The organism is Paenibacillus sp. FSL R7-0163 (assembly GCF_037969975.1).
Classification (GTDB): Bacteria; Bacillota; Bacilli; order Paenibacillales; family Paenibacillaceae; genus Paenibacillus_AQ; species Paenibacillus_AQ odorifer.
Window position 1 is genome coordinate 115,343 of the sequence record NZ_CP150224.1, and the last position, 461,373, is coordinate 576,715.

The window sequence follows — 461,373 nt, forward strand, 5'->3', positions numbered from 1 at the left end:
CATCATTGAGGCTTGTCTGTTAACGGAAGAAGAAAAAGTTCGTGCCTGCAAGCTATCTGTTGAGGCCGGAGCAGATTACGTAAAAACATCCACTGGATTCTCTACAGGCGGGGCAACGAAAGAAGATATCGCGCTTATGCGTGCTACAGTTGGACCTAATATCGGTGTAAAAGCTTCCGGTGGTGTACGTAGTGCAGAAGATGCACATGTAATGGTACAAGCAGGTGCAAGCCGTATTGGAACTAGCGGTGGTGTAGCGATTGCTAAAGGCGAAACAAGCCAAAGCAATTACTAAGCCGAAGGGCTGAATCGGAAGCGGCGAGTGAGGAGGACAAGCTCATTCGCCGCTGTCCTGATTCAAGCTATTAACCGATCAGCTTGATTAGCGATTGTGTTTTATACATAAGTTTGAGGTTTTTATAATTTATATTGAAAGCGTTATCCAGTAGGTAGAGGACACTAGCAGAAGCATTTGACCAAAGTACAATAATTCACACCGGAATAATGAGATTTTTTTCTTTTCAAATGACGTGGTTTGTGAGAGAATGGGTACAATTCAAAATTGTTAATCATTTCTATACTTAATTATAGGGGAGGAAATACCTATGTCAGAAGATCGCAAGCTGTCGTTTGAAACTTTGGCTGTCCATGCAGGCCAGGAAATTGATCCAACTACTTTCTCACGTGCTGTACCGCTTTATCAGACCACTTCCTACGGGTTCCGTGATGCTGATCATGCAGCGGATCTGTTCGCGCTTAAAGAATTCGGTAATATTTATACTCGGCTGATGAACCCAACTACGGATGTATTTGAACAGCGTGTGGCAGCACTTGAGGGCGGGGCAGGTGCGCTTGCTACAGCTTCCGGGGCAGCGGCTATTTCCTTTTCCATTCTAAATATTGCGGGCGCTGGGGATGAAATTGTATCTGCAGCAAGTCTATATGGCGGAACTTATAATCTATTCTCGACAACACTGCCTAAGCTTGGTATTAAGGTACATTTCGTAGATTCGGATAATCCTGAGAACTTCCGTGCTGCGATTACAGATAAGACCAAAGCCTTGTATGCAGAAACAATCGGCAACCCACAGGGAAATGTTCTGGATATTGCGGCAGTTGCAGCGATCGCCCATGAACATGGGATTCCTCTCATCGTAGACAATACGTTCCCAAGTCCATATTTATTGCGTCCGATTGAGCATGGCGCGGACATTGTTGTCCATTCGGCAACCAAATTCATCGGTGGACATGGTACATCCATTGGCGGGATTATTGTTGACGGCGGTAAATTTGATTGGAAGGCAAGCGGTAAATTCCCAGGTCTTACGGAGCCAGATCCAAGCTATCATGGAGTGGTTTATACGGAAGCGGTGGGCCCGATTGCTTATATTATTAAAGCCCGCGTTCAATTGCTTCGCGATTTAGGGGCGGCGATTTCTCCGTTCAACTCTTGGATGCTGCTGCAAGGTCTGGAGACTCTTCATTTGCGGATGGAACGTCATAGCCAGAATGCGCTGAAGGTAGCGCAATATTTGGAGGCACATTCAGATGTGGAATGGGTAAGTTATTCGGGACTTCCTACGCATCCATCTCATGAATTGGCGCAAAAGTATTTGCCTAAAGGCCAAGGTGCGATCCTTACTTTTGGTATTAAAGGTGGAAGTGCTGCGGGACGTAAGCTGATTGAGAATGTGAAGCTGTTCTCTCATTTAGCGAATGTTGGGGATTCCAAGTCATTGATCATCCACCCAGCGAGCACAACTCATGCACAGCTGTCGGATGAAGAGCAAATCACAGCCGGAGTAACGCCGGAATTGCTGCGTTTGTCGATTGGGACGGAGTCCATTGATGATATTATCTATGATCTGGAGCAAGCAATTGCTGCCAGTCAACAATAGAAGTTTATATTTCGAAAAGCATTACTGCTCTGCGGTAATGCTTTTTTTGTTGCCTAAAAAAGTTGGAATATTCATCAGATTTGGCAACGCTTGCATATTTCAGGTGTGGCTCCCGTATTTATAAGTGAGGTAGGTAAATGAAATGTCGGTCGCTTATGTTATATAGCTTGGCATACCGGCAGCAATCCAAAGATAAAGGGTGGGTGCGAGGATGAAGGGTGAACGTCAGCAGGATGGTTTGCGGAGTAGTGAAGAGCGCCCGTTCAAGTTCATGTATAAGGCTGGTGATCGGACTGTGGGAATGGAAATGAGCCAAGCTGGATCCGTAGCCTCCGCTGCCGCAGAATTTATCGCTGGAGTAGAGCAGAGGGATGTCATTGAGCCTTTGAAGCGGTCTTATTTTAAGCGGCCGGGGGAACCATCGACATTCCTAGTGCTGCGTGAAGGAAGAGAAGAACGTCTTGCTGGACGGGAAGGAACAAGGACTGTTCAAGCGGGCCCGTGTTTGATAAGGAGTGAGGAATGGCTGCTGGAACCAGAGCTGTTCTGTCTTTATGAGAACTGGTTATCTAGCGAGGATGAACTGCAAACAGCGCGTATTCTGCAGCGAATCTCTTATCGTCTGCGTGCAGCTGTTGCCGAGCTGCTCGAATCGCCGGATGGCGAATGGGCAGCGGTCACCCTGCTGCATCCAGAGTCACTTGCGGTGGCGCAGCCCGCCAAGCTTGCCGCGCTTCAGGACGCGCAGCTCGAAGCGCTGTTCGCTGCGGTGACGGAGAGCCAGCGGCAAGGCGGCGATTGCCGCCTTGACCTGCTGGTCGCCTACACCGCAAGCGCAGCCGAATTCGCCGCAAAGCGCGAATTCATCGAAGACGTGGCCGATCAGACACTCGGCCACGCTTATGCGGCGGCATGCCGCATCGGGGCGCTGATCGCGCCCGATGTGGAGCCTGTCGCCGCTGCGGAAATCGCGCGTATCGCCGATTTCCTAGTGCTGGACGGCGCGGCGGGCGAACACGCGCCGGAAGAGACCGCCGCGGAGGAATTCGCCCTGGCGGCGGGGAAGATCTTTGCCGCCGTGACGAGCGTGAAGCCGGCGGCGGTGGTGCTCGCCGCGGGGACACCGGCGGCGTCGGCTTTGGCCGATCTGTATCAGATCGGGCTCAGCGGGATCTTTTGCAGCGCCGGTCAGCGGACCGAAGCGCTGCTGAGAGCGGCCTGCCTGATCTGGATCGCCAGGCAGCGAGAAACGCTGGATACTGCCGCCGGGGGAAGGCAGTAAGCTTTTTCTGATGAACGATACGGTGCAGTTCATATAAGAATCGAAAAAAGACTTCAGAGCAGCGATTATCCGGTTATCGGAGAATCGTTGCTTTGTTTTTTTGGTCGTTAGCGGCCTGCTTCAACAGCGTACATATATCCCTTTACTCAATCACTATACTCAACCTCCGTGCTCAATACTGTACTCAACCTCCGTACTTAAACTAATCTGCACTCATGCTTTGCATTTAAACGCCGTACTCATACCGGGTACTCATACCATGTGCCCAAACACCGCACTCAACCTCCGCACTTAAACTAATCGTGCACCTCTGCACTTAGACTAATCAACACTCAAACTAGGCACTAACCTCCGCACTCCTCCGCCCCCCGATGCTTAAGGACCCAGATGACGCTATTTGCCTGATTTTAGCTTTTTAAGCATGGTTTCGGACACCAGAGACACTATTCGTTAGGAAGAGGTACATATTTGGTGCTTTTCAGGTCAATAGCTGCAATGGAGTCCGTTAGAATACCAAATGTGTTTAAAATCAGCGATTAGGGTCAGCTGAGTCCGATAGTAGCAACATACGCGAGCAACTTGCATCATACGTTCATCACTCGTGTCGTATTCATACTTTGCGCTCAACCTCCGTACTCAACCCCCGCACTCAAACTAATCTGCACCGATCCTTTCTACTATCACCAGTAGCTACAGACAACATTAGTTTTAGGACATCCACATACGTTCCCAGCTTCTCCTTACATTTTACATAAACAGGATAATGACAGTGAAGGCTCGAATTTTATTAGCATCTTGCTGAATAGGGGTGCTGTAGATGTCTACAAATTTTAGAGTTGGCCTGCAAAAGGTCGTAGATCATTCTTACGATATTGAGATTGGGGAAGGTCTTTTTGGCGCTCTGATCGAGGATTTGAAACATGGAATTGTCGAGAATGTAAGCAAATTCGCGATTATTACAGATTCAAAAGTTGAAGCCCTGTATGGACAAGCCTTGCTGGAACAACTGCATCAGAATGATTTTCAAGCGGAGTTATTTTCTTTCCCTGCTGGAGAGAAGTCTAAAACCCGAGAAACGAAGGCACAGCTGGAGGACCGGCTATTAAGCCGTTCTTACGGACGAGATTGCTGTATCCTTGCCATAGGAGGTGGAGCGGTAACGGATTTGGCAGGTTTTTTGGCTGGAACATTTGGTCGGGGAGTGCCAAGTTTGAACTATGCAACTACCCTTTTAGCAGCAGCGGATGCTTCTATTGGTGGTAAAACGGGCGTGAATACACCGGTTGCAACCAATCTAATTGGTGTTTTTCATCAGCCTAAAAAGGTCTACATTGACCTAGCCACTTGGAGAACGCTTCCGGTACGTGAGCTTCGTAGTGGGTTGGCTGAAACAATCAAACATGCCTGCATCGCGGATGCTGATTTTTTTGAGTTTCTTGAACAGAATATGGAGCGAGTGGTCTCCTCAGAAGGCGAACTTGTATTAGATCGAGAGGTTTGCGAACGGATTGCTTTTCATAATTGTGAGATCAAGTATAGCGTGGTGGAAAAGGATGAACTGGAGAGCAACCTGCGCCAAATTCTAAATCTGGGGCATACTGCTGGCCGGGCGTTAGAGGCATTAAGTGGTTATGAATTATTACATGGTGAGGCTATTGCGATTGGACTCGCCGTTCAGGTGCAGCTGGCAGAGCAGTTGGGGTATGTAACGGCTGACCAAACTCAGCGTGTGATTGCTTTGTTGAAGAAGGCGGGACTTCCGACTGAAATACCAGCAACCATTACAAATAGAATGCTGATTGATAAGATGTATACGGATAAAAAGGTTCGCAAAGGGCGTATACGGTTTGTGTTCCAAGCTGGAATTGGAGCGATGAAGTCTTTTGAAGGTGGAGCTTATTCGACGCCAGTCGAAGAGCAATTCCTATCCGAGCTTTTAAATAAAATACGCAGCTAAGAGAGGAAAACGTTAGTTTAAATTTATGACAAATAGCCTAGAAGGTAGGGTTTACTTTTTCGTTCAAGGTGGTATTATTAAAATATAAGTTGCACTAAGGAAATATAGTTGTACTGTTGCAACAATGATTATCATTCTCACTACTCATAGTTATCATTCATGCTGTCCCGGCTAAGCCGGGGCAGCATGTGTCATTTTAGGGGTCTTAAGAATGGCTCTCATTATCATTTAGACAAAACAAAACGTATGCTCCCGAAGCAAGTTTTGTTGCGAAGAGAAGTCAATGAAGTAATCCTACACAAAACTTTCAGGATGGTGATTATTATGCAAGCAACATCAAAACATTTACCCCAGCAAACCTCAATCTCCGGCAGCATGAAGAAACCAGGCGCTCCAAAACGCCGGTTCGATCTGAGAGCCATGCTCAGCAACTCCGAGATGCAGGCTGCGCTTGGCAGCGGAGTACTTATGCTTTTTGCTTGGGCTATGGGCAGCTGGTCAGAAGTTTTCTCTATAGTACTTTATGTTATTTCGTATACCATTGGTGGCTGGAACAAAGCCAAAGAAGGCATTGAGACGCTCGTCAAAGAACGTGATCTCGATGTGAACCTGCTGATGATTGCGGCCGCACTAGGCGCAGCTACCATTGGGTACTGGAATGAAGGTGCTATGCTCATCTTTATTTTTGCGCTTAGTGGAGCTTTAGAGAGCTATACGATGGAACGGAGTAAGAAGGATATTTCCTCACTTATGGCCTTGAAACCTGCCACAGCCATGCGGATTGAAAAAGGAAGCATGAACGAGGTAGCTATTGATCAGTTAGTAATTGGAGATCTGTTGCTTGTACGTCCAGGGGATCTTATTCCTGCAGATGGCAAGGTGTACAGAGGAGAATCGGCAGTAGATCAGGCTTCCATTACAGGAGAGTCAGTGCCTGTTGAAAAATGTGCCGGCAGCGAAGTATTCGCAGGTACGGTCAATGGAGAAGGTCCGCTTTATATTGAAGTAACGAAATCAGCAGAGAACACACTTTTTTCCAAGATCATTAAGATGGTAGAAGAAGCAGAGTCGGATGTTCCAAACTCACAGCGATTCATTAAAAGACTGGAAGCCATCTATGCACGGGTAGTCGTTGCCTCGACTGTGGCTCTTATTTTCCTTCCACCCTTTTTGCTGGACTGGAGCTGGAGCGCAACCTTTTATAAAGCGATGGTTTTTCTTGTAGTAGCCTCGCCTTGTGCGTTGGTCTCATCGATTATGCCTGCGATGCTGTCGGCCATTTCCAAAAGTGCACGAAAAGGGATTTTATTTAAAGGCGGGGTCCACCTCGAAAATATGGCCCGGACCTCTGTTGTAGCTTTTGATAAGACAGGGACCCTTACAGAGGGAACTCCGCAGGTGACAGACTTTATTGCAGCTGAAGGCTACAACCGGGAAGAATTACTGGCGATTAGCGCATCCATTGAGCATATGTCCCGCCATCCATTGGCGGAAGCCATTGTGCGTAAAGCTGAGGAAGAATATCTGGAGCTGCGAGGTGTGCAGGAAAGTAAAACCATCACTGGCTGGGGAATTGAAGGTCAAGTTGACGGGCATCTCTGGAAAATTGGAAAGTCCAATTTACTGGATGAGCTGACTTCGTCTGCGATGGATTCTGAGCTAGCATTCTGGAGAACTAAACGGCAGCAGTTGGCGGAAGAGGGGAAGACTGTCTCCATTATTTTGGACGGTGAGCATATTGCAGGTATGATTGCATTGCAGGATACAGTTCGCCCACAAGCAGAAGCTGCAGTGCGGAAGCTGCAGGAGCTGGGGATTAAAGTGGCTATGCTTACGGGTGACCGGGAAGCTACAGCAAAAGTTATTGCGGCTTCAACCGGAGTAGATTTAGTATTTGCCGACCTTTTACCAGAGGATAAAGTAAAGCATATTAAGGCGCTTCGTGAAAAGCACGGTAATGTTGTGATGGTGGGTGACGGTGTGAATGATGCGCCTGCTCTGGCTACAGCGACTGTTGGCATGGGTATGGGCATGAAAGGCAGTGGTGCAGCGCTTGAGATAGCCGATGTAGTGCTTATGAATGATAATATTGAAGAGATCGCCTCGACCATTTCATTGGCACGGCGTTCACAGCGTATTGTGAAGCAAAATATGATTTTTGCTGTAACAGTAATCGCGGTTCTGATGATCAGTAACTTTGTGCAGGGCATCGCCCTTCCTTTTGGCGTGATCGGTCATGAAGGCAGTACGATATTAGTTATTCTTAATGGGCTGCGATTGTTGCGGTAAGAGGTCAGTGATGTTATTGCGCATTATTTATTACCAAAAATTAAATTGTTCACAAATGATTTTGCCCTGAGGGAGTCTGGCATATTGACATATTTGCTTTCAGTTAGCATAATTAAAACTACATTATAATTATTTTAAATAAGAAGCGACGTCACTGCCGTCTAACTCAAGGAGGATATAGATATGTATAAATCAATAATTGTTGGAACCGGACCGGCGGGGTTGACTGCCGCTATCTACTTGGCTCGTGCCAATTTGAACCCACTAGTAATCGAAGGACCCCAACCTGGCGGACAATTGACCACCACTACAGAAGTGGAGAATTTCCCGGGATTTCCTGATGGGATTATGGGTCCAGACTTAATGGATAATATGCGTAAACAAGCTGAACGTTTTGGTGCGGAATTCCGTACGGGTTGGGTGAACAGTGTAGAACTTGGAGAACGTCCTTTTAAGCTTAATGTTGAAGGATTGGGTGTTCTTACGACGGATACCTTGATCATTTCCACTGGCGCTACGGCAAAATACCTCGGTATCCCAGGCGAACAGGATAATGTGGGACGCGGTGTGAGCACCTGTGCTACCTGTGATGGATTCTTCTTCCGTAATAAAGAGATCGTGGTTGTTGGCGGTGGTGATTCTGCGCTTGAGGAAGCGGGTTTCTTGACTCGTTTTGCCTCCAAAGTAACTTTGGTACACCGTCGTGAAGAACTACGTGCTTCCAAGATCATGCAGGATCGCGTTCGCGATAATGTTAAGGTAGCTTGGAGCCTGAATCGTACTCCTCTGGAAGTAACTTCTGGAGATAAAGGCGTGAGTGGACTAAAAGTGCTGAACAATGAGACAGGACAAGAAGAAATCATTGAAGCAAGCGGAGTGTTTGTGGCGATTGGCCACCATCCTAACACTGCATTCTTGGGTGGACAAATCACAACTAATGCTGAAGGTTATATCATGACTAATCCCGGTACTTCTGAAACTAATATCCCAGGCGTATTCGCTTGTGGTGATGTGCAGGATACCCGTTATAGACAAGCGATTACGGCAGCAGGCAGTGGATGTATGGCAGCTATGGATGCTGAGAAATACATTGAAAGTCTGGAACATAGCGCGGTCATTCTGTAATTTGGTTTAGCAAACTCCCAGTGCTACAATAAATAACATAACTGTAATCTTCCATAGGAGGTCTAATGATGGAAAATGTAATTGTATATACTTCAACAAATTGTCCACATTGCCGTCAGGTGAAGAGCTTTTTGAGCGAAAAAGGCGTAGCCTATGAAGAACGTAACATCGAGCAGAATGATGATTACGCACAGCAGGTTTGGGATATGGGAATGAGAGCTGTTCCTGTAACTGTAATTGGTGAGTACAAAATCGTGGGGATGAACAAAACTCAGTTCGACAAAGCATTGGCGACTGTTAATTAAATAAGATTTCTGCGAAGAAATTCAAAAGGTCGCTTCCATTTTGGAGGTGATCTTTTTGTGGTCTAAGTATACAAAAATAGCCTGACGCTAATATGCGCAGGCTATTTTTTATGATGTAAATCGCAAAGTTCAATTTAAGCTTGAGTGAAAGAGGTAATGATCTGAAATAGGACGTATACAGCAACACCGCTGCCGATCAGAATGAATCCTGATTTCTTTTTGGCTTGAAAAAAACGGAGCACACCGAGACTGATCAAAGGGGCAATAATGAGCAGAAAAAGCAACACAGTGATGAACATCTGTGCCGAGATATCAGACGTATCAACATAGGTCATGGACTCGCTCTCCATTTCAAAAAAGGGGTTGTAGTGATAAATGTCACACTAACTTATCCTTTATTATATAGGATTTAAGTTGCTTTTACTGCACTTTTGATCCACCTAAATGCGGCAATTTTACGTCAATTCTATCCGCTTATGAATTTCACTCGTGAAACTGTCCCGCAAAATCGTTGTCCATTAGACTACATTAAACGGTGACCCGAATATCGCCTAGAAAATGCATAACCGCAGAGAACCCCGCGCCTATCATCGTGCCCCGGCTGCCCAGCTTGGAGAAGGTAATCTCGAGCTGCTGCTTATGATAAGGAAGCGTACGCTCCGCGACAACCCCGCGAAGAGGCTCCCCTAACCAGGCTTCTGCTTCGGATAAAGCTCCACCGATGACAATCAGCTCTGGATTAAAGCTATTGATTAGATTCGTTACTCCGATGCCGAGATATTCACCCATAGATGAGAAGTGGCGCAAGGCGTCTTCTTGTCCAGCGGCTGCATAACGGACCAGTTCTTGTGTAGTATGAGCAGGGAGGGAGAACTCGGAATGGTCATAGGTTTTCTCCGAGGCATATAGCTCCCAACAGCCACGACTCCCACAACTGCACGGCTTGCCTTTTGCTTCAATCGTCATATGTCCGGTCTCGCCTGCATATCCTCGTGCACCTTTGTACAGCTCGCCGCCAATAATAATACCGGATCCGATCCCTGAACCCGCACTGATGTAGAGCAGATGTCTAACATCTTTTGCCGCCCCAAAGTTCAGTTCACCTTGTGCACCTGCGTTAGCTTCGTTATCAATAGTAACTGGAACCGCGAATTCCCCCTCCAAAATACCCCGCAGGTCGACCATTTCCCAGCCAAGGTTGGGAGCAAAAAGAACAATCCCGTTCTCATCCACCATCCCGGGGACACCTACTCCGATGCCGACGATACCGTATGGGGATTCAGGTGCTTTATCAATCAAGTCTGAAATTGTTTTTTTCATCCGTTCCAATACATAAGGCAGAGCATGATTGTCCAGGGAGAAATCGCTTTCGAAAAGAATGCCACCACTTAAATCACATAAGACGGCTGTCAGCTGCTTCACTCGCAGCTCTATGCCGATTACGCTGCCAGCCATGCTGTTAAAATGCAGCATTAGCGGTTTACGGCCGCCACTGGATTGACCTGGTCCAACTTCAGTCACTAATTCTTGAGCGCATAGCTCTGCCACCAGATTGGATACGGTAGCTTTATTCAGTCCGGTCATCTCTGAAACCTTGGCGCGCGAGAGCGGAGAGTTCCTTCGAATAGTATGTAGTACGATCGATTTATTGATTTTTTTGACCAGCGCCTGATCTCCGGTAACCTTCACGAATCACACATCCTTTTTAGCATAGTTCCCTTTTGTTGTATGCCACTTAGTCTAGAGTGATGTGCTGGAAATTGCAATACATCGGCAGAAAAGAGGAAATCTATGTTTGTTGGATTTTTTGAATATTAAACGGATAGGCAAGGGAGACTTAAAGAGGCGGAAATTTTATAAAAAAACTTTGTTTAACCAATATACAAAGTCAAAAAGATGTGTTAAGATGATGCTGTAAACGCTTGCTAGCGTAGCACAATATGAGGAGGATTACACAATGGCTTATTTTGAGACAGTGAACAAAATCTCTTACGAGGGAAGCCGTTCCACCAACCCTTATGCATTTAAATTCTACAATCCTAAAGAAGTCGTAGCCGGCAAAACTATGGAGGAACATCTGAAATTTGCAATGGCTTATTGGCATACATTAACTGCTGGCGGTTCTGATCCGTTTGGCGCTGAAACTGCAATTCGCAGCTGGGACAAATTGAATGGTCTTGATAAAGCTAAAGCTCGCGCTGAAGCAGCATTCGAATTTATGGACAAGATGGATTTGCCTTACTTCTGCTTCCATGATGTAGATATCGCACCAGAAGGCGCATCTTTGCGTGAGTTCTACAGCAACATCGACACTATCGTTGATATCCTTGAACAAGGCATGAAGACTTCCGGCAAGAAATTGCTGTGGAATACAGCTAATATGTTCACTAACCCACGTTATATGCACGGTGCAGGTTCTACACCTAACGCTGATGTTTTCGCACATGCAGCAGCACAAGTGAAGAAAGGTCTGGAAGTTGGTAAACGTCTGGGCGCAAGCAACTATGTATTCTGGGGCGGCCGTGAAGGTTACGAAGAATTGCTGAATACAGATATGGGTCTTGAACAAGATAACATTGCACGTCTGTTCAGCATGGCTGTAGATTACGCTAAGGAAATTGGTTTTGATGGTCAATTCCTGATCGAACCTAAACCAAAAGAGCCTACTAAACATCAATATGATTTCGATGCAGCAACAACAATTTCGTTCTTGCAAAAATACAAGCTCGACAAGCACTTCAAGCTGAACCTTGAAGCTAACCACGCTACGCTTGCAGGTCATACTTTTGAACATGAACTTCGTGTAGCTCGTATTAATGGCATGCTTGGATCACTTGACGCTAACCAAGGGGATACACTGCTTGGTTGGGATACTGATGAATTCCCAGTTAACATCTACGATGCAACACTTACTCTTTATGAAGTATTGAAGAATGACGGTCTTGGCAAAGGCGGAATTAACTTCGATGCTAAAGTACGTCGTCCTTCCTTCGAGCCAGAAGATCTGTTCTTGGCACACATTGCTGGTATGGATACTTACGCAAAAGGCTTAAAAGTTGCTGCTAAATTGATCGAAGATCGCGTATTCGAAGACTTCGTTGACAAACGCTACAGCAGCTTCACTGAAGGCGTTGGTGCAGACATCGTTTCAGGTAAAGCAACATTGGCTTCTTTGGCTGAATATGCTTTGAACAATGAGAACCCACGTCCTAACCAATCCGGACGTCAAGAATACCTGAGAGCTACCCTTAACCAATACATCTTGGCTGAGTAGTTTTTACAGGGAGCTTGAAGCTTAAGCTTTGAGTCCAGTTTGAACAAATGCAACGGGGGTTGCTGAAGAGAGCATTCTTCGGCAGCCCCCTTTTTGTAGCCAAAACTAAGCGGATGCTTACGAAGTAAGTTTTATTCGAGGTAACTCAACGTAGTAAACGCTCATAAAACTAAGCAGATGCTTACGAAGCGAGTTTTATTGCGAAGAGAATCAAGAAGCTAAGCTCCATAAAACTTTTAGGAGGTCAAAAATGAAATACGTTATAGGTGTTGATTTGGGGACTAGTGCAGTGAAGACTGTTCTAGTGGACCCGCAGGGGAAGGTGGCTTTTGAGCATTCTGAGTCCTACCCGCTAAGCAGACCCCAACCGAACTGGAGTGAGCAAAATCCTGAGGATTGGGTAAAGGGCACGCTGGTCAGCCTGCGCCGTCTGATTGAAGTATCAGGCATTGACCCGTCTCAAGTAGACGGTCTAAGTTTCTCCGGACAAATGCACGGATTGGTACTGGTAGATAAGGAAGGGCAAGTGCTGCGTCCAGCTATTCTTTGGAATGATACCCGTACTACTGCACAATGCCGTAAGATTGAGAAGACGCTTGGAGCGAAGTTGATCGATATCGCCAGAAACAAAGCATTGGAAGGTTTTACACTGCCAAAGATTCTGTGGGTTCAAGAGAATGAACCAGAAGTATTTTCACAGGCGCATCAGTTCCTGCTGCCAAAAGACTATGTACGCTATCGGTTGACGGGTGATTATGCAATGGATTACTCCGATGCTGCCGGAACGTTGCTATTGGATGTAGGCTCTAAAGAATGGAGCGCAGAAATCGCAGAGGCTTTTGAACTTCCACTTTCTCTTTGTCCTAGATTGGTAGAATCCTTTGAACAGACTGGAACCTTATTGCCGGATATTGCTGAAGCGTCAGGTCTTTTATCTTCAACAAAGGTATTTGCTGGTGGTGCGGATAATGCTTGTGGCGCGCTCGGAGCGGGTGTATTGGGAGAAGGCCGGACCATGTGCAGTATTGGTACATCTGGTGTAGTTCTTTCTTATGAGAGCAATAAAGATTTGAATCTCGAAGGCAAAGTCCATTTCTTTAACCATGGTGAAAAAGATGCCTACTATATTATGGGGGTTACACTAGCTGCTGGTCATAGCCTTACGTGGTTTAAAGAAACCTTTGCGGCGGACAAAAGCTTTGATGAGCTGTTAAGCGGAGTTTCCTCTATTCCAGCTGGCAGCGGCGGCCTGTTATTCACTCCTTATATTGTAGGAGAACGTACACCACATCCAGATGCAAATATTCGCGGAAGCTTTATTGGTATGGATTCAGGGCATACGTTGACGCATTTTACACGAGCAGTATTAGAAGGCATTACCTTCTCACTGCGTGAATCCATTGAGATTGTACGTGAGTCAGGCAAAGAGATTACAGAGATCATTGCAATTGGTGGCGGGGCTAAAAATGAGGCTTGGCTGCAAATGCAGGCTGATATTTTCAATGCATCCATCGTGAAGCTGGAAAGTGAGCAGGGTCCGGCAATGGGAGCAGCTATGCTGGCGGCTTATGGAAGCGGATGGTTCACATCCCTTGCGGAATGTGCAGAAGCGTTTATCCGTCCTGCTGATGTTTATAAACCAGATCCGAAACAAACGGCAATCTATGATGGTCTATTCAACCTCTATCAGGAAGTTTACGGCCAGACCCGCGAATTGAATAACAAGCTGGCTGCATATCGCCAATAAAGCGCCATTTATCTATCTGTCTGATATAAAAAAGGTCTTTCGCATCTGGCGGAAGGCCTTTTTAAAGACCATCTTCTTTATAGAGGTGATGAACGGCAATATTCAAAAATGTTGCCGTTTTCATTTTTCTTCTGTAAAGTATGGAATATCTCCAAGGTAGTGGCAGCCTGTAAATGAGATAGCGAAGGTTTCGGGGGGCGAAAGGCCATGTTTCAATGGTTTGTTAAGGTGCTGAATGACATCAAAATCCGCAATAAGCTGCTGCTTGCTTTTTTACTGACTACACTTTTGCCGGTATTACTGGTAGGTGGTTATCTTACGATTGAGATGAGGACCATGGCGTTTGAGAACGCACTGGAGCAAGCTTCAATTAACGTAGATCGGGTAAAAAAAAGAACAGAAGAAGTCATCGGTGTATCGCAAGATATAGCGTATCGATTGTCCAATGATGCCCGGCTGAAAAAACTCGCCATACGCCAGTATGTAAGCACTTATGATGTGGTTGAGGCTTATCGTGATTACACTGATATGCGTGAATACCTAAGATTATATAAAGACATATCCAACATACGTTTATACACTGATAATGCTACGCTGCTTAACAACTGGGAGCTGATCAATCCTTCGTCTGCCATTAAGGAGAGCCAGTGGTATCAGAGAGCACAGCGGTACGATAGCCTCGTCGGTTGGGAATATATAGAGGATGAGCGTGATCAGCGGAATTATTTAAGCCTTGTCCGCAAAATCGAGCTGGAGGGCTCCAGTAAAATTGGCGTGCTCGTTATTAATGTAAACAGTCACCAGCTAACTTCAATTCTGAGCCAGGAATCATTTGATACCATGATCGTGGATGATCAGGATAACATCATTGCTGCGAACCGGAGCGATCGAACAGGAAAGAAACTGGAAGATGTTTCTTTTGATACAAAGCTTTTGGGGCAAGGAAGCGGGAGCTATGAGGCAGAAGTAGATGGTGAAGCCTCCAAAATAGTGATAGAAGAACTTAAACCACAAGCCAGCCGTAACGCCCTGCGAATTATTTCTGTTTTTTCTATTGATAGTATAGTCAAAGAACCTAATCGGGTGATTAAGCTTTCGATTACCGTGATTGCCGTAAGCGTTTTATTGGCCTTTTTAATCATATATAGTTTCTCTTCGTTATTTTCACGTAGATTATTGCAGTTAAGCAGACATATTAACCGCGTTAGTACGGGTGATTTTGACACTTCATTAAAAATTGATGGCAAAGATGAGATTGCTCTGCTAGCTCGTCAGTTCAATTCTATGGTGCGGAGTATTAACGATTTGATGTTCGAGGTACAGGAATCTAATGACCAGAACAGTCTGCTGGAACAGAAACAGAATGATATCCGTTTTAAAATGCTGGCAAGCCAGATCAATCCTCATTTCTTGTTCAATGCGCTGGAATCTATTCGTATGGAGGCCCATATGAAAGGGCAAGTGGAGATTGCACGGGTAGTGCGTCTTCTTGGCAAAATGATGCGCAGTAATCTGGAGGTAGGCCGAAGTAAAATTTTGCTTAGCCAGGAGCTTGAAGTGGTTCGTTGTTATTTGGATATTCAGCAATTCCGTTATGAGGATCGTTTGAAATATCAATTTATTGTAGACCCTGCCGTCGAATCACTCTACATCCCGCCGCTGATTGTGCAGCCGCTTGTGGAAAATGCGGTGATTCATGGACTGGACAACACGATGGATGGAGCAATGGTTACGGTGAATATCAAGCGTGAGCAGAATCATGCGGTCTTTACCATTACCGATAATGGAGCCGGGATCACTCCGGACAAGCTGGAGCAGATCCGTTATACCCTTGAGGTTCGTGATGAGCAGGAAGAGGCACGGATCGGGCTGCGCAATGTACACGACCGTTTGAAGTTATCCTACGGTGTTGAATATGGACTGAATATCGAAAGCCGGATGAATGAAGGAACATCTATTACGTTTCGTATTCCAATGGAGGACATAAATCTATGATCAAAGTATTGATTGTTGATGATGAGCCAAAGCTGCGGGAAGGCCTTCGGGCTCTAATCCCTTGGGAAGAGCTGGGGTATACGGTGGTGGCTACGGCCGCCAACGGCTTGCAAGCTCAGGAGAAATATCATATTTTTTATCCGGAACTGATTGTGGTGGATATCCGCATGCCTGGTATGGACGGGCTGGAGTTAATCGGTGAGCTGCGCGAAGAAGGCTCGACCAGCCATGTGCTAATTTTAAGTGGTCATGCGGATTTTGAGTATGCCAAACGAGCCATTTCTTACCGCATTGACGGCTATTTACTGAAGCCGGTGGATGAGGAAGAGCTAATCAACTATTTGGAGGAACTCAGAGTCACGATCGCTCAGGAAGATCGCTTTAGCCGCTGGAATGAAGAGGAGCCTGCCCGTAATCGCGAAAGCCTGCTGCGTGCATTGCTGCAGCCTTCAACTGCGGAGGAGGGGGAGCATGATCCTGCTAAGCATGCGGCAGCACTGGGTCTTAAACCAGACCGTGTCGAAGTGATCCTACTCGAACTACTCGCGCCTGCGGGCGGCAGTGAGGAAGGAGAGCGGGCCGTTAAGGCCGCGGTAGAACAGTATTTTGGCAGCAGTGAAGAGCGGATGTTTTTCACGATGCCGCCATATATTGGATTCCTGCTGCAAGAGCCGCTACCAGGAGAGCAGGAACAGGAGCGGCTGATGGAAGAGCTTTCTTCCTTAATTTGCCGCGAGGGGTACGACTTCAGTGCAGCAACTGGAGGCCCAGTAGCTGGACCAGAAGAGGCGGCACAGTCTTTTCAAGTGGCGCGTGAACTGCTGCGCCGGGCATTCTTTTACCGCAAAGGGATTCTGATCAGCGCCGATCTCTCCGGTATGTTGTTTCCTGGAGTGGCTGAGGCGTACGCCGAAGAAGGGCAGGATGCGGAGAGCCGCCTAATGCTGGCTGTTGAAACCGGAAGCCGCGCTGCCATTGAACCGCTAGTGGATACGATCTGTGCGGAGCTACTGGCTGCGGGCAGTGAGGAGCAGCAGATCAAAGATACATTTGTGCGGATTCTCAGCACGGTGTTGGCCCGTCTCGAACCGGTCTATCCAGAGATTCGTAGCAATGCCGCTAAGCATTCCCCGCCGATCGGTGAGCTCTACCATAGTCACTATCTGGTAGACCTGCAAGAGCAGGCCGTCAATTTCATGGCGGAGATCGCCGATCAAATGTCCAGTGGCAGCAAAGGGAATGAGATCAAAAAAATTACGGAGCTAATCAACCGCCGTTACAATGAGAATCTTAAGCTTGAGACCTTATCCGAGTTATTTAATTACAACAGCGCATATCTAGGTAAAATGTTCAAGAACACTACCGGTGAATACTTCAATACGTATGTTGACAAAGTGCGGATTGAGAAGGCGAAGCAATTCCTAGCACAAGGCATGAAAGTATATGAGGTGGCCGAGAAAGTAGGGTACATGAACCCCGATTACTTCAACGCCAAGTTCCGTAAATATGTAGGGCTCTCCCCGAGTTCTTTTCGCAAAAACATCTAAAATAGAAGCCCAAAAAGCCACAGTTGCAGTTCAGGTATAACCTGAGCTTTAGCTGTGGCTTTTTTTTCTTAAATTAAAGCTACTTCACTAATAATAAATCTAATCGTTGCTGCAATTCTTGATTTGCAGGGTCTTTTAGAAGGGCTAGAAGTAACTCTTGAATTTGATCCATCTCTTTAAAAGGTTCATTTTGCACATATTTGTCATGTATTCTGGTTTCCAAGGTATATCCATAATCGAACCCTAATGTTGAATACGTCGAAAGGGCAGCAATTTTACTCGCTTGCTCTACAGCAAGAATGCTTGGTGTTGAGGATCGTTCTAATTCCAGTCTTAGACCGTCGAGTTCTGATGTCAGATTAAGGTCCAACCTATCCATTAATCTGTTATGACTTACGTTGTTATTGAATTGAAATAAATTTAGTGTCAATAATACTGCGGCGATAATCAATAATAATATCTTGATGTTTTTGTTTTTCATTGCTCTCCTATTACCCTCCTTCAGGATAAGAAATTGCAGGTACAACAGATAATGTCGACTCGGTATGTGCATATAAGGAATATGTATCTGAAATAGTTAAAGTACTGACGGATCAGGTAATATTTTCTAGCTAAGATGATATTAAAGTAATTAATTTTAATTGAACCATACGGAGGTTTTCGTTGAGGAGCAGGGCAGGGGTTACGGGTATACTTGTTACGCCTCATCTGAGAGCACATTACAGTCTTCATTCGCGGGTATGACGGACTCCAGAGTCGTTATTTGGGCTATTTCGAGTCCAATTTCGATTTATCGGACTCCATGTACGTTATTAGCTGCAAATGTTCTCCAAAAGGTGGTTTTTTAAGTGAATAAGGTCTTTATAGTCCGCCTAACCCAATAAGAAGTGCAATTTGCTTAAATAGGGTCATTTCAGTCCGCGCCTTCGCTTCCGGCCACGTTCACTTATAGAACGTTGGCTCGGGGCGTTTTTTAATTATGGGGTGAAGTATTAATTGTGTGAAATAGACAGGGGATTAAGTATCGTATTGATTTATGAAATTAAATAATTTCACTTGATTTTATTTTCAGTAAATTCATGATTATTTTCAGTGTTTTCAACGATGTATCCGCTTTATTTTGGCTCTAAATCTCTAATTTTCACCTGATTTTAGGTCGAATTTATAGGGTACTGCAATCGCTTACAGAGATTTAGAATATAGACATAGAGAGGAGGGGCTTTATGAAAGCGGACACAGTAACTTCTCAAATCCCGCCGGATACCCGAACACGCAACAAAAAGCCTGCTTCAGGAGGACGGTTTTGGAGAAGCTTTAAGAATCAAAAGTACTTATGGATGATGTCGATACCTTTTGTGATCTGGGCATTCGTCTTCAGTTATCTCCCATTATGGGGCTGGACGATGGCTTTTCAAAAGTACAAGCCCGCACGTGGCTTTTTTGAACAAGAATGGGTAGGTTTTGAACACTTTAAGACACTGTTCAGTGACTCGCAATTCCTTCTGGCGCTGCGTAATACGCTGGCGATGAGTGGAATGGGCTTAGTCGCAGGATTTATCTTTCCAATAACGTTTGCAATATTGCTCAATGAAGTGCGTCTTGGCTTCTTTAAAAGATTTGCTCAAACAGTCTCGTATTTGCCCCACTTTGTATCATGGGTGGTTGCAGCGGGGATTGTAACTAAAATGTTATCTGGTGAAAATGGTCTTGTAAACGATATCTTGTTAGGAATAGGATTCATAGACGCACCTATCCAGTTTATGGCCCAGGGCCATCTCTTCTGGGGAATCGTTACCTTATCGGATGTCTGGAAAGAGACCGGATGGAACGCCATCATCTACCTTGCAGCTATCGCAGGTATTGGGCCTGAATTGTACGAAGCGGCCCGGGTAGACGGTGCCAGCAGGCTTCGTCAGGTATGGCATATTACACTTCCGGGTATTCGCCCAACAATTACTGTACTACTCATTATGTCGGTGGGTAATTTGCTCAATATCGGCTTTGAGAAGCAATTCTTGCTTGGAAACAACCTCGTTACCGACTATTCTCAAGTGCTAGACTTGTATTCACTGAAATACGGACTGGGCATGGCGAGATATTCCTACGGTACTGCGATCAATATATTCAACTCAGTGATCAGTGTAATTCTACTGTTTACGATTAATGGAATCTTCAAACGTACAACAAAAGAGAGCCTTCTGTAGCACAGAAGGCCCTTCTACCCAATCGTGGCAGTAAATTGCCCTTTTCATGAAAGGAGAGCATTACAGTGGGAAATTCAGCTATCACCGGAAAGTCATGGTCAGACCGGATCTTTGATTTCTTTGTATATTTTGTAGTACTGTTCGTGGTTGTAATCACGATTTATCCGTTTTTGAACGTGCTTGCAATCTCACTGAATGATTCAGTGGACAGTGTGCGCGGTGGAGTGACCATCTATCCCCGGGATTTTACCTGGGACAATTACCTAAAGATCTTCACTTTCTCCGGATTAATCACCGGGTTTAAAATATCCGCTTTGCGGACAATTATCGGTACTTTGTTCGGACTGATCAGTGCCTCGATGCTGGCGTTTACGATCAGCCGCCCTGACTTTGCAGGTCGCAAGTTTGTTTCCACATTCTTGGCAATGACCATGTATATCTCAGGAGGAATGATTCCAATATATATGCTGATCAAGGATCTGCATATGATGAACAGCTTTGCAGTCTATGTATTGCCTGGACTGGTTAGTGCCTTTAACGTCTTCGTTATCCGCTCCTTCATCGACGGCCTGCCGTATGCGTTGCAGGAATCGGCGAAGCTGGATGGAGCCAATGACTTTACTATCTACTTCCGGGTTATTCTGCCATTGATGAAGCCAGCGCTAGCAACGATCGCGCTGTTCCTAGCAGTAGGTCAATGGAATGCTTGGTTTGATACTTATCTGTACAATGGTTCAAGCCCTAACTTGACCACATTGCAATATGAATTGATGAAGGTTCTACAGACCACAACCAGTGGTAACGGAGGCGACTACCGCTCCAACATTGCTTCGCTGGCTTCCAATCAGGTCTCGCCGGAGTCGCTCAAAATGGCGATTACGATTGTCGTAACCGTACCGATCCTGTTGGTTTATCCGTTCATTCAGAAGTATTTTGTTAAAGGTATGACACTTGGTGCTGTGAAGAGCTAATCACAGTTCAACGGGGGAGCTTAGTCTCCCCTATGCTTAAAACCTATTGTGTATCCGTTTTCTTTTGGCAAGCTGGGTAAAGTATTAACAGGTCTTCACCTGTGATACGATAGATAAACAATTTTAAGGAGGGTTTATTTAATGGGAAGTAATAGAAAGATAAAAGCCAAAGCTACGGCATTAACGCTCACTTCTATTATGCTGCTCGGTGTGCTTGCAGGCTGCGGCGGTAACAATGGCAACAACGGTAATGCTGCAGCTGGAAATACAGGCGGCAACGCAACTAATGCTGGAAATGCGACCAATGCGGCTGAGGATATTTCCCCGCTCACGATGACCTTCTTCAGTGCAGACCCTAACCCGAACTGGACAGGTATGCAAGATGAAGTTGGTAAAGTGATTACGGAAAAAACGGGAGTAACCCTAAATGCTGAATATGCAGTTGGTGATCCTCAACAAAAAGTAGCCTTGATCGCAGCGAGCGGTGAATATCCGGATTTGATCAGTGCTAAGACTGATGTCAGCAAGCTGGTGGATGCAGGCGCAATGCTTGATCTAACAGACCTGATTGAAAAATATGCTCCGAATATCAAAAAAGTATTGGGCGAAGAAGGCATGAAACGTTCACGTTACAGTGACGATGATCATGCGATTTATGCCATCCCTACCTATGCAGGTGTGGACAACAAATATTTTGATGCTGGTGGCGGATTTGAACTACAGCACCGTGCTGTTAAAGAAGCTGGATATCCTGCAATCAAAACTGTTCAAGATTATGAGAACGTAATCAAGGCTTACCTGGAAAAACATCCTACCGATGAAAATGGTAACAAAAACATCGGCCTGACTCTGAATGCAGACGATTGGTACATGTACATTACAGTAACTAACCCAGCATTTATTACTACTGGTTCTCCTGACGATGGTGAATATGCGATTGATATCGACACCCAAGAAGTAACTTATCACTTCCGTCGTCCGGCTGAAAAAGAATATTTCCGCTGGCTCAACCACATGAACGATATCGGATTGCTTGATCCAGAAAGTTTCGTTCAAAAGTATGATCAGTACAAAGCTAAAATCGCTACCGGCCGCGTTATTGGTTTGATTGACCAAGACTGGGGTTATGGCGATGGAGAAAGAGCATTGAAAGCTGAAGGCAAGCTGGATCAAGGCTATGGACACTATCCTGTAACCTTGTCTGAGGAGTACAAAGAAACCTCCTTCTGGCCTACAGGCTTCATGGGTGGTAACGGAATTGGGATCAGCGTAGATGCTAAAGATCCAGTTCGTGCAATTAAATTCCTGGACTACCTAGCTTCCGACGAAGGTCAAGTATTGGTTAACTGGGGTATTGAAGGCAAACACTACAATGTTGTTGATGGCAAACGTGTCATTCCTGAAGATGTGAACGACCGTAAATATAATGACACTACCAACTTCCAAAAAGAAACTGGCTTGGGTAATGTCGGATCAAACTATGCATTGCTGAGCGCTCACTATGGCGACGGTGTATTGGATCCATCTGGTAACTACTACACAACTCGTTTCCCTGAGCAAGTAACCGTAGGTTACAATGCGGTTGAAAAAGAAACACTTGCTGCTTACAAAGCAACCACTTGGAAAGACCTCTTCCCTAGTGAAGATGAGTTCAAAGTTAAACCTTGGGGCGCGGCATGGAACATCACGATTCCTGGGGATAGCGAAATCGTCGTTCTTGACAACAAGCTGAAGGATATCAGTTGGAAACGGATCCCTGAAGCAATCTTGTCTAAACCAGCTGATTTCGATAAAGTTTGGGATGCTTACATGGCTGAGCTAGATAAAGCTGGTGTAACGAAAGCTGAAGATTTGCGTGAAGAGCTGGTTAAACAACGCGTGAAACTTTGGAATGATTAATTATTAAATTTCGTCTAATACAATAAAAGCATGAAGATGGCGGGAAGTCCGAACGAAAGTCCGGGCCTCCCGCTGATTGCTTTTCACCGGTCATAACAGGACAGGAGGAATATACATGGGAGAGAGCAAGAACTCCGGACAGCATGAGTTATGGTACAAGCAGCCGGCGGCTGTATGGGAAGAGGCGCTGCCCGTAGGTAACGGCAGGCTGGGCGGCATGGTCTTTGGTGGAATCGAAGAAGAACGGATTCAATTAAATGAAGACACCTTATGGTCGGGTTTGCCGCGGGATAAAGCCAATTATGAGGCACTGCGGTATTTAGCCCCAGCCAAACAGCTAGTAGCAGAGGGAAAATACAAGGAAGCAGAAGCACTGGTGGACGCCAAAATGTTAGGCAGCCGGACGGAATCCTATCAACCACTTGGAGATTTGCGATTGAAGTTTAATTTTGCAGGTGCTGTAGAGGATTACGGGAGGGAGCTTGATCTGGATCGGGCGTTGGCTACGGTATCCTATACTGCCGGTGGTGTAAGGATCGTACGTGAAGTATTGGCCAGCAGACCGGATGAGCTTATAGCTCTTCATATCCGTGCGGAGGGGGGAGAGGGCCAAGCTACTCTGCCAGATTTCTGGGCGGATCTGGCATCACCGCATCCTTCCCACTCGGAGATTACTCCGGATGGCATGCTGATTATGACTGGCCGTGCCCCGTCGCATGTGGCTGATAACTACGTAGGGGATCACCCGCGTGCCGTATTATATGAAGAGGGCCTTAGCATAAGTTTTGCTGCGGTTATGGAGATCCAGACGGAAGGTGGGGCTTGTGCAGCGGAGAACGGCTCGCTGTTGATTTCTGGCGCGCACTCCATTACCCTTCGTCTGGCTGCGGCAACCGATTATGCCGGGTATGACCGGATGCCGGGAAGCGGTGGCAAGCTGCCAGCGGAATTGTGCCTAGAGCAGTTAGCTTCAGCCTCAAAAGGATACGCAGAGCTTAAGCAGCGCCACCTAGAGGATCATCAATCCCTGTTCCGCCGTGTGCAGCTGACGCTTGCATCTGCTGCCTCCCGGGGAGAGCTTCCGACTGATGAGCGACTGGCACAATACCGCGAAGGACAGACGGATCCTGAACTGGAAGCGCTACTGTTCCAGTATGGCCGCTATCTTATGATTGCTGGCTCACGGCCGGGGACACAAGCTCTGAATCTGCAGGGCATTTGGAATCCCAATATTCAGCCACCATGGAACAGCAATTATACGACAAATATAAACACCGAAATGAATTATTGGCCGGCCGAGTTATGCGGATTGGGCGAATGCCATGAACCTTTAATAGATTTTATTACGGAGCTTAGCGTGGCTGGCAGCCGTACAGCGAATATTCATTATGCCGCACGCGGCTGGACAGTACACCATAATACCGATTTGTGGCGGATGACTTCTCCATCGGACGGTAAGGCGATGTGGGCTTTTTGGCCGATGGGCGGGGTATGGCTCTCTCGCCATCTATGGGAGCGTTACGCTTTCCGTCCAGATGAGGACTATTTGCGCACAGCTTATCCCATATTAAAGGGAGCCGCATTGTTTTGTCTGGATTGGCTAGTAGAGCTGCCTGATGGAAGATGGACGACAGGTCTGTCTACCTCGCCAGAGAATGTATTTCTGACTGCTGACGGCACACCATGCAGTGTCTCGGCTGGCTCAGCTATGGATTTATCGCTTATCGCTGAGTTGTTCAAGCACTGCATTCAGGCTGCTGATATTTTAAATACCGATGTAGAGCTGCGTCAGGAGCTTATGCAGAAACAGAAACAGCTTGCCCACCAAGGGATCGCACCGGACGGAACTGTCCGCGAATGGAATGAGGATTTTGCTGAACAAGAGCCTGGGCATCGTCATGTTTCTCATTTGTATGACCTGTACCCTGGGAACGTAATTAGCCCTTCCTCCACACCAGAGCTAGCGGAGGCGGCAGCCTTAACACTGAAGAAACGTATAGAACATGGAGGTGGCCATACAGGCTGGAGCGCAGCATGGTTGCTTAATCTTTATGCGCGTCTGAAGGATGGCGAGAGTGCGGTTAGCTGTCTACGTCGCATTTTGCAAGATTCCAGTTTGCCGAACCTGTTCGGAAATCATCCTCCGTTTCAGATTGATGGAAACTTCGGCACTACAGCCGGAATAGCAGAAATGCTTTTGCAGAGTCATCAGGAGGGTCTGGAACTATTACCTGCTCTTCCAGAGGAATGGTCTGAAGGCAGCGTGAAAGGGTTGGTGGCACGTGGTGGCTTTGTCATGACTATAGAATGGAGCGGGGGCTGTTTAACAAGGGCAGAGGTTACCTCGACTCATGGCCGATCCTGCAGAATTGTTCAACACCAGCCTTTGCTCATTCAAAAACCGGATGGTACACAGATTGAAGGAGCGGGGCTGGAATTTGAAACAGTAATAGGAGAGACCTATATCATTACACCCCTAAAGAAATAATTCATATTGATCTGGTTTAGAGGCTGTTCTCAGAGTAGAATTATTCTACAGAGAACAGTCTTTTTTTGCCCAAGTCTTCATTATCTATTAAATGGAGGGTTTTGAATAAGTCTGTAGGAGCCGGAGGATCAGAATAATTATGTGGAAAAAACGCTTCACGTTGGCAAAAGTCATTCTTGGAGGAGTGATTATTTGCGCAGCCATTCCCCCGACATTGTATTGGACCTGGGGGCATGCTTATGCGGCCACGACTTCACCGACCGTTCGTTCTGTGAGTGAAATTGCCCAGAAGCTAACCGGTGCGATGAATAATCGTAGAGAGACTATCACTTTTACTTATGAGGGGAAAACCTCGAATTTAAAAACACAGATACAAACGGGTCTAGATCAAGCGATGAATAGCGATCCCTATTTGTATTACATCATAGATAGCTACGGATACACTTATCGAGGGAGCAAAAGTTCTGTAAAGGTTACGGTAGAAGTGAAATACTTGGAAACGCTGGAGCAGACCGCTTTTGTGAACAAAGAAGTAAAGGCAACGCTCAAGAAGATCATTACACCGGGCATGAATAATCATCAGAAGGTTAAGGCTATCCACGACTGGGTGGTGCTGCGTCTGAAGTATGATACCTCTTATCGTAAATATACGGCTTATGAAGGCCTGAAGAGTGGCAGTGCCGTTTGCCAAGGGTATTCGCTGTTGACCTATAAGCTGCTCAAGGAAGCGGGATTCAGTAATAAAATCGTCGAGGGCACTGCAAAACAGCCGGGAGGACGCAGCCAGTCTCATGCTTGGAATCTAGTGCTGCTCGAAGGGAGATGGTATCATCTCGACACAACTTGGGATGACCCGACACCTGATAAAGCCGGCGTGGTAAGCACCGCGTATTACTTGAAGACGGATGCACAAATGCGTCAGGACCATAGCTGGACGAAGTCTTATCCGGCAGCTTCGGTGGCCTATTATAAGACCTTGTCAGCACTTGTAGAGCGTGGAGGACAGAACGCCGGGGTGTATAAGCAGCTTCAGAAGGACCTTAATTATGAGCTGTATGCCGAGGAACGGATTGTACGTTCAGCAGCAGATTTAATTCAGCTGGCGAATAAGGCTGTCGCTTCAGGAGAGGGATCTTTATTATTCCGTTATCACGGTAGTGGAACCCAGCTGAAGAATGATCTACAGGAGTTATATAAACTTGGACTAGAGGAAGTGTCTTATTCTAGCACTTCTTTTGATAATACGGGTGATCTAAAAGTGTATGTGACTTGGGAATAGGCAAAGGGCTAAGTAAAATCAGGAGTTGAATATACTAGATTGATTTATATAAAAAGGGATATCCCGCAGCCTTTCAGGCTTCTGGATATCCCTTTTTTGCGGAGTCTATTTATTCTGGGTGAGTACTAAGATCGCATTTTTCCAAAGGAATAATATTACTCTTGCGGAAGAAGCGATAGCCGGCCCAAATCAAGACGAATAATGGCAGGCTGATATAGGAAACGGCAATACCGTACCAGTCGATGTTTCCACCTGAGAAGGCACCCATATTCTGGCCAAGGATGGCTACCGTACAAAGTACTAAGGCAAATATAGGCCCAAACGGGAACCATCTAGCCCGGTAAGGCAGCTCATCAAGGGAATGACCTTGAGCTATAAAGGCGCGTCTGAAACGATAATGGCAGACAGCGATGCCGAGCCAGTTAATAAATCCACACATACCGGAAGCATTAAGCAACCAGTTGTATACAGCACCATCACCAAAGAATGATGCTAAAAAGGCTAACATACCAACGGCTGTGGTCACGAGCAAAGCACCAACAGGAACACCGCGGCGATTAAGCTTGCCTAGAGCACGTGGAGCCATTCCATCCTTAGCCATAGCGTACAGGACGCGGGTGGAGGCGTACATTCCCGAGTTCCCGGCTGACAATACGGAGCTGAGAATGACAGCATTCATGACGGATGCGGCAATAGCAAGTCCTGCTTTATTAAATACGATCGTAAACGGACTGACTCCGATATCATCAATACCACCGCGCAGCAGATCTGGATTCGTGTAAGGAATCAGCATTCCGATTACTAGTATAGCGAGGATATAAAAGATTAATATACGCCAGAAGACTTGGCGAATAGCAATAGGTACGTTACGGCGAGGGTTCTCACTCTCACCTGCTGCAACACCGATTAGCTCGGTGCCTTGGAAGGAGAATCCCGCAGCCATAAAGACACCGACGAAAGCGAAGAAGCCACCGTGGAACGAGCTGCCCCCGATCTGGAAATTGCTGAAGCCTACGGCTTTTCCGCCCATGATTCCGAAAATCATCAAAACTCCGACAATAAGGAAGGCGATAACAGTAATAATTTTGATAATGGCAAACCAATATTCTGATTCTCCGTATCCACGAGCAGATAGGAAATTAAGACCGAACATCAGCAGCAGGAACACGAGACTCCAGAGAAAGGAGGGACTGTCCGGGAACCAATATTTAATAATGACGGTGGCGGCAGACAATTCTGCTGCAATCGTAACCGCCCAGTTATACCAGAAGTTCCAGCCGATGGCGAACCCAAAAGCGGGGCTGACGAAACGCGTGCCGTAAGTGCTGAATGAGCCCGAATCCGGCAAATAGGTAGCGAGCTCTCCCAGACTGGTCATGAGGAAATAAACCATAACACCAACAGCCGTATAGGCTAGAAGTGCTCCACCGGGTCCGGCTGAAGCGATAGCGCCACCACTGGCCAGGAAGAGTCCAGTACCAATAGATCCTCCAAGCGCAATCATGGTCAAATGCCTTGCTTTAAATGATTTTTTTAGCTCAGGCGGGTTACCTACGTTGCCTTGTGCTAGATTTTGCTGCTTGCCCTGCATGATTTGACACTCCTTATGATCTAATCTTTCAATTCATGAACGGGGAGTGCTGAGCTGCTTCCTCCCGCAGAGCGGGAGAGTGTATTTGGTGGTCTCCATAAGGTTATGGACAAACACTAAATATACAAATTCTGTAAACGCAAAGAAACCGCAGACTATATCTGCGGTTTCCATCTATACAGCTCCGCATCATACTCCCTGTGAAGATAGCGCAACACATTATGACCTGCTGCTTATGCAGGTTATACAATGTGACAGTTCCGTGCCTTTCGGCAACGGCCCCAGCCTGCACCGCTGTAAGAGCGACAGTGCAGACTTCGGCAGATATTCCTTTCGACGCGATTCATAGACGGCTCTAACGTCTCCACGCGCGTACTCTTTATATCCGCGACCTCTACCTCATCTTAGTATGACGAGGCTATCTTTACTTCATTCATTTATAAACAACAGGAATTAGTATAAAGCAAGTTCGCAAGTCAAGCAATGACAAAATCCGGTAGGGAATGTTAGCTGCGACGACGCTCTGACATTTGCTGCCAAACGGTACCCGCCGCTGCTTCACCGGAAGCGATACGTTCCAAAGCCATTTTGGCCTGAAGTCCAACCTCGAATTCCGGATCTTCCGCCGCAACTGACAGCGCTTCTTGGGCATCGGATGTGCCCACCTCATAGAGGAAACGAGCTGCGCGCCAGCGGACAAGCTTGCTCTTATCTGTCAGTGCTGCCGTCATCACTGGCGTGGCGGCAGGATCGCCGATGTCGGACAGCGTATCGCCTGCCGTACGTCTCACGGCTGGCGCGCTGTCTGCCATCGCCTCATAGAGCAGCTCCATCGCTTCAGGCGTGCGAAGGTCGCCTAGATACACGACCGCAAGCCTGCGAATATGCAGCTTGGGATCGTGCAGCGCCGCCTTAAGCTCCGGCAGGAGCTCCGCCGTCGGCGTAAGATCCTCCAGCGCGGCGTAACGCACGCGCCAATCCTCATGCTTCAGGTCTCGCAGCAGCTCATCCTGACTGCGGGTTCGTCTCTGCTCGACGAACTCGCCTTCGGCGCCGTGCGCAATGGCTTGCTGCACGAGAGAGTCGAGGCGTTCCTGCGGATACGCCGCTTCCACCTCTTGCTCCACCTCGCGTGCAATCTCCGCGGGCTCGCCATAACGCACGCCGTAATCAGTGAGCTTACGCTCTTTAATCATCACGGCGCTAGCCACATCCATAACCGCCTTCGTGAAGCGGTTTGCTAAGGAGATGCGCTCTTCATTCGCGCCGGTCTTAACGCGGATTTGCAGCGGAATTCCGCGGAACATCTGGACGAAGACTTGGGCTTCGCCGAAATGAGCGCCAGCGTTCTCATCGGCAAGATTCCAATCGTCAATTAAGCCTTCGCTGTTGCCGAAGCGGTTCTGGACTTCTCTTAGAATTGCTGCCCAATCCGCATTGCCCTTGCGTTCGAGCGCTGCAAAGTCAGCAGCATGATAGATGCTAATAACGCCCGGTATCGTTAACATTTCGCGTGCCCAGGCAGGTGCGGAACGTTCACTTTCTGGTGTATAGGTTCTGCGGATTCCAGGTTCCAGACTTTCGTCCAAATGAAGCTTCATCGTATTTGGACTTGGAGTCGGTTCAATAAAAGTAATCTTCATACGTAGCTCCCCCTTGAACGGTATATGCACCGCCATACTTTATACACATATTATCTCATTTCTGGCGTGAAACACAAAAGGGTGCTTAGATATTTTGCGGAAAAAGGGCGCACCCTTACTAAGTAACTTGTATATTTTGCAAAATACTCTGCCGTTCAATATAGTTGTATTATATTCGCTAAAGTAAAGCGTGCTCGGCAAACTTCTAAAGATGAGGTGCTCTATGGTTAAATTTCGCTACAATAACCTCGACAATGTGAGTACCGATAAAACACTTAAAGAGTTTCGGAAGTGGCGGGAGGAACGTCGACGGAAGAAAAAAGATTATTCATATGTAGTGCCAAGTACGCCACCGAGGTTAGCTTATCTGGCTGAGAATCGGCTGGAGACTACCATTACGTGGATTGGGCATTCAACGTTTTTCCTTCAATATGAAGGGATGAATATCATTACTGATCCAATCTGGGCGAGAAGACTGGGCTTTGAGAAAAGATTGGGGCAACCCGGGATTCCGCTCAGCAAAGTGCCTCCCATTGACCTGATTCTGATCTCGCACTCTCATTATGACCACTTGCATATGGCTTCTATCCGTAAATTATATAGAGCAGGGACAACCCTTGTTGTTCCTATAGGCTTGAAACGAAAGATGCTCCGCAAAGGATTTCGCAACTGCATAGAAATGGAATGGTGGCAGGAAAATACGCTGGGTAAAATTAAGCTTACCTTCGTGCCGACTCAGCACTGGACGCGGAGAACGCCTTGGGACACGAACACTTCGCATTGGGGAGGATATATTCTGCAGCCGATCGAATCGGATAGCGACAAGCTGCCCCCAAACCTCTATTTCGCAGGAGATAGCGGTTATTTTCCGGGTTTTAAGGAGATTGGGAGCCGCTATAAGCTTCATGTTGCACTCATGCCGATTGGAGCTTATGAACCCGAGTGGTTCATGACCTCGCAGCATGTAACCCCTGAAGAGGCTATACAAGCATTTGTAGATGTTGGAGCGGAGACCATGATTCCGATGCATTACGGCACCTATAGACTTGCTGATGATACGGCCCGGGAAGCGCTGGATCGGATGGAAAGTGCCCGGCTTAAACAAGGTATTTCTGAAGAAAGAATCCGTACGCTCAGTTATGGTGAAACGCTTGTTATACAACCCGAGAATCGCATAACTGGACAATAATTGAAAAAATTCCTCCTTACTGGCGACCTCTGTACAGCAGCTGGAATAACTTTAGTATTGGAGAGAACAGCTGAAAAGGCTATTTTACGGGCTTTTTGCTCTCTATTTATGCTATAATGAGCCGAAACCCTAAGTGAAAAGGATGGTAATGCGTAATGATTAGCACAAGCGGCGTAACACTCCGCTACGGAAAACGCGCTCTCTTTGAAGATGTAAACATAAAATTCACCCCTGGTAACTGCTACGGTTTGATTGGCGCCAATGGTGCCGGTAAATCAACCTTTCTGAAAATTCTGTCTGGTGAGATCGAAGCAAATACCGGTGAGGTACATGTTACACCAGGCGAACGTCTCGCAGTACTCAAACAGAACCATTTTGAGTATGATGAATTCCCAGTACTTGAGACCGTAATTATGGGTCACACACGCCTTTATGAAATTATGAAAGAAAAGGACACACTTTATGCGAAGTCCGATTTCACAGAAGCGGATGGCCTGCGTGCAGGGGAGCTTGAAGGTGAGTTCGCTGAGCTTAACGGCTGGGATGCTGAGCCAGATGCAGCTGCCATGCTGATTGGTCTCGGAATTATGCGTGAACTGCATGACAAAAAAATGGCCGAACTGAGCGGCAATGAAAAGGTACGGGTACTCTTGGCGCAAGCCTTGTTTGGCCGTCCAAATAACCTGCTGCTAGATGAGCCTACCAACCACTTGGATCTCGAATCTATTGGCTGGTTAGAGAACTTCCTCATGGACTATGAAGGTACTGTTATCGTCGTATCCCATGACCGTCACTTCCTGAATAAAGTATGTACGCATATTGCGGATATTGATTTTGGCAAAATCCAAATGTACGTCGGCAACTACGACTTCTGGTATGAGTCCAGTCAGCTTGCACAAGCTTTGCAGCGTGATTCGAACAAGAAGAAGGAAGATAAAATCAAGGAATTGCAGGCATTTATCCAGCGTTTCTCGGCCAATGCTTCCAAGTCTAAACAAGCGACATCACGTAAGAAACAACTTGAGAAAATTACACTGGACGATATTCGTCCGTCCAACCGTAAATATCCGTTCCTCAACTTCAAACCTGAACGTGAAGCGGGTAAACAATTGCTGACAGTCAGCGGTTTGTCCAAAGCGGTTGAAGGTGAAAAGCTTCTTGATGAAATCAGCTTTGTAGTAAACAAAGGGGATAAGATTGCTTTTGTGGGCCCTTACTCCCAGCCTAAATCACTGCTGTTTGATGTGATCATGGGTGAGCAAGAAGCGGATGCGGGGGAATATACATGGGGAGTAACTACAACTCAAGCGTATTTCCCGAAAGACAACTCCAGCTATTTCGATGGTGTAGAAATGAATCTTGTAGAATGGCTACGCCAGTATTCTAAAGATCAGGACGAAACTTTCCTGCGTGGATTCTTGGGCCGTATGTTGTTCGCCGGAGAAGAAGCACTGAAGAAAGCAAGCGTGCTGTCCGGGGGCGAGAAGGTTCGCTGTATGCTGGCCAAAATGATGCTCAACGGCGCAAACGTGCTTGTGTTCGATGAACCAACCAACCACTTGGATCTGGAATCCATCACGGCACTGAATAACGGGCTGATCGATTTCGATGGCACGATTCTATTCACTTCCCATGACCATCAGTTCATCCAAACCATTGCTAACCGCATCATCGAGATTACACCTACAGGTGTAATTGACCGCTCCATGAGCTACGATGAATATTTGGAGAATCCAGAAATTAAGGAAATGCGCCAGCGCATGTATCCTGTAGAAGTATAATATTTAATTTCCGCTATGCGGAAGGAACCCATGAAGCAGCTACTCTAATCCTTTTAGGATCAGGGTAGCTGTCTTTATAATTTCAATTTTGAAAAGTTATTAACAAGTGGAATTCTACGGGGAGTATACGCGGGCTTCTAAGACGGGAGTCTTTAGCCCTTGAGTTTTCCAAAGCGCATGTTTTCAGCTGGCTAATCGTACAATAAAGAGAATCAGTTATGAATTTGAAGAGTTCTAATCCATCCTATCAGGCAGGATGAACGTATAAACGGCTGCGTTTCCCCGAGGGATTCGCAGCCGTTTATGTTTAAATATAAGTAAATACTAAGATCCGCCAGTACGACGGCGTTGGTTGTTAGGCTTTTTGTTATTTTGGCTTTTTAGCGGTTTGGCGGAACCAGCCTGAAATGTGGATCCAGGTTTGGAGGAAGATTGTTGTTTCTTCTGCTCCAGTTTTTTACGGATAGCTTCCGCTAAGTTGATTTTTCCTTTATCGTTGCTTTCGCTCATTATGATAACCTCCTTCGAAGCAAGTCCTTACACTTTATTCTAATTGTTTTTAAATGCTGCCACAAGGGCAAGAATAATTGAAAGAATTCTTTTCCGTATTTTAAATAATCGGGGAAAAAGAGGGGGAGCCAAGATGACTGATATTTACGAAGATATACGTAAAGGGGAACGAGGAGCTTGGGTTAGCATAGCGGCTTACCTCATCCTATCATCATTCAAGCTGGTTTGCGGTTATTTATTTGCATCTAGCGCACTCGTAGCGGACGGGGTCAACAATTTAACAGATATCGTGGCATCTATAGCTGTGCTGGTGGGTTTACGGATTTCGCGGAAGCCACCTGACTCTGACCACGCTTATGGACATTTCCGCGCAGAGACCGTAGCGGCGTTATTGGCTTCTTTTATCATGGCGGTAGTGGGCATTCAAGTGATTGTAGAGGCGGTGCGGTCCTTTTTCGATCGTACAAAAGAAACGCCACAGCTCTGGTCGGCAGGGGTGGCTATTGTATGTGCAGTAGCTATGATGGGGGTATACATATATAACAAAAGACTGGCCCAACAAATTAACAGTGGGGCACTTATGGCAGCGGCTAAGGATAATTTTTCTGATGCTATGGTCAGTGTTGGAGCCGCAGTTGGGATTGTGGGCGCACAGTTTGGTTTGCCATGGATTGATTCCGCAGCAGCTGTTCTTGTCGGACTCATTATCTCCAAGACCGCTTGGGATATTTTTCGTGATTCGACCTATCGGCTTACGGATGGCTTTGATGAAGATAAATTGATGGATCTACGCAGTACGATTGCTCGAACGCCGGGAGTAGAAGAGATTAAAGATGTGAAGGCACGGGTTCATGGTAATCATGTGCATGTGGATGTTGTAGTGGAGGTGGATGCGAATATTTCTGTGACAGAAGGTCATGAAATAAGTGATTCCATCGAAGAAAGAATGAGCAAAATGCATAATATTATGAATGTGCAGGTGCACGTGGAACCTAAAAAATAAATTAAAAATGCTATATTAAGGAAAAAACACACATATTCAAGGAGAAATCAAGACTTTAGACCTGTATGTTACCATAAAGTGGCATGATTATATGTGAAATTTGGAGCATGTTCCAAATCCCGGGCAAGCCTATAATGAGGGCATAAAGGAATAATGTAGTACAATCCTTTATTGAAATCTCATCATGGAATTTGGGGGAACGTATGATCAAATCACATAAGCAAATTACAGCATCTTTGTTAGTATCTGCTGCAATTGTTGCAGGTTTAGGAGTATCTGCTCCTGGACAAGCAGCGGCAGCCTCAAGTTCATCTAATTCAGTTACAGCAGCTTCAGCCGTTCAAACAGGTGTAATCGAGGCTAGTGTTCGCCTTCGCAGCACTCCTTCTACTGACGGAGAAATAGTGAAGTACTTGCAAAAGGGAGATCAAGTGCAGATCCTTTCGCAGCCTAACAGCTATTGGTATCAAGTAAAAACGGCTGATGGTTCAGTGGGTTATACAAGTGCAGGAGATAAGTATATCAGCGTATCCTCTGCTTCAGTAACGACACCATCGGCACAAACTGGCACCATTAAGTATGGTGTGAATCTTCGGGTTTCACCTTCAACAAGCGGAAAAGTAATGAAGCTTTTGAATAAGGGAGAAAAAGTAGAAGTTCTGGCACAGCCTAACAGTTACTGGTATCAAGTTAAAGCGGCGGATGGTAGCATCGGATATATAAGTTCAAGTGATCAATATAGTACACTTTCAGGAAACGGTGGGGGATCTGGAACGGTAACGCCTACACCAACGCCTACGCCTACGCCTACACCTACACCTACACCTAATCCGCCTATAACAACACCGGGGGCTTCAGCCCAAATCGAACGGGTAATTGCTGCAGGCATGGGATATCTAGGAACGCCTTATGAGTATGGCTCCAGCAGAAATGATACAAGAACCTTTGACTGCTCGGACTTCATCCGGCAAATTTTTATGGATGCTGCGAATCTCAAACTGCCGGCGGATTCCCGTCAACAAGGAGATTGGGTGAAGTCGAATAGTACGATGGTTACGTCTATTTCCAATTTGAAGCGCGGCGACTTAATGTTCTTTATGGATTATAAGGGAAATTCTGCTTCTGCTTATGAGGGAATCGACAAATCTACAGCTAGAATATCGCATGTTGCAATGTATCTAGGAGATGGACAAGTTCTACAAACTTATTCCGTAGCTTCAGGCGGGGTAAGAGTAGATAAACTAAGCGCTTCTTGGATGAATCGTTTTCTCTACGGAGGTTCGGTCATTCGCTAAATATATGAAAAATGCAGGAAGCGACAGCATCGCATGTTTGTGACGGGTGAACGATGGCGGGCGTACGCGCAAGAGGGCTATCCTTTTAGTAGAATTCTCTACTGAGGGGGTAGCTCTTCCTGTTTTATCTGTTCAGAATATGTACTCTCCACATAAAAAAAGGGCAGTACCATCGGCCATTTTTTTGGCTCTTGGGACACCCTTTTTTCGCATATTGATAATTAAGGTAAGATCACGTTGGCTGTTACAGGAACCTTAACCCATGCTTTTCCTAACCAAGTGTAAATTTCTCTCCATTCATTACCCCAAGTGTCCGAAATAACTTCACCTGTTGTATCAAGAGTCTGAACGCCAAGCCAGCCTGCTGGAATTATACCTCCGACGGAAAAGTAGAAAGGTGTTTTCTCGGTCAGCACTATTTGTGGTGTTGCTGGAATCATATCCGCTGGAGTGATAATTGTTTCAAAAGAATTGCTGTAAGTGCTTCCAGTTACGGTTGCAGGATCCGTAGTAGTGTTAGTTACTTCAGCTGCTGAAGCTGTAGCAGCAATGGAAGCCATAAGACCTAAGGCTACTGTAAGGCTGACGATTTTTTTCATGTTTGGTTCCTCCTAGTGGGGGTTGGATGTATTTTTTTCCAAAAGCGCTGTTTGCTAATATGCTAGTAAACGTAAATGATGCGTGATGAACCACCCATTCAACATTTCTTATTTTCTCAAGTGACATCCGTGCAGGAATGACCTATACTTTCTGCATGATGAATAAGATATATGGATAGATATGGGAGGGATACGACAGTCACACCATTAAAATGAGGGGCTACTACATAGATCTACCTCTGCGTCCCGTGAAGAGAGAAATTACAAACAGAACCAGGAAGACGAAGAACAGGATCTTAGCAAGACCAGCGGCGGCGGCTACAAGGTTGAAGAAACCAAAGATTCCGGCGATTACTGCGACTACAAGTAGTATTGCGGACCATTTTAACATTACATATCACCTATCCTTTTTTGATTAATGTAGTCATTGTATAAACGGGGACTTTGATTTTGAAACAAAAGGGAAGAGGGACTCTTGACAAGACTCGACAAGATGTTTCGGCTTATGGGACCAGGGGTAACTATGCAGTATACAAGGCTGATTAGCCGATATTTATGAGATATGGAAGGGGTTATGAATATGATCATTGAACTTAGTGTAGCTCTCGTCGCAATTGCATTCGCAGTACTTGTTTTCTTTTTAATTAAAACCTTAAAGTCGGCAAAGGATTCACTCGACAAAGTCAGCCAAACCTTGGTGGAAGTACAGAAGACGATGGATGAGCTTACTTATGAAGTGAAAACGACGGTCAGACACGCAAATGAAATCACTGCCGATGTACAGCATAAGATTCAAAAGATTGACCCAGTCATCGATTCTGTCAAGAATCTGGGTGATGTCATGAATGAGCTGACCTTAACGGTCAAACAAGTGTCAGTCACAGTGATTGAGAAATATCGTAAATCGCGTGAGCTGAAGGAGAAGAGTAAGGAAGTCTCTATAAAAGAAGCTCCGTTAACTCCTGCTGAAGAACGTACTGTTAACTCCTATGATGCCATTTATGCTGAGAAGTCACCGGGAAAAATAGCTACAGTGCTAAAAGGTGTAGACGTAGCTGCAACTCTTTGGAAGAAATTTCGTCATTAAGCATAAGATAGTAAGGCTTCTGTAATCGGTGGCTGCAGATAAGAAAGGTGGGACACAACATGAACATGATGATCCTTTTATTTGGTCTTCTTTTCCCATACTTTGATGCGTCTCCACAGTTGGTGCCTATCTCTACTTTTATTGAACAACCTAAGTCGGTTCTCGCATTTGAACATGCTTCAGCATCCAGCCCATATATAAATCGCTTTGATTCTCTGCAAGGTGTCGCTTTATACACCACAAAGGAAGAACTGCTTCTGACCAAAGGCAATCCGCTTGCGGTGACAAATGATCCATTGCTAGAGACAGTGGAGTACCACTACGCAGATGTGACAGTGGGTGTGGGCGAGGGTGTTGTACTTTATGTACATGTTGCACCTCCGCAAGCACAGCAGTTCGGTTTACATGTAGATGGCGTAGAAATCGATCCTTTAACAGATAATCTGCAAGATACTTTGGGAAAACCGTATTTTATAGCCGAAGATGGGGATGTATACCTGAGAGGGAATAATGCACTCAAAATATATCGAAATTTGGCGGGTGAATTTGAAGGAATTGATTTATTTGATAGTATTTCTTCCTAATGTGTTTCATATTTGAGCAAATTGGTTAATAAACATAGGCTGTCTTTAGAATAGAGTAACCTCCAGCCCCACTAGGTATAGTGGGGCTGGAGGTTACTTTGCTGAATACGTAAATTGATCCTATGACTATATTTACATATTATGAAAATAGAAATAACACTGTAAAATAGCGTATGATATAGTTAATAGGTTTGCAGAATTTTACGGTCGTAATACTACTCGTGTGAGGTGAAGATGATGAGAATCTTAATCGTGGATGACAATCCGACTAATGTTATCATTATCCGTGAAATCCTGAAAAAAGAAGATTACCGAAATTTCGTAACCGCATCCTCTGCCAAAGAGATGCTGGAACGGCTTGGAATCGGTTCGGGGAGTGAAGATGGACGTCCCCGGATGTCAGATATTGATCTGATTTTACTGGATATGATGATGCCAGAAATGGATGGGATCGAAGCATGTCGTGTTGTGCAGCAATACGAACATCTTAAGGATATTCCAATAATAATGGTTACAGCTGTAGGCGATTCTAAGAAATTGGCCGAAGCGCTGGATGCAGGTGCAGTAGATTATGTTACGAAACCTATTAATAAAGTGGAGCTAATGGCCCGGATTCGGCTTGCTCTGCGGTTGAAACGTGAGAAAGATTGGCATAAGGAACGGGATCAGCGGATTCAGGAGGAATTGAGACTGGCTGCACTCGTGCAGAATGCTGTACTCAGCCTACCCCTGCAGGAAGAGAATTTCGAGGTGCATGCTATCTATCAGCCTTCCTCTGAATTGGCGGGTGATTTATATGCCTGGTATCCCCTTGGGGATGGCCGATATGGCGTAATCCTCCTGGACATTATGGGACACGGTATATCGTCCTCTCTTTTTTGCATGTTCCTTGCGTCAGTATTAAAGGACACGGTAACTACTTATGTAGAGCCGGAAAAGGTAATTCAGGAACTCAATCGAAGGTTTAACCAACTTTATATTGAGAAAAAGCTGATTCAATACTATTTTACGACGATTTATCTTGTGATTGACACTCGTATAAAGCGTATTGACTATGTTAACGCTGGGCATCCACCTGCGCTGTTTTTTGAGGGCACAGCTAAGACTCCGGTCTTGCTGGAAAGTAATTGTCACCCTGTAGGCCTGTTTGAACGGATTGATATTCAGCCTCAGAGCTTGACCTACGAAGATGAAGGGCATTTGGTTCTCTATACAGATGGTCTGCTGGAGCTGGTTGAGGGTGAACAGGAAGAGCAGCTGAAGTTCATGATTAAGCATTTAAATGTTGAGCATGAATGGAAGGAAGAAACTATACGGGCTGCTTTTTTCAATGCTGATGTTCCTAAAGAGCGTGACGATGACAAATGTATAGTGTGGATCTCACTGAAGAAGGGAACAGAATGAGGATGAAAATAAAGGCTAAACTCTTAATTGGTTTTAGTGCGATGCTGGCGATTATGCTGGCACTTACTATGATTGGATACGATCGTTTGGATTATATGAATGGTCAGCTTGAGGGTTACCAGGATAGATATATGAAGGGGCGTTCTTCTTCAGGTATGCGTGGAGAAGTGAATGATATGGCGCGAATATTAACGACGACCATGTTAAGCGCTGATACATCAACGGTAGAATCACAAAAAAAAGAGATTGATAAAAAAATAGCTAAGGCGAATGAGCACTACGACAAAATAAAAGAATCAATGACTAGCGCTGAAGAGATGCAGATCGTTACTCAAATTGATGATTCTTATACGATCTATCTAAATTATCAGGAAAAAATATTGAAGCTGCTATCAGCTGGTTATTTCCAGAATGCCAGCACGTATTCTAACACAGAGGGACAAGCGATTCAGAATGCGGTATTAAACGCTCTGAACAGTCTCTCTGATTATAATGCCTTTATTATGAATGAAGAGAGCGCAAAAGCTAAAGATGCCTATCAAAGCTCTACTCAGATGGTCATCTTGATGATGATTGTGGGTCTACTACTTGGACTTGGAGTTGTTCTATGGATCATTCCAAGCATTACGCGGGGGCTTAACGTCGTTTCGATGATGATTACCAGCTTCGGCAACGGCAGAATTCGGGCTATAAGGCGCATCAAGGTTACTTCTAAAGATGAGATTGGTGAGGTTGCCCTTGTCTTTAAGAAAATGGCTTTAGATCTTGAAGAGAAACAGCAAATGGAACAGGCCTATGCACAGGCGCAGAATGATCAATCCTGGCTGAATGCAAATGTTGCTCAGGTGACAGAACTTCTCCGGGGGGTTAGCTCATTGGATCAGGTCTCACAGACCTTTATCAACGAGTTCACCCCTGTGCTGGGAGCCCAGTTTGGGGCAGTATATTTAAAGGATGCTAACCGTCCCGATTTTCTGCGAAGCAGTGGTTATTATGCAGTAGATAGCGATAAGAAACCAAAGGAAGGTTTTGTGATTGGAGAAGGACTCGTAGGACAAAGTGCGCTTGATATGCACCCAATCAGATTGGAGCGGGCTCCTGAAGATTATATCTCCGTGAAATCCGGCTTTGTGGATTCACAGCCAGGATATATTTCCATTCATCCGCTTATTTTTGAAGACGAGCTGCTCGGTGTAGTAGAATTCGCTTCATTCCAGCCATTTAGCAGTCTGAAAAATGATTTGCTGCAACAACTTGCGAATAATTTAAGCATTATTTTCAATAATATTAGTCGTCGTCTGATTGTAGAGAAATTACTGCGTGAGTCACAAGCACTTACGGAAGAACTGCAATGTCAGTCAGAAGAGCTGCAGACTCAGCAAGAAGAACTGCGTCGTTCCAATGAGAACTTGGAAGAGCAGACGGACGCACTTAAGCGTTCAGAAGAACTGCTGCAACGTCAGCAGGAGGAACTGGAACATTACAATACGGAACTCGTCGCCAAGACTCGTGCACTAGAGGAGCAAGTGCAGGAGGTTGAGGAGAAAAAAGATGAAATTGAGCATGCTAAGGTTCAGCTAGAGAAACAGGCTATGCAATTATCCGTGACTAGTAAGTATAAATCAGAATTTATGGCGAACATGTCCCATGAATTGCGGACGCCGCTCAACAGTCTGCTGATCTTGTCCCAGCTGCTTACCGAGAACAAGGATGGTAATTTAACGGAGAAGCAGGTTGAATTTGCCCATACGATTTATATGTCAGGTGCTGACCTGCTTAAGATGATTGATGAAATTTTAGACCTGTCCAAGGTTGATGCAGGAAAAATGGAACTGAATCATGAAGAAATTAAACTGACTGAGCTGAAAAGCTTTGTGAAGCAGAATTTTGCTCCACAGGCGCTCAAAAAAGGACTCTCCTTACGGATAGCCTTTAACGAGCCGCTGCCAGATAGCGTAATTGCCGATAGTCATCGGTTGAAGCAGGTCTTAAGAAATCTGCTTTCCAATGCCTTTAAATTTACAACCGAAGGTTTTATCGAGTTTTCAGTTAGCCCGGCAGATACTAATCTCTTGCCACTAAATCTGCCGAGTGATAATGAATATATTGCTATTGCTGTGAAGGACAGTGGCATTGGTATTCCGGCTGACAAAACAGATATTGTATTCGAAGCCTTCCAGCAAGTAGACGGAACAACCAGCCGTAAATATGGAGGCACGGGCCTGGGATTGTCGATCAGCCGTGAATTGGTTCGTATAATGGGTGGAGCTATTGTGCTCGAATCCCGTGAGGGGCAAGGCAGTACCTTCACTTTGTATTTGCCGGTGAAGGCAAATTACAGTAAACAACCTGCAGAAATAGAAGCTGCTGTGTCCAAAGAGGATTCAACATATGATGAATATATTGGAGACATGCTTCCAACCTTAGTGCCAGCAGCCGTTAACGTACCCCTTCCACAACTGACAATTGAGGATGACCGTGACAATTTGACGGCGAATGACAAAGTCCTGCTTATTATTGAAGATGATGAAAGCTTTGCGAAAATTTTGCTAGACATGGCTCGTGGTCGCAGATTTAAAGGCTTAGTAGCGCTTCAAGGCGATATTGGACTGCAGATGGCAAAAACTTATTTGCCAGATGCGATTATTCTCGATATACAGCTGCCTGTAATGGACGGCTGGACCATTCTTAGAGAGCTGAAAAGTGCATCTCAGACCCGTCACATTCCTGTTCATGTTATCTCAGTGAACGATGAAGTGAAGCAAGGATTGATGATGGGAGCTATGGCATATCTAAGAAAACCATCTTCAAGAGAAGCATTGGAGCGGGCTTTCTCACAAATTGAGAACTATACGTCCAGCACTGTGAAGTACCTTCTGATTGTAGAAGATGATGAGATTCAACGTCGTTCCATTATGGAATTGATTGGTCATGATGATGTAGCTATTACCGCGGTATCAACCGGCAATGAGGCACTGATGGAGCTGCGCAAGCAGAGATATGATTGTATGGTTCTGGATCTTATGCTTGGGGATATGAACGGCTTTGAACTGCTGGATCAGATTCGTGATGATGAGGAATTAAACGATCTTCCTATTATTATTTATACAGGTAAGGATTTAGATAGCAAAGAAGAGACACAGCTCCGCAAGTATGCTGAATCCATAATTATCAAGGATGTTCGTTCTCCGGAACGACTACTGGATGAGACAACGTTGTTCTTGCACCGGGTAGAAGCTAATCTTCCGGAAGATAAACGTAAAATTTTGCAGAAGCTGCATAACAAGGAAGAGTTATTCGAAGGGAAGAAAATACTGCTCGTCGATGATGATATTCGTAATGTTTTTGCACTCTCTAGTGTACTGGAAGAATACCACATGGAAGTGAAGTTTGCGGAGAACGGACGTGAAGCGCTGGAAATGCTGGTAGAGCAAGAAGATTTTGATCTCGTGCTTATGGATATGATGATGCCGGAAATGGACGGATATGAAGCTATGCGCCGAATCCGTGAAATGCCGCAATATCAGAAACTGCCTATTATTGCGCTTACCGCCAAAGCAATGAAAGAGGATCGCGCCAAATGTATTGAAGCGGGAGCTTCTGATTATATGAAGAAACCGATCGCAACAGGTCAACTTCTTTCGTTAATGCGTGTCTGGTTGTATTCGTAAACTCAAATTTGGGGTAATACCTTTTTAAGAACTAACATGACTAGAATCACGGTGTGTTAATAAGGGAGTCGGGATAACAATGAAAGCGATAGAACACGGATATGAGGAGCAGCCCGTTATGGTAGGAAGTGACGAGTTGGAGCAAATTGAGATCGAGCTGCTCCTTGATGGAGTACACCGTTTATATGGGTATGATTTCCGGAATTATGCGTTGCCTTCTTTGAAGCGGCGTATCTGGCATCATGTGCATGCGGAGAATGTACACAGCATATCCGCGCTGCAAGAAAAGGTGCTGCATGATCGCGCCTGTTTTGAACGATTTGTCTATAGTCTCTCCATTCCGGTTACCGAAATGTTTAGGGACCCGGGGTTATTTTTAACGTTTCGCCAGAAGGTAGTTCCGTTGTTGAGGACTTATCCCTATATTCGTATCTGGCATGCTGGATGCTCCACTGGTGAAGAAGTATACTCTATGGCCATCCTGCTTCATGAAGAAGGGCTTTACGATAAGGCTCGGATTTATGCCACAGATATGAATGAGCGTTCTTTACAGCAGGCTAAAGAAGGCGTCTATGATATTAGTAGAATGAAGCAATACACTAAGAATTATTTGGAGGCGGGAGGTACCCGGGCATTCTCTGAATACTATACAGCGAAGTATAACTCGGTTATTTTACAGCCATATTTACGCAAAAACATTATATTCGCTGAGCATAACTTAGCTACAGATACTTCTTTTAATGAGTTTAATGTTATTTTCTGCCGCAATGTGATGATCTATTTCAATGATGAGCTGCGTGATCATGTACACGGCTTGTTTCATGAAAGTTTAAGTCGTTTTGGAATACTTGTTCTAGGCTCTAAAGAATCCATTCACTTTACGAAGTACAGCGATTGTTATGAGTCTTTGGACAGAGTAGAGAAAATATACCGTAACATAAAATAACGCATGAAGGAGGGTGGTCCTATGGGGTTTCAAGAACCAATTCATATACTACTAGTAGATGACCGTCCTGAAAATCTGCTGGCGCTGGAGGCGGTACTTGAAAGCCAGCATTATGAGCTAGTCAAAGCCACCTCCGGCGAAGAAGCGCTGCGGTGTTTGTTAAGGTATGATTTTGCTGTCATCGTACTGGACGTGCAGATGCCAGGTATGGATGGGATCGAGACCGCAAAGTTGATTAAAGCCAGAGAAAAAACAAAGGAAATTCCGATTATCTTTATCTCTGCGAATAGTAAGGAAGCGGAGCATTTATTCGCGGGCTATTCTGCAGGGGCTATTGATTATATGGTTAAACCCTTCATTCCACAAATTCTGAAGTCTAAGATACAAGGTTTTGTCGAGATGTATATTACGAGCAAAAAACATCAGACTCAGACCATGCTGCTGCAGCAAAAGACGAAAGAGCTGGAAATCATAAATAGTGAGCTCGTAAAGGCTAAGGAAGAGGCGGAGATCGCCTCCAAAGCGAAGTCGGAATTTCTGGCTATGATGAGTCATGAGATTCGTACACCAATGAATGGCGTAGTGGGTATGATTGATTTATTAATGGAGACTGACCTTGCTCCTGAGCAGAAGGAGTATTCCGAGATCATTCGGAAAAGTGCAGACACGTTGATTACGGTTATAAACGATATTCTTGATTTCACCAAAATGGAATCCGGTAAAATGGAAATCGAAGAGCAGCTGTTCGAACTTCGCACATGTATTCAAGAGGTGTTCAGCCTCTTTTCGGTGGAAGCGGGAAAAAAGAACCTGGAGCTCGCTTATTTTATCGATCAGAAGTTGCCTAGACTTTTATATGGAGATATGGCTCGTCTACGCCAAGTATTAATTAATCTGATTGCTAACGCAGTTAAATTTACAAATCAGGGCGGTGTCTATTTAGTCGCTTCCATCAAAGAAACATCTGGGCACAAGGTAGAAGTCGAGTTTACGGTCATGGATACAGGGATTGGTATTTCTCCAGAGAAATGCGACCGATTATTCCAACCGTTCTCACAGCTGGATTCTTCAATGACACGGAAATACGGGGGGACAGGGCTTGGTTTAGCCATATGTAAATCCCTTGTAGGCATGATGGGCGGAGAAATACGGGTAGAATCCATGGAGCAAAAAGGAGCTACCTTTATTTTTACGATTCAAGCATCCGTACCTGGAGAAGATTTGACAGGAGGTTATCAAGAAGAGGAATCGCCTCATCTTCTTCTTAATCAGGAGAGCAGAAGCCGAATTCTTGTTGTAGATGACCATCCTATCAATCAGCGTCTGATGGTTAGCATGCTAGATAAGCTCGGCTATGAAGCTGATATGGCTGAGGACGGGAAACAGGCTGTGCAAATGGCGCTTAAGCAGCCCTATGATTTTATCTTTATGGATCTCCAAATGCCAGTAATGGATGGCCTGGAGGCAACCGCCCAAATCCGTCGGGAAGGCGGTCCGGCGGCTGAGAAGACTATTATTATTGCAATGACTGCGAATGTCATGGATGGCATTCAGAATCGCTGTAAAGCCTCAGGAATGGATGACTATATCAGCAAGCCACTTAAGATGAGCAGTATTAAGCAGATTATCTCTCGGTATTCTAGCAGCGATAATCGGATGGTTGAACCAGATACATCTATTTTTCAGGCGTAACCCAAGATTTACTAGTTTATATTTTAATGTTATTTGTTTCAAAGGTAGGACTATGAGGTTATTAATATAGAAAATATTTATCAGGAGAGATCGTCTATGAACACGCATAAAAGTAATAAGTTTCACGCTAAGACAGAGACAAAAGAAAATGTATGTACGGTTTTCCTGAATGGTGAACTTGATCTATCCGTTGCTTCCGATTTCCGTTTGGTAATGGAGCCGCTTGTAGGTGATACGAAGCATGATTTAGTAATAAATCTTAAAGAATTAAAATACATCGATAGCACGGGTATTGGTATTCTACTTTCGATCCTGAAATCAAGACAAGGTATGGACGTTAAGTTTATGGTTGAGGATGTTCCTCCCCAAATTCAGAAGCTGTTTGACATGACTGGTATTACCAAGTTTTTTGCCTCCCAAGAGAATTCCCACTAGGAAAGGATAGAACAAAGAATGAGTGATGATGTGCAAAAAGTAATTCTTCAGCTGCCGGCTAGCGCAGAGTATGTGGATATTGTTAGGTTAAATTTATATGGTATTGCTTCAAAAATGGGCTTCACCTACGAAGATATTGAAGATATGAAGGTAGCTGTATCAGAGGCGTGTAACAATTCAGTATTGTACGCCTATGGACAACAAGACGGAATGGTTGATGTAATCTTTGAGGTGGGTGAAAGTGCCTTATCCATTACAGTCAAAGACGAGGGGGAGAGCTTTGACGGTTTGGAAGACTCGTCCAGTGAGCGTATGACACTGCATGATAAAGAGTTGAGTGACGTTCAGGTCGGCGGTTTAGGGTTCTACTTAATGCAAGCGTTGATGGATGACGTGAGCGTCGTAAGTGAGGCCGGAAGAGGGACGGTAGTAACTTTGAAGAAGCACCTTAACTTTAGCGAGGAAAAGGTATGAGTGATAAGGTGACTCCCCCCGAGTCCATGAATGAAGCAGTCACCCAAATTTGGGAATATCAGCAGACTAAGGATAATGAACGCGCAACAGTGCTGATACAGAAATATGAGCCTATGGTAAAAATGGCTGCTGGAAAAATTTCTCGCAACCGCCCCGACTTGTATGAGGATTTATATCAGGTCGGGCAAATGGCGCTCATCCGGTTATTACAGCAATATGATATTAGCCTTGGAATCCCTTTTGAGCCCTATGCGATGAAAAGCATGATTGGACATATGAAGAATTTCCTACGTGATAAATCTTGGTACATACAGGTCCCTAGACGGATTAAAGAAAAGGGGGTACTTGTTCAACACGCGATTGACGAACTAACAGTGAAGCTGGAACGTTCGCCTGCGGTGGATGAGATTGCTCATTATCTTGATTTGTCTGTTGAAGAAACTGTAGAAGTACTGGCGGGCAGAGAATGTTATCATTACGTCTCCCTAGACTCGCCCCTTTCTCAAGAGGAGACAGGAGCTACGCTAGGCGAGCTGATCAGCTCTGACGCAAATGATTACGAGACCGTAGAGAAACGTATGGATTTGCAACAAGCACTAGGTCAATTGAAGGAACAGGAGCAGCAGGTGCTGCTGTTAGCGTTCCAAGATGGACAATCCCAGCGGGCGATCGCCCAGAAGCTGGGGGTATCACAGATGAGCGTTTCACGCATACAGAAGCGGGCCACTGAGAAGTTAAAGCAGATTATGGCCAACTCTTCCTATTGAGTTCCTGTATGGGTAGTATACATTTTCGACGATAAGGACATGCCTCTCTCCGCTGACTGGAGACCCGCATGTCCTTTATTTGTATACTATTGTAGACTTATTCCCCCGCTTGTCCGTCCAACCTAGAGGATTAGACGGACAAGCGGGGGAAGCGGTCGATAGTTGGGGAATAGATCGATAGTCTTGCGGTTAGCTATTAGCATCAATGTATTTTTTAATTTCGCCAAGATACTCTCCGATTACTGGAACATTAAGAAAAAGACTAAGAATGTAGCCTAATAAACCAAGGACTACAAATGTTCCGAGAGATAGTCCAAGTCCCCGAGATATACCGGCCATCAGGTTTGTGATGATTCTTTTTTTCGGATCTGAATAGTTGTCGAGAATGTCCTTGAATTCTGATTTTTCCAGTGAGTGAGCGATCTTATCAAGACGACTGTTTAAGCGTTTCACTTCATGTCGCAACTCGAAAGGATGTTCATCAATTTCATAAGGTTTTGTTTGGTTATTTGAATCTGCCATGCGCCATCCCTGCTTTCTATAGCCCTAACGGGCATTAATTGAATGTCTAGTTGTATCTGCTGATGTGAATAAAGGTATAACTAAACAACAGCCAGCTGCGGTCAGCTGGCTGTTGTTTGTTAAAGTGATAGCTGTATGATGCCGCAGATTAGTAATTGGATTTATAGGAGGATTTTACATCCTCTTTCGCATCCTTAGCCTGATTGGCAACCTCTTTAGAGGATGCTTTGGCTTCATCAGCTACGTCTTTAGAGGCGTCTTTAACATCCGAGCTTACATTGCTTGAGGCTTCACTTACAGTGTCACCAATTTTACTTCCAGCCTCTTGAAGAGTGGCGGCAATCTGTTGTTTGCTGTCACTGACAGTGGTATAGATATCAGAGGCTTTATCTGATACCGTACTAGCCAAATCGGTTGCTTTTTCGCCAACTGTTGTCGCAATAGCTTTGGTTTTGTCAGTTACGGCACCAGCAACTTCTTTGGTCTTGTCTGTAGCTAGAGAAAGTTTATCTGACAGATCACTGCGCATTTCACGGCCAGGCTTTGGTGCAAATAGCAGGGCTGCTGCGGCACCAATTAAGCTACCAATAAAGATACCTTTTAATAAGCTGCTTCCGTTCTCTACTTCATGTTCTACGTTACTCATCACCAATCACTCCTTATAATTTATCTTACTTCGTATATAAACTTTGGCGTATGGGCTGAAACAGTTGAAGAGCAAGGGGGAGATTACGGGAGGTTAAGGGAGGATACGGTAACCTAGATGGCTTTAGGTCATATAAACCGCGTTTTTGAGACTTTATCAACATTTGTTTATGCGCAAAAAGAAGGGCGAAGACAGGCTGTGATATGCAGCATATGTCTCCATCCTTCTACGATTGAATTTAGAATGTTACGGATTAATCATTAACGGCTTGGAGTACCGCATAGCCGAATTCAGGCAGATTCAGATACAGCTGGGATGTGGAGGATTCAGTCCGCTTCTGCGTCTTTAGGTTTACCCATATCATGTCTGCCCCGGTTACAGGAATGATGACATCGGCCATAACATCTTCATTATTCAATACGATTATGAATCGGCTTTGTTTGTCCCACCGCTCATATACAAGCAGCTTTGGATAACCCGGAATCTCCAGCGCTTTAAATCCACTGCTCCGGAATGCGGGATGAGATTTACGAAGGCTGATCGTCCAGCGATAGTATTCGAGCAATTCTTGATTCTGTTTCTGGGAGTCCCACTCCATGCATTTTCGGTTGTCCGGGTCGTATCCGCCATCCATGCCGATTTCATCGCCATAATAAATACAGGGTGCTCCCTGAAAGGTCATCTGGAACAAAACGGCCAGCTTTAACTTCCTGATGTCACCGCCACAAAGTGTCAGGAAACGAACTGTATCATGGCTGTCTAGCAGATTAAAGGCGGCTTCCGTAATTTGTTGCGGATAATTCGCTAGCATAGTAGCAACCAACTGAGAGAATTGTGCAGCATTGATCTGTCCGTGGGCGAAAAAATTAATTTGAATATTCGTTAGCGGGTAATTCATAACGGCGTCAAACTGATCGCCAAGCAGCCACGGCAAGGAATCATGCATGATTTCTCCTACGAGATAGGCCTCTGGATTAACGCTTTTGATCGTACTGCGGAATTGCCGCCAGAACGAATGTGAGACTTCATTTGCGACATCAAGCCGCCAGCCGTCTATACCGATTTCCTCGATCCAATAGCGGCCTGCATTCAGTAGATATTCTATGACTTCAGGATTCTCAGTGTTGAATTTAGGCATGATAGGCTCGAATGCAAATGTGTCATAGGTGGGAATTCCGTCGATGACCTGTGGCGGCCACTCGCGTACATGGAACCAATCGGCATAACGCGAAGATTGCCCGTTCGCGAGCAGATCAACAAACGGCGGGAAGGTATGGCCGCAATGATTAAAGACACCGTCCAGGATGACACGGATGCCTTTGGAATGACAGGAGTCCACAAACTCTTTCAGCAATGTGTTGGTGCCAAAATGAGGATCGACCAAGTAATAATCTTCTGTATCGTATTTATGATTGGTGGTTGCCGCAAATAGAGGATTAAAATATATAGCATTGATGCCCAATTCACAGAGATAATCCAAATGATCTAGTACACCCTGCAAGTCTCCTCCGAAGAAATTCCGAGGACTCGGTGTGCCGCCCCATTCGAGTACATCTGTCGGATCGTTGGTGGGATCACCATTCGCGAAACGCTCCGGGAATATTTGATAAAATACTGCATCTTTCACCCAAGATGGAGGGGAGTGCACATCTTCACGATTCAAAAATGGAAAGTCGAACAGACCCTCATATACAACAGCAGGTGGCTCTGGATAAAATCCTTTTTCCAAAAAATAAAGGACTTCGTCTTTGTTATAAAGCGCAAAGTAATACGCGAGTCTGCGGTAAACAGGACGGACGGAGGCTTGCCAGTAATCGAACAAGCCGTCAGAAGCGAGGCGCTGCATTGGAATGACCTCATGCGTTTTGTCCCAGCCAAATTTATCTCCACAGAAAAGGTCGATCTGTGATACGTTGTCCCGCTTAGTTCTTAGGCGAATATGAAGTGTAGACTCATCGTAGGCATATGACCAATTTTGTCCCATACGGTGATAAACGGCTTCCGGTTGAATCATACTCATTTTCCATCCCTTCGGGCATGTAAACGCAAAAAAGGGCCAACCTCATGATTTTCAGAGGTTGAACCCTTGGCGGTTTCATTGCCTTTAAATTTGTCTGCATCTTACCATAACCCTCAAGAGCAAAGCAAGAGGTTATTTCACAATAATTTACAATATGGAATATTTAGTATGTGGTAGGAATAAAGAGAAAATAAGAGAAAAGATAAGATAAACTTTGTTAAACCGTCTTGTTTGGACTTATACCCTGATTGCAATCAAAATTATGGATATTATAGAATGAGGGCGAACGAACTTGATTTTTCATAACACGCATTCAAATTAAAGGCACTGTTACCTGCAAAGGTACAACCTCGGCACTTTGTGCAAATGAGGTTGTACCTTTTTTTATATGCTTTTTTTCAATGCGGGTTAGGTTTAATCACTCATGATCGAAGGGGAGATGAGCAAATGAAGAAGAGTAAACGTTCCAAAATGCAAGCGGTAACATTTAGTTTAGTCCTATGCCTGCTGTTAACTTTGACGGTCACCGCATGCGGTTCTGGCAATGGGAACTCCGCATCAAAGCCGAATTCGAGTCCGAATTCCGCAGTGAACGAGCCGGGGGGAACCACAAATGAGACAAATACCGAAGAGAAAACCACTGATGAGGAAATGAAGCCAGAAGCAGGGGCCAAACTTATGGTCTGGGAAGCCAAGGAGCAGCTTGAATACATGAAGCAGGTAGCTGCTGATTTCGAAAAAGAATATGGTGTTCCCGTCACGGTTGAGGAAATGGCGGGTGGCGATCAAGGCGCAAGACTGGCGACGGATGGTCCGTCTAAACTTGCTGCAGATGTGTTGACTCTGCCCCATGACCAGATCGGGCAAGCCGTAAAAGCAGGGCTGCTTTTGCCAAACGATGTTTTTGAGGAAGAAACCAAATCAACGATGGTGGCAACAGCCGTTCAGGCATCGTCTTATGATGGCATTCTTTACGGTTATCCTAAATCGGTGGAAACCTATGCGCTGTTCTACAACAAGGACCTGATTCCTGACGCTCCTAAAACGTGGGATGATGTGATTGCTTTTGCAGATACGTACAACAATCCGAAGGAAAACAAATTCGCAATCATGTGGGAATTCGTCGGATATTACAGCTATCCGTTTATTGGCAGCTTCGGCGGATATATTTACGGAGACAACAATACGAATTTCAAGGATATTGGATTGAACAATGAGGGCACTATCAAAGGATTTACGTTTCTGCAGAGCCTCAAAAAAATTCTGCCTTTGAATGCAGGAGATATCACTTATGACGTGAAAACCCAATTATTCCAAGAAGGTAAGCTGGCGATGAATATCGATGGGCCATGGTCCATAGCGGCGTTTAAGGAAAATGTTAACCTGGGTGTGGCTCCTCTTCCAAAGGGACCTGACGGTCAAGACAGTCTTTCTTTCTCCGGTGTCAAATCGTATTATGTTAACTCATATACGGAATATCCGGTCGCAGGCCGTTTGTTCGCACATTTTGCAAGCAACAAGGAGAACCAGCTTAAGAACTTTGAGATGACGGGAGCGATTCCTGCGAGTATAGAGGCTGGAGAAGCGCCGGAAATCAAAGATGACCCTATTATTGGCGGATTCTTCGAGCAATTCCAAAATTCCGTTCCAATGCCTTCCGTTTCAGAAATCAAATCCGTCTGGGAACCCCTAAAAGCAGCGTTTGTGTCCCTGTGGAACGACTCGAATCTTGATGTTAAACAGACGCTGGATAAGACTGTAACCACGATTCAGGCCGATCTGGAGTCGAAGTAAAGGGCAGGTGATTTAACCATGAGGAAAAAAACAGGCGCAGCGTTACTCTCGGCTATTATTCCGGGACTGGGCCAGTTCTACAACCGGCAGTGGCTGAAAGGATTGGTATTCCTGCTGGTGGGGTCTGCTGGAATCTTCTATATTGCTAATGATCTGATGGGACATTTGCATGGCTTAATTACGCTTGGGGAATTTCCAAGCCGTATGGTCAAGGTAGGCAAATTAACCCGGATGGTGGAAGGCGACCACTCCATTTTTATGATGATCAATGGGCTAATGGCATTGCTGGCGCTGCTCTTTTATACAGCTTTTCATTTACTGAACATCAGAGATGCATTCCTAGTTGGAGCTGCACGGGACCGGAAAGAGCCCATTCATTCATTCGCTGAATCGCTCAGAGCTATGGGGCGGAGGAATTTTGCCTATCTTGTCCTCGCGATTCCCTTTGTGGCTGTGGTTTTTCTGACGATATTACCACTTGTTTTTTCGGTGCTACTGGCGTTTACGAACTATGCCGACCCGATTTTACCGCCAGCACATCTGGTAGACTGGGTGGGTTTCGGTAATTTTAATAAAATGCTTAGTCTGGATGTCTGGAGTTCCACCTTCGGTGGAGTGCTGACTTGGACCTTGATCTGGGCGGTTATTGCTACTGCGACGACTTACATTGGAGGTGTGCTCATTGCAGTACTTATTCACCAGCCCCGTGTCCGTTGCAAAAAGCTTTGGCGCACACTTCTGATCGTTCCGTTCGCTATTCCCAATATGATTTCTCTGCTCGTCATGCGCAATATGTTCAATAATCAATTCGGACCGATCAATAGTTATTTAAGAGCCTTGGGACTGGAGGGTGTGGCCTGGCTAACCAATCCTTTCTGGGCTAAGGTCACTGTAATTCTGGCTAATATGTGGATCGGCATTCCGGTGACCATGATTCTGGCCTTCGGGGTGCTGACAACAATTCCGAAGGATATGTATGAAGCGGCAGAAGTAGACGGTGCTGGGTCATTTTATAAATTCCGCATGATTACGCTGCCCATGGTATTGTTCGCAACCGCACCTATCCTGATTATGCAGTTTGCCGGCAACATTAACAGCTTTAATGTCATTTATCTAATGACTAACGGAGAACCGGTTAATCCCAACTACCAGTACGCGGGCCACACTGACTTGCTGGTGACTTGGCTTTATAAACTGGCGCTGAACCAGTCGCAGTATAGCTTTGCTTCTGTCATCGGGATTGTCATCTTCCTGATGGTCGCGACATTCTCCATCTGGAGCTACCGGCGGACGCGATCCTTTAAAGAGGAGGATATGATTGCATGAAGCTAAGACTGACGGAAGCGTTAAAAACGTTTGGAAGCCATTTATTGCTGATTGTGCTCAGTTTTATTAGTCTTTTCCCAGCCTTCTGGATTATTATGTCTTCGTTCAAAACAGGAAACAGTTTGTTCAGTGACTCATTGATTCCTAAGAATTTTACCTTTGTTCATTACAAGGAACTGTTTGAGCAAACTAAATATTTGTTATGGTTCATGAATACGCTAAAGATTGCGGCGTTGTCTACGCTGCTCGGCACCTTTTTGCTGCTGCTGACTTCGTACGCCATTTCTCGTTATCGATTTACGGGCAGAAAAACTACACTAACCGCGCTCCTAGTTCTGCAGATGTTTCCGGGATTTATGGCTATGATTGCAGTTTACGTGCTGCTGAACACACTTGGGCTACTGAATTCTCATTGGGCACTTGTGCTCGTATACAGTAGCGGCGCTATTATCACGAATGTTTTTGTGGCTAAAGGTTTTTTTGATACGATTCCTAAAAGCTTGGAAGATGCTGCGCGAATGGATGGGGCGAGCCATATGAAAGTATTCCTTTCTATCATGATCCCGTTATCTAAGCCGATGCTCACCTATGCCAGCCTTATGATTTTCAACGGCTGCTTTGTGGATTTTATATTCGCCGACCTTGTATTGCGCACGGAGGATACAAGAACGCTCGCCGTTGGGCTTTACCGGATGGTGAACCAGAGCAACTCAACCGAGTTTACGTTGTTCGCTGCCGGAGCGGTATTGGTCGCTCTCCCAGTCACGCTGCTGTTCATTTTCCTACAGCGTTTCTTGGTGGATGGCCTTACCGCAGGTGCAAGCAAAGGATAAGGCGAACTGCGCTACCCTTGTGAAGCTACGCTGAATTCGATAAAAACCGCTTTCTACTCAGAGATCAAGGTTCTGAGAAGGAAGCGGTTTTTTATATTTTATCCGGTTTCTATAATCTTCTTGGTGTGGACAGGATTGAAGAATAATGAAAATAGGAGTAGAATTCCTCATGGAACCAACACTTAAGGGAGTTTGTGGAGTACTCAAAAATCCCCGGAGCACGGGGTTATTTTCTAGCATTTATTAAATGTGAATACTAATAAGTCCTTGTGAGTTATAGAGCATCTAGAGAAAAGAGGAGAGATATTTTGGAAACCGTATTAGTACGAGAGTATCGGGCGGATTTGCTGGAATGTGTCCATAGTGGGCATATTGCCATCGTAGGAGAGAACGGAAATTTAAAGGGGTATGCAGGTGATCCGGAATTTGTATCGTTCACCCGTTCAGCTGCTAAACCCCTTCAGGCTATTCCAGGCGTACGTGGGGGGATCGTGGAGCATTACGGCTTTACTCCCGCAGAGGTTGCCCTGATGACCGCCTCTCATCGGGGAGAGAGCTACCATGTTGCTGCGCTAGAGAGCATATCCTCCAAGATTGGCATCGATGAGCAACAAATGATCTGTGCAACGAGTTACCCGCTGGATTATTCCAGCAGGGAGAACGCCATTCGTGGTGCGGGCAAAAGAAAGTTCTATCATAACTGTGCGGGCAAGCACATGGGTATCTTATCTTACAGTAAGCTCAAAGGTTTGCCGCTTGAAGAATACTCACAGCCGGAGCAAACGGTGCAGCGTGAGATTATTGACACCATTGCTTATATGGCTGGTGTGGCCCCAGACAGTATCGGTTTAGGTACGGACGGATGCGGGCTGCCGGTGTTTGCTCTGCCTCTGACCGCCTTGGCGACAGCCTATTTGAAATTAGCCAATCCGGATTTGATTGCAGATGGAGCTACTCGCAAAGCGGTTACTACTATTACAACGGCAATGAATGCTTATCCGGAGATGGTTTCTGGATCTGGTCGCCTTGATTCTATTCTTTTGGAAGATGATAATATTATTGCTAAAGGTGGATTTAAGGGTGTGTATTGCTTCGGTTTACGCCGTGAGCGACTGGGGATTGCCTTCAAGATTCTGGATGGTTCGGAAGAAGAGTGGGGACTTATTGTACAGGGAATTTTAAACCAAATTGGTTATAGTCAGAAAAATACCTTGGAAAAGCTGCGCAATGCATTTTCAGGCGTGATTTACAATGACGGGGGTACACGAGTAGGCCATGCGGATACCGAGTTCAAGCTTAATTTCATAAAGTAGGATCATATAAAAAGAGCCCTTCGACTACAATCCATCTTCTGGATACGCAGCGAAGGGCTTTTTTCTACGAGAAGCGGTGGTCATCTTTAAAGGACGGCAACATCGTTTCTTCTTGTATAGGGAGAACTATTATTTATGACGTAGACGGCCGAGTTCGGAGACGAGTGCTTCCACCTGAGAAATACTCAGTCTGTCGCTGCCCATGGCTACCTCATATACATCATAGATATCTTCATAATGATCTACTGAAAAAGCGGAGGCTTGCATCGCCGCAGCACTGGCCATTTTTAATTTGTTTTTGATAGCCTCGATCATATACTCAACATTTTCCTGACTAGGCTTTGTTAAATCCATTAGGTTAAAACATCCTCTCTGTATACTGATTCATGTATTTTACCATGTTTGGCAGCTTGACCACCATTTTTTTGTCGGGTTCACTGAAATCATGTTAAATTAAAGGCATGAGATCAAAAAATATCATCGAAGGGAGCAAATGTATTGGCAATCAGAGAACAGGGAAGCGGAAAACGCATTAAAATGGACGATGCTGGACTGGTGTCCTTTTTCATGGAAATAGCTGCTCTGCATTCCGCCGAGGAAGTCACGTTTCTTTGTATCGGAACAGATCGATCTACAGGAGATGCACTCGGTCCGTTGACGGGCAGCAAACTTGTGGAACATGGCTTCCGACATGTAATCGGTACGTTGCCGTCTCCTTGCGATGCAGATAATTTGGTGGCCAGAGTGGCTGAGATTCCCTCCGGGCATATTGTAGTTGCGGTAGATGCTTGTCTGGGCCCTCCGATCGCGCTTGGATATTACTTCGTTTCGAGTGAGCCACTGCTGCCTGCACAATCGGTGGGGGCAAATCTTCCAGCCGTAGGTCACTATAGTTTGGCGGCCGTTGTAGATATGAATGGCCCGAAACCTTATCGGACGCTGCAGACTACTCCACTGCATAGAGTGATGGTTATGGCAGAACATATCGCTATAGCGGCAGCAAAAGGATTCGGACTCCAGTAGTACCCATTGGGCACTTAAAAATAAGCCGTCCGTTTCAAGGTGAGCTGTTTTGCTTAATAATAGATATTAGACACATTATCTTAGTATTCTAGAAAGAGGGAAGCAGCCATGGAAAGAGTTCGTTGTGACGGAAGCAATATATGCTACAGTGATCAGGGGAAAGGCGAAGTTATTGTATTGCTGCATGGCTTTTGTGGAAGCGCTGAATATTGGGAACAAGTCATTCCTGTCTTAAGCAGCGGCTACCGAGTGATTGCTCCCGATTTACGTGGTCACGGAGCTTCGGAAGCTCCACTAGGACCTTATAGTATTGAACAAATGGCAGATGATGTTCTGGGTCTGTTAGATTCGCTGGAGATTGCTGAATGCATCATGCTTGGTCATTCGCTTGGCGGATATATTACGCTATCGTTTGCTCAGCGTTATGCTTCTCGATTGAAAGGCTTTGGATTAATTCATTCTACTGCTTATCCAGATAGTGAAGAAGCTAAGGAAAAACGACTGAAGAGTGTCAGCGCGATTCAAAATGAAGGGATTACTCCTTTCGTAGACAGCTTCGTACCAGGCTTGTTTGCTGAAGCAACCGCTTCTGCATCCCCACAGCTGCTGGAGCGCGCTAAAGAAATCGGCTACAAAACGCCTCCACAAGGAGCAGCAGGAGCTGCACTGGCGATGCGTGAGCGTCCAGATCGACGGGATGTAATTACGGCCACTACGTTGCCGGTATTGCTTGTTGCTGGCGAGCAGGATGGATTGATTCCTGCTGAACGAACCTTTACTGCGGATAAGCCAAATGTAACGCAAGCAACGATATCGGGTGCAGGCCACATGAGTCTTTTTGAAGCTCCTGAACGGTTAGCCGAGATCATTAAGGATTTTGTCCAGGCTTCCGTTTTAGATAATAGCCGCGTATAAAAAATCTTCTACAAAGAGGCAGCACGGCGCCATTCTGGCGTGTGCTGCCTCTTTCTTTTAGGGCTATCTAATTATCTGGTATTCTCCTTAACTGGCATAGAATTCGGCAATGGTTTAAGATAAATCAATAGAATAATTTAAGTGGTATGAGTCCTGTAGTTTTTGCTACCACAGTACGGAAAAGGAGGATGTGCATGTTTCGAAGAGACTATATTGTCCGGATGATCGAAGATATGACGGCGATGGTTGCCAAGGTACTTACTCTAAAGCAGGAACGGAAGACGACAGAAGCTTTATGGGAAATCGATGAGCTGTTGAACCGGCATTTTCCGCTGAATTCACGTCTTTTAAATTCACTATCTGTAGAAGATATCATAGATATGTTTCGTTTTGGCGGTGTGGTTGAGTCCGATAAGCTTCAAGGTCTGGCCAAACTGCTGAAGGAAGAAGGCAGTATTTATGCCGCAAATGGCGATAAGGATGCAGCATTATTTAGAAGTATGAGAGCCTTACATTTATATTTGTACGCGGATCTTCACGGTGCAGACCGGGAGCTGCTGCATATGACTCAGGAAATTGATGAACTCTTGCAGGATGTGCAGGCCTATCGGCTCCCGGCTAAAACGGAGCGGCTACTGATGGAGTATATGGAGTCGGTAGGGCGATATAGTAAAGCGGAGGACAGCCTCTACCGGCTGTGGGAGCAGGGAGAAAATGTTGTAATAGAAGGGGATAAGCTATACAATCGACTGCTGCTCAAGTCATCTGCAGAATTGGAACAAGGTACTCTTCCTCTGGAGGAAGTAGAGCAGGGGTTAAAAGAGTGGGGCAGGATAACAGCGATACGAAAGGAATCAGGAACCTGATGAATACGATGAATATCCCTTTATATATTATCGATGCTTTTGCAGAACAGGCTTATTCAGGCAACCCTGCGGCGGTATGTTTACTGGAGCATCCCGTCGATGAAGGTTATATGCAGAAGACAGCAGCGGAAATGAACTTGTCAGAGACAGCTTTTCTCTGGCCAGAGGAAGATGGATATCGCCTGCGCTGGTTTACACCTAAAGTTGAGGTCAAGCTATGTGGTCATGGGACTCTAGCAAGTGCACATGTATTATGGGAGAGGGGACTGCTAGCTCCTGATATGGAAGCAAGGTTCTATACACGCAGTGGGTTGCTCAGAGCTTCTCGTTCAGGAGATTTGATCTCACTGTACTTCCCGCCTTATCAGCTTCAACCCTCTCCTGTAATTTCAGGTCTCGCAGCAGCGCTTGGTATTGCAGAAGCGAATGTGGTGGAAACTATGCGATATGCTGACAATGTGCTTGTACGACTGGATCAGGAAGCACGGGTTCGCGAACTCAGCCCTGACTTCGGAGCTTTATCCGGGCTTGAAGGGAGAGGCTTCGCGGTTACCGCAGAAAGCTCTATCGAAGGTATTGATTGTGTATCACGTTTTTTTGCGCCGAAGGTAGGAGTGAATGAGGATCCGGTAACAGGCTCAGCGCATACTGCACTGGCACCTTTTTGGGCGGATAGACTCAATCGTACGCAGTTGACCGCTTATCAAGCTTCGAAACGTGGAGGTTTGCTTCAGTTAGAGGTAAGTAAAGACCAGATTAAGATGTCTGGGCGAGCATTAACTATAGTTAGTGGAGAGCTGCATGTTAAGCCCTGCTAGAACAAGGAACGACCCTTGTTAACACGTGATATAATGAACGATGATGGTTAGGAGACATAGATTCTCCATTTTTAATCCCGAAAGTGAGATGTGCGTTGTGGAATCTTTAACAGCTCTAATTGAACAACTAATTAACGACCGTACTTTGATTACGGCTACCCTAAGTCAAGTGCGTTATAAAGGCGAAAATTGTACCAAGGTGCAGGTTAAACCTGTTGAACTAAAGGGTAAGCTGCATTATCAGTTTGCGTCCTATATTGGTACAAAGGTAGAACATCGCAACGTACCCGCAGAATTGGCGGCGGAAGAGATATCTCTTTTATTTAGAGAAACATATCGGCAAGGCTTGTTGTGTACAGTAGAAGCCGATTATCAGGTGCTTATTAGCAAAAAATTCAAAGTATCAATCCTAACTAAGTCTCCAAGTAAAAAAGAAGAGCCGGATCTAGCTCACAACCGCCGCAAACGTTATGTGCTGGAGGATGGAGAGCCTGTGCCATTTCTGGTGGAGCTTGGCATCATGAACAAAGAAGGCAAAGTGCTAGCCAAAAGATATGATAAATTTCGGCAGATCAATCGTTTTCTGGAGATGGTAGAGGACGTGCTTGCCGATCTGCCAACCGGCCGACCCTTGACGATTGTGGATTTTGGTTGTGGAAAATCATATTTGACCTTTGCACTGTATCACTATCTGACCGTTCGCAAGAAGCGGGAGCTTAATATCATTGGATTAGATTTAAAAGCAGATGTGATTGAGCATTGTAACGAACTTGCTGCCAAAATCGGTTATGATCACTTGAAGTTCTTCGTGGGTGACATTGCTGAGTACAATGAGCTGGAGCAAGTAGACATGGTGATCACACTTCATGCTTGCGACACAGCTACCGATGCTGCCCTTGAAAAAGCAGTACGTTGGGGAGCGTCTGTAATTTTATCTGTGCCTTGCTGCCAGCATGAATTATTCGCACAAATCGAAAATGAAGTAATGAGCCCTATGCTTTCGCATGGCATACTGAAAGAGCGTTTTTCTGCCTTGGCTACAGATGCCATTCGCGCCAAATTGCTCGACATGATGGGCTATAGCAGCCAGCTGCTGGAATTCATCGATCTGGAGAATACGCCGAAGAACATTTTGATTCGTGCCGTTAAGAGTTCAGCCGGGGACAACTCCGTCAAATGGCGCGAATACACCGCATTCCGCGATTTTCTGGGAGCAAAACCCTACCTCGAACGCGTATGCGCTGATCTGCTTCCCACTGGGAGTTCGGTAGAAGGGTAGAGGATATTAAGGTAGAGAGCGTAAAACGGTAGGACTGTAGCATGGTAGAACGGTAGTACTGTAGAATGGGCACTTATAGGTGCAGGCTATTCGATCAGTTGTACTTTTTACAACTATATAGCTTTTTTAATGGGAAATTGGATAGTACAGCTAGTGCGATCAAATGGTTAGGACGGTACGGCTAGTGTGATCTAATGGTTAGGACGGTGCAGCTAGTGCGATCTAATGGCGAGTTGGTTTAGTTGTACTTTGTGCAACTAAATATGCTCAGAAGCTGCGTTTTAGTGATTTAGTTGCACTTTGTACACTTAAAAACGAACAATACTCCGCATATGGTGGGATTCTCGAAAAACAGTTGCACAAAGTACAATTAAAGTGGAAGTAAGCGGTGAAAGCACGGGATTAGTTGTACTTTTTACAACTGTATAGCTTTTTTTGGATGGGAATTCAGATAGTACAGCTAGTGCGATCTAATGGTTAGGATGGTGCAGTGAGTGCGATTCAATGATGAGGACGGTACGGCTAGTGCGATCTAATGGTGAGTTGGTTTAGTTGTACTTTGTGCAACTAAATATGCTCTGAAGCTGCGTTTTAGTGATTTAGTTGCACTTTGTACACTTAAAAACGAACAATACTCCCCATACCGCGGGATTCTTGAAAAATAGTTGCACTAAGTGCAATTAAAGTGGAAGTAAGCAGCGAAAGCACGGGATTAGTTGTACTTTTTACAACTATATAGCTTTTTTGAATGGGAATTCGGATAGTACAGCTAGTGAGATCAAATGGTTAGGATGGTGCAGTGAGTGCGATCCAATGATGAGGACGGTACGGCTAGTGCGATCTAATGGTGAGGACGGTACGGCTAGTGCGATCTAATGGTGAGTTGGTTTAGTTGTACTTTGTGCAACTAAATATGCTCTGAAGCTGCGTTTTAGTGATTTAGTTGCACTTTGTACACTTAAAAACGAACAATACTCCCCATACGGCGGGATTCTTGAAAAATAGTTGCACTAAGTGCAATTAAAGTGGAAGTAAGCAGCGAAAGCACGGGATTAGTTGTACTTTTTACAACTATATAGCTTTTTTGAATGAGAATTCGGATAGTACAGCTAGTGCGATCTAATGGTTAGGACGGTACCGCTCCTTTGTGGAGAGGTATCGTCTTTTTGCGTTCTAGTCTTGTATAAGGGAAATGTGGAAAGGATAGAGATAAATTAACGAGTACAGGGGTATCTAAATGTGGCGTTTTAAAAAAGACCGGAATCTGGAATCATCAATTGCATATATTTGTGGAGGCTTAGTGATAGCGGCTGGTGTGGGTGCTTGTTTGTTGCGGGGGTTGTTTTTTACTGAGGAGATGTATCCCTTTCTAACCTTATGGTTTGTGCTGTGTTGTGCGTGCTCGCTTTATTATCTTGTTGGGGTTGGTGCATGGAGAAAAAGTGGGGGAGGAGTAGGTGCAGGTGCAGTAAGAGGTTTTACGGGAGTCAATGGGGTTAGTGAAGTTAGTGAAGTTGGTCAAGTTAGTGGAGAAAATAGAGCGTTAAGAATATTATTAAGCGTCCCTTTAATTATTCTATCGCTTTATGTGATTCATTGGTTGTGCGGGCCACTTTCTTCCCAGGGAACTATGAATGAAATGCTGCGGTGGGGCTTGTATGCTAGCTTTGCAATATTGGTTTGTTTTTGTGCGGTGAACCTGGTGGAACGCCGGATTTTAAATGTAACTTGGTCTATGCTGGGTATGACTTTATGCCTGAGCGCTTTATTGGCTGTGTGTGGAGTGGTAAAGTTGCCTTTCGCTGTGGCCTACAGCAATTCATCGGAAGTGAGCGCCACAGGGGTTAGATTAGCAGGATTGATGGAATATCCGAATGCTTTTGGTGCTGTGATGGCTGTTTTTCTGCTGGAACGGCTATTTGCTGTTGCTGTTTATTATGGGGATCCAAAAAAGAGCGCGAATATGTTGGGGGCAAGAAGTGTTGGGCTGGGGATGGAGTGCGCAGATGCGGAACGGAGGAGCAGAGGGGAAGAAGGCGTAGAAGCGGAGCAGGGAAAAGCGGGAAGCACGACCGCCGCGCTGCTGCGCTTGCTGCCGCTGTTCCCGTACACCGCCGCGCTGCTCCTCACCGAGTCGCGCGGCGCATGGCTGACGGCGGCTTGCGCCTGCGCCGCCGTCTTGCTCTGGAAGCGGCAGCTAATCGCGCCGCTTCTTGCTGCTGGCGCCGCGCCCGTGGCCGCCGCGGCGCTACTCTACCGCCAACTGGCCCGTGCCGGGTTGGCGGTAGAGCCAGTGCCCGGCCTGCTGTTGCTGGCCGGGCTTTGGGCCGGCGCGCTGCTAGCCGGCCTATGGCTGTGCCGCCGCCAGCGCGGCGCGGCGGGCACTGCCCGAGCCGCCATGCTGGCATTGGCGGCGGCAGGTTGGACGGCGGCGGGGATCGCCGTCCTCCTGCACGTGCGCGAGCGGATCACCGGACCGTCATCGACGGTATCCGCGCGCGGGCTGTTCTACCGCGACGCCTGGCGGCTAGCGGCAGAGGCACCTTGGCTGGGACGTGGGGGTGAGACTTGGCGGCATTCATACCTTGCCGCCCAATCTCGCCCTTATGTAGGCAGCCAGGTGCATAATGGATACCTCGACATCCTGTTGAACTTAGGATTCGTTGGTCTTGCAGCCATACTCCTTATGCTGTTGGCAGTAGGCTGGCTGCTGGCTACTAAATCGCCGCGGTTGCTGCCGCCGTTTCTGGTCATCGTCTTGCACAGCGTCGTCGATTTTGATTGGAGCTATGGATTATTTTGGCTGCTGCTATTCTGGCTGCCAGCGATTGCTCTGGCTGAGCATAAGCAGAAACATCAATCTGCGTCTACCCACCCTCAGTCTGAGACCAAGCTGCCAACTCACTCCACATCCACGAACCCGCTCACCAATGTCACTACACCAGCGAATCCACTAATCGCTCACTCCACATCCACGAACCCGCTCATCAATGTCACTACACCTGCGAATCCACTAATCGTTCAATCCACATCCACGAACCCGCTCACCAATGTCACTACACCAGCGAATCCGCTAATCGCTCACTCCACATCCACGAACCCGCTCACCAATGTCACTACACCAGCGAATCCACTAATCGTTCACTCCACATCTACGAACCGGCTCACCAATGTCTCTACACCAGCGAATCCGCTAATCGCTCACTCCACATCCACGAACCCGCTCACCAATGTCACTACACCTGCGAATCCACTAATCGCTCACTCCACATCCGCGAACCCGCTCACCAATGTCACTACACCTGCGAATCCACTAATCGCTCACTCCACATCCACGAACCCGCTCACCAATGTCACTACACCTGTGAATCCGCTAATAGTTTACCCTACATCCAAGAATCCGCCCCAAATCCGTCTTCGCCGACTAATCGGAACTGCGGCATGTTGTTTTTCGCTTATGCTGGGGGTGCTATCTTTTCACGCCGCTCAAGGAGAGAAGTTCTATCGACAAGCGATTATGTCGGTGGATCCTTCGGTGAAGGTAGAGCTGCTACAGCAATCGCTGGGTTGGAATCCCCGGTCACCTCGAACGGCTATAGCATTATCTAGGCTGCTCTCGGGTGAACAGAGCGTGAGTCTGCTTCGGCAGAGTCTGTTGTATTCTCCCGAGAATGCCAGCTTAAGCTGGGAGCTGGCTGAAGTATGGATGAGCAGCGACCATCCGGGGGCAGCGTTATATTGGATAGGCCAGAGCCTTAAGCTGGATAAGTACAACAATGCCAAGTGGGTGAAGGCGATTGAAGGGATGCTTCTTATGGGGCAAAAAAAGCTTGCAGAAGGAAAGCGAAAGGAAGGCCTAATCTGTGTCGCCTCTGGGAATGAACTTCTTTTGAAATATAGAAGGTTGGCAGAAGAGGAGGCTAATAAAGGAGGGCAACATAATGACCGCGAGTTCCGAATGACAGAACAAGCCGACGACTTGAGTCGACGGCTTAGTATGTTTGCTTTACGATTTTAGCGGACGTGAAATCATCCAGGAGTAGAGAATGGGCACGATAATTGCAAGTACGAGTGCCGTAATAATAAGAAGCTGAGACAAGGCTCCGCTCAAAAAGGCTCCTGCAAAAATAAGTAGGCCACCGATCATCCACATTATCCCGGATAGGCGATGTGTTTTTCGCCATACCTCGGGGTTGGCGAGCGTCCAGGCTGTACGAACCCCAAACAAGTAATTATCTTTTACCTGTGGCATGTAGTTGCCGAGAGCAATAAACATTATTCCGACAGCTCCTATGGCGATCTTCCCAACGTTTATATCTTTACCTAGACCGTAAGCAATCGACAGCACCAGCATTAGATTAAAAAGCACCCCAATAGCAAGTCTGCTCATGGCATAGGCGTTTTCGAATTTTTTGTAATTTTCCCGCTTAGGATCGATGCTGCGTGTGAACTGCATGATTAGCGGGAGCACAATCCCTAAGATTCCGAACACAAAAATAGCAATATTTTTGTCCCAGTATCTGTTGACCTTACCCGTAATTCCAAACTGTGCTGGTAACTCCTGCGGCAGCTTGCTGTAATTGATCAGAGCGTAGGCTAATGTAGCTAAACCTAATATTACGATGAGGGTATCCTGCCATCTCCATTTGAAATCTTTCATCATTAATCCGCCTCCTTTTTGGAATCGATATCCTGACGTTGCTGCTTTCCGTCCAGCGATTTACTCTCCGTCTCCGTTTGCTTACCTGTACCAGTGAGCTCCAATAACCAACCGAGAACCTCTTCGAGGACTGTGGTGTTTAGCGAGTACATAATAAATTGTCCTTTTCGCTCATCCTGTACCAGATCGGCATGCTTCAGCGCATTCAGATGGTGAGAAATGCTTGGCTTAGACATGTTGAAAAAATCTGCGATTTCACCTGCGGTTCGATCTTTCTCCCTTAGTAACCGAATGATTTGGCGACGGGTAGGATCAGCTAGTGCTTTAAAGGATTCATTCATATTCCACCCTGCCTTTCGATATTTAAATAATTATCTAAATATATAATAGCTCTTCACTTTCATAGCTGTCAATGCAGTATTCACTTAGCGATAGCGTGTGTAAAAGTGTCACCGAATCTTTAAAATTAACTGCCGTCCAAAGCCGACTCCTGTTAATACTAACGATGGGCATGCATTCCTTGATGCACCGAACATACGATGCAGAGGAGCAGATATATGATACTAACCAATAAAGTCGCAATTGTTACAGGTGCAGGATCGGGGATTGGAGAAGCGATTGCTCTTCTTTTTGCCCAACAGGGGGCTAAAGTGATTGCTGTGGACATCCATCTGGCGAATGTAGAAGCGGTAGCCAAAAAGGCGGAAAAGGGTGAGGGACACGGAGTGGTCTATCCCGTAAAGGCCGATGTCTCGAAGGAAGAGGACACACAGCGAATGATTGATGCCGCAACCACACAGTTCGGAGGCCTTCATATCCTTGTTAACAATGCCGGTATTATGGATAAAATGACGCCAGCGCACGAGATCACTGATGACATGTGGGAGCAGGTGCTTGCGGTCAACGTAACCGGTCCGATGAGAGCCATTCGTAAGGTTTTGCCGATTTTTATGGCACAGGAAAGCGGATGTATCATCAATGTAGCCTCTATTGGCGGCTTAGCGGGCTCGCGTGCGGGAGTGGCTTATACTTCCTCTAAGCATGCTGTAATCGGGATGACCAAAAATATAGGATTTCAATACGCTAAGCTTGGAATTCGCTGTAATGCCATAGCGCCGGGCGGAGTAAAGACAAATATTGATCTGTCTAATCCAAGCCCTTTTGGGAGTCAAAAAGCGGGCGAAGGAATGGCTTCGATGCCACGGACAGGGGAAAGCAGTGAGATTGCTTCGGTAGCCTTATTTTTGGCTTCAGATGCTGCAAGCTTTTTGAATGGGTCGGTGATAACGGCTGATGCCGGTTGGATGGCTTATTAATTGAGCGCAGATAAAAAGGTGTTCATTTTCCCTTTATTGGTGGAATTTGTTCACCTTTTTTGTTTATGCCTGTTACTCAAACTCTTTTTAAGTGTGGATTGGAAGATGGAAGCTGCTTGCCACGTAAGTAGAAGTGATAAGGTTGCTTGTGCTAGAATAGGCTAAGAGAAACTGGAAAATATAGCAGAGCGGCAAAGCTTTTAAAAATATAAGAAAGTATAAGATTAGTATCTATGCTTTTATGTTCTTATATTTCACTCGCTTAAACGCTTAGCGTCTTAAAAAGATGCCAAAGGCGATTAGCTTGATACATGTAGCCATATTCTGCGGAAAAGGGAGGAGGAGCACGTTTGCATTTTATTTCTGATCTGATCTCGACATTATTTGAATGGATTCAGAGTCTTGGTTATTTTGGGATTATGATCGGACTGATGATTGAAGTTATTCCGAGTGAAATTGTATTGGCTTTCGGTGGTTTCTTGGTATGGAGTGGAGATATTAATTTTTTCGGCGCAGTATTGTTTGGTACGATAGGCGGAGTGATTGCCCAGATCTTTGTATATTGGATTGGCCGTTATGGGGGCAGGCCTGTACTGGAGAAATACGGGAAATATATTCTTATCCAAAAGAAGCATATTGATCATTCGGAAGAGTGGTTCAATAAATATGGGACAGGCGTAATCTTTACGGCACGCTTTATTCCCGTTGTTCGCCATGCCATTTCCGTTCCAGCGGGGATTTCTCGTATGCCTTTAGGTAAGTTCACTTTATTGACTACACTTGCTGTTATTCCATGGAGTGCTTTGTTTGTATATCTCGGTATGACATTGGGGAATAAGTGGGAAGATATTGACGAAGTAGCAGCTAAGTACACCAACGAAATTATTCTTGTAGCGTTAGCACTAATCATCATTTATTTTGTGTATAAGTGGTTTAAATCCAAGAAGAGAGGGACTGCAAAATGAAACCGAATGTAGCTCATAAATTTGGAAAAGGTCTTACACCGCGCCAATTTGTAGAAAGCATGACGAAGAACCAGCAGGCTTTTGAATCCTGGTATGAGAAGTTTTCTTGGGAAGATGAGAGCGACAAGGAATATTTCGAAAGTCTGAACCATCGTGACGATTTGCGGGTACTTATCCTTGCCGCTGATTGGTGTGGAGATGTAGTACGTAATGTCCCTGCGGTTTTCCGTATTTTGGAGACTGCCGGAATGAAGACAGAGGTATTCATTTTGGAAGAGAATCAGGAGCTTATGGATGAATTCTTGACCATGGGCGGAAGATCTGTTCCGATTGTGATCTTTGCGGATACCGGCGGATACGTGCTTGGACATTGGGGTCCTCGTCCAGAGCATGTGCAGAGCCTAATGAGAGAGTTCAAACGTGAGAATCCTGATCGTGAGGCTGCTGATTACGACAGCAAAATCGCAGAAGTACGTAAGGCTATGGGGCAAGCTTATGGGGAAGGAACGGAATCACAGGCAGTTATCGCAAAAGAGCTGCGTAGTCTGATTTCTGGATTCTAGACCGATGCTAAATATACGTTCGTTTAATTTAGGTCCGCTTCAGACCAATGCCTACTTGCTGACAGGTGCGGATCCAACGAAGGGAATCATTATTGATCCCGGCATGAATCCTGCGGCATTAGTGCGGAGTATCGAAGGGATGGAGATCGAGGCTATTTTGCTAACGCATGCGCACTTTGACCATATGGGCGGCGTAGACGAAATTCGTAAAGCTAAGAAATGTCCTGTTTATTTACATCCACTAGAAAGTGAATGGCTCAGCAGCCCTAAGCTGAATGGTTCATTGATGTGGCCTGATATTTCACCTCCTCTGACTACAGATCCTGCAGAGTATGATCTGGCAGAAGGACAAGTTCTGCAATTCATCGGACATACCTTCCGGGTGTACCACACACCTGGGCACTCTCCGGGCAGTGTCAGCTTCCTATGCGGGAATGATTTATTCTCTGGAGATGTACTGTTTAAGATGGGAGTTGGGCGCACCGATTTGCCTGGTGGCAGAGAACGTGATTTGTTCGATTCTATTCGTGGCAAGCTGTACAAAATGGATGATGAAGTGAAGGTTTATCCAGGTCACGGCTCACGAACAACTATCGGTTTTGAAAAAGTTCGTAACCCTTATATTCCTCAATAAACAGTCATTCTAGTAGAACTGACAAGAATCGGGGAATTTTTGATAGACAAAGGGATACAAAAGGACTACACTATTGTTAATTAAATGTAACATTAACCTCGCGAAGCACGCAGACTGCGGAATTAATCCCGGTTTGCGTTCTTTTTTTTGTCTACATATAGGTTTAAAAGTATGGGGGGAAATAGATTGGAGAAGAATATGTCTTACCCGTTGGATTACGGATGGTATGACTCCAAGGAGAAATGGACTAGTTTTTGCAGCAGTAAATGCCGATGTTTTTCAGAATGTTCTGGAAGGGGAGGTTTTTGTACTTCCATAGAACGCAGGGACATACAATCTGAGAATAAGGATGGGAGAATACCAGTGGTTTCAGGAGGCGAGCCCAGAAGAACGCCTCTTTTTTGGCATTTTCCAGCAGAAGCAGGATTGCTTCAGCCATGGCGGCGTAAGCTCTGGGAGCTCAAAAAATAAAATTAAAACGGAATGAACGAATCACTATACATAATCGTATTACAAATAAGAACTAATCCTGAATGGAGGGGCAGATGAGCGATCAGGCGCTGGAGAAAATCAGGCAGGCACAGCAGGGAGATACTTCAGCACTGTCTTCACTGCTGCGAGAACATTATACTTTTTTGTTCAAATATTTACTAAAAGTGACTATGGACCCGTTACTGGCAGAGGATCTTGTACAGGACACGATGGTCAGATGTATGGAAAAAATCAATACCTATAACGGTTCTTCTTCGTTCTCCTCTTGGTTAATCACCATAGCTACCAGAATATTCATCGATCGAAAGCGGCGCTGGAAACGTGAGGCAGATTGGAAGAAACGGGAACAACAGGCCCAGGGCACCCGTTCGATTCGTTGGCGGTTTGAAAGCAGGGGGGAAGAATGGAGTGAAGTACTCGATTCCATCTCCAAGCTACCCTCTGCTCAGAGGGTAGCTGTGCTGCTGAAGCATTATTATGGCTATAGCTATGAAGAAATCGGTGTGATCATGCAAATTCCTTCAGGCACGGTCAAATCGCGTGTATCCCTTGGTCTTAACCAATTGCGAAAGGAGCTGAATGAGGATGGAGAAGGATAAGGAGCCAGAACTGTATTTGCACAAGCTTACTGAAGAGCTTGAGCGTTTGGATGCGCAATATGATGACATCACCCCACCTTCGTTACAGGAACTGGAGTGGTTAATGGCTGATGCAGTTGTGCACAGAAAGAGAAGGGAACGTAAAGAACTACTGTTATTCTGGGGGGTCTCATTGATCCTGATCTGCGCATTTCTATCCATTCTCACTTCTGCACCCATGATCTATTGGATTATCCAGGCGATCATTCCTGTTGTAGGACTGGGTGGCTTAGGGATCGCCAGGATCAGAAGAAATAGAGAAGGTGTACAAGAATGAATGAGCTACAGGATGTGCCTCTTTGGTTGTGGTTTGGCATAGCAGTAGCATTAATGCTGCAAGGGACCTTACTGTTCCGGGATGCAAGACGGCGCGGAAAAAAAGCTTGGTTCTGGGGATTGTGGGCGATTACTACAGTTCCGTCCCCAGCATTAGTCTATTTACTCGTTGTCATACTTCCTGACCGACGTAGAAGGAAGAAGCAGTTGTAAAGCTTTAGTAAGAAGCTCGTTCCTTTCATCCTATTACAAGGAGTGGTACTTCATGGAAGAGGTAAAATGGGGTTTAATCATGCCGTTAATTATTCTTCAGGCTTTGCTTGCAATTATTGGACTGATATCACTGGCCAAAGCGGATAACGTTCGTGGCCCAAAATGGATGTGGATTATTATCATTATTTGCGGAAATATATTAGGTAGCGTAGCTTATTTCACAATAGGAAGGAAAGATGTCTGATGTCACTCCTTCAAGTTATGAATTTGCGCAAAAGCTATGGGGCGCATATTTCCGTAAATGATATAAGCTTTGAAATTGAGAAAGGACGGTGCGTCGCTTTATTGGGGCCTAACGGTGCTGGGAAAACGACCACACTTCGTATGCTGGCAGGGCTGCTTGAACCCACCTCTGGCATGATTTCATTTGAGGGGAGCCGTCCTGGAGCCGAATATCGCAGAGGATTAGGATATGTGCCACAGTCTCCAGCTTTTTATGGGTGGATGACTGGACATGAGTATGTTGTTTTCGCTGCAAAGCTTAGTGGAATGGGAACTAAAGACGCAACCAGCAGGGCATTGGAATCGCTCGAGCGTGTAGGGCTTAAAGGTGATGCTCGTCGCCGGATTGGTGGATACTCCGGCGGGATGAAACAGCGGCTGGGTCTGGCTCAGGCGCTTGTGCATCGGCCTCGTCTGTTATTGCTTGATGAGCCTGTATCTGCACTTGATCCGATTGGCCGCAGAGAAGTAATGGGACTGGTGCGGGAAATACGTGAGGAGACAACTGTAGTTTTCTCTACACATGTGCTGCATGATGCAGAAGAAATTTGCGATGATATTATTTTAATGAATCAAGGCTTGATTGCTGAGAAGGGATCTTTATCACAGCTTCGTTCACAATACAGCCTTCCTGTTATTCGTTTACGTACGGAGAAGCAAGAAAAAGCTATTCAGTGGCTGGAGTCTCTTGCTGCCAAAGCGTTTGTACTGGAGACTCAGTTGTTCGGAGATCATGCCATTTTTAATGTCAACGATGTAGACATGGCCCGTTGGACGATTCTGCAAGAAGCGGCGCAGCTCGAAATTCCATTACTGCAATTTGAAGCGGGTTCTTCCACGTTAGAGGATTTATTTATGAAGGTGGTGGGAGTATGAGAAGCGCCTGGGTCCTTTATCGCAAAGAAATGCTCGAAATGGCTCGCAGTTATAAGTTAATCTGGATACCTGTCGTTTTTATCCTATTAGGCATTATGCAGCCGTTAACTACTTATTATTTGCCGGAAATATTAAAAGCTTCAGGTGATGTTCCTCCAGGTCTCCTAGAGGGGTATGAAATACCGAGTGCCGCAGCTGTGATGGCGCAATCTTTGGGACAGTACGGAACGATCGGAATGTTAGTATTGGCGCTTGGCGCGATGAATGTTTTAGCTGGTGAGCGCTATAGCGGAACTATGGAATTAATTCTGGTAAGGCCGGTTTCTCCAGCCGCAATAGTGTTCGCTAAATGGGCAGCACAGCTGACCCTGTTGATCGTTGCTCTAGGATTAGGTGCAGCGGGGGCTGCTTACTACACGGAGCAGTTGATTGGTTCACTATCTTGGGGAGATGTCATCGCAGCTGCTGGAGTATATGGATTGTGGCTGTTATGTGCTGTCTCAGCTACGTTGTTGTTTAGTGGGTTTTTAAAATCCCCAGTTGCCGCTTTTTTAGCATTGGTGCTAATGGCAGCATTATCATTAGGCCAAAGCTTATTGCCTTCATGGTTTGAATGGGCACCTGCGGGGCTTGCCGGGTTGTCGGCTGAAATCCTTATGGCTGGAGAAGGATTCAGGGTTGGACCCTATCTTTCAGCAGCTATTTTGATCTTGATTTGTTTAGTGGGTGCTGCACTTTTGACAAGGAAGAATAACTTAACCGCTTGAAACTTAAGTTATGTTTTTATTAAATATAGTATATTTTCATAGAATTTGTAGGATCGGCCAGCCTTCAACTAGACAGTTCTATCTTTTTTTAGTAGACTGTTGAAACAAGCAAAATCTTGAAAGATTTTGGGGTTAGGAGGTAGGGCGATGCTGCGTTTAGGAGAGAAGATTGTCATTGTTGCGGACGCTTTCGAGCAGAGTCTTCCTATCGGGGAATACGGCTACCTAATTGCTTACGACCGCAATCCCGATAATGCGTTTGACTATGTTATTCGTGTACCAGAGGCGAATAGGAACTTTTATGTTCCGGCTGAGGACATTGAGGCGGAAGAACATTTATTAGTAGCTGAGGCTGAAAGAGCAACGCATGAAGCGTTGATTGATTACGCTTTGTCCACGTACAATGAGAAGCTGTTCCATCATTTGATGAACGGTGAAGATATGGATATAGAAGAGACGGAATCAACGTCAAGCGAAAGCATGTCCCAAGCGGATTTCATCAAACAAGTGAATCTTCGAGCTTGGATTTAAGGAAGGCCGGCGCAAGCCGGCTTTTTTGTTTTGTCATAAAAAGTATTTCCCCCACATTAATCCTCTGAATTTACACATCATTTTCAAAATCTTTTCTTTTATTCCTTCTTTATAGTTTTCGAAAGTTTGTTTTTTATTTTTTGGGTATACAACCAATCTCCTGTTTTATGTATCTAAATTATTGAGAGCCGAATACGAGAATGCAGATCTGCGGTATAGGCGTTTTAACTTAAATAAAGGAGAACCTCAAGTGAAGATGATAACCGCTGTTCAAAAAGCGAGAAATGGCGATAAAGAAGCGTTTATCCAGCTATGCCGGCAGATTGAACCTGAAATGTACGGCATGGCCCGATCTATTTTGGGCAGGGACGAGGAATGTGCAGATGCCATGCAGGAAGCCACCCTAAAGGCTTACCGGTCTATCCATGGATTGCGGCAACCAGAATTTTTCAAGACATGGATGCTTCGCATCCTTATAAACGAATGTCATAAGCTCCAACGCAAGCGGACAAATATTGTGGAGTTTGGAGATCCCCTTACTGCTTTGGAATGCCATTCCTCCGGTGCAGAATATGAGAAAATTGAGCTGCGGGAAGCAGTGGAACGATTGGATACTTCGCTCCAGACCGTGATATCGCTGCATTATTTTCAGGACATGCCCGTTAAGCAAATTGCCGATCTTCTGAATATTTCCGAAACGGCAGTCAAATCGCGCCTCTACAGAGCAAGAAAAAACTTATTGAATGGATTCTAATGATATTTAGAAAGGATGGAACAGATGAAGAAGAGAACAGCGCAAGAGCTTGAATTGCTTTTGAAAGATATGGACATCCTCCCGGCAAATGAGCTTCCCTCTATGATTCGCCAACGTCAAGAGGATACGTATACAATGCTGGATCATGTGAAGATAAAGAGATCCACGCACAAATTTCGTAATGTTAAGAGGACAGCGCTTGGCTTCGGGGCAGCTCTTGTTTTGGGGGTTATCGTGCTTGGAAGCGGCTTTACTTCTCCCGCATTGGCTAGGTCGCTGGAACGTATTCCGTTAGTCAATAGTATTTTTGAGCTCGCAGATGATATGGGACTTCAAGCGGCGAGTCGCCAAGGCTTAACGACTGCAGTTGATACCAGTGATCTTGTTCAAGATGTTATTATCCGTGCTAATGAAGTTATATATGACGGCACACGGCTTTCTGTAGCATTGAAACTTGAAGGTGAAGATGAAGAGGGAATATTCAGTGGAGACATTCAGGATTTGCAGGTATTTATTGATGGACAGCCTTTAAACGCTGCTGGGGAGGAAGAAGAGGATTCTTTTAAACACAATATTGGCCTTATCCTTTCTCCGGGAGTAGATGAACAATCGTTGATTTTGCAATTTTCAGAGAAATCCTATGATGAGGGAGGCATTACTTTACCAGAGCAGTTCCAAATGACAGTAAAAGGTCGTCTGTCCGGAATCGATGATGATTTTCAAATTGAAATTCCTGTAAAAAAGGATACGAGTCATAATATTGTTCAGCAACCCGGAATCAGTCAAACTTACAATGATGTAACGACCACAGTGGAGAAGATTACACAGACTCCGGCAACTACACAAATACGGATGAGTGCTGTAGCCCTCGAGGGTATTCCTTATACTTATCTGACAGATACCAATAACCTGGCATTAAATTATGAAGTCTATGATGATAAAGGTAACCTGTTGCAATATGTAAACGGCAGCAATGGTTGGTCGGATTCGAAAAAGATAGATGACACAATCCATTATAGTCTTAAAGAGGATGTTAATATTGTACCGCTGCCCAAGGATGTAAAAGCACTGACAATCAAAACCTTTTTCTACAAATATACTGGAGAGGGTAGTGGAAAACGAAATTTGCTAGACAATAATGGATACCCGGCAGTCGAATATATTCCGCAGCTGGAAATGACAATCCCTATATATTGATGAACGATACGCTCCTTTAAAATGTGTAGGAATCCCCTTCACTTTGATAAAGGAGCGTTTGTTTTACAGCCCATCATTGAATTGTCCAAGCTTCTACAATATAATTAAAAACGTTATCCGGGCGCTTTAGCCCTTTAAACAGGAGGGATTTTTCTTATGAGCATTACCGTTAAAGATGTGCAGCATGTGGCCAAGCTGGCTCGTCTGCAGCTGAGCCCGGAAGAAGAGGCAACCTTTACAGAACAAATGAATGCTATTTTACAATATGCCGAGAAATTAAATGAGCTAGATACGGAGAATGTAAAGCCGACCACGCATGTGCTGCAAGTCAGCAATGTAATGCGGGAGGATGTTGTGAAGGATAGCCTTACGCAAGAGGAAGCACTTCTTAACGCTCCAGATGATGAAGACGGACATTTCAAGGTTCCAGCTGTTTTGGAATAACTACATAATTAGAAAGGGGGAAGAATCTTGAGCCTGTTTCAAAATCGATTGCCTGAAGTACACCGCATGTTAACTGCTAAAGAGGTATCGGTCAGTGAACTGACTGAAGAATCGCTGGCGATTATCGCTGAGCGGGATAAGAACGTAAATGCATTTTTGACCTTGAACGAGGAGGGCGCACGTGCGACAGCACGCGCTTTGGACGATAAACTGGCATCCGGAGCAGCACGTGGATTGCTATTTGGTCTTCCTGCCGGAATCAAGGATAATATTGTAACTAAAGGCCTGCGCACAACTTGTGCCAGCCAATTTTTGAGCGATTTCCAGCCGATTTATAACGCTACTGTAGCTTCTAAATTGCAGCAGGCAGATGCCGTAACAATCGGTAAATTAAATATGGATGAATTCGCAATGGGCGGATCTAATGAGAATTCAAGCTTTGGTCCTGTACGCAATCCTTGGGATTTAGAACGTGTGCCGGGCGGTTCCAGTGGCGGATCTGCTGCAGCAGTAGCTGCGGGCGAAGTGTTCTTCTCACTAGGTTCGGATACTGGGGGTTCCATCCGCCAGCCAGCTTCCTATTGTGGTGTTGTAGGTCTCAAACCTACTTACGGTCTTGTATCACGTTACGGGCTGGTAGCCTTTGCTTCCTCACTCGATCAGATAGGACCATTAACACGTAATGTAGAGGATTCTGCCTATGTGCTTCAAGCGATTGCTGGTTATGATGCCCAAGACTCTACTTCTGCTAAAGTAGAAATTCCTGATTATTTGAGTTCACTGACTGGTGATGTTTCCGGACTTCGCATTGCTGTACCTAAGGAATATTTGGGAGCAGGTGTCGATGCTTCTGTGCGTGAGACAGTCTTGTCTGCACTTAAAGTGCTGGAAGGAATGGGTGCTGTCTGGGAGGAAGTATCATTACCGCATACGGAATACGCAGTAGCAGCTTATTATTTGCTGTCCTCTTCGGAAGCTTCATCTAACCTTGCGCGTTTTGACGGTGTGCGTTATGGCGCACGTGTAGATGAAGGCGGAGGATTGCTTGATCTATATCTTAATTCCCGCAGCTGCGGCTTTGGCCCTGAGGTCAAACGCCGTATTATGTTGGGTACTTATGCACTCAGCTCCGGGTATTACGATGCTTACTATTTAAAAGCACAAAAGGTACGCACTTTGATTAAACAGGACTTTGATGACATCTTTAAAAAATATGATGTGGTCATCGGGCCAACAGCGCCAACGACAGCATTCAAATTGGGCTCACAGACTGAAGATCCGCTGACCATGTATCTGAACGATATTCTCACGATTCCTGTAAGCTTGGCGGGTATTCCTGCTGTGAGCGTTCCGTGTGGTTTTGCGGAAGGCATGCCTGTAGGTCTGCAAATTATCGGTAAGGAATTTGACGAGAGCACGATTCTGCGTGTCGCTCATGCCTTTGAACAAAATACAGATCATCACAAGCAGCGTCCACAGCTGTAGTAAAGGAGGGAATGGGATTACTTATGTCTAAATACGAAACGGTCATCGGCTTGGAAGTTCACGTAGAGCTTCATACCAACTCCAAAATCTTTTGCGGATGCTCCACTGAATTTGGAGCCCCACCTAACACTCATACCTGTCCTGTCTGCTTGGGTCACCCCGGCGTATTGCCAGTGCTCAACAAACAAGCGGTAGAATACGCTATGAAAGCAGCGATGGCGCTAAATTGCACCATTGGTGATGTTAGCAAATTCGACCGCAAGAACTATTTTTACCCGGATTCACCAAAAGCTTATCAGATTTCACAATTTGATCAGCCTATCGGGCTGAACGGTTGGATCGACATTGAAGTTAATGGAGAGACCAAACGGATCGGCATTACTCGTCTTCATTTGGAAGAGGATGCAGGTAAGCTTACGCACGTAGATGGCGGTTTTGCCTCGCTTGTCGATTTTAACCGGGTGGGAACACCGCTTATCGAAATCGTATCCGAGCCTGATCTGCGCTCTCCTGAGGAAGCTCGTGCTTATCTGGAGAAAATCCGTGCGATTATGCAGTATTGTGACGTATCCGATGTTAAGATGGAAGAAGGATCGATGCGCTGTGACGCGAACATCAGTCTACGCCCAGAAGGACAAGAGGAATTCGGCATTAGAGCAGAGCTTAAGAACATGAACTCCTTCCGCGGTGTATTGCGTGGACTGGAGTATGAGCAATATCGTCAGGCTGAGATCCTGGATGATGGTGGAGTTGTTGTGCAAGAGACTCGCCGCTGGGATGAAGCACAAGGGAAAACATTATCGATGCGCGGGAAAGAAGAAGCGCATGATTATCGTTACTTCCCGGACCCGGACTTGATCGTTCTGCATATTGATGATGCTTGGAAAGAATCCATTCGTTCAACGATTCCAGAACTTCCGGATGCACGGAAAGCTCGTTATAGCGAGGAACTGGGCCTGACAGCTTATGATGCAGGCGTTATTACATCCTCTAAACTGTTAGCGGACTTTTTCGAAGGATGTCTTGCCTATACGCAGGATGCCAAGGCTGTAGCTAACTGGATTATGGGTGACTTGCTTGCCTATTTGAATGGTAATAATCTGGAGTTGTCGCAGGTACAAATTACACCACAAGGGCTAGGCGAGATGATCGGACTGATTGCAGCCGGAACCATCAGCAGCAAAATCGCTAAAACAGTATTTAAAGAAATGCTAGAGAGCGGTAAACTGCCAGCTGTTATCGTTGAGGAAAAAGGTCTGGTGCAGATCAGCGATGAAGGTGCTATTAAAGGGATTGTGGAAGCAGTCGTAGCCGCCAATCCGCAATCTGTGGAAGATTATAAAGCAGGTAAACAGAAAGCAATCGGCTTCCTGGTCGGACAAGTTATGAAAGAAAGTAAAGGTAAGGCGAATCCGGGTCTTGCTAATAAACTTCTCATCGAGGTATTGAGCAGCTAAACGCTTGTCGTCCATAAAAGGACGCCGAAGGCGTTTATACTTGGGGTAATATACTTATGTAATAAGCTAAGGGCTTGTCGGCAACGGCAGGCCCTTAGCGGCATATAAGGGGACTGGTTAGGATGAATACAATTAACAAGCTAAATCTGCAGGATGAAAGCACCGTTAATGAATTATGGAGTCTTCAGCATAAGGCCTATAGACTGGAAGCTGAACTAATCGGCTTTCGTGAAATTCCACCTTTGATGGAGACGAGAGAAATGCTCAGCAGCTCTAAAGAGGATTTTTATGGCTGCTTCGATAAAGATGAGGAACTAATGGGTGCTGTTGCTGTAGAGGAAGAATCTCCTGGCAAATTGACGATTACACGAATGATGGTGGGGCCGGACTTTTTTCGCAGAGGTATTGCTAGCCATCTTTTGGAATATGTATTTGAGCATTTTGCAGGGATGGAGCAATTCATTGTGTCGACAGGCAAAAAGAATACACCCGCCGTTTCGTTGTACAGTAAACATGGCTTTATGCCCACCGGTGTGGAGGAAGTCGCTCCAGGAGTTGAATTGATTGAATTTCATCGGAGTGGTTCTCTTTGAAAAAAGATATTCATAGACAACTATTTACGAAAGGAGGAGTCCAAAATGAAACATGACTCTGCAATGCTCCCAGAGCAGGAAGAACTGCAAGATTCTGTTGATATAGAGACTAAGGAGAGTGAGATACAGAAGAGGATTATTCCTCCGCGTCCGAAGCGGCGCCACCGCAAACGTAAATTTATCGCTGGACTGCTGGCAGCTCTCATCCCTGGGACGGGGCATTTGTATTTTGGGCTTCTCCGAAAAGGGATCACCTTCATCTTTCTAATTCTTTTGGATATCTCAGCTTTATTGTATTTCTCATCCATCGGGATGCAGATTAATGTTCCACTACTTATTTTACTTGCGCTCATTATTCCGGCGATCTATTTTTATAACGTGTATGACGTATTGCAATCAGCGGATAGGCTTCTTCGCTTCCCAGAGGATCATGAGCTTGATATCCCTGTGACCAAAGCAAACGTGGCTCCTGAGCGTCGTAGTATCGTCAGCGAGCCTGGGATATCCTTTGGGCTCTTACTGCTATTAGGGGGCGCCCTGCTTATTCTGTTCCGGCAAAAACCAACATGGCTCCAGTTCTTTATTGAACATTATGCTGAAATGGCTGTATCTGTCATTATAGTATGCGGTGGCTTATTTATAGGAGCTAGAGAAATTGCCAGAGCAGTTGTGCAGCGTAAAGACAATGAACCTCGCAAGCGGCGCGTAGGAAGATATACGGCTTCTGTATTGCTGATAGCTATTTCTGTTCCTTTGTTTTTGGATTGGAGAGAGGGAACTGACTATATGCTCCTGCTCTTGAAGTGGTGGCCAGTCATCCCGGTGTTATGGGGGATTGAGTTCCTGCTGATGTTTATCTTCTCTAACCGTTCAGCCAAGGGAACCAGAATCAGATTGGATTTACGTGGGCTTTTATCCGCTATATTGCTAGCTGCGAGTGTATTTATTGTTGCAGAGCAAGAACATTATTTATATCTATGGAAAAATGTCAGTCTTAATCTGACGGCAGCAGCAGTGGATTATGGTGAGGCTAAAGGCAGCAAATATCAGAAAGCCCCGCTAATTGTTCCGGTGGAATTAAATACAGCCAAAATATCTATTGATAGTATTAATGGTGATATTTTATTACACCGTGCTCCGGTGGATGATATTCAAATTACGACGACAGTTTGGGTAGATCAGTTGGATGGGCCGATGGCTGAAGCTATATCAGAACAGTCCTTTGTGGACGTTGTTGAAGGGCCCAACATAAAAATAACCTCAAATAGCAAGGCTTATGGAGAATCCGGCAAACGCCAGCCACGCATGGATTTAGACATTTACTTGCCGGAGGATCGCCGCTTTAACCTCGATGTTCGCACCATGAATGGCGGGATCACATTGCAGAATGTAGAAGCCATTGAAGACATTTCTCTGGAAACGGGGAATGGAGAGCTGATCCTTCATCGTATCTTTGGTAATGTTAAGGGAAAAACACTGAATGGAGCTGTCCGTGCCAGATCTGTTCAAGGCAGCGTTGATTTAACGACGAGCGGTGGCAATATGAATGCTTGGGATGTTACCGGTGCTTTGAAATTATCGACGGCTGTCGGCAATATTAGTGCGATCGGAAATAGCAATGATATCGATATTACTACCAAAAACGGTAATTTAGAGGTTGATGGAGCCAGATCCAAGCTACATGCGGAATCTCTAAATGGTACCATTGATGTTCGCTCTTCAGATGTCGCTGGAGACTGGGATATTTATAGCGCAGTTGGTGATATTCAATTGTATTTGCCAGTGTTAAGCAACTATACAGTGAATGGTTCCAGTGGATATGGTGATATTACTTCAGATTTGCCTGAACTTACAATTGATAAGAAAAAAGTATCAGGTGAAGTGGGGACCGGTGAGTTCAAGCTTCATGTTGAAGGAAATAGCAATCTAAATGTTAGGAAATATTGAAAAAAGTAATTTTTCTTATATAATAATAAATATAATGTATAGACTTCGTTGACAACATTGAAAAACCAGTCTTACAATCTTAAGAAGTACTTCTTTTATTTTTAAATTCAAAAGGCGGTGACAGTAATGGGGAGTGGAGTACAACATGCACTGGAACAATTAAAGACAACAGGTGTCCGTATAACGCCCCAGCGTCATGCGATTCTTACGTATTTGATGGAAGCAATGAATCATCCTACAGCTGACGATATATACCGGGCGCTAGAGCCGAAATTTCCGAGCATGAGCGTTGCAACTGTATATAATAATCTCAAGATGTTTATGGAAGCCGGCATGGTTCGCGAGTTGACCTACGGGGATAGTTCCAGTCGTTTTGATGCCAATGTATCTGATCATTATCATGTCATCTGTCAGCTATGCGGTAAGATTGAAGATTTTAGTTATCCATCGCTTCATGATGTAGAGATACATGCGGAGCAGGAAACGGGCTTCAAAATTACGGGTTTGCGTATGGAATTGCATGGAGTTTGCAAATGTTGCAGAGAGAAGCAACAATAAGACAGAATACTACAGTACTCAAGGGCGTATAGCCAAGCTACACAATAAACGTGTGAAATCCGAAAGCGGAGGACTCACGTTTTTATTTTTTTTAAAATAACAAAATATAGTGAAAATGACTAACTTATACTGGTTATCCGGAACCAAGTGGATGTTATAATCGTATTGTTAGACTTAACTTAAAATCATCTAGTATTTGGAGGATCTATTTTGGACAGAAGATATAGACAAAAACGCGTTAAAAAGCGCGGAGGTCTTTTCCGACGCTTTTTTGGACTTTTGCTCATTGCGGCAGCAGCTTATTGGGTTGTGTTTTTTGTATTGCCAAATCGCCAGCACATCGATCCAGACTGGAAAGGCCTAGAACATCCTATCTTCGTAAAAGGAGAGCTAACAGGATATTCCGCCTCAGGGACCGGTGATAGCATGCTTTTGCCTTTACCATTACTGCAGGAACATGTGGACTCCTCTATTCGTTATGAAGAAAAGACTAAATCGGTCATCCTATCAACGGAAAGTGAACTTCTATATATGCAAGAGGATAAAACCGATGCTAGTCTGAACAATCGTCCGCTGCAGCTGCGGCTGGCACCTGAAGTTAAGGAGAAGATAACCTATCTTCCTGCAGATGTATTAGAGGACCTTTATGGATTTGAAATTGAAGAGGATACGACCACCGGGGCTGTGCTGTTAATGACAGCAGGGGAGACTGTACCTCTGGGGAAAGTGAAAGATGGAGCGGGAGATAAGACAGTCGCTCTTCGCAACGAAGCGTCGATTCACGCACCCATCGTGGCGGATATGTCCCCAGGAGCCGGTGTGAGTATTTGGAATAAGGAAAATGAGGACTGGCTGTATGTGCAGTTAAGCAGCGGTTACGCGGGTTATGCCAAGGCTAGTGATATTATCTCGGACGGTCAAAAGACAGTGGAACCCAAAAGCACCACTCCCTCACGGGCAGAACGAAGCTGGAAAGGGAAGTCAGTGAATTTGTATTGGGAAGCAGTTTATCAACGTAAACCTGATCCAAGTACATTCGGTGAGCTACCGGGCGTTAACGTGGCTAGCCCGACTTGGTTCAGTATCATAGATGGTGATGGGAATGTGCGCAGTCAGGCTGATAGTACGTATGTGCAGTGGGCCCATGAGCGCGGGTTGGAAGTATGGGGGCTGCTCAGCAATAGCTTTGATCCGGACATAACCACTGAGGCATTGTCGAGCTATGAGAAGCGGATGAACGCGATCGTACAGATCCTCGAGTATTCAGATTTATACAAGCTGGATGGAATTAATATTGACTTTGAGAATGTATATACGAAAGACGGGGAGAATGTTACACAATTTATGCGAGAGCTAAAACCTATGGCTCAAGCCAAAAACTTAATCGTCTCCATAGACGTAACCCCTAAATCCAACAGTGAGATGTGGTCAGCTTTCCTTGATCGTAGGGCTCTTAATTCAGTAGTTGATTATCTTATTGTTATGGCTTATGACGAGCATTGGGCGGCTAGTCCTGTAGCGGGCTCTGTTGCGTCTCTGCCGTGGGTAGAAAGCTCGTTAAGCCGGATCATAGAGGAAGACGATGTGCCGCCTGAGAAGCTGATTCTAGGGATTCCACTGTATACTAGAATTTGGACTGAGGCCCAGGTGGATGGCAAGACCAAAGTAAGCTCTAAATCGGTTAGTATGAATGCCGTTGAAAAAATTATTAAAGAGAAGAAGCTAACCCCAACCTTTGATAAGGCAGCTGGGCAGAATTACGTTGAGTATAAGGAAGATGGCGCTCTTAAAAAAATATGGATCGAAGACAAAGTTTCTTTAAAAGCTAGAGTTGAGCTTGCTAAGTCTTTAGGGCTTGGTGGCATCGGTTCATGGAATCGCAGCTTTAGTAATCCGTCTGCGTGGGAGGCATTACAAGGGATTCATAAGTAATTATTATTTCATTCATAATAAACAAAGGGGCTCCCAATACGGGGGCCCCTTTGTTGTATTAAGCAAATGTTTGATTGCATTATAAATCGCTAGTAATAAGCTTCTGTAAGATATGTTTTATTGATTAAGCTGCTGACTCTTAAGTTGTTCCGCAGTAATATTGGCCTCAGCTGGATCCATAGTAAGGATGGTATGGCAGAACATACAGCGGTCTGTTTTGCCCAGCATTTTGGTCAGCTTGTGACATTCAGGGCATTCCAGTTGGACTGCGCTAGTTGACAGCATCCCAGCCCAGAAATAGATTGCAAGACTTGCCATCATTGAGATTAAACCGATTACAAGACCGATTCCAGCGAATACTTTTCCAGTTGAGCCCCAAAACACGATGCCCGCTGTACCCAAAACCATAAGTCCCATTCCGAGCATTGTGAGCAGTAATCCCCATGTGCGAAAAGCGTTGATCTTAGCCGTTTTAAACTTCATGAGTGTTTGCTCCTAACTAAATATAGTTGGGTTGTCCAGAAGGAACTGTCTTTCATATGTAGAATAATAATTATAACTGAATTATAACTGACTGGACGCAAAATCGCCAAATTTAATGGAGGGAAGCATGGAACTGTCCAATGTAACTTTGTTGAGTGGAGAAACGTTTGATGAGAATGTTTTAGGAGCGGTCGTTTTGCGGCAGAATGGGGATATTCCGTTTCAAAGCGCACTTCTTCAAGATTTTGATATGATAGTGTTAGTATTGCATGAAGAACAGGATAGAGAGCATATTGTTCGCCATACCATTGCCGGTGACCAACGGACCCAGTCAGTCCATATCGGCCTATTTGCTTTGGAGCAGGCTGTTATGGCAGGGGATAATAACGAACTTCTTATCAGTTTGATGAGGGGGGAAGTGATCTGGGACCCCAAGGGAATACTCGAGGAAATGCGCAGCGAGATATTGCAATTTGAAGGACCGATCAAGGAACGGGTCGCATTTATGGAGTTTGCCCGCTTTTTGCATATGTATGTGAAATCCAAGCGCTATATAGAGGCTGGCTTTATTATGGATGCTTACAACTGTGTATTGATAGCCTTATATCATTGGGCAAGAATAGAAGTGAGTGAAGTGGGTGCTTTCCCCGAGCCAGCTATTTGGGAACAGGTTAAAAGCATGAATACCTCTGTTCATAAACTTTATGAGGAGTTAACGGTCAGTACTGAGACCTTAGAGCAACGTGTGGAGCTTGTGCTTCTTGCATGTGAATTTGGGATTATGTCCAAAATGACGGACTGTTGTCTATTGCTCTTTAATATTTTGAATAGCCGTAAGGAAGCATGGAGCATTAAAGAATTACTGCAGCATTCAGGTCTGAGTCAATTAGAGTCTGAACTACCCCTTGTTTTACGAAAGCTGGTTTCTCGTTCGCTAATCCGAGAGATTACATCTTGGGCTGATGTTCACGAGGGAGAAGGGCATGCGATCCGCTATACATTATAGAGATGAATTAGATACAGTAGAAGATGTTTAATTATAGAGAGATGAGCAAGGATAGGGAGAGGCTGAGCACTCTCTTTTTTATTTGTTTACTAATATGAAACGCTCATATTTATTCAGGAAAATTAATGGTTGACTCTTTCCTTGTTCATGTGTTAAATTATAACTCGTCCCTCTGACACAGAGATGTGCTTTCGAAAACATTCGAAAGACAACCGAAAAAAGAAATTAAAAAAAAAGGTTGACTAAAACGAGGGTGCTGTGATATATTATAAAGGTCGCTGCTGAACAACACATCGACGAAATAAACGGCTTGATCTTTGAAAACTGAACAACGAGTGAGTAGGAAATCACGTAAGTGAAATCCAAAATTAGAGAATTAATTTTCTCGTCAGATGTTTCAAAATGAGCATATCGCTCTTTTCAATACTAATTGGAGAGTTTGATCCTGGCTCAGGACGAACGCTGGCGGCGTGCCTAATACATGCAAGTCGAGCGGAGTTATTTTGAAAGCTTGCTTTCAAAATAACTTAGCGGCGGACGGGTGAGTAACACGTAGGCAACCTGCCCTTCAGACTGGGATAACTACCGGAAACGGTAGCTAATACCGGATAATTTCTTTTTTCTCCTGAGAGAAGAATGAAAGACGGAGCAATCTGTCACTGAGGGATGGGCCTGCGGCGCATTAGCTAGTTGGTGGGGTAACGGCCCACCAAGGCGACGATGCGTAGCCGACCTGAGAGGGTGAACGGCCACACTGGGACTGAGACACGGCCCAGACTCCTACGGGAGGCAGCAGTAGGGAATCTTCCGCAATGGGCGAAAGCCTGACGGAGCAACGCCGCGTGAGTGATGAAGGTTTTCGGATCGTAAAGCTCTGTTGCCAGGGAAGAACGTCCGGTAGAGTAACTGCTATCGGAGTGACGGTACCTGAGAAGAAAGCCCCGGCTAACTACGTGCCAGCAGCCGCGGTAATACGTAGGGGGCAAGCGTTGTCCGGAATTATTGGGCGTAAAGCGCGCGCAGGCGGCTATTTAAGTCTGGTGTTTAAACCTTGGGCTCAACCTGAGGTCGCACTGGAAACTGGGTGGCTTGAGTACAGAAGAGGAAAGTGGAATTCCACGTGTAGCGGTGAAATGCGTAGATATGTGGAGGAACACCAGTGGCGAAGGCGACTTTCTGGGCTGTAACTGACGCTGAGGCGCGAAAGCGTGGGGAGCAAACAGGATTAGATACCCTGGTAGTCCACGCCGTAAACGATGAGTGCTAGGTGTTAGGGGTTTCGATACCCTTGGTGCCGAAGTTAACACAGTAAGCACTCCGCCTGGGGAGTACGGTCGCAAGACTGAAACTCAAAGGAATTGACGGGGACCCGCACAAGCAGTGGAGTATGTGGTTTAATTCGAAGCAACGCGAAGAACCTTACCAGGTCTTGACATCCCTCTGAATCTGCTAGAGATAGCAGCGGCCTTCGGGACAGAGGAGACAGGTGGTGCATGGTTGTCGTCAGCTCGTGTCGTGAGATGTTGGGTTAAGTCCCGCAACGAGCGCAACCCTTAACTTTAGTTGCCAGCAGGTAATGCTGGGCACTCTAGAGTGACTGCCGGTGACAAACCGGAGGAAGGTGGGGATGACGTCAAATCATCATGCCCCTTATGACCTGGGCTACACACGTACTACAATGGCCGGTACAACGGGAAGCGAAGCCGCGAGGTGGAGCCAATCCCATCAAAGCCGGTCTCAGTTCGGATTGCAGGCTGCAACTCGCCTGCATGAAGTCGGAATTGCTAGTAATCGCGGATCAGCATGCCGCGGTGAATACGTTCCCGGGTCTTGTACACACCGCCCGTCACACCACGAGAGTTTACAACACCCGAAGTCGGTGGGGTAACCCGCAAGGGAGCCAGCCGCCGAAGGTGGGGTAGATGATTGGGGTGAAGTCGTAACAAGGTAGCCGTATCGGAAGGTGCGGCTGGATCACCTCCTTTCTATGGAGAATCGTCTTCTGCAATGAAGACATTCAAATCGGAAGCTTAGCTTCCACAATCTCAGGTTTAGGCCTGTTACTCACTCGTTGCTCAGTTTTGAGAGTTTAAGCTCTCAAGTAAGACTTGATCCTTGAAAACTGGATACCGAAACGAATTTGCGTTTTAGAACATCTTTTAGCAACTTGTGTAAACAAGTAAATGTTATTAGTGAGATTTTTCTTCGGAAGAATCAAGGTTAAGCTAATAAGAGCACACGGAGGATGCCTAGGCGCCAGGAGCCGACGAAGGACGTGGCGAACAACGAAACTGCCTCGGGGAGCTGTAAGCAAGCTTTGATCCGGGGGTGTCCGAATGGGGAAACCCAGCTGTGGTAATTCGCAGTTACTCATTTCTGAATACATAGGAAATGTAGAGGCAGACCAGGGGAACTGAAACATCTAAGTACCCTGAGGAAGAGAAAACAATAGTGATTCCGTCAGTAGCGGCGAGCGAACGCGGAACAGCCTAAACCTAAGAGCTTGCTCTTAGGGGTTGTGGGACGTCTCACATGGAGTTACAAAGGAATATGGTAGGTGAAGAGGTCTGGAAAGGCCCGCGATAGAGGTAAAAGCCCTGTAACCTAAACTGTATTCTCTCCGAGACGGATCCCGAGTAGTGCGGGGCACGTGAAACCCCGTATGAATCCAGCAGGACCATCTGCTAAGGCTAAATACTACCTGGCGACCGATAGTGAAACAGTACCGTGAGGGAAAGGTGAAAAGCACCCCGGAAGGGGAGTGAAATAGAACCTGAAACCGTGTGCTTACAAAAAGTCAGAGCCCTATTAATGGGTGATGGCGTGCCTTTTGTAGAATGAACCGGCGAGTTACGTTTAACATGCAAGGTTAAGCCGAGAAGGTGGAGCCGCAGCGAAAGCGAGTCTGAATAGGGCGACTTAGTATGTGGACGTAGACCCGAAACCGTGTGATCTACCCCTGTCCAGGGTGAAGGTGCGGTAACACGCACTGGAGGCCCGAACCCACGTACGTTGAAAAGTGCGGGGATGAGGTGGGGGTAGCGGAGAAATTCCAATCGAACTCGGAGATAGCTGGTTCTCCCCGAAATAGCTTTAGGGCTAGCCTCGGTATAAGAGTAGTGGAGGTAGAGCACTGATTGGGTGCGGGGTCCGCAAGGATTACCAAGCTCAGTCAAACTCCGAATGCCATATACTTATTGCCGGGAGTCAGACAGTGAGTGCTAAGATCCATTGTCAAAAGGGAAACAGCCCAGACCATCAGCTAAGGTCCCCAAGTGTGTGTTAAGTGGGAAAGGATGTGGAGTTGCACAGACAACCAGGATGTTGGCTTAGAAGCAGCCACCATTGAAAGAGTGCGTAATAGCTCACTGGTCGAGTGACTCTGCGCCGAAAATGTAACGGGGCTAAACACACCACCGAAGCTATGGCTAGATACTATGTATCTGGGGTAGGGGAGCGTTGTGTAGGGGTTGAAGGTGTACTGAAAAGAGCGCTGGACACTACACAAGTGAGAATGCCGGTATGAGTAACGAAAAGATCAGTGAGAATCTGATCCGCCGAAAGCCCAAGGTTTCCTGAGGAAGGCTCGTCCGCTCAGGGTAAGTCGGGACCTAAGGCGAGGCCGAAAGGCGTAGTCGAAGGACAACAGTTTGAAATTACTGTACCACCGTAATCCGCTATGAGCGATGGGGTGACGCAGGAGGGTAGTGACGCGGACTGATGGATGTCCGTCTAAGCAGTGAGGCTGATGTGTAGGCAAATCCGCACATCGATAAGGCTGGGCTGTGATGGGGAGCGAAAATTATAGTAGCGAAGGTCATGATCTCACACTGCCAAGAAAAGCCTCTAGCCAGGAGAAGGTGCCCGTACCGCAAACCGACACAGGTAGGCGAGAAGAGAATTCTAAGGCGCGCGGAAGAACTCTCGTTAAGGAACTCGGCAAAATGACCCCGTAACTTCGGGAGAAGGGGTGCCCCGGTAGTGTGAATAGCACGAGGGGGCCGCAGTGAAAAGGCCCAAGCGACTGTTTAGCAAAAACACAGGTCTGTGCGAAGCCGCAAGGCGAAGTATACGGGCTGACGCCTGCCCGGTGCTGGAAGGTTAAGGGGAGTGGTTAGGGGTAACCCGAAGCTATGAACCGAAGCCCCAGTAAACGGCGGCCGTAACTATAACGGTCCTAAGGTAGCGAAATTCCTTGTCAGGTAAATTCTGACCCGCACGAATGGCGTAACGACTTGGGCGCTGTCTCAACGAGAGATCCGGTGAAATTTTAATACCTGTGAAGATGCAGGTTACCCGCGACAAGACGGAAAGACCCCATGGAGCTTTACTGCAGCTTGATATTGAATTTGGGTACGATCTGTACAGGATAGGTGGGAGCCGTAGAAATCGGAGCGCAAGCTTCGGTGGAGGCGCCGTTGGGATACCACCCTGATCGTATCTAGGTTCTAACCTAGTACCCTTATCGGGTACGGGGACCGTGTCAGGCGGGCAGTTTGACTGGGGCGGTCGCCTCCTAAAGAGTAACGGAGGCGTTCCAAGGTTCCCTCAGAATGGTTGGAAATCATTCGCAGAGTGCAAAGGCATAAGGGAGCTTGACTGCGAGACCTACAAGTCGAGCAGGGACGAAAGTCGGACTTAGTGATCCGGTGGTACCGCATGGAAGGGCCATCGCTCAACGGATAAAAGCTACCCTGGGGATAACAGGCTTATCTCCCCCAAGAGTCCACATCGACGGGGAGGTTTGGCACCTCGATGTCGGCTCATCGCATCCTGGGGCTGAAGTAGGTCCCAAGGGTTGGGCTGTTCGCCCATTAAAGCGGTACGCGAGCTGGGTTCAGAACGTCGTGAGACAGTTCGGTCCCTATCTGTCGTGGGCGCAGGAAATTTGAGAGGAGCTGTCCTTAGTACGAGAGGACCGGGATGGACGTACCGCTGGTGCACCAGTTGTTCCGCCAGGAGCATGGCTGGGTAGCTACGTACGGACGGGATAAGCGCTGAAAGCATCTAAGCGTGAAGCCCCCCTCAAGATGAGATTTCCCAATTAGTAAGACCCCTTGAAGACGACGAGGTAGATAGGTTGGAGGTGGAAGTGCAGCAATGCATGGAGCTGACCAATACTAATCGGTCGAGGGCTTATCCTATACTTAGAATGCAAATTCGTTTCGGATTCAGTTTTCAGGCATCAAGCCTGGTATGAATATTCCCTGATAGCTCAGTTGGTAGAGCACTCGACTGTTAATCGAGTTGTCACAGGTTCGAGTCCTGTTCGGGGAGCCATATGGAGAGGTGTCCGAGTTTGGCCGAAGGAGCACGATTGGAAATCGTGTAGGCGCCACAAGCGTCTCGAGGGTTCGAATCCCTCTCTCTCCGCCACAAATTTTTAATTAGTATGGCCCGTTGGTCAAGGGGTTAAGACACCTCCCTTTCACGGAGGTAACATGGGTTCGAATCCCATACGGGTCACCAAATTTTCACTTGATTTATCCTAGTGGACTTTGGTACAATAACAATTGTTGTTTATGGAGGCTTAGCTCAGCTGGGAGAGCATCTGCCTTACAAGCAGAGGGTCGGGGGTTCGATCCCCTCAGCCTCCACCATAACATATTTTTACTGACGCGGGGTGGAGCAGCCCGGTAGCTCGTCGGGCTCATAACCCGAAGGCCGCAGGTTCAAATCCTGCCCCCGCAACCAATTAACTTAAGCAATTATATCTTTTGGAACCGTGGTGTAGTTGGCCTAACATGCCTGCCTGTCACGCAGGAGATCGCGGGTTCGAATCCCGTCGGTTCCGCCACTTTCATCATGGCTCGGTAGCTCAGTCGGTAGAGCAGAGGACTGAAAATCCTCGTGTCGGCGGTTCGATTCCGTCCCGAGCCACCATTTATTATCACAAAAGAATGAGTGCCATGCCGGTGTAGCTCAATTGGTAGAGCAACTGACTTGTAATCAGTAGGTTGGGGGTTCAAGTCCTCTCGCCGGCACCATCCTTGGAGGATTAGCGAAGTGGCCAAACGCATCAGACTGTAAATCTGCTCACGTAAGTGTTCGGTGGTTCGAATCCATCATCCTCCACCAGTTTTTAGGGGCATAGTTTAAAGGTAGAACAACGGTCTCCAAAACCGTTGGTGTGGGTTCAATTCCTGCTGCCCCTGCCAAGTTCTTTCTAAAGTTTAATATGGCGGCCGTGGCGAAGGGGTTAACGCACCGGATTGTGGTTCCGGCATTCGTGGGTTCGAGACCCATCGGCCGCCCCATTTACTTTAAAATGAATAATGGCAACAATATCAACTTAATATGGCGACTGTGGCGAAGGGGTTAACGCACCGGATTGTGGTTCCGGCATTCGTGGGTTCGAGACCCATCAGTCGCCCCATTTTACTTTAAAATGTTATTGGGGATTAGCCAAGCGGTAAGGCAACGGACTTTGACTCCGTCACTCATAGGTTCGAATCCTATATCCCCAGCCATTTTATGCGGACGTGGCTCAGCGGTAGAGCATCGCCTTGCCAAGGCGAGGGTCGCGGGTTCGATTCCCGTCGTCCGCTCCAAAATTTACATGGCGCCATAGCCAAGTGGTAAGGCAAAGCTCTGCAAAAGCTTTATCCCCAGTTCAAATCTGGGTGGCGCCTCCATTTAGTTCATATGTGCCGGCGTGGCGGAATGGCAGACGCGCTCGACTCAAAATCGAGTGGGAAACCGTGGAGGTTCGAGTCCTCTCGCCGGTATCTTAAAAGGGTTAGTAAGATTGCTTTTATAAGCAATCTTACTAACCTTTTTTCTTTATGTTCTTAGTTTTACAGGATTAAGCCGTTGAATAGAGGAGTTTCTCTATTTCAACGGCTTTTTTTAATCTGATTAGTGATTAACCTGATTGATTATTAATGCGGAATGCTCGCGGGGTATGACCTATTTCTCGTTTAAACATATTGCAGAATTGGGCATCGTTCACAAAACCTGCAGCAGCAGATACTTCAGAGATTTGCATCTGAGTATGACGTAATAGAGATTTTGCATACTCCAGGCGTTTTAACAGCAAATACCGCAGGGGTGAGGACCCGAAACGTTCTTTAAATAGATGGCGAAAACGATCGTAGCTATATCCGGACATTTCTGATAGTGTTTCGACGGACAATTTATGGCGATAATGCTCATTCATATAATTAAGGACATATTGTACTCGATCTTCTGATGGGGATTGATATCCAGAGGCACTAAGAAGCCTCATAAGATGGACGGTAATCTCGCTCATTTGTAGGTTTAGAAGCTCAGAGAATCCGTCTTGCTTACGTGTAAACTCTGCTTTCATTCGCAGCAGGATTTGAAGAACGGTCTGATCTTTATCATCTTCATATACGCCGAGCAGATTACTCATATTAGGGTGTTCCGAGTGGAAGCCTACAAATAATACATTTGCATCCTCACGGTGGTGCTCGTCATGTTTATGATTGGGTGGCACAAGCGCGAAAGAAGAGGAGCGAAAATGGTAACTTCGTGGGCCAACATTGGTTGTCCCTACCCCCTGTAAATAATAGACCAGTTCGTAGCATTCATGCTGGTGTGGAGGGATATAAGTATTTAGCTCATGTGTGGCACTTACAATATATAGAACACGATCCATGATGATCCTCCAATACTTATGTTTTAGCCGAATCGTACAAAACTATGACCGAAATCATATAATTATTTTTAATAATATTTGTTATGATCGTATCAATAAATCCGAAAGTTCGCAACCTGACTGGCCATCTCGTTCGGAAATAAAGCGGATTATTAATAATAATGGTATTTTTATTGCTATTTTTGAGCCTAAACGTTAAATTTATTACTTTTAATGATACTTTATTTGGAAAAAAGAGAATTTCCATTTGAACCGTGAATTATACAATGGGTGAAGATGGGGATTCTGCCGGATTACTAACCAACTAAAATTAGGGGTGGAATAGAGTAATGAATAAAAAAGTTCTTTCTTTGTTGTTATTAATGGTGATGGTTCTGGTCACAGCATGTGGGAATAACACGTCCAATAACGGTTCTTCTGCGAATACTGGATCAAACGCTGCTGAGGGTGGAGAAAAAGGTTCAGGGGATAAACTCAAGGTTGTATTGCTGATTCCGGGGACACTTGGGGATAAATCATTTTTTGATTCCGCTAATAACGGCTTGCAAAAGGTTAAGAATGAACTAGGTGCAGTAACAAAGGTTGTTGAAATGGGCGTTGATAAAACGAAATGGGAGCCTACATTTAACGATATCGCTTCCGAGGATTGGGATGTAATTATTTCTGGCGGTTCTGAAATTACAGAGATGTTTAATGCAACGGCAGAATTGTATCCAGACAAAAAATTCATTAATTATGATACCGACATCGATGAAGCACCAGATAACATGTACAACATGTCTTATGCGACAAATGAAGTATCTTTCTTGGCAGGTGCCGTAGCAGCATTAGCTACACAATCGGATATGCCGAATGCTACCCCTGAGAATGTGATTGGGTTTGTGGGCGGTATGGATATTCCGGGGATTAATGCTTTCTTGGTCGGCTACATTCAAGGTGCTCAGTATGTTGATCCTGATGTAAAAGTGGCTGTGTCGTACGCTGGTGATTTTGTTAACCCGGCAAAAGGTAAGGAACTTTCTCTAATTCAATATAACTCCGGCGTGGATGTTATTTTTAACGTGGCTGGGGGTACAGGTCTTGGGATCTTTGACGCAGCTAAAGAAAAGAAAAAATATGCAATCGGTGTAGACTCCGATCAGGCAATGTTGATTAACGATACGGATAGTGAAAAAGCAAATCTAATCGTTACTTCATCTATTAAAAAGATTGATACGGCTATTCTAGGTGCAGTGAAGAGATTGCAAGAGGGAACGCTAGAAATGGGCAAACGTGATGTGTTGAGCTTTGTAGATGATGGTGTAGGTATTGCTGAGAATGATATTTATAAAAATGTATTCCCGGCTGATCTTCAGGCCAAGGTTGAAGAAGTGAAGCAAAAGCTGATCAATAAAGAAATTAAAGTGGATAATGCGATGGGGATGGAAACCGCAGAGGTAGAAGCTATTCGTAACGCAGTTAAGCCTTAAGCTTTAAATCTTAAGATCAGCTCTATAGTGATAAACCTACAGTTGGAGATTCTTCTAGTCAGGGGAATTCCAGCTGTATATTTTTGCAGACCTCCAAGTTGAAAGGCGTTGAGACCTATGTACAAAGCTCTGCTGGAAATGCGGGGAATTACCAAGGTATATCCCAATGGCGTCGTTGCAAATAAAGACGTGCATTTTTCTTTACGTGAGGGAGAAATACATGCGATTGCAGGTGAGAACGGTGCTGGTAAATCGACTTTAATGAAGATTATGTTCGGCATGGAAGAGCCAAGTGAAGGCGAGATCTATATCAAGGGTGAAAAAGTAAAGCTGCAATCCGCTCAGGACGCCATTGATAGAGGCATCGGCATGGTCCATCAGCATTTCATGTTGGTACCTTCTTTTACGGTGGCAGAGAATATGGTGCTGGGTATGGAGCCGCGCAGAGGAGTTGGCATTAATTATGCCGAGGCTGTGCGCATGACGGAAGAGACCGCAAGGAAATACAATCTGGCCGTGGATCCTAAAGCAAAAGTAGAGGATCTTACAGTTGGGATGAAGCAAAAGGTTGAGATTCTTAAGGCGCTGCTGCGTGGTGCGAAAATTCTGGTGCTTGATGAGCCGACTGCGGTGTTGACTCCACAGGAAACAGAGGAATTGTTCCGCGAGCTTAAGCAATTAAGGGAACAGGGTCATACGATAGTTTTTATTTCGCACAAATTAAAGGAAGTCAAAGCGATTTGCGACAGAATTACGATTATGCGCAGCGGCCGTAGTGAAGGTGTTTTTCAAACACAGGATGTGACAGAACAGGAAATCTCGCGACTAATGGTCGGCAGAGACGTCGTGCTGAAATATGACAAAGAGATTCTGGCTGTTAGTGAGCCAGTACTAACGGTGCAGGGACTCAGTGTGAATGATGCAGATGGCAAAGCATTATTGTCGGATATCAATTTTGCGGTACGTGGTGGGCAGATCGTTGGGATTGCTGGTGTAGAAGGCAACGGGCAGACACAGCTCATTGAAGCTCTTACAGGTAGCTTGAGAGGTGTCTCAAGTCAGGGCTCTGTACTAGTGAAGGGAAAGGATATCCGTGAATCGGATATTTTGGATATTCGTAAGCTAGGCGTTTCCTATATACCGGAGGATCGGATGCGGCAAGGGATCGCTAGTGAGGCAAGTATAGCTGATAATCTGCTATCTACTCAGTATCGTACAAAAGCAATGAATAAAGGTCTTTTTTTGAATGGCTCACGAATTGCCAAGCTAGCAGTATCCCTTGTAGAGGAATTTAAAGTCCGCTGTTCAGGACCTTCTCAGCCCATAGGAATGTTGTCAGGTGGTAACATGCAGAAGGTAGTCGTAGCTAGAGAGTGTTCGACTGAACCGCAGCTGCTTATTGCAGAACAGCCGACACGGGGTGTGGATATAGGCGCAGCCCAGTTCATACATCAAAAGTTGTTGGAATTACGATCAGACGATTGCGCGATTTTGTTAGTGTCGGCAGATTTGAATGAGATCTTGGAGATCAGCGATAGTCTGTTAGTAATGTACGAGGGTAAGATTGTTGCCTTTTTCGAGGAGCCATCTAAGGTTAGTGAGGAAGAATTAGGTCTTTATATGCTGGGGATTCATCGACAGGACGAGGAGCACATCGGGAGGGCCGTAAATCATGTTTAAAGTTAAATATTTTGAGTACATTCGGACATCGGCGGTAATCGTTATTGCACTCGCTATTGCTTTTCTGATCATCTCTTTGGTCAGTAATCAGCCTGTGAAGACGATTGGTATATTCCTATTAGAGCCGTTATCCAGTAAAGGTCATATTGGTAATGTGATTGAGATGGCGATTCCGCTCATGTTCACTGGGTTGGCAGTATCCTTGTTGTTTCGAGCAAATATGTTCAACCTGGGAGCTGAAGGGATTTTCTATTTCTCCGGTGTTGTAACTTCCGTATTGGCTATTCATTTAACGTTGGACGGCTGGCTGCATCCGATGGTAGCTATTGCTGCAGGTTCAATTGTAGGAGCGTTGCTCTCGGCAATACCTGGTATTCTGAAGGCAAAATGGAATGCTAATGAGTTGGTTACATCCTTAATGTTCAATAATATTTTGTTCGGAGTAGGGCTATACCTACTGAACTATCATCTACGTGATGCTAAAGCTTTTGCCAATGTATCCTACAAATTCGAGAAAACGGCACTGCTGAGTAAAATGGTCTCGGGCACCCGTATTCATATCGGTCTTATTATCGTTATCGTGCTTATTATTGCAGCTCATCTATTCCTATACAAAACGAAATGGGGATATGAGCTGCGCATGACAGGCATCAACCGGGACTTTGCCCGTTATTCCGGTATGAAGACAGCCAAGGTTATTATTCTCGTTCACTTGATTGCAGGTTTTATCGCAGGTATGGGGGGTTCCGTAGAAGTGCTGGGGATGTATAACCGTTTCCAATGGACGTCACTGCCTGGTTATGGTTTGGATGGTGCCCTTGTAGCGATGTTAGCCAAAAATAATCCGCTGTCCGTAATCGGCTCTGCATTGTTCCTAGCGTACATTCGAATTGGGGCTGACATGATGGCGCGTCTGTCTGACGTACCTTCAGAGATGATCTCAATTATACAGGCAATTATCATTCTTCTGATTTCGGCTGAGCAATTTCTGAAGTTCTGGAAAAATCGGATGCTCTTGAAGGAGGCGAAGGAAGCGTGAATAGTTTGTTTGATGTAATTTTTACAACTGACTTTGCGTTCTCTGTCCTTCGCGTGACGACTCCGATTCTGTTCGCCGCGCTCGGCGCACTCATCTCCAACCGTGCAGGGATCATTAACATTGGGATGGAGGGCATCATGCTTGTTGCCGCTTTAGCGGGTGTCATCATAAGCAGCTATACGCATAGCGCGTGGGTAGGTCTGCTTGGGGCGGTGCTGTCTGGAACATTGATCGCTGGAATATTAGCTTTTTTCACCCTGAAATTCAAAACACATATCATTCTCGGGGGTGTGGCCATTAATATGTTCGCTTCGGGAGGAACTGTGTTTATCCTCTATCTGCTTAGTGGCGACAAGGGTTCTTCCACTTCTCTGGCGAGTAAAGTTTTGCCTAGTGTCCAGATTCCTTTGTTGAAGGATATCCCGGTGCTTGGACCTATTTTATCGGGGCATCACATTCTGACGTATGTTTCTATATTGGCTGTGTTTGTTGTCTGCTATCTATTAAATCGTACACCGCTTGGACTGCGCATTCGTTCAGTGGGCGAAAATCCACATGCGGCTCAATCCGTGGGTGTAAGTGTTGTGAAAATACAGTATATGGCTTTGCTGCTTAGCGGATTTTTTGCCGGTTTAGGCGGTGCTTATATGTCGATGGGTTATTTGTCACTGTTTACCCGCGATATGATCGCTGGCCGGGGCTGGATTGCCATTGCCGCTGAGTCGATGGGAAGAAGTACGACCGTAGGCACGGCGTTGACCTCTTTATTATTTGGTACTGCAGATGCATTGTCGAATGCTCTACAGGTGTTGAAGATTCCTGCGGAGCTAATCGCTACTCTTCCTTATGTAGCCACAGTAATTGGACTTGTGATCTACGCAGTATCTGAGACACGAAAAAAGAATAAAAAACTTAAAAGCCCGCTAGTTAAATAGCGATTGAAATGATTGATACACAGACAAGGAGTGAGTAACTATGCCAACACCTATTATTATTGACTGCGATCCAGGGCATGATGACGCAATAGCGATACTGCTTGCCATAGCAAATTCGGAGAAGTTAGATCTGCGCGGGATTACAACGGTTGGTGGAAACCAAATTTTAGATAAAATCACGGAAAACGCCCTGAAGGTGATCAGCTTCGTGAATGCTGACATTCCTGTAGCTAAGGGGGCTGCTGGCCCACTGTTCGGCAAGCTTGTTACAGGTGAGGAAGCGCATGGTGAATCGGGCATGGATGGGCCGCTTTTGCCCCCAAGTAAATTCCGCCCTGTAGAACAGGGTGCTGTGGAGTTTATGCTGGATATCATTCGTTCTTCAGAGGAGAAGATTACGCTTGTGCCGATGGCTCCTTTAACAAATATTGCACTGCTAATCACGGCTTATCCAGAGATTAAAGACAGAATTGAAAAAATCTCACTGATGGGCGGAGGTATCTCTTATGGGAATGTCACCTCTACTGCGGAGTTTAATATCTATGTAGATCCTGAAGCAGCCCGTATTGTGTTTGAGTCGGGGATTCCGATCACAATGAGTGGTCTGGATGTGACCGATAAGGCTGCTATTTTTGAAGATGAGATTCTAGCATTGAAAGAGCGGGGACCAGTGTCTACAATGGTCGGAGAATTGCTGGATTTCTATTCGATTTACGGTAAAAAAATGGGCTATGTCGGTAGTGCGCTGCATGATCCATGTGCTGTTGCCTGGCTGCTGCATCCGGAACTATTTGAATCTGAGCATCTATATGTAACGGTGGAGACAGAAGGCAAGCTGACGCGGGGAATGACAGTTGCAGACAGACGGAAGAAGACGGACCGTCCAGCGAATGTGCAAGTATTGGTGGGAGTTGACCGGGAAGCATTTATGAGGCTGATCTTTGATTCACTGGAAAAGCTTGATCAAGAGCTGCTGCTAGCGGCTGAAGGGAAGTAGCTTATGGCAGGATGGGAGAGACTTCAAGAGACCGTGCAGTTTGAAATCGCTCAGCGTGGAGAAGAAGGTTGCGAGATTGATGGGTTCGCGGATAAGCTAGCGGCTGCTGGTGCCGATGAGCTCAAGCTGATGCAGGTATACAATGAGCTAATGGAGCTTACGATCAGTGAGGATTTTCCGTATCAAGAGCCATCCTCTCTGGAGGAGATTCGTCATCTACGTCCAGAAGGCCCACGTAAGCTTGAGGCGGACTGGAGTGAGGCGGAATGGAGAGAGAAGTTCTATGGAGCCTGGCTCGGTAGAAGTGTCGGCTGCGCACTTGGGAAACCGCTGGAGTATTGGGACTATCTCTATGGGAAAGATGGCCGTCCGGGCTGGGAGAATATTGAGCTATGGTTTCAGGGTGCGGACGCCTGGCCTATTACTTGCTACACACCTGGGCATTCACGGGCAGAGGCTGAATATGGTCTTGGCTTAAGCGAATGGACACATGCCAGTACCCGCGAGACGATCAAGTATATGGAAAGCGATGACGATATTCGTTACACTGTCCTGGGTCTTATGCTGCTGGAACAGAAAGGTCTGAACTGGGATTCTTGGGATATCGGAAAGCTGTGGCATACACATTTAACATATAGTCAGGTGTGCACGGCGGAGACACAGTCATATATGAATTTTGCGCAGGAGACCTCTCATCTGCATGGCGAGAAGCCTGCGGATTGGCTGGTGCGGCAGGAAAGAGTGCGGATGCACTTAAACCCTTACCGCGAGTGGATTGGTGCCGCTATACGCGCAGATGGACTGGCTTATGGTGCAGCAGGTTATCCTGAGCTTGCGGCAGAATTAGGCTGGCGTGATGCTACATTTTCACATGTGAAAAATGGCATCTACGGTGAGATGTTTAATGCGGCGATGATATCGGCAGCTTTTGCAGAGAAGGATAATGAACGGATCCTAGAGATTGGCCTTAGCGAGATTCCGCGTACCAGTCGTCTGGCCAGTGATGTTTTGCGGGGGATAGATATTGCGCAGAAGGCCAAAAGTGAGCGGGAGTTGGTTCGTAACATTTGGGATACTTTTAGCCACTATGATGCGGTCCATACAAATAATAATGCTGCTCTTGTAGCTGCGTCGCTTGTTTATGGCGGGAATGATTTTGAAAAAACAGTCGTCACTTCCGTATACGGTGGAATGGATACAGACTGTAACGGGGCAACTGTGGGCTCAATTATGGGAGCGAAGCTTGGAGCAAGTAAGTTGCCGGCTTCATGGATTGAACCGCTTCACGATACGTTATATGCGGATCTGCCCGGATTTCATCCGATTGCGATTTCGGAATGTGCGGAACGCAGCTACCAAGTGTTCTTGAAGATTCGCAGAGAGCTTGGCGAGAAGGCATAAAAGATTTAGCGAGTATGGGACTCGATAGATCAGGGATTCAGGGATTACTATATGAATTATGGGATGTCTTAAGCTATTGGCTTAGACATCCTTTTTTGCGTAACAGCAGGTCTTTAAATCACACTCCAACGAACCAAATGTAGCTTTAACTGCATTTCATACACTTAAAAAAACCAAATATGGCTATATTAACAGTGGAGCGTTTAGTGGTGGGGCAATAGGAGAATCATGATTTCAAGAGGGAAGGATTACCTTTGCTAACCCTTTTTATTTTGTTAATAAATGTGTAAAAAGAGCCCGGTATAAAGGGTTTTTAGGTTTTTATCAAACTTCCTGGTATATCATTTAAATAAAAATGATGACACAGCAGAAGAAATGTCTTATTATTTAAGGAGATTTTTAATAAAACAGATTTTAGAAAATTGTAATACAATGTCTCACTTCATGGAGGTTCATTATATAAGGGAAAGGAAGGGGGAGCTTCTAATACTGTCGCTGAGTCGGGTAAGTAAAGGGTTCAAGCTGAAGGAAGGCATCTATCAGGCTGTGGATGAGGTATCGCTGGAGGTAAAGCAGGGATCCATTCACGGGATCATTGGTGAGAGTGGTGCGGGGAAATCTACGCTGCTGCGACTGATGAATCTTCTGGAACAGCCGGATCAGGGAACGGTTACTGTAGATGGCCACAACCTGACCGAAATGCCTAGTAAAGCACTGCGTAAAGCAAGGCAAAAGATTGGAATGATCTTTCAACAATTTAATCTTGTTTATAACGTCACAGTAGAGCGGAATGTTTCGATCCCGCTGGAGCTGGCAGATGTCCCAAAGCATGAACGAATGAAACGTGTGAAGGAGTGTCTGGATTTTGTTGGACTGGCAGATAAGGCAAAACAATATCCTGCACAGCTCAGCGGAGGACAACGTCAGCGTGTTGCGATTGCCCGCGCGCTAGCGAACAGTCCGGGAATATTGCTATGTGACGAGCCAACGTCCTCTCTGGACCCAGGAACCACTACAGATATCTTGAACGTGCTGAAGCATGTGAATTCAAGTCTTGGAGTAACGGTTGTCATTGTTACGCATGAGATGGATGTTGTCAAAAGCATATGTACTCATGTATCGGTGATGGAAAAAGGGCGCATTGTAGATTCATTCTCTCGTGAAGACGGTGAATTCCGTCCAGCAGCAGCCAGCACCGGGACATACCGCGATCAGATTCTTGGTAAAGCGGGGGAAGGTCATGTTTGACAGTGTACTTCAATATCAGGCACAGATGTGGGATTCGATCGGTGAAACCTTTGTGATGGTTGGTATTTCTGTTGGGGCGGCAGTACTGCTGGGGCTTCCGCTGGGCACCTTGTTGTTTTTTTTCCGAAAAGGGCAGCTTTATGAGAATACAACGTTGTCTCTGGTGCTCAACAGTATCGTTAATATTATCCGCTCGTTTCCGTTCCTGCTGCTGGTCGTTGCGCTAATTCCAGTCACTCGTTTCCTGGTCGGGACCGCCATTGGGACGATTGCAGCAGCGGTTCCATTATCTATAATCGCTATTGCCTATTATGCTCGGTTAGTGGAGCAGTCGTTGCTGGAGGTTCCTAAAGGGGTCATTGAAGCAGCATTATCGATGGGAGCCTCGAAGCTGGGCTTGATCTTTAAATTTTTGTACGTGGAAGCTCGTTCGGGTCTAGTCCTTGGACTTACTACTTCTACAATTAGTTTTATCTCCTTCTCGACCGTGATGGGAGTTGTTGGTGGGGGAGGGGTTGGTGATTTCGCTATCCGTTATGGTTATCAGCGTTTTGAGACGGAAGTGATGATCTATGCCATTCTAGTGATGATTGTATTGGTCCAATTGGTTCAGTTCACTGGGGGGACTATCGCAAGGCTGTTGGATAAGCGTTAATACAAAATAGTTCAATATATAAACTGGGGGTTAGTAGTACTAATGAAAAAATCAATGATACTTGTGCTTACATTAATGGTATTGGTCGTAGCGGGTTGTGGCTCTAATAAAGCAGCCGAGAATAATGCTGCAAAAGGTAGTAATGATGAGTTAACCAAATTAAAGATCGCTACACTGATCCCACCTATGACAGAAATTCTGGATATTGTGAAGCCGCTCCTTAAGGAAGATGGCATTGATCTGGAGATCGTTGTTCTCTCTGACAATGTGCAGCCTAATGAGGCTTTAGCTAATAAAGAGGTAGACGCTAACTTTTTCCAACACGTTCCTTATATGAAGCAATATAATGAAAGCAAAGGCTCTAATCTGGTAGAGGTACAGCCTGTCTATGACGCTATTTATGGCGGATACTCCAAACGTTACAAGACTATAGCTGATCTTCCTGAAGGGGCTACGCTTGTAATGGCTAATGATCCATCTAACATCGGTCGTTCATTGCAAATGTTCGCTGCAGCTGATCTTATTAAGCTAAAAGAAGGCGTAGGCATTCAAGCCACACAAGCAGACATTACTGAGAATCCAAAAAAATTCAAGTTTGAAGAAGTCGATCTCCTAATGCTGGCCCGTATGCTTGATGATGGCGATTTAGTAGCCATGACTCCGGCTTATGCGAGCCCACTAGGATTGACACCGAAGAAAGATGCGCTGATTACGGAAGGCGAAGATTCCGAATTCACAATTACTTTGGTGGCACGTGAAGACAACAAGGATTCTGACGCCATTCAAAAGCTGGCTAAACGGATCAGCGGTCCTGAAGTGAAGAAGTTCCTTGAGGATAATTACGCGGATATTGCGTTGCCTGCGTTTAAATAAGCTGAATATGGATCTATAAAAAAAGGGCAGCCCGGCGATATTTACCGGGCTGCCCTTTTTGTAATAGGACTATTTAGGTGTGTCTTACATTACTCGGCTTCTCTCAGCCGTTCCACTATGGATGCTTGGGATAACGTTTTATAGGCTCTCAGTGTCACTGTGTAAGCGAGAATTAACAAAATAGGAACGGTGAGGATAAACGGCAGCCAACTCATCTGAAATACCATAAAGGCCATATTTTCCGTGATGCTTTTGGAAAGGTTATAGGTCAGCAATACACCTAATGTTGAGGTTATGAGGACGGTTAGCAAAACGGTGTATAATCCTTCAAGGATCAGCATACGTTTTAGCTGCTTTTTGGTCATGCCAATACTCTCCAGCATGGCAAATTCATTGCGGCGTGAGACTACCCCGGTGAGTACAGTGTTGATATAATTCAGCACCCCGATTAGAGCAATGACCAGGCTAAGCCCATACCCCACGGTTTGAAAAATGCGAATGAATCCACCGAGCTCATCTTTATAATCCTCCCTGGATTTCAAGGATAATTCATTTGTCGAATCTGTTAGAGCCTTGGCTGCTTGTTCTACTAAATCCATTTTAGCTGGATCGACATGTAGTGTGGCTGAAACAATATTGGCTGGATCTGTACCTTGCGGCATTTCCTTCTGCAGCTCCGAAGCAGGGAGGAAGACGTTGTACCCTAACAAAGAGAAAGATTTTGTTGTGGCAGCATATACTGCATCATTTTTTACTACTGCCATCACTTCATAAGATTTACCCGACTTCTCGAAAGTGACTGTATCTCCAGGATGATAATAGGCGCGGTAGCTATCTTCTTCTATAAACATGGCCTCAGCTATGACCGCATATTTTCCTGAAGCAAACTTCTGCCTGTTAAACTCCCCTTCAATAATATCCTTGTCCACAAGATCAAACCAGCCCGGATCTAATCCATATAAATTATTGTAGATCACCCCCCTCTTATCTAAAGTGGAGAGAAGATAGGGATGTGGATCAGCAGCTGCCATTGGCTCCAAAATAGCCCGGACAGCATCATCGACAGGAGATGGAACATATCTGTGGTAAACCTTATCAACACTTTCTACACCGTCAATTTTACTTAGATTGTTGGCGAAATCCTCTGAAAGCTTGTATGGATCACCGTCTCGAGGCCCTGTAATACTGACTAACACTTCATTCTGAACCAAAAAATCACCGGAGATAAAGGAAGCCAGATATTTGTTCACATCCAGTGAGGAAATTACTGTGAAAATGGTACTGAACAAGATGATACTCAAGGAGAGTGAAGAGAGCATCAGGATCAGCTTCTTTTTGCTTCTGAACAGGTTGGAGAACGCCATGTTGTGAAGTTTTGCGCCATGTTTTGATTTTTTGGCGTTCCGTTTTCCGCCGCTGCTGACTCCGGCAAATTTTACAGCCTCTACCGGCGAGGTTCGCGAAGCCATCCGGCCCGGTTTGCTTGCGGCGATCCATACGGTCATAAACGAGAATGCTGCTGCACCAATAAATATCCACGGGCTAGCAGAATAGACATTATCAGTAGAACCGTTTAAAAATGAGGAGGTCATAGGGAGAATCAGCAGACCTAGCAGATATCCCAACCCCAATCCAAAAGGCAATGCGACTAGATAAAGTGAGCGGGCCTGAATGGAGATGATCTTTTTTAGTTGTCGGGGTGTGGTACCGATGGTCTTTAGCAGGCCATAAAATTTGACATCCCGCACGACGGAAATAAAAAAGATATTGTAGATTAGTAAATAGCCGCTCAGCATGGTGATAAGAATGACAACTGCATAAGGAATGATATTCATTAGATTATCGGAGAGAGACACACTTGTATAAGCCGGATTGACACCATAAGGTACATCCAGGCCGGTGTCCGTCAAAATCTTTTGTACCTTCTGTTCAATATTATAAGAATTGTTAAACATCACCCCTAGACCTGCGGTGTTTACATAAGAACCCGTTGCCTCAGAGATATTCGGGTCAATATGGGAAATGTTCTTCTGTGTAAATGCTTCGGATACAAAAGCTAATCCTGACATCGCCAAATTTTGATCGGTTTCGTAATACCCGGAGAGCTTAAAGTCTTGGCTTATGACTTTTTCACCAATGTCTATATCCAGCTTCACAGTCTGGCCTAACTCATGTTTTGCTCCAAGCAAGTCAAGCGCCCAAGTATTTAGGACGATTTCATTCTCTTGGGAGGGTAGTCCGCCAGCTATAAAGTTGATAAATCCGTGTTTGGCATAATTCTCGTCAATTCGAAGGACCTCTACCCGGTTATTCTTGAACAGACTGGTGCTTATATCGCCAACCTTAAGAAAAACGCCATACTCTTTGATGGAGGGGTGTTTTTTTAGCTTCTCCAACTCGGCAGGATTCAGATATTTGAAGCTTCCATGATAATCGCTGCCAGTAGTCTGCATTTGTGCGCGTTGCATCGATTTGTTAATACTGAGCGCCAAGGTAAACACGGTGGTGATCAAAAGTGTAGTCAGTACGATGGCACAGATGATAGTGAAATTGCGAGCACGGTTGGCTTTGAGGCTTTTTTTGGCTAAAGTAGCAATAGTCTTATGGTTATTCGTGCTGATCATGGCTGGCTCACTCCGGAGCTACGGGGTTGTCCAGTGAAAATGATGCCATCTTCAATACGGATGATACGGTCAGCAGTTTGAGCGATTTGTTCATTGTGTGTGATCATCACAATGGTTTGGTTGAATTTTTCGCTCATCTGTTTAAGTAAAATCAGCACTTCTTGGCTTGTTTTGCTGTCCAGATTACCTGTAGGTTCATCTGCTAAGATGATTGAAGGTTTGGTCGCCAATGCTCTGGCTATTGCCACCCGTTGCTGCTGTCCGCCAGACAGATTAGAAGGTAGAGTATTCATCTTTTCCTGCAAGCCTAAAGTGCGGATGATCAGATCAAGATAAGTTTCGTCAACTTTGCCACCGTCCAGTTCAATGGGCAGCACAATATTCTCCCGCACATTTAGTATGGGTACCAAATTATAGTTCTGAAAAACAAACCCCACCGATCTGCGCCGAAAAATGGTCAGCTTCTCATCACTCATCGCAAAAATATCATTCCCGTCCACGTAAACCTTGCCCTCTGTTGCCCGATCTAATCCGCCAAGCATATGAAGAAGGGTGCTTTTGCCGCTGCCGCTAGTGCCGACAATGGCGACAAACTCCCCTTTATCCACTGACAGTGATATACCGTCCAAAGCCTTAACGCTTGAGCCAACCTTTCCATAGTGTTTTTTTAAATTTTCAGTCTGTAGAATCGGCATAACTCTTCCCCTCCAATGAGATCTGTTTGTCCATAATTTAAGGGTAGCAAATCAATCTGACAGGAGAGTGTCTGAATTCTGACCATAATGACACATTCTATTTCAGCGCTGGGGCAGGTAAACAGAGAAAGTTGTACCTTTTCCAGTTTCAGAAATGACGTTGATATGGCCACCTTGCGCCGTGATAATCTCTCTGGACAAAAACAACCCGATGCCGACCCCCTCGAATTCACGCGCTTGCTTTCCTCGGTAAAACCGCTTAAAGATGTGAGGGATTTCTTCGCTGGGGATTCCAAGTCCAGTATCGGTAAGGTGGATACAGGTGAACATCTCGTTGCTTTCAGCAAGAACGGAGATTTGTCCGCTATGCGGCGTGTACTTCACAGCATTCTCGAGCAGGTTGAATAGCGCTTCACTTGTCCATTTGACATCGTGGCAGGCTAAGATGTGTGTCCCGCAGTCAATATTGATCGTAATTTGTTTGTTTTCCGCTTGTGCATAAATCTGGGATAAAGCCTGCGTCAGAGTTTGTATGAGCGGTTTCGCCTCAATCTGCTGTAGGGAGATCATTCCTGTTTCCAAACGTGATAATTTGATTAGAGACTGGATCAGCCAATCCAACTTATCTGACTGCGCTTTAATATGCTGTATGTAGTGCCGGACATTCTCATTTAGTCCGGGCATCTCTTCCAGCAACTGACTGAATACCATGATATTAGAGAGGGGGGTCTTGGTTTGATGGGAGATATCCGAGATCAGCTCTTTTATTTTGTTTTTCTCTGTTTGAATATTTCGTTCATTCGCCTTAGCCATCCCTATATACCGCTTTAGTTTATGTTCCATCGAAGATAGAGCGGTTTCTTCATAGTTAGTGAGTGGCGGCTGGTCATGTATAGCCCGCTCAATCGCTGTATCTAAGGTCTGTATATAGATTGTGATCTGACGGTTCCATAACCAGACCCATACGGCTCCTGTCGCTAATATACAGATGATGAATAGAGAAGTCAGTTGGAGCACAGTGGGGTCGAACCCGTACAGAAACATTATACGGCCGATAAAACAGGCCACTAGTATAAGGATGATCAGTAAAAAGAGCCTATGAATGTGCTTGAAATTAGCAGGAGGGCTATTGGTTTTCATGGTTTTTGCCCTTCAGTCCACATGTATCCAAGTCCGTAAATGGTCTTGATATATTTAGGCGCTGCCGGGTCATCCTCAAGTTTAGCACGCAGCCGTTTGATGGCTACTGTCAATGCGTTTTCATCCACAAATTCGGCATCCTTGCTCCAGATCTTGTCTATCAGCTGTTCTCGGGTCAAAATATTGCCCGTATTCGTCACCAGCAGCCGCAGCAGTTTTTGCTCAGTTTTGCTCAGCTGGAGTGATTGTTTATTTTTGCTGTACTCCAGTTTCTCAAAATCGAGTTCTAACGGACCCAATATTATTTTTCCAGTCCCTAGCGATTCCGTTCTTCTGAGGACTGCCATTACTCTGGCGCGAAGCACCATTAGGCTGAATGGTTTGGTGATATAGTCATCGCCCCCCAATGCAAAACCGGTGATAATGTCGGACTCCATATCATTGGCGGTGAGGAAAATAATGGGTACGCGTGAGGTCTTGCGAAGTTGCTCGCAATAATCCAGCCCACTGCCGTCTGGCAGATTGATGTCCAGAATGATGAGATCAATAGGGTTAACTGCGAAGATATGCTCCGCCGCGGCAATATCGTAGGCTTGATGGATCACAACATTGTTTTGAGAAAGAGTGAGAGCGATCCCTTTATTTAAACTACGGTCGTCCTCAACGATCAGTATGTTCATAGTAATTCTCCTTTGTTTCTTATTTGATCATTATACATTCTCGGGATTTATTCGAAAGCGAGATTTTTATTTAGTAGACAGTTGAAAGTGGACTTCATATCTAAGAATACTATTATTGAAAGATTACGGAGCGAGGTTTTTTGATAAAGAGCCACATAGTTAACCCTAAAGGAAAGCTCAAAAGGGCATCACCTATATAGGGTGGTGTCCTTTCAATTTTCGATGGGGGCGCATCCCCTTTTTATATGTGAAAAGGTTGGTTATGACCTACAACTAGCCCAACAGTGGTCTGTAGTCGTACAGCTACCTCGACTAAGGTCCAGTACGAAAAACCGTCGTTGGTCTGTTTTGAAAGTCTGCGATTTACCCTAGAATAAGGCTATAAGGTTAAGGACAACGAAAGGCGGTGAGAAAAAATGCAAAGAAGACAAGGAAACGGATTAGCGGTTGTACTGATTGTGATTGGTGCGGTTATGCTGCTCGGCATTGCGCTTCCTCTGATCCACGGAATGTTCAGATTACTTTTCCCGGTATTGCTGGTTGTTCTCGGGTACTACGGGATTAAGAGCGGACGCAAGATTATCGGTTGGGTACTGATGTTCATTGGTGTGATGTCCCTGATCGCGAAGCTTTCCTGGATCATTGGACCACTTCTAGGAGTGGCGTTGATCGTCTGGGGCGTATCAGCATTAAAGGGCAGAAGTAATAATGGTACTTATTAAGAAGCAATGTACTTAAACAAGAAGCAGGGAGGGAGCAGGAGATCATGAGTGTTTTTCGTCGCATGAGGGATATTACTGTAGCTAATTTAAATGAACGTCTGGAGCAAAGCCAAGATCCCGTGAAACTAATTGATCAATTTCTACATTCAACCCGTGAGGAAATCAGTGAAGCTGAAAGGCTGTACCAGCAATATGCTTCCCACACGAAGCAATTGCAGCAGCAAGTGAACCAAGCAACTGCCATGAGAAACAAACGTGAAGAACAGGCGTTGTTGGCACTGAAAGCAGGCGAGGATCATCTCGCGAAGCTGGCTTTACAAGAAAAGATCATTCACGAGGAAAAACTGGAGCAATACAGCGGGCTGTTAGAACAGAGCAAGCAATCCTTGTTTGAACTTGAAGCACAGCTGAATGAGCTGAAAATAGAGTATCAAACGGTGTACAGCAAACGTCAGTATTATTCGGCACGAATGGAGTCGCTGCGATTGCAGCAACGCATGAATCAAAGAGCCAGTGCTTATGGCAATGGTGGTGATGTTCCCAAAATGTTCGGTCGTCTGGAAGATCAGATGTCGGATTGGGAATTAGAAGCAAAGAGCTTGCGTGATTTGCGGCGCATGGGACAGGAATATGCGGTGCAAGCGGGTGAGACCGTAGCGACCGTACTCGAAAGAGAAATGGCTCGCCTAAAGGAGAAACTGAACAATGGTGGAAAGGAGTAACGCTATGAGTCGATTGTATCGTTCAACTAGAGATAAAGTGATGACGGGTCTTGCAGGTGGATTATCTGAAACGCTCGGTATTGATTCCACGTTATTCCGGATTCTATTACTGGTCAGCATTCCGTTCACAGGTGGTGCGGTGATTCCGGTATACTTCATTGCAGCAATGGTCATTCCTAAGGAACCGACGCATTATAATCCTTTTGGACCAGGGCCTGGGGCACCGGGTGGCCCATACGGCGGACCCTACTCAGGCAGACCGGAACATGGACACGGACCACAAGCTACTGGCGGATATGGACCTTATGGACGCCAGCCAAATTACAATCCTAATTTTGAGAAAAACAACGCTTATTCCGCACCGGACTCCGGTTTGGATGCGATGATGAAGGATATTGAGAAGAAGGCTTTGCAAAAAGAAGTAGAAGAACTCAAACAAAAACTGTCTAAATATGAGAAAGGGGAATTGTAAATCATGGGAGTATTTCAAAGAATTAAAGATATGACAAAAGCGTCGGTAAATGACTTGTTGGATAAGGTAGAGGACCCAATCGTAATGCTTAACCAATATCTGCGCGATATGGAGGCTGAGATTCACGAAGCGGAAGTAACAGTTGCTAAACAAATGGCTAACGAACGCCGTATGAAGCAACGTGTGGAAGAAGCAGCAAAAATGTCTGCACAACGTGGATCACAAGCTGAACTGGCACTGAAAAATGGCCAAGAAGAAGTAACTCGCAAGCTGTTGGAAGAAAAAATCTACTTTGACCAAAAGCAAGTGGAATACAGTGATCTTCACGCACAAGCTGAAGTACACGCTAAGGAATTGGTGCAACAACTGCATGACATGAAGGATGAGTTCTACAAGCTGCGCAACAAACGTAATGAGCTTGTATCCCGTGCTCAAATGGCTAAAGCCAAAAAACAAATGTCGCAAATCAGCAGTGTACATTCCATTGAAAGTGGCAGTGCATCACTCGGATTCCACCGGATGGAAGAGAAAATTATGCAGCTTGAGGCTGAAGCAGATGTAATGCGTGCACCTTACAGCCCATCCGCTGCTTATAGCAAACCCGTTGATGTTGAGAAGCAACTGAAAGTGGATGAGCAATTGGCGCTACTGAAAAACAAGCTGAATGATACACCTGCGGCTCCTTCTCTAAACAAAAAAGAACAATAAATCCTGTTCCTAAAACTTGGACGGATATGATATGCTGGACAAGAAGAAGCCATACGGTATGGATCTCCATACCGATATGGCTATTATAGCGGCTAGCTATAATATTTAACGGTGATAATATTCCTCATAGTGACGGATATCTATCCGATATTATAAAATGAGTTTTGCTTCGCAAAACTTTTAGGAGGTGCGAAATGGATAAACGAAACCGTTTGATTGCCATCGGACTGATTGCTGTTGGCTGCATGATGATTTTTGGTAGATGGCTCGGCTTTTTCTCCATTGTCGCGCTTCTGTTTCTGCTGCTGGGCGTCTACCGTACGACATCAGGCAAAGTAAAGCAGGGCTATAAACTGCTCGGGATAGGTGCTGTATTGCTTTTGCTGGACCATTTGGTGCTCGTGCTGGGGATTTGCTTAATCTCACTTGGGATGTTTTTCACCAAATCCAAAAGAGTGCAGCGCAAGGAAGGGTTTATGCAGAAGCAGAACTTTTCATCCAGATTTGACTGGGACCGCTCACCTTGGGTGATGCACAGCCTTAGCTCTTGGCATGTACTGGGTGAGGCCGATGTGGATCTTTCATTAGCTATGGCGGATCATAAGGAAACGGTCATGCTGTTTCAAGGGATTTTTGGCGATATGGACATTAACCTGTCCGATGATTACGGCGTGGAAATTGAAGCTTTTGTGCTCTTTGGGTCCATTGAATTCGGCAACCAGCGGGATACAGGAATGTTAAACCGTCTGAATTGGAAATCAGCCAATTATGACAGCAGTGAATACAAAGTGAAATTTAGTGTTTCTTATTTAATGGGAGATCTAGATGTACGTTTATCCTGATAAGCTTGATAGAGAAGGGAGAGTCCCCGTATGGAAAAAAAGAACAAAAACATGATATCACGCAGCATGGGTGAGGGGGCTCTGTTCTCTTTTGTCATGCTGCTTGTGATAATGTATGTCATGTATACATATGGCTATTTGAAGCCTTTTGAAAGCTGGAAATTTGGCGTGCGGACAGCCGTTACCCTAATTCTTTTGCCTATGGGTTTTGGGATTGGTTATGGCTTTTATCAGAGCTTCCGTGTGAAGCGACAGTTGGAACGTCTTAGGCAGACCCTCGTATTATGGGAAAAGGGAAATTTGACGCTGTCCATGCCGGATCTAGGTGATGATGAGCTGGGAAGGCTCGGAGAACAGCTTGGCCGGATTAGCGGCAAATGGGAGAATCAAGTGACGACGCTGCAGCGGTTGTCCACGAATAACGCGAAGCTTGCGGAGCAGGCGCGGGTATCTGCTATTATGGAGGAACGGCAGCGGCTTGCGCGTGAACTGCACGACGCTGTTTCCCAGCAGCTATTTGCAATCTCCATGACTGCCACGGCGGTAGGCCGGACCTTGGAGAAAGATTTCGATAAAGCCCAGCGGCAAATTGCGCTTATAGAAGAAATGTCTGCCGTAGCCCAATCGGAGATGAGGGCATTGCTGCTGCATTTGAGACCTGTTTATTTGGAAGGAAAGGGCCTCGAACAAGGTCTACAGGAATTGATCAAGGAGCTTAAGATCAAGGTTCCAATCGAAATTGTATTTGAAATGGACCCTGATGTGCAGCTGTTAAAAGGGGTAGAGAATCACTTGTTCCGTATCGTCCAAGAGGCGATTTCTAATACACTTCGTCATGCGAAGGCAGAAAAAATGGAAATCCGGCTGCATAGACGGGGAGATACAGTTCGCTTGACGTTGCGTGATGATGGGATCGGCTTTGAGATGGACGACACCAAACAAGCTTCCTATGGTTTGTCGAACATGCAGGAGCGGATTAATGAAATCGGAGGCTCCATTCAGTTCATTACCGCTCCGGGTAAAGGGATGCGTATTGAGATTACCGTTCCGTTAGTCAATGAATAATAGGAGGAAAGAGTAACCATGGAGATGGAGGAAGCAATTAAAGTACTACTCGTAGATGATCATGAAATGGTACGGATCGGACTAGCAGCTGTTTTAGGTACCGAGGATGGAATTGAGGTCGTAGGTGAAGCTGGAAGTGGAGAAGAAGGTATTCGGCTGGCTCAGGAGTACAATCCCGATGTGGTCTTAATGGATCTCGTAATGGATGGTATGGATGGCATAGAAACGACTAAACAGCTGATGAAGCAGTACCCAGAGATCAAAGTTATTGTTCTTACAAGCTATTTGGACGATGAAAAGATGTATCCTGTTATTGAAGCAGGCGCCTTTAGTTACCTGCTGAAGACTTCGCGGGCTAGTGAAGTGGCGGATGCGATCCGCGCTGCTGCAAGAGGACAGTCTGTGCTTGAGTCACAGGTGGCCTCTAAAATGATGAACCGTTTTCGAAACAATGCAAAAGGAGAATCACCTGCTTATAAAGAGCTTACGGAGCGCGAGATGGAAGTATTACGTCTGTTGGCGCAAGGTAAATCCAATCAGGATATTGCCGATCAACTAATTATTGGAATCAAAACTGTGAAATTTCATGTGACGAATATTCTCGCGAAGCTGGGCGTAGAAGACCGGACCCAAGCAGCAATTTATGCATATAAAAATGGACTAGCTGAATAACAACAAAGGACTGAAGCCTCTGCTTCAGTCTTTTTTTATAATATAAGAAAGTAGTTTTGGGGCCTCCACAAAGTATCTGAGTACGCATTGAAACAAATCCCTCTCTTTGTGGGAATATTTCAGGTATAGAATCTCCTAATTCGAACATACTGTCTAGTAGATTGCTAGAGAGGTTCGAAGGGAGAATGACATATGCGGAAGATGAAGCTGAACAACGGAACAAAAAAAGGGACTTTTTTAATAATGATAATCGTGTGCTGCGCTGCGGCTCTGCTAGTTAATCTGCAAAGTGTTAAAGCGAATTCAACCGTTCCTGATGAGGGCGTTAACCAAGCTTCAATAGGAGCCGAACTGAATCATGCTCTTGTGAGTTTAATAGATCTCGGAAAAGAAACAACCGTTTCTGATTCACCGCTGCGTCTAGTGTTAAAGTGGCAGGGAGAAAGCAGCGATTACGCGGACCTGTCTGCCGAAGTTGCTAAGCTAAGTACAAACCTCGGATTGACTGTACCGGCAGGTACTGAGGAAGATGGACATATGACTTATCGTACAGAAGCTGTAAAACCATATGAATCGCGGCTCTCCTTATTTTGGAGTGAGCTTAGTGCAGGAAACAGTTATGTGATTGTAACGTTAGATACGGCTGATCTGCAAAATGAAGCTGGCTTTCAAGCGGCTGCTCGTGAAGTAAGTATGATTCTTGAACAGAATAAAATTAAGGCCGAATGGAATGTATCCCTTCAAGGAAGCGCGCAAGAACAGGGAGCACCTGAAAAAGTTCTAGCACAGACGGAGTCATTGATGCATGACCGGTTTGAAGCTGTGACCGGAGGAGAAAGCTACAAGGATATCTCAACGGTTAGCCGTACGTACTCGATTCCTAATTTGAATCGCTCTGTGATGAGTGGAAATCAGTCAGTTTCTGCCCAAATCGCAGTGCATCATGAAGATCAGAAGGGGACAAACCGCGTAACTATAGGCTTTCCTTTAATAACCATCGAATATTGACATTTTTCTCTTATATAAGCGCAGGTTTAGTTAATAATAAGAAATATTAATTGAAATTTGCGAAATCCCGAGAGTATTTGTCAGGAATGTGATAGCATCCTTTTTAGGAATATGCTAAAATGACATAACGTCGTTATTCACCTTATGTTAGTATCGACGCTGAGCATGTCAATAAACTATATTACATACAGAAAGATGAGGAGCCATGGCTGAAAATCAAACCCTTGATGCACTGCACACACCCGGTGCTGTCTTTTTTATCTTTGGGGCAACCGGAGACTTAGCCCGGCGTAAGCTTTTCCCGGCGATTTACAGCTTGTACCGTGAAGGTAAGCTGGCACAAGATTTTGCGGTAATTGGCGTGGCGCGGCGCCCGCGTACTCAGGAAGAATTTAGAAGTGATGTGAAGGAATCCATCCTTGAATTCTGCCGTTACAAAGCGGGAGAAGAGAGCGAATGGAATGAATTTGTACAGCATTTCGAATACAAATCTCTGGACATAAACAATATTGATGGTTTCCGCGAGCTAAGAGCACAAACTGAAGTTCTTGAAGAGAAATTCAGTATTCCGGGCAATCGGATGTTCTATCTTGCGCTGGCGCCTGAATTATTCGGCAGTGTCTCCTTCAACCTTAAAGCTGGCGGGATGCTGGATAGTACGGGTTGGAATCGCCTCGTAATTGAGAAGCCTTTTGGCTATAATCTGGAGTCGGCTGAACAGCTGAACGAACAGATTCGTCAGGTCTTCAAAGAAGAGGAAATTTACCGGATTGACCACTATCTTGGTAAAGAAATGGTACAGAATATCGAAGTGATTCGTTTTGCTAATGCTTTTTTCGAACCGCTCTGGAATAATAAACATATTGCCAATATTCAAATTACACTTGGCGAAACCGTAGGTGTAGAAGAACGCGGTGGTTACTATGACCATGCGGGAGCCTTACGGGACATGGGCCAGAATCATATACTGCAACTACTGACTATGATTGCTATGGAACCACCAAGCCGTCTGCTCGCAGAAGATATTCGTGATGAGAAAGTGAAGGTACTTCGTTCCCTTCGTCCTTATGCGACATCTGATGAGGTTCGTGAGAATGTCGTAAGAGCACAATATATTCAAGGCTTACACCAAGGCAAAACCCTTCCTGCTTACCGTCAGGAAGATAAGGTTGATCCTGAGTCGAATACAGAGACGTATTTTGCTGCCCGTGTATTTGTAGATAACTTCCGCTGGGCTGGAGTTCCTTTCTACATCCGTACAGGTAAACGTCTCCCGGTGAAGACGACGGAAGTGGTAGTTGAGTTCAAAGGTATGCCAACCAACGTTTATTTGGGACAAAAGCATAAACTTGAGCCTAACCTCCTTGTAATCCGTGTGAACCCAATGGAAGGCATTTACGTAAAGATTAATGCCAAGAAACCGGGTTCCGAGTCTGAGATTCAACCGCTGGCTATGGACTTCTGTCAGAGCTGCCTGGTTGGAATCAATTCTCCGGAAGCATATGAGCGCTTGCTACATGATGCGGCACGCGGAGATTCAACTTATTTCACTCGTTGGGATGAGGTATCCTCGGCATGGTCGTTCGTGGATCGTATTGCAAAAGCATGGAGCGAAGAGTCTAGCGACTTATCTTCTTATCCTGCTGGCTCTTGGGGTCCAGTGGAAGCAGATGAACTGCTTGCTAAAGAAGGTTTCCATTGGTGGCCTGTAAACGGCCAAGATGAAGATAATGTGGTTTGGCTGAAGAATAACTAAACCTTGAGTTAATGCTATCTCCCTGCAGAGGATGCAGGGAGATTTTTTGTAATGCTAAGATCTAAAAGATTGGACTTCAGACGGTGTTTGGGGGATCTGGGCACTTTTCTAATAACTGCACTTTGTACAATTAAAATCGCTTATCTCGTTATGATTAGTCTTTTAGATGTATTTTCTGCAACTATAATCACCGGATAAGGCGGAAAAGCGTGCACAACTTAATTTTAATTGCATCAAATGCAACTAAAGGCTAATGAAAATGCTAATACTTCAAGTAACTGTAGGAAATACATCTATTTTTTTGAGCAATGATATGTGGGGATCATAATCCAGACCATTCGGGAGATATTTTGCGGCACGCGCTTTTTAGTAGATAATGTCTGCCGGATTTTGATATACTTTAGAGGATGCTTTCACTTGAAGCGGACTGGAGCTAGACCTAAGAGCTATTCATTCAGAAATGAAGGGGTATGAACAATGAGCAGAGCACCGATTTGATGAACCCCAGTGTAATTGAAGCAGAAGCAGGAATTTTATATATGAAGGGATATGTGTAATGAACAAAGCAATAGATCAGAAGCTGCAAAAGGAAGTGGATAGACGCAGAACCTTTGCGATCATTTCCCACCCGGATGCGGGTAAAACAACTTTAACGGAGAAACTGCTGTTATTCGGTGGCGCGATCCGTCTGGCGGGAACGGTTAAGGCCCGTAAAGCGAATAAACATGCGACGAGTGACTGGATGGAAATTGAGAAGCAGCGGGGGATTTCTGTAACGTCTTCCGTAATGCAGTTTGATTATTTGAATCATCGCGTGAACATTTTGGATACACCGGGTCACCAAGACTTCAGTGAGGACACCTATCGTACCCTAACTGCAGCGGATAGTGCGGTCATGCTTATTGACGTGGCAAAAGGTGTGGAAGCCCAAACTACCAAACTGTTTCAGGTATGTGCTAAACGGGGCATTCCGATTTTCACCTTTATTAACAAGCTGGACCGTGAAGGACGTAGCCCGTTTGATCTGATGGAAGAGCTGGAGCAGGTTCTTGGTATTCGTTCTGTGCCAATGAACTGGCCGATCGGTAGTGGACGTGAGCTATGCGGCGTATATGACCGGATGAAAAATCAGGTAGAGCTGTTCCAAGGTGACGATCACTCCGTAATCAAGGTTCAAAAGGTTGACGGATACCGTGATCCAATCATTCGTGAAATGGCTGGAGAGTATCTGCATGATCAACTGTGTCAGGATCTGGAGCTGCTGGATGTAGCAGGCGATGCTTTTGACTATGAAAAAGTATTAAGTGGTGAACTCACACCTGTGTTCTTTGGCAGTGCGATCAACAATTTTGGTGTACAGACTTTCCTCGATAATTTCTTGGATCTGGCACCGAAGCCTGAACCACGCCGCAGTACTATAGGGGTAGTAGAACCAACGAATGAGAAATTCACTGGTTATGTGTTCAAAATTCAAGCGAACATGAACCCGGCTCACCGTGACCGGATTGCTTTCCTGCGTATTGTGTCCGGGAAATTCGAACGGGGTATGAGCGTGAAGCATGTACGTGCCGGTAAAGATATCAAGCTGGCGCAACCACAGCAATTTTTGGCGCAGGACCGCGATATCGTAGAGGAAGCTTATCCGGGAGATATCATCGGTCTGTTTGATCCAGGTATTTTTAGAATTGGTGATACCTTGAGCCAAGCAGGAGATATGGAATTCGATGAGCTGCCAACGTTCTCACCAGAGATTTTTGCTAAAGTGAGTATTAAAAATGCATTGAAATCGAAGCAGTTCCAGAAGGGTGTCGATCAGCTGACTGAAGAGGGCATGATTCAGGTGTTCCGCACGGTCAACTTTGACGATATTTTGCTCGGTGTAGTTGGACAACTGCAGTTTGAAGTGTTTGAGTACCGCATGAAGGGTGAATATGGTGTGGATGTTCAGTTGCAGAGAATGCCATACCAGTTTGCACGTTGGATCGTAGATGATACTAAGCCGGATGCGAGCAAATTCAGAATCAACTCAACGTTGGTGACGGATAAGAAGGGCAATTTTGTCGTGTTGTTCGAGAACGAATATGCTATGCGGACAGCGATGGATAAGAACCCGACAGCTAAATTCCTGGAAATGGCTCCAAAAGCATTACTATAATTAGGACGCTATAACTTTCTGAATGTAATAATAAAACCTCCGCCTCCATAGGTGAAGTTACACCATGGTGAGCGGAGGTTTTTGACTAGTTGCGGTCAGTTTACGATGTGATATCCCCAGGGGTAATAGTCTCCAGGTGATCATGTAGCATGGTAACCAACCTATCTTGCTTAGCGGGATCTAAATCCTTCCAGATCATTTCGAACACGGCGCCAAGTCCCGGGAGTGCTGCCTCCGGACCATCCACAGAGCCTTCAATCATATGACGTAAATCCTCTTCAGATTGACCGTGCACTTTATGAATAATCGCCTGGCGCAAGTCAATGGTAACGGGCATAATGTACCTCCTTTTTTGAAAATATAGTGATATTGACCTCGTTATAATGTGCCCTGCAAAGGTGCTGGAAATTCAAGTTTTTGTCCAAATATAAGATAGTATAAGTTTGACACATATATATCATCCTTATATTTCTACGAGAAACGGTTGTCATCCGTAAGGACGGCAATGACGTTTCTTCTTGGCTTATGCTATACTGTTTGAGATATAGAATGCTACGGGAGGTACATAGACATGGCCAAAAAACAATATGCCGTCATCGGTATGGGGCGTTTCGGATCTAGTGTTGCTAAGGCGCTCAGCGGCATGGGGTTTGATGTACTTGCGATTGATGCTGACGAGCAGCGAACACAGGAAATTTCAAGTATTGTAACTCATGCCGTATCTGCAGATTCCACGGATGAGGAGGCGCTGCGTGCCCTTGGTATTCGCAATTTTGATGTGGTGGTTGTAGCCATTGGCGAGGACATTCAAGCTAGCATCCTGACAACACTTATCCTAAAAGACCTGGGTGTGCCTGCAATTCTGGCAAAAGCCAAAGGTGAACTGCACGGCAAAGTATTAAGCAAAATTGGTGCGGACAAGGTGATTTATCCTGAACGGGATATGGGAATGCGGGTTGCGCATCATCTTGCTTCGCCTAATATATTGGATTATATTGAGCTGTCGCCGGACTACAGTATTCTGGATATGAAGGTATCCGGACCGATGCTCGGAAAAAATCTACAGGAGCTCGACATCCGCGCAAGATTTGGCTGCAACGTAATGGCCATCCGCCAAGGTGAAGAAATGAACATCTCTCCCCGTGCAGAGGATCGCCTGATCGATGGCGATATCCTTGTTATTGTTGGGCATAAGGATAATTTGACGAAGCTGGAGATGGCGTATCAGTAGGAACAAAGAATAAATGGCAAGGCAGAAGAAAGGAAGACTTTATGGAAATCATGTCTCCGCAAAATACGCGGGTTAAAGAGTGGGCCGGGTTACAGGAGAAAAAGCATCGTGACAAGGCTCGTAAATATATCGTAGAGGGCGTTCATCTGGTTCAGGAAGCACTGCTGGCTGAAGCAGATGTGGAATGCCTTGCTTATGACCTCGACAAAGGAATGCCTGCTGAACTTAAGGGGCTGCTTCAGGCCGTTCAGGGAATGGAAGTGATTGGCGTTTCGGCGGCGATCATCTCAAAATGCAGCAGCACCAATACGCCGCAGCCGGTGTTCGCCATCGTGCGGAAGGAACAGCAGGCTGTAGAAGCTATCCTAGCGAAGAAGGATAGCCTTGTGGTTGTGCTGGACGGCGTGCAGGATCCGGGCAATGTCGGCACCATCATCCGCAGTGCGGATGCAGCGGGAGCAGACGGAGTGATCCTCGGACAAGGCTGTGCTGACCTCTATAATCCGAAGACCATCCGTTCCACGATGGGCTCGATGTTCCATCTTCCGGTGGTGGAGGGAGAGTTAAGTGAGATTTTGCCACAGGCCCGGGAAAATGGGGCGCTGCTGGTGAGCACTTCGCTGCAGGGCGAAGAATCGTGCTATGAGCACGATTTCCAGGGCAGCCAGTGGCTGCTGATTGGCAGCGAAGGAAAAGGCATCTCGCCGGAAACGGCGCGACTCGTGGACAAGAGTATCATCATCCCGATGGCAGGCCGCGCGGAATCGCTGAACGCCGCAATGGCGGCGACGATTTTGCTGTTTGAGGGAATGAGACAGCGGGGATAAATTGTCACCGTTTGTAACGTAGTTTGTGAGTAACGGCTATACTTGAGACTAATTGGATCGATAACTGAGACTTTTTTGGTGATATGTTTGAGACTAATAAAAAAAACAGTAGTAGCAAAACCTTGCTGCTACTGTTTTTTTTATTTTGTTGTGGGTATAACACTGGAATTAGTGGGTAATAGATATAGTAGAAATATAAATTGGATATTACGCTTATAATTGATACTTTCTGAAATGAGGTGTGCTTGTGGAATGGGAAAATCATGTATGGAACAATGAAGACATGTTGTACAGTCCTAAACGCAAAGTGAATAATCGGAGAAGTCACTTTCACCCCCATATCATAGGGAGTTTTTTTAGCGTAAAGAACGGAAGAACAGTTGAATATGAATCTTTATCTGAACGGCTTTTTTACTACTACCTCGAATTAGATACCAAAGTAATACGTTATTATGTTCAGCCAATAGAAGTGCCTGTTTACGATGGGAAAGAAGAATGGGTTCATGTCCCGGATGTCCTAGTTTTCAAGCAGAGGTTAAATCCGTTGCTTTATCAAGTGAAACTCGAACCGGAGGCAACACTAGATGAGCATGTAGAACTGTGCAATAGGTATTGCAGAGCATACGTATTGGAAAAGGGTTGGGAATACCAAGTTATATATCCAAAACAACTACCTCAAGCTGTATCATACAACCTCAAGCTGCTTAAAGGCTTTTTGAAGGAAAGAAAATACTACCCGAGTTGGTATGAATCAGTAACTTATAGACTGCGTTGTATTGAATCGTGCTCCATAGAATATCTTGCCTCCACATTCACTGATATTAGTGATCCTCTTTTAATTAAACCTTTGATATATCACCTCATTGCCAAAGGAACATTTATGGCTGATGTAAACGAGAGAATTACTTCCCAAAGCAAAATCACATTTAATTCTCAAACTAATACTCCTTTTACCAGTATACCTGGAGGAGCATTGTATGGCGTTTAACCAACTAAGACTATATTCGGAATGCTGCCTATATGGAAAAATATACAAGGTCGTAAGGGTAGATCCACCAAATCTTTGGTTAAGAAGGCCAGATGGGGAAGATCTTCAAATAGCTTATACTGATCTTGTGAATCATCCTACCTTCGTACCTGAATCCACTATGAAATTTGAGAGGAAAGAAGAAAAAATAACATACGGAAATATAATTGCGAAGCTGGATGACAACAAAAGAAGTGAAGTAAGTAAGCGGTTTGAATTAATACAACCACTTCTTATTCTAGAGAAGATTAAAGCCGGAAATGTTCAAGCGATAGCGCAATTTCGCGACAAATGTAAGGATATTTTACTTGAGAATGAAGAAATTATTGTACTGAAACAGGAAGAATTAATTAATAGAATCTTAGAAAAACGTGGCGGATCAAGAGCAAGCATTATGCGCTACTTATCGGATTATCGACGTGCAGAATCAGAAAGAGAATCACGAGGTTTAGCAGGACTCATTTCGAATAAAGGAAAGGGTTATACCGGTAGAAAAGATAACAAAATGGTAACGATCTGTCATCCTGAACATCCGGAGATCATTCTCGATACTATCTTTGTTCGACTAACAGTAAAGCAAATCGAGATTCTGAAAGAAACCATTGAAAAAGATTATTTAAATAAGTATCGAGTTTCAAAAGCGACCATTCACAGACTTGTAGAACGACGATGTGCAAGAGTGAATGAGCCTGATATAAAATATAGTACTATTTCTGACATTATAGACCGTATTGAAAAACGGGCTGTTGAGCGACTTCGAAATATGAAGAGAGCCAGAGCAGTATATGACGAAGTAGCTCGTGGTTACGCAGACAGAGAGGCCACATGTCGTTTGGATATGATACAGATTGATCATACTCGACTAGATATGCAGGTCATTGATGACGCAACTGGTCTTGTAATTGACCGACCATGGATAACATTGGGAATCGATGTATATTCACGTGGCCCATGGTGTCTTTATTTATCTCATGAAGATCCGTCAATTAATGTGGTCAGAAAAGCCATTCAACATGGGGTTTTTGCTAAAAACACAAAACATGAATATGGAACAGAGTTGGAATGGGAGTTTTTTGGTATTCCGAATATCATTTATGTTGATAACGGAATGGATTTTAAAAGTAACGAGATCAAACGATTAGTGAATGAAACTCTTCAATCTGAGATTATGCATAGGCCGGTTAAAATACCTCATTACGGGGCAGTTATTGAAAGATTGTTTGGCACGCTTAACAGTGAACTGATACACAACATCATGGGTACAACGAAAAGCAATATTGTAGATAGAGGGGACCTAAATCCTGAAAAGGATGCATTTTTAACTTTAAGTCAACTTCGTAAAATTCTTGTCCATTATTTTGTTGATATTTATCCTTTGCGTCCACATAAAGGCCTAGGTAATAACATGTCACCAATGGCGAAATTTAGAGAAAGTGTTAGTGAAGTGGGCTATCCTGAGTGGATTGATAAAAGTGACGAAGAAAAATATAAAATTGATTTTTTATTAACGGACCAAAAACCATATACGCGGGATGGGGTACGCTGGGATAACAAAATCTATAAATCTGATAAGTGTAATGACCTTGTTGGAACTAGAAAAACAAAGTATACAGTGAAATACGACATTGATGACATTTCGAAAATATACTTACTGCATCCGAAAACTAAAGAGTTCATAGAGCTTTATTGTGAAACCCCTCCTTACGAAACTGTAGTTGGGGTAAATCAATATACTTACAAAAAATTACTGCAGTTTTTACGAAATGAAGGGGAAGGCAAATTAAAGCTTCTACCAGGTAAAGCTCATATGCATAGGGCTTGGGAGAGGTTGGCTCAATTTATTAGTGAAGGGATGAGAGAAAAAAAAAGGTAAGACAAACTGTCGCAAGAATGGAGGGGGTAAAGGTAGTTGTCTCTACCGCATATCAAGCTCATCAAACAGTTCAAACCCAACAAGCTAAGAAGGCTCAGAATATCGAAGAAGAGTTATATTTGATTGCGAAAAAGGCGGAACAATCTAGTGGAGGTGGATACCAAAATGAGCAGTGAAGAAGTAAAAGTTTTAGCTCGTCGTATAAATAAACTATTTATTGAACATGACGAAGTAAAGCGTATTTGGAATCGGCTTGATTCAATGAGAGTGTATATTGAACGTGATGAGTTTGATGACGAGGATGATGAAGAAAAGGATCCGAGGCACCTGTTTATTACGGGATTATCAGGCGTTGGAAAACCACAGATTGGAAAAAGGTATGCCAAAAGTGTTTCTCGATACACCAAAAAAGTTGATGATGAGGAGATCGACATCATTCCTGTTCTTTATGTAAAACTTCCATATCCATTTACACAGCTTGATTTCTATAAAAAGATTCTTAAAGCACTCGGAACTGAAAACTTCCGCCGAGATGCTCGGATTAATATGATAAAAGATCGAGTACTATTATTGTTGAAAAAACAAAAAGTTCAAATGATCATTTTTGACGAGATGAACTTCATTATGCGTACGAAGAATTTTGATAACCAAACAGCAATGGAGATGCTTAAAGATTTAACAAATGAGCACCAGGTGAGTATCGTTTGTTTAGGAACCCCTCAAATTGAAAAACTTCACATCATGGAGGACGAATATGTCCGACGATTTGGAAGAGACCATATTAATCGTTTTGATAATTGTAACGAGAAATTCTGTGAGTTACTAAAAAAATTGAAGAGGCCATTCAACCGCCGGTTCCCATAGGATTATATGATGAAGCGACAGGTCTTCCTCGTTTATTGCATTTCTATTGCCAAGGTCGCATTGGATATTTACATTTGATTATTAAGGAAGCATTCAGATTGCTTAATGTATTTGATCAGAAGTATGTTGATTATTCGAATATTCGATTAACAGTAGATATATTGAAACAAGCTAAGTTTAATCTGTTTCGTGAAAGCGACCATTTAATCAGACCGGAAAATGCGGAATAAAAAGGCCATATTACAAGGAGATGATACAATTGAGTCGTCTTACAATTCGTCCCGAAATCAAAGATGGGGAATCCTTAAGTAGTTACCTAATGCGAGCTTGCCGAGCAAATATGGTGCTATATTTGGATTTGTTAAGACATGTACAGCCTATAAGATCTATGGACGTTTTCTATAGACGATCCATTCGAATTGATATTATGCCTCAGCAAAAACACGACATGAAAAGATTAGCTATGTTGATTGGGCAAACAGAGAAAAGTTTATTTGAAATGACTTATGATTCATTAAGATTAAAATTTAATCATTATGGTCTTTACTTTGATGAAAGTTTTCTGACCTTGATGCCAGTATTATTAGAATCGAATAAGCGGAAATTTTGTACCCATTGTCTTGAGGAAAACCTTGGTTTTCAAATGTTGTGGCAAGTAAGAGATATCGATGTTTGCTTTAAACATAATGTTAAGTTGAGAACCAGCTGCCCGATTTGTAATCACGATCAATCATATATACATAATAACTTGGGCGCATATCGTTGTTATCATTGTGAAAATTATTTGTTTAGTGAAAATCAGCAATTTCATGAAGCCAATGAAGAATATATGCATCAAAGGTATGATGAATGGAAATATATATTGGATTCAAAAAAACGATTATTTCCTGGATTAGTAGATGGATTAGACTTGCAGAAAACGATATGCATCACTCTAATTTATATTCTACAACTACAACTAGAGGAATCGCCCACCCAATATCGCTATAATCTTGTTTCAAGACTTCTACGACACGACTTTTTACATTCTATTCTTCGTTTTATTAATGATCAAACATCCCCCCAGAAAGTAACCTTCCCTCAATTAATGAAAATTTTAAATAAAGCGAAAATAAGAATGATAGATTTTGTGGAAATGAAAGTGCCAGCCAGTTATGTCAACTCAATAAAATCATTAAAAGTCCAAGAAAGCGTGATTCGTAAATGTCTATCACCTTGGTGCATTACGTTTGAGAAATCGGACGCATTAAAAGAGATTCCATATACTCACTTTTCAAGTTTCAAAAACCAAAAATTTTCGAACACTAGTATTTGTGTCAATTGTGGAATTAGATATGGATTAAATATGAATACCAAACAATGGTTAGAAATAGATACTAATATAGATTTGATAAATAACGTGGTTCTCATGTTGTGGTTTGATAAGAGTGAGAAAGAAATACGAATATCATTAGATATTACATATAGAAAACTATATCAGGCTCTCGGATATGCTTTGAGGTATAATTTATTACCTGATAATAAGAGAGAAATATATATGAAGTATTCGCAATCAGATTTAGACATAATCGAATGTTTCAAAGAGTTGTATTCAGAAGCTACGACAATAACTTATAAGGCACAAAAATGGTATGGATGGCATGGAATAGAGTTTTTTTATCATTTTTATAATCCTGTAGTCCAACAATACCGTTGGATTGAGTATACTCAAAAGAATAAATTTATTAATAAGCAAAAAGTATTAAAAGTCCAACCCCATATAGAAAAGACATTAAATGATATTCTTTATTTAGAAGAAGAACTTACTACAAAAGAAATTGCGGCTTCCCTTGATATAGAATTTATTAATTTTCAAAAATATGGTTTTTCTAAAAAAGTCCAAGAAATAAAAAGACAAATGCAAAAGCAAGCTACTGAGTCAGAACTTTTTGATAAGGTACAGGAATATGTTAAAACGATGGATCAAGTAAGATTATCAGTGTTTATAATTACATCGGGAAAAGCTCAAATGATATTAAGAAATCCATGCCTGCTTTGGCGAATTATATTACCGAGCAGTCTGCTTTGAGTAAAGAGAAGATGAGAATTTATAAAATGAAAGGTTTTATGACTATAGCAGATGAAATGATACTAGCGGAATATGAAAGTGAAAATAAGATACCTTCAGTACGTCAAATTGGAATTAAGTTAAAGATTTATGACAAGTTCTATACTAAATATCGTCCTGTGTTACAACATGTAAAAGAAACAATTAGAACATTAGAGACAGGAAGATAAGTCATTTAATACAGAGAATTTTTTAACGTTAGGGTTTGTGCGTCTAGGACACTCATTTCAAGGGAATAATAGTTAAAAACTCTTGGAGTGGGTTCAATGGATGATAGAGTTAGATTTACAGTAAGACCAATGTTACAAAAAGAGGAGTCACTATTTGGCTTCTTGTTACGTTGTGCATGTGCTAATGGAATAGCTCTTTGCGATGTTATTAACTGGTTAAAAGTTGGCAAGTATAGACTTCATTCGGGTGATTATCATAAATTAGATATTATTCCTGGAAGTATGATTGATTTAAGAAGACTAAGTTTTGTTAGTAGCACTTTAATAGAAAAACTGAAATCATCTACTTGTTTTAATATAATTCTAAAATTCAAGGGTAACAGTAAGGATTATAATAGTATGTTTCTAAAGGGGTATCTTCGAAATGAATTTCATTATTGCCCGGATTGTCTTAAAGAAAAACGTATTATTCGGCTTTTATGGAAATTAGAACCCATCGTGATTTGCGAAAAGCATCATAGAATTCTATTAGAGCATTGTCACTATTGTAAAAGTAAGATTAAATATAAAGATATAAAAGAAGTAGGAATTTGCCCACATTGTTTAAAAGAATTAAGTGAGCAGCGTAGTGAGGTTATAGAAGTTATTACAAACCAACTTATATTGGAACATCGATGGTATAGAACAGCCTTTGATTTGCTTTTGAATGATTCTTCAGGGATTCTTTTTGATTCTAGCGAACTAGCATTAAAGCTCTTGTATGTACTTAATGGTTGTAAAAGCGACTTTAATAGGAAAGCGATTAGCGGTAATTTAAAAGAAACAACCTTGGTGCATTTTTTACAGTGTGCTAGAGGAACAACTAAAAAGAATACAATCCATATAAGGACCATTCTCAGCATTTTAAAGGCCCGAGATATAAATGTAGAAAATTTTTTAACAATGGAGACTCCAGATGAATTTAAGTCAGCTCTTTTAAACCATGATGTTAAAGAGAAACATAGTTTAACGTGTAAAGCTCCTTGGTGTAAATACTATGAATTAAAAGGAAGGTTGTTTGCCACCGCATCAAAAAATATTCAACATCATGGTCAAACTCTAAAACAATATTTTCTTTGTCCTGATTGCGGTTGTGAATATGGCTTGAATTCAAGCAAAGAATTAATAGAGAGAACTTATTTTATAAGGGCTTTTGAGATTCTTTCAAATAGAAATATGGATAATTTAACTTGGCCAGAAAAAGAAAAAATATTTGGATTAAAGCGAAATAGGATTCTGAGAATTATTGCTTATTTTTCCTCAAGAGGTATAGTGAAGGGGAATTATAGATACTCCGAAAAAGATGTAGATGATACATTGCTGTTAAAAGTAATTGAAAGCATACAAGCAGGTATAAATATTTATGATATTCAACGCTTGAACTACTGGTACAATGATTAGCACTATTTACTTCATAGATACCACCCTAAAGTAATCAAAATTCTAGTTTCAAAAAAAACATCTTTATATCCAAAATTTATGTATGATAAGGCGTTATATGTAAATATTAGGGATATTTGCGACCGATTAATTATAAAGGATCAAGAAATAAAGGTTGAGGTTGTTGCTAAGTTAGTCGGGTATAGTGCAACAACCATTCGAAACAAAGGTTGCACAAGTATCATAAATACATATAGACAGCAACAGCAGTTGAAATATGGGCAGAATCTAATCACTAGGCTTCAAGAGAGTGCTAACAATTATTTTACTAGACATGAAGGAGAAATTATACAATCAAAAGATTTGTTTGATCAATTTGAAGTGTGTCGTAACACAATTAGAAGAGTTGACCCTGATTTTTGTAAAGAGGTTGATCAAAAAAGAGTTAACTGGAATAAACAAGCGAGATTACACATGTGATGTATGAGCAGTACGTCTCATCTAATTATCATCAAGCCTAACGTCCATAAATCTGAGAATTCTTGCTGAAATGATGTATAAGGCGTATCCCGGACAAACTAAGATAAATCCCAACCCCAAACGTAGTCCGGAATATTATGGGGACTTGTCCCAAAAATAGTGTATTTTCTGATCTTCATGATCTGCCCCTGATCTCTGGGGTCCGGTGATGTAAAGTTGGTTGCGTTGCTTGGATTAGACATCGGCCTGGAACAAGTGGGGCTAGATCTGTTGTTGAGATGCATTTTGTGTTTCTGTACCATGGAGGAAGAAAGCTGCTGTCTTTGGAGGTCCAGCGTTCCGTACCCCTGGCACCGTTTCTTACTTTAGGATTGCTAGTGGTCGTTTTATGACTTTGAATTATCGATTTACAGATTGTTACAATCATGCTAATGTGAAACTACACTGATTGGAAGCACCGGCGTGTAGTCCGAAAGAATCGGCAAAATCGCCCTGTTGGCTTAGGCTTACAGGGCGATTTTTTGATTAATAAAGTCAGAAAGGATTGAAATTATGGATGATTTATCTATGTATTTTTATGATGTTAAGTATAAAGAGATTATTCGAGAAAAGACCGAAACTGAGTTTGAAAAATTTTTTTCTAAGGTAATGCAGACAAAATACAAAGATGATTTTATGCCATGTCGTCCATGGGGACAAGAGGGTGACAAGAAAAACGATGGCTATTTAATTAGCGAACGTCACTTATTTGCTGTCAATGGTCCTCATAGTCTTAACCAACCTAGGATGATAAAGAAGATAAATAGTGATTTTTCTGGTGCAATAGATTATTGGGAAGAGTTTTTTGATAAATGGTCTTTTGTACATAATCAAGATTCTTTACCTCCAAAGATTAATAAAGAGTTGTTGAAGCTAGGTACTAAATATACTGCCATTAAATTTACGTTTTGGGGTCCAAGTACATTAAGAGATATTATTTTTTCACTAGAAGAAGCTTATATTAGAGATATTTTAGGTCCAGTACCTTCAAAAATTAACTATGCTACATTAAAATTTGAAGACATACAACCTGTAATAAAATCGATCTCTAAAAGATCTAATCCAAGGAAAGAGGATTTGGAACCTGTACCAGAAAATAAACTTTTAATTAATGGCCTAAGTGATCCAATAATTGGACTAATAAAGGCAGGATTAATACGTGCTCCTTTAGTACGACAATATCTAGACCTTCAAACAGAATTGAATTTAGGAGATCAAATTGCGGATACTCTACGTAGGCATTATGAGGATCTAAGAGATAATACAAAATTAGATCCTGACGAGATATATAGTGAATTGGCTAAATTTATAACAGATCCAAATAAGAAAGATAATCAGGTATATATGGCAGCTGTTCATACTGTTCTTGCTTATTTTTTTGAGCAATGTACAATTTTTGAAAGCGTGAGTGCATAAATGTACAATGAATGTTACATAGAGCTAGAACAAGTTATAATGAAAAAAAGCAGATATAAGAGTGACATTCAGTTGGTTAATAAGGAGGGGGTTGGGATCGTGTTGACACCCACTAAAAATTTGCATGAAGATAAATCAATTATAAAAATTGGGGCTAGAATACTTTCCATATTAAATTCTCCTCGTACGATTAGTACAGCATGGAAATCATATATTCAAATTCAGGAATCTGACACAAATGGAAAGATCAGAATTCAGTTTGATACTTTCATTTTAGCAATAGACTTTTTATACATTATTGGTGCAATTGAATATGAGGATGATTTAATGTGGAGGGCAAGAAATGATTAGGAAGATATATAGCACATTAAGCACGTTTAATACAATAGAGCTTCATGAAGGACTAAATATTTTATTAGCTGATATAACTCAAAGGTCAACTGTAAAAGACACTCGAAACGGGCTGGGGAAAACTACGTTTATTGAGATTATTCATTTTTTATATGGTAGTAGTTGTACAAAGAATAGTATCTTTAAAATGGATCAATTTAAAGATGAATTTTTCATTATGGATATAGACTTAAAAGATAAGCTATATATAGTGAAACGACGTGGATCTGAATCGAATTTTTTGTATATACAGTGTGAGAAGGGAAGCTTTTTTGAAAAGAAATTCGGCGATGTGAATATTAAACTGAAAATTACTGAATGGAATGAATTTTTAGGCGAATATTTATTTAATTTAAATCATAGAGATGCAATATTGGAAGCTCATTTAAAATTCCGATCATTATTTCCATACTTTTCTAGGTTAACTAGAGACGGTGGATTTTTAGAAGCGACAAAATATTTCAAATCACAGAATGTGCATCTCACTCAAATTGCACTGTCATATTTACTTGGATTAGACACAAGCTTAGCAATCAGTTATAAGCAACTTGAGGAAAAGAAAAAAGAAATGATTGATCTAAAAAAAGCTATTAAAACAGATTCTTATAATAAGATTATGAATGATGGGATAAATTTAGATACTGAAATTACAATTCTGACTGTTAGAATATCAAAGTGCAAGAAGGATCTTGAAAATTTCCAGATCCACCCTCAGTACAAAGAAATCGAAATTGATGCTAATAGTTATGCTAAAAAAATAGCAGAGCTAAGTAATCAAAATTTTGTTGACAGACAGATTATAACTGAATTAATTAATGCGTCAGAAAGTGAAAAAAATATTACAGATTTAAATATAACAGAATTATACGATGAAGTTAAAATTCAAATGCCTGATATTCTAATAAAGAAATTTGATGAAGCTAAAATATTTCATAAGCAATTAGTTTCAAATAGGAAAAAATATTTGCATGAAGAATTAGAGCATTATGAAGAAGCTGTAAAAAGTAGAGATAAATTAATCCATGAGCTTTCTTTGGAGCAATCTAAAAAGATGATGATTTTAAATACACACGGAGCTCTTGAACAATATTCGCTATTACAATCAGAAATGAATGAACTTGTAAATAAACTAGATATGTACCAAAAACAACAAAATTTCATGAATAATATGCGTGAGGAAGCAGCAAAGCTGAAAATAGAAGAACAAAGGCTAATTATTGAGATTAATCAATCTTTAGAAGAGCATTTTAACACTAAACGCCATGCGATTTTATTAGTCGAAGAGGTTTCTAGTTCTTTATATAACTCTATAGCTCAATTACATATAGGACAAACAACAAATGGTCGATACGATATTGAGATGGTATCCAGAAATCAAAATAGTACCGGGATTAATAGTATGTTAATTTATTGTTTTGATATGATGTTAATTCAAATGTCAAAGTATTTAGGAAGAAAAATGGATATTTTAATACATGATAGTACTCTTTTTGATCCGGTGGATGAAAGACAAATAGCTGAAGCGTTGAGGTTTGGTAAAGATAAATCTATTGAGGATGGTTTCCAATATATAGTTACTTTGAATTCTGACGCTTTACCTGAGAGCGTGAGAGAGGAAGTGTCAGACTCCATAGTTCCTGTGCTATTAACAGATACAGATGAATCAGGATGTTTATTTGGAGTTTATTATTAAATCCATAATAGCTCTTCATATTCCCGATGACACAACATATATCCTGCCATCAAACCAGCCTGATACACACAATAATTTATTCATCATTTCTTCTCACTATAAGATATAAAAGTACAGACCGCTGTTTTTTAGCGACCTGTTGTTTTTAGATATTTAGTGAACACCAAATGGGACTGAAAGGTTTTATATGCTTTGAGAGGTGGGACACACCTATCTTGTTGCAGTGTTCCAACCTTGTCCGTCAATATCTTTGCTGTATTTCTAATGAGTGTTTTGATGTCTTCTGTTGTAAGGAAAGCTTGAGTAAGGCGATTGTTCCAGCGACAATAGGTGTTGCTGCCGAAGTACCCGAATCACTTTGATGAGATCCTGTAAAACATGCTATTGAACAAAAGTTGAGTTTATGGGGATCTAAAGTAGGATGGCCTTGACTGCTGTATCCTACAATCTGTTCTTCAATGCTTACTGCTCCAATTTATGAACATAGGATTTCCGTTTGTAATCCGGAAGCTTTTTCCTGGACCATGGTCGAGCCTACAACGAATGTCAGTGCGTTGGTCACCACCACCATTAGCAGCTGCGAATAATACAATATTCCTGTATAGCTTCAACACTCTTTCGAGTAAAAGGGTGATTGGGGGCATAGCATAGTCTTCAGATCAGTTTTCTTCAAAACCCGCCCAACTATTTGTTAATGCCATAAGAGTAGACAACTATGATATTTTTGACTAATATAATAATAACCGAATATAACAATTGGAGAAGCACTTCAATGTAGGCATGGAATATGCCACATTGAAGTGCTTTTTTTATTCGGAATCTATATGTTTGAAGGAGCGATTTTTAATGGATGAGAAGATGGAGGAGTTTATTCGACATACTGTCATACTGATGGTCTACGTAGGTCTTACAGTGTCAGTTCACAAGTATTTTGAAATGTACGGGTACACATTTTTTACTGTAATGATGTTTCTGAGTTTCACATATGCAAAAGGTAAAATCATTCCATTTTCAAGTGTATGGCGGCAGGTGAAGCTAACAATAAATAAAATCAAGTAATCTGCGTTTTGTAAAATAACCTCATTGATGAAAGAACGTTAGAAGAATAGCACGAAGTTAAGGTTGATATTCACTATCTCTGTATTTTGAAAAGTATCTTTAAACAGACTATCTTTCTATGGTCCATGAGATTAACTTTAGTAATAATAAAATTATACTGGCGCGTATTCCAGAGTTTAGGGATGCGCGCTATTTTATATAGTTTTTTATTTTGTATGACTGTTAAAATATGTAGAAAGGAGTGGGGGATATGGAAGTCGCCTATCTTATAAATGATTCAATCTATTTGGAAGAAGAAAGACGCTCGTTCGAAGAGCAACAAGTTGTATATAACCAAATTGTCAAAACACTGGAATCAAAATATCGAATACATTCTGATAAGAAGACATTTACATGTATCTGTTGTGAACAGCCAGTCAGTATGGTTTTACGACAGGATAAATTTCATTTCTAGCATCTGGGAGAAGGATGTCCCAGTTCAGAAAATTATGGACGATATACTAAGCAAATTAAAGAAGAAGAGGATGAGCATCCTCACCGCTTAGGCAAAACAATACTCAGGACTTATTTAGAAGGACAACTTAAAATTCATCATGTAGAGCTCCAAGAAGGTTACAGTTATCGTAAGTCATTAAAGATTATCCCCGACTTATTAATTTATTTTCCTAACGGGGATATCTGGGTTGTTGATTATATAACAGGGAAGAAACAAGTTGAGGCTTACAATTCATTTATTAAGAAGAGAAAAGAAGTATATGAAAATGAGGGATTTAAATATTTCTTTTTTATAGATGAGTATTTTGCATAATTCAATTTTCAATTCAGAGTCATGGTCAGGACGAAGCGAAATCTCTGTTTTGTGAGAGTTGAGCTATAAATGGGCAGACAGGCAGAATTTTTATAAAATTGGAATTTTTTAAGCGGCGTTTTGGACTCGTTGCATCGCTACAGCAAGAGCAGAAGCAAGTAACACAATGGCATTCAAATATTGGTGAGTTTTCACTTTTTGAATCCCCCAAATATGGAGCTGGTCTGCGGTCAAATAGGTTTTGATTCGAGAATTGCAACGTTCCACACTGGTTCGTTTATTGTAAAGTTCCTTCCAACCTCGACTTTATCGATGCGGTAGGGCAAGCGCCGAAGATCCGTTTGACTGTTAATTTTGACTACCATTCCATAATTGGAGGACGAACAAGCAGCAATACCTAAAGGGCAATTCACTTGATCTATAGCATGCGGACAACGGAATTTGAAATAGTTCTTCTCTTGTCCCCAATACGTTATGGAAAAGCTCATTGAGCAACAGGAGTGCCTTTGCGAGTAATCCCTGTTGGTGGCTTCTTTTCATTTCGAGCATTCAGCGGAATAATGGCTTGTGCCTTGACGTTCCGGGCTGCCTCGTAATTTTTCATTTGGTCATAGCCCGCACCCAGCATGAAGAATTTTGTGTTTTGGATTTCTTAGCGACAAGCATCATGAGCACAGGCCCTTCGTCTCCATCGTTCACATGAGCAGGTGTCACCTTAAGCGCTATCGGAAGTTCACTCTTTGCATCGACGGCAAGATGCAGCTTATAGCCAAACCACTTGACTTTGTTGCCAAAGGTATCAAACTTTGCGCCCCAGTTGGCATTGCCGGTGAGTTCGCTTTTCGCTTGGGTTCTTTTTTTTCGTAGGCATGTATGGCTGCGCTATCGATGGCGATATGAGTTCCGTCGATGATTCCAATTGCTTGGCACTGAGCCACAAGATCCTCAAACAACTGCTGGGCAAGGCCTTGTGATTCAGCTTGGCAAAGACTCGGTTTAACATGGAAATCGAAGGGGCGGAGATATCCAGTCGAATCCCACATTGGTAACGAAAACGAAGGTCAAACTCCTGTCTGCACTGCAAGCCTGTAAACGTATCAATGTTCTCCAGAGGAGCCGCGAGTAAAGCACGAGGAATGCCTTGGCGACAGTGTCCATTCGCTCCTCGGGGTGAGGGATTTCTCAATCGTCTCGCATATAGTCGTAAGTTAGACCGCTGAAGAAGATAGGCGGTCGTTCTTTGGATTCAATTTTTTAAAGTTCCTCAAAGGAAAATAGACTTTCTTGGAGAATATTCAAAGGGGGCTTCCTCCTCTTGAGTTTTTTGGTTTCGTCACCAAAAAAACTTCTCCAAGTTGGGGTGAAGTCCTTTTTTATATCAAAAATTTCTTTGTGTAGCAAGGGCTTAGATTAATGCAAAATGGTCAGATAAAAGTGGCTATTGTCTGAGCACCCAAGCATTAAGGCCGTCTCGCTCTATCCTGCTGAGAATCAAATGGTATTGCAGGGAGAGCAAGATCAATTGTGGGAAGTATGGATTGCAAATTTAATCTCCAAAACGGATGGAGATTTTGTTTTTGAATTACTTATTTCTTCTTAATCAAACCCCTAAAGAAAAGTTTGCGATTGAAGTAAGAAGCCTTCTTTTTATTGATCCCTCAGAAGGTGCCCTCGTCCAACGTCTTGTTAAACCTGATTTAACTAACGTTTAGGCCCAGTATTTTCAAAGCTTCCAATACGATTAATCCCTGAGGCGAAAATTCGGTATCTTTCCTAACAAGGATACAAACTTCATGAGGCTTAATATTCTCTGTTTCAGGGATAATGAGTACTTTGGTAGCAATATAGTCGGCTGCAAGTTGCATTGAAGTGGCATGAACCAAGGTAACTTTATCGCCTTCATTATGTAACTTGACAATCAGCTCGTTCCTATTTGCGGTATTCTGCATTATGCGATTAGCGACCTTAATAATGTTATCGGTTGAACGGTAGTTTCTGACCTATGATAAAGATGGAAGAACGGAACAGGAGCGCGCCTTGATCCGATCCTCAAAATTCAAATTTTTTGAAATACTTGATCCATTAAAAGAGTAAATTGTTTGCATGAGAAACTATATACCAAGTATTACGAGGTAAACGAAACACCGGTCAGGGGCGTTTCGCTCACCCCAAAACAAGAAGCTATTGACGCCGCTGAAAAGAACTACGGTTATTTTGCCATGATATCCAATGGCGTAAAGGATCCGCTCGAAGCCCTTGAAATTTATCGTTCCAAAGATGTCATTGAGAAAGTCTTTGGTAATTTAAAAGAACGCTTGAATATGCGCGCACCCTTTGTATCCTCAGAAGAGAATCTGGGAGGTATTGTCCAATTTGTTGCACTCATCTACCTTTCGTACATAAAAAAATCAATGTCTGACCAAACTTATCAAAACTTATTCAAAAACTATACCATACAGGAAGTTTTAGACGAGTTAGATATCATCGAATGTTTTGAACAACCAAGGCGCCAGCGCCGGCTTGGCGAGGTTACCAAAAAAAAAGGATAACTATATGAACCTGGGGTGAATGTTCCTAACCAGGTATAATTTTCCGGTAATCTAGGCTTAAATGTTTTTACAACACCTTGGTTGGCTTTATGCCTGTCAAGGTGTTTTCTTTAGTGTGGCTGCCAGATGCGTATGGGATATGAAAAAGAGAATATCAGCATTTTATTATTGAATTTTAGGAAGGTAAAAGTTCAAGGAGCTTACCCTGCGGTTAAAGAGGGGCTCAAATAAAAACGAAACTTAACCGATTCGCCTAATAAAGGGAACGAGAGGGAGTCCGTCCTAAATTGTCGATTAACTTGACTGAAAACAAGGTTTTCGACAGCGTAAAAATGATAATGTTGTAATTAATTGAAAAAAGTAAAGAACAAAGGAGGAAATTTCATGGTAATGATGATTAAAGCGGTTCAACTCCTTATGGATAAAATGTTTTAACACAAGTTTCTAAGATTATTATGCAATATCATCTCCATGAATGGCTTGGATTTTAATGTGAAAAAATGAAGCGCACTGGTAGTTATTCGCTCACGAGGCCTTCATAGAAAAGCTAGATAATCGGTCCTCTAAAAAATTATTGATGTTATACAATCTATTGAAATTTTTACAAAATAATTTTAAATATTATAACGTAGTCCAATAGGTGAAGGATAAGTAATCTAAAGTAGAAAGGCAAATAAATGAATAATAAAATTATACAAACTGTATTCTTATCTTTTTCTTCGTTTGCGAAAGTTTATAAATTTTCAAAAGGAAAGGTAGTTATAAGTGCACTTATAAGTATAATTTTAGCTTCTCAATCAAATCTAAATGCTATTCTAATGGGGAAAATAGTAAATAGTATTTCTCACATGAATTTTTACACAGTTATTTTATTTATATCTATTCTGCTATTAATACAATTTGGCAGCTCATTATTGAATATATTTAAATCTCATTTAAATAATATACTTTCACATCGATTCACCATTAATACGCAAAAAGAACTAATTGAGTCTGTTGCTTCTATGGATATCCTTAGAAAGGAAGATCCGCGATTTAAAGGTAACTTGCAGCTTTGGACTTATGGAATAGGAAAATTTTATGATACTTATCAAACTTTAATTATATTGGTTCAAAACGTACTTTCAATGGGAATAAATTTATCGTATTTATTTTTTTCTTACTGGATATTGGCTTTGATTGTGTTACTTGTCAGTTTCATTAAAGGAATAATACAATATCGTATTATTAGATTTCGTGTAGAAATAAGAAGTGGAATTGAACGAAATTCAAGAGAGTACGAATATTTATATCATTTGCTGTTAGGTAGTGAAAATCAAAAAGAGCTTTCTCTATTCAAGTCAGTAAATTATTTTAAAGATCAGTGGTTTCTAAAAAAAAACAATGCCTTAGATAAACAACTGGTACTTGAAAAAATGGAGAATAAGTTGAATGCCACTGAGTATGCATTATCAAGTATAAGTACTGCTATTGCTAGTTTTATTATTGTATATCTTATTTCGCATGGAGCGCTTTCGACTGGTGACTATATTTCTTTGACAATGTCTGTCGGAGCAGCAGACGTAAGTCTCCAATTAACGATTCAACGTTTAGCTGCGCTGATTGAAAATACTAAGTATATAGAAAATATTGAATCAATGAGTATAGTACCTAAACAAAAATGTATGGAAGAATTACGAACCTTTCGACTTGACCATGAACTACGACTCGAAAATATAACTTTCTGTTATCCTAATCGTGAAAAACCTGCTCTTCAAGGGATTAGCGGAACTGTTTATAAAGGCGAAAAAGTTGTTATTTTAGGAGATAATGCAGCAGGTAAATCTACTCTTGTAAAACTGATACTAGGATTATATCGTCTTCAAAAAGGTGATATTTATTATGATAATGTAGGTATTAATAAGATGGATACGAATAAATTATGGGATAGAACTGGGGCTGTATTTCAAGATTTTATTCGTTACATGGGTTCGATACGAGAAAACGTTACTATTGGTAGAAGAGAAGAAGTGAACGATGATGTTCAAATTCTTGATATTTTAAATTTATTAGGGTTTAAAGAAAGTGACTTCCCAAATGGGCTTGATACACAGCTTGGCTATCTTTCTGATAATGCAATTAATCTATCAGGTGGGCAGTGGCAGCGACTTGCTCTGGCACGGATATTATTGCGGGATGATGATGTGCTTGTATTAGATGAGCCGACTGCATCGCTTGATCCTTTAAGTGAAATAGACATTTATAATAAAATTATGGAATTTAAATGGGATAAAACTATGTTCATTATTTCACACCGTATAGGAATGGCACGTAAAGCTGATCAAATATGGGTGATGAAAGAAGGGGAAATAGTTGAAAGAGGAACACATTATCAGTTGATGGAAAAAAAAGGTACTTATAGTCAAATGTGGAGTCAGCAGAGTGATTGGTATCTAAAATCTAATAGAGGAGACATTGACAATGTCGGAAATGGCGAAGAGGTATATGAATCAGGAACTAAAGGCAGGGCTATTACTTCCTAATATTCAACTTGCAAACTGGAACGGGGAGTCGTTTAAATTATATAATCTTTCAGGAAAAAAAATACTGATTTTCACTTCTTTGCATTGCCTAGCTTGTATCGATTTAATGCCGCATATAAATCGAATTCAAGAAATATACTCTGCAACTATTGTGTTTTTTTCAACTGGAGATGAGATTGATCACAAAGAAATTGCCGATTATTTTAATTGGGAGTTCCCAGTCATTGCAATGAAAGAAAATGAAATGGAAATGACCTTCTCAGCAAAAAAATTTCCATATATGATCTTTGCTGATGACACGAATAAGGTAATTGGTGGAGGAGTTATTCATAATCTTAATGATTTTAAACAATATTTATTGAATAATTGCTTTGATATAGAGAGGAAATGATATAAAAAGGTTGCTTTTATGAATGGGTGAGATTCAAAATAACAAGTTGAAGACCTAGTCGTTAGCTATCAAACGATTTCGAAGTGCATTTTTTCTATATCTATTAAATCAGTTAGTTTAAAAATAATTTTAGTAGTGAAGATGTCCTCAATAATTCATCTGGAAAGGTTCGAAGTGTAATTTATTTTGTAAAGCTTAGTGCTTTGAAAGGAGGTGATTTGTATGGAGTTTAATAGTCATGTACCTATTAAATTTATTCAGTAACAGATGAATTGTTTTGTATCTTAGATTCCACTTTTTTATCAAGAGCAAATAAGTAAATATGGTTTCTGGGATTTTTACCGAATAAGCATGTAATTTCGTATATTCTGATAATATCTTTTTATTCCCTGGTTGTTTATTAATGACAACAGGAGAAAACCTCAAAGTGGGTGTTTGCAAATGTATGAACATAGGAAGTTTTTGAAAAAGAGCAAAGGATTCTCTTATGAACTCGGCAAGTTTTTTCCATCTACTATAAAACGAAATCAACTAGATGAACAACTGAATTTTGAATGGATACATAAAACAATTAATGGAACTGTAATTTACATTATGAGTGATTCGTGTACAGCATGCAATTTTGAAATTGTTCAAGAGTTTAGTCATAATTATAAAGAATTTAACCATTATATGCTTTTGCAATCAAATGAAGAAGGACTTAAGAAAATAGTTGAAAAATACAAGTTGCATTTTCCTATAGAGCTGTGTGAAATTGGTGCTGTAGATGAGAGCTTAAATTATGGGGCTCTAGCACCTTGGGTTTTTATGGTTGATAAATTTGGGGGAATTGTTTCGGCAGGTGTATATCCAAATTATGACGGATTAGAAATACAAATAAAACCTTTAGTATCAAATAGGATAGATAGGGAGAATTAAGATGTAAGTGTAAGGAATAATAAAATAATATGAAACTCTCTAAAATATTATTTTGAAATATTTACTAACGAATGATCAAGCTGAAATTGACAGTTCTTCCATGAGGACTTCGTGAGCGCACTTCTATACAAGAGATTAGCGAGGGCGTTTGGTAATTTAACATATTGTTTGGCAAGTTCTTTTTCAGTAACTGAAGTGAAGTCATGTCCTTTTGTGGAAACATTCGGAACTGACACATTTACATTGCTTCGGGTAGATACAAAGATATCGAGTTTCTGATGACCGAATATCGAGTGCTTGCGAACTTCTTTCGGCAATTAGTATTTTGTTAACTTTGATTTTACATGAAATCAGTATGAGTCTATTGCTTTACTTTGTTTTCAAGATTATACCACTTTACTTTAAGGGCATATAGTAATAGTTAAGTTGGTAGATAGTTCGATTCCGAACTTCTATATAAATAAAACTAATGTTGGGAGTGTGTGAAATGGCTTGTTCGTGCAGTTGGACGTCAGTTACACAGAATAATGGTGTAGGGTATGCATGTAGGTATGGTAGTAAAGTTTGTAAATCTGAGTATTATAAAGTTCGATATGAATGGGCACATTGTTTCTACCTCGGGTCATATGATTATCAAACGATTACTTGTAATGAAGTAGGGACTGGAGAGTGTTGCAGTGATGGATTTGGTCCACTTCCGCCAACTCCGTGATGAGATTTTTTTAGGATTAGAATAGGTTTCTTTTATATTTATGTATTTGTAAGGTGTAATTACAATAGCCGATCCTTTCAAACAAAATTGAAGGATTAGGCTATTGTTTTTTTAAGAGAAATTATTTTCACCATATAGCATCAAGAAGTACCCAATCCTGTAATGAATTATTTCGAGGGAACAAAAAAAGAAGGTGAAAAGGGGGTGCAGAACTGGCAGGATCGCTTCTTCCCAGAGTATCCGCAGGTATTTAAGGATTGGAAAGGTAAAGCCTCATTCATTACGCTAGGCGAGTTTCCGGCTCTAGGTGAAATCGTGGAGCTAGGAACAGAAGGCATTGTGGAACGCTGGAAGAAAGACGTGAAACGCGCTGTAGGGACAAAAAGAACTAAACAACTGGTCGAAACCGTAGAAGTTTCATGTGGCTTACCAAAGGGCTTACCGCAGCAAAGATAGAGATTAAAGCGCTTTCGGGGCAGTGCGACATGTTCGCCAGACAACTCGAAGAGGTTATGGCCGAGATGGAACGTCTACTTGTGCAAATAACAAGAACGAAGGCAATGCTCACCGTACCGAGCGTGGCTGTGGTCACCTTGGCAGGGTTTCTAGCGAAAGTCGGAGATCTGAGCGGTTACGAGCATGGACAGCAGATTATCAGGCTGGCCGAACTGAATCTAAAAGAGTACAGTTTTGGAAAGATAAAGGGCAAGTCGAGCATCACCGCCCGAAACAGCAAGGCTTCGGGCCCTGCTGTTTCGGGCGGTGATGCTATGGTAGCAAAGAACGCGAAGTTCAAGGTAATGCAACAGTACTTCACGAAGTGAAGCCAAAATCCACTGAAGAAAAGGCAATCCCTTGTGGCCTTGTGCGGGAAACTCATACTTGACCTGCATATGCTCGGGACTCTGCACATTCCATACGATGCAAACGACGTTTTAGGGCCGGTACGTCAGTCCCAGATTCAGATGGCAGCTTAAGTAAAACGGAAATCACGTTTCTCACCGGAAGAAAAGAACCAGGACAAAGGAAGCACGGAGCAGTCGCAGGAATCATTTCCATAAGAGAAACGACCCTGTAAAGGAGTAAGATACGGCGTCCACATCTTGAGAGGTCGAACGAAGGAATGAAAGGGCAAAGACCCCGCGTGACATGGGAGGGTAAGCCATTAAGAGTCAGGTGTGAATATCCAAGGTGCGATCATAACAACCAGTTTGTGGGTTGGGGATGAATCCCCAAGCTCTATTCCTGCTACCGACTTCGCCAGAAAATAATGTCATCCTTACGTGACTTCTCCAACTCTCAAAAAGTCCACGGTTGAAAACCTAAGAACGAGTGAGTAAACAAGAGGAAATATTAATTTATAGTGGGAGAGAAATTGAGACCACAGGACAATTACCAGCCATAGAGGAACTGCGTGACCTACACGCTTATTAGCTATTGCAGGGCATCGGGCCAGTTATTACAAGTGGCGAGCCACGGGGTCACGGCAGGGCGATATACACGCTCGAGATCATGAAATTAAAGTTCACATGGTAGCCATTCACATTGTAAATCCCTACTTAGGATACCCCCGAATGCAGACAACTCTATGTGAAGCAGGCTATCTCGTCAATATCAAAAAAATTAGGCGGATCATGAAAGGATTATCGATCCAATCGGTGATCCGAAAGAAACGAACTCGCTCCAACTCTACCCCATCCGTGGTGTATCCTAACCGATTGAAGCGTAAGTTTCATGCTACCTTTCCTCAACAGAAGCTCATCACCGATACTACATATATCTCGGATGGCACCCATTTTTATTACCTGTCCGAGATTCAAGATCTATTTAACAATGAGTTTGTCGCTTGGTAAATTTCCAACCGTAACGATGTGAAACTGGTCCAAGATACGGTAGGTAGAACAGTGGACACGAAAAGGAGACTTCTCGGAAGCCGTACTCCATTCGACCAAGGGCTCCAATAAAAGTCTCAGGCGTACAACACACGATTAGAGGCATACGGCGTCAAATGTAGCAGCTCTTGCAAAGCAGTCTACCTAGATAAAGCATGCATTGATTCCTTCTTTTCGCATCTCAAAACAGAGAAGAATTCCACCAAATGATGTCCTATATAAAGTCACCAATCACATTTGCATTGAACTTTACGATGTTATGGTTGGGAATGACAGCGCTGGCTTACTGCTCTTGAATCAGATTCAAAAAGTTATTTAAGTCATAACCACGTTCGGCTAAATCGGTTTTTCCGGATAGATCCATGTTTTGCAGCATTTCATAGCCTTTGACGCAATCATGTCGATTTCCAGACATAAGTTCAACACGCAATGAGTGGGCAAAGCGTCGACAATCGCATGAATTTTAGTGATTAGTCCACCTCTGGAGCGGCCAATAGCCTAAAATTGCTGCCCCCTTTTGCCTCCATCGTCAGTGCTGGTGAGCACAGACGACGGTGGTATCAATCATAATATTTTCAAATTGATGGAGTGCGATACAAGTTAAAACACCTCATACGCCGGCCATCTGCCAGCAACGAAACCAGGTATCCACCGTTTTTCAAGATGGATAGTAGTCCGGCAAACCCGCCAAGGCCTACCGAAACGATCTACCCCAAAAAATAGAATTCAACATCGGTTTATTGTTTTTTTCAATTTATCCACCCTGTCTTATTTATTCGGGTGGAAGCAAATCTTTGATTCGTTCCCATTGTTCGTTACGTTTTTCGTATCGTCTTTTCATAGATGTATTTTACCCTGATTTAGGACTAATTTATATTTTGAAGACACGCTCTAAATAATGTAATAAGAAAATATTTATGACAAAGGTAAAATGCGAGAATTCAAAATTATACAGTTGATTTCTTTGAAACTATTTATTTTATTTCCTGCTAAATTCGGAAAATTTGATGTGTCAATTAGATGGGGGGGGGTGAAATTTTGTAAGTATTTAACATATTTTTTGTGGTATGCTAAGCAGAAAATGGGTATTGGTATTTTGTAAAGTTTCTCTATTAGTAATATTTCTGATTCATCGCAATCAATCAAAATACACATATTACTATCGAATTCTAAGTCTTGATGGTTCTCAAATTCTCCAAGTATATTAATACATCTTATGCAGTGTATTGATAGATAAATTATGTATTTAAATTCTTCAAATACATTAGTGGGTTGATCATTAGTGAACAAGCTCTCAATAGATGTTTTTTTGAATAAACGGTCATTGTTCATTTTTTTTCCTCCTCATTGTTAAATAACAAGTAACCAACTACCTATTAGCTTATAGATTGAACTTTGATTCTCCCAATTAAGAATTGAGCTTGACTATTTGGACCTCCGGTCGGCCCTTCAGATTTCTTGAATAATATTGCTGTTTGGGTTTGAAATCCGCAAACAAAGGCGGAAGAAAACTACCACTCTTATAGTTCCAAAATTGCCCTCCGCCTATCTTCTTATAATTTTAATTTTCAAGTTCAATCTATTTAGTCATTGTCATTACTTTTAAATTGTGAACTTTCTATTCTTTAATACCATTTATGCGAGTTTATTTAAAATCTATTAGAATTATTACTTACATATGCGTTTAGATTGTCTGCTTTTAATAAGTAGCCCTGTCCACAGACTTTGATTAAAAATCGTGGTTCATTACAATTATCTTCTATTTTTTTGCGTAGCCTATGTACTAATACATATAGTTCAGTATCTTGATTTTTTGAATATTCTTCTGATGTCCACACATATTTTATTATTTTTTTCTTATCCAGAGTCTCACCTATAGAGTTTGTGAGTAAAATTAGAAGTCTTAATTCTAATCTTGATAAAGCCATTTTCAACCCATCTTTAAGTAATGACGAGTCATCAAAATCGATTAGTACATTTTCATTAATTCGAAAAAGATTTTTCAACAAAAAACGTCACCTCTTTTCATTAATGTAATCCATTTATTCTAAATTTTAGGATGTAGAAAAAATTATCATAATTCTTTTAATGTGTCAAATGCATATTACACACCTATTTTAGGTAAATTTTTACAATCATAATAATAAAATCATTGATTAATTTAAATAATAGACTGTATTCTTCAGCTGAAGAAGACTCCGACTGATCAAAGCAGTAATTAAATTGTCTAAGCTAGTTAGCAAACTAGCATCGTATCTGTATATTAAATGATTAATTACTTTGTTCTAGTTGCCTGAGCAATTTTCTCCAACAACAATAAACATTTTGTCGAATACCTTGTATTAAAATAAGGTTTTCGACAAGTGAAAAATGATATTCTGACAATATAAGCAGTGGTGTGAAAAAAAAGGAATTTAAGGAGGGATTATCATGGGGGTTTATCTTGATTACAGTGCTTCAACTCCTATGCATAAAAAAGTTTTAAATACATTAATAGAAGTTTCAGGAGATATTTACGCAAATCCCTCATCATTACATCGGATGGGATTTGATGCTAATGATTTAGTGGAAAATTCTAGAGGTATTATTGCAGGTTACTTAGGAGTAAATAGCGATAATATTATTTTTACATCAGGTGCAACAGAATCAAATAATTTAGCAATAACAGGTATAGTTAATAATATTGAAAAAAGTAAAAATACTCTTCATATTATTGTGCCTACTACAGAACATTCATCTGTTTTGAATGTCTACAAAAAAATGGAGTTGCAAGGAGTTAAAGTTTCTTATTTACCAGTTGATGAATACGGAATTATTGATATGGAAATGTTAAAAACAGAAATAACTAAAGATACTGTATTGCTGAGTGTGATGCATGTTAATAATGAGACAGGGGTAATACAGCCGGTTTCTGAAATTGCAAAGTTAATTAGTGAATATCCTAGTGTATGTTTTCATGTTGATGGAGCCCAGGCAGTTGGCAAAACCAAAATTTCATTTGAAGGTATAGACTTGTATACAATATCTGCACATAAAATAGGTGGACCAAAGGGTATTGGTTTACTAATTAAAAAGTCAGATATTGATTTGGCACCTTTAATGTTTGGGGGAGATCAAGAGTTTGGGAACAGACCTGGAACCCTAAACGTTCCTTTAATAGCTGCGTTCACCGAGGCAATTAAGGAGACTATAGATAATTTTGAAGCTGAAAATAAAAAAGTTACAGCATTTAATCAGTATCTTTACTCTCGAATCAGTAAGATGCAAGGGCTTTTTATCAATAGTCCTCCTATCCCGCTTTCAGTCCCTCACATTATCAATTTTTCATTTCCTGAATTAACATCTCCTGTAATACTAAATTTTTTTGATAAACATGGGATAACTATATCTTCTCAATCAGCATGTTCGTCGACTTCTAGTAAAAGTCGAGTATTATCCTCAATGGGTAAAAATGATAGAGTTGCCTCAAGTAGTGTAAGAGTTAGTTTTGGTACCAATACGCAAGAAAGCGACATATTACAGTTCATCGAATGTTTAGAACTATTAATTGGGAATTTAAGTGTAATACATTTTGAAAATAGGATTTTATGATCGGGAGAATTTAATGAAAAATAAACTATTAGAAAAAATAATGAGTAAAAGCAACCCTTTGGGTGTAGGGGATATACTTCCAGATGCTTTTATTGACGATCTGAATTCTCTATATGAGGTAATGGAAGACTCGGAAATAATTTTTATTTTATCTAGTTCGTGTGAAACTTGTATAGAAGTTTTGGATTATCTAAAAATTAATGGATACTTTGATGTGCTTATTCTAATAGAAGGTGAGTTAGAATTCATAGCTGAATTAAGGAGTTGTTTCAAAAAAGTTTATCGAGCAGATTATTCAAAGTTAAAAGAGAGTTTACCTATTCCAGTGACACCTTATATTTATAAAGTTAATCAAGAAAAGGAAATTTTAATGAGTGAGATATGTTATGACATATCAACATTAACAGAGATATTAAAATAGCATATAGATGGTCAAGATATCCAATGATCTTACAATTTTAGACACGAAAGGCTATTTAACTAAAGGCGAGAGCGTTGATTGTTACTGTAAGAATTAAATTTAAAAAAGACATAGGATATTGTTGTGTATATTTTTCATGTTTAAATATCAAATGCTAATTGATGTACTGGTAGAATTGAAATTAGACATATTAAGTTAATCATTGGAGGAATTATACAAAATTTGATACAGTTTCTCTAGAAAAAAGACAAATTTCATAACATTAATTAATTTGAAATAATTTCGTTAATCTCTATGATGTTTTCTCAAAGTGAATTTTACGTAATATACTCTGGAAGTGCCCTGTATTATTTCAAATAACTTACATTGGTAATTATTTTTAACATAATCTAAGATCATCTACTGGAGTTGTTTTGCTTGAAGACAGTTTTATATATTGTGAAAAATACATATCCAACTATTCTAAAAAACTTCCCTATACTTTTTTTGATGAAGTTAATTTTCTACCTAGTAGATGGAGTTACTCCATTAATTCAATTATCAATTACTACCAAAATGATTAACTCTGTTTCAGAAGTTTTGACAAACAAAAACATTATAAAACCACTACTAACAATTTTGGCCTTACAAGTTTTATTTTCTCTTATTATTACTATTATTTCATCTTTATCTAATTTAGTAAGAACTAAAATTGATAACAAAGTCTCGTTTTTAGTTGATAGTGCATTCATCGAAAAAGTGCAGAAATTATCATTCAGTAATTTTGAAGACCCTGAGTTTTTTAATGACTTTGAAAGAATTAGTAATGGCGCGGGAAAGAAAGCGTTTGAGGTTATTGATCTAATACTTTTAATAATAAAGAATAGTATTACTTTAACATTGCTAATATTTGTACTGATGAAAATTCATTTTATTCTTATATTTACTTTAGTACTTATATTTATACCAGTACTTATACAAAATTTAAAAATTGGCAAGAGAGAATATAACTTGTCAATGAGTCTAATACCAACAGAAAGAAAAATGGAATACTTTTATTCAATTCTTAAGGATAAACCAGTAATTAAAGAAATTAAGATATTTAATCAAAGTAGGTATTTGATTGATAAATGGGAGAAGTTATTTTGGGTGTTTTCAAATCAGAAATATAATTTGCAGATAAAAACAGAATTTATTAATTTATTATTATATGGAATGAATATTGTTATCAATCTTCTAATACTGTCGATTACAGTTTTTAGTAGTATTTTGGGTCGTTTAACAATTGGAGGATTTGTAGCAGTTTCTCAAGCGGTAACATCCTCAAGTAATCAAGTAAGAGAACTTGCTACTTCCATTTCAAAAATTTCTCAAACTGCAAGATATGCGATGGACTATTATTCTTTTCTAAATCTCAAAGAAGAGACAAGAGCTAGTGATGTTCAATTGAATGAACCTATATCATGTATTGAAGTGAAAAATTTGAATTTCAAGTATCCGAATAATGAAAACTATACGTTGCAAAATATCTGCTTTAATATTTATGGGGGTAAAAAAATCGCTATTGTAGGGGAGAATGGTGCTGGGAAAAGTACTTTGGCTAAATGTCTTGCAGGTCTTTACGAAATACCTGAAGGTGACATTAACTATAATAATATTAGCATAAACGAAATAGACAAATACTCACTTCGGAGCAATATTACCACATTATTTCAAGATTTCATTAAATATAATATGACTTTAAGGGAAAACTTAAGTTTTGGAAATATATCAAAAATAGATGATGACTTATTTTTAGAGAAAACATTAAATAGATTAAGGTTAAACAAATCTGATAAACAGATGGATCTTCATTTAGATGCTATGTTAGGAGCATATTTTGAAAAAGGAAGAGATTTATCAGGTGGGCAGTGGCAAAAAGTAGCACTTGGAAGATGTCTAATTAGTGAAGCCAATTTATTAATATTAGATGAGCCCACGTCCGCGATTGATCCAATAATGGAGATGGAAATAATAAAAGATATCCTTTCTATTACAGATAGTAAAACTGCTATAATTGTTACTCATAGATTAGCATGTTGTCGCTTCGTTGATGAAATAATTGTATTAGAGAATGGTAAGTTGATTGAACAAGGAGATCATGATTCACTTTTAAGAAAGAATGGTAAATATGCAGAAATGTTTAACTCACAGTTGTCGATGTATAAAGATAACAACGATGAGGAGTTTCGTAGCTTGCCTCTGAGTGTTGGATCTATATAGATTGAATCAGTGATTTTCGAGTATCCGGCAGGCTCTCACCCAATCACTGTCGAACTTAGAAAGATCCTTGATGAGGCGGTGAATGGGATGGAAAAACACGAAGCCCTGTCAGCCATTGAAGAACGACTGAAGTCAACAAAGGATCGTCGAACATACGAGCGACTTCAGACTATTCGTTTAGCGATTAATGGGAATGTCTATAAGCTAAATCGCTACGATTACGTGTCATTCTGAGAAAACAATTCGCAACTACATTCATGCTTATGAAAAGGCAGGAATTCTCGGCCTCATCATGCGGTTATCGCCGGGGCGATCCCCGCGATTGACAAAAGATCAACGCGACGAGTTAAAGCGCGTTATCGTCAGCCAAGTACTGGCAGACGTCTTCACTGCCAGATTCAATTGGACATTACAACTCATTGCAGACTACATCGAGCGGACGTACGGCTGCCAATACTCGTTGCGCGGCGTCCTAAGCTCATGGGACATATGAATATGAGCTATACGAAGCTCACATATACCCTTGCTGCTGCAGACCCTGACAAACAGAAACAGTTTGTCGAAGAAATGTTCCCAGCTTTAAAAATGGTTGGAAATAGCGAAACTGATCATTTTTTGTTTGAAGATGAAAGCATGATCTGTGATTATCAGGCCCTGCAACGAACATGGTTTGAAAAAGGTAAGCAACGTGTTATTTGGACAACAGGCAATCATCGCGGCGTGAAGTCAGATAAGGTAGTGGGAATTCTTTAGTTCAACCTATATAGTTAGTCCCTTTTACTGTTTAGTTATTCACTGAATTATCTACAGTCAACTATGTTGTAAAAGGAAGATGATAGTTTTACTCCTGTATTACTTTAAGTACGGAGCCGCTAAAATCGGCTCTGTATTTTTATTTGGGAAAGTATAATTATCTTGAGACTTATCGCTGAACTACAAACAGTTCTGTCCGATATTCTATTCAAAAGTGTGGTAGAGAGAGAGAAGTGGGATAACCGTTAAACACCGCAAAAAATCCTCACTTCAAAGCCTTTGGAGAAAAGCACTTCTTGCATATTCCACTTACTGTTTTGAACTCTTCGTAGCAGTTAGACCCGCTAATTTAGGAGTATGCCCTAGTCACATTGGTGTTCTAGTAGATTTACGTTTTTTTCACAGTCTTCGGTGAAATGGACTTCGGTCTGCGAGTTGCATAACCCACTTAGAGAATAACGACAGTGCTTTAAGTTTAAAGATTCCGATATTTGGGAATATGGCTTATGCTTGTCCTCATCCAAATTATCCATATCCTAAATCCTACTACCTTCTGCCAAAGATGACGCACTTGTCATGAAACATACATCCTATGGATTCGACGTATTTCTCTCGTAGGTGAACTCTGTTCAAAAAACCACTACACCCTTACGAACTTCATGATGAAATGAATCTCGTAGACGCATTGGAAAGAATCTGTGAACGGCTGTATGAATAATATTTGACATTTGACACGCCTTCGCGATTTAGCCATCTTCGCGCGAAATCTAAGTGGAATTGGCTCAGCAGCATGGATGGCTGCAGCTTTCCTGGATGGAGTTCTACCCGAAAAAAGTTAAACCCAGTAGAATGTTGTGTTAAGAATTTTGCGACAGAATTCTTGCAGTATAGAATCTCAAAGCAGAAGTGCCGTGAAACTGAACGGTCTGATAGAGCCCATTAAACAACATAACTTTTCGATCAGATTGGACTGCTTATTGATGGGCAGCATTGTATCCGACTATCCATGTAATATCTCTAGTCAGATGTTCGTATCAGTACCGGTACGGAACATCTGACTAGAGATATTGCAAAGCCAGTCATGGATTTGGACCGGAAGCTAAAGGGGGGATTAAAGAGAATTACGAGGGATTTGTTTACTAGAGAAGAGAATCCAGCCCTACAATTCGGTAGATGCCGCGATTGTCAAAGATATTTAGCAACGGTACGATCTATTGAATTTACCTGTGAAGTGCTCAAATACACGTGTCAACAGTTCCACGATTTGCTCCGGTCTCAAAACAGAATAATCGATGATGAGCACCCGTGCTTCTGCGTTGAGCGATTTAAAACGCGTATGATGTGAAGATTTAAGGCAAGTATAGCATCGCCAAGCAAAAGGAACTGGATTTAAAAGATAATACCTTTGCAAGGAGAAATTGCCCCGTTGTCACTTTCCAGGAGTCGAACCAGTCCTTTCCTTAGAAGAACAAAGGAAAAGAATTTGGGGAATTGCTAGACTTGAAAGAACGTGTGATTTAGAAATGACCTTTCTCGCTACGTTTTTCCGTTATGCAGATTGGCAATGGATCTAGAAAAGCAGTACTGTTTAGACAGTGGACGCTAATAACATAGAGTCAGGCCCCTTTTTTTATTGGTAAGGTTGCTCGACACTTCCATGATACCAGATAAACGAGATGTTATTTGTAATATCAGTAAATAATTGAGTTCCACTTATGAGCTCAATTATTTAGGCTCAATTTCTAGGTGCGAAAGCTGAATCATTAAAAATTATATAAGAAGCCTATAGATGAACAAGATAAAATAGTATCTACCATTAACTTTTACATCATAATCCTTCTCTACTATATCCACCTATAGTGGCATAGAAAAGATAACAAGTTAAGTTCTCTCATACTATTATGGTGTTGGATTAGGAAAAGACCATAGTTAGCTTTCCTCTATATCAACTATCTTTTACTCCTACCGAATTGCAGCTTCATGAGAGGTTTTAGAAGTTGCTGAACTCCAAGTGGGTAGCTTTCCAATTCTTTAAGATTTAGTACTCTAAGTATAATAAGTAGGAGTAGATAAACGAGAATTATACCGCCTGCGACTATTAAGCAAGTAAGTAGATACGCGACCCTAGTTGTCATGATGTCAGTGAGCATGAGCCCCAATATATTAAGCGCAAGACCAATACATCCAGCTACGAGTACAGATATCAAATAGGAACCCCAGCTAGCACCCAGTATTTGAAATGGTACAACCGACTTCAATAGCCGTAAATTGAGTATCGTAATAATGATGAAGCAGAGTCCTGTGGCAATGATTATACCGTATATCCCCAAAAACTGACTAAGAATAACGCTAGCGATGAGCTTAACCAAAATGCCAATCATCACATAAAACATTGAAGTTCGGGATTTACCCATCCCAAGTAAAATCGAATTTGATGTTGTCATTGTAATTTGAAATATTGTTCCTAGAGTCAGCAGTGCAATCATCTCACTACCTGACGGAGTCTTAAAAAGTAAGCCATTGACTGGATATGCCGCGACCACAAGTGTTAGTACAATCGGTGTACCTGTTAGAATAGCGATACGAAGCGCCAGTATAATCTGATTCTTTAAATAGAGTTCGTCATGTCGGGCATAAGCAGCTGAAATGACTGGAATCAGCGATGTGCTAAGAGCGATGGCAAGTACCGGTGGAATACCGGCGATACTTTGAGCTTTTTGGCCTAAAATATCTATAAGGTGTATTGCTTCTCCCTCGCCGATTTGACCCGCCAAAAGAGGTACAATAAGAGACGAATCAATCAGATAAACCGCCTGTATAGTCATAGAAGCCAATACAATTGGGATAGATAATCTAAATATATCTTTATATATTCTCCATAGTGAGAGTTTTAATTCTGTTTCATTGTGACCCCGTACCTGTGCTGTATCCTCATTACTATACTTAATAGCAAAATAAATCATTACGCAAAAGGCAGCAACGCTGCCTAGCACGCTTCCAAATGAGGCGCCAGCAGCCATAATTGCATTACTATAGCCTTGACGTAAAAGAATGAATGCAAGTAAAATTGCAGTCATAACACGGGCGAACTGCTCAACAATCTGTGATATGCCACCAGAGGTCATATTACCGCGCCCTTGAAAATATCCCCGCATCATTGCAATTGATGGAAATAATAGGAGTGCAGGTGCAATGGCTCTTATTGCTAAAACACTATCCGGCACTCCAGTAGACCGCGCATATACTGGAGCTACTATGTATAAAGCTGTACTCATTACGACACCAACAACCGCTGCGAAGTATAGTGCAGCTCTATATACCTGTTTCGCTTCATTAGGCCGACCTAGTGCATAGAGCTCGGAGACTTTTTTGCTAAGTGTGCTGGGAATACCAGCTGTCGCCAGAGTTAGTAGCAACAAGTAGACATTATTGGCCTGAACGAACGAGGCGTTACCTATTTTATCAAACATATGTTCCAATGGTACTCGCTGAAATATGCCGAGTATACGCGCTATTAGGGCGGCCGCAGCCAAAATCAAAGTACCTTTTATAAAGGATTCTTTCTTGTCAGACAAATCATTTCGCCTTCCTTACAATTAATATTGTGCATTATGAAAAAAATACAATAAACCCCTTTTTAAGTAATTAAGCGTTGTATGCTATTATACATGATCTAAACATCTGCTTTAGTTGTATAAGTTTTCATATGAATGCCTCATAAACCTGTGATCAAAACGAATTTTTATATTCCGTTCATATAAACAACTATACTCCTCCTAGAAATAAATAGTAATTGTGTAAACCCAATAAGTAAATAGTTAATTTAAGATAATTGAAAAAGTCTTAAAATCATAAATTTCCTTATATATGCTTTTGGGAGTAACACGATAGTATTATCTTTAAAATTATTTATGTCTATCAACACAGTAGAGAGATTACATCAATCATTTTAGTAGTAACATATTCTTATAATGAATAAACTACTGACTTTTTGTAAAGGTTGAAAAAGGGCTATTGTTTACTAACTAAAGAGTGAACAAGGTTGACTTAAATCTTTTAAGGACAATTACCAAATAAATAAAGCCTCTCAAATTTCCAAGTAGGGTAATATGATTTAAATAAATCTTAGGTCCGTTGGAAACAAGTAACGAAGAAATCCAAAAACTCAAATAAAGCAAACATGAAGTGACAAAATTATTTGGTGCGATTAACTATGTGGTCGGTTAGGTTCATCACCGAGAGGAAGGCGGATGTCTAACCAATTGAAGAAAATGGCCATGATTTTGACGACAGCAGTAACATCATGCTCAGAGTTACAGCCTTTTAAAAAAGGAAACCCACGCTTGACGTGGGTTTCTCTTCCGCTTTATAGTCCAAACCCGAATATGGTTAAAGAGTATGGGTGTGGCTCAAAGCAGACATGTTGAACAACATCTTCTTAAAAATTAATAAGATTAGACTTCATGTGAATCAATTTATGTAGCGAATAAATAACTACCGCTGGAAACGATAGATCGCCTATTTGTTAAATTATAAACTTAATTGTGCTTTTGAATAACCTTAAAGGTTCTACTAAACATAAACATAAAATGAAATTAATAAAAAATCCATAAAATATTATTTTATGGATTTTTTTAAAAAGAAAATATAACGCATAGTTCTCTTAAGATTAAGTTGCTAAGTACAACAAGTTCCAGTGTCTGAAGTACTGCATGTCTCAAAAATCCAACCGTTAATAAGTTGGGATACAAATGACTGACAAGCAGTTTCATATCTGGTCATTTTGCGTCCCAAAATACATGGACCTCTAAGTTCACAGTAAGTAGTAGTACGTGAATTAAACATAAGACCAGTTATCGCACAATCAGCTGAAGTCATACACATTCTCATTCACCTCCCTTCATTAATTAACATCATCATATCATTAGAGTTATAAACTACCCCTTTATTAACTACTTTCCCAGTGTTGTTCGAAATAATTACAAATGGATGTATTTTCACCTTGTAAACATCATCCATTTCTTTAGAAGATAATGTTATAACTGGGAACTTCCATTCAAAGTAGTCTCTGATTTCCTTATTGATCTCCTCATCTCCGGTTGAAAAAATATAAAGATGATAGTCATTATAGTTCTGACTTATTAAAGAGATAAATGGAAGTAATTCTATACAGCGAGCACAATCCACTGAGATAAAGAATATTAATGATTGATATATATGTATTTCCTTAAGCTCAGGACTTTGAATCAAATTAGGTATCTCAGATCCGACTTGCAAACCTGTATTTTTGGTGGAGATAAAGTTCATTTAATCACATCACTTTATTTAGTAGTGGCCTTGCAAACATCTCTACATCTTTAATATGGTTATAAATATTACCGCTAAAAATTTGGCCGATTTTATTTACCACTAACATGAACGGAACAATTGAACCACAATCAATCTGATCATCAATTATGCGAATATCACAGTTGTACAATTTGACATTGTGATCTTCCTGGAAAAAGTCCTCAGCAGTTTGACCGTCATCGAGATGAAAGAAAATCGCATAATTCATTAAGGGGTTTAGCCTTATAAATTCATTAATTATTTTCGGATCACAGGCAGTACAAGTTGGAGAAAGTAAAAAGATAATCGTACCAATATCTGTATGCGTAATCCAAGTTAAATCAACCTCTAATTGTTCTTTATCTAACAACACTATTTTATTTGGAATATATGTGCCTACGAATCGCTTTTTAACTGTACTTTTCAGGAAATCCGGAATCGGCTTAATATTATCCATTCGCCACTTTGCCCCCATAGGTCTTAAATGGTAAATAATATTGAGAAACAACATCATTTTCAACAATTAAATCGAATCGAAACATTCCTTCTTCTTCGACTACTGGTATTGGAATACTTACTCCAATATCCGCACCAGAAACCTTTTCAGAAATATTAAATTGATTTCTAAGTACAATAGGTTCTGTTTGTCTTAGTAAAATATCATTAATATCATCATAAACTTCTATCCAACAGTCGATACTCTGAACTTTTGGAAGTTCAAATAGTTTCACGAATAAACTGGCATTAAAAATAGCAGGAGTTGCTTTTATATTGATGATTTTCTGAATACTAATTAAATTTAATAGGTTTTGATCCAATAACTGAATTTGTTCACAAACTACAATTATACCTTTCAAATTCACACCTCTTCATTTTTGTTATAACGACTTTAATGTTCGAAATTCGAATAATTCTTTTTGTTTGATCCTTCATAACATATTTCAATTTTCCAAGTAATTATTTTTTATTATTAATGTTAATATGACCAGAATAAATAATGATTCCTTTAATGTTGAATAATTCAATAGGATTCATTAATAATATTCTCCCATGATTAAATACCTAGATTTGCTGAAGAACTTACTTTTCAATAGTTTATTTTAAATCGATTTTTGAGGGATACTCCAATACCGAATTAATTGTTCTAATCAATTAAGGTGGCTCCCCATCACACTCCCCCTTAAATACCTTATTACAATCTATTACTTATATTGATAATATAAAGCTTTTTTTCTGTCGAAAACCTTTTTTTTGAGCAAGGTATTCGACAAAATATTTATTGAGTTATTAATTATTCCAAATCCATGCTGTGGTTTTACTGATGAACTCTAGTACTTCATAAGTCTTTAAAAAGAGAACATGCAATTTTGTGTTACTGGCTGTTGATTCACTTCAAGTCACTTTATTTAATTACGTTGATGTAGTTCGCCTTTTATAAGCTTCAATTTTTCATTTTTATTGTGAGGAGTTACTTCTAAAACACTTTTTCTATGTAGCTTATAATTAACTATTGGTTTGTTATTGTAAGTGAGTTTCTCACTGAACGGTGGCTCAAAATACTCCGAAGTATTCAAAATAATAATCTTATAGATGTATAACGGAACGGAAAATAGTGCTTAACACAATATGGTTTTATAAACATAAGTCAATTTTGAATAATATGCTTATCAGGTAAAGTTACTCCTCTGGCACGTGTGGAGGCGGTTGAGCTGGCCGGAGTTACCGTCCAGAACTGTACGCTGAATAACGTTGGAGATATTGAACGCAGGAATCTCAAGCACGCCCTGGGTACGCGGGTGTTTATCCGCCGCTCGAATGATGTGATTCCGGAAATTCTCGGCAAGGTGACCGAGGAGAGTGATGGCGGGGAGATTATTTTCCCTGAGGATTGTCCAGACTGTGGTTCTCCATTAGAAACGCGAGGTGCGCATCTCTTCTGCAACAATAAACTGGATTGCAAGCCGCAGATTATAGGGCGGATTACTCACTTTGCTTCCCGTGATGCTATGGATATCGAAACCTTTAGCGACAAGACGGCAGGGCAGCTGCATGAGGAACTGAATGTACGGGAACCGGCAGATATTTATATGAGCTGAGCTTTGAGCAGCTTGTGAAGCTGGAGCGTTTCGGGGAGAAAAGGCGGATAATCTGCTCAAGGTCCTGGAAGAGAGCAAAGGAAGAGACCTTGCTTCCTTCTTGTTTGCCCTTGGTATTCCGAACACTGGCAAAGCGACAACCAAAATGCTGGCAGATCACTACTTCAGTCTGGAAGCCGCGATGAACGCAAACGCCGAGAAATTAGCCGGTCTGCCGGACATCGGGGGCATTGTAGTTGAGAGCATCGTAAGCTTCTTAGCCGATCCTGTTGTGGTAACCAGCATTAACAGTGTGCTTGCATTGGGTGTGCAGGCAAAGGCACCCGAGGCCCCACGCCAGGTGAATACCAACTCCTTCTTCAGCGGCAAAACGGTAGCTAACCGGTTCACTGCAGAAGTTACGCTATTCATGACAGCCTCCGATGTACTGAAACGTAATTAAGATTTTGCTGTACCAAATCGTCTTGGTACATCGACAGGATTGCATAATCATTGAAGCATTTTATATATAGCGGATTGTGCAGGCGACCGCTATTCCCTAGCGTATACCAAATGGATGTACACGAGCCTTCGGTTAAGTCAAGGTATTAACGATGACTCAAATAGTTCTTCCGCTGATTCTACTGTACCCAAGACAAACGGTTGATACGAGTAGAATAAAACTGGTTGCTCTGGATTAAGTACATTTCAGGCAAGGTAGTGCTAAAAGATCACGATAATGACAAAGGTGGTTTGAATTGTATCAGTTATTTTCGTTAGAAAAACAACTTATCTCAATTGTACTTGTTAGATATCTCATGCATATATTGAAAAAAGCAACCTTTTGGCTGCTTTTCAGTCTCAATTATAACCGTTACTCACATAGTTTTCTCACACTAAATCCAGTCCTGCAACAGTATTGGCTGCATATTGGGCTGGTCATTTCCATTCTCAATACTTATACATTCTTTAGAAATTACTGTTTTCCGAGTATTCATCTGTCATTCTTTTTTACGACAAATATATACGAATGTTGGAGGGAAAGTGTAAGGCATAAATTCAATTTTCTCAATAAGTAGTTGTTTAGCCCATTTTTTTTTCATGTGCAGCGAGTGCTGATATGCAACTAAAATTCCGCCTGGTTTAAGTGACTTAACAATCTGATGTAGGATTTTGTCACGCATTTCAATTGAAAAATTAAAAAATGGTAATCCGCAAATTATGCAATCTAACTCACGGATGCCTTCCTGATTCAATTTCTTGAGTAAGTAGCTGGCGTTGGAATGGAAAATGCATTCCGGATAAATTGATTTTAAGTGTTCTCTCATTTTTTTATTCCGCTCAAACAAAAGCACTTTTGTAGAATTCGTTAATTGTGATGTCATGAGATGTGTAATAGCACCTGTACCAGCTCCAAGCTCTGCAACGGCATTTACATTATGCCATTGTACAGACTGGATTATTTTATTGGCTAATAATTGCGAACTGGGTAGAATATTTCCTACCCGATTTGGATCTTTGAGGAAGCCTTGTAAGAAAAGTAAGTATTCAGACATAATCAATTAGCAATCCTCTCCGAAAGGCAATCTCAGTTGGAATGTGAAGACGTCATGAGTGTGTTTAAGCGTTAAAGTACCCTTGTGCAACTCAGCAATATTCCTAGCTATCGAAAGACCAAGTCCTGCCCCGGTTTGAATTCCCTGGCTTTTTCTTGAGTGGTCAACCTTATAAAATCGGTCAAATAGACGGTTTTCTTGATCCTGTGAGAGGGGAGTTCCTTTATTTTCAATCTCAATGGTACAGTGTTCAGAATCGGTTGTAATTCGTATGCTAATGCTTCCCGGGCTGATGGAATATTTTAAGGCGTTCATAAGTAGATTATCTATGGCTCTGGCTATTTTCTCACTGTCGATTAAGGTGATGATTGGACTCTTATCTATATCTTTTATAAGATGCACATTGTTTTCTTGAGCGATTGGTTCGAATTCGAACAATAATTGATTCAAAAGCTGTGACAAATCGATTCTCTCCAGATTTAAACGGGAATCCACCGAATTAAGTCGGGTATATTCAAACAAATCATCAAGGAGTTTCTTCAAATGAAGCGCCTTGTTATAGGTGTTTTGAATAAAACGTGTGTATTCTTTTTTATCTTGGTACGATTCTGTACGTAAAAGCTCAATATACCCGATAATACTTGTAAGAGGGGTACGTAAGTCGTGTGAAATCCCCGTGATCATCTCCATCTTGGATTTTTCTATTTCGCGTTCCTTGATGATCTGTTGCTCTAAGCGCTCTGCCATCCGGTTGATGTTCAAAGCCACCAGTCCTAGTTCATCTTGGCGCACAACATTTACCCGATAACTCAAATTACCTTCGGATATAATCTGAAGTCCTTGTTCCAGCGCAATTAAATCTTTGACGATTCGCCGGGTCAATGTAAAAAATGTAATAACGAAAATAATGAAAAACATCGGAGTAAGAAGGTAGGCAAGAAAATTGAACACCCAATCCAATTTTGTTGCATTTCCAAAATGAAATAACAAGATGCTAAGTGAGGTATTTATCGCAATGGTAATTATGAAACTCAACACCATCCTGATTAAGATATTGGATTGAATGCGTTTATTTATTTGTAGATTTCGTATGATTTTAATCAACTTTGTAACCAACTCCCCAGACTGTCTTAATATACAGAGGTTCTCTTGGATTTTCCTCTAATTTTTCTCTTAAGTTACGAATATGAACCATTACGGTATTGTCAGAATATCCGTAAGGCTCTTTCCATACACTCTCGTAAATTTGCTCCGAACTATAAACTTGCCCAGGCCGGCTTGCAAGCAGGGTTAAAATCGCAAACTCTAGTGGAGTTAATGAAACTTCAATTCCATTTAACTTTACGGAATGTTTATTTTTATCTATGATCAGGTTTTTAATTATAAGCAGAGAGTTGAATTCTTCCTTTCCAATTAAGGACTGACGCCGTAACTGAGCTTTTACACGGGCCAGTAGTTCCAGTGGATTAAACGGTTTGATCATGTAATCATCTGCCCCGGTAGTTAGACCTGTGATTTTATCAATGTCCTCTTGCTTGGCTGAGAGCATAATAATTGGGATATTTGATATTTCCCTAATTTTGAGACAGGCTGTGATACCGTCCATTTGAGGCATCATCACATCCAGGATAACCAGTTGAATGGATGTTGTTTGTATTGTACTCAACGCCTCTTGACCATCTGCAGCTTCAAGCACTTGGTAACCTTCATTTCTTAAATAAACATGAATCACATCTCGAATTTCAGAATCATCATCTGCAACAAGAATTGTATTCAATGGACGCTGCCCCTCTTCTATATTTATTTTATTATGTTTCCCTTTTACGACAGACGTAGACGAAAGCGGGAGGGAAATTAAATGGCACATATTTTATTGTATCAATATTAAAATATTCGGAGAGTTGCTTCTTCATTTGAAGTGAATACTGAAAGGCGATAAATAATCCCTCAGGTTTAAGGGATTGGTAGATCTGTTCAACCAATGTATTTCTTAATTGGGGATCAAAATTGAAAAAGGGCAGCCCACTAAAAATACAATCCAACTGATGAATATGTGAACTTTTAATTGTTTCTACTAAACTAGCAGCATTTTGATAACAGGAAAAGTCCGGATAGCTTGTCTTCAGGTTATGCCTCATGGTTTTATCCATCTCAAATAGTAACACTTTCGTTGTACTAGTTACCTTAGTATTGATTACACGGGTGATTGCACCTGTACCTGATCCAAGTTCAGCGACTGCTTTAACTTCATGCCAAGGGGCTTGGTTAACCATGCTGTGTGCCAGAAACCGGGAACTCGGGGTAACACTGCCTACCTGTTTTGGATCATGAATAAAACTTTTTAAAAATAAGAGTTTTTCATTGAAGCTCATTCGGAATTCCTCCATAATTTTAGAATTGATTTAGATGTTTATTAATTTTGATAGGATGTGATCTCCAAAGTACGTTCCTACAAAAAAGAACAGTAAGGTCCAACTTAAAGCACTGGGATATGAAATAAGGGCAAATCGTTTATAGCTTGTACCGCTGAGCCCGATCAACATGGGAATGATGTAACGTACAACTGGAATAAACATGCCGATATACGTAGCTGTACGCCCACGTTTTTTTAGAATCTGCTCTGCTTTTTTAAAATGTCTATTAGCTTCAAATTTGCACTTCAGCTTTTGCCCAAAGAATTTACCTGCAAAGTAGGCAACCGTAAAGGCCGTTAATAGCCCTGATAAAATGCAGAAATAAGTCATCCAGGAATTGATAATCCCCATGTGGCTTAGGGTAGCTCCAGTGAGGATTGTAATTTCATTAGGGATTGGAATTCCAAAAGGGCCTAACGTGAAAGCAAGATAAAAAATCAGATATCCATACTGATTGATTAGCTCTAAGACGGTATTACTGGCCAATATGCCACCTCCTTCGCTTACTTCAATACAGAAATCTTAACTAAAAAAACTGAGGAATTAGGTGGGGGAATTCTAAAGAAATCCTGAAGAGACTTAAAATTCGATAGGATTGGCCAAGTATCAGTCCCACAGTCACAATAAAAAAGTCCTGAGGATCAAGAAACTCTTGATCCATCAGGACTTTTTACATAATGACCTACCCTTTCATCATCAAACGAAGCGAAACGATGATGAGAAAAACGGCTAATAGCTTTAAAAGCAGCTTGGCAGGAAGGCGTTTTGCCAGGCGTGCGCCAATTTGACCGCCGATAATTGCGCCAGGTGCTAGGGCTAACACCATAAACCATTCAACATTCAATAAAAAGGCATGTGTTGTGGTGCTTACGATAGCTGACAGGAAAATTTGAAGCATAGAAGTTGCAACAGCGATATGGGGGGCAAAGCCGAGAAGTAAGGTCATTGTCGGAACCATAAGACTCCCGCCGCCAATCCCAAATAGGCTTGCTACAAAGCCAACAAGAAAACTGATGATTATGCCGGTAGGCATATGATAAGCATATTCGAAATGAGCACCGCTATTATCGGAAAAGCTTCGCTTCACCGTTGGTTTGAAAGGCCAATGGATGGGTTTGTTCGGCTTGAACAAGAGCAATAAAGCGACAAGGATTAAAAAAATCCCGAAGCTTACGAAAAACATTCTCCCGCCCATTTGCTTGGTAAAGAGTGCACCTATTACTGAACCCGGAATCGAAACGGCGGCAAAGGTGAGCGCTGCTTGATAATCGATTCTCTTCTGCTTTGCGTACACATAAGTACTTGAAATGGAGTTGAAAAGCAGCATTGCCATTGATGTTCCAGCCAGATGTGAAGGCTCCATATCAGGAAAAAGGAAAGCCAACGCAGGCACAACGATGAACCCGCCGCCAAGTCCGACCAATGAACCGGAAATGCCAGCTGCTAGCCCGATGACTAAGAGCAGTAAGTAAGTTAGCACAACAGCATGTTCCTTCCTCTACGTGAATTCTACAATCATTTATCTTACCAGAAAAAACGTCCCGCAAATAAATTGTTTTTTAGCCAATTGCGCTGTTCTGCTGCTAAACGGGGATCATTGTCCATTTGGGACAGGATATCTTTTTTTACAAGTTTGCAGACGGATTGAACAATAGTTTGATCCTGGCTAGCATCTAACCAGAGAATTTCCGCAGACCGGGGATTAGGGGTGTATCGTTGCCAAGCAGGTTGTCCCTCAGCATTAGGATTACCGGTATATAGGAAATGCCGTAAATAGTCCCTCATTAGGGAAGAGAGCATGTTACGCCCAGGCTCGTTATGCTCGGAAATTACATCCGCAGGAAATCTTTCCTGGACACCGGAAAAGTCACCTGTATAGAAGGGGATGTCTGCACCATGCGGGGCACCCATAAGAAAACGGATGTAAGGATCGATCACTCCGTCTCTTAACCCCCAGGCGAAGCGGTAAGCATAGATGGGCATCTCCGGAATCGCACTTAATAATATCTCTGTAGTCTGCTCTACATTAAATTCTGCATACAGATCGCTCCCATATTGGACTGCAGCTTCATAGAGCTTCTTTTCTTCCACATTTCCGGCTAACTCTTCCTTTTGCACTAGGGAGAAGAAATGAGTATCCCATAAAGTGAACTCGGAGAATTCGCTGGCAGTGCTGCCAAGGATGATCGGCAGGGAAGGGTGATCGCGGTTATTTAGATTGTCGAAGCCACCAATAGGAATGACCGTGCCATCTTCGATCAAATGGGGAAAAGCAGCCATCTGAAGCCCCGTCTCACGAATGATTTTGACAAAGTGAAAGGCATTCTGACGATATAGGAAGGCGGAAATCTTATCCGCAGATTGTGTGGAAATCCATACTCTTGCCTCATCTTGAGTGCTGACCATTCCTGTTTTTATTAATAACTCTATTAAAATGTCATCTGCTTTTTCTTCGCTTTGCTCCGTAACAGCCGTTGTTAAACCTCCGCTCATAATAAAAAGCTTATGAAAGAGCCCTCTGCCCAGCGGTGAAAGGTAAGCAGCTAATGCATTTCTTGCACCTGCAGACTGGCCCCCTAATGTTATGTTCCCTGGATTTCCCCCAAAGCAAACAATGTTATTGTGCAGCCACTTTAGCGCATGAAGAACATCGAGGAGACCGTAATTTCCTGAGTCATCCAAGGGGTCCCCGGTTCGGAGTGAGGGATGCCGGAAAAATCCCATTGCTCCTAAACGGTAATTCACTGTAACCACTATACTATTTGTCTTACACGCCAATTCTCCACCTTGAAAATCCCGTCCCGAACCCCCAATATTTCCGCCACCGTGGAGGAAGACGAATACGGGTAAGCCTGCCTCGGCATGATCCGGTCGCCAAATATTCAAAAAGAGGCAATCTTCACTGCCGCCAGGTTCCCCTTGAATGAATTGGACACTGCTATTATTAAAATGGCATGCAGGCAATACACCTGTCCAAGGTTCTATCTCACGCGGTGCTTTCCATCTGAGCTTATCTATGGGAGGTTCCGCATAAGGAATCCCTAACCATGCGATCGCCCCAAGTTCTGGCAGACGTATGCCCTTAAGCTGACCGCTGGAGATTGTAATAATTTCTTCCATTGGTTCTCGTGTGCTCATTTATAGTTCCCCTTTCTCCTGCAGATTCTTATGTATTTTTAATTCTCTTTATTATAGTGTTCTGCTATGATGATGAAAAATATATTATTATATATAAAATACATAACTCTAAGGTTATAGAAGAGGGTGGTTTCGTTGGATTTACTTTCGCTTCGGTACTTTCAAACGGTTGCAAAGCTTGAGAATATGACCCTGGCAGCCGAAATACTCCAAATCTCACAGCCTGCTATTAGTAAAATGATCAAAAATCTTGAGGGCGAATTAAACGTCAAATTGTTTGATCGCACAGGAAAATACATTCGATTAAATGAATATGGAAAGCGGTTTCTTGTGAAAGTTGATTTAGCCCTACAAACGTTAGAGGAGGGGAAAACAGAGCTATTGGACTTGTCTGAGCGACCGACAGGAACTGTAGTGATTTTTATCCAAGCGGGTTCCTATTTGCTTCCGGATATGATCACATTATTTCGCCAGAAGTACCCGGAAGCTCAATTCAAGCTATTGCAGCAGGATCAGGAGATCTCACGTTATCCGGCTTTTGATTTGTGTATTTCTTCTACTCCGCTCAAGATTCCAGGAACAGTGTCCACACCGGTATTAACGGAAGAAATCCTGCTGGCGGTTCCTAATGAGCACAGGCTCGCAACCCGTAAAAGTGTACGTCTGAATGAACTCGCGGAAGACGGTTTTATTAGTTTGAAAATAGGCAAGCAGCTGCGCGAAACGACGGATTCTCTCTGTCACGCCGCCGGATTTGCTCCGCGTATCATTTATGAATGCGATGAGCCTTCGATGGTACGCAGTCTAGTCCGTTCGGGACTAGGGGTTTCTTTTATCCCCGCTGTAACTTGGGGGGGTTCTCAAGGATCCTCTGTTGTGCTTCTTCCCATTGAAGAACCCATAAGTACCCGCACCATTGAAATCTCATGGTATACCAACCGGTACATGACTAATGTCGCTAAAAAGTTCAAGGCCTTTGTTGAGGATTATTACAAGCAGTTAGAAGAAGACAATTTAAAAAAAGAGCCAATAAACCCTAAGGCTTAATTGACTCATTGTCAGCAACGCTAATCATTTAATCCCTTACCCTCAAGGATTTGCGGGATGAATTTTTCAATTCGGGATACGCGGGTTTTGGATTGTTTCGCTTGAGAAAAATGATAAATATATGCGTTTTGCCGTCCAGGCGTTAAGGCTTCAAAAGCAGTTTTCAAGCCAGGAAGTTCAGCGAATTTGGTCTGAAGCTCTTCAGGAATGAGGTAATCCTCTTTCTTTTTTAATTCGACTTCCAAACCCGCTTTTTCAACTTCTATGGCATTTTGAATGTAGGCTTTCAGAACAGCTTCCATTTCAACGATTTGTTGCACATTCGTAAACCGAATTTGGCGCGCTGCCTGCACATTTTCTGTTTGTTGAATTAGAATCCCATTGGGATCCTGTAACAAGGCACCTTTGTGAAAGAGAAGCGCACAATATTCTTTAAATCCATGAATTAATACTATGTTTTTATCATCAAATGTGTAACATGGATGCATCCACTTATAATCTTCGGTCAGCCCGCAATCAAGCACGATCGTTCTCAACTGCTCATATTCTTCCCGCCATTGTTTCGCTTTACTTAAGAATTTATCAACCCTAGGATTCAATACATTATTTGTCATAAAAAACACCTATCTTCATCAAAATTTTCAATACAATTTTACTGTTTTTTTATGGAATGTACAGTCGGAATCTTCTGAGAATGGGCAACCTATGTTGTCTCCCGTTCGATCAGTTGGAACGATAGGGGCTGCAGCTCCATATCCAGTCCAAGCAGGGTTGGAGCCAGCAGAAGAAAGGCGTTCTCCGCCTGTCCCGCAATCGGATTCCGAACAGTGGTAATTCCGAGCGTCTGCGACAGCTCCGAATTATCAAAACCAACGATGGCTAGATCACGGGGCACATCCAGCTGCTGTCTACGTGCTTCGCTCAGAACGCCCACCGCCACCAAATCATTGGAGCACAGAATAGCATCCGGCTGATCGGGTTGTCCAATTAGGGTTCGCACCAATTGCTCTCCGTCACGGATTCCATAAATCGTGGAGTAATACCATTTCTCAACGATGGGAAGATTATATTTGGTCATGATTTGCTCATAAGCTAGTCGTCTACTCTGGGTATTTATGCTGCTTGGGCGGCCAAAAGCATTAGCGATACGCGTATAACCCCGCTCTATCAAATGCTCTAGAGCGAGTGCATATCCGTCATATTGGTTCATGGCAACTGACGGTATTTCAGGATGGTCCATGCGTTGCCAGGACACAATCGGGCCGTATTTGCAGTAGGAAGTTATGACATTTTTATCGTTAACAGCGGTCAGAATAAGCAGGGCGTCGACTCTTTTCTGTTTGAGATCCTCGAAAGCCTGAAGTTCCTTTTGCTTATCTCCGCCGGTGGTATAAATAATCGTCTGATACCCGTAACGGCCGGAGATTTCGACGAAGCTGTTCATGAAGCACAAAATAAGCTCGTTTAGGTCTAAGGTAATCATGCCGATTTGCTGGGTTTGGCCTTTGGATAAAGATATGGCATTCCGATTGGGAACATAGTCCGTCTCTTTCATAATGGCGAGAATTTTCTCCCTAGTTTCCTTGCTGACATGGGGAGAATCGTTCAGGACTCGGGATACCGTAGCTTTGGAAAAGCCCGACAGCTTAGCAATTTCGTCAAGTGTGGACATCGGCTTATCTCCTTTGCAAGATTAATCCTTGACATGTAACGCGTTCCAAGGTTTAGGATTCGGATTAGAGCAGTAAACCTATACTATCACAATAGCAAAGGCGGGAAGAAATATGAACTTACAATTTCCAGAAGGATTCCTATGGGGTGGGGCTGTAGCCGCTAACCAGCTTGAAGGGGCATATCAGGATGATGGCAAAGGCTGGTCTACTCAAGATGTCATGCCGCATGGCATTAAGTCTGCGCCTACAGAAGTTCCTACCGACGATAACATGAAGTTGATTGGTATCGATTTCTATCACCGGTATAAAGAAGATATTAAGCTGTTTGCGGAAATGGGCTTTAAAGTATTCCGGACGTCTATTGCCTGGTCCCGGATTTTTCCGAAAGGGGACGAGCCGGAGCCGAATGAACAAGGCTTGCAGTTCTACGATGATCTATTTGATGAGTGTCATAAATACGGCATTGAGCCGCTAGTTACTATCTCCCATTATGAGACCCCGCTGCATTTGGCACGAGAGTATGATGGATGGGTTAACCGTAAGATGGTGGATTTTTACGAGCGATATGTGAGAACGATCTTTAATCGTTACAAGAATAAGGTTAAATACTGGCTGACCTTCAACGAGATCAATTCTATCCTAGAGTTCCCATTTATGAGTGGCGGAATCAATACTCCATTGGAGAAATTGAGTAAGCAGGATCTGTATCAGGCCATTCACCATGAGTTCATTGCAAGTGCTTTGGCGGTGAAGATCGGTCATGAGATCAATCCTGATTTCAAAATAGGCTGTATGGTGCTGAGCATGCCAATTTATCCGCTCACTCCGCATCCGGACGATTTGATCAAGGCGATGCAAAGCGATCACAAAAATATGTTTTTCGCGGATGTTCATAGCAGAGGTTACTATCCAGGATATATGAAACGGTTCTTTAAGGAAAATGGAATCCACATTCATTTTGAGCCAGGGGACGAAGAAATTCTGAAGCATACCGTGGATTTCATATCTTTCAGTTACTATATGAGCACATGTGAAACGGCCGATCCGGAGAAACAGATCAGAGGAGAAGGAAATCTGCTGGGCGGGGTAGCGAATCCATATCTGGAAGCGAGCGAATGGGGTTGGCAGATCGATCCGCAGGGCTTGCGTTATGTGATGAATATGTTCTATGACCGATACCAAAAACCGCTATTTATCGTGGAAAATGGCCTTGGCGCCGTCGATCAGCTGGTTGTAGACGGGAACGGTGAGAAGATAGTAAACGACGATTACCGGATCAATTATTTGCGAGATCATTTGGTTCAAGTAGCAGAAGCTATTGCCGATGGCGTGGAAGTTATGGGGTATACGAGCTGGGGCTGCATCGACTTGGTTAGCGCAACAAGCGCCGAGCTGAAGAAACGTTATGGCTTCATTTATGTAGATCGTCATGATGATGGTTCAGGTACACTGGAGAGATACCGTAAGAAGTCCTTCCACTGGTACAAAGAAGTAATCGAATCGAACGGACAAAGCCTGTTCTAATAAAAAGAGTCCTGATAATCAAGATATTCTTGATCTATCAGGGCTCTTTTTTTGTTATCCAATATTATACAGACCCTGGTTTATTGTTGACATCATTAATTGAACATGTTAATTTGTAAATAATAAATTAATCGGATATCAGGATTGCTACTGCATAGCAGGCAAAACCTAAGTTTCATTTATGTTTACGGGGATAATCTCTCTCGTACATAGATGTGATTTAGGTTTTTTTGTGTTCCCTGATATCCGTGATTAATTGATCTGTTACAAAGGGGTGTATAAAAATGAGTTATGAACAGCTAAGTAAAGACATTATCCAATCTGTCGGTGGGGAGAAGAATATTAACAATGTGATTCATTGTGCCACGCGACTAAGATTCACACTTAACGATGAGCAAAAAGCTGATAAAGAAAATTTGGAGAAAATGAAAGGGATTATTGGGGTAGTTAGCAAAGGGGGACAGTTTCAAGTTATAGTGGGTACCCATGTTGCTGATGTGTATAAAGAAATTGCCAAATCCATAACCCCTAACAGTGACTCTGGCGAGAACAAGGTAAAGAAACCCATAGGGACTCTGATTTTTGATGTTATTTCCAGAAGCTTCTCGCCTCTGATTGGTGCTTTAGCAGGTGCGGGTATGTTGAAAGCGCTATTAACTGTACTGGCTTCGTTACATGTTCTAAGTGCGGATAGCGAAACTTATAAAGTATTAGCGGGCGCTAGTAATGCCGTGTTTTATTTTCTACCCATTTTCTTAGGGATTACGTTATCGATTAGGCTGGGCGTGAATGCTTATGTGGGTGGTAGTATCGGCGCGGCCTTACTTGAGCCTAATATTACGGGATTAGCAAGTGTTGAATCTCCACATTTTTTAGGTATTCCTTTAGTAATTTCGGACTATTCATCAAGCGTGTTTCCGATTTTTATCGCCATCTGTATATACGCTTTATTGGATAAGCAGCTAAGAAAGTTTATACACAAGGATTTGCAGATGTTCTTAGTCCCTATGATATGTTTGATTGTGATTGTACCGTTAACTATTTTAGCGTTCGGACCGTTTGGCGTGAATGTAGGGAATTTAATTGGAGACGCTATTTTGTTCCTCAGTACGAAAAGCGGTATTGTTACAGGGGCAATTGTGGGAATAGCTTGGACATATTTGACTGTCCTCGGATTGCACTGGGGACTTGTGCCAATTATTCTTGAGAACATTGCTAAGGGTGGAGATCCGATATATGCAATGGCCGGCATGGCCATCTTCGCTCAGCTGGGTGTAGCGTTGGGGATCTTCCTGAAAACAAAAGACAAACAGTTGAAAACATTGGCCGGCAGTACATTTATACCAGGCGCGCTTTCAGGTGTGACAGAACCTATTATTTACGGATTGCTGACTCGTTACAAACGGACTTTCATTTATGTAACTATTGCGGGCGGTGTAGGTGGAGCACTTAGTGGTCTTTTCAAAGTGAAGATGGAAGTATTCGCATTTGTGAGCGTATTAAGTCTTCCCGCATTCTCTCCGCTGGCCGTTCAAGCGATTATAGCAGGTGTGACCATTGTATTGGCTATGGTAATTACCATGGTATTTGGTTATGAAGATAAAAAGAAAGTGAATATTGTAGAAGAAAAAACGAATACTGAAAAAAGCGAGGTTATCCTTTCTCACGCCGTGAAAAGTTCAACCGTTGTAAGCCCTCTGGCTGGTAATGTAATCCCTTTAACCTCAGTAGATGATGCTGCCTTTGCTTCTGAAGCAATGGGCAAGGGGATTGCAATTGAACCCACAGAAGGCAAGCTTTATTCACCGGTAAGTGGAGTTGTATCCACTATTTTCAGAACAGGTCATTGTATTGCGGTAGTATCGGATGAGGGTGTTGAGGTCCTGATTCATATCGGTATAGAAACCGTGAAGCTAAAAGGTAAATACTTTGATGTGAAGGTGCAAGAAGGAGCAACAGTTACACAGGGTGACCTATTGATTGAATTTGATTTTGAACAAATAAAAAATGAAGGTTATCAATGCACAACGCCGATAATTATTACCAATACGGCTAATTATAGTGATGTGATTGGTACCAATAAAACAGCTATTACACCGGGTGAAGATCTGCTGACTGTTGTAGTGTGATCTATTGAAGAGTCATAAGGTATGAATGGAATCGATCTCTTAGTACTGCTACTTAGAGATCGATTTTTTATTATAGAATACTATAAAAAAAGAGCTAGCTTTGTAAAATGAAAAGGTAAGGAGCTGTAATATGCGGATCGAAAAAGTGTTAAACAACAATGTTGTTACTGTCATAGATGACCAAAATTTTGAACTAGTAGTCATGGGAAGAGGACTGGCCTTTAAGAAAAAACGTGGTGACTTTTTAGAAGAAGATAAAATTGAAAAGATATTCACTTTAAGCAATCAAAAACTTTCAGATAAGCTAAAAACGCTGCTTTCCGAGATTCCAATCGAGCACATGGAGCTCTCAGAAGAGATTATTAACTTCGCCAAACTGCAGCTCGGTAAAATGCTGGATGACAGTATTTATGTTAGTCTGACAGATCATATCAGTTTTGCGCTGGAGAGATTCTCAAAAGGGATGAAGATTAAAAACGCCATGCTTTGGGAAATCAAAAGATTCTATAAAGAAGAATATGAGGTTGGGAAAGCTGCGCTTCAAATCATACATTCCAAGCTCGGAGTCAGACTTCCCGAAGATGAGGCTGGACATATTGCTCTCCATCTGGTGAATGCTGAACTAAATGAAGAGATGCCTAACATGGTGAATATCACCAAGATCATGAACGACATCCTAAATATCGTGAAGCGCCATTTCAGGCTAGAGTACGACGAGGAGTCCCTTGCTTATTACCGTTTTATCACTCATTTGAAATTTTTTGCACAACGTCTCATCAACGGTACTCCACCTCCTGATAATGAGAATGGCCTATTTATTTTGGTAAAGCAGCAGTATAAGGAAGCTTTCGCAAGCGTTGAGAAAATTAAAATCTATATTGATAAAACATATAATCGGGAGTTAACAAATGATGAAATGCTGTATCTGACCATACACATTGAAAGAATTACAAACCAGATCATGGAGTAGGGACGGTTAAGCCTTAAATTTTAACTTTGACTTTCGGGAGAATCGCGTATAAGATTACTAATATGTTTTCTGTGATAATCATTATCAATAGATTGATAACTGTTATCATAGAATAAACTTCGAACGTTGAATCCAGGGGGATAAAGCAAATGCACAAAAGGTTAATTAGTTTATTTATGGTTATTGCTATTATATTGGTCGTATCAGGCTGTGGTACTAACCAAAAGAACAATTCAACATCGAACGCGGGAGCAACTGATAAACCAGCTGCTGAAAACGCGGGCAGTGAATCTACAAGCGGTCCTATTGTATTAAAAGATTCTAAAGGCGAGATTACGCTGGACAAACCTGCACAAAAAGTTGTGGTATTGGAATGGACCTTTACAGAGGATGTTATTGCACTGGGAGTGCAGCCAGTAGGTAACGCAGATAACGAAAACTATAAGCTGTATGTAACTTCTGAAGCACCGCTTGATGCAAACGTGACTGATGTTGGTTCCCGTGACGAGCCAGATCTGGAGACAATTGCTTCATTAAAGCCTGATCTGATTATTGCCAATACGGGTGGGCATGAAGGAATTTATGATCAACTTAAAAGTATCGCTCCAACATTGATTTTCGGCTTGTATCCGAATGAAGGAGAAGGTAATCAGTACACGCTGATGGAAGATACTTTCAAAACGATTGCAGCGGCAGTAGGTAAAACAGCAGAAGCCGATAAGGTTCTTGCTGATTTGGATGCACATTATGCAGATGCAAAAGCAAAGCTGGCTGATGCAGGCAAAGAAGGCTTGAACTATGTACTGACACAAGCATACAGCTACCAGAATGCAGCAACGATGCGTCTTTTTACAGATAATTCACTTGCGGTACAAACTTTGGATCGGATCGGTCTGAAAAACGACTGGAAACCCGAAAATTTCGAAGTTTACGGATTCAGTACCTCTACAGTTGAAGCATTGCCTGCGGTTCAGGATACAAATCTGATCTATATCGTCCAAGAGGATGATAATATTTTCACGAAAGAACTGAAGGATAATTCCGTTTGGAATGGCCTTAACTTTGTGAAAGAGAATCGCACCTTCGGATTGAGCAGTACTACTTGGGTGTTCGGCGGTCCGATCTCCTCCAAAGTTATCGTGGATGAAGTTGTAAATACATTAACGAAATGAGTGCGGTTATGAACGAAAAGAGTAGCAAAGAAGCCTCTATCGGCATGAACTGGCGGATCATTGGAATATTTGGGGGCGGCTTTGCCGTCCTCTTCATTCTGTTCGTTTTAAGTTTAGGCTTTGGGGAAGCCAAGATCCCTGCAGCTACTGTAATAGATGGTTTGCTGAATCGCCAAGATATAATGGAACATAATCTGCTCTGGGATATCCGCATGCCACGTACAGTTATTGGTCTGCTGGCCGGGGCTGCTCTGGCTGTGGCTGGGGCATTATTGCAAACTATAACGAAGAACCCGCTTGCTTCCTCAGATACACTTGGGATTAATGCCGGGGCATACTTTATGGTCGTGCTTGGTATGGTAGCTTTTCCTGCTTTGCAGCATGAGTTTCCATTTTTGCTCGCAGTTGCAGGGGGACTGCTTGCTGCTTTAGCCGCTTATTTATTGAGTGGAGGCAAGGCAGCCACACCTGTTCGGCTGGCTTTGTCAGGTATGATCGTCTCCATGGTGCTCGGAGCGTTTACATCGGCCATACATATTTTTAAAAGAACAGAAACACAAAATCTGTTTTTATGGGGTTCAGGTTCCCTAATCCAGTTGGATTGGGACGGTGTTATATATGCCTGGCCTTTTGTCGTAGTGCTGCTATTGGCAGCGATATTTGCCGGCAGACAATTTGATGCGCTGGAGCTCGATGAGTCAACGGCCCGTTCACTTGGACAGCGAGTAGGGTTAATTCGGGCGACGGGGCTTGGCCTATCGGTATTAATGGCTGCGGTTGTAGTCAGCGTGGTCGGACCGATTGGCTTCGTCGGCTTAGTGGCTCCCCATCTTGTCCGGCTTAGTGGAATTCGCAAGCATCGCCTGCTCATTCCTGCAAGCGCGTTGTGGGGAGCCTTGCTCATCACGGCAGCGGATACGCTAGCGCGTGTAGTGCGAAGCAGTGTGGGTGAAATGCCTGTTGGTGCAGTTATGGCGATTATTGGAGCCCCGTGGCTCATTTGGCTGGTACTCACCAAGATGAAAAATATATCGGGCTCAGGCGCTGGCCAATCATCGATGAGTATCGGTGGGGCGGGACTGCGTCTGCGCTTTGTGCCGACGGCTATAGTTATGACTGTGCTGCTGATTGCTATTATCCTGGTAAGCTTATCATTTGGGGGAACAAAAATACCGATCAGCGAATTGCTGAGCAGTCTGTTCCATAGGGGGGATCAATCCTATTCCGTCCTGCTGAATTTACGGCTTCCCCGTACACTCGTAGCGGCTGCAGGAGGGATCGCACTTGCAATCAGTGGTGTATTGATTCAGAGTGCTGTTCGAAATCCACTGGCAGATGCCTCTATTATTGGTGTGACCTCAGGGGCTGGCTTTGGTGCTTTGGCCGTAATGACCGTTTGGCCAGCATTGACGGTATTTGCAGTTCCGCTTGCCGCAATCGTGGGTGGGGCACTGGCTGCAGCTTTTGTCTTTTTTATGGCCTGGCGTAGGTCCTTGAATCCATCGGTTCTGATCTTGCTTGGAATTGCAGTTTCTGCTATTGCCTCTGCCGGAATCCAGGTCATGATCGTCAAAGGAAGTTTATGGAGCAGTAGCTCCTTAATTTGGTTAACGGGTTCGACTTATGGACGAAGCTGGAATCAATTTTACATCCTATTTGCATTCCTGCTTGTACTTGTTCCGATTGCATACTATTTGGGCCGGAAATGCGATTTGTTGGCATTTGGTGACGAGAGTTCAACAGGATTGGGCTTGCCGGTTCGAGGAACGCGGCTTTGGGCTATGATTATCGGCGTTTTGCTTGCAGCGGGAGCCGTTGCAAGTGTGGGAACAATTGGCTTTCTCGGACTCATGGCGCCGCATGCGGTGCGTATGATGATTGGTCATCATACGAGACGCTCGATTGTTTTGTCAGGGTTACTTGGCGGCTTGATGCTCGTTATTGCCGATACGCTCGGAAGAACCATAATGGCGCCGAAAGAAATCCCTTCAGGTCTTATTATTATGCTGATTGGGGCTCCGTATTTCTTGTTTCTAATGTACCGGTCACAGGTTAGAAAAGTGTAGATTTTGTTATAAGAAAAAATCAGGGGGTGCCCCATCAGCCGTAAAATGGCTGCTGGGCACCCCCTGATTAATTAGAGCTTGCTCTATCAAGAACTCCTCAAACATCGTTTCATCTGTTTAAAATTCCCCTCCCTTACGCTACAGCTATCGGACACAGATGACCTTAAACGCAGCTTTATTTCGCATTTGAAGTGCCAACGGACCGCATAGTCGCTATTGGTATGAAAAGTACCCAATTTGCCCCTCTTCCTAAGGAGTAACGTCTCTGGAGTCCGAAACCAAGCTCCAAAGGCTAAAAATCCGCATATAACGTCATCTGAGTCCGTAGACCTCAACGAATGATGACAATTTATTGGTGCAGGCCACCAACGCCCATAAACAAAAAGCAGCGATTCTCCCATACCGGGGAAAGCTGCTTTTTTAATTGGATATTATCGATTTGTGAACAATTATTTAACTATTATTCTTAATTTTGTATATTTCCGTTTGCTAGTTTATACTTTAATCTTATGCTGTAGAATTTTGGAAATAAGGAGTGGGATTATGTGAGGCTCTTCGACAGAAAAGGTGTACAAGACGACAGCAAAACTATTAACAACTCTGGCGAATTAAGAATCAACATTTTTTTCTTTAGCACTTTTATTATTTTTTGTGTGATTATCCTACGCCTTGCGGTCTTGCAATTTGTCGAAGGACCTACGTTATCTGAAGCTGAGGCTAATCGGGATACGAAAATAGTGGCATTATCGGCATTGAGAGGGAATATCCTCGCTGCTGATGGTGAGAAATTGGCATACTCAACGCCCGTTCAATCTTTGTACCTTACTTTGGATAAGGAATATACCGCAACAAAAACAGATAAAACTACGAAAAAAGTTACCTTAACTGCTGAGGCAAATAATAAATCAAAGGCGCTCGCCAGCAAGTTAGCAGAAGCCTTCGAAACTTATGGTGATTCTAATGAGAAAAAACTAACCACAGAAGAGATCCTTGAGTCTATGGATTTATATTCAAAAAAACTCTCTGGTTATGTAGCGCGAAGAATTAAATCAGGTTTAACTAAGAAAGAAATCGCTTATTTTTTAGAACACAAAAACGAATATCCAAACCTTGAAGTGATAGAGGAAAGCAGCAGGCATTATGATACCGATACGGTGGCTGTACAAGCTGTTGGCTACGTGAAATTTTTCAAATCCTCTACTAGTTTAGATCTTTATAAGGATGTACTTCAGGCGATGAAAAATAATCAGCACCCTGGACTTAACTATAAAGAGGATGAGCTAGTAGGCTTTGATGGCTTGGAGCTGCAATACCAGAAGGAGCTTCGGGGACAGAATGGATATAAGGAAGTTTCCGTAGATCCGCAGAATATGGCGGAAAAAATTGTCAGTATTGAACCCCCGGTCAAAGGAAGCACTATCTGGACTACCCTTAATAAAAAAATTCAGCTGAAGACCGAAGAAGCCATTAAAGATCAGATTCAGTGGTTGCATTCACACACCGTTCAGGGAGAAACACATCCTGATGCTTTAACAGGTTACGCTGTAGCCATGGAAGTGGATACAGGTAATGTTATTGCTATGGCAAGTATGCCTGACTATGATACCAACAGCTGGGCTACGGGTTCGATCTCTCCAGAGGTGTATAAAAAAATTGAAAAGCATTACCAAAATGGAACAATAACTCCATACTCATCGGGAAGATCAGGGCATAATTTTGAATCCACCGTGCTGCTTGGTTCGACCATAAAACCATTGAGTGTATTAATTGGCTTAAAAGAGGGCTTTATAAGTACTTCTTCTACTTATCAAGATAAGGGGATCACCTCATTTGGTAGGGAAGGACATGAGACTAATGTAAGGAACTCATCCAATCATGTATACGGCTCTTTGTATCCTTATACAGCCATTGAAAAATCTTCAAACGTATATATGGTTGATATGATCGGGAAAAAATTGTACGACAAATACAAGTCTAAGGGCATTGGGGTATGGGACACATATATGAAAGAATTCGGTCTAGGTGTTCCAACAGGGATAGGTTTACCAAGGGAATACTTGGGTGATTTGAATTATAAAGCTGAAGCTAAAGCGGGTTCAGTTCAGTCGGCACTTGTTTATGCTTCTTTTGGGCAGCAGGGACGTTATACCGTTCTTCAGTTGGCGCAATATGCGGCTACACTAGCCAATGAAGGGCAACGAATCAAACCACAGCTAGTAAGCAAGATCACGGACTCCAAAGGTAAAGTTATCAAAGAATTCAAACGGGAAGTGCTTGATGAAGTGACTACTTTCGATAAATCCTATTGGCGGGAGATAAAGAAAGGGATGAACAGTGACGTTAAAAGTGCTTTCGGTGATTTCCCCTATGATTTTGCACGTAAAACAGGAACTTCACAACAGACGGATAGTAAAAACATAAACCGTGATAATGGAGTGTTTATAGCTTTTGCACCACGCGAAAATCCAAAGCTTGCTGTAGCTGTAGTTATTCCTGAAGGCGGATTTGGATCTAGTAGTGCAGCACCTGTAGCGAGAAAAATTTTTGATGCTTATGATTGGGAGTACGGATTGGATGGAATTCCGAAGAAAAATGTGGATAAAAGTATCAGCGAATAACTCAAAGGAGAGAGCGCACACTGCGCTCTCTTTTTCTTTTTACAGAGCGGTTTGTGGCGGATCGAAGGAACGGGTTCAAGATTAAAATATTGTAACCATAATGCGTGAAACTTTTATCCTAGTAGGAGCGTCAAAAGGTTAGGAAAAAAATGTATTCGTCATTCCAGGAGGGTGAATCTGTGAAGAAGTTATGGATTTCTATTTTAGTGGGCTTATTAGTTTTGCCGATGATGTTTCAATCTTCAGTGAAAGCTGCTACTGCGCCCATCAGTATTTTTATTGACGGGGTTCGATTGTCCACAGATCAAGCACCGGTGATGGTAAATGGACGGACGATGGTACCCCTACGCGCAATCTTTGAAGCCTTTAATGCCACCATCAAGTGGAATCAGAAAACACAAACTGTAACTGCAACTAAAGATAATACAACGATTATGTTAAAGATTGGCTCAAAGACAGCCACGATTAACAATAAAGCTGTAACTCTAGATGTGCCGGGACAGAATTTGAAAGGAAGAACGATGGTTCCTACACGGTTTGTAAGTGAGTCATTGGGTCATGATGTGGGTTGGAATCCGAGCACCAAAGTGGTGACCATAACGACTTCCGGCGGTAAAACTGGAACTGTAAATCCGGCATCGAATGTGCAGTTAAAGGATGTAAGTGATAACGGTGACGGCCGTGATCTCCAGGTCAGCTTCACCCAATCTTCTAATGAAGCTCTTGTGGATCATTACCGGGTAATGATTGTAAAGGCTTGGAGCACTTTTAATATCTCATCTGCACAAAAGGTTACATCCGCCAATTATTCTACTGTTTTAGCTACAGGCACTAATCCTACGATTAGAATGACCGCAAATTCAAGGGATGTGGATGGTGACCTCATTAAAGGTAATCAAACCTATGTAGCTTATGTTTTCGCAGTGGGCAAAGGCAATAATACCAGCGCTCTCTCGTATAGTTCTTCGACTATATCGCTTAATACTAATACTGTAGTCGTTGCCCCAAGTAATGTACAAGTAAGTGATGTGAGCGATTATAGTGATGGCCGCGATTTAGCCGTAAGCTTTAATAAGGTATCGGATGAATCCAAGGTGAGTTCTTACCGGATATTTGTAGTCAAAGCTACTAATTATTCTTCTTTTAATTTGGCGGCAGCAAATGCTGTTAGCAGTTCAAATTACACACAGGTCAATAAAACAGGCTCCAATATCACCCAGATCTTATCGTCTGGAGCGAGGGATGTGGATGGAGCCCTCATTAAGACGGGAGTTGGTTACCGTGTGTTTGTTATGGGTGTAGATAGTGGCAGTAATACAGCCAATAATTTATTGTCTGCTGCTTCATCTGCGATTACGCTGTCCTCGGTCAATGTCTCTAATTTAAGTGTAAGCGACGTTAGTGACTTTGGAGATGGCCGGGATTTAAAAGTATCCTTTAACCACGCTACAGATGAAACGTATATTAGCCAGTACCGAATTCTAGTTGTGCCTACAGCTTATTCCAACAACTTTAGTTTATCTGAGGCGAATAATGTCTCCAGCTCTTACTACACAACGGTGAGCACAACAGGATCTAGCACCAGTCAAGTGTTAGCCTCGTCAGCAAGAGACGTGCGTGGTAATTTGATTAAGAATGGAACACCTTACAGAGTGTATGTGTTAACGATTGGAAGCGGGAAGAATTTGGGCACCAACATTCTCTCATCGGAGTCAACATTAATTACGTTGGCTGTTGACTACAATGTGAGTGCTGTCTACAATTTGGATGTAAGCGACGTAAATGACTATGATGATGGCCGTGATTTAAGAGTATCCTTTGACCACGCTACGAATGAAACGTATATTAGCCAGTATCGCATCCTGGTTGTACCTACTTCCTATTACAGCAGCTTCAGTTTATCTGACGCCAATAATGTGTACAGTTCTAACTACACAGCAGTGAGCACAACAGGATCCAGCACCAATCAAGTGTTAACCTCGTCATCAAGGGACGTGCGCGGTAACCTGATAAAGAGTGGAATCAATTACAGAGTATATGTATTAACCGTCGGAAGCGGGAATTACTCAGGCAGCAATGTTCTTTCTTCTGGTTCACCTTTAATTACGTTGAATGTAGATTACAAATTGGCTCCTATTTCGAGCTTGGATGTAAGGGACGTTAATGATTACGAAGACGGCAGGGATTTAAAAGTATCCTTTAACCATGCCACGGATGAAACGTACATTAGCCAGTATCGAATCCTGATTGTACCTACTTCCTATTACAGCAGCTTTAGTTTAACCCAGGCAAATGCGGTTTCTAGCTCCAATTACACAGCGGTAGGCACTTCAGGAAATAACACCAGTCAAGTCTTGGATTCTTCAGCCAGAGACGTAAACGGAAATTTAATAAAGAGTGGAATCAGTTACAGAGTGTATGTGTTAACGATTGGCAGCGGCAAGTACTCAGGCACTAATGTGTTGTCCTCAGAGTCGAATGCCATAACTTTATCCACTAAGCTGCCGGTAACCTCTGTCACCAATGTAACGTACAGTGTGGATGAGGGTAAAATACTAGTAAGTTTCAACCGTTCCTCTAACGAGTCTAACATTTCGGAATATCGAATTCTGGTGGTTCCGTCCAAACAAGGTTTTGGTTCAGCGGAAGCAATTGAGGTGAAATCCTCGTATTATACGTCGATAACGCCTAACGGAACGAATCCTACAATTGTAGCCTCGAGAAGAGACGTTAATGGTGCATTAATTGTTAAGGGTGTTAAATATAAAGTATATGTTCTTGCGGTAGCCAATAACAATGGCGTGCAGAGTGGTGGTCTTTCGGATTCAACGGAAGAGATTGAAATATAAGGATAGGGAATAAAGGCATTATAATATAAGGCAAAAAACCTTCATTGAGCACTGGGCTTGATGAAGCGTTTTTTGCCTTGTTTTTTTGTTTTCTATTTTCAATAAAAATAGGGTTGCGATTATACACATTTAAAACATTTGGTTTAACCTATTGGAAGCGCTATAATTGAAAATAATTACATGCTTAAGGAGTCTATCATGAAAAAAGGCAGGATATTCTACAAGATTTTTGTTCCTATTCTAGTGCTGGGGATTGGCCTGGTTATTAGCTTCGGTGGCTATATTTATCTGACGACGATTAATTCGGTAAATGAGAGAGTAGCGGATGATAAACAGAGTTTAATTACCCAAATTAAAAACACTCTGGAACAGAAAATTCAGACCATCGAATACGCTTTTAATACTTACAGTACCACCAGTTCCTTCAGAGAGGTTGTGCAGAATCCGATCACGGAGCAGGATTTTGAGGAGTATCGCGAGATTAATTCCCAGCTTAACTACATTGCCAGTATGGGGATGGATTTTGTTAATTATTCTCTAATCAGTTTGGAGCAGAAATGGCAGATTTCTAATGGGAAGCTTTCACATTTAACGGAAGAAGAGAGCAGGACACTTTATGAGAGCTATATCAATAACCGTAGCCGGGGTTTATTTTGGGTTAAGACGGATAAAGGCATCCGCTTTGTAAATACCCTGCCGGTATTCTCACAGACCAAACAGGCGATTGCCTTATCTGATATATCACTTCAGACCTTGCAGAGCACCCTTCAGACCGAAGGAAACACACCGGTGTTTATTCTTAACCGGGAGGGTGAGCTTCTATATGAGTCGGAAACCGGGAAGTCCCTGCTGACTAGTAATCAGCTTAGCCATATTACTAATGTTGCCGGAGGCGGGGGGCAATTGGGGACGATTGCCATGGAGCGGGCTGATCACCAATCGATAAAAGCTATTTATGCTAAATCTTCTTATAATAATTGGATTTACGTAACTCTTTTGGATAAATCGGAAATTTCAGATGCACTAAAGACAACCCGATTCGGGATTGTGATGATGGTACTGCTTATTACATTGTTGATTGCGGTAGTCGCTTACGTTATCTCTTTGTATTTCACCAAGCCATTCCGGCAGATTCAGCGCCGATTATTACCTGCCAATGCAGAGCTAGAGCCCAAGAATGAGGTAGACTGGATTATTAATTCGATTGATACCATCTTATCGGAGAAAGAAAGCCTAGAGGGTCTTATTGAGTCTGAGATGCCTAAGTTGGAAACTCAGTTTATTCTAAATCTATTTCGTAGCCGGATATCTCAAGAAGAGCTGAATCAAGGTTTGCCTCGTTTCGGTTATGAGCTGTCACAGAATTCGGTGTATGCAACGCTGCTGATACAGCTGGATAACTATGGGGAACGGCAGGCTAGCGACAAGGACCTTCTGCTTGTGGCGGTCAACAAACTGGTGGAAGAGCTGATTCCGCAGGAGAAGCGGATGATTCCTATCCTATTAAATGACCGTACACAAGCGACCATCCTGATTTTTGAGGGAGCGAATGAACAGGAGAACCGGAGAATAGCACTGGACTATGCGAAGACAATTATTCGAACAGCTAGAGAAATCCTGAAACTATCCGTTAGTGTTGGAATAAGCAATTTTTACGATAATTTATTATTTAGTAAGGAAGCTTGTGAGATGAGTAAGCAGGCGCTGCACCATCGTTTAAATCTGGGCAAAGAGTCCATCATTTTCTATGAGGATATATCGAAGGTAATCTCGGGTCCAGTTCTACTGCATTATCCGTCTGAGTTTGAGTCCCAGTTATTTGACGCGATTCGGATTGGAGATGAAGAACAAGTCTCCTGTTCTCTGTATCCATTACTCGGGGAAATGATGAAGCACAGTAAGAATCCTTTGAATTTCGAAGTCACATTAATACGTTTCGTCAACAATCTGATTCAGCTGGAGCAGCTGCTGGGTGTAGAGGTTCTGCTGACAGAGGACAATTCTACGTTGTACCACCGATTGTTAGACATCCGTAATCCGGAAGAGATCGAACGCATTTTGGTCAAAGAAGTTATTCATCCGATGGTGACCAGTGTTAAGGAGAAGACAGACCGTCAGTTCCGCCTTTTATCTGATAAAATTGCGGTGATTGTCCGCTCAGAATTTGATCAGGACTTAACGTTAGAATTAATCGGTGATCGCCTTCATTACAGTCCGAACTATTTAAGCAGTATTTTCAAAAAAGAGTACGGGATGACGTTTAGCGAATATCTAATGAACTATCGCCTGGAAATGGCTAAGAAGTGGCTTGTAGAAACGGATATGACCATTAAAGAAATTGCTGAAAGGCTGCAGTACCATAATCCGCAGAACTTTATTCGATCCTTCCGTAAAAAAGAACATGTAACACCAGGTGCATACCGAACCCAGAAACAGGAGAAGTAAGGCGCTGAACACAAACAGCCAGCCCCGGGAGACCGGGGCTGGCTGTTTTGTATAGCTGCAATGTTTTAGCCTTTTACAGAACCCAGCAGGGCTCCTTTGGTGAAGTGTTTTTGTACGAAAGGATAGGCGAGCAGCATTGGAACGGTTGCGACTACGATAACCGCCATCTTGATGGTTTGAGCAGGTGGGATAATATCAACAGAAGCATTATCTCCCTGCATCCCGCTGGCGACGATAACAATTTGGCGCAGCAGGACTTGTATAGGCCACTTTGTGGAGTCCGTCATATATAAAACTGCACTCATATAAGTATTCCAGTAAGCTACCCCGTAGAACAAGGAGAGGGTCGCGATAGATGGCATCGCCAGCGGAAGCATGATTTTGAAAAATACACCAAAATCATTAGAGCCGTCAATCTTGGCTGATTCCTCTAGCCCTTCCGGCAGCGCCTGGAAGAAGTTGCGCATAATGATCAGGTTAAAAGCATTGATCGCAACAGGCATGATCATGGACCAGTAGGAATCGATTAACCCGAAATATTTAACTACTAGGAAAGTAGGGATCATCCCTCCGCTGAAGAGCATGGAGAACACGATTACGAAATTGATAAAATCTCTTCCGTACAGATATTTTCTAGATAATCCATAAGCCATTAAAGAGGTAAGAACCATACTAACAACTGTACCCACTAAGGTTACACCGATGGATACGCCAAGCCCTTTAAAGATAGTAGGCGTTGACAGTATATAACGGTAAGCATCCAAAGAGAATGTCGTCGGGAACAGGATGAAGCTTTTTTCTACTACCTCCTGTGTTGAAGCAAAGGAACTGGCAAACACATTGACAAAGGGTAAAAGACAGGCTAGGGCAATGAGTGTAAGCAGTGTGGTATTTACAATAGTAAACAGCCGGCTACCCATAGTTTCTTTTTTAAAAGATGATTGCGACATGCAGATATCCTCCTTGTAATCGTTTCATTGAAACTTTAACAGGGGTCTGTTATTCCGTATATAATCATTAGCTTGGGCTTTGTTTTGGGAGGAAAAAGCGTGATAAGGCATAGATGATCTTTATGTATTGTAGTAATCACTATAAGATGCACGGGTCTGGAAAACCTTATAGCTGTAGGGTTCTTGGAGTATCAGTATCTGATGATTATATACGTAATGGACGAATGATCGTAATCTGGGAATCGTAAAGAAACGCGATCAAGGAGGCCGATCAGGTGAAAGAGGCAAACGTCACCATGCTGAACACGAAAGTTAATCCAGTAAGAAAAAAGCGAACGGGGCCTAGCTGGCTGAGTTTAAAAAGAAACAAGTTATTGTATTTAATGATACTCCCGGGATTTTTGTATTTTGTTATTTTTAAGTACCTGCCTATGGGCGGTCTTATCATTGCATTTCAGGACTATCAGCCGTTTCTGGGTATAGCAGATAGCCCGTGGGTTGGGTTTAAGCATTTCGTCCGATTGTTTACAGAACCTACCTTCTTTATGCTATTGAGTAATACACTTATCTTGTTTGCATTAAACATTTTTATTTTCTTCCCGCTACCTATTATAGTGGCGCTGATGCTTAACGAAGTTCAGCACAAGTTATTTAAGAGCACCATTCAAACGATTATTTATATCCCCCATTTCATGTCATGGGTTATCATCGTCTCCATTTCCTATGTATTTATGAATGTGGATGGAGGGGTGCTGAATGAGATGTTGGCGGCCTTTGGGATGCAGAAGATCAGCTTTTTGACTTCTCCCGAGTGGTTGCGTACCGTGTATATCGGACAGATCATTTGGAAAGAAATTGGTTGGTCAACCATTATTTATTTGGCAGCCATTACCGTAGTGGATACGCAGTTATATGAAGCAGCTGAGATGGATGGAGCGGCAAGATTGCGCAAAACATGGCATATCACCCTGCCGGCGATTCGTCCAATCATTATTACCTTGCTTATTCTGAAGATTGGCCACACGCTGGATCTGGGCTTTGAGCATATGTACTTGCTGATCAATTCCTTGAACCGCGAAGTTGGAGAAATTTTCGATACCTATATCTATACAGCTGGTTTAAAGAACGGACAATTGAGTTTCAGTACCACAGTAGGTCTGTTCAAGGGTGTGGTTGGCTTGATTCTCGTAATGCTGTCGAACAAGTTAGCTAAAAAAATCGGCGAAGATGGTGTTTACTAGGCTTCACAGTATGCTGAATTCTTACCTCTGCCTTAAGGGCAGAGGTGGAAGATACAACAACAAATACATTAGTAAAAGGGGTAATGTTGATGAATCGCAATTACAAAAAAATTGCAGCCTTAATGTTGTGTAGCGGGTTAGTACTCACTGCATGCGGAGGAGGCAATAACGCGAAGGAGTCAAATTCTTCAAATGGGGGAACGAATTCAACGGCTAAAACAACTGCTGCACCTGCAGATGTGCTAGATGCTAAAGCAAAGATTAGCTGGCTGAACATTTTACAAACGTCTACAACACCAACGGGTCCTATTCTGGAAAAAATTGAAGAATTAACGAATACAGAGATTGAATTCTCATGGATTCCGGATCCTTCCAAAGAAGAACGTATTAATACTTCGTTAGCATCTAATTCCCTAGCGGACATCGTTACCCTGACTATTCTTGATAACTCTTCTGTACGTAATGCACTGAAGGCCGGTATGTTCTGGGAAGTAAGTCCTTATCTTGATGAGTTCCCGAATTTGGCTAAAATTTCACAGGATACACGTACATCGGCATCGATTGCAGGTAAGCTGTACGGGGTTCCTTTCCAGAAGTCCTTGGCTAGAAACGGCGTTGTTATCCGTAAAGATTGGCTGGATAAGCTTGGACTGCAGGTTCCAAAAACAACAGATGAGTTGATGGAAGTTGCGAAAGCGTTTACCGAAAAAGACCCTGATGGTAATGGCAAGAAGGATACCACAGGCTTCATGGACCGCAGCGATCTTGTATATGGAGCATTTAAGACGTTGGGCTCATACTTTGGAACACCGAACTATTGGAGCGTTGACGATGCGGGTAAAATGACACCTGAGTTCGATACAGAGGCTTATGTTAAAACCATGGATTATATGAAGACTCTTTATGATGGTGGGTATATCAATCAGGATTTTGCTGTGACGGCTAAAACAGATCAGCAGCAGAATTTTGCGCAAGGAAAGGCTGGAATTTATGTGGGTGCCTTGTTTGACAGCAAGAACCTGCTAAATCTGTCTAAGGGCATACAGGATGGCATGGATTTGGTTATGGTTAACGATATCACTTCCACTGGCAATGAAGCAGATCGTGCCATCTGGGCTGGTAATAACGGAATTGGGGGACTGCTGTCTTTCCCGAAATCCGAAGTTAAGGATGAAAATGAGTTAAGACGGATCCTGAAATTTGTTAATGATCTTATGAATGAAGATGTCTATGGCTTGATGACCTACGGTATTAAGGATGTTCACTACACAATTGATGGAGAACAAGCGGTTACGATTAAGGATACGGATCTCTGGAAGCAAGAAGTTCAGCCATTTTCGGCATCTCGTCCATTAGAGAATGGGTTCATTATCCATGATGCTGATCCACTCAAAGTTGAAGCTGATAAGCTGATCGTTGAGAATGCTAAATATGCTGTACTGAATCCTGCTTACTCTCTGGAATCTGAGACCTATTCTACTCAAGGATCTGAATTGCAGAAGATTATGACAGATGCCACTTATAAATATATTCTTGGCAAAATTGATTTGGATGGATTTAAAGCTGAGGTTGAAAAGTGGAAGAAATCCGGCGGCAGCAAAATCATTACTGAATATGAAGCTGCTTATAAAGCTGTAAATCCTTAAGACGTACTACAGACTATATTCTAAGAAAATAGTAGATGGGTCCTAAATGGGGAGGCTGCGTTTAGGACCATATCTATTCAAACAGGAGGAAAAAATGAAAGACAACAATGCACTTAGGAGTATGGGCTGGGGTGTTCGAATGGCAGATTCGATTATGGAGCGAACGCCAAGATTATATGAGGATAACGGATATCATGGAAAATGGTCTTATGATTATGGAGTCATCTTGAAGGGTTTTGAGCTGCTGTGGAGACAGACCGGGCAGGTTAAATATTATCAATTCATCAAAGATAATATGGATTATTTTATTGAGGAAGACGGCTCTGTGAAGGGGTATCGCCTGAGCGAACATAATATTGATCACTTAAATAACGGGAAGATCCTGTTTGTGCTCCATAAAGAAACTGGGTTAGCGAAATATAAAATGGCTGCAGATTTATTAAGAAAGCAGATAACAACGCATCCTCGAACCTCGGAAGGTGCGTTTTGGCATAAGAATGTATATCCTTATCAGATTTGGCTGGATGGCTTGTATATGGGCTCTCCTTTCTATCTGGAGTATTTACTTGAGTATGAAGGCGGCAAGGGTCTGGACGATGTGACCCGGCAATTTATTCTGTGCGAGCGTCATACCAAGGATGCTGAGACGGGTCTCCTGTTTCACGCATGGGATGAAAAGCGGGTACAGCCGTGGTGCGATCCTGAAACGGGGTTGTCTCCGAACTTTTGGGGGCGTTCGCTGGGCTGGTATGTGATGGCGCTAGTGGATGTACTCGGCATGCTCCCTAAGGAACACGCGGATTACGAGATCTTGGCACGTATTCTGACAGATACGCTGACAGCGCTTCGTCAGGTTCAGGATGCTGATGCTGGAGTATGGTATCAGGTTGTAAACATGGGCGGCCGTAAAGGCAATTATTTGGAGGCTTCCGCTTCTAGCATGATCACCTATGCAATGGCTAAGGGCATTCGGATCGGTGTACTCGATGATAGTTGGTTCGAGACTCTTGACCGTGCTTATCAAGGTCTTATTGCTGAATTTGTGCTGGAAACCAAAAATGGCTGGGTTAACCTGAATAAAAACTGCCAGGTCGCTGGACTCGGTGGTGAGGACCGGAGAGATGGTACTTACGCCTATTATATCAGTGAACCGATCGTTACCAATGATCAGAAGGGGCTTGGCGCATTCCTCCTGGCTTGCGGAGAATATGAATATTTGCAGCGTCCTGACGCGACGATAGGGAGCGAGTGAAGCGCATGTCTATCTACAATATAAATGACTACGGAGCACATCCTAATAGTCCAGAGCCTTCAACGGAAGCTATAGCCCGTGCCATTCATGCGGCAAGCGAGGCAGGGGGAGGAACAGTATATGTTCCTTCCGGGCACTATCAGACGGGTGCTATCTTCATGAAAAGCAATATTGAGCTGAAGCTCAGTCCTGGAGCTGAGCTTAGCTTCAGCTCTAATCCTAACGATTATCCGGTGGTGGATTCCCGTTGGGAGGGTGTGAAACAGAACGTCCATGCTTCATGTATTTTTGGAATAAATCTAGAGAATGTATCGGTTACAGGTGCAGGCAAGCTGGATGGAAGGGGCGCACCTTGGTGGGATAAACATCGGAATTCTCCTGATTCACTGCTGTATCCTCGCCCGAAGCTTATCAGCTTCGACAACTGCCGTAGAGTCACGCTTAGAGATCTGACACTCGTGAACTCCCCAAGCTGGACTGTGAATCCTATCTGTTGCCATGACGTTACGATTGATAATCTGTCGATCTATAATCCGGCGGATTCGCCTAATACAGACGGCATTGACCCAGAGTCCTGTGTGAATGTCCGCATCAGCAACTGCAATATCGATGTGGGTGATGACTGCATCGCCATTAAAGCAGGGACGGAGGATACGAAGGAGCGGGTTGCCTGTGAGAATATCACGATAACTAACTGCACGATGATTCATGGTCACGGCGGTGTGGTGCTGGGAAGCGAAATGAGCGGAGATATCCGTAATATCGTGATCAGCAATTGCGTGTTCAAGCAGACAGACCGCGGAATTCGGCTGAAGTCCAGACGCGGGCGCGGAGGTGTTGTCGAAGATATTCGTGTCAGTAATATCGTGATGGAGGACGTGATCTGTCCGTTTATTCTTAATCTTTATTATTTCTGCGGACCACGTGGTAAGGACAAATACGTATGGGACAAGAATCCTTATCCGGTGACGGAGGAGACCCCCTGCTTCCGACGGATTCATTTTGCTAATATTACTGCTCGGAATGTTCATGCTGCTGCAGGTTTTCTTTACGGCCTTGCGGAGCAATACATTTCAGAAATTACCTTTTCCGATATTGATATTTCCATGGCAGAGAATGCAATCCCTGGTCGTCCAGCCATGATGTCAGGAATCCAGGATATGAACAACCGTGGGTTCTATCTTGGCAACGTAAGAGATATCCGCTTCCGCCAAGTGACGATCGAGAATCATGAGGGACCGGCTTTTTATATTGAAAATGGAGAAACGGTAGATATCACCGGTTGCCAATCGAGAAACACCCGTAAAGTGGAAGAGTTAGTGCAGCAGGTGACCGTTGTCCCGTCACAGGAAGATCTAAGTGAGCAGGCAGATTGATAATTGAACAGGATAGACTGCAGGTTTGCTTAGGGTGAAGGGTGCGGATGTATGGAAATAGGAAGGAGTATGAAGATGATTACAGATAATATTCAGACTGGAATTATTCACAATCCCATATTAAAAGGCTTCAATCCTGACCCTTGTATTGTAAGAGCGGGGGAGATGTATTATATTGCTGTTTCTTCTTTTGAATGGCTGCCCGGTGTAAGGGTGTATCAATCAGCGGACTTAGCAGACTGGGAGCATTGCACAGATATTCTGACTCATCAGGTGGATCTGCGGGGAAATCCGAAAAATTGCAGTATCTGGGCTCCACAGCTTAGCTATTATGACGGTTTGTTTTATCTGATTTATACCGATGTTAAGAGCACTAAAAGGCCTTTTAAAGATTGTCATAACTATCTGATCACTGCGGAGGATATTGAGGGACCTTGGTCTGACCCGGTATACCTGAATAGCAGCGGGTTTGATCCATCTCTGTACCATGATGAGGATGGGCGCAAATGGCTGCTGAATGAGCTGTGGGATTACCGGATTACGGAAGGCAACAAGTCCTGCGGAATTGTAATTCAGGAGTACGATCCAGAGCAATGCCAATTAATAGGTGAACCTGTGAAAATCTTTGATTGCACGCCGCTGAAGAAGACGGAAGCGCCGCATATTTACAAGCGGGGAGGTTATTACTACTTAATTACGGCAGAAGGTGGCACTGGATCGGGGCATGCCGTAACCGTAGCGCGCTCCAAGGCGCTGCTGGGTCCGTATGAGGTGGATCCGCTCAATCCGATGTTGACCTCACGGGATAATCCCGAGCTGCCGCTTCAATGTGCCGGCCATGGAAGTCTGGTAGAGACACCAGAAGGTGAATGGTATATGGCCCATTTGTGTACCCGCCCCCTGGAAGGCGAATACGCCATACTGGGGAGAGAGACTGCCGTTCAGCAGGTGCACTGGAATGAGGAGGGCTGGTTAAGACTAACCTCAGGCGGAAATGCGCCACAGCTCAAGGTACCAGCACCTAAAGGAACGAAGGTCCTGAAACAAGTGCGGACGCTTGAATTCGAGGATGATTTTAACGGCCCGGAATTGAAAAAGAACTGGAATACACTGCGGATTCCTAGGAATGAAAGCTGGTGTTCCCTTGCTGAAAGACCGGGCTGGTTAAGAATCAGGGCCGGGGAATCCGTGCAGAGTCTGTTTGAGCATCATATTCTGGCTATTCGCCAGACGGATATAAGCTTCCGCGCCGAAACAGCGCTTGAATATGAACCGAATACTTATCTGCAGATGGCAGGACTACTGTTATACCTGAATGAAGATAACTATCTTTATGCGTATATCAGCCATGAAGAAGGACGTGGCAAGGTGCTGCGGTTAATGCGCTGTCAGCGGGATGAATTCACTGCGGAGCCTGTAATGATTGAACTAAATGCAGGGGAGACACTGCGGATCGCGGTTGAGGTGCAGGAAGTGACTGGGCAATTTGTTTATCTTAAGGGTGACGATACGGAGTGGAAGCCACTTGGCGATCCGCAGAATATCAGCTTTTTATCGGGAGGCTTCACTGGGAACTTTGTTGGCATTGCGGCGCATGATATGCAGCAGTTCGGTGGCAGCAGTGCTGATTTCGCATATTTCCGTTATCAGGGCAAGGAATAATACACACGGCTTTACTAAGGAAGGGGTTGCTCTGAGGACAGGGCCCCCTTCTTATTCCAATAGATATTAGGAGGTCTTGTATGAAGAAAAAATGGTTATCTGGGGCGCTGGTCGCGAGTCTTCTTGCAACATGTATGCCATTTGGTGGTGTCGAGGCCGCTTCTTTGGAAGCGCTTCCTGCCTTTCCGGGTGCGGAAGGCGGCGGCAAATATGTAACCGGCGGAAGAGCTCAACCTGTGTATGAAGTGACGACGTTGGCTGATTATGGTATCAAGGAAACTCCGATCCCCGGCTCCTTCCGCGATGCGGTAAGTCAAAGTAATCGGACCATTGTTTTTCGAGTGGGGGGAACCATCCATCTGAAGGAATCCCTCAAGATTACCGGCTCAAATCTGACGATTGCCGGGCAAACGGCTCCAGGTGACGGAATTACAATTGCCGACTACACAACCTCTGTTGAAGCTGACAATATTATTATGCGCTATATGCGTTTCCGGTTAGGCGACCGGGTAGCTAGTGAAGATGATGCTTTTGGATCAAGGTACCATAAGGATCTCATTATCGATCATAGCTCATTCAGCTGGTCGGTGGATGAAGTGGTCAGTCTGTATGACAACGAGAATACTACCGTACAATGGTCGATATCCGCTGAAAGTATGCTGATGACGACTCACCAGAAGGGACGTCACGGCTACGGAGGAATCTGGGGTGGCAAAAATGCCAGTTTCCTTCACAATCTGATTGCTCATAGCACCAGCCGCAACCCCCGTTTGCCGACGGTGACCAAATTGGTGGACCTGACGGAAATGTCTAATAACGTTATCTATAACTGGGGATTCGCTTCGACCTATGGTGGGGGAGCAGAAGATTATCGATATAATATCACTAACAATTATTATAAAAATGGTCCAAACACCTACACCAGTGTAAAAAATCAATTGTTTGGGGAAGTGTCTCCAGAAACCCGGTTGTTTATAGATGGGAACATCATGGATGGTAATCCGAAGGTTACCGAAGACAACTGGAAGGGTGTGCAAAAGTATTCGAATATCTCTAAGCTTGCGGAGCCGGCAAAGATGCCTAACCCCTATACGGCAGTGTCGGCGGAGGAAGCCTACGCAAATGTAATGGCTGATGCTGGTGCCACTTTGCCAAGACGTGATGCTTACGATGCGCGTGTCATTAATGATGTGAAGAATCGCACTGGACAGCATATTAATTCACCTATTGAAATAGGCGGTTACCCAGACTATACAGAGACAGCTTCCAATGTAATCGACATGGATCATGACGGTATGGATGATAGCTGGGAGATTGCTAATGGACTAGATCCTACCGATCCTGAGGATGGCAAGAAGTCGACGTTATCTTCGGAGGGATATACAAATTTAGAAGTGTATCTGAATGATCTCATTGTGTTAGGGAAATCAGGGAATGAGCATACGGACAATCCTGTAACCGCTATCAATTATCCTGTGAATAACCAAATCATAGAGTCAGGCAGCGAGGTGAATGTTACAGCTTCTGCCAGTGATAGCGATGGTATTGCTAAGGTGGAATTTATCGTTAATGGTGTGAAGCAAGACGAAGCTACCACAGCACCTTATAGTTTCAATTGGAACAATGTGCAGGATGGTACCTATTATCTTGTTGTTCAGGCTATAGACAATAAAGGGCTTAAGACACAATCCGATAACGTAGCTATACATGTCAACACCTCTGGATCCGTTCTTCCGTGGACTTCAGTGGATGTTGGTGGTCCAGGGATAGCGGGAGTGACTACACTTCATCCAGATAGCGGGAAAATTACGCTCAAATCGGCTGGACTTATCGGAGCTACATCGGAGAGCGAAACTGCTGTTGATAACTTTCAGTTTGCTTATCAAACCCTGACAGGCAATGGTGAAATTATTGCTAGAATCGACTCCGTAACGGGAACTGATGATTATGCCAAAGCAGGTGTCATGATTCGTGATGATCTCAATGACAATTCTAAAATGACGATGCTGGCAATCCCTTATGTCAAATATGGCAAGAAGGGAGTTATGATTACCCGCTCCACCACAGGAGCCAAGGTGGTAAAAACAGAACCGGACAGTTTCATCAATACACCTTATTGGGTGAAGCTGGTTCGTCTTGGTAACGAAGTGACAGGTCTGGTATCGCCGGATAAAGTAACATGGAGCAAGGTAGGCACGGTGAAGCTTGACCTGAATGATACGGTTTATTTTGGTCTTGCAGCCGATGCTGCTAAGGTAGATAACGAGGTTAATCGTTATAATGCGTCTGTCTTCAGTGAGGTGGAGCTGAAACCGCTTAGTGATCAGTTTCCTGCCGCACCCCGTGGACTTACAGCCACAGCCGGTGAAGAGAAAGTGAAGTTGAATTGGGAGGACGTTGCTTCTGCCAAGTCGTATAGTGTTAAACGTAGCGAGGTTTCCGGCGGTCCCTACAAAACGATTAATACTGAAATTAAAGATAGCTTGTATACTGATTCCGGACTCAGCTCCGGAAAAACTTATTATTACGTGGTCAGCGCGGTGAATGAGCTTGGTGAAAGCTTTGATTCCGATGAGGCCAGCGCTACAGCTGAAGGTGAAGCAGGTAATGTCTATTATGTGGATGAAGACTTCGAGCAGGTTGCCGTAGGTGTGACACCAGAGTATTATGATGTAACTCCAAATCCACAGACTGAAATTCAAAAGGTTATTGTATCTCCCACACCGTCTGACAGTAAAGGGAATACGTCAGATCAAGTGTTGAATGTGTTCGATGGTGCGAACGGCAGCGTGCAGTTTATCCGTAAATTTGCGCCAATTACAGGTGCACTGGTTATTGACACTGACTTTATGTTTGCGACAGAATCGGGAACCTCGGTGTTCCTGCAGGCCCAGAGTACAGATGGAAGCAAAACGGCATTCTCCATTGAGAGCAGAAAGCCAACGCTTCCTGAAGCTACAGGTAAATATACGCTAACCATGAGCAGGGGGAGCAGCCAGTATCATCAACTGATGAGCTCTTATTCCCTAAAACAATGGTACAACCTGAAGCTAAAGGTGGATGTGAACAACGATAAAGTGGATGTATATATCGATGATCAGCCTGCTGGCTCTTTTCCGTTCACAACCACGAATTTCGCCAGCTACGGCATTGGGCGTATCTTGTCCAAGACACCGGGCGGCGGCTCAGGAAATTATTACTTAGACAATTTAAAGATCTATGTTGAGCCCATTGAAACACCGCTTGGACTGACTGGGCTTCCAGGAAACCAAGCAGCCCAGCTATCATGGCCTGCTCTTGAAGGCGCAACTTCCTACAATGTTAAGAGAAGTCTTAAGAGCGGGGGGCCTTATGAGACTATTGCCAATGCTATTACAGAGACATCATATATTGATAATGAAGTTACCAACGAAACTACCTATTATTATGTTATCTCGGCGACGGCGCCCACTGGTGAATCGGGAAATTCCAATGAAATTAGTATTACCCCATCCGCTTTGGCGGTGAAATTGCCTGCGCCAGAATCGTTTGCGGCTGTAAGTCGGAATGCACAACTGGATCTCAGTTGGAAAGCTGTGGAGAATGCAGCCAGCTACAGCATCAAGAAGTGGAATGAGACTTCAGGTAGCTATGAACTCGTGGCAAAAGAAATCACCGGCACAACTTACCGCGTCGGAGGTTTGGCCAACGGGCAAACCTACCGTTACGTCGTAGCTGCAACAAATGTGGCCGGGGAGGGAAAAGAATCAGCGCCTGTTGAAGCTACTCCGGAATCTCCTTTGGGAACACCTGTCGTTTCCACGGAAGCTGGTGACAGTGTAATGAAACTAAGCTGGCCAGCGATTGAGGAGGCGAGCCAGTACATTGTCAAACGTGCCTCATCGGCGAATGGTCCTTATGAAGTGCTCGGGTCTGATTTATCAGACACAAGCTTTACTGATGCTGGGCTCGTAAACGGAACACCGTATTATTACAAAGTCAAAGCAATAAGCGGTACCCGTAGTAGTCTAGATTCAGCTGCTACCCCAGCGGTTCCATACAAGAATTCCGGCCAGCCGCAGGCTCCACAAGGAGTTAGCGTTGAGCCTGGCAACACTGATATCCATCTGACTTGGAATGTAGCTGATGGAGCTAGCAGCTATCAAATTCTACGCTCGGAGAGCGGTGGCAGCTATGCGGTCGTGGCCGACGGCATCGAAGCAACAGATTATACCGATAAAGGCTTGAGCAACGGGACTGCCTATCAATATGCGGTAATCGCCATCGGTGATAAGGGTGCCAGTCTTCCATCCGAGATGGTCAAGGGAATTCCAGCTCCTGTCATTATTGTTGCTCAGAATGGGACAGGAGATTATAAAACGATTAATGACGCTATTCAAGCAGCACCTGATAATAGTGCCCTAACCACGATTATTAAAGTGAAGAACGGCACGTATAAGGAGAAGGTGCTTGTACCTTCTAGTAAGATGAATATTAGTATCATCGGTGAGAGCCGGGAAGGTACCGTACTTATTAACGGTGACTCCGCGAAAACCATTGGCTCAGATGGTAAAGAAATGGGCACCAGCGGCAGCTATACATTAAAGGTTGCGGCAACTGATTTCACACTGGAGAACATGACGGTTGAGAACAGTGCTGGGCGGGATGCCGGTCAGGCAGTCGCTTTATATGCTGAAGGAGACCGGGGAGTGTACAGAAATGTTAAACTTCTTGGATATCAGGATACCCTGTTCGCAGACAAGGGAAGAGCTTATTTCGTCGATAGCCATATTGAAGGTACAGTGGACTTTATCTTTGGTAATTCCGCTGCTGTATTCGAGAATAATGTGATTCAAAGTGCGGGTGCTGGCTATGTTACTGCGCCTTCCACGGCAACGGGTAAGCCTGGTTATGTGTTCATCAATAATCGACTAACTGCCAGTGAGGGCGTTGCTGCTGGAACCGTTGATTTGGGCCGGCCATGGAGAGAATATGGCAGCTCTACCTTCATTAACACGGAGATGGGAGCTCATATTCGTGCTACTGGCTGGCATGAATGGTATGAAGGTCGTTCCAAAACTGCACGGTTCTCTGAGTTTTTAAGTTACGGAGAGGGTGCTAATGCAGCTTCACGTTACAGCTGGTCCAAACAATTAACAGCAGAAGAGGCAGCTGCCTATACGATTGAAGCTGTGCTTGGTGGAAGTGATGGCTGGAATCCACAGCAATCCAAGATCTTAGTGGGTCAAGAGCAGATACCTGCGGTACATGTCTCTTCAATTACTGTAACGGGTAAAGATGGAATTAGCAGCATTGAGTCGAAGGGCGGTGCCTTGCAGCTGCAAGCCTCTGTGCTTCCAGAGAATGCGACGAATCCTAAAGTTATCTGGACGGTAACTGAAGCAGATGGGATAACCTCTACGGATAAAGCGGTTATTAATGAGAAGGGCTTGCTGACAGCTAGAAAGAACGGTAGCGTACAAGTAACTGCGCGAGCTCTAGATGGAAGTGGAGTATCCGGAAGCCTAGAGATTAATATCAGCGGACAAGATGAGATTGCCCGTAATCTGCCCGCTGCAACGCTGAACGGACCGGTCACAGTGGTGGCAGGACAGGATTTCACTTACCGTGTAGGGCTTACAAATGTTACTACCTCCGTCTACAAGGAAGTGTATGCTGTAGACTTTACCATGGCATATGACGTATCTGGTGTGGAATTCATATCCGCTCAGACCTTGCCAGACGGATTCAGCATCACTCATATTAATGAGGACAGTCCAGGTCTAATAACAGTTAGTGTAGCTGGAACGGAGGCAGGAAATATCCTGACCGATGATGCGGAATTCTTAGAAATCATCTTCAAAGCGAAGAAGACAAACCGTGAAATCGCCGTGCCGCTTGGATTTATTTCTTTCCGAGGATCCAACACAGATGTTGATTTTGACATCCTGCATGAGGCACAATCGGTTGTTCATGTCATTCCTATATCCGTCATGGAGATAAAAGTCTCCTCCAAAGATAATGTGAGCGAAATCAAGTCAGGGCAAACCCTGCAAATGGCAGCTGTAATCCTGCCGGACCATGCATCCGATCCAGCAGTGACCTGGTCAGTAGTGAATGAGGATGGATCAGCTACTGAGCGAGCAACTATTACGGATACCGGCTTGCTCACTGCAATTGCAGCAGGCAAAGTAACGGTGAGAGCGACAGCTAAAGATGACTCCGGTGTTGTAGGTACGATGTCCATTGAGATTAAGGCAGAATCGCAGGTTTCAGAATCGGGCGGTACTTCATCTTCAACGACAGTCAAACCAGTGAAACAACCGGAACCAACTGTGAACGCAGATGGAGTTACTCTTTCCGTGACAGCGGATGTGAATGGTAAAGCTATTGCAGAGGTATCCTCGACGATTCTGCAACAAGCAATTGGCTCAATGCAGAATGGAGTATTGAGAATCACAGTGAAGCCATCCTCTGCCAGCTCGGTGGTTGAACTGACCTTGCCAGCTCGTGAGTTGGCTGGAGCGGGAGCAAAAGCAATTCAACTTTTGGAAATAGACATGGGATTGTCTACGTTCCGAATAAATGCTGACCTGCTTCTTGCGATGGCAGGATCTGACGCCGCAAGCGTTAAGCTTGTAGTTGGCAAAGTTGACGCGAATACACTGTCGCTTCAGACGGATGTCGGGGATATTTATGAGTTTAAGTTCTTTGTTGATGGCAAACAGTTTGACAGCTTTGGGCGTGGACTGAAGGTTGAACGGGATTACAAACCAAAGACAACTTCAGGTGTAGAACAAATAGTAGCCTACCAAATCCGTGAAGACGGGACTGTAGAGGTGGTTAGAAACTCCCAGTTTAATCCTACAACTGGCAAGATCATCTTCAGACCAGACAATTCCAGCAGATTCGCAGTAGGATATGCGGAAAATTCCTTTAAGGATATCGCTGGACTAGGCTGGGCACAAAATAGCATTCAAGCCCTTGCCGCCAGAGACATTCTGAATGGCACCGGAGATCATAACTTCGGGCCACAGCTGAATGTAACTCGGGCACAGTTCCTAAAGATGCTGATGCTTGCATTAGAGCTAGAGGAAGGTAATGCGGCAAGTACATTTAAGGATGTTTCGCTGGAGGCTTGGTACTACAGCTCCGTTGCTGCTGCTCAGCAGCTAGGAATTATTCAGGGCAGATCCGATGGAACCTTCGGTGCTAATGAAACGATTAGCCGTGAGGAAATGGCGTTGATGGCTTATCGTGCAGCACAACTCGCTAAACTTACGGTCGTGGGAGTGGACCAGCCAGTGAGTTTCAATGATGCCGCTGACGTTTCATCCTACGCTCGTGAGGCTGTACAATTCATGAGCGGAGCAAAGATTATTCAAGGTGTAGGCAAAGATAACTTTGCACCTAAAGCCAATACAACTCGTGCTCAGGCAGCTGTTATTGTCTATCGATTGTTCCAGCTAAATCCTTAAATTTCAAGTTGACACCCTGTGTGATTTATCATATTATGATTGGAGTTGTTACAAGTAAATAAACCAAACTCTATCCAGTGGATGGAGTGGCGGAATTTTGTCAAAGATGTATTCTTTGGTTTCAATCGCCCCTTGTCATTTCGATGACAAGGGGCTTTATTATGTTAATGAGCTTGCTCAAGAGAAAGGGAAGAGGTTTACGATGAATATGAAGTTATTCAAATATGCTTTACTAGTTTTTTTAGGTGCTTGTAGTTATGGCTCACTCTCTACGATCGTCAAGCTTGGAATGAACGATGGCTTTAGAATGAAACAATTGGTAGGATCACAATACTTTTTTGGATGGTGTATGCTGCTCTTGCTGGTCTTATTATTTTCCCGAAAGAAATTAGGGCTAAAAACAGGCGGGAAATTATTAGCCGCTGGGATCACCATCAGTTTAACTGGCATATTTTATGGCTTCGCCGTTGAACAATTGCCTGCTTCGATTGCGATTGTACTGTTATTCCAATTTACTTGGATCGGTGTAATTCTGGAGGCGGTTGTAGATCGAAAACTTCCTAGTCGGGAAAAAGTGATTTCGATGGTTATCCTTCTAATTGGTACGGTATTAGCGGGGGGCATCCTTGAGCCGAGTGTAGGTGGAATCACGACCACTGGTGTGGTTTTTGGCTTAATGTCAGCCGTGTCGTTTGCCTTCTATATTTTTGTGAGTGGAAGAGTAGCTACGCAGGTACCTGCCGTTAATAAAAGCTTGTATATGACCACTAGTGCAATGGTTATTATTATGACTGTTTTTTCTCCTTCGTTTTTATATGACGGTGCGATTAGCGATGGGCTTTGGAAATACGGCCTACCTCTAGGTTTGTTGGGCATCGTAATTCCAGTTCTGTTCTTTTCGATCGGGGTTCCGAAGCTGGGTTCAGGTCTAGGCGCGATTTTAGGGGCAGCGGAGTTACCGGCAGCTGTAGTAGCCTCCGTGTTAGTTCTGCAAGAAGAGGTATCATTACTTCGCTGGATCGGGATTATCGTAGTTCTGATCGGGATCGCAGCTCCACAAATCCTACCGATGGGGACAGGGAATAAGTCATCCAAACCATCACCAAAACAATCACTCCGTAAGGTAGAACTTTAATCGGCAAACTGGCATCGATGGTATGATCTGATCCTGAGAGGATTAGATTATCTATCGGTGTTTTTTTTGTGGAAAAAAAGATTGGTGTTAATTTTTCTGGTATCGATAATGGATGTCTAATATATAGTGGTTCTATTCTTAACTAAATGGAGATGACCACTTATGAACAGTAAAAACTATGACTATTTTAAAACGCTGCATGATCAAAAAAATCCACTGATCCTGTACAACTGCTGGGATGTAGCCTCAGCTAAAGCAATAGAGCAAGCTGGATCAAAGGCGGTAGCAACTAGCAGCTATTCCATGGCGGAAGCGTGGGGATATTCGGACGGTGAACAGCTTACATTTGAGCTTATGCTTTGGATGATATCAAGGATTGCAGAACGAGTAGCGGTTCCATTGACCGTAGACATCGAAGGTGGATATGCTGTAGATGAGGATACTTTAGCGCATAACATGGAGCAGTTATTTCAATTAGACATCTGTGGTATCAATTTTGAAGATCAGATTGTAAATCATCCTAACAATGAACTATGGGAGACCAGCGAACAAAGCCGTAGGATCAAAACCATACAACAAGTAGCCTCCAAACTGCAAAAGCGTGTGTTTATTAACGCTAGAACGGATATTTTTTTCAAGGATAAGGAACATTCGATGGATCTAGTGAATCAAGCTATAGAACGTACCTATGCTTATGCTGACGCTGGAGCGGATGGGATTTTTATACCGGGGCTCGCTGATCCAAGCTTGATTGAACAATTTGTCAAAAAATCGCCACTGCCTGTGAATATCATGGTTATGGACGGTATGCTTTCAAATCATGAATTGCAAAAAATTGGCGTGAAACGGATTAGCTATGGCCCGCGTAGTTTCTTTCAGGCACAACATAATCTTCAGGAAAATGCCCGGCAAACGCTTGACGCCTCAGGACTTTATTTAGAAATGAGCTAACCATACTATGATAACTAATGAGCAGGATATCAATAAATATTATAAGATGCTGGTCGAGAAAAACTCGAATTATGAGGGCGTATTTTTTGTAGGAGTGAAGACAACGGGGATCATGTGTAGGCCAACTTGTCCCGCTAAAAAGCCATTAAAAGAAAATTGTGAGTTTTTTGCTACAGCCAAGGAAGCCTTATTAGCATCATATAGACCATGTAAAAGGTGTCAGCCGTTATCCAATCCAACAAAAATGTCTCCTGAAGTAAAGCTGCTTGTAGAAGCTATTGAGAGCAATCCGGAACGAAAATGGACAGATAAAGATTTTGATGAGCTGTCTATTAGTGCAAACACGGCACGCCGCCAATTTAAGAAACAATTCGGGATGACCTTTATCGAATATGCACGTTCTAGACGTTTAGGACTGGCATTCAAACATATTAGGAATGGGGATTCAATCATTAACGCACAACTGGAAAGCGGGTACGATTCGAGCAATGGGTTTAGGGATGCCTTTTCACGAACGATGGGGACTGTCCCGAATCATTCCAAGCAGATTAAAGTGCTGTACTGTACTTGGATAGAAACGATATTGGGTTCCATGCTGGCCATCTCCAATGAAGAGAGTCTTTTACTGCTGGAATTTGTGGATCGCAAGGGTCTTGAAAATGAAATCAAAAGATTACGCACTCGCTTAAATGCAACTATATTACCTGAAAAGGTAGCCGTCCTTCACCAAATTGAGGAGGAATTGAAGCTGTATTTCACAGGTGAACTTACGGAATTTACAACGCCGGTTCGTTATCTGGGCTCAGACTTTCAGCAAAAGGTGTGGAATGAACTCCGGAAAATACCTCTGGGACAGACAGCTTCTTATAAGGAGCTTGCAGAGAAAATCAATAATCCCTCTGCTTGCCGCGCTGTAGCAAGGGCGAATGGTACCAATCAACTCTCAATCTTGGTTCCATGTCATCGAGTGATAAACAGCAATGGTGAATTGGGTGGTTATGGAGGCGGGCTTGCCAGAAAAGAATGGTTAATCAAACATGAGTCTAACCGCTCCTTAAATCAGAATAATTTCATTTAAACTACTTCTCTCTATTACGTAGAATGTGATGGATCCCCTTACTTCAAGGCAGGAGATTCATCACTTTCTGTACTTAAATACTGAACTAACATGTCCACAAATCGGTTAGCAATTTGAATATCCTGAAGTTCGTTTTTGAAATCGTCTTTGGAAATCAGGCTCATTTTCTGTAATAAACCCATCATAGACGTGAAGATGAAATGAGCAGTGGATAAGGGTTCTGTATCAAATTTTAACGATCCATCTTTAACTCCGGCCTCCAGAGCATCCATTAAGAAATGTCGTTCTTTTCCCCGCATCACAAAATCTTTGTACTTTTCTTTGAGTTCTTTACTGTAATCATAGGCTTCAAAATGCAAATCGAATAGAAGAATGAATTTGATGTAACCTGGGTGTTGCCGGGCATAATCAATCCAAGCATTAAGCATCGAAGCAAGCATTTGCTTACCATTCATTTCAATTGAAGAAGGTGCGCTTCTAACAAATTGCGTCATGCTCTCCAGAATTTCCATCTGGACCTCAAAAATCAGTTCGTTCATGGACTGGAAATGCTTATAAAAGGTAACCCGGCTTACACCAGCCACGTCGCAGACATCCTTAATATTAACTTTGAGAAAGCTTTGCTTCATAAAAAGATCCTTCGCCGCAGCAATTAATTCTTCCCGGTTTTTGTTTTTTAAATTCTGGTGCCAGTTCTCAGTCATGGGCGACACTCCTTTCTTGCTCTTTTTTTGGTTTTTGTAAGGTGATGAAAAAGGCAGATGCCAGGATAATTGCCCCAAAAATATAGGGAATATTAATATGTTTGTCAAACATCAATCCCGCTAAAATGGGTCCAAGTATGTTTCCTATACTGGTGTACGTTGTATTTAATCCGGCAGCATATCCTTGCCGATCGCCAGCTGAATTGGCAATCAATGTACTTACTGTGGGGCGCAAAAAAGCATTAAAAGCAAAAAATAAACCTGATACAACTAATAAATAACCTAAATTGATCTTGAATATCATCAACAATAAGGTTATAGCGGTCATCACCAATGATATACGTATAAGCTTTATCTCGCCAAGTCTCTTAATCAGATGATCAAGCAGCCAGATCTGCACAATAATGCCTATAATAGCACCAACCGTAATAATGATTGAGATTTTCGTTGCATCAAAACCGTATTTTTGTTCCACAAAAAGGGCGTACACCGTTTCATAATTCATCAGACCAAATGTCATGATCAGAATGAGCAGAAGATAGCGGAAATAGGACGTCCGGAATGAATTTACGATTTGATTACGAATGGATTCCCGAGGGTCCTGTTTGTTAACGGATTTCCGTTTTTCCTTTGGTAGTGTCTCTGGCATATAAAAACAAAGTATCGTAGCGATAAGCCCAAGTCCACCCGCAAAAAAATAAGGCACCCGTATGCCAAACCCAGCGATAATCCCGCCTAACCCTGGACCAAGTACCATACCCAAATTCATGGAAGCCCCCAAGTACCCCATACCTTTTGCACGGGTTTCATGGGTGGTGATATCAGCGACATAGGCCATATTGGAAGGGACCATGATTCCGATACCTATACCCCCAATAAATCTAGCGATGTAAAGTAGGGGCAATGTCGTAGATACAGCAAATATCAGATCTGTAAGGACGGTTAAAAACATTCCGGAAATGATCATTGATTTTCGGCCCCATTTATCCGAAAGCTGTCCCCCTATAGGTGAAAAAATAAACTGTGCTGCTCCAAAAGCCGCAATAAGATATCCGGCGGCAGCCCCTGACGCATTAAACAGTTTCAGATATTCAGGTAGAATGGGAATGACCATACCTTGCCCCAATAAAGCGATAAATAGATTCAACATTAGAATGAAAAGTGGAAATCTAGCAGACTTAGATAAGCTGCTCATATCTTAGCCCTCCCATAATATTTACACTGTGTAATCCTTTACTCAATGTAAATCATAATAATGGATTGTTGGGCCCTTGTAAAGGTGTGTCTGAAATTTAGGATACGCTGTTTTTAGTATGTTTTTTCAAGTAAAAAAAGTACTGTTTTAAACAAAAGAAGGAAAATTTATGAATTCACATCATTATCCAAGTATGATAGCATGATCTATATATTTTGGTGTAAAGCGCGGGCTTATCTTAATAAGATTGGAGCGAACATCATGCTTAAGGTTCTGATCGTGGACGATGAACCCTGGGTTCTAGAGGGGCTAAGGACGATGATCGACTGGGAAAAATATGGTTATGAAGTTTGCGGTGAAGCTCAAAACGGCACGGATGCGATGAGGCTTATCCAGGAGAATAAACCGGAACTGGTTCTCACGGATATTAATATGCCTGTAATTAACGGTCTTGAGCTTATTACAAAGTTGAATGAGGTGATGGAGAAACCTCCTAAATTTGTGATTTTGTCTGGATATGATGATTTCAAGTATGCACGTACGGCATTGCGCCAGCGGGTAAATGAATATTTATTAAAACCCATTGATGATGAAGAAATAGAGGCTTTATTAAGCAGGATCACTCCAATAATCCAAAATGAAATCGCTTCCAATGAGGAGTTTGATAAAAAGCAATTTTTTATCGTAAATAATATCATCAATCGCCTGATCCAAGGGGAGTATAACGAAAATTTAGAGCTTCTAACCCGAAACACCTTGAAGCTTCAAGCGGATGCAGAGGTAATGTGTATTCTTATTGAACCGGCCTCCTCTATGAATCCATACCAGCCGCAGATAAGCGATTATTTTTCCAAGGAAAATTTCTGCTTCTTTCAAGACGGATCGGGAAGAGCGGGGATCATTCTTCAGTCTGCTTCTATCGGGAATGAGAGCCTGGAGTCTATCGTCAACCAGATGTATTCGGATCTCACTGAGCAATCACCGGAACCGGTTTTTCTAGCACTTAGCAGCAGAATGGTCGGGGTGAGCTCTATTCGAGAGATTTATAGGCAGGCACTTGAGGTATGGAAACGAAAAACGCACCAGCAGAAAAGAGGGGTCTTTTATTATAGTGAGCTTAGAAACCTGAAAAAGGAAGAACCTCATGAGGATCATTTCAGACAGCTGTTGCATAAGGTCCAAACGAATGATACGGAACAGATCCAGCCTTGTGTAAAAGAAGCGTTCACTGCTTTCGTCGAGAATCTGCTGACCCTTGAAGTTGTAAAAGCAAAAGTGGCCCATTTAGAGCTTACGATCTGTAGAATTATAGCTCAAATGAATGGAGACCCGGATACGATTATGATTAAGCTTCAGCAAGAATACGGAAATCTAGGTGAGCTTAGTGATTATTTTATATTAAGCCGTTATGTACAAAGTCTGTGTGAACGGGCTGCCGTCTATCTGTCTGAATTAGAGCAGCAGAATGAACGAAATACGATTTACAAGGTTATTCAGTATGTGGATCGTGAATTTCGGAATAAATTAAAGCTTCAGGATTTGGCACAACAATTTCATATTAATTCTACCTATTTGGGACAACTGTTCAGAAAGCAAACGGGTCAGGGCTTTAGTGAATACCTAAATGCCAAACGGATTGAAGAGGCGAAAAGTCTGCTGAAACGAACACAGCTAAAGATATCGGATATAGCGGTGCAGGTGGGATTCTCTAACACTGATTATTTTATAGATAAGTTTAAGCTGCTTGTAGGGGTAGTACCATCCGTGTATAAAAATGAGAATAAGAACCAACAGCTCTAGGGGAAGCAAGGTGTTTCATATGGAGAGAAAAAAATTCAGATTTAGAAAAGTAGTGAATGATATTCCCTTGAATTATAAATTTTCCCTTATTTATATCATAGGTGTTCTTCTCCCTATCATTATTATTAACCTTGTTTTTTTGGATCGGATTTCCGATCTGATCAAATCGAGAGAGCAGCAGAACCTGGAAATATCTTTAGAAAGAGCCCGAAAGGACATTCATGATTTCATTGAAGGTGGGGTAGCTGTCAGCTATACGCTTTCTGCCGATAAGAACCTGTATGAATTGCTTGAGCGGACGTATGGGAACTCTATTGAATTTTATGACACTTTTGATGAACAGCTGAGAGACCGCATGAACAGCTATATGCCGGTGAATAATCAGATTGAACGGATTACTGTATTTACGAACAATGATTCCATTGTTTCCGGCAGCAACTATCAGGTCATCAATGAAAAGGTAATGAATAGTGAATGGTATAAGCAGTCGAAGGCTGCGGATAAACATCTGTTTCTTGCCGCTTATCATATGAGTGATACCTCTAGTGTGATTTCTACAGCGCCTTATTTGAGTGTTATTGAGCGAATGGACGCTTACAGCTCATACAATAAGTTTGAAAAGCTGCTTAGAATTGATTTGGATCTCAGTAAAATATATGACGTGATTATCAGAGAAAAAGATTACTTGAGTCTTTATTTAGTTAACGAGCAGGACGAGATTATTATGTCTGCACAAAGCGGCTATCAAAGAGGCACCGCGGAACCTTATCCCGTGTTCAAGCTGCAGGATGATGAGCGCAAGGAGGACGTTCATATTGTACCCGTCGGCGGAGCTAGTTATATAAAGGGCTGGCGGATAATAGGAATTACACAAGGTGAGCGTATTACCCAAGCGATAATGGAGATTCGGATTTATGCAGGGATTCTGGCGTCCATTGTCACGCTAATCACCACCGCTTTTTTATATGTGATGTTAAGATCCTATAATTATCGGGTGAAACGGTTATCCAGACATATGCAGAAAGTATCCAATGAGAAATTTGAGCTGATTCGAATCGATGAAGGCCAGGATGAGATCGGGGGACTGATCCGTAATTTTAACAGGATGACCACTACCATTAATTCCTTGATCAATGATGTATATAAACTGGAGATTCAAAAAAATAATCTGGAGATGGAAAGAGTAAGAGCTGAACTGAATTTTCTGCAAAGCCAGATGAATCCGCATTTTCTGTTTAATACGTTAAATGCCATTTTGGTGGTCTGTACTAAAAATAATTATTCGGATGTTACAGATATTATTAAGAGTTTATCCAAATTACTTAGACGGCTGCTGAGCTGGAAAGAAGATCTCGTCACTCTGGAAGAAGAAATGACTTTCATCGAGATGTATTTAAAAATTGAAAAATTCCGGTTCCGGGATAAATTTGATTATCAATTTGAGATCGATGAGCAGTCGCTTCAATATAAGATTCCCAAGCTAAGCATGCAGCCGCTCGTTGAGAATTCCTGCAAACATGGTCTACAGGCCATAGAGGGACTTGGTGTGATAAAAGTGAAGACGTTAGTGGAGGAGGGACGCTTAAAAGTTACCGTCTCTGATAACGGTAAAGGGATAGAGCCAGAGAAGCTGCAAGAATTATTAGGTAATGTTCAAAATGAAGCGTCTTCGGGAACGAATATCGGAATCCGCAACGTGTACCGCCGATTAGAATTGTATTATGAAGATCAGGTCCGTTTTGATATCAGCAGCGTTCCGGATGAAGGGACCATTGTCACTTTTGATATTCCATTAAAACTCCTGGAACGGAAGAATAGCTAGAAAGTGAGGGACCCCCTATGAAATACAAAGTATTGTTGATCGATGATGAGCCTAGTGCGCTTGAAGCGATGCAGCTATGGATTGATTGGCAGGAGCTTGGCTTTGAGGTATGTGGAACCTCCAGCAATGGCAAAGAGGGGCTGGAGTTAATGAAACAGCTCGAACCAGATCTTGTAATTACGGATGTTAATATGCCGCTAATGAATGGGCTGGAGATGGTCGCAGCTTGGCAACGAGCTGAGATTAAGGAGATTAAGTTTGCCATACTAAGTGGTTATAGTGAGTTTGAATATGCCAAGACAGCTATACACTATGGAATTAATCATTATCTGATGAAGCCAGTGTTTCCAGAAGAAGCGGCAGAAGAATTACTGGAGATTTATCAGGAGCTGGAGCAGGAAGCTCAGAAGCGCAGTTTAAATCAAATAGCCTCCGCGGAGGAGGCTGTTTCTCTCCTGAAAGGAATACTGCATGAGAAAGCTGAGCAGTCGAATCAGGAGGTACTTAACCGATTATCGGAAGGGAAAAGCCATTGGAATATTTGTCTGATACAGACAGAGCCGGTTTTATATACAGAGATCAGAGAGCAAGCCTCAGCCCTCCTAACCGATAAAGATTCGATGTTTCTGATGGATCTGGAGAGTCATTGTTTTGGAATCGTATACGGATACCATTCATTGTCCACTGAGGGAGCTGTGATCGATCAGATCGCAACTCCCTTGCTGAATGAACACCCTAAACAAGCTTTGTATATTGCAGCTGGCGCTGGCGTAGGCTCCTTGCTTCAGATCGGGAACAGTTACCGAACGGCGAAAGAAGCATTAATGTATTATTTTTATTATCCTGAAAATGCAGAGGTCCTGAGTTATCAAGAGATTAAGGATAGTCCCTTCAGTTATCATTATGATCAAATTCAACTGATGGATGACTTGATAAGACCGATTAACACCCTGGACTCCGCAGGCTTTAGCCAAGCTGTGAACTCGGCAGCCCGCAGTTTCCGGGAACAGCGCATCGCTCCAGAGGTTGTGAAGAAAATTGTTATTCATATGATGTATAAGATTATTGAGTTTACCTCGGAAGCCAGTGAAGTTCATGAGTCCTCCTTATCTAATCAAATTAGAATCCCCGCGATGTTAGACTCAATGATCACCTTGACGGACTTAATGCGTAATTTGCTATTCTGCGGCGAGGCCAGTATTGATATCCTTCTTAAGGAACAAAACCTAAGATCACAGGGGATTGTTCAGGAGATTAACAATTATATTGAAGAGCATTTTCGCGAATGTCTTACCATTAAGAGACTATCAGAGGTATTTTTCCTGCACCCGGTATATCTGGGTCAATTATTGATCAAGAAGAACGGTATTAATTTCAATGAACAGCTGCATAACCTCCGAATAAAAGAGGCAGTACATTTACTTCAACAAAATAAGTTAAAAAATAGTGAAATCGCTGAGAAAGTGGGTTATGGCAATTATAGTCAGTTCCTCAAGCAATTTGAAAAAAAGCTGCATATGAGTCCTAACGAATTTAAAAACACTAATACCTAAACTTTTTGGGGGTACATCTTTAATTCTGGCGTATTTTCAGAAGATTATCACCTCTATAATTTAACTTGTAAGGGCTTACAACATTGTTACACCAACAAATATATGGAGGTGCTTTATGGGGGGCAAGTTAATATCCAAATGGAAACTTAGTCTGATTGCTGTGTTATCCCTAAGCTTTACCTTAGCAGGGTGCGGAGGAAATAACAGCAACAATACGACGGCTAAGGGGGAAGACAAACCAGCAGAAACAGCCACTTCAACTGCAGCAGGAACAGATTCTGATAAGATTGAACCTTTCGAAATTAGTATCTTTCTTGGAGAAGCAGGCCAGCAACCAACACCAGATAATAAAATTTATAAAATGATTAAAGAAAAAACAGGCGCCTCATTCAATTTCGAATTCTTGGCAGGAGATCTTAAACAGAAGCTTGGCGTTATGATTGCCGGTTCGGATTATCCAGATCTAATGAGTTCTAATACCCAACTGACGGCAGCAGGTGCATTTATTCCTCTCGAGGACTTGATTGAAGAACACGCTCCAAATTTGAAAGCGCATTACGCAGCTTACTGGAACATGATGAAGGATCCAAATGATGGACATATTTATACACTTCCAAACTATGGTGCGTATAACGGTGATGTGAATTCAACCTATTACTCTGGCCCAGCTTTCTGGATTCAGAAAGCTGTACTTAAAGATGCTGGCTATCCAGTGGTTAAAACTTTGGATGAGTATTTCGATCTTATCGTTAAGTATAAAGAGAAGAATCCAACCATTGATGGACAACCAACAGTTGGGTTTGAGATTCATAACAAAGACTGGAGAAACTGGGGATTGTTTAATGCTCCTCAGCATCTGATCGGGCATCCTAATGATGGCGGAGTAGTGGTTAATGATAACGTGGCAGAAGTCTTTGCGGATAAAGACTATGCTAAGCAGTACTACAAGAAGCTTAATGATATGAATGCATTGGGTATTATTGATAAAGAAGCATTTACAATGGATTATGACCAATATTTAGCTAAATTGTCCAGCGGAGCCGTTCTGGGAATGTTTGATCAGCACTGGAACTTTGGTAAAGCAGAAGATTCACTCAAGACACAAGAGAAAGATATGAGAACTTATGTAGGTCTGCCTCTTGTGTATGATACCAACACCAAAGATTATTATCTGGATCGCCCTGCGCTTAACTTGAATAATGGATTCGGGATCACTGTCAATGCTAAGGATCCAGTGAGAATCCTTAAACTGATGGACACATTGATTCAAGAAGATTGGCAAAGAACTCTCACTTGGGGTATTGAAGGCGAAGATTATATTGTGGAAAACGGCCGCTTTATGAGAACCCAAGAACAACGGGATAACGCAGTTGATGCTACATGGAAGCTGAGTAACAAAGCAGAAGCTTGGTATGCTACCGCTCCGAAAATGCAAGGGTACTTTGCAGACGGTAACTCAACGGATGCGGCAGCCCAACCAGAAGAATATAAGGCAGGATTGGAAGCGTTTGACAAGGAAGTCCTCGACGCATATGGATTCAACAGTTATGTAGATTTCTTCAGTAAGCCTGGACCGAATCCAGTAGCTTACCCTGCTTGGTCCATAGATCTTGTTGAAAACTCTCCAGCAAAAATTGCCGATACGAAGATGGGAGAAGTTAAAACCAAGTTCTTGCCAAAAGCAATCTTGGCTGGTCCTTCCGATTTCGATAAAGTTTGGGCTGAATTTGTTAAAGAACTTAATAAAGCGGATGTTAAAGCCTACGAAGACAGAATCAATGAACAGCTTAAATGGAGATTTGATACTTGGAGTGTTAAATAGTTAGAGCTTGCTTAAAAATCAGAAAGTGGTGGCTTATTAGCCAACCACTTTCTGAAATATATGGATGATGTGGGGAGAAAATATATGGATGAGATTTTAACGGGAAAAAAAGTTAACCGGCATCCTAAAAGAAAAAAGAAGCAACCGATTACTATGACCTTGATTAAGAATCAGAAACAGCTAATTTGGATGTCGGTTCCATTGCTGCTTTATATTATATTATTTGCTTATGTACCCGTCTGGGGATGGACCATGGCTTTTCAGGATTATAAACCAGCTAAGGCTTTTGGCGAACAAACGTGGGTTGGCTTGAAACACTTCAAGTTTCTATTTACGGACGATACCTTTTTAAGGGTACTGCGAAACACACTGGCTATGGGATTAATTAATTTCTTTCTAGGATTTATAACCGCGATAACATTGGCCTTACTTCTTAATGAAATCAAAAACGTATTTTGGAAAAGAACCGTGCAGACCATATCCTACTTGCCTCACTTCCTCTCTTGGATTATTGTAACAGGGATTGTAGGTGTCTCCCTCTCGGTTAACGACGGGATTATCAACATCGTACTCATGAAATTACATCTTATTGATTCACCGATTCTTTGGTTGAGTGAAGGGAAGTATTTCTGGGGTATTGTGGGTGCTTCAACCGTCTGGAAAGAGGTTGGATGGAGTACTATCATCTACTTGGCTGCTATTGCTTCTATAGATCCAGCTTTATATGAGGCTGCTGAGATTGATGGGGCTAACCGGTACAAAAAAATGTTCAATGTAACATTGCCGGGAATTAGACCAACCATTGTAATCCTGATGATAATGTCCATAGGACATGTACTGGATGTCGGATTTGAGGTTCCGTACTTATTAGGGAACGGGCTTACTGTAGACTGGTCGGATACGATTGATATATTTGTATTGAAATACGGGATTGGGCAAGGGAATTATTCCTTAGCCACTGCGGGTGGTATATTTAAAACAGTCGTAAGTGTAACGTTGCTGCTATTAGCTAACTGGACTTCGAAGCGGCTAGGGGAAGAGAGGCTGTTATAATCATGGAAAAAACTCAATTGATTCCTCAAAAATCTCCAAAAAGCAATGCTGGAAAACGGATGAGAAATTTGGGGTTCGAACCCGTAGTGTTCGGCACCTTCAATACTATATTTATGGTTTGTCTAGTTATTGTTACCTTGTATCCATTCCTGAATACTATAGCAGTCTCCTTTAATGCGGGGAATGATACCATCCGTGGCGGCATTTATCTATGGCCTAGAGAGTGGACCATACAAAACTACAAGGCAGTTTTTGCCTCTGGTACAATTATTCCTGCTTTTTGGATTTCGGTAGCACGAACAGTGATATCTACGATCCTGAATCTATTTTTGACCACAATGCTTGCTTATACTTTAAGCCGGAAAGAATATGTTTTCCGCAAACAGATTACCTTTATTTTCGTCCTAACCATGTATTTTAATGCGGGTCTGATTCCGAACTATTTCCTAATTAAGGATCTTCATTTGATTAATACGTTTTGGGTATATGTAATACCGACTATGATAAGTGCATTTAATATGATCGTCATCCGTACTTACATTGGCGGCTTGCATGAAAGTCTTATGGAATCCGCGAGAATCGACGGTGCAGGTGAATTCAAGATTTTCATGAAAGTAGTCTTCCCTTTGTGTAAACCTGTTCTTGCTACCATCGCCCTTTTTGTCGCGGTAGGTGCATGGAACGCATGGTTTGATGCTTTTATCTACACTTCTTCCCGCCAACACTTGAGTACATTGCAATATGAATTAATGAAACTAATATCATCTAGTATGAATGCGAACAGTAACGCAAGTGTAGCTAACGGGGCAGGGGTAACTGCAGAGTCAGCGGGGTCAATGGTTACTCCAAAGTCCATTCGTGCAGCCGTTACTATTGTTGCTTCGGTTCCAATTTTGCTAGTCTATCCATTCATGCAAAAGTATTTTGTAGTTGGAATGAACGTAGGAAGCGTGAAGGAATAAGGAGCTTGCAATCACTATTAAGTAATAGGAAGGTTGTCTGTTAAATTATGACCCCATCTTCAATCACATACACGAATCCGATACTTCCAGGCTTCTATCCTGATCCAAGTATCATCCGGGCAGGGGATGACTACTATTTAGTTTGCAGCTCCTTTGAGTATTTCCCTGGCGTACCTATTTTTCATAGTCAGGATTTGATTCACTGGACCCAAATAGGTCATGTGCTCAATCGTGTAAGTCAGCTGGATACACGTAAAAGCAAGAGCTCTGGAGGGATATTTGCCCCAACGATCCGGTATCATGAAGGAACGTTTTACATGATAACGACCGAAATACACGGGAAAGGGAATTTCTATGTTACGGCTACGGATCCTGCGGGTCCGTGGTCAGATCCGATTAGTATTCCTTATGGAGGAATTGACCCTTCTCTAATGTTTGATGAGGATGGAAAGGTTTATGTAACCACCCAGCAGGGGGCAGATTATGACTCCCATGCCATCCAATATGAGATAGATATTGCTACGGGAGCAGCGTTAACAGAACCTGTTGTCATCTGGACTGGGGATGGTGGACCTTGGACGGAAGGCCCCCATTTGTACAAAATAAATGGAATGTACTATATCATGACGGCTTCAGGAGGAACGGCAAAGGAACATCGGGAGATCATTGGCCGCAGCTCCTCTCCTTATGGACCATTTGAACGATTGCCGCATCCGATATTGACGCACAGCGGTACTGATAATCCCATTCAGTATTTAGGGCATGCCGATTTGATTGAGGATCGTAACGGGGATTGGTGGGCCGTATTCCTTGGAGTAAGACTAGTAGATGCAAAATTTACTGTGCTTGGAAGAGAGACTTTCCTTGCTCCCGTAAGCTGGACTGAAGACGGATGGCCGATGATCGATAATAATGAAGACACTGTCGGACTGGAAATGAAGGTTTCACGTGTACCTGGTCAATCACCAAAACCTGAGACTAGTGGAAGATATGATTTTGATGAACATGTATTGCCGCTGGGATTAGCCTTTCTGCGGAATCCGGCTGAGGGAAGCTGGTCCTTAAACGAACGGCAGGGATGGTTATCTCTTCGAGGACAACCGAAAGGTCTCAGTGAAGTAGGCCAAGTGGCTTTTGTAGGCAGAAGACAGCAGCATACTTCAGCAGAATGGAGCACACTGCTTGAAATGCCTTCATCTATTGCTGATGTGGAGGCTGGACTTTGCGCCAGATTAGATGAGAACGCTCATTATGAAATTGGACTTGTTCAAAAAAACGGCCAAAGAGTGATTACAGCTCATGTGACCATGGATGGAATAACCCATACAGCGGCAGAGATTCCAACTACTGCCGAGCGAATTTATTTGAAAGCTAAGGCTGAGCTTAACGAATACAGCTTCCTGTATTCTTTGGATGGGCAGGAGTGGAATAAGCTATCAACAGCGGCAGCTTATCCATTATCCCCCCAAGCCGTAAAAGGAAATGGATTTACGGGTGTTCTTATCGGCTTATATGCGACAGGTCATGGCAAGGTAGCTGAGGTGCCTGCCTACTTCGATTGGTTCGATTATCAGTCTTAATTATTCGAATACTGATATAAATGCGTTTGTCAGGAGGGAACTTGTTGAGACAAGCTAGTGATTACACAGAACCTGCACTAAAAACAATATTTGCTGAGGATTACAAAATTGGCGCAGCCGTTAACCCGTTGACGATTCAATCACAGGAGCACTTGCTCGCCTATCATTTCAATAGCATTACCGCTGAGAATGAGATGAAGTTTGAAAGTCTGCATCCGCTTGAAGATATTTATAACTTTAAGCTAGCAGATGAGTTGGTTGCGTTCGCCCGAAAATATCATATGGTTATGCGCGGGCATACTTTAGTCTGGCACAACCAGACTACGGACTGGTTGTTTGAGGATAAGAAGGGTGGGCCTGTAAGCAAAGAGGCATTGCTTGCACGGCTCAAATCACATATTCAGACCGTGGTTGGGCGTTACAAGGAAGATATCTATGCTTGGGATGTTGTAAATGAAGTTATTGCAGATGAAGGAGAAGAACTTCTTCGCCGGTCAAAGTGGCTGGACATTGTCGGACCGGAGTTTATCGGCAAAGCGTTTGAATATGCTCATGAAGCCGATCCTAAGGCTTTATTATTCTACAACGACTATAACGAGTCTAATCCCCTTAAGCGCGATAAAATCTATAAAATGGTGAAGTCGCTGCTGGAACAAGGAGTGCCGATCCATGGCGTCGGATTGCAAGCACACTGGAATTTATACGATCCGAGCTTAGACGATATACGTGCTGCTATTGAGAAGTATGCATCTTTAGGGCTTCAGCTCCAATTGACAGAGCTGGATGTATCCATGTTCCGTTTCGATGACAAACGCATGGATTTAAAGGTTGCACCTGCCGAACTGCTCGAGCTGCAGGCAGAGCGGTATGAAGCGATGTTTGCTCTGTTGAAAGAATACCGCGACGTGATTAGCTCTGTCACTTTCTGGGGAGCAGCGGATGACTATACATGGCTGGACGAATTCCCTGTTCGGGGACGGAAAAATTGGCCATTTCTATTCGATGAGCAGCATAATCCTAAGCCGGCTTATCATCAATTGCTTAACGCTGTCACCAAATCATAGAGCGGGTAATCTGCTCAAGCTTGCGAATCATGAACCCGTCCTTTTTAATCCAGGGCGGGTTATTTATACGGGAGGAATATACATGACAAATACCGCTTATGAGGCTTGGCTCAACTATGGCAAGCTGAAATCTGGATCTCTATACAATCAATATATAAATTGGTGTGGTGAGCTGGTTGTAACGGAGGACAACGAGACGATTCAGGCAGCAGCCGCGGAATTCATACAGGGGATGACCTCTATGCTGGGCAAAGCGCCACTGCTCACAGCTCAACCAGAAGGACCGTGTATCGTTATAGGAACCTTCCAAGGGGGGAATCCGTTAATTGGTAGAGTATTCGCAGGAGAGCGAACCGATTCACTAGGTCCTGAAGGTTTCCTTATACGTACAAACGCTGCTGAGAAATGTATCGCTATCGGTGCTTCAACGCCTGTTGGAATATTGTATGGCGTATTCCATCTTTTACGGCTGATAGGAACAGAAAGCGAAATAGACGCTCTGAATTTGTCTATGAGTCCGGTGAACGGCCTGCGAATGATTAATCACTGGGATAATTTTGATGGCAGTATTGAACGTGGCTATGCTGGACGGTCCTTTTTTTACGAGTCCAATCAATTTCTTAACGATACAAAGCGGCTGCGTGATTATGCCAGATTGATGTCCTCTGTGGGGATCAACGCGATTTCGATTAACAATGTGAATGTTCATGAGCTTGAATCTCTATTTATAACGGAGCAATATTTGCCTGATATCGCGTTAATTGCAGGAATATTCCGCGTATACGGGATTAAGCTATTCCTCAGTGCTAACTTCGCCAGCCCGATACAGATCGGAGCATTGGACACAGCTGATCCTCTGGACCCAGCGGTGCGGAAATGGTGGAAAGATAAGGCTAGTGAGGTTTATCGAGCGATACCTGATTTTGGCGGGTTTGTGGTCAAAGCGGATTCAGAAAATCGACCAGGACCATTCACTTACGGGCGTGACCATGCAGATGGCGCCAACATGCTGGGAGAAGCACTGGAGCCGTTTGGCGGAATCGTGATTTGGCGTTGTTTCGTATATAACTGCAAGCAGGATTGGCGTGACCGTAAGACAGATCGGGCCAGAGCGGCATATGATCATTTCAAACCATTGGATGGCCGATTTAATGATAATGTAGTGCTGCAAATCAAGAATGGACCGATGGATTTTCAAGTCAGAGAACCGGTATCTCCGCTGTTTGGCGCACTGGAACATACCAATCATCTGATGGAGTTTCAGATTGCTCAAGAATATACGGGGCAGCAGCGGCATCTCTGTTATCTTGTTCCACAGTGGAAAGAAGTCCTTGATTTCAATACTTATGCCAAAGGGCAAACTACGCTTGTGAAACATGTTGTGGACGGATCGGTGTGGGGAAATAAGTATAATGGTGTGGCTGCTGTAACTAATGTTGGAGATGACATGAACTGGACGGGGCATGGGTTAGCTCAAGCTAATCTGTATGGATATGGAAGATTAATTTGGAATCCGGAGCTGACGGCAAAAGAAATAGCTGAGGAATGGATTCGGCTTACCTTTGGCACTGATGAAGGTCTAGTGGCTGCTATTCGCGGGATGTTGATGGACTCATGGAGGATTTACGAATCTTACACAGCTCCATTAGGTGTGGGTTGGATGGTTAATCCGGATCATCATTATGGGCCGAATGTGGATGGGTATGAATACGCCAAGTGGGGAACGTACCATTATGCGGATCATAAGGGCATTGGTGTGGATCGTTCAGTCAAATCGGGAACGGGTTATAGCGGACAGTATATGGGTCTTAATGCATCAAATTATGAGAATCTAGCGTCTTGTCCGGAAGAGCTGTTGCTGTTCTTTCATCATGTTCCATACACGTATGTTCTGCAATCGGGGCAAACTATTATTCAGCATATCTACGATACTCATTTTGAGGGGGCTGAGCAGGCTGCACAGCTTCTAGCGACATGGGAATCACTTGAAGGCAGCGTGGATAGTGGATTGTATATGCAAGTGAAGCAACGTCTTGAAGAGCAAGCAGAGCATGCGCAGGAATGGAGAGATCGGATCAATACGTATTTTTACCGCAAGAGCGGAATTGAGGATCTTAAAGGCAGAAAGATTTATTAGATTTCGAATCGAGGGATGATGATAGTGAGCCTCACGATTAGAGCGATTTTGGAAGATTTAATGGGAACTGTGGAACAGGTAGAAGGGACTGTGGATATTCTGAACCCAGGGGAACCGGAAACTGAAGTCACAGGGATTATTACGGCCTTCTCTGCCACACAAAATGTTGTGGAGCAAGCAATAGCGTTAGGAGCCAATTTGCTGATCACGCATGAAGGTGTATTTTATAGCCATCATGCGGCGAGCGAGTGGTTAGAAGGTGATCCGGTTTATCATGCGAAAAAAAGTCTGATCGAACATTCCCAAATTGCTATTTTTCGTTATCATGATTATTGGCATCGGCAAAAGCCGGATGGAATTATGGTGGGTTTACTGCGAGAACTAGATTGGTCCGCATACGTGGAAGAGCAGCAAGCAGCTGCTACGATTCTCACTATTCCTGCTATGACTGTACTGGAAGCTGCTCAATATATTAAAAGTAAGCTAGGGATCTCTTATGTACGCGCTGCCGGTGACCTGTCTCTTTCCTGCAAACGCGTAGGGATATTAGTAGGTTACAGAGGAGGCGGGACGATGGCTATTCCGCTTTTTAATGATCACAATCTTGATTTAATTATTGCTGGTGAGGGACCAGAGTGGGAGACTCCGGAATATGTGCGGGATGCAGGGCACCAAGGCAGATCTAAAGCGCTCATCATGTTAGGTCATGCGGAGAGTGAAGCGCCGGGAATGAAATATTTAGCTGAAATCTTAGCAGACAAATATCCCATGCTTCCTACCCGGTTCATTGCTGAACAACCCATCTATCAGATGGTTTAATCTGGGGAAATTAAGAGTACGGAATAAATAAACATATTATGGAGAAAATGAAGGGAAACAGGTCACTGAGAAAGGAGTGTTTCAATGGAAATTCCTTTGGAGGCTGATGAAGTATTAAGTCGGATCAAAAAGCTGCAAAGCGACGGAAGCTCGATCAGTAAAAAACAAGTAAAGCAAAGCGACCCAGAGCTTATGAGAAGTGCGCTGTTCTTTTTTCCAAGCTGGGAGCATGCATTGAAAAACGCCGATCTTTTGTAGCCATAGTATTGTAAAAGGGAGCTAAGTGGACAGGGAATATCTCTGATTCTGCTTAGCTTTTTTCATATCTCCAGTGAAAAGGATGGCCTTTATATAGAAAGTACTGGTGTTTTAACCTCCGTTTGGCTTGGTTCAGAGCCATTTTCTTAAATAAAACGAGTAAACAAGAGCAAAAGAAAGAGAAAATGAAGAGTATGCTCAATATGAAATGAAAAGCATTGCTTTCAACATTATTTTGACCAGAGCCCTCCTTTACAAGCAAACCTTACAAGAGTATGATTCATCTCAGAACTGACAATTATCTTAAATTTACAATTACATAAGCAATCCGCTTAATTTCCGTTTCTGGAAAGCGGGGGAACCAACAACTGGCAGCCGATGTGAGAGTCGGCACTGGTTATGGGGTGAATCCTGTTCCGGGTGCATAACATGCATCCCTGCAGGTAGGGCAACTCTCACTGCCCGAATCCGACAGCTAACCTCGTAAGCGTATGGAGAGAGGATGAATGGCGTGTTTAGTGATGAATAGCCACAGAGAATCCCTCTGTGGTTTTTTGCTGCGTTTTTAAGCAGATATAGTCGTAGAATTTATTATGAAAGAGGTGTTACCTTTGCCTATCGCTAAACTGAACGGAACTTCGCTCTATTATGAAATCAATGGAACTGGCACTCCGGTTGTGTTTATCCATGGACATGGATTAACACACAGTATGTTCAAACCACAGCTGGAGTATTTTTCCGATAAATATAAAGTGATTTTGTGCGATTTACGGGGGAATGGTAAGTCTGGTAAACTGCTGGAGGCCCCACATGAGATTATTGAGACGCAATGTCTGGATCTGATTATGCTGTTGAATGACCTAGGTATTCGTGAAGCAGTTTTTGTAGGAATCGCCTATGGTGGCTTAGTCGTTCAGCATATTGCCAAACAATATCCTGAGCGTGTAAAAGCAATTGTGGTCGCAGACAGCTTCTGTAGGACTCACGGATCAACAATTGTAGGGAAAATACAAACTATGGCAGCATATTGCAGTTTGCTAATGTATTATCTCCCAAGCGAGCTGGTGTTGCCTTCGATTCGGATGATGTACCGAGAGCGCTGGAGTCTGGCCTACAATGAGATTAGAAGAGGGTTGCTGGACAAACGTCCCCGGGAGCTATATCGGCAAAGACTGGCTACAAGCCATGTTGATTACACCAGATGCTTAAAGGCTTTTAAACGTCCTGCTTTATGTATTGTAGGGGACTTTAATGAATTTGGAGTGAATTGTATGAAGGAAATGGTGTCCCAGCTGCCACATGCGCAGTTGGCGATTATTCCGAACGCATTAGATCCAAGTAATCTGTGCCAGCCGGAGCAATTCAATGCGATTCTTCAACGTTTCTTGGAGAAGCAGCAGGGCAGTCAGCAGATTAGCTGATCTATAGGGAGACCTTTACAAGCGAAGCGTTTAAGTGGAAAAGGGCGTCCCATAGCCAGGGAGCATGAGCTGGCTATGGGACGTCTTTCTGGGTAGAACTTTAGGGAAATTCTCCCTAAAGTGAAGGTGATTATGGCTTCTAGCACGTGAATTAGGGAAATTCTACCTAAAGTGATAGAGAGCATGGCTCCTAGAACGTGGATTAGGGAAAACTTCCCTAAAATGAAGGGGATTATGGCTCCTAGAACGTGGATTAGGGAAAACCTCCCTAATAATAGGATGTTTTAGCCATAAATGGGTATTTGCATGAATTTTTAGGGATAAATTCCCTAAAAACCTTATTTTAAAGCGATTATCGATGAATATTAGGGAGGATTTCCCTAATATAATGGATATCTAACTAAAGGCTGGCTCATCAGTAGTGAAATCTACGAATGAGCCAGCCTTTGGTATTTTACTAACCGGTGGATGTTGAACATTTACAAGCATATTGTACCTAGAACGCCACTTAATGTCCCTACCCTACCACAGCATCAAATATAGTTCACCCGATGTGGGAAAGAACAGTAGTCTCTAAGTAGTGAAGGTAAGAGTATAGAAGGGGCGTAGTAAGCGTCTCACCCGACATGGGAAAGAACAGTAGACCCTAAGTAGTGAAGGTAAGTGTATGGAAGGGGCGTAGTAAGCAGCGCATCAGACGTGGGAGAGTACGTTAGACCCTAAGTAGTGAAGGTAATTGTATAGAGGAGGGCGTAGTAAGCAGCTCATCCGACGTGGGAGAGAATGGTAGACCTAAGCAGCGCATCCGACGTGGGAGAGTACGGTAGACCTAAGTGAAGGTAAGTGTATAGAGGGAGGCATAGTAAGCAGCTCATCCGACGTGGGAAAGAAACAGTAGATTCTAAGTAGTGATGGTAAGTGTATAGAAGGAGGTGTAGTAAGCAGCGTATCTGCAGCTCCTGATCGAGACCAAAGGAAAGGAAGGTTTCGGTAATAGGGATTCAGCCTCCGGACATGAGTAGGAGAGAAGAAGAGCGGGGAGTGACATTGCAGACTATCGGACTCAAGCGCTCTTATTTGCAACAGTTTCCTATTTTTGAGTTGCTATTGGACCCCATAGGCGTTATTTGTACAAAATAGACGCTATTGAGCACCATTTCTGCCCAATACCGCCTCTCAGGTCCGATGATCTCTCTAAACAGGGATAAATTAACGAATAGCGGCAGTTGAGTCCGAAAGATCAAGTAAGTGTACCGTATATTACCAAAAAAGCATCTATCACTCCTTAGAAGGAATGGCAGATGCCTTTTTTTGAATTTGTTTTAATGATTATACAATCGTAAAGCCAGCACTTGCATAACCAGTGACTGTATTTACAAGGGTGAGGCCTGTAGCAGTGGCTGAGAATACCATAAGCAGACGTGTCTGTGGTGTTACAGCAAAATTGATATCATTTGTAATTCCATTGACAAAAGTTCCTAGATTAATAGTACCTGTGATAGGTGGGAGCGCTACTAATGCCCCTGGAATAGCAGTAAATGTGTTATTTGGTGTGGCCGATTGGTACAACTGTGCTGTTACATTTATTGTAGTACCAAGCAGCGATAAAGCTATGGTATTACTGAAATAAGCAGCAAGGGATGTTATCACTCCTGCACGAGGAGTCGAGAATGCAAAGTTGATAAGCGGTCCAAGGAGAGTACCTGTTAAATCAACATTACCGCCAACAAGAGAAATGCCTGTGGCTGAACTTCCGAAGCCTACAAGGCTTGTTGTTCCCACCAAACCACCTAAAACCGTGGTCATAATAATAGGTCCTCCGGATGCCAGCGGAATAATTGCACCGTTACCGGTTGCACCAGTGACTCCGGTAATGCCAGTAGCTCCAACCGCGCCGGGATCACCCGTTGCACCCGTAGCTCCGGCAACGCCGACCGCACCGGGATCACCAGTCGCACCCGTTGCACCCGTAGCTCCGGCAACGCCGACCGCGCCGGGATCACCAGTCGCACCCGTTGCACCCGTAGCTCCGGCAACGCCGACCGCGCCGGGGTCGCCCGTCGCGCCCGTTGCACCAGCAGGGCCTGCCAAGCCTGCAGCGCCAGTCGAGCCAGTCGCTCCAGTTGCTCCTACGCCTGGACCTGCTGGTCCTTGCGCACCTGTTGGCCCTTGAATCCCCTGCACACCCTGTGGTCCTTGAGGTCCCATCGCGCCACCAGCGATTAACAAGTAATCTGGTGAACTCCCGGGTATTCCAGTAGGTCCAGAAACGGTAGCAATATAGGTGCTGCCATTGAAGGTTACTACTTGACCTGCTGGATAAGTAGGACTTTGTGCAGGATTAAAGATTACAATCCCTTGCAGCCCTACCCCTTGCGGCCCCTGAGGTCCTTGAAGTCCCGGTGTTCCTTGAGGGCCTTGAGGTCCTTGGGGGCCTGTGGAGCCCCCAGCAATTAATAAATAATCTGGTGAACTTCCAGGTGTTCCCGTTGGTCCCGCAACAGTAGCTATATAGGTACTACCATTGAAGGTTACTACTTGACCGGCAGGATAAGTAGGGCTTAATGCAGGATTAAAAGCAACAATTCCTTGCAGCCCTGCCCCTGTAGTTCCCGTTGCTCCCGGAACCCCCTGAGATCCTTGCGGCCCCTGAGGTCCCTGTGGTCCCTGTGGCCCTTGAGGTCCAGTCACACCTTTAATAGGTAATCCAATTGCTTGTGTAATAGAAGCCTGAATATGTCTGATCTGAATAATCAGCTGATCTTTGCAATTAGGGTCAATCTTCGTGGCGAGAATAAAAGATAATAACTCAGCTAATAGCAGTTGAAGATTAGTGCCAACGCTTACGACTGAGAAGGGACTGACTTCGGTCGATACAATGGTTATCTCTACTACAGAAAGTAGCTCAGTTCTAAAAGGGCTGCATAACTTAGAAGTATGCAAGAATTCCAATAGCTCTCTTAACACTCTTTGGAGATTGACAATATGAAGTGTTGTGGGATTCGTAAGTACGGGGGGTACCACTGCAGAGAGATCAGTGACTATTTTTAATAGTGCGTTACACTCCCTCTTTCTAATAGGACTGCTGATCCTTCCATGCTTGTTTAGGATAGCATCGCCTTTAAATGGTCTGTAATCAGGCATATTTCTATATCTCCTCCTTGAACTTCTCCTGTTCATTCCTTTAAAAAATGGGAACCTGCCCAATCAGCATATTCTGAGAAGCGGAAGTTGTTACAATAATTGCCCTGAAAGCCGTTATTCCTGAAAGTCGTTATTAATGAAGCAATACAAAAAAAGGAAGGCCACCGCTAATTACGGTAGTCTACCTTTTTAATAGATACGTTAAGTAGTCTCTCCTTTAATAAGAGTTACGTCTACAGTAGTGTTGTTGATTAGCTCTCCGTCAGCACTTTCGATCATTTGCAGGAGAGTATTGGTCAGCATGACCCCGATCCGATCACTAGGTTGCATTATGGTAGTCAATTTAGGACTCTGAAGCATGCGGGTAAAGCTGTGGTAATCATAACCGATGATTTTCAGTTGCTCGGGCACTCGAATGCCTTGCTGTTCAGCATAAATGTATAAAGCATAAGCCACAATATCATTACTGCAAAATACTCCATCATATTCTCGAAGTTGGGCTGGAGAGATATTTTCGGTGACAAAGGACCAAAAATAATCAAAGGTAAGCTTATTATGCGCACCTTCGATAATATCGTAGGTTACACCATGTTTCATACTAGTGATGACAAAAGCATCCCGACGACGATTCGCTAGAATATCCAGATCTAGCGGGCCGGAGATATGTAGCAACCGTTTACAGCCCAGCTGTATCAAATGTTCGGTAGCTAGCTCACCACCGCGGTAATTATCCGATCCCACACAAGGAATGTTGGAGGAAATAAAACGGTCAAAAGAGACAATAGGGAAAGGGACCTTTTTATAGCTTTCAATATTCATGGTGTGGCTGCACATGATAATGCCATCTACTTGATTCTGGCGAAGCATGCTAATATAGTTGGCTTCTTTCTCAGGATCGTCAAGAGAATTGCATATTAGCAATTTATAGTTTTTTTCATTAGCACTCATTTCAACATACTTGATGAGATCGGAAAAGAAAGGGTGGTTCGAATCTGGAACAATAATCCCAATAAAAAAGGATTGATTCTTCTGTAAGGCTCTGGCGATTTGATTAGGATGATAATCTAAGGCGTCCATCGCTTGTTCAACTTTTTTACGCGTCTCTTTGCTGATATATCCCCGGTTGTTCATTACTCTGGACACGGTAGCTACAGCAACGCCCGCTTCCTTGGCAACATCTTTAATACTTGCCATACCCTCATCCCCGTTTCATAAAATGCTCTAATCTATATTCTACAACGTTTCTTGGATTGTTGACACTAATCAAGACTAACAATTGTAAAAGCATAGATTGTTTTTGATAGTTATAATAGGTATGTTATACGTTACCACAAAATATTCAGGTATAATATTAAATATCAATAATTTTGTCTATATTATATGAATATAATTATATGAAAACGTTTGACATATTATTTGCGCATCTATAAAATTGGTTTTGAATAAACGTTCATCTAGGGAGGAACAGGATTCTTAGGAGAACGCTTTCATTAAATTACATTAGTTTGATGATTTCTCTGACTTATGAAGCAAGAGTGTATAAATTGAAATAGAAGGAGAACTCCAATATGCAGATTAAAAATGAAGCTATGCTTATCACTTACGCAGATAGCATGGGAAACAATTTAAAAGAACTAAACGAAGTACTGGATACACACTTGCAAGGAGTCGTGGGTGGGGTTCATTTATTGCCGTTTTACCCCTCTTCGGGCGACCGGGGATTTGCCCCGATGGATTACACCAAGGTTGACTCAGCTTTTGGCGACTGGGCGGAAATTGAACAGATGAGCCAGAAGTTCTACATGATGTATGATTTCATGATCAATCACATTTCACAGCAGTCTCCATACTTTCAAGATTTCCTTGAGAAGAAGGATGAATCGGAATATAAGGATTTATTCATTCGTTACAAGGATTTCTGGCCTAACGGTGAACCAACTGAGGTTGATGTGGATTTAATTTATAAACGTAAACCGCGGGCGCCATACGTAGAGGTTACTTTTAAAGATGGGACGAAGGAAAAGGTTTGGTGTACGTTTGATGAGCAGCAGATTGATCTGGACGTGACTACGGAAACTACGAAGAAATTCGTGAAAGACAATCTGACCTTTCTTGCTGATAAAGGAGCATCGATTATCCGGCTGGACGCTTTTGCCTATGCCAACAAAAAGATCGGTACCAACTGCTTTTTCGTAGAACCGGATATTTGGGAAATGTTGAATTTGTCTAAAGAAGTAGTAGAACCTTATGGCGTAACTGTTCTTCCGGAAATCCATGAGCATTACAGCATTCAATTGAAGATTGCAGACAAGGATTATTATGTCTATGATTTTGCCCTGCCAATGTTGGTATTACATGCTCTGTATAGTGGAAAAGTAAATCGGCTTGCGCATTGGCTGGAAATCTGTCCGAGAAAACAATTCACTACCCTGGATACGCATGACGGCATCGGCGTAGTGGATGTTAAGGACCTGATGACCGACGAAGAAGCTGAAATGACCAGAGAAAGCCTATATAGCCAAGGAGCGAATGTTAAGAAAAAATATAGCTCCGCCGCTTATAATAATCTGGATATTTATCAAATTAACTGCACTTATTATTCTGCACTTGGCAATGATGATCAGGCATATCTTTTGGCCAGAGCTATTCAGTGCTTCGCCCCTGGTATTCCACAGATTTATTATGTAGGTCTATTCGCTGGCGAGAATGATATTGAGCTGCTCGAAAGCACAAAAGAAGGACGCAATATTAACCGCCATTATTATTCTAAAGATGAAATTGCTGCTGAGGTACAACGTCCTGTTGTTCAAAAGCTGTTCGCATTGTTAAAATTCAGAAATAGCTGTCCAGCTTTTGATGGTGAGATCAAGATTGAACAAGGTAGTGAGAATGAGCTGAACATCACTTGGAAAAATGAGAACAGTGTGGCGAAGCTTGAAGCGAATCTGTTGACCAAAGAATACACCATTCTTGCAGGTGAGAATGAAGCAAATATTGCGAAGGTATTTTAATATTTCATATGATATCGATGGGTGTTCCAAAGGCTGGGTTAATGGCTGCTGGAACACCCTTCTTTTTGGGGGATAGGTGATTCATGTTATGAACTGTTTTTGGTCCGTCTGAATTCTATTGGTGTAAGGCTGAAGTTGCGTTTGAACATCCGGTGGAGATAAGAACTGCTGGTGAAGCCAGTTACTTCAGCAATATCCGATACCGACAAATCACTCTCTACAAGCAGGCGGCAAACTTCCTTCATCCGTACCTCCATGATGACATCCACAATAGTGGTTAGGGTCTGCTGCTTATAAAGTCTGCTGACATAAATCGGAGACATATTAAGTTCATCCGCGATTTGGTTCAGACTTAGGCAAGGGTCCATGTAAGATTGCTGAATGGTTTGGTTGATTTGCCGGATTAGATCGCTTTGCTTGGAGCTGCGCTTATCCGCTTGGAATTCCTGAATATGATCGAAAAGCTGGTAAAAAGCCGCTTCAAATTCTTCTATCGTTTCATAATGTTCAAGCGAAGGCATCACCATCATCCCTTCGGTGGAGGTAGGACTAAGCTTCTTGATGTTATCGACGATTCGTTTAATCGTTAGCGTCACCCTTGAAACAGTAAGTTCCAGCACATGATAGGGATATTGCTCCATTTCACGTACCATTTCGGAGAAGTGACTGCGGGCTTCGTCTGTTCTGCCACTTGTGAGCGCATCGACCAGCTTTTTCTCGCTGTCAGCCGGATAGGAGTAAAGATTGTTCTGAAGCTCGCTAATGCGCTCAGCATTGATCAAGCTGCCATGACCATAAAACAGTCTATGTTTGGAAGCTTCTCTGGCCTGACTGTACAGCCGGTTTAGTACATCAGGATTATCACTGATGGGGCTGTACACTAACGACAGTCCGATTTTTAGATAATCACAGCAGGCCACGCGGATCTGCCGCAGCAGCACTTCAATCAGCTCGGTATCCAGATGTTCAGTGGAGGTCATGCTGCTAAGCAACATGACCACGCTATCGTCATTCATATCTACAGTTTCCACCTGATAAGTCTGTCCACAGATCTCTGAGGCAATATTCATGATGGCAAACTTGTACGGAAGCAGATAAGAGCCTCGTTCCTTTCGCAGAGCTTCGTACTCATCAATGCGTAGTAATACTAGCCGGTAGCCCTCGTTTAAATTAAAAGAAATACCCAGCTGTTGAACATCATTTTGCCGGCTGTTATGAGGAGATTTAATGCCAAGCACCAGATTGCGTAATGAATTCTGCCTGATCGTGAACATGGTGTTGCGTTTATCTGCCTCAAGGGTGTTCATTCGGCTTACGATCGAATCAATCGGCAGATAAAGCCGTTTGGACAGTACTCTAGAAATAACAAGACCGAACAATAGAATAATTATAGAAATCAGAAGTGTAGTATTGCGGATATGATTGGTCTGTTCAGTAATCACCTCATAAGGAGTAATGCGCACATATTGCCAGCCAAGCGAATCGGGCGAAGTATAGGACACCAGTGATTTATTCCCTCTAAAAGGGGCAGTAAAATAGCCGGCAGAGCGTGCTTTTACTTGATGCTCCAGCCAACTGTTTTCATCCCCGGAGAGCTTCTCCAGTGTCAGCTTATTCCCCGACAGAAAACGGCCTTGGTCATCTAAAATGTAGGTACTGCCACTACCGGGTGTATTGCCGTTAGCCAGTTCTTTATTGATCCAAGCCGCGGATATGTTAACAATAACCGCAGAGTTAATAGAGCGGTCCCAATTGATGGCATCATAGCAGAGGTAAGTATAGACTGAGATGGTTTTCTTCTCAGGTTCATTTATGGAATAGGTTCGCGGAATCGGCGTGAATGTTTTGTAATCCTGATAATGATTCAGCATCTGAATAATTTCAGTGTCCACCAGTTCGCGGGTGGTGAATACGCCATTCTGGCCCTGTGCTGCCGAAATATAAACCGTGTCATTATTCGGATTATATACATAGATGGATTCAATATAGGGCATGGAATTTAAGTAGTTTCCGAGATCGGACATCGCTGCGGTTACCTCATAAATAGAAGGCTTGTTGTAGAACAACAGATGAGAAATCGTGCTGGTTCGATACAGTTGAAATGAAAGCGTTTGCGCGACTTCAGCCATGTTGACTACTTTTTTGCCGGTCTGGGTCAGGTCCCTTAGATCGGAGCGGAAGGTTTGCGTCTTCTCGACACCGATGTAGTACGTATAGTAAACAAAAGTAGAGATAAGAAGGGTTAACGATATGCACAGGGTTATGGTAGTGAGCAGCTTGCCATACAGTAGTCTTTTTCTCCGTAGATCATTATTCTTCATACCGTCCCCCCTGATCATCATATGACTTACTCGGACAAGACTCTGGATGAATTCATATTATGAAGTTCCTTTATTATAAGTCCCCAAGAGTGAACGGAACAGTGGAGCAACCTTATAATCCTGCATTTTTCCAATCTGAAGGGAGTGAACAAATTAAATATTCATGTACAAAACAGCCTTTTCTACAAGGATTATACGGGGTTAGCGAAGCTTGAGAAGCTCTGTGGGTCTCCGAAGACTTTTACATAAACATCCTGATTGTTCAGTTCCTGTTTCGCCAGTTTGTGCAGTAAGGCTTGTAAGCTTCACTTCTGTGTTCAGAAGAATCCCCCTATAGTGGAATTATGCAGTTTCTATATTAAGGGGAGTGAGAGATCTTGAGCCAAACCTCATCCAAAGGAATTTCAAACGTCGAACTTGGCATCCAGGCTGATGGTAGAGCACGCTTACGAACGACAAGAAAGAAGAAAGGATTGTTGTATGAGCTGGTGCACAATCGGGTAATGTTTCTGATGCTGCTGCCCACCTTGGTCTTTTTTCTGGTGAATTCCTATTTTCCAATGGTAGGCATTTATTATGCGTTCACTCAATTCGACTTCAACAGCAGTATGTTCAATTCCAATTTTGTCGGGTTGCAGAATTTCGAGTTCCTCTGGAGATCCGGTACGCTGGTGAAGCTCACGATGAACACGATAGGATACAATATTGCTTTTATTGTACTAGGGAATGTGCTGGCAATTGTCTGTGCGATCCTGCTGAGTGAGCTCAATGGAAAATGGTTTAAAAAGATTAGCCAATCGGTAATGTTTCTGCCTTACTTTGTATCCTTTGTAATTCTCAGTGTAATTGTCTACAACTTGTTTAATTATGACAGCGGTTTCTTGAATACAATACTTACCCAATTTGGCCTTGATCCGGTCGACGTTTACAGTAAACCTTGGGCATGGATCTTTCTGATCATTATCTTTTATCTATGGAAAAATCTTGGCTACAGTATGGTGATTTATCTGGCGGCGATTACGGGGATTAGTGACGAATATTATGAAGCGGCCAAAATTGATGGCGCTAATATTTTCCAGCGGATTTGGTATATAACGGTGCCGATGCTCAAATCAACCTTTGTGGTGCTGCTGCTCTTTGCGCTCGGCAGTATTATGAAGGGCCAGTTCGATCTTTTCTATCAATTAATAGGCAATAACGGGCTGCTCTACAATACGACGGATATCCTTGATACCTATGTATACCGTTCGCTTAAAGTAACCTTTGATGTGGGCATGGCAACGGCTGCCGGGGTTTATCAATCCTTGTTCGGCTTCGTCCTCATTATGACGGTCAACTATATTATCCGCAAAATAAACGATGACTACGCCCTGTTCTAGGAGGATAAGGAATGAAAATTCAAAAGGATAAATATACGCGAATGCTTCATTGGATTGCCTATGTGGTCATTATTGGCCTGTCGATCGCTTGCCTGCTGCCCTTTTTGCTAATTATCTCTGCGTCTTTGACCAGCAATGAGTCCATTATCCGCGATGGCTATCATCTGATTCCGGCACAGTTCTCACTGGAGGGCTACAAGACGGTATTCATCTTCCCGGATGAGGTGCTGCGGGCATATGCGGTCACAGTCAGCACAACTGCGATTGGAACGGTAATGGGACTTTTTTTCATGACTATGGCGGGTTATGTGTTGGCGCGTAAAGATTTCAAATATCGAAATAGCTTTTCCTTCTATATATACTTTACGACTTTGTTTGGGGGAGGACTTGTCCCGTGGTACATCATGATTACGAAATACCTCGGTCTGCTGGATTCCTATGCGGTACTGGTGCTTCCAGGTCTGATGACGCCATTTTTGATCATTTTAATGAAAAACTTCATCAAATCTGCAGTTCCTGAGGAATTATTCGATTCTGGCAAAATAGACGGGGCTGGTGATTTCCGGATTTACTGGCAGATTGTACTCAAGCTTTCCATGCCGGGCATCGCTACAGTCGGTTTGTTTCTGGCTTTGTATTACTGGAATGACTGGTTCACCTCTTCACTGTTCATCAATGATACGCATAAATATCAGCTGCAGTTCTATCTGTACAATGTTATTAATTCAGCACAGTTTATCGCACAGATGGGGGCGGGAACCGGGGTGTCACTGGCTACGGAGGTCCCTGCTGAGTCTACCAAAATGGCGATGGCAATTGTCGTGACGGGACCTATTCTTTTTCTGTACCCGTTCGTTCAGCGTTATTTTGTCAAAGGCCTAACCATCGGCGCTGTGAAAGGTTAGAACCGCAACCTGCCCACTACCGGGTTAAGGTACAGTCGGCTAACATAGAAGCATAGTGAAAAGGGAGGATTCAGATGAATAAACAACGGGGCAAACGCATGTCTATTCTGCTTACGTCAGTATTGGGCTTGACGCTGCTGGCAGGCTGCGGGGGGAATTCTAATTCTGCAAACGGAGACAATGCGGCGGTAAAAGAGAGCAATAGCGGAGGAAACACAGCACAAAGTACGAACGCAGTTACTGAGGAGAAGACCGGACTGGACACTTCCAAAAAGGTAGAGCTGCAATTCTATATGCTAGGCGATGCGCCGAAGGACCTCTCAAGCATTGAAGCAGAAATTAACAAAATGGCCGAAGAGGATCTGAATGCAACCGTTAAATTCAACTATACAACCTGGACAGATTGGGATCAGAAATATAAGCTGCTGCTGTCGTCGGGCCAATCGATCGATTTGATCTTCACTGCGGACTGGACACAATATCAGGCTTATGCGAAAAAGGGAGCTTTTTTGGCTATAGATGATCTGCTGCCAAAAGCTGCCCCAGAACTCCAGCAATTCGTACCACAGGAAATGTGGGATGCCGTGAAGATTGATGGCAAGATTTACACCGTTCCTGCGACTTATAAGGAGTATGTAACGAATGGCTTCGTATGGCGTGAGGATCTGCGCAAGAAATACAATCTGCCTCAGCCGACAGATCTGGCTAGCTATGAAGCATACATGGAAGGAATCAAGAAAAATGAACCGCAGATGTCGCCGGCTTCTTTTAACAGTGATGTAAGAGGTAACATTCATGATGTATATTCAACACTTACCGCACAGGTCGGCAGTCCGCTGCCTTACGGTATTGGTATTAAGTACGATGATCCTTCAAAAGCTTATCTCTATTGGGGCTCGGAGGAACATAAAGAAGAGCTGCTGACGATGAGACGCTGGCAGGAAAACGGATTGATTTCCAAAAACGTCCTGAACTTGAAGGATACCATCCAGGCGCCGATTATCGCGGGCAAGGCAGCAAGCATCTTCGGAGATAATCCGACTCGCTTCAACGATACGTTGATGAAGGTGAAAGCAGCACATCCGGATTGGGATCTAGGTTACTATCCTTATGGCAATACCATTGGTTATGCAACACCAGTTCATCCTATTCATAATGGTTTCGCCATTCCGAAGAGCAGCAAGAACCCTGAACGTGCGCTGGCCTTCTATGAAAAGATGGTCATGGATAAACGTTACAACCAACTCACACAATACGGTGTGGAAGGAAAGAACTATAAAATTGATGCGAACGGCTACTATGAACTTATTGGAGATGCTTCAACAAACGGTTTTACACGCGAGGGAATGAATGGCTGGGCTTGGCGGAATCCGGAGTTCATGTTGTTTGATAAATCCTATGACGGCGTGAAGGAAATCTTCGCTGAGCTCGACAAAATTCAGAAACCGGATATTTTCACAGGTTTTGCTGAGGATTATACCTCCTATCAGGCGGAAAAAGCAGCACTAGAGCAGGTGGAAAAGCAATACCTGTATCCATTGCAAGCTGGATTAGTAGAGGATGTTGATGCGGGTTTAACCACCTTTATGGAAAAGGCTAAGCAAGCAGGCCTTGAGAAAATCCAGACCGAATATATCAAGCAATGGGACGCTTATGTGCAGGAGAAGGGTTTGAAATAATAAAAGTAGCAAGGGATGTTCCCTAAGCCAAATGGGGGGAGCATCCCTTTTTTTGTGTTCTTTAACGTACTCAGATTTACGAGAAACGTTGACGGAATTCCCGTGGAGTGGTTCCTTCTATTCGAATAAAGCTGGAGCTGAAGTAAGGGGCCTGATTGAAGCCGACTTCCTCGGCTATACGGGCAATCGTGTAGCTGGTCTGCATCAGCAAAAGTTTACTTTGCTGAATCCGATAATGCAGCAGATATTCCATCGGCGCACAGCCGTATTCCTTCTTCATGCAACGAGCGATATATACAGGGTGAAAGCTTAGACTTTCCCCGAGCTGCTGCGCAGTGATATGCTCACGAAAATGGCTGCGTAAATAGGAGGCCGCCTGCTCTGCACATATTTTGGAGGGCGAGGGGCGCTCATGGCTGAGGGAGGCGAATAACTGCTGTATAACCTCCTGAAACAACAGCTGCTGCTGAAATGGAGTATCGCTTAAATGGGAATTAGGCACAAGCTGATTCAGCTGCGAGAGCAGCTCTTCCATCTTGGACGGCTGCAGCAGAGTTGTATATTGAGGCAAGCGTAAGCTAAACGGCCGGATATCAAATTCGTCAGATTGCAGGGAGTTCTCTATTTTGACGTTGTCTTTCTCAAGCGCAGCAGTCGTATCCTCGGTCATATTCCAGTCGCCCACCGTTTGAAAATGCAGCCAATAATAAGAGGTGGATTCCTTGCAGCTATCCGTACTGAAATGATGGCTGTCTGGACGAAGTAAGAGCGCCTGACCTGCTTTTACTTGAAAAGGGAGACCGCCTTCACTCATATATAAACAGCCTTGTTTAACTACAAGCAAATCGAACACCCGGGTATTATGGCGGCTCATATGATAATGGCCGGGGGAGAAAGTATGGAATCCGCTTACAATGTAGTACAGCAACGGAGGAACGGTGAAGTTCAAGATGTTCATGTCAGAAGCTCCTTTTAGTGAGGTTGGAATAATGTAATAATTGGTTTGAAATCTGTACCATCATCCAAAGTATATCATCTATAATTTAGTCTGACCTAATGAATAAAGATGTTATTTTTTAGGCTAAGTCTGTAGGCATGGTTTACGAGGAGGGTTTGTATAGTGAAAAAAGAAAGACAGGGTTTTGGACTCTGGGTATTGGCTTGGCCTATATTTATAGAGGTATTTCTACAGACTCTGCTGGGTACGGTAGATACATTAATGGTCAGCCGTATCTCTGATGATGCAGTCGCCGTAGTCGGCATTTCCAATCAATTGTTCGGTGCATTGACCACGCTTTTTACAACATTTGCGGGTGGAGCGGGGATTCTGATCGCGCAGAGAATGGGCTCCAAACGTTTTGGTGAAGCGCGCACGATTGCTATTATGGGAGTATCGGTTAGCCTCGTGTTGGGGATTGTCGTGAGTATTGTGTTGTTTTTCTATGCGGGCCCTATTGGTGGGGTTCTAAATATAGCACCTGAGCTATTGTCACTTTCCAATGTCTATATCTCCTACGTCGGCGGTGGACTTTTTATGGTCGGGATGATCGCTTCCCTCGGTACCGCTATCCGTAACACAGGGAATACCAAAGGACCGATGTACACAGGGATTATAATCAATGTCATCCATATTATTCTGAACTATATTTTTATATTTGGTGTATTCGGTCTGCCACAGCTAGGCCTTGCGGGCATCGCGATCTCCAGTATTGTCAGTAGACTGGTCGGAGTGATTATTCTCTACTCCCTATTCCGGCGTTCTTTCGAGATCAAGGTTAGACTTAGAGATTTCCCCATATTCAATGGCAAGCTGTTCAAGCAGATCCTGAAGATTGCCTGGCCTCTTGGGATCAATTCTTCCTGTTGGGTATTCTCCCAGCTTATTGTGTATTCCTTTCTGGCTGCACTTGGAGCCGAAGCGTTAGCAGCACGCACGTATCTTAATACCTTGGAGTCCTTTTGCTTCACACTTGGTTATGCTTTTGCGCTGGCGGGGCAGATACAGATTGCTCATTTATTTGGAGCAGGCAAATTGAAAGAAGCTTATCGCAGTGCGTATCGTACACTCTTTATTGGTTTGAGCATTGTGTCAGCTAACATGCTGTTACTATTCCTGTTCGGAAAACAGCTGCTCGGTTATTTCACATCTGATCCGAAGATTATTGCGATCGGGGTTTCTTTGTTAGCTCTAAATCTATTGCTCCAGCCCTCCAAAATGCTGAATATGGCCCTCGGCAACGCGCTGAACGCTATCGGGGATACGCGTTATACGATGTATACTTCCATCGTGTCTATGTCCCTCATTGGCGTGGGCTGCTCCTATTGGTTAGGAATCAGCGTCGGCTGGGGACTTATGGGTATCTATTGTTGTATGATAGCCGACGAATTGGTGAGAGGCTTGCTTGTTCTGGCGCGCTGGAGGGGGCGAAAGGTTCTCCGCCAAGCGGATATCGGCTTGAGTGAAGAGAATGCTTCACTACATGGAGCCGGGAAAAGAAGCACCTCGTTAACCACATAAGCGGGACTCTATAAGCCTAGCTTGATGGGCAATGGAGTGGTTTTAGAGTCGGACGTTGTTTGTTGAGTAGTGTTTGTTGCGGCAGTAGGGCGGCTGCAGGAGAGCGGTAGTTGGGCGGTTGCGGGCGGCAGTAGGGTGGTTGCGGGTGGCAGTAGGGTGGTTAGGGGCGGTAGTAGGGTGCTCGCGGGCGGGTCGGTGTGCTTTCGGACTCAGCTGCAGCTATTTGCCGGTTTAGGGCCTTTTTTGGATAGTTTCGGACTGGAGAGGCGCTATTCCTCGTAAAATGGCTCATAATGGGGTCGTTTTGCACCCATAGTGACTCTGGAGTCCGATAGCTCATGAAAAGAGGCGTTTGTGCGGAAATAACGGCTCTGAGGTCCGAAAGCAACTTTGAAAGTCTAAGTAACATTAAGCAACTTGAGAAGCGCCGAGCACTCTAGGTAATGATGAGCACTTCAAGTAACAATGATCATCCCGATTAAACATAGAGCAACTCTGCGGCTTGAAAATTGATTAGTTTAGGGGCAGTAGGGCGGTTACGGGAGCTCTGGCGTGTGCCTTCGGACTCAGTTGCAGCTATTTGCCGGTTTAGGGCCTTTTTTGGATAGTTTCGGACTGGAGGGGCGCTATTCCTCGTAAATTGGCTCATAATGGGGTGATTTTGAGGCAATAGTGACTCTGGAGTCCGATAGCTCATGAAAAGAGGCGTTTGTGCGGAAATAACGGCTCTGAGGTCCGAAAGCAACTTTGAAAGTCTAAGTAACACCGTGCACCCAAGCAACATTAAGCAGTTCAAGTAACATTAAGCATCTTGAGTAACGTCGAGCACTCTAGGTAATGATGAGCACTTCAAGTAACAATGATCATCCCGATTAAACAAGAGCAACTCTGCGGCTCGAAAATTGATTAGTTTAGGGGCAGTAGGGCGGTTACGGGAGCTCTGGCGTTGTGCTTTCGGACTCAGCTGCAGCTATTTGCCGGTTTAGGTCCTTTTTTGGATAGTTTCGGACTGGAGAGGCGCTAATCCTCGTAAGTTGGCTCATAATGGGGTGATTTTGCGGCAATAGTGACTCTGGAGTCCGATAGCTCATGAAAAGAGGTGTTTGTGGGGAAATAACGGCTCTGGAGTCCGAAAGCGACTTTGAAAGTCCAAGTAACACCGTGCACCCAAGCGACAGCGATCACTCCAAGTAACAATGAGCACTTCAAGTAACATTAAGCATCCCGAGTAACGTCGAGCACTTCAAGTAACATTAAGCATCCCGAGTAACGTCGAGCACTTCAAGTAACATTAAGCATCCCGAGTAACGTCGAGCACTTCAAGTAACATTGAGCATCCCGAGTAACGTCGAGCACTCCAAGTAACAATGAGCATCTTGAGTAACAATAGGCACTCCAAGTAACATTGAGCATCGTATGAACAACTAGCGTTCGAAGTAACATTACGTGTGCTGTTTTTATGAAAGAGGTTACCTCATGAGTAGAAATGATTACTTCTGTGAGGGCCTCTTTTTTATGCGCGTATAAAGTTTAAGTTTGACGGTTCTCAAATTTGATTATTCATTCATATAGAGTTTGATTCTATGATATAAATGAGTTAGCCTTTATAGAATGGGTAGCCGTTATATAAATACATGTTACTGAAGGGTTTGAGGGAAATGTTGTTGTCAAAATGGAGAGGGTTTTCGTTACTAGGGCTGCTCTTAATGCTTGTACTATTATCAGGCTGTTCTAAAGGCACTGCTCATGTCACAGTGAATAAGAACGGAAGCGTAGATATTGCAGTGAACATGAAAGTGAATTCGCGTGCAGAAGCGTTGATTAGCGGAAAAATGGAAGATGCTCTGGTAAACAAACTTAAGGATCAGGGGATTGAGCTAGAGAAAAGCCAAGATGGAAAATCTACAGTCTATGAATTCGTGAAATCTTATGCCTCTTTTGAGGATATGAAAGCACTTTCTGGTGACTTGGATATTGTGGACCTGAAATTAGATACCAAAGATAATTGGTTTTATACCAAATATGACGTTGAGGCGAAGCCCAAATTAAATAGCTACATAGACACCATAATGGATAATATGGGATCGCTCAGTTTATCGAAGCCGATTATTCGGGCTTTTTTGCAAAACATGGCTTTCGACTTTAAATTAACGTTACCTGTGGATCTATATGGAGACAATAATGCAAATGTGGAGGACGGCAGAACCCTTACTTGGAATGTTACACTAGCGGATACAGAGCCAATTCAAATGCAGGTTTATGTGCCTAATGTATGGAATATCGTGATTGTGCTTATCATTTTAGTGGTGGTTATTGCAACTGCGATTATATTGTTCGTCAGAAAAAGAAAGCAGCGTAATAGGAAACGTTTCTAAGTGGGTTCGTAAGGTTTCGGAAGTGCCGGGAAGCTAGGATGCTTTACCGGCCTTCTTTACTTTTTAGCAGGCACAGAGTTATAATTAGTACCAAGTACTAATATCAGATACTAATTGAAGAGGTGATTGGAATGACAGGTGCAAAAATTACCGCTATCGGAACCTATGTCCCAGCCAAAAGACTGACTAATGCCGATCTGGAGCAGATCGTAGATACAAATAATGAATGGATTGTGCAACGGACCGGAATCCGTGAGCGCCGAATTAGTCGGCAGGATGAGTATACAAGTGATTTATGTGCAGCAGCTGTGCAGGATCTTATGACTCGTTATGGAAAAAGCGTTCAGGATGTCGATATGGTCCTGGTAGCTACGAGTACACCTGACTTTTCCTTTCCCTCAGTAGCTTCTTTGATTCAAAATCGTTTTAACATTCCGCAGACTGCTGGTGCTATGGATTTGAGTGCAGCATGCGCAGGTTTTGTCTATGCACTGCATACTGCTCACAGTTATGTGGCTTCAGGAATGCATCGCAAGGTACTGGTTATTGGTGCGGATACGATCTCCAAGATTACGGATTATACTGACCGCAGTACATGTATTCTTTTTGGGGATGGCGCTGGAGCAGTGCTTGTGGAAAGTGATGAGCAGACGACGGGATTTTTAGGCTTCCAGCTGGCAAGTGATGGCGGTGGGGCACATCATGTTTACCGTACGGGGCTTGCCCATACTGTAAACAATATTGAGCTGGTAGATACACAAATGCTGGTACAGAACGGACGAGAAGTGTTTCGCTGGGCGGTCAGAACGGTTCCTTTAGGTGTGCAACAGCTGCTAGAAAAAGCGGAGGTAGGTCTGGAGGAAGTAGACTGGTTTATTCCACACAGCGCTAATATGCGGATGATTGAGCCAATTTGCGAGCGATTAAATTATCCGCTGGAGCAGGTGCTGCACAGTCTTGTGAATTTCGGCAATACATCTGCTGCCACGATTCCTTTAGCACTCGATTTGGGCATCCGCGAGGGCAAGGTACAAAATGGACAAAAGATCCTGATGTATGGTTTTGGTGCCGGATTAACCCAGGCAGGACAATTGATTGAGTTGAATTTGGATCATCAGGTAGGGATACCTACTCCATATTAAGAGGTGGAGTTCGGCCAGCTAGAGACCAATGAAGATAGATAACGAAACATTTTCGATAATCAATAAAAAGACAACGCCGTTTGCGGAAACCCGCTTACATAAGTTGTCTTTTTTTGTTGATTAACTAAGTATTTAATTGACTGCCACAGGATTCACGCACAATAAGCACAGGCTCCACTACAAATGATCCACCGCCAGACTGATTGTTAATCAAGTCATAGAGCATATGGGCAGCGAGGATGCCAAGCCGTTCTTTGTTCTGGCGGATGGTCGACAGTTTTGGACTGGTATATTTACAGGCTTCAATGTCGTCACATCCGATAATGGCAATATCTTCAGGTACGCTGAGACCGTGTTCTTTCAAAGCCCGGATGGCTCCCAGAGCCAGCAAATCAGAAGCCGCAAAAATGGCTTTTGGTAAATTTCCGGCTTGAATTAATTGCTGCATAGCCGTATAACCGCTGGGCTCAAAGAAATCGTCGCCATGAACAAACCACTGACGGTTCAAAGTGAGGCCGAAGCTTTCAATAGCTTTGACATATCCGGATTCCCGCAGGTTAGAAATATCTGAATCCGCTGCACTTCCGATAAATCCAAGTTCTCTATAGCCAAGCAGATAAAAATGCTCCACGACCTTGGAAGAAACCTGAAAGTTATCTGACATCACAAAGCCGGATTTTTTGCCCTTTAGCTCAAGGTCGACCCCGATACAAGGAATACTGCTCATATCCAGATCGCGGATGGTAGGCTCCATCTTTTGCCCGGAAATAATGACACATCCATCCACATTAAAATGAACAGATCGAGCGAAATAATCGCCGCTGCTGATGAATTTCTCGTTGGAAAAGAAAATGAGATCGTAGCCCAGAACGCCCATCTGCTTTTTAAAAGAATTTAGCACTTCTACGAAAAAGGGATGTGTAAATTCGACATTAAGCTCGCCAGCAAAAATAACCCCGATCAGATTCGACTTCTTAGTTGCGAGTGTCTTGGCGGAGTTGGAAGGTGAGTATCCGGTTTGTTCGATGATTTCCAAAACTCTTTGCTTGGTCTTTTCGGAAACATCACTGTAATTGTTCATAATTTTCGAAACAGTCGAGACAGAAACGCCGGCCATTTCGGCAATCATTTTGATATTCATAGTTAATAATGCCACCCTCCGCTAAATCGTTGAAATTTGAGAAAAAGACTGTTCTAGAGCGGTTATTTGCGAGTTATTATGAATAGGGTGAATGAAAATTCAATTATTTTCAGTCTATTATTATTGCCGAAACAAGTCAAATATATATTTCACTATGCAGATTTACTCCAAAATAATCTATGTAAAAAAATTCAAAATTACATCTTTACAAAAATAGAAAACTAAGCAACAATAGCATTGTCGAAACCGATTTCGATTTTTCGCTTGAATTACGAATATTACGAAATTCGAGGAGTGATGTTTAGGATGAAAAGGAATTTCACAGCAGCACTTGCTGCTATGCTCCTTGTCACCGGGCTGCTATCACCGGTTGGGAGCATGAATGCTTCAGCGGCAGAGGCGTTAAAGGAAAACTCACCTGATTCAGCGGCAACGAAAGTGGAAAATGAACCAATCAATGGATTGAAAGCGTTTACCGATGTATCTCCAAATCATTGGGCCGCAGGCCCATTACAGCGTTGGAGCACAAATGGGATCATAAGCGGATATGACGACGGGTCGTTTCGTCCGGGTAAGGAAGTCACGAAGGCAGAATTCGCAGCTATTATGAATCGTATATTTAATTATCAGGAGCAATCGGATAAGGTTCCCGCTGATGTCCAGGCTACAGACTGGTATAAAAATGATATAGCCAAAGGGATTGCAGCTGGATATTTAAGCAGTGATCAGAAGAACAATATTTATCCTTCAAAAGCACTTTCGCGCGCGGAGGCAGCGTTAGCATTGGAGAAAGTGTTTCGTTTCAATGCAGACAAAAGCAGTACAGCAGCATTCACCGATCTGAACGGAGTCAGCGATGAAACCGCAAAAGCAATAGCCGTTCTATCGAGTGCAGGTTATGTAAAAGGTTATCCTGGAGGTTTGTTTAAGCCTGATGGTGGGATCACCCGTGCAGAGTTAGCTCAGTTGGCTGATCGAATGGTTTCGGGACTCCTCCTGAAATCAGGAGAGACTTCACTAGGAACAGTAAAGGGCAATGTAGTCATTAATCGGGCTGATGTGATTCTTAAAGACACGGTCATCCAAGGTAATCTTTATCTAACCGAGGGGATAGCTGAAGGGAATGCAAAGCTTGAAGGTGTAAAGGTAACAGGGACTACTTTTGTACGGGGAGGCGGCGAGCAAAGTATCGGCTTACACCATACTTCTCTTGGACTGCTTCAAGTAGCCAAGCCTAATGGTAAGGTTCGGATTTATGCCAGCGGGTCGACAGCTGTGGGTACTGTGCAGCTGCTATCTGGGGCAATCTTGGAAGAAAGCAGCGATCTTACCGGGGCAGGGTTTGGGGATGTTGAGATGGATGTCGTTCCTCACAATATTTCGCTTCGCGGAACATTTGGAGCGGTTCGTTCGGCAGACTCAGCAGTCAGCGGTTCTTTGTTAAGAATCCTTGGAACTGTCGGCAGCCTTACTCTGGGAAGTCCGACCCATTTAACATTGGAGAACAATTCACAAGTGGCGGCACTAATCCTATCTGCGAGCGCTGGAGCTACAGCAATTCAAGGCAGCGGAAGCGTAACCACAATAGATAACAAAGCCGATGGAGTGACGATTGGCGGTGTAGCATTGAAAAAAGGAAACACTGGCAAAACAACATTGCCAATAGCAAGCTCAGCGCCAAGCAGTTCGGGGAATGTAGGTCCAATAACGACGCCAAGCGCCACACCTGAAGCAACGGCGGCACCTACGGCCACTGCTACACCAACCGAAACACCAACAGCAACGCCAACACCAACCGAAACACCGACACCAACAGCGACGCCAACACCAACCGAAACACCGACACCAACACCAACACCAACAGCCACACCAACACCAACACCAACACCAACACCAACACCAACACCAACACCAACCGAAACACCGACACCAACAGCGACACCAACACCAACCGAAACACCGACACCAACACCAACACCAACAGCCACACCAACACCAACACCGACCACTGATCCGTGGACACTGGTGTGGGGGGATGAGTTTGATGATGGAGACATTGATGCTACAAAGTGGACCTATGACCTTGGAGATGGTTCGCAATACAACAATCCAGGTTGGGGAAACAATGAGAAGCAGTGGTATACCAACGATGAGAAGAATGTAAAGGAACAGGACGGTAACCTGATCATTACGGCCCACAAAGAAGAAAAAGCTGGCAAACAATATACTTCTACACGGATTAAGACTAAAGGGTTGTTTAGTAAAAAATATGGAAAATTTGAAATTCGGGCCAAAGCACCTACTGGAAAAGGGTACTGGCCGGCGATCTGGATGCTGCCGGAGAACGATGTGTACGGGACTTGGGCTGCTTCCGGTGAGCTTGATATTATGGAAGGCTGGGGCAGTCGTCCAAACACGGTAGCGGGGACGATTCATTACGGCGGTATGGCGCCGAACAATGTATACTCCGGCAAAGAGTATGTATTTCCGGATAACGCTACGATTGAGCAGTTCCATATGTACTCTATTGAGTGGGAGCCGGGCGAAATTCGCTGGTATGTGGATGGTGAATTATATTCGACCAAAAATGACTGGTATAGCATCAGCAATGGGCAGCCTGCCAATAATGTGTATCCAGCGCCGTTTAATCAGAAGTTCCACTTGCTGATGAATCTGGCCGTAGGTGGTAACTTTGATGGTGATCCGACTAGCGAAACCGTATTTCCAAAATCGATGGAGATCGATTACGTTAGAGTCTATGAGCTGACAGGTCGTGAGTACCGCGAGCCTATTCCAGTTACACTGGAGAAGGAAGCCTATCCAGAAGGCTCCAAGCTTGCACTGGCAGACGGCAACATGGTCTATAACAACAATTATTCGGAGCAGGTGCCGGGGGATGACGGTATGGGAATCCCGAATACCGCACATTGGGTACTTTATAAAGAAGCAGGGGCTGAAGCTACGGTTTCTACCGTTCCTATTGGGGAGCGCAATTATGTGAAGGTAGATATCAGCAGTGGTGGCGGCAATTTTTATTCGATTCAACCCCAAGCTATCGTATCTATAGCTAAAGGCAGGTTCTATAAACTCAGCTTCGATGCCAAAACCGATATGTCCCGCAGTATGAGCGTCCGGTTAACAGGTGGAGAATCTCGTGGATTTGCAGCGTATTCTCCATCGCTTAAGGTAGATCTAACTTCAGCGATGACCCATTACGAGACGATGTTTCAAATGAAGGAAAACTCAGATATTGCTGCACGCGTCGAGTTCAACGTGGGTACCAATACTTCACCGGTATGGTTTGGTAATGTCAGATTAGAAGAGATTGAGAATATTCAATTCCCGCATGATAGTGTGAAGGAACCGCTGGCCAACGGTAATCATCTGTACAATGGTACTTTCGATATTGGGGAACCCAATCGGATGAGTTATTGGCATACGGAAGCAACTGGTGGTGCCATGATAGAATCAAGCGTTAATGACAATGGCCAGTTAAAGCTGCAGATTGGCGGCAGTGAAAATGGTGAGGTTCGGTTACTTCAGAAGGGAATTCAGCTCATTCAAGGGCAGGACTATGAGGTTACGTTCAATGCTTCAGTCTCCTCTGCACGCACAGGAACGGTTCAACTACTAGGGAAAGACGGCAGTGTACAGGCAGAACAACCGGTTAACTTAAGCGAAGGTGAGCAAAAAATTAAAGCTACCTTTATCAATCTTGCAGGTGCAACCGATCATGAAGGACAATTCGTATTACTGTTAAACGGTGCTGCGGATACAGTCATTCTGGATAATTTCCAGATGCTGCGTACTAGCTTCTATTTTGATCCATCGCTAATATACTACCCACTCTTGAATGGTGAATTTAACTTTGGGTTTAGCGCCTGGGACCGCCTGTTGACAGAGCAGGGTGGTCAGAGCAGCGCTACGGTTGCAGATGGAGCAGCGAAATTTAGCATTACGAATACCGGCAGTCAGGCGTATTCTGTAATGTTGTTTCAGAACAACTTGAAAGCTGCTGCTGGAATGGATTATGTGGTTGAATTTGACGCCAGTTCAACCGTAATCCGCAAAATCGGGGTGAACGTAGAAAATGGTACGTATCAGGCCTCGTTCAGCAATATCGTGGAGGTAACGCCGGAGACGAATCATTACAGATTCGAATTCCGGCAAGGAAGCAAGGATACATTGTCTCTAAAATTCCTGCTTGGGAAGGTTGAGGGGATTAGTATTCCTCAAAACCATGATATTATCATTGACAATGTGAAATTTGAGATCAAAAATGCACCGGCCAAACCGCAGGAGCTGCTAAGCGACAGCAGCAATAACAGAGTTTCGCAGCCGATTGAGCTTACTTTTATCGACAATGCAAATTGGCGGAATCAAATCATGGCGGTAAAGGTTAACGGTACAATACTTAATGCAGAGCAGTACACTATTGAACCGGGAAAAATCACAATTGAAGCAGCAGTATTTCCGGCCGAAGGAAGTTATGCCATTACTGTTGAGGCTGAACATTATGTTACTGCAACTGTCACGCAGACTATTCTAGCTAATGATAACAATCTAGCCATCAATGGTTCGTTTGGCAGCGATAAGACGGGCTGGACTACCTGGTCCGGAGAAGGTGGCGTCTCCGCGTTTAATGTGAAGGATGGCGTAGCTGAAATCCTGATTACGTCGGCCGGATGGGAAGCGTGGCATACACAATTTTTCCAAGAGGGTATTCCACTGGAGGGCGGAAAAACGTATGAGGTGAGCTTCAAGGCGAAATCAACGGTTCCGCGGCAAATTGTGTTAGAATACTCCAATACTTCAGCTGCTTCCGCACAAGCTAAGTTTGATATTCATGCGGATTGGGCTACTTATTCAGCACAATTTACGGTGTCGAACAGCAATCCGCTGAAGCTTAATTATCTGATTGGCAAAACGCTGGGCGCTGATCCTGCGGCTAACAGTACGCCGCATACGATTTCTTTTGACGATATTGTGGTCAGGGAGGTACAAGGGGGTCCACCAGTAATACCGCCAAGCGGTACGCTGGATAATGGAACCTTCGATGTAGATGCAACGGGCTGGAGCCAGTACTTTGACGGAATCGGATCTGCCTCTGTTCAAGAGGGGGAATTTGCTATCAACTTAACAGGTACCGGGCAAGCCCCTTTTAGCGCACAGGTGGATTACGAAAATCTGAAGCTTGTTCAGGGAAAAACGTACACCTTGAAGTTTAAAGCTCGTTCTACAGTAAACCGCAATATTCAGGTAGCTGTGGAGCATAAAGGCGGGGATTACACCAAATATATGGAAGCTGAGCTTGTAGCCTTGACCCAAAATATGGACGAATACAGCTACACATTTACGATGAATGGGGCAACAGACGCAGGTGTTCATCTGGTGTTTTTGCTAGGGCTTATAGATGGGAACGGTACGGAGACGAATAGTGAAATTAGCACGGGCAGTACAATTTATTTGGATGATGTAAGCTTGATCGAAGGGTAAACGAAAAAAACGGCAGTGTTTTCCTTTTTACAGGAGCACTGTCGTTTTTTTGTGTGTGTTTTTTGTGGGTTAGATTTAAGTTTCTTTAGGGATAAATTCAAAAATTTTGCCACTCTCAAAAGATTCTATTAGTTTCAGCAACCAGCGGTAGTAGTTAATGGATTCAGTTATTTTTTCTTCATCTGTATTTAAGAGCTGCATAAGTTTACTATCGTCACTATACTCTTTTTTCATATCGTTAATTTCTGCAAGTGATTTCGCTAGTGAGATCATATTACCTTCGACGGCTTTTCTCCATTTAATAGAGAAGTAATCACTGAAGTTCTGATGCCAGTCAGGCACAGTGGTGAACAAGTCTTTGCGCGTCCCTCTCCCCCATACTTTGTCGATCATTTTCAGATCTAGAAGGGTACGGACTCCCGTACTCATGGACGTTTTACTCATTCCCATTGTTTTGCTGAGCTCATCCAGTGTCACTGGACCTTGATTGAAGTACATATAACCGTATAAATGTCCAATAGACAAGGTAATGCCATACAGATCCATGTTTTTGCCGATAGAATCGATCACACGTTCACGGGCTTTACTAATCTTCTCTATTTGTTCGGGCGTAAGCCCTTCTAAATCGTTCATGATGTCCCTCCTGAGGAATAGGTCGATAGACTGCAACCTTATACAATGTATTGTAATCAAATCCCCCTCCATAAGTAAAGAATTCATGAAGAAAGGAATTTGGCGTAAAACAGAGTATTCCATACATAAAGTTCGTAAAGTTAAAACTGTACACTAAATTTTATCCGTATATGGTGTTTGCATGAATTTTCAATAGTCCGGTAAACTACTATAAGTGAACTAAACCCGGATAACATTTCGGGAGAAGGAGGACGGCATGGCTATTATAGAGGTGAAACAACTAACCAAAGTATTCGGTCATGATGCGGGACGCGCGATTCCTTTATTAGAGCAAGGGATGTCGAAGGAAAAAATTGCTCAGGAATTGAAGTTGACAGTCGGAGTCAACAAAGCCGAATTCAGCATTGAAGAAGGAGAAATATTCGTCATTATGGGTTTGTCCGGCAGCGGTAAGTCGACGCTGGTTCGTTTGTTGAACCGCTTGATTGAGCCTACAGGGGGGCAAGTTCTTTTTAAAGGGAAAGATGTTGTGAAAATGAATCCGGAGCAGCTGCGCCAATTCAGACGGAAGAACATCGGTATGGTGTTTCAGAAGTTCGCATTATTTCCACATCGAAGCGTACTGGAGAATGCAGCATACGGACTTGAAGTTCAGGGCGTAGATAAAAAGAAAAGAACTGAACTGGCAACGGAAGCTTTGCATCTGGTAGGTCTGAAAGGTTGGGAGAATCATCGTCCTGATCAACTCAGTGGAGGGATGCAGCAGCGTGTTGGACTGGCACGGGGCCTTGCCAACGACCCGGATATCCTGCTTATGGATGAGGCATTTAGTGCACTGGATCCGCTTATTCGTAAAGACATGCAGCAAGAGCTGCTGGAATTACAGGCCAGAGTGAAGAAAACCATCGTGTTCATCACTCATGATCTAGACGAAGCTTTGCGGATTGGAGATCGGATCGCACTGATGAAGGACGGAGTCATTGTGCAAATTGGTACACCGGAAGAAATCCTCATCCAACCTGCCAATAAATATGTAGAGCGATTCGTGGAGGATGTGGACTTGTCCAAGGTGTTGACTGCAGCTCATGTAATGCGTCAGCCGGAAACAGTCAGACCTGAACGCGGGCCTCGGGTAGCGCTTCAATTAATGCGTGACAGTGGTATATTCAGTCTATATGTAGTGGACAAGGAAAATAAGCTTCTGGGTGTTATTACAGCTGAGGATGCCCTTAAGGCACTGAATGATAATAAATCTATTCTGGAAGTAACGCGGAGAGAAATCCCACGTGTACAACCGGAAACGCTACTCAATGATTTCTTTGAATTAATATCTGAGACACATTTGCCTGTAGCCGTCGTAGATGAAGCGGATAAATTGAAGGGTATTGTGATCAAAGGAGCCGTTCTTTCCGCACTCGCCGGCAACGCGGTACCGGAAGGAGGATTATAATGGACATTCCTAAACTGCCTTTGGGAAAGGCACTCGAGTGGTTGGAAAATTGGCTGACGACTTATTGTGGGCCCCTGTTTGACTTCATCCATTCGATTATCGGTGGTATGGTGGCTGGCATTGAAAATGCACTTACCTTCCTGCCAGCACTAGTACTTATCGTGATTATTGCAGCTTTGTCTTATTGGATCGGTAAATGGCGCATGGCACTATTTGCGGTCATTGGGCTGCTTCTGATTGATAATCTTGGATTATGGGGACCTTCTATGCAGTCCTTGGCCCTTGTTCTAACCGCCTCGATATTGGCTGTAGTAATTGGTGTGCCGATTGGTATTTTATGTGCGCAGAGAAATACCGTTAGAAATATAGTTACGCCTATTTTGGACTTTATGCAGACGATGCCGGCTTTTGTATATTTATTGCCAGCGGTATCCTTTTTCTCACTGGGCGTAGTTCCAGGGGTTATAGCTTCGATTATTTTTGCAATTCCGCCAACGATTCGCTTGACCAATCTCGGAATTCGTCAGGTTTCGGAGGAACTGGTGGAGGCAGCAGATGCTTTCGGATCGACACCTACTCAGAAATTAGTTAAATTGCAGCTTCCAATCGCTTTACCAACAATTATGGCAGGTGTGAACCAGACAATTATGTTGTCACTGTCAATGGTTGTTATCTCATCGATGATTGGTGCACAGGGCGTGGGTGCCTATGTATACCGTGCGGTATCACAGGCTAAGACAGGAGACGGATTCGAAGCAGGGATTGCGATCGTTATTATTGCCATTCTGCTGGACCGTTTGACACAGAACGCACTAAAACCAAAACAAAGATAGGAGTTTTAAATAAATGAAGAAGAAAAATATAGGGGTATTCCTGTTAGTTATTATGATGATTGCTGTTATTGCTGGATGTTCTTCATCAAGTCAAGAGAAGGTAAAATTAGCATATGTAGCATGGGATTCGGAAATTGCGAGTACTTATGTAGTAAAGGAAGTACTTGAAACTAAGCTTGGAGCTACCGTTGAAATGCTGCAGGTAGATGCTGGCCCAATGTGGGCTGGGGTTGCAGACGGTAGTGCGGATGGAATGGTTGCAGCTTGGCTGCCAAGCACCCATGCGGCTTATCTAGAAAAGTATGGTGCAAAAATTGAAGATTTGGGTGCGAATCTAAACGGAACTAAGGTTGGCTTGGCTGTTCCAGCCTATATGGATATTAATTCTATTGAAGACTTGAAGAACAGTGATATGGCAGCAAAGCTGAACAATCGCATTATCGGCATTGAGCCAGGTGCTGGCATTATGACAACCACAGAAAAGGCTATTGCGGAATATGATCTTAGCGATTACACACTTCTTGAAAGCTCATCCGCAGCGATGGCTCAGGAACTGCAAAAGGCTTATGACAACAACGAGCCAATCGTTGTTACAGGTTGGACACCACACTGGATGTTCGCCAATATGGATCTGAAGTATCTGGAAGATCCAAAAGGGGTTTATGGTGCGGATGAACAGATCCACACGATGGTCCGCCAAGGTCTGAAAGATGACATGCCGAATGTCTACAAATTCCTGGATCAATTCGAATGGACAGCGGAAGATATGGCTAAAGTAATGATTGAGGTTCAGGGTGGTAAGTCACCAGAAGAAGCCGCTAAAACTTGGGTTGAGAGCAATCCGGATAAAGTGAATGCTTGGGTTGCAGGTATAGAATTGTAAGTAAATTAAAAACTGTGTTATGATGTGAAGAATAAATGGAAACAAAAATGTAACTTGTACGCTAACTACTGTTCTTTACACATTACACTTCATAAGCAAGCTCATTCAATAAAACACCCCGTAAGGGGTGTTTTTCTTGGGAATATAAGCAAAGTATTACAAGCTCTTAATGTACTGTGCTTATATTTCAATAAGAATGGATACCTAGTTTACACACTTAGACTTATGCTTTGTCAAAGTAAATCAGGAGGCAGCTGCTGCAAGGAGTCAAGAGAGGAGACTGCTTCATGACAGAGACCATAAATACCTGGATTGATTGGCTGCTGCAAACGCTGGGCCTTAGCGGGCCATCTATTTTATTCGTGACCATCCCGCTCGCACTTTTGCAGAGTATATTAGGATTTTTTCCATTCGTAATTTTGATCGTGCTGCATGTCTCTGTTTTTAACGTAATTGGAGGCATGCTGATCAGTTGGCTGGCCTGCAATCTAGGCGGAATACTGATGTATTTTCTTATTCGGAGATATCTGTATAACTGGTTTGACCGAAAATGGAGAACCAAACTGAAGCGCTATGATAAATGGCAACGTTACTTGGATCGATACGGGATTTGGACGCTGGTACTATTGCGTACGATTCCGATTATTCCGAACAATGTAATCAATTTCATGTCTGCTGTTTCACCGATTAAAGCCTCATCCTTTATATGGGGAACCGTGCTTGGTAATTTATCTTATATATGGTTATTCGGTACGATTGGATCAACTTTAATTGTTCCGCGTGAAGAATGGAATGGTTATCTTACCTGGTATGCGGTGTTTATTGCTATTCTCATTGGCATTTTTATTCGGCGTCATTGGGACCATTTGCAGGAGGATAAGCGGAGCAGAATGCACTAATATCATATTCCCAGTTCATGATCTAAAGGATGAAGAACGTTTCTTCAGGCGTAGTTTGCCGGAGGGAACGTTCTTCTTTTTTGTCCTCTTAGCGAATACCTTAAATTAAGTGGAGGTGGCTTGACCTCTGCGTAAGGCGGGAGGGACTATTGCAATGGGCAGATTGAAAAAATGGGGGAACCGAAGGCTGAGAATACCTGATCTAGGCCATTTTCGGCTGCCAAAAATAAATGGGGACACGAATCGGAGATTCTCAGCAAGAAGCTCCGCATTCAAGTCAAAACCCAGCCGGGCAGCGGTTAGGCCGCAGCGTACGCGCTTTGAAGCCAAACGTAGCAAAGGCCGCTTTAGGTTATCCAGCCGGCCAGAGAGTAAGGTAACGGTTGCAGGCGGAAAAACACATAAGCCAAGAAGCCGACGCAAATTTTGGCTGATAGCATCTTTAGTAATACTTGTGCTGGTGCTGCAGTCACTTCGCTATGTGGAGCTGCATATGAAGCCGCCCATCCTGCATTTAGCACAAATACGTGTGAAGCAAATCGCTACGGAATCGATTAATAAGGCGATTACCTCTCAGGTTGCGAATGGAGGGAATGCGGAAGAGCTAATTGATTGGAAGACGGATAAGAACGGGAAAATATCAGGGTTCATGCTCAACTACGCGGAGCATATGCGTATTACTTCGCAAGCGGCACAGGTCATTCAGTCTACGCTGCAGGAATTGCATAATCGAACAGAATATATTCCGCTGGGGCAGGCGTTGGGCAGTCCCCTTATCGCTTCTTATGGACCCGATATTCCGATCAAGATTGAACCACAAGGTGCGGTTAAGGTTGAACTCAGTACTCGCCAGCAAAACGCTGGGATCAATATGATTCTGGTCGAGGTATATATTCATATTGTGACAGAGGTTGCAGTCGTCATTCCTTTTGATATGGAGCCGCAGGTAGTGGATACAGAAATTCCTGTGTCTTATCTGATGGTTGTTGGAGATGTACCTATGTATTACTACGATAATCAAGGTCAACCTGTGGGGGCGAACGGCAGCAGTGCTCCGGGAATTGCTATTCCTGCTCCAGCTGTAGGTGGGGATAAGAGTGGAGCAGTGGATCAGGGTAAGGATACCTCCAGCAACAGTCAGAAAGATAACAACCCGTCTCCAGCGGCAACTGATCCCGCGAGTACGGGTGCAGACCATACGGAAGAAGATAAAGGAGCGGGCGGAGGAAATTAAGGGGATATCGCGCTTCAGCGCTCATAGACTATAGGTAGAACAGATTTAATAAATGGAGCGTGAATCCTAATGTCGCAAGAATCTCTGAATGTGGAACGCTTGGCGGGAAGGTATGGGTTCTTGGAACGCACGGGACTACTTCCACTGCCGAGTATAGATGGGATCACCCTTGTAGTTGAGCTAAGCCGCCCGGATTGTGCCGCGGCTTGCTTACCCTTGCTGCTGCTCCATTCTGGAGAGTCTGTGCGCATTATTGCTGTGGCAATGACTCCTGATTTTTCTATGGATACATTAGCCGGACAGTTCTCACAGGAGCAGTCGATTCTCTTTGTTCCTTATGAGAAAGAGGAGTACATGCCTAACCAGGCTCTGGCACAGATCGAAACCAGTTTCGCGGTTTTACTTGAAGATTCGACCATGGTATCGTCTGGCTGGCTAAATGAGCTATTGTGGGTTCCTTTTGATGACGCTTCTGTTAAGGTGGTTGCCCCTCGCTCTTCAACCGAAAGAGGGGAAGGGAAGAAACGTCTTCACTTCGGCACCTATGATGAGTTTGCTGCGCATGTGAGCTATAGTCTTAGCCGGCACCAAGGAGAATGGCGAGAGATGGATGTACTAACGGGTTCTTGCCTCCTGTTCTCTAAAGAGCTGCTTCAGCGTATTGGAGGGTTGGACACCTCGCTTCATGCGCGGCCTCTTATGATTGCCGATTGGTGTCTTCGAGCGCGGCAGTCTGGAGCTAAGCTGGCGCTAAGTGATGCTGTGTATGTTCATGCTATACATTCACTTGATAGAGGCCAGAGTAGGCTGAACGGACCAACACTTGCGGATGGCTGGCGGGCGTACAGTACAAAATGGGCGCTGGAAGATGTCTTAGAAGACGAAGAACATCTTGTACCGCAGAATGGATTCTTACAATCAACACAACCTGTTATTCCACTCGGTAAGGCAACCTTGGCAACGCCATTAGTGACGGCGATTGTTTATTGTGAAGAGGATGGGAATGGGGACCATCTTCCGCAGGACTGGGCAGCTACACAGGAGCAGCAGAGCTACAAGAATATTCGCTGGATCTGGATCAAGGACAGCTGGATGAACACAGCTTCCGGCTTGCCAGTAAATGAACAGGATGTAGTGATTACAGTTCGTGGTCAAGAGGCTTGGCTGCGGGCTTTGAAGAATGCATCTGCATTATTTGAGAGTGAGATAACTGTGTATTTATCAGACTCTATCAGGTATGAGAAATATTACGTTGAACGGGTAGTGAAGGCGATCACCCAAGGTTCCGCGGATCTGATCGTTAGTTTATCTACGGATATGGACGAAGAGGTGGGGCATTTGCTTAAGGGAGACCCTTCGGGAATTGTTTTTCCGCTAGAGCGAGTTGCTCATAAAGGCGGGAATGTGCCTGGAGTGATTACCTGTAAGGCGTCCACTTCGCACCAATTGCAGCTTCACCCTGAAGCTTCACTAACTATAGGTTATGTGGGGGATTTGTCCGAACCGCAGGGGAAGAAGGCAGATAGCAGCAGGGGCAGGGAGGCGCACTCATGAAATATTTAATTCTGAGCAGAGGCTCCTGGGAGGAATACGAATATAAAAGACTGTTGGATCTTCTTCCCGAGCGGGAAGAGGTTTGTTTTGCCGGAAGAATGACTCTTGAGCAGCAGATTAACAGCCAGATCAAGCCGGTAATGATCGCGGATATTCATACTCTCAAGGCGAGGGAGTACACATTTCTGGTCTCCTCTCCTTATTGGCTGCCCGAGGTTCTTTCTTTGCAAGCAGGATATATAGTGGCTTTGTTAGAGCGCTGTCCGGAAGAAGAAAATAAGGTCTTATGGGATAAATACAGCGGCTTGCTTGGAGCAAAGGCTGATCTAGTAGGAACCCGGTCAGAACGGATCTATCTGGAGCAGAGCTTGTGCAGGGAGAGTGTTATTTATCTCGACGGGGATCAGCAGGAATCCTATGGAGTTGTATTTCAGCGCGAGCGGATTTATTTTCTGACAGATTATGAGATGTTGTGGAGTAAGGCGATTGAGAACTTATGGCAGGAGGAGCCCCTCCTTGCTACGGACTGGTTTAGGATTCAACTACAGCTTAGGGCTGATTATTATACCTCAATGTGCGCCAAGCTGCCCAGCCAGCCTGTTGTACATTATTTGGCAGCATCTTATTTGTATTTGCTTGGGGACTCCACAGCGAATCGATATCTGGCGCAATCCTTTGAGTTAATGGTGTTGTATGAATATTTGGATTGCCTTATTTCACACTTCCGGTTTTTTTCTGCAATAGAAGCCAAGACAGGGAATCTGGAAACGGCAGTCCGCCAATTTGCGATTACAGCATTTACCGCAGAGGAGAAGCAAGCAGTAGAAAGGATGGAGAGCTGGCTCCATTCCGGTCAGGATGAATTGGTTCGCGCGGAGTTGTTCCACCGGAATGAGGATGAGGCATCGGCGGTAAGAATTTTAAGCCCGCTAACTTCTTCCGAGGCAAAAGCGTTGCTGGTGCAAAATTATGTGCGGACTTTTCAATGGGAAAAGGCAATAGAGCTGCAACATGAGCAAGAAGAAAATGTGGATGAAGCCATGGAAGGCACCATACACTTGCTGTATGGCAGGCGGCACGAGGCCATCCGCAGCTTTTTAAATGCAGGAGGGCAAGACAATCAGGCATGGCCACTTTTGTCAGAGATGGCAGATCTCGAAGAGGCTGTAAGACGATTGAGAAGGAGAGTGGAGGATGAGTAGTCATAGAGGGCCACTCCGCAAAATGTCAGGCAACCGTCTGACCGCTATAATGCAGGTTAGGAACGAAGCCGGAAGGTATTTGGAGCAGGTGCTGGAGGAATTAAGTGAGTTCGTGGATGATATTGTGATCGTGGATGATGGTAGTACAGATAATACGGCTCAGTTATGTCTCTCTTTTGCCAAAGTTAAGAAGCTCGTAACCCTGCAAAGCTCTTTGTTTAACCGTGAATGGGAGCTGCGGCAAACATTGTGGGAGCTGGCGGTATCTACGAATCCGGATTGGCTGCTGTCTGTGGACGCCGATGAGTTCTATGAAGAGTCTGCTAAACGGGAGATGAGGCGACTCATCGATCAGGATGTGTATGACTGGGTATCCTTCCGATTATTTGATTTTTGGGGCGGCACCACACATTACCGTGAAGATGAGCATTGGAATATCCACACGAAACATACCCGTACACTAGTCCGCTATTTGCCGAACTTTCATTATTTTTTTCCGAAAATGGATCATCATGTGCCAAGGCTTCCGCTCTCTTATTCGGTATTGCCGGGTTTTCTTACCGAGCTGCGTGTGAAACATTATGGTTGGGCGATATCCCCTGAGGAGCTTCGGCGAAAATACTCGCGTTACCTGGAGCTTGATCCAGAGGGGCGCTGGGGTAGTCTGGAGCAGTACGAATCTATCCTTGATGAGCAGCCCCATCTGGTAGAATGGCAAGAGGAGCATTGAAATCCGCATCTGCCCTGCCAACCGGCTAAGTCCGGCTGGCAGATCTCAGAAGCAGCGCAGAAGAGAGATGAGCTGACGGTATCCCTTGCGGATAAACTTCTGCTGCGAGCTGCAGCTTGTAATAAGCGAGGCTCACGGCTGCGGTAGCCCCCCCGACTCTACGCAAAGCGGCTTCATCTTCTATATGAAGGATGGGCACCTCTCCGCAGGAGTAGGCTATCGCAGCGTATAATTGCCACTCGGTACAGTCCGCAGGCGTTTGATATTGAGGAGGCTTGCTGACATAAATAGAGCACCATTGTTTTTTTATGGAGGTGGGGGCTTCGAGTAAACCGTAAAGTAAAGGCTGCGGCAGACTGGACCATTGAAAGGAAGAACCTTGCGAATGCCGATAAAGTGCTAATAAACTATTCCAAGCACCAGTCTGAAGCAGCAATTGTGCTGCATAGTTGAGATCCGAAAGATCAGCTTTAAGCCTATAATTCCCCGCTAAAAGATGATGGATCGATAAAATCCCCGGTCTGTAAGGCAATAGACAGACAAGCCAGCGCATGGCAGACTCAGTATCTCCAATACGGCAAGAGAAAGCCCACAGGTAGCCAAGTACAAAGGATCGGTTGGAAAGATGGGAAGGATCATGAAGCAGCTGTTCAAGCGGTGCGAGTGTCTGAAGATGTTCCGGTTGATTGTTTATTTCCAGAATCGCCTGCAATGCAACCTGAACAGATAAGGGTAACTGGCTGGCTGTAGAAAGCTCAGCTTGCCATTCCGGATCGCGGGCATTGAGCGCTGCGGGCAGAAGATAACTCAAAGTATCAGGGGATAAAGAGTGCAGATGGTTGTGGGTCAATGCTCGTAGTTGTGCCTTCCCTCCAGATAGAAGGCTTAGTGGGACGAGTTCTTTCCACGCTTCGGTATAATCAGGCTTATGTTGTATGGCAGCCTCGTAATGTCTCCACGCATCCGGGTATTGGTATAACTTCTCACACACTCTCCCGGCTAGTAGTTCTGTTCGATACGTTCCACTGCCCGAGGAAGAAGGGTATTTATGTGCTGTATTCCCGCTCTGAAGTGCTTGCTCCAAGTAGTGCTTGGCTGAGCTGAGCTTCCCTTGTTCCAGTAACAGGAGGGCATAGCTTTCTAATAAATCCGTGAAATCGGGAAAAAGACCGCTCCCCGTACGAAAAACTTCCTCAGCTTCCTGCTTTCGGCCACATAGTTGTAAGGCGTAAGCCGTCTTAAGGTAAATATCTGAGACATAACCGGAAGGGGCTGGAGTGGAGGTGAGCAGCGGAAGGAGGATCTCTGCCGCTTCTTTATATTGTCCCTGCTGATAATACTCTGCCCCTAACGCATAACGAAGAAAAAGATGGTTTGGTTGAAGCCGCAGACCGTTGTTGATAAGTGCTAAATTGCGGTTATATTTATTTTTACGCATCAATTCATCTTCTAAATATCCGTAGTGCAAAATACGCAAATCTGCATAAGCGATCTCCCCCGCTGGAAGCTCCCAAATGCTGCTGGCAATCTCCTCATGAATACTTCCGCGAAAAATAATTCTTTTGTCATTTCTGAATAATCGACAGACATGATCTGTAACAAAATCCGCTTCAGGTATATCACCGACATAGTGGATAATGGGCAGCCAATACCCATGAATATACTCGGCACCAAGCAAGGGCTGGAGCAGATTCTCACTCCAATGATCTACAGCCTCATCGGCATCCAGCACCAGAACCCAAGCAGAAGTTGCATACTCTAGGCTTATATTCCGAGCTTTGGTAAAATCATTTTCCCAAGGAATGTCGATAATCTTTGCACCGAACCTCTGAGCGATTTCTTTACTGTTATCCTCTGAACCTGTATCCGCAATGATAATCTCAGATACTAGCCCGCACACAGAGGATAAGCATTTCTCCAGATGGTTTGCCTCGTTCTTAATGATCATGCAAAGTGTAATATCCGGTGTGGTCATAGGAATACGTCCTTCCTAATCTGAAACTCTGGGCAGTGGAAGTGCGAGCCGCACTCTTTTAGCCGCTGGAGAATAGGGGGTTGAAGAAGAGAGGGAGGCAAGCAGACGATCCGCCAACAAAAGCTCCGAACGCCCTGGGTGATAGGCTGGGTTGAATAACGAGTCATTAGATGAGGGCTGCCCTGTGGTCTTCATCAGCTGTTTTGCTGCCTTATCACATCCCTCAATCTGCAATAAATCTAAGAGAAGTCCGCTTTTAGCAGCTGTGTATTCGGGTAGATGAGCGTGAAGCCAGCCCGAAATTTCATTTTCGCGCTCAGCACATTTTAAGGCTCGGATCAGACGGGGTATGATGGGCGTTGGCTCGGGATGAAGCTGAGCAGCTTTGGTATAACAGGCACAGGCCTCGGTCTGATCGCCTATTTCTTCGCATAACTGTCCCAGCAAATAAAATGTCAAATAAGATCCGAATCCGGACTCGGTATGGTAACCGGATGGAGCTTCTCCAATGACTAAGGCTTGCAGCAATGCTGTTTTGGCCTCAGCTAGGGCTCCCATTTGAAACAGCAGCACACCTTTGATATGAGCCAAGTCAGGATAATCTGGATGTAAGGTTATCCCTAAGTCGCAAGCTTCCAGCGCCGCGTTGAAATCTTTTAATTCTGCCAGGCAGCGGATTTGATATTTGTGCAGCAGATGAACGTAACTTGTGTCCGGCGGAGCTTCGTTAAGTGATCTTTTGATATGCTCTAGAGCCGGTTGATATTCACTAAGCCGCATATATTCAACAGCCATATTGAAATGGTGAAAGGGGTCATTGGGATTTAACTTTAGCTGTTCCTTGAGTAGCCCGACATTTCGTTTGATCTTATCTTTTTTTGCTACTACGCCGTCTGCATAACCGTAATGATGGATGACTACGGTGCTTAAATGCATAGCTGCTTTGGGTGTAGCTTTTACGATCGTTTCTGCAATCTGTTCGTGGATGATGCCGCTGAAACGGTACTGCGGGCGGTTACGGAATAGCCGGATAATCGGATTAACAGTAATGGTCTGTGAAGCTTCGGTTAAACCTTTATGATTATGAATGCGCAGAAAAAAAGCTTCATACTCCAAATGCTCCGCACACAGCAACAGCTCCCCCTTACTTTTCGCATCCAGTTCCTCATCTCCATCCAGAATGAGAATCCATTGTCCGCGGGCTTGCTGAAGACCTGCGTTGCGGGCAGCGGCAAAATCGCCATTCCAAGGATGGTGAACAACTTTAGCTCCAAAGCTTAGAGCAATTTGTAGCGTGGAGTCGGTAGAGCCAGTGTCGACTACTATGATCTCATCGGCGACACCACGTACACTTTTTAAACATTGGCTTAGGTTATCTCCTTCGTTCTTAACGATCATGCATAGCGAAATCAGAGGTTTTTGGCTTGGCATGCTCATTTGGCTGCCCTCCCCTCGCTCTGTCGGAAGCTCCACTGTGTGTGCCACGGTGTACGATTTAGTAAAAAGATGGATTTATGGATGGCACCAATATTCGTTTGCAGTGGACCATGGACGTTAGCCGCATCCAAGCTGTTCAGTGCCTCCTCCATGCTAAGCTTCGCTTGCTGAAGGTAACAGAGTGCTAAACCTACTCGGGCAGCCTCATGCTCAGGCATCTGCTCCAGCGCTTGTTGAAACCATTCACTGGCTTCCGTGTAATGCCCCTTGTCAAAGACCATCTCACCTATATAAAAAAGAACCTTCGCATCAGCCGCTTGATCGCTAACTAACCTGATAAAATGCTCGCCTGCCTCATTCCTATTCCCTTCTTTATATAATGCTGCGGCTAATTCAGACCGAAAGGTAGGGAACAAATTTACCAAAGCTTCGCTTAACGCGGGCTGGTGTAGTTTTACTGATTGTTCGATCAAATCTGAAATGAATGAGGAATGTAATGTTAATGGATCTACCTCTGCTTCAACGGGATCTACCTTTTGTTGCTGGTGGCACTTCTGAATGTATTGCAGTCCGAAACGAAGTTCGTCTGGTACATAGGTTAGCAGGTCATTGTGGAATTCTCCAAAAAGCGACCAAGAGCAAATAGCCCAGAGGGTAGCCCACTTTTTCAGATATTCTAAATCATGGTTATCTTGCGTAGCTAAGGAGGCCATTTGTCTTATCGTTGTATAGGCGTCTTCCAGCTTGCCGGTAATGATGAGCGAAGAGATCATCCAATTTGCCGTCTCTAATTCCAAGGGAAAAGTGTCTCGGGATAAGTTAGTGATGGCCTCATTAGCATTTATCGCAAATAAACTGTCAATAATCGCAGCTCGTTGGGCAGCATTAGTTGGGGGGACGAGTTGTATCAGCAAGGTGGCAATCTCCTCATCGGTTACAGCTAAGCGTTGAAAAGCAGAAGCTATTCCCTGCAAGGCAGGCCTATATAAAGAGTGGTGTTGAAGCGCACGGTGGTAGAATCTCGCAGCGTCCTCCTGAAGCTCAAGCCGCTCTGAGATTAATCCTAGTCGATAAAGTGGGCGGAAGGTGTTCATCCCTTGCTCAGATACATATTTTTGATTAACCTGATCTCCAGAAATGGATGCTGCACGCTGATAAGCTTGAAAAGCACGTTCTAACAAACCTTGACTCTCCAAAGATTGGCCTAATAAAAAATGCAGGTCAGGGTAATCCTCATAACGCTCCAATTCAGGCAACAGCAAGGGATCTATGATATTGGTTTTTCCTTGAGTCAGATAAATTTTACAGAGATCTCTAATCATCGTAGGACGGTAGGAAGCTTCAAGTGGCACATGGTGAAGGGTCTGGCGAAGTAATGTCTCTGCTTCCAGAAGACGACCGTCCTGACAGCAGGTGACTGCTAAATTATACGAGTGAAAAGGATCTTCCGGTTGTTCGGCTAAAGCGAGTCGCAGCAGCTGTTCATTGCGTTTGATTTTATTTTTTCGTGCCATGATTTCCGGCATATATCCGAAGTGTTCAATCTCAATATCACTATGCTCAATCGCCGAGCTGTTATGTGATTTAAGGATTGCAGCGTCAATTCCTTCATGAATTCTTCCGCTATATCGATAACCCTGTCCATTTCGGAATAAACGAACCGCACTGTGCTTTACCTTATCTTCAGGCCGAACGCCAAGCCAATTATCAATGTTTACTGTAAAAGCCTGAGCTTGCGTGTTTTGCAGGAGGCTGCGGAGTTCCGGAAGTGGAGTTTGCAGGCGTTCATCGGCATCAAGGACTAGAATCCAATCGGTATCCGCCTGATCGAGGCCTTCGTTACGCGCTGCAGCAAAGTTTTCTGTCCATTCCCGTTGGAATACTCTAGCCCCGTGCGCTTGGGAAATAGCTATGGATTCGTCAGTAGAGCCTGTATCTATGACTACAATCTCGTCAACACCTGCTACGCTTGTGAGACAGTGGGGCAGAAGATCAGCTTCATTGTTAACGATGAGGTGGACGCCAAGCGTAATATTGTTCACGTTGTTTCCTCCTTGTTACATATGTAGAAGTAGAAATCAGCTTTTGCTATCAAAAGAAAAAGCACATGGATATCCATGCACTCTTTCGTTACAACATATGATGGGCATCTACATTACGTTCCCTGTGCGTTGAAACTTACATTGATTGTTGAGGCGGCTCCTGCATTCGTTGATTGATAGGATAAGCGTGTATATTTCAAGAATCTGGCCGGAACTATGACATCGATAGAACCTGCTGCTAAAGGATTATCTCCTGTGGTATCGACGAAATAGTTCGTTCCGTCAGCACTGATTTCTACTCGTGTGTTGACTGGGTTAGCTCCAGTGTTATTGATGAAAAAGGAATAGGTCCCCAATACGCTCGTAGTCACTGCTGGCAGAGGAGTATAGGCATTAGCAGTTGCAATACCCGTCGTGGTCTGTTCGATAAAGCTGCGTTGTGAAATAGAGGTCACACTACTGAGTGTACCGGCTGTAATGGTGGCTCCGAGCACGCTGGTAATGGTCCCGTTTAAGAGGTTGGTGACCGTACCTGCAGAAGACAAAGTACCAGCTGTGATGGTGGCTCCAAGTACGTTAGTAATCGTGCCTTCGAGAATGTTAGTAATGGTACCTGCTGAGGACAGAGTACCCGCAGTGATCGTAGCTCCGAGCACGCTGGTAATGGTCCCGTTTAAGAGGTTGGTGACCGTACCTGCGGAAGACAAAGTACCAGCCGTAATGGTGGCTCCGAGCACGCTGGTAATGGTCCCGTTAAGGATATTGGTAACTGTTCCTGCTGAAGACAAAGTACCAGCGGTAATGGTTGCGCCTAGTACACTAGTAATAGTACCGGCAGTGATCGTAGCTCCGAGCACGCTGGTAATCGTGCCATCGAGAATGTTAGTAATGGTACCTGCGGAAGACAAGGTACCCGCAGTGATTGTAGCTCCTAGCACACTAGTAATGGTCCCATTAAGGATATTGGTAACTGTTCCTGCTGAGGACAAAGTACCAGCGGTAATGGTTGCGCCTAGTACACTAGTAATAGTACCGGCAGTGATCGTAGCTCCGAGCACGCTGGTAATCGTGCCATCGAGAATGTTAGTAATGGTTCCTGCGGAGGACAAAGTACCAGCTGTGATGGTAGCTCCGAGTACGCTAGTAATAGTCCCGTTAAGAATGTTGGTAACCGTACCTGCGGAAGATAAGGTACCCGCTGTGATGGTAGCCCCGAGTACGCTAGTGATAGTCCCGTTAAGAATGTTAGTAACTGTTCCTGCTGAGGACAAAGTACCCGCAGTGATGGTAGCTCCGAGTACGCTAGTGATAGTCCCGTTAAGAATGTTAGTAACTGTTCCTGCTGAGGACAAAGTACCCGCAGTGATGGTAGCTCCGAGTATATTGGAAATCGTACCATCTAGGATAATTGTCGTTAGATTTCCGCCTGGATCTGTAGTAAGCGGATGATCAATCAGCGAGGCATCCCGGCCAAAAATAAGCGTTCGTAGATTATCGGGATTAGCTTGAAAAGAGCTGTAGTTAGGCAAAATTCCTCGTCCCTCTCTTATAAAATTGTTAACTCATACCTATAGACTGGGCTTGGACGTATACATCAATTTTGCCTAAACCCGTTGACTGTTGCGTGGAGGCGGATATCCGAGTCCACTTTAAAAATCTGCTTGGCACTAGCACCTTCATTTCTTTTGCGGCCACGATCTCTTCTGAATCTATAAAAGAATCAAAACTGTTCGGACTAATCTCCAAGCGGACGCTAACAGGGTGGTCTCCTTGGTTCATAACTGCGTAAGAGATCATCGTTTTAGTTCCGCTTTTTTGCCAAGGCAGAGGCGAAATGGAGCTGGACACGGGGAATCCGATAAATTGATGCTCGGAAAATAAAGGACTGATCGTGACCTTACGGCGCTTTCTTCGACCATTTGGAGGTGGAAAAGGTTGCGGATTTCTAGAGCGATTCCCCTGTTTTCATTCACCTCCTACGGGTTTTCTGGAACCCTATCCATAAAAGGACCCTAACCGTCGTTTGAGCCCTGAGCATCAATAAACCGCAGTCCAATAAGCCGCGAACCGTTAGGGACAATCCTTAGCCATTCGAATGGTGATAATAATATATGGTGAAAAATAAGAGGTGATTGGGCTGCAAAAGCAAAAATACGCACCTTCCCAAACAACCTGCTACTTAGAGCGGCATAAAATAAGATAAGCTCAAGTACGGGGAGGATAGCGCATGCCAAACGATTCAGTATTTAATCAGAGTAGCCAGCCACTCTTTACAGAACAAGTCAACACGTATGTTGCACCTGGTATAGATTCAGCTCCGGAGGGAGGAGCGGCTAAGGAGGGGCTATTGTTTGGAATCCCTTTTACTTCTACGGTAACGACTGCTGCACCGTTAGTTGTTCAGATTAGTAATCCGGCAGGCAGCGGACGTACATTGTATGTATCCCGTGTTGCAGCTAGCTCGGCAACAGCTGCGGTTACGTTATCTCTACTTCGGAACGCTACGGTCACCGGAACCACCGTTACACCGATAAATTTTAATTTTGGAAGTGCGTTAACCAGTGTGATGACGGCCAGAACCTCGACTGCTGCCCCTACGGGAGGTCCGGCCACTCTAGTATCTTTATTACTGGCAGCGGGTCCCGTCATTGTTGACTTTACTGGACAAATCGTTGTTCCTCCCGGAAATTCCATAACCACGTCCATCACGATTGCATCGGGAACTTCAGCAGCGACAACATCTATCAGCTGGTGGGAATATTAGAACTGGGAGGGGATAATCATGCCTAATCAATATGTGTTTAACGACAATGATCAACCTCTTTATGTGGATATGGTCAATACCTTCCAATCTCCGGATATCAGCGCGCCACCTGAAATAAGTGCTTCGAAGGCTGCGGTCTTGTATTCTACCAACACATCCGTGTCTAGTTTGGTCGTACTTAGTCTTATTTCTGCAATTACTTCTATTCGGATTAGTAATGCTGCTGGCAGCGGAAAAACCGTATATATATCTCGTATAAGCGGCAGTATCGGCGGATCTTCTCTGCTATCGGCTATGTCTGGAAGCTTTACAATTGTCAAAGGGGGGACGTTAACCTCTCCTGCAACCTTGACACCAACAAATAATAATCTCGGAAGCGCGGCTACAAGTGCGATGACCGTTCAATCTTCAACAGCGGCAATTAACGGGGGAACAACGCTTTACAATTATCAATTAGCGCCGGGAGCCTTCTCACAGAACTTTACGGGCAGCATCATCGTTCCGCCGGGGACTGCTATTTGTGCTAACGTAACTTCATCTAGCTCGGCCGTAGGTTTAACGATTACTTCTGCACTCGGTCTTCTTTGGTGGGAACAATAGAATATATATTTTATTTTGAACCTATAACGGTGGTGAACCTTGACATCATTTGGTTAAGGTTTTACATAGAAGGTTGGAATGAATAGAAAATAAAGGGGATTGGCATTATACAATAAAGATGGAATTCAGTTTGGAATGTGAAAAGAGGGACAATTATGGAAAGTTGTTTATTTATTCATGGCTTTACCGGAGGTGAGCATGAAATCTCTCCCTTGTCCCAGTTTATGGAGCAGCATAATTATCGTTCCAGAACATTTACCCTAAAGGGGCACGGGAGCAGCAGGAATGATTTACTGCATTCGGATCGACATGATTGGCAGCAAAGTGCTGAGGATGAATTAACAGAGCTGTTAAAGACAAATGACGGAGTTCATCTGATCGGTTTTTCAACCGGTGCTCTTATTGCTTCACATCTCTCAGTGCGCTATAAACCTTGGATTAAATCTCTCACTTTGTTGTCTACCCCTGTGTTTCCGCTGAATCCTGTAGAAATTATTAAGACCCTTGCGAGCTTTTCCATGCTAAAAACTTATATTAGTAAATTCAGTTCAACGCCTCCAAAAGCAACTCGAGAGTTCCAGCGACTGGTTCGTGAAAGCTTTTCTGTTTATCCGCATATTGAGACTCCAACCCTGATCGTGCAAGGGAAACGGGATCATCTAGTGAAGACTAGAAGCGCCGATTACCTACGTCATCATATGATCAAGGCGACCCAAAAACAGGTGCTGATGGTCGACAACAGTGGTCATATGGTGTGCCATTGTGAAGAGAAGGACCGAATTATGAATGAAGTCTTGCAGTTTATTCAGAGTACAGGACGTTGAACTCAAACACTAAATATTCAACCCCAAGAGCTTCCGAAATAGGAGCTCTTTTTTTGTGTGCGCCCAGCATGGGCGCTATCTATAGGGTTGAAGTCCCGAATGGCGAAGGCAGTAGTAGCCATTAGCTTAAGGCAAGGGTGTCCACCGCGAGGTGGAATCTGAAGGAAGCCAGCGGCAAATCTCCGGTCTGAGGAATACGAACTTCATACAAGGCTAACGTAGGCTGGATGAGGTTGCACAACAAACCAAAGTCCATACTGCCAAAGGCGTACGAGAGTAAATGAAGCAGATAGATGGAGAGGAAGATAGCGTTCTTACCTGGGGAGATCTGTGTGATAGGCGAGTATACTTCGTAACCCTACTTGTGAGAGTAGGCTGAGTGCACAGAAGTCAGCAGACGCCATAGTACGCAAGCTGTTGCAACAGCTGCGGAAGGGCTGAACATGGAATAGGATTTATACATCCAGGCGTTCAAGATGAGCGATGAATGCAGAAAAAAAAAAATCCGAAAGGACCTGACTGAAGAAGGAAACGGTGAATCCCGTGGGGGTCTTCAGCAGGGCGGAGTTCATCTTTGGCACAAATGGAAGGTATAAATCACGTAAAGAGAGGTTAAAAAAAAAATGTTGGAGCAACTGCTATCACGGGAAAATCTTCTGCAAGCCTTAAAGCGTGTTGAAGCGAATAAAGGAAGTCATGGCGTAGATGGGATGTCCGTAAAATCCTTACGAGAACACATCGTACAAAACTGGCAGACCTTGCGGCATGCCATAGAAGAAGGAACCTATGAACCGAGCCCCGTGCGCCGAGTCGAAATCCCGAAACCCGGTGGCGGAGGTGTTAGGTTACTAGGAATACCTACCGTGACAGATCGAATGATTCAACAAGCAATCGCGCAGGTGTTAACTCCATTGTTTGATCCAGAGTTTTCCGACCATAGCTATGGATTCCGTCCGAAAAGACGAGGGCATGATGCGGTGAGGAAAGCTCGAACCTTTATGAAAGAAGGATATCGATTCGTAGTCGACCTAGACTTGGAGAAATTCTTTGATCGCGTCAACCATGACCGACTGATGATGAAGATTTCGGAGAAAGTGGAGGACAAGAAAGTTCTCCTGCTTATCCGCAAATATCTTCAGTCAGGTGTGATGGAGAACGGGTTAGTAACCCCGACAACGGAAGGTGCCCCGCAAGGCGGTCCACTGAGTCCGTTATTATCTAACATTGTCCTAGATGAGCTCGACAAAGAACTCGAGAAACGTGGGCACCGCTTCGTTCGTTATGCGGATGATTGCAATATTTACGTGAAAACGCTAAGAGCAGGAGAGAGAGTCAAGACAACGGTCACCCGATTCATCGAGACGAGGCTAAAGCTGAAGGTGAACCAAGTAAAGAGCGCGGTAGACCGTCCCTGGAAACGAAAGTTTCTAGGATTTAGTTTTAGTGTGGACAAAGAACCAAAGGTGAGAATTGCGAAGCAGTCCTTACAGAGAGTCAAGGTTCGAATACAGGAGATATCCTCTCGAAAGAGATCGATGAAGATGGAAGAGCGAATCAAGGAACTAAACCACTACCTCATGGGATGGTGCGGTTATTTCTCGCTGGCGGATACCCCAAGTACCTTTCGAGATATGGATAAATGGATACGAAGAAGGCTACGAATGTGCCTCTGGAAGCAGTGGAAGACCCCTAGAACCAAAGTCAAAAGACTTATATCCTTAGGGGTACCTAAGGATAAAGCCTATGAGTGGGGAAATACCCGAAAAGGGTATTGGCGAATTGCAGGGAGTCCAATTCTACAACATGCATTGAATAACCAATATTGGGAAGCCAATGGATTAAAGAGTGTATTGGACAGATACAACTCCTTACGGAATATTTCATGAACCGCCGTATATCGAACGGTACGTACGGTGGTGTGAGAGGTCGGGGGCTAGCCGCCCCCTCCTACTCGATTGTGCATTTCAATTTTAAGGCTTGACAACGCGTCTGGTGTCATGGTAATTTTTAGTAGGGAAACCGGTTTCCCTAAAATTCGTTTGTTTCTATGCCAAAAACATCGCTGGAAAGGTCGTTTTTAATCCAAGAAGTAGGTTTTAGTGTGTTATGAATACGCTTTAATAAGAGAGGGAGATGCGCGCGATGAAACGTAAGTTATGGTACGTGCCCGTTCTGATTACATCTATTCTTCTTTCTACTGTGATTAATTTATTCATCTTAGCGCCACAACAGGCAGATGCGGCCAGCATCGGTACGATTAACGAGAATGATACCATTTATCAGATTATGGTTGACCGGTTTAATGACGGGGACTCTTCCAACAATGCTACGGGAGCGGCAATTCGCTATGGCGAGAACTCTGAAGAAGATTTCCGTTATATGAAAGGCGGAGATTGGCAAGGGGTGATCGACAAGCTGTCTTATATTAAAAATATGGGGTACACCGCGATCTGGATTTCCCCAGTGGCGGAGCCGCAAATGACGAATCGGGAGAACAATGGCAGCGGTAAAAATACAGCGTATCACGGGTACAATGTTAAGGACCCTAACGCAGCCAATCCCTACTTTGGTACAAAGGAGAAGCTGAAGGAGTTAGTGGATTCCGCACATGCGGTTGGCATCAAGGTAGTGATCGACGTTGTGCCGAACCATATCGGTGATTATATGCTGGGTACCCAAGCCTACTATGATATCCCTAGTCTGCAGCCAGCAGCTCCTTTCAATAACCCGGCTTGGTATCACCATAATGGAGATATCAACTGGTCTTTGGCAGACGGAAGATACGATCAATGGGCACAGGATTACTTAGAAAATCATGATCTAGGCGGACTGGATGACATTGACTTCGATGTCCCTGCTGCTAAAAAAGCCGTATTTGATTCGATTAAAGGCTGGTTTGACTATACAGGAGCAGATGGTGCGCGTGTAGACGCAGCCAAGCTGATGAAGCCGACTGATATTGGTGAACTGCAAAATTATCTGGGGGTTAATACCTTTGGCGAGAATTTTGACGGCAATGCTGAATTTGTCTCACGCTGGGTCGGCAACAACAAGGAGTGGGGCATGCTTGATTTCCCAATGTTCTTCTCCGTTCTAAATAGCTTCGCATATGGGCAGTCTTTTGACTCCAATATTAAAAGCACCTTGGCACAGGATTCCTACTACAACGGAAATGCCAATCACATGGTTACCTTTATCGACAATCATGACCGCAATCGTTTTCTCACAGAAGCCGGAGGAAGCGTAGATAAGCTGCAGAACGCTTTGACTTTTATTTTTACAGTGCGTGGAACACCCGTAGTCTTCCAAGGTACGGAACAGAACAAAGGCAATGGTAATGGACAGATTATGACGGGAGGCATCGCCGATACCTGGAACCGCTGGTCAATGGTGAAACGGGATGCAAACGGCAATGTATTAGAGAATTATTTTAATGAGAATGCCAGCACCTACAAGCACGTAGCCAAACTTAATGAGATTCGGAAAAATAATCCGGCACTCCGTACAGGCACTCAACGTGAAATGTGGTCTGCACAGAACTTATATGCTTTTTCACGTCGTATCGACACTGGAACTAATCTGGGGCAGGAAGTTATCTCCGTATTTAGTAATAAATCCAGCGGCTCGCAGACCGTTACCATTCCACTGCGTGCAGAGAGCAGCTTGGCAGTCGGGACGGTTCTTTATAACCAGTTGAACACTTCGGATACGGTAACTGTACAATCGGGTGGAGCAACTGGCAAGCAGATCACTGTAACCGTGGGTGCAAATGCAGCCAAAATTTATGCAAAACAACAGCTTCCTACAGATACAGTGGCTCCAACTGTACCAACTAACGTGACCGCAACTGTTCAAAATGCATCCAGTGCTTTAGTAAGCTGGACCGCTTCCACCGACAATGTAGGTGTGACCGGATATGAAATTTATCGCAACGGCGTCAAAGTGGGTACATCCGCAACTACTTCATATACGGATAACGGATTATCCGCCAGTACTACGTATGACTATACGGTAAAAGCAATGGATGCAGCAGGCAATCTATCCCTCCTTAGCGCGATTGCTTCAGTGACAACACCAGCGGGGAACAGTGTCACTATTTACTATAAGCAGGGCTATACCTCGCCTTATATTCATTATCGCCCTGTAGGAGGAACTTGGACGACATCACCAGGTGTGGCGATACCTGTCTCTGATGTAGCAGGCTACAACAAAATAACGATTAATATCGGCTCAGCCAGCCAGCTTGAAGCTTGCTTTAACAATGGCAGCGGTACTTGGGACAGTAACGGGGGCAGCAACTATTTATTTAGTGCCGGCACCTGGACTTATACACCAACTGGCAATATTCAATCGGGTGGACCAGTGACGCCGACACCAACGGTAACGCCGACACCATCACCAACCGTAACGCCTACACCGACGGTAACGCCGACACCGACGCCAACCGTAACACCAACACCAACGCCAACAGCAACACCAACAGCAACACCAACAGCAACACCAACGCCAACTCCGACACCGACCGTAACGCCTACACCAACGCCAACACCAACACCAACACCAACACCTGTCGGCAGCACGGCAACGATCTATTATAAGAATGCGGCTTATAGCAGCTCTTATATCCATTATAAGCTCGATGGTTCAACGGTCTGGACGACGTCTCCAGGCGAGCAGCTCCAAGCTTCTGCTTTTACAGGATATAAGGCGGTTACGATTCAGCTGGGCACGGCAGCTGGGCTGACCGCAGCCTTTAATAATGGCAGTGGCACATGGGATAACAATGGCGGCAATAACTATCATTTTGCTGCGGGCACCTGGAGTATGGTGAATGGCAACATCACCGCAGGAGAACCACAAGCGGATAGTGTTACATTCCGAGTAACTGTTCCTGCGTCTACTCCTGTGAGTGGTCCCGTTTATCTCTCCGGTTCCTTCAATAGCTGGAATGTGGCAGATCCGAACTACCAACTGACGAAGGGCAGTGATGGTATTTACTCCATCACACTAAGTCTACCGGCGGGAACAGCAATTCAATACAAAGTTACACGAGGCGCTTGGACTAATGTGGAGGTGAATTCGAATGGATCGGATCTTTCCAATCGAACTCTTACGCCATCAGGCGGTACACAAACCGTAAATCTGACGGTTCAGCGCTGGAAGGATCTATAAGCTTCATAATATCTACAGCTTAAACACAACAAGGAGCGGCTACCGTATGGGGCCGCTCCTTGGTAAGCAGTATGAAGCTTTTTAATTGCAGAAAGTACAATTAGACTTTCTGTTTGAAGCTGGTAGAAAGATTTAACTGTATTTTGTACAGTAGAATTCAGGAAAAAGGCTGTTTTTTGCCGATTTCACGAGTTTTGACTGCACAAAGTGCAATTAAATCGAATGTTACCCATCTTATAAGGATTTCTATTGCACAAAATGCAATTAAATCCGATGTAGCCATTTTAGCTATCAAGCTCGATCAAGCTAAATCAGCACTCAGCGCAACCAAGCTTCTGCCTCCTCACTAAGTTCCCGCCGGGAACTGGGATCTCATGGTTGACTCACGGGGAATGAGTTCTGGCTCGAGAAGCAAATGCCCGGTAGGCATGTTGTTATTACGAATGCGTTGCATCAGCAGCTCGCCTGAAGATACCCCCAGCTGGAACGTGTCGATATTCAGAGAGGTTAGAGGAGGCGTAGTATAACGGGACAGAGGATATTCATCAAAAGCGGCGATGCCGAGCTGTGATGGAACATGAATATCCAGTGATTTTGCAGCTTGAAGCACCCCGAAGGCAACATAGCTGTTCATGCATACTACGGAGTCTGGTCGATCTTCGCTCTGTAGAAGCTCAAGTGCAGCATGATAGCTCTCATGTTCATCAGCCTTACAATTGATAATCCATTGCTGCTGATCCGCAAGATCTGCTTGCTGCAATGCTTGCAAATATCCACTCAGACGATGGGTATAAATCTTTTCCTGCTGCTGCCCGCCTGTGAAGGCTATTTTGGAATACCCCTGCTTTATTAAATGTGAGGTCAGCATGCTGCCGCCTGCTTCATTATCGAAATCGACCCAGCTTCCGGGAGTCATAATTTCGCCGATGGAGATGTAGGGAAACTCCAAGCGGTTCAGTTCTTCGCAAAGCTCTTCCGTAAGTACGGAGTTATTCGCTATGATTCCGTCGACACGTTTGCTGAATACAAGTCTATTTAGAAAATGTCCTTCCGGACTACTATGCTGCACATTGGAAATAGTCAGCTCGTATTTTAAAGGCGCAATTACACTTTCTATTCCACCGATGATGTTGTAGAAAAACTGGTTTAGAAATTCACTTTCCTTGGACATATCGACCAGGAGACCAATATTACAGCTGCTTTGTCTGGCTAATCCAGTAGCGATACTGCTTGGTGTATAGTTCATCTGCTTCATAATTTCGCGAACTTTGTGTTTCGTTTTCTGTGATATTTTTGGGGAATCGTTTAATACTTTGGATACGGTAGATTTAGCCACATTGGCTGCTTTGGCAATATCAGAAATGGTTACTTTCATTGTCTTCCCCTCATAATCCAGAACGGTATTTGTAACCATAATAACACAAATTTAGCAGTCTCTCTAATCACAAAGAGTCTCATAGATTTAAAGATAAAAGCATAAAAAAGGAGTTTGGAAGTTATGCCTCATACATGGTTTTTATATCATACAAGTGAAGATCCGTTTGCCTATCCTGTGGGTACGGGCATCTTGAAGCTCAGACTGTTCACGCAAGCTGGACAGCAATTATCCTGTACCGTCATCTACTCAGACCGTTATGATTCTCCGGGGCATGAAGTTCCTTTGCAGATGGAGCGGATTGGGTCGGCAGGTGTTTATGAGATACATGAAGCGGTCATTGAGAACCCTACGAAAAAATGCAGATATCTATTCCATGTAACTAATCCTGCGGGTGAATATGTCTGGTATGGAGAGAGAGGGGCGTCGGAGAACCGCGAACGTGCGGGTTCTTTTCAATATGCATATCTCCATCATTCTGAGGCGTTGAAGTTACCTTCATGGAGCATGGATGCAGTAACCTATCAAATCTATCCTAGCAGTTATAACGAAGGGACCTTACAAGGCATTTCTGACAAAATGCCCTACTTGCAACAGTTAGGAGTAAACGTTGTTTATATGACGCCTGTATTTGAGTCTCCTTCAGAGCATAAGTATAATACCTCCGATTACTATAAGGTTGATCCAGTATTTGGGGATATGGAAGGATTGAAGGCGCTGGTCAGCCAGGCACACAGGCATGGAATCAAAGTGATTTTAGACGCTGTGTTTAATCATTCGGGAGACCGCTTTTTCGCGTTTAAAGATGTGTTGGCAAAAGGAGAGCTATCTCCGTATAAAGATTGGTTCTTCATTCATTCCTTTCCGGTTACGCAGACGCCTGTACCCAATTATGAAACGTTTGCCAAAGCTGAAGCGCATATGCCAAAGCTGAACATGGACAATCCGGATACGGCGAATTACATGATTGAGGTTGCGAAGTATTGGGTGCGCGAGACAGGGATTGACGGCTGGCGTCTGGATGTGGCCAATGAAGTTAATCCGCGTTTTTGGTCCCGGTTTCGGCAAGAGCTCAAATCTGAATATCCTGAAATCCTGCTGATCGGTGAGATTATGCATGCTTCTGGGCCATGGCTTAGAGGGGATCAGTTCGATGGAGGAATGAATTATGTGCTTCGTGATGCAGTGTTGGAATTTTTTGCGGAACAATCTACGGGGCCAATTCGCTTTATGGAGCAATTGCTCCATCAGGAGGCATTGTATAATGACCAGGCGAATTCGGCAATGTTTCAGTTGCTTGGCAGCCATGATACCCTGCGGTTTCTTACGGCATGTAAAGAAGGTGGGCGTGGTTGGGACCACGTGAGTACCGCTGTTGAACGTATGATGCTGGCTGTTTTTTTCCAGATGACCTATATCGGTATTCCAATGATCTATTACGGGGATGAGGTTGGGATGGAAGGGGCGACAGACCCCCACTGTAGAAAAGCTATGATATGGCAAGAACAAGCTCAGAATGCAGTGCTGCATAAGTGGTATCAACAATTGATTTCTCTGAGAAAAAGCCATGAAGTTCTGCGCAAAGGTTCGTTTCGTCCTTGGTTTACTGATGAAGTTCGTAATGTGTTTGGCTACATACGGGGTGTGGAGCACGAGAAGATAGGGCTGATTATCAATAATTCTCCAAACCCGTACCAACTAGAGCTTAGCCCATATCGAGCTGATAAGAACGAATTAACTGATTTATTGTCTGGAGCAACTTTTAAAAATAATAATAAGCTTACGGTCAGCATTGAACCTTTTGGCTGTTTGATGTTGTATTAAAAAAGAAAAGGCCCCTCTCTAAGGAAAGGGACCTTATTCTAATTTACAGCACTTTTTTTGCTTCTTTTGTTCTTTAAGTCTCTATATTCCTGTTTCTCCCATTGTTTCAGCAACGGAAACGGATCAAAAGCCCATTCGGTAATTCCGCGATCGCGGTAAATGCCAAAATGTAGATGTGGAGGAAATTTTCCTTGTGTTCCGGGATTGCCGTAACCCGAGCTGCCTACCCAGCCAATAATCTCACCGGGGGTGACTATATCTCCGCGAGAAATGGTTTTGTTATATCCAGATAGATGAGCGTAATAATGGTAACGGTTCTCGATATCGCGAATGCCAATTCTCCAGCCGCCGTATCGGTTCCAGCCTTTTGTCTCTACTAAGCCAAAGCAGGTGCTTCGTACTGGCACTCCTTGAGGTGCAAATAAATCTGTTCCTTCATGGATACGTGCTCCGCCCCAGCTTCTTCCAGTACCCCAAGTGCTACGATAAGAATAAAGGTTACTTAGGGGAAGCGGGAAGGCATTGCCGGATAGGTCCAGCCGTCCAAAATGTTCATATAACTTCGCGAACTGGGTAATGCGCTGCGAGGCGCGGCCATTGTGATAATACTCCCAGACCCCGATACTGAAATCACTAGCGGATTGTCCATACTTCAATAAGTGTCTAGCCATACTATACAGAACGTCCGCATCATTCTCTGGATCAGCAATGCCGTCTCCTGAGCCATCACTGCCAAAACCATCAAAGAAGCTAATGGATTTCGGGGAAGTATCCCCTTGATCCGGGTTAAGTGGACCAGCCCATACTGGTGCCGGGATTATTATCGCTGTAAGGCGCGTGGAGACAGGCTGCCCTGAGGCTCCCTTTTTGGCGAGCGTGCGTTCATATTGATCAATGGCTGCGAACCTAAACCAAGGGATACCAGTAGCTGCGCTCATTTGCTCATAAATCTGTCTACGGCCAGACCATTGCGCTTCTTTGCTAGCACTAGCGGGATCCCCGCTGCTCATCACCGGTTGGATAGTAGGCCGCGCTACAGCTGCTGCAACGGGAAGGTTTAAACCACCCCAAAGGATAGCGGCCGCGGACAGGCATAACAGGGTTCTCCGGTTTTTAATATTTTTAAATAGGGCCAGCAAGATAACAGCCTCCTTTTGTCCGGGCATTAAATTGAATGTAGTCACTTCGGATGAAGCTTTTTTATAGATTGGTGCAAAATACTACTTTTTATCCGTTCTTGTCTAAAGGTACCAGAAAAATCTCGCTGGAAACTCCAGATGATACACCCTGCATATTTCACAAAAACAGGCAATTGTAAATCGCACATGTTATAATATGAGGCAGCAACTTTCATCTGCAGCATCACATTCAGGAGGAAGCGGGGTTTATCATTTTGTCTAATAAAACAGCAAAGCAACCTAAACCGGATTGGATTAAGATTAAGCTAACTACCGGTGACAACTATCAGGAAATCAAAAGCATGATGCGTTCCAAAACTTTACATACCGTATGTGAAGAAGCTAGGTGTCCGAATATTTATGAATGCTGGGCAAACCGTACGGCTACCTTCATGATTTTAGGTGATATTTGTACACGCGCATGCCGTTTTTGTGCAGTAAATACAGGGATGCCTACAGAACTGGACCTGCAGGAGCCTGAACGTGTAGCTGAAGCTGCAGAGAAAATGAATCTTCGTCACTGTGTGGTGACTAGTGTGGCCCGCGATGATCTTGCGGATGGTGGCGCTCAGATTTTTGCTGAGACGGTCGCGGCGATTCGTAAACGCCTTCCGTTATGTAGTGTTGAAGTGCTTATTCCAGACTTTTTAGGAGACCGGAATAGTCTTGAGATTGTCATGAACAGTAATCCAGACATTCTTAATCATAATATTGAGACCGTGGAACGGATGTCAGATCGTGTACGGGCTAAAGCGAAGTACCCTCGTTCCTTGGAATTGCTGCGCAGAGCCAAGGAAATGAAACCCAATATTCCAACCAAATCGAGTATCATGCTTGGTGTCGGTGAAGAGTGGAATGAGATTTTACAAGCAATGGATGATTTGCGAGCCGTAAATTGTGATATATTGACTTTAGGACAATATTTGCAACCCACTCCAAAACATTTAAATGTCGAGAAATATTATCCACCGGAGGAATTTGCACTGTTGAAGGAAGAGGGAATGAAGCGTGGCTTCAGCCATGTGGAATCAGGCCCGCTAGTTCGCAGCTCTTATCATGCGCATGAGCAGGTGAAGTCTGCAGCTCAAGCTCGCGAGGAGCGTGCGGTTTCTTCTAGCTAATTATTGCTTTTCTGTGGTTTAATTCACGGAGAATGTTAGTAAGAGGAGGAAGAGCGACAGCGTTCTGAAATCTCTGCTCTTAGGTTACCCATAAAAATCGTTGATTTGCGTCATTGGAGGGGAATATTGGAGCTGTAGGAGCGGTTCGAGAACAGCGACCGAAAGCCCAATATTCCACATAAATGGCGGCATAATCAACGCCACGATACCCAAAGAAAGGCAGGCGGCAAAAGGTTTGATCGTAATAGGCGGAAAAGGCTATGAACTTATGTTGGATCATAAGGATGGTTGGAATCCGGAGGCATTTCGCGGGAGATATAGCGAGGTGCTGGAAAGATACGACTATATTATCGGTGACTGGGGTTACAGTCAGTTGCGTTTGAAAGGTTTTTACCGGGACAACCATCCTAAGGTGAATCGGGATACAGCGATTTCGGGTATGGTTGATTATATTAATGAATACTGCAATTTTGGGTGCGCTTATTTTGTGCTGCATAAATTGAAAGAGGTACCACAAGAAGGCATGTTCAAGGATATTTTGATCAAAGAAATACCAGAGCCGAGTGATGAAGAGGCCTTGGAGCAAGAATCGGAAGCTAGTGATGAAGCGGCTGCAGATAAAGAGTTTTCTGCTAAAGAAACATCCTCTAAGCAAGGCTCGAATCACTCATTGGCATTTAAAGAGATGACTTCTTCTAAGGACAATATGGCGAAGGATAGACCTGTGAGAGAACATCAGAGCCGAAATCACCGGGGCAAGGATTCACAGGGCAAGAAATCCAAAAAGGATTTCCAAGGCAGACCGCCACAAGGTCAGTCTCAGAAGCCCCAAAACACACCAAAACCTCAAAGCGCTCAAAACAACCAGAATAATCAAAACAACCAGAACAATCAAAACATAGAAAATTCACAACCTTAATGATGAAAGCTGAACCATAAGTAGAGTCCTTCTACGAATGAGCCAGCTTTTTTTCTTATAAAAAATAGCAGAGCAGCGTTTCTCCCGGTACTTGGAGATCGCTGCTCAGTGTTGCTGTGTGTTGCTCAGTGTTGTGGTGTTGCTGTGTGTTGTTCAGTGTTGCTCAGTGTTGCTCAGTGTTGCTCTATGCTATTAGTCGTTGGCTGCTTGATCCAGCAGTTTCATCATCCCCCGAGGCTTAAGGACCCAGATGCCGTTATGTGCGAATTTTTAGCCTTTTGAGCAGGGTTTCGGACTCCAATGATGCTATTCGTTAGAAAGAGGAGTAATTATGGTGTCTTTTATACCAATAGCGACTATGGGGTCCGATAGCATAACAAATATGGATTAATATTGCGATTAGGGTCATCCATGTCCGATAGGTGCTACAGATGTTTCGTAGGTGCAAATATTATCAAACTAAACAAAAAACAGGAGTTGTCCCAACGGCCATTTCATGGCTTATGTGACAACTCCTGTTTTTACTCATGGGTGCTTGATTCAGCAGCTTAATGATTAGCTAGATTAAGGATCTATTTTACAGATAATTTCAATTGTTTCTGTGTTGCATTGTAACTCCATACAAGCGCAGGGAACTTCTTCTTAAAGGCATTTAATTCAATGAAGGTCTCGCCGTTCTGAGAAAGCGCCTCTTTGGAGGACAACGTAAAGCCGGTCGCTTTACCTGTCCCGTTCGTTACGATGACTTTTTTGTTCTTGGCATCCCATGTGATGTCGCCTTCGATCAGTGCACCTAGTACGAGCGAAGAAGCATAAGTCTTATCTCCTTGCTTTATTAGACCCACATTACCAGCAAAGGCAACCCCGTTGACATTCAAGATATGATGATCACCGGAAACCTCAATGCTTTTCATTCCTGCAATCTGTAGAGCGGTAATCAGCTGCGCAGTTTTGCCTTTAACCTCAATATCCGGTGCAAGCCCGATGTGATTAAAGTCTTCTTTATTTGGAGTTAGATATTTCTGCGTAGTCAGCTTCAGCATGTCTCCATTGGACATTGGAAGCAGGCTCTGAATACGTGCTTTGCCGAAAGAACGAGTGCCTACGACGGTAGCGAGCTTATTGTCGCGTAATGCGCCAGTAAGCGCCTCAGAAGCGCTGGCAGTGTACTCATTCGTTAGAATAACGACGGGTACGCCTATTTTGCTGCCACTGGTAATCGTTACTGGAGTTAGTGCTCCGGTTTGATCGGAGGTATACATCATGATGCCTTTATCCATGAAATTAGAGACAATGTTGTATGCCGAATCCATATAGCCGCCTAAGTTGTCACGCAAATCAAGCACCATCGATTTCATACCTGCTGCACGCATCTTTTTCAGCATAGCGGCAAATTCTTCATCGGAATTCTGTGTGAAACCACTCAGTGTGATGTAGGCTATCTTCTGTCCAACAATAGTTCCGGTAACAGAAGTCGAGCTGATTTCATTTCGGGTTACACGAAATGATTTAGTCACTCCATTCCGGAGCACCTGCAGAGTGACCTTGGTGCCTGCGGCTCCGCTTAACTCGTCTCCTTCGGTCTCTTCAACGGGGATTCCGTTAATTTTGACTATCGTATCACCGCGTTTCAGACCTGCTTGTTCTGCAGGCGAACCGGGTGTTATGTCTTCGATGTAGAGTTCTGTTGCGGTATATTGCAATCTAACACCAATACCAACGTATTCCAGATCAACATCATGTTCAAATTGTGCCGCTTCCTCGGTATTGAAGTATTGGCTATAAGGATCATCCAGGGTGTTCACCATGCCGTCAATGGCTCCACGAATCAAAGTATCCTTATCTACACCGGAGAGGTTATAGTTCTCCAGAATATTCATGACTTCATTGATAAGATCACGGTTATCTGTAGATGCCTGAGCGGCATCGGCAGCAGAAACTACTGGAGCAAAAGTTAGGGATAAAGCCAGACAGCTGCCTAAAAGTGCACTTATTACTTTATTGGATTTCATGGAATCATACGCCCTTTTTATATAATTTATAAGATAAGAAAGTATACACTGCACGAATTAACTTTCTGTGACGTATGGTTTTAGGATTTCACAAGTTTATAGTAAACGCTATAGGTGTTATCAGTAGTCCATACCCCGCTATCCGACTTGGATAAAATGAAGATAGTGCCTTGCTCAAAAGTTTCCTCTTCACTGGCATCTTTCTCTTTGTTTTCCACATAAATAGCTGCTTCTTTGGCGCTAAAATAGTAGATATTTGAAACGCTTGGAGTATAAGTGACGTCGTATGAAGTAAAGAAATCTTCCAGATCTTCCTTAAGGGAGGTATCATATTCTTCTCCGTATGAAGTCATGGTGGAAAGAACAGCCGCCGGATTTTGTTCATTCATAGCTTGATAATATTTGGTGATATTACCTTTGATGGCATCCGCATCATTTTGAGGAATGTTAGCTGCTGTTTTTAGAGCTTGTTCACGAGTCAGCAGTATCACGGAGCTTTGGGATTCCACAGATGATATTTTCCAGCTTCCATTCTTGCGGACAAGTGTATACATGTATTCGTCCTCTGTATCTGGCGTATAGGCCCCACCTGTCCGGCGAGAGCTTTCCAGTGTATACACAGTAGCGTCATTGCCTGAAATATCAATGATTTCCAAACTCTCAATAGTATTTTTTATATCAAAAATCTCAAAGGATGCATTGAGATCCGCCACTGACTCCGCATTAGAGGATTCTGAATCCATAAGGGAATAGAAGCTAATTGCTTTTTCTTCATTAAAATACTTATTAGACAAACGGATTAATGCTGTAATCGCTGCTTCGTCCTTATCTTTGGATACTGGGGTGGTAATTTGCACGCTTCTGCTGGTTGAATTCCAGACGGCTGTGCCTCCGGTTGCCTCTGCGATAAAACGTAAAGGAATGTATGTAGTGCCAGCTGAGGAGACTGGTGCGGTGGTCAGTTTTTTCACGGTTCCGTTAACGGTTGCACGGTTGCTGCCAATTTTCAGGCTGATCGCCAGATTTGAACTTTTACCTGTTACTGTTCCAGTCTTGGCATCCCAAAGCACCTGCAGTCCAAGCTTTTCGAAGATGACCCGGAAAGGGACAAGTACAGAATTGTTCGCTAAGTAAGGGGTTCCTGCGGTAAAGGAAACCTTACTGCCGTTGATATAAACATCAATCGGTTTTGAAGCAGCAAAAGCCGGGACCGCCAGTATCAGGGCCAGAAGACTTATGCTCAAGAGGGATAATAATTTTTTCAACAGTACTCTCTCCTTTTATGTAACTCTTTGTAAAATAGCCTCATTATACCATTTGATTTCTCTCTATGTCTATCAATTGGTGTTAGTTTTGTCACACCAAAAAGAGCCGGAGATATTGAAATCTCCAGCTTTTTGATCCCCTGATCTCAGACTAAGAAAGCTTCACGGACACGGTTCCAGAACGGAAACGGACGATATCTTGCGAAGCTGACTTTTTTGTCTGAAACTTGACAGCGTACTGAAATCAGGTCATCAACAGGAATGTTGTTATGATCTACGGTGAGCAGCAAACGCTGGTCTTTACATGAAAAAATGTCACAATGATGATGCTTTGGCAGTAGTAGCGGCGAGCCCATTGTCCGGAATACACGGTTGTTAATAGACGCGATTTCGGCAATCTGCAGCGCTTCTATTGAAGGGTGAACCATAGCGCCCCCTAGGCTTTTGTTATAAGCTGTACTGCCAGAGGGAGTTGAAATACAAAGTCCATCGCCCCGGAACATTTCGAAGGTGACATCGTTGATGTCGATTTGGATCATTATAGTTCCATCCACCCCTTTAAGGGTAAATTCGTTGAGGGCAATGTGAGACGAAGATCCCGATTTTTTGTGAATCTCCAGCTCTATTAATGGATATTTCACAATACGCGGTTTCTGCGGCTCAGATTCACCGGTTCCGCACATATAATCGATTAAGGTGGGCAGCTCTTCTGCTTGCCAGTCCGCATAGAAGCCGAGGTGTCCTGTGTGCACACCTACAAAGGCTAAGTTGGGAATCTGGTCGATAAAGGTATGAAAAGCGTGCAGCATTGTGCCGTCTCCACCTATCGAGATGACGATTTCCGGAGACTCGGCATCCAGTTGCAAATCCCGCTCCGCCGCCAGCTTGTGAAATTGCTCGGCAAGTTTGATTGACAGCTCATCACCGCGGTCCAGAACATAATATCTCAAGATGTACAAGCTCCTTTATATAATTCCGTCATACACCGATCATAATCAATCTTGCCCCGGAACACAATATGTAATCAACTTCGGCGCATCAATCGGAGCATTGCCATAAAGGCAGGGATAAGCAGTGACACTAGAAGAGCAGCGGCTAGTATAAGACTCAGTAGAGCTAGACTGGCAGTGACACCTGAGGCTGAAGGTGTAAAGGCAGTGGAGGCAGGCAGAGAGACCCAGGCAGAAGACAATCCTGATCCCATCACAGGCTTCCATAGCAGCACCACGAGACCTGCTGCGAGTATGGCATGTATTAGTCGTGCAGTTAAGAACGGCAGATAACGCAGCCCGGTACCGTTCAAAATACTGGCGACTTGGGCATGTACAGATAATCCGCCCCAAGAGAGAATAAAGGCAGCTGCTGCGACCTTGAATTGAAGCGGGATGGAAGAAGCGGCTTCACCAGCAGAACGAGCACCTATGGTGACCTCGAACAATCCGCTGATCAAGGCCTGAGCTAATTCGGGAGGCCCTCCAACAAGGGAGACGAGAGATCCGGCCAGGCTAAATAGTGAGGGCAGGATTCCGGCACGGGCAAGCAGCTCCATTAGCACGTTGAAGAATACAACCAGACCCCCTACGACAATAATAAGCTGTAGCGAGGATTGGATCGCTCCTTTTAACAGTTCCCCGAAGCTCCGTCCATCCTTGCGCCGGGCTTCGGACATCGCAAGGAGTGCGGCATGTATTCTGCCGAATCCTTGTTTTGCTGGAGCAGAGGGGGCGTCAGAACTACTTTTTGTTGGGTCTTGGGTGGGAGTCTTTTGTTCCTTACGTCCATGAAATGACATTAGGAGACCAACCATTAAGCCACTTCCGTAGTGGGCTAGTGCCAATATTAGCCCCAAAGAAGCATCGCGAAAGAACCCAACGGATACCGCCCCTAGTAGAAAAATAGGATCGGAGGAGGTTGTAAATGCTACAAGGCGTTCACCTTGGATTCTGCTGATCAGCTTCTGCTCCCGCAGCTTAGCGGTTAATTTGGCTCCAACGGGATATCCTGATACATATCCCATGGCCGCGACAAAACCACCGCTGCCAGGTATACCGAAGAGGGGGCGCATCAGTGGATCAAGTAAAGCGCCGAAGAGATGGACAATGCCTAAGCCTAGCATGATTTCAGAAATGACGAAGAAGGGAAACAGTGAAGGGAAGAGCACGTCCCACCAGATGGCCAGGCCACGTAAGGCTGCGGCAAGAGATGCTTCAGGATGAAGTAACATCAGCAGCATACAACCAGCCAATATGAATCCCAGCAGCGGGCCGCCAATCTTTTTAAAAGTCATAATTAACGCCTCCTGGTCTATGGTTAGATGTATGCAAAAAGAGGGACAAAAAGCACAAAAAAATGGAGAAAGCGGTTACAATTATCTGTGCTTTTTCGCAGGAATTATGATATTATGTAATAAATAAATGCACCCTCTGTTACACGATTAAATGGGATGGAGTGATGGCGATGAGCGTTATAGCCGGAGTTCTCGTTTGTGCTTTTGTATATGTAATCCGGGTCTCTCTCGTCCCTCCTGGTGATGAGGAATTTAGGACCTACTAACCTTACTCTTCAGGCGCTGAACTATAGTTTAGCGCCTTTTTTCTGTAGTTTAGAGAGCACTTTCGACGGATATCCGTGTTATGCTTATCTTTGGTATAATAAAATAAGTAACGTTTCATTAATATGGAAGAAGGCTGGTAACCTCAATGAATCCAAATGAGAGTATATATGACAATCTAGGGGGGGCTGAAGCACTACATCGGTTGGTGGAAGTGTTCTATGCCAAGGTACAGCTTCATCCGCAGCTGGGACCCTTGTTCCCTGAAGATATTACTCCAGTTCTGGAGAAGCAATATCAATTCCTGACACAGTTTTTTGGCGGGGGTCCGCTTTATTCGGAATTACATGGACATCCCATGATGAGAGCAAGGCATATGCATATTCCTATTACACCAGAACGTGCTGATGAGTGGCTACAATGTATGAAAGAGGCACTGGTGGAGACTGGAGTCGAAGAACCACTGCGTTCATTCGTGCTTAGCCGCCTTGCAGGTCCTGCACATCATTTTGTTAACATGCCCCAGGAATAACAAGGGACAGGTTGATCCTGAAAGGAATGAGAGTACTTGACAGAGTTAATACCCCTATATTCTATTAAGGTCAAGTGTTGCAACTGTGAAAATGAATTTTCAACCTCGCGGGTACGTCCTAGTCTAAAAAAGGCTATTCGGCGTGATGCTGATTTCTGCGCGTATTATAAAAATGAGAATCCGGATTATTATGTTGTACGGGTCTGCCCCAATTGCGGGTTTGCCTCCACAGAAAATTCGGCTGACAAGCTGACGGAACGTCAGCGTAAGGCATTTAATGAGCAGGTAGGGAAACGCTGGAAGAGCCGTGACTTTGGGGAGAAAAGAGACTGGGAAACTGCGCTCGAGACCTATAAGCTGGCGCTTTTATGTGCTCAGAGTATTAACGATAAAGATCGGATTATTGCAAGTCTGCTGCATCACATTGCTTGGCTCTATCGCTACCAAGGGGAGACTGAGCAGGAGAAGCGTTTTTTACGTTATTCTTTGGACGAGTATGTTAAGGTCTATGAAAAAGATGGCATTGCCGGCAATGATGCCCGGCTCATGTACCTGATCGGCGAACTTAATCGGCGCATCGGAGAATACTCAGTGGCTGTGATGTGGTTCTCCCGTCTGATTAATGATCAGAAGATTATGGATGCGGCGATGATTCGAGCGGCACGTGAGCAGTGGGTTATTTTACGGGAGCAAATGCGTGCTGAGGCTGTAGAGGTTGAGGTTGATGTCGAAGGCTTGTCTTCAAGTTCATAACGATTTGCGAACAACAAAAAGCGCAGAAGAGAATTTAATTCTCCTCTGCGCTTTGTAGAAAGAAAATGTTAGGATTTGCTTATCTGACAGCTCGATCGAACAAAAGGTAATCGCCGTCATTATCTATAACTGTAGGACTGGCGCTGCAGCAGGGGAAGACAAGCAGTTTTTTCTTGCCGTCACGAACGATTTGTAATTCTTTTGGCTTCATAGGCAGAAGCACATTCTCTGAGTTGCAGAATGGACAGTATTGCACATACATATCGCCTAGAATGATGTCATAAGGCCAGGTATGACTAAAAGGAATCATTGTGAGTCCTTCCCAGAAGGAGTCTGTTCATTTTCGCCCTCAGTTTGTGGGGGATTTTGTTTTTTGGATAGCTCCGCTATTTTTTGTAGTAAAATATGTTGGGGCATATGCATCAAGTGTTCCAAAGGAACGCCTAGTTGCTTGGATAACGTAATGGCTGTTTCCGGTGAAATTTGTAGTGGCTTCATATGAATGCCCTCCTAAAGTTTATCGGCTATAAATGTTCAGATATCGTTATTCACTTTACCATGGTGTTAAGACAATTACAAAGAAAGTCAAATGAAAGCAAAGGAATGGTGAGTACAAATGAAACAACCGTTATCACTGACTTGGGAACTGGATACTATTTTTCCGGGGGGGTCTTCGTCTGCAGAACTAGAAGGTTTCTTGAGCAAGCTTGAAAAAGATATTTTATCCTTACAGGGCTTTGTGAAGGATGCTGCGGCACCAACGGATGTTGCGTCTACAAAAGCATTGGATGAGGTTATAGCATTGCTTCAGAGCTGTTCAGGAAGACTTGTGGAGGTCACTTCCTTCGCAGACTGTCTAGGCGCTCAGAATCAGATGGACAAGGGTGCGGTAAGACTGGCAGCCAAAGTGACAAGCATGCGCGCCGGATTCGAAGGGATCAGCTCGCAATTTAGCAATGTACTGCGTCAGACTACGGACAAGGTATGGGCTGAGTGGATGGCTCGTCCAGAGATTGCTCCTTTAACGTTCGTACTGAGCGAGAGCCGTGATTTGGCCCGTGAGAAGATGAGCCCTGAGCTGGAAAGCTTAGCGTTGGAATTAGCTGTTGACGGATATCATGGATGGAGCGGACACTATGATACGATTGTAAGCTCAATCAAGATCCCATTTGAGGATGAAGAAGGAACAAAGCTGCTTTCTGCAGGTCAAGCTTTTAATAAGCTGGATGATCCAGATCCAAAAGTGCGTCAAGCGATGTTCCATAAATGGGAAGAGGCTTGGACTGAAGCGGCAGATAATTGCGCAGATACTTTAAATCACTTAGCAGGCTTCCGCCTGAAGCTCTATAAGGGCAGAGGCTGGGACGATGTTCTAAAAGATCCGCTCAGCATCAATCGTATGACACAGGACACCTTAAATACGATGTGGGACGTAATTACGAAGAGCAAACCTGTACTCGTGTCCTACCTTCAGCGCAAAGCCAAGCTGCTGGGGTTGGATTCCCTCTCATGGGTCGATGTCGAAGCTCCTGTAGGCAAATCCTCCGGCAAAATCCCTTATGATCAAGCTGCGAAGGATATCGTCACACAGTTCCGTAAATTTAGTCCTAAGATGGCTGAGTTTGCAGAGCGTGCCTTTGATAATAACTGGATCGAGGTTGAGGATCGTAATGGCAAACGTCCTGGTGGATTCTGTACTTCCTTCCCTGAGAGCAAAGAATCACGGATATTCATGACTTACAGCGGCACACCTTCCAATGTTTCAACATTGGCCCATGAGCTGGGACATGCCTATCATTCCTACTTGCTTGATGATCAACCTGTATTTAATCAGAATTATGCAATGAACGTTGCAGAGACCGCTTCAACCTTTGCAGAAGTGATTGTATCTGATGCTCAGGTTAAAGCTGCGGGCAATGCAGAGGAGAAGCTGGCACTGCTTGAAACGAAGATACAGAACAGTGTGGCATTCTTTATGAACATTCACGCTCGATTCTTGTTCGAGACTCGCTTTTATGAAAAACGTAAGGAAGGCCTTGTAAATGCTGAGGAACTGTCTGCTCTGATGGTGGAAGCACAGAAAGAAGCTTTCTGTGGTGTGCTTTCTGAATACCATCCTCACTTCTGGGCGTCGAAGCTGCATTTCTATATCACAGATGTACCTTTCTATAATTTCCCGTACACTGTTGGTTATATGTTCAGTACAGGCTTATATCGTCTGGCATTACAAGAGGGAGCTTCCTTTGCAGACAAATATGATAGCTTGTTGCAGGATACCGGCGTGATGACATTGGAGGATTTGGTGCTCAAACATTTGGGTGTGGATCTGACTAAGCCAGATTTCTGGCAAGGGGCTACAGATTTGATCGTGGCTGATATCAACGAGTTCTTGGAGATGACTGAGCATTTAGCATGAAATGTCTAAAATAAGACAAATTTCAGTGCGCTAAAAATAACGGAATTTCAGTGTGAACACGCAAAGACCCCGGTTAAGGGGTCTTTTTTTAATGGTTAAATGTCGAAAACTCCCGTTTTATAAAAATTAATATACGAATGATCTATGAATTTTGCGCATTACTAGGGATAATAACCCAATTTTGTAGAATAATGTTGTTTGGCGTATTTAAGGGGTCTATAATGAGCCTTGAGCCTTATATAAGGCTTGCAAGGAAGACTAATGAGCTTAGCTCAAAAAGCTTAAGTAAGCGCATACTAAGCCGATTTGTACGAAGTAAACTCGAAGTAGCTAAGCTCACAAACAATATAAATCGAACCAGAAACTTGGGAAAAGGGGAAGGAGTGGCGGAGGGGAATTTTGGAACTGTAAGAGCGGGAGCGACCGCCTTTGTCTCCGAATTTCACCCGCTGTACGCGTAAGAATTCAAGAAATTTGGAGACAACAGCGGCTGGAAGTCCAAACATTCCCCGCAGTAGCGACGGATCCTTAGCCTAAATATTTAGGGTTCGATTTATAAAAGACGAAGTGAACTCGAAGAAGCTAAGCTCACAAAACTTTTAGGAGGAAAGATATGCTTAAGACAGAACAGCTATCCTTAGCAAGACAGATGGATTTGGTGTTTAGGGAACTGCAAGAGGAATTATCGGGACTATCTTCCGGTACGGTATTTGTGCAAATACGAAATAATACCATTGGCAAATTCGGCATACGTCATCACCCTCTAGCCGGTCGGGGTGGTGGATTCACAGAAGTAAAGGAAGGAATAACGGAGAGTCAGCAGTCTTCTTTTCGTCTAATGGCACTGGAGAGTCTGAAATACAAACGGCGCTGGACTCATGGTGAGATCAGCTATGAATTCGCTATAAGACAGGGGAAGCTAATCGTAGATGCTACGCTGGAGTCCAATTATAATATGGCAAATCTGATGATTCGATCTCCCCGTAATGCTTACGCCGAGAGTGCTGATCAATTTTTAAGTTAAACGTTTTACATAAAGATTGCATGCAGCTCGGATTATAGGGTATAAATTAGAAAAACCTCCCACAGCTTCTGGAAGAAGTGTGAGAGGTTTGAAAGCTAGTCGGCAATGGGCTTTTTAAGACCTCAGCCGGATAAAACACTTAAGATAACGATGTTACTGACGACCGGACAGTTGTTGTTCTGCCAGTTGTACTAGACGTTTAGTGATGTAACCTCCCAAAGAACCAGTTTCGCGGGAAGTGTAGTTCCCGTAATAACCGTCAGCTGGGATCGTTACTCCAAGCTCTTGTGCTGCTTCATATTTCAATTGTTGCAACGCTGCATTTGCTTGAGGAACTACAAGGTTATTGGAACGGCTGCTACGACCTTGACCTGCTTGACCCATGTGTGTCACCTCCTTCGCCCGTTGTGAAGATAGTATGAGCGCTAAGAGGCTAATTCATGCATGCTATCGAAAGGTTTTAAGGATGGTAATTATTAGTCGATTAAAAGTAAGGGTAGGAAAGCCTAAATAACTAAGCTCGCACAAAAAATCGGCCTTCTCTTACGTAAACGCAAGGGAAGACCGATATAATGTATATCTGCTTTAATTCTCGGGATAGATCATTTCCAGCATAGTGGACAGCTCAAGGCTTTGACCTGGTTCTACCTTCAGCAAGCCAGTGAAGGAAGGATCGTCGGAAACGTTAGGAGCATCCGGGAGCCAGGTATAAGGTTCGATGCACAGAAATTGATCGGCTGGTCCTTTGGTATACAGGACCCAGTGGCGAAAAAGATTCTCGTCGGCCGTATAACGAAGACCATAACCATCATCGCGTAATAACAATGCTTCTACGGGCTGCTTGTCACCAATACGCAGAGCGGTATCAAAATTAGTTCCCTGTAGGTTAATTCCAGAATTTAGAGAATCTAGATCACCGAGTGGAATTAGATTGCCGCTAGGGAGCAATTCATCGTTTAGTTCATAAATGCTGTTTACGGGCAATTTGAGATTCCAGCGTTCAGGTTCTCCATCGATCATAAACCAGGTGTGATAACCGATCCCAAAGGGAATACGATGATCGCCGAGATTTGTAACCTTTAAAGTCTGGCTGAGCCGGGCATCCTGAAGCCTGAATGTCATTTCGAATTTGAGTGGAATGGGAAATTGCTCCATCCAGTGTGGATCATCTTCAGTAAGGAATTCAGTAGTGACTGCACAACCGTCCTCGTCTTCTTCAATATCGCTGACACACCAGGATTGAGTCCGGTGTAGACCATGGATATGATTGTCACCAGCGGTATTCTGGTCAAATTGATAACTTGTACCCTCGAATTGAAATTTTCCTTTACGAATTCTTCCGGGTGGAATTAAGAGCGGGATGCCAAAATGGTAAGGTTTTTGCATAAAGAAAGCTTGATCGCTTTCATCAGGCCGCCGCAGAATTTCCCGTTGTTCCTTTACATCAAACAATGAAATCACGTTGTTTCCTAGTCGCGGCAAAAGCGTGACTTCCAGTTCGCGGCTGTGCAAAATATAAGTATCATAACCGCCCCACTGCCCTTTGGTCACCTGTTTCATGAGATATGCTCCTTTATCGTAACTGTAATCGAATAGAACATGGATAACCTTATCATAACAGATTTATACGGAAGTGGTTAAGTGATTTGACAACTTCTCTTTATGGTTCTATGATGAAGGCATTAAATTATGATGAGAATGTGATGACGGGGACAAGTAGGCAGGAAATGTACCTTCAGAAAGCCGGTGGTTGATGCGAACCGGTAGGACACTCTTGATGAATGGACCCCTGAGCGCCGCGCTTGAACGGGAGCAAGATACCCTAGTAGACCGGCCGGATCTTCCCCGTTAACGGAAGACTAAGGCTGTTTCCTTTTGACTATACAAAGGTTTAGCAGCGAATAAGGGTGGCACCACGGTCTCACGTCCCTTGCGGATGAGGCTTTTTTTGCGTTCTCGGAAATTGGAAATCACATCTAACGGAGGTCTATATTATGTTGAAAAAAGTAATGTCAGGCATACAACCGAGCGGTTCTCTAACTTTGGGTAACTATATCGGAGCGCTGAAAAATTTTGTGAAGCTGCAAGACGATCATCAATGTTTCTTTATGGTTGTCGATATGCATGCGATCACCGTTGCTCAAGATCCTGCGGCACTGCGTGAGCAGTCTGAAGCTGTAGCTGCACTCTTTATCGCGGCAGGAATTGATCCTGTGCGTTCGAATGTATATATGCAGTCCCATGTGCCTCAGCATGCGGAATTGGGTTGGATCATGACTACGCTAACGGCAATGGGCGAGCTTGAGCGTATGACACAGTTCAAAGATAAATCATCAGGTAAGGATTCGGTTGGCGCGGGCCTATTCGTATATCCTTCTTTAATGGCAGCAGATATTCTTGTTTATAATGCGGATCTTGTGCCAGTAGGTGAAGATCAGAAGCAGCACTTGGAGTTGACCCGTGATTTAGCTGGCCGATTTAATAACCGTTTTGGCGAATTCTTTACGATTCCTGAACCGTATATCCCTGAAGTGGGCGCACGCATTATGTCTCTGGATGATGGCACTAAAAAAATGAGCAAGAGCAGCCCAAATGCAGGCAGCTATATTGCCCTGTTGGATTCGCCGGATGTGATCCGTAAAAAAATCAGCCGCGCAACGACTGATTCTGGACGTGAAGTTATCTTTGATCCGGCTAATAAGCCAGAGATTAGTAACTTGATGAGTATTTACTCGGAATGTTCTGGAATGTCCCTCCAGCAAATTGCCGATCGTTATGAGGGACAAATGTATGGTGGCTTTAAGAAGGATCTTGGGGAAGTGGTTGTGTCCACACTTGAGCCTTTGCAACAAAGATATCATGAAATTCGCAGTTCAGGTGCGATCACTGATATTCTTGCCGAAGGTGCTGAACGCGCACGTATTGTTGCAGCTGAGACATTGAATGGCGTAAAAGAGCGGATGGGCTTTCTGCCAGCTCGTTAATCTAATCAGAGCTTAAACTTTCCTGTTTGCGTCTAATTCTGGCTTTGAGGATAAATCCCCAGCCAATATTCAATACGCAGAGAAAACCAAGCAGAAGTGCTAGCCAGAAGCTATAGCTGATCGCGATTGAAGCGGCAGTGAGAATAAGAATAGAAGAACAAGCGAACCAAAGTGAGAGTCCTTTACCCATTAAGAGCCTTCCTTTCCGTGTCTGCTAAAATGAATCCCGGAGTATTATAAATACTCCGGGATTTTTTGTGATTATAGAATAGTTCTCTCAGTAAGTCTACAGTTTCATCGTAAAGAACCAGGGTCGATGGAAAATCGTTTGTCGAGCTTATCGCTGCTAAGCCAGCCTACATAAGTATTTAAAGGTTTATATTGGTTATCCATAACTAATACAGCCACAAAAGGGTATTGTTTGCGGTGTAAATAACGAACGTCTCCCCAGCGCACCATATATCCTGAAGGAAGCTCCTCCACTTCGGCCACCGCATAAGAGGTGAAATATAAAAAGGACTGAATATCTGGATGCGACTTGGATATTTCCACAGCGGGATGATTCGAGCAGACCGCATGTTTGAACCATTCCAGACGGTTGTTCAGTAGCTGCCCAACGTCATAACTGCCGTCTTTTTTCACTTTAACTACGTTCCAGCGTTTAAGTGAAATTGTAGGGATTACAATATAACGTTCGCCAGCAGTATGGTGTATATCTTTAAGCTTGATGTTTCGTGTAAGGCGGGCATGAACAATCGTTCTCCAGATATAATAAAGAATGGTACAGGCATAAAGCGTAATAAATAAAGGTTTAGGCGGAACAATCCCAGTGATCCAGAGCAGAATAGCTGCGATATGGCTGCCAAAAATAAATGGATCGAAAATGTGGATGATATTCCAGGCGATCCATTTCTCAGTGAATGGACGGGCCGCCTGAGTTCCATAGGTGTTAAACAGATCAGAGAAGACGTGCACGCCTACACCTATGAAACCCCAGAGTGCAACATGGCTTAAAGCTGCCAAATCAGTAAACCCAAACAGAGGCCCTAAGACTAGGGCAATCAGAGCGGGCCACAAAATTAGAAAAGGCAAGGAGTGTGTGATTCCACGGTGATTACGAATATATATTGCATTGTCCTTTAGTCGTAATGCGGTATCGGCATCAGGAGCCTGTGAGCCTAAAATCGTTGCCAGCATAACGGCCCCGGCCAGTTTAGGGTCAGAAGCAACGACGGGATCGACGAAAGAAAGTCCGGCTAACCCTATGCCCATAACTAAATGTGTAGCGGTGTCCATTGGTCAGTTCTCCTTTGTTGTTCGGAAGTACATTATTAATAATTACCCAAATACGGCTTAGGTTATTAAGGGGCTGAAAATAAATATTGTCACGTAATTGTCAAATTCATGAACATACTGTGCCATGACTGTCAAAGTCTCCTCGGGTTTGATATGATAAAGTTAACAGCGAAGTCTATTTAGTGCTTCGGCTAGAACGTTAGAAGTTTGTTTAGAAGGAGGATCATTTGGTGTGGATAATCATATAACATTTCAAGCTTCTTCCGATTCTGCAGCTATGTCTGCAAAATCTCCACCGGAAGGTGCAAGTTGGCGTGATTTCATTACCGTAACAAAACCCGGTATTATCCGATCTAACCTCATCGCTGCCTTTGCAGGATATTGGCTGGCTTCAGGTTGGGATGTTCAATACGGCAGATTAGTTCTGACTCTGCTCGGTACAATGCTGGTTATGGCTTCGGCCTGTGTTTTTAATAACTATTTCGACCGTGATCTGGATATGAAGATGGAAAGAACGCGCGATCGTGGGCTTCCTACAGGACGATTGAAACCCAAAACCGTATTGCTGTATGCTATTGGGCTTGGGATTGCGGGTTTGATTGTGCTGTTTGCTTTTTCCGGAGTTTTAGCCGGTCTGTTCGGGATTGTAGGGATGTTCGTTTACGTTGTAGTATACACCCTTTGGTTGAAACGGACATCAACATGGAGCACTTCAGTAGGTGCGATCTCTGGAGCTATGCCACCGGTAATTGGCTACGTTGCAGTTACGGGAACAGTTGATCTAGGGGCTTGGCTGATGTTTGCGATGTTGTTTCTGTGGCAACCTCCCCATTTCTGGGCGCTCGGGATTAGACGTAAAGAAGAATATAGAGCCGCAGGTTTCCCACTGCTGCCTGTAGTCAAAGGAACACGTCGTACGAAGTTTCAAATGATTCCTTATGTAGCACTGTTACTGCCTATTCCAGTGTTAATGTACGCCTACGATTATGCAGGCATTTTTTATCTGGTGATTTCAACAGCGCTGTCCCTGGCTTGGTTAATCATAACCTTGATGGGCTTTGCAGCAAAAGATGACGAAGTCTGGGCGAAGAAGAACTTCCTCTTCTCCATTAACTACCTAACGGTAAGTTTGATCGTACTTGTATTAAATACGATTCACGGTTAAGAAGAGGGAGGGTATTATTGTCCGTGCAGACCTTTAAGCGTTATAAATGGACCTGGATTCTACTATTGCTTGCTTTGGTAATGGCTGGTTATCTGGCAGTTAATTCTTTGAATTTAGGAAAAGAAAAACTGCCGGTAATCGGAGAAGTGCAGGACTTTTCACTTGAAAATGTGGATGGAGACCAGATTACTCTGGCTGATACACAAGGTAAGGCACGGCTGGTATACTTTTTTTTCACGCAATGTCCGGATGTATGTCCTATAACTACGTTCCTGTTATCCCAGACACAGAAGATTCTGGTCGACGAGGGCAGCTTTGGAAAAGATACGGCGTTCGTCTCCATTTCTTTTGATCCAGGGAATGATACACGTGAAGCCATTAAGACCTTTGCGGACCGTTTCCAGGCAGATTATAAGGGTTGGTACTTCTTACGGGGGGATCAGGAAGTGATTCGTAAACTGGCAACTGATTCTTTTAAAGTACTAATTGCAGGGAATAGTAAAGAAAATTTCGTACATGCGAATCGCATAGCATTGGTTGATCGGGACAATCGTCTCCGTGCATTGTATGACGCAGGAGATACGGATAACGTAACGCCTGAATTTCTTGCCGATAGGCTGAATGAATTGGCTCGTGAATAGAACATAACCGCATAACAGAAACGCCTTTTTCGAATCCCGTTTATTGAAGGGATAACGAAAAAGGCGTTTTTAATTTCTTAGGCAATATATCGCGAATCAAAAAGGGATGGGTTCAGGGTAAATGATGAACTCTTCCAGACCCGCTTTTTCAAGCTGATTAATATTGTATTCATCTGGAGTGCCCTCCACTCCGGCATAACCCCGGCGCGTATAGATGTGACCAGCATCGGGAAAGGCATCGCGGAGAATCCCGCGTATTTTTTTGCCTGAACTGTCGTTATCCATATAAAGATATACTTCTCCATCTCCTACTTTTTGTCGCAGGGACTCGAGTTTGAGCGTATTTAATGTACCAAAGGTACAGAGGATTTCGACTTCCGGTACCAGCACGCGTCGTAATCTGCTGCGATCGTTTTTACCTTCGACAATAATCGTAATGGACATTTGCTGACAATCACCTCCGGAAATGAAGCCTGAACTTTCAGACTCATTATAGTTTACCGAAGGAGGAGCAGTTTTAACAACTGTTTCTACAGGAAAATCTTCATTCCCCGGGAAATGTCGTAAAAACAATAAATCATGCGGCCCGCCCATTCCATTTGGAAGAGTAGGTGGACAGCTTGGCTGAATTTTTTGGCGGAAGCAGTAATAGTGCAACCATCAGCAATAGAAAGGCAATGAAATAAGGCGAAACAACGTCTCTTAGTTGTCCTGCGGCCACAGGCCCTGCGAATGCACCTAGTGACATGGCTATCGACTGCATGGAGAAGGTGCGTCCCATACGTCCTGGTCCACCTAGACTAATAAAGAGCGAAGCCATTGCAGGAAATAATATTCCTTTGGCTGCACCCAGCATAAAGAGAATAACGGAAGCGGGAATGCTGTGAAGTGAGGCGAGCGCAAAAAAACAAAGGGCCATTCCTAGCAAGGCCACGGCTATTCTTCCTCCTGGGGAAAAGCGGTTCAGGAAGAACAAACTGAGTGTTACCAAAGCCCCTAAGCTAAGGAGCGATAAAAGAATACCTGTGGAAACAATGCTATTACTTCCGGTCTGAGATAGAGGAAGCTCAAAGAACAGAACCCCTTGTGAACAAGAAACGAAAAAAGGCAGCAGATAATAACGTTTGGAAACTGGATTGGGATCGGATATAGGGACCGAAGGAAGATCCTGATTTTTTAAAGGAGGTGCTGCTGAGTTTACAGGGCGTACTAAACGCCGGGCAGGCGCCGGTACACTGAAAAAAGCCATGATTCCTGTAGCGATAAGCAGCCATCCCAATGTGGTGAAGGTGCCGGAATAGCCAGCTTTAGCTACGATAAAGGCACCCGCTGCTGGGGATACCACTGAAGCTAAGGTATGAACGATACCATGTCCGGACATATATTTCCCCTGCTCAGTGGCATCAGATGATAATGAAGCCAGCAAGGTCATGCACGCCGGAGAGAGGAAGGCGAGCGCGAACCCGCTTGCTGCTCGTAGCATCAGCAAATGCCACGGAAGCTGAGCGTGAGCCTGCAGCAATAGAATGGCTCCCGCAGTAACAAGGCTAAAGACGATGTAGCGGCGGCTGCCATTACGATCGACGAGTACGCCTGCGAGCAAATTGCCAGGAAGATGGGTCAACGAATACATGCCCATCATCCAGCCAATAAAGGCGGGTCCCGCACCAAGAGAGATGGCAAAGGGCGTTAGAATAGGATACTGTGCATGTAAATCAAAAAACGCCAGAAAAAGAAACAGGTACAGCCATAGCGCAGTTTTCACAGGGAAACACCTCCGAGAGCCACCTACAATAAAGGTTAATGCAGGAAGGCGTATTTTAAGAAGATCAAATTTAAGCAACTACTTGTACTTTACGTGGGACAGAGAGGGCTTATACCGCTTTTTTAATTCCTGTAAGCAGGTATACCTTTCTCTGGCTGTGGAACCATGAATTATGATGGGCATTCATGTATAATAATTAATATTGGCGTCATGTCTATGGAGGAGATAATCCTTAGGACGAAACTAGGCGATAGGGGTGTTGTGAGGTTGATGGATCCAGAGGTGTGGTCACAGTTTATTAGAGAGAATTGGTTAGTTATTGTTATTGCGCTTGTTCTGTTGTTCGCGGTTGTTAATTTGGTCAAAACGATGTTGAAATGGGCGATTGTCATTATTATCGTTGTAGGTCTATTCATCTATAGTGGTGTGACAATGGACCAAATTGGTAACGCTGTGAATAAGGTGGCAGATGGAACGGTAAGCACGCTGAAGAAGGAAGCACAAGAGGTCATGCTTAAAGAGGCGCAGGATGCGAAGTACACTTCAAATGGTGACGGAACATTTACGATCACAACTCCGAATATTGAAGTGAAAGGTACTACTGGTGAAGATAAGGTAGAGGTTACTTTCCGCGGAGTTAGTCTTGGGAAGTGGAGTATTACAGATACCACACAAACATTTATCGAGGAAGCTCGGAAACATCAATAAACGGCCTCAGTTTAAATGATTATCAAAAACAAGCAAGCGGGCGGCTGAAAGGGGAGATTGGATATGATAAACGGTTGGTTGACTAGTCTGAGTGATGCAAATATCATCTCCATCGCCCTCCTGCTGGTAGTAGTCTTTTCACTATTGCAAGGCTGGAGCAGAGGGTTCTCAAGTGCTACCGGAAGATTATTCGGTCTGCTGGGAACAGGACTGTTTACAATAGCTTCTTTGGTGCTGGCCATTCCTGCTGCGGCGTATCTCAATCCTCATGTTCAGACTTGGGCAGCAGGAATAAGTCTGCCTGATAAACAGCTGACCCAGTGGCAGCAAATTTATTATACGGCTGTGTCTGTGCTGGCGGAATCGCCGCTGGTGCGGTTTCTATTGTTGTTATTGCTCTCTTATATCTTAATTCGCATGCTTCTGGGATTGTTGTCTATGCTGCTTCCATTCCACCAGCTACGGCGCACCAAGACATTTAAGGACAGAAAGATTACGCAAGTAAGCCGTATGGGTGGAGCTATCATAGGATTAATTATAGGCTTGACTCGTGGTTTAATTATTGTGCTCGCTCTCTTCATTTGTGTTGGCCTAAATCCAGAAAGTCAATTTAGCCGATATGTGGAATCTTCTCCGATCTACAGTCAAAGCGCTGCCGCTGTATTTGAACCCTTTGTTGGGGAGACAGTGCAGAAAAAGCTGCCTATTCTGACGAAGACCGTTGCAGCTGAGATGAATGATATTCTGCGCAGAAAATATGAAGTTATCGATCATGACATTCCACAAGATATTGTGGGAGCTGCTGAAGATATTATTGGACAAGCGCAAGGAGACGAGAAGAAAGCCAGACTACTGTATGATTGGGTAGGAACACGAGTAACTTATGATTACGCCAAAGCGGAAAATTATGAAAAAAATAGAATTTGGCATGAACAGACCCCGCAGGATACCTTCGACACACGCATAGGGGTATGTATTGATTATGCCCGTCTTTACGCTGTTATGGCCCGCTCTCAAGGGTTACAGGTGCGCGTTGTAACGGGGCAAGGCTATGATGGTCGAGGCGGGTATGGCGCACATGCCTGGAATGAAGTTTATATAAGTGACCGGCAAGCTTGGATTCCATTGGATCCCACTTGGGCGAGCAGCGGAGATTGGTTTAATCCGAAGGATTTTGACGATACGCATATTAGGGAGAACGCACTCTGAGTGAGGGCGCTGCACTCCTTCCGTGTGGTACAATAAACTCATACCAACTGCTCTAACATAAATGCGAGTGCAATGCTCACAATCAGCTTCTTAGAAATCACCTTCATTATAAGAGCAATGTCGCTGGCTAAGGCAATTCAGACATTATTTTTATATAGAAGGGAAGAAAGCTGGTGAGCTTTGGGAAGCAGCTCCCGCCTGCGGACGGGAAATCTTCGAAACATTCTGTAGGTCTGAGATTGAATCTGTTTTTCTTTGGCACTTTTTTTATTTTTTGTATCATTATTGTGCGTCTTGCAGGTTTGCAGTTTACTGAGGGAGCTTTGCTGACAGAAGAAGAGATTAAACGGGATACGAAGTTTGTTCCGCTGGCAGCCATGCGAGGGATTATTTTTGCTGCCGGGGGTGAGCAGATAGCCTATTCTACACCTGTTGAGTCGCTCTATCTTACCCTAAATAAGGAATATACAGCTAAAACTACCGATAAAGTAACGGGTGAAACCTCACTAACGGAAAAAGCGAAAAATAAGTCTAATGACCTTGCAGCAAGATTAGTAGCGGAGTTTGAGAAATATGGAAGTGCAGATGCCCCCAAGTTAACGCAGCAGGACGTGCTGGATTTACTTGATCTGGACTTTAAAAAGTATCTGGGTTATGTACCGCGTCGTATAAAAGCAGGGCTAACTTCAGAAGAAATAGCTTATTTCATGGAACACAAGGATGAATATCCAGGTATTACCATTGTGGAAGAAAGTGTACGCCACTACGATAAAGATACGGTAGCTGTGCAGACGGTGGGTTTTGGCAAACCTTTTAAATCAACCGAAGACATAGCGATGTACAAAAATATTCGTAGTGCAATGAAAGACAATTCTTCACCGGGACTTATGTATAAAACGGAAGAATATGTAGGATTTGATGGTCTGGAAATGCAGTATCAACGCGAACTGCGCGGAGAAAATGGTTATCAGGTCATTTCGGTCACTCCTCAAAATATGGCGGAGAAGGTAGAACAGACCGTTCCCCCTGTAAAAGGCAATAACATTTGGATGACTATTAATAAGAATGTTCAGATGAAGACTGAACAGGCCATATTGGATCAGATTAAATGGCTGCACACCAATGCTGTTCAAGGCGAAACTCATCCTGATGCTTTAACAGGTTATGCAGTAGCAATGGAAGTAGAGACTGGTAATGTTGTCGCTATGGCGAGTATGCCGGATTACGATTCGAATGTATGGACAAAGGACTCGTTGCCTACATCCGTCTGGAATAAAATTATGAACAATCATCTGAATGGTACTATTACCTCGAATTCTTCCGGGAGATCGGGTCATGATTTTAGCTCTCTTGTATTCATGGGATCGACCATCAAACCGTTAAGTGTATTAATTGGTTTAAATGAAGGGTTTTTTAGCACCTCGAGCACTTATCCAGATGTGGGGATTACATATTTCGGTAAGGATGATAAATCATCGGTTAGAAATTCATCAGGTCATGTCTATGGAAAACTGTATCCGGCTGATGCTATCAAGCAATCCTCTAACGTATTTATGGTGGATATGGTCGGAAAGCAACTTTATAAGAAATACCTGGGAGATAAAGGCGTAGAGGTTTGGGACCAATATATGAAAAAGTTCGGACTGGGTGTGTCAACACAAAGTGGTCTTCCCGGTGAATCACCAGGTCAGATTAACTATACAGATTTCAAGGCTGCAGGGAGCTCGCAGGCCGCGCTCGTCTACGCATCTTTTGGCCAGCAAGGCAGTTATACTACATTACAGCTTGCCCAGTATGCTACTACACTTGCAAATGAAGGTGTGCGAATTAAACCACAGCTTGTAAGTAAGATTACGGATGCGCAAGGTAAGGTGGTTAAGGAATTTAAAAAAGAAGTGCTTAATAAAGTAACCTTTGATAAATCGTTCTGGAGAGAAATCAAACAGGGAATGAGCAGTAAAGTTAGTGCTTTTGACGATTTTCCTTATGATTTTGCCCGTAAGACAGGAACCTCTGAAAAAACGGATAGAAAAAATATAAACCGTGATAACGGGGTTTTTATTGCCTTTGCTCCACGTGAGAATCCGAAACTGGCTGTAGCGGTTGTGATTCCGGAGGGCGGCTTTGGCTCCAATAGTGCAGCTCCGGTTGCCCGTAAGATTTTTGATGCTTATGATTGGGAATATGGGCTGGATGGGGTTCCAAAGAAGAATATTCCTCCTGTGGCAGATCCCGTTCAAGAACAATAAGCTTAAATTAGAGAAAAAGGAGAGAAAAACTGTGAGTTTTTTCCGTAAGCAGGCCTCACCTCCTGACGAGACCAGCAGCAAAAGTTCCATTGGCCTGCGACTCAACGTGTTTTTCTTTAGCACGTTCGTTATATTTTGCGTAATCATCATACGGCTAGCTGTCCTGCAGTTCGTGGAAGGTCCAACTTTAACTGAGGTAGAGACGAGTAGAGATACTAAAAATGTACCGTTAGCTTCCATGAGAGGGGTTATATACGCTGCAGGCGGTGAGAAGCTAGCTTATTCCACACCTGTTCAATCGCTGTATATCACGCTCAATAAAGAGTATACGGCTAAGGAAACAGATAAAGTCACCGGTAAAACAACGCTGACCCCAGAGGCTAAGGCCAAGTCTGATGCCTTGGCAGCCAAGCTGGTAGCTGATTTCAATAAATATGGTAATCCAAATGCAGAGAAGATGACGGAGAAAGATGTAATTGATGCGCTGGATTTATATTTTCGTAAATCACTTGGCTTTATGGCACGGCGAATTAAGGCTGATCTGACTACTGAAGAAGTAGCTTATTTCATGGAGCATAAAGGAGAATATCCGGGGCTTGAGATTGTCGAGGAGAGCATTCGTCATTATGATAAAGATACGGTTGCTGTACAGACGATTGGTTATATCAAACCCTTCAAATCCGCGAACAGTCTTAATATTTATAAAAACATTCTTAGTGCTATGAAAAACAATCCGGAGCCAGGGCTAACGTATAAGGATGACGAATTTGTTGGATTCGATGGGCTGGAGCTGAAATATCAGCGTGAGCTTCGCGGGCAAAACGGATATCAGGAAATTTCCGTCAATCCACAGAATATGGCGGAGAAAATTGAGCGTGTCGTTCCGCCTGTCAAAGGAAATGACATCTGGACAACGATTAATAAGAATGTTCAGATGAAGACAGAACAGGCGATAACAGATCAGCTCAAATGGTTGCACTCTAATACCGTACAAGGCAGAACGCATCCGAATGCTTTAACGGGATATGCAGTAGCGATGGAAGTAGATACTGGTAATATTGTCGCTATGGCGAGTATGCCTGATTATGATACGAATGTTTGGACATCAGGTTCTTTGTCTTCAGATGTCTGGAACAGTATTATGGATAATTATCAGAACGGAACGATCACTCCTATTTCTTCGGGAACCTCAGGGAACGGACTAAGATCTGTACTGCTTCTAGGTTCAACGATTAAACCTTTGAGTGTACTCGTGGGTCTGAATGAAGGGTTGTTTTCAACTTCTTCTTATTATCAGGATAAAGGTTTTGCGACTTTTGGTAAGTCTGGGCATGAAACGAAGGTAAGAAACTCTTCTAACCACGTATATGGTTCTTTGGATCCTGCTAGAGCCATTGAGAAATCCTCGAATGCATTTATGGTCGATATGGTCGGTAAAAGATTGTATGACAAATATAAAAGCAAGGGGATAGACATCTGGGATGTCTATATGAAAGAGTTCGGCCTTGGTGTATCTACGGGAATTGACCTGCCTAATGAATTCTTGGGTCAAAGAAACTATACCAATATAGAAGCTGCTGGTAGTGCGCAGTCCGCACTGGTCTATGCCTCTTTCGGACAACAAGGAAGTTATACAGTAATGCAGCTTGCACAGTATGTTACTACACTTGCTAATGAAGGACAGCGGATTAAACCTCAACTGGTTAGCAAGATTACTGACGCAGATGGAAATATAATCAAAGAGTTTAAACGTGAGGTGCTTGATGAAGTAACAAACTTCGATAAGTCCTACTGGAATGAAATTAAGCAGGGGATGCGAAGTGAAGTTAGTGCTTTTTCTGATTTCCCTTATGACTTTGCACGTAAGACGGGAACCTCTCAGCAAGTAGCTAAGGGTGAAATTCGCGATAATGGGGTATTTATTGCATATGCTCCACGTAATAATCCTAAGTTGGCTGTGGCGGTTGTAATCCCTGAAGGTGGCTTTGGTTCACAAAGTGCGGCACCAGTCGCACGTAAAATATTTGATGCCTATGATTGGGAATATGGGCTTGATGGAGTTCCAAAGAAAAGTCTCCAGTCTGGCAATAATACTAATGATAATGCGAAGGAGGGAGAGACTACAGGTACCGAGTAACTCTGACCCTATGGCTAAGATTTAAAAAAATAAACAGCTTCTCAATAGAGAGCATACAAGAATGGAGGGGTGGCAAATGATTGCCAAATACCGCCTGCTTGCATTGGATATGGATGGAACCCTACTGAATGATGAACAGATAATTACACCCACAACGGTGGAATGGATTCAAAAGGCGGTCAACGCAGGCGTTCATGTCTGTCTGTCGACAGGCCGGGCATTTGTAAGTGCCTTACCCTATGCAGAGCAGCTAGGTTTAGAGACACCGATGATCACTGTGAACGGCAGTGAGGTGTGGAGAGCGCCACATGAAATATACCGGAGATCGCTAATGGATCCCAAGCTGGTACAAGAAATGTATGATCTTGCAAAAGCAGATGACATCTGGTTCTGGGCTTATTCTCTGGACGAAGTTCTCAAACAGGATAACTGGGATGGGGATGTAACGGGTAGAGAATGGCTTAAGTTCGGTTATCACACTGAAGATGATGAGCTTCGCCATAAGCTGTTGCTTCGTCTTCAAGATATGGGTGGACTGGAGATTACGAACTCTTCTCCGCACAATCTGGAGATTAATCCTCTAGGCGTGAATAAGGCAGCAGGAATAAAGGAAGTCTGCAAGCTGCTGGGAATAGAAATGTCGCAAGTTGTAGCTGTGGGCGACAGCCTTAACGATCTGGCGGCGATCCAGCAGGCTGGACTTGGGGTTGCCATGGGCAACGCGCAAAAGACGGTTAAACAAGAGGCTGATGTTGTGGTGGCGACCAATAATCAAGACGGGATTGCCGAGGTCATCCAAAAGTATATCTTTACCGAAGCTGCAGCCTCTGTAGGCAGCAAATAATAAAAGCAGTACTGCGAAGTGAATCCATGGAGCATTATGCTAGTAGGAGGTTAAGGAATTGACGATCCTGGGTTGGATTCTTATCATTGTTTTGTTTGCTGTAGGATTGGCAGGGGCTGTATATCCCATACTGCCGGGTGCGTTAGCGATCTATCTTGCCTTTTTTGTATACGGCTGGTTCTTTTCTTTTGAGCCCTTTGGGGTTTGGTTCTGGATTATTCAAACACTGATTGTTGTAGTTCTTTTTGTTGCTGATTATGTTGTAGGAGCGTGGGGTGTCAAAAAATTTGGCGGCTCACGTTCATCGATTATCGGGAGCACGATCGGGCTGATCTTGGGACCTTTTGTTATCCCGGCTTTTGGTCTTATCATTGGACCATTTCTAGGGGCTTTTATTGGAGAATTGATGGTGGGATCTTCACCTTCTAAAGCTGCTAAGGTAAGTGTTGGCTCCATACTCGGCTTATTTAGCAGCACCTTGGTCAAAATCGTGTTGCAGGTAATTATGGTCGTCCTCTTTTTTATATGGGTCGCCCGGTTTTAATTTAACAGTGAAGAAGGGGAAAGAGTTTGTCCAAGAAAGAGTCTTTTGTTAAAGGCACGCTTATCCTTGCTGCTGCAGCTTTGGTGGCAAGGGTACTCGGGCTTGTCCAGCGTGTGCCGCTGGACCATATCTTTGACGGTGTGGGGAGAGCATCGTTCGGAGTTTCTAACAATATCTATTTAATGCTTCTAACCGTAGCCACCGCTGGGATTCCAAGTACACTCAGCAAAATGGTCTCTGAACGATACGCCTTGAATCGTCCTGAAGAGGCGAGACAAGTGTATCATGCTGCACTGCTGTTTTCAGTGGCAGCAGGGGTGTTTATGACTGTCTTGCTGTACATAGGGGCTCCATTTTATGCAACTCATATTGCTGATGTCCCTGAATCGGCGATGGCGATAAAAGCTATTGCGCCTGCCCTGCTTCTTTTTCCGGCAATAGCGATGATGCGTGGATATTTTCAAGGCCGCAACAATATGATGGCAGGTGGGATTTCTCAGATCGTGGAGCAATTCGCTCGCGTACTGACCGCTATTTTGCTGGCTTATATTTTATTACATCAAGGTTATAGCAACACTACAATTGCTGCGGGAGCATCCTTTGGTAGCGTGATCGGTAGTATCGCGGCGTTTGGCGTAATGATTTATTTTGCAGTCAAACTTCGCCGTGAGGACAAGCAATTAGGATTGAATTATGATACTGCTCAAAAATTACCGATTTGGGGTATCTACAAGGATATTTTTACACTGTCTATTCCCATTGTGCTATCTTCCCTTACGATTCCGGTTGTGAATGTAATTGACACTTCTCTTACGGTACGATTATTGATTGATCAGATAGGTAGGGAGAGTGCCACTTCAGCGCTAGGTATTTTATCCAATCGTGCTCAGAGTGTAGCGGGCATTCCACCTGTTCTAGCTATCGCACTTGGAACTTCATTGATTCCGATCATTTCGGCTGCCTATGCCCGCCGTGATGAGGGGCATTTGAAAAAGCAGATAACGCTTGCTCTGCGGATTTCTATTTTGACAGGGATGCCGATTGTATTGGCGCTTGTAGCAGCTGCTTATTCTGTAAATGGATTATTGTTCGCCAGTTTAGATGGCAGTGGTATCGTAGCCATGCTTACTTTAGGAACGATCTTTCAGATTACGATGATGACAACGAACTCTATTTTGTTAGGTATGGGCAAATCGCGAATTTCCATGTATTATGTGTTAGCGGGTATTATTGTAAAATTAGTGGCAAGCTTATTACTTAGTAAGGTATTTGGCATCTACGGAATCATCGGTGCAACAGCACTTTGTTTCGTGGTCATTACTTTGCTTAACTTACGCATGCTGAAATCGATTGTGCCTTTTGAAATTATGGGCAAACGTTGGGGCGGTTTCGCGATTGCGGTACTTGTGTCCGGCGGGATTGGTTATGGCTTGAATGAGGCTGGGATTTTGTTAACGGATCTGATGCCGGCACGTTTGGCGTTTCTGATCACTTGTCTTGTTGTGGGAGCCGCAGTTGTTGTTATTTATCTAGTACTGCTTATTGTGCTGGGCGTGCTGACTAAACAGGAAATCTCCAGTTATCCGCGGGCGCTGCAAAAATTATTGAATCCGCTGATGAAGTTACAGCCTGCACGTGTTCGTATGAGAGAATAGGTTTGACTTCTACCCTGCATTTTGCTTCACTTAAAGAGTAGAAAATAGACAGATATTGAAGAAGGGACTGAGTAAATCATGGACAAAATTAGTTCTCCTGCTGAATTTCAGGTAGCCATTCAATCACCTCGATTAACAGTGGCCATCTTCAAGGCTGACTGGTGCTCGGATTGCAAATTTATCGATCCTTTTATCCCAGAGGTAGAGCAGGCTTATGCAGACCGCCTTACACTGGTTGAGGTAGATGTTGATGCCGTGGGCGATGTTAGCCAAGAACAAAATATTATGGGTATTCCAAGCTTCGTCGCATATTCGGATGGACGGGAATTGGTTAGATTCGTTAATAAATTGCGCAAATCCCGTGAAGAGATTGAAAATTTCCTTGATAAAGCGGTCCAAGTGCATCAAAGCCTTCAAAAGTAATTCCTAAGGAACCACCGCTTTCGCCTGTTTGTGCAAAAGCGGTGGTTTTTTGAAATATAAGTCTGGCTGCTTCTTCATTACTAAAAACTGCGGGTGATATTTTTGACGACAAATCAGTTGAAATGGCTTAGTTATCTTACTTGCCTTATCATGTTCCTCGCTGTACTCGGAGGAGCGGTAGTGACGAAGACTGGATCGGGCTTGGAATGCGGAAATGAATGGCCGCTCTGTCATGGGAAATTAATTCCGGCTTATACTATAGGCTCGATGATTGAATACACCCATCGCTTGTTTAGCGGTTTGGCAGGGTTATTCTCACTTGCCTCGATGTTTGCTTTTTGGCGTTATGCCCGTACTCGGCGCGATTTGCTGGGCTATGCATTTATGACTTTATTATTCGTCATCGTTCAAGGTGGTATGGGAGCGCTTGCAGTAATTAAATCCCAATCTGCTGCTGTAATGGCGCTGCATATGGGTTTTTCTTTGATCGCCTTTTCGAGCGCTATGATGTTGGCTCTTGGAACCAAGAGATGGCATGAATCGCGCGAATATGATCATACGTTGGAGGCTCAAAAGAAGCCCGTAAGTAAGGCTTTTCGCAATTTAACTTGTCTTACTGCCATCTATTCTTATATTGTCGTGTATATTGGAGCCTTTGTAAGTCATACGGATTCACAGGGCGGGTGTTCGGGTTGGCCGCTTTGTAATGGAGAATGGGTTCCGGAGCTTTCCGGAGGTGTAGGTGTTGTTTTTACGCATCGGATTGCGGCTTTGCTCTTATTCATGCTTACTGCGCTGCTTGGGCATTTAGCATTTTGGAAACATAAGGATTATCCAGAGCTTAGAGCGCTAGGTGTAGCTGCAGTGCTGTTATGCTTGATGCAGGTGTTTAGTGGGGCGGCTGTGGTTTACACCCTAGATAATGAAAGATTGTACATATTTGCCGCTTTGGCTCATATTTTGCTGATTGCCAGTTTGTTTGGTGTCTTATGTTATATGAGTGTAAGAGTCTGGCAGCTAAATCGTGCGGGTAGTGTCGTGTCTGGAAAAAATGTAACGAACCCAATGATTCCACCGCCTTGGTAGAACATTCCCTCCGTGGATAGAGGCGCTTCACCCGCGGAATAATAAAGTGGAAATCGGTATATCGTGGAGCTGATTGGCCGATGCTTACGTCGCGAGTTTTGTACGAAGCAGTCCATGGAAGCAGACGCTGAACAAAACTTTAGGAGGACTGGGATATGCTGCGGGTATTACTTGGAGAGCCGCCTCGAAAGAACAGTGGTGTGTTGGCTGATGCGATGGAGAATATGGCCACTTTTGCAGCATTGCTGCGCAAGGAAATGAGTGCCCATGAGGATAATGACCATGAATACCGCAAGCTGGAGATTTGGACACGTGGACTGATTTCCTCTCTGGATGAACTGGAGCAAAGTTGGTTCGCGGCCGCTTTTTACCGGAAATTAGTGATCGCGGGTTATATGGATGATATGACACCGGTGGAACAGGGCGATTATGCACGTTATGTTTATTTTTATAAAGATGGCTTTATCCGGGTTTTCTCTCTTCTGGACAAGCTTGGGACGGTACTGAATCATTTTTATGATCTCAAAACATCCAAATTAAAAACGCACTTTTCTTACTTTACAGTGCTGCGTCAGCTTCAATTATTGAATGTGCATCCTGCATTAGCGGATCAACTGGAACAGATCAAGAACTCCTACCGCGATCCATTGGAGAATTTACGCAAGCGCAGAAATGCTGAAATTCATTATATGAATTCTGAAATGCAGGATGATCTGTGGCAGCGGCATCAAGGTCTGCATGATAAAATTCAGCTCGAGGATCTGGATAGCCATCTTGAGGATTTAAAACAATCGCTCGAAATGAACTGTAAGACATTAATCGCGGCATTCAGCTACAGCAATGAACAGCTGCGTAAGGAAATAAGCAGGGCAAAGAGCATAAAATCGTAATCGTTCAATATATTTCCTTTTGACAAAAATCGATAAACTCACTATACTTATGCTTGCATTAAAGTATGTACGATTTCAGAAAAAATATAATTTCATAACTTTATCTTATCGAGAGCGGCGGAGGGATAGGCCCGATGAAGCCCGGCAACCGATTTGTATCCAGCGCGGGAAGCGTTGTACAAATGTCATGGTGCTAATTCCTACAATGGCGCAGGTTGCGGTCGTTGGCAGATGAGAAGGCATTGTCTTAATAAACCCACAGAGCCTCTTGCGATCTGCATCGATCGTTGGAGGTTTTTTTGTATAGAATAAGTGAAATATAAAGGGGGGGCGACGAGAGTTGATTAATCTAAAAGGGATAACAAAGGTTTATGGAAAAGGGAGTAATGCGGCAACAGCGCTTTCTGGATTGAATCTGTCCATCGAGAAAGGTGAAATATTCGGAGTCATCGGGCACTCTGGAGCGGGGAAAAGTACATTGATCCGTTGCATTAATCTGTTGGAACGTCCGACAGAAGGTGAGGTCTGGGTAGACGGTGTTGAACTAACTAGCCTTAACCAAGGTCAATTACAGGAACAGCGGCGCAAGATTGGGATGATTTTTCAACATTTCAATTTGCTTTCTTCGGCGACTGTGTATGATAATATTGCCTTTCCACTGCGACTTGCAGGTACATCTAGAACAGCTATTGATACAAAAGTGAAAGATCTGCTCGCTCTAGTTGGGCTTGAAGAACATACAGATAAGTATCCTTCTCAGTTATCTGGAGGACAAAAGCAGCGGGTCGGCATCGCCCGGGCACTAGCCAGTGACCCTGATGTACTGCTGTGTGACGAGGCCACTTCTGCGCTTGATCCCCAGACAACGGACTCCATTCTTAAGCTGCTGCTCGATATTAATAAAAGATTCCATTTGACCATTGTGCTGATCACACATGAAATGCATGTAATCCAGAGCATCTGCGACCGTGTCGCGGTCATTCATGGTGGTGGGATTGTTGAGCAAGGCAAAGTTACAGAGGTATTTCTCAAGCCGCAGCATGAGGTTACACGCGATTTCATCCGCAGTGAGACACAGAATGAAGGGCCTCTTCGAGTGGCGCTTGATGCTGCTGCCGGGGATAACTCTCAAGCTGTCAAAATTACTTTTTTCGGAGAAAAAACTTACGGCTCGGCACTATCCGATGTCGTGCGTGATACGGGTGTAAGCTTTGCAATCTTACATGGTACCATCTCAACGATTAAAGATGTGCCTTATGGACAGATGATTGTGCGGTTCGAAGGGCCAGCTGAGGCGATTGCTGTAACGATCTCCAGACTAATTGCTCAAGGCCTTGATGTGGAGGTGATTTCGTAATGAATTTTGCAGATCTAAATTGGCAAGAAATGATGGATGCTACGGTTGCTACTATAAAAATGATATTTTTTTCCGGATTGTTCACAATTATTCTTGGTTTACCACTCGGAATTCTATTGTATTTATGGGGGAAATCGAATAGTATAGTAATCAGAGTAACTTACTCGGTCTTATCATTACTTGTAAATATCTTACGCTCCGTACCCTTTATCATTTTGATGGTGGCTCTCATTCCTTTCAGCAAAGCCGTTGTTGGAACCTCAATTGGTGTACTCGGTACGATTCCACCTCTGGTGATTGGTGCAGCTCCGTTTTTTGCCCGCTTGGTAGAGACGTCGTTAAGAGAGGTAGACCGCGGAGTCATCGAAGCCGCACAAGGTATGGGAGCATCGACGAACCAAATCGTTATGCGTGTTCTTTTGCCAGAAGCTCGTCCAGGTCTGCTAGCTGGAGTTACGATCACACTGGTTACACTGGTCTCCTATACAGCAATGGCTGGTATGGTTGGGGGTGGCGGATTAGGTGACTTGGCGATTCGTTACGGCTACCACCGCTATGAGACGGAGATTATGATTGTTTCTATAATATTTATTGTCGTACTGGTGCAATTGCTACAAATGGCCGGTGACCGACTCGTAAAACATTACACACGGAAATAAGGTACATCCATATATATCCTTATTCAATACAAAATATAGATTAGAGGGGGATTTACAATGAAAAAAGTACTACTTACATTTTTTAGCCTGACACTGGTTGCGGTGCTTGCGGCTTGCGGTAACAACAATGCATCTAATAATGCTGGGAGCTCGGCTGCTACAACAGCACCAAATGCAGAAGCAACAAGTGAACCTACTAAAGATCCTGTGAAACTGGTTATTGGTGCCTCACCTGTGCCTCATGCTGAAATTTTGAAGGCTATTGCTCCATTGCTTGAAAAAGATGGAATTACACTTGAAATTAAAGAATTTACTGACTATATTCAACCTAACGTGCAGCTTGATGAGAAGGAGTTAGACGCTAACTTTTTCCAACACCAACCGTATCTGGATGACCAAAACAAAAATAATAAAACAGATCTGGTCTCCGTTGCATCCGTTCACGTTGAGCCTTTTGGAGCTTATTCCAAAAAAATCAAATCGATCGATGAGTTGGCTGATGGTGCAAAAGTTGCCATTCCGAACGATGCTACTAACGGTGGCCGTGCACTAATCCTACTTGCAAAAAATGGTCTGATTACCTTGAAAGATGATACAAACATTGCTGCAACGAAAGCAGATATCACTGAAAACAAGAAAAACCTCGACATCATTGAGTTGGAAGCAGCTATGCTCCCACGTCAACTGGATGAGGTAGACCTTGCTTTGATCAACACGAACTTTGCACTAGACGCTGGTCTTGTGCCAACTAAAGATGCACTGTTCATCGAGGGTGTAGATTCCCCTTATGCTAACATTTTGGTAACCCGTCAAGACAATAAAGATTCCGAAGCCATCAAAAAGCTGGTTGCTGCCCTGAATTCTCCAGAAGCTAAAGCTTTCATTGAAGAAAAGTACGAAGGTGCGATCATTCCAGCGTTTTAAGGAATTAAGCTAAATTCGTCTATAGTCATAACAAGAACCCGCAGCCAAGTTGGCTTGCGGGTTTTATGTTCTAAGGTTGTGAGAGAATGTTAAATCCTCTATAATAAGAAAATCCCGATCTCCTTCACAGGAGAATCGGGAGGGTTATTAAACGGGATTTAGAATACTTGAACTACTTCTTCAACGCCTTCTACTTCTTCAAGGAGGGCGCGTTCAATCCCGGCTTTCAAGGTGATCGTGGAGCTTGGGCAGCTGCCGCAGGCACCCATAAGTTTCAACTTAACGATGCCGTCTTCCACATCGACCAGTTCTACGTCACCGCCATCGCGCTGCAGGAACGGACGAAGCTTATCCAGCACTTCTAGTACTTCATCATACATTTCGGTGCTTTGTGCATTCTCACTCATTTCTCAATCACTCCTTTCGTAAGTTCATTATAGTACAAAAAGTTAAAAAATAAAATGGTTAGGCGGAATAGGGAGATCATCATGAGACCAATTATTGAATTTTGTTCCAGCAACATGGGTCACGGAACAGACAAGCTAATGCATAAGCTGGAGGAAAATCCGGATTATGATGTCATTGAATACGGATGTCTGAACAATTGTGGAGAGTGTTATTTAATGCCTTTCGCCATGGTTGAAGGTGACATTATTGCAGCAGACACTGTTGCAGAGCTAGAAGAGAAAATTGAAGCCAAGATCAAAGAGCTTGAGGCTTGGTTTAATATAGATCTTGACTAAATTTCTCGAGAAAAAAAGAGGGAGCACTCCATAATCTAAATTATGGAGTGCTCCCTCTTTTTGGAACCTTGCTTGAACAAAATCCACCAATTTGATCGATTAGGCAACATATTGGAGAGTGCAGGTGCTACCGTGAAGGTGCCACCGGACTCAGGTGACCTTATATTGAGTGTCTTCCTACATTTGGATAGCTATCGGACCCCATAGTCACTATTCACCTGAAAAGCAGCATAAATGAACCTCATTATAAGCAATAACTTCACTGGAGTCCGAAACTCTCCTCCAAAGGCTAAAAATTTGCGAATAAGGATATCTGAGTCCGTAGGGTATACGCACCAATAACGTAAGAAAGCTACTCTCGTGTTTATCTGAGAGTAGCTTCGTTGAATACTTATGAACCAATCTTAGGCTTATCCTAAAGTGCGTTTCGACATCCAGAGCACTCCGCTCTTGAGGATGCGGGGAACCCGTCCTTTGACGGAGCGTTGTCCCATAAGTCCGAATCCTGCTTTTTTGCCTAGTGACCCTAAAGTACCCTTCAGGCGAATAGGATGAAGCTTAGGAGTCTCACCGCGCCAGGTGGCTTGAATAACCTGAGCTACCTGCTCACCCTGTGCTCCAGCGGCTTGTGCGCTTGGTGCAAATGGCAGACTGGCACAGTCACCAATCACATATACCTCAGGATAATCCGGTATACGATAATACTCATCCAGCATAATCCGTCCACCGCGGTCCTTCGACACATTCAAATCTTGAACTACTTTTACAGGTTGAATTCCTGCGGTCCATACTGTCACATCTGAAAGGATTTCCTCGGTACCGTTAAAAATCGAATCCTTCTCTACATGAGATACAGAGATTCGTCCGAGCGTTTGCACCTGATGGTGATGAAACCATTCCTCTACGTACTGTGACAGCTTTGCCGGAAAGGCAGACAAAACACGTTCACCGCGATCCAGAATAGCAATGTTAAGGTCTGGACGGCTCTCCCGAAGCTCTGCGGCTAATTCAACACCGCTTAATCCTCCACCTACGATGTTTATCGTTCCGTAAGGCTTCACATCATTTAAACGGCGGTAGGTTTCCCGAGTACCAGCAAAGGTCTGGATGCTGCAGGTATATTGATCAGCACCAGGGATGTTGTGGTAATTATCGGTACAGCCAAGAGCAATGGCTAGGAGATCATAAGATACAATCTCACCGGATTCCATACTGACTATTTTGCTCTCCAAATCAATGGAACTCACTTCACCGTACCGGACAGTAAGCCGGGGGTGAACCGGAAAATGAATGCGCAGGTGATAATCAGTTACGGTACCTGCGGCGAGCGCATAATATTCCGTTTTGATTCCTTGATAAGGCATTCGGTCAATTAAGATAATTTCAACATCATGAGGAAGATGATTATTGAGTAATTCTTGAATTAAGGCTAGGCCGCCGTAGCCACCGCCAAGAACGAGTATTGTTCTCATGCTGACCGAACTTCCTTTCCAATATGGGATAACAAATCTCAGGTAGTCTTCTTATTCGTATACCTTAACCTCATTATAGAAAGTGTCACGTTCGACAGGAATTCGTCCAGCACCTTTCACTAGCCAGATCAATTCGTCGCGAGTCAGACCTTCCGGTGTTAAGGCGCCAGCCGCGTGGCTGATCCGTTCTTTTAGAATTGTGCCATGCACGTCTGATGCACCGAAGTTCAGCGCAACTTGAGTAAGCTGAGGGCCAATGTTAATGAAGTACGCTTTGATGTGATCGAAATTGTCCAACATCAATCTGCTGATCGCAATGGTCTTCAGATCCTCATAAGCAGAGTTGCGGCGCATGATGCCAGCGTTTTTATTCTTAGGCTGCATGGACAATGGAATGAATACCATAAAGCCATTGGTTTCGTCCTGCAAATCACGGATTTGCATCATATGGCGGATACGGTCTTCGTGAGATTCAATGGAGCCGTACAGCATAGTGGTATGGGTCTTCATCCCAAGCTGATGTGCTGTCCGATGGACTTCCAGATATTCTTCCACATTAGCTTTGTCTACACGCATTTTTTTACGATATTGGTCGGATAATATCTCTGCGCCACCACCGGTGAGTGTTTTAAGTCCAGCAGCACGCAATTGTTCCAGTACCTCACGAATACTCAAACCGCTAATACGGGTAAAGAAATCAATCTCAGCGGCAGTGTAGGCTTTTAAGGTAACCTCAGGGAAACGTTCGTTCAAAGCCTTTAAAGAATCCACATAATATTGGAAGGGAACCTTGTCGTTATGGCCACCAACAATGTGGAATTCGCGTACGCCCGGGTGGATATGCTGTTCGACATATTGCACCATTTCCTGACCGGAAAGGGTATAGGCTCCCTCTTCTCCATCATCTTTGCGGAAATTGCAGAATGCACAGTGCGATTCGCAAACATTGGTGAAATATAGACTCATGTTTTCGATAAAATATACCCGGTTGTGATTCTTGGCGATATTGACTTCATTCGCTAGCTGGCCAATGGTAAGTAAATCGTTGCTTTGATATAAATAAACGCCATCTTCCAAATTCAATCTTTCGCCGCTGCGAACCTTATCAATAATGTTCGCCATTCGGGCATCCGTGTGGGGGGTAAAAAGAGTAGACATATTATGATTTCCTCCTGAAAGTTTACGAGCAGATTGCTCGAAGATAAATTCCAGACGTACCCAAGTGGTAGCTGTTCATTCTAAAAAAGAAAGAGGCGAGCTTGCCTCCGTGACAAATTTCCGAATTTTTACTTAGAGTGCCTTCCCTATTATAAACCTACTCTCCTAAGGGTATCAACAGCTTGATATTGATGGTGTTTTTTGCTGTGAAGGGTCATGCCTAAGGCAGTTGTGACTTGAGGGTAACGGAATAGTCGGTTATACTGAATTTATCAAGCATAAACGTCATTGGCATCCTTATAAAGGTGATAAGCGTTTGAGCGAGAAATATAAGACATAAAGAATAGGTGCAGCACTTATACTTTCTTATATTTTTAAGAAATAACTTTTGGCCGGAAGGCCTCTTAAACATAAGTTTCCGCTTATGAAGTGAGACGAATTTGTAGGAGGATGAGATCATGATTAATATTAGTGAAAAGGCAGCAGAACAATTAAAGGCGATGCTTGCTGAACAAGAAGTACCGAACATGTTCCTCCGTATTGGAGTAACGCCCGGCGGTTGCAGTGGATTCTCGTACGCTATGGGCTTTGATGATAATGAAACTGATCAGGACGTATATATGGACATTCAAGACATGAAAGTGGTTGTGGAGAAGGAGAACCTTCGTTACCTGGATGGTCTCGAAATCGACTTTGAAGAATCCGGCATGACGGGTGGCTTCACCATCAACAACCCTAATGCTACTGCAACCTGTGGCTGCGGCTCAAGCTTCCGTACAGCTACGGATGCAGGGAAACCTAACGAAGAGCCTTGCTAATAGCAGCAATCACGGCTCCAAGCCCGTGTTGGATTCTAACAACACAGGCTTGGAGTTTTTTTATTCTCAATGACAAAAATCATCACAAGGAGTTCGGAAATGGAAATCAGAAAATTAAAAGCTGGTGAACAGCCTCCATTAGAATTACTTCTATTAGCAGATCCTTCGGAGAGCTTAGTTAACGGATATTTACGAAGAGGGTTATGTTGTGTGGCTGAGGTAGATAACAGCATCATCGGAGTCTACGTTGTGCTGCAGACAAGACCGGAGACTGTAGAGATTGTTAATATCGCCGTCGACGAAAATAAACACGGGCAAGGTATAGGAAAACAGCTGCTGAACCATGCGATTCAGAATGCCAAGCTGCTTGGGGCAAAAACCATTGAAATTGGCACAGGAAATTCGAGCGTTGGACAATTGGCACTTTATCAGAAATGCGGATTCAGAATCACCGGAATTGATAGAGACTTTTTTATTAGGCATTACAGCGAAGAGATCTTTGAAAATGGGATTCAAGTCATAGATATGATACGCCTGTCGCTAGATTTATGAGTAAAAGGGGAGTTTCTCAGAAGCCATTTAATGTGCGCTGGGGTAGCTCTTTATTCTTTTACATAGGAAGCAAACCATGTATCGCGAACCTTGTATCGGACACAGATGACCCTAAACGCCGCATTTCCCCATATTTGTGGTGCCAACGGACCGCATTGCCGCTATTGCTATGAAAATCAGTAAATATGAAGCTCTTTTTAAGCAATAGTGTCACTGGAGTCCGAAACCACGCCTAAAAGGTTGAAAATCTGCAAATAACGTCATCTGGGTCCGAAACGCTTATGGGTTAAAGACGCTGTTGAAGCAGATAGCTATTGTTTAAAAACACAGAGCAGCGATTATCCACATAACTGGAGAATCGCTGCTCTGTTGTTTTTTTTGCGATGGTCGGACCGTCTGTTCATAGAAATAAGCTGCTTATAGGCAGTCCCTGCGTACATTAGGCTGGAATAATAAACTTGTAATTAATCATAAATACGATGAGCGCTGCAGCTCCAAGGGAGAAGGCGATACAGCCCGTACCCAGTGCTCTGCGTTTGTCTTTAATAAATTTAAAGCCGATGGCGCAGATCAGTATAGTCGTTCCAGCCAATACAATGGACATCCCAAGCATAGCCACCCAATATAAAACCTCAAAAAACTGTGCCATTCTGAGCCCTCCCCGCGCTGTGCTTTTTAGTGATTCTGTTAGTACTCACTATAATAGTAGAAATTGAAAATGTAACCGCTATTAATAATACAACGATTTTGAAGATTATTCTAGTTATAGTGAACTCATCCATTAAGATAATGATGTCGAATTTCTTGAGAACTGAATCTACAAAATCCGCGGTTGTACCCTGTCGCTGTCGACTGATGCTGTGCTAAACACTAAGCCCTTTTTGCTAAGAGCGGCATCTTACACGGACAATCATACAAGAGGGCGAGACCTTCTCTGAGTAATGTATAGGGTAGGCTGGATTGTGAAGGGAGGGAAAGGACGATGGCAGGAAGACAATTGGCCAGTAAGTGGCTGAAGACAGAGGCGTTGCTGACCGATGCTCGGGTTGCACCCTATATCCCAATGACGAGGGGGTACAGGGCAGAAACGCTCCTGGCAATGCTTCGTAAATATGGAAATGTTGTCATTAAACCTATTGTGGGTGGCGGAGGTTACGGTGTAATCAAAGTTTTTCGGGATAGTCGCGGTTATGGATTCACCTATATGGACAGAACTCGAATTTACAAGGATTTTGGATCCATGAGACGTGCGCTTAATACTGTGAAAGCAAGACGCAGATATTTGATTCAACAAGGGATTTCCCTGGCGAGAATCGGCGGGCGGCCTATTGATTATCGGGTCAAAGTAGTTAAAAATGGTGATGTTTGGGAATTTCGCTCCATGGTAGGTAGATTGGCTCGGCCAGGTCTGTTCGTGACCAATCTTTGTAAAGGGGGAACGATGCTATCATGTCGTGAAGGACTTCGTAGATCGTTGCCGCGGATTAAAGCTTCAGCGAAGAAAGCAGAAATGCGGAGACTAACCCATGTATGTATCGGAATTATGGAACGGCATTTTCCGGGAATAGGTGAGCTGGGCTTTGATTATGCTGTAGATTATTCGGGGAAAATATGGATTCTGGAGGTTAATACAAGACCTCAATAAATTAACAATTATTTTAAGAATTGACGATAATAGAGTAGTAAGATAAAATTGCGTTTAGTTGCGTTCTTTTGGGGTAAATAACATTGTAATTTATTTACAATAAAAATATATTTTTAGCTGTATACAAGTGGTTCAATCCTGTGTATAACTATTATCCCCATAGTCCACTGTGTAGCTAGTACCTTTATAACGCTTACACACATTTTATACACAGGATTTCCACATGTACTTGTGGATAACGCGAACGCTTGTTCGAAAAATGATAGTTTGATATGATAGATTCAGATCCAAATAAAGGAAAGGTAGATGAAGTTTATGGTTGAATTGTCGGATGAGATGCTGCTTGACTCTTACCATAGAGCAATAGAGCTGCAACTAGAGCATGATTTCATCGCTCTTCTACTCGTTGAAATTCGCAAACGAAACTTACACTCTCCAGTACATGCGGTTCTTCATTAAAAAGCGCAAAGGATAACTTTGTAGCAGGCTACATATATAAAACCGCGAGGCACAAACAAACATAAAAGGGTATCCTCACAGGCTGTTATCAACAGGCCTGTAAGAATACCCTTTTTTATTGTGTTAATAGATTTAGAGTTTCATATTACTGCTGTGACCCGGTGAAAGCTTGGCTTCTGGATCAATGTACACCTTAGCATTATTCACAGCCGTTGGAGCTTCGCCAAATCCTACAGCAATCAGCTTCAGCTTACCAGGATAAGTTGTGATATCGCCGGCAGCAAATATGCCTGGAATACTTGTTTCCATACGCGAGTCAACAACAATGGAGTTCCCCTCAATCTCAATACCCCATTCGGCAATAGGACCTAGGGAAGAGATGAATCCGAAGTTAACAATAACGCTGTCCACTTCAATTTCTTGAGTTTCTTTGGTCTTGATATTTGACAATGTAACCTTAGTAATGAACTCTTCACCATGCAGCTCTGTAATTTCAGTAGGGGTAACTACGTTAACCTTGGAAGCCATCAGGTTCTCAACGCTATGTTCATGCGCACGGAATTTATCCCGGCGGTGAATCAGGGTTACCTGTTCAGCGATGGGTTCCAGCATGAGTGCCCAGTCAACTGCAGAGTCACCGCCACCGCTGATCAGAACTTTTTTATCTTTAAAGGCATTTAGATCATTTACAAAATAATGGAGGTTTGCTTTTTCAAAACGTCCAGCGTTGGGTAATTCCAAACGACGAGGTTCAAATGCACCTACACCAGCTGTAATGATGATCGCCTTACTGTGGTATTCGGCTACATCGGTTGTAACCACAAAATGACGTTCGTCCCGTTTTTGAACAGAAATCACTTTCTCCTCCAGCCGGATATTGGATTGGAACATATCCATTTGCCGAGACAGGTTGTCGACCAATTCTTGTGCTGTTACTTTTGGAAAACCTGCCACATCATAAATGTATTTTTCTGGATAAAGGGCAGCAAGTTGTCCCCCCAATTGGGGCATACTTTCAATAAGGGTTACTGATGCCTGACGCATTCCGCCGTAAAATGCGGCAAACATGCCAGCTGGCCCGCCACCTATGATTAAAAGGTCGCTCATAGGAACGCTGGATTGCTCTTGGGTCACGGGATATTACACCTCCGAGTTGATATATTCATTTTGCCATACTTGTGTACCTACTTATTATAATCATTGTGACACATACCTGCAAAGAAAGACTTTAGAAGTCAATAAAAGTGTGACGTTTTTTAGTATTTTAATGTTTGATTAATGCTACACTAAGGTTTACAATGGATATGGTCAATTTAGAAATGCTTCAAGTTTGATTGGAATTTCTTCTAAATATAAGTGTATAAATTCACAAAAAGGACCGTACATTGTTTCAATAAAAAATACAAAGACAGATTTACCTCTTGGAAGGAGCCGGAACATGAGTAGTATTCCCAAAATCGTTATCTTAGGCGCGGGCTATGGGGGTATTTTGACCGCACAGCGCTTGCAGAAGGCTTTGAATTATAATGAAGCGGATGTCACGCTTGTAAACCGTCACGAGTACCACTATTTTACTACCCATCTACATATGCCTGCCGCGGGTACGGACAGTATTGAACACACTCGGGTGTCCATTTCGAAACTAATCGATGAATTCAAGATCGACCTCGTGAAGTCATCTGTTCAGGAAATTCGTACTCAGCAGAAAAAGATTATTTTGGAGGATGGTACCCTATCGTACGATTATCTTGTCATTGCTTTAGGTGGAGAGCCTGAAACATTTGGTATTCCTGGACTTGATAAATACGCACTGACAATCCGGAGCATCAATTCCGTTCGTTTAATTCGCGAGCATATTGAATATCAATTCGCTAAGTACAAGAACGAGAACAATGCTCAGGAGCATATTAATTTTGTTGTCGGTGGTGCCGGCTTTAGCGGTATCGAATTTGTAGCTGAATTAGCTGACCGTATCCCTGGACTGTGTAAAGAATATGACGTTGATCCAAGTATGGTTAATATATATAACGTAGAGGCTGCTCCGACAGCACTGCCTGGTTTTGCTCCTGAGCTTGTTGAGTATGCGATGGACTTGCTCACCAAAAAGGGAGTTACCTTCAAGATGGGGGTTGCGATCAAGGAGTGTCTGCCAAACGGGGTGATTCTGGCATCAGGCGAAGAAATCAAAGCCTCCACAATTATTTGGACAGGCGGAATCCGTGGCAATCGTCTTATTGAGGCTGCCGGATTTGAAGCTATGCGTGGGCGCGTGAAGGTAGATGAATATCTACGTGCACCGGGCCAAGAGAATATCTTCATTATTGGTGATGGCTCCCTTATGATTAATCCGGAAGGACGCCCTTACCCGCCAACCGCTCAAATTGCTATGCAGCAGGGTGAATGCTGTGCGCATAATTTGGTGGCAGCAATCCGCAATCAACAGCCGAAGAAATTCGCATTCAGCAATAAAGGAACCGTAGCTTCCCTAGGCAAAGGCCAAGGAATCGCTGTAGTAGGCAGTAAAACTTACAAGGGCTGGACTGCCGCTCAGTTGAAAAAAGTTGTAGATATGCGCTACTTGTTCATTATCGGCGGAATTCCGCTGGTTCTGAAAAAAGGAAGATTCTTATAAGATGCGCCATTGCAGCGTACAGGTACGCGGACTGCTGACTCGGGAAGAATTGGACCGTTATAACGGACTGATAGAGGTTGGATCTTATCTGGAGGATCAGAACCAGTATGATCTGGCTTATATCGTTCAGAAGGAAATTGATCTGCTCATTCTCCCTGGTATCGAACGCCTGAAGGATAAAGGGCGCGCTCGGGATCGGGCCACGGCTGAATATCTGGAAAGTTTACGTGAAGATGATGAGGATAACGAAGATGAGGATTCAGGAACTTCGGTGTCTTAATCTAATAATATGGTAGTAAAAAGGGTGTGTCTCCATACGAACTGGAGACACACCCTTTTTTGTTATTACAGCTTGAGCATTTCTTCAAAAGATTCTTCAGTCAGCAGATTGCCGACATAAAAAGGTCCGAATTCGCCGTAACGAGCACTTACTTCGTCAAAACGCATTTCGTATACCAGCTTTTTGAATTGCAGTGCATCTTCAGCGAACAGAGTCACGCCCCATTCCCAGTCATCAAAACCGACGGAGCCGGTGATAATTTGCTTCACTTTGCCTGCATATGAACGTCCAATTAACCCGTGTGAAGCCATGAGTTCCCGGCGTTTGTCCATATCAAGCATGTACCAGTTATCGGCAAGCTCGCGTTTTTTGTTCATAGGATAGAAACAGATGTGTTTCGCTTGCGGTAAAATAGGCTTTAGCCGTGCGGCAACATGCGGATTCTGCATTGGATCGCTGCCGTCGCTGCCACTGCCACCAGCAGCGTAGTTGCTTAATTCAACAATACTTACATATGAATAAGCTTTGGTTGTATATTGAGCAAAAGCGATTTTGTTAAAGGCGGTCTCAAGTTGGTTCAAAGCTTCTAGGCTTTCGCGCAAAAACATCATTACAAAATCGGCCTTTTGGCCCACTATGGAGTATACTGCGGTGCTGCCTTCTTTAGCTTCCTCAACAGGGCTCCATTCCTGCATAAAAGCATGTAGTTCTTCCAGGGCAACGGCACGTTCTTCATCATCTGCTGCCGTCCAAGCGGTCCAGTTCAGAGAGCGGAAGTCATGCAGTGCATACCAGCCTTCCAGTGTCAAAGCGGCTTCGATCATGATCTCACTCCTTAAAAGTTTTACGAAGCATAAGCCTCGTTGAAATAACATCGCGTAAAACTTGCTCCGAAAGCATACGCTTAGTTTTACGAAGCATAAGCCTCGCCCAAAATAACATCGCGTAAAACTCGCAATTGAAGCATAAACTTAGTCTTACGAAGCATCTGCTTCATAGGCTATGTATGATCTGATTAATCTACTTGCATTGTATCGCAATCAAGCCGCCAAGAGCAAACGGAGGCATCCTGTAAGTGTGCGAATTAGTGCGTGAATTTGAATAAAGTTCATTGCTTCGTGACATTTTTTCTAGTAAACTTACTACTAGCTTGTAAAAGATGTGCGCTTCTTTATAGAAAGGGGTGGAGACGGTAAGATGGGATTTATTCCAGTGTTTATCCTAGCCGTTTTATTCTTTGTGATGATGTTTGGTATCGGCTTTATTCTTAACATGTTAATGAAGACAACCTGGTTCCCCGCTTATCTATTCGTACTTATTATTCTACCCGTCGTAATCTATTCTATTTGGGATAGAAACGCGATGTCGCTCTGGGAGCATCTCTCCAGTTTCCACTTTGTTGATTATCTTACAGGTGTCGCTGGTCTTGCAGGTGCTATACTTAGTGGATGGACCATTCAAAAGCTGCGCTTTGGCGGTTACAAGATGTTTTAAAGATTCGAAAGAGCCTATGTTATGAATCAGTCTTATATTTCTGCGAGAAACGGGATACCTTCCTCTTTAGAGGACGGCGAAGCCGTTTCTTCTTGTTTAATAGAGGTAGATATTCGTAAGAAGAAGTTGATTATATTGCGAAAAGAGTCGAAATTGGGATTTTATTTACATTTTCGCTATGTTAATTTGTGATAGAATAGAATCCTGTATGAATTCGTGTAAACAAGGGGGTATCCGTAGATGCGGATGAGTAACTTACATCATTTCACCGAACATCATCGGTACTGCGTTTCCCGCGAATTTGGTCTTAGTGTTATAGATGGACGTATGCTTAGCTCTGTATATCAACCTATGGTGGGAGCCTTTGCAATCAGTTTCTATCGCTTGCTGGTTGAACATGTGCCAGCAGATAGCATTGGCTATTCTGGAGTGGAGCAACAGCGCAGGCTATTTATGACTTTGGGTGTTGAACCCAATGAGAAAGGCCGCAAATATTTAATTGATCAGGCTTCCCGGTTAGAAGCAGTGGGTCTGTTGCAGACCTGTCGAATCTATGTGCCGGAAACAGATGATTATTTATATGAATATGAGCTAATGCCGCCGCTATCGCCAGCCGACTTTTTTGCCACTCAGCATTTAACCTTGCTGTTACGTGATAAGATTGGCAAATTTGCTGTGCTGTCCTTACGGGAACAGTTCTGGAATCGCGAGCCGGAAGAGTGGAGTCGCAGATCTATAGGCAAAGAGAATATTTCCGTGCCTTTTTATGATATTTTTCAACTTAATACACATGTCATTGATTATGAGCTGGAGCAAGCTTTGGCAGAGGTAGCCTCTGTTCGACAGCCCGGCACGCTTGAATCCGGAGAGCAGGCAATCGGATATAGTGACATTATTTTGCGTTTTCCACGGGAGTCTGTGAATCGGGCTCATGTAGAAAAACTGCGCTTCGACCATACTCAAATGGGTGTAATTAACTATGTTGCTCATAAATACGAACTGAGTCCGCAGGATTTATGTCGTTTGCTGGATGAGGATGGTGTGTTCTCACCGGAGGGCGAGGTAATGCTGGATGCGTTGCAATATAAAGCGAGCCAACATTTCAGGCAAGATATGAAACGACAGGAAAAACGTGAAATTGCAGCTGCAAAAGTTGTTTCCATCCGGACCAGTGCGACCGAAGAGAATGATGATTCTATAGCACCACCAGAGCAATCAGTTGAGATGGAGTATTATGTAGAAGTACCGCCACAATTTTTGTCCAAATGCGACATTCACCAATATAATATGATGCTGCGTAACGAACCTTATACAAGACTGCTACAAACCTTTTTCCCGGGTGCAGTGCCCAGCCATCTGATGGATATGTTCGAGAAAATAGATCTGAACTATAAGCTGAGCGGTGAAGTAATTAATGTACTCATTCATTATTTAATGACTATGGTAGCTTCGGGTGGAGAACAGCGGATGAACCGCAATTTTGTAGAGGCTATCGCCTCCAATATGCTGGTTAAACAAGTGAACACCTATGAGAAGGCTGTAAGATATATTAGAGATCAGTCCAAAGTGAAGGGCAAGGGGACAACGGCTAATACTGCTGGAGGTACACGATCACGTTCTTATGCCAAAAATACAGGCCGATCCAATAAACCGGAAATTCCGATTGTGCTGGATGATGGAAGTGCCGGAACAGTATCGGAAGAGGAATTCGCGGCGATGATGAAGAAAGCGGCAGAAATTAAGGCTAGTAAGAAAAAAGGCGTATCGCAAACGCCTTAATGAAAGAGAGGTGGAACAATGGAGTCTATGGGCGATGTACTTCGTTCGATCAACAATCCAACTCTACGGCAGCGTCAACGCGATCTTGAACAGGGGTTATTCAATCATCCACTTGTGAAGGCATTACAGTCCGAACATCCTGAGCTGGACGAATCACGACTGCGGCTTCATATGAGTCGCCTGTATCAATATGTAGAGGAAAGCCGAAACTGTGCGAACTGCCCAGGACTAGAGAAGTGTCCAAATGATTTTCCTGGCCATTATAGTAAACTAACGGTAGAAACTGTGAATGGTTCAGTGGATCTATATGAACGCAAGACGGCATGCCGACTTAAAGTGGCACAAGATAATCAGGATAATATCCGCAAACGTATTCGTAGCTTTTATGTGGACGAGCGTGTACTTAACGGCGGTTATGATGAGATAGATATTATGGGCAAAGACCCGCGTCGGGTCTCGGCTGTGAATAAAATATTTGATTATATCACCAGTGTTAAAGAGGAAGGCCTGACTTCACGCGGCATTTATTTACATGGCTCTTTCGGAACAGGCAAAACTTTTTTGATGTGTTATTTGCTGCATGAGCTTGCTGTTGCTGGATATACCGGAGTGATCGTATACATGCCAGACTTTATAGAGGACTTGAAATCGATCATGATGGATGGCCAGAAAATGAAGGAAACTGTCGATACGATGAAAAACTGTGATTTGCTTATTTTTGATGACATTGGTGCGGAAAATTTGAATCCTTGGGCTCGTGATCATGTACTTGGGGCGATCTTGAATTATCGGATGAACCGCAAACCAACCTTCTATACCTCGAATTATCCATTGGATGGCTTGGAGAAACATCTTAGCTTTACGAGCAAAGATGGTGAAGAGGTCTATAAAGGCCAACGACTAATGGATCGCATTGCTCCTTTTGTGGATGTGCTTCCACTGCATGGGGAGAATCAGCGAGGGGCCAATAGATAAGCTGGAATATTCATAATGTAAAATTTAAAAGAGCAGTGATTCCCCTTTTATTGGAGGATCGCTGCTCTTCGTTTTTTTAGTTATTCGAACTCAAACGCCGCTTTTTCCATGCTGCGAAGCAGGATCGTCGGAAGTCTTGAGTGTACTTTAATTGTCCAAACACACTTTCCGGTTGCAACATCTGGCGGGCATACTCACTCTGATCGATAATTAGGGAATACCTCCCTAAAATTCAGAGGTTTCTGCTCATTAGACTACTAATTAGGGAATATCTCCCTAAAAATGAACTGATTCGTCAGCGAAAATAGATATTCTCCCGATTATTAGGGAGGAATTCCCTGATTCCGTTCATTTATAGCAAATATCGGCTATAATCAGGGAGGTTTTCCCTCATTATTCTCAAAAAAAGAAGCCGTCCCATAAGTAGCATTCACTACTTTTGAGACAGCTTCTTTTTATTGTGCGATGATTCCTTTACTCCGAGAGAATGAATTTAAGGATGACCATTCCGAAAAAGACAACCGTCATAAACGTGGTCATTCCGAAAAATCCGGTCATTAAATCCCCAAGATCATTGCGGGGTTCTTCGTTGATATGTTCTCGTGGGTCCCGTACTTGCGCGTTAACATCCATAGTTTCTGCCTCCTTACAGGGACAAGCCCTGTATTGTTAGATGCAAATTGACATTAGTTTTATGAAATAAGTCATTGACAATTAATGCGCTTTCTTTAAGTATACCGAAATGCTGGGGAGGTTGTAAAGAAAAGAGTACGCAAAAAAAATACATTGAAGGCAATATAATTGCGAGTGATATTTCACATATCCCATAAAGATATGTTATACTTGTAATGTGTCGGTAAGTGGTAATTTGGTTATCATATTACATGAAACAATTTATTAACTCATATTTCGGAGCAGCTTCCATGAACTAAGCTTTGGCTTAAGATGTGCGTGATGCTTCGCAAAACTTAAAGGAGGAACAATATCATGGCTATCGTGAACGTGTCTGACCAATCCTTCAGTAACGAAGTGGAAGGTCAAGGTACTGTAGTAGTAGACTTCTGGGCTCCTTGGTGTGGTCCTTGTAAAATGCTCGCTCCAATCTTGGATGAATTGTCCACAGAGCTGGGAGACGACGTGAAAATTGCAAAATTGAATGTGGATGAGAATCCGGAAACGGCTTCCCGTTTTGGTGTTATGAGTATCCCAACTCTGATCTTCTTCAAAGATGGTCAACCGGTAGATAAAGTTGTGGGACTGAACTCCAAAGAATCCCTGAAAAATATCGTAGCAAAACATCAATAATTGATAGATGCTACTGTTCGGGCCTCGGCCCTGCCACTCAGCGCCTTCGGTTCATTCCGGAGGCGTTTTGTGTGCTGAATGCCAACTAATCATGGGTCCAATTTAGCTGGAGGGGATCATTTTGGACAATATCCGCAATAAACTGGCACTACTACCCGATCTGCCTGGCTGCTATCTGATGAAGAATCAGGAAGGCACTATTATTTATGTGGGCAAAGCGAAGGTACTCAAGAATCGGGTGCGGTCTTATTTTACAGGCAGTCATAATGGTAAAACGCAGCGGCTTGTCGCTAATATTGCTGATTTCGAATACATCGTTACGTCCAGTAACATGGAAGCGCTCATTCTAGAGTGTAATCTGATTAAGAAACATATGCCGCGTTATAATGTGCTTTTGAAAGACGACAAGACGTTTCCTTATATAAAAATAACGAATGAAACTCACCCGCGCCTTGAGGTTACACGCCGGGTGATTAAAGATAAAGCAAAATATTTTGGCCCTTATCCTAATGCTTATGCTGCTCAGCAGACAAAAAAGCTCCTAGATCGTATGTACCCGCTTCGTAAATGCGGTGTGATGCCAAAGGAGGTCTGTCTTTACTATCACATGGGCCAGTGTCTGGCACCGTGTGAGAAGGAGGTTCAGAAATCCGAGTATGAGCAGATTACGCAGGATATCGCTGCTTTTCTAGGCGGAGGTCATGAGGCGGTTAAAAAGGATTTACAGCAAAAAATGCAAGAAGCTGCTGAGGAGTTATATTTTGAGCGGGCGAAGGAACTGCGGGATCAGATTATCCATATCGATGCATTGATGGAGAAGCAGAAGATCAACACTACAGATACTAAGGACCGGGACGTATTTGGTTATGCTGTAGACAAGGGATGGATGTGTGTACAGATTCTGTACATGAGACAAGGGAAGATGATCCAGCGCCATTCCTCCGTGTTCCCGTTCTATGGTGAAGCCTACAGTGACTTTATGTCTTATGTGACGCAGTATTACAGTGATAATCCCGCTTTGCCGCAGGAGATTCTGCTGCCGGATGTGCTCGATGAGGAGTCTCTGGCTAATAAAGAGACTAAACCTGAGATCACGATAGCTGCTCCAGCAGAAGCGGATTTACAACAGGGTGAAGATACTCCTGAATCGGCTGAAGAGGCTGAGGCACGTGCGACGGCGGCGGAGGAAGCTGCTGCAGCTGGGATCGTGGATGCCGCCGGCGGCGCCTCCATTCTGCAGGAGTGGCTGGGCATTAAGGTGCTTGTGCCACAACGCGGCCTTAAGAAGCAGATGGTTGGCATGGCCTGTCAAAATGCAAGAGTGGCTATCGACGAGAAATTCCGGCTGATTGAACGGGATGAAGAGCGTACCTCTGGAGCAGCGATCAGCTTAGGTGAGAGCTTGGGTCTTGAACGCTTGAGCCGCATTGAGGCGTTCGATAACTCGAACATTCAGGGAACTAACCCGGTCTCAGCGATGGTTGTCTTCATTGATGGCAAGCCTGCACGAAAAGAGTATCGTAAATATAAGGTTCGTACGGTAGTGGGTGCGGATGATTATGGAACGATGCGCGAGGTCATTCGGCGGCGATATGAACGGGTATTGAAGGAGAATCTTCCGATACCGGATCTTATCGTGGTCGATGGCGGGAAAGGGCAAATCTCCTCTGCTATTGATATTCTGGAGAATGAGCTGGGATTATTCATTCCGGTCTGCGGCCTTGTTAAGGATGATAAGCATAAGACGGCTCAGCTTTTGGTTGGAGATCCGCCAGAACCTGTCGCGCTAGCCCGGGACAGTCAGGAATTTTACCTTTTGCAACGGATTCAGGATGAAGTCCATAGGTTCGCGATCACCTTCCACCGTGAACAGCGCGGGAAGTCCATGGTTACCTCCAAGCTGGACTCTATACCTGGTATAGGTGAGAAGCGCCGTAAAGCGCTGCTTAAGCATTTCGGATCGCTTAAGAAAATTAAAGAAGCCTCCGTGGATGATTTCCGTACACTTTCTATTGGAGAAAAGCTGGCAAGACAAATTCTTGATGCGCTCAAGGACGAAGAGCCAACCTCATAGCAATGGTGACAAAAGAAAAAGGGTATCACAGCAGCGACTAAAGCTGCTATGATGCCCTTTTTTTAAATTTGGTTATAGGATGTACACTATTTTATTTTCTTAAATCAAAGAAGAAGGCTCCACCGGCTTAGTCTTCTGTGGTGGATTAAATCGATAGACGATGTAAGCGACTATGAATGGCATAATAATCGCGAAGATACCCGCGCCTACATTTACGCTCTCCTTCATAAAGATCAGCGTAGCGCCCATCAGGATGCTGTCAAACACGACGTGGCTGAACATGACAGCAATAAATCCGTAACGAAGGAAAATATAACTGAACAGCAGCCCGATTACGGTCAGCTCAATCGGACGGGAGCTGATGGGATAGATCGGATATAACGTATGGCCAAACGCCCAAACCAGCGTGGTGATCAAGCAAGCGACGAAAGTGTTTCGGAACACCTTTTTCAGCATAGGGATTCCGAAAAAGCGATAAATGGCTTCCTCAGATAAACCAGCGAGCCATGCGACGATAGGCAGAAGCCAAGCATATCTCATGTTATAAGGAGACTGGGTGGCGTCTGTAGTAGACCAATTGTGCAAGGTAAACGATAATATGATGAACATAACCGTCTGCACCCCTAGCAGAACGAAAGCCCACATGTATCCAGCCCGGATACTATCCAACACATATTGTCCATAGCCGGGCTCTTTGGCGCGGGGCCAAGGGTTCATGCCTCCCTCTTTTCGCCATAGGCCATTGCCGCCCACTAAAGAGAAGTAGAGCAAGGAGGACATCAGCAGGCTGTACAAAGCATAAATGATAAACATAATGACAGAGGTAATCTGTGCTTCTAGCCCTTCGCCTGTTGATTCAGGCAGCATATTATAGGTGCTGATCATCATGATTACAAAATAGGCTGAGCTTAGGAATACCCCACGTTTAAAGGAAGTATGCTCTCTTCTAAGAATACTGTAGACGAGTGCCAGAATTCCTAAAATCAGTGTGGGTATACCGTAACCGAATAATGTCAGCTTTTCCGCTAAAGAGGTCTGTCCTTGTACGTAGGAGGTATGCCAAGCCGGTGCAGAGAATCCGGCATTAAAGCTGGAGACCTGCTCTCCACTGAAATCAAAATAATAGTGCAATAAGGATTCGCCGACCTGAACAGTGCTATCCGTATACACCAGCCCATGGCTTCCTGTATTCGATTCAATTTGTAGCTTGGCAGGATTTACTTCCCATTCCTGAAGCCAAGGACGAGCAAGATTCTCCTTCTGCGCTAGAGTGAGGTCAGCTCCCTTGTCCTCTTTTGCACCAACGGAAGCGATGCCTGACCCCTCTTCGGAGGCAACTTTTGCAGCCTTTGAGAAAGCGACAATCTTACCGTTATACATATTGAGGTCAACGATGATTTGCGGCTCTTGCTCCGCTGAAGGAGTAAGCGTTGCACGAAAGACATCAAAAGGATATTTTTGATCCAATTTTTTCTTGGTGTAGTCCTCCACAAGCTTCTCGCGAGACATATAACCATAAAAGGAAGAGTCCGTCTCGTAAAGTACATTCCATTGATCGTTTGGTGCTTCGGTGTAGTTGAGCTTATGTTCTGCAAATAATATGGCTTGGTCACGGGCTTCTGCCTTGCTAATGACGGTGGTATCTTCACCTGTAGGGCTACTAAGCAGTGAAGGGGAAATCTGAAACATAATAAATAGAATAAGACCGATAATGCCCGAGATGATGAGCCTCTTGGAGAGGGCACGTTGCTGTAAGGGCTGGCCGACGGGATTCATGTAACGCCTCCTTGTTATGTACTGACAATGTTATGTTCCATTATAGTATTAGTGCCTGGTTGGTTACAAAAAACATTATATGTTCTTTTTATGGGTAATAGAGATAGTATAGAATAGTCATGTGAATTTATACCATGAATTTTATCGTGTTCATTTCTGCACGAATGATGAGAATCGGTGTAATTGCAGGGAAAACACGGAAAAGTGATGAGAAAAGGCACTCCTTTTGATGCAGTCTCTTTAAACCGCATTTTTTCATGCGAATGAGCATTAATTGTGTCTTTGTGAATTCACTAAATAACGTATATAATTTGTATGCAATTGTATAGTAGCCGAATTTCTGGTGAAAACGGGGGAACCATAAGAAGTGATGAAAAGTGGAGTGTACACGATAAATGGCACTTTCATCAGGGGTGAATTTCGTTCTGGGAACGAATAGGGCAGCCTGCACAGTCCGAATCCGACAGCTAACCTCGTAGGCTAATTTACTGCAGGAACCAAGTCAGCATTGGTTTTCCAGTGCTTTTTTTGTTGGAATTTTTGATAAGAAGGTGAGCAAAGTGGCTTCACAGTTTCGCAGGATTTCTGAATTTAAGTTTCTGAAGCTCTCGCCGCCGCAGATACTGGTGCTTGGTTTTGCATCGATTATTCTGATAGGGGCCTTGCTGCTTATGCTGCCCATCTCAAGCACAAGCGGGAATTCCGTGGAATTTATTGATGCATTATTTACTTCAACTTCGGCAACCTGTGTAACAGGGCTTGTTGTGCTGGATACCGGAACTTCGTTCACGATTTTTGGGAAAACCGTAATTATGATCCTGATCCAGATCGGCGGCTTAGGTTTTATGACCATGGCCACTCTATTTTCACTGGTGTTAAAGCGTAAAATATCTTTGCGGGACAGGCTAATCCTACAGGAAGCCATGAATCAAGGCTCTATGGAAGGAATTGTACGACTGATCCGGAGAGTCCTTATATATTCTCTTGTCATAGAAGGCTGTGCCGCCTTGCTGCTGTCTATTCGCTGGGCTTTTGATATGCCACTGGGAAAAGCGATTTATTTTGGCATATTTCATGCGGTGTCTATGTTTAATAATGCGGGGTTCGATATTTTTGGGGATTTTCGCAGTTTAACTGATTATGTATATGATCCGCTAGTGAATATTATTGTGATGTTTCTGATTGTCTCCGGCGGGATTGGTTTTATTGTAATGTCAGATCTGGTGGAGTTTCGGGTAACCCGCAGGCTGTCTCTACATAGTAAAGTTGTCCTGTCCACCAGCACAGGGCTGATTCTGATCGGAGCTCTGGTTATTTTTATATTCGAGTTTACTAACACTCGTACCCTAGGTTCACTGAATTTTGGCGGTAAAATATTATCGGCCTTCTTTCAATCCGTGTCTCCCCGTACGGCTGGCGCGAACACAGTAGATATTGCTGGACTTCGGCAGGCTACACAATTTTTTATAGTGATTCTTATGTTTATTGGTGCTTCTCCGGGCTCAACGGGCGGCGGGATCAAGACAACAACCTTTACGATGATGATTGGTGCTGTAATTGCTATGCTGCGTGGACGGGAAGATGTTGTGTTGTTCCGTTATCGGTTGGCTCAGGAGCGCATCTACAAGGCATTAACGATCACGCTGCTGGCTTTGTTGTTAATCGCCTCTGTGTCGATGATACTCTCCACAACTGAAGACAGTAATTTCTTGGCAATCTTGTTTGAGACGACCTCCGCCTTTGCTACGGTAGGACTGACTATGGGGCTAACTCCGGAACTGTCAGCGATCGGTAAGATTCTACTCTGTCTGACGATGTTTGCAGGTCGGCTGGGTCCACTAACCTTAGCGTATGCACTCGGTCCCAAACAGGGTAAACCACTGTATAAGTATCCGGAAGGTAAAATAATTATTGGATAGGAGTTAATTAGAAATGAAAGCACAGCAATTTGTAGTAATCGGCTTAGGTCGCTTCGGTTCAAGCCTGGCGCTTGAGCTGATGGAAATGGGCTACGAGGTGCTCGGCATTGACCACCATGAAGAACGCGTGGAGGAAATGAGCGATCAACTGACGCATACGGTAGTAGCAGATGCTACAGATGAGGGAATTATGCGCTCGCTTGGTGTAAGGAACTTTGATTGTGGGATTGTTGCGATTGGTGACAATATGGAGAGAAGCATTCTGGCGGCCATTTTGTTGAAGGAAATTGGAGTCAAGCAAGTGGTGGCTAAGGCAATCTCCATCCTTCATGGCCGCGCACTGTCGCGGCTGGGGGTTGATCGGGTTATTTTTCCGGAGCGGGATATGGGGATTCGTGTGGCACACCAGCTGGTGACGCCCAATTTGCTGGATTATATTGAACTGTCCAAGGATTATAAAATTGTCGAGCTGACCGTACCGTCCTGCATGAACGGCAGAAGCTTGTCTGATTTAAATACAAGAGCTAAATATGGCTGCAGTATTGTTGCCCTGAATAGGGAAAGTGGAATAATCGTCGCTCCAACTGCCCATGATTATTTAAGTGAAGGCGATGTTATGGTACTCATTGGTCCTAATGAAAGTATTGACCGTTTTGAGAGTGAAGTTGTGAACCAAGAATCATAGGAAAAGAAGCTGACTCAAAAGTAGTGAATTCTACTTGGGGGCAGCTTCTTTTTTATGGAGTAAAGAGTAGGAAAAGTAATGGATTTCACTATGCCATATGGCTATAGACCACGCGTAGTGTTCTAATATATTGGTTTGTGCGGTTGACGAGTTGTTAGGTGTGATATTCGTACGGCTGTAGTAGATGATTTGTGGTATCTGTGACGGTGGAATATGGGCGATATGCGTTCTTTGTTTGTACGATGTACAGAGTGGGTGTAACTAATTAGGGAAAACCTCCCTAAAAATAGCCGCTATTCGCTCTAAATGAACGACATTAGGGAATTCCTCCCTAATAAACAGTGGGATTCCTTTATTAGTTACTCAATCAGCCGAAAATTGGGGAAGTTTTCCCTGCTATGAACGAATTAGTCAATTCCCCTGTTTTCCCCTTTAAACTAGAGGGTTTTCAATCCCTTGGGCACAGAGACAAAATGCGAGTCGTCGGCTGGCAATCTGCTATCCGTGGGTTGGTTACCACATATTATGCCTACGTCGAAGGAGCTTCCGTAAACTAATTTCGCACGTTAGATCAGGGATCCTGTGCACAGGGAATTCACGGATTCTCCTCGAACCTTTCTCTTTGTCTCCATGCCCCAAGGATTCAAATCTTTTGGGTATGTTTTTATTTTTTTTCGTTTCACCTACGCCATTTTTCGTTCTGCCTCTACCGCAATCGACCAGATAAATCCAATTAACTCACGACCCACTGCTGCCATGGTTAAATTTCGGTGTTTCCCGCGTCTGACTAATTTTAAATACTTGCTGTGTAACCGTTCTTGGGCTTTCCACGACGTTTCATGGACATGAATACTCTGGCCCTCAAGACGCACTGCTAAATCTCCCTTGACGGCAGGGCGGTGACGGTAACTCCATGCGGACTCCACCAGTGCGCGCCGCACTCCGGAATTTCCGACTTTTGTAAGACTCCCTCTTTTGGTACTTGCTCCCGAGGAATATTCCCGTGGCACGAGTCCCAGGTAACTCATGAGCTGAGCCGGTGAACGAAAACGTTCGAAATTTCCAATCTCGACAACTAAAGTCATAGCTGTCAGCAGGGCGATTCCCCTCAGGCCTTGCAACGCTTGAATGACAGGTGCGTAAGGGCAGATCTGTGCTTCTTCTCGCATTGCGGCTTCAAGTCGCTTGATTCGCTCCTCCACTTCCCGGAGCTGTTGCAGGGATTCGGTAAATACCCGTTCTTGAGCTACATTATTAAACTTCAGCATAGAGAGCCATTCCCGGTACCTTTTGGTCCAGCGTTTTTTCATACCCTCTGGCTTGTGAATTTGGTGGCGCAATAGAAAATGAATGAGCCGTTGCCGAGCCCGATGTAGGTCTTGCCTAGCATCTTCTCGTGCACGAATGAGATCTCGTAAAGCTTCGAGTTCTGGCGTTGGCACATAGATCGCAGTCAATTCTCCAGCCCGGTGTAACTGAGCCAGTTTTTCTGCATCCCGTCGGTCGGTTTTTATGGCATCTCCGGGACGCTGTGGCATACGCGAAGGTGCAATTACCACACAGGAAATTCCCATCTTCGTCAACCAGCGGTATAAGTCGTACCCCGTAGGCCCGGCTTCATAGCAGACCTCCAGTGTAATCCCTGAACCTTTGAGTTTCCGAATCATTCGAGCCACTGCATCTGGGGTATGGGGGATGGCTCCATAATATCGTGCGGGTTCCCGACCCTCATCTGCAATCGCCACCGCAATTTTTTCTTTAGACACATCCAAACCGACGTATTTTATGGTATTCTTCATAGTAACAGCTCCTTTCGCATGTAGCTCTGTAATGGTTGTCCTTTTAACTTCCATTTTAACCTACGGTGTGCGAAACAGGGGCTGCCTTTCGTTCATCATAACTAATTATAAGTCTGCTGAACAGAAATCTCTAAATTTCAGGGAGAAATTCCCTAATTACGCAATAAGTGCTTCACTTATTGCCTCATTTGGAGATCAATAGGTGCGCCCCTTGATTCATTTGGTCCGGCTTTACTGCTCACGTTCTGTCAGAAACATCTCTTCGGTTACTTGCACCAGACTGCGAGCCGCCGTGCTCATGCTTCCATCGTCACGGTAAATCAGGCAGGTGGTCCGTTGAGTCTGCTCCAGCTCCTTGATATGTAGGGACACCAGTCCGCCGCCGTTCAGCAGCTCTGGACGCAGATAAGACTTTGGCAGCAACGCAGCCGCTTTGACAGTCGGAAGCAGCCGCACGATGGCTTCGAAGGAGTCAATCTCCATGCGCACATCGGGATCAATCCCGCAGCGCTGGAATAGATCGTCCGTCAGGCGCCGGTACCAGGTACCCTTTGAGAAGAGAATCATAGGCAGCCGGGATAGATTATCCATGGTTAGCTTGGAGGATAAATTTAAAGGATGCTGCTCTGAGACGACCAGTCGCAATTGATCCTCAAACAGAGAAATGCAGCGTAACCCAGGTTCTTGAATAGAGGAAGCGATCAGACCTACATCTGATTTCCCCTCACTAACTGAGGATACGATCTCATGCGTTCGGCCTGTAATCAGCTTCAGCTCTGCGGTCGGATATTTGTCCATATAAGCGTTAACCAGCGGCGGAAGCGTGGTCTGCAGTGAGGTAAGACTAGCCCCCAAGGTGACAAGCCTTGGCTCCCCCTCTTTGAATTTAGAAAGGGCTTCCAGAAACTTGGAACGCTGCTGCCGTTGTTCAAGCGCATAGGAATAAGTGAGACGCCCAACCTCGGTTAACTCCAGTCGTTTGCCATAACGATTAAACAGTGCGACCCCCAGACGTTCCTCGAGTTTAGAAATTTTGCGAGACAAGGCGGGCTGGGATAGATTGAGCTGGCGTGAGGCCCGGTTTAAGCTGGAATGTTCCACAACTGCTGCAAAAACATCTAAATCGTCAAACATAATTGAGTTCCTCTCCTAATGCGATGTACGATCAGTAGTGATGAAATTCATAGCCGTAAGAGTAACTGTTCTTATTACATAAGGAAAATCAGGTTATGTCGGAAAATGTTGTTTCGCTAAATGAGAATTATTATCATATAAAATCTATTCTTATGCGTTTATTGTATAACGTTTAATAATTAGATTGCAATTCCCTTATAAGCGAAAAAAGAGTAACATGAAAAGTGACACAAGATATTCACATTTTGTGAAAAATAAAACTTAGTCCGGTAAACTCTAGGATAACGGTAAATTAAGGAATTATGTCATTGGATTGTCAACGTTATCCTGTGTCAAATGTAGTTCCGGCGGTGAATACCCATTAATGAAAACGCTGTTTTAATCGGAAAGGGGTTACTTTGTATGAAAGGATTTTATTCCAGAAAGATTCATTCCTTGCTAGGCGTTATCCCACTTGGAGCCTTCTTCATTGAGCACATGATGACGAATTTTGCGGCTGTAGAGGGTGGCGCTTCCGGTTTCACTGACAGCGTGTTATGGCTGAACAGCTTACCGCTCGTCTTCTTCCTGGAATTGTTCGGTATATGGCTTCCTCTGCTGTACCATGGGGTATACGGACTTTATATTGCGTATCAATCCAAGCCGAACTTGAACCGTTTCAACATTGAAAGAAACTGGCGTTATACCCTGCAACGGATTACAGGTATTGTTACCTTTATCTTTATCGTCTGGCACTTGTTCCAAACACGGGTTCAGGTGGCAGTGGGTAATGTGGAGCACGAAGAATTAGGCGGTCTCATGCACGATATCGTGACTCAGCCACTTCTGCTGACACTGTATATTATCGGTATCGTTGCTGCATGCTTCCACTTCTCGAACGGTCTCTGGTCTTTCTTAATCAGCTGGGGAATTACCGTCGGTCCTCGTGCACAGCGGGTATCTTCTTACCTCTGTCTTGGCATATTTGTCTTAGTAACGTTCATGTTCCTGATTTCGCTGGTTACTTTCCGTGACAGTGAATTTCAAACTGCAGCAACTATTGCCCAGTCCATAAAGACCTTCATTTAATTTAAGAATCCTTTCTGATATTTTCGATAAAAGGAGTGAACTATCATGGCAACATCCGATATCATTATCGTGGGCGGCGGTCTGGCCGGGTTGATGGCTACCATCAAGGCAGCGGAAGCTGGTGCGCATGTCCATTTATTCTCATTAGTTCCTGTAAAAAGATCACACTCCGTATGCGCGCAAGGCGGCATCAATGGCGCGGTAAATACAAAAGGTGAGGGCGACTCCCCTTGGGAGCATTTTGACGACACTGTCTATGGCGGTGACTTTTTGGCGAATCAGCCGCCGGTTAAGGCGATGTGTGAAGCTGCGCCAGGTATCATTCACCTTATGGACCGGATGGGCGTTATGTTCAACCGCACACCGGAAGGTCTGCTCGATTTCCGTCGTTTCGGCGGAACGAAGCGGCACCGTACAGCTTTTGCCGGCGCGACAACAGGCCAACAGCTGCTGTACGCGTTGGATGAGCAGGTGCGCCGCTGGGAATCTGAAGGTCTCGTAACTAAACGCGAGAACTGGGAGTTCCTTTCGGCTATCATCGACGACGAAGGTGTATGCCGCGGCATCAGTGCCCAGAATCTTAAGACGATGGAGATTGAGACTTTTCCTGCGGATGCTGTTATTTTGGCAAGCGGCGGGCCGGGTATTATTTTTGGCAAAACAACGAACTCCGTTATTAATACAGGGACAGCTGCAAGTGCGGTGTACCAACAGGGCGTACATTATGCCAACGGAGAATTTATCCAGATTCACCCAACCGCTATTCCGGGAGATGACAAGCTCCGCCTGATGTCGGAATCGGCACGTGGCGAGGGCGGCCGTATCTGGACTTATAAAGACGGGAAACCGTGGTATTTCCTCGAAGAAAAATATCCGTCCTACGGTAACTTGGTGCCGCGCGATATTGCTACACGTGAGATTTTTAATGTGTGTGTGGATCAAGGGCTGGGCATTAATGGCGAGAACATGGTGTATTTGGACCTCTCTCATAAGGATCCGAAAGAGCTGGACGTGAAGCTTGGCGGGATTATTGAAATTTACGAAAAATTCATGGGGGATGATCCCCGTAAAATACCAATGAAGATCTTCCCGGCTGTACACTATTCTATGGGCGGCATGTGGGTTGATTACAATCAAATGACGAACGTTCCTGGTCTTTTTGCAGCCGGAGAATGTGAATATCAATATCATGGAGCGAACCGTCTAGGCGCCAACTCACTGGTATCTGCTATTTACGGCGGTATGGTCGCAGGACCAAAGGCTGTTGAATACATTAAAGGCCTGAAGAAATCATCGCAGGATATCTCTTCTTCCGTATTCGATAGCTTCCACAAAAAGCAAACGGACAAATATGAATCTCTGTTAGCGATGTCAGGTACAGAGAATGCTTATGTGATTCACAAGGAACTGGGCGAATGGATGACCGCCAATATGACCGTGGTGCGGCACAATCCGAAGCTGGAAGCGACCATTGGCAAAATCAAAGAGCTTAAGGAGCGTTATCGCAAGATCAATATGAATGATGCATCGCGCTGGAATAACCAAGGTGTGGCCTTCACTCGCCAGCTCTGGAATATGCTGGAGCTGTCCGAAGCGATGACACTTGGAGCGCTTATGCGGAATGAGAGCCGTGGTGCACATTACAAACCAGAATTCCCAAATCGTAATGATGAGGAGTTCTTGAAGACCACAAAAGCAGCCTGGACTGCAGAGGGTCCACAAATCTCCTACGATGAAGTGGATGTCTCGCTGATTCCTCCACGGGTACGCGATTATTCGAAGGATTAATGCTTTCCAGTAACAGAATAGCTTGCGAGGCAAGCTTCATGAAATAAAATCAGGCAATTTGAGGAGGGAACCATTATGGCGGAAACAGCTGCAGCTCCCAAAAACGTAAAGTTTATCATCACCCGCCAGGACGATCCACAAAGTTCATCGTATGTCGAGGAATTTGAACTTCCTTATCGTCCAGGTATGAATGTGATCAGTGCTTTGATGGAAATTCAGCGTAACCCTGTGAATGCCAAAGGTGACAGCACAGTTCCCGTATGCTGGGATTCCAACTGTTTAGAAGAAGTGTGCGGAGCTTGCTCCATGGTGATTAATGGCAAACCCCGCCAAGCCTGCGCTGCACTTATAGACAATCTGGAGCAGCCTGTACGCATTGAGCCTATGAAGACATTTCCGGTGGTGCGTGACTTAGTCATTGACCGTACCCGGATGTTCAATGCGCTAAAAAGGGTGAAAGCATGGATTCCGATTGACGGTACGTACGATCTTGGACCGGGACCGCGGATGCCGGAGAAAAAACGGCAGTGGGCCTATGAATTATCCAAATGTATGACCTGTGGCGTATGTTTGGAGGCTTGTCCGAATGTCAACGAAAAGACGGATTTCATCGGACCGGCAGCCATTTCTCAAGTACGTCTGTTCAATGCTCACCCTACAGGTGAAATGAACGCTGACGAAAGATTGGACGCTCTTATGGAGGATGGCGGGATCGATGGCTGTGGTAACTCACAGAACTGTGTACGCGCTTGTCCAAAGGGGATTCCTCTTACGACATCTATTGCAGAAATAAACAAGCAAACAACGAAGCATATGTTCAAACGTTGGTTAGGTGTGTAATTAATAGTACCGCCAAATGTTTATCTATTGAGCTATCCTCAAAGTGGATTCCATTCGCTGGGGGTAGCTTTTTTTATGTTGTTAAGACTCTCTTATCTGCTTGAGGCGGGAAAGTCTTGCAGGGCTGGAGCAAGTTCAGAATATTGACCAATTTATGCTATAATATCCATTGTTAACGTAATGTTAGCTGTGGAACAAGGAGGAATAATCGTGATTTGTCGGGAGCAAGATGGAGCAATTGTAATGGTTAAGCAGCATGATCACGGGAAACTTGCCGGAGAGCTGGCCATTGGGTTCAAAGAGCAGCATGTGCCAACTGAAGGACGCCGGGAAGAGGTACTGTGGGCAGTAGCCCAGCATGATAGGGGTTGGATTGATCTCGATGAGACCCCTTTCTGGAATGATGCGGAGCAAGCACCCTACACCTTTATTGATTTTCCTGTAGTGCCTAAGTTGACCTTTTATAAGCGTGGATTAGATGAGATCGAGGAACACACACCGTACGGAGCGTTGCTGTGCAGCTTGCATTTTGAGCGGCTTATTAAGATTTCGGGACTCGATTATCCAGAACTAACGTTATATCAAGAACATGAAGAGGAACGCAGAGCACGTATCCATCGGGAGCTTGAAGCTTCTAAGCCTATCGGAGAAGATGAGCTGTATTATGATGCCCGTCTTTTAGAATTCTGCGATGATCTGTCCTTGTATTTGGCCTTAAATGAGCCGGGGTGTCCGAAATCAGAGGAGCATCCATGGTGGCGTGAAGGGTTCTCAGGCACTGAAGATTTCAGTTTTACGTCAGGTCGTGTTATCACAGCGGAGTGGCAGGATAAGTCAACGTTAATGCTTGAACCGTTTCCTTTTGTAAAAAACCTGGAAGTAGCATTTATGCTGAGACGAGTTCAAAAATCAGAAATCGCAAAAAAAGGGATTGCACGCGCTTACAGCGAAACTCCGGAAGAAGAATGCCGGATTGTTCTAACTGCCCGAAATAATATATAAGTTATTATTTGGACCGTCTGTTTTTCGGGGAAAAGGTAAAGAAAGGAGAATCTCCCTATGAAGATACAATCGTCTGGGGCTTCTCCCAATAAGAATGGCGATAAGATCCACAAGGACCCCTCTAAGGGGCGTTCTGGTAGCGAGTCTACAATTACCCGCCGGCAGTTCCTGACTCGGAGTGCGGCTGCTGTAATCGGCGCAGGATTGCTTACAAGCGGATATGCATGGCAGGGGGAGCCGAACTGGATTGAGGTCACTAAGCTGGACTTGCGTTTTAAGGAGCTTCCTTCCGCTTTTTCAGGGATGAAGCTTGTTCATTTCAGTGATACGCATCTCGGATTTAATAAGGATGCCAGGGATCTGGCCCGACTCGCTAAACATATAAGCAAAGCTGAACCGGATCTTATTTGCTTCACGGGTGACATTGTGGACAGCGATCCTGAGGATCTTGTTGAAGCCGTACCGGTGCTGGCAGCGTTAAGTGCGCCATTGGGTAAATTTGCGATATTAGGCAATCATGATTACAAGAATACCCAGCTGGTTACCGAGCTGCTGGAGTCTGCGGGCTTCCGGGTGCTGAGGAATAAATCCTACCTTCTAAAAAGAGGCGGGGCAGTCATGGCGGTTACGGGGCTGGATGATCTGTTACACGGTAAACCCGACCCAGCGAAAGCCATTACTGGTGTTCCTGAAGGAACCTTTAACGTCCTTTTGATGCATGAGCCGGATTATGCGGATACCGCACAGGCCTATTCATTTGATCTACAGCTTTCCGGGCACAGTCATGGCGGACAAATTCGCCTGCCCTTTATAGGTGCGCCATTTACACCTTATGGATCTCTTAAATACATAAATGGATTGTATTATACAGAAGACAAAGCCATGCCTGTGTATGTGAATAGAGGGTTTGGAGAGACATACATGCCTTTTCGGTTATTGTGTAGGCCAGAATTAACGGTTCTGACGCTGCATCGGTCCATGAGCTGATTAGGCTGGAATTTTAGCTGCACGGAAGGGGAGAGAAGATGAGCACCTATGGAGCAGTGTTGTTAGAGACACAACATGGTTTAGCAGTTGATCTGAGGCTGATCATGCCTGAGGATGTTTTAGCTTTGCGGCAGCTGCTCTCCCATCCAGATGTGCAGCGCCATATTCTAGTACGCTCTGGCCCTGGATCAGCATCTGCCCAGGTGGAGAAGCTGGTAAACCGGATGTTATTTGCCTTCGATCCTTGTGCGCTGCATGCCGGGATCTATTTAAAGGGGCAGCAGCGGTTGATCGGTATAGTGGCTTTGCAGAATTGGAACCGCCGTGAGGGCACAGCTACCTTAGGATATATGCTGGACCCGGCATGGTGGGGATGCGGGCTGGCGACGGAGGCCGTGGGTTTGTTTTTGAACTATAGTGTTCATACCCTTGGGATAACAAGGATCGAAGGACGCTGCACAGGAGATAATATTAGATCGGAACGTGTGATGCTCAAGAACGGTATGAAGCTGGAGCGGGTGATGCCCAAAGTCGGCTCCTTGGACGATGTAATGAAAGTATTCACATTGTTACACAAATGAAATAATGCCGTTATCAAACTCTAACAGTGTGCGGTTAAACTAAGTACATGACCCCCTTTTAAAAATATACTGCTTTGGGACCCGATGATTCGGGTCCATTTTTTTTGATTGAAAAGAGTAGCGTAAGTGATTGGCAGTACCGAATCCGATCGTTTATGATTAACATACTATGGAGTGGAATGACCAAGGAGGCGTAACATTTTGAATGAAGTGGTACAAACATTAAAAAATCATCGTTCTTTCCGGCAATATTCAGACCAGCCTGTGGAGTCAGAGAAGCTACAAACAATGATTGAATCGGCTCAAGCCGCACCGTCATGGGTTCATGGACAGCAGTTATCGATAATCGCCATCAAAGATCCTGCGCGTAAGCAGCAGCTTTCAGTTTTGTGCGGAAATCAGAAGCATGTAGCGGCAGCACCGGTTTTTTTGGTATTTTGCATGGATTTTTATAGAGCTAAAGTAGCTAGTGAGCTGGAAGGCAAGTCTTTTGAAGCCGTAAAAGATGTGGATGCACTTTTGGTTGGAGCTACAGATGTGGGAATCTCATTGTCTAACGCGATTGCAGCGGCGGAATCCATGGGACTGGGCATCATTCCTATTGGGGGTGTGCGCCGCAACACAGCGGGTGTGATTGAACTGCTGAAGCTGCCGGAGTACGTATTCCCTGTCGTCGGCCTATGCGTGGGATACCCAGCGGAGGAGGTTTCTCAGAAGCCGCGGCTGCCACTGGAAGCTATATTTCATGAGGAGCAATACAATCCGGACGTACAAGGCCTCCTGGAGGCGTATAATCAAACCCACCGTGAATTCTTGCAGCAGCAGGGGATGACGGAGAGAGATTGGACCAGTACGATTGCTCATTTTTATGATATCAACCCGGAATATGGAGATGCGAAACGTACGCTGAAACAACAAGGTTTTAGCTGTGATAATCTGTAAATAAACAAAAAGATGCACCAAGCTGAGATTGGTTTAACGGAGGGTGAACCCTGCCTCTAAACCAATAACGCTTGGTGCATTATTTAATTTCTCGCTTAAACGCTTACCGTCCTTATAGGGACGGTGAAGGCGTTTAAGCTTGTTTACAGAGAAACTTTGACTTTTTGGCGCTGCTTGTAATAAACCCAGTGTGTAAAGCCTATTTCTTTAAGCTGTGCAGCTACCGCATCCCGATCCTCGGCGACCCGGGACGGCTTATGTGCATCCGAACCAAAACTAACCTCTACGCCAAAATGTAGTGCCCGCTCCAGAATATCTTCAGAGGGATACCAGCCGCCGACCAGCTTAGTCCCGCCTGAGGTATTGATTTCGATGGCCACGCCACATTCACTGATTACACGCAGACAATCGTCAATCGGCTGAGGTGCAGGGATTTCGGAAAAAGCAGGATAATTCCCCTTCATCGCATCAATATGTCCGAGTATTTGGAACATACCACTGCGTGCGGAATCAGCAATTAACCGGTAATATTCAGACTTCACGCGGATCTTCTCATTTTTGCTAAGGTTTTTCCAGCGCCCTTTGTTAAAAATGCTGACTCCACCAACACTATGTACCGATCCAATCACATAATCAAAAGGGTAGGCGGATAATGTCTTACGGTATATCTCAGCATGTTCGGGGAAGTAATCTGATTCGATGCCTAACAGTACGTCGATAACGCCTTCGTACTCTTTTTTGAGGGAGAGAACATCATCAACATAATTAGCAAATTCGGATTTAGCCATTGCGATTTTGGGAAAAGCCTGATCGGATGGATCTCCGAAATAGGGAGTATGATCGGAAATACCTATAACTCCCAATCCAGCGGCAATCCCAGCTTCGATATAATCTCTAATCGTTCCGTCAGCATGGCCACAGCGGAAATGGTGGGTGTGTAAATCAAATTTCATCAAGAACATCTCCTTTAAACAAGGTTATGCAATCAGCTCAGAAGTAATCGGTTCCACTTTGTGGGTGGGATTTATTCAGACCCGATAAATTGGGTTTCTGGCATGCCTTTAAGATCGCTTAGGAACTGCCTCATAGCAGAGTTTACGTATTTTCCTGATTTTGTGATCACGCCAACAGGATGGGTGACTTCCAGCTCAATAATTGGCACAATTTTGAGGGTGCCGGCTCGAACCTCAGCGGTTACTGACTGCTTGGAAATAATGGCGGCGCCCAAATCGAGCTCGACCATCCGTTTCACTTCCTCGCTGCTGGTCAGCTCCATAATGACCTGAGGTTGAATGCCATGTTTGTTCAGAACCTCATCCGCAAATTTACGGCCCACTGTATCTGGTGAGAGCAGAATTAGCGGGGTCTTGCTTAAGGCTTCTATCCCAGCGGTCTTCACTTGAGCGAGAGGGTGTCTGGGAGAGACCACCAGTTCGAAGGTATCATAATACAAAATGGAAGTAGACATGCCCGGGCTACGTCCAATTAAATAACCGATGCCGACATCAACAATGCCGTTTTCGACATGCTGATAAATTTGTGATGAGGACATAGAGGAAATTGATGTTTTGATATGGGGGAACTGGTCTTTAAAATAAGATAGAATACGCGGTAAAATTTGAATGGCGATTGAGGTAGTTGTGCCTAGAACTATATGACCTTGGGGATTTTCATCAAGATCTGCAAGCCGTTCCTTAAGTTCCTCGACAATCCTCACAATTTGTTCCGCATGATCCAGAAAGACAGTCCCTCTATCCGTTAATGTAACAGGCTGGTTTCGGTCAACCAGCTGAGTCTTGAACTCTTCTTCAAGGCTCTTAATCTGTGCTGAAACCGCTGGTTGGGTCAGATTAAGCAGTTCTCCGGCCTTGCGAAAGCTCATCGTTTTGGAAATTGTTATTAGTGTCTCCAGCTGGCTGATGTTCATGGAATACCTCCTTTGGACCATCGAATTGGATCTGTAATTGCGTTAATATCTTACGTTCCACGTTGGCATTTGTTTAAATTATAGGAGATAATACCCGGCAGAGCAATGTTGCTGCGTAAACTATCTTGGGTTTGAATTCGACATATGCATTAATTTTTGCTGAATTGTGCCGATATATAAAGTATAATATATCCATATTGCTTGGGACTTTTGGTATATGACCAAAGCACGATAAAGGGGGAGACTAGACATTCATGAAAGCAGAAGTAATTAATCCGTTTCTAGAGTCTGCACGGACTGTTATAGAACAAGTAATTCAGGTCTCGCCTTCTACGGGGAGTTTAGGCATTAAAGAAATTGAACTGATCGATAATCATATATGGATTCAAGTAGGGATGACAGGCCAACTGAGCGGAAATATTATATTTGGTATCGCGGAGCAGGTAGCCTTGCGAATGGTATCGATTATGATGGGTGGCTTTGTGATCACCGAGATGGATGAGATGGGTCAAAGTGCGATTTCAGAGCTGAGCAATATGATCAGTGGGAATGCCAGTACCATTCTATATAATCAAGGTGTTTCGGTGGATATAAGTCCTCCTCAGATTATGAAGATGGAAAGCATGTCTTTTATGCCTCGTAAAGCGCTTAGTATTCCGTTGTTGATGGATGGGGTTGGAGAGATGGATATTCAGGTGATGATCTCTTAGGCAAGAGTTAGGAGCTGAAATACTTTTCATGGTACTCAAAGATAAGGTTGTTGTGATTACAGGAGCGTCAAGCGGCATTGGTGCATTAACAGCACAGATGCTTAGTAAAAAGGGGGCAATCCCCGTCCTGGTAGCACGTTCTGAAGCGAAGCTGAAAGAAACAGCGGCCGGTATCCCGGGCGTTTTTGGACTGTACACCTGTGACGTAACAGATGCTGAAGGTGTTCAAAAGACCTTCGCACAAATTTTGGCCGCATATGGCAGAATTGATATTTTGCTAAATAACGCAGGGTACGGCAAATTTGCTGCTTTTACGGAGATGGAGCCTCATGAATTTGACGATATGATGGATGTTAATTACATGGGGATTGTCCGGTGCACGAAGGCTGTTGTTCCACATATGCTGGAGCGGGGAAGCGGCCAGATTGTAAATGTGGCTTCCATGGCAGGGAAGATAGGCACAGCCAAATCTGTAGCCTACACAGCTACCAAACATGCTGTTCTCGGATTCACAAATGCGCTCCGTCAGGAGCTGCGGAAGAGTGGAATTATCGTCTCGGCTGTGAACCCGGGGCCTATCGCCACCGATTTTTTCAAAACGGCTGACCCGTCTGGCAATTATGAGAAGAGTGTAGCCCGGATGATGATGACCCCAGAGCATGTATCTTCCAAGATCGTTAAGGTTATGGAGACCGGCAAAGAAGAGCTCGATCTTCCGGGTCTGGCAGGGTTTGGCATACGGCTTTACGGGCTGTTTCCTCGCCTGGCGGACAAGCTTACTTATAATGCGATGAACAGAAAATAGACCCTGTTGTCAGCTTTATTGGCCTTCCATTTGGTGGAGAGGCCTTTTTGGCATATAATGAAGATATTATCTCAAGCGAAAAGGATGAATTACACTTATGAATAAAGCTTCTTTTGCGGCTATCGGCATTCAGGAAGACCTCATTGCCCGGTTGTCGGAATTCGGCATTAACGCTCCATCCCCGGTACAAGAGCAGACTATACCGCTTCTACTAGAGGGAAGAGATGTTATTGCAGCTTCCCAGACTGGAACGGGTAAGACGCTGGCCTATCTATTGCCGCTGCTTCAAACGATTAATCCGGAGCAGAAGGTGGTCCAAAAGCTGGTGCTCGCCCCTACACAGGAGCTGGCGATGCAAATCTTACGCGAGGCGGAACGTTATGGTGAACAGCGCGGAATCCGAGTTATGGGTCTTATTGGCGGGGCCGCAATCAAACGCCAGATTGACAAGCTGCGTGAGCATCCACAGCTAGTTGTGGGAACACCTGGGCGGATCCGCGAGCTGATTGGACTTCGTAAATTGAAGATGCATGAAGTGAGTACTATTGTTCTGGATGAGGCGGACCAAATGTTCCAGCTTAGCGGAGCCGGCGAAGTCACAAAAATTGTCAGCAGTGCGCTGCGTTCACGCCAGCTTGTTATGCTGTCGGCAACGATCGGACCAGAGACGAAAGCGCTGGCTAATCGTGAAATGAAGAACCCGGCAGAGGTTGGGATTGCTCCAGGTGTAATGACTGCTGAAAGCTTGGAGCATCATTATGTTGTTGCTGAAGAGCGTAACAAAATGGACATGCTGCGCCGGGTGATTCGCCATTACAATCCCGATAAAGCGATTGTGTTCGTGAATGCTACAGATGATATTGCCGAGGTTGAGGCTAAGCTGAATCATCTTGGGCTTACTGCGGCAGCACTTTATGGAGATGCCGATAAGGTAACGCGCAGCAATGTATTAAAAGGTTTCCGGGAAGGCAAATTTCGTGTGCTTGTTGCCAGTGACGTAGCTGCCAGAGGACTGGATATTGAGAATCTTTCTTTGGTAGTTAGCTACGATCCTGCTTTTGATTCTGAACATTATGTACACCGTGCAGGCCGTACGGGACGGATGGGACGCCGCGGCTTATCTGTAACGATTGTTACAGAGCAACAGACCTTTATCATGCGGAAATTCGCCCGCGAATTGGATATTGCGCTTGAGGAGCGGGAGATAGTCGGTGGTAAGGTGCTTGCAGCAGATGAAGCACGCAGCGCTTTGCACAATGGACGGGGACGGAGTAATGAAGGCAGTGGGCAACGCCGTGATGGATCCGCTCCACGCAGCGGCAAGCCACCTGTAAGCACATCTGGAGCCTTCAATGTTCAGTCGCCATCCGTTGGAGCAGGTACACCGCCTGCCAAAAGAATGGCTACGATTAACACAAGTGAAACAACAAGCGGAGAACAACAGCGCGATCCACAGCGCAGCGCGAATCCTTCTGCGGGAGCACGCGGAGATGCGACTCCTGCACGGAGTAAACGCAGCAGCAATGCGGAACGTGAGAAGAACCGTAAAAATAAAGGAGCTCCAAAGTGGTTGAAAGACAAAACTCCGAGAGGTGACGGTCAATGAATAATGCTCCCGTATTGCAAATTACGGGTCTCAGTGGTGGGTACAGCCTGAATAAGCCAGTGCTGCATGATATTGCACTTCAGGTGCAGCCTGGCGAAATGGTTGGATTGATTGGTTTAAACGGAGCAGGAAAAAGTACGACGATGAAGCATATTCTAGGATTGATGTCGCCCCATAAGGGCGATATCACCGTACAGGGCAAGACGCGTGCTGAAGATCCCGTTGGATACAATAATGCGTTGTCTTTTGTACCGGAATCGCCGCTACTGTATGACGAAATGACGGTTCGTGAGCATGTTGAATTTACTGCCAGAGCTTATGGGGTAGATCAAAAGGATTATGAATCCCGCACCTCGCATCTTGCCAAGCTGTTCCATATGGAGGATAAGATGGACACCCTGTCGACCCATCTATCCAAAGGGATGAAACAGAAGGTTATGATCATGTGCGCTTTCGTTGCACGACCTGCGTTATATGTCATCGATGAGCCTTTTTTAGGATTGGATCCGCTAGGGATCCGTTCCTTGCTTGATTTCATGATGGATCTGAAGAACTCTGGATCGTCGATTCTGTTAAGCTCTCATATTCTTTCCACAATAGAGAATTATTGCGACCGTTTTATTGTATTGCATAAAGGTAAGGTGATTGCACAGGGCACGCTGGCGGAAATAGCGGCAACTGCCGGGCATGAGGGGCTGACTTTGGAGCAGCTGTTCTACGAGCTGGTTCAGGGAGGGAAATAATATGGATTTGAAAGAGCTGCGGCGCACGCGGCGCGGTAGATTCATGGGAAGTATGCTTCCTTATGTGGGATATATCATTCAAAGCGGCGTAGCCATGGTCTTCCTGTTCGTGTTGATTGTCTTCTCTGCTTGGTATACATCGCTGCTACAAAAAGTACCTGAAGGCATTCCCATTCGCTGGATTATGTTAGCATTACTGTTGCCTGCGACAGTGCATAGCGGCTTCCGAACCTATTTGCAGACCCCGGATACGATCTTTCTGCTGCCTCAGGGTCACCGCATGAAGGAATATTTTGCACCATCCTGGGTCAGTGGAAACGTGTGGAAGATCATTCGCTTGTTATTTGTACTGATCACCCTTTGGCCGTTGTACATACGTACAGATGATTCTCCCAAGCGACTTTTATTTACAGTGTTGATCCTGATTGCTGTGAAGCTGATCGCGAGTTATGGATTATGGAAAGAGATAGCTATGCTGTCACGTCCGATGGCAGGTGTGTATGCTTTCTTGCGCTGGGCAGTTGGAGGTTTGATTATTGCCGCTTGGTTATGGCAGCCTGCCGGCCCGAGCCTGATATTTATGGTGTTATTGGCAGCAGCCTATCTTGCTGCACTGTCTGTGCCCGGACGTCACGCTGTGCCATGGGAAAGACTGATCGCCATGGAAAACAATCAAGGTGCACGTGCGCTGATGGTTCTGGGCTGGTTCGTGGATGTACCGGGCCGTGAGCAACGGGTGTATTCCCGCCGTTATCTTTCCAAATGGGGCGCTAAGCTGCCTTGGCGCAAGGATACTGCTTATCGGTATCTGCTGACCAAAAGCTTTGCCCGGGGCGATATCTTTGGAATCATTATGCGGATATCGGTGCTGGCTCTGCTGCTGAATTGGTGGAACCGTGATAGTTACTTTGGCACCGGAATTTATTTGTTCTTCCTGTTTATCATTGGTGTTCAATTGTCGGCACTCCGCAAATTGCATAGCGAGTCTTTTTGGCTGACAGTATATCCTTTTCCTGAAGGCAGTAAGGCGGACAACACAACACAATTTGTATTCCGTGCGCATCTGGTTGTGGCATTGGTTCTTGGATTACCTTTCTTAGCTTCCATAGGTGACCGTCTGATGCCAGTGATCTTTACCTTAGCGGCAGGTATTGTGGTAGTCTTTCTGTTTAAAGGATACTTGTCCCGCAAAGCGGCACGATTGGATGACGACGATCTGTAAGGCAATTTCATATTCACAATAAAAAGGCTGTCTCACAGTAGAGAAATTCTACGAATGAGAGAGCCTTTTTTTGCTGGAAGCATAATTTGAGCCGGGCAAGTCCTTAAATTTGCAAAAACGGAACAGAGTATTTAAAAAATGCTGTATGTCTTTTACCAGATGGCTCCAGCATAATAAGCCTGTATCTTACATCATGTATACGCTTCCATTCATAGGCGTAGTCATCCGTACCAACAAAACAGTATTGGGGGAGGATTCAGGCGTGAAAAGAAGATTATCAATATTCATGGTGGCGCTTTTACTATCATCCTTATTCTTGAATGTGCTTGAGGCGGGTATACCTCGGGCCGCAGCGGATGCCTCAGGAGTTCCAGTGTACTATGATCCCACAAAAAGTGTGGAGGAGCGCACTGCGGATCTATTATCCCGAATGACGCTGGAAGAGAAGATTGGGCAGATGGTTCAAGCAGAAAGAGCTGCCGTCACACCTGAGGAGGTACAGAAATATGCTCTTGGCTCTGTACTCAGCGGGGGAGGCTCATTCCCTAACGGAAAAGAAAGTGACAGCACTCGCGATAACTGGAGAAGTTTGATTGATAGTTATCAGGATGGTGCATTGTCTACCAGATTAGGCATTCCGCTGCTCTATGGGGTGGATGCGGTGCATGGACATAACAATGTCAAAGGCGCGACGCTTTTTCCGCATAATATTGGTCTAGGGGCTGCTAATGATCCCGCATTGACTGAGCTTATTGGTGCAGCTGCTGCTAAGGAAGTAGCCGCAACAGGAGCGAACTGGACGTTTGCCCCAACGATAGCCTCCCCTCATAATGCAAGATGGGGTAGAACCTATGAAGGTTTTAGTGATAATCAGGATATTTCAGCAGAACTAGGTGCGGCTTATGTGTTTGGTCTGCAAGGACGGACTGCTGCTGCATTGGCAGGGACAGATACAATCACGGCAACTGCAAAACATTATCTAGGTGAAGGTTATACGGATAATGGTGTAAATCAAGGCAACATCACTAAATATACCGAGCAAGAGATCATGGATAAGGATTTGAAAATTTATAAAGCAGCTGTAGACGCAGGGGTGCAGACGGTTATGGCCTCCTATCACAGCATCCAAGGTCTTAAAATGCATGCCCATAAACATTTGCTGACCGATGTTTTGAAGGGTGACAAGAAAAATGGTGGACTTGGCTTTACCGGTTTCGTTATTTCAGATTATAACGCTGTGCAGCAAATCACAGTGGATAGCGAGGGCAAAGCAGTTAGCGGATTGAAGAACCAGCTGTATGTGTCCGTAAACGCCGGAGTCGATATGTTCATGATGCCGACCGTTTGGAAGGATACGATTAAGTACATCACAGAACTTGTAGGCGAAGGTAAAATCTCTACTGAGCGCATAGATGATGCGGCAGAACGTATCCTGCAGGTCAAAATCGCTTCAGGATTGTTCGAGCATCCCAAAAGCGAACCGGAGCTGTTGAGTGCTTTTGGCTCAGCAGAAAGCCGCAAATTAGCCCGCCAAGCTGTGGCGGAGTCGCTTGTTCTTTTGAAGAACGATGAGGTAAATGGAAGTCCAATTCTATCGCAATTAAGCGGGATGGATAAAATATTCGTAGCGGGTAAAAACGCTAATAATATCGGTAACCAAGCCGGCGGCTGGTCGATCACTTGGCAAGGGAAGTCGGGCAATATAACTGAAGGCACGACGATCCTCGAAGGGATAAAGGAGGCTGTTCCTGCTTCTACAACGGTCACATATAACCTTAATGGGCGCGGGGCTGCGGGTTATGATGCGGCGATCGCTGTTATCGGTGAGACACCTTACGCCGAGACCGATGGCGACCGGACCAGCTTGAATCTGGATGAGCAGGATCTGGCGACACTTGCGAATATACGTGCTGCTGATCCTAATATTCCGCTTATCGTTGTACTGGTGTCTGGACGTCCAATGAAGATAGCCAGCCAATTGGAAGATTGGGATGGGCTTGTGGCAGCTTGGCTACCAGGCACAGAGGGTGCTGGAGTAGCTGATGTGTTATTTGGTACTAAGGATTTTGTAGGCAAAAATCCGATTCGTTGGCCATTCACTTTGAACAATTATCCGGCAGACAATAACAGTACAAATGTGTTATTCAAAACGGGATATGGCTTGACCAAAAATGAGAAAACACCAAAGCTTCCAACCGCTCCTGTCGATCCGGAAGCTCCAGAGATTCCTTCTCTGCCGATTCCCGGCAAAATTGAAGCAGAGGATTTTTTGAACAAAAGCGCAGGACTGCAAACTGAAAATACGCAGGATATAGGTGGCGGTCTCAATGTCGGCTATACCTCGGCTGGCCAGTGGCTCGAATATAACGTGAATGTGGCGCAAGCAGGTACGTATCAAGCCGATTTCCGCTATTCCGTTAATAGTGGCACTACAGGCGTCAACATCAAATCAGCAGAGGGAACTAAGCTAGGAACATTAAGCGTGACCTCAACAGGTGGCTGGCAGAATTGGCAGACGAAAGCTGTAGAAAATGTTGTGTTTAAGAAGGCAGGGTTGCAAAAGATCCGTCTGGAATTTACCGGTGGGGATATCAACCTGAACTGGGTAAGCTTCACTCGAACAGGTGATGTGCCTGTAGATCCATCGAATCCCGGAGATGGCGGGGAAAGCACTAAACATGTTATTAAGTCAGATGTAGTTAGCTCTTGGGTATCGAGTGAGCGAGATCCTTCCGATCGGAAGTGGTATTATGCTGACCGTTATCAAGAGGGTGATTTGAAGCTGGAAGAGCAGGCGAAGCTGGATATTGTGGTTCCCGACGTGAAGGCAGGTACAGAGATCCATATTGATCCTGACCGGAAATATCAATCTATTCTAGGGATCGGTACCTCTATGGAGGAATCGACGGTTAATAATCTGGCGAAGATGTCTGCGGCGAAGCAGGAGGAATTGCTGCGGAAAATGATTGATCCTGTATCGGGGATCGGAATGAGTATGCTCAGGTTGACGATTGGGACGGCTGACTTTACAGATAAACAATTTTATACCTACGATGATATGCCTCCAGGACAAACCGACATTAATTTGGAGAATTTCTCCATCCAAAAGGACATTGACTACCATATCATCAGCACGGTTAAAAAAATTCAAAACATCAATCCGGATATTAAGTTTTTCGCCTCACCTTGGAGCCCGCCCGGTTGGATGAAGACTACAGACAGTATGATCAAAGGCCAAGTGAAGGATGAATATCTGCCTGTACTGGCCAAATATTATCTTAAATTCGTACAGGAGTACGAGAAGCTGGGAATTACCTTTGAAGGTCTGACCTTGCAGAATGAACCTTTGCTGGAAATTGAATATCCAAGCACCAAAATGCCGTGGGAGCAAGAAGCCCAGCTGGCTAAACTGCTGCGGAAGGAATTAGATGAACATGGTTTCAAAGACGTGAAGCTGTGGACATTTGATCATAATCCTGGTGACACGATGGCCTATCCAGCACAAATCCTAGGCAATCCTGAATTAGGTGCCTACGATGCGGTGGACGGAACTGCTTTTCATGATTATGGCGGTGACCTTGGTCTGATGACCCAGCTCCATAATCTCTATCCTGACAAAAATGTATATTTGACCGAACGCGCAGTCTGGGGTACCTCAGGCGCAGACCGCATTGCTCAATATTTCCGTAATTGGGCCCGCAGCTATAACTCCTGGGTAGCGATGCTGGACAGTGATATTGCCTCCCATCAGTGGACCGGAACGCCAGACCCAACCCCGATTGTGCAGGATTCGGGAGACCGTAACCATTACTGGCTGCTGCCAGAATATTATCTGATGGGCCAATATACAAAATTCGTTAAACCGGGGTACGTGCGGATTGATAGTGACTACGGCTCAAGCAGTACTGTAACGAACGTAGCTTTTGCTAGTCCAGATGGAAAAGAGATTGTGACGGTAGTAATCAACCAGACGTCGGATCCACAGCCGTTTAAATTGCTAGTGGACGGTGCGCAAATTAGTGCTGTGCTGCCGGCGAAATCAGTGGGCACTTATAGCTGGGAACGTCTGAATGGTATACAGGCGGTGCCGGGTGTAGTGAATGCTGTTGATTTTGAAGAAGCGCAAGGGGTTTACACTGTGAATGAGCAGGGTTATATTGGCGGGTTCTCGCCAGACGCATCGTCCACCTTCGACTATGTGATTGATGTTAAAGAGAGCGGTGAATATTCACTTCAATTTAAGCATGCCGCTCAATTCAGCGATGGCGCCGGAAAATCGGTGGAGATTAGTGAAGATGGTAAGGTCATTGCTACGATTCCAATTGTGCAGCAGACGGAGAGTCTGACCGATTTTGCAGATTATCAATCCTTGATCTCTCTGAACAAGGGCATTCACAAGCTCACCTTGAAGACGAACGGGAACGGTTATAATATCCGTTCATTAGCTTTACGCCAAGCGCCTTCCGCATCACATGAGCTTCCTGCTGTGCTTCAAGGGCAAGACTACATGACAGCTTCAGGTGTATTAGTAACGGGTGGTGCAGTGGGTTATACTGACCCCGGCGATTGGGTGAAGTACAAGATTAATGTACCTGCCAGCGGTACCTACCCACTCCTGATCTCCTATGCTACTAATCAGGATGATGCAGAGCTGGAACTGCTGACGGGAGAGGATGGAGTAACGGTAACGGCAGCTACTTATGCTTTGACGAAGACGGGGGGATGGTCCAATTGGCAAATAGCTAATGGAACGGTAACCTTGCCTGCCGGGGAGCAGACGCTGACCATGAAAGTAAATGGAGCAGGATTTCATCTGCAGTCGCTTACGATCGGCCCCGCGCTTCAATCGGAGACTGCTCTGCTAGAAGGAAATGAGGAGGGTGCAGAAGTTATCGTCAAGCTAGTAAATGACAAATATGCACCTGAACTGGACACCGCTTATTGGTCTATTGAAGGTTACGAAGGTACAGTTGTCAATAGCGTATACCGGGTGGATGATTATACAGCGAAGGTCGTATTAGCGGGGACGCGAGCTATTGATTTCGACACTGATCGTACGCTTACGGTTACCGCTGATGTGTATCAGACAGAATCAAATCAGTCTTTTGGCAGCGTACATGTTCTGAAATTGCCTCTTATAGTTACAGCAATCAACGACGAAGAGAGCATCAGTCTTTCTCCGAGCACGCTTCCTTATCAAGTGAACGGGAATGAATTGGTAGTCAGCCTTTCAGGAGGGACATTTAATCCTGATGCCATTCAGAGCATTTCTGTCTCTGGCCCAGGTAGGGATCAGGGGCATGTAAGTATTGGGGCAGCTGCCTTACTTGACCCTACCCATGTGAAGCTGACGCTGGCATGGAATGATCATACCCCGTATTATAGTGATTTGCAGCTTACCGTAAATGTGCCAGCAAATGCTTATGCCGATTCAAGTGGTGGCGGCGTGCTGCATGCGGAGGTTAAGCTCTTAGGAACAACTAGTGCTACAGCACCTATAGAAGTCACAAGCTTGAACGCACTGGATCAATTCTACCAGCTGCAAGGGATCACAGTCAGCGGCCAAGGCAGTGGAGCGAAGCTGACCGGCATTGATGCTGGAGACAGCATCGATTACTGGGTAAACGTGCCGCAGGATGGAAACTATGCTTTTACGCTTACCGTAACTTCCGCGAATGGTGCTCCTAAGGGCATTATTTATAAAACGGAGGATGGGAAGACATTAAGAACCGTTGATGTGCCGAATCTTTACTCGCAAACCGTTGGCATACGCACCGTTCTTCAATTGAAGGCGGGTGAACAGAAGCTGCGCCTGCAAGCTGGATCAGCAGGATACGAGCTCAATGGTATTCAAATAGAACCTTATACTGAAGAAATCATGGATGGCGCTGGTTCTTTAAAGGTAGAAGCCGAGAATTATTACGATGCTACACCCAATGGAATTCAGAGTACCATGACTAGCGGTGTGCTGGATTTTAGAAATGTAGGGTTTACCGTTGCAGGGGGTTCCATGGATTATGTCCTTGATATTACTGAAGCCGGATTTTATAAAATCGTATATCGGTATGCTACAGCACAAGGCGGAGTAAGCACTACGATATCTGTAAAGGGTACAAAACTCTCAACAGTGCCTATGCCTACTACAGGTGGATGGGCGAATTACACGCTGGCGAGTGGTGTCGTACAACTTGCGCAAGGAAAACAGGTAGTACGGATGAGCTTCAATAATGACGGTGCCAATCTAGATTGGTTTACGCTGGAACGGACGGAAGAAGGAGAGCAGCCGATTCATTCAAAGGTTTCCTTACCCGTTTCTTCTTTGAAACCGGGAGCTTACAGCGGATTACAAACGATCAGCCTTACTACAGCGACATCAGGAGCAGAGATTCATTACACAACCGATGGGTCGTTGCCTACAGCAGACAGTCCACTTTATACCGGAACTATTGACGCAGCAGGAGTCACAGTTCTTCGTACGATAGCGGTAAAAGAGGGCATGGAGAACAGTTTTGTAGCTCCATTCACGTATGTGATCAGCGGAGCGGTTGATATGAAGACGGTGTCAGCACCGCAGGCTGATCCTGCAGGGGGAACTTATACAGGGCAGGTTGCTGTGAAGTTAACTACAGCTACAGCTGGAGCGTCTATTCACTACACGTTGGATGGCACTGTACCTACAGCAGCCAGCGAACTGTATAGTGGAGTGATTTATGTAGGCAAGAGCAAGACGATTAAGGCGATTGCTGTAAAAGAGGGCTGGAAGCCAAGTGATATTTCCAGTTTTGAATATATCGTTTCTGCGGATAAACCTGAACCAACACCAACACCAACACCTACACCAACAGCAACGCCTGAACCAACCCCAAGTCCAACCTCTGAACCGACTACTCAGCCAACGACAGCACCAACTTCCGGAAGCGGGGGTACCTCAGGTGGTGGCAACAGCGGAACAACAGGGGGGGATTCAAGCGGAAATGCAGGCAGTGTAACAGGCAGCACCATCCTTACAGCAGCACCAGTGCTGAACAGTAATACCGGTGCGGCAAGAGCAAGTATAGACCTGGAAAGCTTGAAAAGGGCTGCTACAGCAGGCTTAAGTGGAGCAACTTCAGCGGTTACTGTTGATATACCGGCAGTAGCTAAAGCTAAGGGTTATGAGCTGCAATTGCCAAACGGTATAATCTTTGCAGATGATAAGACTTCATTGGTCGTTCATACTGAATTTGGTGTGCTGGAGCTGCCAGGTAGTCTGCTGAAACAAGCGGCAAAAGAGGCAGGAACCCCATGGGTAATTACGATAACCAAGGTGGATTCAGATTCTCGCCCAGAATTTAAACTGAGCGTAACTATCAATGGCAAGGAAGCCGTATGGAACAGTTCTGACATGCGGGTTAAGGTGTCCCTGCCGTATACTCCACAATCAGAAGAACGTGGTAAAGAAGGACATATAACGATTCATAGTCTGAATTCGTTGGGGATTCTAACGGTTGTTCCAAGTGGCAGATATAACGCTGCTACGGGGATGGTTTCCTTTACAGGAATTCTCTCTGGTACGTACAGTATCACCTTTACGGAGAAGACATTCCGGGATATCGGCAAATTTGAGTGGGCCCGCAATGCGATTGAGGTGCTTGGCTCTAAAGGCATCATCAACGGAATGACAGAGGATCAATTTGTGCCTCAAGCGGAAGTGAAGCGGGGAGATTTTGTGCTCCTGCTTATAAAAGCGTTTGGCTTGGAAGGAGATAGTGCAGAAAGCTTCACAGATGTGCAGCCTGGCGATTACAGATATGAAGCGTTGGCTATGGCGAAGCAGTTGGGGATCACCACTGGTCGTCCAGATGGAAGCTTTGATCCTAACGCTTCTGTTACGCGGCAGGAAATGATGACACTGGCTGCAAAAGCGATTGCAGCAGCCGGCAGACAGCTTCCAGCCGGCAACGGAGCTTCAATGTCCAGTTTCACGGATAGCCAGCAAGTATCAGCATTTGCACGTGACAGTGTGGCAGCACTAATACGTGCTGGCCTGATCAAGGGAGACGGCTTGCGGATTCATCCACAAGGTGTTACCACCCGTGCAGAGGCAGCGGTCTTGATCTACAACCTGTACAATCTGTAATACATCAGTTGTAAAGATACTTTAGCTTTTGGGCTGTCGCATCCGTAGATTTTCTACGTTTGCGACAGCCTTTTTTAGGTGTGGTTATTGGGTGAGTATCTAAGTTTAGAAGTTCGCATTAGCTAGATCTACATTAAGCCTGCAACTCCGCCGCCGATCATAATTATCCCCGGAGGCTTACGGACCCCGCAGACGTTATTTGCAAATATATAACCTTTATCGGGGAAATTCGGACACCAGTGGCGTTATTCCCTATGAAGAGGTTCATATTTGGGGTTTGGCATGCTAATAACGGCTTTGGGGTCCGTAAGTAAGTAAAATATGGGATTATACTGCCTTTAGGGTCAGGGGTGTCCGATAGCTGCTTTGTGCGGGCAAATGTGATCTGGGGTAACGAAGGTTGGTGCGGTTGGTGCTTAGACCAAGGTGGAATAAAAAAAGACGTGGACGTCACAGCAGCCATTATCATGACCTACTGGACACCCACGTCTATTGTAAAAAAAAGGGATTGAAAATAGGAAAGAGCTTAAAGCTCTCTCCCGAGACTGTCATTAATGGTTAGACAAAAAGTGAACGGCTGATGATAACCAGCAAGATAAAGAGAACCAGGATGGCGCCAGTGCTAGTGAATGGGCCACCTCCACAACATCCATATCCGCCTCTAACTTCTTCGCTCATGTTCATTCCCCTTTCGGTGTGTGTGTTGTACTTGAGTACATCGTATTGTATGTGCGGAGAGAGGGGCGTGTATAGGCCAATGTCGGAGTCGTGTACAAAAAAAATCAGCTCCATGAAAACGGAGCTGATTGTAAGCTATATAAAGTTCAGTTAGGCTTTTTCTAAATCGCGAACACCTGCGTATACAAGATCGAAAAGATCTTCGAGCTGTTCCTCTTCGATACATGAGAAGGCAATACGTAGATCAGTTTCACCCAAAGCAATAGTGCCTAGTCCGTAATTATGAATCAGGTGAAGCCGGAGCTCTTCAGCCGCAACTGTGTGCAGCTTCAGACACATAAAGTAACCGGAGTTAAAAGGATAATACGTCCATACATCCTCGCCGTATTTACCGCTATCGAGCAGTGCTTTTACTTTATTCGCACGGCCTTTCATGATCTGGAACTTCTCTTCCTTCTGTGCTTCGAATTCCGGCGACTTCAAGGCGTCTAGTACGAAGGTTTGCGAAGGATGCGCACCGCTGGAAATGGTGGCACGGATGATACCTAGTGTTTTTTGCTCCAATGCTGCCAGCAGGTCTTTGTCCTCCGAGGCATAAGTGATGAAACCCACACGGAAGCCCCAGACAAATTCTTCTTTGGTCGCACCGTCAATCTTGATTGGAAGCACACGAGGATGCAGATGAGCCAGTTTGCCGAACAGCGATTCTTTTAGTGAATCCTCAAAGAATAACCCGAAGTATGCATCATCACTTACAACAACAACGTTGATGCCTTCCTCAGCCGCACGAAGGATAGCTGCGACGATCTTATCGCCTTCCTTAATTCCTGGAGTATATCCGGTAGGATTGTTAGGGAAGTTCAGCAGCACAATCGCTTTGCCGCGTTCTTTTTGAGCGAGCAGCGCGTCTTCCAGACCTGCACTGTTGAAAGTCATTTCTTCTGTGAACAGCGGATAGTTAACGGTCTCCCCATGGCGGCGGATTCCGAAGGTTAATTCGTAGTTCTCCCAGTTCTTGTCCGGGTAGATAATCGCGTCACCTGGCTCTGCGAAGAGGTCAGCGACAATGCTAAGCCCGTGAGTCAGGGCATTGGTTACAACGGGATTGCTGATGGTTTTACCTTCTAGCGATGGATTTTCGCGCAGCATCTTTTCACGCCATACAGTACGCAGCTCTGGTTTACCTGCCGGAGGGGCGTAACTATAAAGATCCTTAGGACTGTAAGCGGAGAGTTTATCCTGAATGACGCCGAGGTGCATAGGTACGCCACCTTCAGTAGCAATACCGATAGTTGCGTTGTATTTCTTGGCGTGAGCTCCTGCTTCAGCGGATTGGCTCAGGATGCCCTCTTTTGGGAAGTAAATCTCTTTGCCAAGCGTAGAGAGCATATCATACACATGTTCATTTCCTGCTTTGATACTTTCGTTTAATTGTCCAGCTAGTGGATTCATCAGTTTCATCCTTCCAGGGTTCTTTGGGGATAACATACTGTTAACATTGCCTAACATTATATCACCGCCAATTGCAACCGTCACTTGGAAAGATACGATTTTTAAAAAATATCATTCGGCGTGGAAAGGGCAGTATTTTTTCATCATTTCTATCGTTTCTTCATCCCGTGGATTATTTCTTTCGGACAGGCCGGAAATGATGCCGGAGCGCTCTTCTTCTTTTAGGTTTTGCCCAAACTTAAACTTCGCAGTGATCTCCTCGGGGGTAATGCGCACAACGGCAACTCCCTTTAGACGGGGACGGTATCTAGGGTCCTCTGCATCGATGGAATCATACCCCCCCTCGGGCTGGAGCTTTTTCATAAATAAGGAGAGTACGCTGGCTTTTTCATTAATGTCTTCGACAGGTTCGGCTGTGCCGTAGGCGGTCACACTTTTAAAATAGGCGGTTGCAGGGCATGCCAGCTCGGGATCGCTAAAATAAGACGGGATAAGAGCATACTCATCCGCTACCGTAAAGCAGACCTTCTGCTGATTGCGGATCGACTTCATTTTGCCACCAGCATGACTGCCATGGAAATAGAAACAACCATCTGTATACACAAAATTCAGCGGTGTCACCCGCGGTTGCCCCTGTTCATCGCTTGTCCCGAGAAAACCAAAACTCATTCCGTTTAGAAAAGAGACCAATTCTTCCTCCTGATCTACTTTAAATTCTTTTCTGCGCATAGGGATCACGTCCTCTTTCTTTTTAGTCTAGAGCGTCTGCTCCAATGTAATTGTTCTTTAAAGAATAGTAGAGTGGTTGACAATTAAAAAGGACCAATTAAGATAGTTTTTAATGGACCACTTGCTGGTCAAGGAGGATAACGATGAATATCACGCTGGCATACGATCAATATCTGGCGATACACCGCTACAAATATTTAGCGTTATATCACGCGCTTCGCGCAGGAATATTGGAAGGAACACTTCCGGGAGGCACTCCGCTGCCGTCTACACGAAGTCTTGCTAAGCACTATGAGCTGTCGCGCGGATCGGTCTCGCAGGTGTATGAAATGTTGCTCGCTGATGGTTATGTAAGGACTGAAACGGGGCGGGGGACATTCGTATCGGAAGATAGCTTTGCTTCAGCTGCCAGTCGCAGTGACGGTGAGAATCAGGCTTTGGGTGAAGCCACAGATGCTGCTGGAGGAGATTGTGAAATCGAGACTACGATTCCTATTTCAGCATGGGGAAAGCGGCTGCTTGCGCGCCCGATACCCTTTTATGAAAAGAGTAATAAGAAAGCAGTGAGCTTCCAGAGTAGTGGTATGCGGATGGAACATTTTCCTTACTCCGAATGGCGCAGTGCGCTCTCTTATGCCGGAGGGAAGGAAGGTGGATTGCTGCAAAGCACTTGTCCACCTCAAGGCGATGAAGGACTTCGGAAAGCTATCGCTGCACATCTGCGGATTACCCGCGGGATTCGCGCGGATGCAGAGCATATCGTATTGTTCAGCGGTTCGATGCAAGGCATCGTTATTTTGACGCAGCTGCTGCTGGATGCAGGGGGCTCAGCGGTCGTAGAGGACCCGGGCTTTCACGGGATCCGGCGAGCCGTAGAGATCACTGGAGGCCGATTGCTGGCAGGGAAGCTGGATGGCAACGGCCTTATTCCGGAGGATTGGGATGCCCGGCTGTTGTTTGTTACGCCGAGCCGTCAATTTCCTACGGGTGTGGTACTGCCTTTGGAACGACGACGGACCTTGTTGGAATGGGCGCAGCGGCATAATGCAGTAATCATTGAAGATGATTATGACAGTGAGTTCCGTTGGGCTGGGCGTCCCATCGAGCCCTTAAAAGCACTGGATCGCGAAGAGCGGGTCGTGTATGTGGGCTCCTTTTCAAACACGATGTTTTCAGGCCTTCGGCTCGGCTTTGCAGTGCTTCCGCCCTCTCTGGTAAAGCCGACTATCGCCGCCAAGGCGCTATATGAGCCCTTGCCGGTAGGGCTGCTGGAGCAGCGAGCCTTGGCGCGGTTCATGAATACAGGCGGCTATGGCCGTCATCTGCGCCGGATGACACGCATCTATGGTGAACGCGGACGCATCCTCAGGACGCTGCTGTCGGAACGGCTTAAGGAGCTCTTCGAGCTGCTGCCTGGTGATGCGGGCTTGCATGTATATGCCCGCTGGCTGCGCAGCAACGAAGAGTTTGTTGCTTTCCGAGCGGCAGCGCTTAGGCGCGGCACGAATTTTAGAGATGCCGCGTTATATCAGCTATCACCGGGAGCGCCTGCCGCTTGTTTTTCTTTTGCCCATCTGAATGCCGCGGAGCTGGAGGAAGGGATAACAAGCCTGCATCTGGCGTGGGAAGATGTACAAAATGCAACATGACAAGGTATGATAAAGAAGATGAAATGCAAAACTAAGCGAATGCTTACGAATTTTGACGAAGAAACTCGGAGTAGATTAAGCTAAACAAAACTATATGGACGCTGCGAAGTCAGAGCAGATTTTGTTGACAATACTAAGCGAATGCTTACGAGGCAAGTTTTGCTAACAAAACAAAGCGGATGCTTACGAAGCGAGTTTTGCGAAGAAGTTCAAAGTAGGTTTGCTAACAAAACAAAGCGGATGCTTACGAAGCAAGTTTTGCGAAGTGGTTCAAGGTAGTTTATGCTAACAAAACTTTTAGGAGGGAACGTTATGCTGCATGCATCGCCGTCCTCTTTTGTTATTTTGCCGGCTCTGGCTAAGATTGTATGCGAGCCGGGCTGGAAATGGCAAAAAAGAGAGAAGTCGCTGCAAAATTATGATTTATTTTATGTATGGAGCGGGGAAGGGACGGTTGTGCGTAACGATGAACCCTTTCAAGTAGGTAAGGGAAGCTGCTTCCTTTTTCGTCCGGGTGACCATACAAGTGCTACACATAATCCGCAAAAGCCACTTGTACTTACATATATTCATTTTGATGTCTCCGAAGAGGTGACGGATATTCCGCTGCCCTATCGTGAGCTTACAGAAACCGTTGAATTTGAACATCTGCTTGCTAGGTACGTTCGACTATTTCTGGTGGATACTTACGCCGCTGAGGAAGAAGGGCAGCTTGTACTGAAGCAGCTGATGATTCATCTGCTGAGGGAGGACCGTGTGAAGCCAGTAGAACGTTATGTTAGCAACCATTTGACAGAAATCATTCACGAAATAGCGAACTATGTGAGCCAGCATCCGGGGATTGCACATCGTGTAGAGGATCTTGCTGCTCGTGCGGGGCTTTCGCCTCGGTACTTTTCAATTAAGTTTAAGGAGCTTACGGGCTCTTCTGTGCAGTCTTATGTCATCCGAGCCCGGATTGAGCGTGCTCAGCATTTACTGCTGTACGCAGGAATGAATGTTACTGAGGTCGCAGATGCGCTCGGATATCGTGACATTTTCTTTTTCAGCCGCCAGTTCAAGCAATATACCGGAAAAAGTCCATCTGAGATCCGCTGATTCACTTTTTTTGTTTCAGTTTGTTCAACCAAGGGTAAATACTTTGCAGTTTAGTTTACAGAGAATTTACATAACTTCTTGGAAGGAGACTCTTGGCATGATCATCAGACGCAGAATCTGCAACACGGATTGTAAGAGTGGAGGCGGAGGTATTTTTAGAAACCGCTTAAAACGGTTAAAGCAGGCGAACGCTTTTGTCGTGGACAGCTGGTTCTAAACGGAACAAGCAAGCATACAATCGCATGATATGACTAAAAATATAAATAGCCGGGGCCATGAGGCATCCGGTTTTTTTGTGTTGTTAGAAATTGATATATATAATGAACTTAAGTCGAAGACTAGAGTAACTGATGGACATTACATCGTGCCTCACGTTGTATTTTGTACAATGGATTGAGTCTAAAAGCAGTCGGATTTGAATTCTGTTGCACATCTCACATTCAAATTCAGGAGAAGCAGCCTTTCTAGAGATCATCACGATAATCTATTGCGCGAAGTACAATGTAATGTATTTTCAAGTGAGAGTTAAGATTTTCTGTTGCACATTCTACAATGAAGCGTAAGCTCATGTACCGCACTATCCACGCCGTTCACGGTCCATGTACGCCTCATTCACGTACCTTTGAGGATGTTTAATTGGTCTAACTATGAGGTAGCGGTAGATATTTATTTCTACGATTGGGTTATTACTAAGGTGAGAGCTTTCCGCGATACGTTTCGCATAATGTTGTTCGTCGGTAGAATATATAAGGTCCATAGTTGGAAGGAGAGAGAGAAAATGTACGAAATCGTACTAATACGTCATGGTGAGAGCCAGTACAATGTACAGAATTTGTTCACAGGCTGGAGTGACCCGGATTTAACTGAGAAGGGTATCCAAGAGGCAAAGACTGCTGGCAAGCTGTTGAAGGACGCTGGGTATACATTTGATCTGGCTTTTGCTTCGGTACTCAAACGCTCGATTAAAACTCTTAACTATGTACTGGAAGAGATGGATTTGCTGTGGATACCCGTGCAAAAGTCTTGGAAATTGAATGAACGCCATTACGGGGCATTGCAGGGATTAAGTAAAAGCGAGACAGCGCTAAAATATGGAGATGAGCAGCTGCATATCTGGCGGCGGAGTTTATCGGTGAGACCCCCGTTGCTGGAGCTTGATGATCCTAGGTATGCCAGAAACGATATTCGCTACAGCGGTGTTCGTCCGGAAGATATCCCGCGTGGCGAGAGCCTGGAGGACACTGTACATCGTGTAGGCGATTTCTGGGGAAACCGGATCGTACCTCTTTTGCGTAAAAAAGAACGGGTGCTTATCTCAGCCCACGGCAATACGCTGCGTGCATTGATTAAATTTATGGAGGATATTGATGAAGCGGCATTGCTGGAGCTCAATATTCCTACCGGAGTACCGCTCGTGTACAAACTGGATGAGGACATGAATCCTATCAGTCGCTTTTATCTAGGAGATCCGGAACAGGTAGCGGCCAAGGCGCTTGATGTTGCTAAGCAGGGACATGTGTAATTGGCGTGTAATAAGCGTATAGGCGTAACAGGTGTATTGAGTATAACGGGTGTACAGGTATAGTAAGCAAAACAGGCGGCGTAATAATCACATTAGGGCGTAGCAGGTTAATAAGCGTAACAGGCGTATTAGGTGGGTTACATGAAAAGATAAAAGGACAGCCTCGGGGCTGTCCTTTTTGCTATTAGTGTGTTTGTGACCAATCAAATGTGCGAAAATGGCGCGTATAAGGTCAGCTGGGTGCGAAAGCGTTGAATGTTAACCGTCGACCAACGCTCCGTAGATCCTCGACCAACGCTCCACTAGCCCTCAAATCCTCAACTAACTCTTGACCATCCCTCCACCAACTCTCGACTAGTCCTCCACTAATGCTCAACCATCCCTCAACTAACTCTCGGCCAGCCCTTAACTAACTTTCGACCAACCTCGACCAACGCTCTAGCAAATGCTTACGGACTCAGCAGCCGCTATTTGCCCATTTATCGCCATTTGAGCGGAGTTTCGGACTCCAGCGCCGCTATTGCCTAAGATCTAGCGCAAATAGGGTGTTTTTCATGCCAATAGCTGCGGTGGAGTCCGATAGAATTGCAAATGTGTGAAAAAGTCGCGTATAAGGTCAGCTGGGTCCGATAGCGGCGAGCGCACACCTTCCACTAACGCTCGACCAGCCCTCCACTATCTCGACCATCCTCAACTAACGCTCGACCAACCTCGACCAACGCTCTGCAAATGCTTACGGACTCAGCAGCCGCTATTTGCCCATTTATCACCATTTGAGCGGAGTTTCGGACTCCAGCGCCGCTATTGCCTAAGAATCGACTCTAATAAGGCGTTTTTGGTGCCAATAGCTGCGGTGGAGTCCGATAGAATCGCAAATGTGTGAAAAATCCGCGTATAAGGTCAGCTGGGTCCGATAGCTAACGATAGGTATACGATAGCTAACGATAGGTACACGATGGTTAGACGATAGGTATACGATAGCTAGAGGGTTCGTGTCCGCAACTGTGCTCCACACTAAGTCCCCAAAATTAGAGGGCACCCCAGCAGCCATTTCATGGCTTTTGAGGCACCCTCTAATTTTTGACATTCGCCCAACTCTCCCTACAAAGGTCGATGCAACGTTCCCAGTAGTTCGCCCATCTTTACCTTCGAGTTGACCTCAAGCTTGGGTCTCGGGGTAAAGGTACCGCTTTCCGTGAGCAGCACTACGGTGGAGCCAAACTCAAAATAAGCCAGATCATCGCCTATTTGCCACTCTGCAGCCGTAGCATCCGTATAACGGATGCTGCTGACGTTCATTGCGCCTACCTTTACTACCGCGGTTTCCCCGTAACTCCCGGCAATATACGTAATGAGACGTTCGTTGCGGTTCAGGACACCCTTCATATGTCGCATTCCGAAATCGTTGACAGGATAGGCCCGTCCGCGAATATAATCGCTCTCCACCTTTTGTCCGGTAAGGGGAGAGTGAATCCGGTGATAATCGGTAGGACTCAAATAAAGAACGAAGAAAAAACCCTTCTTGTACAGCTCCAGATGCGGGGAGTGATTAAGGAGATCCTCGATCTTATAATCCTGCCCTTTTACATTCATAATCGTACCGGCGGTAATGTCACCCATAGCAGTAATCGTTGCGTCTACGGGACTAACCAAAGCGTCAGCATCGGTTGCAATAGGCCGCATGCCCGGCTTCAGCCGGCGGCTGAAAAACTCATTAAGAGTGAGATATTCTCCAGGATTTTTCTCCGCTTGAGCGGAGGGGATTTGATAAGTCTTAATAAATGCCGGGATAAGAAAACGGCTGATTCTACTATGAGAAAAAGATCCCATTAACCGTGAAAGCCACCGGTGTGAGGATAGCTCGGTCATCAGCCGTAGCAATTGTTTTACCATGCCCATCTCCCTTCCATAATGCAGCAGTACGGTTGTATACGGGTCGTCTCTGCTCTGCATTATATTGACATAGAATAGGAGACAAATCAATAACTGTTATATACCGTACTGTTCGTTTCTATTAAAAAACGCGCGTATCCCATAGGTCTGCGATAGCTGTCTTTCCAAATTTCCGTAAGGCCGGCTTTATGAAATCCGTAGCGTTGGTCGCGACCGTTACATTCTATGAAGAAGAGTCGTCCGTCCTTAGTAATGCCTATATCCAGTCCGATATCGGCCAGTCCGGGAAGGTCTTGCTCCAGACACCGTGCGATTGCAAGGCTAAGTATTTCGACAGACATACGGATGTGGGCCGCTGTGGATCTTGAAAAGGCTTTTTCGAGCGCTAGGGAGGAGCTTAACGCTTCTCCTCCGCGGGCTATATTGGAGACAAAGCCCCCTGGGGCAGCCAGTTTGGCGAAGAGCCCAGTGACCTGCCAATCTCCTCCCCAGCCGCGCTGAACGGTGACGCGTAGATCAAAGGGACGTCCTCCAATCTCAGCAAGGGGAATACGTTCTTGAACAAGATAAGGCACGGAGGTTAGGCGTGCGCGGAGCGCTTGTGGCAACGCCGCCTGATTTACGGGAATATTTCTCCAGCGCTGCATCGAAGGGGAGAGGTAGCTCAAGGTCCAACGCTGAGATCCCTTGCGGACCAGCCGCATGACCCCATTCCCTATACTTCCACGGCAAGGTTTAAGAATGAGATCGGGATAAAGATTCATCATTTCTTTTAGGCCTGAGACTCTCGTTGTTACGGGTAAATATTCGCGAAGCTCCGTATTTTTTTCAAGCAGCTGATGGATCTCATCTTTGCCGTATCGATTACATGTATTGAAAATCAGGGGATAGTGCTTCAGCAGACGCTGCATCCCAGGGCTGTTTTTGCTGTATATTGCCCGGTTATGGATAACAGCAGGCGTAGGAACAACTACGCTTTTATATCCGTTGGCTCCCTTTATATAGGCGGCACTAAAGCCTGTGTCCGTATCGATGTCCGCGAGCTTCAGGAAGCAAGGGACTAAACCGTATGCCGCCGCGGCCTCTTCATAGTTGGATAGAGACTCCTGTCCTGTTTTTAGCCGGGGAACGCCCCGGTGCATATCGGCATTTAGTAATATTCCAACGAGCTTATGCCCCATGTTTGTTCCTCCTGTTTCATCGGTTACATGATCCCTGCTTTTTCTACTCTTGTCATAGTATGTTTGTACCCGCGTGTCAGGGTGGACGAATGCGCGAAGGCAGATGCCTTTTTTTATACATAATCTTATGAAGGCCTCATCGCAAAAGGGTGTCATAAGCCCATACCGCTGCATATGATGCCTAGGAGAAACATTAGATGGAAGGAGGAGACTGCTTGTGAGGGGTTCCAAAAAAAAGCAGCCGCGCAGTCCACAGAAACGACTCTATTTTGTAGATAATCCCAATAAAGAGGAACTGAGTATGCTGGATACCAAAAGCAGCTCTAGAAGCTCGGGGAATAACAGTGACGGAGTCAGTGAAGCAGAGATCGCGGAAGTTCAGGTAAGTGGGGGAGCAATAGCTGAAGTCGTTCTAGAGGAGCCAACTTCTGCTCCAGTTCTACAATTGGAGCCGGAGCTTATAGAGGAAGCGCAGCTTCAGAAACAGGCGGATAATCTTCCTGAAACCGTATGGTTCGCTCCTCCAGAGAAAGAACGTTTTCAGCCCGTTTATACAGATGATCTTTCGGATGCAGCGGTGACCGGAGCCAAAATCGCTCCACGTACCATTGACGGTTCTAAGCTAAAGTTCGGCATTATTGGTACACCTTGGCTGCAAGATTACGCTGTACAGAGTATCAATATCGCGGACAAGGCAGTCACTTCTGCAAAAATCGCACCAGAATCGATTGTGGGCGAGCATTTAGCAGAAGGAAGCGTTAGTGGCGGTAAGCTGCTGGATCATTCGATTAGTGGAGAGAAGCTGAAAAATGGCAGTATTAGTCCAGAGAAGCTGGCTGATCGGATTATAGGCGGCGGTCAAATTGCAGATAAAGCCATTGAGAGCCGCCATTTAAGCGATTTGATTATTACTGCGGATTTACTGGAAGATGGAGCCGTTACTAGTGACAAAATAGGAAGCAGCAGCATCACAAGTCGCCACCTAGCTAACGGCAGTGTTGACCGTTCCAAGCTGGCCGATGCAGCGGTATCTGGCGATAAAATTGCTGATGGTGAAATCAGCAGTTCAAAGCTAGCGGATGCTGTTATTGAAGGCCGCCATCTTAGCGACGCTTTGATAACCGCCAGACATCTGGCCCCGGGAGCGATTGGTTCTGATCAGCTTGCCAGCAAATTGATCGGTAAGGAACAGCTGCAGTCGGGTATTATCGAAGGCGGGCATTTAGCTGATGGAGCTATAGGCTCCAAGCAACTTGGTACAGATGTCGTGAGAAGCGTCCATTTAAGCCCAGAAAGTGTGAATGGTAATCATATCGGTGATGGCGAAATATCGAGTCGGCATTTGGCTGACCGCAGCATCTCTTTTTTAAAGCTGGCTGAGGGTGCAGTAGGAACTGCACAGTTAGTGGAGCAAGCGGTAACCTCGTCCAAAATTGCTGACCAAAGCATTCTCCCACATAAGCTGGCAGACGAAGCAGTGACCACAAGACATATTGCTAAATCCGCCATTCGCGGACCGCAAATTGCTATGCAAGCCATAACTTCTATTCATCTGGAACGCGAAGCAGTGAATCATTCGCATATAGCGGCGGAAGCGGTCGGCTCGGAGCAGCTTAAGGAAGAAGCTATTCAGACTCAACATTTATCTTCCGGTGCTGTGACTGGAGAACAGCTGGCTTCAGAATCTGTGGGCGGGGAGCATCTTCGTGCACAGAGCGTTACTTCTGCCAAGTTGGCAGATGGAAGTGTAAATGCAGCTAAGCTGGCAGCAGGTGCAGTGATTGGGAGCACGATTGCGCGTGAAGTAGTCAGTGGTGAACATATCGCTTTTTGTACAGTGGAGGAAAAGCATCTGGCGGATGCCAGTGTGAGCGGCCGTGTATTGCAGGATGCTGTGGTAAATAAGGATCATTTGGCCACGGGAGCCGTGGAACGAAGACATCTTGGTGAAAATAGTGTGACTTCCGCTGCGATTCAATCGGGCTCAGTTTCAGGAGATAAGCTGGCTTCCGCTGCGGTGAGAGAAATTCACCTGGCAGCAGGAGCTGTGCAGCCTCATCATCTGGCCGATCATGCAGTGACCTCGTTGAAGCTTTCACCGGAAAGTGTCTCAACGGATAAAATCAGTGATTTAGCAGTCACTTCGGCTAAGCTTGCAGACGGCAGCATAGAATCCAGTAAACTGGCAGCGTCAGCAGTTCATGCTGAGCATTTGTCGGTAAATGCTGTAAGTTCGAAAACCATAAGCGAAAGTGCCGTTCAAAGTAGACATTTGAATCCCGGCAGTGTCAGTGGGGCGCATATCCGGCCGTTGTCTATAGGGAATGGTCATATCCTTCCGAATTCTATTTCTGCGGTTCAAATCCAAGAGGGCAGTATTAATAGCTCTAAGCTGGTAAAAGGTGCCGTGGATTCTCAGCATCTTTCACCTGGTAGTGTAGACGGCAGCCATTTGTGTACCGATACGATTGAAGGTCGTCATATCCTACCTGGTGAAATCACGCTGGCTCATCTGGCGGAAGAGGTACGTAGCTCTGAGTTGCTGCCAGACGGCTGCATAACTGGGGAGAAGCTGGCTGAAGGATCGGTAGATTCCAACCATCTCCTGCCTGGAAGTGTGAACGGAAGCCATTTGAATTCGGGTTCTGTCGAAGGTCGACATATCCTACCGGGTGAGGTCACGCTTGCTCATCTGGCTGCAGATGCATATACCTCCGACTTGCTGCCTGAAGGCAGTATTACCGGGAAGAAGCTGGCGGGAGCATCCGTGGATTCTATTCATCTAGTGTTTGGAAGTGTGGAAGGCGGACATCTGAGTTCAGGTTCCGTCGAAGGACGTCATATTGGAAATGGTGAGATTACCCTGGCTCATCTCGCCGATGAAACCCGAAGCGCTGATCTGCTGCCAGACGGTAGTATTACTAGAGAGAAGCTGGCGGAGGAATCCGTAAGTTCTATTCACCTAGTGCCTGGCAGTGTGGATGGCAGCCATTTAGGCCCAGACACAGTAGAAGGCCGTCATATCCGATACGGTGAGATCACGCTGGCTCATTTGGCAAAAGAAACACGCAGCTCTAAATTGCTGCCAGACGGTAGTATTTCTGGAGTAAAGCTGGCACATGCTTCCGTAAATTCAAATCATCTAGTACCTGGAAGTGTGGAAGGCGTTCATCTAAGTTCAGGTTCTGTCGAAGGGCGCCATATTGGAAAAGGTGAGATTACGTTAGCTCATCTGGCCGAAGAAACACGTAGCGCTGACTTGCTGCCAGACGGTAGCATCACTCGGGAGAAGTTGGCGGAAGAATCCGTAAATTCTAATCATCTGGTGCCTGGAAGCGTAGATGGCAGTCATTTGAGTCCGGACACAATAGAAGGACGTCATATCCGATATGGTGAGATCACGCTGGCTCATTTGGCCGAAGAAACACGCAGCTCCAATTTGCTGCCAGACGGTAGCATTACTGGGGAGAAACTGGCGGAAGCATCCATAAATTCGAATCACCTTGTACCTGAAAGCGTGGAGGGAACTCATCTGAGTCCGTCTGCAATAGAAGGACGCCATATTGGAGAAGGTGAGATCAAGCTAGCACATCTGGCGGATGAGGTACGCAGCTCCGAACTGCTGCCAGACGGAAGCATTACTGGGGAGAAGCTGGCGGAAGCCTCCGTAGAAGCAATTCATCTAGTGCCTGGCAGTGTGGATAGAACTCATCTGAGTCCGTCTGCAGTAGAAGGTCTCCATATTGGAAAAGGTGAGATCAAGCTAGCACATCTAGCGGATGAGGTACGCAGCTCCGAGTTACTGCCGGATGGCAGCATTACCGGTAAAAAGTTGGAGGGTGGATCTATTACTGCCTACCACTTGGCTCCTGGCAGTGTCTATGGGGGACACTTAGGGGGGAATGCGGTAGATAGCCGCCATATCCGTGCTGGAAGCATTACTCTGAATCATTTGGCAGAAGAAGTGCGCAGCGCTGATTTATTGCCGGAAGGCAGTATTACAGGCGAGAAGATTGAAGTCGGAACGATCCAGTCTTTCCATTTGGCCCAAGGCAGCGTCTCTGGAGGTCATTTGGCCGGGGATGCGGTGGAAGGCCGCCATATTCGATCGGACAGCATCACCCTGAAGCATTTGGCAGAAGAGGTACGCAGTGCGGATTTGTTGCCAGATGGCAGTATTACTGAAGAAAAACTCGCCGAAGGCTCCGTGAGTTCTTCACATTTACAACCATGGAGTGTTTACGGAGAGCATCTTGCTGACAAGATCGTGGCAGATCGGCATTTGCAGCCTGGCATCATCAAATTAGAGCATCTTGCGGATGAAACACGCAGCTCAGCACTGCTCCCGGATGGCAGTATCAACGGAGCTAAGCTGAAGGAAGGCAGTATCGAGTCCGCTCATCTGACAGAAGGTGCAGTAGGGACAACAGAGCTTCAGGATGAAGCGGTAGTTGCATCCAAAATCTCTTCGTTTGCGATTCAAGCCCGCCATCTGGAAGAAGAGAGTGTTCAGGAATATCATATTTCCCCAGGTGCAGTAAACGGGACTCATCTGGCACCGAACTCTGTAAATACAGATCATCTGTCCTTCAGTCCGATTCAAACAGCTGGGAAGCGAGAAGCACTACAGCAGTTTGGAATGACAGCATTTATGTTCAATGGGGATGCAGAGAGTGTAGAGGTGACCGTATCGTTTGATGAGAGCTTTGGGCATACGGGTTATGTGCTTGTTGCCATGACCAATCAGCCTTACTTCTACGCTTCCTTAAAGAGCAGAGCCAATGGAGAAGCAGTGATTCAAGTAGTACGGTTGCGCGAGACTCCGCATTTCTATGGGGTTATCTCTTGGATTGCTATAGGCGCTCCCTTAGCTAAGCCGGCAGCAGATGATCGCGTATTTGATTGAACCTTAAGCAGTTCCTCTTAAAAATAGCAGAGTAGCGAATCTCCTTATTGGAGATCGCTGCTCTGTTTTTTTGGGGGGGAACGGTACATGTCAGCATCGCCGGGTTCTAAACATTCGCTGTGGCTGCGGCTCTGTCCGATAGCCTGGTAGTCTAAACATCCGCTGCTACTTACGGACCCAGATGGCGTTATTTGCAGGTTTGTCGTTTTTTGAGGCTGGTTTAGGACTCTAGTGAAGCAATTGTATAGAAATAGAGCATTATTGAGTTCTTTTCATGCCAATAGCTGCTACGGAGTCCGTTAATAATCTAAAAGTGTGATAATGCGGCGAATAGGAGCAACTGTGTCCGATAGCGCTAATGTCTAAACATCCGCTGCAGATTCGGTTTTATCCGATACCGCCCTAACCTAATCAACCTGCTGCGGTACTGCGTTCGTTACCATCGCAGGTTGTGTCCGCGGCAGCTGGCTATGCGCAATGTATCTAAGCTGAAGTTTGGTGGGGAGTACATTTGTCCTGTTTTCAGAACGACAGGAGACAATTGCCGTTACCCTGTGCGTTGTAGTACATAAACTGTGATGTAACCCTCAGCCTGAAGAATTGGCTCTGTAAGGAAGGTGGATGAGCATGAAGCCCAAACGAACTTCTGCCCGCCGCACAGGACGGCGGGTCTCTCGGATGAAGCGGCGGACTACACGCCCAGTGCGGCAAGTCGCTGTAGTCCCTATAGTTAACCATCCTAATCCCTATGTTTCGGTTATTATTCCAGCCATGAATGAAGCTCAGACCATTGCGGGAGTGATATCTGGAGCCAGAGGGGTCCATCCGCGCTGCGAGGTAATTGTGGTCGTGAATGGATCCACTGATCAAACGGCAGGGATTGCACAATCGCTAGGTGCGCGTGTTATTTCCTATGAGTTGCCGCTTGGACACGACGCTGGCCGTAGTGTGGGAGCTGAGGCAGCCAAGGGAGAAATCCTATTGTTTACAGATGGAGATTTGGTGATACCTGCTTCGGGGCTGCGTCCTTACGTCACTGCTGTTAGTGGTGGAGTGGACATAGCGCTTAATGATTATTCCGGTCCGGTCCGGAAGCTGTCCCCCCATCCGGTAGTGCTGTCTAAACATGCACTGAATATTCTGCTTGGCCGTCCAGATCTGAAGGGATGTTCGATGACGGCAGTTCCGCACGCAATCAGCCGCAGAGCACTTGATATTTTAGGGAGCGAGTCATTATCACGTCCTCCACTGGCGCATGCCCAGGCAATTCTTAGTGGACTGCATGTGGTAGCCGCTCACAAAGTGCCTGTAGGGAAATTGAATGCGGTAAGACGCAAGGAAGACGGCAAAGATCCATTGCAGCAGTTGATTACAGCGGATCATATGGAGGCTGTATCCCTGTTGCTGGAACATCGGGGGATCAGAGCGGGCTTTGGCGACGGAGCCCGGCGCAGAGAGATGGTGAGATGATGGTTGCAACTTTACGAGGCACAGCAGCTCGAACGGCAAAGAAACGCCCAATCCGTCACAGGTCAGCCAATCGCTCTGTAAAAGGCAACGCTGCTACTCGCCCGCTTCTGTCTCGGCAATCGAAGGCAGGCAAGGAGACTCTGAAGTTACCGAAGTTACGCGGGACTTTGTCAGTCATTATCTCCGCGCGTAATGAGGAGCAGACCTTGTCACGTCTGCTGCATCAGGTTGCACGGCTTGAACCTGCAGAAATTATCGTCGTACTTAATGGCTGCAGTGATAACTCTTTTCCTATTTCTAGACAACATCGTCAAGCCATTGTAGTACACTGCCCAGAGTCTGTCGGACATGATGTGGGTCGGGCTATCGGTGCGAAGCTGAGTCGCGGGGATATATTGCTTTTTCTGGATGGAGATATGGTCATTCCGGCCTCTCAGCTCGGTTCATTCACGGCGGCTGTAGATCGTGGGATTGATGTAGCTCTTAATGATTTAGACTCATTGATGCCCTCTTTTGGATTATGTGATGATGTCACCCGCAGCAAACTGTTTCTGAATTATGCTCTGGATAGGTACGATCTCGGAGTTAGCTCTATGACAGCTGTTCCTCATGCGCTTTCGCGGCATGCGCTTGAGACCATAGGCTACCGTGAATTAATGGTTCCACCTAAAGCCCAAGCTCGTTCTGTATTAGAAAAGTTACGGGTGGAGAAGGCTGGGACGGTAAATGTTATTAAACATAATCGGCTGCGCAAGGCAAATACAGGGGTTGGAAATGCTGTGGAAAAACTGATCATAGGAGATCATGCTGAGGCTCTACATGAGGTTCTTTCCCGGCGAAAAGCTGGCGGTCTGCTAAGTAGTGAGACTCAGCGCGAGTACCGCAGACAGGTAGCCGCTTGGAGGAATCGCATATGACGCTGACGAGTATTATTATTCCAACCTACAATGCGCTGCCCTTGCTGAGGGCCTGTGTGGAATCTATTCTTGCCTACACTCCGCCGCCTTATGAGATTATCGTAGTGGACAATGCTTCAACGGACGGAACAGACACTTATTGCCGTGCGAATCATATAACGTTTATTTCATTGCCTGACAATCGCGGCTTTCCAGCTGCATGCAATATGGGGCTACAGCTAGCTTCAGGTGATGAATTACTGCTGCTGAATAACGATGTAGTGGTATCTCAAGGATGGTTAACTAATCTGAAGAGAGCTCTATATAGTGCTCCTGATGTTGGTATTGTTGGGCCAGTCACAAACTATGCTAGTGGACGTCAACAGGTGAAGACTGATTATGAAGGTCTGATAGATTTTCATCAGGCTGCTGAGAGGGCGAACCTTCCAAATCCCCAGAAATGGTTGGAGACGAGACGGCTGGTAGGATTATGTTTTTTATTCAAAAGAGAGCTGCTTACTTCCGTAGGTCTACTGGATGAGAGATTCTCACCTGGACATTACGAAGATGATGATTATTGTTACCGTACCAGGATAAAGGGATATCGGTTGCTTATCGCCGGGGATTGCTTGGTGCACCATGAAGGAAGTGCAAGTTTCAAGCAAGTTTACAATACCGGACTGCAAGAACTGGTGGAACGAAATCGCAAGATTTTTATAGATAAATGGAATGTAGACCCTATAAATTTCATATGAAGTGCAGATCCGAAGGCAAAGGACGTAGATAAAGAGGAGGAAAGTAAGTGAAAGGAGTCATACTGGCGGGCGGAACAGGATCTAGACTTCAACCGCTGACCCGGCTTATGAACAAACATTTGCTTCCGGTCGGCAAATATCCTATGGTCTGTTACGGCATAGACCGGCTTCGCCGGGCAGGAATTACCGACATTCTTCTGGTCATAAGCAAGCAGTCTGCTGGCCTGTACACGGATTTTTTAGGTAGCGGTGCTGCATTTGGTGTATCTCTGACCTATAAAATTCAGGAAGCTGCCGGAGGCATTGCCGAGGCTCTTGATTTAGCAGAAGGGTTCATTTTCCCGGGGGAACGATTTGTTGTATTGCTCGGGGATAATCTTTTTATGGATGATCTGAAGCCTTATGTGGAGAGTTATCTTCGTCAGCCAGAGGGCACTGCAAAGGTGTTGCTGAAGCCGGTGGAGGACGCGCGCAGATACGGTGTACCTGTGTTTGACAGTCAAGATGCGGCATGGATTGCTTATATCGAAGAAAAGCCGGAGCATCCGAAGACCAATTATTGTGTAACTGGTATTTATATGTACGATGAAGCTGTATTTGATATCATCCGGCGGGTATCACCTTCCAAAAGGGGGGAGCTGGAGATTACCGATGTAAATAATATATACGCCGCTGATCGCAGACTTAGTTATGATGTGCTTAAGGATTGGTGGAGTGATGCGGGGACGTTCCAGTCTTTGCACGAGGCGGGGGAAAAGTTAAAGGATGCACTGCCATAAGGCAGTGCTTTTTTTGTTGTAATCTTGCTATAGATAGCCGCAAGGGCTTTGAAATCACGCGTTACTCAGAGGGCTCGGGGTTTGGAAATCCTCCACCAGATTAAATCCTCAGTTTCTTTGTATCTCTCAGAGCCTAGACTCTCCAATACTTTGTGGGAGGCTGTATTATCTTTTTCAGTGTCAGCGATTACATAGACAGCTTGGGGATGGGAGAAAATCCATGCAGTAATTGTGCGTAGTGCCTCTGTTGCATACCCTTTTCTTCTATATTTCTCATCAATCCCATATCCTATAATAACCTCGCCTTTCTCATTCGGGTAACCTTTAAGGATAATGAATCCTATAATACATTGATCTTCCCGATGGACGATGGCCCAGTTCGTTAACCATAGGTAATGGTCGGGGTCCTGCTGCACCTTTTTTAGCCTGATCTGCATAGCATATTGCATTTCATCATCAAGCGCCGCACTGATGGCAGCTAAGCCTAATTGTTGCTGTAGCTCCGAATAGTTATCTATTGCTAGTGAGAGTTCTGGGGCAGTTAAAGGTATTAGATCGATCCGCTGGCTTTCAAGCTTCATATATTCCCCACCAATCATTGGTAAACTCAGGATTGCGCATTTCACATTTTAATCCTTTTAAATGTACTTAGCAATAACGTAATCTTTATGTCATCCAGTCACTTATAGAGCCTTAACTTGTCGAGGATCCCCGGCACCGTAACGGCTCCTGCCGCATATGCTGTAGCAGGGCGTTTGAGCAAAGGAGACATGAAGGTGCAGAGTAAAATAACTAAAGTCCTGCAGCACATGGCCCATACGCATGAACAGATGGCGCGGATTCTAGACGCTGAGCGCCATGTGGCTGTCCGTATGTCGCAAATTGTCCACGATCTGCCAGATGCGGAGCCTGATTTTGATGGGATCAGCGGGATGATCGAAAGCTCAACTCAGGTAAACAAGAATATTATTGCTTACTTGAATGCACTTGCAGATCTGGAAGAAGCGATGGCTGATGGGGTAGGCAGAGTGATTAAGGAATTGAACGGTCAAGAAGAAGAGTAACGCTATAGGAGCGGGAGGCGGAAGATGAGCAGAGAAAAGGCTTATCTGCAAATGCTGGAGTCCACCGCCGCCATCCAGTGGAACGTTGCGTTGATTCTGGAAGCTAAGGCGGTTGAAGCTGAAAAGGTAAAGCAGTGGGCACAGCATCATATCCACGCTAGAGCCTTTGATTCCCACAGTGAGCAACTGAAGGAGTCCCTCTCTATACACGAGGTCATCGTGGAGATGGTCGAAGGGCTGACCAAACTGGAGAACGGACTCTACAGCAATTTAAAAGCAGTGCTGGGCAGTGGCGAAGACGATGGTGGCGGGGAAGGTTTTGGAGACATGTCAGGTGATGGCTTTAGTTTTGGAGAAGACAGCAAATGAGCGGGGACCGTCTCTCTGAACATGCCGTCAAGCTGGAGATGATTCGCTCCATTTCGCGCAGTCAGGCTGCTTTGGCGGCCATCTTGGAGAGCATCGCCGAATTGACGGAGCAATCTGAGTTGACGGCCCGCAAATTGAGCGACAATATCAGGATTTTAAGTGGGTATCAGAGTGCGATGTGCCGGATGATGTCCGGGATTTCACTACATCGTCCTAAACGGGGAATTCCTGCTGCGCCATGGCTGAGTAAGGCATACGCCGTAGGAACCTCCAGAGAACATGGAGCACAGGAGGAGTAGAAGCATGAAGAAGAAAAGCCGCAGAACGCTACGTTCAGGCAGAACCCGTAGACGCACATTGCTGCTCTCGCGGAAAGCAAAAGTTCGTAAAGGGCTAGCCCGTAAAACCCGCAGAGTTCTTGCCCGGAAAACTGCTCGTTATGGGAAGTCGAAAAAAGGCCTATTGCTACGCAAGAAAAGAAGACTTCGTCGTAAGCTTGTTCGTAAAGTAAGGGTTTCACAGCCACCGGTGCTTGTGGTACCCGTGAGCGAGGCTCCGCCTGCTCCACAGGTAATTCCGCTCCCCCCGGAGCTGGGCGTTTCGCCGGAAACGCCCCCGGCAGACGCCTTTCAACAGGGCTACACCGAAGCATACAACGTGGGGTTCGACGCCGGTTTCGCCAAGGGCTTCGAGGACGGGCATAAGCTGGAATTCAGCTAGGGGACACAGATGACAAGATCCGCTCCGCCCGTGAGCGGGTCTTGGGGTTTTCGTGCGGACTGGTTTGCTGCGCTGCCGATGTGATAAACTTCATAATGAAAGTGAAAATAATATGAGGTTAAGATGAAGGCAGGGATGATTCATGGATACTGAGATTCGCAGAGCACGCAAAGATGAGATTGATGAAATTATGGAGTTGATTGCCAAATGCGTACAGGTGATGCAAGCAGGTGGCAGCGATCAGTGGGACGAGCATTATCCGAACCGGGAGATCATCTCCCTTGATATTGAACGTGGCAATCTATGGGTATGTGAGGAGAACAATGCGGTGGCCGGCATTCTAGTGTTGGACGAGCACCAATCCGAGCAGTATGGGAAGATTGACTGGACAGAAACGCAAGGGCCTCATTTAATTATGCATAGATTGGCTGTGCATCCTGAAGTTCAAGGGAAGGGAATTGCACGCCGTCTTAGCACTTATGCAGAAGAACATGCTCGCCAGAATGGTTATTCAAGTATCCGTCTGGACACATATGCTAAGAACACTGGGGCACTCGCCCTATATCCCAAGCTGGGTTATGACCTCAGGGGTGAGGTAACTTTTCCAGGGCGTACCGCTAATTTTCCGGTGTTCGAGAAGGTTCTAGAAAAGCACGGGAATTCGGAAGCTTAACATAGCGAGAGAACCAGAGGATATCTCATGAGCCATCTAATGGCTACTGAGATATCCTCTTTTTGTGGAAATAACACCGTTTTCTAAACAAAAACTTTGTTTGATTAGGTAGCAATTTGCGCTTACGGAAACCCTACTCAAAAGGCGATAAGTGTGCAAATAGTACATATGGACGGACATGTCTCAAGAGAATAGCGTCACTGGAGTCCGAAATCTTGCTCAGAAGGCGGAAAATGTGCAAATAGCGTCATCTGGGTCCGAAAGCATCAGTGGCTGAGTATGACTCGACAGTAACGGACCCAGATGACCTTAAACGTGGCATTTCCCCACATTTGGGATGCTATCGGACTCCACCGCAGCTATTGGTACAAAACACACCGCATATGGACCTGTTTCGAGGGAATAGCGTCACTGGAGTCCGAAATCTTGCTCAAAAGGCGAAAAATGTGCAAATAGTGCCATCTGGGTCCGAAAGCATCAGTGACTGATTGTGACTCGACAGTAACGGACCCAGCAGACCTTAAATGCGGAATTTCCCCACATTTGGAATGCTATCGGACTCCAGAGCAGCTATTGGTATAAAACACACTGCATATGGGCCTGTTTCGAGGGAATAACGTCACTGGAGTCCGAAACCATGCTCAAAAGGCGAAAAATGTGCAAATAGCGTCATCTGGGTCCTTAAGCATCAGTGGCTGAGTATGACTCGACAGTAACGGACCCAGATGACCTTAAACGTAGCATTTCCCCACATTTGGGATGCTATCGGACTCCACCGCAGCTATTTGGACCTCTGTCAAGAAAGTGGACAGTCACGCAATAGACATTCTAGTCAATTGCTCAGCAAAACGAACTGGAGAAAGATACCCCAGCGCGCAATGCATTCGCTTGCGGTTATAATAAAACTCAATATATTGAAAAAGTGTCTGGTAGGCTTGCTCCTTAGTTTTGAATCGTGGATTACAATAAATGAGCTCCTTTTTCAAAATGCTGTGCCACGACTCGATACAGGCGTTATCATAACAGTTACCTCTGCGGCTCATGCTGGACTCCATGCCATACGCTTTCAACTGCTTCGTGTATTCATGAGAAGTATATTGAGAACCTCTATCGGAGTGATGTAATAGATCCTTTTCCGGTTGTTTAGCTTCGTAAGCATCTTGTAAGGCGCCCGAAATTAAGCTAGTTTCCATATGGTTCTCCAAGCGCCACCCCACGATTTCGCGCGTGCAAAGGTCCATTACACTAGCCAGGTACAAGCGCCCTCCCCGGCAAGGAATGTACGTAATGTCGGTAACCCATACTGAATTGGGTTTGAGTATTTTAAATTGCTGGTTCAGCGTATTCGGGGCAATCGGATGGTCATGATTGGAGTCAGTGGTCTGTACGCGATACGTTTTGGAGACAATGGAGCGAAGCTTCATATGTCGCATGTACACACTCACCGTGCGTTCGGTAACGGTATAACCTTCTTGATGTAACAGGCGGGTGATCTTCGGACTCCCATACCGCTTTTGATGGTCTGCAAAATGATACTGAATTCGCTTCATTATCGCAGCCTTACGAAGCATATGCGTACTGTTTTTTTCTGTCCGCCACTTGTAGTACCCGCTCCGTGACACATGTAGGGTCATGCACATCTTCTCCAAGAGAAACTCGGAGCGATGTTTTTCAATAAACTGGAATCTCAGTTCCTTGGTTTGCTGAAGATGTGCACTGCTTTTTTTACGATCGCTAATTCCTCTTCCACATCAGCAATCTTGTTATCTTTTTCTTGAAGTTGTCGGCTCATTTCTTTCAACTGTGCCTCGAGTTCCCGTACTCGATCCACGCTAGCTGCCGGTTCATTCTTTAGTTCTCGATACTGACTCATCCATTGATGCAGGGTACTTTTTGGGATGTTGAGCTCTTCCGCCAAGTCGCCCACTGTCTTTGTTTGCTCTTGAATGAACTGCACTGTCTGTTTTTTAAATTCTTCGTTATACCGTTGTCGATGTTCTCCCATGTGAACACACCTCCGTGGACTCATTATCGCCAGTCTGTTAACTACTGTCCACTTTTTATTCTAGCTTCAATTGGTACAAAACACACCGCATATGGACCTGTTTCGAGGGAATAGCGTCACTGGAGTCCGAAATCTTGCTCAAAAGGCGAAAAATGTGCAAATAGTGCCATCTGGGTCCGAAAGTATGGAGGATTATGACTCACCAGTGGTGTGGACGTAGCGAGATCAGTAGAAGCAGAAGCAGAAGCAGAAGCAGAAGCAGAAGCAGAAGCAGAAGCAGAAGCAGAAGCAGAAGCAGAAGCAGAAGCAGAAGCTCCAGACGTAGCAGTGGAATAGGCACAAGGGGAACGCAGAAGTGCGGAAGTAGGAGTAGTGTAGTAGCCGTAGTGTAGTAGGAGTAGTGTAGTAGCCGTAGCAGTGCTGAAGTAGCAGTTGAGTAGCAGTAGGGCCCGGCATAGGTCAGTTAGATGAATAGAGCTAGGCGTACACTAGCGGGCTCTGACCAGTCTGCCATACCGCGCTATATGCGCACAGCGGTTTACCACAAGGCGTTAGTGTAAGCAGAGATTGTCCGAAATGGCTGATCTAATCATTCGAAATGGTCGACCTAATCGTACGAAACGGCTGTCTCTTAAGCCATGAAATAGCTCTCGGATAGCTTATTTTCAATATTTTTCTGACAGTAAGTCTGACACGAGGTACAGCGTAGCGTAATCGAAAATATTTTAACGTAAGAATTCGTGATCACAAATGGGATTGGAGTTAATTTATATAACATTAAACGCTGAATTCCTTTTATAAATCACTATTTAAAATACATAATCGATATTGTGTGTCATGTATATTGACATGTAACCTGTCTTTAGATTATTATTGGACTATTCAAATTACAAATGAATAGTCTTTTTTTCGTATATCCTTAATAATTGGTTTAAGGGTCTCTACCGGGAACCGTAAATTTCTGGCTACGAAAATATGCTCAGGCATATTTTTGTGGCCTTTTTGTGTTACAGGCGTGAAGTTGTGCTGGAATTAACTCAATGAGGGGGAGAAGGGCTATGGGAAATATTTTGATCAAAAATGCCGAAATCATTACGATGAACAAGCAAGAGGAAATTTTACACGGGGATGTCCGGATTAAGGATGATCTCATCGTTGAAATCGGCACTGGCCTGATCCCGCAGGGTGACGAGAAGATTATTGATGCTACGAACCGTACATTAATTCCGGGTTTTATCCAAACTCATATTCATCTATGCCAGACGTTATTCCGTGGTAAAGGGGACGATCTGGAGCTGATGGATTGGCTGCGCAAACGAATCTGGCCATTAGAGGCCGCGCATGATGAAGAATCCCTTTATTATTCGGCTATGCTTGGCATCGGCGAACTGATCACCAGCGGCACGACGACGATTGTGGATATGGAGACTGTCCATCATACGGATTTTGCGTTTCAGGCTATAGCTAAAAGTGGAATCCGGGCCTTGTCCGGCAAGGTGATGATGGATCAAAAAGGGGGAGATGTGCCTGAGGCGCTGCAGGAGGATACCGCATCTTCTTTGCAGGAAAGTGTCGATTTACTGGAAAAATGGAATGGTTATGGAAACGGCCGGATTCAGTATGCATTTTCTCCACGTTTTGTGATTTCCTGTACAGAGCCTTTATTAACCGAGGTGCGGGATCTGTCCGCAAGATACGATGTGAAGGTGCATACTCATGCGTCTGAGAATTTAGGGGAAATTGAGATTGTGCAGGCCATGACTGGCATGCGTAACATCGTCTATCTGGATCATCTAGGATTAGCCAATGAACGGCTTATACTGGCGCATTGCGTGTGGCTGGATGCTGAGGAGCGGCGGATTTTGCGGGATCGAGGGGTGCATGTAAGTCATTGCCCGGGTTCCAATCTGAAATTGGCCTCCGGAATTGCGGACACACCAGGGATGCTTCATGAGCATGTTTCTCTTAGTCTGGGAGCGGATGGCGCTCCATGCAATAACAATCTGGATATGTTTAATGAGATGCGATTGGCGGCGATTATTCAAAAGCCTCATCACGGACCCACAACCATGGATGCCCGCAGTGTATTCCGTATGGCTACTATTGGTGGGGCGAAGGCCGTAGGGATGGAGGATAAGATCGGGAGTATCGAGGTAGGCAAAAAAGCAGATCTAGTGCTCCTGAATCTCTACAATTTTCATACCTTCCCCTCTTACGACGTAGATCCCATCTCTAGAATTGTATATTCCGCTACGCGGGCAGATGTGGAGACAACGATAATCGACGGGGAGATCGTGATGGAAAGAGGTTTGCTAAAGACTGTGGATAAAGAAATTGTACTAAATGAAGCTAACCGTTCTATTAAAAGATTACTTACGCATACCTCGATCGTTTGAGGAGAGAGGGCGATTCGGATATCTTTATTTGCAGGGGATCACTGGACCCCCTGTTTTTTTATGAGAAAATATGAACATAAGGGAACTAAAGTGCCTTTTATGAGGTCGTATTAAGTGAGGTGAAGCTAATTGGAACTGGAAGGTCTTCAGCATAGCGAGACGATGAATGAACAGCAATTAAGAGAAATCATGAGCCGTTACGGAGAGGATATATGGAATTATATCTATTATCTTACCAAAAATTCTGAACAGGCCGATGATCTGGCCCAAGAAGTATTCATTAAATGTTATTACCGGATTGGCACGTACCGGGGGAATTCTTCATTTAAAGCATGGTTGCTTACGATTGCCAGGAATACTGTTTTTTCGCACCGGAAATCGCGCTTTTTTCGTTCGGGCTTATGGGGTGGTGTACAGCCATTGTCCACGGTTGATGTGGAGCAGCGGGAAAAAACTATTGAACCTCTTGGTATAGCCCGATCTGCGGAGATGGAGTATTTGGGTAATCAGTCCATTGGTGAGATATGGGATCTAATTATGGCATTGTCTCCCAAGCTGCGCGAAGTATTGGTCCTGGATTTGAAATATGAGCTCTCTATAAAAGAAATAGCTGAACTGATGAACTTGAGTCATGGAACGGTAAAATCAAGATTGCACCGAGCGCGGCAAAAAATTCAGAACAAATTAAAGGGGGTAGAATGATGGAGGATCATCAACCGGAATGGTATGCTCAGGCCCGAAAAGGACCTTTTGGAAATGAAAAGTTTACTATGAGGCATGCAGACAACGTCATTCGCCGAATTCAAGAAGATCAACAGGGAACGAAATCTTTTTCAGGAAAAAGACTATCTGTGCAAATGTGGGCAGTGGCAAGTTTTATTGTACTGTTGGGCTTAGGCATATTCTTTCTGAACGGAAGGTTCCTTGGTAATGAATCAAGCAACCCTGCGCAAACTGAGGTTTCGTCGCATTTCACGGAGGCTGAGCTACAGCGGAACGCAGATCAGGTGATGCAGAGTTTACTTGGAAAGACTTATCCGCTAGATCACCGGGAATGGCTTAAGGAGCAACAGCAGATATTTTACTCTTACCAGAAAGGTGAGGACTCCGCATATATCTGGATCGATTATGAGACAGGAGAACTGGTGCAAACGAAGATGAGCGCGATGCTGACAACTGCAGAGATCGACGCTGAAATGAAAACCCGTGCGGAAGAGATCAAGGGCAAACTGGGTTATGCGAATGATTCAGCTTATGATGTGCTCAGATATGTTGAATATGATGCTACACAACATTCTAGCGTGAAAATTGAAAATAACTTTAGGGCGGAGAAATGGCGTATCGGATTTGTAAATGGTGAATTCGATTACGCATCAGCCACGCTTGAGGCCTCGGCGGTATCAGAAGAGACGCGTCAAGCTGGGGAAGAGGCATTGAAGATGTTGAGAGGTAACGGAGGTGATGAAGAGCTTAGTTTAGTATTTCGGGCTATGGACAAGGATCAGGATAGACTTACGCTGCAATACGGATCAAAGGTTTCGGTTACGCTCGATACTGTTACTAGAAGGATTGAACAGATTAGTGATACAAATCCTCGTGCTAGTGATAAAACAGATCCCAAACAACTAACGGTATTAGACCGTGAGCTGTCTCTAATTGATGGGGATCGCCTACGTGAGAAGGCAGCACCTCTGCTGACTAAGATATTTAGCGTTGCTGATGTGGGCGAATATAGCTTGCTTAAAAGAGATCAGGAGCCCGGGAATCTCACCTTTCATAAGCTTGGCAGTCCTGAGATCACTGTATATTATGATAGTGATTTAACGATCTGGAAGGTGAAAGAGGATTCGCCAGCAAGCCAGTCTTAGATTGAAGGGCATAACATAATAGGCTTAAATAGGGAGGTTCCACAGCCGAAAAGGCGTGGGGTTTCCCTATTTGTAGTGGGAGCGAACGGTGCACATTTTTGATAAAAAAAGTAAGTATTGTTATACTAGAACAATCTGATATTTTACAGAAAAGATGAATAGATTTCATAATCAGAACAAATGAAAAGGTAAGAGGGGATTAAAACGTGAAAAAGCACGGGCCGAATCGAGCTCAGTTCTATATTGTTGTCCTGCTGCTATGGTTGAAGCTGCTCCTGCTGAGAGTGCTGTTCTTTGATAGAATTGCTTGGGAGTGGATTGCAGCAGATGTTGCTCCAGTCCTCTTCATCATGGGGATTCTGACGGTCATTACTCCTTCGCGGGTGAGAACAGCCGTCTATTGGACATTTAACGGGATATTATCGCTGCTGCTGTTCGCAGCCAGTGTATATTTCAATCACTTTGGTTCTGTTCCGACGTATCTGGCTTTATATGAACTGAATCAGGTATTTCAAGTGAAGGCAAGCGTAGAATCAACGATACAGACTATTGATTATTTATTTTTCGCTGATCTTGTGATCATGGTGATCTATGTCTTGATCCGCAGATGGAAGCATGGAAAAGCCTATCCGCATGAGCGTGAGCGATTCAGCTCCCGGAACACACGATTGGCACATATGATGGTGATTCTGGTGGCTATTCTTGGAGGTTTTGCTTTTTCGGCCAATTCTGTCAATTCTGCGCGGGGAATTACAAATGAACTTGTGCAGGCAGAAAGTGCCGGATTCCTGAATTATGAGGTCGTTGCCGCAATCAAGGTCAAGGAAGATAACAATCTCATTGGAACCGGAGATATTAAGGATACAATCGCGAAGATTGATGAGCTGCAAGCTTCCTATCCTTATAGTAGTAAAGCCGCGGGCACAGCACCTGAGTATTTCGGCTCGCAAAAGGGCAAAAATGTAATTGTCATTCAAATGGAAGCTTTTCAAAACTTCCCGTTGCATCAATCCCTGAAGGGTCAAGAGCTGACTCCAGTGTTGAACAAGTTGGCAGATGAGGGATTTTACTTCCCCCATGTCTACCAACAGATTGGTCCGGGCAATACTTCTGACGCTGAATTTATGAGCAACACGTCGATTTATCCAATCGGGACGTTGGCAATGTCCACTGGATTCGGGGACAGAGAACTGCCGAGCCTACCACGTCTGCTGAGAGATAAAGGATATGAGGCGTACACCTTTCACGTGAATCAAGTAGGCTTTTGGAATCGGAACGAGCTATATCCAGCGCTTGGCTTTAACGGTTATTATGACAAAGATTATTTTACTAATGATCATTTTAATGCGTTTGGTGCTTCCGATGAACAGCTTTATATTACGGGTGTCGAGAAAATGGCAGAATTGCAGAAGAAAGGAACTCCTTTCTACGCACAAATGGTGACGGCATCCAGCCATCATCCCTTCCAAATTCCGGACTCTTTTAAGAAGATCTCAGTGCCTGATGAGTTGAAAAACACGATGCTTGGCGATTATTTGACTGCTATTAACTATACTGATTATGCCATTGGAACTTTAATAGAGGGTTTGAAGAAAAACGGAATGTGGGATAACACTGTGCTGGTGATGTATGGTGATCATTTTGGCTTGCAGCCGCAGGATGTTCCACCGGAGCAAGTGGAAAGTGCACTGGGGATTCCATACGATTCCCGGATCAGTCGCTTTAATATTCCATTGATTGTACATGTACCAGGAATGGAGCAAGGGAAGGTAGTAGAGCGAACAGGTGGACAGTTGGATATTCTTCCTACAATAGCTAACCTATTGGGGGTTTCTTTAAGGGAAGAAGGTTATACAGCATTTGGTCATGATCTCTTGAACATTGATCGTAACGTGTTAGGGATGCGGTATTATTTACCTTCCGGTTCATTTTTTAATGATGATATTCTCTATGTGCCTGGTAAAGATTTTGCTGATGGTGAAGCTGTGTCGCTGGATACGCTTAAGCCAGTATCGGATTTTACAAAATATCAGACTGATTATGATTATATTTTGAAGCTAATGAATTTGTCCGACGAATATGTGAAGCTGTTACCACAGAGATAGGGGGAATCATGAAAAAGTTCTGGAAACCGGAGTATCTCGTAGGCCTTGCCGGCTGCGGTATCATTATTTATTTGCTATTCGTAGGGCCATTTATTGGTGTTGCCGATAATGGAGATTTTCTGCGTATGATGAATACCATCGGTCTGAACTACTACGATACTGCTGCATCGTATGCCGATCAGTTTTTCAGCTTTAGCCATTCTCGTTTTGCGTATGAGGATTTGTTTAGGGGCTTTTATCCTTCCTCACAGATTTTTATAGTGCTTGTGCCGAGGTTGATCGGCGGGCTCATCCATGGCAGCTTTTTTGATGTTCGTTTGCTGGGTGCAGTTTATGGGCTTCTTTTACTGGCGGCAACTTGGCTGCTGGTGAAGTATAATGCTCGTGGCTCTTATGTTACAGGGCTGCTGTTGGGTGCAGCTATCTTATTTGTATTTTACGATATCGGGTATGTGGCCTATTTCAACTCCTTGTTTGGAGAACCGGTGTCGATGGTGTTTATGCTGCTGACATTTGCATTAGGATTAAGATTAACTAGCCAAGAGAAGCCAACCACTAAAGGATTAACTTTGTTTTTTATAGCGATTCTGTTTCTGGTCACCTCCAAAATCCAGAATGCACCGATTGGGATTGCCTTTGCTGTGATTTTCTTGCGGTTTATGATGCTTGACGGAGAGGGCAAATGGAGGAAGCTGGCTTTACGTTTTTCGATTGCCATCTTTCTTGTATCCATCGTTTTGTATGTGGCAGCGCCAAAAGATCTGAAGCATATTAATCTGTATCAAACGGTGTTTTTTGGGATTTTAAACGAATCGCCGGATGTGAAGGGAGACTTGCAGGATCTCGGATTACCGGAGCGGCTGGAGGTACTGGCGGGTACGAATTATTTTCAGACCGATACAGTGATTAAGCAGGATGATCCTTCGCTGGTTCCGGACTTCTATGACCGTGTATCTCATAAAGATGTGTTGTTCTTCTATCTGAAGCATCCGGACCGGTTGATAGATAATATGAAATACGCTGCGAGTAACAGCATGGCGATTCGCCCGTATTATCTAGGAAACTACGAGAAAAGCGAGAATAAACCAGCAGGTGCATTATCCTATACTTACAGTGGATGGAGCCAATTCAAAAATAAACATATTCCGCACACGCTCGGATTTCTCTCCATATTCTATCTGGTGTATTTTGCGGGAGCCTTGTTCCAGTATTTCCGCAGCAGAGATATTCGCGGCAAAATTGCCGGCGAGCTGCTGATGCTGCTAGGGCTAATAGGGATTTTCTCCTTTTTGGTTCCGATTCTGGGAGACGGAAGGGCTGATATTGGCAAGCATTTATTCCTCTTTAATGTGTGCTTCGATATGATGGTCGTGGTCATGTTTGGGTGGATTGTTCACAAGGTAGTGGGATTTGTAAGACGTTAGCTTATGGAACAAATCAAACAGCAAGTTTCCGATTATGGAGACTTGCTGTTTTTATTAAAATATAAGAATTTATATGTTCCATATTGTAAATTATCCTTATATTTCTCGCTTAAACGCTTACCGTCCTTATAGGGACGTCGAAGGCGTTTATGCTTGTTCATCCTCAAATAACTCACGCAGCATCCCTTGACGATCGTTCATAAACGCTTTGGTCACGGTATAATGTTCGGTTTCCTCCAAGGCGACGGACCGTATTCCCTCTCCCTCCAAGAGAAAAATTTCAGCACCGGGATAGGACATCAGAATGGGGGAATGCGTTGCGATAATGAACTGTGAATCCTGCCCGACCAGCTCATGCATACGCACCAGCAGAGACATTTGACGTAAGGGGGAAAGCGCTGCTTCAGGCTCGTCGAGGATATAAAGACCGCGGCCGCCGAAACGGTGAACGAACGTAGCTAAAAAAGACTCTCCGTGGGACTGCTCATGCAGAGATTTGCCTCCGTAGGAGTCTTTGATCGGTGGGCCACCGGGTTGTTCATCCAACTCATCAATATAAGAAGCCACATTATAGTAACTCTCCGCACGTAGAAAAAAGCCGTCCTTCGGCCGTCTAACCCCTCTAGCAATTCTAAAATACTCATAAAGATTCGAATGCGAGGAACGAGTGTTAAAAGAAAAGTTTAGCGTTCCACCCTCAGGGTTAAAGCCCCAAGCAGCAGCAATTCCCTCTAACAAGGTTGATTTGCCCGTGCCGTTCTCTCCAACAAGAAAGGTCACTGGTTTTTGAAAAGTCAGGCGATCCATCGTTCGAACAGCAGGCAGATGAAAAGGATAGGTTTGAAAGGATGGCACCAGATCACGCAGCAGCTCCGCGTGTCGCAAATACAACGTGGTGTTATTCATAGTTCCCCCCTTGTGAATTTCAAAAAATAATCATCTTCGGACAGATTGGACAGAGATGACAAGTTTAGTGCCTCTAGCTAGACCTTTATAGTATAACAGCATCCAGCGAGTGGATGAAATCTTGACGGGGTTCGGGCAAGCCGGGCAAAAGACAGGGTACATCTGCCAATTTAGTTCTAGTAATGACAGATGTCCATGAGGCGAGTGCTGACTCCGCATATAGTTATACTGTCTTGAGAATACAACGGGGCAGGGTGAAGGCCGTGAAAGCAAAAAGGAGAAAACACAAGCGTCCGCGAGATTATCGCGACGGTTATCACGAAGGATATCGTCTCGGCATGTGTGAGGCTGTACAGCGTCGGAGTACTGTAGAGGTCGAAGCCTCTCGGCCATTTAAGCTAATGTATGTTCCTCAAGGGTTCCATGCAATCGATACTGGGGTAATTGAGGCGCTCCAGCAGCTTGTAAGTGAGCTTGTGATTAGCACTCCAGAAGCTATGCTGGAGACTGCGGCTCGGGAGATGCCCGGGGCAGTGCTGGTTATGAATGGACTGCATGTTTTTCCGGAAAATCATTTAGAACAGATTACAGAAATCAGAAAGCTGGGCATTCGGACTGCGATCTGGTTTGTGGATGATCCTTATTTTACAGAGGATACTTCAGTGATTTGCCGGCATTATGATCACGTTTTTACGCATGAGCTCGGTTGTGTGGAGTTTTATCAATCCTTTGGGGTTCCATCCGTTCATTATTTACCGCTTTGCGTCAATCCAAAGATGTTCTATCCGCGCCGTACGGCACCGCAGTATAAGTACGACATTGTGTTTATTGGCAATGCATTTCATAATCGGACAGCGCTGTTTGATGAACTTGCCCCCTATCTAAAGGATAAGAAGGTGCTGATCGCTGGGGGGTTCTGGGAACGGCTTGCGACTTATGACCAGCTTGCCCCTTTTATTAGCAATGGCTTTATCCCGCCTGAGGAAACTGCGAACTATTACAGTGGCGCAAAGCTAGTCATTAATATTCACCGTCCGTGGGAGGAGGGGCAGGATAACCGGAATAGCTTCCGTTTACCATCACGCTCTATCAATCCGCGTACTTATGAGATCAGTGCCTGCGGTACTATGCAGCTTACGGATGTTCGTGAGGATCTGGGCAATTATTATCGACCAGGTTATGACTTGGATACTTTTGGCTCTGCTAAGGAATTGCAGGAGAAGATTGAGTACTATCTGAAGCATGAAAAAGAGCGCCGAATTTACGCTTTACGGGGACTACAGACAACCATGCGCAACCATACATTCACTGCGCGTTTGCCTCATTTGCTGAATGTGATTGCTTCAAGTGTATGAAATCTATAACGGGACAAAGGAGCGAGGATGATGATGAACAACAATGAATTTATTATGCCTGCACCACCGCTACCTCTGACACCTCCAGAGGAAGAAAAGCTTCGTGGTCGTCTGAGTGGTTTTAAGGGCGGATATGATGAGGGATATTTACGGGGGCGGCTTGCGATTTTGGATGGTCGGCCAGAAGAAGTATTTCCTGTACGGAATATTCATGTAATGTATGTGGCTTCTGGTAAAGGATATCCCTACTCTCCATTAGACGATGCAGTCCTCTACGCGCTGCAAAAATTAACCGCACAAGTCACGATAACGGATGTACGCCAAAACTTAGTGGAGTTAGCCGCCGCTCAAAGACCGGATCTGGTACTTGTGCTGGACGGTATGGATTTACCGCTTGAGCAGATCTCCGTTCTTCGGGCTAGCGGGATTAAGACAGCCATTTGGCTTACAGATGATCCTTATTACACTGATTTTACAGTTAAAATTGTGGCACATTACGATTTTGTGTTCACGCTTGAGCGTAATTGTATTGATTTTTATAAGGGACTGGGCTGCCCTGAAGTTCATTATCTTCCTTTTGCCGCTCACCGCGAGCATTACCGTCCAACTACAACACGTTCACCATTGAATCGCGAAGTTAGTTTTATTGGCTCTGCCTATTGGAACCGGGTTAATTTCTTCCGTGAGATTCTTCCGGATTTGATGAACTATAACACGGTGATTAACGGCATCTGGTGGGACCGTCTGCCTGAGGCGGCACTCTATGGAGATCGAATTGAGATTGGCAAATGGATGTCACCACAAGAAACCGCGGTAGCTTACAGCGGATCCAAAATCGTCATCAACCTCCACCGCTCGCACATTGATGAAGTAGTGAACAACAATACGCTTTCGATTCCGGCGGTATCTCCTAATCCGCGTACTTTTGAAATCGCGGCAACGGGTACGCTGCAATTAGTGGATGCCAGAGATGATATGGGATCCTTTTACAAACCTGGTGAAGAAATTGAGACTTTTGCAAGCCCTCAAGAAATGATGGATAAAATCCGTTATTACCTGACTCATGAGGAAGAACGCCGTGCGATAGCCCTGCGCGCTTTTGAACGGACGCTTAAGGATCACACCTACACTAAACGTATACACCAGCTGTTAACAGTAATTTACGGCTAGGTCATATGCCCGAAAATGGAATGGAAATGTGCGCTTACCAGGGGACAGGTGTCGTGCCGGCATCTGTTTTTCCTCGATATACTGTAGAACCGAACCTCAGCTTATGCCTGTGGCCTGATGAAAAGAAGCAACGTCTGGAGCGGGCTTGTATAGCGGAGCGGAAGCGACTGGCTAGATTCGAGAGCAGAGTGGAAGCGAAGGGGCGAAGCTCGGGAACGAAGTGAATTGACTGACGAGATTCTAGAGCTAAGCGGAAGCGATGTTGCGAGTCACAGGAGCGACTATCTTCAAAGAGAGTTTACTGCGAAGGATAGAACTTAGCGCAAAGTTTGTAAATTTTTTAAGGAGGTGAATGGCTGCTCCAGGCCCCTCGTTAGGGAGCGCCGAAACGCCATGGCTGACAAAGCTACAATCGTCCTCTTTTCACATGTATCCAATACACGCAGTATTACGGGAGCGGAGAAGCTATTGTTGTTTTTCGCTCAGGAGCTTTCTCCGTACTTTAATTGTATTCTCGTTGCACCTCAGGACGGCAAGCTGACTTCTCAGGCTCGAAGCTGTGGAATAAGTGTACAGTTGCTTTCGATTCCTCTTTTATATGGAATGTACACTCCTTATGCAGGGTTGGAGGCAGATGCTCAGAAATTCCAGGAAAGCAGGGAGTATCACGAGTTAACAGACTGGCTGAATTCCCTGCGCCCGGCGTTTGTTATTACAAGTACCTGTGTGCATGCTCTGCCAGCAATGGCTGCAAAGTCACTGGGCATTCCGGTGATATGGAAAATATCAGAGACGATAACAGACAATGAATATACACCTATTAGTGTAGGGCTGATTCATCGGAATAGTGATGAGATATTAGCTATTTCACAAACAGCTGCAGCTTGCTTTCCAGAGGACGTGAGAGCGGAAAAAGTGATCCAGCTGCCTCCCTCTTGGAATGATAAAGAGATGATGATTGAGGCTTGGAGCAAGCTTCGGAGCGAACGGCGGCGGGAATTGCGGGTTAAACCGCATGAACAGCTGGTCGGTTATATTTCTTCTTTTATCAACAAGGAAAAAGGGCTAGAACATTTTGTGAAAATGGCTGTGCTTGTGCACGCGGTTCATCCAAGCTCGAAATTTGTTGTCATTGGGTCTGCTGGTGATAAAAGCTACTATGAGCGTTGTGTCCGCAAGGTGAAGCTTGAGGGACTGTACACCCGGTTTAAATTTGTTGGTTATGCTGAATGCCTTCCATCCGCTTATTGCGCCATGGATGTGCTAGTGGTTCCTAGTCTGATCCGCGAAGGCTTCGGCATGACTGCTCTGGAAGGAATGGCTTTTGGAAAACCCGTGGTCGCTTACGACTCTGGGGGCTTACGAGAAATTCTGCACGCAGCGGGCTGCGGCGAAAATCTCGTGCCAGCATCGGACATTTCCGCGCTGGCAGAAAGAGTCAACGTCATGCTGGCGCAGCCAGGAATGGCGTTAACTATAGGCAGTCAAGCGCGGGAGCGCGTCGACGCCGTCTATGGTCCGGCGGCTTATCGGAGCCGCCTGCAGGGTCTTGCGGAGATGTGGAACCTCCGCTATTGCAGCGCACCCGCGGTGCGCGAGGCTGACAGCGTGGTGGTGGTGGAACCACCCGCTGTCCAGCCTGACTTACCCGCAGCGTCGCCGGCTTTGCCGCCGCGAAGCAAGGGCCTGCCGAGCCGCGTCGCCCGCAAGCGGCGCGGCAAAGCCCGGGCGCGCCGGCGAAGCGGGCGCCCGTTGGTTTTGCGCCGCGTTGCTCGCAAGCGGCGTAAAGGTTCTGCCCGGCGGCGCAGCACCGCCGGGGGCAAGCGCCGCCGGGCCCGCCGCGGTGGACGGCGGCGCGCGGCGTAAATGCCTCGATTGCAGCGAAGTGGCAAGCTGAGTACAAAGAGAGATAAAAATGCTCTTCATTGAGCTCAATCCAGCAACTTGAGCCAAATGAACGGTACATTTCCCGCTAAAAGAGCTCAATCCAGCAACCAGAGCGCAATGGACGGTATAAGTCCCGCAAAATGAGCTCAATCCAGCAACTTGAGCGCAATGAGCGGTAAAAATCCCGCAAAATGAGCTCAATCCAGCAACTTGAGCGCAATGAACGGTAAAAATCCCGTTTAAAGAGCTCAATCCAGCAACCTGAGCCAAATGAACGGTACATTTCCCGCTAAATGAGCTCAATCCAGCAATCTGAGCCAAATGAACGGTAAAAATCCCGCAAAAAGAGCTCAATCCAGCAACCTGAGCCAAATGAACGGTATAATTCCCGCAAAATGAGCTCAATCCAGCAACTTGAGCGCAATGAACGGTAAAAATCCCGCAAAAAGAGCTCAATCCAGCAACCTGAGCCAAATGAACGGTATAATTCCCGCTAAATGAGCTCAATCCAGCAACCTGAGCCAAATGAACGGTAAAAATCCCGCTAAATGAGCTCAATCCAGCAACCTGAGCCAAATGAACGGTAAAAATCCCGCAAAATGAGCTCAATCCAGCAATCTGAACGCAATGAGCGGTATAAATCCCGCAAAATGAGCTCAATCCAGCAACTTGAGCTAAATGAGCGGTATAAATCCCGCAAAATGAGCTCAATCCAGCAACCTGAGCCAAATGAACGGTACATTTCCCGCTAAATGAGCTCAATCCAGCAATCTGAGCCAAATGAACGGTATAAATCCCGCAAAATGAGCTCAATCCAGCAATCTGAACGCAATGAGCGGTATAAATCCCGCAAAATGAGCTCAATCCAGCAACCTGAGCCAAATGAACGGTATAAATCCCGCAAAATGAGCTCAATCCAGCAACCACAGAGCACAGTCCGCTGACTGAGCCAAGTCAGACTATAATTAAACAGGCAGGGGAGTGAACTCATGAAGATCATGACGATTTTAGGCACGAGGCCTGAAATCATTCGCCTCAGTGTAATCATTCCGCTTCTCGACGAACATGCTGAGCGGCACATCCTGGTGCATACAGGCCAGAACTTCACCGCCAGTCTCAGCGGTATTTTCTTTGCTGAGCTGGGACTGCGGGCACCGGATTATGTGCTGCAGGATAAACAAGCAGGACTAGGCGGTCAGCTTGCCGCCATGTTCGGAGGGTTAGAAAGCATTTTACTAAAAGAACAGCCAGATCGTGTCTTGCTTCTGGGCGATACGAACAGCGCGTTATGCGCGATTTTGGCTGAACGTATGGGAATTCCGGTGGTGCATATGGAAGCGGGCAACCGTTGCTATGACCTCCAAGTACCAGAAGAGAAAAACCGCCGTGTCATCGACGCCGTTTCGACCATTAATATGCCTTATACGCAGCAGAGCAAAAGACATCTAATCAGCGAAGGTTTCCCCAGCAGGCGTATCGTGTTAACAGGAAATCCGATCCATGAGGTCATGACCCATTTTGAGCACAAAATCCAGACTAGCGACATTCTGGAGCAGCTGAAGCTTACCTCAGGACAGTATTTTCTAGTCACGGCCCACCGTGCTGAGAATGTAGACGATCCAGAGTCCCTTGTACAAATTATGTCGGGTCTTAACGCAGTGGCTGAGCATTTTGGAATTCGTTTAATATGCAGCATTCATCCTCGCACTCGCTCCAAACTTACCGAGCAATTTTCCCTTCCAATGAACCCACTAGTTGAATTTCATGAACCTTTCGGATTTTTTGATTTTGTCTATTTGGAACAGCACGCCTTATGTGCCATCACCGACAGCGGGACTGTACAGGAGGAATGCTGCTTGATGAAAGTGCCAACAGTTACGATTCGCAGAACGACGGAACGTCCAGAAACAGTGGATTGTGGCAGCAATGTAGTCTCAGGTGTAGATCAGAAAAGTATTCTGCGCAGCGTCAAGCTGATGACGGCGCTCAATCGGGATTGGGAGGCACCGGAAGGATACATGACTCCGGATGTTTCGGTCAAGGTAGTTAAATTCTTGCTTGGAGGGAACCTGCATGTTCAATAATAAAAGGATTGTGGTCACAGGCGGAACTGGTTCCTGGGGGCATGAACTGATTAGGCAACTTCTGCCACAAAATCCTAAGGAAATCATCGTATTCTCCCGCAGTGAATCCGCTCAAGTGGCGATGAGCCGGGAGTTTGAAGATCAACGTCTCAGCTTTATCATTGGCGATATCCGTGACAAGGATGCGCTGATTGCAGCCTGCCGTGGCGTTGATTACATCTTTCATCTGGCGGCGCTCAAACATGTTCCAGTCTGTGAAGATCAGCCTTATGAAGCACTCAAAACCAATGTAGTGGGAACTCAAAATGTGATCGAAGCTGCCATTGTAAATGGCGTTGAAAAAGCAATTTACATCTCTACCGATAAGGCTGCGAACCCATCCAACTTCTATGGAATGACCAAAGCGATTGGGGAAAAATTGTTCGTTTATGCCAATCTGATTGGCTCAAACACCCGGTTCGTTACTGTACGCGGAGGTAATGTGCTCGGAACGAACGGCAGCGTCGTGCATTTGTTCATGAAGCAGATTAAGGATAAGGGTCAGGTACGCATTACGGATATGAAAATGACCCGCTTCTTTTTTACCCTACGCGATGCTATTACATTATTATTTAAAGCTTCTGAGGTTAGCTTGGGTGGAGAAATCTTCGTCATGACTATGCCTACCTGCCGAATTATAGATCTTGCTGAGGTGCTGATTGAAGCTTCCGGAGAGTCCAATGTGAGTATTGTCGAGACCGGGATTCGTCCGGGGGAGAAAATCCACGAGATTCTGATGAGCGATTTCGAAAGCTTAACTACCGTTGTCTACGATGAACAGTATCTAGTAATTCTCCCTACGCTGAACATGCCGGAATTAAAGGCACATTATAGCGCTTATCCTCATGTCTCTTTCAATAGCTTCAGTTCAGAGACGAATCTGATGGATCGGGAAGAGATCAAAAGCATCTTGATCCGGGGAGGGTTCCTGCAATGAAGCTGCTTATCCTAGGTGGAAACGGTATGGCGGGGCATATGCTGGCGGATTATTTTCGCCGCCAGGGCAAGCATCACGTCTTCCATACAACCCGGGATAAGAGCGATCTTGGCGGGCTGTATGTAGATGCGAACGATATAGCCGGAGTTGAGAAGCTGGTCGATATCGTTTCCCCTCATTGCATTATCAATGCAATGGGGGTTCTCAATCAATTCGCGGAGCGTGACAAAATTGGGGCTTACCACGTGAATGGCTTCCTCCCTCATCACTTGTGGCGAAAGGCGGAGGATGTTCAGGCAAGGCTCATCCATATCAGTACCGACTGCGTGTTCGAAGGAACACGCGGAGGGTACACCGAAGAGGATGCTCCTGATGGAACCTCTGTATATGCAATTTCGAAAAGCCTCGGTGAGGTGCAAAAACCCGGGCATCTTACGATTCGCACTTCCATTATTGGCCCCGAAATCCGCCCAGGCGGTATTGGTCTGATGGATTGGTTCCTGGCGCAGAGTGGTAAAGTTTCAGGATACCGGCGGGTGATGTGGAACGGGGTCACAACGCTCCAATTAGCCAAAGCAGTGGATGTAATGCTGGATTCCTCCGTATCGGGGCTGATCCATTTAGCGCATCCAGAGCCAGTAAGTAAATATGAGTTGCTTCAGCATATTCAGGCGGCTTTTCATAAAGAAAATGTGGAGATCATCCCTGAGGATGAACATATTCAGGATCGTACACTAGTGAATACAAGAGCGGATGTCCTCTTGCCGCTGCCTTCATATCCTTTAATGCTGCAGGAACTGGCTGACTGGATGAAACAGTCAGAGATGTATTTATGACAGGGCAAAGACTTCTGATTACCGGAGCCGGTGGATTCACCGGGCAACATGCGGTTCGATTATTTTCGGCAGGAGGGTCTGAGGTTATCGCTGTATTGCGGCCGCAATCGACAGCTGCCTCCACTCTTTTTCCAGAAGGAGTAAAGATATATGTTTGTGATTTAAGTGACCGGAAAGCAGTAGCTGAGATGATCAAGCAAACTGCGCCGGACGCTGTCCTTCATTTGGCTGGGAAGAACTCCGTACCCGAGTCATGGCTTAATCCCTTGCTTTATATGGAGACAAATGTGATGGCCACCTTATATTTACTAGAGGCAATGCGAAGCTTGCCGAGCAGTCGGATTCTAGTGGCAGGCTCCAGACTTAAGTTCAAACCGGGTGTGGTGGCTGGGCCACCACACCCGTATAGCCTTAGCAAAACAATAGAAGAGCTGGTGTCCCTCGCATGGGGCACCTTATTTAAACAGCCGGTTCTGCTGGCTGAACCGTGTAATCTGATTGGTCCCGGTCCTTCCACCGGCTTCTGCTCTTTATTAGCACAGCACATTGTTCGAAGTGAAGTCCAGCCAGATGAGGAAATACCTCCATTTAAGCTCTCTTCTCGTTATGCGCTGCGTGATTTTTTAGATGTTAGAGATGCCGTTAGAGCTTATGACTACATTTTGCGTAAAGGTACAAATGGAACCATCTATCGCATCGATTCGGGGAAGCAGCGGGAACTCGGGGAGATCGCGGAGCAGATGCTCAGTCATTCTGTAGGACCAGTGCCAATGGACTGGGGACCTGCAGATGCTGAACGGGCTATTTCAGAGATCGCAGCCACAGCGGATAAGAAGGTTCATTCAGAAGCATCAACCCCTGAGGCTGATGTGTCTTCACTGGGCTGGCGCCCGGAGATTGGGCTTAGCCAATCGTTAATGGATATTTTGAATTATTACCGAGTTAACGGGGAGGGGAGGTTGTTATGAGACCGAAGGTTTCGGTAGTGATTCCTTTTTATAATTGTCCTTATATTGAACACGCCCTGCAAAGTGCGCTCTCCCAGTCTTGGGAACCTTACGAGGTCATTATTGTCGATGACGGCTCGCACGCTCATAGCAATCTAATTACACCGTATCTCTCCCGAATTCATTATTTGGGCAAAGGCAACGGGGGAACCGCCTCCGCACTGAATCACGGCATTTTGAATGCAACAGGGGACTATGTGGTCTGGCTTAGTTCAGACGATTTATTTTATCGGGATAAGATCAACAATCAGGTTCTGTTCATGGAGCAGAACCACTTGTTAATCTCCTATACCAACTTTAATTATATTAACGCTCAATCGCAGTTGGTTCAGCTGAATGCTGCGCCATTGTTTCCTAGTCACCTGGATTACTTACGTTGTTTTTTACACGGTAATCCTATTAATGGCTGTACGGTGATGTTTAAACGAGAGGTGTTTGGAGCCATAGGGCTTTTTGATGAATCACTTCCTTACACACATGATTATGACTTATGGTTCCGCGCCATTCTGAACGGATATCCACCTGTGATGTTGAATCAATCACTTACAGCTTACCGGACTCATGATGGCATGGGAACGATCAAATATTTTGATGTAATTATGGCAGAGGCAGCTGCGACCAATGCCCGCTACAAGAATTCGCTGCAGCACTTGATTTCTTCTATGGGGGGCTGAAGGTAATGTACCGGGAAATTGAAGTGAATGACTTTCTGCCAGTCTTACTGGAACAGTTGAAATTCTGCGAGAGTATTCTGGATATCGGCAGCGGCACCGGTACCCTGCTTGAACGATATGAAGCCGCAGTAGTGCTTGGATTAGAAATTCACAGGCCGTACCTGCTGCATCGTCAATATAAGTCACCTCATATTATTCCGGTACATGCAGATGCCAGTCATATGGATAAATTGTTCCTCCCCAAAACATTTTCAGCGGTTACCTTTATTGATTCAATAGAGCACTTTAATAAAAATGAAGCAAAGACACTGCTCGGGATGGCCGAAAGAATCGCCAATAACCGAGTAGTTGTATTTACCCCTCGGGGCTTTTTTCCACAGGAGGGTATGGATCATTATCATTTGCAGGGGGAGCATTATCAAAAGCACCGGAGCGGATGGGAGCCGGAGGATTTTATTGCACTCGGGTATGAGGTAACGGTACTGAAAGGCTTCCATCATGCCCAAAACCCATCGTTTCGAGAAGCATTCGGTGAAGACCATGCACCAGTAGATGCCTTGCTTGCTTGTAAAACAGTATAAAAAGTTGAGCTCCGGGTGAAGGAGGTGAGCGCGTATGAGTGAAGTACCTAAAGTATCGGTGATCATCCCATTTTATAACTGTTCGTATGTGGATCTCGCCATCCAAAGTGTCTTGAATCAAAGCTATCCGAATATAGAACTCATTGTAGTCGACGACGGTTCTACCCTATGGCTGGAGAAGTTGACTCCCTTCCGTGACAGGATCATTTATATACAAAAGGATAATGGCGGGACGGCCTCTGCTTTGAACAAAGGGATAGAAGTGGCTACCGGAACGTATTTTGCCTGGCTCAGTGCAGATGATCAATTTCACCCGGATAAAATCAAAAACCAAATAGAAAAGCTCAAAAGTACGGGCACTTTGTTTAACTATACAGCCTATTATTATATAAATGAGCAGGGAGAACGGATCTCAGATACGGTAAGTATGCTTTTTAGCAGCAGGGCCCATTTTATTGAGACTATGATGTTGGGTTGTCCGGTGAATGGGAGTACAGTTCTTCTTCATATGGATATATTTCGTGCTGTAGGAACGTTCGATGAAATGTTGTTATATACTCAAGATTATGATTTATGGCTGCGTATTTTACCGCATTTTAGCTGGTCTTATATTGAGCATCCGCAGCTTGATTATCGAGTGCATCAAGAGATGGGCTCAGTGATTCATAGTGAGGCGCAGAAAAGAGAGATAGAACTGGTACAAGCAAAACATCACGGGGTTCTATCGCATCTGCTGCTAAAGGAGAGAGGGGAATGAAATTAATATTTCCTGTTCTAACTCTATCTAGGGGCGGAGCACAACGGATGCTGGCAGAACTGGCTAATCGTCTGTCAGAGATCGGTCATGAAATTACGATCCTCTTGCCCAGCGATGGTATCGTTGAATACGAGATAAATTGTGAATTGCGTTATGCGGCAGATGATGATTTGTCGGCCAGCGATTTTCCAGTGGGGGACGTGATTGTCTCCAACTTTTATACCACAGTCGAGGTATCGCAGCAGGCAAGTAATGAGGGAAAAGGGATTCATATTCGCTTAGCACTTTGCTACGAGCCCACTTTTTTACCTGACAATAGCCGTTCTTTTGCATCTTATAGTTTAACCAGCAATCTGCTCGTACTTTCCCGCTGGCAGCAAGAAATCGTCCAGATGAATCATGGCATTAAGGGGACAATCGTGCCCATTGGTGTGAATCCTGTTTTTAGAAACCTGAACATTCGTGAACCTGAAAATAAGCTTGTAGTTTCCGCGGTTATGCGAAAGCCGGAGGGAGGATTCTCAGGTCATCGTGAACAAGATTATTTGCTTGAACAGTTAAATCGGGTCAGAAGACTTCATCCAGAAGTTGAACTTTATTTGATTATTCCTCCTGGTGAATTTGCTGAGTCGACTACACTGCAAACTTTATTAATGGATGAACGATATCATATAAGGACTCCTGCAAATGATACTGAACTTTGTTACCATTATAGTGAGAGTGATATTTTTGTAAGCTCAAGTACGTATGATACGGGATCTCTACCAGGCATCGAGGCTATGCGTTGTGGAGCAGCACTCGTTACTGTTTACTCCGGTGGGAATATGGAATATGGCAGGCATGGCCACAACTGCTTAATGTCCTACCGGTTTGAGAATCGGCTCGCGGATGATATCATAACCTTAATTAAAGACCCGGATTTACGCCAGCGGCTGGCTCGTAAGGGGGAGCAGGATTCACAGCATTTCACTTGGGAAAAAAGCACACAATTGTTTCAGAATGCACTGTTTGAGATCGTAGCGAGGAACTCTTAGTAATATGTCCTTAAAATATAAAAAACCTTCAGTACCACTTGAGAAGTGGCTTGAAGGTTTTTTTGCTTGATTTCGGTTAGAAGATGGCATATGAATTCATCATTTCACGAAAAGACTGCGCATACTTCTCGGTTCCGAAGCGTGAGACCATATATCCTCTTCCTTGCTGACGGAGACCCTCTCGCAGAGGAATATTGTTCATAAGCTCCAGTCCTTCGTTGACGGCAGTTGGAATATTGCCAAGCGGGTAAAATTTACCCGTGACATTATGAACAATAAAGGATCTGACACCATCGGAATCTGTACTAAGTACTGGACAAGTGCAGCAAATCGCTTCGGCAACAGCATATCCAAATCCTTCTGTAATGGAGGTGGCTAACAGGAATCCACCAGAATTGGCTATCGAGGAATAATAAATCGGCATTACATGATTAGGAATATTGGTAAAAGTACTTAGACGATCATTCAGCCCTAAGGCGTGTAGCTCCTCCTGAAAGGATTGTTTTTGATCCTCTGCGGCTAAATTAGGATCATGGAACATCCACAAATGAAGATCTGGTTTATAAAGGCGAATTTCATGGGCGATTCTCAAGTATTCCCGCCAATTTTTATTGCTCTCTAGCCGGCCTACCCAAGCGATAACCGGATTAGCCGGAGGTTCAGCAGGGATATGCTGAAAGGACTGGACATCAACAATATTCGGAATTACATAACGATGCAGCCAGGGACAGATTTCAATAAACAGCTCCAACAAATGATCGGTTGGCGGGATTAGTACCGCATTACAATAAGAACGTAAATAAGGGACAGCATCTCTGATCAGAGTTTCCGCATGACTGCGTTTTCCAAGGCCTTGAGATTCGTATATCATAATACCGCGGTAACCGAGTTCACGCAGACGTTTCAGTAATAAATAATCTGATGTAACAATAATAGCATCGTAATTATGGGTATCCAGCAAATTTTTAATTTCTTCATCTGAAGATGAGACAAATACCGGAAAATTGGTCGTATTCTGGCCTGAACCCGGCATTAGATATAAAACATGGCATTCGATCCCACTTCGCTGGAGACTTTCACATCGCAGCTTATTTAATGTCTCCACCCCGCCACTCGGTACATAAAACGTAAATAGAACTTTCATGCACAAGCCTCCTGACTTTTGCGGAGCAATACCGACTTGTTGAGATATGGCTTACTGTTTATAAGATACGCCGATCTGCACTCGCGGGTGACGGTCAAAGTGGCATAGTTCCAAATCCTTTCAGGATAGCTTGTTCTTCAGAAGGTCATCCTAACGATCGTACACTGCACACATACAACATTAGAGATGGAGGATGAATTCATGTTGCGATCCAAGATCAGTATGTCAGTCTCAGCTGCATTGCTTCTCGGCTTGGTGAGTATTACAGGGTGTGGAACCAATACGGCAGAAAAATCTAATGTGCAAACCAATAGTGTCCGGGGAGTAGATGATGGGCGTATTGGTGTAAATTCCGTACGCGGTGGCACGCATAACATCACTAAGATGGAAGTTAGTCAGGAGCTTGCAGACCGGATTGCTGCTATGCCTGAAGTCCGTTCAGCGAATGTAATGCTTGCAGGTAAAAGCGCGTATGTAGCAGTAACTTTAAATGATGCAACTGCTGGCTTGCGTGCCAAAGGGACTCCATCGTATCGGGCAAAATCTTCAACCACTCCTCACAATTATGGACCGACTGGCGTAATGTCTGGTACAGGAAGAGTGAAAATTGGCCGTGATGGAATGAATGATACTGGAGCCGTAACAAATGGTATGAACGGAGCCTTAAGAGGTACTGTAAATACAGTTCCTGGTACAACAAGTACTGGACCGGCAACCAGAAATGGAATCAATGGTATGGGTAATTTGGGAGCGGGTATGTTGGGTACAGGTACAGGTACAGGTACTATGGGAACAGGTACGACAAGAAACCATACTTATAATAATGGTCCTCTGCTGAACAGCGATGGCTCGAAACATGATGTAGATATGGGGATGGGAAAAGGTATGGGAACTGGAATGGGCATGGGCATGCGCAGTACCACTCCTAGTACCCATGACACGAATTACAGAAGTAATTCGACGCATATGTACAACACTAATAGCACGAATAACTCAAATAACACAAATAACACCATAAATACAAGAGAAACAGAAACAGTTACCAAAGCAATTAAAGATAAAATTGCTGCAGAAGTTAAAAAACATGATGCGAGAATTAAGGATGTATACGTATCAGCAAATCCTGACTTCGTGGAACGCGCTAATGTTTATGCTGAAGAGGCTCGTGCTGGTCATCCGATAAAAGGATTTGTGGATGAATTCCGTACCATGGTTGAACGAATTTTCCCAACACGTAATTATTAATGATTATTGTGATCTAAATAAAAAAGCAACAATCTCACCATCTGGAGAGAATTGTTGCTTTTTTGTTTGGAGCTAATTTTATGAAGTGGTGATTGGACGTCCGCCGATCCATACGCCGCAAATATTAAATTCAGCATCAAGGCGCAGGATATCGCCGCGTTTTCCAGCCTCCAAGGAACCAATGCTACGCTCCATTCCAATGGACGCCGCTGGCGTAAGGCTTGCAGCACGGGAGGCTTCTTCCAAGCTGAGTCCTACCTCTTGGATCAGATAACGGAAGCCGCGAATCATCGTTAGTGTGCTTCCAGCTAGAGCAGCAGGATTATCTTTAAGGGTGGCGATGCCATCTTGAACGAGTACAGGTAAATCACCAATTGTATATTCACCATCACTAAGTCCAGTTGCAGACATGGCATCAGTAATCAGTAATAAATTGTTCTCTTTCTTGAGACGGGTCAATATAGAAATGGCTGCGGGATGAACATGAATCCCGTCGGCTATAATCTCTGCGCGAATGCGTTTATCGAACAAAATAGCGCCAGCCGCTCCAGGTTTACGGTGATGTAGGGGTGTCATCGCATTGAACATATGCACAGCTTGGTTAAGTCCAGCATCTGCTGCGGCAATAACCTCTTCAAAGGAAGCATCCGTATGCCCGAGCGCTGCAGTTATACCGTGCTTGCGCAGCCAGAGAATAGCTTCGAGGGCACCTTCACGTTCCGGAGCAAGCGTGACTTGCCGGATCATTCCTGGATAATCGTTCTCCCATTGTGCTAGCCACTCAATATTGGCAGGAACAATATGCTCTGGATTTTGTGCGCCGGACCATTTCGGGCTGATGAAGGGTCCTTCCAGATGCATGCCTGCAATTTGTGTGTAAGGCATTTCAGCAGCACGATAAGCGCTGACTTCGGAGAATACTTGGTCAATAGCAGACTTGGAAGCGGTCATGGTTGTAGCCAGCATTGTTGTTGTTCCTTGGGAACTATGGAACTTAGTGATGGCATTCAGCGATTCAGTATCACTGTACATAAAGTCGTGGCCAGCTCCACCATGAACATGTACATCTACAAATCCGGGGATCAGAAGATCCGTTGCTTGACCACTGGCAGGCCAATGAGCGTAACGCTCTGGGAGCCAAGCCGCATCGCCAGCATAGTGGATCTGCTCTCCAGATACGGCAATCACACCATGCTCAATTAAACCTTGGGGAGTCAGTACCTTACCGAACAGCAACTGTTCTAGTTCTTTATTTATTTCAGCCATTTGCCTGCTCCTTCATCTACGAGAACGATTACATTTGGATGGCTCTGCAGCAGGGATGCAGGGCATTGGGTTGTAATCGGGCCTTCAACAGCATTGCGGATGGCTTCAGCTTTGCCGGCACCACGAACTAATAAGAGGATTTGGCGTGCTTTTAGGATGCCTCCAATGCCCATTGTGATCGCTTGCCGAGGTACCTCGTCCAAACTGTCGAAGAATCTGGCATTCGCTTCCCGGGTATCATCAAGCAGGTCAACGACATGGGTTTTGCTGCTGAGGTTAGCATCGGGTTCGTTGAATCCAATGTGGCCGTTGCTGCCAATACCGAGAATCTGCAAGTCAACGGGTCCGTTTTCTTCCAGCATTTTATCGTATGCAAGGCATTCTGCTTCCATATCCGCTGCGTTTCCGTTAGGGATATGTGTCTGTCCTGGATCAATATCTATATGGTTAAATAATTGCTCGTTCATGAAACTGCGATAGCTCTGTGGATGGTCGACAGGCAAGCCGATATACTCATCCAGATTAAAGGAAGTTGCTTTAGAGAAACTCACAAGTCCTTTTTGGTGCATTTCAACCAATTTGGCATAAACACCAACTGGGGAGCTTCCGGTCGCAAGACCGAGCACGGCTTTAGGATTGCTTTGCAGTAGGCTGGCGATAAGATTCGCACCCGTTTGTACGAAATCTTCATCACTATGGAACTTTAGAATATTCATTAGGATTGTCCTCCTCGTTTGTTTCGGTATTGTTGGACATTGAGATAAGATTGCTCCAGTCTAGGAATAAAATCCCCAAAACGGGTGCTGACCATTCCAGTGAACAAAATATCAATGATGTGAAGCTGAGCTATGCGTGAGGCCATGTCTCCCCGGCGCATACCTTTCTCCAAAGATGAGGAGAATAGGGGGATATCCGCCAGAGTAGCCAAGGTGCTGCTGCCATAAGAGGTTAGTGCGATAGTGCTTGCTCCGCTAGCCTTCGCACACATCAAGGCATCAATGGTCTCGGGAGTCTCTCCCGAATAGGATACTGCGAACACGACATCACCTTCGGAGAGTGATGAAGCAGAGGTAATCTGCATATGGGAATCAGCAAAAGCAGTGCAATTTACGCCTATGCGGATCAGCTTCTGATAGAAATCCTGAGCAACAATGGAAGAGGTCGCCATCCCGTATAGATCAACGCGGCGTGCTTGGCACAATAAATTAACTGCTGCCTGCAGTCGCTCCAGATCTAACAGGGAAGTAGTGTCCCTGATGGAGGTCAGATGGTTCGTCTGCATCGCTTCCACAATCACGGAGAGTGGGTTGCCTGCTACAATATCTTGATAAGAAGAGCCACCATCCTGCGGCGCGGCATCACTATGAGCAATTTCTGCTGCCAGCTTCACCTTGAAGTCGGGGAAGCCTTTAAAATGAAGCACCTTACAGAAACGTGTGATCGTTGCCGGGCTTATTCCGCATTGTTCTGCTAATTCTGTAATGCCCATATGAACGATTTCGCCTGGTGAGGAGAGAATTCGTTCAGCCAGCTTTCGTTCCATTTGAGAGAGCTTGGCCTTCTCATGCTCGAGTGCATGCAGTATTGGGGACATCCATTCATCCACCTCGTTTCAATGGGGTATTGAAATTATTTTTATAATTATTAACTAAATGTAGAAAATTATTTTCATACTTAGGATAAAACAAATTCCATTCGGAAGCAAGGGATAAAAATGAATACTTGAGGGGAATATGCAAAAATAAAAAACGGCCTACTCGCAGAAGGCTGCAAAGTGGACCGTTAAATGATGTAATTACGGAGATATAAGATAAAAGGGATGCTATACTGTATTGCGTTCTATAATACGGTACTCAAGCTTGCGGTGAACGGGTTGTCCATCATTTCGCTGGATCTGATCATAGATAATCCGAAAAGCGGATATGCCCATTTCAGTTAACTGATTATCTACAGTGGTCAGACCTAACGTTCGGCCGATAGGCTGATCATCAAATCCGATGACGGCCAGATCCTCAGGAATGCGGATACCCTTTTTCCAAGCTTCGATGATTAAACCGGCCGCTATATGATCGCCTGCTGAAATAATCAGGGCATCAGGACGATTCTTCATCTGCAGCAGTTGGTGTAGTACGCGGGCACCGTCCTCTTCGGTCACACAGTTATAGATCATCCATTCATCAATGTAAGGCTGATCTGTAGCCGCCAGAAAGTCTCTAAAGGCAATTTGTCGGATAGAGCTGCTGCTGCCGTATGGTCTTCCTTCACAGTAGCCAATATGGCGGTAACCTTTATCATTCAAATATTGAAGGCCGCTGCGAAAAGCAGAATAATGCTCAATATATACAGAAGAAAATTGGCGTTCTCCTCTATCCTGACATACCACAATAGGGCCATAAGCTGTATATTCTTCAATAGCTTCTGAGCTCATTGTTGAAGAGACCATAACCACACCGTCAATTTCTTTATTGCGCAGCATCTCAAGCACCTTAATTTCTTCTTCAGTACGATAATCGGTTTGGCACAGAACGAGCCGGTATTGAGCCAGCAGTGCTTCTTGAGCCAAGCCTGCTATAATGACTGAGAAATAAAATAAGTTGGTATACGGAATAATAACAGCTATAGCTTGAGTCCGCCCAGTGATCAGATGCACAGCGTTCATATTACGCGTGTAGTTTAATTTTTCAATTGTAGTTAGAACTGCGGTTCGTTTGACTTCACTTACATAAGGGTGATTATTGAGCACCCGCGAGACTGTTGTCACGGAAACACCAGCCATACGGGCAATTTCTTTAATATTAGCCATTAGAGTACAACAGCCTCCCTTTGGTGCTTGTGTATAATCATTTTATTTTATCATATTGTCCGCAAATAACCTCCCAAATAAAAAGCTTGCTATGGAATCCATTTCATAAATTAGACTGTAAATGCAAGAGATTACCGGACTAAACCGGCGTAACCACAAGGGCGTGACGGACCGGTAGATCTATTGTATTAATAAAACTAAGCTGTTCGTGAAGCTTTTGGCGATCTGTTCCGAAGCAGCTCCCACACAATAAACAGCAGGACAAGCAGCTGTGGAAGCAAGGTTTCCCAAGTTGGATACATGCCAAGCCAGTTAATTGAAGGCAAGCCCTCTTGTACATGCGCAGGAAGTTTGCCAGCGACCTGAAGCGAGTGAATGCTCTCCCCAAGAAAGCGAAATACTAGGTAATAAATAAGAATTGTAGCTGTACGGAAGAAGGCGGCAATCGGTAATTTTGCACTCAAGGCAATCATTGCATAACCTACAATACCAAGAATAATCAGAGCACATCCAATCCCAAGCAGTAATTGAGACAGCTTGATGGATGGAGCCATGCCCACATAAAAAATAGTAGTCTCTGCACCTTCACGTAAAATCGCAAGCGCTGCAACGGAGGACAGTGACCAAAGGTTTCCTTTGGCCAGCGCGCCATCAACTTGCCTACCCACGTAGTTGTTCCAGTTCGCAGTGTTTGATTTGCTATGCAACCAGCGTCCGATGGTGAGCATCATAACTACCGCGACAAGACCAGTAATCCCTTCAATCATCTCCCGCGCTCCACCGGAAGCTGCCCGAGAAATGGTATAAGTGAGCACAACAGCCAATCCGATACTTGCGGTGAGGCCGACAGCTGCACCGGACCAGATCCATTTTTGCGCTTTGGCGTTGCCATCACGTTTCAGGTAAGCAAGAAGAGCTGACAAGACGAGAATAGCCTCAAGTCCTTCGCGCAACAGAATCAAAGCGGCATCCCAAGCATTATAAGTGGTCTCACCAGCCAAAGGCGTTAGTTCACTAAGCATATTGTCCATGATGGTTAAAGCTTGATCCAGTTTAGGTGGATTTGAGAGCAGGTAACCTGTGACAGCCGCACTCTCGTTTTCGATATTGTTGTAGACTGTTGGTGAGGCGATCTGGACTTGCCCCTCGGCAGAAGGCCAGGCTACGATGAATTGCTCCATGATGTTAGCGGCCTCTGTGCTGTTATTGTCTTTGGCAGCGGAGGATGCTTTGTTCAGGTAGTTGATTAATCCCTCTATAGAAGCTGGTTCACTGGAAGTGTCCCCAGCGTCAATGGTTTTGCCTTCACTGTAATCAGCCAGCAGCTGATATAGTGCTTCTGCTTCCGATTTCGCCGACGCCTCACGGAGCGGTTCAGCCTGCAGCGCAATCCGCAGCAGGCTTATTCGCGTCTCCAGCAGGCTGTAGACGGCGGAATCGTCCGCCCGGATGTTGCGCTCCGCCGGCTTCCATCCGCTGACGATGTCGCGGTACGCTGCCGCTGCCGCGCTCCAGTCGGCGCTGCGCGCCGCATCCCGCGTACGTTCCGCCGCGGGCAAAAGCTTCGCCGCCGTCTCGCGTCCGGCGGCTCCAGTATCACCGCCGACCGTGCCGGAGGCGGCGGTGACGTACGCGTCCACGCTTCTCGCGAGCGTGGACAGTGCGGTTTTGGCGGGCTCGCCGCCGCCCGCCGCAAGGGCTTTCGCCGCGTCTGCAAGCGCGGCGTCAACGGCAGCAGCCGGACCGGCGAGTGCCGGGTCCGGCGTGCCTGTGTTCGCGGTGCGCCACAGCGCAGCGAACACTTCTACATCGGCGGCGGCCGCGTCCCAGCGGCTCTGGCCGGCTTCGACGAGCGCGCTGCCGACCGGCGGCAGGAGCTCGTCGACCGTGCCATCGCCCTCCGCCCCCGCGGGGCTGGAGAGCAAAAGCATACACAAAAAGCCAAAAAGAATCAGCAAAGCAACCTTTGGCATTTGCCGTTTAGGATGCGTAAGAGATAACATCGGGATAATCCCCCTTCAATAATGGACAGCCATAAATTTAGCTTAGTAGTGTTTCCCCGATAAAGCCGCCACTGCGGATACCCGGGAAGCAGGCAAATACCGCGCTGCCGGTGTGAGTCATATATTCGTTCAGGAGATCAGTCTTAGAGAGGCGCTGCTGAATGGCAACGAATTGTTTCATTAAATCACGTTGAAAGCTAATGAATAACAAACCTGCATCAAGCTGTCCCGTGGTGACGTCCAAACCGCTGGAAAAAGAGTAGGAGCGGCGCAGCATTTTGACTGTACCGTCACCATGCGCCAATGCGGAGTGTGAATTCGCCGGAATGACAGGTTTCCCGGAAGCGTCCGCCGCTGAAAGATCCAACTCATCGAATTCATCCTTAGCTCCGAGTGGAGCTCCGGTGTGACGATAACGCCCGAAGGTAGCCTCCTGATCACTTAGCGAAGACCGATCCCAGACTTCAATACGCAGACGCACCCGGCGTACTGCCATATAAGTGCCGCCGCTCATCCAAGAAGGACCGTCACTGCTGCTGTTCCAGACCACTTTGTTCATTTCAGCGTTATCAGTTGTATCGGGATTGCCCGTGCCGTCTTTGAAACCCAAAAGATTGCGTGGCGTAGCCCCCTTGGGATCCGCTGCTCCAGTGCGTTGAAAACCTTCCTGTGTCCAGCGTAGTACAGCAGTCCCCCGGGCAATACGAGCCAGATTGCGGATCGCATGAAATGCAACCTGCAGATCATCGGCACAGGCTTGCACACAAATATCCCCGCCACACCATTTCGGATCAAGATTGTCACCCGCAAATGCCGGAAGATCGGCCAATAGGGCTGGGCGTTTCGAAGCTAAGCCGAATCTTTCATCAAAAAAGGAAGGGCCAACACCAAAGGTCAGCGTACACCGTGCAGGGTTTAGCCCGTCCGCTTCCCCGGTGTCTGAGGGCGGAAGATTGGGATTGTCATTTACGTCACCAATAAGCTCGCCAGTAGTAAGAGCGGCAGCGGCAGTGGTCCATGCTTGCATTAGTTTTTTCACATCGGCCAGTTTGGTTGTGGTGAAATCAAAGGCAGCAAAATAAATAAAGTTTTGTGCAGGTGTCAAAATTCCCGCCTGATGGCTCCCATAAAAAGGAATGGAACTGGAATCACCTTCTGCGGCTTTCGTTGGCTCAGCTACAGCATTACGCGCAGCTATAATTCCACCGACACCTCCGCCCCCTAACAAAAGACCAAGGCCAGTGGCGCCAGTAAGCCGCAGCATATCGCGGCGGCTTAATTTTTTACCAAATATAGGCTGATTCTTCGATTGATCATTAAGAGGGGGACTTTCAGGATTACCTGGTACTCCAGTGAACTTGTTATGTTTATTCATGAGGGTCACACTCCTAGAATAGTTCCCATGTTGGACAATGGCTCAGCCAAGGCGTCCAAATTCTGACTCAGTTTACGTACTTCATCTTCTTTCAGCTCTTCATAGGAAACATATCCATCTCCGGATTTGAAAGGGGCAAGCTCAGCTTGCAAGGCAGCGAATCGTTCACCAATGGTTTTTTCAAGATCGGCATCCTTTTTAGCTAGTTCTGGTTTTAACAGCTCGTATATCTTTTGCGCGCCCTCAACGTTTGCGACGAAATCATACAGGTCTGTGTGCGAGTAACGTTCTTCCTCTCCGGTTACTTTGGAGGAGGAGACTTCATTTAAAAGCTCAACAGCACCAGTTACGAGCAGATTCGCGTCGATCTCAACGGTCTCAACTTTCGCACGTAACAGCTGTGCATCCTTCAACAATTGGTCAGCAACTTCTGTCATATCTTTAGTTGTATTGTCCTGCCAGAGTGCTTTCTCAAGCTTGTGGAAACCGCGCCACTCTGCCGCATCTACATCATTTTCCCGGGCATCGATATTTGGGTCCAAGTCGCCAAGTGCTTCTGCAATAGGCTCAATCCGTTCATAATACATGCGGGCAGGAGCATAGAGCGCCTTAGCCTCATCAATCTTGTCCTCTTTTACAGCGTTGGTGAAACTCTCTGTTTGCTTAACAAATTCATCACATTGCTGGATGACGTATGTGCGATATTGATCTATAGCTGACGTGAAGTCAGCGGCGGCAGTCTCCGGTGTGTTGGTAGCCGCAGCAGTCGTCGGTGTGTTGGTGGCTGTAGTGCTGTTGGTAGCAGTATTTGTAGAATTGTTGTTATTGGCACATCCGGTAAATAGTATGGAGGCTGCAAGCAGACCTGCAGGCACCGCATAAGTAAATTTCATTAAAAAAACACCCCTTTTTTATATCTAAATGATAATCGTTATCAATTATGCTGGACTTATCATAAGTCCGTATACAATTACTGTCAATATAAAAATGTGATGTATCTCATTGTAATAATTGCCCGACAAAAAACTCCCAGGGTTGGGAGTATGGTTTGTGGTAATGTATCCGATTACAATTGAAAAAGCAGAATAGTAACCGCCCCAGCGAACAAGCGAACGTACACAGTACTATGTAATCGGCCCAACTATTCTCTTCGCATATTCAGCAACAACGAACTCAGCTCTAGCCCCAGCGAACCTTTGCGCGTACGCAGCAGTAAAGGCCCCAGCGAACCTTTATGCGTAGTCAGCAGTAACCGACAAGTTGATCTTTGGGCATACGCAGTAACTAAAGGACTCAGATGACACTAAATGCAGCATTATTCGATATTTGAGTCGCTATCGGACCGCATAGTCACTATTGACTTGAAAAGTACCGAATATGGGCCTGTTTCTAAGGAATAGCGTCACTGGAGTCCGAAACTTCGCTCAAAAGGCGATAAATTTGCAAATAACGCCATCTGGGTCCGAAAGCCTCAGTAGGGGCTGATGAATACACTATTGGAGCGGGCAGCCGACGGTCCACAACATAAAGCAGCGATTCCCATTAATGGCGAATCGCTGCTCTATATTGTTTACGATGTTTAAATGAAGCGAACCGTCTCATTTATAGTTAATTAAGCTGTTAATGCGACAGTCCCATTCTTTGAAGGTTTGATCTGCTTAAGAATAAGATCAAAGGTCATCTGCTTTTTATCGTTCATTATGGGATTCATGATCGGCAGAGGGTTGGTTTTCGAACACTTCTGCAGCTTCCTCTGCAGAAAATTCAGGTTCGAATTTACCTACGAGTGGTAATTTGTTTAATTTCGTAGTTTGTACTTCTGCTTTGGTGGGTTGATTGTTTTTTGAATGGCTCATACATACACCTCCTTTAATAAGGAACAACAAACCGTAGTTTACCCTGAAAAAAGATGTTCTTATTCATGAAAATTTCAGGCTTTTGCATTTGAATGAACTAAGCCCATTTTATAATTGTTACAGCACCATTAACATCAACAATACATAATATGTTTTGACTGTATCCCTTTACCTTGTTATACCAAACAAACCCAGGGCAAGGAGGGGTGACACCATTGAAGGGGAACGAACACCACAGCAAATTTCTGTTGACTCATCGTGAGCGCGAAGTTTTTGAGCTTCTCGTGCAGGACAAAACGACTCGTGATATCGCTGGCTTATTATTTATCAGCGAAAAAACAGTTCGAAACCACATTTCCAATGTAATGCAAAAACTAAACGTTAAAGGCCGTTCACAAGCGGTTGTCGAGCTGATCAAGCTTGGGGAGCTGAAAATATAGCTGGCCATGTCTTCGGAAGTGACGCGTTTAAGCCTTCTTTTGCCCTTCGGGGCAAAGGGAGGTTTTTTGTTTACTCACCAAAACAACTGAAGAGTGAGTTAGATCACCGTATGATTTTTATGACATGATAAATTAGAGATATTAAGGTAGTTCAGGAGGATCTGTTATGACCAGATATGAACAACAAAGAAATTTTCTGAAATCCAATTTTCATGAATTCAAACATATCAAAACAGATAAGATCAAGGGAATTGCACAACCGCCAATTGTTAAGCCATTTGATTCAGATGCACTAATTATTGATTTGCCCAAGGTCAGCAAAGACGTTGTGAGTAAAGAAAATATTTTTGATTGTATAGATCAAAGAAGAAGTACACGGTTCTATTCTGAGGATACTGTGAGTCTGGAGGAGTTATCCTATTTATTATGGGCTACCCAAGGGATTAGCGGTATGAATAAGAACGGACTTACGCTGCGGACTGTACCCTGCAGCGGGGCGACGCACACCTTTGAAACCTATTTAATGATTATGCGTGTAGAGGGTATTGGGCAAGGGATCTACAGATATCTGCCTGTGGAACATAAGCTCTTATTTATGTTTGAATTAGATCAACTTGAACAAAAGATTGATGCTATTACTTTGGATCAGCCCTTTGTCCCTAACTTTGCCAAAAAGGCTTCTGTATTGTTTGCCTGGAGTACCACACCCTACCGCTCCGAATGGAAGTACGATATTTCTGCTCACAAAAAAATCCTCATCGATGTTGGACATGTCTGCCAGAACCTTTATTTAGCCAGCGAATCCATCGGTGCAGGTGCTTGCGCAATTGGAATCTATGATCAAAAGTTGATAGATGAGATTTTAGAATTAGACGGCGATGAAGAATTTGTTATCTATCTTGGTGCAGTTGGCAAGAAACGAGAATAGCTAGGAATGCTAGATATGTCTTTGAAGTGATGCGTGTAAGCCTTTTTCACCCTTCGGGGTGGGGAAGGTTTTTTGTTTATATTCCAGCTTATTTGCCCAACTGCTCAGTTTGAACGAAGAGGAAATCGTAATGTTTAATTGATAATCATTCTCATTGCATATATAATTAACCCAAAGTAAGAGGAAGCAGGGATGAGCATGGAGCGAAGCAATGGACTGAAAGAAGCAGAAACGATTGATGCCCATAAGACGCTTACATGTGAAGGGGTAGATTATAATTACCGTTTTAATGGGGCTCATTTTGAGATTAAACCCCCAGTCGAAATAGGGGAAGGCAGTTGCCGCAGCCTGCTTAGCCATGGGTATATCCAGATGACAGATTTTAATCTCCGGTTTAATCGGGATATCGAAGCAAAGGGCAATTTTAGCACTCCGCGTACGGAGCTGGCTTTCTGCATAGGGCATGGCATTGAGTGGGGGACTTCGCTGAAATCGGACTATTTTATTATAGATACGGGAGAAATTGCGCTGTTTCATGGCGGGGTAAGAAGTGAAAACTGCACATACCTGAGTGGGGCGGGGTACCGATTCATCAGCATAGATATGAGCCCGGCACAATTTGAGCGGATGACCAGTGGTCTGACCGAAGATACACGGCTTCGCATTGGAGCTGGTGCGGGTTTGTTTTTTGGAAAAAATAACATCACACCATCCATCCGCTTCATTCTGTCGCAGATTGCGGATTGTTCCTATAGCCATGGCATGCGTGAACTTTATCTGGAGGGCAAAATGCTGGAGCTAATGGCTGTCTATCTCAATGAATCTTTATATGAAGCAGAGCGGATTCCGTGCTCGGTCAAGCTGTCCAGAGAGGATATGGAGAGCCTGCGGCTCGCTAAGGAGATTTTGCAGCGTGATTATTTGCACCCGCCAACGCTTGCAGGCCTTTCTCGCATTATATGCCTCAATGAGTTTAAGCTGAAAAAGGGCTTTAAGGAAATGTTTGGTTATACCGTGCATGCTTACGTTATCGAACAACGGATGCAGAGAGCGCAGCAGCTGCTGGAACAAGGGAGTATGACTGTAAGTGAAGCAGCCTCCAGGGTTGGATACGGTAATGTGAGTCATTTCTCGGCAGCCTTCCGCAAAAAGTTCGGTGTGCGTCCAGGAGAATATCTGATCAGCGGCAGGCAGCGTCTCTTCGGTATTAAGATGTAAGTCCGTATTCTGCACAGATGCTCCTGATTTGGTTAATTATAATCCCTTAAACGGTAGCAATCGTGAACAACGTTCCTATACACTAGTGCACAGAGAATCATTCTCAGTGCACTTTTTTTTGTGCGTAATTACCAAGAGTGGGGGAACAGCTGTGAGTAAAACCAAAACCGGCATGCCAAGGCTGCTGGAGATCGCCGGAGAGAAGCGAGGTTTGCTGCTCTTGTCCGGAATATTGTCATCTGTCAGCGCTGTATTAATGCTGATTCCGTTTTTGTCTGTTTATTTCATTTTGGCAGAGCTGCTGCGCCATGCTTCATCGCCTGGACAGGTCGACGGTGCGTATATGATCCGCTGGGGGTGGATTGCACTTGGAGGGTTAATCGGAGGGCTGGTGACTTCGTATTGTGGTATTATGTGCTCGCATATTGCGGCTTTTCGAATTCAATATAATTTGCGTGTGCGAATGACCGAGCATTTGGGCAGATTGCCGCTCGGTTTCCTGAATGGGACATCAACTGGCGTGGTCAAGAAAACGCTAGAGCAGAATGTCGACAAGGTGGAAAATTTCGTAGCGCATCAGCTTCCCGATTTAGTCAGCGTGCTGGCTTCTACGGTGCTGATGATCGTGGCGATGTTTTGGCTTAGTCCGCCGTTGGCGGTAGCTTGCCTGCTGCCGATAATTATAGGATTAGGTGTGCAGTCAGCGCTTATGATGAGCAGCAGAGGCAAGGCCAGTGTGAAGCAGTATCATGATTCGTTGGAGCAGATCAATACTTCGGCGGTGCAGTATGTACGGGGGATGCCGGCGGTTAAGGTGTTCGGGCAGACGGTGCATTCTTTCAGAAAGTTCTACAGTGATATGACCAGCTACCGCGATTATTGTCTGGAGTATACGGACCGTTATCAAACAGGTTATATCTTATTCAAAACATTGCTGGCGTCACCGTTTACCTTTATTTTGCCGGTGGGCATCTTCATGCTAAGCGGTCGACCGGATTCCATGTCTTTTGCGCTTGTGCTGCTGTTCTTTCTAATTATGGCGCCCGGCGTTTCATCTCCGCTCTACAAGCTACTTCTGCTGGCTTCAAGCACTCGGGATATTGGCGAAGGCGTGGAGCGGATGGACCGTCTCTTGGCACAGCAGCCTGTACCAGAAATAGCAGAACCGCTATCCCCGCATACTTTTGACGTTGAATTTGTGGATGTAACCTTCTCCTACAGTGAAGATGCAGGGACTGCAGCGGCGCTCAGCGAAGTCTCATTCCGTGCGGAACAAGGGAAGGTTACAGCGCTGGTAGGGCCGTCAGGTTCGGGAAAATCGACGGTGGCCAGCTTGGTGCCGCGGTTCTGGGACCCGCAAGTGGGTGCGATCCGTATCGGTGGAGTCGATATTCGCCATATGGCAATCCATGAATTAATGAATACAGTTGCTTTTGTATTTCAGGAAACCTTCCTGTTCTATGACACTTTGTATGAGAATATTGCTGTCGGCAAACCGGGAGCGACTCTGGAGGAAGTCCAGGCTGCAGCCAGAGCGGCACAATGCGACGAGTTCATTACTCGGCTGCCGCAGGGATACGATACGTTAATTGGTGAAGGCGGTGTCTATCTCTCGGGTGGTGAGGAGCAGCGCATTGCGGTAGCTCGGGCTATTCTCAAAAATGCACCAGTGCTCGTGCTCGACGAAGCGACTGCTTTTGCCGACCCGGAAAATGAGTTTCATATGCAGTTAGCACTTACGGAGCTTATGCGCGGCAAGACGGTTATTGTCATTGCTCACCGACTCTCCTCTATACGTGAAGCTGCACAAATTCTGGTGCTGAGGGATGGAGAAATCGTGGAACGTGGAGAGCACGCAGGTTTGATTGAGGGAGACGGGCTTTACGCCAAAATGTGGCATGCCTACAGTGACGCCGGAGATTGGCATATGGAAAAAGGAGGGGATCAGCTATGAAGGTATTGCATAATATTACTGCCGGCAAACCGCAGCAGTTGCTGAAGCCTGTACTTTTTTCCTTGCTGGCTAATCTAGTTAGTGTGCTTCCGTTCGCGCTTGTAATTGAGGCGGTGCGGTTGATTTTTGCTCCTTATATTACTGTGGGCGCAGAACTTCAGACAGAACGCCTTTGGTGGATCTGCGCAGGGCTTGTCGCCGTCATGGTGCTGATGTTCCTGAGTGAGATTCCCGCCTATCGTACCGCTTACCGCGGGGCATACAATGTTGCTGCACAGGGACGTGCGGAATTAGCAGAACATCTGCGGAAGCTTCCGCTGGGTTACCTGACTCGCCGGGACCCAGGTGATTTAGCCAATATGATGATGGGCGATTTCACGCTCGTTGAGACGGGCATTTCACATCTGCTGCCACAGCTTGCGGGGGCTTTTGTACTGCCGATATTTGCACTTGCTGGTTTACTGTTTCTGGACTGGCGGATGGCGATTTCCATGTTCGTAGCGCTGCCGGTTGCTCTTCTGATCATGTATCTATCGGGCAAGCTGCGGCGGAGACTCGGAGCGGATCATATGAAGGCCAAGCTGAACGCTGCGAACCGATTGCAAGAATACTTGAACGGCATACGGGTGATGAAAGCCTATAACCTGACGGGAGAACGATTTGTCCGTTTGGATAACTCTTTTAAAACTTTGATGAAGGAAAGTGTGAAGCTGGAAGGGATGTTCGGTCCGGTTATTCTAACCGCTATGGCTCTTCTCCGTGCGGGGCTGACCTTAATGATATACGTAGGTGTTCATCTATTATTAGGCGGGGAGCTCGGTATTTTGCAGTTGGCAGTATTCCTTATTGTCGGCACACGAATCTATGATCCATTGACCACGGCGCTAGCCAATTATGCCGAATTCCGCTACAACGAACAAGCGGGTGAACGTATAGTAGACCTGCTGCGCCAGCCGGTAATGACAGGAAATACGAGTCCTCTTCCTAAGAGCAGTACCATTCGGTTTGATAATGTTACCTTCAGCTATGGAGGGGAGCCTGTTCTCAAAAATTTAAGTCTGGAAATGCCGCAAGGTTCACTGACTGCGATTGTGGGTCCGTCAGGCAGCGGCAAGAGTACAGTGCTGCGTCTGATCTCACGTTTCTATGATCCTGAAGAAGGGAGCGTTCTGCTAGGTGGACGCAACATCAAGGATATTGATCCAGAACATCTGCTAGGATCCGTATCGGTGGTGTTTCAGGATGTGTACCTGTTCCAAGATACAATCGGGAACAACATTGCTTTTGGGCGGCCGGGGGCGTCGCAGCGGGATATTCAGCAGGCAGCGGAAATGGCTCACTGCCATGGTTTCATCATGAAATTACCGCTTGGTTATGATACGCCGGTAGGCGAAGGCGGAAGCACGCTCTCCGGAGGGGAGAAGCAGCGGATCTCCATTGCCCGTGCGATTCTCAAGAACGCTCCAATTGTGCTGTTGGATGAAGCTACTGCATCGCTTGACCCGCAGAATGAGGCCGAAATCCAGAAAGGAATTGATGCGTTGATTACGGGCAGGACCGTCATTGTTATCGCTCACCGGCTGAAAACCATACGCGGTGCGGACAACATTATCGTACTGGAAGACGGTCAGCTGGTAGAGCAGGGACGACATGATGCCTTACTGCTGCGCGGCGGATTGTACGACCGGCTCTGGAAGCTGCAACAGCAGTCCGTCGGATTCCGCATCACATCTTAGGCAATGCTCAGCACATTTTAGGAGGGAAACGTATGCCTATAACAAAGGATGAATCCACTTGGCCGATCATAAGCCTTAGTTTGGGGGAGGCGTTTGATCAGGAGACAGTAGAAGAATATATCGCTTATTGGGAAGAGCTGCTCGCGCGCCGATCTGCCTTCGGCCTGCTGATGGTGCATTCCGCAGAGAAAAACACACGTCCAGAGCGTGCGGTCACACAGCTGTATATGAACTGGTGCAAGATGAACAAGCGGGAAATCGCCCAATATTGTTCAGGCATCGCGGTCGTAATGCAGAATGCTAAGTTGCTTGCTGTCTACAAGCCAGTTACAGCGTTGTCCACTAAAAGAACCTAGGCTGCCCCGGAGGTGCTTTCTCCGGAGAGGCTGAGGCGATAAGGTGGCTGGAGGAGCAGTTGGCTAAGGCACCCTCGGGTACGAAAACCTAATATAGCTGCCCATAATTTGGGGATACACATTTAAGCTTTCTTCACCCTTTAGGGTGGGGAAGGCTTTTTTTTGTCTAGAAAGATAAGAATCCGCCAACCCGTCACAACCAACGTGTCAGAGTAAGCTTTTTAAATATAAACGGGGTGTGTTGGATGAAGATAAATAATAATTATTTGAAAGAACAATTAAAACATGTATATTGGCTAAATGGTGGACCTTGTGCTGGAAAGACTACTATGACCAAGAAGTTTGTAGAGGAATTAGGTTTTCAAACATTAGGGGATGATCTCTTAAAATATAGACCATTCTCTAGTCCTATTGAATATCCTGCCCTTCAATTCCCTAATCCTAGTTTAGATTGGAATAAGTGGTTTAATAAACCTGTAGATGAACATTGCCAATGGTTATTTCAAGTGGTCGAAGAGATACCGTTTATCCCGGAAAAGAGAATGATATGTTTTTATACGTCCGATGCGGAGATAGAGAGATTATATTACTTTAGAGAAGACCATAAGATGATTCTGGACTGCATTAACGCTTATACGTTAAATCCAGAAGAAACAATTAAACACAGTAATAAATCTATGATTAAGTTCTCCAATGAAATAAAGAGCGCTTGCACTAAGCTGGGCATCAAAACCATAGAAAGAACACTAAATATGAGCGTAGAAGAACAATTTAGGTTAGTTCATGAACATTTTAAAATGTAGGGATGACTGTAAGGTATACCTACTCAAAGAAACCATTCCTTTGTCAGGAATGGTTTTTTCATAACTAGAAAAGTACACAGGTGTGCCCGTATAATAAATAGGAGTAAGTAATTGGAAGTAGACTGATGATGAGGGGAGAGAAGACATGTTTTTCTTTAAGAAAAATAAAGGCATCACAAAAGAGGAACTACAGGTCCTGGTTGAAGGCTTGGAGCAGGCTTATATGGATAAGGATGAAGAAGGTTTGAGCAAAAGATTTCATCCAGATAAGAGGGGAATGTCCTTTTTAAATCACTTTCAATTAATGATGACATTTCAAATCTATAATATAAAATCTGAAATCCTCGAATTTGAATTACTGTCGATGGATGCCACTAAAGCAGTCTTTACATACACTCGGAAGCACATTCATACCTGTGTTAACCCCGCCGATGAACGCGAGGAAAAAAGAAATCAAATTATCAGTTATTACGTTGAGGCTGTGAAGGAGAATGGTTCAATTTGGATTACGAGGTACAGCCCTTATAGCACGATTTTTGTAGATAAGAAGGGTGATTTCCTTAGTGGTGTGGATGCGGTCATTCCTCCTGGAGAAGAGATCAATTCAGGCATTGCGCGATTCATCCCGTATTTTCAGCTTGATAGCTATGTACCTGCAACCTTCCATGTCTACAGTAACAGTCAATTTATCGGATATTATCCGCTGGGAGAATATCATCGGTACGAACCTTCGCATACGTTCACGATTAATTATTTTGATAAGATAGAGGCAACTTCTGTAGAGAAGCATACAGCGGATTATATCTCCCAAGAGACCTTGTTGACCGCTCAAGTACTGCATCAGACTGATAATAGCTCTATAGTGGAGACGCAGTTGATGAACAATAATGTATTAGAGCATGAACTTGTTACCAGCCTGCTTACGAAGGATGGGTTCTATATGATTAGATTTCTGTATGCCAAAGGGGAGCCGATCCCGCCAGAGGAGCGAGAAAAGTGGAAGCGTGAGATGGTCACTTTAATAGAAAAAGAGCACAGCAGTTAACACAGAAACTTGCCGTTACAGACAACACGCGAACCGTATCCTAAGTAACGATAAGTTTTTTGGTAATAATGAGAGAAAAGGAGAGATGAAAATGTCCTATATCGTTGATTTTAAAAATGTGTCTACGGTTGGGTTAGAATCTTCACCTGTAGTAGATGCGCTTGCTGGTCTGCGTGCTAATGAGGCCCGTTACTTTATGAACAAATACAAACATGAATTTACGGTTGTACAAGCCAGCGAAAGTCAGGAGACCCTTGATTATGTGAACCGAATTTTAAAAGAAGAACGTGATATTGAGTTTGCGGCCAATCCTTTAGAAACGTCGCGTTTTCAAGTGGAAAATATTAAATATGCCTATGTCTTTTATGAGGATGGCCTTGCGGTCAACGTTATGTATACGGTTGATGACCCAAAGAAGCGGGCTGTTGGTTTTAAGCTTTCTGAGGGGATGGAGATCCCAAAGGAGCTAGAAGAGAAGTTTAAGTTTGCCAGGCAGAAGTCCAAGCTAGCTGGAACAATTCGGGGTTCGTTTTTTGTAATTAAAGGAGAGTATTAAGGTAAGCAAAATTGCAACTTAATCAATGAGAGGGCCATCCTATAAAAGGATGGCCCTAAATCTTTTCGGTATAGATAATTTGCGTAGGTTATCTATGGGAATGGACTCCCATTCAAGAGGCCGAATTTATTATATAGAGCAACGAAAACTGGAGTAGCGTGCCTACTTCACAATTATTTTGCATGAGTAGCTGAGATGCTGGAATGTACGGTATAAATCCCGCAGAAAAGAGCTGAGGTGGCTGGAATAGTGAAATGTACGGTATAAATCCCGTACAAATGAGTTGAGGTGGTTGAGATGCTGGAATGTACGGTATAAATCCCGTACAAATGAGTTGAGGTGGCTGAGATGCTGGAATGTACGGTATAAATCCCGTAGAAAAGAGCTGAGGTGGCTGAGATGCTGGAATGTACGGTATAAATCCCGTAGAAAAGAGCTGAGGTAGCTGAGATGCTGGAATGTACGGTATAAATCCCGTAGAAAAGAGCTGAGGTAGCTGGAATAGTGAAATGTACGGGATAAATCCCGCAGATAAGAGCTGAGGTGGCTTGGCTATATCGACTTGGTTGGAGACTCTCCGGGGGCATCAGATTTGATCCATTCAAATGTGTTCGACAAGCCACCTATCATTTGACAAAACATGGAAGATGTTGGATGCGGTCAAAAACAATCGAATTATTGAGATTGATATGGAAAAATATTTTGCAGCAGATTCATACTCCTCCTTGTTACAAGCTGAAGATATCGCCGACAAATTATCGAAGCTGGCTTCATCAGAATAACTTATTGGATTGAACCTACCTGAAGTCATCTAAATAAAAGACGAAGCCTATTATGGCTTCGTCTTTTGTAGTTTTGCATTCCCTTTTCATCCTAGAAAATAAGGTCCCTTTTACAAATGAACTATTGGACCGAAGGTACAGTCTCCAACTCAGGGATATATTCCTTGACCATATTGTTGTCTTCCCACAGTCCTTTAGTCCCAGCTGGGGCTTGACCTTCGGAAACGACTAAGTACGGTTTGATGGTTACGGTACTCGGTATAGTCTTGAAGGGTTCAAAATGAACATTATAAGATTCGCTTACGGGGTGAGCACCGACAGGCTTCAGTTGAACGCCACGTTCATCCACAATGTCAAATTGAAGAGCGATGACGCCCCCGTTAGCACCCTTATATTTCGAAGGGATAGAAGCGAGCATTTCTTTTACGCTCTGGCCCGGTTTGGTTTTGTACTCAATGGATACCTGTGTTGTGATTGGGGTGATTTCTACCTTACTGATCTGCAAGTTAATGTTATCGTGATGCTTGGTCTCCTCTGAAGTTAGGGCGGTAACAGGCGTTGATGTGGTAACAGGCAGAACGAATTCGAACGGGACATCGTAACCCTTTAACGACACATTTACAGTCAAGTCAAACTGATCAGGGAACTGGACCGTCTGTGTTGTTGTGCTCGGCTCATAATAAGTGTTCAAAACCTGAACCATTATGCTGGAAGCAGCCTCACCATCCATGTGTTCGTAACTCCAGAGCAGAGGTTGGCCTTTATAGAGCACCTCAAAATTATCCACCGCCCCTTTATTGGCATCTGAAGGCGGCGAATTGGGCTCCGAAGCCAGACGGTTTCCAGGAGTGGTTATATTCATAAGAATTCGGGTTCCGTCAAATAACAACGTTGGAATATTCATAGTCACATCGCCATGGGTCACGCTTTGGTTTACGTTTGTGATGAAATCCTCGGCTTGTTGAACACCGGGATCTAAGTTTTTTTCGCCCCATAATGAATAGATTTGTCCCAAAACCGGAATTTGCTTGAGTGTATCAGCCATTGCGGGCGATACAAAGCCGGAAGCAAGGACTGTAACTCCAAGGATTGCAGCGGCTGCAGTGGAAACCCACCATTTATTAAAAGTTTTGGATACATCTATCTTTCTCTGAACGGGGGAAATGGAATTATCGGTATCCCTGATGATTTGGTAAGTCTCATTCAGCTTGGAGCGGGCAATATCCGATAACTGAGCGGGAAGTAGGCTTTGGCAGTTCTTTAATTGTTTTTCTAACTTAGTGTTTACCATGTCGCAACTCCATTTCTTGATTGAATTGAGATGAATGCTTTAGCTTTTTGCGGGCGCGATGCAGCCGGGTCTTCACGGCAACCGTAGAAATTTCGAGAATGTCGGAAATTTGACGGATCGGCATGTCCTGTAGGTAATGAAGGTGAATGACAATCCGGAGGTTCTCCTCAAGATGTTGAACGGCATCCCATAATTCGATTTTCTCATAATCCTTGGAAGTGGAAGGGACTTCGGGAAGTTCTCCATACGGGAGGGTTCTTGCGTTGTTTTTGAGCATTTTATTGCATTCATTAATCAGAATCCGGAAGATCCACGTTTTGAAAAATGCGGGCTCTCTGAGTGTATGGATGTTCTTAAAGGCTTTTAGCATCGTCTCCTGCAGGGCATCTGCACAATCTTCTTCTTTGTTGACGATGGACCTTGCAGTTCTGTATAAAGGTAACTCTATCTCCTGCATCAACTTCACGAATGCTTCAGGGTCCCCAGCTTTGGCTTTGACGACAATAGGATCTATATGCAAAGATTTACCTGCTTTCTTGACTAGAAGTCTTAGGATGTTCGTAACGTTACTTAAATATTAGATCGGGTAGGTAGCTAGAAGGTTACCACAAACATGATTCCATTCTCCGCATCTCGCAAAGGATGAAGATTACTTTTGCTGTCTGTAGCTAGTAGCAGGGTATCCTTCGCATAATGGGAAGGCATTTCACGGTGCTCTTCCGAACGATTAATGTGTAACTGAGCTAGCAAGGTGAGAAATTGGTTTTTTTCACAAAAAAATCGCCGTTCAAATTCCCTGTCAGGAATCGGACGACGATTTTTCATAAGCTAGTCAGTCAGTCAATCAATCAATAATATAAATGACCCATTCCCCTTGATCGTTTGGCCGAATAGCGTATAGCATTTTTACATTTTCAACGGTCTCTGCGGCCATATCCAAGCGTTGTCCGATTACCGTTATATTCACCTGATGTTCGTTGGGTAACATGGAATCGATGCTTTCGATGTCTGTGAATTTGTACTGATAATGTTCGTCATAATAAGGCTCCATAGCATCTGCTAGTTTTTTGTTTACGAACCCGGATTGATAAAGTGTGTGGTCATGCTCAACCAAAGCAGTTAGGTTTTTTTCCAGCACTTCAAGTGCGGGAAGATCATTTTCTGTCAATTGATCTGAATATGATTTCAGATTTATCGACAATTCTGCTTTAAAGCTGGCTTCATTTGGCTGCTTAGGTTCTGTGTTTTGCGGCTTCTGCGTACTAATCGCTGAACTTTGGGTTGGCGTATTTGCTCCTATGCTCGGCTCCTCGATTGGTTTAACGTCCCCTCCACATGCTGCCAGAAAGATTAAAGACATCAACATGACCATTCTTGCAATAGTTTTTAACATCTAACCCCCACCTTTTTTTGAGGATATGTTAGTAAGTCGCGAGAAGATATGGAGAAATTTTAAGGGCTGAATGAAGCCCGAAAAAGCGGATTAAACCGCTAGATTAAATCGCTAGTTTTTGTGGATCATCTACAGAGTAACGTCCGCTTACCGCAAGCATGATTGTAGAAATAATGACGAGTATGAAACAGAGCACAAATGAATACCGGTACCCAACAACACTAGCTAATAACCCGCCAACAAGACTGCCAATCAGTCTGCCAATCGTGGATGAGTTAGAGTAGAGCGTGGATGCATACCCAGGCATGTTTGGAAGCAGATCCTGAATGTAGCTAATGCCAATCGCTGAAATAACGGCAACAAAAAAGGCAAGCAAAATTTGGGCTGCAAGCATTTGCCACATCGCGCCTGAAGTAATGACAACGAGATAATAAGCTCCTCCGAAAATGGCTCCGCACATCATCAGGATGCGGTTACTGTATTTCGCACTAAGTAGTCCCAGCATGATCATAAAAGGAATTTCCAGCGCAGCACAAATACTGCTGACTAAACCGACATCGCTTGTTGTTCCCCCTAGATTGTTGGTAATAAAGAGGGCAGTATTGATGCTACTCGTCCAGTGGGCTACATACATGAGTATCATAATCAGAAAAGGAAGCAGAACATTACGGTTCTGACCCAACCGGAAACTTTTTACTTTTACTTCTGCAGTACTGCTTTTCACTTCTGTATTTGATTTCAGGAATAGTGAAATAAGTAAGGCAACCAGCAGGAATACTCCGATGGTGCCCGAGAAAATCCCCTTAAACCCAACAGCAGCAATTAGCAGAGTACCGATTAAAGGACCTGTAATAAAGCCGAGAGAGAAAGCAGAACGCAAGGTAGAATTTGCAAACGCAGTATCTGTAAAATCGCTCTTATTCACTGCTTCTCTAGCTATGGCGAACAATTGAGGCATCCCTGGTGCACCGAGTGCGGTGAACACAATCATGTAAATGAATAAGATCGTAAAATCCCCAATGAGCAAGTATCCGCTATAAGCAAGGGCATTACAGAGCGTGGAGACAAGGTAAATGTTTCTTCGATTTAAGCCAAGGTCAGAGCGTCTCCCGATTAGTGTACTGATCCATATTCCGGCAATTAACGTGGTGGCCAGAAAAACACCAAACAGCCCGACAGATACTCCAAGCTGTTCCGTAAAATAAATGGATAAAAAGGGTGCGCTGAGTGAAATCCCCACCCCCTGCAGTAACATACATAAAAAGAGTAAGCCATAAGAGGGAATCGAAAATAGTGCAGTTAGTCGTTTGAACATGTTGTGAAAGTACTCCTCTATATTTGTTTAGATATTTCATAAAAAAAAGCCGTTGAAATTGATTGATAAGCTCCCATCATAGTAGACAGTAGAAAAAACAAAAACTTCTACTGCTACAATGATGGGAGTTTTTCTAATGTCTAATAGAAGTCCAACATCTTTAAAAGTAAAATTACATGTCGTAGGGCTGTGCCTTGAGCACAAGTCAAATCCAAACTATGAGGCAAAGCAGCTAGGTCTTAGTTCACACACAGTTAGAGAATGGATTAGGAAATATAAAGCAGATGGTTTGGACGGGTTGAGGGAATCGAGAACATGGAAATCATACCCAAAGGAATTGAAGCTTGCTGCTGTTAACGAAGTGTTGTCTGGTCGTTGCTCCGTTGAAGAGGTGACAAACAAGCATTATATTTCAAGCAGAAGTGTTTTGACAAAATGGATTACCAAGTATACTAATGAGATAGAATTGAAACCTACACATACAGGAAAAGGACTATCTCATATGAACCAAGGACGTAAAACAACTTTCGAAGAACGCATTGAAATTGCACAATATACCATCGCTAATGGATTGGATTATCAGAAAGCGATTGAAAAGTACGGAGTATCTTATCAGCAAGTTTACGCATGGGTCCGGAAATATCAAGTTGGCCGCGAGGAGGCTCTTCAGGACAATCGCGGTCGCAAAAAGCCTGTAGAAGAACTAGATGAGCATGACCGCCTTAAACTACGGATTAAAGAGCTAGAAGCGCGAAATGAATACCTAGAGATGGAGAATGACTTCGCAAAAAAGTTGGCGGAGATCAAGCGACGAAATACACGCTAACCCTCGTTCGACAAGTAAACTTGTATCAAGCGATTCAAGAACTGAACAAAGAAAAAGGTCACGCAATTACGAAGTTGTGTGCGTTAGCTGGGGTTGCTCGATCTGCCTATTACAAGTGGTTAAAATGGAAACCCTCTTGCATAGAACTTGAAACTCGTGCGTTAGCGAAAGAAGTAAAGCTACGATATGACAAGCGAAAAGGGATTCTTGGCTATCGTCAAATGCGCACGCAATTAAACCGAAAGCTCAAAAAGCAGTACAACAAAAAGCGTTATTACCGAATTATGTGTGCTCTTGGGCTTAAAGCAGTCATTCGCAGAAAACGAGCGAGTTATGTGAAAGCTACGGAGATCCATGTAGTTGAAAATGTAATGAACCGTAACTTTGATGCCAATTCTCCTAATTCAAAATGGTGTACAGATGTGACTGAACTGAAGTACGGGAATGGACGCAAAGCCTATTTGAGCGCTATTATTGATGTATATGATAATTCCATTGTCTCATGGGTATTAAGCCATTCCAACAACAATAAACTCGTGATGGATACGTTGAAGAGGGCTTACGCAAAGAATCCTGGCGTATCCCCTCTTTTACAAAGCGACAGAGGCTTCCAGTACACGTCTCATGAGTACAACCGACTTCATATAAAATACGGATTTAAGAAAAGCATGTCTCGTGTGAGTCGGTGTTTGGACAACCAACCTATTGAGCGTTTTTGGGGTACATACAAGTCAGAAAGCTATTATCTTACAAAGTATGACACCTATGATGATGTCCTTACAGAGGTTAGCAAATATATTCACTACTACAATAATTACCGCTACACAGAGTGTTTGGATGGCTTGTCACCTAGCGAATACCGACGAGCTGCATAACGAAGATACCTCAGTTCTGGCAATACGAACTGAGGTATCTAAACTAACTATTTTTGTTTTTTACACTGTCCACTTGACAGGGAGCACTTCAGATTCCAACGGCTTTTTGTATGCTTGTTTTTTTCAAGACCTTATTCAACATCATAATTGATCGGAAAGAATAAGTCTATACTTTCGGCTGGATTTTATTTACTATTGTGAAGCCGGCAAAACCTAATAAATGGAGTGTTGTTAATGGACGTTACTTGTCATCTCGATAAGGCTGACTTACAGGATTATATTAGTAGGGTTTTTGGCAGCAGTTATTTCGTTGCTCGTGTTTCGCGCATGCATGGCGGTGCACAAAAGGTGGTCTACAAGATTGAGTGCAGTAATGGATTTTCCTGCGTTTTGTATGTGTGGGATCTTTCGATGAATTATTTTAAAGAAGAAAAAGCAAATGAAGATATAAATGAACAATCCTATGGAAGTCATTTATTCGAATTAAATAACAGGTACTTAACACAACATGGAATTCAGACCCCTGCTCTTTATGATCTGAATAAGGCAAGAGATCGTTACTCTTTCGATTATGCTCTGGTTGAATATATAGATGGAAGAATGGCAGAAACCTATTTTCATCATCCCGATTCACGTGTTCAAGATAAAGTTTTTCAGCGTGTGGGGGAAATGCTTACTGCTATGCATACCAACGAGAGGCATGTTTTTGGGAAAGCAAATGCTAACGAGAGCAGCATGAGCGAATGTCATTTATTACAAATGGAAAATGCGAAAGTGCAGCTAGCCTATGCCTCCCAACATATTGAGAAGATCAGGTCTAATCAAAGCAAACTGCTCGATAAGTTGTACGAGCTTGAATCAAAAATTCAACCCAGACAGCAATATGGGTTTATTCACGGGGAACTGGGACCTGACCATGTTATGGTTAATGATAAACTGGAGCCCTTTCTGATAGATATTGAAGGGGCAATGTACTATGACATTGAGCATGAACATAGTTTTTTACAGATGAGATTTGGGGATTTCTACCGGTACTTAAAGAACGATGCTCTGGATCATGATAGGCTGTTATTTTATCAATTCCACCATCATGTCTCCTTAACTTCAGGTGGATTAAAGCTGCTGCATAGAGGATTTCCTGACCAACAATTCGCCCAAGGCCTAGCTGATTATCAATCGGAACGCGCGCTGAGGTTTATCGAAGGATGAACTAAACAAGGCGTTTGGATTGATAACCTACTGCCAAGTCCTCGAAAGTAACCTATTAGCCTTCTTCACCCTTTAGGGTGGGGGAGGTTTTTTCGTTATACAACTACAAGGCATAATAAAAGACCGCATCCACTGGAATTGCTTCCGGATCTGGCGGTCTGATGTCTTCGTTATGAATCAATCTTTATCTGAAAGGGTTAGTTAATGGAATTTAACGGTCTTGATGCGAGCCTCTTCTTCATAGCTAAGTGGTTTCGGAGATTGCGGAGTGTGCAGATGACGCTCCACGGAGTACTCCATTTTCCGGTAGTCCTCATTACCTGTATTCAATGTTGGATTCCAGTTTTCTGTCACCCAATTTTTAAGTTCCTTAAGTCCTGCTAGCATTTCCTCCAGCCTCCTTTGGCGAAGAAACAAAATAGATTTTGTAGTTCTTTGTTTACGCTTTCATTATAATCCTAAACTCCATTTTTTAAAAGGTGTGTCCGTCTGAAAAACACAGATTATTCAGTGAACATTGTGTGTTATTTAGGTTTTGTGCTTCATCTGGAGAGAAGTGTCTCCCTGTAGGAGACATTTTTAGTGGAGCTGAAAGGATACTCATTAGTACCACTTTTTTAATTTTTTTTACATCCGTATATCCAACAAATACTAACCTGAAGAAATAAATTTAGGGTGGAATATTTACAGGATTATTTTCTAATGAATATGGAAAAATAAATGATTATTAGCTGCGAGTTGCACTGAAAACCATTATTGTGCTAATCATAAATAAGATTGGTGGAAATAAATTTTATTTTTCTAAAAATAGAGAAAATAATTTACAAAACCAAAATATAATGATATTTTGTTTATGTAGAAAAGAAACCGCTCACAACTTAAGGGGGATTAACAATGACACTCACAAAGTTCCACGGAATTATACCTGCCTTTTATGCCTGCTATGACGATCAAGGAAATATTTCGGAATCCCGGACGCATGCTTTATGTGATTACTTATTTGAAAAAGGAGTTCAAGGTGTATATGTGGGAGGCAGCTCAGGAGAATGTATTTACCAGAGTCTCGACGAACGCAAAGCGGTACTAAGCTACGTAGCTAGTAACCTGAAAGGTAAAATGACACTGATTGCCCACGTGGGTGCCCCTTCGACTAGAGATAGCATTGAGTTAGCGAAACATGCTGCAACCTTAGGGTATGATGCATTATCCGCAATCCCGCCTATATATTTCAAATTACCTGATAGTGCGGTCTATAAATATTGGAGCGAGATTATGGAGGCAACCCCTCTAAGCTTCATCATCTACAACATTCCTCAGACTACTGGATATACACTGACTCCTTCCTTATTTGAGAAGCTGCTTGCGAACAAAAAGGTGATCGGTGTGAAGAACTCCTCCATGCCGACTATGGATATTGAAAGATTCAAAAGAGTGGGTGGAAAAGATGTAGTGGTATTTAATGGACCGGATGAACAATATGTTGCGGGAAGAATCATGGGAGCGGATGCGGGAATCGGTGGAACCTATGCCGTTATGCCTGAGCTGTTCCTGCAAGCTAATGAATTTGTTAAGGCTGGTAAGTTCGAAGAAGCTGGACAAATTCAAAGCGATATCAACGATATTATCATCGCCCTTTGTTCGCTGAAAGGTGCCATGTATGCCGGAATAAAAGAGCTTCTAAAATTAAGAGGCGTAAACATTGGCAGCGTAAGAGCACCGCTTGAGGCAGTAGCCGTTGAGGATGCTGGTCCGATCGCAGACATTATGAAATTGATTGATCAAGCTATTGAAAGATATTGCGGTTAAGATAATGAAGAAATCCATCGTATGCTTTGGCGATTCTAATACTTGGGGCTACGACGCAGAGACAGACCGCAGATTTAAGGATGATATTCGTTGGACGGGAATTCTTCATACAGAATTGGGTGACGCCTACCGAATGATCGAAGAAGGGCTTCCCGGCAGAACAAGTGTCAGTGAGGACCCTCTATTTGAAGGACTTTCTGGAATCTCCTATATCTATCCCTGCCTGATGTCACATTCGCCATTAGACTTGGTTGTGATCATGCTTGGGACCAATGATACAAAAGAAAGGTTTGGACTAACTTCTTATAACATCGCACAAGGTATTGTTAGGTTGGCTCTTAAAGCTAAAGATAGCGGTGCAGGACCCGAGGGGAAGGCTCCAGAGGTTCTAGTAATCGCGCCCCCTCCGATTGGAGCAGAGTATATTCATACCCCTATTGGCAAACCAATGGGTAGCGGATGTAGTGAGAAGTCTATGGAGCTCGCTGAGCATCTTGCAGCTTTACTAACGGAAACTGGCATCCACTTTATAGACTCCAGAGATCATGTATCGATGAATGAAATTGATTATATGCATCTTGATCCGCAAGGACATCGCAGCATGGCCGATTTAGTGCAATACCATGCCAAACGGATTTTAAATTAAGGGTTCTATACTTTCGAAGCAAGTTTTGTACGAAGTGATTCAAAGAAGATAATGCTTACAAAACTTTAAGCGTATGCTTTCGAAGCGAGTTTTGTACGAAGCGATTCAGAGAAGATAATGCTCACAAAACTTTTAGGGAGGTTTATAAATGAAGAAAAAACGTTTACTCTCGACAATGGTTGCGCTAATGGTGATTATTTCTTTAATTTCAGGTTGCTCAGGTAACAATGCTGCTAGCTCTAATACATCCGATAATTCTTCTGCATCTGGGAAGGAAAAAGTGGGGATCAGAGTATGGCTGACTCCACAGTGGAAGGGTGTTGTGGATGCCACGGAGGCAGGCGCGGACTATGATAGCTTCCTAAAGCACGCCGCTGAGAAATTCAAAGCACAATATGATAAATATGATGCGGATATTCAAATAGAGGTCATTGCTGGAGATCAGCGCGATCAATTGCTTAACGTTAACTTAAGCGGAGGAACACCTCCAGATGTTGTTCTTTGAGAGTGTATTCCCGATGGGGGATTACGTTCACCGTGGAGCATTGGTTCCTTTGACCGACATCATTGATGAAGACGCGAAAAGCGATATTGCTCAAAACTACTGGGACGCTGTAACGTTCGGAGAAGATATTTATTTCTATCCATTCCAGCACAACCCAGGCACCTTGGTTTACAACGCGGACATGTTTAAAGCAGCAGGCTTAGAAAAGTTTGTGGGTGAAGAATCCGAAATCAAAACTTGGAACTTGGATGAATATCAACAAATTCTTGAGGGTCTGAAAAACAATCTGCCGAAGGATAAGTATTCGAATGCATATCCAATGGCATTATTCGCTGTAAATAATCAGGGCGATACATGGAACCTTGCCTATATGAGAATGTTCGGCAATAAGTTCTTTGATGATCAAGGCAACATTGTCCTGAACGATGAGAACGGAGTTAAAGCTGCAACTTGGCTGAAAAACCTATATGACGGCGGATATACAAATCCAGGAGCAGAATCTGTTTCTTCTAATGATGCCAATGCTATGTTCCAAAATCAGCAATTAGCGATCAGTTTCACTAACCCGATTCTGTTTAATGGTACGAAAGCTAATATGGCGGATGGTACGGCAGCGAAATTCGATATGAGACTTGCTAATATTCCGTCGGAAAGCGGCGATCCTCTATCCTTTACTTATGTAGTAGGCGCTAGTGTATTCAAGTCCAAAGATGCTAAGAAGACTGAAGTAGCTAAGGATTTCGTGAAGTTTTTCTCAAGCGATCCTGAGTTAGTTAAATCCTCTAAGAATGGTATTCCTGTAAGAAGTTCTGTAGCCGAAGCACTTAAAGCGGAGAATCCACTGTTTGCAGCTTACGATGCCAATTCTAAATATTTGTTCAACTTCACAGGCAACGTTCCAGGATACAGCCAATTAAGAGAGGTTTTATATCCAGAGCTACAAGCACTTTACATGGGAGCTAAGACACCGGAACAGTTTGTACAAGATTATCAGACAAGTGGCAACAAGGTGATTGAGACCAATAAAGCTGGCTCTGTAATTTTCCAATAATCTAAGACCAGATAAACAATACACGATTGACAGCCTTTAGGGTCTGAAGAGACTCTGGGGCTGTTAATTAGAAAGGTAAACGATATGAAACTACGTAGTAATTACCTAAAAGAGAATATTACAGGTTATCTGTTTATTTTACCTCAGATGATAGTATTCTTAGCCTTTCTTGTCTATCCGATCTTAGAAGGGATGCGGCTGAGTCTATACCAGATTAATTATGACAGTGAGAAATTTGTGGGTTTTGCCAATTACACCACATTGTTTAATGATCCGGTATTTTTTAAGGCTACCATCAACACCGTTGTGTTCGTAATATTTATCGTTCTACTTACAGTGGGGTTTGCATTGTTCGTAGCCTCCGCGGTATTTGATAAAAATGCTAAGTACGTTTCCTTTATTAGAGGAAGTTATTATATCCCGGTAATGGTGTCCATGGTGGTTATGAGTATGGTCTGGAGCTTTTTGCTGAATCCGGCTAATGGACTTATCTCTTATCTATATAAAGACATGGGACTAGGGACGATTAATCTGCTGGGAAATCCAAAGACGGTTCTGCCAGTCGTGATATTTGTAACCTTCGCAACTAACGTGGGCCAGGCAATTATTCTGTATATAGCTGCAATGATTGGTGTCTCGAAAGAGCTTTTTGAAGCAGCCGAAATCGACGGTGCTAGCAGATGGCAAGTGATATCAAAGATCCTGATTCCTTCGGTAGGACCGACAACAACTTATATTACGATTATCAATATTATTGCCGTATTAAAAATCTTTGTAGTTATTCAGTTATTGACCGGTGGCGGACCGAACAATTCCTCCGTAACGCTGATGTACTACCTTTATAATAATGCCTTTAAATATAACCAACTCGGTGTAGCTTCTGCGGTAGGGGTTATCATGTTCGTGATTACATTGATATTGTCTGTGCCACAGCTACGAAGCATGATTAAGGTGAAGTGAGGGGGAATACAACATGTCGAAGATTAAAAACAAGAAAAAGAGAGAGAAGTTTGATGTGATATCGAATGTAATCATTATCCTCTTCGCACTCCTTAATCTTTTTCCACTATATTGGTTATTCACAAGTTCACTCAAGAACAGCTCGGATGTTGTGAAGATGCCTCCAGACTGGTGGCCCAAATCGATTACATTCTCCAACTATGTGGATGTATTTCAGAACCAGCCGGCTTTAAGATGGACGTTTAATAGTATTTATGTATCAGGTGTTTCTACTATTTTGGTTATTGTTGTAGGCTCTATGGCCGCCTATGCATTCTCAAAGATTAATTTTAAAGGTAAAAATATAATCTTCATTATCTTTATATCAAGCTTGATGATTCCTAAAGAAATTATGATTGTACCCTTATTCCGGATCACCCAACAATTTGGAATGGTAAATAGTTATAACGGTATGATTTGGCCGAACGTGGCGGGTGCATTTGGAGTGTTCCTATTAAAGGGATTCTTCGATTTAACCCCTAATGCCTTAAGAGAAGCCGGGAGAATAGATGGTGCAAATGAATGGAGAATCTTCACACGCATCATGCTGCCTATTGTCAAACCTGGTATTGGAGCCTTATTTATTCTGAATTTCGTGCAAGTCTGGAATGATTATTTGTGGCAGCTGGTTATAGGCCAAGAGAACAAAATGAAAACATTAATGGTTGGTACTGCGACCTTAATGCAGGATTTGAATCCTAATTTCGCTTATAAAATGGCCGGAGCTACCATCGCTGCAATTCCGATGTTGCTAGTGTTCATGTTATTCCAACGGTTCTTCACCAATGGGATTACGGCAGGAGCAGTTAAAGAATAAATAAAAATGTGGAGTGGGTTACTGATGAATACTGAAAATAATGTACTTAAAAAAATAAAACATAAATTAGTCGTCTCCAGTCAAGCCTTACCAGAAGAACCGCTGCATAGCCCGTTTATTATGGGGAGAATGGCTTATGCTGCTTACTTAGGCGGGGCTTCTGGAATTCGGGCAAATAGCGTAGCGGATATTCAAGAAATCAAAAAGCAAGTGAATCTGCCGATCATTGGGATAATCAAAAAGGTGTATGAAGGCTCTGAAGTCTTTATTACACCCACTCAAAAGGAAGTCGATGAGCTGTACCGCGAAGGGGTAGATATCATTGCTATGGATGCTACAGACCGTATTCGCCCGGATGGATCTACCATTTCTGAACTTTTTCCACTTTTAAAAGAGACTTACAAAGATCAACTGTTTATGGCGGATTGTTCTACATTTGCGGAAGCTGCGAAGGCTGTTGAGCTGGGATTTGATCTGATTGGAACTACCTTGAGCGGTTATACAGAGGCTACTAAAGGGCGCAACTTGCCAGATTTTGAATTGGTTCAACAAATCGTCAACAACTTCTCTGTTCCCGTTATAGCTGAAGGTGGGGTTTCCACTCCTGAAGAATTAAAGACCATGTTTGATTTAGGTGTGTATTCAGCAGTGGTTGGCTCTGCGATCACGAGACCGATGGAGATTACGAAACGGTTTGTGAACGCTATTCAGTAGAACGCCAGAGAGGGTAGATGGAAATGAGGATTGTAGCCGTAGATGTTGGCGGTACCAATACCAAGATGTGTATATGCGATAAACAGGGGAATGTACATGACTTCAAGGAGTATGCAACAGAAAGCTACTTGGGGGGACCTCATGTAATCTCAAGAACGCTGGAGAAGATTGCAGAATACGATCATTTTGATGCCATTGCCATAAGCACCGCGGGCCAAGTTAATGCAGAAGAAGGATTTATTGTCTATGCTAACGAAAATATACCTAGATATACTGGAATGAAAATTAAGGATATTGTCACCCATCATTTTCATAAACCTGTTATGGTAGAGAACGATGTGAATTCAGCTGCATTAGGCGAAGCTTATTATGGAGCTGCTCAGAGCTTTAACAATTTCTTATGTCTAACCTTTGGCACAGGCATTGGCGGTGCAATCGTCATTAATCGCCAAATCTACAAAGGGGCTAATGGGGTAGCGGCTGAATTTGGCCATATCTTTACTCACCCATTGTCGGCCACATCCGGAGTAGAAGGACTGCCATATTATGAAAAACACGCTTCAACCACAGCTTTAGTCAAGATGGCTCAACTGGCAGATCCCGAATGCACGGATGGAAAAGCCTTATTTGATAAAATACAGAGCGGAAATGAGCAGCTTGAACGTATTTTAGATCTATGGATTACTGAAGTGGCTGTTGGTTTAGCTTCTATCACGCATATCTTCAATCCATCCGCGATTATTATTGGTGGCGGCGTAATGGAACAAGAAGATTTGGTTCGAAGGGTAGAAGAACGAACGAAGTCTTTGCTTATGGAAAGCTTTGCGGGAGTGAGAATTGTTAAAGCCTCATTAGGGAATAAGGCAGGTCTGCTGGGAGCTTCCTCCTTATTCGTACATTAATTTATTGAAAAGGAGGGGCTTTTTTGCGGACAATCAGTATTTTTTCTTCAATTCATTCTAAATACAATAATTTGACGAATACGGAGAAGAAGGTAGCGGACTACGTACTGGAGAACACGAGAAGTGTAGTCTACATGTCGATTACTGATCTTGCAGATGCATGTGATGTTGGGGAGTCAAGTATATTTCGATTTTGCAAATCTTTAAGTTATAAAGGGTATCAAGAGTTCAAGATTGCACTGGCACATAGCATCACTGTGGAGAATGAGATCCCGCAGCTTACCGATCAAATTCTGATGGATGATACGATTGAAGCTGTTGCTTCTAAAGTGCTGACCACGAATGTAAGTGCACTCAACGAGACCTATAATTTAATTGATATACAGAAGATCAGTGAGGCTATTGAGTATTTGATTAATGCAGAACGTGTATTATTTTTCGGTGTGGGCTCTTCTCTAGTCACAGCTATGGAAGCCAAAATTAAATTTATGCGCATTACGAACAAAACGGAATGTTTAATGGATTCACATCTGCAGATGATGTCGGCAGCACTGATGTCTAACCGGGATGTCGCTGTTGTGATTTCTTATTCCGGCTCGACCAAGGATAGCATTGAGGTTGCGAGAAAAGCAAAGGAAAGAGGAGCCAAAGTAATATCCATTACTAGGTTTGAAAAGTCACCGCTAACCTCGTACTCCGATCTGACCCTGCTATGTGGTGCTAATGAAGGACCGCTGCAAGGGGGTTCATTATCTGCAAAGATATCGCAGCTCTATCTGCTTGATATTTTATATGTAGAATATTTCAAGAAGACTAGTGAGCAATCCATAATTAATAAAGAAACAACAGCTTCAGCAGTCAGTGAGAAACTGGTTTAGTACATTAAGATGTGAGGGGAATGGAAAGCTATGATCTTAGGTTCTTTGTCATCTTGGGAAGAGCATATCAAGTATGAGAATCCTGTCTTTGTTGAGGCTATCGAGGAATTGAAAGTAATCTTACAACATGATCCTGATCTTGGACGAATCGAAATTCGCGGGAACGAAATGTATGCTTCGATTATGGCTCTTGAGGCAAAATCGCTGGAGGAACAAGTCGCAGAGAAGCATGAGGCCTATATTGATGTGCATTATCTGATCGAAGGTGAAGAAACGATTGGCTGGGCAACCCTGCAAGAAGGGATCGAACCCATTAAGCCTTACGATGCCGAAGGAGAATATGCGCTTTATCCCCCATCAGCAGATGAAATATTGTTATCTTTGAAGCCTGGCATGTTCGCGGTCTTTTTCCCTCATGATGTTCACAGACCGGGTATGGGTCAACCGGGGCAGCAGATTAAAAAGGCTGTCATTAAAATCCACACAAATCTACTAACTCCATAACATTGAGATTGAGGCTGGTAGCGGAACCATTCCGCTGTCAGCTTTTTTTGCGTCGCTTCTATTTACTTATATCTAAATTTATAAATATACAAAATATAAAGATTGGTGGTAAACTTAACATGCCTAAAGCTTTTTTTGTAGAGCTTAAGGATTTTTTTGCATGCACATTTATGAGTGAGCAAAGAATATTACAGAGAATTACACTATAGAAAGAATAATGGAGGCAGGAGAGTTAAATGAAGAATAAAGGTCTAAAGAGAATGTTGTTGTTATCTATGATGGTTGTTGTCATCGCTGCACTTGCAGTCGGCTGTGGTTCGAAAAATAATACAAATACAGAATCGTCAGAGGGAGCTGCTCCAGAAGCTGCAAAAGAAGTTACCTCCTTGTCGCTAGGTTTATTGCCCTCGATTGATGCTATTCCTTTTATCATCGCACATGAACAAGGTTTCGATAAAAACCACGGTGTGGAGCTGGATATCCAAACATTTAAAAGCGCCAAAGATCGGGATGTAGCTTTTCAAGCAGGCAAGCTGGATGGTCTAAGCGCTGACCTGGTTGCGATCTCCATTTACAATGAGGCTGGACTGGATGTGAAGATCGCCAGTACAACTTTTGGAGAGTTTGATTTGCTGACTGGAAATGAATCCATCCAGGATGTGAAGGATTTGAAGGGTAAAACCGTGATTTTGTCCAAAAATACCTCCACACAATATACAGTGGCAATGATGCTGAAACAAGCGGGCCTGACCGAAGATGATATTACAGTCACAGAGGTTCCACAGATTCCGACCCGTTTAGAATTGCTTAAGAATAATAAGGCGGATGCGGCTATTTTGCCGGAACCTTTTGTAACTATGGGCAAAACCTCAGGGCTGCGTGTACTGAGCTCAACGCTAACTGCGGGAGTAAATCCGTTCGTTTTAGCTTTCCCGCAAACTGCAATTGATGCCAAAGCAGAGGCTATCCGCAGTATGTATGCTGCATATGATGAAGCAGTAGCTTATATGAAATCCCATGAGCAATCCGAATATATCGATCTTGTAATCAAAGAAGTAGGATATCCGGAAACATTAAAAGATGAAATCAAGGTACCAGATTATGTACCAGCTTATCAAGTGGATGTGAAGGAAGTAGAGGCCGCATTTGCTTGGGCACGGGAAAAAGGTTTGCTCAGCAAAAATATCTCGGCTGAAGATGTGATTTCTGATGTCCAATTCAAGAAATAAAGGACTCGTTATAAAGGATCTGAAAGTAGAATATAAGAGCGGACAATTGGCCTTGGGTCAGGTAGATTTAACTTTGCCGGAGCACGGGATTTACACCATTATCGGACCCTCCGGCAGCGGAAAATCAACTTTATTACGGGCGATTGCGGGTTTGCTGCCTAGCTATCAGGGACACATTCTTTTTAATGAGAAATCTGTGCATGGGAAAGAAACGTTAATCGGGCTGGTGCCGCAGAACTACGGGCTTCTTCCTTGGAAGACTGTACATGATAATATTCAGATAGCGATGAAGATTACGCATACGGCAAGTTCATCCAAGCAAGAACGGGAGACGCAGATTAAGCAGTGGCTTTTGTCGATGGCGATCTCTGATTTAGCAGAACGTTATCCCTTATCCCTTAGTGGAGGCCAGCAGCAAAGAGTGGCGATTGCCAGAGCTTTTGCCATTTTGCCTACTATTCTGTTGCTGGACGAGCCATTCTCTGCACTCGATGCGATAACAAGGGAAACGCTGCAGGTCCTCTTTTTAGATAACTGGCTGGCTAACCCTACGACTACATTATTTGTCACTCATGATGTGGAAGAAGCGATTCTGCTGGGGCAAAAGATTATTGTCATGCCTTCCAACAAAGAAACTAAACCTGAGATTATTGATAATCAGTTGGTGTTTCATATGAAGCATGAGGATAAGCGGGACAGTGTAGATTTCTTTGAGCAGACTAAGCGGATTAGAAAGGTAATGCAGGAGATATGGTAAACAAACGTCGACTTCATCATCTAGTAAGGCTTCTATTTGTATTTGTCTGTATGAATGTAGTCTGGTATATCGCATTTTTACTTATGAATCATTCGATTTTGCCAAGTCCCTTTGCTGTATATAAAGCGATGTTTCAGTTAGGGGCGCAGGATATTGCTATAAATGTAGGGTATAGCTTGTTCAGAATTTTTGCAGGTGTGGTAATGGCGTTAATTATTGGACTGCTTATAGGTCTTCTAATGGGACGTTCGTTGACCTGGAACAAACTGCTGGACCCTGTGGTTTACTTGACCTATCCGGTTCCCAAAATTGCCCTGCTTCCAGTAGTGATGCTGTTCTTCGGGCTTGGGGAAACGTCCAAAATCCTAATGATCATGCTGATTCTATTGTTTCAGATCATCATCTCTGTAAGGGATGGGGTTAAGGCTATTCCGGACAATACCTATGATGTCTTAACTAGTATAGGTGCCAGCGCTGTGCAGAAGTTCTGGCATGTGACACTGCCGGGTGCATTGTCAGTGATTCTGAGTACGATTCGTATTTCGCTAGGGACAGCGATATCTGTACTGTTTTTTACGGAGATTTATGGAACAGAGCACGGCATGGGCTTTTTCATCATGGATGCGTGGTTAAGATTAGATTATCCGGAGATGTATGCGGGAATTATGTTGTTCAGCTTGGTCGGTTTTATTCTCTTCTTGCTTGTTGATTTTCTTGATTACAAGTTTATGAAGTGGCGGAACTAAATTTAGTTGAGATATAACTATAGCTTTCCTTTGCCCGAGTTTAGGCAAAGGGGAGCTTTTTTTATATGATTTTTTGGTGAGAATAAAATTAATTTTAATTTCATCATTATTTGAATGGAAAAATAAAACAGTAAAATAAATGGAGGGAAAAATGAAAAATAAACTTACTTATGGCTGTAAACCCCCGTTTATTTTAGAGGAATATAAAGATGGTGAGATGAAAAGAGGGAATTTATTTTAAAAAAACTAATAAATCTCTTAATTTCTTGCATATCTATTGGAAATTATATTCATAAAAGTATAAAAAGGTTTAGTTTAATTTATTTACAACCAGATTTTAGTATGGTATTTTATCAATGGAAACGGATTCATTTAGGTTTTACGGAATAATTTTAAGTTTTTACGAATGGAAGGATTTGTTCGCTTCATAAGAAAATGAAAATGCTAATAAAAAGTTGGGGGTAAATATCTTTGAATAAATATGGACGAAAACTATGGCTTACGGTGTTGATTTTCGTGATTGTAGTTGGCGGTCTGACGTATTATTGGGCTTCTAAGGGAGAAAACACCGCGCCACTGTCTCAGTCTAAGGAATCTGCCGTAGAAGCAACGGGTGAAGCGGGAAAGGAAACTGTTCCACCGGCGACAGCAGCTAATACAAGTAGTGGACCCGCGTATACGTTGACCGTGGATACGGAAAATCCGGGAGCTAAGATAAGCCCGATGTTGTACGGAGCCTTTTTCGAAGAGATTAATCATGCGGGAGATGGAGGGCTATATGCAGAGCTGATTTCCAATCGTTCCTTTGAGGATAGTTCGGTCACATTGTTCAATTGGTGGATTGATGAAAAAGGAGGCAGTAAAGGGAAGCTTGCTCTGACCGGCACTAAGCTTTTGAACGATGCTCAGACCCAGGCAATGGCTTTAACAGTATCATCTGCTGCCGAGGGCGGTTCGGTATCTGCTGTGAATAACGGTTACTGGGGGATCGCTTTGACGAAGGATGCCAGTTACAAGTTGTCTTTCTATGCGCGGCCAGAGCCAGGGGACATTATGCCACTGCGTATAACGTTAGAAAGCCCGGATGGCAAAGAGCTATATGCAGAACAGACCGTTGATAAGTTAAAAGAAGGATGGAATCCATATACATACACACTGACTTCTACAGGTACTGTAGCAAACGCACGAATTGTAATCTCTGCTGCAAATGTAGGTACTGTTTATCTCGATATGGTGTCTTTGTTTCCTGAGACTTGGAACAACAGAGAGAATGGACTTCGCATCGATTTGGCTGAAAAGGTAGCTGCGATGAAACCCGCATTCGTTCGTTTTCCGGGGGGATGTTTTGTGGAAGGAAAAACGCCAACAGATGCTTATCAATGGAAGAATACCATTGGACCGATTGAGACGCGTCCCGGTCATAAGGGATATTGGGATTATCGCTCCTCAGATGGGCTGGGCTTCCACGAATATCTGCAATGGGCTGAAGATCTGAAAGCGGAACCATTATATGTAGCTTATATCGGGATTTCACATAACGGAGATCCTATAGCCAAGCAGAATACCGTTCCAGTCAGTGAAATTCAGCCGTGGATACAAGATGCGCTGGACGCCATTGAATATGCAAACGGACCGGTTACTAGCAAATGGGGGGCACAAAGAGCCGCCAATGGTCATCCGGAGCCTTTTAATATGAAATATGTAGAGATTGGTAACGAAAACAATTTCCAGATGAGTGAATATATTAAGCGTTATGGCCTGTTTTATAAGGCAATTAAAGAGCAGTATCCAGAGATTCATCTCATTGCCAATGCGGCAGTTGAAGGTGAGCCTATCGAAAGGGTTGATGAGCATTACTATGAAACCTCTGAATGGTTCCTCAGCAACTCGAACAGATACGATACTTATGACCGTAGTGGTCCTGAGATTTATGTTGGTGAGTATGCGGTGACCAAGGGTGCCGGAGAAGGCAATCTGAACGCTGCAATCGGCGAGGCCGCTTTTATGATGGGTATGGAACGGAATTCTGATATCGTGAAAATGTCCTCCTATGCTCCGTTGTTTGTGAATACGAAGGATCGTACTTGGAACCCGGATGCTATTGTGTTTGATTCATCGACTAGCTACGGAACACCTTCTTATCATGTGCAGCAGATGTTCGGAAGCAATAAGGGGGATGTAGTTCTTCCAACCTCACTTGTGGCTCTAGGTCAAGAAGAACCCCCCGGTAAGCAATCCATTCAAGGTGGAATTGGATTGGGGACTTGGGCCACGCAGGTAGAGTACAGTGATGTACGAGTAGCGAAAGGTGATGACGTTCTTTTTGAAGATCATTTCAAGAAGGATTCCGGAGCCTGGACTCTAAACAATGGGGACTGGGAACAATCCAAGGGTACTTTTAAGCAGACTTCTAATGATATTGATATTCGCGCAGTTGCCGGTGAGGCTTCATGGAGTGACTATACACTTTCTCTTAAGGCGAAAAAGACTGGCGGAGCAGAAGGCATGCTCATTATGTTCGGCTCTAAAGATGAAGGCAACTTCTATTGGTGGAATCTTGGCGGCTGGGGAAATACGCAGAGCGCGATTGAAAAATCAGTAGGTGGAACAAGAGCAGTCATCGGAAGAACGGTTCCTGTAAGGATTGAGACTGGTAAATTGTACGATATCCGCATTGAATTATCCGGTTCTAATATCCGGCTCTATCTCGACGGCAAGCTTATACAAGAGGTGAATGATGAAAGTCCGGCAGGGCCGCTGTTCCAAACTGCGAGCCGTGATCTTGCCACAGGTGAGCTGATCGTTAAAGTCGTTAATGCAGGTGACACTGCTCAGCGCACGGATGTTTCTTTTGCCGGACTTGCCACATCAAGCCTGGAAGGAACAGCTACCGTACTTCAGTCGGACGATTTAAATGCTGAGAATAGCTTCGCTGAACCTGACAAGGTGGCACCTGTAACTCAAAAGATAAGTGTAGACAAAGGTAGTCTGGAGTTTGAATTCCCGAAATATTCCGTGACCGTGTTAAGACTAAAGGAAGGGGGCAAATAGCTGGTCACGGAGGGAGTTCACTCCTTCACTATAAACAGGCATTTATTTGTTCAATTTAAGAGGGAGGTTAGGTTATGATTTCGCAAAGAAAAACGAGCAGTTTAGTCGTATGTATGTTAATGGTTTTTGTGCTTATTCTGTCAGCCTGTAGCAGCGCTGGAAGCTCAACGACGAATAAAAATGCAGCTAACAACGTAAAAACGAACACTGAAAAAACCAATAATGCTAGTGAGCCAACCAATGCAACAGCTACTGAGGGCACGGAAGCAACAGATCCTGCCAACGACCTGCCAAGCAAAGATATTCAAGGTGAGGTTACCGTTTGGGCCTTTAATGAAAAAGTGTTCGAGGAAGTCGGCGCTGCTTTTATGGCTGAATATCCTGGAATTAAGCTGAAGACGGTAGTTATGCCCTTTGGCGACCTGCATGACAAGCTGCAAACGACAATCGCCGCAGGTAGCGGGGCACCGGACGTAGCAGAAGTAGAAATGTACCAGTTGAATCGCTATATGGCGGGCAATGTGCTGGAGAATCTTTTGGAAGAGCCTTATAACGCTGGAAAATATAAAGATCTGGTTGTTCCATATAACTGGGAACGTTGGATGACACCGGACAGCTCACAGCTGCTTGGTATGCCTTGGGATATGACCCCGGGGGTTTATTACTACCGTGCAGACATTTTTGAAGAGCTTGGATTGCCAAGTGATCCTGCTGAGCTTGGCGAATACATGCAAGATGAAGAGAATCTCTTGAACCTGGCTCAAATTTTGAAAGCTAACGGTAAATATTTCATGGAGTGGAGCGATGGCCCGATCGTATGGGCAGGAGATGAAGTCGGCTACTTTGATAAGGATATGAACTGGACACGTAATACGGACAAAATGGTGAAGGTTCTTGATATTACAAAACGTGGACAACAGCTGGGCTGGGCACCTCATATCGGTTATGGCTCAGACGAAGGTAAACAGCTAGTTCTAAAAGGTGATTTGGTTGGTGTCGTATCGGGTTCATTCGGAGCACGCGGACTTCAAGAAACATTCCCTGAGCTTGCCGGAAAATGGAAGGTAACCCGGTTGCCAATAGGAATTAACGTGGGAATGGGCGGATCAAGCTTTGTTATCCCTTCGCAAAGCAAAAATAAAGAAGCGGCATGGGCTTACATTCAGTGGAGCATGAGAAGTGAAAATGCTTGGAAAATTTGGACAAAACATTCCATTCAGCCGGGTTACAAGGATATTTCCAGTCTTGATTGGTACGCAAACACTAAAAATGAATATCTGGGTGGGCAAGAGGAATTTAAACTATATGAGCAATTAAGCAACGATATTCCAGTCAAACACCTTACACCAGTAGATAACAAGGGCTGGGAAATCTTTATAGCCGCGATCGGTGATGCACTGGCTAAGAACACAGATTCCAAGACGGCTATTCAAAAAATTGGTGATGATGTCTTGAAGCAAGCTTCCAAAGAAATTGCTGCCTTTAAAAAGGCAATGGGAATGCAGCCGTAAGGAAATCTAATAACAGGAGGGGCAGCCTGCAATTGCCAGAGCTGCCCTGCTTGTATTCACTTAAGTCCGAGAGGCCCGTAAAGATGGGAGGAGACCGATGCGTGTTACGCATACTGCGAAAATATAAGATTAGTTTGTTGTTACTGGTACTTTTAGGAGTCTCCCTAGTGTGGTGGAATCAATCACGAGGGTTTGATAATTCAGCGATGGATGGCATCCCCGTTTATGCGGATGTTGATGAAAGCTCTATTTTAGAAAGCGATAGTGTGAATTCAAAACTCGAAGCCTCTTACTTAAGCTATTACGAGGAAAAACAACAGGATGGAGCAAAGGACTCATCGGATTTTACGCTTGCTATTCCTTCGGCGGATTATAAGGCCATTAGTTCTGAAGGTACAGAGGTAATGACGGATCTTGGTGGAAAACCCGGCAAGGTACTAGCGCTTAAAGCAGAGGATAGCTGGGTGGAATATACATTTACGGTTCCGGCAGATGGGTTGTATCAGATGGGGATGGAGTATTATGCCCTTCCTGGTAAACGATCCTCGATCATTCGAAGCGTAAAGATTGATGGGGAGTATTTATTCTCTCAAGTAAAAAAAATGGAATTCCAGCGGATGTGGAAGGAAAGTGCAGAGCCATGGCTGGACAATCAAGGGAATGAATTTAATCCCAAGCGGGAAGAGGTAACAGGCTGGCAATATCGGGAGTTTCGAGATGCCGAGGCCAGAACTGCGGATCCCTTTCGCTTTTATCTGACCAAAGGGGAGCATACGGTGAAGCTGGAAGCCATCCGAGAGCCGGCCGCACTTAGTGAACTGAGAATATTTTCTCCAGAACCGCTCCCGACTTATGCGGAAGTGAAGCAGGAGTATGAGAATAAGGGTTACAAGCCTGTTCAGAATCAAGTGATCAAAATTCAGGCAGAAGAATCCTCCCTTCGTTCAGATCCAACGCTGAAGCGGATCGAGGACCGGGAGCCACTCACCGAACCTTTTAACAAAGATGCTATTGTGCTTAATAGTTTTGGGGGTGTCGGGTGGCGTACGGGTGGACAATGGGCGGAATGGGATTTCGAGATTCCTGAGTCAGGGCTCTACAATATCGCAATTCGTTACGGCCAGTGGTTCCTAAACGGGATACCGGTGGAACGCCGGATTATGATCGATGGCGAGGTACCGTTCCAAGAGCTGAATGCCTTGAAATTCCCTTACAAAGCGGAATGGCAAGTAAACAAGCTGGGAAATGAGGACGGAGAATACTTCTTTTATCTCGAACAAGGCAAGCATACGTTGCGGATGGAAGTTCAAGTATCGGGTGTAGGCGGAATGATTGAAGCTGTGCTGAACACTACACATAAAATGTCTCTTTTGGGACGTGAAATCACGCAGGTAACGGGAACGAACCCTGATCCAAACGGGGATTGGCAGCTGGAGCAGAACATTCCTAATCTTGTGCCACGTTTACATTTGATGGCGCGGACGTTGGATGATGCTGTGCAGGATATGTATGCTTTTGGCGTTGCGGATGGAAGCTCTGAGCTGAGTACGCTTTATGAAGCACGTGATCGGTTCCTGGAAATGGCGAAGGATACCTCAAGTATTCCAGGTCGTCTTCAGCAATTTACGGATCTGCAGTCATCGCTTGGCTTATGGGTCAACGGATTAATGAAGCAGAGTATTGTAATGGACTATATTGAAGTGAAGTCGGAAGATCAGCCATGGCCTAAAGACGCGGCTCCTTGGTATACCCGTGTAGGGACGATGACGTATGACTTCTTTAGTTCTTTTACAAAGGATTACAGCGGTATAGGGAATACGTACAAAAATGAAAAGGTGCTGGATGTCTGGATCTCTCGTGGACGTGATTGGGCGGAGATCATTAAGCAAATGGTGGATGAGGACTTTACACCAAACACGGGCATCAAGGTGAACGTCAATATTATTCCTACGCTTGCAGCGGATCAGAAGCAGATTCTGTTATTAGCCAATACTGCCGGACTTGCTCCCGATGTGGCACTGGGGGTTGAGGGTGAAGTGCCGATTGACTTCGCGGTGCGGAATTCACTCGTGAATCTGAATGAATTCTCAGATTATCAAGAGGTTGCTGAACGTTTCAGAGCGGGTGCACTGATTCCTTATAAGTATGATAACGGAGACTTCGCATTGCCGGAGAATCAGAACTTCACGATGCTCTTTTACCGGAAAGATATTATGGCACAGCTGGGCATTAGCGAGAAGGATATTCCGAATACGTGGCAAGAGGTTATGGAACTGATTCCTGTGCTGCAACAAAACGGGATGGACTTCTATTATCCACATGCCCCGAACAATCCGAGTCTAGCCATTAATGAGTTTGCGCCGTTCTTATTCCAGTATGGCGGGGATTTCTATAAGAATAATGGGATGTTGTCTGATCTGGATTCACCAGAAGCACTGACAGCTATGAAAATGTGGACGGGACTCTTTACGAACTACAAGCTGCAGAAACAAGCGGATTTCTATAACCGTTTCCGTTCTGGAGAGATGCCAATCGGCGTTGCTGATTATTCCACATACATTCTGTTATCTACTGCCGCACCTGAATTGACAGGCTGGTGGGGCATGAAACCAATGCCGGGTATTGAACAAGCAGATGGACAGATTAACCGTTCTACAGGCGGGCTTGCACAGACAGGAATTATTTTTAAGGATACGGATATGAAAGAAGAGTCTTGGGAGTTCCTGAAATGGTGGACCAGTGCGGATGCACAGGAGAACTTCGGCTCAGAGCTTGAGTCTTTGCTGGGTGTTGAAGCTCGTTGGAATACAGCCAATGTTGAAGCACTCAAACGTCTGCCGTGGCAGCAAGATGATATCGACGCCATTATGGAACAGTGGGAGTGGTTTAAAGAGCGCGAAGTGGTGCTTGGAGGATATTACACGACCCGGCATATCGCCAACATCTGGAATGAAATTGTGCTCAACGGTAAATTCCCGCGGGAGGCGATGGAGCAAGGTGTGCGTGAAATCAATAAAGAGCTCAGTAAGAAACGCGAAGAGTTCGGAATTGAAACTTCCCAGACTTCAAGCGCCAAAGAGGAAGGAGGTCAGAAATGAGTAGTGAAATAATTACACCGGCACAGAACGAAGCCGTACAGATGCAGCCGACGAAAACTCCCGGGAAATGGACTCAGCTTTGGTTAGATATCAAGAAAAATAAAGTTTCCTATTATTTCTTGGCCCCTTTCCTGATTCTGTTCACCGTTTTTACTATTGTTCCTATTATCATGTCCGTCGTTCTAAGCTTCAGCTATTACAACATTATTGAGACACCGAGATTCATTGGCTTCTCTAACTATAAGCTGTTGTTTGTAGACGACGATATCTTTCTTAAAGCTGTTGGGATTACGCTGAAATTTGCTATTATTACAGGTCCGATAGGTTATATTATGGCCTTCTTGCTGGCCTGGCTGATTAGTCAGATTCCGCAGAAGTTCCGCTTTTTCTATACCCTATGCTACTATGTGCCATCGATTACAAGTGCAGTAGCAATGTCCGTGGTTTGGTTGTATTTGTTCGCCGGCGACCGCAAGGGGTTGCTCAATCACTGGCTCATTCAGCTGGGGATTATCAATGAACCTTATTTATTTCTACAAAATGTAGATTCGATCGTACCGGTGATCATCATAGTTTCCTTATGGATGAGTATGGGGGTAGGTTTCCTTGCTTTTCTGGCCGGACTTCAAAATGTACCGACAGATTTATATGAAGCTGGCTCAATTGATGGGGTCAAGTACCGCTGGCAGGAGCTATGGTACATTACGATTCCATGCGTCAAACCGCAGCTGTTATTCGGTGCGGTGATGCAGGTGGTCGGTTCGCTTACCGTATTTGACGTCAGTATGCGGCTTGTTGGATTTCCGAGTCCCCTTTATGCAGGCCATACGATTATGGCGCATCTGTTCGACTACGCATTTATCCGCTTTGAGATGGGATATGCGTCAGCGATTGCTGTATTACTGTTCGCTTTGATGCTTGGGCTCAACCGTCTCATCTTCAAAGTGCTGGGGAGGGATTAGGATGCACAAAATAAATTTACGGCGTATTGACTATGGCGGCATCTTTTTATATCTGTTCTTAACGGTGTTTGGCCTAATTATGCTGCTGCCACTTGTCTATATGGCAGTGACTGCTTTAAAACCAACAAGCGAACTATTCCTGTTCCCACCGCGGTTTTTCGTAGTGAATCCGACGTTGGTGAACTTTCGTGATTTGCTGTTAATTACCGGAACTTCGGCGGTGCCGTTCTCACGGTTTATTTTCAATAGCGTGGTCGTTACATCGGGGATTGTGGTCGGGGGTGTCTTAATTTCAGCAATGGCGGCTTATCCGCTTGCCAAGCACAATATGCCATTTAAAAGCGCTATCTTTAGTATGATTGTGGCGGCGCTGATGTTTTCACCCTTAGTATTGCAAATTCCGCAATATCTGCTGATTAGCCGCAGCGGATTAATGAATTCGTATTTTGCAATGATCTTACCTTATCTGGCTGCACCGATGGGAATGTTTCTTATGACCCAGTTCCTGCGGCAGCTTCCAGATGCTTTATTAGAGGCGGCCCGCATAGACGGGGCTTCAGAATGGAAGGTATTCTGGGTGGTTGTGATGCCAATGCTTAAGCCGGCGATTTCGACTTTTGCTTTATTTAGCTTTATTTCTGCTTGGAATGATCCGTATCCTTCAATGGTGTATACGACTGTTCAGGAAATGAAGACATTGCCGCTTGCCATCCAAACCATCAGTGGTGGAGCCGGAGTCGTTGCTAGGGTAGGTACTTTGGCAGCAGCAAGCTTCTTGATGATTCTCCCGACTATTCTTGTCTTTATATTAACGCAGCGGATGGTGCTTCAGACAATGGCCCATTCGGGGCTGAAGGAATAGGGGGAGTAATGATGATAGGACGCAATATGAAAAAAATGCTGCTAACAGGGCTACTGGTGACGCTGACACTGCCAGTGCTGCTGCTTCCAGGGCAGGCACTAGCTGGCGAAGCCCCGTATGAGGGGTATACGTGGAATCAGTCCGGCAATGAGGTCCGCTCGATTAATGGTTATCTCTACGATTCTTCTATCGATCCAACAGGAACAGATACGGGGTCCTTCAAAAATCCGGAATCTCTCTTTATTAGTGATGACGATTCACTCTACGTAGTAGACACGGGCAATAGCCGTATTGTTCATATGGATAAGGACGGTCGTCTGCTAAATCTGATCGGTGATGCGGAGGGCAGCGGCAAGCTGCAGGAGCCGAAGGGTGTATTCGTGAAAGAGGATGGAACGGTATATGTAGCAGATACAAAAAACGCGCGTATTGCTATTTTTGATAAAAATGGAAAGTTCGTAAAAGAGTTTCTAAAACCGGATAGCCCATTACTGGGTGCTAATTTCTCTTATTCTCCTTCTAAATTAGTTGTAGATAAGCGTGATTATATGTATGTGGTGAGCGATGGTAACACGCAGGGGTTGCTGCAAATTGACTCGGGCGGTAAGTTCAAGGGGTTCTATGGAGCGAACCATGTAGGCTTCTCCTGGACACGACTCTTAATTAAGCTGGTGGCCACCAAAGAGCAGCAGAACCAGCTGGCGACCGTTAAACCTTCTGAGTTCTCAAACGTGGATCTGGATGAAGAAGGATTTATCTACAGCACAACCCTGGGCGAAGAGTATAACCAGATCAAACGGTTATCTCCGGTAGGCGTAGATACGCTAAACATTGGTAAACGCTGGTACGGCGATTATTACTCCGAGGGTCCATTCAGTATGGCTTCCTTTATGGGGATCAGTATTGATAAGAACGGATTTATAACCGCGCTGGATTTGCAGTCCAGTAAAGTCTTTCAATATGACAAGCTGGGGAATTTGTTATTCAGCTTCGGCGGGATTGGGGATCAGAATGGACTCTTCGTGACTCCTTCCGCCGTAGATCAAACCGCTGATGGTCTCATCTATGTAGTGGATAAAGGACGGGGCAGAATCGATCGCTTCCGGACCACGCCCTTTGCGGATTTGGTTCATCAGGCATCTTTGCTATATGTAGATGGCAGCTATGACGAAGCGCAATCCTTATGGCAAGAGGTGCTGCGATTAAACGCCAATTATGATATGGCTTATCAGGCTATCGGCAAAGCGCTTTATAAAGCAGAGCAATATAAGGAATCTATGAGCTATTTCAAGCTTTCAAATTCCAAAGCTGACTATTCATCCGCTTTCCGCGAATATCGTAAATTGTATATCCGGGAGCACTTTACTTATTTCTTCGCCGGCGGAATTGGACTGTTCTTAGTACTGTTCTGGAGTGCGCCGAGATTATACCGGAGATTCCATACCTGGCTGTATAGAGGAAACAAGGCAGTATTGGACTCGGCAAAGGGGGAGATTGGATGAACACTTTGCGAATGATTCATCAGGTTGTAGTTCATCCTTATCAGTTCTATAACGATATTCAAGGAAAGCAGCGTATCCGCTGGATACAGGGGATTGCCATCGTTCTACTGACCTTTGTGGCACGAATGATCTCGATTCTGATTACAGGGTATGCTTTTCAAACTAGAGAGCCGCATGAAATCTCTATGTTTCATGAGTTTATTTGGCTTATCGTTCCTTGGTTGACCTGGTGTGTCTCGAACTGGGGTGTCAGTACGATTATGGATGGTGAGGGAAAATTTAAAGAGATTTTTGTGGGCAGTGCCTTTGCGCTTGTTCCATACATGCTCTTTATCATCCCAGTCACACTGCTAACGTTGGTCCTTTCGCTGGATGAGGCTTCAACCTTCAATCTGCTGCACAAGTTTGTGATTCTTTGGGTGGCTTGGTTGATTTTAATGAAGGTGAAGATCCTGCATGATTTTGAGATTCGCAAGGTTATTTTTATCACCATAATCAGTGTAATAGGGATCGCCATTATCTGGTTTGTAGGCATTTTGCTATTTGGTATTTCCAATCAATTTGTTTCATTTATTGTCGATCTGCTCAAAGAATTGAGATTGCGCGCGTAAGGAGGGAAAGGTAACACGATGAGAAAAAAAGTTAAAGTGCGGGGCATTCTCTGTATTGTTGTGATGATGCTGTTCGCAGTGATAAATGTTCAACCCCTACACAGTTCCGCCGATCCGTCCACCGCTGCGCAGTCTGTTCAGACTGAAGAAAGCAAAGAGGTTGGGCAAGAGCAAACATCGGTGGTGACTGAACCAGCTGAAGGGCAGGCCACTTCTGTACAAGAAAAGGAGACCACGGCTCCCGTAGAAGAGCAGGCTCCAGCCGCTGTAGCAGCACCTGTACAGAAGGTTGAGCTGCAGCCGGTCACGCCTGGAACAAAAGCATTGGAGAACGAACGCTATATTTTATATGTAGATGAGAAATCGGGAAATCTTCGCATCACAGACAAAATCACAAACAAGGAGTGGCTTGGATCTCCACAGCTGGAGCGAACAGCCATGCCAAATATTAAGAAATACACGACCGCGCCGATTTATGCCAGATACACACAGGGGGCTGACATTACACAGGTCTACCCACTTAAAGATGAAGACTCCACGGTTACCGTAACGATTGAGCAAGATGTCGTCCGCGCGGAGTTTGCTTTTATTAGCCTGAAGCTTTCTTTTGCTCTGGAGTACAGACTGACTGCTAATGGATTTGAGGCTTCCATTCCACAGGAGTACTTGAAGGAAGAGGGGAATGCGAAATTCACGAGTCTGGAGGTTCTGCCATTTTTTCATGCGGCTAGAGAAGATGCAGAGGGGGCAATGATGCTTCCAGATGGTTCAGGGGCATTGCTGGAGTTTCGGAAAGATCATCCCGCTTATTTGAAAGGTTATTCTGAATACATTTACGGCGGGGACGAAACCTTTGTGAAACAAAATCATGAAATTACGGATAACTCTTGGCAAAAGGCGGCACCTCTTAAAAAAGCTATCGCTTTGCCAGTGTTTGGGATCTATCAGGGAGACACCGGATATTTAGCAATTGTCACTAAGGGAGATACCGATGCTAAAATCAACGGTGTTCCATCAGGCATTCGCGCTATTTCGCTATATAGAGCATCAAGTGAATTCACTCTGCGCAAGGATGATGTTATTTTTGTCGGCAATTCCGGCCAAATTCCTTATTATCAGGGTGAGATGATCAAAACCGATCGTAGCGTACGTTATGTTCTGCTCCAAGGCGAGGAAGCCAACTACGTTGGGATGGCGAAGGAATACCGTAATTACTTAATGGAAGAGAAAAAGGTCAAGGAAGTAGTTCTTGAGAACACGCCATTGTATCTTCAAGTGCTCGGCGGGATTTCACGTGATGAAGTCATCGGTTCAACTTTTATAGAAGCAGCTACGTTTAAACAAATCAAGAACATGATTGATCAATATCAGGCAGAGGGTGTTACTCAGCTAGAGATTACGATCGAGGGATGGTCCAAAAATGGTTTATACGGAAACCAGCCAGAACAATTCCCTGTTGAGAAGAAGCTGGGAGGCAAAAAGGGACTTAAAGAGCTTCAGGAATATGCCGCAGGCAAGGGCGTAAATCTTTATTTGAAAGCTAACTACGTGAAACCTTACCAAGATAGCAACGGCGTGAAGGCAAGCAGAGATGCTGTCCGCGGTATTAATCGTGAAGTCTTGAAGCAGTACGTCTACTATCTCTCTACCCGGTGGAATACGGATGATTATTTCTATTTAATGAAACCTAGTGTTATCGCAAAACGCAGTAATGCTGAGTTAAGCAAGTTTCAGGATCTGGGTGTGAAGGGTGTACAGTTTGAACACTTTGGAAGCTTGCTATACTCCGATGAGGATAATAAATCCAATACGGACCGCCAGCTTACAGAAGATACTTATGTTAATGCATTGGATAACTTCCGTAAAGGTGAGCTTAACACGGCAGTAGATTATGGTTTTGCCTATACATTAGGACATGTGAACCGGATTGATCAAGTGCCGCTCGACTCCAGTCAATTTGTCTATACAGATCGGGCGATTCCTTTCTATCAACTGGTGTTACACGGCTTAGTGCCTTATACAGCAAGCCCGGTTAATCTGTACGATGATTCCCGTAACCAAACCTTACGGGCGCTGGAATATGGAGCCCTTCCAAGTTATGAATTAACCTATGCTCCGACTAGCGATCTTCAGAGAACCATGGCAGACCGGCTGTTCAGCTCTAGTCTTGAGAACTGGCTGGCACCTTCTGTGCAGAATTATCTCGCATTGAAAGAGGTCTATGACAGCATTAGCAACCAGCAAATGACGAATCATGAGCAGCTGCAAAGTAAGGTCTTTCGGACGACTTATGCAAACGGTGTGAGCATTATAGTCAACTATAATGAGCAGTCCGTTGACGTGTCTGGTCAGACCGTCGAGGCATTCAGCTATGCGGTAACAGGAGGATGATGAAGTGAAAAAATCAAAGCTATCGATGCGAGCGCGTTATTTCGTTGAAGGATATTCCTTCATCGGCCTGTGGCTGGTCGGATTTCTGGTGTTTATGGCTGTTCCGCTGGGCCGTTCCTTGTATTATTCCTTTCAGGATCTCCAAGTGAGCAAAGGCGGCTTACTGGCCACTTTTGTTGGGATGGAGCATTATCGCGCCGCTTTTACTACAGATGTTAATTTCTTGCCTCTGCTCAAATCGACGATGGTGTCGACGGTGACTCAGGTTCCGTTAATTCTTATCTTTTCGCTCTTTTGTGCGATTCTGCTAAATCGCGGACTCGTAGGAAAAACCTTTTTTCGTGGCGTGTTCTTTTTGCCGGTCATCATTGCTTCAGGGGCGATTCTGGGCAAATTGATGGATCAGGGTGCCGCAAATTTACCAATTTTTTATAATCAGGATTTATATGATAAGCTCCATAACTTTATCCCCGGCGACATTTTGAAGTCGTTGCTGAAATATGCAGAATCTTTAACGCTGGTGATGTGGGATTCTGGCGTGCAAATTCTGATTTTTCTAGCGGGGTTACAGACGATTTCTGTTTCACTGTATGAAGCGGCCAAATGTGATGGAGCAACCGCGTGGGAAAGCTTTTGGAAAATCACCTTCCCGATGATTATGCCGATGATGCTTGTAAACACGTTGTTTAGTATCGTCAGCTCATTCACGAAGGCAGATAATCAAATCATGAGTCATATTTTGAATGTCGTCTTTAAGAATAATGATTTTGGATATGGCTCAGCGATGGGTTGGATTTATTTTGTGTTTATTTTCTTGGTTCTGGGTTTGGTCTTCCTGTTATTCAGCAAGTCGCTCGGTGCCACCGAAGGGAGGAAGTAGAAGATGTTGAAGGAATCCGTAAAGCAGGTTCGGACAACGAACATGGAACATCTGACAACTCGTCTAAAAGCAAGCGGCAAGCTGGACAGGGTCGTGAAACGTTCGCTTCAGGTGCTGAATATCGCTTTTTATTACTTGGTTATTCTCAGCTTAACGTTCGTATTCCTATATCCCTTGTTATACATGGTATCCAAATCCATGATGCAAGTAACAGACGTGGCCGATGCCACAGTGCAATGGCTTCCGAAAAAGATTAGTTTTGGCAACTATTTTCTGGCATGGGATTCGCTAAAATTCTGGGCCGGGTTCGCAAATAGTGCGATTATTTCCTTCGGGAGTGCGGTTCTGCAAATCTTAAGCTGTTCCTTAATCGGTTATGGCTTTGCCAGATACCGTTTTCCAGGCTACGCAGTGTGTTTCGTTCTGCTGCTGTTTACTTTTCTAGTTCCACCGCAGACGATTGTTGTGCCACTGTATTTGTTCTTTAGTGACTTGGGGTGGATTAATACACATTTGCCGTTTGTGGTTCCCTCTATGTTTGGGCACGGGTTGAAGGGGGCATTATTCGTACTGATCTTTATTCAGTTCTACCGCGGAATGCCTAAAGTGTTGGAGGAAGCAGCACGTATCGACGGTGCAGGCGCATTCAGAACGTACTGGAAAATCATGTTTCCTATCGCCAAGCCCGCAATGCTGATCGTATTCTTATTCTCTGTGGTATGGCACTGGAATGACAGCTTTGAACCGAATACGTATTTAACAACACCGGATTTCTATAATCTGTCGCAGCGATTAGCGATGTTTTATGGTTCCAATAATCAGGCAGCGGAGACGATGTCGCAAATGACTTCGGGTTCTATTGGGATGGCCCCAACTGGACTGAATCAGGTTATGGCGGCGTGTATTCTAACCATTCTGCCAATTCTGATTCTGTATTTGTTCGTACAGCGTCATTTCGTAGAAAGTGTGGAACGCTCCGGTATTGCCGGGGAATAAGAACAAAGCTCTAGTCAGAAAAAACCAGCAAGCCTCCCGTATGTGGGGGCTTGCTGGTTTTATTTTAGGCAAAGGGGCTTCAAATTAGTATATCAATTCGGTTAAGATGGATAAGTATTCGATAAACTGTATTAGAAATACACATCCAAACCAAGGGAGTCAGACGATGAATAAACGCACATCGGGATTTGAGCACAGTACAGCATCCATTGCTGAGAAGAAAGTTACTTGGCTGGAGCTATTTTATGATCTGCTTTTTGTAGCAGCAGTTTCAAAAGCGAGCCATGTCCTATTGCATGTAGAGGCGGGTACAATCCCACTTGAATACTTATCCAAATTTATCTTGATATTTGTTCCGATCTGGTGGGCTTGGGTAGGGCAATCTCTTTTTGTGAATCGGTTTGGGCAAGACATCTTTTCACATCGGATATTCTTGATTCTACAATTATTTTTTGTATTAATAATGACGGCGAGTTTATCGGTTAACTTTGATCAATATTATATGCCATTCTTAATAGGTTATGTTGGTTTAAGAGCTATGACAGCCATTCAATATCTTACGGTAAATAAGAATGAAGAGGATGATAGAAAGGGCACTGCCCGGTATCTGGGAAGCAGATTTTGGATTGGATTAGTGATCTCTTCTTTATCACTTTTCTTTGACTCTTGGATGCGTTATGTAGTTTTGTATGCGGGAATTACTGTAGACATTTTGCTTCCATTAGTCGGTCGGAAATACTTGGTGAAAAGTCCGATCAATACTCATCATTTATTAGAACGCTTCTCGTTGTTTACGCTTATTCTGCTTGGGGAATCAGTGGTCAGTATCCTTGCGGTTTTACAGTCTAGCCACTGGACGTGGCAATCTATTGTATTTGCATTATTAACTTTTCTATTAATTATAGCTATGTGGTGGCAATATTTTGATAATGTTGAAAAGAAAGTGGACAAGACTATAGAGACTGCCGGGCAAACCATAATTTATGGGCATTTATTTATTTATGTATCCTTGAGTATGATTGCAGCTTCGATCCAACTGTTATTTTTAGATCAATTAAATTATATATTTATGGTGTGTTTTATTTTTGGATCGGTCCTGCTTTACTTCTTCTCTACCTCACTGGTCTTCCATAAATATAGACGTATACAGCAACGGTTAGGGATATTCCATTTGGCGTTATTATTAGGTTTACTTGGTGTTTTTTTCGCAGTAGATTTGTTGTTCCTTATACCTAATTACCTGATCATTGGTGAAATGATGTTATTTTTTGTGGTATATGCAAAATTAACGACGTAAGTTTGTTGTGCCGAAGCTGAATAAGAAAACAAGAAGGAAGCCGATCCATGTGATCGGCTTCCTTCTTGTTTTAGATCCCATGAAATATAATCTTATCTAGTTACGTTCGAACGGGGAGGCTTATTTCATAATATGTATAAGATTGTATTTTTTGATGTGGACGGTACTCTAGTAAGTGAAATTGATAGAAGCATCCCGCTTAGCACGATAGAAGCAATTGAGAAGTTGATAGAGAGAGGAATTAATGTCGTAGTTGCAACAGGGAGACCGCATAACTTATGTGAAGAGTTCAAGTCTATGGGCATTGATACCTTTATTTCTGCTAACGGTGCGCTTATCAAATGTAAGGATAACGTTATCTATAAATCAATGCTTTCAACAGAAACCGTGCGGGAACTCTCGGCTTTTGCTGAGTTAAACGGACATGGCATGTCCTATTTCACCGAACTTATAACCATGAACGGAATGGGTTCCGAGGATGAGCGCGTTATGAAGGCATTAAAGGAGACTTTGAGTCTTACACAATATCCCGAAAAAATGAGCGCTCTGCCAGAGGAGGTTTACTGTATATGCTTGTATGCGGACGAAAATGAAGCGCAAAAATTCCAAGATAGATTTCCTGAATTACGGTTCGAACGTTTTCACGGATACGTTATGAATGTGCTTGAAGAAACAAAAGTTTCTAAATCAATTGCGATTAAACAAGTGCTGGATTATCTGAATATTTGCAGGTCAGAAGCTATCGCGTTTGGTGATGGTGGAAATGATATCGACATGTTGGAGTATGTGGGATTGGGCATTGCGATGGGAAACGGTGCGGAACAGTTAAAACAAAAAGCGGATTTTGTTACAAAAAAAGCAAGTGAAGGCGGGATAGCCTACGCATTAAAGAAATTTGGTGTCATTTAAGCTTGCAGCAAACTAATTGATGAAAAATTGAGAACGATCTTTCGTTCAAATCAAACAGCGACAGCCCAAGACTTTATCAGTCTATGGCTGCGGCTGCTTTATGGATTGTGTGGCATCCACACATAGAACTGCATGTGATTCCTGGTTCTTATTGTCCTAGAAGAGCCGGCACAATAAATCGGCCGAAAACATTTGCAGGAGAGCCTTTTTTGTACTTATCCGCGGTGATAACTGCAACCAGCTCGTAAGCAGGAACTACAATAATATGCTGACCTTTGAAGCCGAGTGCAAAATAATAAGGGATCTCGTTCGGCTGCTGCTCTGAACCTGCATTGAACTGGGATACCCACCAATGCCAGCCGTAGAATCCTTTTTGCGGATGATTGGCTTCAACGTAAGGGCGAGTGGATTGCTGAATTGTATCCGAAAAAAGGATCTGCTGATTCTTCCAGCGTCCCTCCTGTAAATAAAGTAAGCCGAATTTCAGCATATCCTCTGGCTTCAGATGAAGTCCGAACCCACCGGTATGTATGCCTTGCGGATCGCTCTCCCAGTGATAGCTTTGAATACCAAGCGGTTGAAACAGCTGGTCTTCGGCAAATTCTGCAACCGCTTGTCCAGAACAATCACGCAGGATTGCGGACAAAAGCTGGGAGGAGCCTGAGTTATAGGTCATCACGGTTCCTGGTGTATGAGCTAATGGCTGTGCAAGCACGTATTTTATCCAGTCCGCGGTTTTAGTCATGGCCGGAAAAGAATTCTGCCCACCGAACTCTGTCCAGTTAAAGCCTCCGGTCATCGTTAATAAGTGTTCGATAGTGATCTCTTTTTTACGTGGGTCACGATCTTCTTTTAATGAAGGAAAAAATAAAGAAATAGGTGTGTCTGGAGGTGGAATGATTAGTTTATCTATGGCTATGCAAACTAAGGCAGAAAGTACGCTTTTGGTGCACGAGTTGATTTTGCCAAGCTCTGCAGCGATTTGTGGATCACGGTAATGCTCCAGTATGGTTTCTCCATGTTGAACGATTAGACAACTGCGAATGTCTAGGCTAGTAATACCGTCAATAAGCGGCTGAAGGTTCCAGTCAGTAATGTCGGTGACCCCCTTTCTAGATGAATTATAGCTGCAACTGTTTACCATTATAGCTCACATCACCAAAATGTCGTAATTTCCTGTCGTTAAATAATTATGGAAAATACAAGAAAATATCTGTATAATAATATGAATCACGTGTTAGAGGAGGATGAATTCTTTTGAAAAGCAATAGTACTCTTTTTGTTCATCAAACGGCTAAAACGGTGTTGATCACTTCAGTTGCACTCGCGTTACTCTTACCCCCTGGCTTAGCCGCAGCCGATTCTATATCTGTTAGCAGCAACACTTCCGTAACGCAGGTTAGTACGCAATCAGCGGCTCCAGCTACGACTACGAACTCTGAGGCTGATCCTACAAAAGTGAAATTCACGCAGGAGCAAGCCATTGCAAAGTTAAAAGAACTATTCCCATCCCTAAAAGATGCAACTGTAAACAATGTTCAACTGGGATCTAACCAAAGCTACCCAGCACCAGCAAATCAAATGATCTGGCATATTCAGTGGCAGGTTCAAGAAGGGAATATGGGATATGGTTTTAGCAGTGAGGTAGACGCCATTAATGGTGATATCATCAATACCTATCTCTCATTCTCGCAGGAAAAGAACGAGTCCTATTATCCACCGAAAGTATCGCAGACTCAGGCATTGGAGATCGCCAAGACTTTTGTGGCTAAGGCAGCCTCATCAGTTAAGAGCAGTGAGCTGCAATTAAATGAGAATGTCGGTTATAGTTATTTTTCGGAATCATTATTCGGTCCTGTTCAATATGGGTATAACTTCAGTATTCTGAAGAATGGTATTCCTTCTGGATCGGACAGCATTAACATAGTTGTGGATGGTAACGGAAATGTAACGCAATTCTCTAAGTCTGCTCAAGGGCTTGAGTACCCGTCTGCACAGCCCAAGATTACCTTGGAGCAAGCACAGAAGCAATTTGCGGAACAGTTTGATGTGGGCCTATTTTACATTCCTATTTATAAGAACGGAAAACCTAACAACTGGATTCTAGGCTGGCGTCCAATAGATCAGTCTCTATATCCTATCGATGCATTAACGGGCAAGCGGATAGATTATGAAGGAAAAGAATCCGTATCCACCTCAGTCGTGTATTCAGAAGTAGCGAAGAGTAAGGATGTTTTTCAGGCAAGAAGTTCTAGTACAGAGCTTTCTGCAAAAGAAGCAGCACAACTTGTAGAGAAGGTTGCTTATATTCCAGCAGATCGTAAATTGATCTCGCAAACCTTGAGAAATGACTATCAGGATTCAGATCGAAAAATCTGGCAGCTATACTGGGGCAGTAATGGAAATGATCGTTACATTGGTGCTGGCTTTCCAGAGCAATCCTCTGCCGAGATCGATGCAAAGACCGGTGAAGTATTGCAGTACCAGGTTCAAGCTTATGGTGCTATTCAGGATAAGAAGAAGGAAGAGCCGGCACCTGCTGGAGGTAAGAAGCTTAGTGAGGCTGAAGCGAAGGTGAAAGCGCTTAGTATAATTAATAGTCTATATCCTCAGGCGAGCCAGAAGCTAAAGCTGGTAGAATACGGGGATAATTCGAGTTTGACTTCAGACGGATCAGGATATGGATATCAGTTTATTAGATATCATCAAGGAATTCCTGTGAGTGGCAGCACCATTACGGTAAGCTTGGATCTTTACGGCAGACTGACTTCTTACATGGGGAATCGGATAAGCAGTATCGATGAAATCACATTATCGCCTGATGCAACAATTTCCAAGAAAGAAGCGCTCGAAAGTTATAAACCTAAATATCAGACTAAGCTGAAGTATACTCAGGTTGGCGGATACAATACTTATAGAAACTATGTCGCACCGAAGGTGAAGCTGGTATATGATACAACCTTTGATGAATCTAACGGATTGAATCAGGTTTTGGATGCAGTCACTGGAAAATGGATTGCGGTCTATGATTATCTCGGTCAGCAGGATGCTCAACTATCTGCAACGGATATCAAAGGCCATACAGCAGAGCGGGAATTATCAGAATTGGTAAACCACCATGTGATTACACCGGATGCCGATGGCAAAGTGAACCCGGATCAAGAAATAACTGTCGGTGATTGGTTAACCTATCTTGCCAAAGCTTCTAGCCCAAATTTCACCAATTATTATAATAATAATGAACGGAAAACTGTAGCAGGCGTGAAGCCAGAGAATTCATATTATGACGCTGTTATTTTTGCAGCAGATCGTAAATGGATCAATAAGGATGAAAGCCTGCAAGTAGAGAGTAAGTTAACCCGGGAACAGCTTGCTGTTCATCTGGCTAATTTCTTGAAATACAATAAACTTACAGCTTATCTTGATAAAGATGTGACTGTAAGTCAGTTTAGTGATAGCTCAGCTATAAACAATAAGGGGGCGGTGGCTCTTGTTGTGAAATTGGGACTCTTAAAGGATGACAACGGCAAGTTTAATCCGCAGCAGAATGTAACAAAAGCGCTGGCGGCTTCGGTGATCATGAAGCTAGTGGAGCTGCAAGGAAAGACTGATCAGATCATAGGTCAATAAGTGTTAAAAAGACAGCCAGGCAGCGATTCTCCGACGATTGGAGA

Annotated in this window: 378 protein-coding genes, 16 tRNA genes, 2 rRNA genes, 3 pseudogenes, 5 riboswitches and 1 other annotated feature (1 of these 405 running past the window's edge); of the genes and pseudogenes, 295 read left to right on the plus strand and 104 right to left on the minus strand. The window is 44.4% G+C overall.

The window, feature by feature from the left end:
* From deoC to NST45_RS00515, 7 genes are all read left to right on the plus strand, one after another.
* On the plus strand, window positions 1-295 hold the end of the coding sequence (deoC, locus tag NST45_RS00485) for a deoxyribose-phosphate aldolase (RefSeq protein WP_036680262.1). Its footprint begins 383 nt before the window's first position; only the last 295 of its 678 coding nucleotides appear in the window; its start codon lies beyond the left edge, outside the window; the stop codon is at window positions 293-295.
* 310 nt (window positions 296-605) lie between these two features.
* Window positions 606-1,898, plus strand: coding sequence for a homocysteine synthase (locus tag NST45_RS00490; RefSeq protein ID WP_036680260.1), 1,293 nt, complete (start codon window positions 606-608; stop codon window positions 1,896-1,898).
* A 211-nt stretch (window positions 1,899-2,109) separates the two neighbouring features.
* A complete protein-coding gene (locus NST45_RS00495) occupies window positions 2,110-3,180 on the plus strand; it encodes a hypothetical protein (RefSeq protein ID WP_339824538.1) in 1,071 nt (356 codons plus the stop codon).
* A gap of 817 nt (window positions 3,181-3,997) precedes the next feature.
* Complete coding sequence (gene aroB / locus NST45_RS00500; RefSeq protein ID WP_339824541.1) at window positions 3,998-5,137, plus strand: 3-dehydroquinate synthase; 1,140 nt, start codon at window positions 3,998-4,000, stop codon at window positions 5,135-5,137.
* 324 nt (window positions 5,138-5,461) lie between these two features.
* Window positions 5,462-7,426, plus strand: coding sequence for a heavy metal translocating P-type ATPase (locus NST45_RS00505; protein WP_339824544.1), 1,965 nt, complete (start codon window positions 5,462-5,464; stop codon window positions 7,424-7,426).
* Window positions 7,427-7,609: 183 nt separating this feature from the next.
* Window positions 7,610-8,551 carry a thioredoxin-disulfide reductase gene (gene trxB, locus NST45_RS00510; RefSeq protein ID WP_036680254.1) on the plus strand — a complete coding sequence of 314 codons (942 nt, stop codon included), beginning with the start codon at window positions 7,610-7,612 and terminating at the stop codon, window positions 8,549-8,551.
* A gap of 68 nt (window positions 8,552-8,619) precedes the next feature.
* Window positions 8,620-8,856, plus strand: coding sequence for a glutaredoxin family protein (locus NST45_RS00515; RefSeq protein WP_036680252.1), 237 nt, complete (start codon window positions 8,620-8,622; stop codon window positions 8,854-8,856).
* Window positions 8,857-8,990: 134 nt separating this feature from the next.
* Here NST45_RS00515 and NST45_RS00520 read toward each other — a convergent pair whose 3' ends face one another.
* Window positions 8,991-9,191, minus strand: coding sequence for a hypothetical protein (locus NST45_RS00520; protein WP_036680251.1), 201 nt, complete (start codon window positions 9,189-9,191; stop codon window positions 8,991-8,993).
* 193 nt (window positions 9,192-9,384) lie between these two features.
* On the minus strand, window positions 9,385-10,545 hold the full coding sequence (locus NST45_RS00525; RefSeq protein ID WP_076142241.1) for an ROK family transcriptional regulator: 1,161 nt from the start codon (window positions 10,543-10,545) through the stop codon (window positions 9,385-9,387).
* 268 nt (window positions 10,546-10,813) lie between these two features.
* Here NST45_RS00525 and xylA point away from each other — a divergent pair, with 268 nt between their 5' ends.
* The 4 genes from xylA (at window position 10,814) to NST45_RS00545 (ending at window position 17,419) form a co-directional block, all read left to right on the plus strand.
* Window positions 10,814-12,130 carry a xylose isomerase gene (xylA, locus tag NST45_RS00530; protein WP_076142240.1) on the plus strand — a complete coding sequence of 439 codons (1,317 nt, stop codon included), beginning with the start codon at window positions 10,814-10,816 and terminating at the stop codon, window positions 12,128-12,130.
* 250 nt (window positions 12,131-12,380) lie between these two features.
* Window positions 12,381-13,877, plus strand: coding sequence for a xylulokinase (gene xylB, locus NST45_RS00535; protein ID WP_076142239.1), 1,497 nt, complete (start codon window positions 12,381-12,383; stop codon window positions 13,875-13,877).
* Window positions 13,878-14,084: 207 nt separating this feature from the next.
* The gene (locus NST45_RS00540) at window positions 14,085-15,872 is read left to right on the plus strand and encodes a sensor histidine kinase (RefSeq protein ID WP_076142238.1); all 1,788 of its coding nucleotides are present in this window, start codon (window positions 14,085-14,087) and stop codon (window positions 15,870-15,872) included.
* Window positions 15,869-17,419: a response regulator transcription factor gene (locus NST45_RS00545; RefSeq protein WP_076142237.1), complete on the plus strand. Its 1,551-nt coding sequence runs from the start codon at window positions 15,869-15,871 to the stop codon at window positions 17,417-17,419. The genes NST45_RS00540 and NST45_RS00545 overlap by 4 nt, the downstream gene beginning before the upstream one ends.
* Before the next feature lie 79 nt (window positions 17,420-17,498).
* Here NST45_RS00545 and NST45_RS00550 read toward each other — a convergent pair whose 3' ends face one another.
* A complete protein-coding gene (locus NST45_RS00550; RefSeq protein ID WP_076142236.1) occupies window positions 17,499-17,900 on the minus strand; it encodes a hypothetical protein in 402 nt (133 codons plus the stop codon).
* A gap of 742 nt (window positions 17,901-18,642) precedes the next feature.
* Here NST45_RS00550 and NST45_RS00555 point away from each other — a divergent pair.
* The 5 genes from NST45_RS00555 (at window position 18,643) to NST45_RS00575 (ending at window position 26,260) form a co-directional block, all read left to right on the plus strand.
* Window positions 18,643-19,623 (plus strand): ABC transporter permease subunit, encoded by a 981-nt coding sequence (locus tag NST45_RS00555; protein WP_076100584.1) that lies wholly within the window; start codon window positions 18,643-18,645, stop codon window positions 19,621-19,623.
* A gap of 65 nt (window positions 19,624-19,688) precedes the next feature.
* Window positions 19,689-20,594, plus strand: a complete 906-nt coding sequence (locus NST45_RS00560; protein ID WP_076128700.1) for a carbohydrate ABC transporter permease — start codon at window positions 19,689-19,691, stop codon at window positions 20,592-20,594.
* Window positions 20,595-20,735: 141 nt separating this feature from the next.
* Window positions 20,736-22,493, plus strand: coding sequence for an ABC transporter substrate-binding protein (locus tag NST45_RS00565; protein ID WP_080742630.1), 1,758 nt, complete (start codon window positions 20,736-20,738; stop codon window positions 22,491-22,493).
* A 115-nt stretch (window positions 22,494-22,608) separates the two neighbouring features.
* Window positions 22,609-24,981 carry a glycoside hydrolase family 95 protein gene (locus NST45_RS00570; RefSeq protein WP_076142235.1) on the plus strand — a complete coding sequence of 791 codons (2,373 nt, stop codon included), beginning with the start codon at window positions 22,609-22,611 and terminating at the stop codon, window positions 24,979-24,981.
* Window positions 24,982-25,120: 139 nt separating this feature from the next.
* Window positions 25,121-26,260 carry a transglutaminase domain-containing protein gene (locus NST45_RS00575; RefSeq protein WP_076128696.1) on the plus strand — a complete coding sequence of 380 codons (1,140 nt, stop codon included), beginning with the start codon at window positions 25,121-25,123 and terminating at the stop codon, window positions 26,258-26,260.
* A 109-nt stretch (window positions 26,261-26,369) separates the two neighbouring features.
* On the opposite strand, the gene NST45_RS00580 is transcribed toward NST45_RS00575, so the two are convergent.
* Window positions 26,370-27,851: an amino acid permease gene (locus NST45_RS00580; RefSeq protein WP_076128694.1), complete on the minus strand. Its 1,482-nt coding sequence runs from the start codon at window positions 27,849-27,851 to the stop codon at window positions 26,370-26,372.
* A 199-nt stretch (window positions 27,852-28,050) separates the two neighbouring features.
* Window positions 28,051-28,256, minus strand: a riboswitch (Lysine riboswitch).
* A 101-nt stretch (window positions 28,257-28,357) separates the two neighbouring features.
* Window positions 28,358-29,494, minus strand: coding sequence for a virulence factor (locus NST45_RS00585; RefSeq protein WP_076142234.1), 1,137 nt, complete (start codon window positions 29,492-29,494; stop codon window positions 28,358-28,360).
* 223 nt (window positions 29,495-29,717) lie between these two features.
* Here NST45_RS00585 and NST45_RS00590 point away from each other — a divergent pair, with 223 nt between their 5' ends.
* Together NST45_RS00590 and NST45_RS00595 are read left to right on the plus strand one after the other, a co-directional pair.
* Window positions 29,718-30,683 carry an MBL fold metallo-hydrolase gene (locus NST45_RS00590; RefSeq protein WP_076142233.1) on the plus strand — a complete coding sequence of 322 codons (966 nt, stop codon included), beginning with the start codon at window positions 29,718-29,720 and terminating at the stop codon, window positions 30,681-30,683.
* 155 nt (window positions 30,684-30,838) lie between these two features.
* Window positions 30,839-32,464 carry an ATP-binding cassette domain-containing protein gene (locus NST45_RS00595; protein ID WP_038573336.1) on the plus strand — a complete coding sequence of 542 codons (1,626 nt, stop codon included), beginning with the start codon at window positions 30,839-30,841 and terminating at the stop codon, window positions 32,462-32,464.
* A gap of 324 nt (window positions 32,465-32,788) precedes the next feature.
* Here the strand turns inward: NST45_RS00595 and NST45_RS00600 are convergent, their stop codons facing one another.
* Window positions 32,789-32,974 (minus strand): hypothetical protein, encoded by a 186-nt coding sequence (locus NST45_RS00600; protein WP_036680230.1) that lies wholly within the window; start codon window positions 32,972-32,974, stop codon window positions 32,789-32,791.
* Window positions 32,975-33,107: 133 nt separating this feature from the next.
* On the opposite strand from NST45_RS00600, the gene NST45_RS00605 reads away from it, so the two are divergent.
* Together NST45_RS00605 and NST45_RS00610 are read left to right on the plus strand one after the other, a co-directional pair.
* The gene (locus tag NST45_RS00605) at window positions 33,108-33,977 is read left to right on the plus strand and encodes a cation diffusion facilitator family transporter (protein ID WP_076142232.1); all 870 of its coding nucleotides are present in this window, start codon (window positions 33,108-33,110) and stop codon (window positions 33,975-33,977) included.
* A gap of 203 nt (window positions 33,978-34,180) precedes the next feature.
* A complete protein-coding gene (locus NST45_RS00610; protein WP_076104193.1) occupies window positions 34,181-35,272 on the plus strand; it encodes an SH3 domain-containing C40 family peptidase in 1,092 nt (363 codons plus the stop codon).
* A gap of 221 nt (window positions 35,273-35,493) precedes the next feature.
* Here the strand turns inward: NST45_RS00610 and NST45_RS00615 are convergent, their stop codons facing one another.
* Both NST45_RS00615 and NST45_RS00620 read right to left on the minus strand, forming a co-directional pair.
* On the minus strand, window positions 35,494-35,871 hold the full coding sequence (locus NST45_RS00615; protein ID WP_076142231.1) for a hypothetical protein: 378 nt from the start codon (window positions 35,869-35,871) through the stop codon (window positions 35,494-35,496).
* A gap of 223 nt (window positions 35,872-36,094) precedes the next feature.
* Window positions 36,095-36,262 carry a DUF1328 domain-containing protein gene (locus tag NST45_RS00620; RefSeq protein WP_036680225.1) on the minus strand — a complete coding sequence of 56 codons (168 nt, stop codon included), beginning with the start codon at window positions 36,260-36,262 and terminating at the stop codon, window positions 36,095-36,097.
* 189 nt (window positions 36,263-36,451) lie between these two features.
* On the opposite strand from NST45_RS00620, the gene NST45_RS00625 reads away from it, so the two are divergent.
* From NST45_RS00625 to NST45_RS00665, 9 genes are all read left to right on the plus strand, one after another.
* Window positions 36,452-36,958: a DUF948 domain-containing protein gene (locus NST45_RS00625; protein ID WP_036680224.1), complete on the plus strand. Its 507-nt coding sequence runs from the start codon at window positions 36,452-36,454 to the stop codon at window positions 36,956-36,958.
* A 59-nt stretch (window positions 36,959-37,017) separates the two neighbouring features.
* Window positions 37,018-37,542: a hypothetical protein gene (locus NST45_RS00630; protein ID WP_076142230.1), complete on the plus strand. Its 525-nt coding sequence runs from the start codon at window positions 37,018-37,020 to the stop codon at window positions 37,540-37,542.
* A 237-nt stretch (window positions 37,543-37,779) separates the two neighbouring features.
* Window positions 37,780-38,946 (plus strand): fused response regulator/phosphatase, encoded by a 1,167-nt coding sequence (locus NST45_RS00635; protein WP_038573328.1) that lies wholly within the window; start codon window positions 37,780-37,782, stop codon window positions 38,944-38,946.
* A gap of 2 nt (window positions 38,947-38,948) precedes the next feature.
* Window positions 38,949-42,617, plus strand: coding sequence for a response regulator (locus NST45_RS00640; RefSeq protein WP_036680346.1), 3,669 nt, complete (start codon window positions 38,949-38,951; stop codon window positions 42,615-42,617).
* A 79-nt stretch (window positions 42,618-42,696) separates the two neighbouring features.
* Window positions 42,697-43,563, plus strand: a complete 867-nt coding sequence (locus NST45_RS00645) for a protein-glutamate O-methyltransferase CheR (protein WP_051491113.1) — start codon at window positions 42,697-42,699, stop codon at window positions 43,561-43,563.
* Window positions 43,564-43,584: 21 nt separating this feature from the next.
* Window positions 43,585-45,255 carry a response regulator gene (locus tag NST45_RS00650; protein ID WP_036680222.1) on the plus strand — a complete coding sequence of 557 codons (1,671 nt, stop codon included), beginning with the start codon at window positions 43,585-43,587 and terminating at the stop codon, window positions 45,253-45,255.
* 96 nt (window positions 45,256-45,351) lie between these two features.
* Window positions 45,352-45,690 (plus strand): STAS domain-containing protein, encoded by a 339-nt coding sequence (locus NST45_RS00655; protein ID WP_036680220.1) that lies wholly within the window; start codon window positions 45,352-45,354, stop codon window positions 45,688-45,690.
* Between the two features lie 18 nt (window positions 45,691-45,708).
* The gene (rsbW, locus tag NST45_RS00660; RefSeq protein WP_036680217.1) at window positions 45,709-46,164 is read left to right on the plus strand and encodes an anti-sigma B factor RsbW; all 456 of its coding nucleotides are present in this window, start codon (window positions 45,709-45,711) and stop codon (window positions 46,162-46,164) included.
* Complete coding sequence (locus tag NST45_RS00665) at window positions 46,161-46,931, plus strand: sigma-70 family RNA polymerase sigma factor (protein ID WP_076214481.1); 771 nt, start codon at window positions 46,161-46,163, stop codon at window positions 46,929-46,931. Before rsbW ends, NST45_RS00665 begins: the two co-directional genes overlap by 4 nt.
* 189 nt (window positions 46,932-47,120) lie before the next feature.
* Here the strand turns inward: NST45_RS00665 and NST45_RS00670 are convergent, their stop codons facing one another.
* The 3 genes from NST45_RS00670 to NST45_RS00680 all read right to left on the minus strand — a co-directional run bounded on the left by NST45_RS00670 (window position 47,121) and on the right by NST45_RS00680 (window position 50,113).
* Window positions 47,121-47,453: a DUF5665 domain-containing protein gene (locus tag NST45_RS00670; protein ID WP_036680215.1), complete on the minus strand. Its 333-nt coding sequence runs from the start codon at window positions 47,451-47,453 to the stop codon at window positions 47,121-47,123.
* Between the two features lie 148 nt (window positions 47,454-47,601).
* Window positions 47,602-48,099, minus strand: coding sequence for a YtxH domain-containing protein (locus NST45_RS00675; protein WP_038573324.1), 498 nt, complete (start codon window positions 48,097-48,099; stop codon window positions 47,602-47,604).
* Window positions 48,100-48,352: 253 nt separating this feature from the next.
* A complete protein-coding gene (locus NST45_RS00680) occupies window positions 48,353-50,113 on the minus strand; it encodes a glycoside hydrolase family 13 protein (protein ID WP_076100639.1) in 1,761 nt (586 codons plus the stop codon).
* 453 nt (window positions 50,114-50,566) lie between these two features.
* Here NST45_RS00680 and NST45_RS00685 point away from each other — a divergent pair, with 453 nt between their 5' ends.
* The 4 genes from NST45_RS00685 (at window position 50,567) to NST45_RS00700 (ending at window position 55,385) form a co-directional block, all read left to right on the plus strand.
* The gene (locus NST45_RS00685) at window positions 50,567-51,913 is read left to right on the plus strand and encodes a maltose ABC transporter substrate-binding protein (protein WP_076179349.1); all 1,347 of its coding nucleotides are present in this window, start codon (window positions 50,567-50,569) and stop codon (window positions 51,911-51,913) included.
* A gap of 18 nt (window positions 51,914-51,931) precedes the next feature.
* Window positions 51,932-53,239, plus strand: a complete 1,308-nt coding sequence (locus tag NST45_RS00690; protein WP_076100632.1) for a sugar ABC transporter permease — start codon at window positions 51,932-51,934, stop codon at window positions 53,237-53,239.
* Window positions 53,236-54,072 (plus strand): sugar ABC transporter permease, encoded by an 837-nt coding sequence (locus NST45_RS00695; RefSeq protein ID WP_036680210.1) that lies wholly within the window; start codon window positions 53,236-53,238, stop codon window positions 54,070-54,072. The genes NST45_RS00690 and NST45_RS00695 overlap by 4 nt, the downstream gene beginning before the upstream one ends.
* A 308-nt stretch (window positions 54,073-54,380) precedes the next feature.
* A complete protein-coding gene (locus tag NST45_RS00700) occupies window positions 54,381-55,385 on the plus strand; it encodes an asparaginase (RefSeq protein WP_076142227.1) in 1,005 nt (334 codons plus the stop codon).
* Window positions 55,386-55,514: 129 nt separating this feature from the next.
* On the opposite strand, the gene NST45_RS00705 is transcribed toward NST45_RS00700, so the two are convergent.
* Window positions 55,515-55,739, minus strand: a complete 225-nt coding sequence (locus NST45_RS00705) for a DUF1128 domain-containing protein (RefSeq protein WP_036680203.1) — start codon at window positions 55,737-55,739, stop codon at window positions 55,515-55,517.
* A 144-nt stretch (window positions 55,740-55,883) separates the two neighbouring features.
* Between NST45_RS00705 and yyaC the strand changes: the two genes are divergently transcribed.
* The 6 genes from yyaC (at window position 55,884) to NST45_RS00735 (ending at window position 64,304) form a co-directional block, all read left to right on the plus strand.
* Window positions 55,884-56,408, plus strand: coding sequence for a spore protease YyaC (yyaC, locus tag NST45_RS00710; RefSeq protein WP_249267773.1), 525 nt, complete (start codon window positions 55,884-55,886; stop codon window positions 56,406-56,408).
* Window positions 56,409-56,516: 108 nt separating this feature from the next.
* Window positions 56,517-57,323 carry an alpha/beta hydrolase gene (locus NST45_RS00715; protein ID WP_036680199.1) on the plus strand — a complete coding sequence of 269 codons (807 nt, stop codon included), beginning with the start codon at window positions 56,517-56,519 and terminating at the stop codon, window positions 57,321-57,323.
* Window positions 57,324-57,517: 194 nt separating this feature from the next.
* A complete protein-coding gene (locus NST45_RS00720; protein WP_076100631.1) occupies window positions 57,518-58,189 on the plus strand; it encodes a DUF6483 family protein in 672 nt (223 codons plus the stop codon).
* A complete protein-coding gene (locus NST45_RS00725) occupies window positions 58,147-59,007 on the plus strand; it encodes a PhzF family phenazine biosynthesis protein (RefSeq protein ID WP_235219441.1) in 861 nt (286 codons plus the stop codon). Before NST45_RS00720 ends, NST45_RS00725 begins: the two co-directional genes overlap by 43 nt.
* An 88-nt stretch (window positions 59,008-59,095) precedes the next feature.
* Window positions 59,096-60,286 (plus strand): SAM-dependent methyltransferase, encoded by a 1,191-nt coding sequence (locus NST45_RS00730; RefSeq protein WP_081384002.1) that lies wholly within the window; start codon window positions 59,096-59,098, stop codon window positions 60,284-60,286.
* A gap of 1,237 nt (window positions 60,287-61,523) precedes the next feature.
* Window positions 61,524-64,304 (plus strand): O-antigen ligase family protein, encoded by a 2,781-nt coding sequence (locus NST45_RS00735; protein ID WP_339824559.1) that lies wholly within the window; start codon window positions 61,524-61,526, stop codon window positions 64,302-64,304.
* Here NST45_RS00735 and NST45_RS00740 read toward each other — a convergent pair.
* Together NST45_RS00740 and NST45_RS00745 are read right to left on the minus strand one after the other, a co-directional pair.
* Window positions 64,293-64,949 carry an SdpI family protein gene (locus tag NST45_RS00740; protein WP_076104198.1) on the minus strand — a complete coding sequence of 219 codons (657 nt, stop codon included), beginning with the start codon at window positions 64,947-64,949 and terminating at the stop codon, window positions 64,293-64,295. The genes NST45_RS00735 and NST45_RS00740 overlap by 12 nt on opposite strands.
* Window positions 64,949-65,287 carry an autorepressor SdpR family transcription factor gene (locus tag NST45_RS00745; RefSeq protein WP_051491108.1) on the minus strand — a complete coding sequence of 113 codons (339 nt, stop codon included), beginning with the start codon at window positions 65,285-65,287 and terminating at the stop codon, window positions 64,949-64,951. The genes NST45_RS00740 and NST45_RS00745 overlap by 1 nt, the downstream gene beginning before the upstream one ends.
* 216 nt (window positions 65,288-65,503) lie before the next feature.
* Here NST45_RS00745 and NST45_RS00750 point away from each other — a divergent pair, with 216 nt between their 5' ends.
* From NST45_RS00750 to NST45_RS00845, 20 genes are all read left to right on the plus strand, one after another.
* Window positions 65,504-66,262 (plus strand): glucose 1-dehydrogenase, encoded by a 759-nt coding sequence (locus tag NST45_RS00750; protein WP_339210795.1) that lies wholly within the window; start codon window positions 65,504-65,506, stop codon window positions 66,260-66,262.
* A gap of 350 nt (window positions 66,263-66,612) precedes the next feature.
* Window positions 66,613-67,227 carry a DedA family protein gene (locus tag NST45_RS00755; RefSeq protein ID WP_036680184.1) on the plus strand — a complete coding sequence of 205 codons (615 nt, stop codon included), beginning with the start codon at window positions 66,613-66,615 and terminating at the stop codon, window positions 67,225-67,227.
* Window positions 67,224-67,790, plus strand: coding sequence for a thioredoxin family protein (locus NST45_RS00760; RefSeq protein WP_036680182.1), 567 nt, complete (start codon window positions 67,224-67,226; stop codon window positions 67,788-67,790). Before NST45_RS00755 ends, NST45_RS00760 begins: the two co-directional genes overlap by 4 nt.
* A 4-nt stretch (window positions 67,791-67,794) precedes the next feature.
* Complete coding sequence (locus NST45_RS00765; protein WP_036680180.1) at window positions 67,795-68,424, plus strand: MBL fold metallo-hydrolase; 630 nt, start codon at window positions 67,795-67,797, stop codon at window positions 68,422-68,424.
* Window positions 68,425-68,969: 545 nt separating this feature from the next.
* Complete coding sequence (sigY, locus tag NST45_RS00770) at window positions 68,970-69,515, plus strand: RNA polymerase sigma factor SigY (RefSeq protein WP_036680178.1); 546 nt, start codon at window positions 68,970-68,972, stop codon at window positions 69,513-69,515.
* Complete coding sequence (locus NST45_RS00775; protein ID WP_076142527.1) at window positions 69,502-69,831, plus strand: YxlC family protein; 330 nt, start codon at window positions 69,502-69,504, stop codon at window positions 69,829-69,831. Before sigY ends, NST45_RS00775 begins: the two co-directional genes overlap by 14 nt.
* Window positions 69,828-70,043: a hypothetical protein gene (locus NST45_RS00780; protein ID WP_036680176.1), complete on the plus strand. Its 216-nt coding sequence runs from the start codon at window positions 69,828-69,830 to the stop codon at window positions 70,041-70,043. The genes NST45_RS00775 and NST45_RS00780 overlap by 4 nt, the downstream gene beginning before the upstream one ends.
* 52 nt (window positions 70,044-70,095) lie before the next feature.
* Window positions 70,096-70,287 (plus strand): PLDc N-terminal domain-containing protein, encoded by a 192-nt coding sequence (locus NST45_RS00785; RefSeq protein WP_036680175.1) that lies wholly within the window; start codon window positions 70,096-70,098, stop codon window positions 70,285-70,287.
* Complete coding sequence (locus NST45_RS00790; RefSeq protein WP_076142529.1) at window positions 70,287-71,201, plus strand: ABC transporter ATP-binding protein; 915 nt, start codon at window positions 70,287-70,289, stop codon at window positions 71,199-71,201. Before NST45_RS00785 ends, NST45_RS00790 begins: the two co-directional genes overlap by 1 nt.
* Window positions 71,198-71,968, plus strand: a complete 771-nt coding sequence (locus NST45_RS00795) for an ABC transporter permease subunit (RefSeq protein ID WP_076104199.1) — start codon at window positions 71,198-71,200, stop codon at window positions 71,966-71,968. The genes NST45_RS00790 and NST45_RS00795 overlap by 4 nt, the downstream gene beginning before the upstream one ends.
* Window positions 71,969-72,115: 147 nt before the next feature.
* On the plus strand, window positions 72,116-72,499 hold the full coding sequence (locus NST45_RS00800) for a hypothetical protein (RefSeq protein ID WP_036680170.1): 384 nt from the start codon (window positions 72,116-72,118) through the stop codon (window positions 72,497-72,499).
* Window positions 72,500-72,755: 256 nt separating this feature from the next.
* Window positions 72,756-73,253, plus strand: a complete 498-nt coding sequence (locus NST45_RS00805) for a sigma-70 family RNA polymerase sigma factor (protein ID WP_036680329.1) — start codon at window positions 72,756-72,758, stop codon at window positions 73,251-73,253.
* 24 nt (window positions 73,254-73,277) lie between these two features.
* Window positions 73,278-74,450, plus strand: coding sequence for a DUF4179 domain-containing protein (locus NST45_RS00810; RefSeq protein WP_076224253.1), 1,173 nt, complete (start codon window positions 73,278-73,280; stop codon window positions 74,448-74,450).
* Window positions 74,451-74,606: 156 nt separating this feature from the next.
* The gene (gene gatC / locus NST45_RS00815; protein ID WP_036680166.1) at window positions 74,607-74,894 is read left to right on the plus strand and encodes an Asp-tRNA(Asn)/Glu-tRNA(Gln) amidotransferase subunit GatC; all 288 of its coding nucleotides are present in this window, start codon (window positions 74,607-74,609) and stop codon (window positions 74,892-74,894) included.
* A 27-nt stretch (window positions 74,895-74,921) separates the two neighbouring features.
* Window positions 74,922-76,379, plus strand: a complete 1,458-nt coding sequence (gene gatA, locus NST45_RS00820) for an Asp-tRNA(Asn)/Glu-tRNA(Gln) amidotransferase subunit GatA (protein ID WP_076224251.1) — start codon at window positions 74,922-74,924, stop codon at window positions 76,377-76,379.
* A gap of 23 nt (window positions 76,380-76,402) precedes the next feature.
* Window positions 76,403-77,836, plus strand: a complete 1,434-nt coding sequence (gatB, locus tag NST45_RS00825) for an Asp-tRNA(Asn)/Glu-tRNA(Gln) amidotransferase subunit GatB (RefSeq protein ID WP_172628862.1) — start codon at window positions 76,403-76,405, stop codon at window positions 77,834-77,836.
* A 122-nt stretch (window positions 77,837-77,958) separates the two neighbouring features.
* Complete coding sequence (locus tag NST45_RS00830) at window positions 77,959-78,429, plus strand: GNAT family N-acetyltransferase (protein ID WP_036680161.1); 471 nt, start codon at window positions 77,959-77,961, stop codon at window positions 78,427-78,429.
* A gap of 45 nt (window positions 78,430-78,474) precedes the next feature.
* The gene (locus tag NST45_RS00835; protein WP_339824566.1) at window positions 78,475-80,376 is read left to right on the plus strand and encodes a DUF4097 family beta strand repeat-containing protein; all 1,902 of its coding nucleotides are present in this window, start codon (window positions 78,475-78,477) and stop codon (window positions 80,374-80,376) included.
* A gap of 126 nt (window positions 80,377-80,502) precedes the next feature.
* Window positions 80,503-80,934 (plus strand): peroxide-responsive transcriptional repressor PerR, encoded by a 432-nt coding sequence (gene perR, locus NST45_RS00840; RefSeq protein ID WP_036680160.1) that lies wholly within the window; start codon window positions 80,503-80,505, stop codon window positions 80,932-80,934.
* A 210-nt stretch (window positions 80,935-81,144) separates the two neighbouring features.
* Window positions 81,145-82,866, plus strand: coding sequence for a glycosyl hydrolase family 18 protein (locus tag NST45_RS00845; protein WP_076224248.1), 1,722 nt, complete (start codon window positions 81,145-81,147; stop codon window positions 82,864-82,866).
* Window positions 82,867-82,983: 117 nt separating this feature from the next.
* Here the strand turns inward: NST45_RS00845 and NST45_RS00850 are convergent, their stop codons facing one another.
* On the minus strand, window positions 82,984-83,349 hold the full coding sequence (locus tag NST45_RS00850) for a DUF2614 family zinc ribbon-containing protein (protein ID WP_036680151.1): 366 nt from the start codon (window positions 83,347-83,349) through the stop codon (window positions 82,984-82,986).
* A 127-nt stretch (window positions 83,350-83,476) separates the two neighbouring features.
* On the opposite strand from NST45_RS00850, the gene NST45_RS00855 reads away from it, so the two are divergent.
* The 19 genes from NST45_RS00855 (at window position 83,477) to NST45_RS00945 (ending at window position 91,083) form a co-directional block, all read left to right on the plus strand.
* A complete protein-coding gene (locus tag NST45_RS00855; RefSeq protein WP_036680149.1) occupies window positions 83,477-84,355 on the plus strand; it encodes a nucleotidyltransferase-like protein in 879 nt (292 codons plus the stop codon).
* Between the two features lie 427 nt (window positions 84,356-84,782).
* Window positions 84,783-86,340 (plus strand): 16S ribosomal RNA (locus NST45_RS00860).
* 233 nt (window positions 86,341-86,573) lie between these two features.
* Window positions 86,574-89,499, plus strand: a 23S ribosomal RNA gene (locus tag NST45_RS00865).
* Together the 16S and 23S rRNA genes with 16 tRNA genes alongside form the textbook arrangement of a ribosomal RNA operon.
* A 60-nt stretch (window positions 89,500-89,559) precedes the next feature.
* Window positions 89,560-89,635, plus strand: a tRNA-Asn gene (locus NST45_RS00870).
* Window positions 89,636-89,638: 3 nt separating this feature from the next.
* Window positions 89,639-89,731, plus strand: a tRNA-Ser gene (locus NST45_RS00875).
* Between the two features lie 18 nt (window positions 89,732-89,749).
* Window positions 89,750-89,824, plus strand: a tRNA-Glu gene (locus tag NST45_RS00880).
* 55 nt (window positions 89,825-89,879) lie between these two features.
* Window positions 89,880-89,955, plus strand: a tRNA-Val gene (locus tag NST45_RS00885).
* A 17-nt stretch (window positions 89,956-89,972) separates the two neighbouring features.
* Window positions 89,973-90,049: transfer RNA gene (locus tag NST45_RS00890), tRNA-Met, on the plus strand.
* 25 nt (window positions 90,050-90,074) lie between these two features.
* Window positions 90,075-90,152, plus strand: a tRNA-Asp gene (locus NST45_RS00895).
* A 10-nt stretch (window positions 90,153-90,162) separates the two neighbouring features.
* A tRNA-Phe gene (locus NST45_RS00900) sits at window positions 90,163-90,238 on the plus strand.
* A 28-nt stretch (window positions 90,239-90,266) separates the two neighbouring features.
* Window positions 90,267-90,342, plus strand: a tRNA-Thr gene (locus NST45_RS00905).
* A 5-nt stretch (window positions 90,343-90,347) separates the two neighbouring features.
* A tRNA-Tyr gene (locus NST45_RS00910) sits at window positions 90,348-90,433 on the plus strand.
* 6 nt (window positions 90,434-90,439) lie between these two features.
* A tRNA-Trp gene (locus NST45_RS00915) sits at window positions 90,440-90,513 on the plus strand.
* Window positions 90,514-90,536: 23 nt separating this feature from the next.
* Window positions 90,537-90,612, plus strand: a tRNA-His gene (locus NST45_RS00920).
* Between the two features lie 43 nt (window positions 90,613-90,655).
* Window positions 90,656-90,731, plus strand: a tRNA-His gene (locus NST45_RS00925).
* A 19-nt stretch (window positions 90,732-90,750) separates the two neighbouring features.
* Window positions 90,751-90,825 (plus strand) — tRNA-Gln (locus tag NST45_RS00930).
* Window positions 90,826-90,831: 6 nt separating this feature from the next.
* A tRNA-Gly gene (locus NST45_RS00935) sits at window positions 90,832-90,906 on the plus strand.
* Between the two features lie 10 nt (window positions 90,907-90,916).
* Window positions 90,917-90,990 (plus strand) — tRNA-Cys (locus NST45_RS00940).
* A gap of 14 nt (window positions 90,991-91,004) precedes the next feature.
* Window positions 91,005-91,083: transfer RNA gene (locus NST45_RS00945), tRNA-Leu, on the plus strand.
* A 137-nt stretch (window positions 91,084-91,220) separates the two neighbouring features.
* Here the strand turns inward: NST45_RS00945 and NST45_RS00950 are convergent.
* Window positions 91,221-91,976: an AraC family transcriptional regulator gene (locus NST45_RS00950; RefSeq protein WP_076104855.1), complete on the minus strand. Its 756-nt coding sequence runs from the start codon at window positions 91,974-91,976 to the stop codon at window positions 91,221-91,223.
* 329 nt (window positions 91,977-92,305) lie between these two features.
* Between NST45_RS00950 and NST45_RS00955 the strand changes: the two genes are divergently transcribed.
* From NST45_RS00955 to NST45_RS00995, 9 genes are all read left to right on the plus strand, one after another.
* A complete protein-coding gene (locus NST45_RS00955; protein ID WP_076213726.1) occupies window positions 92,306-93,445 on the plus strand; it encodes a BMP family ABC transporter substrate-binding protein in 1,140 nt (379 codons plus the stop codon).
* A gap of 117 nt (window positions 93,446-93,562) precedes the next feature.
* Window positions 93,563-95,125 carry an ABC transporter ATP-binding protein gene (locus NST45_RS00960; protein ID WP_036685571.1) on the plus strand — a complete coding sequence of 521 codons (1,563 nt, stop codon included), beginning with the start codon at window positions 93,563-93,565 and terminating at the stop codon, window positions 95,123-95,125.
* Window positions 95,118-96,164 (plus strand): ABC transporter permease, encoded by a 1,047-nt coding sequence (locus NST45_RS00965; protein WP_339824570.1) that lies wholly within the window; start codon window positions 95,118-95,120, stop codon window positions 96,162-96,164. Before NST45_RS00960 ends, NST45_RS00965 begins: the two co-directional genes overlap by 8 nt.
* Window positions 96,161-97,099: an ABC transporter permease gene (locus tag NST45_RS00970; protein ID WP_339824573.1), complete on the plus strand. Its 939-nt coding sequence runs from the start codon at window positions 96,161-96,163 to the stop codon at window positions 97,097-97,099. Before NST45_RS00965 ends, NST45_RS00970 begins: the two co-directional genes overlap by 4 nt.
* A 40-nt stretch (window positions 97,100-97,139) precedes the next feature.
* The gene (locus tag NST45_RS00975) at window positions 97,140-98,096 is read left to right on the plus strand and encodes a nucleoside hydrolase (protein ID WP_339824576.1); all 957 of its coding nucleotides are present in this window, start codon (window positions 97,140-97,142) and stop codon (window positions 98,094-98,096) included.
* 3 nt (window positions 98,097-98,099) lie between these two features.
* On the plus strand, window positions 98,100-99,497 hold the full coding sequence (locus tag NST45_RS00980; RefSeq protein ID WP_339824579.1) for an ADP-ribosylglycohydrolase family protein: 1,398 nt from the start codon (window positions 98,100-98,102) through the stop codon (window positions 99,495-99,497).
* Window positions 99,498-99,983: 486 nt separating this feature from the next.
* Window positions 99,984-100,745, plus strand: a complete 762-nt coding sequence (locus tag NST45_RS00985; protein WP_081383877.1) for an ATP-binding cassette domain-containing protein — start codon at window positions 99,984-99,986, stop codon at window positions 100,743-100,745.
* Window positions 100,738-101,400 carry a methionine ABC transporter permease gene (locus tag NST45_RS00990; RefSeq protein ID WP_036685560.1) on the plus strand — a complete coding sequence of 221 codons (663 nt, stop codon included), beginning with the start codon at window positions 100,738-100,740 and terminating at the stop codon, window positions 101,398-101,400. The genes NST45_RS00985 and NST45_RS00990 overlap by 8 nt, the downstream gene beginning before the upstream one ends.
* A 42-nt stretch (window positions 101,401-101,442) precedes the next feature.
* Window positions 101,443-102,273 (plus strand): MetQ/NlpA family ABC transporter substrate-binding protein, encoded by an 831-nt coding sequence (locus NST45_RS00995; RefSeq protein WP_036685556.1) that lies wholly within the window; start codon window positions 101,443-101,445, stop codon window positions 102,271-102,273.
* An 89-nt stretch (window positions 102,274-102,362) separates the two neighbouring features.
* Here the strand turns inward: NST45_RS00995 and NST45_RS01000 are convergent, their stop codons facing one another.
* The 4 genes from NST45_RS01000 to NST45_RS01015 form a co-directional block, all read right to left on the minus strand.
* On the minus strand, window positions 102,363-104,897 hold the full coding sequence (locus NST45_RS01000; RefSeq protein ID WP_339824582.1) for an FtsX-like permease family protein: 2,535 nt from the start codon (window positions 104,895-104,897) through the stop codon (window positions 102,363-102,365).
* The gene (locus NST45_RS01005) at window positions 104,894-105,592 is read right to left on the minus strand and encodes an ABC transporter ATP-binding protein (RefSeq protein WP_076098832.1); all 699 of its coding nucleotides are present in this window, start codon (window positions 105,590-105,592) and stop codon (window positions 104,894-104,896) included. Before NST45_RS01005 ends, NST45_RS01000 begins: the two co-directional genes overlap by 4 nt.
* Window positions 105,593-105,694: 102 nt before the next feature.
* Entirely contained in the window at window positions 105,695-106,732 is a 1,038-nt protein-coding gene (locus tag NST45_RS01010) for a HAMP domain-containing sensor histidine kinase (protein WP_339824585.1), read from the minus strand.
* On the minus strand, window positions 106,729-107,412 hold the full coding sequence (locus NST45_RS01015) for a response regulator transcription factor (protein WP_339824587.1): 684 nt from the start codon (window positions 107,410-107,412) through the stop codon (window positions 106,729-106,731). The genes NST45_RS01010 and NST45_RS01015 overlap by 4 nt, the downstream gene beginning before the upstream one ends.
* Window positions 107,413-107,828: 416 nt before the next feature.
* Here NST45_RS01015 and NST45_RS01020 point away from each other — a divergent pair, with 416 nt between their 5' ends.
* From NST45_RS01020 to NST45_RS01065, 10 genes are all read left to right on the plus strand, one after another.
* On the plus strand, window positions 107,829-108,134 hold the full coding sequence (locus tag NST45_RS01020) for a hypothetical protein (RefSeq protein WP_036685544.1): 306 nt from the start codon (window positions 107,829-107,831) through the stop codon (window positions 108,132-108,134).
* 44 nt (window positions 108,135-108,178) lie between these two features.
* On the plus strand, window positions 108,179-108,856 hold the full coding sequence (locus tag NST45_RS01025) for a PspA/IM30 family protein (RefSeq protein ID WP_036685541.1): 678 nt from the start codon (window positions 108,179-108,181) through the stop codon (window positions 108,854-108,856).
* Between the two features lie 4 nt (window positions 108,857-108,860).
* On the plus strand, window positions 108,861-109,328 hold the full coding sequence (locus NST45_RS01030; protein WP_036685653.1) for a PspC domain-containing protein: 468 nt from the start codon (window positions 108,861-108,863) through the stop codon (window positions 109,326-109,328).
* A gap of 3 nt (window positions 109,329-109,331) precedes the next feature.
* A complete protein-coding gene (locus tag NST45_RS01035) occupies window positions 109,332-110,036 on the plus strand; it encodes a PspA/IM30 family protein (RefSeq protein WP_036685540.1) in 705 nt (234 codons plus the stop codon).
* A gap of 194 nt (window positions 110,037-110,230) precedes the next feature.
* A complete protein-coding gene (gene liaF, locus NST45_RS01040; RefSeq protein ID WP_036685537.1) occupies window positions 110,231-110,878 on the plus strand; it encodes a cell wall-active antibiotics response protein LiaF in 648 nt (215 codons plus the stop codon).
* Between the two features lie 30 nt (window positions 110,879-110,908).
* Entirely contained in the window at window positions 110,909-111,943 is a 1,035-nt protein-coding gene (locus tag NST45_RS01045) for a sensor histidine kinase (protein WP_339824590.1), read from the plus strand.
* An 18-nt stretch (window positions 111,944-111,961) separates the two neighbouring features.
* Window positions 111,962-112,615 carry a response regulator transcription factor gene (locus NST45_RS01050; RefSeq protein ID WP_036685532.1) on the plus strand — a complete coding sequence of 218 codons (654 nt, stop codon included), beginning with the start codon at window positions 111,962-111,964 and terminating at the stop codon, window positions 112,613-112,615.
* Window positions 112,616-112,807: 192 nt separating this feature from the next.
* The gene (locus tag NST45_RS01055; RefSeq protein WP_076213707.1) at window positions 112,808-113,623 is read left to right on the plus strand and encodes a YwmB family TATA-box binding protein; all 816 of its coding nucleotides are present in this window, start codon (window positions 112,808-112,810) and stop codon (window positions 113,621-113,623) included.
* Between the two features lie 205 nt (window positions 113,624-113,828).
* Complete coding sequence (gene zwf, locus NST45_RS01060; RefSeq protein ID WP_036685526.1) at window positions 113,829-115,379, plus strand: glucose-6-phosphate dehydrogenase; 1,551 nt, start codon at window positions 113,829-113,831, stop codon at window positions 115,377-115,379.
* 556 nt (window positions 115,380-115,935) lie between these two features.
* Window positions 115,936-117,534: a peptide chain release factor 3 gene (locus NST45_RS01065; protein WP_076130309.1), complete on the plus strand. Its 1,599-nt coding sequence runs from the start codon at window positions 115,936-115,938 to the stop codon at window positions 117,532-117,534.
* A gap of 100 nt (window positions 117,535-117,634) precedes the next feature.
* Here NST45_RS01065 and NST45_RS01070 read toward each other — a convergent pair whose 3' ends face one another.
* Window positions 117,635-117,871, minus strand: a complete 237-nt coding sequence (locus NST45_RS01070) for a small acid-soluble spore protein SspI (protein ID WP_076130310.1) — start codon at window positions 117,869-117,871, stop codon at window positions 117,635-117,637.
* A 234-nt stretch (window positions 117,872-118,105) separates the two neighbouring features.
* On the opposite strand from NST45_RS01070, the gene NST45_RS01075 reads away from it, so the two are divergent.
* From NST45_RS01075 to NST45_RS01135, 13 genes are all read left to right on the plus strand, one after another.
* A complete protein-coding gene (locus tag NST45_RS01075) occupies window positions 118,106-118,765 on the plus strand; it encodes a TrkA family potassium uptake protein (protein ID WP_036685517.1) in 660 nt (219 codons plus the stop codon).
* Window positions 118,766-118,806: 41 nt separating this feature from the next.
* Complete coding sequence (locus NST45_RS01080; RefSeq protein ID WP_036685514.1) at window positions 118,807-119,592, plus strand: RNA methyltransferase; 786 nt, start codon at window positions 118,807-118,809, stop codon at window positions 119,590-119,592.
* A 247-nt stretch (window positions 119,593-119,839) separates the two neighbouring features.
* Window positions 119,840-120,580: a hypothetical protein gene (locus NST45_RS01085; RefSeq protein ID WP_036685511.1), complete on the plus strand. Its 741-nt coding sequence runs from the start codon at window positions 119,840-119,842 to the stop codon at window positions 120,578-120,580.
* The gene (locus tag NST45_RS01090) at window positions 120,570-122,492 is read left to right on the plus strand and encodes a Mu transposase C-terminal domain-containing protein (protein ID WP_036685509.1); all 1,923 of its coding nucleotides are present in this window, start codon (window positions 120,570-120,572) and stop codon (window positions 122,490-122,492) included. The genes NST45_RS01085 and NST45_RS01090 overlap by 11 nt, the downstream gene beginning before the upstream one ends.
* A gap of 165 nt (window positions 122,493-122,657) precedes the next feature.
* Window positions 122,658-123,356: a TniB family NTP-binding protein gene (locus NST45_RS01095; RefSeq protein ID WP_036685508.1), complete on the plus strand. Its 699-nt coding sequence runs from the start codon at window positions 122,658-122,660 to the stop codon at window positions 123,354-123,356.
* Between the two features lie 98 nt (window positions 123,357-123,454).
* Window positions 123,455-123,586, plus strand: a complete 132-nt coding sequence (locus NST45_RS01100) for a hypothetical protein (RefSeq protein ID WP_256715882.1) — start codon at window positions 123,455-123,457, stop codon at window positions 123,584-123,586.
* Between the two features lie 29 nt (window positions 123,587-123,615).
* Window positions 123,616-125,424 (plus strand): TniQ family protein, encoded by a 1,809-nt coding sequence (locus NST45_RS01105; protein ID WP_036685506.1) that lies wholly within the window; start codon window positions 123,616-123,618, stop codon window positions 125,422-125,424.
* Window positions 125,421-125,633, plus strand: a complete 213-nt coding sequence (locus NST45_RS01110; protein ID WP_076141813.1) for a hypothetical protein — start codon at window positions 125,421-125,423, stop codon at window positions 125,631-125,633. Before NST45_RS01105 ends, NST45_RS01110 begins: the two co-directional genes overlap by 4 nt.
* 96 nt (window positions 125,634-125,729) lie before the next feature.
* Window positions 125,730-127,073 carry a TniQ family protein gene (locus tag NST45_RS01115; protein WP_036685502.1) on the plus strand — a complete coding sequence of 448 codons (1,344 nt, stop codon included), beginning with the start codon at window positions 125,730-125,732 and terminating at the stop codon, window positions 127,071-127,073.
* Window positions 127,074-128,084: 1,011 nt separating this feature from the next.
* Window positions 128,085-128,987 (plus strand): ABC-three component system protein, encoded by a 903-nt coding sequence (locus tag NST45_RS01120; protein ID WP_141118550.1) that lies wholly within the window; start codon window positions 128,085-128,087, stop codon window positions 128,985-128,987.
* Window positions 128,988-129,086: 99 nt separating this feature from the next.
* Complete coding sequence (locus NST45_RS01125) at window positions 129,087-129,338, plus strand: ABC-three component system middle component 6 (protein ID WP_141118549.1); 252 nt, start codon at window positions 129,087-129,089, stop codon at window positions 129,336-129,338.
* A complete protein-coding gene (locus NST45_RS01130; protein WP_036685493.1) occupies window positions 129,331-131,070 on the plus strand; it encodes a DUF2326 domain-containing protein in 1,740 nt (579 codons plus the stop codon). Before NST45_RS01125 ends, NST45_RS01130 begins: the two co-directional genes overlap by 8 nt.
* 846 nt (window positions 131,071-131,916) lie before the next feature.
* Window positions 131,917-132,129, plus strand: coding sequence for a hypothetical protein (locus tag NST45_RS01135; RefSeq protein ID WP_036685490.1), 213 nt, complete (start codon window positions 131,917-131,919; stop codon window positions 132,127-132,129).
* 916 nt (window positions 132,130-133,045) lie between these two features.
* Here the strand turns inward: NST45_RS01135 and NST45_RS01140 are convergent.
* A pseudogene (locus tag NST45_RS01140) lies at window positions 133,046-134,188 on the minus strand (transposase).
* An 848-nt stretch (window positions 134,189-135,036) separates the two neighbouring features.
* On the opposite strand from NST45_RS01140, the gene NST45_RS01145 reads away from it, so the two are divergent.
* From NST45_RS01145 to NST45_RS01175, 7 genes are all read left to right on the plus strand, one after another.
* Window positions 135,037-135,486 carry a hypothetical protein gene (locus tag NST45_RS01145; RefSeq protein WP_051491394.1) on the plus strand — a complete coding sequence of 150 codons (450 nt, stop codon included), beginning with the start codon at window positions 135,037-135,039 and terminating at the stop codon, window positions 135,484-135,486.
* 677 nt (window positions 135,487-136,163) lie between these two features.
* Window positions 136,164-138,008 (plus strand): ABC transporter ATP-binding protein, encoded by a 1,845-nt coding sequence (locus tag NST45_RS01150; RefSeq protein WP_036685482.1) that lies wholly within the window; start codon window positions 136,164-136,166, stop codon window positions 138,006-138,008.
* On the plus strand, window positions 137,947-138,399 hold the full coding sequence (locus NST45_RS01155) for a redoxin domain-containing protein (RefSeq protein ID WP_051491393.1): 453 nt from the start codon (window positions 137,947-137,949) through the stop codon (window positions 138,397-138,399). Before NST45_RS01150 ends, NST45_RS01155 begins: the two co-directional genes overlap by 62 nt.
* 441 nt (window positions 138,400-138,840) lie before the next feature.
* Entirely contained in the window at window positions 138,841-139,317 is a 477-nt protein-coding gene (locus tag NST45_RS01160; RefSeq protein ID WP_036685479.1) for a hypothetical protein, read from the plus strand.
* Window positions 139,318-140,191: 874 nt separating this feature from the next.
* Complete coding sequence (locus NST45_RS01165; protein ID WP_051491392.1) at window positions 140,192-140,485, plus strand: hypothetical protein; 294 nt, start codon at window positions 140,192-140,194, stop codon at window positions 140,483-140,485.
* On the plus strand, window positions 140,449-140,853 hold the full coding sequence (locus tag NST45_RS01170) for a transposase (protein WP_249267742.1): 405 nt from the start codon (window positions 140,449-140,451) through the stop codon (window positions 140,851-140,853). The genes NST45_RS01165 and NST45_RS01170 overlap by 37 nt, the downstream gene beginning before the upstream one ends.
* Before the next feature lie 693 nt (window positions 140,854-141,546).
* Complete coding sequence (locus tag NST45_RS01175) at window positions 141,547-141,882, plus strand: IS3 family transposase (RefSeq protein WP_339826082.1); 336 nt, start codon at window positions 141,547-141,549, stop codon at window positions 141,880-141,882.
* A gap of 322 nt (window positions 141,883-142,204) precedes the next feature.
* Here the strand turns inward: NST45_RS01175 and NST45_RS01180 are convergent, their stop codons facing one another.
* The 4 genes and pseudogenes from NST45_RS01180 to NST45_RS01195 form a co-directional block, all read right to left on the minus strand.
* The gene (locus NST45_RS01180; RefSeq protein ID WP_256715883.1) at window positions 142,205-142,336 is read right to left on the minus strand and encodes a hypothetical protein; all 132 of its coding nucleotides are present in this window, start codon (window positions 142,334-142,336) and stop codon (window positions 142,205-142,207) included.
* Window positions 142,337-142,419 (minus strand): annotated as a pseudogene (locus NST45_RS01185) (IS5/IS1182 family transposase); the annotation flags it as partial.
* Window positions 142,420-142,836: 417 nt separating this feature from the next.
* The gene (locus NST45_RS01190) at window positions 142,837-143,253 is read right to left on the minus strand and encodes a hypothetical protein (protein WP_036685477.1); all 417 of its coding nucleotides are present in this window, start codon (window positions 143,251-143,253) and stop codon (window positions 142,837-142,839) included.
* A 317-nt stretch (window positions 143,254-143,570) separates the two neighbouring features.
* Window positions 143,571-143,930 carry a helix-turn-helix domain-containing protein gene (locus NST45_RS01195; protein ID WP_051491389.1) on the minus strand — a complete coding sequence of 120 codons (360 nt, stop codon included), beginning with the start codon at window positions 143,928-143,930 and terminating at the stop codon, window positions 143,571-143,573.
* A 421-nt stretch (window positions 143,931-144,351) separates the two neighbouring features.
* On the opposite strand from NST45_RS01195, the gene NST45_RS01200 reads away from it, so the two are divergent.
* The 5 genes from NST45_RS01200 to NST45_RS01220 all read left to right on the plus strand — a co-directional run bounded on the left by NST45_RS01200 (window position 144,352) and on the right by NST45_RS01220 (window position 148,927).
* Window positions 144,352-145,512: a cysteine desulfurase family protein gene (locus NST45_RS01200; protein WP_036685473.1), complete on the plus strand. Its 1,161-nt coding sequence runs from the start codon at window positions 144,352-144,354 to the stop codon at window positions 145,510-145,512.
* A 13-nt stretch (window positions 145,513-145,525) separates the two neighbouring features.
* Entirely contained in the window at window positions 145,526-145,933 is a 408-nt protein-coding gene (locus tag NST45_RS01205) for a hypothetical protein (RefSeq protein WP_036685470.1), read from the plus strand.
* Between the two features lie 417 nt (window positions 145,934-146,350).
* On the plus strand, window positions 146,351-148,174 hold the full coding sequence (locus NST45_RS01210) for an ABC transporter ATP-binding protein (RefSeq protein WP_036685468.1): 1,824 nt from the start codon (window positions 146,351-146,353) through the stop codon (window positions 148,172-148,174).
* 87 nt (window positions 148,175-148,261) lie between these two features.
* On the plus strand, window positions 148,262-148,408 hold the full coding sequence (locus NST45_RS01215; RefSeq protein WP_155986599.1) for a hypothetical protein: 147 nt from the start codon (window positions 148,262-148,264) through the stop codon (window positions 148,406-148,408).
* 261 nt (window positions 148,409-148,669) lie between these two features.
* Window positions 148,670-148,927, plus strand: coding sequence for a hypothetical protein (locus NST45_RS01220; protein ID WP_051491388.1), 258 nt, complete (start codon window positions 148,670-148,672; stop codon window positions 148,925-148,927).
* Window positions 148,928-150,876: 1,949 nt separating this feature from the next.
* Here the strand turns inward: NST45_RS01220 and NST45_RS01225 are convergent.
* The 4 genes from NST45_RS01225 to NST45_RS01240 all read right to left on the minus strand — a co-directional run bounded on the left by NST45_RS01225 (window position 150,877) and on the right by NST45_RS01240 (window position 155,112).
* On the minus strand, window positions 150,877-152,502 hold the full coding sequence (locus tag NST45_RS01225; protein WP_036685467.1) for a polysaccharide biosynthesis protein: 1,626 nt from the start codon (window positions 152,500-152,502) through the stop codon (window positions 150,877-150,879).
* Between the two features lie 1,315 nt (window positions 152,503-153,817).
* Window positions 153,818-154,234, minus strand: a complete 417-nt coding sequence (locus tag NST45_RS01230; protein ID WP_051491387.1) for a hypothetical protein — start codon at window positions 154,232-154,234, stop codon at window positions 153,818-153,820.
* Window positions 154,235-154,238: 4 nt separating this feature from the next.
* Window positions 154,239-154,712, minus strand: coding sequence for a hypothetical protein (locus tag NST45_RS01235; protein ID WP_036685465.1), 474 nt, complete (start codon window positions 154,710-154,712; stop codon window positions 154,239-154,241).
* On the minus strand, window positions 154,705-155,112 hold the full coding sequence (locus NST45_RS01240) for a hypothetical protein (RefSeq protein WP_036685463.1): 408 nt from the start codon (window positions 155,110-155,112) through the stop codon (window positions 154,705-154,707). Before NST45_RS01240 ends, NST45_RS01235 begins: the two co-directional genes overlap by 8 nt.
* Window positions 155,113-155,922: 810 nt before the next feature.
* Between NST45_RS01240 and NST45_RS01245 the strand changes: the two are divergent.
* Window positions 155,923-156,727, plus strand: a pseudogene (locus NST45_RS01245) (helix-hairpin-helix domain-containing protein); the annotation flags it as partial.
* A 604-nt stretch (window positions 156,728-157,331) separates the two neighbouring features.
* Here the strand turns inward: NST45_RS01245 and NST45_RS01250 are convergent.
* The 7 genes from NST45_RS01250 to NST45_RS01280 form a co-directional block, all read right to left on the minus strand.
* A complete protein-coding gene (locus tag NST45_RS01250; RefSeq protein ID WP_051491402.1) occupies window positions 157,332-157,886 on the minus strand; it encodes a methyltransferase domain-containing protein in 555 nt (184 codons plus the stop codon).
* A gap of 6 nt (window positions 157,887-157,892) precedes the next feature.
* Complete coding sequence (locus NST45_RS01255) at window positions 157,893-158,927, minus strand: HAMP domain-containing sensor histidine kinase (RefSeq protein ID WP_141118554.1); 1,035 nt, start codon at window positions 158,925-158,927, stop codon at window positions 157,893-157,895.
* Between the two features lie 55 nt (window positions 158,928-158,982).
* Window positions 158,983-159,663 carry a response regulator transcription factor gene (locus NST45_RS01260; protein ID WP_036685458.1) on the minus strand — a complete coding sequence of 227 codons (681 nt, stop codon included), beginning with the start codon at window positions 159,661-159,663 and terminating at the stop codon, window positions 158,983-158,985.
* Window positions 159,664-159,694: 31 nt separating this feature from the next.
* Entirely contained in the window at window positions 159,695-160,258 is a 564-nt protein-coding gene (locus NST45_RS01265; RefSeq protein ID WP_076098821.1) for a methyltransferase domain-containing protein, read from the minus strand.
* A gap of 30 nt (window positions 160,259-160,288) precedes the next feature.
* A complete protein-coding gene (locus NST45_RS01270) occupies window positions 160,289-160,786 on the minus strand; it encodes a DedA family protein (RefSeq protein ID WP_076098820.1) in 498 nt (165 codons plus the stop codon).
* A 196-nt stretch (window positions 160,787-160,982) separates the two neighbouring features.
* Entirely contained in the window at window positions 160,983-161,780 is a 798-nt protein-coding gene (locus NST45_RS01275) for a sulfite exporter TauE/SafE family protein (protein ID WP_076098819.1), read from the minus strand.
* Window positions 161,781-161,824: 44 nt separating this feature from the next.
* On the minus strand, window positions 161,825-163,438 hold the full coding sequence (locus tag NST45_RS01280) for a carboxylesterase family protein (RefSeq protein WP_076213701.1): 1,614 nt from the start codon (window positions 163,436-163,438) through the stop codon (window positions 161,825-161,827).
* A 135-nt stretch (window positions 163,439-163,573) separates the two neighbouring features.
* On the opposite strand from NST45_RS01280, the gene NST45_RS01285 reads away from it, so the two are divergent.
* The gene (locus NST45_RS01285; RefSeq protein ID WP_076098817.1) at window positions 163,574-164,485 is read left to right on the plus strand and encodes a LysR family transcriptional regulator; all 912 of its coding nucleotides are present in this window, start codon (window positions 163,574-163,576) and stop codon (window positions 164,483-164,485) included.
* 20 nt (window positions 164,486-164,505) lie between these two features.
* Here NST45_RS01285 and NST45_RS01290 read toward each other — a convergent pair whose 3' ends face one another.
* Entirely contained in the window at window positions 164,506-165,099 is a 594-nt protein-coding gene (locus NST45_RS01290; RefSeq protein ID WP_076098816.1) for a YdeI family protein, read from the minus strand.
* An 89-nt stretch (window positions 165,100-165,188) separates the two neighbouring features.
* Window positions 165,189-166,157: a LacI family DNA-binding transcriptional regulator gene (locus tag NST45_RS01295; RefSeq protein WP_076098815.1), complete on the minus strand. Its 969-nt coding sequence runs from the start codon at window positions 166,155-166,157 to the stop codon at window positions 165,189-165,191.
* A gap of 112 nt (window positions 166,158-166,269) precedes the next feature.
* Here NST45_RS01295 and ascB point away from each other — a divergent pair, with 112 nt between their 5' ends.
* The 8 genes from ascB to NST45_RS01335 all read left to right on the plus strand — a co-directional run bounded on the left by ascB (window position 166,270) and on the right by NST45_RS01335 (window position 181,931).
* Window positions 166,270-167,682: a 6-phospho-beta-glucosidase gene (ascB, locus tag NST45_RS01300; protein WP_038573257.1), complete on the plus strand. Its 1,413-nt coding sequence runs from the start codon at window positions 166,270-166,272 to the stop codon at window positions 167,680-167,682.
* Window positions 167,683-167,966: 284 nt separating this feature from the next.
* Window positions 167,967-169,811: a beta-glucoside-specific PTS transporter subunit IIABC gene (locus NST45_RS01305; protein ID WP_076213698.1), complete on the plus strand. Its 1,845-nt coding sequence runs from the start codon at window positions 167,967-167,969 to the stop codon at window positions 169,809-169,811.
* Window positions 169,812-169,941: 130 nt separating this feature from the next.
* Window positions 169,942-170,781: a PRD domain-containing protein gene (locus NST45_RS01310; protein WP_036685434.1), complete on the plus strand. Its 840-nt coding sequence runs from the start codon at window positions 169,942-169,944 to the stop codon at window positions 170,779-170,781.
* Window positions 170,782-170,930: 149 nt separating this feature from the next.
* The gene (locus NST45_RS01315; protein ID WP_036685431.1) at window positions 170,931-171,953 is read left to right on the plus strand and encodes an iron-siderophore ABC transporter substrate-binding protein; all 1,023 of its coding nucleotides are present in this window, start codon (window positions 170,931-170,933) and stop codon (window positions 171,951-171,953) included.
* Window positions 171,954-171,961: 8 nt separating this feature from the next.
* A complete protein-coding gene (locus NST45_RS01320) occupies window positions 171,962-174,019 on the plus strand; it encodes an iron ABC transporter permease (RefSeq protein WP_076098846.1) in 2,058 nt (685 codons plus the stop codon).
* 590 nt (window positions 174,020-174,609) lie between these two features.
* Window positions 174,610-176,637: a penicillin-binding transpeptidase domain-containing protein gene (locus NST45_RS01325; protein WP_235219522.1), complete on the plus strand. Its 2,028-nt coding sequence runs from the start codon at window positions 174,610-174,612 to the stop codon at window positions 176,635-176,637.
* 179 nt (window positions 176,638-176,816) lie between these two features.
* Complete coding sequence (locus NST45_RS01330) at window positions 176,817-179,486, plus strand: copper amine oxidase N-terminal domain-containing protein (RefSeq protein WP_051491384.1); 2,670 nt, start codon at window positions 176,817-176,819, stop codon at window positions 179,484-179,486.
* A gap of 198 nt (window positions 179,487-179,684) precedes the next feature.
* Complete coding sequence (locus tag NST45_RS01335; RefSeq protein ID WP_038573249.1) at window positions 179,685-181,931, plus strand: helix-turn-helix domain-containing protein; 2,247 nt, start codon at window positions 179,685-179,687, stop codon at window positions 181,929-181,931.
* Window positions 181,932-181,996: 65 nt separating this feature from the next.
* On the opposite strand, the gene NST45_RS01340 is transcribed toward NST45_RS01335, so the two are convergent.
* Window positions 181,997-182,881: a carbohydrate ABC transporter permease gene (locus tag NST45_RS01340; protein WP_036685426.1), complete on the minus strand. Its 885-nt coding sequence runs from the start codon at window positions 182,879-182,881 to the stop codon at window positions 181,997-181,999.
* A gap of 275 nt (window positions 182,882-183,156) precedes the next feature.
* Between NST45_RS01340 and NST45_RS01345 the strand changes: the two genes are divergently transcribed.
* The 9 genes from NST45_RS01345 to NST45_RS01385 all read left to right on the plus strand — a co-directional run bounded on the left by NST45_RS01345 (window position 183,157) and on the right by NST45_RS01385 (window position 200,679).
* Window positions 183,157-184,122 (plus strand): ABC transporter permease subunit, encoded by a 966-nt coding sequence (locus NST45_RS01345; protein WP_339210769.1) that lies wholly within the window; start codon window positions 183,157-183,159, stop codon window positions 184,120-184,122.
* An 89-nt stretch (window positions 184,123-184,211) separates the two neighbouring features.
* Window positions 184,212-185,768 (plus strand): extracellular solute-binding protein, encoded by a 1,557-nt coding sequence (locus tag NST45_RS01350; RefSeq protein ID WP_339824611.1) that lies wholly within the window; start codon window positions 184,212-184,214, stop codon window positions 185,766-185,768.
* Between the two features lie 94 nt (window positions 185,769-185,862).
* Window positions 185,863-187,020 (plus strand): glycoside hydrolase family 88 protein, encoded by a 1,158-nt coding sequence (locus tag NST45_RS01355; RefSeq protein WP_339824617.1) that lies wholly within the window; start codon window positions 185,863-185,865, stop codon window positions 187,018-187,020.
* Window positions 187,021-187,025: 5 nt separating this feature from the next.
* Window positions 187,026-188,396 carry a glycoside hydrolase family 28 protein gene (locus NST45_RS01360; protein ID WP_038573243.1) on the plus strand — a complete coding sequence of 457 codons (1,371 nt, stop codon included), beginning with the start codon at window positions 187,026-187,028 and terminating at the stop codon, window positions 188,394-188,396.
* 75 nt (window positions 188,397-188,471) lie between these two features.
* Window positions 188,472-190,058, plus strand: coding sequence for a glycoside hydrolase family 43 protein (locus NST45_RS01365; RefSeq protein ID WP_076213695.1), 1,587 nt, complete (start codon window positions 188,472-188,474; stop codon window positions 190,056-190,058).
* Window positions 190,059-190,138: 80 nt separating this feature from the next.
* On the plus strand, window positions 190,139-197,515 hold the full coding sequence (locus NST45_RS01370) for a pectinesterase family protein (RefSeq protein WP_339824621.1): 7,377 nt from the start codon (window positions 190,139-190,141) through the stop codon (window positions 197,513-197,515).
* Between the two features lie 208 nt (window positions 197,516-197,723).
* Window positions 197,724-198,650: a DMT family transporter gene (locus NST45_RS01375; protein ID WP_339826086.1), complete on the plus strand. Its 927-nt coding sequence runs from the start codon at window positions 197,724-197,726 to the stop codon at window positions 198,648-198,650.
* Window positions 198,651-198,812: 162 nt separating this feature from the next.
* Window positions 198,813-199,601 carry an isocitrate lyase/phosphoenolpyruvate mutase family protein gene (locus tag NST45_RS01380; protein ID WP_339824623.1) on the plus strand — a complete coding sequence of 263 codons (789 nt, stop codon included), beginning with the start codon at window positions 198,813-198,815 and terminating at the stop codon, window positions 199,599-199,601.
* A gap of 7 nt (window positions 199,602-199,608) precedes the next feature.
* On the plus strand, window positions 199,609-200,679 hold the full coding sequence (locus tag NST45_RS01385; RefSeq protein ID WP_036685413.1) for a trifunctional transcriptional activator/DNA repair protein Ada/methylated-DNA--[protein]-cysteine S-methyltransferase: 1,071 nt from the start codon (window positions 199,609-199,611) through the stop codon (window positions 200,677-200,679).
* Window positions 200,680-200,717: 38 nt separating this feature from the next.
* Here the strand turns inward: NST45_RS01385 and NST45_RS01390 are convergent, their stop codons facing one another.
* Window positions 200,718-201,383 carry a TetR/AcrR family transcriptional regulator gene (locus tag NST45_RS01390; protein WP_076141806.1) on the minus strand — a complete coding sequence of 222 codons (666 nt, stop codon included), beginning with the start codon at window positions 201,381-201,383 and terminating at the stop codon, window positions 200,718-200,720.
* Window positions 201,376-202,578, minus strand: coding sequence for an MFS transporter (locus NST45_RS01395; protein ID WP_339824627.1), 1,203 nt, complete (start codon window positions 202,576-202,578; stop codon window positions 201,376-201,378). Before NST45_RS01395 ends, NST45_RS01390 begins: the two co-directional genes overlap by 8 nt.
* A gap of 261 nt (window positions 202,579-202,839) precedes the next feature.
* Here NST45_RS01395 and NST45_RS01400 point away from each other — a divergent pair, with 261 nt between their 5' ends.
* The 12 genes from NST45_RS01400 to NST45_RS01455 all read left to right on the plus strand — a co-directional run bounded on the left by NST45_RS01400 (window position 202,840) and on the right by NST45_RS01455 (window position 218,869).
* Window positions 202,840-204,378 (plus strand): response regulator, encoded by a 1,539-nt coding sequence (locus tag NST45_RS01400; RefSeq protein WP_339824630.1) that lies wholly within the window; start codon window positions 202,840-202,842, stop codon window positions 204,376-204,378.
* 19 nt (window positions 204,379-204,397) lie between these two features.
* Window positions 204,398-206,200, plus strand: coding sequence for a sensor histidine kinase (locus NST45_RS01405; RefSeq protein WP_036685623.1), 1,803 nt, complete (start codon window positions 204,398-204,400; stop codon window positions 206,198-206,200).
* 17 nt (window positions 206,201-206,217) lie between these two features.
* Window positions 206,218-207,753: a response regulator gene (locus tag NST45_RS01410; protein WP_076104888.1), complete on the plus strand. Its 1,536-nt coding sequence runs from the start codon at window positions 206,218-206,220 to the stop codon at window positions 207,751-207,753.
* 115 nt (window positions 207,754-207,868) lie between these two features.
* A complete protein-coding gene (locus NST45_RS01415) occupies window positions 207,869-209,575 on the plus strand; it encodes a sugar ABC transporter substrate-binding protein (RefSeq protein ID WP_339824633.1) in 1,707 nt (568 codons plus the stop codon).
* A gap of 84 nt (window positions 209,576-209,659) precedes the next feature.
* Window positions 209,660-210,628 (plus strand): ABC transporter permease subunit, encoded by a 969-nt coding sequence (locus NST45_RS01420; protein WP_076098803.1) that lies wholly within the window; start codon window positions 209,660-209,662, stop codon window positions 210,626-210,628.
* A gap of 59 nt (window positions 210,629-210,687) precedes the next feature.
* Window positions 210,688-211,590: a carbohydrate ABC transporter permease gene (locus tag NST45_RS01425; RefSeq protein ID WP_036685620.1), complete on the plus strand. Its 903-nt coding sequence runs from the start codon at window positions 210,688-210,690 to the stop codon at window positions 211,588-211,590.
* Window positions 211,591-211,637: 47 nt separating this feature from the next.
* Window positions 211,638-213,170 carry a glycoside hydrolase family 43 protein gene (locus NST45_RS01430; RefSeq protein WP_051491381.1) on the plus strand — a complete coding sequence of 511 codons (1,533 nt, stop codon included), beginning with the start codon at window positions 211,638-211,640 and terminating at the stop codon, window positions 213,168-213,170.
* A 44-nt stretch (window positions 213,171-213,214) separates the two neighbouring features.
* Window positions 213,215-214,234 carry an endo-1,4-beta-xylanase gene (locus NST45_RS01435; RefSeq protein WP_036685392.1) on the plus strand — a complete coding sequence of 340 codons (1,020 nt, stop codon included), beginning with the start codon at window positions 213,215-213,217 and terminating at the stop codon, window positions 214,232-214,234.
* Window positions 214,235-214,316: 82 nt separating this feature from the next.
* Entirely contained in the window at window positions 214,317-216,371 is a 2,055-nt protein-coding gene (locus tag NST45_RS01440; RefSeq protein WP_339824640.1) for an alpha-glucuronidase family glycosyl hydrolase, read from the plus strand.
* A gap of 60 nt (window positions 216,372-216,431) precedes the next feature.
* Window positions 216,432-217,190 carry a Nif3-like dinuclear metal center hexameric protein gene (locus NST45_RS01445; RefSeq protein WP_256717319.1) on the plus strand — a complete coding sequence of 253 codons (759 nt, stop codon included), beginning with the start codon at window positions 216,432-216,434 and terminating at the stop codon, window positions 217,188-217,190.
* Window positions 217,191-217,274: 84 nt separating this feature from the next.
* Window positions 217,275-217,448: a hypothetical protein gene (locus NST45_RS01450; protein WP_169744809.1), complete on the plus strand. Its 174-nt coding sequence runs from the start codon at window positions 217,275-217,277 to the stop codon at window positions 217,446-217,448.
* A 319-nt stretch (window positions 217,449-217,767) separates the two neighbouring features.
* A riboswitch (cyclic di-AMP (ydaO/yuaA leader) is annotated at window positions 217,768-217,954 on the plus strand.
* A gap of 105 nt (window positions 217,955-218,059) precedes the next feature.
* Window positions 218,060-218,869, plus strand: a complete 810-nt coding sequence (locus NST45_RS01455) for an alpha/beta hydrolase (RefSeq protein WP_036685387.1) — start codon at window positions 218,060-218,062, stop codon at window positions 218,867-218,869.
* A 1,329-nt stretch (window positions 218,870-220,198) separates the two neighbouring features.
* Here NST45_RS01455 and NST45_RS01460 read toward each other — a convergent pair.
* Both NST45_RS01460 and NST45_RS01465 read right to left on the minus strand, forming a co-directional pair.
* On the minus strand, window positions 220,199-222,013 hold the full coding sequence (locus NST45_RS01460) for an exosporium glycoprotein BclB-related protein (RefSeq protein WP_326046873.1): 1,815 nt from the start codon (window positions 222,011-222,013) through the stop codon (window positions 220,199-220,201).
* 201 nt (window positions 222,014-222,214) lie between these two features.
* A complete protein-coding gene (locus tag NST45_RS01465; protein ID WP_036685385.1) occupies window positions 222,215-223,207 on the minus strand; it encodes a LacI family DNA-binding transcriptional regulator in 993 nt (330 codons plus the stop codon).
* 374 nt (window positions 223,208-223,581) lie between these two features.
* On the opposite strand from NST45_RS01465, the gene gtfA reads away from it, so the two are divergent.
* The gene (gene gtfA, locus NST45_RS01470) at window positions 223,582-225,024 is read left to right on the plus strand and encodes a sucrose phosphorylase (RefSeq protein ID WP_326046874.1); all 1,443 of its coding nucleotides are present in this window, start codon (window positions 223,582-223,584) and stop codon (window positions 225,022-225,024) included.
* Window positions 225,025-225,110: 86 nt separating this feature from the next.
* On the opposite strand, the gene NST45_RS01475 is transcribed toward gtfA, so the two are convergent.
* Window positions 225,111-227,345, minus strand: coding sequence for an AraC family transcriptional regulator (locus tag NST45_RS01475; protein ID WP_036685380.1), 2,235 nt, complete (start codon window positions 227,343-227,345; stop codon window positions 225,111-225,113).
* A gap of 503 nt (window positions 227,346-227,848) precedes the next feature.
* Here NST45_RS01475 and NST45_RS01480 point away from each other — a divergent pair.
* From NST45_RS01480 to NST45_RS01490, 3 genes are all read left to right on the plus strand, one after another.
* Window positions 227,849-228,724, plus strand: a complete 876-nt coding sequence (locus NST45_RS01480) for an ABC transporter permease subunit (RefSeq protein WP_143766835.1) — start codon at window positions 227,849-227,851, stop codon at window positions 228,722-228,724.
* An 11-nt stretch (window positions 228,725-228,735) separates the two neighbouring features.
* Entirely contained in the window at window positions 228,736-229,629 is an 894-nt protein-coding gene (locus NST45_RS01485; RefSeq protein ID WP_036685379.1) for a carbohydrate ABC transporter permease, read from the plus strand.
* A gap of 68 nt (window positions 229,630-229,697) precedes the next feature.
* Entirely contained in the window at window positions 229,698-231,308 is a 1,611-nt protein-coding gene (locus NST45_RS01490; RefSeq protein WP_143766237.1) for an extracellular solute-binding protein, read from the plus strand.
* A 76-nt stretch (window positions 231,309-231,384) separates the two neighbouring features.
* Here NST45_RS01490 and NST45_RS01495 read toward each other — a convergent pair whose 3' ends face one another.
* On the minus strand, window positions 231,385-232,266 hold the full coding sequence (locus tag NST45_RS01495) for an AraC family transcriptional regulator (protein WP_339824644.1): 882 nt from the start codon (window positions 232,264-232,266) through the stop codon (window positions 231,385-231,387).
* Between the two features lie 159 nt (window positions 232,267-232,425).
* Here NST45_RS01495 and NST45_RS01500 point away from each other — a divergent pair, with 159 nt between their 5' ends.
* The 3 genes from NST45_RS01500 (at window position 232,426) to NST45_RS01510 (ending at window position 237,343) form a co-directional block, all read left to right on the plus strand.
* The gene (locus NST45_RS01500; protein ID WP_339826094.1) at window positions 232,426-233,826 is read left to right on the plus strand and encodes an MATE family efflux transporter; all 1,401 of its coding nucleotides are present in this window, start codon (window positions 232,426-232,428) and stop codon (window positions 233,824-233,826) included.
* Between the two features lie 1,664 nt (window positions 233,827-235,490).
* Window positions 235,491-236,201, plus strand: coding sequence for a hypothetical protein (locus tag NST45_RS01505; protein WP_162164282.1), 711 nt, complete (start codon window positions 235,491-235,493; stop codon window positions 236,199-236,201).
* 131 nt (window positions 236,202-236,332) lie between these two features.
* Window positions 236,333-237,343, plus strand: a complete 1,011-nt coding sequence (locus tag NST45_RS01510; RefSeq protein WP_036685367.1) for a ketoacyl-ACP synthase III — start codon at window positions 236,333-236,335, stop codon at window positions 237,341-237,343.
* A gap of 124 nt (window positions 237,344-237,467) precedes the next feature.
* On the opposite strand, the gene NST45_RS01515 is transcribed toward NST45_RS01510, so the two are convergent.
* Window positions 237,468-238,484, minus strand: a complete 1,017-nt coding sequence (locus NST45_RS01515) for a LacI family DNA-binding transcriptional regulator (RefSeq protein WP_036685366.1) — start codon at window positions 238,482-238,484, stop codon at window positions 237,468-237,470.
* Window positions 238,485-238,790: 306 nt separating this feature from the next.
* On the opposite strand from NST45_RS01515, the gene NST45_RS01520 reads away from it, so the two are divergent.
* Complete coding sequence (locus tag NST45_RS01520) at window positions 238,791-243,980, plus strand: carbohydrate binding domain-containing protein (protein WP_339824648.1); 5,190 nt, start codon at window positions 238,791-238,793, stop codon at window positions 243,978-243,980.
* Between the two features lie 75 nt (window positions 243,981-244,055).
* Here NST45_RS01520 and NST45_RS01525 read toward each other — a convergent pair whose 3' ends face one another.
* Window positions 244,056-244,613, minus strand: a complete 558-nt coding sequence (locus NST45_RS01525; protein ID WP_036685364.1) for a transcriptional regulator — start codon at window positions 244,611-244,613, stop codon at window positions 244,056-244,058.
* 256 nt (window positions 244,614-244,869) lie between these two features.
* On the opposite strand from NST45_RS01525, the gene NST45_RS01530 reads away from it, so the two are divergent.
* The 8 genes from NST45_RS01530 to NST45_RS01565 all read left to right on the plus strand — a co-directional run bounded on the left by NST45_RS01530 (window position 244,870) and on the right by NST45_RS01565 (window position 253,398).
* Window positions 244,870-246,063, plus strand: a complete 1,194-nt coding sequence (locus NST45_RS01530) for a glycine betaine/L-proline ABC transporter ATP-binding protein (protein ID WP_036685362.1) — start codon at window positions 244,870-244,872, stop codon at window positions 246,061-246,063.
* Window positions 246,063-246,896: a proline/glycine betaine ABC transporter permease gene (locus tag NST45_RS01535; RefSeq protein ID WP_036685360.1), complete on the plus strand. Its 834-nt coding sequence runs from the start codon at window positions 246,063-246,065 to the stop codon at window positions 246,894-246,896. The genes NST45_RS01530 and NST45_RS01535 overlap by 1 nt, the downstream gene beginning before the upstream one ends.
* Before the next feature lie 13 nt (window positions 246,897-246,909).
* On the plus strand, window positions 246,910-247,779 hold the full coding sequence (locus tag NST45_RS01540) for a glycine betaine ABC transporter substrate-binding protein (RefSeq protein ID WP_339813358.1): 870 nt from the start codon (window positions 246,910-246,912) through the stop codon (window positions 247,777-247,779).
* Between the two features lie 287 nt (window positions 247,780-248,066).
* Window positions 248,067-248,678, plus strand: coding sequence for a VTT domain-containing protein (locus tag NST45_RS01545; protein ID WP_036685356.1), 612 nt, complete (start codon window positions 248,067-248,069; stop codon window positions 248,676-248,678).
* Window positions 248,679-248,832: 154 nt separating this feature from the next.
* On the plus strand, window positions 248,833-249,912 hold the full coding sequence (yunB, locus tag NST45_RS01550) for a sporulation protein YunB (protein ID WP_076141798.1): 1,080 nt from the start codon (window positions 248,833-248,835) through the stop codon (window positions 249,910-249,912).
* Between the two features lie 69 nt (window positions 249,913-249,981).
* A complete protein-coding gene (locus NST45_RS01555; RefSeq protein WP_036685352.1) occupies window positions 249,982-251,466 on the plus strand; it encodes a hypothetical protein in 1,485 nt (494 codons plus the stop codon).
* On the plus strand, window positions 251,463-252,668 hold the full coding sequence (locus tag NST45_RS01560; protein ID WP_036685350.1) for a hypothetical protein: 1,206 nt from the start codon (window positions 251,463-251,465) through the stop codon (window positions 252,666-252,668). The genes NST45_RS01555 and NST45_RS01560 overlap by 4 nt, the downstream gene beginning before the upstream one ends.
* Window positions 252,661-253,398 (plus strand): glycosyltransferase, encoded by a 738-nt coding sequence (locus tag NST45_RS01565; protein ID WP_036685347.1) that lies wholly within the window; start codon window positions 252,661-252,663, stop codon window positions 253,396-253,398. The genes NST45_RS01560 and NST45_RS01565 overlap by 8 nt, the downstream gene beginning before the upstream one ends.
* A 25-nt stretch (window positions 253,399-253,423) precedes the next feature.
* Here NST45_RS01565 and NST45_RS01570 read toward each other — a convergent pair whose 3' ends face one another.
* The 5 genes from NST45_RS01570 to NST45_RS01590 all read right to left on the minus strand — a co-directional run bounded on the left by NST45_RS01570 (window position 253,424) and on the right by NST45_RS01590 (window position 260,649).
* Window positions 253,424-255,373: a glycosyltransferase gene (locus NST45_RS01570; RefSeq protein WP_076141794.1), complete on the minus strand. Its 1,950-nt coding sequence runs from the start codon at window positions 255,371-255,373 to the stop codon at window positions 253,424-253,426.
* A gap of 15 nt (window positions 255,374-255,388) precedes the next feature.
* Window positions 255,389-256,810 (minus strand): glycosyltransferase, encoded by a 1,422-nt coding sequence (locus tag NST45_RS01575; protein WP_339824655.1) that lies wholly within the window; start codon window positions 256,808-256,810, stop codon window positions 255,389-255,391.
* A complete protein-coding gene (locus NST45_RS01580) occupies window positions 256,807-258,852 on the minus strand; it encodes a glycosyltransferase (protein WP_339824658.1) in 2,046 nt (681 codons plus the stop codon). The genes NST45_RS01575 and NST45_RS01580 overlap by 4 nt, the downstream gene beginning before the upstream one ends.
* Window positions 258,853-258,965: 113 nt before the next feature.
* Window positions 258,966-260,381, minus strand: coding sequence for a DUF6385 domain-containing protein (locus NST45_RS01585; RefSeq protein WP_339815001.1), 1,416 nt, complete (start codon window positions 260,379-260,381; stop codon window positions 258,966-258,968).
* A gap of 28 nt (window positions 260,382-260,409) precedes the next feature.
* The gene (locus NST45_RS01590) at window positions 260,410-260,649 is read right to left on the minus strand and encodes a DUF6385 domain-containing protein (RefSeq protein WP_282580012.1); all 240 of its coding nucleotides are present in this window, start codon (window positions 260,647-260,649) and stop codon (window positions 260,410-260,412) included.
* A gap of 430 nt (window positions 260,650-261,079) precedes the next feature.
* Between NST45_RS01590 and NST45_RS01595 the strand changes: the two genes are divergently transcribed.
* The 5 genes from NST45_RS01595 to NST45_RS01615 all read left to right on the plus strand — a co-directional run bounded on the left by NST45_RS01595 (window position 261,080) and on the right by NST45_RS01615 (window position 268,212).
* Window positions 261,080-261,616 (plus strand): hypothetical protein, encoded by a 537-nt coding sequence (locus NST45_RS01595; RefSeq protein ID WP_076099384.1) that lies wholly within the window; start codon window positions 261,080-261,082, stop codon window positions 261,614-261,616.
* Between the two features lie 18 nt (window positions 261,617-261,634).
* Complete coding sequence (locus tag NST45_RS01600; RefSeq protein WP_076099383.1) at window positions 261,635-262,216, plus strand: hypothetical protein; 582 nt, start codon at window positions 261,635-261,637, stop codon at window positions 262,214-262,216.
* A gap of 155 nt (window positions 262,217-262,371) precedes the next feature.
* The gene (locus NST45_RS01605; RefSeq protein WP_339824662.1) at window positions 262,372-263,040 is read left to right on the plus strand and encodes an alpha/beta fold hydrolase; all 669 of its coding nucleotides are present in this window, start codon (window positions 262,372-262,374) and stop codon (window positions 263,038-263,040) included.
* A 623-nt stretch (window positions 263,041-263,663) separates the two neighbouring features.
* Complete coding sequence (gene ltrA / locus NST45_RS01610; protein ID WP_036681916.1) at window positions 263,664-264,926, plus strand: group II intron reverse transcriptase/maturase; 1,263 nt, start codon at window positions 263,664-263,666, stop codon at window positions 264,924-264,926.
* A gap of 256 nt (window positions 264,927-265,182) precedes the next feature.
* Window positions 265,183-268,212, plus strand: coding sequence for a carbohydrate binding domain-containing protein (locus NST45_RS01615; protein WP_339824665.1), 3,030 nt, complete (start codon window positions 265,183-265,185; stop codon window positions 268,210-268,212).
* A gap of 346 nt (window positions 268,213-268,558) precedes the next feature.
* Here NST45_RS01615 and NST45_RS01620 read toward each other — a convergent pair whose 3' ends face one another.
* Window positions 268,559-269,587, minus strand: coding sequence for a LacI family DNA-binding transcriptional regulator (locus tag NST45_RS01620; protein WP_076296362.1), 1,029 nt, complete (start codon window positions 269,585-269,587; stop codon window positions 268,559-268,561).
* Between the two features lie 123 nt (window positions 269,588-269,710).
* Here NST45_RS01620 and NST45_RS01625 point away from each other — a divergent pair, with 123 nt between their 5' ends.
* Window positions 269,711-271,411: a glycoside hydrolase family 13 protein gene (locus NST45_RS01625; RefSeq protein WP_036685324.1), complete on the plus strand. Its 1,701-nt coding sequence runs from the start codon at window positions 269,711-269,713 to the stop codon at window positions 271,409-271,411.
* Between the two features lie 38 nt (window positions 271,412-271,449).
* Here the strand turns inward: NST45_RS01625 and NST45_RS01630 are convergent, their stop codons facing one another.
* Window positions 271,450-272,550 (minus strand): M23 family metallopeptidase, encoded by a 1,101-nt coding sequence (locus NST45_RS01630; RefSeq protein WP_076144532.1) that lies wholly within the window; start codon window positions 272,548-272,550, stop codon window positions 271,450-271,452.
* 254 nt (window positions 272,551-272,804) lie between these two features.
* On the opposite strand from NST45_RS01630, the gene lipA reads away from it, so the two are divergent.
* Together lipA and NST45_RS01640 are read left to right on the plus strand one after the other, a co-directional pair.
* Window positions 272,805-273,710 carry a lipoyl synthase gene (lipA, locus tag NST45_RS01635; protein WP_036685320.1) on the plus strand — a complete coding sequence of 302 codons (906 nt, stop codon included), beginning with the start codon at window positions 272,805-272,807 and terminating at the stop codon, window positions 273,708-273,710.
* A gap of 235 nt (window positions 273,711-273,945) precedes the next feature.
* Entirely contained in the window at window positions 273,946-274,629 is a 684-nt protein-coding gene (locus tag NST45_RS01640) for a YutD family protein (protein WP_081390260.1), read from the plus strand.
* A gap of 572 nt (window positions 274,630-275,201) precedes the next feature.
* Here the strand turns inward: NST45_RS01640 and NST45_RS01645 are convergent.
* From NST45_RS01645 to ylbJ, 4 genes are all read right to left on the minus strand, one after another.
* Entirely contained in the window at window positions 275,202-276,641 is a 1,440-nt protein-coding gene (locus NST45_RS01645; RefSeq protein WP_051491374.1) for a S41 family peptidase, read from the minus strand.
* Between the two features lie 80 nt (window positions 276,642-276,721).
* The gene (locus NST45_RS01650) at window positions 276,722-277,906 is read right to left on the minus strand and encodes a copper amine oxidase N-terminal domain-containing protein (protein ID WP_339824670.1); all 1,185 of its coding nucleotides are present in this window, start codon (window positions 277,904-277,906) and stop codon (window positions 276,722-276,724) included.
* A gap of 146 nt (window positions 277,907-278,052) precedes the next feature.
* Window positions 278,053-278,856, minus strand: a complete 804-nt coding sequence (locus tag NST45_RS01655) for an NAD kinase (RefSeq protein ID WP_076105311.1) — start codon at window positions 278,854-278,856, stop codon at window positions 278,053-278,055.
* A gap of 74 nt (window positions 278,857-278,930) precedes the next feature.
* A complete protein-coding gene (gene ylbJ, locus NST45_RS01660) occupies window positions 278,931-280,193 on the minus strand; it encodes a sporulation integral membrane protein YlbJ (RefSeq protein WP_076224540.1) in 1,263 nt (420 codons plus the stop codon).
* A 412-nt stretch (window positions 280,194-280,605) separates the two neighbouring features.
* Between ylbJ and NST45_RS01665 the strand changes: the two genes are divergently transcribed.
* A complete protein-coding gene (locus NST45_RS01665) occupies window positions 280,606-280,989 on the plus strand; it encodes a globin (RefSeq protein WP_038573207.1) in 384 nt (127 codons plus the stop codon).
* Window positions 280,990-281,025: 36 nt separating this feature from the next.
* Window positions 281,026-281,742 carry a DUF2225 domain-containing protein gene (locus tag NST45_RS01670; RefSeq protein WP_038573205.1) on the plus strand — a complete coding sequence of 239 codons (717 nt, stop codon included), beginning with the start codon at window positions 281,026-281,028 and terminating at the stop codon, window positions 281,740-281,742.
* A gap of 79 nt (window positions 281,743-281,821) precedes the next feature.
* On the opposite strand, the gene NST45_RS01675 is transcribed toward NST45_RS01670, so the two are convergent.
* Both NST45_RS01675 and NST45_RS01680 read right to left on the minus strand, forming a co-directional pair.
* Window positions 281,822-282,052: a hypothetical protein gene (locus NST45_RS01675; protein ID WP_036685307.1), complete on the minus strand. Its 231-nt coding sequence runs from the start codon at window positions 282,050-282,052 to the stop codon at window positions 281,822-281,824.
* Window positions 282,049-282,240, minus strand: coding sequence for a YycC family protein (locus tag NST45_RS01680; protein WP_038573204.1), 192 nt, complete (start codon window positions 282,238-282,240; stop codon window positions 282,049-282,051). The genes NST45_RS01675 and NST45_RS01680 overlap by 4 nt, the downstream gene beginning before the upstream one ends.
* Before the next feature lie 118 nt (window positions 282,241-282,358).
* Here NST45_RS01680 and NST45_RS01685 point away from each other — a divergent pair, with 118 nt between their 5' ends.
* Together NST45_RS01685 and NST45_RS01690 are read left to right on the plus strand one after the other, a co-directional pair.
* The gene (locus tag NST45_RS01685; protein WP_339824674.1) at window positions 282,359-284,158 is read left to right on the plus strand and encodes a M3 family oligoendopeptidase; all 1,800 of its coding nucleotides are present in this window, start codon (window positions 282,359-282,361) and stop codon (window positions 284,156-284,158) included.
* Between the two features lie 613 nt (window positions 284,159-284,771).
* The gene (locus tag NST45_RS01690; RefSeq protein WP_036685297.1) at window positions 284,772-285,182 is read left to right on the plus strand and encodes a hypothetical protein; all 411 of its coding nucleotides are present in this window, start codon (window positions 284,772-284,774) and stop codon (window positions 285,180-285,182) included.
* Window positions 285,183-285,335: 153 nt separating this feature from the next.
* Here NST45_RS01690 and NST45_RS01695 read toward each other — a convergent pair whose 3' ends face one another.
* Window positions 285,336-285,566: an alpha/beta-type small acid-soluble spore protein gene (locus NST45_RS01695; RefSeq protein WP_036685295.1), complete on the minus strand. Its 231-nt coding sequence runs from the start codon at window positions 285,564-285,566 to the stop codon at window positions 285,336-285,338.
* A gap of 201 nt (window positions 285,567-285,767) precedes the next feature.
* A complete protein-coding gene (locus NST45_RS01700; protein ID WP_038573199.1) occupies window positions 285,768-286,742 on the minus strand; it encodes an aldose 1-epimerase in 975 nt (324 codons plus the stop codon).
* A 134-nt stretch (window positions 286,743-286,876) separates the two neighbouring features.
* Window positions 286,877-287,116 (plus strand) — a binding site (T-box leader).
* 63 nt (window positions 287,117-287,179) lie between these two features.
* Here NST45_RS01700 and trpS point away from each other — a divergent pair.
* Window positions 287,180-288,166 (plus strand): tryptophan--tRNA ligase, encoded by a 987-nt coding sequence (trpS, locus tag NST45_RS01705; protein ID WP_036685592.1) that lies wholly within the window; start codon window positions 287,180-287,182, stop codon window positions 288,164-288,166.
* Window position 288,167: 1 nt separating this feature from the next.
* On the opposite strand, the gene NST45_RS01710 is transcribed toward trpS, so the two are convergent.
* Both NST45_RS01710 and NST45_RS01715 read right to left on the minus strand, forming a co-directional pair.
* A complete protein-coding gene (locus NST45_RS01710) occupies window positions 288,168-288,356 on the minus strand; it encodes a hypothetical protein (protein WP_038573198.1) in 189 nt (62 codons plus the stop codon).
* A gap of 104 nt (window positions 288,357-288,460) precedes the next feature.
* A complete protein-coding gene (locus NST45_RS01715; RefSeq protein WP_076105306.1) occupies window positions 288,461-289,462 on the minus strand; it encodes a metal-dependent hydrolase in 1,002 nt (333 codons plus the stop codon).
* Window positions 289,463-289,694: 232 nt separating this feature from the next.
* On the opposite strand from NST45_RS01715, the gene cyoE reads away from it, so the two are divergent.
* Entirely contained in the window at window positions 289,695-290,627 is a 933-nt protein-coding gene (cyoE, locus tag NST45_RS01720) for a heme o synthase (protein WP_036685285.1), read from the plus strand.
* Window positions 290,628-290,650: 23 nt separating this feature from the next.
* Window positions 290,651-291,268: an SCO family protein gene (locus tag NST45_RS01725; protein WP_038574827.1), complete on the plus strand. Its 618-nt coding sequence runs from the start codon at window positions 290,651-290,653 to the stop codon at window positions 291,266-291,268.
* A 96-nt stretch (window positions 291,269-291,364) separates the two neighbouring features.
* Here the strand turns inward: NST45_RS01725 and NST45_RS01730 are convergent, their stop codons facing one another.
* Together NST45_RS01730 and NST45_RS01735 are read right to left on the minus strand one after the other, a co-directional pair.
* Complete coding sequence (locus tag NST45_RS01730) at window positions 291,365-291,712, minus strand: DNA primase (RefSeq protein WP_036685586.1); 348 nt, start codon at window positions 291,710-291,712, stop codon at window positions 291,365-291,367.
* A 133-nt stretch (window positions 291,713-291,845) separates the two neighbouring features.
* Window positions 291,846-293,033, minus strand: coding sequence for an MFS transporter (locus NST45_RS01735; protein WP_038573195.1), 1,188 nt, complete (start codon window positions 293,031-293,033; stop codon window positions 291,846-291,848).
* Window positions 293,034-293,303: 270 nt separating this feature from the next.
* Between NST45_RS01735 and NST45_RS01740 the strand changes: the two genes are divergently transcribed.
* The 13 genes from NST45_RS01740 (at window position 293,304) to NST45_RS01800 (ending at window position 307,718) form a co-directional block, all read left to right on the plus strand.
* Window positions 293,304-293,741, plus strand: coding sequence for a hypothetical protein (locus tag NST45_RS01740; RefSeq protein ID WP_036685280.1), 438 nt, complete (start codon window positions 293,304-293,306; stop codon window positions 293,739-293,741).
* Window positions 293,742-293,804: 63 nt separating this feature from the next.
* Window positions 293,805-294,950: a transglutaminase-like domain-containing protein gene (locus NST45_RS01745; protein WP_036685274.1), complete on the plus strand. Its 1,146-nt coding sequence runs from the start codon at window positions 293,805-293,807 to the stop codon at window positions 294,948-294,950.
* Between the two features lie 173 nt (window positions 294,951-295,123).
* A complete protein-coding gene (locus tag NST45_RS01750) occupies window positions 295,124-297,199 on the plus strand; it encodes a penicillin-binding protein 2 (protein ID WP_256715499.1) in 2,076 nt (691 codons plus the stop codon).
* A 31-nt stretch (window positions 297,200-297,230) separates the two neighbouring features.
* On the plus strand, window positions 297,231-299,336 hold the full coding sequence (locus NST45_RS01755; protein WP_339824677.1) for a penicillin-binding transpeptidase domain-containing protein: 2,106 nt from the start codon (window positions 297,231-297,233) through the stop codon (window positions 299,334-299,336).
* 76 nt (window positions 299,337-299,412) lie between these two features.
* Entirely contained in the window at window positions 299,413-300,180 is a 768-nt protein-coding gene (locus tag NST45_RS01760) for a Cof-type HAD-IIB family hydrolase (RefSeq protein WP_036685270.1), read from the plus strand.
* Between the two features lie 58 nt (window positions 300,181-300,238).
* Window positions 300,239-300,724, plus strand: coding sequence for a DUF456 family protein (locus NST45_RS01765; protein WP_036685268.1), 486 nt, complete (start codon window positions 300,239-300,241; stop codon window positions 300,722-300,724).
* Between the two features lie 26 nt (window positions 300,725-300,750).
* Window positions 300,751-302,379, plus strand: a complete 1,629-nt coding sequence (locus tag NST45_RS01770) for a polysaccharide biosynthesis protein (RefSeq protein WP_036685266.1) — start codon at window positions 300,751-300,753, stop codon at window positions 302,377-302,379.
* Between the two features lie 78 nt (window positions 302,380-302,457).
* Entirely contained in the window at window positions 302,458-302,802 is a 345-nt protein-coding gene (locus tag NST45_RS01775; protein WP_036685265.1) for a thioredoxin family protein, read from the plus strand.
* Between the two features lie 102 nt (window positions 302,803-302,904).
* Complete coding sequence (locus NST45_RS01780) at window positions 302,905-303,888, plus strand: COX15/CtaA family protein (RefSeq protein ID WP_038573187.1); 984 nt, start codon at window positions 302,905-302,907, stop codon at window positions 303,886-303,888.
* Window positions 303,889-304,043: 155 nt separating this feature from the next.
* Window positions 304,044-304,778 (plus strand): Cthe_2314 family HEPN domain-containing protein, encoded by a 735-nt coding sequence (locus NST45_RS01785; RefSeq protein ID WP_038573186.1) that lies wholly within the window; start codon window positions 304,044-304,046, stop codon window positions 304,776-304,778.
* Between the two features lie 102 nt (window positions 304,779-304,880).
* Window positions 304,881-305,016: riboswitch (SAM riboswitch) on the plus strand.
* A gap of 102 nt (window positions 305,017-305,118) precedes the next feature.
* Window positions 305,119-306,135 (plus strand): methionine ABC transporter ATP-binding protein, encoded by a 1,017-nt coding sequence (locus NST45_RS01790; RefSeq protein ID WP_036685258.1) that lies wholly within the window; start codon window positions 305,119-305,121, stop codon window positions 306,133-306,135.
* Complete coding sequence (locus tag NST45_RS01795; RefSeq protein WP_076099375.1) at window positions 306,135-306,794, plus strand: methionine ABC transporter permease; 660 nt, start codon at window positions 306,135-306,137, stop codon at window positions 306,792-306,794. Before NST45_RS01790 ends, NST45_RS01795 begins: the two co-directional genes overlap by 1 nt.
* 57 nt (window positions 306,795-306,851) lie before the next feature.
* Window positions 306,852-307,718 (plus strand): MetQ/NlpA family ABC transporter substrate-binding protein, encoded by an 867-nt coding sequence (locus NST45_RS01800; protein ID WP_036685252.1) that lies wholly within the window; start codon window positions 306,852-306,854, stop codon window positions 307,716-307,718.
* 158 nt (window positions 307,719-307,876) lie between these two features.
* Here the strand turns inward: NST45_RS01800 and NST45_RS01805 are convergent, their stop codons facing one another.
* Window positions 307,877-308,125: a NifU family protein gene (locus NST45_RS01805; protein WP_036685249.1), complete on the minus strand. Its 249-nt coding sequence runs from the start codon at window positions 308,123-308,125 to the stop codon at window positions 307,877-307,879.
* A gap of 81 nt (window positions 308,126-308,206) precedes the next feature.
* On the opposite strand from NST45_RS01805, the gene NST45_RS01810 reads away from it, so the two are divergent.
* Entirely contained in the window at window positions 308,207-308,461 is a 255-nt protein-coding gene (locus tag NST45_RS01810; RefSeq protein ID WP_036685247.1) for a YuzB family protein, read from the plus strand.
* A 410-nt stretch (window positions 308,462-308,871) separates the two neighbouring features.
* Here NST45_RS01810 and NST45_RS01815 read toward each other — a convergent pair whose 3' ends face one another.
* Together NST45_RS01815 and mqnE are read right to left on the minus strand one after the other, a co-directional pair.
* Window positions 308,872-309,933: an NAD(P)/FAD-dependent oxidoreductase gene (locus NST45_RS01815; protein WP_076099373.1), complete on the minus strand. Its 1,062-nt coding sequence runs from the start codon at window positions 309,931-309,933 to the stop codon at window positions 308,872-308,874.
* A gap of 51 nt (window positions 309,934-309,984) precedes the next feature.
* Entirely contained in the window at window positions 309,985-311,091 is a 1,107-nt protein-coding gene (mqnE, locus tag NST45_RS01820; protein ID WP_036685236.1) for an aminofutalosine synthase MqnE, read from the minus strand.
* Between the two features lie 458 nt (window positions 311,092-311,549).
* Here mqnE and NST45_RS01825 point away from each other — a divergent pair, with 458 nt between their 5' ends.
* Both NST45_RS01825 and NST45_RS01830 read left to right on the plus strand, forming a co-directional pair.
* The gene (locus tag NST45_RS01825) at window positions 311,550-311,909 is read left to right on the plus strand and encodes an iron-sulfur cluster assembly accessory protein (protein ID WP_036685235.1); all 360 of its coding nucleotides are present in this window, start codon (window positions 311,550-311,552) and stop codon (window positions 311,907-311,909) included.
* 99 nt (window positions 311,910-312,008) lie between these two features.
* Entirely contained in the window at window positions 312,009-312,461 is a 453-nt protein-coding gene (locus NST45_RS01830; RefSeq protein WP_036685234.1) for a GNAT family N-acetyltransferase, read from the plus strand.
* Between the two features lie 439 nt (window positions 312,462-312,900).
* Here NST45_RS01830 and NST45_RS01835 read toward each other — a convergent pair whose 3' ends face one another.
* Complete coding sequence (locus tag NST45_RS01835) at window positions 312,901-313,110, minus strand: hypothetical protein (protein WP_036685233.1); 210 nt, start codon at window positions 313,108-313,110, stop codon at window positions 312,901-312,903.
* 333 nt (window positions 313,111-313,443) lie between these two features.
* On the opposite strand from NST45_RS01835, the gene NST45_RS01840 reads away from it, so the two are divergent.
* On the plus strand, window positions 313,444-314,106 hold the full coding sequence (locus tag NST45_RS01840) for a YheC/YheD family protein (RefSeq protein ID WP_036685231.1): 663 nt from the start codon (window positions 313,444-313,446) through the stop codon (window positions 314,104-314,106).
* A gap of 315 nt (window positions 314,107-314,421) precedes the next feature.
* Window positions 314,422-314,565, plus strand: coding sequence for a sporulation histidine kinase inhibitor Sda (gene sda / locus NST45_RS01845; RefSeq protein ID WP_036685584.1), 144 nt, complete (start codon window positions 314,422-314,424; stop codon window positions 314,563-314,565).
* A 132-nt stretch (window positions 314,566-314,697) separates the two neighbouring features.
* Here the strand turns inward: sda and NST45_RS01850 are convergent, their stop codons facing one another.
* Complete coding sequence (locus tag NST45_RS01850) at window positions 314,698-315,672, minus strand: NAD(P)/FAD-dependent oxidoreductase (protein WP_036685581.1); 975 nt, start codon at window positions 315,670-315,672, stop codon at window positions 314,698-314,700.
* 331 nt (window positions 315,673-316,003) lie between these two features.
* Between NST45_RS01850 and NST45_RS01855 the strand changes: the two genes are divergently transcribed.
* Window positions 316,004-317,197 carry an NAD(P)/FAD-dependent oxidoreductase gene (locus NST45_RS01855; protein WP_036685230.1) on the plus strand — a complete coding sequence of 398 codons (1,194 nt, stop codon included), beginning with the start codon at window positions 316,004-316,006 and terminating at the stop codon, window positions 317,195-317,197.
* 1 nt (window position 317,198) lies between these two features.
* The gene (locus tag NST45_RS01860; RefSeq protein WP_036685228.1) at window positions 317,199-317,477 is read left to right on the plus strand and encodes a hypothetical protein; all 279 of its coding nucleotides are present in this window, start codon (window positions 317,199-317,201) and stop codon (window positions 317,475-317,477) included.
* Window positions 317,478-317,542: 65 nt separating this feature from the next.
* On the opposite strand, the gene hemQ is transcribed toward NST45_RS01860, so the two are convergent.
* On the minus strand, window positions 317,543-318,301 hold the full coding sequence (hemQ, locus tag NST45_RS01865) for a hydrogen peroxide-dependent heme synthase (protein WP_036685226.1): 759 nt from the start codon (window positions 318,299-318,301) through the stop codon (window positions 317,543-317,545).
* Between the two features lie 373 nt (window positions 318,302-318,674).
* Here hemQ and NST45_RS01870 point away from each other — a divergent pair, with 373 nt between their 5' ends.
* From NST45_RS01870 to dnaI, 3 genes are all read left to right on the plus strand, one after another.
* Window positions 318,675-318,971 carry a YuiB family protein gene (locus NST45_RS01870; RefSeq protein WP_036685224.1) on the plus strand — a complete coding sequence of 99 codons (297 nt, stop codon included), beginning with the start codon at window positions 318,675-318,677 and terminating at the stop codon, window positions 318,969-318,971.
* A 240-nt stretch (window positions 318,972-319,211) separates the two neighbouring features.
* Entirely contained in the window at window positions 319,212-320,750 is a 1,539-nt protein-coding gene (locus NST45_RS01875; RefSeq protein ID WP_339824685.1) for a helicase DnaB, read from the plus strand.
* 18 nt (window positions 320,751-320,768) lie between these two features.
* Window positions 320,769-321,725 carry a primosomal protein DnaI gene (gene dnaI, locus NST45_RS01880; protein ID WP_036685219.1) on the plus strand — a complete coding sequence of 319 codons (957 nt, stop codon included), beginning with the start codon at window positions 320,769-320,771 and terminating at the stop codon, window positions 321,723-321,725.
* A gap of 474 nt (window positions 321,726-322,199) precedes the next feature.
* Here dnaI and NST45_RS01885 read toward each other — a convergent pair whose 3' ends face one another.
* Window positions 322,200-322,358: a YqzM family protein gene (locus NST45_RS01885; RefSeq protein WP_094902239.1), complete on the minus strand. Its 159-nt coding sequence runs from the start codon at window positions 322,356-322,358 to the stop codon at window positions 322,200-322,202.
* A 354-nt stretch (window positions 322,359-322,712) separates the two neighbouring features.
* On the opposite strand from NST45_RS01885, the gene trxA reads away from it, so the two are divergent.
* The gene (gene trxA, locus NST45_RS01890; RefSeq protein WP_036679814.1) at window positions 322,713-323,030 is read left to right on the plus strand and encodes a thioredoxin; all 318 of its coding nucleotides are present in this window, start codon (window positions 322,713-322,715) and stop codon (window positions 323,028-323,030) included.
* Window positions 323,031-323,151: 121 nt separating this feature from the next.
* Complete coding sequence (uvrC, locus tag NST45_RS01895) at window positions 323,152-325,104, plus strand: excinuclease ABC subunit UvrC (protein WP_339824688.1); 1,953 nt, start codon at window positions 323,152-323,154, stop codon at window positions 325,102-325,104.
* A gap of 99 nt (window positions 325,105-325,203) precedes the next feature.
* Here uvrC and NST45_RS01900 read toward each other — a convergent pair whose 3' ends face one another.
* Window positions 325,204-326,880, minus strand: coding sequence for a CPBP family intramembrane glutamic endopeptidase (locus NST45_RS01900; protein ID WP_339824691.1), 1,677 nt, complete (start codon window positions 326,878-326,880; stop codon window positions 325,204-325,206).
* A 320-nt stretch (window positions 326,881-327,200) separates the two neighbouring features.
* Window positions 327,201-327,376, plus strand: a riboswitch (cyclic di-AMP (ydaO/yuaA leader).
* 64 nt (window positions 327,377-327,440) lie between these two features.
* On the opposite strand from NST45_RS01900, the gene NST45_RS01905 reads away from it, so the two are divergent.
* Together NST45_RS01905 and NST45_RS01910 are read left to right on the plus strand one after the other, a co-directional pair.
* Window positions 327,441-328,799, plus strand: a complete 1,359-nt coding sequence (locus tag NST45_RS01905) for a TrkH family potassium uptake protein (protein WP_254924578.1) — start codon at window positions 327,441-327,443, stop codon at window positions 328,797-328,799.
* Window positions 328,800-328,812: 13 nt separating this feature from the next.
* Window positions 328,813-329,484 (plus strand): TrkA family potassium uptake protein, encoded by a 672-nt coding sequence (locus tag NST45_RS01910; protein WP_036679808.1) that lies wholly within the window; start codon window positions 328,813-328,815, stop codon window positions 329,482-329,484.
* Between the two features lie 683 nt (window positions 329,485-330,167).
* Here the strand turns inward: NST45_RS01910 and NST45_RS01915 are convergent.
* On the minus strand, window positions 330,168-331,283 hold the full coding sequence (locus tag NST45_RS01915; protein WP_036683961.1) for an IS110 family transposase: 1,116 nt from the start codon (window positions 331,281-331,283) through the stop codon (window positions 330,168-330,170).
* A gap of 231 nt (window positions 331,284-331,514) precedes the next feature.
* Window positions 331,515-332,417, minus strand: coding sequence for a LysR family transcriptional regulator (locus tag NST45_RS01920; RefSeq protein WP_036679806.1), 903 nt, complete (start codon window positions 332,415-332,417; stop codon window positions 331,515-331,517).
* 402 nt (window positions 332,418-332,819) lie between these two features.
* Between NST45_RS01920 and NST45_RS01925 the strand changes: the two genes are divergently transcribed.
* The 7 genes from NST45_RS01925 (at window position 332,820) to NST45_RS01955 (ending at window position 339,625) form a co-directional block, all read left to right on the plus strand.
* Window positions 332,820-333,485 carry a succinate dehydrogenase cytochrome b558 subunit gene (locus NST45_RS01925; RefSeq protein ID WP_036679804.1) on the plus strand — a complete coding sequence of 222 codons (666 nt, stop codon included), beginning with the start codon at window positions 332,820-332,822 and terminating at the stop codon, window positions 333,483-333,485.
* A 45-nt stretch (window positions 333,486-333,530) separates the two neighbouring features.
* Complete coding sequence (gene sdhA, locus NST45_RS01930) at window positions 333,531-335,273, plus strand: succinate dehydrogenase flavoprotein subunit (protein ID WP_036679802.1); 1,743 nt, start codon at window positions 333,531-333,533, stop codon at window positions 335,271-335,273.
* A gap of 75 nt (window positions 335,274-335,348) precedes the next feature.
* The gene (gene sdhB / locus NST45_RS01935) at window positions 335,349-336,113 is read left to right on the plus strand and encodes a succinate dehydrogenase iron-sulfur subunit (protein WP_036679800.1); all 765 of its coding nucleotides are present in this window, start codon (window positions 335,349-335,351) and stop codon (window positions 336,111-336,113) included.
* Between the two features lie 210 nt (window positions 336,114-336,323).
* A complete protein-coding gene (locus NST45_RS01940; protein ID WP_051491089.1) occupies window positions 336,324-337,115 on the plus strand; it encodes a DUF3891 family protein in 792 nt (263 codons plus the stop codon).
* Window positions 337,116-337,172: 57 nt separating this feature from the next.
* Window positions 337,173-338,102, plus strand: coding sequence for a metallophosphoesterase (locus tag NST45_RS01945; RefSeq protein ID WP_081382462.1), 930 nt, complete (start codon window positions 337,173-337,175; stop codon window positions 338,100-338,102).
* A 38-nt stretch (window positions 338,103-338,140) separates the two neighbouring features.
* A complete protein-coding gene (locus NST45_RS01950) occupies window positions 338,141-338,683 on the plus strand; it encodes a GNAT family N-acetyltransferase (protein WP_051491088.1) in 543 nt (180 codons plus the stop codon).
* Window positions 338,684-338,893: 210 nt separating this feature from the next.
* Entirely contained in the window at window positions 338,894-339,625 is a 732-nt protein-coding gene (locus NST45_RS01955) for an NADPH-dependent oxidoreductase (protein ID WP_256717045.1), read from the plus strand.
* Between the two features lie 143 nt (window positions 339,626-339,768).
* Here the strand turns inward: NST45_RS01955 and NST45_RS01960 are convergent, their stop codons facing one another.
* Together NST45_RS01960 and NST45_RS01965 are read right to left on the minus strand one after the other, a co-directional pair.
* Window positions 339,769-340,578 carry a histidinol-phosphatase gene (locus tag NST45_RS01960; protein ID WP_076147900.1) on the minus strand — a complete coding sequence of 270 codons (810 nt, stop codon included), beginning with the start codon at window positions 340,576-340,578 and terminating at the stop codon, window positions 339,769-339,771.
* 71 nt (window positions 340,579-340,649) lie between these two features.
* The gene (locus NST45_RS01965; protein ID WP_036679795.1) at window positions 340,650-341,552 is read right to left on the minus strand and encodes a LysR family transcriptional regulator; all 903 of its coding nucleotides are present in this window, start codon (window positions 341,550-341,552) and stop codon (window positions 340,650-340,652) included.
* Window positions 341,553-341,806: 254 nt separating this feature from the next.
* Between NST45_RS01965 and NST45_RS01970 the strand changes: the two genes are divergently transcribed.
* From NST45_RS01970 to NST45_RS01995, 6 genes are all read left to right on the plus strand, one after another.
* Window positions 341,807-342,262 carry a chemotaxis protein CheX gene (locus NST45_RS01970; protein ID WP_036679793.1) on the plus strand — a complete coding sequence of 152 codons (456 nt, stop codon included), beginning with the start codon at window positions 341,807-341,809 and terminating at the stop codon, window positions 342,260-342,262.
* Window positions 342,263-342,290: 28 nt separating this feature from the next.
* Window positions 342,291-343,067 carry an SDR family oxidoreductase gene (locus NST45_RS01975; RefSeq protein WP_036679791.1) on the plus strand — a complete coding sequence of 259 codons (777 nt, stop codon included), beginning with the start codon at window positions 342,291-342,293 and terminating at the stop codon, window positions 343,065-343,067.
* Between the two features lie 97 nt (window positions 343,068-343,164).
* Window positions 343,165-344,673, plus strand: coding sequence for a DEAD/DEAH box helicase (locus tag NST45_RS01980; RefSeq protein ID WP_339824696.1), 1,509 nt, complete (start codon window positions 343,165-343,167; stop codon window positions 344,671-344,673).
* The gene (locus NST45_RS01985; protein WP_339824699.1) at window positions 344,670-345,416 is read left to right on the plus strand and encodes an ABC transporter ATP-binding protein; all 747 of its coding nucleotides are present in this window, start codon (window positions 344,670-344,672) and stop codon (window positions 345,414-345,416) included. Before NST45_RS01980 ends, NST45_RS01985 begins: the two co-directional genes overlap by 4 nt.
* A gap of 1 nt (window position 345,417) precedes the next feature.
* Window positions 345,418-346,638: an ABC transporter permease gene (locus tag NST45_RS01990; RefSeq protein WP_339824701.1), complete on the plus strand. Its 1,221-nt coding sequence runs from the start codon at window positions 345,418-345,420 to the stop codon at window positions 346,636-346,638.
* Window positions 346,639-346,900: 262 nt separating this feature from the next.
* On the plus strand, window positions 346,901-354,757 hold the full coding sequence (locus tag NST45_RS01995; protein ID WP_339824704.1) for a glycoside hydrolase family 3 N-terminal domain-containing protein: 7,857 nt from the start codon (window positions 346,901-346,903) through the stop codon (window positions 354,755-354,757).
* 558 nt (window positions 354,758-355,315) lie between these two features.
* On the opposite strand, the gene NST45_RS02000 is transcribed toward NST45_RS01995, so the two are convergent.
* From NST45_RS02000 to NST45_RS02010, 3 genes are all read right to left on the minus strand, one after another.
* Entirely contained in the window at window positions 355,316-355,435 is a 120-nt protein-coding gene (locus tag NST45_RS02000; RefSeq protein WP_212592220.1) for a YjcZ family sporulation protein, read from the minus strand.
* A gap of 150 nt (window positions 355,436-355,585) precedes the next feature.
* On the minus strand, window positions 355,586-356,887 hold the full coding sequence (locus NST45_RS02005) for an aminotransferase class I/II-fold pyridoxal phosphate-dependent enzyme (protein ID WP_076212747.1): 1,302 nt from the start codon (window positions 356,885-356,887) through the stop codon (window positions 355,586-355,588).
* A gap of 111 nt (window positions 356,888-356,998) precedes the next feature.
* Window positions 356,999-357,616 carry a pyridoxamine 5'-phosphate oxidase family protein gene (locus NST45_RS02010; protein ID WP_076212749.1) on the minus strand — a complete coding sequence of 206 codons (618 nt, stop codon included), beginning with the start codon at window positions 357,614-357,616 and terminating at the stop codon, window positions 356,999-357,001.
* Window positions 357,617-357,759: 143 nt separating this feature from the next.
* Here NST45_RS02010 and NST45_RS02015 point away from each other — a divergent pair, with 143 nt between their 5' ends.
* From NST45_RS02015 to gpmA, 3 genes are all read left to right on the plus strand, one after another.
* Entirely contained in the window at window positions 357,760-359,265 is a 1,506-nt protein-coding gene (locus tag NST45_RS02015) for a PLP-dependent aminotransferase family protein (RefSeq protein ID WP_076101043.1), read from the plus strand.
* A gap of 312 nt (window positions 359,266-359,577) precedes the next feature.
* Entirely contained in the window at window positions 359,578-360,363 is a 786-nt protein-coding gene (locus tag NST45_RS02020) for an AraC family transcriptional regulator (protein ID WP_036679782.1), read from the plus strand.
* A gap of 778 nt (window positions 360,364-361,141) precedes the next feature.
* Window positions 361,142-361,885, plus strand: coding sequence for a 2,3-diphosphoglycerate-dependent phosphoglycerate mutase (gpmA, locus tag NST45_RS02025; protein ID WP_036679780.1), 744 nt, complete (start codon window positions 361,142-361,144; stop codon window positions 361,883-361,885).
* A 1,101-nt stretch (window positions 361,886-362,986) separates the two neighbouring features.
* Here gpmA and asd read toward each other — a convergent pair.
* Together asd and NST45_RS02035 are read right to left on the minus strand one after the other, a co-directional pair.
* The gene (gene asd / locus NST45_RS02030) at window positions 362,987-363,778 is read right to left on the minus strand and encodes an archaetidylserine decarboxylase (RefSeq protein WP_036679739.1); all 792 of its coding nucleotides are present in this window, start codon (window positions 363,776-363,778) and stop codon (window positions 362,987-362,989) included.
* Window positions 363,779-363,864: 86 nt separating this feature from the next.
* The gene (locus tag NST45_RS02035; RefSeq protein WP_036679737.1) at window positions 363,865-364,959 is read right to left on the minus strand and encodes a YheC/YheD family protein; all 1,095 of its coding nucleotides are present in this window, start codon (window positions 364,957-364,959) and stop codon (window positions 363,865-363,867) included.
* Between the two features lie 217 nt (window positions 364,960-365,176).
* Between NST45_RS02035 and NST45_RS02040 the strand changes: the two genes are divergently transcribed.
* The 5 genes from NST45_RS02040 to NST45_RS02060 all read left to right on the plus strand — a co-directional run bounded on the left by NST45_RS02040 (window position 365,177) and on the right by NST45_RS02060 (window position 373,765).
* Window positions 365,177-369,865, plus strand: coding sequence for a WIAG-tail domain (locus tag NST45_RS02040; protein ID WP_339824709.1), 4,689 nt, complete (start codon window positions 365,177-365,179; stop codon window positions 369,863-369,865).
* Between the two features lie 627 nt (window positions 369,866-370,492).
* Window positions 370,493-371,335, plus strand: a complete 843-nt coding sequence (locus NST45_RS02045) for a glycosyltransferase (protein ID WP_339824712.1) — start codon at window positions 370,493-370,495, stop codon at window positions 371,333-371,335.
* Window positions 371,332-372,252, plus strand: coding sequence for a glycosyltransferase (locus NST45_RS02050; RefSeq protein ID WP_339824715.1), 921 nt, complete (start codon window positions 371,332-371,334; stop codon window positions 372,250-372,252). The genes NST45_RS02045 and NST45_RS02050 overlap by 4 nt, the downstream gene beginning before the upstream one ends.
* Entirely contained in the window at window positions 372,249-372,986 is a 738-nt protein-coding gene (locus NST45_RS02055; protein ID WP_036679731.1) for a glycosyltransferase family 2 protein, read from the plus strand. The genes NST45_RS02050 and NST45_RS02055 overlap by 4 nt, the downstream gene beginning before the upstream one ends.
* 47 nt (window positions 372,987-373,033) lie before the next feature.
* Window positions 373,034-373,765, plus strand: a complete 732-nt coding sequence (locus NST45_RS02060; protein ID WP_339824718.1) for a sugar phosphate nucleotidyltransferase — start codon at window positions 373,034-373,036, stop codon at window positions 373,763-373,765.
* A 65-nt stretch (window positions 373,766-373,830) separates the two neighbouring features.
* Here the strand turns inward: NST45_RS02060 and NST45_RS02065 are convergent, their stop codons facing one another.
* Window positions 373,831-374,346 carry a GNAT family N-acetyltransferase gene (locus tag NST45_RS02065; RefSeq protein WP_339210710.1) on the minus strand — a complete coding sequence of 172 codons (516 nt, stop codon included), beginning with the start codon at window positions 374,344-374,346 and terminating at the stop codon, window positions 373,831-373,833.
* 195 nt (window positions 374,347-374,541) lie between these two features.
* Here NST45_RS02065 and NST45_RS02070 point away from each other — a divergent pair, with 195 nt between their 5' ends.
* From NST45_RS02070 to NST45_RS02090, 5 genes are all read left to right on the plus strand, one after another.
* The gene (locus NST45_RS02070) at window positions 374,542-374,829 is read left to right on the plus strand and encodes a hypothetical protein (protein ID WP_036679726.1); all 288 of its coding nucleotides are present in this window, start codon (window positions 374,542-374,544) and stop codon (window positions 374,827-374,829) included.
* A 24-nt stretch (window positions 374,830-374,853) separates the two neighbouring features.
* Window positions 374,854-375,198 (plus strand): hypothetical protein, encoded by a 345-nt coding sequence (locus NST45_RS02075; protein WP_036679724.1) that lies wholly within the window; start codon window positions 374,854-374,856, stop codon window positions 375,196-375,198.
* Complete coding sequence (locus NST45_RS02080; RefSeq protein ID WP_051491084.1) at window positions 375,195-375,497, plus strand: hypothetical protein; 303 nt, start codon at window positions 375,195-375,197, stop codon at window positions 375,495-375,497. The genes NST45_RS02075 and NST45_RS02080 overlap by 4 nt, the downstream gene beginning before the upstream one ends.
* The gene (locus NST45_RS02085) at window positions 375,478-375,918 is read left to right on the plus strand and encodes a hypothetical protein (RefSeq protein WP_143760491.1); all 441 of its coding nucleotides are present in this window, start codon (window positions 375,478-375,480) and stop codon (window positions 375,916-375,918) included. The genes NST45_RS02080 and NST45_RS02085 overlap by 20 nt, the downstream gene beginning before the upstream one ends.
* Window positions 375,919-376,060: 142 nt before the next feature.
* Window positions 376,061-376,591, plus strand: coding sequence for a GNAT family N-acetyltransferase (locus NST45_RS02090; RefSeq protein WP_076142554.1), 531 nt, complete (start codon window positions 376,061-376,063; stop codon window positions 376,589-376,591).
* A gap of 812 nt (window positions 376,592-377,403) precedes the next feature.
* On the opposite strand, the gene NST45_RS02095 is transcribed toward NST45_RS02090, so the two are convergent.
* Both NST45_RS02095 and NST45_RS02100 read right to left on the minus strand, forming a co-directional pair.
* Window positions 377,404-378,330: an IS3 family transposase gene (locus NST45_RS02095; RefSeq protein WP_339826098.1), complete on the minus strand. Its 927-nt coding sequence runs from the start codon at window positions 378,328-378,330 to the stop codon at window positions 377,404-377,406.
* A complete protein-coding gene (locus NST45_RS02100; protein ID WP_036683594.1) occupies window positions 378,279-378,596 on the minus strand; it encodes a transposase in 318 nt (105 codons plus the stop codon). The genes NST45_RS02095 and NST45_RS02100 overlap by 52 nt, the downstream gene beginning before the upstream one ends.
* Before the next feature lie 210 nt (window positions 378,597-378,806).
* Here NST45_RS02100 and NST45_RS02105 point away from each other — a divergent pair, with 210 nt between their 5' ends.
* The 6 genes from NST45_RS02105 to NST45_RS02130 all read left to right on the plus strand — a co-directional run bounded on the left by NST45_RS02105 (window position 378,807) and on the right by NST45_RS02130 (window position 386,389).
* A complete protein-coding gene (locus NST45_RS02105; protein ID WP_339824725.1) occupies window positions 378,807-378,932 on the plus strand; it encodes a hypothetical protein in 126 nt (41 codons plus the stop codon).
* A 553-nt stretch (window positions 378,933-379,485) separates the two neighbouring features.
* Window positions 379,486-379,584, plus strand: a riboswitch (purine riboswitch).
* Between the two features lie 70 nt (window positions 379,585-379,654).
* On the plus strand, window positions 379,655-380,992 hold the full coding sequence (locus tag NST45_RS02110) for a 5'-deoxyadenosine deaminase (RefSeq protein WP_036679719.1): 1,338 nt from the start codon (window positions 379,655-379,657) through the stop codon (window positions 380,990-380,992).
* A gap of 129 nt (window positions 380,993-381,121) precedes the next feature.
* Window positions 381,122-381,694 (plus strand): RNA polymerase sigma factor, encoded by a 573-nt coding sequence (locus NST45_RS02115; protein WP_076100935.1) that lies wholly within the window; start codon window positions 381,122-381,124, stop codon window positions 381,692-381,694.
* Window positions 381,691-382,860, plus strand: a complete 1,170-nt coding sequence (locus NST45_RS02120; RefSeq protein ID WP_339824728.1) for a hypothetical protein — start codon at window positions 381,691-381,693, stop codon at window positions 382,858-382,860. Before NST45_RS02115 ends, NST45_RS02120 begins: the two co-directional genes overlap by 4 nt.
* A 206-nt stretch (window positions 382,861-383,066) precedes the next feature.
* Entirely contained in the window at window positions 383,067-384,965 is a 1,899-nt protein-coding gene (locus NST45_RS02125; RefSeq protein WP_076103703.1) for an LTA synthase family protein, read from the plus strand.
* Between the two features lie 8 nt (window positions 384,966-384,973).
* Window positions 384,974-386,389: a hypothetical protein gene (locus NST45_RS02130; RefSeq protein ID WP_339824731.1), complete on the plus strand. Its 1,416-nt coding sequence runs from the start codon at window positions 384,974-384,976 to the stop codon at window positions 386,387-386,389.
* A 147-nt stretch (window positions 386,390-386,536) separates the two neighbouring features.
* Here the strand turns inward: NST45_RS02130 and NST45_RS02135 are convergent, their stop codons facing one another.
* Window positions 386,537-387,295 (minus strand): AAA family ATPase, encoded by a 759-nt coding sequence (locus NST45_RS02135; RefSeq protein WP_339824734.1) that lies wholly within the window; start codon window positions 387,293-387,295, stop codon window positions 386,537-386,539.
* A 254-nt stretch (window positions 387,296-387,549) separates the two neighbouring features.
* Here NST45_RS02135 and NST45_RS02140 point away from each other — a divergent pair, with 254 nt between their 5' ends.
* The 12 genes from NST45_RS02140 to NST45_RS02195 all read left to right on the plus strand — a co-directional run bounded on the left by NST45_RS02140 (window position 387,550) and on the right by NST45_RS02195 (window position 399,656).
* A complete protein-coding gene (locus tag NST45_RS02140) occupies window positions 387,550-388,650 on the plus strand; it encodes a DUF3880 domain-containing protein (RefSeq protein WP_036679709.1) in 1,101 nt (366 codons plus the stop codon).
* 54 nt (window positions 388,651-388,704) lie between these two features.
* Complete coding sequence (locus tag NST45_RS02145; RefSeq protein WP_036679773.1) at window positions 388,705-389,820, plus strand: glycosyltransferase; 1,116 nt, start codon at window positions 388,705-388,707, stop codon at window positions 389,818-389,820.
* A 53-nt stretch (window positions 389,821-389,873) separates the two neighbouring features.
* Window positions 389,874-390,044 carry a hypothetical protein gene (locus tag NST45_RS02150; protein ID WP_176462682.1) on the plus strand — a complete coding sequence of 57 codons (171 nt, stop codon included), beginning with the start codon at window positions 389,874-389,876 and terminating at the stop codon, window positions 390,042-390,044.
* 169 nt (window positions 390,045-390,213) lie between these two features.
* Window positions 390,214-391,686, plus strand: coding sequence for a glycosyltransferase (locus NST45_RS02155; protein WP_052097299.1), 1,473 nt, complete (start codon window positions 390,214-390,216; stop codon window positions 391,684-391,686).
* 1,010 nt (window positions 391,687-392,696) lie between these two features.
* Window positions 392,697-393,791 carry a UDP-N-acetylglucosamine 2-epimerase (non-hydrolyzing) gene (wecB, locus tag NST45_RS02160; protein ID WP_076103696.1) on the plus strand — a complete coding sequence of 365 codons (1,095 nt, stop codon included), beginning with the start codon at window positions 392,697-392,699 and terminating at the stop codon, window positions 393,789-393,791.
* Window positions 393,781-394,767 carry a polysaccharide biosynthesis protein gene (locus tag NST45_RS02165; protein ID WP_036679704.1) on the plus strand — a complete coding sequence of 329 codons (987 nt, stop codon included), beginning with the start codon at window positions 393,781-393,783 and terminating at the stop codon, window positions 394,765-394,767. Before wecB ends, NST45_RS02165 begins: the two co-directional genes overlap by 11 nt.
* Window positions 394,764-395,603 carry an SDR family oxidoreductase gene (locus tag NST45_RS02170; RefSeq protein ID WP_339824739.1) on the plus strand — a complete coding sequence of 280 codons (840 nt, stop codon included), beginning with the start codon at window positions 394,764-394,766 and terminating at the stop codon, window positions 395,601-395,603. The genes NST45_RS02165 and NST45_RS02170 overlap by 4 nt, the downstream gene beginning before the upstream one ends.
* Entirely contained in the window at window positions 395,600-396,571 is a 972-nt protein-coding gene (locus NST45_RS02175) for an NAD-dependent epimerase/dehydratase family protein (protein ID WP_339824742.1), read from the plus strand. Before NST45_RS02170 ends, NST45_RS02175 begins: the two co-directional genes overlap by 4 nt.
* Entirely contained in the window at window positions 396,568-397,284 is a 717-nt protein-coding gene (locus tag NST45_RS02180; RefSeq protein WP_339824745.1) for a glycosyltransferase, read from the plus strand. Before NST45_RS02175 ends, NST45_RS02180 begins: the two co-directional genes overlap by 4 nt.
* 5 nt (window positions 397,285-397,289) lie before the next feature.
* The gene (locus tag NST45_RS02185) at window positions 397,290-397,865 is read left to right on the plus strand and encodes a class I SAM-dependent methyltransferase (protein WP_036679697.1); all 576 of its coding nucleotides are present in this window, start codon (window positions 397,290-397,292) and stop codon (window positions 397,863-397,865) included.
* 34 nt (window positions 397,866-397,899) lie between these two features.
* Window positions 397,900-398,622, plus strand: a complete 723-nt coding sequence (locus NST45_RS02190; protein ID WP_076223488.1) for a glycosyltransferase — start codon at window positions 397,900-397,902, stop codon at window positions 398,620-398,622.
* The gene (locus tag NST45_RS02195) at window positions 398,619-399,656 is read left to right on the plus strand and encodes a glycosyltransferase family 4 protein (protein ID WP_339824750.1); all 1,038 of its coding nucleotides are present in this window, start codon (window positions 398,619-398,621) and stop codon (window positions 399,654-399,656) included. The genes NST45_RS02190 and NST45_RS02195 overlap by 4 nt, the downstream gene beginning before the upstream one ends.
* A gap of 76 nt (window positions 399,657-399,732) precedes the next feature.
* Here NST45_RS02195 and NST45_RS02200 read toward each other — a convergent pair whose 3' ends face one another.
* Entirely contained in the window at window positions 399,733-400,800 is a 1,068-nt protein-coding gene (locus NST45_RS02200; protein WP_036679693.1) for a glycosyltransferase family 4 protein, read from the minus strand.
* Between the two features lie 201 nt (window positions 400,801-401,001).
* On the opposite strand from NST45_RS02200, the gene NST45_RS02205 reads away from it, so the two are divergent.
* Window positions 401,002-402,045 (plus strand): YhcN/YlaJ family sporulation lipoprotein, encoded by a 1,044-nt coding sequence (locus NST45_RS02205; RefSeq protein ID WP_076274347.1) that lies wholly within the window; start codon window positions 401,002-401,004, stop codon window positions 402,043-402,045.
* Window positions 402,046-402,123: 78 nt separating this feature from the next.
* Here NST45_RS02205 and nagA read toward each other — a convergent pair whose 3' ends face one another.
* The 8 genes from nagA to NST45_RS02245 all read right to left on the minus strand — a co-directional run bounded on the left by nagA (window position 402,124) and on the right by NST45_RS02245 (window position 411,348).
* Complete coding sequence (gene nagA, locus NST45_RS02210; RefSeq protein ID WP_036679691.1) at window positions 402,124-403,311, minus strand: N-acetylglucosamine-6-phosphate deacetylase; 1,188 nt, start codon at window positions 403,309-403,311, stop codon at window positions 402,124-402,126.
* Window positions 403,299-404,027, minus strand: a complete 729-nt coding sequence (gene nagB / locus NST45_RS02215) for a glucosamine-6-phosphate deaminase (RefSeq protein WP_036679689.1) — start codon at window positions 404,025-404,027, stop codon at window positions 403,299-403,301. The genes nagA and nagB overlap by 13 nt, the downstream gene beginning before the upstream one ends.
* Complete coding sequence (locus NST45_RS02220; protein ID WP_036679688.1) at window positions 404,027-404,905, minus strand: MurR/RpiR family transcriptional regulator; 879 nt, start codon at window positions 404,903-404,905, stop codon at window positions 404,027-404,029. The genes nagB and NST45_RS02220 overlap by 1 nt, the downstream gene beginning before the upstream one ends.
* Window positions 404,906-405,133: 228 nt before the next feature.
* Window positions 405,134-406,114 carry a LacI family DNA-binding transcriptional regulator gene (locus NST45_RS02225; RefSeq protein WP_036679686.1) on the minus strand — a complete coding sequence of 327 codons (981 nt, stop codon included), beginning with the start codon at window positions 406,112-406,114 and terminating at the stop codon, window positions 405,134-405,136.
* Window positions 406,115-406,311: 197 nt separating this feature from the next.
* Window positions 406,312-407,916 carry an FTR1 family protein gene (locus tag NST45_RS02230; RefSeq protein ID WP_249267721.1) on the minus strand — a complete coding sequence of 535 codons (1,605 nt, stop codon included), beginning with the start codon at window positions 407,914-407,916 and terminating at the stop codon, window positions 406,312-406,314.
* A 238-nt stretch (window positions 407,917-408,154) separates the two neighbouring features.
* Window positions 408,155-409,492, minus strand: coding sequence for an iron uptake transporter deferrochelatase/peroxidase subunit (gene efeB / locus NST45_RS02235; protein ID WP_339824753.1), 1,338 nt, complete (start codon window positions 409,490-409,492; stop codon window positions 408,155-408,157).
* Window positions 409,493-409,497: 5 nt separating this feature from the next.
* On the minus strand, window positions 409,498-410,385 hold the full coding sequence (gene efeO, locus NST45_RS02240) for an iron uptake system protein EfeO (RefSeq protein WP_036679682.1): 888 nt from the start codon (window positions 410,383-410,385) through the stop codon (window positions 409,498-409,500).
* A 795-nt stretch (window positions 410,386-411,180) separates the two neighbouring features.
* A complete protein-coding gene (locus NST45_RS02245; protein WP_169744806.1) occupies window positions 411,181-411,348 on the minus strand; it encodes a hypothetical protein in 168 nt (55 codons plus the stop codon).
* A 215-nt stretch (window positions 411,349-411,563) separates the two neighbouring features.
* On the opposite strand from NST45_RS02245, the gene NST45_RS02250 reads away from it, so the two are divergent.
* The 9 genes from NST45_RS02250 (at window position 411,564) to NST45_RS02290 (ending at window position 420,384) form a co-directional block, all read left to right on the plus strand.
* Window positions 411,564-411,788 carry a LuxR C-terminal-related transcriptional regulator gene (locus NST45_RS02250; RefSeq protein ID WP_019908812.1) on the plus strand — a complete coding sequence of 75 codons (225 nt, stop codon included), beginning with the start codon at window positions 411,564-411,566 and terminating at the stop codon, window positions 411,786-411,788.
* A 166-nt stretch (window positions 411,789-411,954) separates the two neighbouring features.
* Window positions 411,955-412,716 (plus strand): SagB/ThcOx family dehydrogenase, encoded by a 762-nt coding sequence (locus NST45_RS02255; protein ID WP_036679680.1) that lies wholly within the window; start codon window positions 411,955-411,957, stop codon window positions 412,714-412,716.
* A gap of 192 nt (window positions 412,717-412,908) precedes the next feature.
* On the plus strand, window positions 412,909-413,934 hold the full coding sequence (locus tag NST45_RS02260; RefSeq protein WP_076103689.1) for an AraC family transcriptional regulator: 1,026 nt from the start codon (window positions 412,909-412,911) through the stop codon (window positions 413,932-413,934).
* 172 nt (window positions 413,935-414,106) lie between these two features.
* Complete coding sequence (locus NST45_RS02265) at window positions 414,107-415,888, plus strand: ABC transporter ATP-binding protein (RefSeq protein WP_339826101.1); 1,782 nt, start codon at window positions 414,107-414,109, stop codon at window positions 415,886-415,888.
* Entirely contained in the window at window positions 415,885-417,624 is a 1,740-nt protein-coding gene (locus NST45_RS02270) for an ABC transporter ATP-binding protein (RefSeq protein ID WP_094903285.1), read from the plus strand. Before NST45_RS02265 ends, NST45_RS02270 begins: the two co-directional genes overlap by 4 nt.
* A gap of 32 nt (window positions 417,625-417,656) precedes the next feature.
* Complete coding sequence (locus NST45_RS02275; RefSeq protein ID WP_339824756.1) at window positions 417,657-417,980, plus strand: hypothetical protein; 324 nt, start codon at window positions 417,657-417,659, stop codon at window positions 417,978-417,980.
* A 245-nt stretch (window positions 417,981-418,225) separates the two neighbouring features.
* Window positions 418,226-418,783 (plus strand): hypothetical protein, encoded by a 558-nt coding sequence (locus tag NST45_RS02280; protein WP_339824758.1) that lies wholly within the window; start codon window positions 418,226-418,228, stop codon window positions 418,781-418,783.
* 145 nt (window positions 418,784-418,928) lie between these two features.
* The gene (locus NST45_RS02285; RefSeq protein ID WP_339824760.1) at window positions 418,929-419,828 is read left to right on the plus strand and encodes a hypothetical protein; all 900 of its coding nucleotides are present in this window, start codon (window positions 418,929-418,931) and stop codon (window positions 419,826-419,828) included.
* A 91-nt stretch (window positions 419,829-419,919) separates the two neighbouring features.
* On the plus strand, window positions 419,920-420,384 hold the full coding sequence (locus tag NST45_RS02290) for a phage tail protein (protein ID WP_076103684.1): 465 nt from the start codon (window positions 419,920-419,922) through the stop codon (window positions 420,382-420,384).
* A gap of 173 nt (window positions 420,385-420,557) precedes the next feature.
* Here the strand turns inward: NST45_RS02290 and NST45_RS02295 are convergent, their stop codons facing one another.
* Window positions 420,558-420,989, minus strand: coding sequence for a hypothetical protein (locus NST45_RS02295; RefSeq protein ID WP_339824762.1), 432 nt, complete (start codon window positions 420,987-420,989; stop codon window positions 420,558-420,560).
* Between the two features lie 42 nt (window positions 420,990-421,031).
* Here NST45_RS02295 and NST45_RS02300 point away from each other — a divergent pair, with 42 nt between their 5' ends.
* Complete coding sequence (locus NST45_RS02300; RefSeq protein WP_339210695.1) at window positions 421,032-421,166, plus strand: hypothetical protein; 135 nt, start codon at window positions 421,032-421,034, stop codon at window positions 421,164-421,166.
* Window positions 421,167-421,287: 121 nt separating this feature from the next.
* On the opposite strand, the gene NST45_RS02305 is transcribed toward NST45_RS02300, so the two are convergent.
* The 4 genes from NST45_RS02305 to NST45_RS02320 form a co-directional block, all read right to left on the minus strand.
* Window positions 421,288-422,457: a DUF4179 domain-containing protein gene (locus NST45_RS02305; RefSeq protein WP_339824765.1), complete on the minus strand. Its 1,170-nt coding sequence runs from the start codon at window positions 422,455-422,457 to the stop codon at window positions 421,288-421,290.
* Complete coding sequence (locus NST45_RS02310; RefSeq protein ID WP_339824768.1) at window positions 422,444-422,977, minus strand: sigma-70 family RNA polymerase sigma factor; 534 nt, start codon at window positions 422,975-422,977, stop codon at window positions 422,444-422,446. The genes NST45_RS02305 and NST45_RS02310 overlap by 14 nt, the downstream gene beginning before the upstream one ends.
* A gap of 324 nt (window positions 422,978-423,301) precedes the next feature.
* Window positions 423,302-423,850: a hypothetical protein gene (locus tag NST45_RS02315; protein ID WP_339824771.1), complete on the minus strand. Its 549-nt coding sequence runs from the start codon at window positions 423,848-423,850 to the stop codon at window positions 423,302-423,304.
* Window positions 423,851-423,953: 103 nt separating this feature from the next.
* On the minus strand, window positions 423,954-425,165 hold the full coding sequence (locus NST45_RS02320) for a sugar efflux transporter (protein WP_051491080.1): 1,212 nt from the start codon (window positions 425,163-425,165) through the stop codon (window positions 423,954-423,956).
* Window positions 425,166-425,301: 136 nt separating this feature from the next.
* On the opposite strand from NST45_RS02320, the gene NST45_RS02325 reads away from it, so the two are divergent.
* From NST45_RS02325 to NST45_RS02335, 3 genes are all read left to right on the plus strand, one after another.
* On the plus strand, window positions 425,302-425,991 hold the full coding sequence (locus NST45_RS02325; protein WP_036683516.1) for a helix-turn-helix domain-containing protein: 690 nt from the start codon (window positions 425,302-425,304) through the stop codon (window positions 425,989-425,991).
* A 20-nt stretch (window positions 425,992-426,011) separates the two neighbouring features.
* A complete protein-coding gene (locus NST45_RS02330) occupies window positions 426,012-426,866 on the plus strand; it encodes an IS3 family transposase (protein ID WP_339824775.1) in 855 nt (284 codons plus the stop codon).
* A gap of 279 nt (window positions 426,867-427,145) precedes the next feature.
* Window positions 427,146-428,075, plus strand: coding sequence for an aminoglycoside phosphotransferase family protein (locus NST45_RS02335; protein WP_036679761.1), 930 nt, complete (start codon window positions 427,146-427,148; stop codon window positions 428,073-428,075).
* A gap of 201 nt (window positions 428,076-428,276) precedes the next feature.
* Here the strand turns inward: NST45_RS02335 and NST45_RS02340 are convergent, their stop codons facing one another.
* Window positions 428,277-428,462 carry a hypothetical protein gene (locus tag NST45_RS02340; RefSeq protein ID WP_036679656.1) on the minus strand — a complete coding sequence of 62 codons (186 nt, stop codon included), beginning with the start codon at window positions 428,460-428,462 and terminating at the stop codon, window positions 428,277-428,279.
* Between the two features lie 507 nt (window positions 428,463-428,969).
* Between NST45_RS02340 and NST45_RS02345 the strand changes: the two genes are divergently transcribed.
* The 25 genes from NST45_RS02345 (at window position 428,970) to NST45_RS02465 (ending at window position 457,699) form a co-directional block, all read left to right on the plus strand.
* The gene (locus NST45_RS02345) at window positions 428,970-429,881 is read left to right on the plus strand and encodes a dihydrodipicolinate synthase family protein (protein WP_036679654.1); all 912 of its coding nucleotides are present in this window, start codon (window positions 428,970-428,972) and stop codon (window positions 429,879-429,881) included.
* Window positions 429,882-429,885: 4 nt separating this feature from the next.
* Window positions 429,886-430,527, plus strand: coding sequence for an SGNH/GDSL hydrolase family protein (locus NST45_RS02350; RefSeq protein ID WP_036679760.1), 642 nt, complete (start codon window positions 429,886-429,888; stop codon window positions 430,525-430,527).
* Between the two features lie 148 nt (window positions 430,528-430,675).
* The gene (locus NST45_RS02355; protein WP_339824778.1) at window positions 430,676-431,032 is read left to right on the plus strand and encodes a hypothetical protein; all 357 of its coding nucleotides are present in this window, start codon (window positions 430,676-430,678) and stop codon (window positions 431,030-431,032) included.
* Window positions 431,019-432,083: a sugar ABC transporter substrate-binding protein gene (locus NST45_RS02360; protein WP_339824780.1), complete on the plus strand. Its 1,065-nt coding sequence runs from the start codon at window positions 431,019-431,021 to the stop codon at window positions 432,081-432,083. Before NST45_RS02355 ends, NST45_RS02360 begins: the two co-directional genes overlap by 14 nt.
* An 84-nt stretch (window positions 432,084-432,167) precedes the next feature.
* Window positions 432,168-433,043: a sugar ABC transporter permease gene (locus NST45_RS02365; RefSeq protein WP_036679648.1), complete on the plus strand. Its 876-nt coding sequence runs from the start codon at window positions 432,168-432,170 to the stop codon at window positions 433,041-433,043.
* A gap of 13 nt (window positions 433,044-433,056) precedes the next feature.
* On the plus strand, window positions 433,057-433,899 hold the full coding sequence (locus NST45_RS02370) for a carbohydrate ABC transporter permease (protein WP_080742596.1): 843 nt from the start codon (window positions 433,057-433,059) through the stop codon (window positions 433,897-433,899).
* A 24-nt stretch (window positions 433,900-433,923) separates the two neighbouring features.
* A complete protein-coding gene (locus NST45_RS02375) occupies window positions 433,924-434,613 on the plus strand; it encodes an N-acetylmannosamine-6-phosphate 2-epimerase (RefSeq protein ID WP_036679646.1) in 690 nt (229 codons plus the stop codon).
* 23 nt (window positions 434,614-434,636) lie between these two features.
* Window positions 434,637-435,515, plus strand: a complete 879-nt coding sequence (locus NST45_RS02380; protein ID WP_036679643.1) for an ROK family protein — start codon at window positions 434,637-434,639, stop codon at window positions 435,513-435,515.
* A gap of 23 nt (window positions 435,516-435,538) precedes the next feature.
* Complete coding sequence (locus NST45_RS02385) at window positions 435,539-436,393, plus strand: MurR/RpiR family transcriptional regulator (protein WP_051491079.1); 855 nt, start codon at window positions 435,539-435,541, stop codon at window positions 436,391-436,393.
* A 30-nt stretch (window positions 436,394-436,423) separates the two neighbouring features.
* Window positions 436,424-436,897: a YhcH/YjgK/YiaL family protein gene (locus tag NST45_RS02390; RefSeq protein ID WP_036679640.1), complete on the plus strand. Its 474-nt coding sequence runs from the start codon at window positions 436,424-436,426 to the stop codon at window positions 436,895-436,897.
* Window positions 436,898-437,133: 236 nt separating this feature from the next.
* Window positions 437,134-438,126, plus strand: coding sequence for an ABC transporter substrate-binding protein (locus NST45_RS02395; protein ID WP_094902111.1), 993 nt, complete (start codon window positions 437,134-437,136; stop codon window positions 438,124-438,126).
* Entirely contained in the window at window positions 438,107-438,883 is a 777-nt protein-coding gene (locus NST45_RS02400) for an ABC transporter ATP-binding protein (protein WP_036679637.1), read from the plus strand. Before NST45_RS02395 ends, NST45_RS02400 begins: the two co-directional genes overlap by 20 nt.
* A complete protein-coding gene (locus NST45_RS02405) occupies window positions 438,877-439,629 on the plus strand; it encodes an ABC transporter permease (protein WP_036679634.1) in 753 nt (250 codons plus the stop codon). The genes NST45_RS02400 and NST45_RS02405 overlap by 7 nt, the downstream gene beginning before the upstream one ends.
* 471 nt (window positions 439,630-440,100) lie before the next feature.
* Window positions 440,101-442,680 carry an alpha-L-arabinofuranosidase C-terminal domain-containing protein gene (locus tag NST45_RS02410; protein ID WP_339824783.1) on the plus strand — a complete coding sequence of 860 codons (2,580 nt, stop codon included), beginning with the start codon at window positions 440,101-440,103 and terminating at the stop codon, window positions 442,678-442,680.
* Between the two features lie 74 nt (window positions 442,681-442,754).
* A complete protein-coding gene (locus tag NST45_RS02415; protein WP_339824786.1) occupies window positions 442,755-444,191 on the plus strand; it encodes an extracellular solute-binding protein in 1,437 nt (478 codons plus the stop codon).
* A gap of 167 nt (window positions 444,192-444,358) precedes the next feature.
* Window positions 444,359-447,289: an extracellular solute-binding protein gene (locus tag NST45_RS02420; protein WP_280753685.1), complete on the plus strand. Its 2,931-nt coding sequence runs from the start codon at window positions 444,359-444,361 to the stop codon at window positions 447,287-447,289.
* Entirely contained in the window at window positions 447,286-448,251 is a 966-nt protein-coding gene (locus tag NST45_RS02425; RefSeq protein WP_052097291.1) for a sugar ABC transporter permease, read from the plus strand. The genes NST45_RS02420 and NST45_RS02425 overlap by 4 nt, the downstream gene beginning before the upstream one ends.
* A gap of 1 nt (window position 448,252) precedes the next feature.
* On the plus strand, window positions 448,253-449,113 hold the full coding sequence (locus NST45_RS02430) for a carbohydrate ABC transporter permease (RefSeq protein ID WP_036679629.1): 861 nt from the start codon (window positions 448,253-448,255) through the stop codon (window positions 449,111-449,113).
* Between the two features lie 8 nt (window positions 449,114-449,121).
* Window positions 449,122-450,615 carry a hypothetical protein gene (locus tag NST45_RS02435; RefSeq protein ID WP_339824789.1) on the plus strand — a complete coding sequence of 498 codons (1,494 nt, stop codon included), beginning with the start codon at window positions 449,122-449,124 and terminating at the stop codon, window positions 450,613-450,615.
* The gene (locus NST45_RS02440) at window positions 450,612-451,226 is read left to right on the plus strand and encodes a YIP1 family protein (RefSeq protein ID WP_076129177.1); all 615 of its coding nucleotides are present in this window, start codon (window positions 450,612-450,614) and stop codon (window positions 451,224-451,226) included. Before NST45_RS02435 ends, NST45_RS02440 begins: the two co-directional genes overlap by 4 nt.
* Window positions 451,227-451,244: 18 nt before the next feature.
* Window positions 451,245-453,617: a DUF5696 domain-containing protein gene (locus NST45_RS02445; protein ID WP_076186381.1), complete on the plus strand. Its 2,373-nt coding sequence runs from the start codon at window positions 451,245-451,247 to the stop codon at window positions 453,615-453,617.
* 4 nt (window positions 453,618-453,621) lie between these two features.
* The gene (locus NST45_RS02450) at window positions 453,622-454,497 is read left to right on the plus strand and encodes a sugar ABC transporter permease (RefSeq protein WP_081382489.1); all 876 of its coding nucleotides are present in this window, start codon (window positions 453,622-453,624) and stop codon (window positions 454,495-454,497) included.
* Between the two features lie 3 nt (window positions 454,498-454,500).
* Window positions 454,501-455,493 carry a carbohydrate ABC transporter permease gene (locus NST45_RS02455; protein ID WP_051491074.1) on the plus strand — a complete coding sequence of 331 codons (993 nt, stop codon included), beginning with the start codon at window positions 454,501-454,503 and terminating at the stop codon, window positions 455,491-455,493.
* A gap of 208 nt (window positions 455,494-455,701) precedes the next feature.
* Window positions 455,702-456,790, plus strand: a complete 1,089-nt coding sequence (locus tag NST45_RS02460) for a low temperature requirement protein A (RefSeq protein WP_038574808.1) — start codon at window positions 455,702-455,704, stop codon at window positions 456,788-456,790.
* Between the two features lie 132 nt (window positions 456,791-456,922).
* Window positions 456,923-457,699, plus strand: a complete 777-nt coding sequence (locus NST45_RS02465) for a Cof-type HAD-IIB family hydrolase (protein WP_076272767.1) — start codon at window positions 456,923-456,925, stop codon at window positions 457,697-457,699.
* A gap of 148 nt (window positions 457,700-457,847) precedes the next feature.
* Here NST45_RS02465 and NST45_RS02470 read toward each other — a convergent pair whose 3' ends face one another.
* Window positions 457,848-458,843, minus strand: a complete 996-nt coding sequence (locus tag NST45_RS02470) for a serine hydrolase (RefSeq protein WP_080742591.1) — start codon at window positions 458,841-458,843, stop codon at window positions 457,848-457,850.
* Between the two features lie 113 nt (window positions 458,844-458,956).
* Here NST45_RS02470 and NST45_RS02475 point away from each other — a divergent pair, with 113 nt between their 5' ends.
* Window positions 458,957-461,329 carry a YcdB/YcdC domain-containing protein gene (locus tag NST45_RS02475; RefSeq protein WP_339824797.1) on the plus strand — a complete coding sequence of 791 codons (2,373 nt, stop codon included), beginning with the start codon at window positions 458,957-458,959 and terminating at the stop codon, window positions 461,327-461,329.
* Window positions 461,330-461,373 lie beyond the last annotated feature (44 nt).

What these genes read in the sequence shown, in the direction of transcription:
- NST45_RS00580 (WP_076128694.1), bottom strand. Translation starts at nt 27,851, where the DNA reads ATGCAGGGCAAGCAGCAAAATCTAGCACAAGGCAACGTAGGTAACCCG.
- NST45_RS01180 (WP_256715883.1), bottom strand. Translation starts at nt 142,336, where the DNA reads ATGTCTGGAAATCGACATGATTGCGTCAAAGGCTATGAAATGCTGCAA.
- NST45_RS02320 (WP_051491080.1), bottom strand. Translation starts at nt 425,165, where the DNA reads ATGTTCAAACGACTAACTGCACTATTTTCGATTCCCTCTTATGGCTTA.
- NST45_RS02300 (WP_339210695.1), top strand. Translation starts at nt 421,032, where the DNA reads ATGTTGGATGCGGTCAAAAACAATCGAATTATTGAGATTGATATGGAA.
- NST45_RS01525 (WP_036685364.1), bottom strand. Translation starts at nt 244,613, where the DNA reads ATGAACGATTTAGAAGGGCTTACGCCCGAACAAATAGAGAAGATTAGT.
- NST45_RS01980 (WP_339824696.1), top strand. Translation starts at nt 343,165, where the DNA reads ATGAATAAAGCTTCTTTTGCGGCTATCGGCATTCAGGAAGACCTCATT.
- NST45_RS01745 (WP_036685274.1), top strand. Translation starts at nt 293,805, where the DNA reads ATGATAAACGGTTGGTTGACTAGTCTGAGTGATGCAAATATCATCTCC.
- xylB (WP_076142239.1), top strand. Translation starts at nt 12,381, where the DNA reads ATGAAATACGTTATAGGTGTTGATTTGGGGACTAGTGCAGTGAAGACT.
- efeO (WP_036679682.1), bottom strand. Translation starts at nt 410,385, where the DNA reads ATGAAATTTACTTATGCGGTGCCTGCAGGTCTGCTTGCAGCCTCCATA.
- NST45_RS00495 (WP_339824538.1), top strand. Translation starts at nt 2,110, where the DNA reads ATGAAGGGTGAACGTCAGCAGGATGGTTTGCGGAGTAGTGAAGAGCGC.
- NST45_RS01740 (WP_036685280.1), top strand. Translation starts at nt 293,304, where the DNA reads ATGGATCCAGAGGTGTGGTCACAGTTTATTAGAGAGAATTGGTTAGTT.
- NST45_RS00735 (WP_339824559.1), top strand. Translation starts at nt 61,524, where the DNA reads ATGTGGCGTTTTAAAAAAGACCGGAATCTGGAATCATCAATTGCATAT.
- NST45_RS01465 (WP_036685385.1), bottom strand. Translation starts at nt 223,207, where the DNA reads ATGGCAAGTATTAAAGATGTTGCCAAGGAAGCGGGCGTTGCTGTAGCT.
- NST45_RS01255 (WP_141118554.1), bottom strand. Translation starts at nt 158,927, where the DNA reads ATGGTGTTGAGTTTCATAATTACCATTGCGATAAATACCTCACTTAGC.
- NST45_RS02340 (WP_036679656.1), bottom strand. Translation starts at nt 428,462, where the DNA reads ATGCTAGCAGGACTTAAGGAACTTAAAAATTGGGTGACAGAAAACTGG.
- ascB (WP_038573257.1), top strand. Translation starts at nt 166,270, where the DNA reads ATGAACTTACAATTTCCAGAAGGATTCCTATGGGGTGGGGCTGTAGCC.
- NST45_RS01595 (WP_076099384.1), top strand. Translation starts at nt 261,080, where the DNA reads ATGCCAAACGATTCAGTATTTAATCAGAGTAGCCAGCCACTCTTTACA.
- NST45_RS02080 (WP_051491084.1), top strand. Translation starts at nt 375,195, where the DNA reads ATGAGCGGGGACCGTCTCTCTGAACATGCCGTCAAGCTGGAGATGATT.
- NST45_RS02120 (WP_339824728.1), top strand. Translation starts at nt 381,691, where the DNA reads ATGATGGAGGATCATCAACCGGAATGGTATGCTCAGGCCCGAAAAGGA.
- NST45_RS02130 (WP_339824731.1), top strand. Translation starts at nt 384,974, where the DNA reads ATGAAAAAGTTCTGGAAACCGGAGTATCTCGTAGGCCTTGCCGGCTGC.
- NST45_RS02190 (WP_076223488.1), top strand. Translation starts at nt 397,900, where the DNA reads ATGAGTGAAGTACCTAAAGTATCGGTGATCATCCCATTTTATAACTGT.
- NST45_RS00610 (WP_076104193.1), top strand. Translation starts at nt 34,181, where the DNA reads ATGATCAAATCACATAAGCAAATTACAGCATCTTTGTTAGTATCTGCT.
- liaF (WP_036685537.1), top strand. Translation starts at nt 110,231, where the DNA reads ATGGATAAACGAAACCGTTTGATTGCCATCGGACTGATTGCTGTTGGC.
- NST45_RS01385 (WP_036685413.1), top strand. Translation starts at nt 199,609, where the DNA reads ATGATAACTAATGAGCAGGATATCAATAAATATTATAAGATGCTGGTC.
- NST45_RS00955 (WP_076213726.1), top strand. Translation starts at nt 92,306, where the DNA reads ATGAATAAAAAAGTTCTTTCTTTGTTGTTATTAATGGTGATGGTTCTG.
- trxA (WP_036679814.1), top strand. Translation starts at nt 322,713, where the DNA reads ATGGCTATCGTGAACGTGTCTGACCAATCCTTCAGTAACGAAGTGGAA.
- NST45_RS01000 (WP_339824582.1), bottom strand. Translation starts at nt 104,897, where the DNA reads ATGATCAGCACGAATAACCATAAGACTATTGCTACTTTAGCCAAAAAA.
- NST45_RS01625 (WP_036685324.1), top strand. Translation starts at nt 269,711, where the DNA reads ATGCCTCATACATGGTTTTTATATCATACAAGTGAAGATCCGTTTGCC.
- NST45_RS02245 (WP_169744806.1), bottom strand. Translation starts at nt 411,348, where the DNA reads ATGAGCCATTCAAAAAACAATCAACCCACCAAAGCAGAAGTACAAACT.
- NST45_RS00730 (WP_081384002.1), top strand. Translation starts at nt 59,096, where the DNA reads ATGTGCGTTGTGGAATCTTTAACAGCTCTAATTGAACAACTAATTAAC.
- NST45_RS00690 (WP_076100632.1), top strand. Translation starts at nt 51,932, where the DNA reads ATGAGGAAAAAAACAGGCGCAGCGTTACTCTCGGCTATTATTCCGGGA.
- NST45_RS00555 (WP_076100584.1), top strand. Translation starts at nt 18,643, where the DNA reads ATGAAAGCGGACACAGTAACTTCTCAAATCCCGCCGGATACCCGAACA.
- NST45_RS00620 (WP_036680225.1), bottom strand. Translation starts at nt 36,262, where the DNA reads ATGTTAAAATGGTCCGCAATACTACTTGTAGTCGCAGTAATCGCCGGA.
- NST45_RS01965 (WP_036679795.1), bottom strand. Translation starts at nt 341,552, where the DNA reads ATGAACATCAGCCAGCTGGAGACACTAATAACAATTTCCAAAACGATG.
- NST45_RS00795 (WP_076104199.1), top strand. Translation starts at nt 71,198, where the DNA reads ATGAGAAGCGCCTGGGTCCTTTATCGCAAAGAAATGCTCGAAATGGCT.
- NST45_RS01785 (WP_038573186.1), top strand. Translation starts at nt 304,044, where the DNA reads ATGCTGCGGGTATTACTTGGAGAGCCGCCTCGAAAGAACAGTGGTGTG.
- NST45_RS01485 (WP_036685379.1), top strand. Translation starts at nt 228,736, where the DNA reads ATGAAAATTCAAAAGGATAAATATACGCGAATGCTTCATTGGATTGCC.
- NST45_RS02100 (WP_036683594.1), bottom strand. Translation starts at nt 378,596, where the DNA reads ATGGGAGAACATCGACAACGGTATAACGAAGAATTTAAAAAACAGACA.
- NST45_RS00645 (WP_051491113.1), top strand. Translation starts at nt 42,697, where the DNA reads ATGAAAGCGATAGAACACGGATATGAGGAGCAGCCCGTTATGGTAGGA.
- NST45_RS00520 (WP_036680251.1), bottom strand. Translation starts at nt 9,191, where the DNA reads ATGACCTATGTTGATACGTCTGATATCTCGGCACAGATGTTCATCACT.
- NST45_RS02180 (WP_339824745.1), top strand. Translation starts at nt 396,568, where the DNA reads ATGAGACCGAAGGTTTCGGTAGTGATTCCTTTTTATAATTGTCCTTAT.
- NST45_RS02315 (WP_339824771.1), bottom strand. Translation starts at nt 423,850, where the DNA reads ATGTTAAAAACTATTGCAAGAATGGTCATGTTGATGTCTTTAATCTTT.
- NST45_RS02345 (WP_036679654.1), top strand. Translation starts at nt 428,970, where the DNA reads ATGACACTCACAAAGTTCCACGGAATTATACCTGCCTTTTATGCCTGC.
- NST45_RS01310 (WP_036685434.1), top strand. Translation starts at nt 169,942, where the DNA reads ATGCGGATCGAAAAAGTGTTAAACAACAATGTTGTTACTGTCATAGAT.
- NST45_RS01665 (WP_038573207.1), top strand. Translation starts at nt 280,606, where the DNA reads ATGAATCCAAATGAGAGTATATATGACAATCTAGGGGGGGCTGAAGCA.
- NST45_RS02145 (WP_036679773.1), top strand. Translation starts at nt 388,705, where the DNA reads ATGCCTGCACCACCGCTACCTCTGACACCTCCAGAGGAAGAAAAGCTT.
- NST45_RS01135 (WP_036685490.1), top strand. Translation starts at nt 131,917, where the DNA reads ATGGATGAGAAGATGGAGGAGTTTATTCGACATACTGTCATACTGATG.
- sda (WP_036685584.1), top strand. Translation starts at nt 314,422, where the DNA reads ATGGTTGAATTGTCGGATGAGATGCTGCTTGACTCTTACCATAGAGCA.
- NST45_RS02370 (WP_080742596.1), top strand. Translation starts at nt 433,057, where the DNA reads ATGTCGAAGATTAAAAACAAGAAAAAGAGAGAGAAGTTTGATGTGATA.
- NST45_RS01450 (WP_169744809.1), top strand. Translation starts at nt 217,275, where the DNA reads ATGGAAATTCCTTTGGAGGCTGATGAAGTATTAAGTCGGATCAAAAAG.
- wecB (WP_076103696.1), top strand. Translation starts at nt 392,697, where the DNA reads ATGAAGATCATGACGATTTTAGGCACGAGGCCTGAAATCATTCGCCTC.
- NST45_RS02435 (WP_339824789.1), top strand. Translation starts at nt 449,122, where the DNA reads ATGATGATAGGACGCAATATGAAAAAAATGCTGCTAACAGGGCTACTG.
- NST45_RS01230 (WP_051491387.1), bottom strand. Translation starts at nt 154,234, where the DNA reads ATGAACTTTATCTCCACCAAAAATACAGGTTTGCAAGTCGGATCTGAG.
- NST45_RS01985 (WP_339824699.1), top strand. Translation starts at nt 344,670, where the DNA reads ATGAATAATGCTCCCGTATTGCAAATTACGGGTCTCAGTGGTGGGTAC.
- NST45_RS02000 (WP_212592220.1), bottom strand. Translation starts at nt 355,435, where the DNA reads ATGAGCGAAGAAGTTAGAGGCGGATATGGATGTTGTGGAGGTGGCCCA.
- NST45_RS01615 (WP_339824665.1), top strand. Translation starts at nt 265,183, where the DNA reads ATGAAACGTAAGTTATGGTACGTGCCCGTTCTGATTACATCTATTCTT.
- NST45_RS01950 (WP_051491088.1), top strand. Translation starts at nt 338,141, where the DNA reads ATGAGCACCTATGGAGCAGTGTTGTTAGAGACACAACATGGTTTAGCA.
- NST45_RS02015 (WP_076101043.1), top strand. Translation starts at nt 357,760, where the DNA reads ATGAATATCACGCTGGCATACGATCAATATCTGGCGATACACCGCTAC.
- NST45_RS01390 (WP_076141806.1), bottom strand. Translation starts at nt 201,383, where the DNA reads ATGACTGAGAACTGGCACCAGAATTTAAAAAACAAAAACCGGGAAGAA.
- NST45_RS01115 (WP_036685502.1), top strand. Translation starts at nt 125,730, where the DNA reads ATGGATGATAGAGTTAGATTTACAGTAAGACCAATGTTACAAAAAGAG.
- NST45_RS02275 (WP_339824756.1), top strand. Translation starts at nt 417,657, where the DNA reads ATGCCTATAACAAAGGATGAATCCACTTGGCCGATCATAAGCCTTAGT.
- NST45_RS00670 (WP_036680215.1), bottom strand. Translation starts at nt 47,453, where the DNA reads ATGGCAGATTCAAATAACCAAACAAAACCTTATGAAATTGATGAACAT.
- NST45_RS01710 (WP_038573198.1), bottom strand. Translation starts at nt 288,356, where the DNA reads ATGGGTAAAGGACTCTCACTTTGGTTCGCTTGTTCTTCTATTCTTATT.
- NST45_RS01045 (WP_339824590.1), top strand. Translation starts at nt 110,909, where the DNA reads ATGGAAAAAAAGAACAAAAACATGATATCACGCAGCATGGGTGAGGGG.
- NST45_RS01280 (WP_076213701.1), bottom strand. Translation starts at nt 163,438, where the DNA reads ATGAGCACACGAGAACCAATGGAAGAAATTATTACAATCTCCAGCGGT.
- NST45_RS00775 (WP_076142527.1), top strand. Translation starts at nt 69,502, where the DNA reads ATGGAGAAGGATAAGGAGCCAGAACTGTATTTGCACAAGCTTACTGAA.
- NST45_RS01405 (WP_036685623.1), top strand. Translation starts at nt 204,398, where the DNA reads ATGGAGAGAAAAAAATTCAGATTTAGAAAAGTAGTGAATGATATTCCC.
- asd (WP_036679739.1), bottom strand. Translation starts at nt 363,778, where the DNA reads ATGGTAAAACAATTGCTACGGCTGATGACCGAGCTATCCTCACACCGG.
- NST45_RS01590 (WP_282580012.1), bottom strand. Translation starts at nt 260,649, where the DNA reads ATGATCTCTTACGCAGTTATGAACCAAGGAGACCACCCTGTTAGCGTC.
- NST45_RS00720 (WP_076100631.1), top strand. Translation starts at nt 57,518, where the DNA reads ATGTTTCGAAGAGACTATATTGTCCGGATGATCGAAGATATGACGGCG.
- NST45_RS01190 (WP_036685477.1), bottom strand. Translation starts at nt 143,253, where the DNA reads ATGAACAATGACCGTTTATTCAAAAAAACATCTATTGAGAGCTTGTTC.
- NST45_RS01570 (WP_076141794.1), bottom strand. Translation starts at nt 255,373, where the DNA reads ATGACCACACCGGATATTACACTTTGCATGATCATTAAGAACGAGGCA.
- NST45_RS00810 (WP_076224253.1), top strand. Translation starts at nt 73,278, where the DNA reads ATGAAGAAGAGAACAGCGCAAGAGCTTGAATTGCTTTTGAAAGATATG.
- NST45_RS01365 (WP_076213695.1), top strand. Translation starts at nt 188,472, where the DNA reads ATGATTACAGATAATATTCAGACTGGAATTATTCACAATCCCATATTA.
- NST45_RS01575 (WP_339824655.1), bottom strand. Translation starts at nt 256,810, where the DNA reads ATGAGCATGCCAAGCCAAAAACCTCTGATTTCGCTATGCATGATCGTT.
- NST45_RS01360 (WP_038573243.1), top strand. Translation starts at nt 187,026, where the DNA reads ATGTCTATCTACAATATAAATGACTACGGAGCACATCCTAATAGTCCA.
- NST45_RS02165 (WP_036679704.1), top strand. Translation starts at nt 393,781, where the DNA reads ATGTTCAATAATAAAAGGATTGTGGTCACAGGCGGAACTGGTTCCTGG.
- NST45_RS01535 (WP_036685360.1), top strand. Translation starts at nt 246,063, where the DNA reads ATGGACATTCCTAAACTGCCTTTGGGAAAGGCACTCGAGTGGTTGGAA.
- NST45_RS01815 (WP_076099373.1), bottom strand. Translation starts at nt 309,933, where the DNA reads ATGAGAACAATACTCGTTCTTGGCGGTGGCTACGGCGGCCTAGCCTTA.
- NST45_RS02430 (WP_036679629.1), top strand. Translation starts at nt 448,253, where the DNA reads ATGCACAAAATAAATTTACGGCGTATTGACTATGGCGGCATCTTTTTA.
- NST45_RS02325 (WP_036683516.1), top strand. Translation starts at nt 425,302, where the DNA reads ATGTCTAATAGAAGTCCAACATCTTTAAAAGTAAAATTACATGTCGTA.
- NST45_RS01885 (WP_094902239.1), bottom strand. Translation starts at nt 322,358, where the DNA reads ATGGATGTTAACGCGCAAGTACGGGACCCACGAGAACATATCAACGAA.
- NST45_RS01945 (WP_081382462.1), top strand. Translation starts at nt 337,173, where the DNA reads ATGAAGATACAATCGTCTGGGGCTTCTCCCAATAAGAATGGCGATAAG.
- NST45_RS00625 (WP_036680224.1), top strand. Translation starts at nt 36,452, where the DNA reads ATGATCATTGAACTTAGTGTAGCTCTCGTCGCAATTGCATTCGCAGTA.
- ylbJ (WP_076224540.1), bottom strand. Translation starts at nt 280,193, where the DNA reads ATGACTTTTAAAAAGATTGGCGGCCCGCTGCTGGGATTCATATTGGCT.
- hemQ (WP_036685226.1), bottom strand. Translation starts at nt 318,301, where the DNA reads ATGATCGAAGCCGCTTTGACACTGGAAGGCTGGTATGCACTGCATGAC.
- NST45_RS02020 (WP_036679782.1), top strand. Translation starts at nt 359,578, where the DNA reads ATGCTGCATGCATCGCCGTCCTCTTTTGTTATTTTGCCGGCTCTGGCT.
- NST45_RS00705 (WP_036680203.1), bottom strand. Translation starts at nt 55,739, where the DNA reads ATGGATTTAACAAAGCCTAGTCAGGAAAATGTTGAGTATATGATCGAG.
- NST45_RS02225 (WP_036679686.1), bottom strand. Translation starts at nt 406,114, where the DNA reads ATGGCTAATATTAAAGAAATTGCCCGTATGGCTGGTGTTTCCGTGACA.
- NST45_RS00855 (WP_036680149.1), top strand. Translation starts at nt 83,477, where the DNA reads ATGGAACTGTCCAATGTAACTTTGTTGAGTGGAGAAACGTTTGATGAG.
- trxB (WP_036680254.1), top strand. Translation starts at nt 7,610, where the DNA reads ATGTATAAATCAATAATTGTTGGAACCGGACCGGCGGGGTTGACTGCC.
- NST45_RS00785 (WP_036680175.1), top strand. Translation starts at nt 70,096, where the DNA reads ATGGAAGAGGTAAAATGGGGTTTAATCATGCCGTTAATTATTCTTCAG.
- NST45_RS00990 (WP_036685560.1), top strand. Translation starts at nt 100,738, where the DNA reads ATGTTTGACAGTGTACTTCAATATCAGGCACAGATGTGGGATTCGATC.
- NST45_RS00980 (WP_339824579.1), top strand. Translation starts at nt 98,100, where the DNA reads ATGGCAGGATGGGAGAGACTTCAAGAGACCGTGCAGTTTGAAATCGCT.
- NST45_RS02425 (WP_052097291.1), top strand. Translation starts at nt 447,286, where the DNA reads ATGAGTAGTGAAATAATTACACCGGCACAGAACGAAGCCGTACAGATG.
- NST45_RS01370 (WP_339824621.1), top strand. Translation starts at nt 190,139, where the DNA reads ATGAAGAAAAAATGGTTATCTGGGGCGCTGGTCGCGAGTCTTCTTGCA.
- NST45_RS00545 (WP_076142237.1), top strand. Translation starts at nt 15,869, where the DNA reads ATGATCAAAGTATTGATTGTTGATGATGAGCCAAAGCTGCGGGAAGGC.
- NST45_RS01555 (WP_036685352.1), top strand. Translation starts at nt 249,982, where the DNA reads ATGTCGCAAGAATCTCTGAATGTGGAACGCTTGGCGGGAAGGTATGGG.
- zwf (WP_036685526.1), top strand. Translation starts at nt 113,829, where the DNA reads ATGGCTGAAAATCAAACCCTTGATGCACTGCACACACCCGGTGCTGTC.
- NST45_RS01020 (WP_036685544.1), top strand. Translation starts at nt 107,829, where the DNA reads ATGCAAAGAAGACAAGGAAACGGATTAGCGGTTGTACTGATTGTGATT.
- NST45_RS02220 (WP_036679688.1), bottom strand. Translation starts at nt 404,905, where the DNA reads ATGTCCCCAATACTGCATGCACTCGAGCATGAGAAGGCCAAGCTCTCT.
- xylA (WP_076142240.1), top strand. Translation starts at nt 10,814, where the DNA reads ATGGCTTATTTTGAGACAGTGAACAAAATCTCTTACGAGGGAAGCCGT.
- NST45_RS01425 (WP_036685620.1), top strand. Translation starts at nt 210,688, where the DNA reads ATGAGAAATTTGGGGTTCGAACCCGTAGTGTTCGGCACCTTCAATACT.
- NST45_RS02050 (WP_339824715.1), top strand. Translation starts at nt 371,332, where the DNA reads ATGATGGTTGCAACTTTACGAGGCACAGCAGCTCGAACGGCAAAGAAA.
- NST45_RS01510 (WP_036685367.1), top strand. Translation starts at nt 236,333, where the DNA reads ATGACAGGTGCAAAAATTACCGCTATCGGAACCTATGTCCCAGCCAAA.
- NST45_RS00505 (WP_339824544.1), top strand. Translation starts at nt 5,462, where the DNA reads ATGCAAGCAACATCAAAACATTTACCCCAGCAAACCTCAATCTCCGGC.
- NST45_RS01095 (WP_036685508.1), top strand. Translation starts at nt 122,658, where the DNA reads ATGAGCAGTGAAGAAGTAAAAGTTTTAGCTCGTCGTATAAATAAACTA.
- NST45_RS01515 (WP_036685366.1), bottom strand. Translation starts at nt 238,484, where the DNA reads ATGAATATCAAAATGATTGCCGAAATGGCCGGCGTTTCTGTCTCGACT.
- NST45_RS02470 (WP_080742591.1), bottom strand. Translation starts at nt 458,843, where the DNA reads ATGGTAAACAGTTGCAGCTATAATTCATCTAGAAAGGGGGTCACCGAC.
- aroB (WP_339824541.1), top strand. Translation starts at nt 3,998, where the DNA reads ATGTCTACAAATTTTAGAGTTGGCCTGCAAAAGGTCGTAGATCATTCT.
- NST45_RS01410 (WP_076104888.1), top strand. Translation starts at nt 206,218, where the DNA reads ATGAAATACAAAGTATTGTTGATCGATGATGAGCCTAGTGCGCTTGAA.
- NST45_RS01960 (WP_076147900.1), bottom strand. Translation starts at nt 340,578, where the DNA reads ATGAAATTTGATTTACACACCCACCATTTCCGCTGTGGCCATGCTGAC.
- NST45_RS01680 (WP_038573204.1), bottom strand. Translation starts at nt 282,240, where the DNA reads ATGAAGCCACTACAAATTTCACCGGAAACAGCCATTACGTTATCCAAG.
- NST45_RS00745 (WP_051491108.1), bottom strand. Translation starts at nt 65,287, where the DNA reads ATGAATGAATCCTTTAAAGCACTAGCTGATCCTACCCGTCGCCAAATC.
- NST45_RS01520 (WP_339824648.1), top strand. Translation starts at nt 238,791, where the DNA reads ATGAAAAGGAATTTCACAGCAGCACTTGCTGCTATGCTCCTTGTCACC.
- NST45_RS00515 (WP_036680252.1), top strand. Translation starts at nt 8,620, where the DNA reads ATGGAAAATGTAATTGTATATACTTCAACAAATTGTCCACATTGCCGT.
- NST45_RS01620 (WP_076296362.1), bottom strand. Translation starts at nt 269,587, where the DNA reads ATGAAAGTAACCATTTCTGATATTGCCAAAGCAGCCAATGTGGCTAAA.
- NST45_RS02380 (WP_036679643.1), top strand. Translation starts at nt 434,637, where the DNA reads ATGAGGATTGTAGCCGTAGATGTTGGCGGTACCAATACCAAGATGTGT.
- NST45_RS02110 (WP_036679719.1), top strand. Translation starts at nt 379,655, where the DNA reads ATGGGAAATATTTTGATCAAAAATGCCGAAATCATTACGATGAACAAG.
- NST45_RS01795 (WP_076099375.1), top strand. Translation starts at nt 306,135, where the DNA reads ATGAATTTTGCAGATCTAAATTGGCAAGAAATGATGGATGCTACGGTT.
- NST45_RS01925 (WP_036679804.1), top strand. Translation starts at nt 332,820, where the DNA reads ATGAAAGGATTTTATTCCAGAAAGATTCATTCCTTGCTAGGCGTTATC.
- NST45_RS02375 (WP_036679646.1), top strand. Translation starts at nt 433,924, where the DNA reads ATGAATACTGAAAATAATGTACTTAAAAAAATAAAACATAAATTAGTC.
- NST45_RS01460 (WP_326046873.1), bottom strand. Translation starts at nt 222,013, where the DNA reads ATGCCTGATTACAGACCATTTAAAGGCGATGCTATCCTAAACAAGCAT.
- NST45_RS01475 (WP_036685380.1), bottom strand. Translation starts at nt 227,345, where the DNA reads ATGAAGAATAATGATCTACGGAGAAAAAGACTACTGTATGGCAAGCTG.
- NST45_RS02045 (WP_339824712.1), top strand. Translation starts at nt 370,493, where the DNA reads ATGAAGCCCAAACGAACTTCTGCCCGCCGCACAGGACGGCGGGTCTCT.
- NST45_RS01900 (WP_339824691.1), bottom strand. Translation starts at nt 326,880, where the DNA reads ATGAATCCCGTCGGCCAGCCCTTACAGCAACGTGCCCTCTCCAAGAGG.
- NST45_RS01530 (WP_036685362.1), top strand. Translation starts at nt 244,870, where the DNA reads ATGGCTATTATAGAGGTGAAACAACTAACCAAAGTATTCGGTCATGAT.
- NST45_RS00595 (WP_038573336.1), top strand. Translation starts at nt 30,839, where the DNA reads ATGATTAGCACAAGCGGCGTAACACTCCGCTACGGAAAACGCGCTCTC.
- NST45_RS01920 (WP_036679806.1), bottom strand. Translation starts at nt 332,417, where the DNA reads ATGTTTGACGATTTAGATGTTTTTGCAGCAGTTGTGGAACATTCCAGC.
- NST45_RS01265 (WP_076098821.1), bottom strand. Translation starts at nt 160,258, where the DNA reads ATGAGCTTCAATGAAAAACTCTTATTTTTAAAAAGTTTTATTCATGAT.
- NST45_RS01080 (WP_036685514.1), top strand. Translation starts at nt 118,807, where the DNA reads ATGGAAATCATGTCTCCGCAAAATACGCGGGTTAAAGAGTGGGCCGGG.
- NST45_RS02055 (WP_036679731.1), top strand. Translation starts at nt 372,249, where the DNA reads ATGACGCTGACGAGTATTATTATTCCAACCTACAATGCGCTGCCCTTG.
- sigY (WP_036680178.1), top strand. Translation starts at nt 68,970, where the DNA reads ATGAGCGATCAGGCGCTGGAGAAAATCAGGCAGGCACAGCAGGGAGAT.
- NST45_RS01495 (WP_339824644.1), bottom strand. Translation starts at nt 232,266, where the DNA reads ATGAACATCTTGAACTTCACCGTTCCTCCGTTGCTGTACTACATTGTA.
- NST45_RS00995 (WP_036685556.1), top strand. Translation starts at nt 101,443, where the DNA reads ATGAAAAAATCAATGATACTTGTGCTTACATTAATGGTATTGGTCGTA.
- NST45_RS02200 (WP_036679693.1), bottom strand. Translation starts at nt 400,800, where the DNA reads ATGAAAGTTCTATTTACGTTTTATGTACCGAGTGGCGGGGTGGAGACA.
- NST45_RS01055 (WP_076213707.1), top strand. Translation starts at nt 112,808, where the DNA reads ATGCGGAAGATGAAGCTGAACAACGGAACAAAAAAAGGGACTTTTTTA.
- NST45_RS01130 (WP_036685493.1), top strand. Translation starts at nt 129,331, where the DNA reads ATGATTAGGAAGATATATAGCACATTAAGCACGTTTAATACAATAGAG.
- NST45_RS00850 (WP_036680151.1), bottom strand. Translation starts at nt 83,349, where the DNA reads ATGAAGTTTAAAACGGCTAAGATCAACGCTTTTCGCACATGGGGATTA.
- NST45_RS02175 (WP_339824742.1), top strand. Translation starts at nt 395,600, where the DNA reads ATGACAGGGCAAAGACTTCTGATTACCGGAGCCGGTGGATTCACCGGG.
- NST45_RS01700 (WP_038573199.1), bottom strand. Translation starts at nt 286,742, where the DNA reads ATGAAACAGGTGACCAAAGGGCAGTGGGGCGGTTATGATACTTATATT.
- NST45_RS01445 (WP_256717319.1), top strand. Translation starts at nt 216,432, where the DNA reads ATGGGAACTGTGGAACAGGTAGAAGGGACTGTGGATATTCTGAACCCA.
- NST45_RS00630 (WP_076142230.1), top strand. Translation starts at nt 37,018, where the DNA reads ATGAACATGATGATCCTTTTATTTGGTCTTCTTTTCCCATACTTTGAT.
- NST45_RS00715 (WP_036680199.1), top strand. Translation starts at nt 56,517, where the DNA reads ATGGAAAGAGTTCGTTGTGACGGAAGCAATATATGCTACAGTGATCAG.
- NST45_RS00805 (WP_036680329.1), top strand. Translation starts at nt 72,756, where the DNA reads ATGATAACCGCTGTTCAAAAAGCGAGAAATGGCGATAAAGAAGCGTTT.
- NST45_RS01355 (WP_339824617.1), top strand. Translation starts at nt 185,863, where the DNA reads ATGAAAGACAACAATGCACTTAGGAGTATGGGCTGGGGTGTTCGAATG.
- NST45_RS00790 (WP_076142529.1), top strand. Translation starts at nt 70,287, where the DNA reads ATGTCACTCCTTCAAGTTATGAATTTGCGCAAAAGCTATGGGGCGCAT.
- NST45_RS02005 (WP_076212747.1), bottom strand. Translation starts at nt 356,887, where the DNA reads ATGAATCCACTAGCTGGACAATTAAACGAAAGTATCAAAGCAGGAAAT.
- NST45_RS02305 (WP_339824765.1), bottom strand. Translation starts at nt 422,457, where the DNA reads ATGGTAAACACTAAGTTAGAAAAACAATTAAAGAACTGCCAAAGCCTA.
- NST45_RS00540 (WP_076142238.1), top strand. Translation starts at nt 14,085, where the DNA reads ATGTTTCAATGGTTTGTTAAGGTGCTGAATGACATCAAAATCCGCAAT.
- nagB (WP_036679689.1), bottom strand. Translation starts at nt 404,027, where the DNA reads ATGAATATTCTAAAGTTCCATAGTGATGAAGATTTCGTACAAACGGGT.
- NST45_RS01645 (WP_051491374.1), bottom strand. Translation starts at nt 276,641, where the DNA reads ATGAAATCCAATAAAGTAATAAGTGCACTTTTAGGCAGCTGTCTGGCT.
- NST45_RS01160 (WP_036685479.1), top strand. Translation starts at nt 138,841, where the DNA reads ATGTATGAACATAGGAAGTTTTTGAAAAAGAGCAAAGGATTCTCTTAT.
- NST45_RS01840 (WP_036685231.1), top strand. Translation starts at nt 313,444, where the DNA reads ATGGCAGGAAGACAATTGGCCAGTAAGTGGCTGAAGACAGAGGCGTTG.
- NST45_RS01860 (WP_036685228.1), top strand. Translation starts at nt 317,199, where the DNA reads ATGCGCCATTGCAGCGTACAGGTACGCGGACTGCTGACTCGGGAAGAA.
- NST45_RS02075 (WP_036679724.1), top strand. Translation starts at nt 374,854, where the DNA reads ATGAGCAGAGAAAAGGCTTATCTGCAAATGCTGGAGTCCACCGCCGCC.
- NST45_RS02205 (WP_076274347.1), top strand. Translation starts at nt 401,002, where the DNA reads ATGTTGCGATCCAAGATCAGTATGTCAGTCTCAGCTGCATTGCTTCTC.
- NST45_RS01430 (WP_051491381.1), top strand. Translation starts at nt 211,638, where the DNA reads ATGACCCCATCTTCAATCACATACACGAATCCGATACTTCCAGGCTTC.
- NST45_RS00570 (WP_076142235.1), top strand. Translation starts at nt 22,609, where the DNA reads ATGGGAGAGAGCAAGAACTCCGGACAGCATGAGTTATGGTACAAGCAG.
- NST45_RS01290 (WP_076098816.1), bottom strand. Translation starts at nt 165,099, where the DNA reads ATGACAAATAATGTATTGAATCCTAGGGTTGATAAATTCTTAAGTAAA.
- gatC (WP_036680166.1), top strand. Translation starts at nt 74,607, where the DNA reads ATGAGCATTACCGTTAAAGATGTGCAGCATGTGGCCAAGCTGGCTCGT.
- NST45_RS02445 (WP_076186381.1), top strand. Translation starts at nt 451,245, where the DNA reads ATGAGAAAAAAAGTTAAAGTGCGGGGCATTCTCTGTATTGTTGTGATG.
- NST45_RS01830 (WP_036685234.1), top strand. Translation starts at nt 312,009, where the DNA reads ATGGAAATCAGAAAATTAAAAGCTGGTGAACAGCCTCCATTAGAATTA.
- NST45_RS02290 (WP_076103684.1), top strand. Translation starts at nt 419,920, where the DNA reads ATGTCCTATATCGTTGATTTTAAAAATGTGTCTACGGTTGGGTTAGAA.
- NST45_RS01675 (WP_036685307.1), bottom strand. Translation starts at nt 282,052, where the DNA reads ATGATTCCTTTTAGTCATACCTGGCCTTATGACATCATTCTAGGCGAT.
- sdhB (WP_036679800.1), top strand. Translation starts at nt 335,349, where the DNA reads ATGGCGGAAACAGCTGCAGCTCCCAAAAACGTAAAGTTTATCATCACC.
- NST45_RS01835 (WP_036685233.1), bottom strand. Translation starts at nt 313,110, where the DNA reads ATGGCACAGTTTTTTGAGGTTTTATATTGGGTGGCTATGCTTGGGATG.
- NST45_RS01165 (WP_051491392.1), top strand. Translation starts at nt 140,192, where the DNA reads ATGAATTATTTCGAGGGAACAAAAAAAGAAGGTGAAAAGGGGGTGCAG.
- NST45_RS01545 (WP_036685356.1), top strand. Translation starts at nt 248,067, where the DNA reads ATGACAGAGACCATAAATACCTGGATTGATTGGCTGCTGCAAACGCTG.
- NST45_RS02185 (WP_036679697.1), top strand. Translation starts at nt 397,290, where the DNA reads ATGTACCGGGAAATTGAAGTGAATGACTTTCTGCCAGTCTTACTGGAA.
- NST45_RS01910 (WP_036679808.1), top strand. Translation starts at nt 328,813, where the DNA reads ATGAAAGCACAGCAATTTGTAGTAATCGGCTTAGGTCGCTTCGGTTCA.
- NST45_RS01235 (WP_036685465.1), bottom strand. Translation starts at nt 154,712, where the DNA reads ATGGATAATATTAAGCCGATTCCGGATTTCCTGAAAAGTACAGTTAAA.
- NST45_RS02355 (WP_339824778.1), top strand. Translation starts at nt 430,676, where the DNA reads ATGAAGAAAAAACGTTTACTCTCGACAATGGTTGCGCTAATGGTGATT.
- NST45_RS01560 (WP_036685350.1), top strand. Translation starts at nt 251,463, where the DNA reads ATGAAATATTTAATTCTGAGCAGAGGCTCCTGGGAGGAATACGAATAT.
- NST45_RS01805 (WP_036685249.1), bottom strand. Translation starts at nt 308,125, where the DNA reads ATGAGTGAGAATGCACAAAGCACCGAAATGTATGATGAAGTACTAGAA.
- gtfA (WP_326046874.1), top strand. Translation starts at nt 223,582, where the DNA reads ATGCAGATTAAAAATGAAGCTATGCTTATCACTTACGCAGATAGCATG.
- NST45_RS00750 (WP_339210795.1), top strand. Translation starts at nt 65,504, where the DNA reads ATGATACTAACCAATAAAGTCGCAATTGTTACAGGTGCAGGATCGGGG.
- NST45_RS02465 (WP_076272767.1), top strand. Translation starts at nt 456,923, where the DNA reads ATGTATAAGATTGTATTTTTTGATGTGGACGGTACTCTAGTAAGTGAA.
- NST45_RS01810 (WP_036685247.1), top strand. Translation starts at nt 308,207, where the DNA reads ATGAGACCAATTATTGAATTTTGTTCCAGCAACATGGGTCACGGAACA.
- NST45_RS00760 (WP_036680182.1), top strand. Translation starts at nt 67,224, where the DNA reads ATGAAACCGAATGTAGCTCATAAATTTGGAAAAGGTCTTACACCGCGC.
- NST45_RS01005 (WP_076098832.1), bottom strand. Translation starts at nt 105,592, where the DNA reads ATGCCGATTCTACAGACTGAAAATTTAAAAAAACACTATGGAAAGGTT.
- NST45_RS00675 (WP_038573324.1), bottom strand. Translation starts at nt 48,099, where the DNA reads ATGAGTAACGTAGAACATGAAGTAGAGAACGGAAGCAGCTTATTAAAA.
- efeB (WP_339824753.1), bottom strand. Translation starts at nt 409,492, where the DNA reads ATGAATAAACATAACAAGTTCACTGGAGTACCAGGTAATCCTGAAAGT.
- NST45_RS02270 (WP_094903285.1), top strand. Translation starts at nt 415,885, where the DNA reads ATGAAGGTATTGCATAATATTACTGCCGGCAAACCGCAGCAGTTGCTG.
- NST45_RS01850 (WP_036685581.1), bottom strand. Translation starts at nt 315,672, where the DNA reads ATGAGCGACCTTTTAATCATAGGTGGCGGGCCAGCTGGCATGTTTGCC.
- NST45_RS00665 (WP_076214481.1), top strand. Translation starts at nt 46,161, where the DNA reads ATGAGTGATAAGGTGACTCCCCCCGAGTCCATGAATGAAGCAGTCACC.
- NST45_RS02170 (WP_339824739.1), top strand. Translation starts at nt 394,764, where the DNA reads ATGAAGCTGCTTATCCTAGGTGGAAACGGTATGGCGGGGCATATGCTG.
- NST45_RS00685 (WP_076179349.1), top strand. Translation starts at nt 50,567, where the DNA reads ATGAAGAAGAGTAAACGTTCCAAAATGCAAGCGGTAACATTTAGTTTA.
- NST45_RS01715 (WP_076105306.1), bottom strand. Translation starts at nt 289,462, where the DNA reads ATGGACACCGCTACACATTTAGTTATGGGCATAGGGTTAGCCGGACTT.
- NST45_RS01070 (WP_076130310.1), bottom strand. Translation starts at nt 117,871, where the DNA reads ATGCCCGTTACCATTGACTTGCGCCAGGCGATTATTCATAAAGTGCAC.
- NST45_RS01800 (WP_036685252.1), top strand. Translation starts at nt 306,852, where the DNA reads ATGAAAAAAGTACTACTTACATTTTTTAGCCTGACACTGGTTGCGGTG.
- NST45_RS01480 (WP_143766835.1), top strand. Translation starts at nt 227,849, where the DNA reads ATGTTTCTGATGCTGCTGCCCACCTTGGTCTTTTTTCTGGTGAATTCC.
- NST45_RS00585 (WP_076142234.1), bottom strand. Translation starts at nt 29,494, where the DNA reads ATGAAGATTACTTTTATTGAACCGACTCCAAGTCCAAATACGATGAAG.
- NST45_RS01205 (WP_036685470.1), top strand. Translation starts at nt 145,526, where the DNA reads ATGAAAAATAAACTATTAGAAAAAATAATGAGTAAAAGCAACCCTTTG.
- NST45_RS02365 (WP_036679648.1), top strand. Translation starts at nt 432,168, where the DNA reads ATGAAACTACGTAGTAATTACCTAAAAGAGAATATTACAGGTTATCTG.
- NST45_RS01975 (WP_036679791.1), top strand. Translation starts at nt 342,291, where the DNA reads ATGGTACTCAAAGATAAGGTTGTTGTGATTACAGGAGCGTCAAGCGGC.
- NST45_RS01915 (WP_036683961.1), bottom strand. Translation starts at nt 331,283, where the DNA reads ATGAAGAATACCATAAAATACGTCGGTTTGGATGTGTCTAAAGAAAAA.
- NST45_RS02350 (WP_036679760.1), top strand. Translation starts at nt 429,886, where the DNA reads ATGAAGAAATCCATCGTATGCTTTGGCGATTCTAATACTTGGGGCTAC.
- NST45_RS01695 (WP_036685295.1), bottom strand. Translation starts at nt 285,566, where the DNA reads ATGGGTCAAGCAGGTCAAGGTCGTAGCAGCCGTTCCAATAACCTTGTA.
- NST45_RS01075 (WP_036685517.1), top strand. Translation starts at nt 118,106, where the DNA reads ATGGCCAAAAAACAATATGCCGTCATCGGTATGGGGCGTTTCGGATCT.
- NST45_RS01565 (WP_036685347.1), top strand. Translation starts at nt 252,661, where the DNA reads ATGAGTAGTCATAGAGGGCCACTCCGCAAAATGTCAGGCAACCGTCTG.
- NST45_RS01970 (WP_036679793.1), top strand. Translation starts at nt 341,807, where the DNA reads ATGAAAGCAGAAGTAATTAATCCGTTTCTAGAGTCTGCACGGACTGTT.
- NST45_RS01605 (WP_339824662.1), top strand. Translation starts at nt 262,372, where the DNA reads ATGGAAAGTTGTTTATTTATTCATGGCTTTACCGGAGGTGAGCATGAA.
- NST45_RS01340 (WP_036685426.1), bottom strand. Translation starts at nt 182,881, where the DNA reads ATGTCGCAATCATCTTTTAAAAAAGAAACTATGGGTAGCCGGCTGTTT.
- gpmA (WP_036679780.1), top strand. Translation starts at nt 361,142, where the DNA reads ATGTACGAAATCGTACTAATACGTCATGGTGAGAGCCAGTACAATGTA.
- NST45_RS02415 (WP_339824786.1), top strand. Translation starts at nt 442,755, where the DNA reads ATGATTTCGCAAAGAAAAACGAGCAGTTTAGTCGTATGTATGTTAATG.
- NST45_RS01350 (WP_339824611.1), top strand. Translation starts at nt 184,212, where the DNA reads ATGAATCGCAATTACAAAAAAATTGCAGCCTTAATGTTGTGTAGCGGG.
- NST45_RS00590 (WP_076142233.1), top strand. Translation starts at nt 29,718, where the DNA reads ATGGTTAAATTTCGCTACAATAACCTCGACAATGTGAGTACCGATAAA.
- NST45_RS00650 (WP_036680222.1), top strand. Translation starts at nt 43,585, where the DNA reads ATGGGGTTTCAAGAACCAATTCATATACTACTAGTAGATGACCGTCCT.
- NST45_RS01295 (WP_076098815.1), bottom strand. Translation starts at nt 166,157, where the DNA reads ATGTCCACACTTGACGAAATTGCTAAGCTGTCGGGCTTTTCCAAAGCT.
- NST45_RS02400 (WP_036679637.1), top strand. Translation starts at nt 438,107, where the DNA reads ATGTCCAATTCAAGAAATAAAGGACTCGTTATAAAGGATCTGAAAGTA.
- NST45_RS00765 (WP_036680180.1), top strand. Translation starts at nt 67,795, where the DNA reads ATGCTAAATATACGTTCGTTTAATTTAGGTCCGCTTCAGACCAATGCC.
- gatB (WP_172628862.1), top strand. Translation starts at nt 76,403, where the DNA reads ATGTCTAAATACGAAACGGTCATCGGCTTGGAAGTTCACGTAGAGCTT.
- dnaI (WP_036685219.1), top strand. Translation starts at nt 320,769, where the DNA reads ATGGAGTCTATGGGCGATGTACTTCGTTCGATCAACAATCCAACTCTA.
- NST45_RS01685 (WP_339824674.1), top strand. Translation starts at nt 282,359, where the DNA reads ATGAAACAACCGTTATCACTGACTTGGGAACTGGATACTATTTTTCCG.
- NST45_RS00550 (WP_076142236.1), bottom strand. Translation starts at nt 17,900, where the DNA reads ATGAAAAACAAAAACATCAAGATATTATTATTGATTATCGCCGCAGTA.
- NST45_RS00635 (WP_038573328.1), top strand. Translation starts at nt 37,780, where the DNA reads ATGAGAATCTTAATCGTGGATGACAATCCGACTAATGTTATCATTATC.
- NST45_RS01315 (WP_036685431.1), top strand. Translation starts at nt 170,931, where the DNA reads ATGCACAAAAGGTTAATTAGTTTATTTATGGTTATTGCTATTATATTG.
- NST45_RS01090 (WP_036685509.1), top strand. Translation starts at nt 120,570, where the DNA reads ATGGCGTTTAACCAACTAAGACTATATTCGGAATGCTGCCTATATGGA.
- NST45_RS00640 (WP_036680346.1), top strand. Translation starts at nt 38,949, where the DNA reads ATGAAAATAAAGGCTAAACTCTTAATTGGTTTTAGTGCGATGCTGGCG.
- NST45_RS02035 (WP_036679737.1), bottom strand. Translation starts at nt 364,959, where the DNA reads ATGGGGCATAAGCTCGTTGGAATATTACTAAATGCCGATATGCACCGG.
- NST45_RS01200 (WP_036685473.1), top strand. Translation starts at nt 144,352, where the DNA reads ATGGGGGTTTATCTTGATTACAGTGCTTCAACTCCTATGCATAAAAAA.
- NST45_RS01400 (WP_339824630.1), top strand. Translation starts at nt 202,840, where the DNA reads ATGCTTAAGGTTCTGATCGTGGACGATGAACCCTGGGTTCTAGAGGGG.
- NST45_RS01320 (WP_076098846.1), top strand. Translation starts at nt 171,962, where the DNA reads ATGAACGAAAAGAGTAGCAAAGAAGCCTCTATCGGCATGAACTGGCGG.
- NST45_RS01730 (WP_036685586.1), bottom strand. Translation starts at nt 291,712, where the DNA reads ATGTCCATTACGATTATTGTCGAAGGTAAAAACGATCGCAGCAGATTA.
- NST45_RS00605 (WP_076142232.1), top strand. Translation starts at nt 33,108, where the DNA reads ATGACTGATATTTACGAAGATATACGTAAAGGGGAACGAGGAGCTTGG.
- NST45_RS01775 (WP_036685265.1), top strand. Translation starts at nt 302,458, where the DNA reads ATGGACAAAATTAGTTCTCCTGCTGAATTTCAGGTAGCCATTCAATCA.
- NST45_RS00680 (WP_076100639.1), bottom strand. Translation starts at nt 50,113, where the DNA reads ATGATTCAACCGGAAGCCGTTTATCACCGTATGGGACAAAATTGGTCA.
- NST45_RS02155 (WP_052097299.1), top strand. Translation starts at nt 390,214, where the DNA reads ATGGCTGACAAAGCTACAATCGTCCTCTTTTCACATGTATCCAATACA.
- NST45_RS02455 (WP_051491074.1), top strand. Translation starts at nt 454,501, where the DNA reads ATGTTGAAGGAATCCGTAAAGCAGGTTCGGACAACGAACATGGAACAT.
- NST45_RS00740 (WP_076104198.1), bottom strand. Translation starts at nt 64,949, where the DNA reads ATGATGAAAGATTTCAAATGGAGATGGCAGGATACCCTCATCGTAATA.
- NST45_RS01380 (WP_339824623.1), top strand. Translation starts at nt 198,813, where the DNA reads ATGAACAGTAAAAACTATGACTATTTTAAAACGCTGCATGATCAAAAA.
- NST45_RS01600 (WP_076099383.1), top strand. Translation starts at nt 261,635, where the DNA reads ATGCCTAATCAATATGTGTTTAACGACAATGATCAACCTCTTTATGTG.
- NST45_RS01220 (WP_051491388.1), top strand. Translation starts at nt 148,670, where the DNA reads ATGAGCTATACGAAGCTCACATATACCCTTGCTGCTGCAGACCCTGAC.
- NST45_RS02405 (WP_036679634.1), top strand. Translation starts at nt 438,877, where the DNA reads ATGGTAAACAAACGTCGACTTCATCATCTAGTAAGGCTTCTATTTGTA.
- NST45_RS01540 (WP_339813358.1), top strand. Translation starts at nt 246,910, where the DNA reads ATGAAGAAGAAAAATATAGGGGTATTCCTGTTAGTTATTATGATGATT.
- ltrA (WP_036681916.1), top strand. Translation starts at nt 263,664, where the DNA reads ATGTTGGAGCAACTGCTATCACGGGAAAATCTTCTGCAAGCCTTAAAG.
- NST45_RS02360 (WP_339824780.1), top strand. Translation starts at nt 431,019, where the DNA reads ATGTTGTTCTTTGAGAGTGTATTCCCGATGGGGGATTACGTTCACCGT.
- yunB (WP_076141798.1), top strand. Translation starts at nt 248,833, where the DNA reads ATGGGCAGATTGAAAAAATGGGGGAACCGAAGGCTGAGAATACCTGAT.
- NST45_RS02285 (WP_339824760.1), top strand. Translation starts at nt 418,929, where the DNA reads ATGTTTTTCTTTAAGAAAAATAAAGGCATCACAAAAGAGGAACTACAG.
- NST45_RS00655 (WP_036680220.1), top strand. Translation starts at nt 45,352, where the DNA reads ATGAACACGCATAAAAGTAATAAGTTTCACGCTAAGACAGAGACAAAA.
- NST45_RS00835 (WP_339824566.1), top strand. Translation starts at nt 78,475, where the DNA reads ATGAAACATGACTCTGCAATGCTCCCAGAGCAGGAAGAACTGCAAGAT.
- NST45_RS00490 (WP_036680260.1), top strand. Translation starts at nt 606, where the DNA reads ATGTCAGAAGATCGCAAGCTGTCGTTTGAAACTTTGGCTGTCCATGCA.
- NST45_RS02255 (WP_036679680.1), top strand. Translation starts at nt 411,955, where the DNA reads ATGACCAGATATGAACAACAAAGAAATTTTCTGAAATCCAATTTTCAT.
- perR (WP_036680160.1), top strand. Translation starts at nt 80,503, where the DNA reads ATGGGGAGTGGAGTACAACATGCACTGGAACAATTAAAGACAACAGGT.
- NST45_RS01855 (WP_036685230.1), top strand. Translation starts at nt 316,004, where the DNA reads ATGAGTAGTATTCCCAAAATCGTTATCTTAGGCGCGGGCTATGGGGGT.
- NST45_RS02440 (WP_076129177.1), top strand. Translation starts at nt 450,612, where the DNA reads ATGAACACTTTGCGAATGATTCATCAGGTTGTAGTTCATCCTTATCAG.
- NST45_RS00780 (WP_036680176.1), top strand. Translation starts at nt 69,828, where the DNA reads ATGAATGAGCTACAGGATGTGCCTCTTTGGTTGTGGTTTGGCATAGCA.
- NST45_RS02010 (WP_076212749.1), bottom strand. Translation starts at nt 357,616, where the DNA reads ATGCGCAGAAAAGAATTTAAAGTAGATCAGGAGGAAGAATTGGTCTCT.
- rsbW (WP_036680217.1), top strand. Translation starts at nt 45,709, where the DNA reads ATGAGTGATGATGTGCAAAAAGTAATTCTTCAGCTGCCGGCTAGCGCA.
- nagA (WP_036679691.1), bottom strand. Translation starts at nt 403,311, where the DNA reads ATGGCTGAAATAAATAAAGAACTAGAACAGTTGCTGTTCGGTAAGGTA.
- NST45_RS02260 (WP_076103689.1), top strand. Translation starts at nt 412,909, where the DNA reads ATGAGCATGGAGCGAAGCAATGGACTGAAAGAAGCAGAAACGATTGAT.
- NST45_RS02280 (WP_339824758.1), top strand. Translation starts at nt 418,226, where the DNA reads ATGAAGATAAATAATAATTATTTGAAAGAACAATTAAAACATGTATAT.
- NST45_RS01990 (WP_339824701.1), top strand. Translation starts at nt 345,418, where the DNA reads ATGGATTTGAAAGAGCTGCGGCGCACGCGGCGCGGTAGATTCATGGGA.
- NST45_RS00830 (WP_036680161.1), top strand. Translation starts at nt 77,959, where the DNA reads ATGAATACAATTAACAAGCTAAATCTGCAGGATGAAAGCACCGTTAAT.
- NST45_RS01015 (WP_339824587.1), bottom strand. Translation starts at nt 107,412, where the DNA reads ATGAACATACTGATCGTTGAGGACGACCGTAGTTTAAATAAAGGGATC.
- NST45_RS02265 (WP_339826101.1), top strand. Translation starts at nt 414,107, where the DNA reads ATGCCAAGGCTGCTGGAGATCGCCGGAGAGAAGCGAGGTTTGCTGCTC.
- NST45_RS01030 (WP_036685653.1), top strand. Translation starts at nt 108,861, where the DNA reads ATGAGTCGATTGTATCGTTCAACTAGAGATAAAGTGATGACGGGTCTT.
- NST45_RS01870 (WP_036685224.1), top strand. Translation starts at nt 318,675, where the DNA reads ATGGGATTTATTCCAGTGTTTATCCTAGCCGTTTTATTCTTTGTGATG.
- NST45_RS01825 (WP_036685235.1), top strand. Translation starts at nt 311,550, where the DNA reads ATGATTAATATTAGTGAAAAGGCAGCAGAACAATTAAAGGCGATGCTT.
- NST45_RS02195 (WP_339824750.1), top strand. Translation starts at nt 398,619, where the DNA reads ATGAAATTAATATTTCCTGTTCTAACTCTATCTAGGGGCGGAGCACAA.
- sdhA (WP_036679802.1), top strand. Translation starts at nt 333,531, where the DNA reads ATGGCAACATCCGATATCATTATCGTGGGCGGCGGTCTGGCCGGGTTG.
- NST45_RS01050 (WP_036685532.1), top strand. Translation starts at nt 111,962, where the DNA reads ATGGAGATGGAGGAAGCAATTAAAGTACTACTCGTAGATGATCATGAA.
- NST45_RS01250 (WP_051491402.1), bottom strand. Translation starts at nt 157,886, where the DNA reads ATGTCTGAATACTTACTTTTCTTACAAGGCTTCCTCAAAGATCCAAAT.
- NST45_RS00975 (WP_339824576.1), top strand. Translation starts at nt 97,140, where the DNA reads ATGCCAACACCTATTATTATTGACTGCGATCCAGGGCATGATGACGCA.
- NST45_RS01375 (WP_339826086.1), top strand. Translation starts at nt 197,724, where the DNA reads ATGAAGTTATTCAAATATGCTTTACTAGTTTTTTTAGGTGCTTGTAGT.
- NST45_RS00965 (WP_339824570.1), top strand. Translation starts at nt 95,118, where the DNA reads ATGTTTAAAGTTAAATATTTTGAGTACATTCGGACATCGGCGGTAATC.
- NST45_RS01155 (WP_051491393.1), top strand. Translation starts at nt 137,947, where the DNA reads ATGTCGGAAATGGCGAAGAGGTATATGAATCAGGAACTAAAGGCAGGG.
- NST45_RS02390 (WP_036679640.1), top strand. Translation starts at nt 436,424, where the DNA reads ATGATCTTAGGTTCTTTGTCATCTTGGGAAGAGCATATCAAGTATGAG.
- NST45_RS01395 (WP_339824627.1), bottom strand. Translation starts at nt 202,578, where the DNA reads ATGAGCAGCTTATCTAAGTCTGCTAGATTTCCACTTTTCATTCTAATG.
- NST45_RS00950 (WP_076104855.1), bottom strand. Translation starts at nt 91,976, where the DNA reads ATGGATCGTGTTCTATATATTGTAAGTGCCACACATGAGCTAAATACT.
- NST45_RS00615 (WP_076142231.1), bottom strand. Translation starts at nt 35,871, where the DNA reads ATGAAAAAAATCGTCAGCCTTACAGTAGCCTTAGGTCTTATGGCTTCC.
- NST45_RS00960 (WP_036685571.1), top strand. Translation starts at nt 93,563, where the DNA reads ATGTACAAAGCTCTGCTGGAAATGCGGGGAATTACCAAGGTATATCCC.
- NST45_RS01065 (WP_076130309.1), top strand. Translation starts at nt 115,936, where the DNA reads ATGAACAAAGCAATAGATCAGAAGCTGCAAAAGGAAGTGGATAGACGC.
- NST45_RS01440 (WP_339824640.1), top strand. Translation starts at nt 214,317, where the DNA reads ATGACAAATACCGCTTATGAGGCTTGGCTCAACTATGGCAAGCTGAAA.
- mqnE (WP_036685236.1), bottom strand. Translation starts at nt 311,091, where the DNA reads ATGTCTACTCTTTTTACCCCCCACACGGATGCCCGAATGGCGAACATT.
- NST45_RS01335 (WP_038573249.1), top strand. Translation starts at nt 179,685, where the DNA reads ATGAAAAAAGGCAGGATATTCTACAAGATTTTTGTTCCTATTCTAGTG.
- NST45_RS01025 (WP_036685541.1), top strand. Translation starts at nt 108,179, where the DNA reads ATGAGTGTTTTTCGTCGCATGAGGGATATTACTGTAGCTAATTTAAAT.
- NST45_RS02395 (WP_094902111.1), top strand. Translation starts at nt 437,134, where the DNA reads ATGAAGAATAAAGGTCTAAAGAGAATGTTGTTGTTATCTATGATGGTT.
- NST45_RS01305 (WP_076213698.1), top strand. Translation starts at nt 167,967, where the DNA reads ATGAGTTATGAACAGCTAAGTAAAGACATTATCCAATCTGTCGGTGGG.
- NST45_RS02085 (WP_143760491.1), top strand. Translation starts at nt 375,478, where the DNA reads ATGGAGCACAGGAGGAGTAGAAGCATGAAGAAGAAAAGCCGCAGAACG.
- NST45_RS00565 (WP_080742630.1), top strand. Translation starts at nt 20,736, where the DNA reads ATGGGAAGTAATAGAAAGATAAAAGCCAAAGCTACGGCATTAACGCTC.
- NST45_RS01170 (WP_249267742.1), top strand. Translation starts at nt 140,449, where the DNA reads ATGTGGCTTACCAAAGGGCTTACCGCAGCAAAGATAGAGATTAAAGCG.
- NST45_RS00695 (WP_036680210.1), top strand. Translation starts at nt 53,236, where the DNA reads ATGAAGCTAAGACTGACGGAAGCGTTAAAAACGTTTGGAAGCCATTTA.
- NST45_RS01120 (WP_141118550.1), top strand. Translation starts at nt 128,085, where the DNA reads ATGGATGATTTATCTATGTATTTTTATGATGTTAAGTATAAAGAGATT.
- NST45_RS01035 (WP_036685540.1), top strand. Translation starts at nt 109,332, where the DNA reads ATGGGAGTATTTCAAAGAATTAAAGATATGACAAAAGCGTCGGTAAAT.
- NST45_RS02090 (WP_076142554.1), top strand. Translation starts at nt 376,061, where the DNA reads ATGGATACTGAGATTCGCAGAGCACGCAAAGATGAGATTGATGAAATT.
- NST45_RS01415 (WP_339824633.1), top strand. Translation starts at nt 207,869, where the DNA reads ATGGGGGGCAAGTTAATATCCAAATGGAAACTTAGTCTGATTGCTGTG.
- NST45_RS01690 (WP_036685297.1), top strand. Translation starts at nt 284,772, where the DNA reads ATGCTTAAGACAGAACAGCTATCCTTAGCAAGACAGATGGATTTGGTG.
- NST45_RS02065 (WP_339210710.1), bottom strand. Translation starts at nt 374,346, where the DNA reads ATGAAGCTTGAAAGCCAGCGGATCGATCTAATACCTTTAACTGCCCCA.
- NST45_RS01420 (WP_076098803.1), top strand. Translation starts at nt 209,660, where the DNA reads ATGGATGAGATTTTAACGGGAAAAAAAGTTAACCGGCATCCTAAAAGA.
- NST45_RS00800 (WP_036680170.1), top strand. Translation starts at nt 72,116, where the DNA reads ATGCTGCGTTTAGGAGAGAAGATTGTCATTGTTGCGGACGCTTTCGAG.
- NST45_RS01875 (WP_339824685.1), top strand. Translation starts at nt 319,212, where the DNA reads ATGCGGATGAGTAACTTACATCATTTCACCGAACATCATCGGTACTGC.
- NST45_RS01760 (WP_036685270.1), top strand. Translation starts at nt 299,413, where the DNA reads ATGATTGCCAAATACCGCCTGCTTGCATTGGATATGGATGGAACCCTA.
- NST45_RS01150 (WP_036685482.1), top strand. Translation starts at nt 136,164, where the DNA reads ATGAATAATAAAATTATACAAACTGTATTCTTATCTTTTTCTTCGTTT.
- NST45_RS02135 (WP_339824734.1), bottom strand. Translation starts at nt 387,295, where the DNA reads ATGAATAACACCACGTTGTATTTGCGACACGCGGAGCTGCTGCGTGAT.
- NST45_RS01010 (WP_339824585.1), bottom strand. Translation starts at nt 106,732, where the DNA reads ATGAAAACCAATAGCCCTCCTGCTAATTTCAAGCACATTCATAGGCTC.
- NST45_RS01215 (WP_155986599.1), top strand. Translation starts at nt 148,262, where the DNA reads ATGGAAAAACACGAAGCCCTGTCAGCCATTGAAGAACGACTGAAGTCA.
- NST45_RS00600 (WP_036680230.1), bottom strand. Translation starts at nt 32,974, where the DNA reads ATGAGCGAAAGCAACGATAAAGGAAAAATCAACTTAGCGGAAGCTATC.
- NST45_RS00575 (WP_076128696.1), top strand. Translation starts at nt 25,121, where the DNA reads ATGTGGAAAAAACGCTTCACGTTGGCAAAAGTCATTCTTGGAGGAGTG.